Annotated in this window: 436 protein-coding genes, 4 tRNA genes, 1 other RNA gene, 3 pseudogenes, 3 riboswitches and 10 other annotated features (2 of these 457 only partly in view); of the genes and pseudogenes, 78 read left to right on the forward strand and 366 right to left on the reverse strand. The window is 36.1% G+C overall.

Annotation, left to right across the window (positions count from 1 at the left end):
* Nucleotides 1–1,076 carry the 5' portion of a spore germination protein gene (locus BC6307_RS15245; protein ID WP_066419837.1) on the reverse strand. The gene continues 337 nt to the left of window position 1, outside the view, so 1,076 of the gene's 1,413 nt are visible here — the first part of the coding sequence; its start codon is at nucleotides 1,074–1,076; its stop codon lies beyond the left edge, outside the window.
* Between the two features lie 204 nt (nucleotides 1,077–1,280).
* Here BC6307_RS15245 and BC6307_RS15250 point away from each other — a divergent pair, with 204 nt between their 5' ends.
* Nucleotides 1,281–2,132 (forward strand): hypothetical protein, encoded by an 852-nt coding sequence (locus BC6307_RS15250; RefSeq protein ID WP_066419835.1) that lies wholly within the window; start codon nucleotides 1,281–1,283, stop codon nucleotides 2,130–2,132.
* Between the two features lie 329 nt (nucleotides 2,133–2,461).
* Here BC6307_RS15250 and BC6307_RS15255 read toward each other — a convergent pair whose 3' ends face one another.
* The 7 genes from BC6307_RS15255 to BC6307_RS15285 all read right to left on the reverse strand — a co-directional run bounded on the left by BC6307_RS15255 (nucleotide 2,462) and on the right by BC6307_RS15285 (nucleotide 8,427).
* Nucleotides 2,462–3,982 (reverse strand): rhomboid family intramembrane serine protease, encoded by a 1,521-nt coding sequence (locus BC6307_RS15255; protein WP_066419836.1) that lies wholly within the window; start codon nucleotides 3,980–3,982, stop codon nucleotides 2,462–2,464.
* Nucleotides 3,983–4,493: 511 nt separating this feature from the next.
* The gene (locus BC6307_RS15260) at nucleotides 4,494–4,766 is read right to left on the reverse strand and encodes a DUF1450 domain-containing protein (RefSeq protein WP_066419213.1); all 273 of its coding nucleotides are present in this window, start codon (nucleotides 4,764–4,766) and stop codon (nucleotides 4,494–4,496) included.
* Nucleotides 4,767–4,777: 11 nt separating this feature from the next.
* Complete coding sequence (locus BC6307_RS15265; protein ID WP_066419216.1) at nucleotides 4,778–5,623, reverse strand: 2OG-Fe(II) oxygenase; 846 nt, start codon at nucleotides 5,621–5,623, stop codon at nucleotides 4,778–4,780.
* Between the two features lie 181 nt (nucleotides 5,624–5,804).
* Entirely contained in the window at nucleotides 5,805–5,984 is a 180-nt protein-coding gene (locus BC6307_RS15270) for a hypothetical protein (protein ID WP_066419217.1), read from the reverse strand.
* An 83-nt stretch (nucleotides 5,985–6,067) separates the two neighbouring features.
* Complete coding sequence (locus BC6307_RS15275) at nucleotides 6,068–7,021, reverse strand: L-lactate dehydrogenase (protein WP_066419219.1); 954 nt, start codon at nucleotides 7,019–7,021, stop codon at nucleotides 6,068–6,070.
* A gap of 58 nt (nucleotides 7,022–7,079) precedes the next feature.
* Nucleotides 7,080–7,874, reverse strand: a complete 795-nt coding sequence (locus BC6307_RS15280) for a DUF92 domain-containing protein (RefSeq protein ID WP_066419221.1) — start codon at nucleotides 7,872–7,874, stop codon at nucleotides 7,080–7,082.
* A complete protein-coding gene (locus tag BC6307_RS15285) occupies nucleotides 7,867–8,427 on the reverse strand; it encodes a 5-formyltetrahydrofolate cyclo-ligase (protein WP_066419228.1) in 561 nt (186 codons plus the stop codon). The genes BC6307_RS15280 and BC6307_RS15285 overlap by 8 nt, the downstream gene beginning before the upstream one ends.
* A gap of 203 nt (nucleotides 8,428–8,630) precedes the next feature.
* Between BC6307_RS15285 and rpmG the strand changes: the two genes are divergently transcribed.
* The gene (gene rpmG, locus BC6307_RS15290; RefSeq protein ID WP_013059189.1) at nucleotides 8,631–8,780 is read left to right on the forward strand and encodes a 50S ribosomal protein L33; all 150 of its coding nucleotides are present in this window, start codon (nucleotides 8,631–8,633) and stop codon (nucleotides 8,778–8,780) included.
* Between the two features lie 58 nt (nucleotides 8,781–8,838).
* On the opposite strand, the gene BC6307_RS15295 is transcribed toward rpmG, so the two are convergent.
* Nucleotides 8,839–11,220 carry a glycosyltransferase gene (locus BC6307_RS15295; protein WP_066419231.1) on the reverse strand — a complete coding sequence of 794 codons (2,382 nt, stop codon included), beginning with the start codon at nucleotides 11,218–11,220 and terminating at the stop codon, nucleotides 8,839–8,841.
* Nucleotides 11,210–11,611 carry a hypothetical protein gene (locus tag BC6307_RS15300; RefSeq protein WP_066419232.1) on the reverse strand — a complete coding sequence of 134 codons (402 nt, stop codon included), beginning with the start codon at nucleotides 11,609–11,611 and terminating at the stop codon, nucleotides 11,210–11,212. Before BC6307_RS15300 ends, BC6307_RS15295 begins: the two co-directional genes overlap by 11 nt.
* Before the next feature lie 208 nt (nucleotides 11,612–11,819).
* Here BC6307_RS15300 and BC6307_RS15305 point away from each other — a divergent pair, with 208 nt between their 5' ends.
* A complete protein-coding gene (locus BC6307_RS15305; RefSeq protein WP_066419234.1) occupies nucleotides 11,820–12,179 on the forward strand; it encodes a hypothetical protein in 360 nt (119 codons plus the stop codon).
* Nucleotides 12,172–12,708: a hypothetical protein gene (locus BC6307_RS15310; protein WP_066419236.1), complete on the forward strand. Its 537-nt coding sequence runs from the start codon at nucleotides 12,172–12,174 to the stop codon at nucleotides 12,706–12,708. Before BC6307_RS15305 ends, BC6307_RS15310 begins: the two co-directional genes overlap by 8 nt.
* A 47-nt stretch (nucleotides 12,709–12,755) precedes the next feature.
* Here the strand turns inward: BC6307_RS15310 and BC6307_RS15315 are convergent, their stop codons facing one another.
* The 7 genes from BC6307_RS15315 to BC6307_RS15345 all read right to left on the reverse strand — a co-directional run bounded on the left by BC6307_RS15315 (nucleotide 12,756) and on the right by BC6307_RS15345 (nucleotide 19,328).
* Entirely contained in the window at nucleotides 12,756–13,754 is a 999-nt protein-coding gene (locus tag BC6307_RS15315) for an ABC transporter permease (RefSeq protein ID WP_066419237.1), read from the reverse strand.
* Entirely contained in the window at nucleotides 13,744–15,249 is a 1,506-nt protein-coding gene (locus tag BC6307_RS15320) for a sugar ABC transporter ATP-binding protein (RefSeq protein ID WP_066419239.1), read from the reverse strand. Before BC6307_RS15320 ends, BC6307_RS15315 begins: the two co-directional genes overlap by 11 nt.
* 62 nt (nucleotides 15,250–15,311) lie before the next feature.
* Entirely contained in the window at nucleotides 15,312–16,421 is a 1,110-nt protein-coding gene (locus tag BC6307_RS15325) for a sugar ABC transporter substrate-binding protein (RefSeq protein WP_066419242.1), read from the reverse strand.
* 146 nt (nucleotides 16,422–16,567) lie between these two features.
* Nucleotides 16,568–16,676: riboswitch (SAM riboswitch) on the reverse strand.
* Between the two features lie 124 nt (nucleotides 16,677–16,800).
* The gene (locus BC6307_RS15330) at nucleotides 16,801–17,088 is read right to left on the reverse strand and encodes a hypothetical protein (protein ID WP_066419244.1); all 288 of its coding nucleotides are present in this window, start codon (nucleotides 17,086–17,088) and stop codon (nucleotides 16,801–16,803) included.
* Nucleotides 17,089–17,227: 139 nt separating this feature from the next.
* On the reverse strand, nucleotides 17,228–17,647 hold the full coding sequence (arsC, locus tag BC6307_RS15335) for an arsenate reductase (thioredoxin) (protein ID WP_066419250.1): 420 nt from the start codon (nucleotides 17,645–17,647) through the stop codon (nucleotides 17,228–17,230).
* A gap of 24 nt (nucleotides 17,648–17,671) precedes the next feature.
* Nucleotides 17,672–18,970, reverse strand: coding sequence for an arsenic transporter (locus BC6307_RS15340; protein WP_066419252.1), 1,299 nt, complete (start codon nucleotides 18,968–18,970; stop codon nucleotides 17,672–17,674).
* A 13-nt stretch (nucleotides 18,971–18,983) separates the two neighbouring features.
* The gene (locus BC6307_RS15345; protein ID WP_066419253.1) at nucleotides 18,984–19,328 is read right to left on the reverse strand and encodes an ArsR/SmtB family transcription factor; all 345 of its coding nucleotides are present in this window, start codon (nucleotides 19,326–19,328) and stop codon (nucleotides 18,984–18,986) included.
* Between the two features lie 230 nt (nucleotides 19,329–19,558).
* Between BC6307_RS15345 and BC6307_RS15350 the strand changes: the two genes are divergently transcribed.
* Both BC6307_RS15350 and BC6307_RS24825 read left to right on the forward strand, forming a co-directional pair.
* Nucleotides 19,559–20,170, forward strand: a complete 612-nt coding sequence (locus BC6307_RS15350) for a class I SAM-dependent methyltransferase (protein WP_066419255.1) — start codon at nucleotides 19,559–19,561, stop codon at nucleotides 20,168–20,170.
* 242 nt (nucleotides 20,171–20,412) lie between these two features.
* A complete protein-coding gene (locus BC6307_RS24825) occupies nucleotides 20,413–20,565 on the forward strand; it encodes a hypothetical protein (RefSeq protein WP_157076683.1) in 153 nt (50 codons plus the stop codon).
* A 46-nt stretch (nucleotides 20,566–20,611) separates the two neighbouring features.
* On the opposite strand, the gene BC6307_RS15355 is transcribed toward BC6307_RS24825, so the two are convergent.
* The 17 genes from BC6307_RS15355 to BC6307_RS15435 form a co-directional block, all read right to left on the reverse strand.
* On the reverse strand, nucleotides 20,612–22,075 hold the full coding sequence (locus BC6307_RS15355) for a SulP family inorganic anion transporter (protein ID WP_066419257.1): 1,464 nt from the start codon (nucleotides 22,073–22,075) through the stop codon (nucleotides 20,612–20,614).
* A 263-nt stretch (nucleotides 22,076–22,338) separates the two neighbouring features.
* Nucleotides 22,339–23,001, reverse strand: coding sequence for a phosphate signaling complex protein PhoU (gene phoU, locus BC6307_RS15360; protein ID WP_066419260.1), 663 nt, complete (start codon nucleotides 22,999–23,001; stop codon nucleotides 22,339–22,341).
* Nucleotides 23,002–23,018: 17 nt separating this feature from the next.
* Nucleotides 23,019–23,813 carry a phosphate ABC transporter ATP-binding protein PstB gene (gene pstB, locus BC6307_RS15365; RefSeq protein ID WP_280522908.1) on the reverse strand — a complete coding sequence of 265 codons (795 nt, stop codon included), beginning with the start codon at nucleotides 23,811–23,813 and terminating at the stop codon, nucleotides 23,019–23,021.
* Nucleotides 23,814–23,862: 49 nt separating this feature from the next.
* Entirely contained in the window at nucleotides 23,863–24,747 is an 885-nt protein-coding gene (gene pstA / locus BC6307_RS15370; RefSeq protein ID WP_066419265.1) for a phosphate ABC transporter permease PstA, read from the reverse strand.
* Nucleotide 24,748: 1 nt separating this feature from the next.
* Nucleotides 24,749–25,699: a phosphate ABC transporter permease subunit PstC gene (gene pstC, locus BC6307_RS15375; RefSeq protein ID WP_066419266.1), complete on the reverse strand. Its 951-nt coding sequence runs from the start codon at nucleotides 25,697–25,699 to the stop codon at nucleotides 24,749–24,751.
* Nucleotides 25,700–25,787: 88 nt separating this feature from the next.
* Nucleotides 25,788–26,798 carry a PstS family phosphate ABC transporter substrate-binding protein gene (locus tag BC6307_RS15380; RefSeq protein WP_066419267.1) on the reverse strand — a complete coding sequence of 337 codons (1,011 nt, stop codon included), beginning with the start codon at nucleotides 26,796–26,798 and terminating at the stop codon, nucleotides 25,788–25,790.
* A 289-nt stretch (nucleotides 26,799–27,087) separates the two neighbouring features.
* Nucleotides 27,088–29,196 carry a peptidoglycan D,D-transpeptidase FtsI family protein gene (locus BC6307_RS15385; RefSeq protein ID WP_066419269.1) on the reverse strand — a complete coding sequence of 703 codons (2,109 nt, stop codon included), beginning with the start codon at nucleotides 29,194–29,196 and terminating at the stop codon, nucleotides 27,088–27,090.
* 108 nt (nucleotides 29,197–29,304) lie between these two features.
* Entirely contained in the window at nucleotides 29,305–30,588 is a 1,284-nt protein-coding gene (locus BC6307_RS15390) for an MFS transporter (protein WP_066419271.1), read from the reverse strand.
* Nucleotides 30,589–31,039: 451 nt separating this feature from the next.
* Entirely contained in the window at nucleotides 31,040–31,648 is a 609-nt protein-coding gene (locus tag BC6307_RS15395; RefSeq protein ID WP_066421067.1) for a superoxide dismutase, read from the reverse strand.
* 144 nt (nucleotides 31,649–31,792) lie between these two features.
* The gene (gene pfkA, locus BC6307_RS15400; RefSeq protein WP_066421069.1) at nucleotides 31,793–32,752 is read right to left on the reverse strand and encodes a 6-phosphofructokinase; all 960 of its coding nucleotides are present in this window, start codon (nucleotides 32,750–32,752) and stop codon (nucleotides 31,793–31,795) included.
* Nucleotides 32,753–32,914: 162 nt separating this feature from the next.
* Nucleotides 32,915–33,274 (reverse strand): monovalent cation/H(+) antiporter subunit G, encoded by a 360-nt coding sequence (gene mnhG / locus BC6307_RS15405; protein ID WP_066421072.1) that lies wholly within the window; start codon nucleotides 33,272–33,274, stop codon nucleotides 32,915–32,917.
* On the reverse strand, nucleotides 33,252–33,536 hold the full coding sequence (locus BC6307_RS15410) for a Na(+)/H(+) antiporter subunit F1 (protein WP_066421074.1): 285 nt from the start codon (nucleotides 33,534–33,536) through the stop codon (nucleotides 33,252–33,254). The genes mnhG and BC6307_RS15410 overlap by 23 nt, the downstream gene beginning before the upstream one ends.
* Entirely contained in the window at nucleotides 33,536–34,012 is a 477-nt protein-coding gene (locus BC6307_RS15415; RefSeq protein WP_066421075.1) for a Na+/H+ antiporter subunit E, read from the reverse strand. The genes BC6307_RS15410 and BC6307_RS15415 overlap by 1 nt, the downstream gene beginning before the upstream one ends.
* Nucleotides 34,013–34,046: 34 nt before the next feature.
* Entirely contained in the window at nucleotides 34,047–35,531 is a 1,485-nt protein-coding gene (locus BC6307_RS15420; RefSeq protein ID WP_066421076.1) for a Na+/H+ antiporter subunit D, read from the reverse strand.
* A complete protein-coding gene (locus tag BC6307_RS15425) occupies nucleotides 35,524–35,862 on the reverse strand; it encodes a Na(+)/H(+) antiporter subunit C (protein ID WP_066421077.1) in 339 nt (112 codons plus the stop codon). The genes BC6307_RS15420 and BC6307_RS15425 overlap by 8 nt, the downstream gene beginning before the upstream one ends.
* Entirely contained in the window at nucleotides 35,863–36,285 is a 423-nt protein-coding gene (locus tag BC6307_RS15430; RefSeq protein ID WP_066421079.1) for a Na(+)/H(+) antiporter subunit B, read from the reverse strand. It lies immediately after the preceding gene.
* Nucleotides 36,272–38,683, reverse strand: coding sequence for a Na+/H+ antiporter subunit A (locus BC6307_RS15435; protein WP_066421089.1), 2,412 nt, complete (start codon nucleotides 38,681–38,683; stop codon nucleotides 36,272–36,274). Before BC6307_RS15435 ends, BC6307_RS15430 begins: the two co-directional genes overlap by 14 nt.
* Before the next feature lie 120 nt (nucleotides 38,684–38,803).
* On the opposite strand from BC6307_RS15435, the gene BC6307_RS15440 reads away from it, so the two are divergent.
* Entirely contained in the window at nucleotides 38,804–39,487 is a 684-nt protein-coding gene (locus BC6307_RS15440; RefSeq protein ID WP_066421093.1) for a universal stress protein, read from the forward strand.
* A gap of 116 nt (nucleotides 39,488–39,603) precedes the next feature.
* On the opposite strand, the gene BC6307_RS15445 is transcribed toward BC6307_RS15440, so the two are convergent.
* Nucleotides 39,604–40,170 (reverse strand): tyrosine-type recombinase/integrase, encoded by a 567-nt coding sequence (locus tag BC6307_RS15445; RefSeq protein WP_066421091.1) that lies wholly within the window; start codon nucleotides 40,168–40,170, stop codon nucleotides 39,604–39,606.
* Nucleotides 40,171–40,566: 396 nt separating this feature from the next.
* Between BC6307_RS15445 and ytvI (BC6307_RS15450) the strand changes: the two genes are divergently transcribed.
* The gene (ytvI, locus tag BC6307_RS15450; RefSeq protein WP_094366145.1) at nucleotides 40,567–41,637 is read left to right on the forward strand and encodes a sporulation integral membrane protein YtvI; all 1,071 of its coding nucleotides are present in this window, start codon (nucleotides 40,567–40,569) and stop codon (nucleotides 41,635–41,637) included.
* Between the two features lie 240 nt (nucleotides 41,638–41,877).
* On the opposite strand, the gene BC6307_RS15455 is transcribed toward ytvI (BC6307_RS15450), so the two are convergent.
* The 5 genes from BC6307_RS15455 to BC6307_RS15475 form a co-directional block, all read right to left on the reverse strand.
* A tRNA-Ser gene (locus BC6307_RS15455) sits at nucleotides 41,878–41,970 on the reverse strand.
* A gap of 20 nt (nucleotides 41,971–41,990) precedes the next feature.
* Nucleotides 41,991–42,064, reverse strand: a tRNA-Ile gene (locus tag BC6307_RS15460).
* A gap of 8 nt (nucleotides 42,065–42,072) precedes the next feature.
* Nucleotides 42,073–42,149: transfer RNA gene (locus BC6307_RS15465), tRNA-Met, on the reverse strand.
* Nucleotides 42,150–42,298: 149 nt separating this feature from the next.
* Nucleotides 42,299–42,781: a DUF456 domain-containing protein gene (locus tag BC6307_RS15470; protein ID WP_066421039.1), complete on the reverse strand. Its 483-nt coding sequence runs from the start codon at nucleotides 42,779–42,781 to the stop codon at nucleotides 42,299–42,301.
* Nucleotides 42,782–42,886: 105 nt separating this feature from the next.
* Nucleotides 42,887–44,527, reverse strand: a complete 1,641-nt coding sequence (locus BC6307_RS15475; protein ID WP_066421035.1) for a Na/Pi cotransporter family protein — start codon at nucleotides 44,525–44,527, stop codon at nucleotides 42,887–42,889.
* Nucleotides 44,528–44,766: 239 nt separating this feature from the next.
* Here BC6307_RS15475 and BC6307_RS15480 point away from each other — a divergent pair, with 239 nt between their 5' ends.
* The 3 genes from BC6307_RS15480 to ispG all read left to right on the forward strand — a co-directional run bounded on the left by BC6307_RS15480 (nucleotide 44,767) and on the right by ispG (nucleotide 47,252).
* The gene (locus BC6307_RS15480) at nucleotides 44,767–45,567 is read left to right on the forward strand and encodes a DUF1189 domain-containing protein (RefSeq protein ID WP_066421034.1); all 801 of its coding nucleotides are present in this window, start codon (nucleotides 44,767–44,769) and stop codon (nucleotides 45,565–45,567) included.
* A gap of 100 nt (nucleotides 45,568–45,667) precedes the next feature.
* Complete coding sequence (locus tag BC6307_RS15485; protein WP_066421033.1) at nucleotides 45,668–46,006, forward strand: hypothetical protein; 339 nt, start codon at nucleotides 45,668–45,670, stop codon at nucleotides 46,004–46,006.
* Nucleotides 46,007–46,145: 139 nt separating this feature from the next.
* The gene (ispG, locus tag BC6307_RS15490; protein ID WP_066421032.1) at nucleotides 46,146–47,252 is read left to right on the forward strand and encodes a flavodoxin-dependent (E)-4-hydroxy-3-methylbut-2-enyl-diphosphate synthase; all 1,107 of its coding nucleotides are present in this window, start codon (nucleotides 46,146–46,148) and stop codon (nucleotides 47,250–47,252) included.
* 68 nt (nucleotides 47,253–47,320) lie between these two features.
* Here ispG and BC6307_RS15495 read toward each other — a convergent pair whose 3' ends face one another.
* A complete protein-coding gene (locus BC6307_RS15495) occupies nucleotides 47,321–47,728 on the reverse strand; it encodes a hypothetical protein (protein ID WP_066421031.1) in 408 nt (135 codons plus the stop codon).
* Nucleotides 47,729–47,891: 163 nt separating this feature from the next.
* Here BC6307_RS15495 and BC6307_RS15500 point away from each other — a divergent pair, with 163 nt between their 5' ends.
* Complete coding sequence (locus BC6307_RS15500; protein WP_066421030.1) at nucleotides 47,892–48,458, forward strand: 5' nucleotidase, NT5C type; 567 nt, start codon at nucleotides 47,892–47,894, stop codon at nucleotides 48,456–48,458.
* A 74-nt stretch (nucleotides 48,459–48,532) separates the two neighbouring features.
* Nucleotides 48,533–48,619, forward strand: a riboswitch (cyclic di-GMP riboswitch).
* 40 nt (nucleotides 48,620–48,659) lie between these two features.
* Nucleotides 48,660–48,782 carry a hypothetical protein gene (locus BC6307_RS25560; protein ID WP_268874294.1) on the forward strand — a complete coding sequence of 41 codons (123 nt, stop codon included), beginning with the start codon at nucleotides 48,660–48,662 and terminating at the stop codon, nucleotides 48,780–48,782.
* A gap of 26 nt (nucleotides 48,783–48,808) precedes the next feature.
* Here the strand turns inward: BC6307_RS25560 and BC6307_RS24830 are convergent, their stop codons facing one another.
* The 5 genes from BC6307_RS24830 to BC6307_RS15520 form a co-directional block, all read right to left on the reverse strand.
* Entirely contained in the window at nucleotides 48,809–48,964 is a 156-nt protein-coding gene (locus tag BC6307_RS24830; RefSeq protein WP_157076713.1) for a hypothetical protein, read from the reverse strand.
* A gap of 135 nt (nucleotides 48,965–49,099) precedes the next feature.
* Nucleotides 49,100–49,516, reverse strand: a complete 417-nt coding sequence (locus BC6307_RS15505) for a Fur family transcriptional regulator (protein WP_066421028.1) — start codon at nucleotides 49,514–49,516, stop codon at nucleotides 49,100–49,102.
* Nucleotides 49,516–50,352: a metal ABC transporter permease gene (locus BC6307_RS15510; RefSeq protein WP_066421027.1), complete on the reverse strand. Its 837-nt coding sequence runs from the start codon at nucleotides 50,350–50,352 to the stop codon at nucleotides 49,516–49,518. The genes BC6307_RS15505 and BC6307_RS15510 overlap by 1 nt, the downstream gene beginning before the upstream one ends.
* The gene (locus BC6307_RS15515; protein WP_066421025.1) at nucleotides 50,352–51,140 is read right to left on the reverse strand and encodes a metal ABC transporter ATP-binding protein; all 789 of its coding nucleotides are present in this window, start codon (nucleotides 51,138–51,140) and stop codon (nucleotides 50,352–50,354) included. The genes BC6307_RS15510 and BC6307_RS15515 overlap by 1 nt, the downstream gene beginning before the upstream one ends.
* A 152-nt stretch (nucleotides 51,141–51,292) precedes the next feature.
* Complete coding sequence (locus BC6307_RS15520) at nucleotides 51,293–52,669, reverse strand: PAS domain-containing sensor histidine kinase (RefSeq protein ID WP_066421023.1); 1,377 nt, start codon at nucleotides 52,667–52,669, stop codon at nucleotides 51,293–51,295.
* 123 nt (nucleotides 52,670–52,792) lie between these two features.
* Here BC6307_RS15520 and BC6307_RS15525 point away from each other — a divergent pair, with 123 nt between their 5' ends.
* Nucleotides 52,793–53,053: a DUF2624 domain-containing protein gene (locus BC6307_RS15525; RefSeq protein ID WP_066421021.1), complete on the forward strand. Its 261-nt coding sequence runs from the start codon at nucleotides 52,793–52,795 to the stop codon at nucleotides 53,051–53,053.
* Nucleotides 53,054–53,308: 255 nt separating this feature from the next.
* Here the strand turns inward: BC6307_RS15525 and BC6307_RS15530 are convergent, their stop codons facing one another.
* Nucleotides 53,309–54,208, reverse strand: coding sequence for a deoxyribonuclease IV (locus tag BC6307_RS15530; RefSeq protein ID WP_066421936.1), 900 nt, complete (start codon nucleotides 54,206–54,208; stop codon nucleotides 53,309–53,311).
* A gap of 197 nt (nucleotides 54,209–54,405) precedes the next feature.
* Nucleotides 54,406–55,707, reverse strand: a complete 1,302-nt coding sequence (locus BC6307_RS15535; RefSeq protein ID WP_066421938.1) for a DEAD/DEAH box helicase — start codon at nucleotides 55,705–55,707, stop codon at nucleotides 54,406–54,408.
* A 279-nt stretch (nucleotides 55,708–55,986) separates the two neighbouring features.
* Here BC6307_RS15535 and vrrA point away from each other — a divergent pair, with 279 nt between their 5' ends.
* Complete coding sequence (vrrA, locus tag BC6307_RS15540) at nucleotides 55,987–56,592, forward strand: VrrA/YqfQ family protein (RefSeq protein WP_066421939.1); 606 nt, start codon at nucleotides 55,987–55,989, stop codon at nucleotides 56,590–56,592.
* 92 nt (nucleotides 56,593–56,684) lie between these two features.
* A complete protein-coding gene (locus BC6307_RS15545; protein ID WP_066421940.1) occupies nucleotides 56,685–57,632 on the forward strand; it encodes a 4-hydroxy-3-methylbut-2-enyl diphosphate reductase in 948 nt (315 codons plus the stop codon).
* A 499-nt stretch (nucleotides 57,633–58,131) separates the two neighbouring features.
* On the opposite strand, the gene BC6307_RS15550 is transcribed toward BC6307_RS15545, so the two are convergent.
* The 29 genes from BC6307_RS15550 to BC6307_RS15690 form a co-directional block, all read right to left on the reverse strand.
* Nucleotides 58,132–59,253 carry a Nif3-like dinuclear metal center hexameric protein gene (locus tag BC6307_RS15550; protein ID WP_066418715.1) on the reverse strand — a complete coding sequence of 374 codons (1,122 nt, stop codon included), beginning with the start codon at nucleotides 59,251–59,253 and terminating at the stop codon, nucleotides 58,132–58,134.
* Nucleotides 59,250–59,954, reverse strand: a complete 705-nt coding sequence (locus tag BC6307_RS15555) for a tRNA (adenine(22)-N(1))-methyltransferase (protein WP_066418710.1) — start codon at nucleotides 59,952–59,954, stop codon at nucleotides 59,250–59,252. Before BC6307_RS15555 ends, BC6307_RS15550 begins: the two co-directional genes overlap by 4 nt.
* A 266-nt stretch (nucleotides 59,955–60,220) precedes the next feature.
* Entirely contained in the window at nucleotides 60,221–60,586 is a 366-nt protein-coding gene (gene cccA / locus BC6307_RS15560) for a cytochrome c550 (RefSeq protein WP_066418704.1), read from the reverse strand.
* A gap of 180 nt (nucleotides 60,587–60,766) precedes the next feature.
* On the reverse strand, nucleotides 60,767–61,906 hold the full coding sequence (locus BC6307_RS15565) for an acyl-CoA dehydrogenase family protein (protein ID WP_066418702.1): 1,140 nt from the start codon (nucleotides 61,904–61,906) through the stop codon (nucleotides 60,767–60,769).
* A gap of 110 nt (nucleotides 61,907–62,016) precedes the next feature.
* On the reverse strand, nucleotides 62,017–62,559 hold the full coding sequence (locus tag BC6307_RS15570; RefSeq protein WP_066418701.1) for a hypothetical protein: 543 nt from the start codon (nucleotides 62,557–62,559) through the stop codon (nucleotides 62,017–62,019).
* A 110-nt stretch (nucleotides 62,560–62,669) separates the two neighbouring features.
* Nucleotides 62,670–63,794, reverse strand: a complete 1,125-nt coding sequence (rpoD, locus tag BC6307_RS15575; RefSeq protein ID WP_066418699.1) for an RNA polymerase sigma factor RpoD — start codon at nucleotides 63,792–63,794, stop codon at nucleotides 62,670–62,672.
* 44 nt (nucleotides 63,795–63,838) lie between these two features.
* Nucleotides 63,839–65,653, reverse strand: coding sequence for a DNA primase (gene dnaG, locus BC6307_RS15580; protein ID WP_066418697.1), 1,815 nt, complete (start codon nucleotides 65,651–65,653; stop codon nucleotides 63,839–63,841).
* A 14-nt stretch (nucleotides 65,654–65,667) separates the two neighbouring features.
* Entirely contained in the window at nucleotides 65,668–65,958 is a 291-nt protein-coding gene (locus BC6307_RS15585) for a DUF188 domain-containing protein (protein WP_235858212.1), read from the reverse strand.
* A 469-nt stretch (nucleotides 65,959–66,427) separates the two neighbouring features.
* Nucleotides 66,428–67,234: a pyruvate, water dikinase regulatory protein gene (locus BC6307_RS15590; protein WP_066418695.1), complete on the reverse strand. Its 807-nt coding sequence runs from the start codon at nucleotides 67,232–67,234 to the stop codon at nucleotides 66,428–66,430.
* A 17-nt stretch (nucleotides 67,235–67,251) separates the two neighbouring features.
* Entirely contained in the window at nucleotides 67,252–67,893 is a 642-nt protein-coding gene (ccpN, locus tag BC6307_RS15595; RefSeq protein WP_066418690.1) for a transcriptional regulator CcpN, read from the reverse strand.
* A 180-nt stretch (nucleotides 67,894–68,073) separates the two neighbouring features.
* A complete protein-coding gene (glyS, locus tag BC6307_RS15600) occupies nucleotides 68,074–70,158 on the reverse strand; it encodes a glycine--tRNA ligase subunit beta (protein ID WP_066418687.1) in 2,085 nt (694 codons plus the stop codon).
* A complete protein-coding gene (glyQ, locus tag BC6307_RS15605) occupies nucleotides 70,159–71,037 on the reverse strand; it encodes a glycine--tRNA ligase subunit alpha (protein ID WP_066418686.1) in 879 nt (292 codons plus the stop codon).
* A 294-nt stretch (nucleotides 71,038–71,331) separates the two neighbouring features.
* Nucleotides 71,332–72,105 carry a DNA repair protein RecO gene (gene recO, locus BC6307_RS15610; RefSeq protein WP_066418684.1) on the reverse strand — a complete coding sequence of 258 codons (774 nt, stop codon included), beginning with the start codon at nucleotides 72,103–72,105 and terminating at the stop codon, nucleotides 71,332–71,334.
* Between the two features lie 399 nt (nucleotides 72,106–72,504).
* The gene (locus tag BC6307_RS15615; protein WP_084380572.1) at nucleotides 72,505–72,645 is read right to left on the reverse strand and encodes a YqzL family protein; all 141 of its coding nucleotides are present in this window, start codon (nucleotides 72,643–72,645) and stop codon (nucleotides 72,505–72,507) included.
* A gap of 204 nt (nucleotides 72,646–72,849) precedes the next feature.
* Entirely contained in the window at nucleotides 72,850–73,758 is a 909-nt protein-coding gene (era, locus tag BC6307_RS15620) for a GTPase Era (RefSeq protein ID WP_066418679.1), read from the reverse strand.
* Nucleotides 73,751–74,149, reverse strand: a complete 399-nt coding sequence (locus BC6307_RS15625; RefSeq protein ID WP_066418671.1) for a cytidine deaminase — start codon at nucleotides 74,147–74,149, stop codon at nucleotides 73,751–73,753. The genes era and BC6307_RS15625 overlap by 8 nt, the downstream gene beginning before the upstream one ends.
* 116 nt (nucleotides 74,150–74,265) lie before the next feature.
* Nucleotides 74,266–74,655, reverse strand: a complete 390-nt coding sequence (locus BC6307_RS15630) for a diacylglycerol kinase family protein (protein WP_066418669.1) — start codon at nucleotides 74,653–74,655, stop codon at nucleotides 74,266–74,268.
* The gene (gene ybeY / locus BC6307_RS15635) at nucleotides 74,636–75,112 is read right to left on the reverse strand and encodes an rRNA maturation RNase YbeY (RefSeq protein WP_066418668.1); all 477 of its coding nucleotides are present in this window, start codon (nucleotides 75,110–75,112) and stop codon (nucleotides 74,636–74,638) included. The genes BC6307_RS15630 and ybeY overlap by 20 nt, the downstream gene beginning before the upstream one ends.
* Nucleotides 75,109–77,325, reverse strand: a complete 2,217-nt coding sequence (locus tag BC6307_RS15640) for an HD family phosphohydrolase (RefSeq protein WP_066418666.1) — start codon at nucleotides 77,323–77,325, stop codon at nucleotides 75,109–75,111. The genes ybeY and BC6307_RS15640 overlap by 4 nt, the downstream gene beginning before the upstream one ends.
* A gap of 100 nt (nucleotides 77,326–77,425) precedes the next feature.
* Nucleotides 77,426–78,391 carry a PhoH family protein gene (locus BC6307_RS15645; RefSeq protein WP_066418663.1) on the reverse strand — a complete coding sequence of 322 codons (966 nt, stop codon included), beginning with the start codon at nucleotides 78,389–78,391 and terminating at the stop codon, nucleotides 77,426–77,428.
* A gap of 2 nt (nucleotides 78,392–78,393) precedes the next feature.
* Nucleotides 78,394–79,581 (reverse strand): sporulation protein YqfD, encoded by a 1,188-nt coding sequence (gene yqfD / locus BC6307_RS15650; protein WP_066418661.1) that lies wholly within the window; start codon nucleotides 79,579–79,581, stop codon nucleotides 78,394–78,396.
* A gap of 19 nt (nucleotides 79,582–79,600) precedes the next feature.
* On the reverse strand, nucleotides 79,601–79,885 hold the full coding sequence (gene yqfC, locus BC6307_RS15655) for a sporulation protein YqfC (RefSeq protein WP_066418659.1): 285 nt from the start codon (nucleotides 79,883–79,885) through the stop codon (nucleotides 79,601–79,603).
* 121 nt (nucleotides 79,886–80,006) lie between these two features.
* Nucleotides 80,007–80,633, reverse strand: coding sequence for an NUDIX hydrolase (locus tag BC6307_RS15660; RefSeq protein WP_066418658.1), 627 nt, complete (start codon nucleotides 80,631–80,633; stop codon nucleotides 80,007–80,009).
* A gap of 171 nt (nucleotides 80,634–80,804) precedes the next feature.
* Nucleotides 80,805–81,317, reverse strand: coding sequence for a hypothetical protein (locus BC6307_RS15665; RefSeq protein WP_066418657.1), 513 nt, complete (start codon nucleotides 81,315–81,317; stop codon nucleotides 80,805–80,807).
* Nucleotides 81,318–81,373: 56 nt separating this feature from the next.
* Nucleotides 81,374–82,369: a flotillin-like protein FloA gene (gene floA, locus BC6307_RS15670; RefSeq protein WP_066418656.1), complete on the reverse strand. Its 996-nt coding sequence runs from the start codon at nucleotides 82,367–82,369 to the stop codon at nucleotides 81,374–81,376.
* A gap of 30 nt (nucleotides 82,370–82,399) precedes the next feature.
* Nucleotides 82,400–83,734, reverse strand: coding sequence for an NfeD family protein (locus BC6307_RS15675; protein ID WP_066418653.1), 1,335 nt, complete (start codon nucleotides 83,732–83,734; stop codon nucleotides 82,400–82,402).
* Between the two features lie 162 nt (nucleotides 83,735–83,896).
* Nucleotides 83,897–84,340: a GatB/YqeY domain-containing protein gene (locus BC6307_RS15680; protein ID WP_066418651.1), complete on the reverse strand. Its 444-nt coding sequence runs from the start codon at nucleotides 84,338–84,340 to the stop codon at nucleotides 83,897–83,899.
* Between the two features lie 16 nt (nucleotides 84,341–84,356).
* Nucleotides 84,357–84,530, reverse strand: a complete 174-nt coding sequence (rpsU, locus tag BC6307_RS15685) for a 30S ribosomal protein S21 (protein ID WP_066418648.1) — start codon at nucleotides 84,528–84,530, stop codon at nucleotides 84,357–84,359.
* 155 nt (nucleotides 84,531–84,685) lie between these two features.
* The gene (locus BC6307_RS15690; protein ID WP_066418646.1) at nucleotides 84,686–85,237 is read right to left on the reverse strand and encodes a flavin reductase family protein; all 552 of its coding nucleotides are present in this window, start codon (nucleotides 85,235–85,237) and stop codon (nucleotides 84,686–84,688) included.
* Nucleotides 85,238–85,317: 80 nt separating this feature from the next.
* Between BC6307_RS15690 and BC6307_RS15695 the strand changes: the two genes are divergently transcribed.
* Nucleotides 85,318–86,238, forward strand: coding sequence for a Na/Pi symporter (locus BC6307_RS15695; RefSeq protein ID WP_066418644.1), 921 nt, complete (start codon nucleotides 85,318–85,320; stop codon nucleotides 86,236–86,238).
* Nucleotides 86,239–86,312: 74 nt separating this feature from the next.
* On the opposite strand, the gene deoC is transcribed toward BC6307_RS15695, so the two are convergent.
* Nucleotides 86,313–86,987, reverse strand: coding sequence for a deoxyribose-phosphate aldolase (gene deoC / locus BC6307_RS15700; protein WP_066418642.1), 675 nt, complete (start codon nucleotides 86,985–86,987; stop codon nucleotides 86,313–86,315).
* A gap of 202 nt (nucleotides 86,988–87,189) precedes the next feature.
* Here deoC and BC6307_RS15705 point away from each other — a divergent pair, with 202 nt between their 5' ends.
* Together BC6307_RS15705 and BC6307_RS15710 are read left to right on the forward strand one after the other, a co-directional pair.
* Nucleotides 87,190–88,212, forward strand: coding sequence for a serine hydrolase domain-containing protein (locus tag BC6307_RS15705; RefSeq protein ID WP_066418635.1), 1,023 nt, complete (start codon nucleotides 87,190–87,192; stop codon nucleotides 88,210–88,212).
* 315 nt (nucleotides 88,213–88,527) lie between these two features.
* Nucleotides 88,528–89,886 carry an IS110 family RNA-guided transposase gene (locus BC6307_RS15710; protein ID WP_066422030.1) on the forward strand — a complete coding sequence of 453 codons (1,359 nt, stop codon included), beginning with the start codon at nucleotides 88,528–88,530 and terminating at the stop codon, nucleotides 89,884–89,886.
* Nucleotides 89,887–90,225: 339 nt separating this feature from the next.
* On the opposite strand, the gene mtaB is transcribed toward BC6307_RS15710, so the two are convergent.
* The 9 genes from mtaB to lepA form a co-directional block, all read right to left on the reverse strand.
* The gene (gene mtaB / locus BC6307_RS15715; protein WP_066420975.1) at nucleotides 90,226–91,599 is read right to left on the reverse strand and encodes a tRNA (N(6)-L-threonylcarbamoyladenosine(37)-C(2))-methylthiotransferase MtaB; all 1,374 of its coding nucleotides are present in this window, start codon (nucleotides 91,597–91,599) and stop codon (nucleotides 90,226–90,228) included.
* Nucleotides 91,600–91,611: 12 nt separating this feature from the next.
* Nucleotides 91,612–92,364, reverse strand: coding sequence for a 16S rRNA (uracil(1498)-N(3))-methyltransferase (locus tag BC6307_RS15720; RefSeq protein ID WP_066420974.1), 753 nt, complete (start codon nucleotides 92,362–92,364; stop codon nucleotides 91,612–91,614).
* Nucleotides 92,365–92,377: 13 nt separating this feature from the next.
* Nucleotides 92,378–93,316, reverse strand: a complete 939-nt coding sequence (gene prmA / locus BC6307_RS15725; RefSeq protein ID WP_066420968.1) for a 50S ribosomal protein L11 methyltransferase — start codon at nucleotides 93,314–93,316, stop codon at nucleotides 92,378–92,380.
* 21 nt (nucleotides 93,317–93,337) lie between these two features.
* Nucleotides 93,338–94,459, reverse strand: coding sequence for a molecular chaperone DnaJ (dnaJ, locus tag BC6307_RS15730; protein ID WP_066420966.1), 1,122 nt, complete (start codon nucleotides 94,457–94,459; stop codon nucleotides 93,338–93,340).
* Nucleotides 94,460–94,654: 195 nt separating this feature from the next.
* A complete protein-coding gene (gene dnaK, locus BC6307_RS15735) occupies nucleotides 94,655–96,496 on the reverse strand; it encodes a molecular chaperone DnaK (protein WP_066420964.1) in 1,842 nt (613 codons plus the stop codon).
* Nucleotides 96,497–96,538: 42 nt separating this feature from the next.
* Nucleotides 96,539–97,156 (reverse strand): nucleotide exchange factor GrpE, encoded by a 618-nt coding sequence (grpE, locus tag BC6307_RS15740; RefSeq protein ID WP_066420962.1) that lies wholly within the window; start codon nucleotides 97,154–97,156, stop codon nucleotides 96,539–96,541.
* Nucleotides 97,157–97,247: 91 nt separating this feature from the next.
* On the reverse strand, nucleotides 97,248–98,279 hold the full coding sequence (hrcA, locus tag BC6307_RS15745) for a heat-inducible transcriptional repressor HrcA (RefSeq protein ID WP_066420961.1): 1,032 nt from the start codon (nucleotides 98,277–98,279) through the stop codon (nucleotides 97,248–97,250).
* Nucleotides 98,280–98,536: 257 nt separating this feature from the next.
* Nucleotides 98,537–99,679 (reverse strand): radical SAM family heme chaperone HemW, encoded by a 1,143-nt coding sequence (gene hemW, locus BC6307_RS15750; protein ID WP_066420959.1) that lies wholly within the window; start codon nucleotides 99,677–99,679, stop codon nucleotides 98,537–98,539.
* A 71-nt stretch (nucleotides 99,680–99,750) separates the two neighbouring features.
* Nucleotides 99,751–101,586: a translation elongation factor 4 gene (gene lepA / locus BC6307_RS15755; RefSeq protein WP_066420957.1), complete on the reverse strand. Its 1,836-nt coding sequence runs from the start codon at nucleotides 101,584–101,586 to the stop codon at nucleotides 99,751–99,753.
* Nucleotides 101,587–101,923: 337 nt separating this feature from the next.
* Between lepA and BC6307_RS15760 the strand changes: the two genes are divergently transcribed.
* Nucleotides 101,924–103,099, forward strand: coding sequence for an IS256 family transposase (locus tag BC6307_RS15760; protein WP_094366035.1), 1,176 nt, complete (start codon nucleotides 101,924–101,926; stop codon nucleotides 103,097–103,099).
* Nucleotides 103,100–103,334: 235 nt separating this feature from the next.
* On the opposite strand, the gene BC6307_RS15765 is transcribed toward BC6307_RS15760, so the two are convergent.
* From BC6307_RS15765 to gpr, 3 genes are all read right to left on the reverse strand, one after another.
* The gene (locus BC6307_RS15765; RefSeq protein WP_235858336.1) at nucleotides 103,335–103,682 is read right to left on the reverse strand and encodes a DUF3679 domain-containing protein; all 348 of its coding nucleotides are present in this window, start codon (nucleotides 103,680–103,682) and stop codon (nucleotides 103,335–103,337) included.
* 42 nt (nucleotides 103,683–103,724) lie between these two features.
* Nucleotides 103,725–104,918 (reverse strand): stage II sporulation protein P, encoded by a 1,194-nt coding sequence (gene spoIIP, locus BC6307_RS15770; protein WP_066421982.1) that lies wholly within the window; start codon nucleotides 104,916–104,918, stop codon nucleotides 103,725–103,727.
* A gap of 130 nt (nucleotides 104,919–105,048) precedes the next feature.
* Entirely contained in the window at nucleotides 105,049–106,167 is a 1,119-nt protein-coding gene (gene gpr, locus BC6307_RS15775; RefSeq protein WP_094366147.1) for a GPR endopeptidase, read from the reverse strand.
* A 693-nt stretch (nucleotides 106,168–106,860) separates the two neighbouring features.
* Here gpr and rpsT point away from each other — a divergent pair.
* Nucleotides 106,861–107,127, forward strand: coding sequence for a 30S ribosomal protein S20 (gene rpsT, locus BC6307_RS15780; RefSeq protein WP_066414764.1), 267 nt, complete (start codon nucleotides 106,861–106,863; stop codon nucleotides 107,125–107,127).
* A 281-nt stretch (nucleotides 107,128–107,408) separates the two neighbouring features.
* Here the strand turns inward: rpsT and holA are convergent, their stop codons facing one another.
* Nucleotides 107,409–108,428: a DNA polymerase III subunit delta gene (gene holA / locus BC6307_RS15785; protein WP_066414766.1), complete on the reverse strand. Its 1,020-nt coding sequence runs from the start codon at nucleotides 108,426–108,428 to the stop codon at nucleotides 107,409–107,411.
* Between the two features lie 343 nt (nucleotides 108,429–108,771).
* Between holA and BC6307_RS15790 the strand changes: the two genes are divergently transcribed.
* A complete protein-coding gene (locus BC6307_RS15790) occupies nucleotides 108,772–108,906 on the forward strand; it encodes a YqzM family protein (protein ID WP_084380342.1) in 135 nt (44 codons plus the stop codon).
* Nucleotides 108,907–109,050: 144 nt separating this feature from the next.
* Here BC6307_RS15790 and BC6307_RS15795 read toward each other — a convergent pair whose 3' ends face one another.
* From BC6307_RS15795 to BC6307_RS15805, 3 genes are all read right to left on the reverse strand, one after another.
* Complete coding sequence (locus BC6307_RS15795) at nucleotides 109,051–111,342, reverse strand: DNA internalization-related competence protein ComEC/Rec2 (protein ID WP_157729286.1); 2,292 nt, start codon at nucleotides 111,340–111,342, stop codon at nucleotides 109,051–109,053.
* A 7-nt stretch (nucleotides 111,343–111,349) separates the two neighbouring features.
* Nucleotides 111,350–111,919, reverse strand: a complete 570-nt coding sequence (locus BC6307_RS15800) for a ComE operon protein 2 (protein ID WP_066414769.1) — start codon at nucleotides 111,917–111,919, stop codon at nucleotides 111,350–111,352.
* 61 nt (nucleotides 111,920–111,980) lie between these two features.
* Nucleotides 111,981–112,625 (reverse strand): helix-hairpin-helix domain-containing protein, encoded by a 645-nt coding sequence (locus BC6307_RS15805; RefSeq protein ID WP_066414770.1) that lies wholly within the window; start codon nucleotides 112,623–112,625, stop codon nucleotides 111,981–111,983.
* A gap of 87 nt (nucleotides 112,626–112,712) precedes the next feature.
* Between BC6307_RS15805 and comER the strand changes: the two genes are divergently transcribed.
* Nucleotides 112,713–113,531, forward strand: a complete 819-nt coding sequence (gene comER / locus BC6307_RS15810; RefSeq protein WP_066414772.1) for a late competence protein ComER — start codon at nucleotides 112,713–112,715, stop codon at nucleotides 113,529–113,531.
* 120 nt (nucleotides 113,532–113,651) lie between these two features.
* On the opposite strand, the gene BC6307_RS15815 is transcribed toward comER, so the two are convergent.
* From BC6307_RS15815 to BC6307_RS15850, 8 genes are read right to left on the reverse strand one after another with little or no spacing between them, the layout of a single operon-like run.
* Nucleotides 113,652–114,401 (reverse strand): class I SAM-dependent DNA methyltransferase, encoded by a 750-nt coding sequence (locus BC6307_RS15815; RefSeq protein WP_066414774.1) that lies wholly within the window; start codon nucleotides 114,399–114,401, stop codon nucleotides 113,652–113,654.
* A 2-nt stretch (nucleotides 114,402–114,403) separates the two neighbouring features.
* Entirely contained in the window at nucleotides 114,404–114,754 is a 351-nt protein-coding gene (rsfS, locus tag BC6307_RS15820; RefSeq protein WP_066414775.1) for a ribosome silencing factor, read from the reverse strand.
* A complete protein-coding gene (gene yqeK, locus BC6307_RS15825) occupies nucleotides 114,751–115,329 on the reverse strand; it encodes a bis(5'-nucleosyl)-tetraphosphatase (symmetrical) YqeK (protein WP_066414777.1) in 579 nt (192 codons plus the stop codon). The genes rsfS and yqeK overlap by 4 nt, the downstream gene beginning before the upstream one ends.
* Nucleotides 115,316–115,885, reverse strand: coding sequence for a nicotinate-nucleotide adenylyltransferase (locus BC6307_RS15830; protein WP_425319474.1), 570 nt, complete (start codon nucleotides 115,883–115,885; stop codon nucleotides 115,316–115,318). Before BC6307_RS15830 ends, yqeK begins: the two co-directional genes overlap by 14 nt.
* Nucleotides 115,886–115,902: 17 nt before the next feature.
* Nucleotides 115,903–116,196, reverse strand: a complete 294-nt coding sequence (gene yhbY, locus BC6307_RS15835; protein ID WP_066414781.1) for a ribosome assembly RNA-binding protein YhbY — start codon at nucleotides 116,194–116,196, stop codon at nucleotides 115,903–115,905.
* Nucleotides 116,190–117,023, reverse strand: coding sequence for a shikimate dehydrogenase (gene aroE, locus BC6307_RS15840; RefSeq protein WP_066414789.1), 834 nt, complete (start codon nucleotides 117,021–117,023; stop codon nucleotides 116,190–116,192). The genes yhbY and aroE overlap by 7 nt, the downstream gene beginning before the upstream one ends.
* 18 nt (nucleotides 117,024–117,041) lie before the next feature.
* Complete coding sequence (gene yqeH, locus BC6307_RS15845) at nucleotides 117,042–118,145, reverse strand: ribosome biogenesis GTPase YqeH (protein WP_066414791.1); 1,104 nt, start codon at nucleotides 118,143–118,145, stop codon at nucleotides 117,042–117,044.
* 3 nt (nucleotides 118,146–118,148) lie between these two features.
* The gene (locus BC6307_RS15850) at nucleotides 118,149–118,667 is read right to left on the reverse strand and encodes a YqeG family HAD IIIA-type phosphatase (protein ID WP_066414793.1); all 519 of its coding nucleotides are present in this window, start codon (nucleotides 118,665–118,667) and stop codon (nucleotides 118,149–118,151) included.
* 516 nt (nucleotides 118,668–119,183) lie between these two features.
* On the opposite strand from BC6307_RS15850, the gene sda reads away from it, so the two are divergent.
* Nucleotides 119,184–119,321, forward strand: coding sequence for a sporulation histidine kinase inhibitor Sda (gene sda / locus BC6307_RS15855; protein ID WP_066414795.1), 138 nt, complete (start codon nucleotides 119,184–119,186; stop codon nucleotides 119,319–119,321).
* A 75-nt stretch (nucleotides 119,322–119,396) separates the two neighbouring features.
* Here the strand turns inward: sda and BC6307_RS15860 are convergent, their stop codons facing one another.
* The 5 genes from BC6307_RS15860 to BC6307_RS15875 all read right to left on the reverse strand — a co-directional run bounded on the left by BC6307_RS15860 (nucleotide 119,397) and on the right by BC6307_RS15875 (nucleotide 123,880).
* Nucleotides 119,397–120,176 (reverse strand): phosphatidylserine decarboxylase, encoded by a 780-nt coding sequence (locus BC6307_RS15860; RefSeq protein ID WP_066414797.1) that lies wholly within the window; start codon nucleotides 120,174–120,176, stop codon nucleotides 119,397–119,399.
* A 244-nt stretch (nucleotides 120,177–120,420) separates the two neighbouring features.
* Nucleotides 120,421–122,184, reverse strand: a complete 1,764-nt coding sequence (locus BC6307_RS15865) for a M3 family oligoendopeptidase (protein ID WP_066414800.1) — start codon at nucleotides 122,182–122,184, stop codon at nucleotides 120,421–120,423.
* A gap of 193 nt (nucleotides 122,185–122,377) precedes the next feature.
* Nucleotides 122,378–122,542, reverse strand: coding sequence for a sporulation protein YjcZ (locus tag BC6307_RS24835; protein WP_157076625.1), 165 nt, complete (start codon nucleotides 122,540–122,542; stop codon nucleotides 122,378–122,380).
* 159 nt (nucleotides 122,543–122,701) lie between these two features.
* Complete coding sequence (gene sigK / locus BC6307_RS15870) at nucleotides 122,702–123,415, reverse strand: RNA polymerase sporulation sigma factor SigK (RefSeq protein ID WP_066414802.1); 714 nt, start codon at nucleotides 123,413–123,415, stop codon at nucleotides 122,702–122,704.
* A gap of 219 nt (nucleotides 123,416–123,634) precedes the next feature.
* Nucleotides 123,635–123,880: a hypothetical protein gene (locus BC6307_RS15875; RefSeq protein ID WP_066414807.1), complete on the reverse strand. Its 246-nt coding sequence runs from the start codon at nucleotides 123,878–123,880 to the stop codon at nucleotides 123,635–123,637.
* 329 nt (nucleotides 123,881–124,209) lie between these two features.
* Here BC6307_RS15875 and BC6307_RS15880 point away from each other — a divergent pair, with 329 nt between their 5' ends.
* Together BC6307_RS15880 and BC6307_RS15885 are read left to right on the forward strand one after the other, a co-directional pair.
* Nucleotides 124,210–125,094, forward strand: a complete 885-nt coding sequence (locus tag BC6307_RS15880; RefSeq protein ID WP_066414810.1) for a helix-turn-helix domain-containing protein — start codon at nucleotides 124,210–124,212, stop codon at nucleotides 125,092–125,094.
* A gap of 389 nt (nucleotides 125,095–125,483) precedes the next feature.
* The gene (locus tag BC6307_RS15885) at nucleotides 125,484–126,008 is read left to right on the forward strand and encodes a thermonuclease family protein (RefSeq protein WP_066414812.1); all 525 of its coding nucleotides are present in this window, start codon (nucleotides 125,484–125,486) and stop codon (nucleotides 126,006–126,008) included.
* Between the two features lie 206 nt (nucleotides 126,009–126,214).
* Here the strand turns inward: BC6307_RS15885 and BC6307_RS15890 are convergent, their stop codons facing one another.
* From BC6307_RS15890 to BC6307_RS15910, 5 genes are all read right to left on the reverse strand, one after another.
* Nucleotides 126,215–126,355: a YrzI family small protein gene (locus tag BC6307_RS15890; RefSeq protein ID WP_084380350.1), complete on the reverse strand. Its 141-nt coding sequence runs from the start codon at nucleotides 126,353–126,355 to the stop codon at nucleotides 126,215–126,217.
* 20 nt (nucleotides 126,356–126,375) lie between these two features.
* Nucleotides 126,376–126,513, reverse strand: coding sequence for a YrzI family small protein (locus BC6307_RS15895; protein WP_084380352.1), 138 nt, complete (start codon nucleotides 126,511–126,513; stop codon nucleotides 126,376–126,378).
* Nucleotides 126,514–126,534: 21 nt separating this feature from the next.
* A complete protein-coding gene (locus BC6307_RS15900) occupies nucleotides 126,535–126,672 on the reverse strand; it encodes a YrzI family small protein (RefSeq protein WP_084380354.1) in 138 nt (45 codons plus the stop codon).
* Between the two features lie 675 nt (nucleotides 126,673–127,347).
* On the reverse strand, nucleotides 127,348–127,581 hold the full coding sequence (locus BC6307_RS15905; protein WP_066414814.1) for a YrhC family protein: 234 nt from the start codon (nucleotides 127,579–127,581) through the stop codon (nucleotides 127,348–127,350).
* Between the two features lie 108 nt (nucleotides 127,582–127,689).
* A complete protein-coding gene (locus tag BC6307_RS15910) occupies nucleotides 127,690–129,225 on the reverse strand; it encodes a carboxypeptidase M32 (protein ID WP_066414817.1) in 1,536 nt (511 codons plus the stop codon).
* 181 nt (nucleotides 129,226–129,406) lie between these two features.
* Here BC6307_RS15910 and BC6307_RS15915 point away from each other — a divergent pair, with 181 nt between their 5' ends.
* Together BC6307_RS15915 and BC6307_RS15920 are read left to right on the forward strand one after the other, a co-directional pair.
* Nucleotides 129,407–129,931, forward strand: a complete 525-nt coding sequence (locus BC6307_RS15915; RefSeq protein WP_066414820.1) for an RNA polymerase sigma factor — start codon at nucleotides 129,407–129,409, stop codon at nucleotides 129,929–129,931.
* Complete coding sequence (locus BC6307_RS15920) at nucleotides 129,918–130,691, forward strand: hypothetical protein (RefSeq protein WP_066414828.1); 774 nt, start codon at nucleotides 129,918–129,920, stop codon at nucleotides 130,689–130,691. The genes BC6307_RS15915 and BC6307_RS15920 overlap by 14 nt, the downstream gene beginning before the upstream one ends.
* Nucleotides 130,692–130,729: 38 nt before the next feature.
* Here BC6307_RS15920 and BC6307_RS15925 read toward each other — a convergent pair whose 3' ends face one another.
* From BC6307_RS15925 to BC6307_RS15940, 4 genes are read right to left on the reverse strand one after another with little or no spacing between them, the layout of a single operon-like run.
* Nucleotides 130,730–131,866 (reverse strand): bifunctional cystathionine gamma-lyase/homocysteine desulfhydrase, encoded by a 1,137-nt coding sequence (locus tag BC6307_RS15925; protein WP_066414834.1) that lies wholly within the window; start codon nucleotides 131,864–131,866, stop codon nucleotides 130,730–130,732.
* Between the two features lie 2 nt (nucleotides 131,867–131,868).
* Nucleotides 131,869–132,792 (reverse strand): PLP-dependent cysteine synthase family protein, encoded by a 924-nt coding sequence (locus BC6307_RS15930; protein ID WP_066414836.1) that lies wholly within the window; start codon nucleotides 132,790–132,792, stop codon nucleotides 131,869–131,871.
* Between the two features lie 20 nt (nucleotides 132,793–132,812).
* Nucleotides 132,813–133,511, reverse strand: coding sequence for a 5'-methylthioadenosine/S-adenosylhomocysteine nucleosidase (gene mtnN, locus BC6307_RS15935; protein WP_066414838.1), 699 nt, complete (start codon nucleotides 133,509–133,511; stop codon nucleotides 132,813–132,815).
* Nucleotides 133,512–133,535: 24 nt separating this feature from the next.
* A complete protein-coding gene (locus BC6307_RS15940) occupies nucleotides 133,536–134,177 on the reverse strand; it encodes a class I SAM-dependent DNA methyltransferase (protein WP_066414841.1) in 642 nt (213 codons plus the stop codon).
* Nucleotides 134,178–134,360: 183 nt separating this feature from the next.
* Between BC6307_RS15940 and BC6307_RS15945 the strand changes: the two genes are divergently transcribed.
* On the forward strand, nucleotides 134,361–134,573 hold the full coding sequence (locus BC6307_RS15945; RefSeq protein WP_066414844.1) for a DUF2536 family protein: 213 nt from the start codon (nucleotides 134,361–134,363) through the stop codon (nucleotides 134,571–134,573).
* A 246-nt stretch (nucleotides 134,574–134,819) separates the two neighbouring features.
* Here BC6307_RS15945 and BC6307_RS15950 read toward each other — a convergent pair whose 3' ends face one another.
* From BC6307_RS15950 to cymR, 24 genes are all read right to left on the reverse strand, one after another.
* Nucleotides 134,820–135,470, reverse strand: coding sequence for a YrrS family protein (locus tag BC6307_RS15950; RefSeq protein WP_066414847.1), 651 nt, complete (start codon nucleotides 135,468–135,470; stop codon nucleotides 134,820–134,822).
* A 34-nt stretch (nucleotides 135,471–135,504) separates the two neighbouring features.
* Complete coding sequence (locus BC6307_RS15955) at nucleotides 135,505–137,310, reverse strand: peptidoglycan D,D-transpeptidase FtsI family protein (protein WP_094366149.1); 1,806 nt, start codon at nucleotides 137,308–137,310, stop codon at nucleotides 135,505–135,507.
* Nucleotides 137,311–137,362: 52 nt separating this feature from the next.
* Nucleotides 137,363–137,836 (reverse strand): transcription elongation factor GreA, encoded by a 474-nt coding sequence (gene greA / locus BC6307_RS15960; RefSeq protein ID WP_066414850.1) that lies wholly within the window; start codon nucleotides 137,834–137,836, stop codon nucleotides 137,363–137,365.
* Between the two features lie 174 nt (nucleotides 137,837–138,010).
* Entirely contained in the window at nucleotides 138,011–138,646 is a 636-nt protein-coding gene (gene udk, locus BC6307_RS15965) for a uridine kinase (protein ID WP_066414853.1), read from the reverse strand.
* 6 nt (nucleotides 138,647–138,652) lie between these two features.
* The gene (locus BC6307_RS15970; protein ID WP_066414854.1) at nucleotides 138,653–139,924 is read right to left on the reverse strand and encodes a peptidase U32 family protein; all 1,272 of its coding nucleotides are present in this window, start codon (nucleotides 139,922–139,924) and stop codon (nucleotides 138,653–138,655) included.
* A gap of 21 nt (nucleotides 139,925–139,945) precedes the next feature.
* On the reverse strand, nucleotides 139,946–140,875 hold the full coding sequence (locus BC6307_RS15975) for a peptidase U32 family protein (RefSeq protein ID WP_066414857.1): 930 nt from the start codon (nucleotides 140,873–140,875) through the stop codon (nucleotides 139,946–139,948).
* Nucleotides 140,872–141,528 (reverse strand): O-methyltransferase, encoded by a 657-nt coding sequence (locus BC6307_RS15980; protein WP_425319501.1) that lies wholly within the window; start codon nucleotides 141,526–141,528, stop codon nucleotides 140,872–140,874. The genes BC6307_RS15975 and BC6307_RS15980 overlap by 4 nt, the downstream gene beginning before the upstream one ends.
* A 279-nt stretch (nucleotides 141,529–141,807) precedes the next feature.
* Nucleotides 141,808–142,944 carry an endolytic transglycosylase MltG gene (gene mltG / locus BC6307_RS15985; protein ID WP_066414863.1) on the reverse strand — a complete coding sequence of 379 codons (1,137 nt, stop codon included), beginning with the start codon at nucleotides 142,942–142,944 and terminating at the stop codon, nucleotides 141,808–141,810.
* Between the two features lie 322 nt (nucleotides 142,945–143,266).
* On the reverse strand, nucleotides 143,267–143,557 hold the full coding sequence (locus BC6307_RS15990) for a DUF1292 domain-containing protein (RefSeq protein WP_066414866.1): 291 nt from the start codon (nucleotides 143,555–143,557) through the stop codon (nucleotides 143,267–143,269).
* Nucleotides 143,558–143,567: 10 nt separating this feature from the next.
* Nucleotides 143,568–143,990, reverse strand: a complete 423-nt coding sequence (ruvX, locus tag BC6307_RS15995) for a Holliday junction resolvase RuvX (RefSeq protein WP_066414869.1) — start codon at nucleotides 143,988–143,990, stop codon at nucleotides 143,568–143,570.
* 3 nt (nucleotides 143,991–143,993) lie between these two features.
* Entirely contained in the window at nucleotides 143,994–144,260 is a 267-nt protein-coding gene (locus BC6307_RS16000; RefSeq protein WP_066414871.1) for an IreB family regulatory phosphoprotein, read from the reverse strand.
* Between the two features lie 81 nt (nucleotides 144,261–144,341).
* The gene (gene alaS, locus BC6307_RS16005) at nucleotides 144,342–146,975 is read right to left on the reverse strand and encodes an alanine--tRNA ligase (protein ID WP_066414874.1); all 2,634 of its coding nucleotides are present in this window, start codon (nucleotides 146,973–146,975) and stop codon (nucleotides 144,342–144,344) included.
* Nucleotides 146,976–147,072: 97 nt separating this feature from the next.
* Nucleotides 147,073–147,284: a binding site (T-box leader), on the reverse strand.
* Between the two features lie 251 nt (nucleotides 147,285–147,535).
* Nucleotides 147,536–148,651 (reverse strand): RNA-guided endonuclease InsQ/TnpB family protein, encoded by a 1,116-nt coding sequence (locus BC6307_RS16010; protein WP_066414877.1) that lies wholly within the window; start codon nucleotides 148,649–148,651, stop codon nucleotides 147,536–147,538.
* A 230-nt stretch (nucleotides 148,652–148,881) separates the two neighbouring features.
* Complete coding sequence (locus BC6307_RS16015; protein WP_066414878.1) at nucleotides 148,882–149,934, reverse strand: AI-2E family transporter; 1,053 nt, start codon at nucleotides 149,932–149,934, stop codon at nucleotides 148,882–148,884.
* 236 nt (nucleotides 149,935–150,170) lie between these two features.
* On the reverse strand, nucleotides 150,171–151,529 hold the full coding sequence (locus tag BC6307_RS16020) for an aspartate aminotransferase family protein (RefSeq protein ID WP_174522364.1): 1,359 nt from the start codon (nucleotides 151,527–151,529) through the stop codon (nucleotides 150,171–150,173).
* A 35-nt stretch (nucleotides 151,530–151,564) separates the two neighbouring features.
* The gene (locus tag BC6307_RS16025) at nucleotides 151,565–151,792 is read right to left on the reverse strand and encodes a hypothetical protein (protein ID WP_066414882.1); all 228 of its coding nucleotides are present in this window, start codon (nucleotides 151,790–151,792) and stop codon (nucleotides 151,565–151,567) included.
* A gap of 223 nt (nucleotides 151,793–152,015) precedes the next feature.
* On the reverse strand, nucleotides 152,016–152,171 hold the full coding sequence (locus tag BC6307_RS16030) for a YrzQ family protein (RefSeq protein ID WP_084380356.1): 156 nt from the start codon (nucleotides 152,169–152,171) through the stop codon (nucleotides 152,016–152,018).
* Nucleotides 152,172–152,191: 20 nt separating this feature from the next.
* The gene (locus tag BC6307_RS16035) at nucleotides 152,192–152,386 is read right to left on the reverse strand and encodes a hypothetical protein (protein ID WP_066414884.1); all 195 of its coding nucleotides are present in this window, start codon (nucleotides 152,384–152,386) and stop codon (nucleotides 152,192–152,194) included.
* Between the two features lie 21 nt (nucleotides 152,387–152,407).
* Complete coding sequence (locus BC6307_RS16040) at nucleotides 152,408–152,884, reverse strand: PRC-barrel domain-containing protein (RefSeq protein ID WP_066414886.1); 477 nt, start codon at nucleotides 152,882–152,884, stop codon at nucleotides 152,408–152,410.
* A gap of 174 nt (nucleotides 152,885–153,058) precedes the next feature.
* Nucleotides 153,059–155,443 carry an SF1B family DNA helicase RecD2 gene (gene recD2 / locus BC6307_RS16045; protein WP_066414888.1) on the reverse strand — a complete coding sequence of 795 codons (2,385 nt, stop codon included), beginning with the start codon at nucleotides 155,441–155,443 and terminating at the stop codon, nucleotides 153,059–153,061.
* Nucleotides 155,444–155,462: 19 nt separating this feature from the next.
* Nucleotides 155,463–156,119 (reverse strand): tetratricopeptide repeat protein, encoded by a 657-nt coding sequence (locus BC6307_RS16050; RefSeq protein WP_066414895.1) that lies wholly within the window; start codon nucleotides 156,117–156,119, stop codon nucleotides 155,463–155,465.
* 170 nt (nucleotides 156,120–156,289) lie between these two features.
* On the reverse strand, nucleotides 156,290–157,408 hold the full coding sequence (gene mnmA / locus BC6307_RS16055; protein ID WP_268874267.1) for a tRNA 2-thiouridine(34) synthase MnmA: 1,119 nt from the start codon (nucleotides 157,406–157,408) through the stop codon (nucleotides 156,290–156,292).
* A gap of 9 nt (nucleotides 157,409–157,417) precedes the next feature.
* Entirely contained in the window at nucleotides 157,418–158,566 is a 1,149-nt protein-coding gene (locus tag BC6307_RS16060) for a cysteine desulfurase family protein (RefSeq protein WP_066414898.1), read from the reverse strand.
* A 45-nt stretch (nucleotides 158,567–158,611) separates the two neighbouring features.
* Complete coding sequence (gene cymR / locus BC6307_RS16065) at nucleotides 158,612–159,028, reverse strand: cysteine metabolism transcriptional regulator CymR (protein ID WP_066414900.1); 417 nt, start codon at nucleotides 159,026–159,028, stop codon at nucleotides 158,612–158,614.
* A gap of 256 nt (nucleotides 159,029–159,284) precedes the next feature.
* On the opposite strand from cymR, the gene BC6307_RS16070 reads away from it, so the two are divergent.
* The 3 genes from BC6307_RS16070 (at nucleotide 159,285) to BC6307_RS16080 (ending at nucleotide 163,340) form a co-directional block, all read left to right on the forward strand.
* Nucleotides 159,285–160,565: a replication-associated recombination protein A gene (locus BC6307_RS16070; protein ID WP_066414903.1), complete on the forward strand. Its 1,281-nt coding sequence runs from the start codon at nucleotides 159,285–159,287 to the stop codon at nucleotides 160,563–160,565.
* A 35-nt stretch (nucleotides 160,566–160,600) separates the two neighbouring features.
* Nucleotides 160,601–160,812, forward strand: a binding site (T-box leader).
* A gap of 110 nt (nucleotides 160,813–160,922) precedes the next feature.
* Nucleotides 160,923–162,611: an arginine--tRNA ligase gene (gene argS, locus BC6307_RS16075; protein ID WP_066414906.1), complete on the forward strand. Its 1,689-nt coding sequence runs from the start codon at nucleotides 160,923–160,925 to the stop codon at nucleotides 162,609–162,611.
* Between the two features lie 75 nt (nucleotides 162,612–162,686).
* Nucleotides 162,687–163,340, forward strand: a complete 654-nt coding sequence (locus BC6307_RS16080; protein WP_066414909.1) for an RsfA family transcriptional regulator — start codon at nucleotides 162,687–162,689, stop codon at nucleotides 163,338–163,340.
* Between the two features lie 248 nt (nucleotides 163,341–163,588).
* Here BC6307_RS16080 and BC6307_RS16085 read toward each other — a convergent pair whose 3' ends face one another.
* From BC6307_RS16085 to BC6307_RS16110, 6 genes and pseudogenes are all read right to left on the reverse strand, one after another.
* Nucleotides 163,589–164,353, reverse strand: coding sequence for a tRNA threonylcarbamoyladenosine dehydratase (locus BC6307_RS16085; protein ID WP_066420795.1), 765 nt, complete (start codon nucleotides 164,351–164,353; stop codon nucleotides 163,589–163,591).
* 119 nt (nucleotides 164,354–164,472) lie between these two features.
* A pseudogene (locus BC6307_RS16090) lies at nucleotides 164,473–164,604 on the reverse strand (VOC family protein); the annotation flags it as partial.
* Nucleotides 164,605–164,692: 88 nt separating this feature from the next.
* Nucleotides 164,693–164,883: non-coding RNA, 6S RNA (gene ssrS / locus BC6307_RS16095), on the reverse strand.
* A gap of 67 nt (nucleotides 164,884–164,950) precedes the next feature.
* The gene (gene aspS / locus BC6307_RS16100; protein WP_066420797.1) at nucleotides 164,951–166,723 is read right to left on the reverse strand and encodes an aspartate--tRNA ligase; all 1,773 of its coding nucleotides are present in this window, start codon (nucleotides 166,721–166,723) and stop codon (nucleotides 164,951–164,953) included.
* 2 nt (nucleotides 166,724–166,725) lie between these two features.
* Complete coding sequence (gene hisS / locus BC6307_RS16105; RefSeq protein ID WP_066420799.1) at nucleotides 166,726–168,006, reverse strand: histidine--tRNA ligase; 1,281 nt, start codon at nucleotides 168,004–168,006, stop codon at nucleotides 166,726–166,728.
* A gap of 89 nt (nucleotides 168,007–168,095) precedes the next feature.
* Nucleotides 168,096–168,332: a binding site (T-box leader), on the reverse strand.
* A 68-nt stretch (nucleotides 168,333–168,400) separates the two neighbouring features.
* Nucleotides 168,401–168,574, reverse strand: a complete 174-nt coding sequence (locus BC6307_RS16110; protein WP_066420800.1) for an RNA polymerase subunit sigma-70 — start codon at nucleotides 168,572–168,574, stop codon at nucleotides 168,401–168,403.
* 149 nt (nucleotides 168,575–168,723) lie between these two features.
* On the opposite strand from BC6307_RS16110, the gene BC6307_RS16115 reads away from it, so the two are divergent.
* Complete coding sequence (locus BC6307_RS16115) at nucleotides 168,724–170,451, forward strand: N-acetylmuramoyl-L-alanine amidase family protein (protein WP_066420801.1); 1,728 nt, start codon at nucleotides 168,724–168,726, stop codon at nucleotides 170,449–170,451.
* A 47-nt stretch (nucleotides 170,452–170,498) separates the two neighbouring features.
* On the opposite strand, the gene dtd is transcribed toward BC6307_RS16115, so the two are convergent.
* From dtd to BC6307_RS16155, 8 genes are all read right to left on the reverse strand, one after another.
* Nucleotides 170,499–170,945: a D-aminoacyl-tRNA deacylase gene (dtd, locus tag BC6307_RS16120; protein WP_066420804.1), complete on the reverse strand. Its 447-nt coding sequence runs from the start codon at nucleotides 170,943–170,945 to the stop codon at nucleotides 170,499–170,501.
* A 14-nt stretch (nucleotides 170,946–170,959) separates the two neighbouring features.
* Complete coding sequence (locus tag BC6307_RS16125) at nucleotides 170,960–173,155, reverse strand: RelA/SpoT family protein (protein WP_066420805.1); 2,196 nt, start codon at nucleotides 173,153–173,155, stop codon at nucleotides 170,960–170,962.
* A 254-nt stretch (nucleotides 173,156–173,409) separates the two neighbouring features.
* Entirely contained in the window at nucleotides 173,410–173,922 is a 513-nt protein-coding gene (locus tag BC6307_RS16130) for an adenine phosphoribosyltransferase (protein ID WP_066420807.1), read from the reverse strand.
* A gap of 14 nt (nucleotides 173,923–173,936) precedes the next feature.
* The gene (recJ, locus tag BC6307_RS16135; RefSeq protein WP_066420808.1) at nucleotides 173,937–176,285 is read right to left on the reverse strand and encodes a single-stranded-DNA-specific exonuclease RecJ; all 2,349 of its coding nucleotides are present in this window, start codon (nucleotides 176,283–176,285) and stop codon (nucleotides 173,937–173,939) included.
* 423 nt (nucleotides 176,286–176,708) lie between these two features.
* Nucleotides 176,709–176,987: a LapA family protein gene (locus BC6307_RS16140; RefSeq protein ID WP_066420866.1), complete on the reverse strand. Its 279-nt coding sequence runs from the start codon at nucleotides 176,985–176,987 to the stop codon at nucleotides 176,709–176,711.
* On the reverse strand, nucleotides 176,984–177,907 hold the full coding sequence (locus tag BC6307_RS16145; RefSeq protein ID WP_066420867.1) for a cation diffusion facilitator family transporter: 924 nt from the start codon (nucleotides 177,905–177,907) through the stop codon (nucleotides 176,984–176,986). The genes BC6307_RS16140 and BC6307_RS16145 overlap by 4 nt, the downstream gene beginning before the upstream one ends.
* A 244-nt stretch (nucleotides 177,908–178,151) precedes the next feature.
* Entirely contained in the window at nucleotides 178,152–180,404 is a 2,253-nt protein-coding gene (secDF, locus tag BC6307_RS16150) for a protein translocase subunit SecDF (protein WP_066420865.1), read from the reverse strand.
* Nucleotides 180,405–180,820: 416 nt separating this feature from the next.
* Complete coding sequence (locus tag BC6307_RS16155; protein ID WP_066420864.1) at nucleotides 180,821–181,096, reverse strand: post-transcriptional regulator; 276 nt, start codon at nucleotides 181,094–181,096, stop codon at nucleotides 180,821–180,823.
* Nucleotides 181,097–181,206: 110 nt separating this feature from the next.
* On the opposite strand from BC6307_RS16155, the gene spoVB reads away from it, so the two are divergent.
* Nucleotides 181,207–182,760: a stage V sporulation protein B gene (gene spoVB / locus BC6307_RS16160; RefSeq protein WP_066420862.1), complete on the forward strand. Its 1,554-nt coding sequence runs from the start codon at nucleotides 181,207–181,209 to the stop codon at nucleotides 182,758–182,760.
* A gap of 37 nt (nucleotides 182,761–182,797) precedes the next feature.
* Here spoVB and BC6307_RS16165 read toward each other — a convergent pair whose 3' ends face one another.
* The gene (locus BC6307_RS16165; RefSeq protein ID WP_066420861.1) at nucleotides 182,798–183,460 is read right to left on the reverse strand and encodes a DUF421 domain-containing protein; all 663 of its coding nucleotides are present in this window, start codon (nucleotides 183,458–183,460) and stop codon (nucleotides 182,798–182,800) included.
* Between the two features lie 191 nt (nucleotides 183,461–183,651).
* Here BC6307_RS16165 and BC6307_RS16170 point away from each other — a divergent pair, with 191 nt between their 5' ends.
* Nucleotides 183,652–184,032: a TIGR04086 family membrane protein gene (locus BC6307_RS16170; RefSeq protein WP_066420860.1), complete on the forward strand. Its 381-nt coding sequence runs from the start codon at nucleotides 183,652–183,654 to the stop codon at nucleotides 184,030–184,032.
* Nucleotides 184,033–184,074: 42 nt separating this feature from the next.
* Here the strand turns inward: BC6307_RS16170 and yajC are convergent, their stop codons facing one another.
* From yajC to nadB, 14 genes are all read right to left on the reverse strand, one after another.
* A complete protein-coding gene (gene yajC / locus BC6307_RS16175) occupies nucleotides 184,075–184,338 on the reverse strand; it encodes a preprotein translocase subunit YajC (RefSeq protein ID WP_066420858.1) in 264 nt (87 codons plus the stop codon).
* 44 nt (nucleotides 184,339–184,382) lie between these two features.
* Nucleotides 184,383–185,522, reverse strand: a complete 1,140-nt coding sequence (gene tgt / locus BC6307_RS16180) for a tRNA guanosine(34) transglycosylase Tgt (RefSeq protein ID WP_066420856.1) — start codon at nucleotides 185,520–185,522, stop codon at nucleotides 184,383–184,385.
* Nucleotides 185,523–185,549: 27 nt separating this feature from the next.
* Nucleotides 185,550–186,578, reverse strand: a complete 1,029-nt coding sequence (gene queA / locus BC6307_RS16185; protein WP_066420855.1) for a tRNA preQ1(34) S-adenosylmethionine ribosyltransferase-isomerase QueA — start codon at nucleotides 186,576–186,578, stop codon at nucleotides 185,550–185,552.
* 24 nt (nucleotides 186,579–186,602) lie between these two features.
* A complete protein-coding gene (locus BC6307_RS16190) occupies nucleotides 186,603–186,803 on the reverse strand; it encodes a DUF2905 domain-containing protein (RefSeq protein WP_066420853.1) in 201 nt (66 codons plus the stop codon).
* Complete coding sequence (ruvB, locus tag BC6307_RS16195; protein ID WP_066420852.1) at nucleotides 186,800–187,795, reverse strand: Holliday junction branch migration DNA helicase RuvB; 996 nt, start codon at nucleotides 187,793–187,795, stop codon at nucleotides 186,800–186,802. Before ruvB ends, BC6307_RS16190 begins: the two co-directional genes overlap by 4 nt.
* Before the next feature lie 12 nt (nucleotides 187,796–187,807).
* Nucleotides 187,808–188,416: a Holliday junction branch migration protein RuvA gene (ruvA, locus tag BC6307_RS16200; RefSeq protein ID WP_066420851.1), complete on the reverse strand. Its 609-nt coding sequence runs from the start codon at nucleotides 188,414–188,416 to the stop codon at nucleotides 187,808–187,810.
* 127 nt (nucleotides 188,417–188,543) lie between these two features.
* Nucleotides 188,544–189,119 carry an intercompartmental signaling factor BofC gene (locus BC6307_RS16205; RefSeq protein WP_066420849.1) on the reverse strand — a complete coding sequence of 192 codons (576 nt, stop codon included), beginning with the start codon at nucleotides 189,117–189,119 and terminating at the stop codon, nucleotides 188,544–188,546.
* Between the two features lie 566 nt (nucleotides 189,120–189,685).
* Nucleotides 189,686–190,657, reverse strand: coding sequence for a YhcN/YlaJ family sporulation lipoprotein (locus BC6307_RS16210; RefSeq protein WP_066414318.1), 972 nt, complete (start codon nucleotides 190,655–190,657; stop codon nucleotides 189,686–189,688).
* A gap of 115 nt (nucleotides 190,658–190,772) precedes the next feature.
* Nucleotides 190,773–191,513, reverse strand: a complete 741-nt coding sequence (gene nadE, locus BC6307_RS16215) for an NAD(+) synthase (RefSeq protein ID WP_066414319.1) — start codon at nucleotides 191,511–191,513, stop codon at nucleotides 190,773–190,775.
* Between the two features lie 30 nt (nucleotides 191,514–191,543).
* Entirely contained in the window at nucleotides 191,544–192,575 is a 1,032-nt protein-coding gene (locus BC6307_RS16220; RefSeq protein ID WP_157729287.1) for a phosphotransferase, read from the reverse strand.
* The gene (gene safA, locus BC6307_RS25565) at nucleotides 192,496–193,917 is read right to left on the reverse strand and encodes a SafA/ExsA family spore coat assembly protein (RefSeq protein ID WP_066414323.1); all 1,422 of its coding nucleotides are present in this window, start codon (nucleotides 193,915–193,917) and stop codon (nucleotides 192,496–192,498) included. Before safA ends, BC6307_RS16220 begins: the two co-directional genes overlap by 80 nt.
* A 339-nt stretch (nucleotides 193,918–194,256) precedes the next feature.
* Nucleotides 194,257–195,360: a quinolinate synthase NadA gene (gene nadA, locus BC6307_RS16230; RefSeq protein ID WP_066414326.1), complete on the reverse strand. Its 1,104-nt coding sequence runs from the start codon at nucleotides 195,358–195,360 to the stop codon at nucleotides 194,257–194,259.
* Nucleotides 195,361–195,373: 13 nt separating this feature from the next.
* Entirely contained in the window at nucleotides 195,374–196,216 is an 843-nt protein-coding gene (nadC, locus tag BC6307_RS16235; RefSeq protein ID WP_066414332.1) for a carboxylating nicotinate-nucleotide diphosphorylase, read from the reverse strand.
* 13 nt (nucleotides 196,217–196,229) lie between these two features.
* Nucleotides 196,230–197,771 carry an L-aspartate oxidase gene (gene nadB / locus BC6307_RS16240; protein ID WP_066414333.1) on the reverse strand — a complete coding sequence of 514 codons (1,542 nt, stop codon included), beginning with the start codon at nucleotides 197,769–197,771 and terminating at the stop codon, nucleotides 196,230–196,232.
* Nucleotides 197,772–197,917: 146 nt separating this feature from the next.
* On the opposite strand from nadB, the gene BC6307_RS16245 reads away from it, so the two are divergent.
* Nucleotides 197,918–199,048, forward strand: a complete 1,131-nt coding sequence (locus tag BC6307_RS16245; RefSeq protein ID WP_066414335.1) for an IscS subfamily cysteine desulfurase — start codon at nucleotides 197,918–197,920, stop codon at nucleotides 199,046–199,048.
* A 17-nt stretch (nucleotides 199,049–199,065) separates the two neighbouring features.
* Entirely contained in the window at nucleotides 199,066–199,602 is a 537-nt protein-coding gene (locus BC6307_RS16250; protein ID WP_066414336.1) for a transcription repressor NadR, read from the forward strand.
* A gap of 103 nt (nucleotides 199,603–199,705) precedes the next feature.
* Here the strand turns inward: BC6307_RS16250 and BC6307_RS16255 are convergent, their stop codons facing one another.
* From BC6307_RS16255 to BC6307_RS16415, 33 genes are all read right to left on the reverse strand, one after another.
* Nucleotides 199,706–205,825, reverse strand: a complete 6,120-nt coding sequence (locus BC6307_RS16255) for a pullulanase (protein WP_084380312.1) — start codon at nucleotides 205,823–205,825, stop codon at nucleotides 199,706–199,708.
* 223 nt (nucleotides 205,826–206,048) lie between these two features.
* Nucleotides 206,049–206,498, reverse strand: coding sequence for an ACT domain-containing protein (locus BC6307_RS16260; RefSeq protein WP_094366333.1), 450 nt, complete (start codon nucleotides 206,496–206,498; stop codon nucleotides 206,049–206,051).
* Between the two features lie 62 nt (nucleotides 206,499–206,560).
* Nucleotides 206,561–207,844, reverse strand: coding sequence for a GTPase ObgE (gene obgE / locus BC6307_RS16265; protein ID WP_066414340.1), 1,284 nt, complete (start codon nucleotides 207,842–207,844; stop codon nucleotides 206,561–206,563).
* A 30-nt stretch (nucleotides 207,845–207,874) separates the two neighbouring features.
* A complete protein-coding gene (locus tag BC6307_RS16270; RefSeq protein ID WP_066414345.1) occupies nucleotides 207,875–208,405 on the reverse strand; it encodes a Spo0B C-terminal domain-containing protein in 531 nt (176 codons plus the stop codon).
* A gap of 241 nt (nucleotides 208,406–208,646) precedes the next feature.
* Nucleotides 208,647–208,937 (reverse strand): 50S ribosomal protein L27, encoded by a 291-nt coding sequence (rpmA, locus tag BC6307_RS16275; RefSeq protein ID WP_066414347.1) that lies wholly within the window; start codon nucleotides 208,935–208,937, stop codon nucleotides 208,647–208,649.
* Between the two features lie 13 nt (nucleotides 208,938–208,950).
* On the reverse strand, nucleotides 208,951–209,277 hold the full coding sequence (locus BC6307_RS16280; RefSeq protein ID WP_066414349.1) for a ribosomal-processing cysteine protease Prp: 327 nt from the start codon (nucleotides 209,275–209,277) through the stop codon (nucleotides 208,951–208,953).
* Between the two features lie 13 nt (nucleotides 209,278–209,290).
* Nucleotides 209,291–209,599: a 50S ribosomal protein L21 gene (gene rplU / locus BC6307_RS16285; protein WP_066414352.1), complete on the reverse strand. Its 309-nt coding sequence runs from the start codon at nucleotides 209,597–209,599 to the stop codon at nucleotides 209,291–209,293.
* Nucleotides 209,600–209,611: 12 nt separating this feature from the next.
* Nucleotides 209,612–209,693, reverse strand: a sequence feature (ribosomal protein L21 leader region).
* A 44-nt stretch (nucleotides 209,694–209,737) separates the two neighbouring features.
* Nucleotides 209,738–211,189 (reverse strand): Rne/Rng family ribonuclease, encoded by a 1,452-nt coding sequence (locus BC6307_RS16290; protein WP_066414354.1) that lies wholly within the window; start codon nucleotides 211,187–211,189, stop codon nucleotides 209,738–209,740.
* 18 nt (nucleotides 211,190–211,207) lie between these two features.
* Nucleotides 211,208–212,074, reverse strand: coding sequence for a M50 family metallopeptidase (locus BC6307_RS16295; protein ID WP_066414356.1), 867 nt, complete (start codon nucleotides 212,072–212,074; stop codon nucleotides 211,208–211,210).
* Nucleotides 212,067–212,843 (reverse strand): M23 family metallopeptidase, encoded by a 777-nt coding sequence (locus BC6307_RS16300; protein ID WP_066414358.1) that lies wholly within the window; start codon nucleotides 212,841–212,843, stop codon nucleotides 212,067–212,069. The genes BC6307_RS16295 and BC6307_RS16300 overlap by 8 nt, the downstream gene beginning before the upstream one ends.
* Before the next feature lie 356 nt (nucleotides 212,844–213,199).
* The gene (gene minD / locus BC6307_RS16305) at nucleotides 213,200–214,000 is read right to left on the reverse strand and encodes a septum site-determining protein MinD (protein ID WP_066414360.1); all 801 of its coding nucleotides are present in this window, start codon (nucleotides 213,998–214,000) and stop codon (nucleotides 213,200–213,202) included.
* A 3-nt stretch (nucleotides 214,001–214,003) separates the two neighbouring features.
* Nucleotides 214,004–214,687 (reverse strand): septum site-determining protein MinC, encoded by a 684-nt coding sequence (gene minC / locus BC6307_RS16310; protein WP_157076618.1) that lies wholly within the window; start codon nucleotides 214,685–214,687, stop codon nucleotides 214,004–214,006.
* A 121-nt stretch (nucleotides 214,688–214,808) separates the two neighbouring features.
* Entirely contained in the window at nucleotides 214,809–215,327 is a 519-nt protein-coding gene (gene mreD, locus BC6307_RS16315) for a rod shape-determining protein MreD (protein WP_066414363.1), read from the reverse strand.
* On the reverse strand, nucleotides 215,324–216,229 hold the full coding sequence (gene mreC / locus BC6307_RS16320) for a rod shape-determining protein MreC (RefSeq protein ID WP_066414366.1): 906 nt from the start codon (nucleotides 216,227–216,229) through the stop codon (nucleotides 215,324–215,326). The genes mreD and mreC overlap by 4 nt, the downstream gene beginning before the upstream one ends.
* 19 nt (nucleotides 216,230–216,248) lie before the next feature.
* Nucleotides 216,249–217,265 carry a rod shape-determining protein gene (locus BC6307_RS16325; RefSeq protein ID WP_066414368.1) on the reverse strand — a complete coding sequence of 339 codons (1,017 nt, stop codon included), beginning with the start codon at nucleotides 217,263–217,265 and terminating at the stop codon, nucleotides 216,249–216,251.
* A 277-nt stretch (nucleotides 217,266–217,542) separates the two neighbouring features.
* Nucleotides 217,543–218,214 (reverse strand): RadC family protein, encoded by a 672-nt coding sequence (gene radC / locus BC6307_RS16330; protein ID WP_066414427.1) that lies wholly within the window; start codon nucleotides 218,212–218,214, stop codon nucleotides 217,543–217,545.
* Nucleotides 218,215–218,275: 61 nt separating this feature from the next.
* A complete protein-coding gene (locus tag BC6307_RS16335; protein ID WP_066414369.1) occupies nucleotides 218,276–218,830 on the reverse strand; it encodes a Maf family protein in 555 nt (184 codons plus the stop codon).
* 414 nt (nucleotides 218,831–219,244) lie between these two features.
* Complete coding sequence (locus BC6307_RS16340) at nucleotides 219,245–220,312, reverse strand: hypothetical protein (protein ID WP_066414370.1); 1,068 nt, start codon at nucleotides 220,310–220,312, stop codon at nucleotides 219,245–219,247.
* 118 nt (nucleotides 220,313–220,430) lie between these two features.
* The gene (locus BC6307_RS16345; protein WP_066414372.1) at nucleotides 220,431–221,129 is read right to left on the reverse strand and encodes a type II secretion system protein M; all 699 of its coding nucleotides are present in this window, start codon (nucleotides 221,127–221,129) and stop codon (nucleotides 220,431–220,433) included.
* Nucleotides 221,126–221,713, reverse strand: a complete 588-nt coding sequence (locus BC6307_RS16350) for a PilN domain-containing protein (protein WP_066414374.1) — start codon at nucleotides 221,711–221,713, stop codon at nucleotides 221,126–221,128. Before BC6307_RS16350 ends, BC6307_RS16345 begins: the two co-directional genes overlap by 4 nt.
* 1 nt (nucleotide 221,714) lies before the next feature.
* On the reverse strand, nucleotides 221,715–222,695 hold the full coding sequence (gene pilM, locus BC6307_RS16355; RefSeq protein WP_066414376.1) for a type IV pilus biogenesis protein PilM: 981 nt from the start codon (nucleotides 222,693–222,695) through the stop codon (nucleotides 221,715–221,717).
* Between the two features lie 28 nt (nucleotides 222,696–222,723).
* Entirely contained in the window at nucleotides 222,724–223,482 is a 759-nt protein-coding gene (locus tag BC6307_RS16360; RefSeq protein ID WP_084380314.1) for a prepilin peptidase, read from the reverse strand.
* Nucleotides 223,466–223,957, reverse strand: a complete 492-nt coding sequence (locus BC6307_RS16365) for a prepilin-type N-terminal cleavage/methylation domain-containing protein (protein WP_066414382.1) — start codon at nucleotides 223,955–223,957, stop codon at nucleotides 223,466–223,468. The genes BC6307_RS16360 and BC6307_RS16365 overlap by 17 nt, the downstream gene beginning before the upstream one ends.
* Before the next feature lie 90 nt (nucleotides 223,958–224,047).
* Nucleotides 224,048–225,256 (reverse strand): type II secretion system F family protein, encoded by a 1,209-nt coding sequence (locus BC6307_RS16370; RefSeq protein WP_066414384.1) that lies wholly within the window; start codon nucleotides 225,254–225,256, stop codon nucleotides 224,048–224,050.
* A 3-nt stretch (nucleotides 225,257–225,259) separates the two neighbouring features.
* Nucleotides 225,260–226,297: a type IV pilus twitching motility protein PilT gene (locus BC6307_RS16375; protein WP_066414386.1), complete on the reverse strand. Its 1,038-nt coding sequence runs from the start codon at nucleotides 226,295–226,297 to the stop codon at nucleotides 225,260–225,262.
* A gap of 13 nt (nucleotides 226,298–226,310) precedes the next feature.
* Nucleotides 226,311–227,978 carry a GspE/PulE family protein gene (locus tag BC6307_RS16380; protein ID WP_066414388.1) on the reverse strand — a complete coding sequence of 556 codons (1,668 nt, stop codon included), beginning with the start codon at nucleotides 227,976–227,978 and terminating at the stop codon, nucleotides 226,311–226,313.
* 22 nt (nucleotides 227,979–228,000) lie between these two features.
* On the reverse strand, nucleotides 228,001–229,377 hold the full coding sequence (locus BC6307_RS16385; RefSeq protein WP_066414389.1) for a VanW family protein: 1,377 nt from the start codon (nucleotides 229,375–229,377) through the stop codon (nucleotides 228,001–228,003).
* A 349-nt stretch (nucleotides 229,378–229,726) separates the two neighbouring features.
* A complete protein-coding gene (locus BC6307_RS16390) occupies nucleotides 229,727–231,082 on the reverse strand; it encodes a type II secretion system protein (RefSeq protein WP_066414392.1) in 1,356 nt (451 codons plus the stop codon).
* A gap of 28 nt (nucleotides 231,083–231,110) precedes the next feature.
* Entirely contained in the window at nucleotides 231,111–231,632 is a 522-nt protein-coding gene (locus tag BC6307_RS16395; RefSeq protein ID WP_066414394.1) for a hypothetical protein, read from the reverse strand.
* On the reverse strand, nucleotides 231,629–232,009 hold the full coding sequence (locus tag BC6307_RS16400) for a type IV pilus modification PilV family protein (RefSeq protein ID WP_066414396.1): 381 nt from the start codon (nucleotides 232,007–232,009) through the stop codon (nucleotides 231,629–231,631). The genes BC6307_RS16395 and BC6307_RS16400 overlap by 4 nt, the downstream gene beginning before the upstream one ends.
* Nucleotides 232,010–232,196: 187 nt before the next feature.
* Nucleotides 232,197–233,921, reverse strand: a complete 1,725-nt coding sequence (locus BC6307_RS16405) for a sensor domain-containing diguanylate cyclase (RefSeq protein ID WP_066414398.1) — start codon at nucleotides 233,919–233,921, stop codon at nucleotides 232,197–232,199.
* A 117-nt stretch (nucleotides 233,922–234,038) separates the two neighbouring features.
* Nucleotides 234,039–235,334: a bifunctional folylpolyglutamate synthase/dihydrofolate synthase gene (locus BC6307_RS16410; RefSeq protein ID WP_066414429.1), complete on the reverse strand. Its 1,296-nt coding sequence runs from the start codon at nucleotides 235,332–235,334 to the stop codon at nucleotides 234,039–234,041.
* Between the two features lie 71 nt (nucleotides 235,335–235,405).
* Nucleotides 235,406–238,048 (reverse strand): valine--tRNA ligase, encoded by a 2,643-nt coding sequence (locus BC6307_RS16415; protein WP_066414400.1) that lies wholly within the window; start codon nucleotides 238,046–238,048, stop codon nucleotides 235,406–235,408.
* A gap of 91 nt (nucleotides 238,049–238,139) precedes the next feature.
* Nucleotides 238,140–238,374, reverse strand: a binding site (T-box leader).
* Nucleotides 238,375–238,602: 228 nt separating this feature from the next.
* On the opposite strand from BC6307_RS16415, the gene BC6307_RS16425 reads away from it, so the two are divergent.
* Entirely contained in the window at nucleotides 238,603–238,791 is a 189-nt protein-coding gene (locus BC6307_RS16425) for a hypothetical protein (RefSeq protein ID WP_084380318.1), read from the forward strand.
* Between the two features lie 20 nt (nucleotides 238,792–238,811).
* Here the strand turns inward: BC6307_RS16425 and ysxE are convergent, their stop codons facing one another.
* The 8 genes from ysxE to hemA all read right to left on the reverse strand — a co-directional run bounded on the left by ysxE (nucleotide 238,812) and on the right by hemA (nucleotide 247,920).
* Nucleotides 238,812–239,855, reverse strand: a complete 1,044-nt coding sequence (ysxE, locus tag BC6307_RS16430) for a spore coat protein YsxE (protein ID WP_066414405.1) — start codon at nucleotides 239,853–239,855, stop codon at nucleotides 238,812–238,814.
* Between the two features lie 119 nt (nucleotides 239,856–239,974).
* The gene (gene spoVID, locus BC6307_RS16435; RefSeq protein WP_066414407.1) at nucleotides 239,975–241,168 is read right to left on the reverse strand and encodes a stage VI sporulation protein D; all 1,194 of its coding nucleotides are present in this window, start codon (nucleotides 241,166–241,168) and stop codon (nucleotides 239,975–239,977) included.
* Nucleotides 241,169–241,678: 510 nt separating this feature from the next.
* The gene (hemL, locus tag BC6307_RS16445; RefSeq protein ID WP_066414412.1) at nucleotides 241,679–242,968 is read right to left on the reverse strand and encodes a glutamate-1-semialdehyde 2,1-aminomutase; all 1,290 of its coding nucleotides are present in this window, start codon (nucleotides 242,966–242,968) and stop codon (nucleotides 241,679–241,681) included.
* Between the two features lie 19 nt (nucleotides 242,969–242,987).
* The gene (gene hemB / locus BC6307_RS16450; protein ID WP_066414414.1) at nucleotides 242,988–243,971 is read right to left on the reverse strand and encodes a porphobilinogen synthase; all 984 of its coding nucleotides are present in this window, start codon (nucleotides 243,969–243,971) and stop codon (nucleotides 242,988–242,990) included.
* A gap of 3 nt (nucleotides 243,972–243,974) precedes the next feature.
* Nucleotides 243,975–244,736, reverse strand: a complete 762-nt coding sequence (locus BC6307_RS16455; RefSeq protein ID WP_066414415.1) for a uroporphyrinogen-III synthase — start codon at nucleotides 244,734–244,736, stop codon at nucleotides 243,975–243,977.
* Nucleotides 244,736–245,668, reverse strand: coding sequence for a hydroxymethylbilane synthase (hemC, locus tag BC6307_RS16460; protein WP_066414417.1), 933 nt, complete (start codon nucleotides 245,666–245,668; stop codon nucleotides 244,736–244,738). The genes BC6307_RS16455 and hemC overlap by 1 nt, the downstream gene beginning before the upstream one ends.
* A 36-nt stretch (nucleotides 245,669–245,704) precedes the next feature.
* Complete coding sequence (locus BC6307_RS16465; protein ID WP_066414420.1) at nucleotides 245,705–246,538, reverse strand: cytochrome C assembly family protein; 834 nt, start codon at nucleotides 246,536–246,538, stop codon at nucleotides 245,705–245,707.
* Nucleotides 246,539–246,555: 17 nt separating this feature from the next.
* A complete protein-coding gene (gene hemA, locus BC6307_RS16470; protein ID WP_066414422.1) occupies nucleotides 246,556–247,920 on the reverse strand; it encodes a glutamyl-tRNA reductase in 1,365 nt (454 codons plus the stop codon).
* 187 nt (nucleotides 247,921–248,107) lie between these two features.
* On the opposite strand from hemA, the gene BC6307_RS16475 reads away from it, so the two are divergent.
* Nucleotides 248,108–248,584, forward strand: coding sequence for a LiaF transmembrane domain-containing protein (locus BC6307_RS16475; protein ID WP_066414424.1), 477 nt, complete (start codon nucleotides 248,108–248,110; stop codon nucleotides 248,582–248,584).
* Nucleotides 248,585–248,982: 398 nt separating this feature from the next.
* Here BC6307_RS16475 and BC6307_RS16480 read toward each other — a convergent pair whose 3' ends face one another.
* From BC6307_RS16480 to BC6307_RS16580, 21 genes and pseudogenes are all read right to left on the reverse strand, one after another.
* The gene (locus BC6307_RS16480; protein WP_066421990.1) at nucleotides 248,983–249,720 is read right to left on the reverse strand and encodes an amino acid ABC transporter ATP-binding protein; all 738 of its coding nucleotides are present in this window, start codon (nucleotides 249,718–249,720) and stop codon (nucleotides 248,983–248,985) included.
* Between the two features lie 10 nt (nucleotides 249,721–249,730).
* Nucleotides 249,731–250,393: an amino acid ABC transporter permease gene (locus BC6307_RS16485; protein ID WP_066421993.1), complete on the reverse strand. Its 663-nt coding sequence runs from the start codon at nucleotides 250,391–250,393 to the stop codon at nucleotides 249,731–249,733.
* Nucleotides 250,394–250,483: 90 nt separating this feature from the next.
* Nucleotides 250,484–251,293: pseudogene (locus BC6307_RS16490) on the reverse strand (transporter substrate-binding domain-containing protein).
* 658 nt (nucleotides 251,294–251,951) lie between these two features.
* Nucleotides 251,952–252,533 (reverse strand): ribosome biogenesis GTP-binding protein YihA/YsxC, encoded by a 582-nt coding sequence (yihA, locus tag BC6307_RS16495; RefSeq protein WP_066420236.1) that lies wholly within the window; start codon nucleotides 252,531–252,533, stop codon nucleotides 251,952–251,954.
* On the reverse strand, nucleotides 252,530–254,854 hold the full coding sequence (lon, locus tag BC6307_RS16500; protein WP_066420237.1) for an endopeptidase La: 2,325 nt from the start codon (nucleotides 254,852–254,854) through the stop codon (nucleotides 252,530–252,532). The genes yihA and lon overlap by 4 nt, the downstream gene beginning before the upstream one ends.
* A 244-nt stretch (nucleotides 254,855–255,098) precedes the next feature.
* Nucleotides 255,099–256,787: an ATP-dependent protease LonB gene (lonB, locus tag BC6307_RS16505; protein WP_066420238.1), complete on the reverse strand. Its 1,689-nt coding sequence runs from the start codon at nucleotides 256,785–256,787 to the stop codon at nucleotides 255,099–255,101.
* Between the two features lie 204 nt (nucleotides 256,788–256,991).
* A complete protein-coding gene (gene clpX, locus BC6307_RS16510) occupies nucleotides 256,992–258,254 on the reverse strand; it encodes an ATP-dependent protease ATP-binding subunit ClpX (protein WP_066420239.1) in 1,263 nt (420 codons plus the stop codon).
* Between the two features lie 284 nt (nucleotides 258,255–258,538).
* A complete protein-coding gene (tig, locus tag BC6307_RS16515; protein WP_066420240.1) occupies nucleotides 258,539–259,825 on the reverse strand; it encodes a trigger factor in 1,287 nt (428 codons plus the stop codon).
* Between the two features lie 215 nt (nucleotides 259,826–260,040).
* Entirely contained in the window at nucleotides 260,041–261,045 is a 1,005-nt protein-coding gene (locus BC6307_RS16520) for a tetratricopeptide repeat protein (protein WP_066420241.1), read from the reverse strand.
* Nucleotides 261,046–261,266: 221 nt separating this feature from the next.
* A tRNA-Arg gene (locus BC6307_RS16525) sits at nucleotides 261,267–261,343 on the reverse strand.
* 281 nt (nucleotides 261,344–261,624) lie between these two features.
* Nucleotides 261,625–262,134, reverse strand: a complete 510-nt coding sequence (locus tag BC6307_RS16530) for a metallophosphoesterase (RefSeq protein ID WP_066420242.1) — start codon at nucleotides 262,132–262,134, stop codon at nucleotides 261,625–261,627.
* 1 nt (nucleotide 262,135) lies between these two features.
* A complete protein-coding gene (locus BC6307_RS16535; RefSeq protein WP_066420244.1) occupies nucleotides 262,136–262,741 on the reverse strand; it encodes an XTP/dITP diphosphatase in 606 nt (201 codons plus the stop codon).
* Nucleotides 262,738–263,499 carry a ribonuclease PH gene (gene rph / locus BC6307_RS16540; protein WP_066420245.1) on the reverse strand — a complete coding sequence of 254 codons (762 nt, stop codon included), beginning with the start codon at nucleotides 263,497–263,499 and terminating at the stop codon, nucleotides 262,738–262,740. The genes BC6307_RS16535 and rph overlap by 4 nt, the downstream gene beginning before the upstream one ends.
* Before the next feature lie 151 nt (nucleotides 263,500–263,650).
* Nucleotides 263,651–264,718 carry a GerMN domain-containing protein gene (locus BC6307_RS16545; protein ID WP_066420246.1) on the reverse strand — a complete coding sequence of 356 codons (1,068 nt, stop codon included), beginning with the start codon at nucleotides 264,716–264,718 and terminating at the stop codon, nucleotides 263,651–263,653.
* A 599-nt stretch (nucleotides 264,719–265,317) separates the two neighbouring features.
* Nucleotides 265,318–266,115, reverse strand: coding sequence for a glutamate racemase (gene racE / locus BC6307_RS16550; protein ID WP_066420247.1), 798 nt, complete (start codon nucleotides 266,113–266,115; stop codon nucleotides 265,318–265,320).
* A 10-nt stretch (nucleotides 266,116–266,125) separates the two neighbouring features.
* Nucleotides 266,126–266,578, reverse strand: coding sequence for a MarR family winged helix-turn-helix transcriptional regulator (locus BC6307_RS16555; RefSeq protein WP_066420249.1), 453 nt, complete (start codon nucleotides 266,576–266,578; stop codon nucleotides 266,126–266,128).
* A gap of 354 nt (nucleotides 266,579–266,932) precedes the next feature.
* Nucleotides 266,933–267,157, reverse strand: coding sequence for a spore germination transcription factor GerE (gene gerE / locus BC6307_RS16560; RefSeq protein WP_013059396.1), 225 nt, complete (start codon nucleotides 267,155–267,157; stop codon nucleotides 266,933–266,935).
* Between the two features lie 249 nt (nucleotides 267,158–267,406).
* Nucleotides 267,407–267,874 (reverse strand): acyl-CoA thioesterase, encoded by a 468-nt coding sequence (locus BC6307_RS16565; protein ID WP_066420251.1) that lies wholly within the window; start codon nucleotides 267,872–267,874, stop codon nucleotides 267,407–267,409.
* Between the two features lie 86 nt (nucleotides 267,875–267,960).
* Nucleotides 267,961–268,722: a succinate dehydrogenase iron-sulfur subunit gene (sdhB, locus tag BC6307_RS16570; protein WP_066420253.1), complete on the reverse strand. Its 762-nt coding sequence runs from the start codon at nucleotides 268,720–268,722 to the stop codon at nucleotides 267,961–267,963.
* Between the two features lie 2 nt (nucleotides 268,723–268,724).
* Nucleotides 268,725–270,482 carry a succinate dehydrogenase flavoprotein subunit gene (gene sdhA / locus BC6307_RS16575; RefSeq protein WP_066420256.1) on the reverse strand — a complete coding sequence of 586 codons (1,758 nt, stop codon included), beginning with the start codon at nucleotides 270,480–270,482 and terminating at the stop codon, nucleotides 268,725–268,727.
* A 40-nt stretch (nucleotides 270,483–270,522) separates the two neighbouring features.
* The gene (locus BC6307_RS16580; RefSeq protein WP_066420258.1) at nucleotides 270,523–271,131 is read right to left on the reverse strand and encodes a succinate dehydrogenase cytochrome b558 subunit; all 609 of its coding nucleotides are present in this window, start codon (nucleotides 271,129–271,131) and stop codon (nucleotides 270,523–270,525) included.
* A 384-nt stretch (nucleotides 271,132–271,515) separates the two neighbouring features.
* On the opposite strand from BC6307_RS16580, the gene BC6307_RS16585 reads away from it, so the two are divergent.
* Entirely contained in the window at nucleotides 271,516–271,950 is a 435-nt protein-coding gene (locus tag BC6307_RS16585; protein WP_066420259.1) for a YslB family protein, read from the forward strand.
* 776 nt (nucleotides 271,951–272,726) lie between these two features.
* Here the strand turns inward: BC6307_RS16585 and BC6307_RS16590 are convergent.
* From BC6307_RS16590 to zapA, 13 genes are all read right to left on the reverse strand, one after another.
* On the reverse strand, nucleotides 272,727–273,965 hold the full coding sequence (locus tag BC6307_RS16590) for an aspartate kinase (protein ID WP_066415448.1): 1,239 nt from the start codon (nucleotides 273,963–273,965) through the stop codon (nucleotides 272,727–272,729).
* A gap of 161 nt (nucleotides 273,966–274,126) precedes the next feature.
* A riboswitch (Lysine riboswitch) is annotated at nucleotides 274,127–274,309 on the reverse strand.
* A gap of 68 nt (nucleotides 274,310–274,377) precedes the next feature.
* Nucleotides 274,378–276,150 carry an excinuclease ABC subunit UvrC gene (uvrC, locus tag BC6307_RS16595; protein ID WP_066415446.1) on the reverse strand — a complete coding sequence of 591 codons (1,773 nt, stop codon included), beginning with the start codon at nucleotides 276,148–276,150 and terminating at the stop codon, nucleotides 274,378–274,380.
* A gap of 172 nt (nucleotides 276,151–276,322) precedes the next feature.
* A complete protein-coding gene (gene trxA, locus BC6307_RS16600; protein ID WP_066415444.1) occupies nucleotides 276,323–276,637 on the reverse strand; it encodes a thioredoxin in 315 nt (104 codons plus the stop codon).
* Nucleotides 276,638–276,802: 165 nt separating this feature from the next.
* Nucleotides 276,803–277,780 carry an electron transfer flavoprotein subunit alpha/FixB family protein gene (locus tag BC6307_RS16605; protein ID WP_066415442.1) on the reverse strand — a complete coding sequence of 326 codons (978 nt, stop codon included), beginning with the start codon at nucleotides 277,778–277,780 and terminating at the stop codon, nucleotides 276,803–276,805.
* 39 nt (nucleotides 277,781–277,819) lie between these two features.
* The gene (locus tag BC6307_RS16610; RefSeq protein ID WP_066415440.1) at nucleotides 277,820–278,593 is read right to left on the reverse strand and encodes an electron transfer flavoprotein subunit beta/FixA family protein; all 774 of its coding nucleotides are present in this window, start codon (nucleotides 278,591–278,593) and stop codon (nucleotides 277,820–277,822) included.
* Between the two features lie 66 nt (nucleotides 278,594–278,659).
* Nucleotides 278,660–279,433 carry an enoyl-CoA hydratase gene (locus tag BC6307_RS16615; RefSeq protein WP_066415431.1) on the reverse strand — a complete coding sequence of 258 codons (774 nt, stop codon included), beginning with the start codon at nucleotides 279,431–279,433 and terminating at the stop codon, nucleotides 278,660–278,662.
* 46 nt (nucleotides 279,434–279,479) lie between these two features.
* A complete protein-coding gene (locus BC6307_RS16620) occupies nucleotides 279,480–280,064 on the reverse strand; it encodes a fatty acid metabolism transcriptional regulator FadR (protein WP_066415429.1) in 585 nt (194 codons plus the stop codon).
* A 146-nt stretch (nucleotides 280,065–280,210) separates the two neighbouring features.
* Entirely contained in the window at nucleotides 280,211–281,887 is a 1,677-nt protein-coding gene (locus BC6307_RS16625; RefSeq protein WP_174522367.1) for a long-chain-fatty-acid--CoA ligase, read from the reverse strand.
* A gap of 456 nt (nucleotides 281,888–282,343) precedes the next feature.
* Nucleotides 282,344–282,754 (reverse strand): DUF350 domain-containing protein, encoded by a 411-nt coding sequence (locus BC6307_RS16635; protein WP_066415425.1) that lies wholly within the window; start codon nucleotides 282,752–282,754, stop codon nucleotides 282,344–282,346.
* 12 nt (nucleotides 282,755–282,766) lie between these two features.
* A complete protein-coding gene (locus BC6307_RS16640) occupies nucleotides 282,767–285,124 on the reverse strand; it encodes an endonuclease MutS2 (protein ID WP_066415422.1) in 2,358 nt (785 codons plus the stop codon).
* 30 nt (nucleotides 285,125–285,154) lie between these two features.
* On the reverse strand, nucleotides 285,155–286,876 hold the full coding sequence (polX, locus tag BC6307_RS16645; protein ID WP_066415452.1) for a DNA polymerase/3'-5' exonuclease PolX: 1,722 nt from the start codon (nucleotides 286,874–286,876) through the stop codon (nucleotides 285,155–285,157).
* 119 nt (nucleotides 286,877–286,995) lie between these two features.
* Nucleotides 286,996–287,538: a CvpA family protein gene (locus tag BC6307_RS16650; RefSeq protein WP_066415419.1), complete on the reverse strand. Its 543-nt coding sequence runs from the start codon at nucleotides 287,536–287,538 to the stop codon at nucleotides 286,996–286,998.
* 5 nt (nucleotides 287,539–287,543) lie between these two features.
* The gene (gene zapA, locus BC6307_RS16655) at nucleotides 287,544–287,798 is read right to left on the reverse strand and encodes a cell division protein ZapA (protein WP_174522366.1); all 255 of its coding nucleotides are present in this window, start codon (nucleotides 287,796–287,798) and stop codon (nucleotides 287,544–287,546) included.
* A 108-nt stretch (nucleotides 287,799–287,906) separates the two neighbouring features.
* Here zapA and rnhC point away from each other — a divergent pair, with 108 nt between their 5' ends.
* From rnhC to BC6307_RS16670, 3 genes are all read left to right on the forward strand, one after another.
* Complete coding sequence (gene rnhC / locus BC6307_RS16660; RefSeq protein ID WP_066415413.1) at nucleotides 287,907–288,842, forward strand: ribonuclease HIII; 936 nt, start codon at nucleotides 287,907–287,909, stop codon at nucleotides 288,840–288,842.
* A gap of 69 nt (nucleotides 288,843–288,911) precedes the next feature.
* Entirely contained in the window at nucleotides 288,912–289,565 is a 654-nt protein-coding gene (locus BC6307_RS16665) for a hypothetical protein (RefSeq protein ID WP_066415410.1), read from the forward strand.
* 638 nt (nucleotides 289,566–290,203) lie between these two features.
* Nucleotides 290,204–291,379, forward strand: coding sequence for a glycoside hydrolase domain-containing protein (locus tag BC6307_RS16670; RefSeq protein WP_084380387.1), 1,176 nt, complete (start codon nucleotides 290,204–290,206; stop codon nucleotides 291,377–291,379).
* Nucleotides 291,380–291,491: 112 nt separating this feature from the next.
* Here BC6307_RS16670 and pheT read toward each other — a convergent pair whose 3' ends face one another.
* From pheT to BC6307_RS16685, 3 genes are all read right to left on the reverse strand, one after another.
* Nucleotides 291,492–293,906 (reverse strand): phenylalanine--tRNA ligase subunit beta, encoded by a 2,415-nt coding sequence (pheT, locus tag BC6307_RS16675; protein WP_066415409.1) that lies wholly within the window; start codon nucleotides 293,904–293,906, stop codon nucleotides 291,492–291,494.
* A gap of 18 nt (nucleotides 293,907–293,924) precedes the next feature.
* The gene (gene pheS / locus BC6307_RS16680) at nucleotides 293,925–294,959 is read right to left on the reverse strand and encodes a phenylalanine--tRNA ligase subunit alpha (protein ID WP_066415406.1); all 1,035 of its coding nucleotides are present in this window, start codon (nucleotides 294,957–294,959) and stop codon (nucleotides 293,925–293,927) included.
* 66 nt (nucleotides 294,960–295,025) lie between these two features.
* Nucleotides 295,026–295,262: a binding site (T-box leader), on the reverse strand.
* An 86-nt stretch (nucleotides 295,263–295,348) separates the two neighbouring features.
* Complete coding sequence (locus BC6307_RS16685) at nucleotides 295,349–295,696, reverse strand: hypothetical protein (RefSeq protein ID WP_066415405.1); 348 nt, start codon at nucleotides 295,694–295,696, stop codon at nucleotides 295,349–295,351.
* 319 nt (nucleotides 295,697–296,015) lie between these two features.
* Here BC6307_RS16685 and BC6307_RS16690 point away from each other — a divergent pair.
* A pseudogene (locus BC6307_RS16690) lies at nucleotides 296,016–296,819 on the forward strand (IS1380 family transposase); the annotation flags it as partial.
* 133 nt (nucleotides 296,820–296,952) lie between these two features.
* On the opposite strand, the gene BC6307_RS16695 reads toward BC6307_RS16690, so the two are convergent.
* Complete coding sequence (locus BC6307_RS16695; RefSeq protein WP_066415403.1) at nucleotides 296,953–297,711, reverse strand: TrmH family RNA methyltransferase; 759 nt, start codon at nucleotides 297,709–297,711, stop codon at nucleotides 296,953–296,955.
* A 154-nt stretch (nucleotides 297,712–297,865) separates the two neighbouring features.
* On the opposite strand from BC6307_RS16695, the gene sspI reads away from it, so the two are divergent.
* A complete protein-coding gene (gene sspI / locus BC6307_RS16700) occupies nucleotides 297,866–298,072 on the forward strand; it encodes a small acid-soluble spore protein SspI (RefSeq protein WP_066415398.1) in 207 nt (68 codons plus the stop codon).
* Between the two features lie 315 nt (nucleotides 298,073–298,387).
* Here the strand turns inward: sspI and BC6307_RS16705 are convergent, their stop codons facing one another.
* Both BC6307_RS16705 and BC6307_RS16710 read right to left on the reverse strand, forming a co-directional pair.
* On the reverse strand, nucleotides 298,388–299,476 hold the full coding sequence (locus tag BC6307_RS16705; protein WP_066415393.1) for a M42 family metallopeptidase: 1,089 nt from the start codon (nucleotides 299,474–299,476) through the stop codon (nucleotides 298,388–298,390).
* 86 nt (nucleotides 299,477–299,562) lie between these two features.
* The gene (locus BC6307_RS16710; RefSeq protein WP_066415392.1) at nucleotides 299,563–300,051 is read right to left on the reverse strand and encodes a dUTP diphosphatase; all 489 of its coding nucleotides are present in this window, start codon (nucleotides 300,049–300,051) and stop codon (nucleotides 299,563–299,565) included.
* Between the two features lie 123 nt (nucleotides 300,052–300,174).
* Between BC6307_RS16710 and BC6307_RS16715 the strand changes: the two genes are divergently transcribed.
* On the forward strand, nucleotides 300,175–300,567 hold the full coding sequence (locus BC6307_RS16715) for a sigma-w pathway protein ysdB (RefSeq protein WP_066415390.1): 393 nt from the start codon (nucleotides 300,175–300,177) through the stop codon (nucleotides 300,565–300,567).
* 16 nt (nucleotides 300,568–300,583) lie between these two features.
* Here BC6307_RS16715 and BC6307_RS16720 read toward each other — a convergent pair whose 3' ends face one another.
* The 27 genes from BC6307_RS16720 to BC6307_RS16850 form a co-directional block, all read right to left on the reverse strand.
* Nucleotides 300,584–301,048: a GNAT family N-acetyltransferase gene (locus tag BC6307_RS16720; RefSeq protein ID WP_066415388.1), complete on the reverse strand. Its 465-nt coding sequence runs from the start codon at nucleotides 301,046–301,048 to the stop codon at nucleotides 300,584–300,586.
* Between the two features lie 34 nt (nucleotides 301,049–301,082).
* Nucleotides 301,083–301,472 carry a hypothetical protein gene (locus BC6307_RS16725; RefSeq protein WP_066415386.1) on the reverse strand — a complete coding sequence of 130 codons (390 nt, stop codon included), beginning with the start codon at nucleotides 301,470–301,472 and terminating at the stop codon, nucleotides 301,083–301,085.
* A 186-nt stretch (nucleotides 301,473–301,658) separates the two neighbouring features.
* Entirely contained in the window at nucleotides 301,659–302,243 is a 585-nt protein-coding gene (locus BC6307_RS16730) for a VTT domain-containing protein (protein WP_066415385.1), read from the reverse strand.
* A 58-nt stretch (nucleotides 302,244–302,301) separates the two neighbouring features.
* The gene (locus BC6307_RS16735) at nucleotides 302,302–302,565 is read right to left on the reverse strand and encodes a DUF1294 domain-containing protein (RefSeq protein ID WP_066415384.1); all 264 of its coding nucleotides are present in this window, start codon (nucleotides 302,563–302,565) and stop codon (nucleotides 302,302–302,304) included.
* An 80-nt stretch (nucleotides 302,566–302,645) separates the two neighbouring features.
* Complete coding sequence (gene rplT / locus BC6307_RS16740) at nucleotides 302,646–303,005, reverse strand: 50S ribosomal protein L20 (RefSeq protein WP_066415382.1); 360 nt, start codon at nucleotides 303,003–303,005, stop codon at nucleotides 302,646–302,648.
* Between the two features lie 32 nt (nucleotides 303,006–303,037).
* The gene (rpmI, locus tag BC6307_RS16745; protein ID WP_066415379.1) at nucleotides 303,038–303,238 is read right to left on the reverse strand and encodes a 50S ribosomal protein L35; all 201 of its coding nucleotides are present in this window, start codon (nucleotides 303,236–303,238) and stop codon (nucleotides 303,038–303,040) included.
* Nucleotides 303,239–303,259: 21 nt separating this feature from the next.
* Nucleotides 303,260–303,778 (reverse strand): translation initiation factor IF-3, encoded by a 519-nt coding sequence (gene infC / locus BC6307_RS16750; protein WP_169714903.1) that lies wholly within the window; start codon nucleotides 303,776–303,778, stop codon nucleotides 303,260–303,262.
* A gap of 47 nt (nucleotides 303,779–303,825) precedes the next feature.
* Nucleotides 303,826–303,953, reverse strand: a sequence feature (ribosomal protein L20 leader region).
* A 124-nt stretch (nucleotides 303,954–304,077) separates the two neighbouring features.
* Nucleotides 304,078–306,012, reverse strand: coding sequence for a threonine--tRNA ligase (thrS, locus tag BC6307_RS16755; RefSeq protein WP_066415369.1), 1,935 nt, complete (start codon nucleotides 306,010–306,012; stop codon nucleotides 304,078–304,080).
* A 53-nt stretch (nucleotides 306,013–306,065) separates the two neighbouring features.
* Nucleotides 306,066–306,306: a binding site (T-box leader), on the reverse strand.
* Nucleotides 306,307–306,371: 65 nt separating this feature from the next.
* Complete coding sequence (gene ytxC / locus BC6307_RS16760) at nucleotides 306,372–307,205, reverse strand: sporulation protein YtxC (RefSeq protein ID WP_066415367.1); 834 nt, start codon at nucleotides 307,203–307,205, stop codon at nucleotides 306,372–306,374.
* A gap of 185 nt (nucleotides 307,206–307,390) precedes the next feature.
* Entirely contained in the window at nucleotides 307,391–308,791 is a 1,401-nt protein-coding gene (locus BC6307_RS16765) for a replication initiation and membrane attachment family protein (protein WP_066415364.1), read from the reverse strand.
* Between the two features lie 86 nt (nucleotides 308,792–308,877).
* Nucleotides 308,878–309,339 (reverse strand): transcriptional regulator NrdR, encoded by a 462-nt coding sequence (nrdR, locus tag BC6307_RS16770; RefSeq protein ID WP_066415361.1) that lies wholly within the window; start codon nucleotides 309,337–309,339, stop codon nucleotides 308,878–308,880.
* A 20-nt stretch (nucleotides 309,340–309,359) separates the two neighbouring features.
* Entirely contained in the window at nucleotides 309,360–309,761 is a 402-nt protein-coding gene (locus BC6307_RS16775) for a cytosolic protein (RefSeq protein WP_066415358.1), read from the reverse strand.
* Between the two features lie 204 nt (nucleotides 309,762–309,965).
* Complete coding sequence (gene speD, locus BC6307_RS16780; protein ID WP_066415357.1) at nucleotides 309,966–310,340, reverse strand: adenosylmethionine decarboxylase; 375 nt, start codon at nucleotides 310,338–310,340, stop codon at nucleotides 309,966–309,968.
* Between the two features lie 339 nt (nucleotides 310,341–310,679).
* On the reverse strand, nucleotides 310,680–311,711 hold the full coding sequence (locus BC6307_RS16785) for a glyceraldehyde-3-phosphate dehydrogenase (RefSeq protein WP_066415354.1): 1,032 nt from the start codon (nucleotides 311,709–311,711) through the stop codon (nucleotides 310,680–310,682).
* Between the two features lie 160 nt (nucleotides 311,712–311,871).
* Nucleotides 311,872–312,471 (reverse strand): dephospho-CoA kinase, encoded by a 600-nt coding sequence (gene coaE, locus BC6307_RS16790; protein WP_066415348.1) that lies wholly within the window; start codon nucleotides 312,469–312,471, stop codon nucleotides 311,872–311,874.
* 49 nt (nucleotides 312,472–312,520) lie between these two features.
* The gene (gene ytaF / locus BC6307_RS16795) at nucleotides 312,521–313,156 is read right to left on the reverse strand and encodes a sporulation membrane protein YtaF (RefSeq protein WP_235858107.1); all 636 of its coding nucleotides are present in this window, start codon (nucleotides 313,154–313,156) and stop codon (nucleotides 312,521–312,523) included.
* Nucleotides 313,157–313,229: 73 nt separating this feature from the next.
* A complete protein-coding gene (gene mutM / locus BC6307_RS16800; protein WP_066415347.1) occupies nucleotides 313,230–314,057 on the reverse strand; it encodes a DNA-formamidopyrimidine glycosylase in 828 nt (275 codons plus the stop codon).
* Nucleotides 314,058–314,073: 16 nt separating this feature from the next.
* Nucleotides 314,074–316,704 (reverse strand): DNA polymerase I, encoded by a 2,631-nt coding sequence (polA, locus tag BC6307_RS16805; RefSeq protein ID WP_066415344.1) that lies wholly within the window; start codon nucleotides 316,702–316,704, stop codon nucleotides 314,074–314,076.
* Between the two features lie 102 nt (nucleotides 316,705–316,806).
* Nucleotides 316,807–317,739: a protease modulator HflC gene (gene hflC, locus BC6307_RS16810; RefSeq protein WP_066415343.1), complete on the reverse strand. Its 933-nt coding sequence runs from the start codon at nucleotides 317,737–317,739 to the stop codon at nucleotides 316,807–316,809.
* A complete protein-coding gene (gene hflK, locus BC6307_RS16815; RefSeq protein ID WP_066415342.1) occupies nucleotides 317,739–318,713 on the reverse strand; it encodes an FtsH protease activity modulator HflK in 975 nt (324 codons plus the stop codon). The genes hflC and hflK overlap by 1 nt, the downstream gene beginning before the upstream one ends.
* 320 nt (nucleotides 318,714–319,033) lie before the next feature.
* The gene (gene pnpS / locus BC6307_RS16820; RefSeq protein ID WP_066415341.1) at nucleotides 319,034–320,800 is read right to left on the reverse strand and encodes a two-component system histidine kinase PnpS; all 1,767 of its coding nucleotides are present in this window, start codon (nucleotides 320,798–320,800) and stop codon (nucleotides 319,034–319,036) included.
* Nucleotides 320,793–321,521, reverse strand: coding sequence for a response regulator transcription factor (locus BC6307_RS16825; protein ID WP_066415339.1), 729 nt, complete (start codon nucleotides 321,519–321,521; stop codon nucleotides 320,793–320,795). Before BC6307_RS16825 ends, pnpS begins: the two co-directional genes overlap by 8 nt.
* 581 nt (nucleotides 321,522–322,102) lie before the next feature.
* Nucleotides 322,103–322,579: a MaoC/PaaZ C-terminal domain-containing protein gene (locus BC6307_RS16830; protein WP_066420138.1), complete on the reverse strand. Its 477-nt coding sequence runs from the start codon at nucleotides 322,577–322,579 to the stop codon at nucleotides 322,103–322,105.
* A gap of 87 nt (nucleotides 322,580–322,666) precedes the next feature.
* On the reverse strand, nucleotides 322,667–323,605 hold the full coding sequence (gene mdh / locus BC6307_RS16835; protein ID WP_066420136.1) for a malate dehydrogenase: 939 nt from the start codon (nucleotides 323,603–323,605) through the stop codon (nucleotides 322,667–322,669).
* 76 nt (nucleotides 323,606–323,681) lie between these two features.
* Nucleotides 323,682–324,950: an NADP-dependent isocitrate dehydrogenase gene (icd, locus tag BC6307_RS16840; RefSeq protein WP_066420135.1), complete on the reverse strand. Its 1,269-nt coding sequence runs from the start codon at nucleotides 324,948–324,950 to the stop codon at nucleotides 323,682–323,684.
* A gap of 114 nt (nucleotides 324,951–325,064) precedes the next feature.
* Complete coding sequence (citZ, locus tag BC6307_RS16845) at nucleotides 325,065–326,183, reverse strand: citrate synthase (protein WP_066420133.1); 1,119 nt, start codon at nucleotides 326,181–326,183, stop codon at nucleotides 325,065–325,067.
* A gap of 281 nt (nucleotides 326,184–326,464) precedes the next feature.
* Nucleotides 326,465–326,929 (reverse strand): DUF441 domain-containing protein, encoded by a 465-nt coding sequence (locus BC6307_RS16850; protein ID WP_066420140.1) that lies wholly within the window; start codon nucleotides 326,927–326,929, stop codon nucleotides 326,465–326,467.
* A 158-nt stretch (nucleotides 326,930–327,087) separates the two neighbouring features.
* On the opposite strand from BC6307_RS16850, the gene ytvI (BC6307_RS16855) reads away from it, so the two are divergent.
* A complete protein-coding gene (ytvI, locus tag BC6307_RS16855; RefSeq protein WP_066420131.1) occupies nucleotides 327,088–328,209 on the forward strand; it encodes a sporulation integral membrane protein YtvI in 1,122 nt (373 codons plus the stop codon).
* A gap of 44 nt (nucleotides 328,210–328,253) precedes the next feature.
* Here the strand turns inward: ytvI (BC6307_RS16855) and BC6307_RS16860 are convergent, their stop codons facing one another.
* The 8 genes from BC6307_RS16860 to dnaE all read right to left on the reverse strand — a co-directional run bounded on the left by BC6307_RS16860 (nucleotide 328,254) and on the right by dnaE (nucleotide 339,367).
* On the reverse strand, nucleotides 328,254–328,649 hold the full coding sequence (locus BC6307_RS16860; RefSeq protein ID WP_066420129.1) for an FxsA family protein: 396 nt from the start codon (nucleotides 328,647–328,649) through the stop codon (nucleotides 328,254–328,256).
* Nucleotides 328,650–328,807: 158 nt separating this feature from the next.
* On the reverse strand, nucleotides 328,808–330,562 hold the full coding sequence (gene pyk / locus BC6307_RS16865; RefSeq protein ID WP_066420128.1) for a pyruvate kinase: 1,755 nt from the start codon (nucleotides 330,560–330,562) through the stop codon (nucleotides 328,808–328,810).
* A 53-nt stretch (nucleotides 330,563–330,615) separates the two neighbouring features.
* Entirely contained in the window at nucleotides 330,616–331,575 is a 960-nt protein-coding gene (gene pfkA, locus BC6307_RS16870; RefSeq protein ID WP_066420127.1) for a 6-phosphofructokinase, read from the reverse strand.
* Nucleotides 331,576–331,922: 347 nt separating this feature from the next.
* Nucleotides 331,923–332,927: an acetyl-CoA carboxylase carboxyl transferase subunit alpha gene (gene accA / locus BC6307_RS16875; protein ID WP_066420126.1), complete on the reverse strand. Its 1,005-nt coding sequence runs from the start codon at nucleotides 332,925–332,927 to the stop codon at nucleotides 331,923–331,925.
* Nucleotides 332,921–333,784, reverse strand: a complete 864-nt coding sequence (gene accD / locus BC6307_RS16880; RefSeq protein WP_066420125.1) for an acetyl-CoA carboxylase, carboxyltransferase subunit beta — start codon at nucleotides 333,782–333,784, stop codon at nucleotides 332,921–332,923. Before accD ends, accA begins: the two co-directional genes overlap by 7 nt.
* 157 nt (nucleotides 333,785–333,941) lie before the next feature.
* Nucleotides 333,942–334,568 (reverse strand): FadR/GntR family transcriptional regulator, encoded by a 627-nt coding sequence (locus BC6307_RS16885; protein WP_066420123.1) that lies wholly within the window; start codon nucleotides 334,566–334,568, stop codon nucleotides 333,942–333,944.
* A gap of 4 nt (nucleotides 334,569–334,572) precedes the next feature.
* Nucleotides 334,573–335,811, reverse strand: a complete 1,239-nt coding sequence (gene ystJ, locus BC6307_RS16890) for an NADP-dependent malic enzyme (RefSeq protein ID WP_066420121.1) — start codon at nucleotides 335,809–335,811, stop codon at nucleotides 334,573–334,575.
* A 205-nt stretch (nucleotides 335,812–336,016) separates the two neighbouring features.
* On the reverse strand, nucleotides 336,017–339,367 hold the full coding sequence (dnaE, locus tag BC6307_RS16895) for a DNA polymerase III subunit alpha (protein ID WP_066420119.1): 3,351 nt from the start codon (nucleotides 339,365–339,367) through the stop codon (nucleotides 336,017–336,019).
* 248 nt (nucleotides 339,368–339,615) lie between these two features.
* Between dnaE and ytrH the strand changes: the two genes are divergently transcribed.
* Both ytrH and ytrI read left to right on the forward strand, forming a co-directional pair.
* Entirely contained in the window at nucleotides 339,616–339,951 is a 336-nt protein-coding gene (gene ytrH, locus BC6307_RS16900) for a sporulation membrane protein YtrH (protein ID WP_066420117.1), read from the forward strand.
* On the forward strand, nucleotides 339,951–340,457 hold the full coding sequence (gene ytrI / locus BC6307_RS16905) for a sporulation membrane protein YtrI (RefSeq protein WP_066420116.1): 507 nt from the start codon (nucleotides 339,951–339,953) through the stop codon (nucleotides 340,455–340,457). Before ytrH ends, ytrI begins: the two co-directional genes overlap by 1 nt.
* Before the next feature lie 159 nt (nucleotides 340,458–340,616).
* Here ytrI and BC6307_RS16910 read toward each other — a convergent pair whose 3' ends face one another.
* Nucleotides 340,617–341,555 (reverse strand): DHH family phosphoesterase, encoded by a 939-nt coding sequence (locus tag BC6307_RS16910; RefSeq protein WP_066420114.1) that lies wholly within the window; start codon nucleotides 341,553–341,555, stop codon nucleotides 340,617–340,619.
* A gap of 144 nt (nucleotides 341,556–341,699) precedes the next feature.
* Between BC6307_RS16910 and BC6307_RS16915 the strand changes: the two genes are divergently transcribed.
* A complete protein-coding gene (locus BC6307_RS16915; RefSeq protein ID WP_268874289.1) occupies nucleotides 341,700–342,008 on the forward strand; it encodes a YtpI family protein in 309 nt (102 codons plus the stop codon).
* Nucleotides 342,009–342,047: 39 nt separating this feature from the next.
* On the opposite strand, the gene BC6307_RS16920 is transcribed toward BC6307_RS16915, so the two are convergent.
* From BC6307_RS16920 to BC6307_RS16930, 3 genes are all read right to left on the reverse strand, one after another.
* Nucleotides 342,048–343,355, reverse strand: coding sequence for a CBS domain-containing protein (locus BC6307_RS16920; protein WP_066420111.1), 1,308 nt, complete (start codon nucleotides 343,353–343,355; stop codon nucleotides 342,048–342,050).
* Between the two features lie 72 nt (nucleotides 343,356–343,427).
* Nucleotides 343,428–343,670 (reverse strand): hypothetical protein, encoded by a 243-nt coding sequence (locus BC6307_RS16925; protein ID WP_066420109.1) that lies wholly within the window; start codon nucleotides 343,668–343,670, stop codon nucleotides 343,428–343,430.
* Between the two features lie 423 nt (nucleotides 343,671–344,093).
* Nucleotides 344,094–344,777, reverse strand: coding sequence for a metal-dependent hydrolase (locus BC6307_RS16930; RefSeq protein ID WP_066421372.1), 684 nt, complete (start codon nucleotides 344,775–344,777; stop codon nucleotides 344,094–344,096).
* A 152-nt stretch (nucleotides 344,778–344,929) separates the two neighbouring features.
* On the opposite strand from BC6307_RS16930, the gene BC6307_RS16935 reads away from it, so the two are divergent.
* Nucleotides 344,930–346,018: a M24 family metallopeptidase gene (locus BC6307_RS16935; RefSeq protein WP_066421377.1), complete on the forward strand. Its 1,089-nt coding sequence runs from the start codon at nucleotides 344,930–344,932 to the stop codon at nucleotides 346,016–346,018.
* Between the two features lie 150 nt (nucleotides 346,019–346,168).
* Here the strand turns inward: BC6307_RS16935 and BC6307_RS16940 are convergent, their stop codons facing one another.
* Both BC6307_RS16940 and BC6307_RS24840 read right to left on the reverse strand, forming a co-directional pair.
* Complete coding sequence (locus tag BC6307_RS16940; RefSeq protein WP_066421370.1) at nucleotides 346,169–346,930, reverse strand: SDR family oxidoreductase; 762 nt, start codon at nucleotides 346,928–346,930, stop codon at nucleotides 346,169–346,171.
* Nucleotides 346,931–347,076: 146 nt separating this feature from the next.
* Nucleotides 347,077–347,235, reverse strand: a complete 159-nt coding sequence (locus BC6307_RS24840) for a hypothetical protein (RefSeq protein WP_157076718.1) — start codon at nucleotides 347,233–347,235, stop codon at nucleotides 347,077–347,079.
* Nucleotides 347,236–347,353: 118 nt separating this feature from the next.
* Here BC6307_RS24840 and BC6307_RS16945 point away from each other — a divergent pair, with 118 nt between their 5' ends.
* Nucleotides 347,354–347,782 carry a universal stress protein gene (locus BC6307_RS16945; RefSeq protein ID WP_066421361.1) on the forward strand — a complete coding sequence of 143 codons (429 nt, stop codon included), beginning with the start codon at nucleotides 347,354–347,356 and terminating at the stop codon, nucleotides 347,780–347,782.
* 89 nt (nucleotides 347,783–347,871) lie between these two features.
* Nucleotides 347,872–348,186, forward strand: a complete 315-nt coding sequence (locus BC6307_RS16950; RefSeq protein ID WP_066421374.1) for a hypothetical protein — start codon at nucleotides 347,872–347,874, stop codon at nucleotides 348,184–348,186.
* A 40-nt stretch (nucleotides 348,187–348,226) separates the two neighbouring features.
* On the opposite strand, the gene BC6307_RS16955 is transcribed toward BC6307_RS16950, so the two are convergent.
* The 9 genes from BC6307_RS16955 to sppA all read right to left on the reverse strand — a co-directional run bounded on the left by BC6307_RS16955 (nucleotide 348,227) and on the right by sppA (nucleotide 356,860).
* Nucleotides 348,227–349,045 (reverse strand): EcsC family protein, encoded by an 819-nt coding sequence (locus tag BC6307_RS16955; protein ID WP_066421359.1) that lies wholly within the window; start codon nucleotides 349,043–349,045, stop codon nucleotides 348,227–348,229.
* Nucleotides 349,046–349,345: 300 nt separating this feature from the next.
* Nucleotides 349,346–350,329, reverse strand: a complete 984-nt coding sequence (gene guaC / locus BC6307_RS16960) for a GMP reductase (RefSeq protein ID WP_066421358.1) — start codon at nucleotides 350,327–350,329, stop codon at nucleotides 349,346–349,348.
* A 201-nt stretch (nucleotides 350,330–350,530) separates the two neighbouring features.
* On the reverse strand, nucleotides 350,531–351,721 hold the full coding sequence (locus BC6307_RS16965; protein WP_066421356.1) for an acetate kinase: 1,191 nt from the start codon (nucleotides 351,719–351,721) through the stop codon (nucleotides 350,531–350,533).
* A 191-nt stretch (nucleotides 351,722–351,912) separates the two neighbouring features.
* On the reverse strand, nucleotides 351,913–352,908 hold the full coding sequence (locus tag BC6307_RS16970; protein ID WP_066421353.1) for a class I SAM-dependent methyltransferase: 996 nt from the start codon (nucleotides 352,906–352,908) through the stop codon (nucleotides 351,913–351,915).
* 515 nt (nucleotides 352,909–353,423) lie between these two features.
* Nucleotides 353,424–353,921, reverse strand: a complete 498-nt coding sequence (gene tpx / locus BC6307_RS16975) for a thiol peroxidase (protein WP_066413111.1) — start codon at nucleotides 353,919–353,921, stop codon at nucleotides 353,424–353,426.
* Between the two features lie 133 nt (nucleotides 353,922–354,054).
* Nucleotides 354,055–354,543: a GerW family sporulation protein gene (gene ytfJ, locus BC6307_RS16980; protein ID WP_066413113.1), complete on the reverse strand. Its 489-nt coding sequence runs from the start codon at nucleotides 354,541–354,543 to the stop codon at nucleotides 354,055–354,057.
* Nucleotides 354,544–354,560: 17 nt separating this feature from the next.
* Nucleotides 354,561–355,259 carry a DUF2953 domain-containing protein gene (locus BC6307_RS16985; RefSeq protein WP_235858071.1) on the reverse strand — a complete coding sequence of 233 codons (699 nt, stop codon included), beginning with the start codon at nucleotides 355,257–355,259 and terminating at the stop codon, nucleotides 354,561–354,563.
* Nucleotides 355,260–355,342: 83 nt separating this feature from the next.
* The gene (locus BC6307_RS16990) at nucleotides 355,343–355,846 is read right to left on the reverse strand and encodes an RDD family protein (protein ID WP_066413114.1); all 504 of its coding nucleotides are present in this window, start codon (nucleotides 355,844–355,846) and stop codon (nucleotides 355,343–355,345) included.
* A gap of 12 nt (nucleotides 355,847–355,858) precedes the next feature.
* The gene (sppA, locus tag BC6307_RS16995) at nucleotides 355,859–356,860 is read right to left on the reverse strand and encodes a signal peptide peptidase SppA (RefSeq protein WP_066413115.1); all 1,002 of its coding nucleotides are present in this window, start codon (nucleotides 356,858–356,860) and stop codon (nucleotides 355,859–355,861) included.
* A 145-nt stretch (nucleotides 356,861–357,005) separates the two neighbouring features.
* On the opposite strand from sppA, the gene BC6307_RS17000 reads away from it, so the two are divergent.
* Entirely contained in the window at nucleotides 357,006–357,806 is an 801-nt protein-coding gene (locus BC6307_RS17000; RefSeq protein ID WP_066413117.1) for an NAD kinase, read from the forward strand.
* Nucleotides 357,807–357,920: 114 nt separating this feature from the next.
* On the opposite strand, the gene BC6307_RS17005 is transcribed toward BC6307_RS17000, so the two are convergent.
* The 4 genes from BC6307_RS17005 to BC6307_RS17020 form a co-directional block, all read right to left on the reverse strand.
* Complete coding sequence (locus tag BC6307_RS17005; RefSeq protein ID WP_066413120.1) at nucleotides 357,921–359,516, reverse strand: amidohydrolase; 1,596 nt, start codon at nucleotides 359,514–359,516, stop codon at nucleotides 357,921–357,923.
* Between the two features lie 314 nt (nucleotides 359,517–359,830).
* Nucleotides 359,831–360,034 carry an alpha/beta-type small acid-soluble spore protein gene (locus BC6307_RS17010; RefSeq protein WP_066413123.1) on the reverse strand — a complete coding sequence of 68 codons (204 nt, stop codon included), beginning with the start codon at nucleotides 360,032–360,034 and terminating at the stop codon, nucleotides 359,831–359,833.
* A gap of 107 nt (nucleotides 360,035–360,141) precedes the next feature.
* A complete protein-coding gene (thiI, locus tag BC6307_RS17015; RefSeq protein ID WP_066413126.1) occupies nucleotides 360,142–361,353 on the reverse strand; it encodes a tRNA uracil 4-sulfurtransferase ThiI in 1,212 nt (403 codons plus the stop codon).
* A 1-nt stretch (nucleotide 361,354) separates the two neighbouring features.
* On the reverse strand, nucleotides 361,355–362,497 hold the full coding sequence (locus tag BC6307_RS17020; protein WP_066413129.1) for a cysteine desulfurase family protein: 1,143 nt from the start codon (nucleotides 362,495–362,497) through the stop codon (nucleotides 361,355–361,357).
* Between the two features lie 238 nt (nucleotides 362,498–362,735).
* Here BC6307_RS17020 and brnQ point away from each other — a divergent pair, with 238 nt between their 5' ends.
* A complete protein-coding gene (gene brnQ, locus BC6307_RS17025) occupies nucleotides 362,736–364,043 on the forward strand; it encodes a branched-chain amino acid transport system II carrier protein (protein ID WP_066413131.1) in 1,308 nt (435 codons plus the stop codon).
* A gap of 36 nt (nucleotides 364,044–364,079) precedes the next feature.
* Here the strand turns inward: brnQ and ezrA are convergent, their stop codons facing one another.
* A complete protein-coding gene (ezrA, locus tag BC6307_RS17030; protein ID WP_066413132.1) occupies nucleotides 364,080–365,777 on the reverse strand; it encodes a septation ring formation regulator EzrA in 1,698 nt (565 codons plus the stop codon).
* A gap of 188 nt (nucleotides 365,778–365,965) precedes the next feature.
* On the opposite strand from ezrA, the gene hisJ reads away from it, so the two are divergent.
* Nucleotides 365,966–366,772, forward strand: a complete 807-nt coding sequence (gene hisJ / locus BC6307_RS17035) for a histidinol-phosphatase HisJ (protein ID WP_066413134.1) — start codon at nucleotides 365,966–365,968, stop codon at nucleotides 366,770–366,772.
* On the opposite strand, the gene refZ is transcribed toward hisJ, so the two are convergent.
* Entirely contained in the window at nucleotides 366,769–367,401 is a 633-nt protein-coding gene (refZ, locus tag BC6307_RS17040; protein ID WP_066413136.1) for a forespore capture DNA-binding protein RefZ, read from the reverse strand. The two genes, hisJ and refZ, sit on opposite strands and share 4 nt — an antisense overlap.
* A gap of 156 nt (nucleotides 367,402–367,557) precedes the next feature.
* On the opposite strand from refZ, the gene BC6307_RS17045 reads away from it, so the two are divergent.
* A complete protein-coding gene (locus BC6307_RS17045) occupies nucleotides 367,558–368,043 on the forward strand; it encodes a GAF domain-containing protein (protein ID WP_066413138.1) in 486 nt (161 codons plus the stop codon).
* A gap of 36 nt (nucleotides 368,044–368,079) precedes the next feature.
* On the opposite strand, the gene megL is transcribed toward BC6307_RS17045, so the two are convergent.
* From megL to BC6307_RS17060, 3 genes are all read right to left on the reverse strand, one after another.
* Nucleotides 368,080–369,261, reverse strand: a complete 1,182-nt coding sequence (megL, locus tag BC6307_RS17050; protein WP_066413141.1) for a methionine gamma-lyase — start codon at nucleotides 369,259–369,261, stop codon at nucleotides 368,080–368,082.
* A gap of 141 nt (nucleotides 369,262–369,402) precedes the next feature.
* Complete coding sequence (locus tag BC6307_RS17055; protein WP_066413142.1) at nucleotides 369,403–371,145, reverse strand: sensor domain-containing diguanylate cyclase; 1,743 nt, start codon at nucleotides 371,143–371,145, stop codon at nucleotides 369,403–369,405.
* Nucleotides 371,146–371,209: 64 nt separating this feature from the next.
* On the reverse strand, nucleotides 371,210–371,818 hold the full coding sequence (locus tag BC6307_RS17060; RefSeq protein ID WP_066413145.1) for a hypothetical protein: 609 nt from the start codon (nucleotides 371,816–371,818) through the stop codon (nucleotides 371,210–371,212).
* Between the two features lie 303 nt (nucleotides 371,819–372,121).
* Here BC6307_RS17060 and rpsD point away from each other — a divergent pair, with 303 nt between their 5' ends.
* The gene (rpsD, locus tag BC6307_RS17065) at nucleotides 372,122–372,724 is read left to right on the forward strand and encodes a 30S ribosomal protein S4 (protein WP_066413147.1); all 603 of its coding nucleotides are present in this window, start codon (nucleotides 372,122–372,124) and stop codon (nucleotides 372,722–372,724) included.
* 113 nt (nucleotides 372,725–372,837) lie between these two features.
* Here rpsD and BC6307_RS17070 read toward each other — a convergent pair whose 3' ends face one another.
* Nucleotides 372,838–374,031: a helix-turn-helix domain-containing protein gene (locus BC6307_RS17070; RefSeq protein WP_066413150.1), complete on the reverse strand. Its 1,194-nt coding sequence runs from the start codon at nucleotides 374,029–374,031 to the stop codon at nucleotides 372,838–372,840.
* 248 nt (nucleotides 374,032–374,279) lie between these two features.
* Here BC6307_RS17070 and BC6307_RS17075 point away from each other — a divergent pair, with 248 nt between their 5' ends.
* On the forward strand, nucleotides 374,280–375,842 hold the full coding sequence (locus tag BC6307_RS17075) for a glucose PTS transporter subunit IIA (RefSeq protein ID WP_066413151.1): 1,563 nt from the start codon (nucleotides 374,280–374,282) through the stop codon (nucleotides 375,840–375,842).
* Between the two features lie 105 nt (nucleotides 375,843–375,947).
* Nucleotides 375,948–378,065: a glycoside hydrolase family 3 protein gene (locus BC6307_RS17080; protein WP_066413153.1), complete on the forward strand. Its 2,118-nt coding sequence runs from the start codon at nucleotides 375,948–375,950 to the stop codon at nucleotides 378,063–378,065.
* A 258-nt stretch (nucleotides 378,066–378,323) separates the two neighbouring features.
* Here BC6307_RS17080 and tyrS read toward each other — a convergent pair whose 3' ends face one another.
* Nucleotides 378,324–379,583 carry a tyrosine--tRNA ligase gene (gene tyrS / locus BC6307_RS17085; protein ID WP_066413155.1) on the reverse strand — a complete coding sequence of 420 codons (1,260 nt, stop codon included), beginning with the start codon at nucleotides 379,581–379,583 and terminating at the stop codon, nucleotides 378,324–378,326.
* A gap of 54 nt (nucleotides 379,584–379,637) precedes the next feature.
* Nucleotides 379,638–379,866 (reverse strand) — a binding site (T-box leader).
* A 134-nt stretch (nucleotides 379,867–380,000) separates the two neighbouring features.
* Between tyrS and BC6307_RS17090 the strand changes: the two genes are divergently transcribed.
* Nucleotides 380,001–382,919: a transglycosylase domain-containing protein gene (locus BC6307_RS17090; protein WP_066413157.1), complete on the forward strand. Its 2,919-nt coding sequence runs from the start codon at nucleotides 380,001–380,003 to the stop codon at nucleotides 382,917–382,919.
* 144 nt (nucleotides 382,920–383,063) lie between these two features.
* On the opposite strand, the gene acsA is transcribed toward BC6307_RS17090, so the two are convergent.
* A complete protein-coding gene (acsA, locus tag BC6307_RS17095; RefSeq protein ID WP_066413159.1) occupies nucleotides 383,064–384,782 on the reverse strand; it encodes an acetate--CoA ligase in 1,719 nt (572 codons plus the stop codon).
* A gap of 312 nt (nucleotides 384,783–385,094) precedes the next feature.
* On the opposite strand from acsA, the gene BC6307_RS17100 reads away from it, so the two are divergent.
* The 3 genes from BC6307_RS17100 to BC6307_RS17110 all read left to right on the forward strand — a co-directional run bounded on the left by BC6307_RS17100 (nucleotide 385,095) and on the right by BC6307_RS17110 (nucleotide 387,608).
* Entirely contained in the window at nucleotides 385,095–385,727 is a 633-nt protein-coding gene (locus tag BC6307_RS17100; RefSeq protein WP_066413161.1) for a GNAT family N-acetyltransferase, read from the forward strand.
* Between the two features lie 70 nt (nucleotides 385,728–385,797).
* Nucleotides 385,798–386,442, forward strand: coding sequence for an acetoin utilization AcuB family protein (locus tag BC6307_RS17105; protein WP_066413163.1), 645 nt, complete (start codon nucleotides 385,798–385,800; stop codon nucleotides 386,440–386,442).
* A complete protein-coding gene (locus tag BC6307_RS17110; protein ID WP_066413165.1) occupies nucleotides 386,436–387,608 on the forward strand; it encodes an acetoin utilization protein AcuC in 1,173 nt (390 codons plus the stop codon). Before BC6307_RS17105 ends, BC6307_RS17110 begins: the two co-directional genes overlap by 7 nt.
* 81 nt (nucleotides 387,609–387,689) lie before the next feature.
* On the opposite strand, the gene motS is transcribed toward BC6307_RS17110, so the two are convergent.
* From motS to BC6307_RS17140, 6 genes are all read right to left on the reverse strand, one after another.
* Nucleotides 387,690–388,448, reverse strand: coding sequence for a flagellar motor protein MotS (motS, locus tag BC6307_RS17115; protein WP_066413167.1), 759 nt, complete (start codon nucleotides 388,446–388,448; stop codon nucleotides 387,690–387,692).
* The gene (gene motP / locus BC6307_RS17120; RefSeq protein ID WP_066413169.1) at nucleotides 388,445–389,248 is read right to left on the reverse strand and encodes a flagellar motor protein MotP; all 804 of its coding nucleotides are present in this window, start codon (nucleotides 389,246–389,248) and stop codon (nucleotides 388,445–388,447) included. Before motP ends, motS begins: the two co-directional genes overlap by 4 nt.
* 99 nt (nucleotides 389,249–389,347) lie before the next feature.
* Nucleotides 389,348–390,346, reverse strand: coding sequence for a catabolite control protein A (gene ccpA, locus BC6307_RS17125; protein ID WP_066413170.1), 999 nt, complete (start codon nucleotides 390,344–390,346; stop codon nucleotides 389,348–389,350).
* Between the two features lie 314 nt (nucleotides 390,347–390,660).
* Nucleotides 390,661–391,737, reverse strand: a complete 1,077-nt coding sequence (locus BC6307_RS17130; RefSeq protein WP_066413173.1) for a bifunctional 3-deoxy-7-phosphoheptulonate synthase/chorismate mutase — start codon at nucleotides 391,735–391,737, stop codon at nucleotides 390,661–390,663.
* Between the two features lie 298 nt (nucleotides 391,738–392,035).
* Nucleotides 392,036–392,497 (reverse strand): YtxH domain-containing protein, encoded by a 462-nt coding sequence (locus BC6307_RS17135; RefSeq protein WP_066413179.1) that lies wholly within the window; start codon nucleotides 392,495–392,497, stop codon nucleotides 392,036–392,038.
* A 1-nt stretch (nucleotide 392,498) separates the two neighbouring features.
* Nucleotides 392,499–392,945 (reverse strand): DUF948 domain-containing protein, encoded by a 447-nt coding sequence (locus BC6307_RS17140; protein WP_066413180.1) that lies wholly within the window; start codon nucleotides 392,943–392,945, stop codon nucleotides 392,499–392,501.
* A 204-nt stretch (nucleotides 392,946–393,149) separates the two neighbouring features.
* On the opposite strand from BC6307_RS17140, the gene BC6307_RS17145 reads away from it, so the two are divergent.
* Nucleotides 393,150–394,265 carry an aminopeptidase gene (locus BC6307_RS17145; protein ID WP_066413181.1) on the forward strand — a complete coding sequence of 372 codons (1,116 nt, stop codon included), beginning with the start codon at nucleotides 393,150–393,152 and terminating at the stop codon, nucleotides 394,263–394,265.
* 54 nt (nucleotides 394,266–394,319) lie between these two features.
* Here BC6307_RS17145 and murC read toward each other — a convergent pair whose 3' ends face one another.
* The 5 genes from murC to BC6307_RS17170 form a co-directional block, all read right to left on the reverse strand.
* Nucleotides 394,320–395,615 (reverse strand): UDP-N-acetylmuramate--L-alanine ligase, encoded by a 1,296-nt coding sequence (gene murC, locus BC6307_RS17150; RefSeq protein WP_066413186.1) that lies wholly within the window; start codon nucleotides 395,613–395,615, stop codon nucleotides 394,320–394,322.
* Between the two features lie 613 nt (nucleotides 395,616–396,228).
* Nucleotides 396,229–397,314 (reverse strand): nicotinate phosphoribosyltransferase, encoded by a 1,086-nt coding sequence (locus BC6307_RS17155; RefSeq protein WP_066413189.1) that lies wholly within the window; start codon nucleotides 397,312–397,314, stop codon nucleotides 396,229–396,231.
* An 82-nt stretch (nucleotides 397,315–397,396) separates the two neighbouring features.
* Entirely contained in the window at nucleotides 397,397–399,847 is a 2,451-nt protein-coding gene (locus tag BC6307_RS17160; RefSeq protein ID WP_066413191.1) for a DNA translocase FtsK, read from the reverse strand.
* 180 nt (nucleotides 399,848–400,027) lie between these two features.
* Entirely contained in the window at nucleotides 400,028–400,636 is a 609-nt protein-coding gene (gene ytpR / locus BC6307_RS17165; RefSeq protein WP_066413193.1) for a YtpR family tRNA-binding protein, read from the reverse strand.
* A 23-nt stretch (nucleotides 400,637–400,659) separates the two neighbouring features.
* Nucleotides 400,660–401,454 (reverse strand): DUF1444 domain-containing protein, encoded by a 795-nt coding sequence (locus BC6307_RS17170; RefSeq protein ID WP_066413245.1) that lies wholly within the window; start codon nucleotides 401,452–401,454, stop codon nucleotides 400,660–400,662.
* 842 nt (nucleotides 401,455–402,296) lie between these two features.
* Here BC6307_RS17170 and BC6307_RS17175 point away from each other — a divergent pair.
* Entirely contained in the window at nucleotides 402,297–406,700 is a 4,404-nt protein-coding gene (locus BC6307_RS17175; protein WP_066413195.1) for a S8 family peptidase, read from the forward strand.
* Nucleotides 406,701–406,745: 45 nt separating this feature from the next.
* Here the strand turns inward: BC6307_RS17175 and BC6307_RS17180 are convergent, their stop codons facing one another.
* Both BC6307_RS17180 and BC6307_RS17185 read right to left on the reverse strand, forming a co-directional pair.
* The gene (locus BC6307_RS17180; RefSeq protein WP_066413198.1) at nucleotides 406,746–407,060 is read right to left on the reverse strand and encodes a thioredoxin family protein; all 315 of its coding nucleotides are present in this window, start codon (nucleotides 407,058–407,060) and stop codon (nucleotides 406,746–406,748) included.
* Nucleotides 407,061–407,064: 4 nt separating this feature from the next.
* Nucleotides 407,065–408,099 carry a PTS sugar transporter subunit IIC gene (locus BC6307_RS17185; protein ID WP_066413200.1) on the reverse strand — a complete coding sequence of 345 codons (1,035 nt, stop codon included), beginning with the start codon at nucleotides 408,097–408,099 and terminating at the stop codon, nucleotides 407,065–407,067.
* A 189-nt stretch (nucleotides 408,100–408,288) separates the two neighbouring features.
* Between BC6307_RS17185 and BC6307_RS17190 the strand changes: the two genes are divergently transcribed.
* The gene (locus BC6307_RS17190) at nucleotides 408,289–410,385 is read left to right on the forward strand and encodes a methyl-accepting chemotaxis protein (protein ID WP_066413208.1); all 2,097 of its coding nucleotides are present in this window, start codon (nucleotides 408,289–408,291) and stop codon (nucleotides 410,383–410,385) included.
* A gap of 185 nt (nucleotides 410,386–410,570) precedes the next feature.
* On the opposite strand, the gene BC6307_RS17195 is transcribed toward BC6307_RS17190, so the two are convergent.
* The gene (locus BC6307_RS17195) at nucleotides 410,571–411,101 is read right to left on the reverse strand and encodes a hypothetical protein (RefSeq protein ID WP_066413210.1); all 531 of its coding nucleotides are present in this window, start codon (nucleotides 411,099–411,101) and stop codon (nucleotides 410,571–410,573) included.
* A gap of 227 nt (nucleotides 411,102–411,328) precedes the next feature.
* Between BC6307_RS17195 and BC6307_RS17200 the strand changes: the two genes are divergently transcribed.
* Complete coding sequence (locus BC6307_RS17200) at nucleotides 411,329–411,769, forward strand: YtoQ family protein (protein WP_066413213.1); 441 nt, start codon at nucleotides 411,329–411,331, stop codon at nucleotides 411,767–411,769.
* A gap of 60 nt (nucleotides 411,770–411,829) precedes the next feature.
* On the opposite strand, the gene BC6307_RS17205 is transcribed toward BC6307_RS17200, so the two are convergent.
* The 3 genes from BC6307_RS17205 to BC6307_RS17215 all read right to left on the reverse strand — a co-directional run bounded on the left by BC6307_RS17205 (nucleotide 411,830) and on the right by BC6307_RS17215 (nucleotide 414,394).
* Nucleotides 411,830–412,555 carry a D-Ala-D-Ala carboxypeptidase family metallohydrolase gene (locus BC6307_RS17205; RefSeq protein ID WP_235858074.1) on the reverse strand — a complete coding sequence of 242 codons (726 nt, stop codon included), beginning with the start codon at nucleotides 412,553–412,555 and terminating at the stop codon, nucleotides 411,830–411,832.
* Between the two features lie 171 nt (nucleotides 412,556–412,726).
* Nucleotides 412,727–413,254: a DUF84 family protein gene (locus tag BC6307_RS17210; protein ID WP_235858076.1), complete on the reverse strand. Its 528-nt coding sequence runs from the start codon at nucleotides 413,252–413,254 to the stop codon at nucleotides 412,727–412,729.
* A gap of 69 nt (nucleotides 413,255–413,323) precedes the next feature.
* The gene (locus tag BC6307_RS17215; RefSeq protein ID WP_066413218.1) at nucleotides 413,324–414,394 is read right to left on the reverse strand and encodes a M42 family metallopeptidase; all 1,071 of its coding nucleotides are present in this window, start codon (nucleotides 414,392–414,394) and stop codon (nucleotides 413,324–413,326) included.
* 256 nt (nucleotides 414,395–414,650) lie between these two features.
* On the opposite strand from BC6307_RS17215, the gene BC6307_RS17220 reads away from it, so the two are divergent.
* Complete coding sequence (locus BC6307_RS17220) at nucleotides 414,651–414,974, forward strand: PepSY domain-containing protein (RefSeq protein WP_066413223.1); 324 nt, start codon at nucleotides 414,651–414,653, stop codon at nucleotides 414,972–414,974.
* 115 nt (nucleotides 414,975–415,089) lie between these two features.
* Here BC6307_RS17220 and BC6307_RS17225 read toward each other — a convergent pair whose 3' ends face one another.
* Both BC6307_RS17225 and trmB read right to left on the reverse strand, forming a co-directional pair.
* The gene (locus tag BC6307_RS17225) at nucleotides 415,090–415,938 is read right to left on the reverse strand and encodes a YtnP family quorum-quenching lactonase (RefSeq protein ID WP_066413225.1); all 849 of its coding nucleotides are present in this window, start codon (nucleotides 415,936–415,938) and stop codon (nucleotides 415,090–415,092) included.
* A 109-nt stretch (nucleotides 415,939–416,047) separates the two neighbouring features.
* A complete protein-coding gene (gene trmB / locus BC6307_RS17230; protein ID WP_066413227.1) occupies nucleotides 416,048–416,686 on the reverse strand; it encodes a tRNA (guanosine(46)-N7)-methyltransferase TrmB in 639 nt (212 codons plus the stop codon).
* Nucleotides 416,687–416,860: 174 nt separating this feature from the next.
* On the opposite strand from trmB, the gene BC6307_RS17235 reads away from it, so the two are divergent.
* Nucleotides 416,861–417,139, forward strand: coding sequence for a YtzH-like family protein (locus BC6307_RS17235; protein ID WP_066413229.1), 279 nt, complete (start codon nucleotides 416,861–416,863; stop codon nucleotides 417,137–417,139).
* Nucleotides 417,140–417,143: 4 nt separating this feature from the next.
* Here BC6307_RS17235 and BC6307_RS17240 read toward each other — a convergent pair whose 3' ends face one another.
* The 6 genes from BC6307_RS17240 to thpR form a co-directional block, all read right to left on the reverse strand.
* Complete coding sequence (locus tag BC6307_RS17240) at nucleotides 417,144–417,941, reverse strand: phosphotransferase family protein (RefSeq protein ID WP_174522356.1); 798 nt, start codon at nucleotides 417,939–417,941, stop codon at nucleotides 417,144–417,146.
* Nucleotides 417,942–418,089: 148 nt separating this feature from the next.
* Nucleotides 418,090–420,240, reverse strand: coding sequence for a type I pullulanase (pulA, locus tag BC6307_RS17245; protein WP_066413233.1), 2,151 nt, complete (start codon nucleotides 420,238–420,240; stop codon nucleotides 418,090–418,092).
* Nucleotides 420,241–420,338: 98 nt separating this feature from the next.
* Entirely contained in the window at nucleotides 420,339–421,271 is a 933-nt protein-coding gene (locus tag BC6307_RS17250; protein WP_066413235.1) for an NERD domain-containing protein, read from the reverse strand.
* 83 nt (nucleotides 421,272–421,354) lie between these two features.
* The gene (locus tag BC6307_RS17255; RefSeq protein ID WP_066413237.1) at nucleotides 421,355–422,035 is read right to left on the reverse strand and encodes an LrgB family protein; all 681 of its coding nucleotides are present in this window, start codon (nucleotides 422,033–422,035) and stop codon (nucleotides 421,355–421,357) included.
* Nucleotides 422,032–422,430: a CidA/LrgA family protein gene (locus BC6307_RS17260; protein ID WP_235858078.1), complete on the reverse strand. Its 399-nt coding sequence runs from the start codon at nucleotides 422,428–422,430 to the stop codon at nucleotides 422,032–422,034. Before BC6307_RS17260 ends, BC6307_RS17255 begins: the two co-directional genes overlap by 4 nt.
* A 6-nt stretch (nucleotides 422,431–422,436) precedes the next feature.
* Nucleotides 422,437–422,997 (reverse strand): RNA 2',3'-cyclic phosphodiesterase, encoded by a 561-nt coding sequence (gene thpR / locus BC6307_RS17265; RefSeq protein ID WP_066413238.1) that lies wholly within the window; start codon nucleotides 422,995–422,997, stop codon nucleotides 422,437–422,439.
* Nucleotides 422,998–423,111: 114 nt separating this feature from the next.
* Between thpR and cysK the strand changes: the two genes are divergently transcribed.
* Entirely contained in the window at nucleotides 423,112–424,041 is a 930-nt protein-coding gene (gene cysK, locus BC6307_RS17270) for a cysteine synthase A (protein ID WP_066413240.1), read from the forward strand.
* A 271-nt stretch (nucleotides 424,042–424,312) separates the two neighbouring features.
* Here cysK and BC6307_RS17275 read toward each other — a convergent pair whose 3' ends face one another.
* The 15 genes from BC6307_RS17275 to BC6307_RS17345 all read right to left on the reverse strand — a co-directional run bounded on the left by BC6307_RS17275 (nucleotide 424,313) and on the right by BC6307_RS17345 (nucleotide 441,915).
* A complete protein-coding gene (locus BC6307_RS17275) occupies nucleotides 424,313–425,536 on the reverse strand; it encodes an IS110 family RNA-guided transposase (protein WP_094366155.1) in 1,224 nt (407 codons plus the stop codon).
* Between the two features lie 449 nt (nucleotides 425,537–425,985).
* Nucleotides 425,986–427,155, reverse strand: coding sequence for an anhydro-N-acetylmuramic acid kinase AnmK (anmK, locus tag BC6307_RS17280; RefSeq protein WP_066420998.1), 1,170 nt, complete (start codon nucleotides 427,153–427,155; stop codon nucleotides 425,986–425,988).
* Complete coding sequence (nagZ, locus tag BC6307_RS17285; RefSeq protein ID WP_066421000.1) at nucleotides 427,152–428,747, reverse strand: beta-N-acetylhexosaminidase; 1,596 nt, start codon at nucleotides 428,745–428,747, stop codon at nucleotides 427,152–427,154. The genes anmK and nagZ overlap by 4 nt, the downstream gene beginning before the upstream one ends.
* Before the next feature lie 14 nt (nucleotides 428,748–428,761).
* Entirely contained in the window at nucleotides 428,762–429,922 is a 1,161-nt protein-coding gene (locus BC6307_RS17290) for an exo-beta-N-acetylmuramidase NamZ family protein (protein WP_066421002.1), read from the reverse strand.
* A gap of 11 nt (nucleotides 429,923–429,933) precedes the next feature.
* Nucleotides 429,934–430,605, reverse strand: coding sequence for a YesL family protein (locus BC6307_RS17295; RefSeq protein ID WP_066421004.1), 672 nt, complete (start codon nucleotides 430,603–430,605; stop codon nucleotides 429,934–429,936).
* Nucleotides 430,606–430,624: 19 nt separating this feature from the next.
* Complete coding sequence (locus tag BC6307_RS17300; protein WP_066421006.1) at nucleotides 430,625–431,731, reverse strand: ABC transporter ATP-binding protein; 1,107 nt, start codon at nucleotides 431,729–431,731, stop codon at nucleotides 430,625–430,627.
* A gap of 10 nt (nucleotides 431,732–431,741) precedes the next feature.
* A complete protein-coding gene (locus BC6307_RS17305) occupies nucleotides 431,742–432,632 on the reverse strand; it encodes a carbohydrate ABC transporter permease (protein ID WP_084380723.1) in 891 nt (296 codons plus the stop codon).
* A 15-nt stretch (nucleotides 432,633–432,647) separates the two neighbouring features.
* Nucleotides 432,648–433,565 (reverse strand): carbohydrate ABC transporter permease, encoded by a 918-nt coding sequence (locus tag BC6307_RS17310; RefSeq protein WP_066421008.1) that lies wholly within the window; start codon nucleotides 433,563–433,565, stop codon nucleotides 432,648–432,650.
* A gap of 189 nt (nucleotides 433,566–433,754) precedes the next feature.
* Entirely contained in the window at nucleotides 433,755–435,074 is a 1,320-nt protein-coding gene (locus BC6307_RS17315) for an ABC transporter substrate-binding protein (RefSeq protein WP_066421011.1), read from the reverse strand.
* 15 nt (nucleotides 435,075–435,089) lie between these two features.
* Nucleotides 435,090–436,010 (reverse strand): N-acetylmuramic acid 6-phosphate etherase, encoded by a 921-nt coding sequence (murQ, locus tag BC6307_RS17320; RefSeq protein WP_094366157.1) that lies wholly within the window; start codon nucleotides 436,008–436,010, stop codon nucleotides 435,090–435,092.
* Between the two features lie 44 nt (nucleotides 436,011–436,054).
* On the reverse strand, nucleotides 436,055–437,023 hold the full coding sequence (locus BC6307_RS17325) for an N-acetylglucosamine kinase (protein WP_066421018.1): 969 nt from the start codon (nucleotides 437,021–437,023) through the stop codon (nucleotides 436,055–436,057).
* A 299-nt stretch (nucleotides 437,024–437,322) separates the two neighbouring features.
* Entirely contained in the window at nucleotides 437,323–438,483 is a 1,161-nt protein-coding gene (locus tag BC6307_RS17330) for an MFS transporter (RefSeq protein ID WP_066419057.1), read from the reverse strand.
* Between the two features lie 148 nt (nucleotides 438,484–438,631).
* Nucleotides 438,632–440,047, reverse strand: coding sequence for a dipeptidase PepV (gene pepV / locus BC6307_RS17335; protein WP_066418993.1), 1,416 nt, complete (start codon nucleotides 440,045–440,047; stop codon nucleotides 438,632–438,634).
* A 33-nt stretch (nucleotides 440,048–440,080) separates the two neighbouring features.
* Nucleotides 440,081–441,202, reverse strand: a complete 1,122-nt coding sequence (locus BC6307_RS17340) for an ABC transporter permease (RefSeq protein WP_066418996.1) — start codon at nucleotides 441,200–441,202, stop codon at nucleotides 440,081–440,083.
* Complete coding sequence (locus tag BC6307_RS17345; protein WP_066418999.1) at nucleotides 441,199–441,915, reverse strand: ABC transporter ATP-binding protein; 717 nt, start codon at nucleotides 441,913–441,915, stop codon at nucleotides 441,199–441,201. Before BC6307_RS17345 ends, BC6307_RS17340 begins: the two co-directional genes overlap by 4 nt.
* 298 nt (nucleotides 441,916–442,213) lie before the next feature.
* On the opposite strand from BC6307_RS17345, the gene BC6307_RS17350 reads away from it, so the two are divergent.
* Entirely contained in the window at nucleotides 442,214–442,435 is a 222-nt protein-coding gene (locus BC6307_RS17350) for a DeoR family transcriptional regulator (RefSeq protein ID WP_094366159.1), read from the forward strand.
* A 74-nt stretch (nucleotides 442,436–442,509) separates the two neighbouring features.
* On the opposite strand, the gene BC6307_RS17355 is transcribed toward BC6307_RS17350, so the two are convergent.
* Entirely contained in the window at nucleotides 442,510–443,223 is a 714-nt protein-coding gene (locus BC6307_RS17355; protein WP_066419001.1) for a pseudouridine synthase, read from the reverse strand.
* 118 nt (nucleotides 443,224–443,341) lie between these two features.
* Here BC6307_RS17355 and BC6307_RS17360 point away from each other — a divergent pair, with 118 nt between their 5' ends.
* A complete protein-coding gene (locus BC6307_RS17360; RefSeq protein ID WP_066419002.1) occupies nucleotides 443,342–443,566 on the forward strand; it encodes a hypothetical protein in 225 nt (74 codons plus the stop codon).
* A 95-nt stretch (nucleotides 443,567–443,661) separates the two neighbouring features.
* Here BC6307_RS17360 and BC6307_RS17365 read toward each other — a convergent pair whose 3' ends face one another.
* Nucleotides 443,662–445,293: a putative polysaccharide biosynthesis protein gene (locus tag BC6307_RS17365; RefSeq protein WP_066419003.1), complete on the reverse strand. Its 1,632-nt coding sequence runs from the start codon at nucleotides 445,291–445,293 to the stop codon at nucleotides 443,662–443,664.
* A gap of 100 nt (nucleotides 445,294–445,393) precedes the next feature.
* Nucleotides 445,394–445,759, reverse strand: a complete 366-nt coding sequence (locus BC6307_RS17370) for a hypothetical protein (RefSeq protein ID WP_066419004.1) — start codon at nucleotides 445,757–445,759, stop codon at nucleotides 445,394–445,396.
* A gap of 131 nt (nucleotides 445,760–445,890) precedes the next feature.
* On the opposite strand from BC6307_RS17370, the gene BC6307_RS17375 reads away from it, so the two are divergent.
* Nucleotides 445,891–447,168, forward strand: a complete 1,278-nt coding sequence (locus tag BC6307_RS17375) for a BaiN/RdsA family NAD(P)/FAD-dependent oxidoreductase (RefSeq protein ID WP_066419013.1) — start codon at nucleotides 445,891–445,893, stop codon at nucleotides 447,166–447,168.
* 246 nt (nucleotides 447,169–447,414) lie between these two features.
* On the opposite strand, the gene BC6307_RS17380 is transcribed toward BC6307_RS17375, so the two are convergent.
* Entirely contained in the window at nucleotides 447,415–447,597 is a 183-nt protein-coding gene (locus tag BC6307_RS17380) for a sporulation protein Cse60 (RefSeq protein ID WP_066419016.1), read from the reverse strand.
* 162 nt (nucleotides 447,598–447,759) lie between these two features.
* On the opposite strand from BC6307_RS17380, the gene BC6307_RS17385 reads away from it, so the two are divergent.
* Entirely contained in the window at nucleotides 447,760–448,314 is a 555-nt protein-coding gene (locus BC6307_RS17385; protein WP_066419019.1) for a DUF3231 family protein, read from the forward strand.
* 125 nt (nucleotides 448,315–448,439) lie between these two features.
* On the opposite strand, the gene BC6307_RS17390 is transcribed toward BC6307_RS17385, so the two are convergent.
* The 10 genes from BC6307_RS17390 to BC6307_RS17435 all read right to left on the reverse strand — a co-directional run bounded on the left by BC6307_RS17390 (nucleotide 448,440) and on the right by BC6307_RS17435 (nucleotide 459,501).
* On the reverse strand, nucleotides 448,440–448,745 hold the full coding sequence (locus BC6307_RS17390; protein WP_066419022.1) for a rhodanese-like domain-containing protein: 306 nt from the start codon (nucleotides 448,743–448,745) through the stop codon (nucleotides 448,440–448,442).
* Between the two features lie 447 nt (nucleotides 448,746–449,192).
* Nucleotides 449,193–451,610 (reverse strand): leucine--tRNA ligase, encoded by a 2,418-nt coding sequence (gene leuS / locus BC6307_RS17395; RefSeq protein ID WP_066419025.1) that lies wholly within the window; start codon nucleotides 451,608–451,610, stop codon nucleotides 449,193–449,195.
* A 112-nt stretch (nucleotides 451,611–451,722) separates the two neighbouring features.
* Nucleotides 451,723–451,963: a binding site (T-box leader), on the reverse strand.
* Between the two features lie 109 nt (nucleotides 451,964–452,072).
* Entirely contained in the window at nucleotides 452,073–452,555 is a 483-nt protein-coding gene (locus BC6307_RS17400; protein WP_235858225.1) for a GNAT family N-acetyltransferase, read from the reverse strand.
* 66 nt (nucleotides 452,556–452,621) lie between these two features.
* Nucleotides 452,622–453,398, reverse strand: coding sequence for a 3-hydroxybutyrate dehydrogenase (locus BC6307_RS17405; RefSeq protein WP_066419028.1), 777 nt, complete (start codon nucleotides 453,396–453,398; stop codon nucleotides 452,622–452,624).
* A 16-nt stretch (nucleotides 453,399–453,414) separates the two neighbouring features.
* Complete coding sequence (locus tag BC6307_RS17410) at nucleotides 453,415–454,737, reverse strand: GntP family permease (protein WP_066419030.1); 1,323 nt, start codon at nucleotides 454,735–454,737, stop codon at nucleotides 453,415–453,417.
* A gap of 223 nt (nucleotides 454,738–454,960) precedes the next feature.
* Nucleotides 454,961–456,334, reverse strand: a complete 1,374-nt coding sequence (locus BC6307_RS17415) for a sigma-54 interaction domain-containing protein (RefSeq protein WP_066419032.1) — start codon at nucleotides 456,332–456,334, stop codon at nucleotides 454,961–454,963.
* 138 nt (nucleotides 456,335–456,472) lie between these two features.
* Nucleotides 456,473–457,504: a hypothetical protein gene (locus BC6307_RS17420; RefSeq protein WP_066419034.1), complete on the reverse strand. Its 1,032-nt coding sequence runs from the start codon at nucleotides 457,502–457,504 to the stop codon at nucleotides 456,473–456,475.
* Nucleotides 457,505–457,622: 118 nt separating this feature from the next.
* Complete coding sequence (locus BC6307_RS17425; RefSeq protein ID WP_066419069.1) at nucleotides 457,623–458,822, reverse strand: MDR family MFS transporter; 1,200 nt, start codon at nucleotides 458,820–458,822, stop codon at nucleotides 457,623–457,625.
* Nucleotides 458,823–459,060: 238 nt separating this feature from the next.
* Nucleotides 459,061–459,222, reverse strand: coding sequence for a glycogen biosynthesis protein GlgD (locus BC6307_RS17430; RefSeq protein ID WP_066419036.1), 162 nt, complete (start codon nucleotides 459,220–459,222; stop codon nucleotides 459,061–459,063).
* Nucleotides 459,223–459,237: 15 nt separating this feature from the next.
* On the reverse strand, nucleotides 459,238–459,501 hold the full coding sequence (locus tag BC6307_RS17435; RefSeq protein WP_066419039.1) for a YtzC family protein: 264 nt from the start codon (nucleotides 459,499–459,501) through the stop codon (nucleotides 459,238–459,240).
* 128 nt (nucleotides 459,502–459,629) lie between these two features.
* Here BC6307_RS17435 and mnmL point away from each other — a divergent pair, with 128 nt between their 5' ends.
* The 3 genes from mnmL to BC6307_RS17450 all read left to right on the forward strand — a co-directional run.
* On the forward strand, nucleotides 459,630–460,592 hold the full coding sequence (gene mnmL / locus BC6307_RS17440; protein ID WP_066419041.1) for a tRNA modification radical SAM protein MnmL/YtqA: 963 nt from the start codon (nucleotides 459,630–459,632) through the stop codon (nucleotides 460,590–460,592).
* Nucleotides 460,589–461,158 (forward strand): tRNA 5-(aminomethyl)-2-thiouridylate-methyltransferase MnmM, encoded by a 570-nt coding sequence (mnmM, locus tag BC6307_RS17445; RefSeq protein ID WP_066419044.1) that lies wholly within the window; start codon nucleotides 460,589–460,591, stop codon nucleotides 461,156–461,158. The genes mnmL and mnmM overlap by 4 nt, the downstream gene beginning before the upstream one ends.
* Before the next feature lie 142 nt (nucleotides 461,159–461,300).
* On the forward strand, nucleotides 461,301–461,373 hold the 5' end (the start) of the coding sequence (locus BC6307_RS17450; RefSeq protein WP_328225855.1) for a hypothetical protein. 164 nt of this gene lie beyond the right edge of the window; 73 of the gene's 237 nt are visible here — the first part of the coding sequence; the start codon lies at nucleotides 461,301–461,303; the stop codon falls past the right edge of the window.

A 461,373-nucleotide genomic window follows, 5' to 3' on the forward strand; every position in this document is an offset into this window, starting at 1 on the left:
GCAACATCGCCTATTAATATCGCTGCAACTAACCCAAGAGCAGTTGCTAATGCAGTCGGGGTATGAATGGCAGCCATCCTTAACATGTCCATTCCGACTTCAATAATTAAAATTTGAGCGAGCAACGGAACTGTACTTTGCTCAGAAGTACCAATGTACTCCAATCTTTCTGGAAGTAATTCAGGATTAAGTGCAAATAAATACCATAACGGCAAAATAAAAATCGAGGCCCAAACGGCTAAGAATCGAACTAATCGCAAGTACGCACCAACAACCGGTTTGTTTCGATACTCTTCTGCGTGCTGCATATGATGCCAAAATGTAGTCGGAGCAATAATAGCACTTGGTGAACCGTCTACTAATATAAGTACATGGCCTTCAAAAAGATGTGTTGCAGCTGTATCAGGTCTCTCAGTGTAGCGAACATTAGGATAAGGATTGAAGTGCCTACCATCTACATATTCTTCAATCGTTTTCTCCGCCATCGGGATTCCATCTGTATCAATTAAATCTAGAGATTCTTTCACTTTTTTAACAGTATGAGGATCTGCGATGTCTTCTAAGTAACAAATACTTATATCTGTTTTCGAACGACGTCCCACTTGCGTATATTCCATCCTCAATGACCGATCCCGAACTCTTCTTCTTATAAGTGCACAGTTAAACACTAACGTCTCTACAAATCCGTCTCTTGAACCTCTTACAACTCTTTCGGTGTCTGGCTCTTCTGGACCGCGTACAGGGTACGTCCGAGCATCGATAATAATGGCTTCTTTTAAACCTTCAATAATTAAAGCAGTTGGTCCAGCTAATACTGTATCAACCACTTTTTCTAAATCATCGACTGTTTCAATTTCTATGTAAGGTATATATGTTTTTAATAGTTTATCTAACGTACCTTCTTCTAATTGTTCTGGCGATAGGCAGGCAAGAAACTTCATGAGTAGATGTAATATATCATCCTTCGCGAATCCGTCGACCATAAACATTCCAAATTTACGACCGACATATTCTAAATCTAAATTAATTAAATCAAAGCTTTTATCAACATCTAAACGTTTTTTTATGTATTCCATGTCATGTTCATAATTTCCTGTAACTGGTTTACTAGGTTGGTACCCGCTCACCTTGCATACCTCCAATGCTGTCAACCAAATATGTGTCTCTATCCATTTTTTACTTCCTTCTATTAAAACATACACTTTTCATAAATATTTCCTACATAAACAGAAAGACAAGCTCATACGGTGGTAATAGTGAAGTTTCACCAGGAGGCTATTATGAGAAAATTAACATTAATTGCATTTACATTCTTTTTATTATTTATTTTTATAACAAATATTGAAGATGAAACAAAAGAAAGTATTATTTTCTTTAAGCTAGACCCTTTCGTTTCTGTTGAAAAGGCAGTTACTCAACTATCATTAGGGAAAATAAAAAATAGTGACGGTTATGAAGTTAATTGGGAAGTAAGTTCGACGACAACCGACTCGATTTATTTAAGGCAAGATATTTCATTACTTTTTGAAGAAGGTATTTTAAAAGGCGTTTTAAGCGATTGGGAGGATAATAGCCAAACATTAACACAAGCAGCTACCCTGTCAGGGGAGGATAGTAGCCGTTATATGTCCATCTCGTTTCATCATGGGGAAATACACACTGAAGATGAAATCACTAGTACGCAAGCGATGAGCAAAGACTTCCTTTATGTTATCGATTCAAGTTCAAAACCTATTCATGCATTTAAAGAGGCAGTTACTTCTGAGCAGAAGGAATGGAAGGACGTGCTCGATACAGTAAGCGAACAGCAACTAACACAAGCTTGGAACCGAACGATAAATAGTTTTGAAATTCCATCACGAAACTATTTTTCTTATTCACTAGCGGAACTAGTCGATATTGAAAAATTCCCTAACTTTAATAAAGACAAAACACAAGAAATAATCGGTAAACTGTGGGAAGGTATTTATAAAGAATACTTTTTAGGAATTAAAACGTACGACGGCTCTATTATTCCACCAATCGGTAGTACAATGCCATTAATACTGTTAGCAAAAGACTCTTCTCATCTACTTGTTCTATTCGAAACGGCTAACGGGGAAGCAATAAGGCTTATTCAACAAATAAATTAAAATAATACACTAAAATGCAAATGCCTTTCTACTTGCTTCACCGTTGCTACCTATTTTCAAGATAGAAACGATGCAAGATAAATTTTGTACCTGGAGAATGAAGATAGGTGGTACAGATAGAACTACAAAAATGTTTTGCCATTCAATATATAGAACCGAGAGTGGAACGTAGCTACAGACACTTGACTCCCTTCCCGAGGAAAGCTAGTGTCTGCAGCGAAGTGCGACGGACTAAATTAAACCACTCTCTATTTTCAAGGTTGCCACCACATGCAAGAAACAAATAAAAACCGACCGAACAACAACGTTCAATCGGTAGTATCATAAAGCTATTCTCCTAACATCCTTATAAGCTCTTCTCGTACTCTCGTATAAGATTCTACATTCTCAATTTCTATCGCATTTTCGACAGAAGCCAACGCAAGCTCTAATTCATCCAGCTCAATATAAACTAACGATAAATTATAATGAGCCTCATGAAACCTTGGTTGAATAGCAATTGCTTTTTCTAAATTTTCTCTCGCTAATTGCAATTCTCCTTGTTTTATCTCTATATACGAAAAATAAAAATAAATCTCTGCAGGTAGGTTTTCTTGCCCTTCTAATAATGCCAGTTTTTCGTAAGCTTCCTCTAATTGCTCGTTTTCTATAAGCTGTTGTACTTGCGTTGCAACAACTAATGGATCTTCAGCATTGTTTGTATAGCCTATTTGGAGACCATAAAATACAATGGCAGCTGTTACCAAAACAGTTAAAAGCTGTCGGACAGACTTTTTTTGTCTAGGTAACGAAACAATACTTGCCGCAAGAAACCCGCCAACTAATCCGCCAATATGACCGGCATTATCGATTCCTGGAATGATAAAACCTAACGACAAATTGATACCGACAATCACTAAAATATTCATTCCCATCGTCCGTAAAAATAACTTCGGCATGACAATTCCAACAAAAAGTAGGGCACCGAAGCAACCAAAAATGGCTCCTGAAGCTCCAGCGGATACAGATGGAGTAAAGATAAAGCTAGCTACAGACCCAGTGAAACCAGCAAACAAGTACATAAATAAAAACCTAGCGCTTCCATAAATTCTTTCGACTGCTGAGCCAATATAATAAAGGGCTAGCGTATTCATCACTAAATGAAGTAATCCAATATGAAGAACAATTGGTGTAAAGAACCTCCACCATTCACCATCAATTATTAGCGGATTATATTTTGCACCGTAATCAATAAGTGTTTGGATATTTTGACTTCCACCATTCATTTCAAGCAGTAAGAAGAAAATTACTTGGACAGCAATAAAAATGTACGTAAAGAATGGTTTACCATATTGGAATACATCTCTTTCTCTTTTGATACGGTTGTTTGCAACAGAAACGACAGATTGCTTTAAATGTTCAAGAGCTAAATCATCAAGGACCATTTCTTCTTGAATCATGATAGGCTTTTTTGTTACATCAGAAACTCTTTTCGTTGCTTCTTGAATGTTTTGGTTATGTAATATGATAGGTGCAACGTCTACTTTTTCCTTATTGCCTTCTCTCTCCATTAAAGGTTCCCAGTCATCTACTGGTGGATATGTTGATACATAAATAGAAACCGCCTGTAAATCACGTTTAAAAAGCTGTTTTCTAAACTGCTCCACTTGAAATGTTGTCTTTTCAATATCTCTTTTTAACCACATAGCCCAATCAAGGTCATATCGAAGTAGACGAATAATTGGAGCATCCTTATTTCGTAATGACTCTAGCCAAACTTCTTTTTGCGTTTCAGAAATATGAAGTATTCTATATTCATGTTGAATAACAAACTGATGAATAATTCTCCAAAAAACGGTATCCATTAACATGAGCAGCACCTGCCTTATTCTTTAAGCGACCATTATTATTATTCTATTTATTTTACCTTTCACAAGAACGAAAGTAAAAAACTTTACTCGAAATAATACGTATTTATGTTATTTCATCCCATCTCAATATTACATTATAAGAACAAAAGCGCAGGCGCTTCGTTCAGGCCCGTACAAACTGGACTGTTACGGTTGTGATAAAGGAAACACGGCGACGGAGGAGCCGATGTTGACTTATCGTACTTCGGATAAGGGAAGTTTGATAGGGCCTAAGCGCCGGAGCTAGACACAAAAGCGGAGGCGGCTCGTTCTGGCCCGACAAGAAAGGTGCGGCGCTGCAGGTGGACGCTCTTTGTCCACCGGAAGTGACTGAATTATGTCTCGAGGGCCAAGCCGCCGGAGCTAGACGTAGCAACACAAAGTTAGTAGTTATCCACAACTTTCCACTTTTAAAATTTCCTAAACGATGAAAAAAGAGATGCCAACTTTGGCACCTCTTTGTTTATTTTTATCAACCCTCCACTTTTTGGAGCAGTTTTTTTAGTAAGTCATCAGGACTATCTGCCTTGATAAACTTTCCATTCACTAAAGCGTACGGATTTACTCGACACTCTTCACATTTGTTCTGGCAATGATACTCTTGAAAATGGACATTTTTTTTAGACAATAATGCGGACGAGAATCGTGCAAGTTCCTCTTCAGAAAAAAACTGGTCAATATTTTTCACGCAGAAATGAACATCATAGTTTTTAGTTTTAGAAAACAATGTTTTCAATATTTTCATAGCTAACGTTCCTATTCATATATTTTTCCTTTGCGAATCCATTTCGTCGCAACCCATTTTTCCCCATTAGAAACTGGAATACTAGCATGTAAAGATTTGCGGTCTACTTGATCTTTACTATTACCGTAATGAAAGAAAACTGCTGCCCCCTTTTTCGGAACGATAGATAATCCTACTTTCGGAAAAACCGTTTCCCCACCTGCTTCTACATCATTTAAATAAAGAAGGAAGGTGCCTATTCTTTGACCACCTTTTGAGTTATCGACTTTATTTGTTGGGAAAAAATCAAAATGTAGTTTGTATTCTTCACCAACCTCATATTTTAACACTTGTAATCCTTCTCCATTTTCAACAGGAGTATTCGTAATTTCAGATATTCTTTTTTCTAGTTTTGAAATTAACTCGTTTTCATCAAACGAAAAATAGGTACCTTTACTTGTTCTTCCAGTTGCTAGTTTTATCTCACCTGTTCTTTGATCAATAACAGTAGAAGGCTTTAATCTCTCTTTCGAAAGCTGTATTAGTTGATCACATTCTTCACTGCTTAAAACATTATCTAAATATAAAATATATGGTTTCTCCATTTTTAGTAGTATATTTACATCTCTGTCACTCGTTTGAATCTTATTGTTAGTCGTACTTATCCCTACATCCTCATATTCATATGTTAGTTGATTTAAATCAACTTCTTTTAGTTTATCTGGTCCAATTACAGCTGCTATTGTTGAATATGCAGATTTCGCTTCATACCCCTTATCTACCATTCCCTGTAAAATAGCTACAGGACTGATCCCCCTATTAAAAGTATGAATAATCCATTCTTTTAGTTTCTCTGGAACAGCTATTGTTTTCCCCATGTTCAAGACCCCTCTTTATTTGTTAGGCGTTTTCAATACTTTAACTATATCATGGCAAAAGAAAAGCTATCAAATGAAATAGCTTACTAAAATTTAGGAAATATCTTTCATTTATAATTATCCTGTGATAACAGTAGGAAAAAAATAAAAAAGTGCCAAACAATATGTTTGACACTTTCCATTACGCGCGAAATATCGCTGACATAAAACGGTCACGGACAAATGGGAGATCCATTCCGAACGTAACGGCAAACCTTCTAATAGAACTAATCCCAAGTAGATAGTTCATAATTTTATACCTGTTTTGATAAAGTGCATACGTCCCAGCTGCCATTAAAATAATTCTTATAAGTGAGTTCATTGTGTTTACATCCCTCCTACATGTATGTTTTGCAATAACAGAAAAAACATGCCATTTATACGGCATGTTTTTCCATAAACTTATTATTTTTTTGTAAATACTTCATTTTTAATAGCCGTTAACACTTCTACAGATTGTTTAAACTGTTCTTTTTCTTTTTCACTTAGTTCTAGTTCTACTATTTCTCTTATTCCTTGACGGTTTACAACCGCTGGTACTCCGATGTATATATCTTTTCCATCATACTGACCATCTAAATATGCGGACACCGTTAATATCGAATTTTGATTTTGTAAAATTGCTTTTGTAAGCCGGACTAACCCCATTGCTATTCCGTAATAAGTAGCACCTTTTCTCTCAATAATATGGTAAGCGGCATCGCGAACGTTTACAAAAATTTCATCAAGGTCTTCTTCCTTATATCCTTCTTTTTGCTTCATCATTTCTAATATCGGCTTTCCACCTATGTCAGCCTTACTCCAAACAGGTAGTTCTGTATCACCATGCTCTCCCATAATGTAAGCATGAACATTTCGAGCATCAACGTTAAAATATTCACCTAAAAGGTAACGGAATCGGGCAGTATCTAAAATAGTACCAGAACCAATGACTCTTTCTTTCGGTAATCCTGAAAACTTCCAAGTTGCATACGTTAATATATCTACAGGGTTCGTTGCTACTAAGAAAATACCATTAAATCCACTATTCATTACACTATCTACAATACTTTTGAAAATTCTTGTGTTTTTCTCTACTAGATCCAATCTAGTTTCACCTGGCTTTTGGTTCGCACCAGCACAAATGACAACGAGATCTGCTTGAGCACAGTCTGTATAGTCCCCGTACCATATTTTTGTTGGAGTTGGGGCAAAGGCCATTCCGTGGTTTAAATCCATTGCATCCCCTTCAGATTTTTCTTTATTTAAGTCAATAAGTACTAATTCTTCCGTGACACCTTGATTTAGTAACGCAAAAGCATAGCTAGAACCAACAAAACCTGTTCCAATTAACGCGACGCGGTTTACACCATTTTCCAAAGTAATCCCCTCAATTCTTGTTTTTTATATATCTTCAATATTAAGTACAAATATTAGCCTAAACAAACACATAAAAAATGCATGCAATAATGGAAGTAAAAAGAATAGATGTAATATTGACAACATCATTATTCACAAAAGTAGAGCCACTAGTATGTATTGTTACTTCATTACAATGAATGCGATGTTCTGTAGACTTTCCACATTTTGAACAACGATATTTAACCTGTACTGTTGCTCCTAATATCGTGTCCAAAAAACAACCAATAAAACCGAAAGTACATATCATTAAAAACAACTCAATACTCCCATCCCATAAAACAACACTACTGAGGCTAATTATGATACTACCAAAAAGCGCGGCAGTAGTACCAAGTAAAGAAATGGCACCTGATGTACCTTTTTCTACCCTCTTTAAAGAAAAAATAGACAAAGGCCTTTTGTTTGATAAAGGGCCAATTTCTGATGCCCATGTATCAGATGTAGAAACGGCAATTGCTGTAACGAATGCTATCCAAAATAAGCTAGACTCTGAAACAATAAATAGTATACTCGCCACTGCAGGAATACCACCGTTCGCAAACACTTGTATCCAATCTCGTTGACTACCTTTTTCGACTACTTTCGATGTCTCATCCTTATCTTTTTTCCATTTACTCCATACACTTGAAGTAACAAAAAAGATCCCGATTAATAATAAACCTTTCCATCCGAAGCCATTTGCAATAAACACACCAACAATTATTGTAGCAATGCTACCTGATTTCGAAAGGGCCCTTCCCTTATATCCTAAAACAGCGATTGCAATTGTTCCTATGAATAATACGTACAGGTTATTTAATAGGTCAAGCATAAAGTCCCTCATCTGTAATAATGAACTCTACAGGAATATCATGGTTCTCAGTTGGTACAGAAGCTACCAATTGCTCCTGGAAAGCGAGCGAAACTTTCTCTCCAGTAAATCCTTGTAAATAACGGTCGTAATAACCTCCTCCATGACCGATCCGATAACCCCTGTTATCAAAAACAACACCCGGTACAAGCATTAAATCGATAGAGTCTTTTTCACAATAAACAGTTTCGTTCTCAATCGGTTCTTGTAATCCAAAATAAACTGTTTCAAGCTCGCTAAAGCTTGTAAGATAAAAAAAGCGCATCGAATTATCTCTTGGATAACATTTAGGAACTGCCACTCGTTTCTTTTGTTCCCACGCTTTTTCAATAATTTCTTTCGTACTCACTTCAGGAAAACGAGAAATCGTAACACCGATAGTCGTTGCCTTCTCCCAGCTATCCGTTTGAAACAAACGATTGTGTATGGCATTTGATCTCTCTTCATACCTTTCCTCTGTCATCACTTCAAGAGCATTTTTTATTTTGCTTCTCATTTCCTTTTTTGCTAGCATTTTTCGTCCACCTACTTTTTAATTACTATTATTATAATAGTAGTTTATCATGTTAGTGAGGTCATTATTTTCCTTAAAAACAACTAAAAGTCATATTCACTCCTCTCTCTTATGAGGAAAGTTTAAAAAGGACTGGAATTTCATGATTAAAAGTGATATTATAAGTAAGTCTGAATTAAGCAATATAGTTTGGAGGGATAACGATGCGCGTAAACGTAACTTTAGCTTGCACAGAAACTGGTGATCGTAACTACATCACTACTAAAAATAAACGTAATAACCCAGACCGTCTTGAGCTTAAAAAATATAGCCCAAGATTAAAAAAAGTAACACTTCACCGTGAAACAAAGTAAGCAGTAGGTTTTTCCTACTGCTTATTTTTTTACCTTTACACGATTACTAAAAGGCTTATCAAGGAATTTTTACCCTCCCCTGAATATTTTTATATACATGTAACGTTTTCTCAGAAATAATGTCCCATGAATATAGCTCCATTGATTTTTTTGCATTTTCTTGAATTCTTTTAATAGATTGTCCTTGAGTTAAAACATGACAAATGAACCTTGCCATTTCGTTCCCTTTGCCAGGATTTATTAAAAAACCATTTTGCTCATGTTTAATGATGGAGGGAATCCCCCCGCTGTTACTAGCAATCACTATTCTGCTATGCGCCATTGCCTCTAAAACAACAATCCCAAACGGTTCATACAAGCTTGGGACAACAACAATATCACATTCCTGCAACAGTGTTGTTTTTTGTTCTTCTTGTAAAAACCCAACAAATTGAACGACATCTTCTACATTTTGTTCCTTTACCTTTCTTTTTAACGCTCTTTCGTACGGACCAATACCTGCAATCATAAATATAGCTTGTGGAAAGTGTTGACGTACTATTGCAGAGGCCTCTATAAAATACTGAAATCCTTTTTCAGGAACAAGTCTTCCAATTGCAACAATTTTAGGATAAGTAGAATTAATTGGCTGTATCTCATTATCTTTCACATCATTGACCCCGTTTGGTATTACCGTAATTTTATGTTGAGGAGTGGAAAAATGACGTTCTAATTCCTGTTTCATATAATCACTACATACGATTATATAATCGGATGCGTTCGTTAAATTTTCTTCAAGTCGATGAATTTCTTCTTGGTCTCCCTTCAACTCCTCGCCTAACCTTCTCCCCTTTTCAAGAGCATGAATCGTTGAAATGAGTGGAACATTCCACATACTTTTTAGTTGAGTGGCTGCTGCGCACACTAGCCAATCGTGAGCATGAATAAATGAAAAGGACTTTGTTTCCGCTAATTTTACTGCCTGTTCAATCATTGCAACGTTAATCCTACTGTTCCATTGTATTAAAGTTGTTCCAGCTGGTTGGAATGGCGTGATTCTGTATACTTCAACACCTTCTATTACTTCAAAACTAGGGGCACCTATTGCACCTATTGTTATTACGATTATTTTCACACCGCGTTTTTGTAAAGTTTTCGAAAGTTGTGCAACATGTGTCCCTAGTCCACCAATCATACCTGGTGGGAACTCTGTTGATAACCATAATACATGAGCCTTTTCGTCTTTTCGATTCAAATATGTAGTAAACAACTTATCCCAATTCACATTAAACGAGGATAGTTCCTCAACATGCTTCATCCTTTTTTCATTTAACAGTTTGTCATCTGTTTTCTGGAGCCAACTTGAATGTAACTGTTGTAGTTTTTTTGTATCTTTATGGAAAAAGGCCGTATTCAATTCTTCTTCTAAATCATATAACGCCGTTACATTAACATCATTCGCTTTCCACGATTGTTTATAAAGCTGTTTAACTACAGAAAAACCATCCTGGTGTTCAAATGATAAAGAAGATAAAGTTGTTAAGTTTTCCATTATATGTGATAAAAACAGGATACCTTCATCCCACTCATAACCGAACAGCTCAAGTGAAAAAGTCAAAATAGCATACTCTTCAACTACTGTATTAGCAACTTCCCTCAAAAATTGCTGTGCGTGTATTAAGCATCTTTCTGTTGCTTTTTTTTCGATGTACCGTAACGGACTGTTCTTTTCGCTTCCTTTAGCCTTATAAGAAATTCCAACAGCCAATCTATTCATTCTAGCAGGAAAAAATGTCTGCAAATAATCCCACTGACGCTCAAATGCAATATCGTTGTTTTTATCGCGATATACAGCGTCTTTTACATACTTGGAAATAATAGGAGATAAATTATACGTTCTACTTTCGATATTTACATTTACTAATGAATATTTTTGCAAAAGATTTACTTCTTCATCAGAAAATGTTTCCCCCCAAAAACTCATCGTATCTAGTTTGTCTATACAATATTGAATTTGAGCCTCTTTCAACCACATACTGTTATAATGCGCTACAAAATTACTATTAGAGAACTTTAATAGCGGAACGATCTTTTCCCTCTTTACTAATTTTTTTATAATCATTACAATGCTACGATGATTTTTTTCCCAATAGGAATGAATTGTTTTATAGCGATTTACGTACACAAGTGCAGAAGGGTTTACTTTTTCTTCATTAAGCGCTAGTGCTAATTTCTCCTTTAAAAAAGTACTATATTGGTTTTTAAATGTTTCTTCCTCTACCATATGTAAAAATGTAGGTGTAATAGTAAGGCCAACTTTATGCTTGAGCTGTTCATACAGCAGAAAAAAAGGTAAATACGAGTCCGTCAATTTTTCAAAAAAGGTTACCGTTTCCCTTTCGTTGTTCAATGAAAAAATCGGTACATGTGCATGAAATACAAAAGATATTTTATTCGCCATGCACTTCACCCTTTCCGTATATAGTATAAGAGGAAAAACCTTCTAAAGTTGTAGATTCATAAGACAAGTTATCAACGCTCTCTTTCGATATAGTTGTATAAAATAACGGCGATTGTGCAATCGGAACAAATTTCTCTTCACATATGACACCAATTTCAACTAATAATAATTTTTTCTCTTCGATTTCAGGAAATATCACGTGTCTCCTGTAATTCGGATGAACAATCTCTTTATATTCTTTGCCAGCACGTATATCATACAGTCGATAAAGATACTCCCACTCTTTCGAAGGTAAAAAAGTCTTAGCTACGTCTAGTTTCCAACGAGGTAATTTATAGTCTACTAATAAGGAATGATCCTTAGTCCAAATTAATTTTATTTCTTTATTCAAAAAGTCTCCCTCCTACCCTCATAAAATGTAGAAAAAATGCGTAAATTGTATAGGCTCTTTCTATGTATTAAGAAAAAACCTTCTTTTTCTTTATTGTCCATAAAACGGAAATTATTTTAACAGTATGTAACAATTACAAAAAACTAATGATTTTTTATAGTAGTTTAGTTTATTATTATAAAAGTGAACTTAAAAACGAGGTGAAAGCATGATTTATGCAAGTATAAGCCTTATCGTCATTTCCGCCGTTCTTATCGTTTTATCCTTCTTTCAACGTGACAAAATAAAAGAACTAGAAGAAGAAGTTGAACAATTATCTATGGAAGTTGTTCAAGATAAATATAAATTAGAACGAAAAATTAAAGTGTTAGAAGAGGAGCTACTTGTTGGAGCTAGCCCTTCAGAATCTTTTAAGTCTGGACAAGCGAGCGAAGAAGAGGTAGCGATATCCCTTTATCAAAAAGGATATACCGCTCAGCAAATTGCTCAGTTCACTTCTACACCTTTAGCTAAAGTACAAACTATGCTTCAATCTGTCCAAAAGAAAGGAGCGAATTCCTATGAATAATAGTATTCGCGCTTTTGCTATTGGAATCCTCTTTGCAACAGGAGTAACTGGGTGTGCATATGCATTTGAGGGCTCAAAAGAGGTAGTAATAGAGGAGGGACAAGTTCTTTCCTATGCAGAAGAAAATAGTTTAGTTGTATTATCAAAAGAAGAGTACGACCAACTACTACCACAATTAGATGACTTGAAGGATGAAACAACAGCAAAAGAATCAACCGAACCGGAAGAAGATAAGAGTGTAGAAGAAGAAGTAACGAAAGAAGAAAAAATTGAAGAAGAAGAAAAAGAAGAGCCGAAAGAAGAGAAAAAAGAAGAACCTAAAACTTATACATTAACAATTCGTGAAGGTATGTTGCTTCATGAGGCGACAAAAGAATTAGAAAACGCTGGAATTATTGATAATGCATTTAGCTTTAATCAATATTTAGAGAAGAATGACAAAAGTAAGCTAGTCCAAATTGGAACATTTGAATTAACTACAGGTCTTTCTTATCGTGAAGTAACGGCTATTATTACAAAAAATAGATAATGAATAGTTAATGTTTAACAGAGGAGGATCTATATTCCTCCTCTTTCTTATTTAAATTTATAATATGTTATCGCTAATGCTAATGCTAGTACTGCTCCTTTTACTATATCCATTGCATAATATGGAACACTCATCATCACTAATCCATTTTGTAGAATACCGATTAATACAGCTCCTATAAATGTCCCAAATGCATTTGGTTTACCAGCCCCAAGAACAGAGTACCCTATAAAAGCTGCCGCAACGGCGTCCATTAAATAAGGGGAACCTGCGTTAATTTCAGCCGTCATGACTCTTGACGCTAATACAATACCACCAAGTGCAGCGAAAAAGGCACTCATCAAGTAAGCAGCTACTTTATATTTGGAAACAGCTATTCCTGATAATCTAGCAGCCTCTGTATTTCCACCAATAACGTACATAGACCTTCCATGCTTCGTAAAGGTTAAAAAAACGTGAACAATAATTACAACAAGTAGCATAATGATAATAATCCAAGGAACTTGCCCAATCCGTGCAAACAATGAACTGATTGCACCTTCTGCGAACGTCCCGTCAGGCATCATCATGTTTTGTGAAACTGTTGCTCCTTTTGTATACGTTAATGCTACACCTTGAATAATAAACATCATTGCTAACGTTAGTAACATATCAGGGATTTTCACTTTCACAATGAAGAAAGCGTTCAAAGCCCCAACTAGTAACGCTGCCGCTAATGCGGATAGTATCGCTACTAATGTATTTTGCGAAAACCATACAAACATCGAAATAACGATAGCATTGGAAAGTGACGCTACCGAACCGACGGACAAATCAAAGCCATTCACTGTTAACGAAATCGTTATTCCAATTGCTATAATGGTAACGATAGATATGGAACGTAAAATACTAATTATATTATTGCTCTGTATAAAAGCGGGTTGTGAAATAGCAAAGAATGCAATTAATAAAATAATAGTTAAAATAGTCCCGTATTTATATAGAAAGGTAAACATATCCCACTTTTTTGTTATTGTCGCTTTTTTGGTAGATAGCTCATTTTCCATTGTCGGTGCCTCCTGTTGCATAATACAATATTTCCTCTTCACTCGTTTCAGAAGTAGTAACCTCTTTCACAATCTTGCCATCATATAAAACGTAAGTGCGGTTCGTTAACCCAATAATTTCTGCTGTTTCACTTGAGGCATAAAGAATTCCTTTCCCCCTCACTGCAAGCTGTTGAATTAATTCAAAAATATCTTTTTTTGCTCCAACATCTATTCCTTTTGTCGGTTCATCAAAAATATAAAGATCTGCATCTGTTAACAACCATTTCCCTATTACAATTTTTTGTTGATTTCCACCAGACAAAAATTGTACTTTTGTTTTAGACGAAGGCGCTTTAACTCCTAAACGATTAATTAACTCATTTGTCTTTTGATTTTCTATCTTTTTATTTAAAAAGTGATATTTATTAGAAACGACATGTAAGTTAGCGGCTGTCATATTTACTGCGACAGATTCAGAAACAAGAACACCTTCTTTCCTTCTCTCTTCTGGAATGAAGGCAATACCTTTAGAAACTGCATCTGTCGGGCTTTTAATCTTTACTTTTTCATTACCAATCATCACTTCACCTGAAGCAATTGGCTCACACCCAAATAAAGCTCTACATAATTCTGATTTACCTGCACCAACTAAACCTGCAATCCCTACTATTTCACCTTTTCTCACATGTAAATGTACATTTAATAACATATTAGAATCTGTTAATCCATTTACCTGTAGCAATGGTTCACCTATAGTAGCCTGACGTTTCGGAAATTGATCATCAAGTTTTTTTCCAAGCATAAGTTCAACTACTTTATTTGGAGTGGTTACATGTATTGCCTCGTGTGCAACTACTTTCCCATTTCTCATCACTGTAATTTCATCACATAACGCAAATATTTCAGGTAAGCGATGAGAGATAAATATAACTCCTACGTTTTTTCTCATTAACTCTCTGACAATTTTAAATAGCTGATCTGTTTCCTTCTTACTTAAACTAGCTGTCGGTTCGTCTAGCAAAAGAAATTTACAATCAGTCGTAAGAGCCCTTGCTATTAACACCATTTGTTTTTCAGCCAGTGTTAAATCCCGCACTAGTTTTGTAGAAGATACTTGCACATCCATGCTTCTTAAAATAGCTTCCGCTTCCTTATGCACTTTCTGCCAATTCACCCAAAATTTTTTCTCTACTTTATGCAACATAACGTTTTCGCCAACTGTTAAATATGGAATTAAACCAGTATCCACTTCTTGATGGACAATTTGGATCCCATATTGTAGAGCCTCTTTTGGCGAATTAACGAAAATTTTTTCTTCATTAATTATGATATCGCCTGTATAGTGGGTGTAACTCCCGGAAAGCACTTTCATTAACGTTGATTTCCCAGCACCATTTGCACCAATTAACGCATGAACTTTACCTGTTTCTGCGATAAAATGAACCTGTTGTAATGCTTTCACTCCAGGGAATTCAATAGAAATATTCTCCATGTTTAGTGTCATTTTCTTCATACTGTTCCCCCATTTGTAAAAGAAAAGGGAACACCCTCAAAAATCGAGAGTGTTTCCATTACTTATTTTGTATAGTGGGCTTTTAATACTTTCATCCATTCCTCTTCGAAGGCAGTTGAAACTCCCCAACCATCAACAATATCCGCTAAGTTAACCATATTAACTGGTTCAGTCGCCGTTTGTAATGCTTCTTGAGAAATTAATGATGCTTCTAAATCGTAAGTATCCGGAGTCTCTTCCCCAGCAAGCTTTTTCGCTAAAATTCTCATATTCACTGCACCAATTAACTTCGGATCAACTGCCGCTGTATATTCCCACGAACTTCCTTCTGATTGAATTTCTTGTAAATCTGCGTTCGAAACGTCGATACCGTAAATTTTTATTTCATCACGGCCAGCTTCTTTTATAGCACGAGCCGCCCCAATAGCGAATGCGTCCCACGTTGCAAAAATAGCATCAATTTCTCCTTTTCCATGCTTGTTTAACATTGCTGCAACAGCGTTTTGCGTTTGTACAGACGTATCTGAAGACGCTACACCAAACCGTTCTAATTCATTTATACCACTGTTTTCGTTTAACACTTGCTGGTATACCGCGTTTCTACGTACCATCGGCGGAAATCCATCTACCCATAAATAAACGATATTTGCTTCGCCATTGTAATCTGCTACTAACTGATCAAGAGCTAATTGAGCTAATGCTTCATCATCCTGCGACGTTAGTGTAACTCCTGAAACAGTAGCAATGTCCGGATTAGAATCAAATGTCACAACACTTTTTCCGTTTTCCGTTAGCTTTTTTACAGCATCTACTGTAGCAGCATCATCACCGTGTGAAATAATAAAACCATCAAAATCTTGATTTAACGCTTGTTCAATAGCATCATGAAATTTAGCAGTATCACCGTTTGCTGTAAAAACGTCAACTTCAAAGCCTAACGCTTCCCCTTCTTCCTTCGCTCCTGCTAAAAACTGAGTCGTATGGTCATCACCACCAATTTTTCGAATGACTTTAATTTTCGCACCTTCCCCGTTAGAAAAACGTTCTGGAACATTGTCAAATGAAACTGGCTCATTACTTCCTTGGTTTGTAGGCTGGTTATTGCTACACCCCGTTAGTATTAATGAAAATGCAAGTGCAGCTACAAAGAATCCTTTTATCCAATTTTTCATTGTTATTTCTCTCCTTTTTCAAGTCTCTTAATACCGACCTATTTCTCTTGATTTACAATCCACTGAGAGGGCTAAAGATATGTAAGTAAAATAAAAAACCTCTCTGATAAAAGAGAGGTTTTAAACGGCATAATCCGGTTTATCCTCTCTTATCTGTCAAAACAATTGCTTGTTTTGCAGGATTTAGCACCAATTCCATTATGGAACGGTTGCTGGGCATCATAGGGCCAGTCCCTCCGCCTCTCTTGATAAGAGATCAAGTATTAAGATTTATAATTTTTATATAACAATACTTTAAACTGTTAAAGTGTAGCTGTCAATGTTTTTTTAATTTTAATTATTTTCAATACAATCCGTTTACACTAAGAGCATCTATTAGTTAATCACAACAACAATTTAATTCTAATCCTTCAAAAACTAGCGCTTCGCCGTAAGGTCCTTCCTCAACTTTAAGAGTAACCCCTTTTAATAGTGACTCTACCTCTGGCTCCATCGCTATATTAATTTCATTAATCGTTACCACAATATCATCTTTTTTCGGATTATCTAATGAAATGCCTACTGGCGTATCTCCACATGTTGAATTATGAAATAATCGAACATTGTTTGCTTCATGTTCTTCTAATATATTTTCTAAAGCGATTTTTGCTTCATTTGAAATGTTCATATTTCATCCCACCTACATTTGTTAATGTCACTTTTACTATTTTCGGCTTTTAACAAATAAATGTAAAGAAATATGCTTTTCCTTAAAAATATCCAGACAAAAAAACAGCAACCCCTCATTTGGAGTTACTGTCTTTTAATTACTTACCTGTATCAGCAAATTGCTTTATGCGATCTCCAATTTCGTCACGAACTCGTTGGAAAAATGCCCATTTTTCTTCATCAGAACCTTCTGCCTTCGCCGGGTCATCAAATCCCCAATGAACTCTTTCCTTATTTGGAGGAGTTGCTGGACAAATATCATTAGCATGACCACATAAAGTAACAACTAAATCTGCTTTCTTTAAAATATCAGGGTCAATTGTATCCGAAGTTTGATTAGAAATATCAACACCAGCTTCATTCATCGCCTTTACTGCGTTAGGGTTCACACCATGTGCTTCAATCCCCGCACTGTAAACTTCCCACTCATCGCTTAAATATTTCTTTCCCCAACCTTCTGCCATTTGGCTTCTGCAAGAATTTCCTGTACATAAAAAGTAAATTGTTTTTTTGCTCATTTGTTTTATCTCCTTTTATTGTAATTAGCCAATAATTAATAGCCAAATATATAAACCAATTAAGGTTATGAATAAAGTTGGGACTGTTAAAATAATTCCTACTTTGAAATAATAGCCCCAAGTAATTTTTACACCTTTTAAGTTAAGTACATGTAACCAAAGTAGTGTAGCAAGCGACCCAATCGGTGTAATTTTTGGTCCTAAGTCAGAACCGATAATATTGGCATAAATGAGAGCTTCTCGTATTACACCCGAAGTATTTGTATCTTGAATTGCAATTGCATCTATCATAACAGTCGGCATATTATTCATAACAGATGATAGAATAGCAGCAATGAATCCCATCGAAATTGTTGCGACGAATAATCCTTGATCTGCAGCTTTTTGAATTACATCTGTTAACACCGAAGTTAAACCTACATTCCTTAAACCATACACAACGACATACATTCCTATAGAGAAAAACACAATTGCCCATGGAGCACCTTTTAATATCTTCGTCGTTTCAATTGCATCACTTGTTCTACTAATAAATAAGAAAATAATAGCTACTGTTGCTGCGACGAACGAAACAGGAATTCCACTGAACTCACTTACGAAATATCCAATTAATAAAAATGCTAATGCATACCATGAAAGCTTAAATAACTTTTTATCTTTAATTGCTTCAACCGGTTCCTTCAAATGAGTGGCATCATATGTTTTTGGGATGCTTTTACGGAAAAACAAATATAGAACTACGATACTAGCACCGAGAGAAAAGAAGTTAGGCACAATCATTCGAGATGCATATTCTACAAAACCTATTTGGAAAAAATCAGCCGACACGATGTTTACTAAGTTACTTACGACTAACGGTAAAGAAGCCGTATCTGCGATAAACCCACTTGCCATAATAAATGGAAGAATCATCTTTTCTTTAAAATTTAAGTTGCGGACCATCGCAAGTACGATTGGTGTTAATATTAATGCTGCCCCATCATTCGCAAAAAAGGCAGCTACAACCGCTCCTAACAACGATATATAGACAAACATTCTCACACCTGACCCTTTTGCAAACCTAGCCATATGAAGTGCAGACCATTCAAAAAATCCAATTTCATCTAGTATTAAAGAAATGATAATTAACGCAACAAAAGTAAGTGTTGCATTCCATACAATTCCAGTTACATCCCAAACATCTTGGAGTGAAACAACTCCTACTACTAGTGCAATAAGCGCACCAACACAAGCCGACCAACCGATGGAAAGCCCTCTTGGTTGCCATATAACAAAGATGAGTGTCGCAATAAAAATTGCAGACGCTAAAATAATATTTAACAACTGTATTCCCCCATTACTTACATGAAATTCGAAGTCCTTTTACTTCTAATTCATCCATTTTTTCTTGAAGATTAGGCACATGAGATAGAATGGATTTTAGAAGCGGATAATGATCATGTTGATCATTTAAAGAGTAAATAATCCATTGTCCTCTTCTTGATTCTTTTACTAAGCCGATATCCTTCAATTTTCGTAAATGTTGACTTATGGAAGGTTGACTCATTTTAAAAATTTCAACAAACTCACACACACAACATTCATGATGTTGCATTAGAGCAACCATCGATAAACGCGTTTTATCACTTAAAGCCTTTAGAGTTATAGCAGCATTTTCGATATGGTCTAAAGATTCGCTCATAGTATACCCCTTTCTTCTCCAATTCACATAACCAAATACTTATATAATCGAACGTTTATATAATAAAACACTTATATGTATTTTTCAATAGAAAACATATTAAGTTATTGTAAATTATTATTTAGCTTTTTTATCTGCTCTAACCAAATTTATCATCTTGTTCAAGTTTTCATCTATAAAGGTAAACTGATATAATAACATCAAAATAATAAAAAGTGGTGAAAAGAACCATGCTTGAATTGACAGATGAACGTGTTGTACCCGAAAAAATGAAACTAACAAACGGTTTACTTTTAGAGCATTTAGCTCGCTACCACTTTACTATTCCTTTTTTACACGGAAGAGTATTAGACTTTGCTTGCGGTTCTGGATATGGAACTCACATAATGGCAAAAATAGCAAAGAAAAAAGTGACAGAAGTTGTTGGTATAGATATAAGCGAAGAAACAATAATGTACGCAAAAAAAACATACTACCACCCGAAATCATCGTTTATTGTTGGAGATGTAGCGAACCCTAATTTACCTTCCAATTTAGGTAATTTTGATTGTATCGTAAGCTTTGAAACTTTAGAACATGTGAAACAGGAAGAGCAGTTTCTTCTTAATATTTACAACATGTTAAAACCAGGAGGTATATTAATATTATCTACTCCTTTCGGACAAGGTCGAGGATACCCAACAAATGAGCCGTATCACGTTCATCAATTATCACGAGAAGAGTTTTTTAACTTATTTCCTACTTATGACGAGGTTAATTTTTTCTATCAAAAGGGAGTTCTAGTTGTTCCTAAAAATGACTCAACCGATTACCCGATTGGCATTGTTGTTTGCAAAAAATAAAGCGAAGCATAAGTAAAAGGTTTTACTCAATACTTATTAGTAGAACGTTAACCACCTTCGCTTTTATTCTACTTACAATGAAGGTGGCGACAAACGGTTAAGATAGTTCAAAAATTGTAATTTATTTTTGACAAGAACCCCTTAAGTTTTCTGACAATTATTTTGTCATCTATTCGTTAATATGTTAAAATAAAGGTATATAGAAAGCGCTTTCAACTCTTAAGTGAAAGGTGTTGCTGACTATGATGGACTATCAATACAGAAGAAAAGCCTTGCAAAGCTTAAAAACTGAAAAAGAAGAAGTAAAGCAAGAATTTAAAAATGAGTATGCGAAGTCAAAATCTCTTTTAGCAACAATTATTTCATTTTTTCCATTTGTCAATCACAGTTCATAATACAACCAAAGGCACTCCTAACTAAAGGAGTGCCTTCTCGTTTAATTTAGTGTCCTGAAGTAGCAGATAATCCAATTCGATTTACTAATGCTTCACTTTCTGGATTCATTCCTACAATTGTTACTTTTTTATTATACTTTTGATACTTAGCTATAGTTTTGCCAATGGCAACTACAGCAGATTGATCCCAAATATGGGAAGTAGAGAAGTCAATTACAACTTCCTCAGGATCATTTTGATAATCAAATAAATCAACAAAATGACTCATCGTTCCAAAGAACATTTGCCCTTGGATACGGTATACTTTCTTATCGTTGTCCATCATACCATGTGCCTTAATTTTTGCCATTCTCCAACCGAAGATTAAAGCACTTATTACAACACCTGCAAAAACACCTTTTGCTAAATCGTGAGTGTAAACGACAATCGCAACAGTTACAATCATTACAAAAGCATCCGCTCTTGGTGTTTTAGGTAATTCACGTATAGATTGCCAATCAAATGTTCCAATAGAAACCATTACCATTACACCAACTAATGCTGCCATTGGTATTTGAATAACAACGTCCCTTAATACCATTATTAAAAATAATAAAAACACTCCTGCTACTAATGCGGAGAGACGACCACGTCCACCAGATTTAACGTTAATAACAGACTGTCCAATCATTGCACAACCTGCCATCCCACCGAAAAATCCTGTTACGATGTTCGCAATACCCTGCCCTTTCATTTCACGGTTTTTATTGCTTTTCGTTTCTGTCATTTCGTCTACAATTGTTGCTGTTAATAGTGACTCTAAATTACCAACGAGCGCTAAAGTGAATGCATAAGGTAAAATGATCATAAGAGTTTCTAATGAAAGTTCTACCATTGGTATATGAAATATAGGTAGTGCTCTCGTAATTTCCCCTTGATCACCGACAGTTGCTAATCCAAACCCTCCACCAAATACGACAATCGCTGTTATAACGACAATGGCAGCCAATGCAGAAGGAATAGCTTTTGTAAAGCGAGGTAAAATATAAATAATTGCTAACGTCGCTATCACAAATCCTACCATTGATAATGAACCACCATTTTCAGGCATAAAGTGTACGAGCTGAGCCATAAAGATTAAAATCGCTAGTGCGTTAACGAAACCTATAATAACTGCTTGTGGTAAAAACGAAATATATTTTCCAAGTTTAAACACACCCATTAATATTTGAATGATTCCTGTTAATATAGTCGCAGCAAATAAGTATTCAATCCCATGATCGGCGACTAACGTAACCATTAATAGTGCCATCGCACCTGTTGCCGCTGAAATCATTCCTGGCCGTCCTCCAGTAAATGCTATGACGACAGCGATACAAAAAGATGCATAAAGCCCTACCATTGGGTCTACACCTGCGATAATAGAAAAGGCAATTGCCTCAGGAATAAGTGCTAAAGCAACCGTTATACCTGCTAAAACATCACCGCGAATGTTTCCAAACCATTCTTGTTTTAAGTTTGCTATATCCATAGCACACCTCTTTCTATATGTTTTTTTTTTGACTTTCTACTCTCAAGAAAGTCAGGGCCGTTTACAACAAGAGAAATGATACCACAATCCTCACATTTATTAAAACGCCAAAGTAAACGAATTCAGAGCGATTTATCATTCCTTTTCTCCTTATTTCTCCCTTTTTCACACTAACTTCACAAAATAGACAAACTTTCATAAGTGAATTTTACTGAATATTATAAACAACAAAAAAAGAAGCAGAGTTTCCCCCACTTCTCCCATTAAACATTTAATTCATAATGCTTACCTTTTACTAAATAAAATACACTCTCTGAAATATTTGTTGTATGATCAGCAATTCTTTCTAAAAAACGGCATATAAAACTTAGTTGGGTAATTTGATGAATCATATCTTTATTTTCTACCGTAAGAGAAATTAACTCTTTTATGTTCTCTCCATAAAGTGCATCCACTTCGTCGTCCATTTCGGCAACTTTTTTCGCTAAAACAACATCTTCGTCGTAGTAGGCTTTAAGTGCTAACGAGAACATTTTCGTAACGATACTATACATTTTTTCGATTTTTTCCATTGGAATAACGAAAGGATCTTTTTCACCTATCCGTATCGTTGACTTTGCAATGTTTACACCGAAGTCAGCAATTCTTTCTACATCAGTAGATATTTTAATTGCGACAATAATTCTTCTTAAGTCAATTGCTACAGGTTGCTGTTTCGCAATTAACATGATGGAAGTATCATTTATTTCTTCATCTAATTTATCTACACGATTATCATCTTCAATAACTTGTAAGGCACTTTCAATATTTCTAGTCTGTAATGCTGTAAATGATTTATCAACTGCAATTTCTGCTAAACTACCTAACTCTAATAATTTATTTCGTAACGACTCTAAATCAATATCAAATTTTCCGCGAACTGACATTTATCCCCACTCCTTTATTATCCGAAACGGCCTGTAATATAATCTTCTGTACGTTTATCATTTGGGTTAGAAAAGATTTTATTTGTTTGATCAAATTCGATTACTTCTCCATTTAAGAAAAATGCCGTTATATCGGAAATACGAGCTGCTTGTTGCATATTATGAGTTACAATGATGATGCTGTAATCTTTCTTTAGTTCTTGAACTAGTTCTTCTACTTTTAGAGTAGAGATTGGATCAAGTGCACTCGTCGGTTCGTCCATTAAAATTACGTCTGGTTCAATCGCTAAACAACGAGCGATACAAAGACGTTGCTGCTGACCACCAGATAATCCGTATGCATTTTCGTTTAGACGGTCTTTTACTTCATCCCAAATAGCCGCTCCACGTAAACTTTTTTCTACAATTTCATCTAATATTTTTTTATTTTTAATTCCGTGCGTTCTCGGTCCGTATGCGATGTTATCGTATATCGATTTTGGAAATGGATTCGGCTTTTGGAACACCATTCCCACGTAAGTTCTTAACTCTTCCACTTTATATGATTTTTGAAAAATACTTTGCTCACGATACGTTATGTCTCCAGAAATACGAACAGTTGGAACTAACTCTACCATTCGGTTTAACGTTTTAATATACGTAGATTTACCACAACCTGAAGGTCCGATAATTGCCGTAACTTCATTTTCATTGATTTCTAGATTAATATTTTTTAATGCATGATCATTCCCGTACCATAAATTTAAATCCTTCGTGTTATATACAACTTTCTTTTGTTCAGGTAACCCTTGTACATCCACTTGGACTTCCATATCTTTTTTTAACTGTGTGGCTAATACCATTGTTTATCCCTCCGTTAGATTAATATCGTTGTTGAAATTTATTACGAATAAAGATGGCTATTGAATTCATCGCGAATAACACAAATAGTAAAACAACAATTGTGGCAGCAGCTAAATTTGCATATTCAGCAACAAGTGCAGCGTCCACCGTCCAATAATAAATTTGCATCGGTAAAACGGTAAATTTATCAAAAATCCCACCCGGAAACGGTATTAATAATGCTGGAATACCGATAACAACTAACGGCGCAGTTTCACCTATCGCTCTTGATAGTGCTAATATCGTACCAGTTAAAATTCCAGGTAATGCAGCTGGCAATACAACTTTGATAATAGTTTGCCATTTAGTTGCACCCATCGCATACGATGCCTCTCTTAAAAAGGAAGGTACAGCACGAATCGCTTCTTGACTTGATACAACGACAATCGGTAATACTAGAAGTGCCATCGTTAAACCACCAGCTAATATAATATTTCCTAGCCCAGCAGCTCGAACGAAAATAGTTAACCCTAAAATACCAAAAACGATAGATGGGACACCGGCTAAGTTTGATATGTTTGTTTGGATAAAGGACTGGAATTTACTCTTTTTTGCATATTCTTCTAAATATATTGCTGTTCCAACTCCAAGGAATAACGTAATTGGAGCAACAACGATCATTAACCAAACAGTACCTAAGATGGCTCCCATAATACCAGCTCTCTCAGGCATCGTAGATAACTTATTCGTTAAAAAGGATAAGTCAATCCAACCAATACTTTGAGAAATAACTCGGTAAAATAAAACAACTAAAACTACTAAACCTACTATAGTTGATAAGAAAAACAATGTTTTTAAAATTTGATTGAATAATAGTCGAGAAGACATTTTCTTTTGTACTTGAGCTGAATCAATATATTTCATATTAATATTCCTCCCTAAATTTACGAGAGATGTATTGAGCTAACATATTCATCACGAGAGTAAATACAAATAACGTCATTGCAACAGCATATAGACTGTAATATAAAGTTGATCCGGCTGGAGCGTCTCCTCCTGTTACTTCGACAATATAAGCAGTCATCGTTTGCATAGATTGCGTTAAATCAAATGTAAAGTTTTTTGAACTACCACTCGCAATTGTTACAATCATTGTCTCGCCTATTGCTCGGGAAATAGCTAGTACAAAAGAAGCAATAATTCCAGACATAGCAGCAGGAACCACTACTTTCCATGATACTTCTAGTTTTGTAGCACCTAATGCCAATGCACCTTCTCTCATTGATTTAGGTACAGAACTCATTGCATCCTCTGATAGAGATGCAACCATTGGAATAATCATGATCCCCATTACAATACCCGGACTGAGGATGTTAGATGGCTCAAGACCTGGTATAAATGATCTTAATAGAGGAGTGACAAACGTTAAAGCAAAAAATCCATATACGATCGTTGGAATTCCTGCTAACACTTCAAGAATTGGTTTTAAAGCTTTTCTTACTCTTTCTGACGCATATTCACTTAAATAAACAGCAGACATTAATCCAATCGGAATCGCGACACACATCGCAATAAGGGAGGACATTAATGTTCCTGCAATTAAAGGTAAAATACCGAATTGAGCATTTTCACCTAAAGGCTTTAATACTGTGCCTGTATAAAATTCCACAAACGGTACTCTTTTAAAAAATTCAAATGTTTCCGTTATGAGTGTGAGAATAATACCAATTGTCGTTAATACAGAAATAATAGCAATTACTAATAAAAGTTTAGGCATTACCGTTTCTAAAATTTTGTGCATGTTTACAGTATTTTTATTTTTCTTTATTAATTCTCTAACATTAGCTTTTTTTACGTTAGTTGTTACTTCTGGCATTTTTGAAGACCCCTTTCATCTAAGCGCCAAAGATTAACAGATAAGAAGATGAGTAACGTAACTGTACCCACCTTCTCCTATTGCTTTATTATTTAAGAGCTTCTAGCTCACTAACTACTTTATCAATTTCTTCAGATGGAAGTGGAGCAAATCCAGTCTCTCCAGCTACATCATTGACAGATTTCATCGCGTAAATTGCGAAGTCTAATACTTGTGGTTTTTCTTTCGCATGATCCACATTTAAGTAAGTGAATACTGGGCGAGTGAAGTTTGCATATGCGCCATCTTCTTTAATAGTATCTAAGGAAGGTTCTACAGGACCGTTACCAAAGTCTACTTTTACTGCTGTTAATTTATCAGTATTATTTGCATAGTAGCCGTATCCGAAGAATCCGATAGCGTTTTTATCTTTTGAAATTAAATCTACTAAAGTAGAATATTCTTGTTGTAAGTTAACATCGCTAGATAAATCTTCTTTACCTAAGATTACTTCCCAGAAAAACTCATACGTACCATGGTTTTCGTTAGGACCGTAAGTGTTAATTGGCTCATTTGGGAAATCTGGACGTACATCTGACCAGTTTTCTTTACCAGTTGAAGCTAAGAAAATATCGATAATTTCTTGTTCAGTTAATTCAGTAGCCCAATCGTTTTCAGGGTGTACTACAAATGTTAAGCCGTCTAAAGCTACTTTTAATTCTTTTACTTCCATTCCAAGTGCATCTGCTTCAGCTTGTTCTTCATCTTTAATTTGGCGGGATGCATCGTTGAAATCCGTTCCGTTTTCAACTAAAAACTTTTTAAATCCAGCACTTGTACCCGCTCTACTTACTTCAACAGATACTCCTTCTTGCTCATTAATCATGTAGTTTTCAGCTAATTTAGCCATTAAAGGATAAACAGTACCTGATCCGTCGATAACTACGCTTCCTTCTAACTCTGCAGAAGCTTCTCCACTTCCTGGATCACCACTACCAGAATTACTGTTACCTGTGTTGTTGGTTCCTCCGTTGCCATTCGTGTCACTACTACAAGCAACTGCAAATAGAGCGATTGCTATCATTGAAATTAGTAAAAATAAACGTCTCATGTTTTTCATTCTTTTTTCCCCCTACTTGTAATGAATGTTTTTTGTTTTGTCCTACAAGAATAAGAATAAACCTGATGTATTAATGAGGTATTAATAGAGTGTGAAATGAATGTAAATGTTTTGTAAAAGAGAGTTAAAGAAGGAATATTTTCTAATCTATTGGGAAGTAGCATATCTAAAAACAGCGTGCAGTTAATTAAATCCCGTTACCTGTTAAATAAAATCGAACCGCTGTTACTAACTGAAGCCTTAGCACAAAAAAACGAGATTCGATAGAATCTCGTTTCAGCAAACATAATTATTCTTCTGTATCTTCATCTTCCTCTGACTCTTCGTCATCCTTGGAACTATTAACATTTCCCTTTATTCTTTCTTCTTTTAGATCGAAATATGTTTTCATTACTTTATCGCCTAGACGAGTGCTTACACCGCCTCGAATAGTACCACCAACTACTGCTGCATCAGGTACGACAACCGCAAAGGCGATTTCTGGATTATCGTATGGAGCATACCCTACAAGGCTGTAAGTTAATGTACCTCTCCCCGTTTCCGCTGTACCTGTTTTTCCAGCAGGCTTATATTGTTTAGCAGTCGAACTACTAGCTGTTCCCCTACTACCAAAATAAACTCGTCTAAATCCTTCCTGGACTCGTTTAATTTGATCATCCGGCATGTCAATTCTGTTTAATACTTCCGGTTTAAATGGTTGCAATACTGGTCCTAGCTCATCTTCTGAAACTGGCTCACGTATTTCACGAACTATTTGTGGTTTTAAACGATACCCGCCATTTGCAATAGTAGAGACGTATTGTGCTAATTGTAATGTTGTATATAAATCATACTGCCCAATTGCTAAGTCCATTAGTTTCCCTGGTATTGTTTCAGATCCAGCGAACCCGGACGATTCAGCTGGCAAGTCAATTCCTGTCCTCACACCTAGACCAAACTGATTAAAGTAATAGCGTACTCGATCGAATCCAGCCGGATCAATCGGGAGTGGTTGACCATATTGATAATTACCATTGGCAATTCTAATTGCAGTTCGGAACATATAAACGTTGGAAGAACGTTCTAACGCAGTTAAATCATCAATATTACCCATGTTTTGCCACGAACCTTTCGGTCGGTCCTGCGCTACTTTCAGTGGTGTATCATAAAGAACTGTCCCAGGAGAAATAACTCCTGTCTCATAACCCGTTAATACCGTCGCACCTTTTACCGTTGACCCGGCATGATATGCTTCCTGGAAAGTTCCACGGGCATGGTCTAACACCTCGTAGCCACCATTCTCGTCCTTCGTTAACACTTTCCCAGCTAAAGAAAGTACTTCCCCAGTGTTGGGGTCTAAAATAACGACAAAGGCACGGTCTAATCTAGCTGCCTGGGCTAATTTTTTCTCTTCCAGTAATTCGTTTGTTATTACTTCTTCAATACGTTGCTGAAGCTCAATATCGATTGAAAGGACGAGGTCTTTTCCTCGCTGACCTTCAAAAACGGTTTCTTGATGTAGTAATTTACCTGATTGATCGGTAACATTTCTAATTCTAGCCTTTTGTCCTCGTAACACTTGCTCGTATTCCGCTTCAATAAAACTAGTTCCTACTCGATCATTTCGGCTATAACCTTTTGCTAAATACTCTGATAAACGCTCACTAGGTAGTCCTTGATCAGATGTTGTTATATTTCCAAGTAAAGTTCTTAATGTAGACCCGTAAATCATTTTACGATTCCAATCCACCGTCGTATCAACACCTGGAAATTCACTTAATCTTTCACTAATAATAGCAATTTCTTCATCAGATACATCTGTGTTTTTAATGATTTGAGGAGTTAGAGCATATCCTCTATTCATTGCACGGAAGATTGCTAAAACTTTTAATTCATCTTTTGTAAAGGATTCATACTGTTGTTCCGTAATTCTTTCTATTTGTAACCTATACAAGTCACTTTCTACTAGTTCTCCTTCGGTAACTTTTTGTCTATCTTCATCTGTAATCAGCTCTTTTGCTTCTTCTTCATTTTTTAATAACCAGAAGTCTTTTTTATCTCTCACTTGAATTTTATCAATCATTTCTTCTGTTACTTCTATTACTGTAGCTAATTTTTCAGCAACTTCTAATTGTTCTTTTGTACTCCCCGTTCTTGTGTACGTTATCGCATTTAAAGGTTCATTATCAACCACGATATCACCATTTCGGTCATACACCTTCCCCCGTGGAACAGGAGTGTTGACTGTAATATTTTCTGTACGATCGACTTCTACTCGGTATTTTTCACCGTAAACAATTTGGACGAATCCTAATCGCAAAATTAATGCCGAAAACAGTAAAAACACGACAAAAAATAATAAGTTCAAACGATACGGAATTATATTCTTTTTCTTCTTATTTTGCTTTTTATTAGTCATAGCACTACACCTTTTTCGTTTTACAAAAGTAAGAAGCACCACTTAGGCTGGTGCCCTCTTTTTATATTGTATTAGAAAACGTGAACTTTTTCTATAAATAAATATTAACTATGGTGTAGTTTCTCCTTCTCCATCCCTTAAAGTTGCCACAACAGGGTCAGGATGATCTTTTTTCGGAGGTTCTGTTAAATGTACATTGCGAATCCAGAAGTAAATGATAGTATGGCCAAGTCCTATCACTGCCATCAATACTGGTATACTTTTTGCTTCATCAAACATCGTAACAGCGAATAAAAATAAAAGTATTGATGTGGCTCTTCCACCATTTAAAAATAATTCTCGAACAACAATATACTCTATTCTCATTTTTCCAGCATTTGGGCTCTTTCCAATGACATCATACGTTAAAGATATATACGGCACTAAAAGAATTGGGTAAGCAATTGCAATCACAACGGCATAAATAATTAGTTTAGTGTACGTCAGATTAAATATTAATAGAAAAACAGCTAAATACAGAAGGATACCACCTATTAAAATAGACTTTTTCCTCATGTTCTTTTTTATTAGGCGCGTTGCTAAATAATACGTAATAAATGAAACTCCCGAGTTTACTAAACCGTATGTACCTAAAGCCATTTCACTTTCTGTCGTAATGAATATTAATACCGAAACGACAAAAATAAACGTACCTTCGCGAATACCTTGGAAAAAGTGTGCATTCGTAATATTTCTCCAGTTGCTATTTCTTTTTCGTTCCTTTAATACAAAAAACAGTTCATAGCTACCTTCTGCACCTCTTCTTTTTAAAAAGAAACTTAGAAGTACAGCTGCGGAAAATAAAACGAGAGAAATCGTAAAGATTGTCGTATAACCTGTGAATTTTTCCATTTTCGAGATGATGTAACCTGCGGAAAAAGGACCAATCATTCCACCAAGGGAAGTCATAATCCCTAAAAATCCATTAAAAAAATCTCGGGTTTCAGGCTCCGTGATTTCGAATGTTAAAACATTAAATGCTAACCAGTAAAAACCATATCCTATTCCTAATAACCCACCTAACAAAAGTAAATAGGTTGATGCTTGTTCTCCAATAAAAAGTACCATTAAATAGAAAATAGCTAAAAAGATAACACCTAGCCGCAACACAATGACACGATCAATTTTTTTGGCCCATCTTCCTGCTAGTATAAAAGTTAGCGGTTGAAAGACGACGATTGCTAAATTGTACAATCCTAAATCTTTAAATTCTCCTGATTGCTTCCATAAATAAACGTTCACAAACGTGTTCGATAGGGCAATACTTAATGAATAAAGCCCTCCTATACAGAGAAGTAATATTAAGGCTTTATTTACTTCTACATCACCAAAGATTTTTTTAATTCCAACCATTTTAATTCTCGCTCCTTTAACTTAACATTATTTTGTCTTAAAGGTAGCAGAGATATGTACTTTTTTTCGGATTGTTTCTAATGGCTTTAGTATAATGATACAAGTAAGTCCGTTTCACTTCGCTACAGACACTTGCTTTCCGCGGGGAGGGAGTCGAGCCTCCTCGGCTTTGCCTGTGGGGTCTCGACCTTCCCTCTACCTCCCGCTGGAGTCAAGTGTCTTCCGCTCCGTTCCACTAACTGTTCTATATCTTTGAGCTAGACTTCGTTTAAATTAATACTATGATATGTTTAAGCTTATTTTCAGTTTAATGGTGCAAATTTAACTTCATGAAGAAAGTTGGATTTCTTTACTTTCGGAAAGATAACTAAAAACTCATTTTAAAATTTCGTACAAGTGGCACAAAAAAGAAGCCTTCACGTAAGTAGAGGCTTCTTTTTTGATTCATTTATTATTTTGCTTTTCCGTATAATTCGCCAACAACATCCCAGTTAATTACGTTAAAGAATGCAGAGATGTAGTCTGGACGACGGTTTTGGTAGTTTAAGTAGTAAGCATGCTCCCAAACGTCTAAACCTAAAACAGGAGTTTTACCTTCCATTAATGGAGAGTCTTGGTTTGGAGTGCTTGTTACTTCTAATTCACCGTTATTTACTACTAACCATGCCCAGCCAGAACCGAAACGAGTAGTAGCAGCTTTTGTGAATTCTTCTTTGAAGCTTTCTAAGCTACCAAATTTACTGTTAATTGCATCTGCTAATTCACCAGTCGGTGCATTAGATCCACCTGGAGTTAAAAGTGTCCAGAATAAACTGTGGTTTGCATGTCCACCACCGTTATTTCTAACAGCTGTACGGATGTTTTCAGGAACAGCGTCTAAGTTAGAAATTAACTCTTCAACAGACTTACTTTGTAAATCTGCATGTCCTTCTAATGCAGCATTTACATTTGTTACGTAAGTGTTATGGTGTTTTGTGTGGTGAATGTTCATTGTTTCCTTGTCAATATGTGGTTCTAATGCATCATAAGCGTAAGGTAATTGTGGTAATTCGTATGCCATTTTAAATCTCCTCCTAATTTATGTACAAATTTTGAACTAATTAGTTCCAATTTCAGATTACCAAAATTTAATCATTGTTTCAATCAATCTGCTCTTAAACATACCTATATTTTACTAATTCTTTTTCTTCTATTCATCTTACAATTAAATAGAAAGTTCTTTAGACAATCGATACATACTTTCATCGATTTTATGAGGCATAGAAAAAACTTCATCAAAAGAGTAATCTACAATTTCGCTTTTTTCCATTCCTACTGCTCTTCCTGCTTTTCCTTCTATTAATAATTCTACAGCCCTGCCAGCAAGCCTACTTGCAAGTACACGGTCAAATGCAGTTGGAGATCCCCCTCTTTGAATATGACCTAATACAGACACTCTTGTATCTAAGTTAGTTTTTTCTTTTAATTGTTTCGCAAATTCCATTCCGCTACAAACGCCTTCTGCCACTATTATGATTGTATGTTTTTTTCCACGTTCTTGTCCTTGTCTTATACGATTAGCAACATCATCAATAGTAGTATCAATTTCAGGAATAATAATAGTTTCCGCTCCTCCAGCAAGGCCAGCCCACAATGCAATGTCACCGGCATGCCGCCCCATCACTTCAATAATAAAGGTACGTTCATGAGAAGTAGCAGTATCCCGAATCTTATCAATAGAATCTAACACCGTATGAAGTGCAGTATTAAAACCAATTGTATAGTCCGTACCTGCAATGTCATTGTCAATTGTACCTGGTAAACCGATACAAGGAAAACCATGCTCTGTTAATTTTTGTGCACCTTTGTATGAACCGTCTCCACCTATTACAACTAGACCTTCTATCCCTCTCTCTTTTAACTGTTCAATCCCTTTTTTTTGACCTTCTAGCGTTTTAAACTCTTCACATCTGGCAGTATAGAGCATTGTTCCACCACGATGAATAATATCACCCACTGAACCAAGTTCTAGCTTTTTTATATTTCCAGATATAAGCCCAGCATATCCTTGATATATACCATAAACATTTATATTGTGATAGATTGCTTTTCTCACTACAGCTCGAATTGCTGCATTCATTCCAGGAGAATCTCCACCACTAGTTAACACGGAAATTGCTTTCATCATTATCACCCTTTTTTTACATAACTTTCCCTATTGCGGTAATTTTATTAGAAATATTACTAGTGTGGATTAAAGTTAGGTAAATGTACTCACTTTATTCAATCGAAAAACACTATATCAACCTTAATACACTTTAAGGAGATATAGTGTCTTTATTTTCTCTTACTTTTCATTTTCTGTATAATATTCCTTTAAATCATCTTGAGCACTATTCTTTGTTAATTCCGTACCATTACTATAAGCTGCTCTAGTTAATAAATGACTTGTAACTGGTGCCGTAAGGAATACAAAGATAATACCTAGTAATAATCTTATACTAAAATAACCATTGTAATAGGCAAAAAACAAGAAAACTGCAAATAATGTACACATAACACCTAGCGTCGCACTTTTTGAAACAGCATGAGAACGTGTATAAATATCTGGTAAACGAATTAGCCCTAAAGCACTCAAAAGAGTAAACATTACTCCTATTATTATGAGGACAGATAATACTAACTCAACTATCATGTTTTCGTTCAATGACAGTCCCCCTCTCAATAAATCTAGCAAATGAAATAGTCCCAACAAAGGAAAGAATACCAATTAATAAAATTACTGTAAAATAAGCAGTTGTATTTACGATTATACAAAGTACGGCAACAATAGCAACTAAAACAAATCCAATAAAATCAAGAGCTAAAACTCTATCAGCCATGGATGGTCCTTTTACAACTCTAAAAAGGGCGATAATGATGGAAGCAGTCAACAATATTAAGCTAAACATAAGTACAGTAGTTAGCATTATCGTGTTACCTCCTTTATCAACTTTTCAAATTTTACTTGTGCTCTTAAAACACTTTCCTTCGATTCAGGAATATCCATTGCATGTACGTACATTCTATTGGAATCAGGGGCAATTTCCATAACAACAGAACCAGGAGTTAATGAAATCAATAAAGCTAAAAGTGTTAATTCTAACTCACCCTCTAAATCAGTCTCCAACGTGAAAATACCCGGTGTTATATCCATCTTTGGTTTTAAAATTTGTTTGACAACTAATATACTGGACGTCCATAGTTCCAGTACAAAAACAAATAATAATTTGATCGCCGCAAATAAAGTATATAGATAGAAAGTGTCAGAAACGAATCTTCTCAAACTGTATAGAATTACGATTCCAACAATATATCCGCTAATAAATGTAATTGTGTCCCAGCTGTTTTGTAAAAACATCCATAATATAGCGATTAAAATATTGATAAATATTTGAAAAGGCATAAGCCCCCCCCTTTCAGCATGACCTAGAATAACATCAATTTCTTCCGCCTATAACCGCATCAATATATTGAATAGGGTTTAATAAGCTATCAACTGCAATATTTACATAGGGAGCGAGTAATTCTCCGCCTAAACCAAGTGATATTGTTAAAAAAGTTAATACAGCGATCGGAAGCATAATACCCTTCGTAGAGCCTTTTTCCATTTCTTCACTTATTGTTGTTTCGCCTAAAAATCCGTACAAAAATATTTTAATTACGGAATACAATACCATTAAACTACTTATTAATCCGATAGCACCTAACCAAGTTAGATTCGCCTCAAAGCTTCCTTCCGTAATAAATATTTTACCTAAAAATCCACTTAACGGTGGAATACCTGCAAGAGATAGCGCTGTAATGAAATACATCCAGCCAAGAGAGGGATGAAGCCTTATTAAACCGCTTATGTCCTTAAGATTACTAGTACCTGTTAGCGTGATAACCGTACCAATTATTAAGAATAGCAACGCTTTTATTATAATGTCATGTACTAGATAATAAATGGAACCTGTCAAACCAACTGCTGTAAATGAAGCTAGCCCCACTATAATAAAACCAACACCTATTATGACATTGTAACCGATAATTTTTTTTAGATCCCAATAAGCTATGGCACCAATTGCACCAAAAATCATCGTTATAGCACCTAAAATACCAATTATTAAATGGGTAATGTGTGGTTCATGATAAAATACTAATGTAAACATTCGAAAAATCGCATATATTCCTACCTTGGTCAATAGGGCAGCAAATATTGCAGCAACTGCTGTTGGGGGGGCACTATAAGAACCGGGTAACCAGAAAAATAAAAACAATGCAGCCTTCATACTAAACACAACTAAAAATACAATTGAAACTGTTGTTAGCAATCCATCTTGACCTACTTCAGCAATTCTCATAGATATATGTGCCATATTTAGTGTACCTGTAATTGCATACAGATAAGCAATTCCAACTAGAAATAAGGCCGAGGATACGATATTCACGAGTACATATTTTACTGTTTCTCGTAACTGAATTTTAGTGCCACCATGGGAAATTAATATATAGGAAGCAATCAGCATTACTTCAAAACAAACAAATAGATTAAATATGTCTCCTGTAATAAATGACCCATTTACACCAACAATTAAAAATAAATAAAACGGATAGAAAAAGTACCTCTTTCTACTTTCTTCAATAGATTTAGATGCATAAAGAATTCCTGCTATCGCAACAACGCTTGTTGTAATAACTAGTATCATACTAAACATATCTGCAACCATCGATATACCAAAAGGTGCACTCCATCCCCCAACTTGTACTGTTTGAATACCGCTTTCTTTTACTTGATAAGCTAAATAAGCAGCCGATATACCAGTTAATGATAAAGAAATCAAACTTAGTAAAAATTGTAGCTTAATATTCCTTCTAAACAATATTAAAAATAATCCTGTAATCATTGGTATGATGATTGGTAAAATAACTATATTATTCATCTTCTATACCTCGCAATTTATCCGTATCATCTGTTCCCAATACTTTATATGTTCTAAACCCAATAACTAAAAACAGTGCAGTAACTGCAAAATTAATTACGATAGCTGTTAACACAAGTGCCTGCGGCAAGGCATCTGTAAAAGAAGTTGTATCGCTACCTAATAATGGTGGGCCTCCTTTTTTCAAACCACCCATTGTTAAAATTAAGAGATGAACTCCATGACTAATGACCGAAGTACCTAAAATAATCCTTATTATACTTTTCGATAATATTAAATAAGTACCAGCCGTAAATAAGAGTCCTATTACGATTGCCATAATTGTTTCCATCTAATCAGCCTCACTTATCGACAAAATAATCGTGACTGCAGTACCTATTACAGCTAAGGCAACTCCAATATCAAAAATAACTGCAGTAGCTAATTCAGTTTCACCAAATAAAAATAAATCAAAATAATCATAAGTGTGGCTTAAAAAAGGATAATTAAAAACTAGAGAACCTAGACCCGTTAATACAGCAATAATGACTCCAATTGCTGTCATCTTTTTATAGTCAATTGGTATGTTTTTTTGGATCGTCTCTATATCAAAAGTGATAAACAATAAGACAATTCCCGCAGCTAAAGAAAGTCCTCCGATAAAGCCTCCCCCAGGATTATGATGTCCTGCAAAGAAAAGGTGGATAGAGAATGTAAAAATAATTACAACAACTGCTTTAACAATTGCTCCTAAAAAAAGATCATTTCGTTTCATCTCTATCCCTCCTTTCTAGATTTAATTTCACTAACGTATATACACCTAAACCAGCGATACATAAAACTAATATCTCTAACAGAGTATCTACACCTCTAAAGTCTACAAGTATTGCGTTCACTATGTTTTTTGCTCCTGCTAATTCATAAGCATTTTCAAAATAGTTAGAGATAGGCTCAAATAATCTATTACCATTTGCTGCAAGTGCTACAATGGTAACTGTTACCCCTACTCCGATAGAAATAATCCAATTCGTAGTGTTATGACGTACTTTACTTTTCTGCTTACGCAATTCAGGCAAATGATAAAAGCAAAGTAAAAATAAAGCCGCAGTAACTGTTTCTACCACAAGTTGTGTCAGCGCCAAATCTGGTGCCCTAAACACGACAAACAATAGGGAAACAATATATCCTAGTGCTCCCACACCAATAACAGCAGTTAGCCTAGAATTGGTAAATAAAATCAGCAGTGTAGATATAATAATACCAAATAGCAACACACCCTCATAAATGCTAATAGGAGCATCGTTAGACATATCAAATGAGATACCGTTTAATAACCAAGCTGTACCTCCTACTAGAACGATAAATGCAAACATTATATACACTAAATAATCTCTTATAAGACCTGTCATGTATCGATCTGTAATTTTTTTAGATGTTGACTCAGCTTTTACTAAGCTTGCATTGTAAATATTATTTAACGTTATTGCATTCGGGTATAAATAAAATAATCTAGACCACTTTTTATACGTTTTATACAATAGTGTCCCGAGAACTGCAACACCTATTGTCATGTATAACTCTGTATTCCACCCGTGCCACGCTTTAATATACAGCCCTTCTATACCACCTTCGAGATGTGGTAATACACCTATTAATGCAGGCTGCATTATATAGGTTAGAAGTTCATTCGGAAAAATAAAGATGATGACTACTAAGCTCGCTAGCACTATTGGTGAAATTAACATTCCAATAGGTGCCTCGTGAACTACTTTGTCTAGCTTCTCTGGCTGATGTTTTCCAAGAAACGTTTTGAAAACAAGTATCATACTATAAATAAATGTAAATACACTAGCTATCCAAATAATGATTAGAAGTAACGTTCCAATATTAGAAATACCAAACTGACCATGCTGAGTAACCTTTAAGAAACTTGTAAAGAACATTTCTTTACTCAAAAACCCATTAAATGGTGGGAGCCCTGCCATGGAAAAACTTCCTATTAAAGCTAAAGTGAAAGATATAGGCATTAGTGAAATAAGCCCACCGAGTTTCCTAATATCACGCGTTCCAGTTTCATGATCGATAATTCCAACGACCATAAATAAACTTCCTTTAAATGTCGAATGATTTATAAGGTGGAAAATAGCAGTTAAAATTGCTAATGCAAATACCTCCGCTTCACTTCCCACTTCAAAATACATCGCTGCTGAACCTAATCCTAATAAACTCATAATTAAGCCTAATTGACTAATCGTGGAGTATGCTAATAATGCTTTTAGATCCACTTGTTTAACAGCAGTTAGAGATCCATATATTAAAGTAGTTACCCCAATAATCGTGATGATCCAAAACCACTCCATACTTCCACCAAAAACAGGTGTAAATCGAGCTACAAGATATATACCCGCTTTTACCATCGTAGCAGAGTGAAGGTATGCACTAATAGGGGTTGGTGCTTCCATCGCATCAGGTAGCCATATACTAAATGGAAACTGTGCTGATTTTGTAAAAGCACCTAATAGTATTAAAATCATAGATGGTACAAACAACGGATTAGATACAATTTCCATTCTTGATTGCCAAATTTCACGAATGCTGTACGTATCAGCCATCATTGACAGCATAATAAAACCAGCTAACATCGCTAAGCCACCAAAAACGGTTATTAATAACGATTTTTGTGCTCCATAACGAGAAGCTTTACGTTGATACCAATAGGCAATAAGTAGAAAAGATGAAATACTTGTTAATTCCCAGAAAACATATAGTATTATGATATTATCTGAAAAAACTAAACCTAGCATAGCCCCCATAAATAGTAGCAAATAAACATAGAAATTATGTAGAGCTTCTTTTAGCTTAGACATATAGTATATGGAGTATAAAATGACCAAAGCACCGATACCGGCAATGAGCAATCCGAACACTAAACTTAAACCATCAATGTATGCAGTAAAATTCAAATCATACGATGGAATCCACGGAACGGTCACTAATATGTTTTCCATATTGTAAATACTAGGTACTACGGAAAGTAAATATATAAAGATAACAGTAGGCACAACTAACACAAACCACCCAGTATGTATACGCGGGTTGAATATTTTATATAGTGCAGGTACTATTATCGCAAAAATAAATGGTAAAAATATCATTAAAAGTAACCAATTCATCAAATTCCTCCTAACAAACTAACAAATCCCATTGACTTACAAGTAAGGCATAAGCTATATTCATACATATATTCAAATTACCATTAGGTAACTAATTTCCTTTGAGGTGAAAATCAATTGATAAAAAAAGTAAAAAGTCGAATGGACGAAAGTATTTTAGTATGTGTTTATTATGGTCCAAACGGTGAAAGATTAATAAAAAGAGGCGCCAAAATCGCAAACATGCTTGATTGCCCATTTTATATTGTTACTGTTGATCCAAGTCCTTTTGATGAATTAGATGCAGAAAAGACGGATTACATCACAAAATGGAAAAATCTTGCTGAGGCAAATAATGCCGACGAGTTTATAATTAAAGATAATGAAAAAAGACCGTTTGCTAAAGTTATTGGTGAGGTTGCTAGAGAAAAACATATAACACAAATCGTTCTTGGCCAAACAGCACAAAGTCGCTGGGAGCAAATAGCAAAAGGTTCAATTATTAATACTTTAATACGAGAGATTCCGTTTATAGACCTTCATATCGTGTCAGTTGCAAGAACATTAAAAGAGCAAGGTGAAATGTATGAAAAAGGATGTCGGGCATATCTTGTGAAAGAAGATGAAAACTACCTTTTAAGCTTTAAATTTTCACCTCATGTCGAATATGAAGGTATTTTCTTTAAAGAGATAGGTACTGACTTCAATAACGGGTTATTTAAATTTATAAAAGGGACAGAAACAATACAAGTGCATGTAACTGAGGATATAGTTAATGACAAATATACAGATTTATTAAATAAAGATCTAGACGAAAAGCACTAACCTCACCGCCTCCGATAATGGGGGCTTTTTTCTTTAACATTTATAAAAGTTAAAGACTCATCTTTCCTAATTATGATAAACGAGCTTACCCATGCGAATTTACATGGTAACTTATCTTATAGATTTACATCCACTTTAACTGGATAATTATCTGACTTACAAATACCTAGATATCTAAAAGTTTCTGCTGGGGTTTGATGGTTATAGATCGACATTAGTATAGAAATTGCTATACCTTTTTTATAGGCATGATAGCCAAATGTTTTCCTTAACGTGTGAGTACCGATTTTCTCTGTAATTCCTGCTTCCCTGGCTGCATGATTAATAATTCGGTAAGCTTGTTGACGTGTTATTGGTAGATTATTTTTCTTGGATTTAAAGATATATTCATCTAGAAAAACTTCATTCTTCGTATTTAAATATAATTTAACTGCATCTTCTATCTTGCTATTTAAGTAATATTTTTTTACTTCTTTATGTTTTTCATCATATAATTGTAAAAAATCTTTTGTTTGTTCCCCTTCCCAAATATCACTAATTTTCAATAATAACAAGTCACTTATATTGAGACCAGTATTTATACCAAACACAAATAATAAGTGATCTCGTTTTGATTGTTTTTTTAGTATTTCTTTTATCCGATTTATTTGGTCAACCCTTTTAATTGGCACAACATATTCCATTATAGAGCCTCCTGTGCGTTAGTTACACAAGTAAAGATTATCATAATTTGTGTAACATAACAATTATTTTACACTCATTTTTTTTGATTTATTGTTATAAATAGGTTTATTTTTTCACTTAACAAGCTGGCTAAACTACCGCTTTATTTCCTGTAATCCTCGAAAAAAACAATAATAGTGGTAAAATTAAAATAAAAAAATAACGTCACTATTACTAATGTTACAAAAATGTGAAACTTCATTTATTGGAGGAAAAACATTATGCAACTTCTATCAGTATAAATGCCTAGACCATAATAGTCTCATTTGTTATAGAAAGGTTTAAAGGATCAGGTGTACCGATATATATAAGTAGAGTGTCATTTATAAATGAATAAAATATAGGAGGAATCTTTATTGTTAAGTAACATTAACCCTAGAAAAGTTTTAATTATACTTTTCACCATCGCTACTATTGTATTTGTATATATTAATTTTTCTGTTTTTTCACCAGTACTTTTTGCTCTTTTAACAGCAATCATTTTTGAACCTTTTATCAGGCTGTTAAAAAAGCAGTTAAAATTTAAGAGTAGAATTATCCCAGTACTTATTACTTTTTTACTGTTTATTTTAACTAGTACGGGAGTTATTTATATTACACTCACTCGAATTTTAAAATCATTCAATGAATGGATGACACTCTTACCTAGATATGTGTTGGATATTCAAAATTCTATAGACGCATTAATTTTAAAAGTAAATGATTTAATTTATGAATTACCTCAACACGAACTAGTTATTAGAGAGATGAATAAACAAGCAGAAGGTTTAATTGATTTAGTGTTAAAATTAACATCTCATTTCGCTTCTTTAGTCGGTTCATGGCTACAAGCTGTTCCTAATTTTCTATTTGTATCTTTAGTTTATTTAATTACGTTATTTTTATTTAGCTTAGATTTACCAAGATTATTTCGATTATTACTCAGTTTGTTTAGCGAAGAAACAGCTAACAAAATGCAGATTATTTTCACTCGTCTAGGAAAGGTGTTTATGGGATATTGGAAGGCCCAGCTTATTATGAGTATTGGGGTTTTTATTATCACTTATATTAGCTTGCTATTTATCACACCGAAACAAGCTCTAATTATGGCGTTCATTATTTGGATAGTGGACATTATCCCGTTATATATTGGACCTGCGCTCGTCTTGATTCCATGGGGCTTACTTATGATTATTTTAGGTAGTTCCGCTACCGGAATTCAACTAATGGTCCTTGCCATTGCTTTAACAATTATTAGAAGAATTGTTGAACCAAAAATTTTAGGAGACTCGATCGGCCTTGCAGCCCTACCAACCATTTTAACTATGTATTTTGGGTATGTTTTCTTTGGAGTGCTGGGCCTTATTTTCGGTCCGTTTGTATATATCGCTATGTTAAGTATAAAGGAAACAGGATTATTTGAAAGGAAGAAACAAATAAAGGATTAGGTTATTAGATAAACCAGTTGGTCGAGAGGCCTTTTTAGAGGAAGCGAACTACGTTAGTTATCTTATGTGATATTTACCAGTACGTACTTTTAGCATGAGTCTTTTTTCATACTTAGATACAAAAAAAAAGTCAATAAAATTTCGACTTCTTTTTTGTATTCAAGGAACAAATAATGACCCTATGTATAGTCGGACATAGGGTCATTAATATTGAACTTTTATATTTCCAATTGTTATGTATGGCGGAGGAAGAGGGATTCGAACCCCCGCGGGCTTTAACACCCCTGTCGGTTTTCAAGACCGATCCCTTCAGCCGGACTTGGGTATTCCTCCAATATATCTTGCTAAAAAAATGGACCCTGCAGGACTCGAACCTGCGACCGGACGGTTATGAGCCGTCTGCTCTAACCAACTGAGCTAAGGGTCCTCTTAAGTTGGTAGCGGCGGAGGGGATCGAACCCCCGACCTCACGGGTATGAACCGTACGCTCTAGCCAGCTGAGCTACACCGCCTTAAAAATAGAATATGAGGATTCAACTGCACTCGTCAGCTTATCAACATTTCTATTGTATCAGCTAACTGCCACGTTAGAGACATATACCAATTTAACACGGGAGACCGTCTCTGTCAACAGTTTGTAACTAATAAATTTTTCAAAAGTTTATAAAACGACAATGAAGAAATAAATAATCATAATTGCTTGAACTATCCCTTTAACAATAGCACTACTAAATAATCCTACTACCGATCCTACCCCAATTTTAATAGATGTTTTTATATCTTGCTTTTTTACTAATATTTCTGCAATAATTGCACCTAAAAATGGACCTAAAATAAAACCTGCCACTGGTATGACAAAAGGACCAATAATAATACCTATTGTACTCCCCCAAATGGATGCATTACTTCCACCAAATTTCTTTACACTAATAATATTTGCTAAATAATCAGCTATAAATAGTAATAGTACAAATACACCTTGAAAAAGCCAAAACCATATATTTAAAGAAGCAAACGAAAATGCAAAACCATATAGAAGGAACGCGCCAACAATAAAAAAAACACTCGGTATGATAGGAAAAACTAAGCCAATGAACGCAACAACGAACAGCCCAATTATTAATATCCAATATAATAATTCCATTTTTGACCGCCCCCTATAAATATCAATCATTTCCCTCTATGCAAACGTATCAGTCTTTCTTAATACAATTAGAGAAAAGAGCGAGATACCCTCGCTCTTCTACAATTAATATGTTCCGTGGTCTTCGCCTAACACTGCTTCTGCAATATTTACAGCATGATCACCGATACGCTCTAAGTTACTAACAATATCAACGAATACGATACCAGCCTGTCCAGTACATACCCCTTCATTTAAACGTAATATATGTTTTTTACGTAAGCTTCTTTCCATTTTATCTATTTTTTCTTCTTTCAACATTACATCTTTAGCAAGTTCTAAATTACCAGTGTTTAAGGCTTCTACTGCTTCTTTTACAGTAGAAATTGTAAGAGTAAACATTTCATTTAAATCTTGTTCTGCATTTTCTGTTAATGAAACTTTGTTAGAAATTTGATAATCAACCAACTCTAATATATTTTCAAAATGATCACCTATTCGTTCGATATCTCGAACTGTATCCATCAACATAGAATGCTCTTCTGATTCGTGAGCAGATAAAGAACTAGATGATAATTGAATTAAATAATCCGTAATTTTTCTGTCTAAATTATTTATAGCATCTTCTAATTGAAAGGCTGAATCTGAATGTTTTTGAGAAGAAGAAATTAAATATGCCTTCGTTTCTTCTAAACCGACAACTGCGAAGTTACCCATACGTACTACTTCTTCTTTCGCTTGTCCTAAAGCAAGAGATGGTGATTGCTCAATAAATATTGGATCTAAATGTTTTGCTTTATATTCAAAAATACGGTCTTCCCCAGGAATTATTTTAGTTACCATTAAAACTAATAGAGCAATAAAAGGGAATTGTATGATCACGTTAGAAACGTTAAATATTCCGTGAGCAAATGCAATAGTCATCTCTGGATTCAAACCTAGGCTAGATTGAATGATTTCGATAAGTGCTCTAAACGGGCCTAAAATGATTAGAACAATAATAGTACCAATAATATTAAACAATACATGTGCTAATGCTGCCCTTCTAGCAGCTACACTTGCACCTAATGATGCTAAAACTGCTGTAATAGTTGTCCCTATATTATCTCCAAATAATACGGGTAGAGCAGCCTTCAAATCAATAGCACCTTGACCATATAATTCCTGAAGGATACCTATTGTTGCACTTGAACTCTGCACGATAACAGTAAATATAGTACCAACTACGACACCAAGTATCGGTTGTTCGCTCATGGAAACTGTTAAATCATAAAATGCTTGTAAGCCTGCTAATGGCTTTAACCCGTCTCCCATAATTTTTAGCCCTAAGAAAAGGGCACCAAAACCGAATACTATTTGTCCTAAATATTGTAGTTTCTTCGCTTTAAAGAAGAAAAGCAGGATAGCTCCCGCTGCAATTATAGGAAGAGCATAGTCAGTAATTTTTATTCCAATAATGAAGGCCGTTACAGTAGTACCAACATTGGCACCCATAATTACCCCTACAGCTTGGCGTAATGACATAAAACCGGCACTTACTAGACCAACTGTTAGCGCTGTAGTTCCTGAGCTTGATTGAATCAAAACTGTCACAAGAATACCTGCTAATACACCCATAAATGGGTTCGTTGTCATACGATCTAAGATGTCACGCAGTTTATCACCTGCTGATTTTTGTAGTCCGTCTCCCATATATTTAATACCAAAAAGGAAAATACCGAGACCACCTATAAATTCAAATATCGTTCTCTGAACGTCGATTTCCAAAAGTAACAACCCCTTAATCCAAATGAAATATTTTCGACATTAATCGACAGCAACCAACATAGCTTGGCCCTTCATAATTATTAACGAATAATTAATGAAATGTAAATAGAACTAGAGTAAAATTTACAATATCTTTACAAAGTAATTTACAATTAAAAATAATATAGATTTTCGTTTACTATCAGTATCTAATCAGATAACATTAAATTGTAAAAAAAACGGTAAAAGGATGGGTAATCATGAATATTTTTAAACAATTTATAAAGAGCCTATATTCTCCTAAAGAGATGGCTAACTTTTATCAACAAGGAATCGGGAAAACGATATTGTACATATTCTTCCTTGTCCTCGTAACTTCTATTCCATTTTTCATATCCATCGGAATAGCAATTAACCAATTACATTCAGCAGCAGAAACTGTTGTTAAAAGTGATTTACCAGAGTTTGTAATTGAAAATGGGGAATTTACTGCTGATGTAGATGAGCCCCTCATTATGGACCAAGACGGTTTAGTTCTAATGCTTGATCCTAACTCTGAATTTTCACTTTCCGAAATTGAAGACTTCGGTGATGTTATTGCGTTACAACGTTATGAAGTAATTACGATCATTGATGGCACAACCGAAATATTTGATTTAGGTCAAACAGACGGATTCACTATTTCAAAATCCGACTTAGAATCACTTTTAGATACAGTTGGTTCGTTCATACCACTTATTATCTTTTTGTTTGCAGCTATCATGTATATTCTTTTTAGTCTAGGCAAATTTATTCAAGTTACCTTATTAGGTTTAGTTGGTCTTATTCTAAAAGGTAGCTTAAATAAACCATTTATAAAATATCGTCATACGTGGATCTTATCTGCATACGCAGTAACAATTCCTACAGTCTTATTCGCTCTACTAGAATCTATTGGGATTTATATCCCATACACGACCATTATTAGTTTCACTGCTGCTTTCTTTATTCTTTATTTAATTGTAAAAGAGTTAAAAGAAGATGTGAAAGAGGAGCAAGAAGAAGACATTACACAGTGGTAAATTTATAAAAAACATCAGTGAAAATTTTGCTGATGTTTTTTTGTCATATTTTCTCCCTATGAGCATATACATTAATATGCTTGTCCAAGGAGGAAGAATGATGATTCGATTATTTGTAGCACTTTTACTTGGTATTACATTTTTCAGCATATACTATGATTTAACAGAAGGGACTATCCCTACACCTAAAGAAGATAGTATACCTGCTTCAAATATAGTTCAATTACTGGAAGATACCGATTCAATTATAGAGGAAGATTACGTAATGATTGAAGTAATGCCGGGTGATACCGTTTTAACTATAGTGGAAAGAATAACTAATGGTCCTTTACCGGTAACCGTTCCACAATTAATTCACGATTTTGAACTACTAAATGATAATGTTACACCTGAACGAATTCAAATTGGAAAAACATATAAGTTTCCTGTCTATCCATAATTAGCATTGTTTAATACTTGTCAAAATGATGTATACGTTGATACAATATTTTGGTAGGCACAATGGAAAAATAATATTCAACCATTAAGTTGAGTAGTTAAGTCCTTCAAAAGGATTAACGTTAAAGGAGCGATTACTCGTGAAAGAATTAATACATCGTACGAAAACTCGCCCAGTTAAGGTTGGTAACTTAACAATTGGGGGAAGTAACGAATTATTTATACAAAGTATGGCCACTACAAAAACACATGATGTTGAAGCAACCGTTGCTGAAATTCTTCGTCTAGAAGAAGCAGGTTGCCAAGTTGTTCGAGTTGCAGTTCCTGACGAAAGAGCTGCAAATGCAATTCCAGAAATTAAAAAAAGAATAAACATACCGTTGGTCGCTGATATTCACTTTGATTATAAACTTGCTTTAAAAGCAATTGAAGGTGGAATTGATAAAATCCGAATAAACCCAGGTAATATTGGTCGCCGTGAAAAAGTTGAAGCGGTAGTAAATGCTGCTAAAGCAAAAGGAATTCCAATACGTATTGGTGTAAATGCTGGTTCATTAGAAAAAAGAATTCTTGAAAAATACGGTTATCCTACTGCTGATGGAATGGTGGAAAGTGCTCTACATCACATTAAAATCTTAGAGGACTTAGACTTCCACGATATTATCGTTTCCATGAAAGCTTCTGATGTAAACTTAGCAATTGAAGCTTATGAAAAAGCAGCACAAGCTTTTGATTATCCTCTACATTTAGGTATTACAGAATCAGGTACATTGTTTGCTGGGACTGTTAAAAGTGCAGCTGGCCTAGGTGCTATCCTTAGTAAAGGAATCGGTAACACATTAAGAATATCTTTAAGCGCGGATCCTGTAGAAGAAATAAAAGTGGCAAGAGAGCTATTAAAATCCTTTGGTCTTGCTTCCAATATGGCAACATTAATTTCTTGCCCGACGTGCGGACGTATTGAAATCGACTTAATTAGTATTGCAAATGAAGTCGAAGAATACATCTCAACGATAAAAGCTCCAATTAAAGTTGCTGTATTAGGTTGTGCAGTTAACGGACCTGGTGAAGCACGAGAAGCTGATATTGGAATTGCAGGGGCTCGTGGTGAAGGTCTACTATTCCGTAAAGGAGAAATTGTCCGTAAAGTACCAGAAGAGACAATGGTAGAGGAACTAAAAAAAGAAGTAGATAAAATTGCCGAAGAATATTATGCAAAACAAGAGGCAGAAAAAGCTAATGCTTAAAAATAGTTCAAACACATAAAGAAGAGATTGACGCAATTGTCAATCTCTTCTCTTTTTTTCCCATCATACTAAAAGAGTGGCAATATGAAGATACCTACAATAATGGAAATAGCACCAATACCGATTGCCCATGCCCCTAATCCTGTTGCTCCGCGCTTGCGGGCAATAAAGCCGATGATAATCCCAGCAGCACCTAGGATAATCGGTAAGATGAACAGTGATAGAATAGCTAATGCTAAACCTAAATAGCCAAGCCCTCTACCAGACATCCCCATTACATCTTCTCTTTCTTCTTCAAAAATTGATTCTCGTTCTCTTTCACGTTCTAATGAAACACTTGGAGGAACCGCAACTTCTGCGGCAGTTTCTTCCATATGTTCCCTTTCAACGTTTGCCCTCGAAATATGGGGCTCTTCATAAGCAAACCTATCTTCAGTTGGCTCATTTTTTTCAATCTTATCGTATTCGTTTGCCATGCTTATCCCTCGCTTTCGTAAGGTTAGAAGCATTTATTAGTATGGACCTATTTTTAAAAATCATTGATGTTAATGTTTTCTACTTATGTTAAAATGAGAAATTGTACAATATATTGTCAAGATTATATGGTATAGATAGCATTATAAAACGGGGGTTGTTCTTATGAGATATCGCTTAGGCATAGATATAGATGGTACATTAACTAGTCCTTCTTCATTTGTTCCATACATTAATGAATCATTTAAAATGAATATTACGTTAGAAGACATTAAGCAGTATGAATTAAGTCCCTTAATCGGGATTACAGACGAGCAGTTTTGGGCATGGATGGACGAGATGGAGCCAACTATTTATGAAAACGCACCTCTAGCTACTGGAGCAAAAGAAATTGTTACTCAATGGAAAAATAACTATGACTTATACTTTATTAGCGCTAGAAGAAACCATTTATTTGAAGTAACAAACAATTGGTTTAAAAAGCAAGCAATTGATTTTGATCATTTAGAACTTATCGGAACACATAATAAAATTGAAGCGATTAAGAAACATGAACTACATATTTTTCTTGAAGATAAACACGATAACGCTTGTGATATTAGCGAAGCGTGTAATATCCCTGTTCTCCTATTTGATACGCCATATAACCGTGATCCTATTCCAGAGCACGTTTATCGTGTACAAAACTGGCTCGAAGCAAATCAATTTATAAAAAGGTTGTTACACGACTAAAATATTTTTCGACTTTTTTTGCAACATTATGTTAATAAATAGTTTCCTTAACCGATATTATATATAAAATGAGCTGTACGAAAAGGCAAAATCGTTGAAAAGCGATGACGCAAAGCTAAGGGGCTAACGTTTTAAACTAACTACGCTCGCCAGCTACCGATACATCTTCTCCGTAGAGCTTAAAAACTGGGGGAACTTATTTTGCATAATGAAGAATCATGGCTAACACCTGCTCGAAAAGAAAAGTTACTAAATGCTACTTTAATTTTGATTGCTGTCGTTATCGGAGCAGGAATAACTTACTTAGTGAACAATTTCCTATAAAAATGACTGGAGTTAAAGAACTCCAGTCATTTTTCTTTATTATTATTCATTGCACGTTGTAATTGTTGCTTCATAATATTTACTAATTCTGTTGATGTTATATGCTCGGTATCACCAATAAATTTAGCATTATTTAATATTTTCAATAAGTCTTCACTGTCTAAAAGACGTGCTTCTTTCATCTGTAAACACCCTTGTTCTCATTTTATACAACATTCGTAATGGAAAGGTAAACTTTGAGGGCTTAAATTAATACTATATTATGTAATGAACGGAATTTGGTTATTACATAATAAAAAAACAAGCTAGTACCCCTACTAGCTTTGTTTACATAACGGACATTTTCCATATATTTCGAATTTGTGACCTGTCACATCATATTCTTTTAAGTTTTCTGTTAACACCGTCATTGGACAGGTTACAATTTCTTTCGTACCGCCACAATCTAGACATATAAAATGATGATGGTGGCTCGTAGTACTACATTTAAATCGGAAATTTTTTTCACCCGACAACTCTGTACTTTCTAAAATACCTAAGTCTACGAATAAGGCTAAATTTCGATATATCGTGTCAAAGCTTAATCCAGGATAATCATCTTTCATGGAGTCTAGAACATCTTTCGCCGTTAAATATCGGTTAGAAGTTGCAAATATTTCTAACATATCTTGCCGTTTGCCTGTAAATTTGTATCCTTGCTCTTTCATTATTTCTAATGCTTGTGAAACATTCATTACGTCCCTCTCCTCATTTTTTTCCATACTATTGTACTAATTAAGATAAGAACTGAAATAATTACAATGGTACCACCAGGTGCTAAATCAAAATAAAAAGAAGTTATAAGTCCGCCAATAACCGCGATTTCTCCGAATAGAATGGAGAGAAAAATAGTTTGTTTAAACCCTTTTGCAATCCGCATACTTGAGGCAACGGGTAGCGTCATTAAGGAAGAAACAAGTAAAATACCAACCACTCGCATCGATACGGCAATGACTAAAGCCACCATAACGATGAAAATCAAATGAAATATTTTCGAATTTACTCCCGATACACGAGCATGTTCTTCATCAAACGAGAGAACGAATAGTTCTTTATAAAACAGGAATATAGTAATTAAAATAGCAATTGCTATATAAAAAATAACCCAAAAATCAGTTCTAGAGACAGCACTAACACTACCGAACAAGTAGTTAAATAAATCTGTGTTAAAACCGTCAGCTAATGAAATAAAAATAGCACCTAAACCGATTCCAGCAGAAAGAATAATTGGTATCGCTAGTTCTTGGTAATGTTTATACACACTTCGAAGCTTTTCAATAAATAGTGCACCTGTAACCGAGAAAGCCATTCCGAAATATAATGGGCTCATACCTATAAAAAGTCCAAGCTTTTTCTCTACTAATAAACTTGCTGCAATACCCGCTAATGTTACGTGGCTAAGTGCATCAGCAATTAAGCTTAATCGCCTAACAACTACGAATACCCCTAACAGGGGAGCGAGTATCCCAATTAATACCCCTGTGTAAACAGCATTTCGTAAAAATTCAAATTGCATAAAAGCAGAAATCATTAGTGGTGACCTCCATCGTGATGGTGATGGTGATGGTCATGATTTAACAAATGAACTTCATGCCCGTAAAACTGTGAAAAATCTTTCGTTTTCAATTCGTCAAATTCACTCGCCTCTCCATGGAAATGTATATGTTTATTTAAGCAAGCAACATGAGTTACCTTATCTGTTACCGTTCCAACATCATGTGTTACTAAAATTAAAGTTATATTTAAATCTTTATTTAAATGTTCCAACATAGAATAAAATGTTTGTACGTTTTTTGCATCAACACCAACAGTAGGTTCGTCTAATATTAACAATTCTGGTTCACTAACGAGCGCTCTTGCAATAAAAATACGTTGTTGCTGACCGCCTGATAATTCTCCTATGTTTCTATCTTTAAACTCTTCCATTCCGACAGCTTTGATTGCATCCATTACTTTCTGCTTATGCTCTTTTTGGAAAAATCTCAATAACCCAACTTTCGAGACTAAGCCCGTTGAAACTATTTCAAAAACTGTTGCAGGGAAACCAGAGTTAAAACTATTCGCTTTTTGTGAAACGAAGCCAACCTTACTCCATTCTTTAAATTTACGTACATCTTTACCGAAAATCTCAATGTTTCCTTGTCTAGGTTTTAATATATTTAGGATGCATTTTAGCAATGTTGATTTTCCTGAACCATTCGGGCCAACAAGCGCTAAAAACGCTCCCTTTGGTATTTTTAAATTAATGTCCTCTAGTACCGGTTGGTGGTCATATATAAATGAAACGTTTTGTACTTCTAATATTGTTTCTTTGCTCACTTTTTCTCACACCTTATATAGATAAGAATCATTACGATTTCTAACAATAGTTTAGTATACATGACAGATCTGTTTATGTAAATAAATAAAGCGTGTGAAAATATAAATCATTCGAGTAAAAGAAAAAGAAGCCTCCTTTATATAGACTTCTTTCAGTACTTAATAGGGATACTTATTTCAAACGTTGTTCCGATTCCTACTTCACTAGTTACTTTCATATCCCCTTCATGGTCCTCTACTATCTTTTTACAGAGTGGTAGGCCTAATCCATTTCCTTTATCTTTCGTCGTAAAGAACGGCGTGCCTATCTTTTCCATGATCTCTTCTGGTATTCCTCTTCCATTATCACTTACAATAATTTTAATAAGATTATCTTCACTTTTACATTCTAGTTGAAACTCTTTATTTTTTTGTTCTGGTAAAAAAGCTTCAATCGCATTACGGAGTAAATTTAACATCACTTGTTTTAACATCGTCTCGTTTATAAAAATAGATCCTTCCACTTCCTCAATGGATGATATGAAATTTATATTATGTAGAGAACACTCTGACTGAAAAATATATTCTAATGAAGCTAACACCTCATGGGGCTTCATTAATTGTTTTTTAATTTTTTTTCGAGAAACTGAAAGAAAATCTTCCAAGAGAGAGTTCATACGATTTATCTCTCCCATAACGGTATCGTAATATTTATCCCAATTATTTGTCTTCCTTGAAAGTTGTAAAAATCCTTTAATTACAGATAGAGGATTTCTTAATTCATGGGCTATTCCTGCAGAAATTTGCGAGACAGACTCCATTTGTTGTTTATATATTAGTAGATTCTCGAATTTTTGTTGATAGGATCTGTCATGGATAACAATAAATACTTCCTGCTTTTCTTCATCAAAAAAACCTTGCATTTGGTACAACTGCTCATCTTCGTAACAGTATTTTTCTTGAAACTGCTTTGTTATTTTTACAGATTCATACGAATCTAACATCATTTGCTGAATAGTAGTATCCGTTTTTAAGTCGTAAAAACTATTATCCCAGTATTGCTTTCCTTTATCTCCAAGACCTAATATTTCTGCACACCGATCATTCATAAAAAGAATATGACCATTTTTCCCTAATATTAACATAGCATTGTCTAACGTATTTAATACAAAGTTTTCTAATTTCAGCTCTGATTCATAACGTAAACTTGAGAATAGATTCTTCCGTTCCATTTCATAACCAGTTATGTAAATTTTTTCACCAACACATTTTCCTCGATATTGAAAAGATTCATTTGTGGAACAGACAAACGTCTCTTCCACAACTTCCCCTTTGTTATGTATTATTTCAGATAGAAAAGTAAAAACCATTTCCTTTAAATCAAAAGGAAAAAGAGCATAAAAGGAATCTCCAGTTGATACATTATACTTTGTACTTAGGTCCTTCGCATGACTATTTATTTCTTCTATAACACCATTTAAAGTTAATACGAATTGAAATTCTTTAGAAAGCCCGCAAAAAACAGAATGCTTATCTATTTCCAATGACAAGGGGACTCCTCCTTGTATAGCCTTTTTTATGTATATTATATAATAATTTTCAAATTATTAACATAATAATCTCTTTCACACTTTTAGCCCTTTCTACATACGGTGTTAAAGGGAGGCGATTGTATGAATATCTATCAACAAATAATAAATAAAAAATTAAATACATTAAGCCCAGAAGAGCTCGTTCAATACGCTCAACAATATAATATTGAAATTTCAATGGAGCAAGCAAAAAAAATTATAAAATTAGTAAAAGAAAAGAACGGTAAAGTAAACGTATTTAATACGAGTGAGAGGCTACAACTAATGAAAGAGCTGTCTAAAATAACTGGTCACGAAACAGCAAAAAAAGTCAATCAGCTATTTATGGAATTTATAAAATAAGAACAAAAGCGCAGGCGGCTCGCTCAGGTCCAATCAAACTGGAGCTTTTCCGCAGGAGATATAGGAATCACGGCGAACGACAGTGAGCCGATGATGACTTATCGTACGGAGGAAAAGCGAAGTTTGAGCCGGACCTAGCCGCCGGAGCTAGACGTAACGTAAGTAAAGTTAGTAGTTATTCAACAAAATATACAAGTTTATAGTTCCTAAACGAGAACAAAAAATGACCTCTCACAAAGAAAGGTCATTTTTCAATTAACTATTTTTAATTTTTGTTAACAAGTCTTCGTCGTATTCTTTACTCTTTAACATCTCAATTTCAAACTGGTACGGAGCTTTTTTATTATTTTTATCTTCACCAACGTAAGGTGTTTCTAAGATTTTTGGCACAGCTTTTAATTGATCGTGATGAACGATATAGTTTAATGCTTCAAAACCAATTTTACCGTAACCGATGTTCTCGTGACGGTCTTTCCTAGCGCCACGTTCATTTTTACTATCATTAATGTGTAGTACTTTTAAGCGGTCTAATCCGATTATTTTATCAAACTGCTCTAATACCCCATCAAAGTCTTCTACTATGTTATATCCTGCATCATGAACGTGACAAGTATCTAAACAGATAGAAAGCTTTTCATTTAATGTAACACCATCAATAATAGCAGCTAATTCTTCAAAACTTCTACCGCATTCTGTTCCTTTTCCAGCCATCGTTTCCAACGCGATTTGTACATTTTGCTCTTTTGTTAATGCTTCATTTAAGCCTTCGATAATCTTTTTAATCCCTACGTCTGCACCAGCACCAACGTGGGCACCAGGATGAAGAACTATTTGTTTCGCACCAATTGCATCTGTTCTTCGTACTTCTTCCTGAAGAAAATTAACCCCTAATTCAAATGTTTCTGGTTTTTCCGAATTACCAATGTTGATTATATAGGGAGCATGAACAATGATTTCATTAATTCCGTGCTCCTTCATATGCGCCGTTCCCAATTCAATATTTAAGTCTTCGATTTTTTTTCTTCTCGTATTTTGAGGAGCACCAGTGTAGATCATAAATGTGTTGGCTCCGTATGATACAGCTTCTTCACTAGCTGATAATAACATCTTTTTACCACTCATGGAAACATGAGATCCGATAATTAATTCACTCATTTTTTTCACCTCTTAAGCATAACCTTGTCTCTTTTATACTTCCCTATCTTAACATAGAAGTCGAGGCTTGTCGCTTTTTTGGTATTTATGAACTGTTTTATTTGTAGGACTCCTACCGGCCCCTAATGATTTAAGAACGTTTAATAATTCAAACCAAAACAAAAAGACTGAAATATGAGATTTCAGTCTTTTTGTTTTTATTTTCTTTTTAGACGACGTTGGCGTTTTTTCACTTCTTCTAATTCTCTTTGGAATTTCTTTTTGTATCCTGGTTTCACTTTTTTCGATTTGGCAACCATTGTTTTTGCTTTTACGTCTTCTTCGGATACTTGCTTTTTTCTGTTCTTTCTTTTATTTAATGGACCTAAATTTACCCACTCTTTTGCACGATAATCTTTTTGCTCAAAAGTGATCCCTAGTTTTTCGATTTGATGAATTGCATCTTCATTACTTGGTTCAAAAAATGTAATTGCAATCCCTGATTGTCCTGCACGAGCTGTTCTTCCCACACGATGAACATAAAAATCAAGGTCAGACGGAATTTCATAGTTAATAACATGACTAATTCCAGGTATATCAATACCACGTGCAGCTAAATCTGTCGCCACTACATATTGATATTCCAATTCCCCTATTTGTTTCATCATTTTTTTGCGTTCACGAGGACTTAAGTCTCCATGAATTCTTCCAACTTTTAGACCTTGTTCTAATAGACCATCCGCTACTTCATCCGCCATCTTTTTTGTATTTGTAAATACGATAGCTAAATATGGATTAAAACTAGATAAAACGTCTTTAAGTAGTTTTAATTTATTTCTAGAACGAACTGGAACTAATACATGTTCTATTTTAGCAGCTGTAACTTGTTTCGGTGCTACGTGAGTATATTTTGGGTTTTCCATATATTTCTTTAAGAAAGGCTTTAGTTTCTCCGGGATCGTTGCCGAGAAAACTAATATTTGTAATTTTTCCGGCATTGCGGATGCAATGTGATCCACATCTTCAATGAATCCCATGTCTAGCATTAAATCAGCTTCATCGACAACAATTGTGCTCGCAGTATGAACGAATAATGCTTGCTCTTTCATTAAATCATGAATTCTTCCTGGTGTACCAACAACAATGTGAGGTTGTTTTTTTAGCTTATCAATCATTCTTTGTTTATCAGTACCACCAATATACAATCTTGCAGATATAGCTTCATCATATTTTGTTATTTTTAATACTTCCTGATAAATTTGGTTTGCTAGTTCTCTAGTTGGTGCAGTAATGACTGCTTGTACTTCATCTTTCTCAGTGTCAATTTTTTGTAATATTGGTAGTAAATACGCATGTGTCTTTCCTGTACCTGTTTGCGATTGTCCAATAACACTTTCTCCACGCAGTATAGATGGAATAACCCTTTCTTGTACTTCCGTCGGCTTAAAAAAATGTAAATCTTCAATTCCCTTTATTATAAAGGGTTTTAGTTCAAATCGCTCAAATTGATTATTACTCATTTTGTTACCTCCAAAAAAATATTTATCTATATGTATAAGCGCCATATGCCTGTAACAGTTATAAATAATTATTACTTAGTTTATCCATAATGACCAATTTTTTATTATAAAGGAGTTTTTCTTATTTGGCTAGAAGTCTTCCGCCCATTATCTCTTAACTTTAAACATTTTCGTATTTAGTTGCATACATTATTAATGACGATAAACGCCTAAATTTCTAAAAGCTTTTATCATACGTGTTGCACATGTTTTATTTAACTAAAGGAAGGAGGATCGCGGATGTTTGGACCTAATCGACCAATGCCACCATTTCCGCCTGGTCCACCTATGAGAGGATTTATGCCTGGAAGAGCACCCAATGGAATGATGGGAATGCCTAGACAAATGGGACCAGCAGGTATGAATCGAGGTGGCGGTGGATTACTAGCACGTTTATTCGGCAGAACTGGAGCAAGAAATATCGGAAATATGAGTGCTATGGGGCAATTGGCTAATCCTAGTAATGTAGCGGGAGCAGGGAATGCGATCCAACAATTTGCAAATCCAAATAATTTAACGGGACTATTAACGAACGTACAAAAAGCTTTAAAAACAGCAGAATCAGTCGTTCCGATGGTACAACAATATGGACCTCTCGTTCGAAATTTACCAGCAATGTGGAAACTATATAGTGAGTTTAAAGCAACAGATAATAATGATAGTGAAAATACTAGCGAATCAGAGACGGAAGAGCCAAAAAATAACGAGGAAGAAGGAACAGAAAAAAAAGAAAGTAACGACCAAGAAAGCAAGTCAGAGCAAAAAAAAGAAACAACAGAAAGTTCACAGTCAATAGAACAGAAAAAAAATAACCGCGGTACATCAACACCTAAATTATATCTATAACTCTTTCTTTGTCAAAACACCATTCCTTCTATATAATAGAGTGTAGATGAGAGTGTTGGACACTCTCTTTATTGTTTAAGGAGGATTGGCAGATGGAGATTATAAAAATTGCCCCTCGCGGCTATTGCTATGGAGTTGTAGATGCAATGGTAATTGCAAGGAATGCAGCTTTAGATAAATCATTACCTCGCCCTATCTATATATTAGGTATGATCGTTCATAATAAACATGTTACTGATGCCTTCGAGGAAGAAGGAATCATTACACTTGACGGTGCAAATAGATTAGAGATTCTAGAAAAGATCGATTCCGGTACTGTTATTTTTACCGCTCACGGTGTTTCTCCAGAAGTAAAAAAACGTGCAAAGGAAAAAGGACTTGTCACGATTGATGCCACTTGTCCAGATGTAACAAGAACGCACGATCTAATTAGAGCAAAAAAGGCAGAAGGCTATCATGTAATTTATATTGGTAAAAAAGGTCATCCCGAGCCTGAAGGTGCAGTTGGAATTGCACCAGATATTGTACATCTCGTGGAAAACGTTGATGATGTAGACCGATTAAATATTACCAATGAGAAAATCGTTGTTACGAATCAAACGACGATGAGTCAATGGGATGTACTTGATATTATGGATAAAGTGAGAGAAAAATACCCTCACGTAGAACAACATAAAGAAATTTGCTTAGCAACACAAGTTCGACAAGAGGCGGTAGCAGAACAAGCCGGTGAAGCGGATGTACTAATAGTAGTTGGTGATCCAAAGAGTAATAACTCTAATAGACTTGCGCAAGTTTCTAAAGAAATAGCTAATACACCAGCTTACCGAGTAGCAGATGTTACAGAAATTGAAATTGATTGGATTAAACATGCAAAAAATGTAGCTGTTACAGCTGGAGCTTCAACACCGACTCCAATTACAAAGGAAGTCATTACATTTTTACAGCAATTTGACCCTGAAAATGAAGAAACGTGGGTTCGCGAGCGTAAAGTACCACTTCAAAAAATATTACCAAAAGTAAAAACAGCTAGTAAATAAGAACAAAAGCGCAGGCGCTTCATTTGCCTGTACAAACTGGACTGTTACGGTTGTGATAAAGGAAACACGGCGACGGAGGAGCCGATGTTGACTTATCGTACTTCGGATAAGGGAAGTTTGATAGGGCCTAAGCGCCGGAGCTAGACACAAAAGCGGAGGCGGCTCGTTCTGGCCCGACAAGAAAGGTGCGGCGCTGCAGGTGGACGCTCTTTGTCCACCGGAAGTGACTGAATTATGTCTCGAGGGCCAAGCCGCCGGAGCTAGACACAAAAGCGGAGGCGGCTCGTTCTGGCCCGACAAGCATAAGGCAGGCGCTGCAGGTGGACGCTCTTTGTCCACCGGAAGTGACTGACTTATGTCTCGAGGGCCAAGCCGCCGGAGCTAGACGTAGCAACACAAAGTTAGTAGTTATCCATAACTTTCCACTTTTATAATTTCCTAAACGATAATAAAAAACGGAAGTGACTTCACTTCCGTTTTTTATTCGTTGTTTATCTACCTAAACAAATGTAAAAGGATCTGTATTCGTTGTGGAAATAGCAATTTGAACATTCCATTTATTTTTTGAAGCAAAATGGGCTAGTTTTTCTTCTACCCCTTTTTTCATTATTTTTTCTGCATAATGTCCTGCATCTACCACATGTAAACCAAGTGCCATTGCATCATGTGCAACATGGAAATAAACATCTCCTGTTACATACACATCTGCACCAGCAAATTTCGCATCATAAATATACTTATTACCATCCCCACCTAACACTGCAACCTTTTCAATAACAGCATCATGCGGGCCGACAACTCGTACATTTTCCACTTCTAGCTTTTCTTTTACGTATTGGGCAAATTGTAGCAACGTCATTGTATTTTGCAATGTTCCAATTCTACCTAAACCTAATACTTCTCCTTTATTTTCCAACTCATAAATATCATAAGCTACTTCTTCATATGGATGTGCTTTTATCATTGCTGAAATGACTTTAGTCTCCATTGAGGAAGGAATTATTGTTTCAATACGTTTTTCTTGAACGGTTTCTAACTCATTAACTGCACCGATATAAGGATTAGTACCAGCAAGTGGTTTAAAAGTACCTTCTCCTTCAATATTAAAAGTACAATGACTGTAGTTGCCGATATGTCCTGCTCCTGCAGTACTAATCGCGTCTCTAACTTCATCTACATGTGAAAAAGGTACAAATACTACTAATTTCTTTAACTTATCTTCTGTTGTAGGTGAGAGCACTTTTGTGTTTTGTAATTGTAAGGCTGACGCTAATAAATCATTCACACCACCTGGTGCAACATCTAAATTGGTATGTGCTACATAAACCGCAATGTTGTGTTGAATACATTTTGTTACAATTCTCCCTGCCGCACTATTAGGAGTCACATTCGGAAGCGGGCGAAAAATTGGAGGATGATGCGCAATAATAAGATCTGCCTTTTTTTCAATCGCTTCGTCTACTACTGACTCTAACACATCTAAAGTAATCATGACGTTTTCAACTTTTTTATTTAATGTACCAATCTGCAAACCTATTTTATCTCCTTCTACTGCCAATTTTTTAGGCGAAAAGGATTCAAATGCTTGGATGATTTCGTAGCCATTTGGTATTTTATTCACAATATCTCCTCCACAATCGCAATCTTCTGGTGCAACTCCGCTTTTTTCTTTCTGTTCTCTTCACTTTCTGGAGCATTTTGTAATTGCGTTACAATTTGTTGCCAATGCAATTTTTCATGTTGCCATTTCTTCGTGAACACTTCACTTTTTTCTTTCATCAGGAATGGCCCTAAAAGTAAGCCAGCTTCTTTGTTTTCATGATAAGGTGCGATTGCTGTTCCTCTTTCCGCTACAACGATCTCATATATCCGTTGGTCTTCCTCTAAAATTGTTTCAGCAATTATTTCCCAGTCATTTTGCAAAAGCCATTCTCTTACTTTATGAGTTCCTATATTAGGTTGTAGAATAAGCCTTTGAACGCCTTCTAGCTTGTTTTTGCCACGTTCTAATATAGATTGGATAAGGGTACCGCCCATTCCAGCAATCGTAATACAGTCAACTTCTCCAGGAGAAATTACATCGAGTCCATCTCCTTTTCTTACTGTAATGACATGTTGTAAATCTGATTTTTTTACTTGTTCTAATGCTGATTGGTAAGGTCCTTCAACAACTTCCCCTGCGATGGCGCTTTTGATCTGCTCTGTTAAGTAAGCATAGCAAGGGAGGTAGGCATGGTCAGATCCTATGTCTGCGATGGAGCTACCTTTTGGAATATGTTTTACCACTTCTTCTAGTCGTTTGGAAAGTTTTAATTCATTCAACGATAATCACCACTATCTATGTATTGTTAAAATTTATGTATGTTTAATCTTTTATTACTATAACAGTATTGGTATGATATTTTCCACTTCAACCTAAGTTTAAATTTTTAAATTCAAGATCTACCTGGTAATTCCATTAATTATATCGCTAAAAAAAGTCCTCTACGAATGTAAAGGACTTTTTTTGCTTATAGAAAACGTATTCAATTAGTATTGAGCTTTTGCTTATTAATAAGATAACCAAAAGTTAATACGCTTTCGCTTTATTATTCAGTTTCTTCTTGTCCATAGTTAGCTAGCCATTCTGCTAAGATAGTTGCTTCTTCTGCAGTAGCTAGGTTTCCTGGCATAGTTCCTTGTCCATTAATGATGATGTCTTTAATTTCATCTTCAGAAAGACGCTCACCTACATCAGCTAAAGCCGGTGCAGATACACCTTGAAGCTCGTTTCCATGACAGCCTAAGCAAGATCTTTGTTGATAAAGCTCATCAGCAGTTAAAACTGCTGCCTCTTCACCACCACCATCAGCTAAATTGTTAGCTTGGTTTAATCCAACAAAGGATAATAAGAACATAAATCCAAGACCAAGCACCGCAATTAATGCAAATGGAATTAGCGGATTACGATTCATCGATTTCAACCTCCTTATGTACATACGTTAGGTCATTATTTATTATAATACAAGCAACCTCTATTTTACTTCATATTTTACCATAGGAAAAGACCAAATTAAAAACTCTCTTTTATAATTCACAGATTAGACAAAAAAACTTCATCATTTGATGAAGTTTTTCATAAAAAGTAATATTATTTAACAGCCAAGTTGTCTAGCAATGACCATTCTTTGTACTTCAGAAGTACCTTCCCCTATTTCTAGCAATTTCCCATCGCGCATGTAACGTTCCACATGATAGTCTTTCATATATCCGTAACCACCGTGAAGCTGAACAGCTTGATCGGCAATTTCCATACAAATTTCTGATGCGTATAGTTTACACATTGAAGCTTCTTTCGAATACGGTCTACCTTGGTCCTTTAACCACGCAGCCTTATAAACCATATTTCGAGCCAGCTCTAGCTTCATTGCCATATCGGCTAACTTAAATTGATTCACTTGGAAACTTGAAATAGAGCGGCCAAATTGTTTCCTTTCTTTCGAATAAGCGAGCGCTCGCTCAAAAGCTGCCTGAGCGATTCCTACAGCCATTGCACCAATTCCGATACGACCACCGTCAAGAGTAATTAAAAATTGTTTAAAGCCCTCTCCACGTTTCCCTAATAGGTTTTCTTTTGGTACTTTAACATCTTCTAATACTAACTCAGTCGTATTAGACGAATTTAATCCCATTTTTTCATAGTTATCAATTACATGAAATCCTGGTGCGTTTGTAGGTACGATAATAGCAGAAATCTCTTTTTCGGCACCATTACGTCCAGTAATTGCTGTTAGAGCTAGGTGTTTCGCATAGGAAGCATTAGTAATAAAACATTTATTACCATTTATAACATACTCATCACCTGCTTCTATCGCTGTTGTTTGTGTTCCCCCTGCATCTGAGCCAGCATTTGGCTCTGTTAACCCAAATGCTCCAAAAGATTCACCAGTACAAATCGGAGTTAAATATTTTTCTTTTTGCTCTTTCGTACCAAACATGTTTATAGGTGAACCACCTAAAGAAATATGTGCAGAGTAAGTGATACCTGTAGATCCACAAGCTCGACTTAACTCTTCGACTACAATAGCAAAACTTACCGTATCACCACCAGCACCACCATACTCCTCCGGGAAGGGCAAGCCCATAATTCCTAAATCAGCTAACTGATTGAATATTTCTAACGGAAATTCCTTTGTTCGGTCCCTTTCTAATGCTCCTGGTGCAACTTCTTCATCTGAAAATTCACGAATTGTTTTTTTTATAAGCGCTTGTTCTTGCGTTAAATCAAAGTTCATCTTCTCTCCCCCTTTATTCTTCCGAAAAACTATTGAATACGCTTTCAAATGTATTATAATAGAAGGAGAGTAATATTCTCAACTTTTAAAAAACATAAAAATTTCTGATATTATTGCAATATTATAAATAAGATAATCACAAGAAATGTAAAGATAGAAACAACGTGTAAGTAGTACCACCTTTTCCAAATACCAATCAATAGCCAAACGAGAGCTTGAAATGCTACTAATATAGTAAAAAAGCGAGGTCCAACATTTACCATTTCAGCTAAAGTTACTGAGAAAACAAGTAATAATAAAATAAGTACAATTACTGGTATGTGGATAAAATGACCTTCCTTAGAAAATAAAGTAAGTCCTAAAAACGCAATTACGATAAAAATCGACAGAATGACCATTTGCAATTGGCTCGACAATTCAGTAAAATAAATGACAAGAAAAGTAAATGGTACTAATAACGGGAGAAACAATCCGAACAAACGTAATGCTATATTTCCTCTAAGCTTTGATGCTTTTTGGGTTATTGTATTATCTATTTCCGTACCTTCTGAATAAAGAGCTAATAAATAATTACAATATTGTTCTGGTAACAAACGATTCTGCTTCCAATATTTAATTTCATTTATAATAATTGATTTTCTTTGATCACGCATATTGGACCCTCCAATAAGTTTTAAAGACAGAAAATTCACTTTTTAATTATAAAATAAAAAAGAAATAGCCTACTTTTATTGTCTAAAAGTAAACTACTTCTTGGTATTAATTATTCAAGAAAATCTTTTAATCGTTTACTACGACTAGGATGTCTTAATTTTCTTAAAGCCTTTGCTTCAATCTGACGAATACGTTCTCTTGTAACACCGAAGACTTTACCTACTTCTTCTAACGTTCTAGTACGTCCGTCATCCAATCCAAAGCGTAAACGTAGTACATTCTCTTCACGATCTGTTAAAGTGTCTAAAACGTCTTCTAATTGCTCTTTAAGAAGCTCGTACGCGGCATGATCAGAAGGAGATGTTGCATCCTGGTCTTCAATAAAATCACCTAAGTGCGAATCATCTTCTTCACCAATAGGAGTTTCTAACGAAACAGGTTCTTGAGCAATTTTTAAAATTTCCCTTACTTTGTCAGGAGTCAGATCCATATCTTCTCCAATTTCTTCCGGTGTTGGTTCGCGACCTAAATCTTGTAAAAGTTGACGTTGTACTCGAATAAGTTTATTAATTGTTTCAACCATATGCACAGGAATACGAATTGTACGGGCTTGGTCTGCTATTGCACGAGTAATAGCTTGACGAATCCACCATGTTGCGTAAGTGGAAAATTTAAATCCTTTGCGATAATCAAACTTCTCTACAGCTTTGATTAATCCCATATTCCCTTCTTGAATTAAATCAAGGAACAACATTCCACGACCGACGTAACGCTTAGCAATACTTACAACGAGGCGTAAATTTGCTTCTGCTAGTCGTCGTTTTGCTTCTTCGTCGCCTTGCTCAATTCGGTTAGCTAATTCAATCTCTTCTTCAGCGGAGAGTAAATCAACACGTCCAATTTCTTTTAAGTACATACGAACAGGATCATTAATTTTAACTCCCGGTGGAACTGTTAAATCATTTAAATCAAATTCTTCTTCTTTTGCTAATTCCTTAACGTTTGGATTTTCAGGTTCTTCACCTTCAGCGATGATTTCAACGCCTTGTTCACCTAGAAACTCATAATATTCATCCATCTGGTCGGACTCTATTTCAAAACTTGACATCCGTTCAGCTATTTCTTCATAGGTAAGGACACCACGTTTTTTTCCAACCTCTGTTAATTGTTCTTTCACTTGTTCAATTGTTAATTCTGCTTCCATATCTTTAGAATGTGCTGACTTTTCGGCCATCACGGTCCCTCCTTCCAACATTGAAACGCGATAAGAGGCATTTATTACTGTTTGAGTAGTTTTTTTAATTGGATAATCTCCATAGCAATTTGCGCAGCTTTCATAATGTCCTTCTTTTGTTCCGCTTGTTGTTTTTCTATTTCCTTTTCTTTTATTGTTAACATCTTTGGATAATTCAACACCTGTTTAATGTAATCATTCAATACTACATCATTTACTTCATCCTCAACTGTTAACATTGCTAGTTCGGAAACGAGTCGTTTTATGTTTTCGTCTGTTATTCTTTCTAATAGAAGACTAATATTTGGTTCAAACCCCTCTTCATAAAAAGCATATAAATAAGCTGCTATTGCTTTATGCTGCTCTATGTTAAAGGAGCCTTGAATTTGATCTTGTACTTTATCGGATATGTCTCTGTTTCTTAACATATGCGCTAGTAAAAATCGTTCAGCGTTCTCATATGCTGGTCGAAGCTTGTGAGAAAGAACTACCTTTGAAACTGGTTTCTTGATGGTAATGTCTTCCTTCTCTTGATTTTTACTGTTCTTTTTGGAAAACTTTTGTAGTTGCTCTTTTAAAGCTTCCAGTGATAAAGAAAACTCGGAAGATAATTGACGAAGATAATGGTCTCGCTCTACTGCGTTATGTAAATAACTAATTTCTTGTAGAACGGAATCAATATAATTCATTTTTACGCCTTCGTCATTTAAATCTTTCCCTTTTCGGAAATATTTTAACTTAAATGCCATGAACGTTAGGCTTGCCCCTAATACATCATCTTTAAATGACTCCGGACCTTTTTTGCGGATGTAGTCATCAGGGTCTAGACCGTCTGGTAACGTTGCAATTCTTATAGTACAACCATGTTTAGTTAATAAATTGGCAGCTCGAAAGGCAGCCTCCACTCCTGCATTATCACCGTCGTAGCAAATAGTTACGTTCTCTACATTTCTCCTAATAATTCTTGCTTGATCGTCCGTCAAAGATGTTCCCATTGTTGCAATCGAATGAAAAACACCTGCACGATCTGCGGCTATTACATCTGCAAACCCTTCAAAAAGGATTACTTTTTGTTCCTTTCGAATATGGGATCTTGCTTGGTGAAAATTGTAAAGAACCTGACTTTTGTTAAAAATAATGGTTTCTGGAGAATTTAAATACTTTGGTTCCCCTTTTCCTAAAACTCTTCCTGAGAAAGCAATTAAGTTCCCTTTATGATCATATATAGGAAACATAATTCGATCACGAAAGCGGTCAAAATACTCAAACTTCTCTTCTTTTTCAATTAGTAATCCAGCTTTTTCAAGTAAGGATTCTTTGAAACCCCTTTTTGTTAGAAACTTTAATGCAAAATCCCAACTATTAAGGGAATACCCGATTCCAAACTTTTTTATCGTGTCATCTGTAAAGTCTCGAGAAGTTAAATAGTCATATGCATGTTGACCCTCTTTTGTATTTAGGAGTAAATGATGGTAAAATTTCTGTAAGAGCATATGAGCATTTGTCATTTGACTTTTCTCACTGCTATTAGCAGAAGTTTCATTTGAAGTAAGCTGAACGTCTTGTTCAATTTCAACATTCGAAACTTTAGCTAGTTTTTGTGCTGCTTCGACAAAACTTATACCTTCAATATCCATTATAAAATTAAATGCATTTCCACCAGCACCACAACCAAAACAGTGAAATATTTGCTTATCTGGTGAAACGGAAAAAGAAGGTGTACTCTCACCATGGAATGGACATAAGCCAAAAAAATTTCTTCCTTGTTTCTTTAAACTTACATATTCACTTATTACTTCTACAATATCAGTCGATTGTCTTATTTGTTCAATTGTATTTTCAGGAATTCTTATAGTCATAAAAACACTCCATGCTATAATATTCTACTTAAAATCTTGAATTCCTTCATAGTTCGACAAAATTCTTGAAAGTGAAGTAGTAAATTGCTGTCGTTCTCTTCTGTAAAAGGCTTTGGCCCTTCTACATACTTTCCACTTCTACGTTTATTAGCTGATAAGTAACGTAAATGTAGGCTGAAATCCATTTCATCCTCTTTATATACCTTTCCACGCGATGATATTACGTAAACGTTTCGACCGATTAACATACTAGCAAGCCCATGATCTTGAGTTATTACAACGTCGCCTTTTTTTACAGCATTCATTATGTATAAGTCTGCAGATTCTTTTCCTTCATCGACATAAACTCAAGTACCTTTTATTTCTCTTTTTATAACATGAGAATAGGGATGCTACTTATAAGTCTCTCCTTGAAATGTAGAGCACATATGGCTTATGCGTCTACTTAACACTTTTGGAAAACTGTTTTCTTGCATATATAATGGTTTCTACATCCCTTCTCAAAAACCTTCTTTTTTCGATTTCTTTTTTTCTTTTGTCGAACGAAAATATCTACGATACCTTGACTTACAGATATTTTTAGTTTATTCGTTTATTGGTCTATCTAAACATGCAAAGGCATATTTTTATCACAATTTTTAATTATAATATATAAATATTAAAAAGACTAGTGATTTATCTCTATAAAAAATATTGTTTTTCATCCATTTTTAGTACATGATTTTTAATTTTCCTTTCCTTACCGAAAAAGAAGAGCACATTCATTTGTGCTCCTCACGTACGCTTATGATATTTGTTATATATGATGTTAGCTGTTTCCTCTACAGCTTTGTTCGTTACCTCAATAACTTCACAACCAATTTTACTTACAACTTCATCGAAAAACGAGAGTTCCTCTTTAATTCTGGAGACATTAGCGTATGATGCTTGATCATTTAAACCTAACGCTTTCAGTCTTTCTCTTCTTATTTCATTAAGCTTTTCTGGACTAATTTTCAGCCCAAAGCATTTAGAAGGAGAGACTTTATATAATTCTTCCGGAATATTAACTTCTGGAACGATAGGTACATTAGCAACTTTTAAACGTTTATGAGCTAAATATTGCGAAAGTGGCGTTTTCGATGTTCTTGAGACACCTATTAAAACGATATCTGCTTTTAATATCCCTCTCGGATCTCTTCCATCATCATACTTAACTGCAAACTCAACTGCTTCAATTTTCTTAAAATAATCCTCGTCTAACTTTCTCACTAGCCCAGGCTGCATTCTTGGTTGTATCTTAAATTTATCTTGGATGAGATCAATAAATGGACCAATAATATCATACGCAGGAACATTTGCATTATTCGCTTCGTCCATTAAAAATTTTCGCATTTCCGGAACAACTAACGTGAAAGCAATTACCGCTTCGTTCATTTTTGCAAGGGAGACTACTTCGGAAATAGTTTTTGTATCTTCAACATAAGGAATTCTTTTTAAAATAAAGTCTTCCCCATTATATTGACTAATACTTGCCTTTACTGCAAGTTCTGCTGTTTCGCCTACGGAGTCTGATACTACATAAATGATTTTTCTACTCATCCTTCTCCCCCAATCCTTTACATTATTTCATCGTTTGATAAGGCAACAAGTAATTTTGTTATATTCGTTTTCGTAATTCTGCCTACCACTTCATAACCTTTGTTTGTTTTTTTCACGACCGGAAGAGCATCGATTTGCTTTTCAATCAGTTTGTTTGCAACATCAATTATTAAATCCTCTTTTAAACAAAATGTAATGTTTGGCATTCTTGTCATGATAATATTAACAGGTATTGTATTTAATTCTTGTTTTCCAATACTCGCTCTTAATAAGTCTTTTCTCGATAATACCCCTACTAACGTTGAGTGTTCATCTACAACGAACAGTGTCCCTACATCTTCTAAAAACATCGTAACGATAGCATCATAAACGGAAACACTTTCATTTACGACAACTGGGAGGGATTGATGGTCCTCTACTCTAATTTTATTAATTTTATCAGATAGAAGTTGAGAGCCTGTTTTTCCTGTGTAAAAATACCCTACACGTGGCCGAGCGTCTAAAAACCCTGCCATTGTTAATATTGCTAAGTCAGGCCTTAAAGTAGCACGAGTTAAGTTTAATTGATCCGCAATCGCTTCTCCAGTAATCGGTCCATGGTCCTTTACAATTTCTAAAATATGTTTTTGACGCTTATTAAGTTCGATATCATTCACCACCTATCTCATCCACACTAATTAAGCGGATGACGACACAATGTGTCATACTTTTATGTAACTATTATATACTAATTATAATGCTACATAAAAAAATTGGAAAGAGGCTGACTTAAATGTTTTTTGAGTCAGCCCTTCCATTTCCATCATTTTATCATAAGGTACTCTCGTTGTCTCATAAGATTACTTTACTAATATTTTATTCCAGTCACCAAAAGTAGCGATTACAGATGCTAATTTAGCCATTTGTGCTAGACGATTTACCTTTACTTCCTCTTCATCTGTCATGACCATTATGTTATCAAAATAAGCATCAATTGTTTGTTGTAAATTCGCTAACATGTCAAACGCGTCTGAAAAACGCTGTTCTTCTATCGTTATATTAATACTTTCTTGAAGTTCTTTATATGCAGCATATAGAGCTTCTTCCTCAGATTGCTTAAACAAAGATGGGTTTATTTCGTGCTCTCCCACTGCCTTTTTCGCAATGTTTAATACACGACTTAATGATTCAACAATACCTTTAAAGTTGTTTGTTTGCTTTTTCTCTTCTAACACTTTCGCTTTCGTAACGATAGAAGATACGTCCGATAACGGTAAGGATAACACCGCATCGATAATATCATATCGTACATTTTCCTCTTGAAGGAGATTTTTCATTCTTAATCCAAAGAATGAAAGTAGTTCTTGTAGAACTTCCTCTTTGTCACGTTTTAATATTTCTACATTTTTATACTCGTCTATTAAATATTGAAGTAAAGATTGTAAAGATAACGTTGACCATCCTTTATTTAAAAGCGTATGAACTACTCCAGAAGCCTGTCTGCGTAACGCGTATGGGTCTTGAGAGCCTGTTGGAATTACTCCAATTGCAAAGAAACTTGCAATAGTATCTAGCTTATCAGCAATACTTAGTAATGCACCGATGTCCGAAGATGGAGTATTGTCGTCTGCCGAACGTGGCATATAATGTTCATTAATCGCTACAGCCACAACATCTGCTTCACCTTTTGCTTTTGCATATTTTTCTCCCATTATGCCTTGTAGCTCTGGGAATTCATACACCATTTGAGATACTAGGTCAAACTTATAAATTGCCCCTGCTCTTAAAACGTGTTGAAGCGTTTCGTCGTCCATTTCTAATTGTTTAGCTATATGTTCAGCAAAAGCGCGAACTCTTTTTACTTTCGTTCCGGTTGTTCCGATTTCTTCATGGAATACGATTTTATCTAGCTTCGCAACCGCCTCGTCAATGACAAGTTTTTCGTCCTCTTTATAGAAAAATGCTGCATCTGATAATCTTGCACGTAAAACTTTTTCATTACCTCTAGCTACAACATCTAAATGTTCATGATTACCATTTCTCACTGTAACAAAATGAGGTAACAGCTGACCTTCTTTACTTTTCACTGGGAAATAACGTTGATGTTCTTTCATTGAAGTTATTAATACTTCTTCCGGTAGTGATAAGTATTCTTCTTCAAAGTTGCCGAATAGAGCAGTAGGATATTCAACTAAATTATTTACCTCTTCTAAAAGGTCAGCATCTACAGGAATGCTCCACCCATTTTCATCACCCAGAATAGCTAATTGAGAACGAATCGCTTCTTTTCTTTCCATTGAATCGACAATTACGAATTGGCCTAATAATGTTTCTACATACTTTTCTGGAGATGCGATTGTAACTTTCTCTCCTAAGAAACGGTGACCATATGTGAAACGATTTGCTTTTACATTTGCAATCTCAACAGGTACAATTTCTTCTCCAAACAGTACAGTTAACCATTTTATCGGACGAACATAACGTAAGTCTTCATTTGCCCATCTCATATTTTTAGGGAAATGTAGGGAAGTAATTACTTCTGTTAGTTCTTTTAATAATTTAGAAGTTTCTTTTCCTTTAACATGTTTTTGCACATGTACATATTCAATCCCATTTATCTCTTTAAAAAATATATCATCAACAGATACGCCTTGACCTCTCACAAATCCTTGCGCTGCTTTTGACCAATTTCCATCTTCATCTTGTGCAATTTTTTTGGCAGGTCCTTTAGCTTCTATTGTTACGTCACTTTGTTTTTCCGATAAGTTTTTTACAACTATTGCTAATCTGCGTGGAGTTGAGTAAGGTAAAATTTGCTCAAACGAAAGTTGATGCTCCGTTGCCCACTCTTTTATTTTATCTGAAAGTTGGTTCATTGAACTAGTAACGAATCGCGCTGGCATTTCTTCTAGACCAATTTCAATTAATAAATCTCTGTTTGCCATTTATTTTCCCTCCTTATTTAAAATTGGGAAACCTAACTTTTCTCTTTCTTCGTAGAACGTTCTTGCTACTTTTCTAGCTAAATTCCGAACACGCCCTATATATCCAGTACGTTCTGTTACGGATATTGCTCCTCTAGCATCTAATTGATTAAACGTGTGTGAGCATTTTAATACATAATCGTAAGCCGGATGAACTAATCCATGTTCCATCTGCCTATGAGCTTCCTTTTCATAAACATCGAATAAATGGAATAGCATTTCAGGATCAGACGTTTCAAACGTATATTTTGAATGTTCATATTCTGGCTGATAAAAAATATCTTTAACTGTAAATCCATCTGTCCATTCTAAGTCAAACACATTTTCTTTATCCTGGATGTACGATGCTAGACGTTCAATACCGTACGTAATTTCAACTGAAACTGGTTTACACTCTATTCCACCAACTTGTTGAAAATACGTAAATTGGGTAATTTCCATGCCGTCTAACCAAACTTCCCATCCTAGTCCAGCAGCACCTAGTGTCGGTGCTTCCCAATTATCTTCTACAAAGCGAATATCATGTTTTAATGGGTCAATTCCTAGTTTAACTAATGATTGTAAGTAGAACTCTTGAATGTTATCTGGAGATGGTTTCATGATAACTTGAAATTGGTGATGTTGATAAAGTCGGTTAGGATTATCCCCGTATCTCCCATCCACTGGTCTCCTAGATGGCTCAACGTATGCTACATTCCACGGCTCCGGTCCGATACTGCGTAAAAACGTATATGGACTCATCGTTCCCGCCCCTTTTTCAACATCATATGCTTGCATTAAAATACAACCTTGTTCTGACCAATGATTTTGTAAAGTTAAAATCATTTGTTGAATATTCATGCTTTTTCCTCCTTGTTTGTGTTTTTTGAATTAGCAGCTAGAAATAAAAAAACTCTCATCTCTATGCTAATTCTTTAGCATAGGGACGAGAGTTTACCCGCGGTTCCACCCTATTTGTAAAAGGAAAATTCCTTTTACCACTTTACGAATGTTGCTCCAGAACGCCCTTCCTTATCACTCCATACCCTAGCTTCCACTGTCCTAGGTTCGCTTTTATAGAGTAGGATAAGTACTCCTTTCCTTCAACACAACCATATTATTTAATTGGAATAATATATGATTTTTACATCCCTGTCAACTTTCATTCGAATCATCTGACAAAGTAGCACGCAGTGAGCCCATTTGATTTAGAAATCTCTTTGATTTTAATACTATCCCTGAATATGTTTCATAATATGCATCTAATACTTTACGAATTTCTTTTCTCGTTGTTTCCTTCACGGAAATATTCCCAATTTTATGAAGGTCGTAAAAGTAAAAAATTCTAAGAAGCTTAAGTGTTCCTTCTGACACTTTTAAGAGATGCGGGTCACGATGAAAGCAACGATGACATATAAAACCACCTTCACGTACAGAGAAAGCAAATTTTCCTTCTGATGCCCCACAGCACGAACATTGGCTTAATTCAGGAGCGATACCGATAACAGACAACATTTTCATTTCATATATAAAAGTTAATATTTCGGGGTCTTTCCCCTCATTGATCGATTGTAAAGTAAGTCGTAATAGTTCAAAAAGAAAGGGGTTCTTTTGATTATCTTCGGTTACTTTATCGGTTAATTCAACAATGTAGGAGCAATAAGCCGTTAAAAAGATGTCTTCTCTTACTTTTCTCATGGATTCTACAATATCACCTTGTTGAAGACTGCCTAATCCTTTGCCTCTTTGAAATAAAAAATATCCATGGCAAAACAATTGGGAGACTGCTGTAAGTCTGCTACTTGGTTTGTTAGCACCTCTTGCCATGACACCGACTTTCCCTATTTCTTTTGTGTAAAGTGTCACGATTTTGTTCGTTTCTCCGTATTGGTTTGTTCGAATAACGATTCCTTCGCATTTATGTAACAATGATTCCACACCATTTCTGTTTATCTAACTGTATTGTAATGAATTTAAAGATAAAAGAGCAAGTAAAGTTGTTTATAGTTTTAATAAAAATTCTTGGTGTCCGCCTTGAAAATAGGCTTCTTTAGTTTTAAGCTAGTCCGTTTCACTTCGCTACAGACACTTGCTTTCCACGGGGAGATGTCTAGCTCCCGCTGGAGTCAAGTGCCTTCCGCTCCGTTGCACTCACGGTTCTAAATCTTAAAAGGAAAAAGATTATACCTTTCAAAAGAGCTCGATATCCATTTTCATGCCCATGGTGCATATGTTCACATGCAATGATGCCTTCCTTGAGAATGTTACTTCTACAACAAACTAAGGCAATCTACGTATTGTAGATTGCCTTAGGGGTGATTGCTTATATTACGAAATTGGTACATCTCGATGCGCTAGTTCTTCGTCTGTTTCGGGTAATTCAGTTCGATCCTTTTCAAGCTCTTTAAATAATAGATAGGTATCAATATTACCTGTCTCGGTAAAAACTTTCCAGGTAAAATCTAACATCTTTAACCCCACCCTTTCTGTTGTACTAGCAAATGATTTCCAATTCCTCTAAGTGTTTTGCATGTAAATTTATTCAGAGGTTTAGTTTTTACATTGTTCTCACGTCGACGTTTGGAACAACTTCACTTAACTGTATGATGACCGTTTTTTACTATTTTCATGTTATATAAATTTTGTAAAATATTTAGTCTCCATGAATAACTTTTAATATTCATCTTCTCTAAAGCCAAAGTCTCTTAATTGTGATTGTTTATTTCTCCAATCCTTTTGTACCTTAACCCAAAGTTCCAAAAAGACTTTCGAACCAAGTAAAGCCTCAATATCCACACGGGCACGTTGCCCAACTTCTTTTAACACTTTTCCTTGCTTTCCGATGACAATACCTTTTTGGGAATCTCTTTCCACAACAATCGTTGCCTGAACGTCAATAATATCGCCATTAGGTCTACGTTTCATTGAATCAATTGCAACTGCAATAGAATGTGGAACTTCTTCTCGTGTTAAGTGCAAAACTTTTTCTCTTATCAACTCTGAAACAATAAAGCGTTCAGGATGATCCGTTACTTGATCAGCTGGGTAATATTGTGGGCCTTCTGGAAGAAATTCTTTAATTAAATCCAACAGTGTCCCAACATTATTCCCTTGTAAAGCAGATATCGGAATAATTTGCTTAAACGGGAATAAAGATTTATAGTGGTCAATTAATGGAAATAGTTCATCAGGGTGCACTTCGTCAATTTTATTAACAACTAAAAACACAGGTGTTTTCGTTTCTTTTAAACGTTCAATGATGAATTCGTCACCCCTACCGTATCCTTCTACCGCGTTTATCATAAATAGGACTAAGTCTACTTCTTTTAACGTATTTTGGGCAACTTTCATCATGAAATCACCAAGTTTATGCTTCGGTTTATGAATACCTGGTGTATCGATAAAAATAATTTGCGAGTCGTTTTCCGTGTAAACACCTTGAATTTTATTACGAGTTGTTTGTGGTTTATCACTCATAATTGCAATCTTTTGTCCAATAACTCTATTTAGAAAGGTTGATTTCCCAACATTAGGACGACCAATAATGGAAACAAAACCTGATTTAAAAGCTTGATTATTCATTCATATCCTCCGCTGTAAATGCTCCTGGTAGTAATTCTTCGACAGTTAGTTGCTGAATATCACCTTTTAAGTTCGTTAAGATCACTTTTGTATCTTTTGAACATAATTCGGAAATAACTTGGCGACAAGCTCCACAAGGAGGGACAGGTCTGTCAGTATCAGCAACCACTGCAATTGCTTCTACTTCCGTTTCCCCTTCTGAATACGCTTTAAACAGAGCTGTTCTTTCTGCACAATTCGTCATGCCATATGAAGCATTTTCTATATTACAACCTTTAAAAACTTTCCCATCACGCATTAGTAAAGCAGCGCCTACTTTAAATTTAGAGTAAGGTACGTATGCTCGTTCTCTTGCTGATTTTGCTTCTTCAATTAATGCATTAATGTTCACAACATGTCTTCCTTTCAGCGGTATACCAACGGTACACTTAATTTTTATTTTACATGAAACTGAGTAATAAATCATTAGTTTTTTAGGAATTAAATTTAAAATTTAAAATTTTCAATTTATTTAACTAACTGAACAATGTACGGTAAGTATAATATAATGCCAACAACCACCGCAACCACCGCAAAGACTAAAGCCGCAGATGCCGCAACATCTTTGGCTATTTTTGCTAAAGGGTGAAATTCTTCCGTCACTAAATCAACAACATTTTCAATAGCTGTATTTATTATTTCTATTACTACCATTCCACCTATTATAAGAAACAACACAACCCACTCTATTTTGGAAATATTTAAGTAAAGAGAGAGTAGTATCATAAAAATGGCAATAATAATGTGGATTTTTATGTTTCTTTCGTTTTTTAACACATACATAAATCCTTCAAGTGCAAAAAAGAAACTTTTCGATAACGACCCTCTAAAACTCTTTTTAGTTTCTTTTGAGGCCATAGGCGTTTAAAATATCCTTTTGCTTTTGAAACATTTCCTTTTCCTCTTCTTCCGTTTCATGGTCGTACCCTAATAAATGTAACAAACCATGTACAGCTAAGAAGCCTAATTCACGTTCAAATGAATGATTATATTCCTCTGCCTGCTCTTTTGCTTTTTGAACAGAAATAATGATATCTCCGAGGATAGTCGGCACTTCTTCCGCATACACAATCTCTAATTCTCCCTCTCCCATCTCTTCTAGGGCAAAGGATATAACATCAGTTGGATAGTCTTTATCTCGATATTCTCGATTAATTTCTTGAATGCGTTCATTTGTCACAAAAGTGACAGAGAGTTCCGCATTGTTAGGGACTTTTTCCATTTCAGCCGCAAACTGCAACAAATCTTCTAGCCCTGTAAATTGTTGTTCATTTAACAGTGATGTTTCGTCTACTAAATCGATTTGTAACATTATTTACCCTCCACTTTCTTGTTAGCTGCTTCTGGATACTCAATTCTTGAATGGAATATTCCTTGCAACGTTTCACAGAATGACTGGCTTATTAATTCTAATTCTTTAAACGTTATATCACATTCGCTATATTGCTCATCCTGGATCCGGTCTTTAATGATTGCTTTAACAATTGTCTCAATTCTTTCAGGGGTTGGATTGTTTAGCGATCGAACAGCTGCTTCAATGCTATCTGCAGTACCTACAATAGCTGCTTCTTTCGATTGTGCTTTTGGACCTGGATAACGATACTCTTGTTCTTCTACTTCACTATTTTGCTCTTTTGCTTTATGGTAGAAAAACTTCAGGAGGCTCGTTCCGTGATGTTCTGCTGCAATATCAATAATTTCTTTTGGCATATTATGTTGCCTTAATATTTCAGCCCCATCTGTTGCATGGGCTACTATAATATTTTTACTCGTTTGTGGCGGTAACTTATCATGCGGGTTTTCTCTCCCCATTTGATTTTCAATAAAGTAGTTCGGCCTTTTTGTTTTTCCGATGTCGTGATAATAAGATGCAACCCTTGCTAACAGCCCATTAGCCCCAACTGCCTCACAAGCTGATTCTGCTAAGTTAGCAACCATCACACTATGATGATAAGTGCCTGGTGTTTCCATAAGTATTTTTCGTAATAATGGATGGTTTGGATTAGAAAGCTCTAGTAATTTCATCGTAGAAAGCATTCCGAATCCAGCTTCAAAAAACGGTAATAACCCGATTGTTAAAACAGCTGCAACAACGCCAGAACCAACAGCCATCGTAATGTTCGTTCCTAAATTTAACAATCCATTCATCATAAAGAAATTTGTATTTTTAATAGCTAATAAAGATATAATCATCCCTACATTTATTAAGGATATGAACATACCCGCTTGTAAAATAGTTGATCTACGGTTATGTTGGCTTAAAAACAGAACACCTGCAACCGATGATACTAGTAGGTAAATACCTAAAGAATAGTTTAGAGTACCTGGAAATTCATTATAAATGATACTTCCGCAAATACCAAAAATAATACTAGTGATCACTGCTGTTCTTTCGTTAATTAGCATTTTCGTTAACATTGCTCCCATTGCAACAGGTGCGATAAAGCCTATTTGAGCAGCATTTTCAAACTGTTGGAAAAGACTTATCACTTTCATAATAAGTAGTGTAATAGTAAAGATAATTAAATACATCGTTAAATAAGAATTTTTATTATGGCTGCTAATTTCTTTCCCGTTAAATAAATAAACTAATGAAGCAAGCATAATTGCAATTAATAACGCTAACCCTACGTATGAAAAAATTGATTTGTTCGTATTCAAAAGACCCGCAACTTCTAATTGTCTATGCAACTCTCTAGTAATTGTTTCTCCTTCTTTTACGAGAAGCTGACCTGTAGCGATTTCAACAGGTTCTACAGCATCTTTTGCTGCTTGACGCTCATCTTGTGTAGCTTTTGAATCATAAAATTTATTAGGGATAATAGCAATTTTACCAATGTTTATTCCTACGTTACGGATGGAGTTTTCACTATCACCTGGAATGCTCGTAATCCGCATTTCCGTTTCAAACGACTTGCGCGCGTCATCCCTGTCTGCAACCGTTAATATTTCTTGTTGCATCGCATTGTGAACAGCCGTAATAGTTGCATTTCTTAATACACTTAACTGGTTAAAATCAGCATTTAATAAAGTAATTAAATCCTCTTCTTGTATATCTCTTCTCCAATCACTTGGCAATTTACTTGTTAGCTTTTCTTGAAGAATAGCCATTTGCTCTTCTAGAGGAATATCTACTTGTTGTATTTCGATTTCGCCTTCTTCATTTAGCACTTCTTGTTCCCCTAGTTTTGCTACCTCTTGCTTCGTTGTCTCAACAGAATCAATAATAATATGAATCCGCTCTACTTGTTGAACAGCTTTTTCCTCATCCAATACGTAAACGTGCTCCACTGCACCAGCAGCTTCGTTTCTTTTTTCTTCTGTTTTTTCTGTATCGATTGTAAATTGAGGGGCACGTAGGTTACGGTCAGCCTTATCACCAATGCTAAGCTGTAAATTCTCGGGAGTTACGTTTGAATACATTAGCGCAAACATAATAAGACCAAGTAATGCATATACGATAATATGATAAAATCTAAACTTCTTCAGACGCTTAATATATGTATAAAAGGGTGTATTCCTTCTCATAATTTCCCTCCTTTTATCCATTCATTTGACTTTTAATAACCATATAAAATTTTTATCTTTTATAACAGCTGAAATAGCCCCAAAATATGGGGCTTTTAAATTATTTTTCATTTGTCTTTTCATATGCATTAATAATTTTTGCAACAAGAGGATGACGCACAACATCAGATTGTTCTAATTCGATAAATTTAATACCATTTACGTTATCTAAAATTTTCCTCGCTACAGATAACCCTGATTGTACTCCCTTTGGTAAATCTACTTGAGTAACATCTCCTGTAATCACCATTTTAGAACCGAAACCTAAACGAGTTAAAAACATTTTCATCTGTGCCTGTGTTGTATTTTGCGCTTCATCTAAAATAACAAACGCATCGTCTAAAGTTCGGCCACGCATGTATGCTAGTGGTGCAATCTCAATAACTCCTCTTTCAATAAGTCGTTGGGTGTGCTCGTTCCCAAATACGTCATGGAGTGCATCATATAAAGGGCGTAAATAAGGATCCACTTTCTCTTTCAAATCTCCTGGTAGAAACCCTAGACTTTCACCAGCTTCTACAGCAGGTCGAGTTAAAATGATTCGTTTTACATTACCATTTTTTAATGCACTAACAGCCATTACTACAGCTAAATATGTTTTTCCGGTACCCGCTGGACCTATACCAAAAACTAAATCATTTTTCTTAATGGCTGAAACATATTGCCTTTGTCCTAACGTTTTAACACGGATTGATTTCCCTTTAACGTTTTTCGTAATCTCTTCTTCATACAGATCTTGAAAAGATTGTAAATTATTCTCACGAGCTAGCTGAACAGCATAAATAACATCGCGCTCCGATATTTTTATTCCTTTTCGTATGACCAAAATTAGTTGCTGTAGTATTTGATCTACTATCTCTACATTTTGTGGTTCTCCAGAAACATTTAATGATTCTCCACGTGTTACAATCGATACGTTTAACTCTTCTTCTAATCGTTTTAAATGTACGTCTTGATTCCCAAATAAGCTTAATGCTTCATTTGGATTTTCTAATTGTTGATTCATCATGACTAATCCTTCTGACATTTTTAGTCTCCTTGAATGATTGGTTCTGTTTTTACTATATTTTCTATCACTTGGTAATGTATAGCTAATTTTACTTTACCATTCTCTAAACTTTGGTGCAAAACTTTTTCACCTTTTATAACCGCATCTTGGGGTAATTTATTTTCAAGCTCTTCTTTTCCTAGCAATAAACCTTTTTCAATTGCTTCTTCCTCACTATATATTGTTTGTACTAATTCTGTTTCATATTGGGATTTTTGAACATAAGATATTGGTAATTTCCACTTCCAAAAGTACAAATGTCGCTCTGACTGTTCTTCCTTCATTTCTTCATATTCAGGTTTAAAAAATCCCCAGACCGGAAGAGAAAGTTTTCCAAACTTCACATAATGTTGTTTTTCGTTTTCTCCTGTCAATACATGAAGTGTTTCCTTTAATGGCACAGTTACTGTAGACATGTACCAAACTTCACCAAATACTTTTCCTTTTGCTGCTATAGCCTTCTGTTCCTCTTCTCTACCGATGAGTCCAGAAACTAGTAACTGTCCTTCTTTTACATAATCATCACGCGATACTACTGGTTGTCCTTTTTCGACAAACATATCGGTAATTACCGCTTTTTTCTTCGCTACTAAATTTTGTGGAGATACGTATTCCTCTTCTCCAGGCTCTGTCTTTTCTACTACCTCGAATGAATAGGATGTCCCATTTAACTCCACACCAATCCAAGTTAATTCTTCAATGTTGTCTGTTAAATGACGTTGAATACTTTCGGGATCTAATAAAAAGAATTGAAATTTCCCTTTTTTAACACCTAGCTTGTTCAATTCTTGGGCAATGTGATGTTCTGTTTCAGGATTAGCACCATTAATTTGAATACTCCAAACCATATTCGAAAGCAAAAATATAGTAATAAAAAATGCTGCAATACCAGCAATAATTCCACTATTTTTCCAAGAATATTGAACAAGGAAAGGAAGGCCTTTCCTTGTTAAGAAACGAAAGCGACAATCATGCTTTTTAATAATTCTTCTTAAATTAGAAACATCCTTTAGGCGAATATAACAAGTATAGTTTTCTGTTCCTAATTTTTTTATATTCCAAATGGAAACATTAGCACGTATACAATCATTAATAAATCGTTCTACCCCTTTACCCTCTATAATTATTTTTACTGTTCCTGAAAAAAAATGAATCCAATCATTTTTCATTATTCTCCACCCCAACTTTTTATTCCGTTAAGTAAATTACTTGACTAATTTTTCCTTCTAGTAAAATTTCTTCCGGCATAATCGTCTTAATAACAAACGCTTCACCTTTTACAAGGAGTTGTCCCTGTTTCAATAGAAGCCTTATTTCAGTTTCAGAAAAAGTTAAAAGCCCACGATGGTTTTCGATATAAATATGTATTTGGCCTATCATTGTAATCCTCGGCAGATCCATCATGACATCTGCGGGTAATTCCATATTTTGCGTCACCCAATTATTCATTCTGGCTCGGAATTTCTTGAGCATGGAAAAACCCCCTTTCATCTCATGTGTATGAGAAAAAAGGAGGTCTTATTCCAAAGAATATGATTCTAGCTTGGCTTTTACAGTTGCGGTTCTCGTCAAAAATTAACCGGTGTGAAAGACTTTACTTATCCATTTTTAAAATATGAATAAAATGTTTTAATATTCTAGCTGTTAATCCCCAAATCGTATACTTGTCATAATAATAAAACCATTCTTCAACTGACCTAGTACCCCATTGATAGTTCGTCCCATTAACGATTTTATCAAAAGGAAAATCTAGCGAAGGTTTTAGTTCAACTGTAACTAAATGCATATCCGGCTTATAGTTCAGTAACCATTTAACTGGTATTGTAAATACCTCTTCCACTTCTTCTTTATTGTAGCATTGGATAATTTCTTTATAATCAACTGCTGCGACAAACGGATATACAACAAATGTCGGTGAAGCTACATAAGGACTTAATCCTCCTATAACATTCACTTTATTCGGTAGCACACCTAATTCTTCATAAGTTTCTCTTAATGCGGCGGCAAGCGGTGAGTCGTCCGTTGCGTCAATTCGACCACCTGGGAAGCTAATATCACCGGGCTGTCTTCGCATCTTAAATGAACGCACTTCGAAAAGGATATGCCATTCATCATCCACTTGTATTAAAGGTATTAATATGGCGGAACGAAAAGCTGTTTCTTCTCCGATAAATAATGATTGATTATGATGTAACTGGTTCTTCAGGTTTTCTAGAAACATGAATTCTCCCCCCCCTTTGAATAAGCGTAGGCGCTTCCCTTCCGACTTTGTAAAAAAAAGACTATTACAGTAAAAGTTATCTTTCGCTTGTTAAAGGAAATTTGCTATGGCTTAAGTGCCAGAGCTATTCGAGTACAAAAAAGAGACTGCACAAAAGCAGTCTCTTTTTCTTTACCTACCTCTTCTTTGAAGGTGAGGTGGTCGGTAAGGCTTTTGGGCTCTCGGTTGACCAAGAATCTCTGACCATATTACCCCATTTACAACTTGTTTTCTAGATATTTCGTGGTGGTGTTTATACACTTTACCTTCTGATGTTTGAAGTTCTGTTTGTAGAATAGGACTATCTTTCGGAATTTCAAAATCCAGCACTCTTTCTACTTTAGGTTGCTCCCTAATAGGCTCTACTTTCATCACTTTCTCTTCTTTTGGAGGGTAGAAAGTATCTCTTAACTGCTTTTCAAGCTCTTCGGCCTTTTCACCAAAAATATCAAAATCCCAATTATATTCTTTTTCCTCTTTTGCAGTCTGTGGCTGCGTTTGCTGTCCAGCCTGTTGTTGTCGCTGAGGCTTCGGTTTATTCGTTTGTTGCTGTTCTTCACCTTTTTTCCGAAACAGACTAGATAGAATACCAATTAAAATAAACAGTATTAGAGGGTTCGAAAAAATCCATTCAATTATATTCATGAAAAGGAGTAAGCCTCCCTTCTTTATTTACAAAGGGACAATAGTACCCTTTTGAATTATTTTCCATCTTCTTCAGATTTATTATCCGTTAATTTACCAATGGAGTCTCTCATATCTGTGTCAGCAGTAATGTTTTGGATATTCATATAATCCATCACACCAATGTTTCCTGAACGTAATGCTTCTGCCATAGCAAGTGGTACATCTGCTTCTGCTTCCACAACTTTTGCACGCATTTCTTCAACACGGGCGCGCATCTCTTGCTCTTGAGCAACTGCCATTGCACGACGTTCCTCCGCCTTAGCTTGAGCAATCTTTTTATCAGCTTCTGCTTGGTCTGTTTGTAATTCAGCACCAATGTTTTTGCCGATATCAATATCCGCAATATCAATGGAAAGAATCTCAAAGGCAGTACCCGCGTCTAATCCTTTAGATAATACAGTTTGTGAAATCATGTCGGGGTTTTCTAATACTTTTTTGTGATCATTTTGAGAACCGATAGTAGATACAATCCCTTCACCAACACGTGCTATAACTGTTTCTTCACCTGCACCACCGACTAAACGATCGATGTTAGCACGAACGGTAATACGAGCTTTCGCTTTTACTTCGATACCATCCATCGCTACACCGGCAATAAACGGTGTTTCAATTACTTTCGGGTTAACGGACATTTGTACCGCTTCTAACACGTCACGTCCTGCTAAATCAATCGCAGCTGCACGTTCAAAGTTGATTTCAATGTTTGCACGATGAGCAGCAATTAAAGCATTAACTACTCTATCTACGTTACCACCAGCTAAGTAGTGACTTTCAAGTTGGTTAGTAGTAACTCCTAAACCAGCTTTATGCGCTTTAATTAAAGGATTAATAACGCGACTTGGGATTACTCGACGTAATCTCATCCCAACTAATGTGAAAATACTTACACGTACACCTGCAGCTAATGCGGAAATCCACAGCATTACTGGTACGAATGTTAATAAAACAGCTAAAAAGATAATAGCTAACGCAATCGCTACGAGAACGATTAAAGTTCCTGGATCTTGCATGTGATTACCTACCTTTCGTTAATAAAAAATTTATTTAGATGAAGAGATTTCACGAACAACTATTCGTGAGCCTTCAGCTTTTACTACTGTAATATCTTTATTTGCATCAATATACGTTCCTTCCGTTACCACGTCTATTCTCTCATTATTGATAATAGCTGTACCAGAAGGTCTTAACGTTGTTAATGTTTTTCCTTTTTGTCCAACGAGATCTATCCTTGATATGTTGGAAATATATCCTTGCTCTGTACTTGTCGAGTCTCTTAAAACGATACGGTCAAATACTCGTATTCTTTTGCCGAATACTTTAAATATAATAACCATCACAATAATCGTCACTGTTAACGCAAATAGTAGGGACATTCCCATTTGCATAACATCATCTGTTGCGAGGAAGAAGCTAGTAATAACGGCACCTAGACCGATAATACCTAAAATTCCTCCTGGTACAAATAACTCTAGCACAATGAGCACAATACCTAAAATGAATAGAATTAAAGTTTCCATTCCTGCTAATCCCGCTACTAGATGTCCATAGAAAAACAATAATAATGCACTAACTCCCATTGCACCCGGAATTCCGAAGCCTGGTGAGTATAACTCAAGAACTAAGCCTAGTGATCCGATTGTAATTAGAATAGATGCAACCATCGGGTTCGTAATAAAACGAGCTATTTTTTCAGCAAACGAAACTTCTGCTTCCACAATATTTGCATTTTCCAAGCCAAGTGTCTTTAAAAGTTCTTCTAAACTTGTAACAGTACCTTCGGAATAGCCTACTTCTAATGCAGTAGTTGGTCCTAATGTTAGTAATTTACCTGTAGGTGCACCAACTTCCGAAGCATCTACATCCACGTCTAACATTGCCTCCGCATATTTAGGATCCCTGCCATTATGTTCTGCGGCATCTCTCATTTCTCTTAACCATAGGGATTGCGCTTTATCATCTGCCGCGTTTCCATCTTGAGTAATAACAGCAGCTGCTCCCATTTTCCCACCTGGTGCAAAATAAATTTGATCTGTATTTAGAGCAATATATGCTCCAGCTGAAATAGCCCAAGTATTTACAAATGAAACGGTAGGAATATCAGTAGAATGTATAATTCTTGCTATGTCAGTTGCTGCATCAACAGCACCACCTGGAGTATGCAAGTTGAAAACGATTAAATCAGCTGCATCTTGTTCAGCTGCTTTTATCGATCTCTCCATAAACATCATTAACCCTTTTTCTACTGTATCATGTACCGGAATTACGTGAACAACTGGTTCAGCTCCGCTTGTCTTACTAGGGATTAACGAAGGAATAAGAAGAATTATACCTAATAACAACGTAAATAATGAACTCATTCGAAAAAACTTTCTCATGAATGAACGTACCTCCCTCCAACTGTATATAGGATTTCCAATCATACTAAGTAATACGCAGCATGGCGGAAAAGGTTTCAAAAAATATGAACATCCTATTATGTATTTTACCGTGTTTATGAAAAAATAGCACCTTACAAGGTAAGGTGCTATTTTCATTTGTTATGAAAGATGTTGTTGGACAATCCTATTTACGAGGCTTCCATCTGCTTTACCTTTTACTTTCGGCATAAGCGCGCCCATTACTTTACCCATTTCCGCTTTAGAGGAAGCATTTACATCAGCAATTGTTTGTTTCACAATCGCTGTAATTTCTTCTTCTGAAAGCTGTTCTGGCATATAGTGTTCGACAATTTTAATTTCCGCCTGTAATTTATGAACCAAGTCTTCACGACCGGCCTTATCAAATTCTTGGAGGGAGTCTTTACGTTGCTTTAATTCACGAGACAAAACAGTAAGTTCTTCGTCTTCAGACAAATCTTTACCGAGCTTAATTGCTTCATTTTGCAATGTAGATTTTACCATACGAATAACAGAAAGTTTTTCTTTATCCTTATCTCTCATTGCTTGTTTCATATCAGAGTTTAAACGTTCGAGAAGACTCATTACTTACACCCTCTTTTTACCATTTACGCTTTCTAGCAGCTTCAGACTTCTTCTTACGCTTTACGCTAGGCTTTTCATAGAATTCACGCTTTCTCGCTTCTTGTAACGTACCAGTTTTGGAAACTGAGCGTTTGAAACGGCGAAGAGCATCTTCTAACGATTCGTTTTTACGAACTACAGTTTTAGACATTCTAATTCCCTCCCTCCAGAACAACCACTTGCATTATCAACAATAAACATGTTCCAATGAAAAACAATAGAACATGTACTGTTCAAGTATAATATATTCATCTTTTAAGGTCAACATTATTCGCTTAAACAATGAACATTACGTGAATTTGTCCTTTACTTTTTATATAAATCGACGATGGTAGCACGGTCATTTGCAATTAAATATTTGGATCGACCTAAGTATAATGGGATATTCAAATTCTCCCACTGTGGTAAGCCGTCTTGTGTAAATAAGGAAACATCTTTATAAAAGCATGTAATTTCACCGACAAAAAAATCGTGATCGCCGTATGTATTTTGATCAATTACTTTACATTCATAAGCAATATATGCATCTTTCAATATTGGGGCTTCAATTGTCTCGCCTTTTGTAAAAGATAGTTGCGCAAATTTGTCTAAGTTTCCACCTGAATTTGAACCAACAAATTGAATGATTTCCGCCTTTTCTGCAGGTACAAAATTAATCGCAAATTGCTTGCTGTTTTCGATTAAATGGTGCGTGTATCTCTCTTTAGCAACCGCTACTCCGTAAATCGGTGGCTCGTAAGAAATATATGTATGCCAGCCAGCAGCCATTACGTTTCGTTCTCCATTCCATTCAGCTGTCACAATTGCTACCATACCTGGATAGCTATGCATAACTGTATTACCTATCCTTTTTCGCAAATAAAAAACTCCTTTCTTCGTAAACTTCTTGTCATTGATTTTGTACTTGTCCATATATATGGAAGTAGAGGTGGTGTGATTTGATATCTATTATATCGTTATTTGCTGTCTTCTTAGCTATTTTTCTTTTCGGTATGACTTCGATGCGAACAGGACTTTATCATTTATCTGAAAACAAATTACAAGGGTGGTTGCTTGCTGTAACAGACAAGCCATGGAAAGGAATGTTGGTCGGGGCTGGAATAACTGCGATCATTCAAAGTAGTTCGGCTGTTATGGTTATTACAATTGGCTTAGTAGCCGCCGGGTATTTATCATTCTATCAATCGATTGGGGTTATGCTTGGAACAAATATTGGGACAACTATTACAGCTGAACTTATTACTTTTAATATAGATTCGTATATCGTCCCGCTCTTAATAGTTGGGGTACTTTTAATGATATCTAAGAAGAAAGTAATATTTAGTATCGGTACTACCCTTTTTGGGTTAGGCTGTCTTTTTGTTGCAATGAATGGCTTTGAAAAACTAGCTTTTCCACTGTCGGTAATTCCAGCGGTCCAATCATTTATTTTAGAGGCAAACGAAACGGTACTCTTTGGAGCGTTTATCGGGACAGTTCTTACCGCTATTATTCAATCTAGTACTGCTACTATTGGTATTAGTATGAGCTTTCTTACGAATGACATTCTAACCATCCAAACAGGGATTGCCATCATGTTAGGAGCAAACATCGGTACATGTGTAACTGCTATTTTAGCCTGTATCGGCTCCATTAAAGAAGCAAAACTAGTTGCTTTTGCACACGTTTGGTTGAATGTTATTGGAGTGTTAGCGTTTCTTCCCCTTATAAATGGGATGAGTGATATCGTAATGAACCTTGCTTCAAGCCCCGAGGTACAGTTAGCTCATGCAAGTTTAATTTTCAACGTGTTATGTTCTGTAATTGCTTTACCACTTGTAAAGCCGTTCGCAAAGTTTGTCACAAAGCTTCATACGTGAAAAACTCGCTTTGATGAAAGCGAGTTTTTTACATGAAGCGCTTCGTCACGAGAACTCCTGACTAGCGAATGTTTCTAATAATCACTATTAGATTCTAATCCTTTTACAATCGCAATCCCTGCACTAGCTCCAATACGAGTAGCTCCTGCTTCTACCATAGCTCTTGCACCTTCTGTGTCACGAACACCACCGGAAGCCTTAACACCAATTTCTGGTCCAACAGTCTTTCTCATTAGTGCAATATCTTCAATAGTTGCACCACCAGTAGAGAAACCAGTTGACGTTTTTACATAATCAGTTCCAGCTGCAACAGCTAGTTTACAAGCTCTTTCTTTTTCCTCGTCATTTAAAAGGGAGGTTTCAATAATTACTTTCGTTAACGCTTTTCCTTTCGCAGCGTCTACAACTGCGCGAATATCACGTTCAACTAATTCGTCATCGCCATCTTTTAGTGCACCAATATTAATTACCATATCTACTTCCGTTGCACCGTTTTCAATTGCATTCGCTGTTTCAAAAGCTTTTACTTCTGGAGTAGTTGCACCGAGAGGAAAGCCGATAACCGTACAAACTTTTACGCTTTCACTATCCTTTAATAAATCCGCACAAGTTTTTACCCAAGTAGGATTTACGCAAACGGAAGCAAAATTATACTCTTTTGCCTCTTGGCATAGTTTCTCTACCTGTTCTTTCGTTGCATCCGCTTTCAATAATGTATGGTCGATCATATTTGCTAATTCTTGATTCATTTTATGTACTCCTTCCAATTTAAAAGGTCTGACCTCTAACATGATATCATTTATATCAATATTTGTATACTACACAATTATTATTACCCGAAAGAATGAAAAATTTTAATTTAATATTACATATTTACAATCCGTTACGAAAATAATACAATATTGCTAAATATTTCCTAAATATTTTGAATTATTCGCAAAGGGGGATTTAATGAAAAACACAATTTTATTTTTATTCTTTTTTATTTGTTTAGTAGCTGGTGCTTATTTATATTTTATTAACCAACCTAGTAACCAGGAGCTATTGTACAAAGAGCTTGAGAGTAAAGACGGGGTACAAACGATGCTTATTATTAAAAATGGGGAAATTATTGAAGATCACGCTTTTAGAAACTTGCCTTTAGAGCCTCATTCAAATGATTCATTTTATCAAATTAACTCCATAACAAAAAGTATCGTTTCTATTTTAATCGGTATCGCCATTGAAGAAGGATTTATTGAAAGTGTAGAGCAAAGTATTGAGGAATATATACCAGAAATAAGGGATTACGAAAACTACGATCATTTAAAAAAGATAACGATTCATGATGTCCTAACGATGAGAACAGGACTTCAGTGGGAAGTAATTAATGAAAGTACATACAGATCATTCAGCGATCGAATCCCCTACGTATTAAATCAACCTGTCGAAACGGACCCTGGCACCCGTTTTAGTTATAATTCTGGTACTTCTTATCTCTTATCGGTCATTATTGGTAAATCAACTGGGAAGGACGCACTTACTTATGCAGAAGAAAAGCTGTTTAAACCATTGAATATTACGAAATATAGGTGGGGGGAGAATGACAAGGAAGGTAATCCAAATGGAGGCAGAGGAATGTATTTACAACCTTATGATCTAGCAAAGATAGGAACATTGATGCTACATGAGGGAGTATGGGAAGGGAAGCAAATAGTTCCTAGTAATTGGGTGAAAGAAAGTACTAGAACTCAATTGGAATTAATAACTGGAATTTCAGAAGGCTATGGTTACAAATGGTACACCGCTTCTCATAACAACATCTCATATTACTTAGCAAACGGTGCTTACGGTCAACGATTATATGTCATTCCAGAACTAAAAATTGTTGCAGTTTTTACAGCTTCAATAGATGACAGTAAAGATCCTATTTATGAAAAAGCCGTAAAAAGATACATAATTGACGGTCTTGGCTCCGGGAATTATTACGAATAGAAAGAACAAAAGCGCAGGCGCTTCGTTCAGGCCCGTACAAACTGGACTGTTACGGTTGTGATAAAGGAAACACGGCGACGGAGGAGCCGATGTTGACTTATCGTACTTCGGATAAGGGAAGTTTGATAGGGCCTAAGCGCCGGAGCTGGATGTAGCAACACAAAGTTAGTAGTTATCCACAACTTTCCACTTTTATAATTTCCTGGTGTATGAAATAATATTTTCGGACACAAAAAAGTCCCATGACTATGCTACGATTGAAGTACTTAACCAAGTTTACTCAATCACCCACCCATCCAAAGGAGGTCATAGTCAATGAGACTACTTAATGGTAAACAAGGATTAAGAAGAAGTCAATTCGCAAAAGAACTTAGAGGTGCTGATTTAGAGAAAGTATTGATTGTTTCTATCGATGTTTCAAAGGTTTTACAGAAGTCCATGATTCTAAATTATTTTGGAGAAGTCATCCAAACCCCATTTTCCTTTATGGTTAGTCAGGGTGGATTTAGGTATCTTTTTGATAAGATAGAGACTGCTCAAAAGTTTTGTCAAGCAGAAAAGGTTTTTGTAGGTATAGAAGCGACGGGTCATTATTATGAAGATATTGTTCGAATCTTAACAGATGCAGGATATTCTGTTCACATTATTAATCCTGCTTCTACGCACGAAGAACGAAAACAACATCTTACTTATACGAAAACTGATGACATAGATTTGTATTTAATTGCCGAGGCTTTAATTGGTAATAAAGCGACTAATGCTAAACTGCCTACAGGGCATTATAAACAACTCCAACATCTTACACGTGCTAGAAGAAATGAAGTTAACAAACGTTCTCGTATCAAGGTTGAAATTCGTGCTATTCATGATCATATCTGGCGTGAATACCAGGGATATAGCGTTTTAGTGGATGGTAAAGTGAAAACAAAAAACATCTTTAGTGATTTTTGGGGGAAAGCAAGTTTACATCTACTAGTTAACTTTCCGCACGCTTCTCAACTACTAGAATTAGGAGAACTTGGCTTACGCAAATTATCCAAGGAGTACAACTTAAAGTTGCGTAATACCACTATTGAAAAACTACTTTTCGCTGCGAGTGAAAGTGTTTCGAAACCCATCGAAGAACTTTCTAGCGAGCTCTTTATCTTAAAACAAAAGCTTAAGGACTATCAATGGCATACTGAGAACATTAAAGCCTATGAACAAGAAATTGAGCGAATTTTCATTGATACAGACGGCTTGCTTCTCCTAACTGTTCCAGGTATTGGGCTTGTTACAGCTGCCGAAGTTTATTGTGAAATGGGCGATCTTTCGCACTACACCAGTGCTAGTCAACTTATTAAAAAGGCAGGAACAAATCCAACTATTAAGCAATCTGGACCTGAAAAGGGTTATTACGGACAAATTTCTAAACAAGGGAACGCAAACCTAAGAAGAGCCGTTTTCAATGCAGGGAAAACTCTATCCACTCATAATGAGGCTCTAAGACCTTTTTATAAACGCTTAAAAGAAAACGGAAAAAAGACGAGACAAGCCTACATCGCTATGGGAAACAAATTCCTTAAAATTGCATTTGCAATGCTTAAAAATCAGCAACCATTTCAGTGGAATAACCCCACTTATAATTACAAAGAAGAAGTAATTAAAAAGCTCACACTACCAATAGCTGCTTAAAAACAAATATAAATAGGCGTCATTCTTTTGGTTCGAGTGGAGATCGCATCCAGTTTCCTGAGGCTCTGACCTCGACGTTTAGCTTTATCCCACTCGTCCTGTAAATGCGAATCAGTACGTTAAAATAAACTTTGTACTCTATGCCAGAATGCATCAATGCAGACCAAGAAGCGAGTGTATACCCATTTCTGAATCAAGAAAATGACGTCTGTTTCATACTAACTTGGTTAATCGCTACTTGAAAAAAAGTAAATTTCGGTAGGTGTGTTTGAGTTACGCAAAAACTTAAAAAAAGTATTTGACATTGTACGCTAAACGATGAAAAAAGCTCCTAATTGTTTAGGAGCTTAATTTTACATCTTCTATTCTTTCATTAATAGAAGTAAGGTCATCTTCTAAAACACGTAAAAATTGACCTTCATTATATGGGTAACCAGCCTTTGTGATTTTCACTCTAACTAGTTTACCAACCATTTCTTCACTTGCCTCAAAGACAACCTTTAAATAGTTATCTGTATAACCAACATATAAATTGCTATTCGGCTCTTCTTTAAATTTCTCTTCCGGAATTACTTCTAATACTTCATTTTCAAAAATAGAAGCGTATTCCTTTGCTAATTGATCAGATAGAGAAATTAAACGATGAACTCGTTCATTTTTCACTTCTTCGTCAATCTGGTCTTCCATTCTAGCCGCTGGTGTTCCTGTACGTTTAGAATATGGGAAAACGTGAAGCTCAGAAAACTTATGTTCTTTAATAAAGTTATATGTTTCCATAAATTCTTCTTCTGTTTCACCCGGGAATCCAACAATTACGTCAGATGTAACAGCTAGGCCAGGTAGTGCTTCTTTTAGACGTGTTAATCTTTCCGCAAAAAATTCCATTGAATATTTTCTTCTCATTCGCTTTAATACAGTATCGGAACCTGATTGAAGCGGAATATGGAGATGACGAACGACCATTTTTGAATTCCTTAAAACTTCTATTACTTCATCTGTAATTTGGCTTGCTTCAATGGAAGAAATACGGATTCGTTTTAAGCCTTTTACTTGCTCTTCTAAATCGCGAAGAAGCATGGCTAAGTTATAATCTTTTAAGTCTTCTCCGTATCCTCCAGTATGAATACCAGTTAAAACGATTTCCTTATAACCTGCATCCACTAATTGTTGTGCTTGTTTTACAACTTCTTTTGGATCACGAGAACGCATTAACCCACGAGCCCATGGAATAATACAAAATGTACAGAAATTGTTACATCCTTCTTGAATTTTAAGGGATGCACGTGTACGGTCTGTAAATGCCGGTACATCTAACTCCTCATAAACACGAGATTTCATAATGTTACCAACACCATTAATCGGTTGGCGCTCTTGTTTGTATTGTTCAATGTACTCTAACATTTTCACACGGTCTTGTGTTCCAACAACAATATCAACACCTGGGATTGCCATAATTTCTGCCGGAGATGTTTGTGCATAACAGCCTGTTACACAAATAACCGCATCCGGATTTTTACGAATGGCACGTCTAATAACTTGACGACTTTTTTTATCTCCCGTATTTGTAACGGTACATGTATTAATAACGTAAACATCTGCAGTTTGTTCATATTCTACACGGTCGTATCCTTCCGCTTTAAATAGCTGCCAAATTGCTTCTGTTTCATAATGGTTTACTTTACAACCTAATGTATGAAATGCGACAGTCGACATTTCCCGCTCACCTCACAGTAATTCAAATTGATACGAAATAGCAGCAAGTCCGTAAAGAGGTGCTGTTTCCGTACGTAGTATGCGTGGACCTAACGCACAGCTTATAAATCCATGCTCTTTTAATTTATCAACTTCTTTTTCCGTTAAGCCACCTTCTGGCCCAACAACAAGAAGAATGGATTCGTTCGGTTTTATCTTTTGTAAAGTTGTCGCAAAAGCAGATTTTTCTCCAACCTTCGCATCCTCTTCATAGGCTACTATTTTATAGTCCCATTCTTTACTTTTCTCCATTAGCTGTTGAAAAGTGAGAGGAGTCTCTACTTTAGGAATAAAGGAACGATGTGATTGCTCTGCAGCCTCTTTGGATATTTTGTTCCAGCGGTCTACTTTTTTTGGACCTTTTTTTTCATCCCACTTAACGATTGAACGAGCAGCAATAAAAGGGATAAAATGATGAGCACCTAATTCTGTCCCTTTTTGGATAACCAATTCTAATTTATCCCCTTTAGGCAACCCGTTCGCAATTGCCACACGAACAGGTAATTCGCTTGTGGTCTCCAACCATTTTACAACATCTACCTGGACTGTATCACTGGTAATTTCGACTATTTTTGCGTGAGCAGTTTTCCCGGATTCTGAACATGAGCATAAAAGTTCATCTCCAGTTTTCATCCGTAAAACACGAGTAATATGATGAACGTCATCTCCCACTATTACAATGTTATTATCATTTATTTGGTCGTTGCTAATAAAATAACGTTGCATCATGTTCCCTCACTTATCTTTTTTTCGCAATAAAAGCAACCCAGTCTTCCATCATCATCGTTTCTTGTATTGTAAAACCGACTTTTTCTAAATTTTCCTTTACTTCTTGCTTTTTTGTATGAATAATTCCAGATGAAATAAATGTACCACCTGGTGTTAACAGATTGTATACATCATCTGTGAATCGTAAAATAACTTCGGCCAATATGTTTGCTACTACTACATCTACCGGTCCTTTTACACCATTTAATAAATTACCTTGACGTACTGTAACGGTATTTTGAGCTTTATTTAACTTAATATTAAGTTTAGCTGCATCTACAGCCACTTCATCTAAGTCTAATGCGAGCACTTCTTTTGCGTCTAACATTGCTGCAGCGATAGACAATACACCAGAACCGGTACCTACATCGACTACCTTTTCATTCCCTTTGATTGTATCTTCTAACGCTTGAATACAAAGAACAGTTGTCGGGTGAGTACCTGTACCAAAGGCCATTCCTGGATCTAATTCAATAATTTTTTCATCAGTGCTAACAGGTTCGTACGTTTCCCACGTAGGAACAATAGTAAATTTTTCTGAAATTTTTACGGGGTTATAATATTTTTTCCATGCAGTAGCCCATTCTTCTTCATTGACCTCACTAATTGAGATGTTGTTTAGCCCTAAGTCAATATCAAAAAGTAGTAAATTGTTAATAGACTCTTTAATAGCATCTACTGTTTCACCTAAGAAACTGTTCACTGGCAAATAGGCTTTAATAATAACACCTTCTGTTGGAAAATCATCAGGATTGAGTTGATAGATTTCTCCATACATATCTTCACGTTCTTTCGTTAATTCAAATGGGTCCTCAATCACCACACCACTCGCACCAGATTCATGCAAAATGTTCGAAATCGGTTCAACTGCTTCATTTGTTGTATGGATACTAATTTCCGACCATTTCATACTACCAACTCCAATCCTTCGTTATTCTCCTTTAAAAGCCCGCTTCATTTTAGCAAAAAAGCTATCAGCTTGTTCATCAGGGGTTTGACCGCTAATTTCTGCAAATTCACGTAATAATTGTTTTTGTTTTTCCGTTAGATTTGTCGGTGTTACGACGCGGATGCGGATATGTTGATCTCCTTGTCCGTAACCTCTAACATTTTGAATTCCTTTTCCACGTAAACGGAAGTTTGTACCTGTTTGCGTGCCTGCAGGAATTTTTAATTTTACTTTTCCATGTAGAGTTGGAACTTCCACTTCATCGCCTAGTGCAGCCTGCGCATAAGTTATCGGCATTTCACAATATACATCGTCGCCATCTCTTTCAAAAAATTCATGTTCACGTACTTGGAAAACGATATATAAGTCACCTGGAGGTCCACCGTTTATTCCAGCTTCCCCTTTACCTGCAACACGTAATTGTTGTCCATCATCGATACCAGCTGGTACTTTCACAGAAATTTTGTTGCGCTTCTTCACGCGGCCATTACCGCCACAAGAAGTACATTTATTAGGAATTGACTTACCTGTTCCTTGACAGCTAGAACATGTTCTTCTATTTACAATGCGACCAAATGGTGTATTTTGTTCGACACTTTCTTGCCCAGTTCCACGACAGTGTGAACAAGTCTCAACCTTCGTACCTGGTTTAGCACCTGTACCATTACATGTATCACAGCTTTCTTCTACAGGTATTTCAATATCAGTATTCTTTCCAAATGCCGCTTCTTCAAACGAAATAGTCATCGTATATTGCAAATCAGATCCTTGGCGAGGCGCGTTTGGATCACGTCGACGACGACCACCACCTCCAAAGAAAGTGTCAAAAATATCTTCAAAGCCAAAGCCACCAAAATCAGCTCCGCCGCCTCCGAACCCTTGATTTGGATCCGCATGACCAAACTGATCATAATGAGCTTTTCTTTGATCGTCACTTAACACTTCATAAGCTTCTTTCACTTCTTTGAATTTCTCTGCAGCATCTGCATCTGGATTAATATCTGGATGGTATTTCTTTGAAAGCTTTCTGTATGCCTTTTTTATCTCCTCTTTAGAGGCGCTTTTACTCACACCGAGCACTTCATAGTAATCGCGTTTACTCATTAATACCCACTCCCGATTATTCACATAAAGGTTATTGTATCTCACCTGTATTATGTTTTGCAATAAAAATAGTTGACTGATATGACATAAGGGTGAGAATGTGACTTTTATTTAAATGTTCTTTATATTAAGGTTTCCCTCCAACATGAAAAAGAAAGTCAAAGCTCCCGCTTTGACTTTCTATATAGTTGTAGCTTACTTCTTGTCGTCGTTCACTTCTTCAAATTCTGCATCGACAACATTGTCATCTGCATTTCCACCTGCTTGAGCACCTGCATCAGCACCTTGTGCTTGCTGTGCAGCTTGTTGTGCTTGCTCGTAAAGCTTCATAGAAAGTTGTTGCACGATTTCTTGAAGAGCATCTTTCTTTGTACGAATCTCAGCTAAATCGTTCTTTTCGATTGCAGCTTTTAATTCTTCTTTAGCATCTTCAGCTTTTTTCACTTCTGCTTCGTCTACTTTACCTTCAAGGTCTTTTAACGTTTTTTCAGTAGTGAATACTAATTGATCCGCTTCGTTACGAAGTTCAACTTCTTCTTTACGCTGTTTGTCAGCTTCAGCATTCTCTTCTGCTTCTTTCACCATACGTTCTACTTCTTCGTCAGAAAGTCCTGTACTAGACTTAATCGTAATAGCTTGCTCTTTATTTGTACCTAAATCTTTTGCACGTACGTTTACGATACCATTTTTATCAATATCAAAAGTAACTTCGATTTGAGGTACTCCACGTGGAGCTGGTGGAATATCCGTTAGTTGGAAACGACCTAACGTTTTATTATCAGCTGCCATTTGACGCTCCCCTTGAAGAACATGGATATCTACAGCTGTTTGGCTGTCAGCAGCAGTTGAGAACACTTGAGATTTACTTGTTGGAATCGTAGTATTTCTTTCAATAAGTTTTGTAAATACGCCGCCCATTGTTTCAATACCTAAAGATAGTGGTGTTACGTCTAATAATACAACGTCTTTCACATCACCAGTTAAAACTCCACCTTGAACAGCAGCACCAAGTGCAACCACTTCGTCAGGGTTTACACCTTTATGTGGATCTTTTCCTGTTTCCTTTTTAATTGCATCTTGTACAGCTGGGATACGAGTAGATCCACCAACAAGAATTACTTTATCAAGCTCAGAAGCACTAATTCCAGCATCTGATAATGCCTGGCGAACTGGCTTCATCGTACGTTCTACTAAATGAGCAGTTAACTCATCAAATTTTGCACGTGTTAATGTTAATTCTAAATGTAATGGTCCCGCTTCACCAGCAGTTATGAATGGTAAAGAAATTTGAGTGCTAGACACACCAGATAAGTCTTTCTTCGCTTTTTCAGCAGCGTCTTTTAAACGTTGTAACGCCATTTTATCTTTAGAAAGATCAATACCATTTTCTTTTTTGAATTCAGCTACTAAGTGGTCAATTACTACTTGGTCAAAATCATCTCCACCTAGACGGTTATCACCAGCTGTTGAACGAACTTCGAATACTCCGTCTCCTAATTCAAGGATGGATACGTCGAAAGTTCCTCCACCAAGGTCATAAACTAGAATTGTTTGGTCCTCTTCCATTTTGTCTAGGCCGTATGCTAACGCTGCAGCAGTTGGCTCATTAATAATACGTTCTACTTCTAAACCAGCGATTCTACCAGCATCTTTTGTAGCTTGACGCTCAGCATCATTAAAGTAAGCAGGAACTGTAACTACCGCTTTCGTTACAGGCTCTCCTAAATACTCTTCTGCATAGCTTTTTAAATGTTGAAGAATAATAGCAGAAAGTTCTTGAGGTGTAAATTGTTTACCTTCAACCTCTTCTTTATGATCTGTACCCATATGACGTTTAATAGACATAATTGTGTTAGGGTTTGTAATTGCTTGACGTTTTGCAACTTCCCCAACTTGTCTTTCACCATTTTTAAATGCGATAACAGATGGCGTTGTTCGATTTCCCTCAGGGTTAGGAATAACTTTTGGTTCGCCACCTTCAAGGACAGCAACACAAGAGTTTGTAGTTCCTAAGTCTATACCAATAATTTTGCTCATCTTGATTTCCTCCTATAGCTCTTATCTTTATGTAAATGAAGTTTATTGAGAAACTTTAACCATTGCAGGTCGAATAACACGATCTTTTAGAATATATCCTTTTTGGAATACTTCAACAACCGTATTTGACTCATGCTCTTCATCTTCTACAGTCATTACTGCTTGATGAACGTTCGGATCAAATTGCTTTCCTACCGCCTCAATAGCTTCCACACCTTCTGTTTTCAATGCTTCTACTAGTTGGCGATGAACCATTTCTACCCCTTGAAGGATTGATTTAACTTTTTCATCATCAGTGTTGACTTGTAATGCTCTTTCAAAATTATCTAGCGCAGGTAATATGTCAGTTACTAAATTTTGCGCACGATATTTTTGAGCAGCTTCTTGGTCAAGTCTTACTCTTCTTCTAAAGTTATCAAAGTCTGCTTGAAGTCGGAGAATACGATTCTCACTATCTTCTAATTTATTTTCCAGCTCAGCAATACGTTCCTTTGCACTTGCTAGTTCAGCATCTTCATTAGAGTTTAGAGCTTCTTCTTCGCTTACAACTTGCTCTTGCTCTTCCGTAAGCTCATTTGTTTCTTCAACAATTTCTACTGTATTATCTTTTTCTATTGTCAATGGTTTCACCTCCCTTAAAAGAAATAATAATTTTACCATTCTTCTCTATATTTTGTAAAATAATTGAATAAAACAGACGTGGATAAGTAAGGGTGTTTCCCTTACCTACCCCTATTCAATATTTCCAACGCTAACCTTTTTGATACAAGGAAGAGACTGCATTCGTCAAATCGGAACTTACTAGTTTCAATAGACTAACTACTCGTGCATACTCCATTCTAGTTGGTCCGAGTATTGCAATCGTTCCTAATTGTTCCGGACCAATTGAGTATGTAGCAGTAATGAGACTACAATTTTCTAGCCCTTCCATGTTAGTTTCACTTCCGATTTTTATATTAAGGCCAGCTTCTTTCGCACGGATGAGTTGATATAAGTCTTTCCCTTGCTCAATTAACAGCATTAGTGATTTGACTTTATTAATATCATTAAATTCAGGTAATGAAAGCATATTTGTTTTACCACTAGTAAAGATGTTTTGTGTATCATTAATTTGCAATGTAGAATTTAACGATTCCATTACTAGCTCATAGTTACTTATATGTGAGCGTAGTATAGTTGCTACTTCTTTATACAGTTTGTTCGTTAATTCTACTAGCGGAGCCCCTACTAGACGATCGTTTAATATGTTTACCATTTTTTCAATATCTGATGGTGAAACATTCGTCGGAAACGTTATCGTTCTATTTTCGACATGACCTGTATCTGTTACGAAAATTGCTACAGCTTTATCATTGCTGATAGGAACGATTTGAAGTCTCTTTAGCTTATTTTCATGAACAGCCGGACCTAATACAATGGATGTGTATTGGGTTAAATCAGACAAAATTTGCGCTGATTTTTGGATAACTTTTTCTAACTCATAAATTTGTTCTCGAAATAATGATTTTACTTCTGATACTTCGCGTACCGATAGTCGGTCTGGAGATAACAAATGATCGACATAGTAACGATATCCTCTTTCAGAAGGAACACGACCTGAAGAAGTGTGAGGTTTCTCAATAAAGCCTAATTCTTCTAAGTCTGCCATCTCATTTCGGATCGTTGCAGAACTAAACGTTATTTCTTCTTTTTTCGACAACGTTCTGGAGCCAACCGGTTGTGCAGAACGGATAAAGTCGTCAATAATTACTTGTAATACTAACAACTGGCGTTCCGTTAACACGTTTCATCACCTCTGTTAGCACTCCTAAACATCGAGTGCTAATTCTATAATTAAATTACCAAAATGCCATTACTCTGTCAATGGATATGCAATATGATTTATTGTTAAATTTGAATGGTTCTGCCCTGAAAATAGGTTGGAGTTATGATTTAATCCGTTCCTCTTCGCTACGAGTCACTCACGGTTCTAAACTGTAAGAGTCTTCACTCTAATTTCATATTACATGGTGCAAGCTTTACTATCGCGGAGGTCTTCCCTTAATTTACCCCAATAAATGATTGGAACACTTCGTTTCCGAGAAATTTACCCTTTTTCGTAAGAGAAAGTTGGTCGCCGTTCCACTGCAATAAGCCTTTTTCTATATGCTCTTGAATTTCTTTTGAAAAAACATCATCGAGTGCCTTACCGAATTTTTCCTTAAAATGACCTTTGGATACCCCTTCTGTTTTTCTTAAGCCGAGGAACATTTCTTCTTCCATTTGTTCTTGAACTGTTACATTATGTTCTTCTTTATAAGGAAAACCTGTTTCATCAATTGATTTCATGTAATGTGTTAGCGGACCAACATTAGCTCTTCGGACTCCTTGAACATAGCTATGCGCACCGGCACCAATGCCGTAATATTGTTCGTTCGCCCAATAGGTGATATTGTGCCTGCTCTCCAGTCCTACTTTAGCAAAATTACTTATTTCATATTGATGATAGTTATGCTTGGCCATTTCTTCCAATAATACTTCATACATACGTGCTTCCTCTTCTTGTGATGGTAGCGGAAGTTTACCTTTATTCATTAAATTATAAAAGACTGTTTTTGGCTCAATAATTAATGAGTATGCAGAATAATGCTCCATTTCCAGCGCAAGAGCGGTTTTTAGCGTTTCTTCAAAATCTTCTACTGTTTGATCTGGTAAGCTATAAATAAGGTCAATACTAATATTTTCAAACCCTACTTCCCTTGCATTTGTGATCGATTGAAAAACATCTTTTGCTCGATGAGAACGTCCAATTCTTTTTAACAACTCATCGTTAAAACTTTGTACTCCGAAGCTTAGGCGATTAACGTGGAAATCTTTTAACACCTTTAGTTTATCGTTAGTTAAGTCTCCAGGGTTAGCTTCAAATGTAAATTCCACCGTATCTTTTTGAAATGGTAGATGCTCATGAATGGATGTTAAAAATACTTCGAGCTGACTAGCAGATAAGGAAGTTGGCGTTCCTCCCCCTACAAAAATAGTATCGAGGTTTTCTGTAGGGAATCTTTCCACCGTTTTTTTCATTTCTACATCCATTTGTTGCAAGTATTCGTCCACCGGCTGGTTTTTTAAAAACACTTTATTAAAGTCACAATAGTGACAAATATGCTCACAAAAGGGTATATGCAAATAGGCAGCTTTTATCACTTATCTCACACTTTCTTGTTTAGATTATATATAGAAAAAACCGCAGTTGAATTCTGCGGTGTTTTTCCGTTTTACTTTTTGCTGTTGCTATCGTCCATTTTAAGTACTGCCATAAATGCTTCTTGTGGCACTTCTACGGAACCAACAGATTTCATTCGTTTTTTACCTTCTTTTTGTTTCTCTAATAATTTACGTTTACGAGAGATATCTCCACCGTAACATTTCGCTAATACGTTTTTACGCATTGCTTTAATAGTAGAACGAGCAACAATTTTTTGTCCGATGGCCGCCTGTATCGGCACTTCGAATTGCTGTCTTGGAATAAGATCTTTTAGTTTTTCAACAATTACTTTTCCACGTTCGTAAGCGGCATCGCGGTGAACGATAAAGGAAAGTGCATCTACATATTCAGCGTTTAATAAAATATCCATCTTCACAAGCTTAGACGGTTTGTAACCAATTAATTCGTAATCAAAAGATGCATACCCTTTTGTATTAGATTTTAATTGATCGAAGAAGTCATATACGATTTCTGCTAACGGAATTTCGTATATAATGCTTACACGTTTTTCATCTAAATATTGCATATCAATAAAGTTTCCGCGTTTATCTTGGCATAGTTCCATAACCGCTCCTACATAATCATTCGGAACCATAATAGTAGCTTTTACGTAAGGTTCTTCTACACGGTCAATAGATTGTGGATCTGGCATGTTAGATGGGTTATCGACTCTTAATTCTTCACCATCTGTTAAGAAAACGTTGTAAATAACAGATGGTGCTGTCGTAATAAGATCAATATTAAATTCACGTTCAATTCTTTCCTGAATAATTTCCATGTGTAATAAACCTAAAAACCCACAACGGAATCCAAACCCTAATGCTTGAGAAGTTTCTGGCTCATATTGTAACGCAGAGTCATTTAGTTCTAATTTTTCTAAAGCATCACGTAGATCGTTAAACTTAGCAGAGTCAATTGGATATAGTCCACAGAATACCATTGGATTTAATTTACGATAACCTGGTAACGGTTCTGTTGCACCGTTTTTCGCACTCGTTATCGTATCCCCAACACGAGTGTCTCCAACATTTTTAATAGACGCTGTTAAAAAACCTACATCTCCAACTGTTAGCTCATCGAGTTGTAACGGTTTTGGGGTAAATACACCGACTTCATTAACTTCAAACTCTTTTCCTGTTGCCATCATTTTTATTTTGTCTCCTACTTTAACAGTACCTTCGACAACACGAATATAGGCAACTACACCTCGGTAAGGGTCAAATAACGAGTCAAAAATCAAAGCTTTTAAAGGTGCTTCTGGGTCACCTTCTGGAGCTGGTATTTTTTGAACAGCTTGTTCTAAAATGTCTTCAATCCCGATACCAGCTTTCGCACTTGCTAAAACAGCTTCAGATGCATCTAAACCGATAACATCTTCAATTTCTTGACGAACACGCTCAGGCTCTGCGCTCGGAAGGTCTATTTTGTTAATAACCGGCATAATTTCAAGATTGTTATCTAGTGCTAAATATACATTCGCTAACGTTTGGGCTTCGATACCTTGTGCTGCATCAACTACTAATATAGCCCCTTCACAAGCAGCTAAGCTTCGCGATACTTCATAAGTAAAATCGACGTGTCCCGGTGTATCAATAAGGTGGAAAATATATGTTTCTCCATCCTTTGCTTTATATCTAAGCTGAACAGCATTTAACTTAATCGTAATGCCTCGCTCACGCTCTAAGTCCATAGAATCAAGTAATTGGGCTTTCATTTCACGCTGCGTTAAGGCAGATGTTTTTTCTAGTATTCGGTCAGCTAAGGTAGATTTTCCATGGTCAATATGAGCAATAATGGAAAAATTTCTTATTTTCGACTGACGTTCTAATCTTTCTTCTCTATTCATCACGTTCACTCCTACATAATCGGCAACATACAGTACAATTGATTATATCAATATTAATTTTTAGAATCAATGAAATTTATAGGCTCCCGTCAACTGGATACATTTACCTATTTCGTTTGAAGGTGCTGGCGCGCTCCGCTTTCGTTTTATTTGCGATAACTACGTTTTATTTGCGATAACTACGTTTTATTTGCGATAACTACGTTTTATTTGCGATAACTACGTTTTATTGATGATGTATAAAAGTATGTGTAAGTCCTTTTGCTAGACAAATAAAAAAGGACAAAGTACTCTCTGAGTTATCACCACAATAACCTTTGAGAGGAGTACTTTATCCATGTCTCATTTTAACACAGATAAATTAGATTTAGCCACTATCTTAAAAATCTCCATGCAGGATCTCCTAAAGGAGAAAATAGAAACTATCTTGCGTGAGGAAATCAAGAGTGTACTAGAGAACGAACCTGTCGGAGAAGGAAATTCGCGTAACGGATACTATCCGAGGACTCTCGACACCATGTATGGCCGCGTTGAAGATTTGGCTGTTCCCCGTGATCGTAAGGGAGAGTTCACAACTAATATGTTTGAGCCTTATCAGAGGCGAATGGTTGCAGTAGATGAGCTCGTTGTTCAACTTTATCAACACGGGGTTGGAGTCCGTCAGGTAGGGAGCATCTTGAAAAACTTGCTTGGGGAACAATATTCCCCTGGCACCATATCGAATATCACATCTGCCGTGATGGAGGATGTGATTGAATGGCAGAACCGCCCTTTAAAGGAGCGCTATTGTGCTTTATTTCTTGATGCTTTATTTGTAAAGATTCGTAGAGATACAGTAGCCAAAGAAGCTGTCTATATTGTTCTAGGAATTACTCCGGAAGGCCACAGGGAAATCCTTGGTTTTTATGTAGGAGGAATAGAATCTTCAAATGGTTGGAAGGAAATCCTCCAGGACCTGCGCAACAGAGGAGTACAGGAAGTACTGCTAGGCGTTTTTGACGGACTGACTGGTCTCGAAGAGGCATTTCGTTCCATCTTTCCAAAAGCTGATGTTCAACGTTGTGTAATACACAAGGTCCGTTCCACTATGAATAAAGCACGTAAGAAGGATCAAGCTGAGCTAAGTACTGATTTTAAAAAAGTCTATACATCAAGCACATACGAAGAAGCTGAGAAAGCGTTCGGAGAGCTCAGGGAGAAATGGAAAAAGCGCTACAGTCGAGAAATAGCTTCTTGGGAAGAAGACCTTCCAGTACTCTTAACCTTTTTACGCTACCCTGAGGATGTCCAAAAGTACATCTACACTACAAATCTTATTGAGCGTACCATTAAGGAAATCCGCAAGAGGTTAAAAACCATGAATAGCCTGCCTAACATTGAAGCAGCTGAAAAGATTACGTACCTGACCTCTATCGACTATAACGAGCGCTGGTCAAGAAGAAAACTAAGTGGATTCGGCCTAGCTCATGATCAAATATTAAAAATGTTTGAGGAGCGGTATCCCAAAGCCTAAAAGTGGAGGATTCAGGCAGCCGCGGCTGCCTGAATCCTCCACTAACAAAGACATATAACTCATTGAGTACAAATGCTTACACATAATTATTGACAGTACCGTTTTATTTGCGATAACTACGTTTTATTTGCGATAACTACGTTTTATTTGCGATAACTACGTTTTATTTGCGATAACTACGTTTTATTTGCGATAACAAAAAAGTTCCTACGCAAAGCGTGGAACTTTTTTACAATTATAACTCTTTTACTTTTTCAACCGAATCTTGAATCACTTTCCCTACTGCATTCGTAACTCCGTCAGCAAGTTTTTTCCCCATCGAGGAATAAAAGTTATGTGATTTAATTTGCTCTAACTTTTGTTGCTTTGCCTCTATATCTTGTTTCGTTCCTTCTGCACCTAACAGCGTTCGCTTTTCACCATCTTCTTTTTCAAAAATGTGAAAAGGTTGTCCACCCGAAGTATCGCCTTCAACACCTTGCATTTTTTTCATTCCTTCATTCGCTTGACCTATTCCTAAAAGCACTCCAAGAAATAACACAAGCGCGATAAATGTACACTTTAGCATAAATCTTTTCATCATACTTGTTCGCACCTCACAAATTAGAATGTAGGAGAGATCATTTTATTGTCCTTCTCCTTGTGGTGTTCCATCTACTTTTTCAGCCTGCCAGTAGAACTCGCTGAACACATCCGCAAATGCTTCTACTGTCCGATACATTTCTTCAAATGTATTTTCTACTCCGCCGATTTCAATAAGAATGGAATTTTCAGATAAGTCTTGGTTGTAGACACCATTTACGCTACCTTTAGGAACAAAAGATCCTCTACTAACTCCTGGATATTTTTCCTCGAATAACTCGTGCAATTCAGCAACTAATCTTTCATTCTTTTCATAGTTAGGGTTGTTCTTCCCAATTACAAACATAACTCTTGCATATTTTTCACCATTCAGATCAATAGTTGTAATATCTTTCCCTTGAGAATCTCTATGAATATCAATGAAATATTGTAAATCACGATTAGAGGCCATTGCTTCTTTTACTACTGGCCTAGACGCATTATAAGCTTGTCCAAAGACCCAGCCTCGTTTATTTAAGTCTTCCATAATATCTTTTGTTTCAAACTGTGCTCCGACACCACGTGTTTCGAGCTCGGTTTTTAATCTTTCACCTAACCTTGTTACATTTACTTGTGAATGATAGGCACGATCAGCTTCTGTAACACCTTCTAAATACGGTAAAAATGATTCTGTATTATGCGTGTTATAAATATAAACAACCTTACGATCACCAGTATTATTAGCTGGAGGAGTAGTGTTCCCCTCACCTGTTGAATCTTCTTCTTCAAGATTTATAATAGCAGCCTCTCGTTCAGCCATCATTACATCACGAGGAGGAGGTGACTCAAATGGTAAATTTGTATAATTTGTTCCTTGACCAGCGATTAGTATTTCTCCATCATATTGCCTAAAACCAGGAATTTCCCCTCGAATTAAACTACGTGGATCGTCTAAATTTAAACTTGTCGTTAATTGAAAAAGCGCTGATACATAATTTGGCTTTTTCACACCTTCAGAAATTCCTTGGGTAAAATAAGCATTTTCGTATCCAAAAATAAATAATAGTGACTCTCCAGAAAATCGTTTTGAAAACTCATTTATAGCCGAGAACGTTACTCGGTACTCTGGTTTTAAGGAGGTTAATAATCCGGATACCGCGAAAATTAACATAAAGCCTGCGATGATTGCTACGATTGTTTTTTTAATGCTTGTCCCATTTATTGTTACGACGACGCTTGAGGAGCGGTAGCCCTTCATGAAAAATACTCACCCTTTCCTTCACGATTACTAGATGTGTATGTCGGAAGGAAAGGGTTTAGAACAAGCTTGTCCTATTTATATTTAAGTTTTTAAACTTGTTTATTTTTTACATCCCTCAAAGTAATAATTAATGCGTATAAGCTCCTACATTATCTTGATCTACTTGACTATGTAGTGCTGCATTTAAGCCGCCAGCAATAACGTTCCCCATATCTTCTATAAAATCATCCACTTCTTTAGGTGTTACCATTAAATTATGACCAAGGGGCTGAAGCACTTCATGTATTAACCTTCTTTTTTCCTCTTCTTCTAGCGTACCAACCATTCCTAAAAAGCTTTGGCGATGTTCCTCTGATGGCAGATCTTCGTCAGTTAACACTTTTTTCTCACCAAACGTCATTCCGGCAGGGGCTAGAGCACGAGATGGTCGGTCTCCTTCTTTCATTTCTCTACCAAAATGCTTCAAAATAAAATCTATCGTATCACTTGTAATGGAAACTGCATCTACAACCGTTGGGATACCTATAGCGATAACAGGAATTCCTAACGTTTCTTTACTCAATTCTTTCCGTTTATTTCCTACTCCTGATCCCGGATGAATACCAGTATCTGAAATTTGTATCGTAGAGTTCACTCGTTCTACTGACCTTGCAGCTAATGCGTCAATCGCTATAACGAAATCTGGCTTTGACTTTTCTACTACTCCAAAAATGATGTCACTCGTTTCAATTCCAGTTAATCCCATAACACCAGGCACGATGGAACTTACCGGACGAAATCCTTCTTGTACATTCTCTGGTTGAAGCGCAAATAGATGTCTCGTAATTAGTAAGTTTTCACATACTATCGGCCCTAGCGCATCAGGTGTTACATTCCAGTTCCCTAATCCTACAACTAAACAGCTTGCATCTTTCGGAATTCCTAATTGTTCTAAAAATCGGGAAAACTCTTTTGCGAAAACTGTTTCTACTCTATCTTGCAGTTCTGTATCCTTTTGCCGGATTCCTTGAACCTCGAATGTTAAATAATTTCCTGGCTTTTTCCCAGTAATCTCTGCTCCTTGTTCGGTAATTGTTACGGTCGTAATTTTTACTCCATCTTCTTCGCGATCTTTTATTACAACACCTTCAAGTGCCGAAACAGGCTCCTTCGCATCTTGATTATGTTTATCTAATGCCATCTGGCTAGCTTCCACTGCTAGGTCGGTTCGTATGTTGTATTGGCTTAAATCTAGTTCCACTGTCAAAAGTCCTCCTATCATCTCTTACCAAAATTTACTTTTATCTTTACCTAACTTACATTTATTCATGCAAAGAAGTTTAATCGTCAAGTTTTTTTAGTAGACTTATTCGGTCAGCAATACTTACTCCAGATCTTATAAAAGGACGAGGTCGGTACTTTTTCCACCTTTATCCATCAGGGGGACGAGGTCGGCACTTTTTTCCATCTATATCCATTAAGGGGCGAGGTCGGCACTTTTTTCCATCTGTATCCATTAAGGGACGAGGTCGGTACTTTTTCCACCTTTATCAATTAGGGGGCGAGGTCGGCACTTTTTTTCCATCTGTATCCATTAGGGGACGAGGTCGGCACTTTTTTCCATCTGTATCCATTAGGGGACGAGGTCGGCACTTTTTTCCATCTATATCCACATCAGGGGACGAGGTCGGCACTTTTTTCCATCTATATCCACATCAGGGGGCGAGGTCGGCACTTTTTTCCATCTATATCCACATCAGGGGACGAGGTCGGCACTTTTTCTCGAAAAAGTCGTTTTTAGTACGATAAAAATCGAAGCTAATTCGCCTTTCAAGAAAAATACCTTGACTAACTATTGCATAATCTCTTTGATTTTGATAGAATATCACTTGTTCTTATTGTAAAAATATCGAGTTCATATAATTCTCGATTTGTTTGAAAATGTATGGAGGTGAACTACATGCCAAATATTAAATCTGCAATTAAACGTGTAAAAACTAGCGATCAACGTCGTGCACATAATGCAACTGTTAAATCTGCAATGCGTACAGCAGTTAAGAAAGTAGAAGCTTTCGTTGCTAATAACGATGTGGAAGGTGCAAAAACTGCATACTTAGAAGCTGCAAGCCGTTTAGACAAAGCTGCTCAAAAAGGTCTTATCCACAAAAATGCTGCTGACCGTCAAAAAGCTCGCTTAGCGAAAGCTGTTAACGGTGTAACTGCATAATGATAAAAAGCGATCCACTTGGGTCGTTTTTTTATTTTCACAAGAGAAAGCGCTTTCCTATATTCTTAAAACAGTGGAAAAACGAAATGTTTTTCCACTGTTTTGTTTGTACACATTAAGAAAGTAGATTCAATATACGTGGTTTAATGTGTTTTATTCTATAGCAACTACTATTAGTGAAAAATTTGTTATAAAACTAATGAACTTTTTAAAAACCTTATAATGTTAACGAACAAAAAAGTCCTAAAAGTCAGTTTCTACTGACTTTTAGGACAACTCATTTATTTCAGGTTCGCCAATTTTAATAATAACAACTCAATTGCTAACCGTTTGTCGATGTTCCCGCTTTTCATGGAATAATCCGCTTCCGCTAAATTATCAATTAAGTTCATTAGTTCCGGCCTGCTAAAACGGCGTCCGTGTTGAGCTGCCAATTTTACTCTATATGGGTGGACCTTTACGATACTTGCGATTTTTTGTTGGCTATAACCTTGCTCTGTCAGATCTTTCACTTGGTACACTAAACGAAATTGATTTGTTAACAATGCATGTATTTTAATTGGTTCCTCGTTGTTACGATACAATTCAAATAATATTTCAAGGGCGCGATCTATTTTTCTTTGAACAATACTTTCAATTAGTTCAAAAACATTATGTTCCATTGTCTTTGCCGCTAATTTTTGTACCACTTCTGTTGTAATATTACCAGAGCCAATATACATGGCCATCTTGTTTATTTCTTGGGCAAGGACGGCTAAGTGTACTCCAGCAATTTTTAATAATTCTTCCGCAGCATCTTCCTCTATTCCAGTCCCGTATTCTTTAGCTTTTTGAGTTATCCATTGCTTTAAATCTCGTTCATTTAATGTATTAGCTTCTAATACGTCTGAAGTCTTTTTTAATGTTTTTACAATCTTTTTCCGCTCATCTAGCTTTTCATACGATGCTAATATAACAAATACCGTATATGGAGCTGGTGATTCAATATAGGATAAAAAGCGATCTATATTATGTTCTACTTTACTTTTATTTTTTTCAGCCGTTAAAAAGAACGGATTAGTTATAATTACAACCCTTTTCTCCCCCATAAACGGCAATGTTTCTGCATCCTCGATAGCCAAATCGATCGAAGTTTCTTCCATATCATAAGAAGATAAATTAAAATCATGCTCATGTTCTTCTAATACATTTTCAATAATAGCGTTTTTCATTTCTTGTAATAAATATTGTTCGGAACCGTATAATAAATAAATGTTGGCGAATTTTTTGGCTTTTAGCTTTTTTATTTGTTCTAATAACATATGTATACTCCCGTCATTCAATCATTTCTGTCATTATCGTAACGAGAAATTTTCGAATTGACAAGTGTTTTAAAAACAGTTCTTTAAATGAATGCAAAAGAGGATTAGTTCTCCTTCCAAAAGTCAAACTAATCCTCCATTTTATATAAACGTTAACAAATAAGCCCCAGGATTCTTACCTGTTAACGATATAACTGAACCGGCCGGTGTGTACTAATTATGATGTCCGATTCTTTCTGAACTATTTGTGACAACTCTTGTCAGTGGTGGAAAACTAAAATTTTCAACATGTAGATTTTTTAGGATGAATCGCTTATACTAATGATGGTAGGGAGGGATACTTATGAACGAATTTGAAAAAAGCGTCCAAACAAAACGTAACGACGTTGTTGATTCTGGTATTGGCTTTGTCGTATCCTTCGGCTTTTTCGCAACACTCTTTATAATGGCAACAGTGATTCACTTTTTAGCATCTTAATTACGGCATTACATAATACCGTACTTGTTTCATCACAGCCAGTTGTGAAAAAGTAAGGGTACCGTATAAAAGAGACTGCAGAGACAGCAGTCTCTTTTTTCATGTAGATTAGGCGCCAAACGATTTTATTATGGATACAATATATTATGGTAATACAGTTGAAAATGTTCCACTTCTTGTTGTGAATTTATAGAAAATAGCTCCATTTTCATCTGTACGGAAAATTCGCACTTTCTCGTCGTGTAACCTTTGTAATACTTCAACGTCAGGGTGACCGTACCGATTGTTTCTTCCAACTGAAATTATACCAATATTAGGGTTTACCGCTTGTAAAAACGGTTCTGTCGTTGAAGTAGCGCTTCCGTGATGAGCTATTAATAATACATCCGCACTAAGTGATGGATAAAGGTTTAATAGCTTCTCCTCCGCTTCTTTTTCCATATCACCTGTAAAAAGCCATGTTAGACCGCCTAGTTCCGTTAAAATGGCAATAGAATCATTATTTTTATTTTCATACATTACATCTGGCATTAATATACGGAAAACATATTTACCTACCTTCCAACTCTCACCACTTCGTACATATCGAATTGGTACGTTTTGTCTCATTGCATCTTCAATAAATTGTTCTTCTAATTCATCTCGGCCAAATGTAAATGGAACAACGGTTTCTTTTACATTGAGACTATCCCATAGAACTTCGGCATTTCCGAAATGATCGTAATGACCGTGTGTAATGATGAGTTTATCTAGAGTACGAACGCCTTCTGCTTTTAATAACGGCAAAAGAATCTGTTGCCCACTATGAAATTCATTTCTCCTTTTTCTCCACTCTTCCTTTTCAAAAGGAATTTCACCGCCAGTGTCAATTAGAAATGCACCTTGACCATACGGTAGTTTTACAACGATTGCTGTACCTTGACCTATATCTATAACAATTACCTTCCCGTATGAAGTAAAATACCCACTGTTTAATTGTCCAAAACAAAGGACACATAATAAACTAAAAATAATTATTATTCTTTTTCGGTTACCAGTTTCGATGTAATAAAAAAGCGCAATAATAATCGCATAAAAAATACATACCATGAGCAACTGTGGTTTTCCAAAAGATAAATGTCCAAACGGAACATCGGCCAGATAGATGGCTAAATCGTTCATTACTGTTAAAGGCCATTGCATAAAAGGGAAAATAGCGGAGAGGTAGCCACCGCCTAATATACAAAGGATAAATATAATAAAACTTAGCGGAAGGATAAAAAGCGAATAAAAAGGCACATAAATTGTATTTAATAAAAAGCTCCATAAGGATATTTCGTAAAAGTGATAAATAATGATTGGAAATGACGCTAATTGTGCGATGAAGGAAACGAGTAAGACACGAACAAAGGAGCTTTTTACTGCTTGAATTATTTTAGTCGAAAGGAGTAAAGCCAAACTTACGGAAAAAGAAAGTTGGAATCCAACATGAAACAAAAAATAAGGGTTGATTATTAGCAATACGATACAAGCCAGTCCGATTGCATCAACTGCTAACAGTCGTTTTTTTTGAAGCATGAAAATTAGGACAAATCCCGTCATACAGCTTGCCCTAATAACAGATGGAGCTGCTCCGGCAATAATTACGTAAAAAGGTAAGAACAATAATAACAATTTCAACGCACGCTCTCGAGTTATTCCGACCCGAACACATATATAAAAAAGAAAACCCGTTAGTACTCCTACGTGTAAACCAGAAATTGCTAACAAATGAACAATCCCTAACTTTTGATAGGCGGTTAATGTATTTTCTTCAATAAATTTTCTTTCCCCAAATAACAATGCAATGATAAAGCTACTGGCTGGTGTAGGTATTTCTTCTTGAATGAGTGTCATTCCGCTTTGTCTAAATTGTTGGAGTTTTGTAAAAATAGTCTCTGATTCCTTACAAGAAGTAGGAAGAGCATTTAATTCGTATACCCAATGTATCTTTTGGTGATATAAATATTGGTTATAGTTAAATGCATAGAGGTTAGTTGGATAGGAAGGTTTCTTTAATCGACCAGACCAAATACATTTGGCTCCTGGAAAAAGTTCTTTTGCTTGCTGTGTTTCGGTTTTCGAAGACATAAAATATTGGACAACTAATTTTTCACCACTAGTCTTAATTGTAAAACTGACTTTATCACCATCTATATCGATAATGGATATTATCTCACCTACGATGTGTTCACCATCAGCTTCTGTAAACTTTGTAACATTATTAGCATCGAAGATAAAAATATAAATACATCCGAACAGAAAAAAACTAATCGTAAGAAAAACGGTTCGTCGCTGTTGCAAACAAAAAAAGAAAAGGTACAACAATAAAAGGGCAAGCAACCACCAAGAGAAGTAGGTAGCTGCTATACCTAAACAGAAGGAAATAGCAATATGTAATAAATCACCTTTCCTCAATTTCTCATTACACCTTTCGTTCAAAAAGCTTGTCTATTTTTTCACTGTAATTCAATAATTCTTCCTTTGTTGTACCTGTTGCTTCCAATTTTATTAACAGTTCATCAAAGAGTTCACGTTTTGCAGAAAAATCCGGATCTACCGCATCCTCGGCCATGACGACTTTTTCTGTTCTTACATTTGCTTGTTTAAAGAGTTCTTCTGCGTAAGGGTGATTTTTATAATCTTGAGCATAGTATACAACTTTAATGCCAGCTTGAATGAGAGACTTGCAGCAGTGTAAACAAGGGAAATGAGTAACATATATTTCTGCACCTTCTGTAGGAACACCGAATTTAGCACATTGCAAAAGGGCATTTACTTCTGCATGAATAGTTCGTACACAATGATTATCAATTACATAGCACCCTTCGTCTATGCAGTGTACTCCTCCAGCGATCGAACCGTTATATCCTCCAGCAATGATACGTTTATCTCGAACGATTGTTGCTCCAACCGCAAGTCTTGTACAAGTACTTCGAAGAGCTAGCAAATGGCTTTGCGCCATAAAATATTGATTCCACGAAATTCTAGCCACTTTTTATCCTCCTCTATTTTTTTATAATTTAAGTGTACAAGCAGAATGGTGAATAGGCAATTTAATTTCCTACAATAATTTCATCTCGAATGCTTGCTAACGATTTGTCACCGATTCCCGACACATTGACTAATTCATCTACCGACTTGAAAAATCCATGCTCCTCTCGATAGCGAACGATCGCTTTTGCTTTTGAAGGACCGATCCCAGTTAGTTTCGTAAGCTCTTCTTCTGATGCACTATTAATGTTAATTTTCCCCTCTGATTCACCGGAAGAACTATTTATCGGCTGAGTAGTAACCGCTACATCCATCATTTCCTCCCCGTGCTTAGGTACGTAAATGACCATTTCATCTGTTACTAGAGCCGCTAGATTAACATGGTGGCTATTAGCTTCTTCCGTAAATCCTCCCGCTTTCATAATCGCATCCATCACTCGTTCTCCTGTAGTTAATTGATAAACACCCGGTATGTTAACCTCGCCTTTTACATCTACAATTACGAGTATATTGTTTTCTTCGCTTTTCTCCTCAGTTATCGGATCTACATGTTCACCTTCATAATCCTCTACTTCATCTTGAATTTCAATCCAATCATCCTCATTCGATAAAAATAGTGGTTGAAGAAAGTAAAACAGGCAACAGCCAATTAGAATACCTATCCCAATTAAAAACTTATTTTTATGAACTTCAAATGTTTCTTTCATGGAAGTTTTCATCCTTTCTATTCATATTTCATACAAAGTACACATATAGTTTAGGAGAGAAATCACGGTTAAAAGGAGGGAACAATAATGAAAATAGGATTTATTGGCACAGGAAATATGGGGACCATCCTTATTGACGCATTTGTTGAATCACATGCAGTACCTCCTGAAAATATAACGATTACGAATCGTACTATAAAAAAAGCACTAACAATACAAGAAAGATATAATGACGTTAACGTTAAACATTCAGGTGAAGAAGTTGCAAAAGAAAGTGATGTTATCTTTATTTGCGTAAAACCATTAGAGATTCGTCCCCTTTTAACAAAACTTCTTCCGAATTTAAATAAGGAGCAATGCATCGTCTCCATTACAAGCCCCGTGTCTGTTGAACAATTAGAAAGTGTAGTACCGTGCCAAATCGCAAGAATCATTCCGAGTATTACGAATCAAGCACTCGCTGGTGTTTCGTTATTTACGTATGGACAATCGATGGGAAAAGATTATAAAGACTACTTATGGCGATTATTTTCCCAACTTTCTACACCGATTGAAATTGAGAACAATGTAACAAGAGTTGCTTCCGATATCGTAAGTTGTGGACCAGCATTTTTCAGCTATTTGCTACAAAGATTTATTGACGCTGCAGTAAGCGAAACGGAAATTTCACATGAGCAAGCAACTTCCCTCGCTAGTGAGATGATGATCGGTATGGGTAAATTGTTAGAAAAGCAAATTTTTACTCTTCCAACCCTACAAGAGAAAGTTTGTGTAAAGGGTGGTGTAACTGGAGAAGGAATAAAAGTACTAGAAGGAGAACTAGGTGAAATATTTCATCATTTATTCCATAAGACACACGATAAATATTACGAAGATATTAGTGAAGTGGATGACCAATTTAAATAATACGATATTTCCATACAAAAATCCTTTATCATGTACCATTTTTTATTAAGTTTTTGTTTAGGTAAATTTGTTACAGTAAAAAGAGCAAAAAGAGTAGTCCACATTACTCTTCTTGCTCTTTTATTTTTTACACACGAAATATAATCTTTCAGAAGTATCACTTACCGGTAAAAATGGTTCATCTCCATAAAGTGAAACGATTGAAAACCCAATTTCCTGTAGCCATGCTTGAAATTGCTCGATTGGATAAGTGCGTTGTTTATGTAATTCATCAATTCTTTCATATTGATCCGTATCTTCATCCAAAACAAAAAAAGTAAGCTCATGCTCGATACTATTCTTATATTCACCTTTAAATGAGTTCCAAATATAGGATACTTCATCTTCAACTAGAGTGAACGTGGAACTAGCAAACACTTCATTTATTTTGTAAGCTGAGTGGACATCAAACAAGAAGATTCCACCTTCTTTTAGCTGATCATAAACAGAAGAAAACGTTTGAATCACTTCTTGTTCCGATTGTAAGTAATTTATAGAATCTAAAAAGATAACGATACAATCTTGTCGCTCAAACCCTTGAAGTTCCGCCATGTTTTGTTGAAAAAAGGGAATGGGTATTTGTGCTTCGAATGCTTTCTCATTTGCAATTGCAAGCATATCTTCCGACAAGTCTACCCCAGTTACATCCCACCCCTTTTTCGCAAATCGAACCGAGAGCTCTCCTGTACCACAAGCAACATCTAAAATGGAGAATGATTCCTCGTTCAGGAAATATTGTTCTTTTATTTTTCCTACAAGCGTTACCCATTGATCATATGGTACATCTTCCATAAGCTTGTCGTAAATAAAAGCAAATTGTTCGTAAGCCATTATTATATTCCGCTAATTTGTAGATCAACACGCGGAGCATCGCCCCAAAGTCGTTCTAAGTTATAATACATACGCTCTTCACGATGGAAAACATGAGCAATAACATCGCCTAGATCAATTAAAATCCAGCGCGCTTCGTCAAACCCTTCCATTCTTCGTACAGACACTCCTTGTTCTTCCGCTTTTTCTTTAATTTCTCTCGCAATCGCTTGTACTTGTTTATCTGAATTACCATGGCAAATAAAAAAGTAATCCGACACTAATGAAATTCCTTGCATGTTTAGCGCAACTAAATCTTCCGCTCTTTTATCATCTGCAGCCTTCGCTGTAATTTGTAATAAGTTTTCGTTCATCCTTTGTTTCCTCCCTTTATTTTTAAAAGTAAGTCATTATATGCATCCACTGTTTTGGGGTAAATTCGTTGATTTCGTTTTAAAAGAAATTGAATAGTATTGCGTAATGATTGAACGACCGCTATATCTAAATTTTCTTTCGCAGATTGCCTCACTTCTTCTACACCTGGAAAATCACGTCCCGGTTCAATATAATCTGCCAAAAAAATAACTTTATCTAGCAAGGTCATATTTATTCTTCCCGAAGTATGATACTTAATTGCATCAAGAATTTCAGAGTCCTTTACGCCAACTTCTTTTTCTACGAGAAACGCACCAACTGGAGCATGCCACAATTCTTCATTATGCTCTACTAAGTCTGACGCCATATGTTGTGTGATAATAATATGACGCATTTCTTCAACCGGGCGAAATTTTGCATAATCATGAAAAATCGCAGCGATTTCTGCTTTTTGCGTATCTGCTCCAAACCGATTTGCTAACTGAATTGCTGTTTCCATCACACCGACTGTATGTATATATCTTTTTTCCGTTAGTGCTTCTTTTACAATTTGTAATGCTTTAGTTCTTTCCATAGAGCCGATTCTCCTCAATGATATGCTCCACCTCTTGTGGAACAAAATATTGAATTGGTTTTCCTTCCTTTACTCTCTCTCTCACATTAGTGGAAGAAACATCAAAAAGTGGTGTTTCTACCTCTAAAACAGGGTACGGCGTTTCTAATTGGTAACCTGGTCGTTTTACCCCAACAAATTGTACTTTGTTAATTAGCTCATCAATTTTATACCAGTGGGGTAAATATTCTACCATGTCTGCCCCAATGATGAAGTTAAATTGTTTATCTGGATGTTTTTTTAACAATAAAACAATCGTGTCATAGGAATAGGACGGACCTTCTCTATCTAACTCAATTGTCTCTAGTCGAAAGTGTTGATTATGGTTTATGGCAGTCTCAATCATTTGTATTCTTAGTTCTGTACTCGTAATCGAATCTCGTTGTTTGTGAGGAGGGATACGGTTAGGCATGAACCAAATTTCATCTAACGATAGTCGATGCTTCACTTCATTAGCAATAATTAAATGACCAATATGGGGAGGATCAAATGTTCCTCCGAAAATGCCAATCTTCAATCCCTTACCTCCTTTCATTAATTAGGTAATTGAAGTTGCTTATTTTCTCTCGATTGTTTATATAAAATAATCGTGTTTCCAATTACTTGTACTAACTCTGCTCTAGTTCCATCTACAAGTTCTTCCGCAACTGTATGTTTATCATCTTCACAGTTTTGCAGGACGCTCACTTTTAATAATTCACGTGCTTCTAGAGCCTCAGAGATTTGCTTTACCATATTTTCATTCACTCCACCTTTACCTACTTGAAAAATCGGATCAAGATGATGTGCTTTTGAGCGTAAAAAACGTTTTTGTTTACCTGTTAACATGATGTAGTTCCTCCTAATTGTTGTTCAACTAACTTTGTCATTCTTTCCGTATCCGGATAAATACCAGTCCATAATTGGAAGGCCACAGCCCCTTGGTTTACGAACATTGGTACTCCATTTTGCGTGATTGCTCCTAATTCAGAAGCCTTACTCAATAATGTAGTTTGTAGTGGATTATAGATTATATCACTAACAATTGCACCTTTTTTTAGTCCATCCAAACTTATCGGCATCTCGTTTACATGCGGATGCATTCCGACAGACGTTGTGTTTACGATAATATCATAATCCTCTATATTATTTATTGTATCAAACGAGAAAACGTCACTTTTAAATGCTTCATATTCCTCTAATAAATCTGCCGCTTTTTTAGTAGAACGATTAACAATATCTACTTTTGCTGTTTTTTCTAAAAGAAGCGAATATACAATCGCACGTGATGCCCCTCCAGCTCCAATTACGAGTATTTTTTTATCATCTAGCTGCGTTACATTTTTTAACCCGTTAACAAAGCCAACCCCGTCCGTATTGTATCCGATAAATGTTCCATTATCATTAACGACTGTATTAATAGCTCCTATTTTTTGCGCACCTTCATCAATTTCGTCCACTAAAGAAAGCATCCCTACTTTATGCGGGATCGTTATATTAAATCCTCTTACGCCAAGAGCACGAAATCCTTTCACCGCGTCCTCTAAATTTTCAACTTCTACATGAAACGCGTCATAATAGCCTTTTATATGATGTTGAGCTAATGCGTCATTATGAATGAGCGGTGATAGTGAATGGGCAATAGGACATCCGATTACCCCATATAAATTACTCATTAATTTCCCCCACTTTACTTAAATTAATGATTTGCGAATCATGATACCTACACCTTTAGGAACGTGCGCTACAACTTTTGCTCCAGGTTCATTAATCGTAACCCACCCTAAACCAGAAAACACGATGTCTGTTTTCGCTTCTTTAATCGTGAATTCTTGTTTTGTAAACTCTGGAAAGCTTTCTACATCTTCTTGTCGAGGAGGTTGTAATAAATCCCCTACATGTTCCTTGTATAAAGAATCTGCATTCTCTAATTTTGTTCGATGAATATACAGGTCGTTAGAAACGTACGTAGTGATAGAACGTCGTCCACCAGTAACGTAATCAAATCTTGCTAATCCACCGAAAAATAACGTTTGCCCTTCATTTAACTGAAATACTTTAGGCTTTATTTCTTTTTTCGGTGATATCATTTTTAAATCACGCTTGTCTACAAAATGAGCCATTTGGTGATGATTAATGATTCCTGGTGTATCGTAAAGTGAAGCACCATTATCAAGTGGAATATCAATTAAATCTAAAGTTGTACCTGGAAATTGAGATGTTGTAATAACATCTTTTTCTCCTGAGAAGTCACGAATAATTCGATTAATAAATGTCGACTTACCAACATTCGTACACCCTACAACATACACGTCTTTACCTTCTCGATATGTTTCGATTTTCTCAGCTACTTCTTGTACACCCGTTCCTTTATTAGCACTAATTAAAAATACGTCTTCTGGTTTTAAGCCTAGCTGACTCGCCTCTTGCTTCATCCAATGTACTACTTTTTGTTGTTTCACCGACTTAGGTAGTAAATCTACTTTATTACCTACTAATAACACTTTATTGTTTCCAACGAAACGATGTAATCCAGGCAACCAGCTGCCGTTAAAATCGAAAATATCTACAATTTTCACAACAAGTGCATCAGTATTTCCTATTGAATTTAATATTTTTAAAAAGTCATCGTCTGTTAACGAAACAACTTGAATTTCATTATAATGCTTTAATCGAAAACATCTTTGACAAACAATTTCCTCTTTTTCTAATGAGGACGGCGGAGCATAACCTAATCCTGTTTTATTCTCAGTTTGAATACTTACTCCACAACCGACACAAACAATTCTTTCTTCCATTCTTTATTTTTCCTCCCAATGAAGCATTCCTTTTTTTCGTAACCAATTTAAAATACGTCTTTCCATCATTCGGTTAAATTTTGTAAAAAAACCATCCGTTTGTGCAACAGGAACAACTAAAATTGTATGTAATCCTTGGCGATTGCCTCCTAGTACGTCAGTCATTAGTTGGTCACCAATAACTACAGCTTCTTCTGGTTTTACATTCATGTTATTCAGCGCTCGTCTAAATGCACGTCTCATCGGTTTTCTCGCTTCGTGAATAAATGGTATACCTAATGGTTCACAAAATGCTTGAACTCGTTTCATATTATTATTCGAAACAATGGTCACATCAATGCCTGCATCTTTCATCGATTGTAACCATATCATTAATTCTGGTGTAGCTAACGGGCGATCCCATTCTACTAACGTATTGTCTAAATCCGTAATGATAGCTTTAATTCCTTTATCTTTTAAATGTGTAGGTTTTATATCATATACAGTTTTTACATGTTCTGCTGGTAAAAAGTATTTTAACATCTAATTTTCCCCCTTTAAAGCTTCTCCTCAAACGCTACCGCTCAAAATTTATACTTTACCATCATATCCAATATTTCTCTACGTTCCAAGCTAAAATACGTGTCGAATGCTGTCTTTTCACGAAAAAAACAAAAGAAATATAGAATAAAAAGAAAAATTTTTCGACAAATTATAAAAGCATTCTACAATGTGGATAAACTTATCTACATTATCCATATTGATATGTAAAGGTTTTCCACCATTATAAACAATCTACTCACAACTTATCCACTTTTATCTGTGGATAACAGAACGGTTGTTCCACTTTTAAGAACGTGGTAGAGTAAAACTATCAAATTAATATTATATGTTGATCACGTTATAGATAGACTAAAACAATAGGAAAAATCGTTTATTTTTGACGGTGTTTCACTAATACTGTCTACCACATCGATTCCATCTTCTTAGCTGACAGTTCATCGCTTTTGATAGTATACAATATTAGCAGGAGGTGTACGAGGCTAAGTCCTCCCCAGTATGAGAAAACTCTCTGATGAGCTTTTATTAGAATCATATTTTAAAGCTACGGAATTAAAATTAAGTTCAGACTTTATTCGTTTAATTGAATTAGAAATACAACGTCGTCGTCTCAGCCATAAAATTAAAGCATCTTAAAGTCCTTTATGGACTTTTTTCTTTGTCAAAGAAAAGACTGATGACAATAAGATAGCCATCAGTCTATTGGATCTATCACTTCCAACTTGCAATAATTTGCCCTACTTTAACATCTGCTTTTTCTTTCAATGCATCATTCAATTCCACAGTGCCCTTTTCAAATAAAAGTATTACCGTTGAGCCGAAAGAAAAGTATGCCATATCCTCACCTTTTTGTAACACTTCACCTTTATGAGTCATCTCAATACTATTAACGAACATTGCCCCAACCTTTACGACAGCCACATGCTTGCCGTCACTTTCTAGTTCTGTTATCTTTCGAAAATTTTTAGAAAGAGGATCCTTTCCGTATAGTAGTCCTAAACGGTTAACTGGATAAGATTTCTTGCCTAACGTCCATTGATTTGTAACACGACCGGCAATTGGGCTATGAATACGATGGTAATGGCTTGGACTTAAGTAAAGAATGACGTATGTACCACCCATATACTTCGTTGCGATACTTTCATCAGACAGCATATCCTTTATCGAATAGTGCTTCCCTTTTACAATCATTTCTAGGTTCTCTGTAATGGGGCCAGACTTCTCTACAACTGCATCTACTGGACTAACGATTGTGTTTGATGCTTCATCTATTTTCCTAGCTCCAGGTTTTAATGTACGAATAAATAGTTGCTGTAATGTCGGAAAAGATGATAGTTCGCCATGCATTTCTTCTTGGTTAATGTTATACACTTTTGCAAAGGAAGGAACGATTAACTTGCTTAACTTTGATTGTGCAAAAGACTTTATGATATAAGATGATAACCGATGGTTCGTTAATTCAATAAAAAAACGATAAAAAAACGAGCGCAATATTTTTCCTCCTAGTATAGGCTATTGATTATGTATAATTCATATTGTAATTTGTTCCGACTGATATTATACCATCTTCTATAGAGTACTACTATTGTTTTTAAGAAGAGTTCTTTCTTTGGGGAACAATAAAGTAGAAATCTATACCATTCTATTAAAGAAAAATTTGTATTTGTGCCCTTTAAGGTCAACTAACAAAAAAAGCCCTAAAAGTCAGTTTGTACTAACTTTTAGGACAGCCCCATTATTTATCTGTAAGTCTTAAAAACTCTTCTACGTCTTGAGCAGATAGTTGAACTGCTTTTTCCCAGAAGTCACGTTGAGTTAAGTCAACACCTAAATGTTTGGCAGCTAAATCTTCAACTGTCATGCTTGCTGTATCTTTTAATAGTGCAATATACTTCTCTTCATATGCTGTTCCTTCTTCTAACGCTTGCGCATATATTCCAAGGCTGAAAAGATAACCGAATGTGTAAGGGAAGTTATAGAATGGCACTTGTGTAATAAAGAAGTGCATTTTCGATGCCCAGAATGTTGGCTCGTATTCAGCCAATTGGTCATTAAAAGCTTCTTTTTGTGCTTCTACCATCAGCTCATCTAATCTTTCTGCTGATACTAATCCTTTTTTACGCTCTTCATAAAATCTTGTTTCGAATAAGAAGCGAGCATATATATTCATATAAAATGCTACACTACGCTGGATTTTATCTTCTAGCAATGCTAATTTTTCTTCCTCTGTTTTTGCATTTTTCACAGCCGCATCCGCAACAATCATTTCAGCAAAAGTAGAAGCCGTTTCTGCAACGTTACTTGCATATAAACTATTTAACACTGGTACTCCTGCCATTGCGTGTTGGTGGAATGCATGGCCAAGCTCATGTGCTAACGTTGATACATTGGACATTGTCCCAGAGTACGTCATAAAGATTCGTGATTGACCAGAATCTTTAAAACTAGTACAAAAGCCACCTGGTCTTTTTCCTGGTCGATCTTCCGCTTCTATCCAACGATCTTCAAATGCTTTTTGAGTAAACTTCGTTAATTCTGGACCGAATTTAGCAAATTGTTCTAAAATAAACTCTGCTCCTTCTTGGTAAGAAAGCTTCGTTTCATTTTGAGATAATGGTGCACCTACGTCGTAAAAGCTAAGCTTCTCTAAACCTAGAAGTTTCGCTTTTCTTTGTAAGTACTCGGAAAATACCTCTTTGTAATCAGTGATTACTTGCCACATTGTATTTAACGTTTCTTCTTTCATCCTGTTATTATCAAGTGGCTCTTTTAACACAGAATCCCAACCGCGTTTTTCGTATACCGATAATCGGAAACCTGCTAAATGGTTTAAGGATGAAGCAATCGTATCCGCTTCTTTTCGCCAAGCTTTTTGCCAGTTTTCAAAAACTGTTTTACGAACGTACCGATCACCGCTTGAAAATTTATTATGAGCTTGTCCAACAGAGAGCTCTTCTCCCTCAAAAGGAACTTTAATTCTTCCAACAATAGAATTGTATAAATTACCCCAAGCATGATACCCATCGACAGATAGCGAAGTAATTAATTTTTCTTCGGTTGCAGATAGCTTTTCGCTTGCTCTTCTTCTTCTTTCTGTTAAAAAATATTGTAATGGTGCTAATGATTTAGAGGAAAGGAGAGTATTCCATTCCTCATCAGCTAATTGAATAAACTGTTCGTCTAATTGACTTAATAAACCTTGTAGCTTCGCATAAGATGCCGCTACTTTTCCTTGTAGCTGCTGGGCTTTTTTATCTGTTACATTTGCTGCAAATAAACAGCTTACAAACGCGGACGATTGACCAATTTTCTTAAGGATACTTTCAAATTGATCGAGCACTTCTTCTAATTGTTCTATGTTAAAATTGGCTATAGTTGTTTCAAATTCGTTAAGGTCTGTATGTATACCCTCTAAGTATGTTTGGAATTCCTCTGATTCACTTCCACCTTTAAAAAATACTTCTAAATCCCAAGTATCTACATAAGTTGTTACCGCCATGTTATATCCCCCTTTTTTGTAGTTGTCTTTATTATAAAAGAAAATTAATTTTTGCACAATTCAAAACTATTAGTTTTACAAAATATTCGAGAGTCGAAGGAGTTAGAGAAAATGGAAAGCTTATGCGCGGGCATAAGCTTCTGGATAAAAACGTAAGTTCCTCATTTGCGTTTCATTTCGCTATATACATCCTCTACCTTAAAAACTTCTGGCGGCACCAGTAGCCTCCACCTAGTAGAAGTAAAATGAAAAGAATAACTACTAGTGCAAATAACCAGCCAGCTCCAAAACCAGGGCGACCACACGCAATTGGATATGGAGGTGGGCAACAAGGATTTACATAAGGATATCCGTACACTCTTTTCTCCTCCTCTAGCTTACGGTTTATACTACAACATATGCATTCACCTAAATTTGGACCGGGCATGCGCACAGATTAAAGAAAATTGTAGTAGAATTGTTGAGGATTTTCGGATTAATTAAAAAAACAACCGCCTATAGACGGTTGCTCCAATTACTATGTTTTTTTCTTTTCCTTTTCTGCTCGATAAAACTCATGGAACATTTTCATTAACGCACGTTTTTCAATACGTGAAACGTAGCTTCTAGATATTCCAAGTTCTTTAGCAATTTCACGTTGTGTTTTTTCTTCTTTTAAATCAAGACCAAAACGCCCAATAATTACTTCTTTCTCTCTTTCATCTAATACATCGATATATTCTTTTATTTTTTCTAATTCCATATTTAGTTGAATTGTATCAATAACATCCTCTGATTCTGATTTCAACACATCGATTAAGCTTATTTCATTCCCTTCTTTATCTTGACCGATCGGGTCATGAAGGGAAACGTCTTTTTTCGTTTTCTTCAAAGCTCTCAAATGCATTAGTATTTCGTTTTCGATACACCGAGCAGCGTAAGTAGCTAGTTTCGTTCCTTTACCAGTATGGTAGCTTTCAATTGCTTTAATTAGACCAATCGTTCCAATTGAAATTAAATCTTCAGCATCCTCACCTGTGTTTTCGAACTTTTTTACGATATGGGCGACTAGTCGTAAATTATGTTCGATTAGTGTATTTCTTGCTTCCTCATTGCCCTCTGCCATCAGCTTCAAATATTTTGCTTCATCTGCAGCGGATAATGGCTGTGGAAATGCGTTATTCTTCACATAGGAAACTAAGAAAACTAACTCTCGAAATAAGTATCCTATTGATGCTAATAAACTCGACACATTCTCACCTCCACCTTATTGTCATAGGCAAGAGCCTAGTATTAATTCTTATGTAGAGGTGGGCTTTTCTGTGCATGTACCTGTCAAAAATATTGTTGGTAAAATAATGAATATTAATGTATTTCACGCTCAACTAATGGTATAATTTTTAGAAAACTTAGCTTTTACAAATTGCATTTAATTGAACACAAAAAAGCCTCCCCTTTTAATAGGAGAGACTTAATAATGAATATATGGCATTTCTTTCAAGTTTGCCGGAAGTGTTCCTCTTCCAACTTTGATGACGCTGTACTCGTGAAACAATGATTCAAACCATTTGGCAACTTCTTCTAAAGATTTGTTTTTGTAATCCACTAACTGTGCAACGCGATAGTTATTCTTTCTATCTACCCCATCACGATCTACAACAATAAACCAGAAGCAAGAAAATGGTGAACTTTTTTTAGTAGTACTAGTCGTCGTCATAAGTATCAGTTCCTTAGTGACGGTGTGGTAGTTCGTTAGGAGTAATTTCTAATGGACTCGCTGACACCGCACTAGCACCAAACAATGCACAAGAAACAACTAAAAGAGTAATTAAGAATTTTTTCATTACAACCAACCTCCAATTTTTTTATTTTACAAAGATTCAATAAAATTAGTAAACTATTCTTATAAAGAATAATACAACATATTAATTATTGACGTATTTGCGATTATAGGCGATTTGGGCTAGAAAATACAAGCTTTCCTCTATTTTTCTTTAAATTACATAAAAATTATAACTGTAGGAATATTTTTAAGGGGGTATAAAGTTGGACTTTTCAATAATTGGGAGAGAGATAAAAATCCTAAGATCTGAACTTGGAATTTCCCAAGCGGAATTAAGTGACGGTATTTGCACACAGTCACAAATAAGTAAAATAGAAAAGGGAGAAGTGTACCCGCTAGCAAACACATTATATTTTATAGCTGAAAGGTTAGGTGTAGATGTTAATTATTTTTATGACCTAGCTACCAACCCTAGGTTATCGTATGTTAAAGAAGTAATTTCTCAAGTAAGAGATTTACTCGTTAAGTGTGATTACAAAGAAGTCTATAAAATCGTTGAAGCAGAAAAGAAAAACAGCTTATTTATTAATAATAGGAAATACAAACAATTCCTTTTATGGAGTGAAGGAATTTGTATTTTCCATTTGAAGAATGACAAAAATGCCTCTTTAAAATTGTTAAGAGAAGCACTTGAACTTACGAAAATGACTTCAAAATTGCTAGGTGAAAGAGAAGTTGAAATTTTAAATAGTATTGCAATTATTTATTCGGAAACTAGTTGCTATATGGATGCAATTAAGACATACGATGAAGCTTTGGTTCATTATATTAAAATTTCATACATTCATGATCCAACAATTAAAACAAAACTATTATATAATAAGGCAAAATCTTTAACTCGTTTAAAAAGATTAGAAGAATCCATATCCACCTGTAAAGAAGGTGTTAGATGGTGTATTAAACATAATAACATGTATTTATTAGGGGATATATATTATCATCTAGGCTATAATTATAGTTTAAGGGATGACAATCTACTCGCAATTGAACACTTTAAAAAATCAATTGATATTTTTATTTTACAAGAAGACCAAACCTTCGTTAAACATATTAAGGAGAAAATTGAAGAACTCAAAGTAAAGTTATAATACTATATTTGAGAGAGAAAGAACATACGAAACTATAAAATCATACTACTGTACTACTTCCATATACTTATACTCTTTTTATTTCTTACAAAATACGGATAAATAATATAAAATTTCGACTATATTTTAAATCGAAATAAAACACACGAGATTCTAATTTCTCGTGTGTTTTGTATTTCTTTATATTTCTTCTGTACTCAACTCTGAACCAATTACTAATAAAATACTTAACGTTATGACAAGTCCTATCACAGCGGAAAACATGTAGCATCCCTCTTTCCTTTTCCTTTATACTTATAGTATAAGTGTTTAAAGGGCAGTTGCACTTTGGAAGAATTGAACATTTCTTTAAAGAAATATGGCAATTTTGTGAGAAAAGGAAGGTCAGCATGAGAAAACTACATAAAATCATTTTATTATTATTGTTAATCACTTTATTAGCTGCTTGTTCTTTAAACAACAGCGAAGAAGCTCAAAGAATAGAAGTACCCGTTACGAGTGTGATAGATGGCGACACAATTAGAGTTTTAATTAATGGAAAAGAGGAACGAGTAAGATTTTTGTTAATTGACACACCTGAAATGAATCATTCTACGCCAGAAGAGCCTCAACCTTTCGCGGTGGAAGCAACTGAGTATGTTGAGAAGTTGTTAGAGGGCGGGACTGTTGAACTAGAGTTTGATATTAGTGAGCGGGACCGATACGGGCGCTTATTAGCTTACCTTTATGTGGAAGATAAAAATATTCAAGAAGAACTGCTACGAAATGGGTTGGCAAGAGTTGCCTACATATATGAGCCTAATACGAAGTATGTCGATCATTTTCAATCTATCCAGAAGGAAGCACAAAAACAAGAAATAGGGATTTGGAGTATTGAAAACTACGCTAGTGAAAATGGCTTTTATTTAGAATAACGAGTAGCTAAAAACGCAGAGGACTTTATCCTCTGCGTTTCTTATTAATCAGTTTCCAAATAACTGATGGAAGCATTACATGTAAAAACATTCCCGTTTCCCTCCGATTCCTTTAACTAAGTGGAATCTTCCTCCACTTTCATCCAATGTAAATACACTACTTTTATGATCATCACTATTCCCTCCCTTTCTACATTTCTCAGAAATTAGTATGGACGGTAATCCATTAGTTGTTTCACTTTCTCATCGTTCATTCTTTTTTGCACTTCTTCATAATGAAGTGTTTCTTCTACACTTTCTTTGTAACGTTTAATCGTTACTGTTATAAAAAGTAAATTTAATGTCATATGTTTTCACCACCTTGTTATTACAGATGAGTGTACAAAGGATGTTGAGCTTTCTGCTCTTCTATACTTTTGCTCACTTGTTCATAATGTAAATATTCTTCTACAGACGTTGTTTTTTTCGAAATTGTAACTGTCATGAATAATAGATTTAATGTCATTCTTTTTCATATCCTTTCGTTTTACAAATAAGTGTTCAGCAGTTGACGCACTTTCTGTTCCTCTAACCTTTTGTGAATTTGTTCATAATGTAAATATTCATCTACCGTTTGTGTTCTTTTTGAAATCGTTACGGTTAAAAATAAAAGATTTAATGTCATACTATTTCACCACCCTTCGTTTTTAGGCACAAAAAAGCCGCAAGTATCCCGTTGCGACTTTTAAAGCATATAAAAAGCCACAGACGGACATTCCACCTGCAGCTTAATGTATAAGTTAAGATTAGTGCAATACATTAATAAGTGAGCACAGCTCCGCTTGGTCGAACGTTTAAAGCATATTTAGTTTGTTTCATCATTGCATTGATTCTGATCATTTTATTCGACCTCCTTTATCTCACTTTTTTTATTACACAGGTAATTATATCCAACATTACCATCCTTGTAAACATAATTTTTAGAATTTTATTTCGACAAATTCAAAAGCGCAGGGCGTTCGATCAGCGGCGTACAAACTGGACCTTTCCTGTCGGAGATATAGGAAACACAGCGAACGAGAGAGAGCTGATGTTGACTTATCGACAGAAGGAAAGGGAAGTTTGCTAGCCGCTAACGCCCGGAGCTTAGACGATCAAAAGCGGATGCGGCTTGCTTAGGTCCAATCAAACTGGAGCTTTTCCGCAGGAGATAAAGGAAACACTTTGGGAGCCAAAGGGGAGATGATGTTGACTTGCGTAGGCAACTCGCCCTGGATGATAGGCTCTGGAGCTATAAGGTCAAATTCTTTTGCATAAACAAAAGCAAAAAAAATAAGACCATCCACTAATAGGAACGGTCTTAATCTTCTTGTTGTTCATTAATTAGTTTTTTTAACTTTCTCGTTTGAAATACAAAGAAGATTGCTAGAGCAAGGAAAAGAGATGTTGTACCCATCATTAAATAAATTTGAAGTGGCTCTTTGCCTGCATGTTGAAATGCTACACCAATATATAAAAATACACTCACAGTCATTAAAATCATTGCATATCTTTGATAATCTTTCATTCTAGTTTTTAGTTTTTGAATATCCACTAAAATCACCTCTGTATCTACTACTTTATCATAAATAGCTGTTATTCTCTGTTTGTAAATATTGTAAAAAAAAAGAGATGACCTCCATGGAAGTCACCTCTTTTCATCTTAAATATTGTATACTGCTGTATATTTTTCTTCTAAATACTCTACTAAATATTTCGCGTTAAGTTCTTCTCCTGTTACTTTTACGATTAATTCGTTTGGAGTATACAGTTTCCCATATTGATGGATGTTTTCACGTAGCCACTCACGAATTTCCGAGAAGTTTCCAGTTTCAATGTGAGTGTAAAATTCCGGCATTTCCTTTAATATCGTATTTAACATTTGAGCAGCATATAGGTTGCCTAAGGAATACGATGGGAAGTAGCCGAAACCACCAAATGACCAGTGAATATCTTGCAACACCCCAACTGTATCCGTATCCGGTGTTACATTTAAATAGTCCTTCATCTTTTCATTCCATACTTTTGGCAAGTCTTTCACTTCAATTTCTCCACCAATTAACGCCTTTTCAATCTCATAGCGAATCATTATGTGAAGATTATAGGTTAATTCATCCGCTTCGACACGAATAAAACTAGGCTCTACAAGGTTAACGGAACGGTAGAAATCTTCAAGTGATACATCTTGTAATTGTGTTGGAAAATGATCCTGTAAATCCCCATAAAAGTAAGTCCAAAACTCTTTACTACGAGCTACCATATTTTCTAAGAAACGAGATTGAGACTCATGAATACCGAAAGACGTTCCACGACGAATTACTTTTCCTTCAAACTCTTCATTTACCCCTTGCTCATACATTCCATGACCAGCTTCATGAATCGTTCCGAAGATTGCTGAGCGAACATTTTCCTCTAGATAACGAGTTGTAATACGAACGTCTCCAGTATTAACTGACTGCGCGAAAGGATGTACCGTCTCATCTAAACGACCGCCGTTCATATCAAAGCCTAATAACGGAAGGATATACTGGTTAAATTTCTTTTGTGCGTCAATATCATATTTTTGTGCAAAAATATCTTTACGCGGTTGAGAACTAGATTGCTGAATACGGTTTAATAGATTTACTGATTTTTCACGAAGCTCTTTAAATAATGGATCGAGTTTTTCGACTGTTAACCCCGGCTCGAACTCGTTTAATAACGCATTATACGGATGTCCTTCATACCCGTAATATTCAGCAAACTTCTTTTTGATTGTAACAATTTTTTCTAACACTGGTGCGAAGGAAGAAAAATTATTATTAGCTCGAGCTTCTTCCCAAACTTGGTTCGCATTGTTTACAAGAATGACATACTCTTGATATTCAGCTGTTGGAATTTTTTTGGATTTTTCGTATTGATTTTTTCTCTCCCTAATACAAGCCTTTGTTACATCATCCAACTGCTCGTATACGCCTTCCTCTGTTAATACTTGTAAGCAGTTACCCATTTCTTCTGAAATCGAAAGTTTAAAAGATTCGGTTGACAGTGTTCCGATCGCTTTAGAGAAGAACTTTCTCCCTTTTTTTGGAGCCACCGTTTTAGAATCCCAACCTAATAAGCCTAGCACATCACTATAATGGCATAGTTTTTCATCTAAAAGATTAAATGTTTCTAAAGCAGATTGAACTTTTGCATCTAGTGCAGGTGAAGTTGTCATCGTATTCCCCCAAATATGAAATTTATGAATATTATGTATCCTGAAAAATATTATATCACGGATTATTTCGGTAAACGAGGAATAACGTTTTGACATAAAAAATGAATTTTACATTTTTCACAACTTTTCCTTTAGCTAGCCGTCTAAACAGTGATAATTTTAAAAGAGAGGAGTGAACGTATTGATAGATAAACGAGAATCTGAAATAGAACAATGGTATCGCCAGTACCATCAAACGATCTATAAATACATAGTGGTACTTGTAAAAGATCCACAACAAGCTGAAGATTTAACACATGAAACGTTTGTCAAAGCGTATAAAAATTTCGATAGATTCCGTAGAGATTCTTCTCCCAAAACGTGGTTATTTCGAATTGCACATAACGTAACGGTCGATTATATAAGAAAAATGAAACCGATTCAATTATTTAAAGAAGTATTTCGGAATAAAGGAGAACAAGGCTTATCTGCGGAAGAGATTTTTATTATTAAGGAAAACTCTGAAGAACTTTTTGTAGCATTAAGTGAACTAAAAGACTCATATAAACAAGTGATCTTACTTAGAAAAGTAAAAGGTTTTTCGATTGAAGAAACGGCATTGATTTTAAATTGTTCCGAAAGCAAAGTAAAAGCAACGATGTTCCGAGCGCTGAAAGCATTAAAGGAAAAATTAAAAAAGGAGGTAACATTTTATGAATACGGATGAGAATGTTTTAGATCGAACCTTAAAAAGATTGGAGTATGATACAGAGTGGGACATCGACCGAGCGGAAGTTACTTTACAAAGATTAAAAAGTGATATAGCTGTTCAAAAACGAAAGGCTAACATATTTAAAAGGTTTTATGTTGCATCTATTCTCTCTTCTGTGGCCCTCATTGCATTTTTTATTGTATCTAATGTACAGACTATTAAAGATACTACTAGTTCGTTTTTAAATATGAGCGGTAGTTCAACTGCCCTTTATTACGAAGAAAACGACAGAATTATTTTAACGGATAAAGGATTAGAGCGTACTGTATTTCCAGTGGATGCGGAAAAACATATGGAACGTATTATTGGAGCTCCTGAATTATCCATGTACCTTACAGAAGATAAAACATTAACCGGTCAAGCAGTTTATATGTATGCTTTAGGTGGTAGCATAAGTATACACACGCAAAAAAATGAAAGAACCGTTGATGAAACTATGGAGCTATTACTTCCTCATAAAAAATTTCCAGCCACTTCCTATACATCGGAAGAAATTCAGATTGGTAATGAGAGAGGAGTATTGACACAATCCAACCAAGAATATGGTGGAGTACATTTACAAGTTGTAACAGAAAATTTTATTTATTATTTTTATATTTATAACGACCTTACTATCAAGACTTCTTCAGATGAGGAAATACAATTAATGAAGGACGATTTAATTCAACTCGCTTCTCTTCTCAACTATGAAAATGAGCATTTGAGCTGGAAATAAACAAGAAAACGAGCTAGAAAGAAACTAGCTCGTTTTTTTTATGCCTCTAACCCATTTTTCAAATCTGCAATTAAGTCTTCAACATCTTCAATTCCAACTGAGATACGAAGTAACCCATCTGTAATTCCGAGCTCTGCACGACGTTCAGCAGGGATAGATGCGTGTGTCATACGTGCTGGAACAGAAATTAAACTCTCAACCGCTCCTAAGCTTTCTGCTAGCGTGAAGTATTTTACGTTTGCTAATACTTGATCCGCTCTTTCTTCACTACCAACATCGAATGAAACCATTCCACCGAAACCGCCTGCTTGCTTTTTAGCAATATCGTGGTTTGGGTGATCTTCTAATCCTGGGTAATATACTTTTTGTACGAAAGGATGACTTTCTAGGAACTCGACGATACGACGAGTGTTCTTTTCTGTTGCTTCCATACGTAAACCAAGCGTTTTAATTCCACGCATTAGTAACCAAGAGTCTTGTGGTCCTAACACACCACCTGTAGAGTTTTGGACAAAATGCATGTCTTCCGCTAGTTTGTCGGAGTTAACTACAACAAGACCTGCCACTACATCACTATGTCCACCGATATATTTCGTTGCACTATGAAGTACAATATCTGCACCTTGTGAAATTGGTGTTTGCCAGTATGGTGTACTAAATGTATTGTCTACGATTGTTAAAAGGTTACGACGTTTAGCTATTAACGATGCTTGCTGAATGTCTGTAATTTTTAATAACGGATTTGTAGGTGTTTCAATATAAATAGCTTTCGTATTATCTTGAATAGCTGCTTCTAGCTCTTTTAAGTTACTAGTATCAACAAAAGTAGACTCAATCCCAAGTCTGTTTAATACTTTTGTCATTACACGGTAAGTTCCGCCGTACACATCATCCGTTAACACAACATGGTCACCACTATTGAATAACATCATTACTGCAGTGATAGCAGCCATTCCTGAACCGAACGCGAAACCAGCTTTTCCACCTTCTAAGTCTTTAATTAATTCTTCTAAAGCATAACGTGTAGGGTTACCTGTTCGAGAATATTCGTACCCTTTAAATACTCCTACTTTTTCTTGTTTGTACGTACTCACTTGGTAAATTGGTGTGTTTACCGCACCAGTATGAGGATCACCAACAATCCCTCCGTGAATAAGCTTTGTCTTTTTATGCATGTTTAAATTCCCCCTTCATAAATCTTCTTACTTAAATATCGTTCACTGCTATCTGCAAAAATAGTAACGATGTTCGTTCCTTGTTTTGCCACTTTTGCTTCTTCCAATGCTGCATGCAGCGCTGCGCCAGATGAACTACCTACTAATAGTCCTTCTTTTGTGGCCAGTTCTTTTACCCTTGCAAAGGCATCTACATCTAATACAGTATGGATCGAATCAAAGTACGCCGTATCCATATAGCCTGGTAGAAACTCCATTCCAATTCCTTCTGTTTTATGAGGTCCACTTTCGCCACCATTTAAAATCGAACCCTCTGGTTCTACAATAACAGTTTTCACTTCGCTCTTTTGCTGTTTCAAATATTTTGCAGTGCCCATGAACGTTCCACCTGTACCAGCTCCAGCTACGAACACATCAATTTGTCCATCTAGTTGTTCCCACATTTCTGGACCGAGTGTTTTAAAATATGTTTCTGGGTTTGCTGGATTTCCAAATTGTTGCGGACAATAGGAGTTTGGAATTTCATTTAATAGTGCCTGCGCTTTCGCAATTGCCCCTTTCATACCTTCACTAGTTGGTGTATGGACAATTTCAGCACCTAGCGCTTTCATTAATTCCTGTTTTTCGATACTGAATTTTTCAGGAACACAAACGATCACTTTATAGTTTGTACCAACTGCTGCTAACGCTAAGCCAATTCCCGTATTACCAGCAGTCGGCTCAATAATTGTTCCACCTTCTTTTAACTTTCCAGAACGAACTCCAGCCTCGATTAATTCTCTGCCTAGACGGTCTTTAATGCTACCACCTGGGTTATATAACTCTAACTTCGCAAAAAGTCGTACTCCTTCTGGTAATTCGAATTGCGTTAATTCTACGATAGGCGTATTACCAATAAGTTGATGGACATTTTTATATACTTTCAAGACCTTTTCCTCCAGATTGTTTACCCTTTTAATTCGGTTAACATATTTTCAATGAGCTGAGAAGAATGAAGAGCTGCCTTGCTTAAAAATTGTTCAAATGACACATTCGACTCTTTTCCTGCAATATCGGAAAGGGCACGAATGACGACAAATGGAGTTTGAAATGCATGGCATACTTGAGCGATTGCTGCGGCTTCCATTTCAGCTGCATATAGGTTCGGCATTTTTTCACGTACAGCCTCCACGCGAACAGGATCATTCATAAACGAATCTCCAGTTGCAATTAGCCCTTCAACTACTTGCATTCCAGAAACATGTTCTGCTGCTTTTTTCGCAACTTCCATTAGCTTTTCGTCTGCTACAAAAGCAGCTGGTAGACCTGGCACTTGACCGTATTCATAACCAAACACCGTTACATCTACATCATGGTGACGAACTTCTGTTGAAATAACTACATCTCCAACATTTAAAGAAGATAAAAAGCCACCTGCAGAACCAGTATTAATAACAACGTCTGGTTTAAAATTATTTAGCAGAATCGTTGTACTTAACGCTGCATTTACTTTTCCGATACCTGATTTTAATAATGTTACTTGAACACCATTTAATGTTCCGCTGTAAAATTCACAGCCTGCAATTGTTGTTTGCTCCATGTTTTCTATTTTGTCTCGTAAAATTGTTACCTCTTCTTCCATTGCTCCGATTATTGCTACGTTCATGTATAATTCCCTCGCTTTAAACGTTTAGTTTTTCGTCGCTTCCATCACCCAAACAAAATGATTAAACCTCGTAAACTGAACAGAAAATCCGTATTTTTCTACAATCTGCTTCAGTACGGGGATGGTTGTATAGTATTCCGTTTTTAAGTCTTCTGCTAGGTTTAGGAATTGATTTTTTTCTGCATGAGTAATTGTTACTTGATAAGCATTTTTATCTTCGAACATTGTATCAGCAAATACTATTTTACCATTTTTACTAAGCATGTTGCTATAAAGCTCGATCGCTTTCTCTTTTTCTTCGTCTGTTAAATGATGAAAAGCATAACTACTTACGATGGAATGAACTTCTTCGTCTATAGGTGGAAACTGTAAAAAATCTCCGTCCATTACTTTTACATGATTCGAAAGCTTCTCCTCCGCAATTTCTCTCATGGAAGGTGATGGTTCTATACCATAAACAGGTAAATGTTTATTTAATAAATGTTGCGTTAAATTTCCAGTACCTACACCAAATTCTAATACGTTACCTATCGCTTTATTTGCTACATCTTTTAATATATCCTCATATCCACGGAATACTTCCGTATATTCAACATCTTGACCAGAAACTGTTGCATCGTAATAGTTAGCCCAATCTTCAAAAAGCTCGATAAACTCTCTGCCCATTTTCATCACTCCGAATAATTTATATAATTCCTATAAGTATAGTATGAATTAAAATAATAACTGTTCTTAATCTACCATACATACACCATTTCATCAATAAAAATGTACTTGATTCCATTGTTTTCTTCTTATAGATTATTTGGTAGGATAGGCTAATAGGATTTGTTTTTGGAGGGACTAATAATGAATTTAGATTTTCAACTGTTAGAGGATAAAATTGAATTTTTTGAAGCTGCAAATATAAAAGAATTACAAAAAAAAATCGACGAACAAATTGAACATAACCGAGCGATACTTTTAGCTGTACATTCTGTCTCACACCAAATGCATGTAACAGAAGAAGGCAAAACATTTTATAGCGCAGTCGTTCATTTTAAATTAAAGAAAAACATTTAGTATTTTGGCAATCGGAGGAAAAGGGAAGTTTGAGCTTGACCTAGCCGCCGAAGCTAGACATCTCCCCGCGGGGACGCACAGGACGTGCTAGTGTCGACCGTGCGACAGACGAAAGCGGTACGGTCGACCAAGCAAGCGTCTGTAGCGAAGTGAAACGAACAAGCTTATATCTGCAATCCTACTTTAAGGATGGTTAGACATACAAAAAAGTGCACCCATTTATCCGGATGCACTTTTTTTCGTATCTTACATATCCTTATCAACCGTTTGCTCTAGCTTAACAGGCTTCCAACCTTCATTTGTGACCCATTGTAAATACACTCTGTAATGCTCATTAGAAGCTTTCACCGTTACTCGAGCAATTGCAGCATGCTCATTTCCACCGTTTCCTAAAAACCATAACGTATAATCATTTTCCTGTACACCTAATGCACGATTAATCGCAAGAATTTTCTCCGACCAATCTACATGATTTGGATCATAAACCGAAGCATGTGGCTCTTGCTGGTTAGTACCAACTGGTGCCCAATTACCAGTTAACGTTCGAATAATAGTTTCATCATCCGATACTTCCTCTTCCATTGTAACTGGTTCTTCTTCTTCATTACTTTCCTCAGTAGCTGGTGGCTCTTCTGATTCGTTCGCTTGTTCTTCAGGCTCTTCTTCCGTTACACCTGTTTCCTCTTCTTCAGGCTCCTTATTCTCTTGTGAATCTCCTACAACAGGGTTCTCATCGTTGTTCGTTGTTGCTGGTGCAGTTGAACTACTTCCGAAAAAAAGTTTTACGGAAAAGAAAATGATTAATAAAAACACAATCGCAATTAAAATATTATAAATTTTATTAGATTTCTTTTTTCTAGCTGTACGACTATATCTTGGTCCGCTTACGTAAGACAATAGTTTCTCCTCCGTTTTTCTTTATCTTTTTTTATTATTGTAACAGGGCTCTCCCCTCTTTTAAAGTTTCATTGTGCTTATCCTTTTCAAAAATATTTTCTACCATTTGATAAAAAGCATTTGCCATCGCCTTCCTACTGTTCTCCGTTTCTAAATCTACTACAACTAGTGCATATTTAGGTTTCTCAAACGGAAAGTAACCTGCAAACCACCGGTTAACTAAAGGAACTCCGTTACTATTTCGTAGACCGGTTTCCGCTGTTCCACTTTTTCCAGCTACAGCGTATGGTAACTTATGAAAACTATGACCAGTTCCTTTTTCGTTTTGAACAACTTCTCTCAATAAATGTTGCAATTTAATAGTTGTATATTTAGAGACTCCTTCCACCTTTAAAGAATGGGATGGAAATTCATAAAGTGGCGAACCGGTACGGTAATGAATTCCCTTCACTACCTTTACCTCCATTGCTTTTCCTCCTCTAGCAATTGTGGCCATCATATTAGCAATCGCTAACGGTGTTACGCGCACTTCCTTCTGTCCTATTGAAGTTTGCGCGATTTCTTTTTGGCTGCGCTGACCATCACCCCATATAATTCCTGTTTCCTCTTGTGGAATTTGTTTAAAGTCCCTTAAATGAAAGACATTACCTTTCCAGCCGCTTGGCTCAATTAGACCAAGTCTACTAGCATATGTTTCGATAATACCAGGCATTTTCTGTTCTAATTCATAACCTAATGATGCAAAAGTATAATTACAGCTTTGCGCAAAACTCTCTTCAAAGGATAACGCGCCCTGCCGCTCTCCTCTTTCACCGTATAAATTTAAATTACAGTCAAATGGACGATTAGCCTTCACTAAATTTTTTTCAATAGCGGCTGCGGCAATGACTGTTTTGAATACAGAGCCAGGGAATTGACGTTCCAACATATAGTTTTTTGTCCCATTGTCTCCGAACGGGTCATTCCAATTAATATCCGGCTTTGAAACCATTGCAAGAACTTCATTTGTATCGATATCTAACAGTACGATTCCACCTTTTTTTATCCCTGCCTTTTCTACTATCTCTTCGGCAATTTGTTGCACTTCTCGATCAATAGACGTTTGAATTGTTAATGGGTAATACGGATTAGCTGGTGCACTATACCTCACATCTAATCCAAAAAGAGGACCACCGTTTCGATCAACGTGGTACAACAGTTTTGTTGAACCTTCTGGTAATAAAAATTCATCAAAGGCTAACTCTAATCCGGTGACACCAATAGGAGTTTTTTTGGAAAAATAATCCACTTTTATTTTATCTTCGTACCGATTCATAAATTCTCGTTCGTTTTCACTTGTTAAGCCAATTAAATGTTCCGCTTTTTTATCATCAATTCGAAATGAACGAACCATCGAAATGATTCCTGGAAACTGTAAGTCTGTTATCTCTTGCATCTGCTTTTCTGTTAATTGAATTGCCTGACCGTTTCGCTCTAGCAATACTGGAGTAGTAATACTCTCCACTACCCGCTCTAATGTATATGATGGAACATGTAAAATAGACGCAAGTTCTTCCTTCGGCCAATCTAATTTTTTTAAGAAGGGGAACAATATTACTGTTGGATAAAAATCGTGGGTAAGAGCTTTTCCATGTCGGTCTACGAAATGACCTCTACCTTCCTCGACAACTAAACTTTGCGTACGCTGTTCTACGCTTTTTTCTATTAAATTAATTCGTTTCGTTGAAAAAGATTCTGTACTTATCAGTTGAATTTGCATTAATCTACCAGTAAGGATTACAAATAATATAATTAAGAAAACACTTAAAGTTTGGATTCGGCCTTTCATCTTTTGATGCATAAAAAACACCTCATCTTCATTTTGGACGAGGTGTTTCTTTTTTAATCTTATATTATTTTATGTTAACGATTTTAACGTTCATTTCTCCACCTGGAGTTTGAATCGTCACTTCATCGCCAACTTTTTTACCCATTAAAGAACTGCCCATTGGAGATTCATTTGAAATTTTACCTTCAAAAGGATCAGCTTCTGCACTACCAACAATCGTATATGATTCTTCCTCTTCATCTGGAAGCTCTTTAAATACAACCGTTTTACCTAGAGTTACAACATCGCTATTTGCATCTTCTTGAATAATCTTTGCGTTACGAACCATTTGCTCTAATAAAGTGATACGTCCTTCCACAAACGCTTGCTCTTCTTTTGCAGAATCGTACTCAGAGTTCTCGGAAAGGTCACCGAAGCTACGTGCTATTTTAATACGCTCTACTACTTCTTTACGGCGTACCGTCTTTAATTCCTCTAATTCTTTTTCTAATTTTTCTTTCCCCGCTAATGTCATTGGATAAATTTTTTCTTGTGCCATTTATATTCACTCCTTCTAGTATTCACTTTCCCTTTTTGGTAAGAGGTTGTTGTATCTTCCATATTCAAAAAAGTGGGTCTTCTATGTATATGTGGAAAAAGATGTACCCATAAAATGGAATACATCAAACATTCATTTCCACTATTGGAAAAATCTCTAACTTCCCATATATTATTACATAATCGCCTTTTGTTCAAGAATTGTTTGAATTTTTGTTACCATTAAATCAATTGCTACATGATTTTGTCCACCTTCAGGAAGGATAATATCTGCATAACGTTTCGTAGGTTCAATAAATTGATTATGCATTGGACGTACCACATTCACATATTGATCAATGACCGAGTCGATAGTACGACCACGTTCTTTAATATCTCGTAAAAGGCGACGGATAATACGAATATCTGCGTCGGTATCAACAAATAACTTAATATCCATTAAGTTTCTTAATCTTTCGTCCTCTAATACGAGAATTCCTTCTAAAATGATAACTTCTTTCGGATCCACTTCAATTACTTTATTTGAACGAGTGTGTAACGTATAATCATAAACTGGTTTATTAACAGTTTTATGCTCTAGTAATTGTTTTATATGCTCGATTAATAAATCATTGTCAAAAGCAAGTGGATGGTCATAGTTTGTTTTTAACCGTTCTTCAAAAGGTAATTCTGATTGATCTTTGTAATAATAATCTTGTTCAATAATTAATATAGATTGGTTTTGGAAATGTTCATAAATTGATTTTGTAACACTTGTTTTCCCCGAGCCAGACCCACCGGCTACACCAATAACAATTGGTTTTTTACCCATTAGCAGTTATTGCTCCTTTCGCATCATGTTGTATGGGTATATTGGCTGTTCCACTTTAAATTTCACGATTTGAAGCGGGTGACGAGCTGCATCTAACTCATTACCGTCCTCATCCCAAATTTTTTCTACTTTTTGTGTGAAGTTTTCAATTTCCGGTCCAAAAAATTCTACTTCATCACCAGGTTTAAAGTAATTACGTTGTTGTAACGTAACCATTTTCGTTTCTTGATCATAATCAAGCACTAAACCGACAAAATCAAACGTCGTCTTTTTGCTATGATTACCAAACATTTGCTCTTTATACCCAGGAACTCCTTCAAAAAATGCTGTCGCAGTGTCACGATTCGCACATTTATCAAGCTCTTTTAGCCATTCTTGTTGAATGACAAAATTTTCTGGGTCGGCACAATATGCATCAATTACTTTTCGATAAACACTTACAACTGTGGCGATATAATGAATCGATTTCATTCTACCTTCAATTTTTAAACTATCAATGCCTAGTTCAATCATTTTCGGAATAGACTCGATAAGTTTTAAATCTTTCGGACTCATCGCAAAAGGTGCATCCTCTTCGGTATATAATGGATTTTCAGTACCGTTATCAATTGTATAAAGATCATAATCCCAACGACATGATTGACAGCAACCACCACGGTTAGAGTCACGAGCAGTCATATGATTACTTAGTACACAACGTCCTGAGTATGCAATACACATTGCACCGTGAATAAAAGTCTCAATTTCAATGTCTACTTTTTCTTTCATTTCACGAATTTCTTCTGCACTTGTTTCACGTGCTAGTACGACACGCTCTAATCCTTCTTCTTTCCAGAACTGAACCGCTTTCCAGTTTGAGAGGGATTGTTGTGTACTTAAATGAACTTCAATACTCGGTGCAACACGACGACATGTTTCAATAATTAGTGGGTCGGCTACAATAATTCCGTGTACTCCTGCTTTTTCAATACCACGTAAATAATCTTCTAAACCATCAATGTTTTCATTATGGGCAAAAATATTAGTTGTTACATATATTTTTGCACCATATTTACTAGCAAATTGAACACCTTCTGCCATTTCTTCAAATGTGAAGTTATCAGCATTTGAACGGAGGCCATATTCTTGTCCACCAATGAAAACTGCATCAGCACCGTAACGAACGGCGATTTTTAATTTTTCTAAATTACCAGCTGGTGCTAGTAACTCAGGTTTTTTCACAATTACACGTTTTCCGTCAACTATTTTTGATATTTTATCATTAATAATCGTTGTCATTTCTGTAACCCTCCCTTGTTTTTAGTAAACTGTTTCTTTAAAGAAGAATCCTGTATCTAACGGGCGGTGTGGCTGTTGCTTTTCTTCTATTTGTTGTAATAAATCTTCTTTTACATCTTCATATTGATCACGATCATCAACACATAAATCAATGGCTTGGCGATAGCTTCTCGTAACATCGACAATGTATTCACGTGTTTGTAAAATACCATCTATTTTAAAGCTGTCAACCCCAGCGTCAATCATTTCTTCCAACTCATCAATAATACACATATCATTAGGACTCATAATATGTGTTCCATTTTCATCTTCAAAGATTGGATATTTATTTCCACGCTCTTTATCATGAAGTATCATGTTTTTACCAAGCTTACGATTTTCTATTTCCATCGCTTTTCCTTGATATTCAAAGTAGTTTCCTAATAAGGAACGTTTAGATTGGAACATGCAAACCATTCCATGAACTTGTACTTCAATTTCAACTTCTGCATTTTCTTTCGTTTCTACGATACTCTCCATATTGATTTCACGAGCTAGCACCGCACGTTTCGCACCTTTACGACCCCAATAGTTACATGTGTAGTAGTTTGTACCAGTAGTTTCCGTACTCCAATGTAACGTTAAGTTTGGTGTAGATTCTTTTGCTGCCATTAATACAGCTGGGTCTCCGAACATAACTGCATCGGCGTTTACACTAGCTAAAAATGTTAAATATTCTCCGAGCTCGTCCACTTTTTCGTTATGGAAAAGAGCATTCATTGCAACATACACTTTTTTTCCGTTCGCATGTGCTAGTTCTATTGCTTCTTTTATTTCATCACGGTTAAATTCCCCGGCAAGACGTAGCCCATAACGCTCTTCTCCAATGATAAAAGCGTCTGCGCCTGCATCAATTAATTCTTTCATATGTGCAACATCTATTGGTGTTACTAATAATTCAGGTTTTTTCATTTCATTTCACCTCTTCTTTTACTAATAGCAATACCATCACCAACTGGTAAAATAGTCGTAATATAATCTGGATGATTCATTAACCACTGATTAAAATGGTCAATTTTTTTTACTAAACTTTTTTTTCTACGTGGCTGAAGGTTGCTATAATCTGTAGCAACTAAACCTTTATAGAGGACATTGTCTGTAATGATGACGCCGTCAGGTTTTAAAAGCTTTTCATACATTTTGAAAAATCGTTCATATTGTCCTTTTGCTGCATCAACAAAAAGAAAATCATAAGGTGCAGCGTTCGTTACATCAGAGTGCTCCTCTAATGCATCTCCTAATACTAAATGGATTCGGTCTTGCAAGGTTGCTTCCTTCACAAATTGAACGGCTAAATTATAACGTTCTTCATCCCTCTCCACAGTAACAATTGTTACATCTGGAATCGCTTCTGCCATTCTTATCGCTGAATATCCAATCGCCGTTCCTATTTCAAGGATTTTTTTTGGTTGGTGAAGCCTTAACAGTTGAAGTAATGTTTCCATTCCGACAATATCCATTATTGGTACCGTTTTTTCTTCTGCTAAATGTTCCATTTTCGTAATTAATTCATTCCGAGGAGCAATAAGGGATTGTAAGTACGAAACAACTTCTTGTTTTTGTATATCCACGTTCCGGCTCCTTTCCCAATTTTTATCATAGAAAAGAGAGTTCTACTCTTATAAGGAGAACTCTGTTGTTAGGCGATTTAACCATCTATAGTGGTACTAATAATGCCTCATTTTTTCTTGTAAAACTTATTGTTAACACTTTTTAAGATGTAAATTTATAGTAGACTAACGCATAATAAATAATAGTGTATTTCTGTCCATACGACAACTTGATATATTTTATCATAAAAAGAGAGGGAATGCGAATACAATTCACACCCCCTCCATTATCCATTATTCACCAGAACCTGTTATATGAGTTGCACGATCCCGATTATGTTCTTCTAATGTTCGGTTAAACAACACTTTTCCATCTGGTGTTGCTAAAAAGTAAAAATAATCTGTTTCTGCAGGGCGTAATGCTGCAATAATAGAAGTTTCACCTGCATTTGCAATTGGTCCGGGTGTTAAACCTGGGTATTTATACGTGTTGTAAGGTGATTCTACCTCTAAATGAACGAATAACGTTCGGTCTAAATGCTCCCCTAAAGCATAAGCGATAGTTGGGTCTGTTTGTAAAGGCATGCCTGTTTCAAGTCGATTATAAAAAACACTAGAAATATTTTCACGGTCGGTTTGAGCGGTTGCTTCTTCTTCAATTAAACTTGCCATCGTTAATACTTCATGAATAGTCATTTCTTTTTCTTCCATCTCTGCAGAATACTGTATGATGACTTCTTGCGTTTTTATCAACATTGTTTCGACAATTGTTTCTATTGACGGATTTTCCTCATAGAAAGGATATGTTGCAGGGAATAGGTATCCTTCTAACGGGTACATAACATCTTCTGTTAATATCTCCTCTGTTAATAACACAGGAAAGCGTGCCATCATCTTTTCAACAAACGCAGGATCATTTACTGTTTCTAAAAATTCTTCTTCGTTAACGTTTGCTCGATTCGAAAGAATAGTTGCAATTTCGGTTAATTGACGACCTTCTGGAATCGTTACTTGGAACACTACTTCTTGCATTATTTTCCCTTGTTTCAATTCTTCCATAATATCGTCTAATGTCATGGCAGGGCTTAGTGCATACTCACCAGCCTGAAAGCCTGATTCATTTTTGAATTTAACATAGTAGCGGAATATTTTCGCATTGTGAACTATTCCATTTTCTTCTAATATATTTCCAATTGCCGTTACGGAAGAACCTATCGGAATTTCGACAACTGTCGTTTCTTCTGCATTTTCATCTACTGGTTGTAAAGAATTTTTAACAAAACTATACCCACCAGCAACTATCGCAGTTAAACTTAGCATAAGTATTATAAAGACGATAAACACGATGCGACGAACTAATTTCGCTTCATGATGCTTTTCTAACAGTTTTTCTTTTATATCAGTTTCTTTCTCTTTTCTCTGTTCTGCCAAAAAAACCCCTCCTCTCGCTCAAATATATATTATACAACAAGTCTCTCTATTTTTTGACAAAAAACTTCGACAAATATATCATTATCTTTTTCTTTATTGCAGTGGAGTATGTTGAATAGAATTGGTAATTGATTGAAATTTTGAAGAGTGTGTGGCGAATAGGAGTATATTGGTTTCTGCTAATTGTAAAATGTGATAATTCATCTTGGACAGGTATTTTTAATTGTGGGTGGAAAATTACTGTTTAATTACGATAACTTCACTCTCTATTTGGATAATGTATCATAACAAAAAAAAGCACCATATTCGGTGCTTTTTCCGTTTATTCTCCGCCTTCGTCTTCTTCTAAAAACGTGTTTAACATTTCTTCAATCATGTCCCACTCTTCATCTGTTTCGATTGGGTCTAGGTTTCCACCTTCGTCCCCTTCTCCAGGAATGAAGCTTGATGCGTGGATTTCTATATCATCAGCATCATCTTCTTCTGCTCCAACAGGGTAATACAATACATATGATTTGCCGAATTCTTCCGATTCAAACGTAAATAAGATCTCACAAAGTTGTTCGTTTCCTTGTTCATCTACTACTGTAATTTGATTTTGACCATGTTCCATTTCATTCACCTCATATTGATGTTTTGCTGTCTAAATAACCTTGTAAGATCATGACAGCAGCTAACTTATCAATTACTTTCTTTCGTTTTTGTCTACTAACATCTGCGGAAATTAACATCTTTTCAGCGGCCATCGTTGTTAAACGCTCGTCCCATAGTACGACAGGGAGACCAGTTTTAGCAGTTAATTTATCTGCATATTGCTGGCTTGCCTCCCCACGAGGGCCAATTGTACCGTTCATATTTTTCGGTAAACCAACAACGACGAGTTCTACACCATATTGTGCAATAATTTGCTTTAGGCGTTTAAATCCTAAATTATTGGTTGCCTCATCAATCTTTATCGTTTCCAAACCTTGTGCAGTCCATCCTAATTCATCACTAATGGCAACTCCTACCGTTTTGGAACCAACATCTAATCCTAATATGCGCATGTATTACTCCTTACGATGATGTTCTAAATAGGACTTAACTAGTTCCTCAATTAATTCATCACGTTCTAATTTGCGAATTAATGATCTTGCATCTTTATGTCTTGGGATATATGCAGGGTCACCAGATAAAAGATATCCGACAATTTGGTTAATCGGATTATACCCTTTTTCTTGTAATGCTTCATAAACAGTGAATAATACTTCTTCCACATTTGTTTCCATTGAGTCATCCTGAAAATTAAATTTCATCGTTTTATCAAAGGAGCTCATGTCATGCACCTCACTTTAAGATTTCTTTTGAAATCTGGCTTGTCAATAGTTACCTCTATTGTACACCATTTACCATCAATGTTAAACGGATTTTACCCATTCTTCGACATATTGTAATGCTTCGTCCACTTTACTTGCATCTTTTCCGCCTGCTTGAGCCATATCTGGACGGCCACCACCGCCACCACCACAGCGAGTAGCAACTTCTTTCACTAGCTTTCCAGCGTGGTGTCCTTTTTCAATCAGGTCTTTCGTCACACCTGCCGTAATATTCACTTTGTCACCTTGAACGCTAGCTAAAACAATTACTGCAGAACCAATCTTGACTTTTAATTCATCAACCATGGAACGTAAGTTGTTCATATCAGTAGCAGGAACTTTTGCAGCGAGCATAGAAACCCCATTAACTTCTTTAACATTATTGAGCACATTTTGCGCTTCAATATTGCTTAGTTTCGTTGATAGAGATTCTTTTTCTCTTTGTAGTTCTTTAATTTCTAGCATTAAAGCGTCAATACGACTTGGAGCATCTTGCGGCTTCGTTTTTAACTTTGCAGACACGTCTTTTAATAATTGAACTTGGTCATTTAATAAACGGTATGCAGCTTCACCTGTTACAGCTTCCATTCTACGCGTTCCAGCACCAATTCCAGATTCAGATACGATTTTAAATAGTCCGATTACGGATGTGTTTGGAACATGACAACCACCACAGAGCTCTAAACTGTATTCTCCAACTTGTACAACACGTACAACATCGCCGTATTTTTCACCGAATAAAGCCATAGCTCCCATTTCTTTCGCTTCTTTAAGAGATTTATAATCAATGTTCACATCGATATTTGCCCAAATTTTCTCGTTTACGAGTGATTCAATCTTTTCTATTTCCTCTTGTGTTACTTGGCCGAAGTGTGAAAAGTCGAAACGTAAACGATCAGAAGTTACTAGTGAACCTGCTTGGTTAACGTGACCACCAAGCACATCTTTTAACGCTTGGTGTAAAAGGTGAGTTGCCGTATGGTTTTTAATGATTTGTTCACGGTTTCCACGGTCTACCTCTGTAGAAACAGTAACACCACTCTTGATAGTTCCATCTAAAACTACTACTGTGTGTAAGTTTTGACCATTAGGAGCTTTTTTAACGTCCTTCACTTTTGCTTTACCGGTGTCGCTAATGATCAGTCCTGTATCAGCAATCTGTCCTCCACTTTCAGCGTAGAACGGAGTCTCTTTAAGTATAAATTGTACTTCTTCGCCCTCAGTTGCTGCTTCCATTACTTCGCCATTTTTCACTATTACAGACAATACTGTCTCATTCGCTAACGTATCATAGCCAACAAAACTACTCTCTTCTTTAATCTCACCTAATGCTCCACCTTGCACTTGCATAGAATCAACATCTTGACGAGCTGCACGTGCACGTTCACGCTGAAGCTCCATTTCTTTTTCGAACCCTTCGTGATCAACAGTCATTCCATTTTCTTCAGCAAATTCCTCTGTTAGCTCAATTGGGAATCCGTAAGTGTCATAAAGACGGAATGCATCCACTCCGGAAATAACATCTTTTCCTTCTTCTTTTGCCTTTTGTAAAATAGTTGAAAGAATTGCAAGCCCATCATTTAATGTTTCATGAAAACGCTCTTCCTCCGTACGAATCACTCGTTGGATAAACTCTTGTTTTCCCTTTACTTCCGGATAGAAGCTTTCCATAATTTCTGCAACGACAGGTACAAGTTCAAACATGAAAGGACGATTAATATTTAATTTTTTTGCATATCTAACAGCTCTTCTTAAAAGTCGACGTAAAACGTATCCGCGTCCTTCATTGGAAGGTAACGCCCCATCACCAACGGCAAACGTTACTGTCCGTACGTGGTCAGCAACTACTTTAAAAGCAACATCTAATTCTGCTTCCTGACGATATTTTTGTCCAGAAATTTGCTCTGTTGCATTAATAATTGGGATAAATAAGTCTGTGTCAAAGTTTGTTGGTACGTCTTGAATAACAGATACCATACGCTCTAATCCCATACCTGTATCAATGTTTTTCTTTGGTAATGGTGTATATGTACCATCAGGGTTATGATTGAATTCAGAAAATACTAAGTTCCATACTTCTAAATATCTTTCATTTTCCCCACCTGGATAAAGCTCTGGATCATTAAGGTCATTTCCATATGCTTCGCCACGGTCATAAAAAATTTCTGTATTCGGTCCGCTTGGTCCTTCTCCGATATCCCAGAAGTTCCCTTCTAGTCGAATAATACGCTCAGCTGGAACACCGATTTTTTCGTGCCAATAACGATAAGCTTCATCGTCTTCTGGATGAATGGTAACAGATAATTTTTCTTGGTCAAACCCAATCCATTTATCACTCGTTAAGAACTCCCAAGCCCACTCAATTGCTTCCTCTTTGAAATAATCGCCGATGGAGAAGTTTCCTAGCATTTCGAAAAATGTATGATGACGTGCAGTTTTCCCGACGTTTTCAATATCGTTCGTACGAATGGACTTTTGTGCATTACAAATACGTGGGTTTTGTGGAATAACACGTCCGTCAAAATATTTTTTCAATGTTGCTACACCACTATTAATCCAAAGTAAGGACGGGTCTTCGTGAGGTACTAATGAAGCACTCGGTTCTACAGCATGTCCTTTTTCTTGGAAAAAGTCTAAATACATTTGTCTAACTTGAGCTGAAGTTAATTTTTTCATTTTCCTTAACCTCCTAGAAATATTAGCTTTACAGAATGGAACTCGCATAAAGCATTCGGCAAAATCTTTTTTACAAACAAAAAACTCCCGTCCCCAAAACAGGGACGAGAGTATCTCTCGCGGTACCACCCTGATTATGATAGAATCATTTTCTACCATCTCTCAGATGCATTAACGGCGCACGCCGGCAGGTTTTACGCTGCACTCCAGATTAGCGTTCGGTTACTCTTCATCTTAGAATTCTTTCAGCCTAGGAATTCTTCTCTTTTAAGATGGGCTGTAACGTACTCGATCTTTCATAGTGTTTCATCTTATGTAAGCTTTTGACTTGATTATATTTTAACGAACATCCCTTTGTCAATGTTCAGTCAACAACCCACCACTTAACGACCTTGCGGGCTGTTTGAAGTGGGGGCTTGCGTCTGTAAGAGTTTGACAGTGTTTCTGCCCTTGCAGAGAACAACTACGCTTATTCCTACCCAGTAGTGCGAACGAGCTATGCTCTCCTACCTTAGCGTGGCGGAACATAAGGACGGTTGACTTCGCCCCTACCGCAAGAGTTATACTCCTGTGGTAACTACACCAATATGTTCAATTCCTTTTCGGTGTAGATTCATTGCACCAATACGGTCATCATTTGATTGATATTGGCAATTTTTACATGAAAAAGTGTGTAACTTTTTATTGCGATTTGCTTTTTCAATGTGTCCACATTTAGGGCAAGTTTGAGAAGAATATTTGGGGTCTACTGCTATTACTGTTTGACCATTTAATTCCGCCTTGTATTTAAGCATTTGACGGAACTGATAGAATGCCCAAGATACAAAAACATAGCGGTTTTTCACACGCACTTTTTCTGTTGCAGAACGAACACCTGTTAAGTCTTCTAAAACAAACATCGTACCTCTAGGGTATAGATCAACGAGTGCCTTTGTAATTCGATGGTTTACATCCGTTACATAACGGTTTTCTCTTGAACCGATTTGTTTTAGTTTCTTACGAGCAGATGGTGTCTGTCGCATTTGTAACTGTTTGCGGGTAGCTTTAAATACACCACGCTTATGCTTAACAACATTTCCGTTGTAAAAAGTGGTTTTACCTTGACTATCATAAGTAGTCGCAAGAAAGTTAATACCTAAATCAACACCAACGATATTGTTTACATTTACATAATCTAGCTTTTGATACTCTTTAGTCATCGGAATATGTAAGAACCACTTCTTGTACTTATTAACTAATTTAGCAGTACCGAATTTCCAAGTGCCATTGAAGTATTTCTTCATAGCCTTTCGCTCATAATTTAGCTTTAAACGACCATCCAGTGTATTCACACTAAATTGATTTTGGGTTAGTGAGTAATCACGATTCCACACAAGGTCATATTCTGGAAGTTTAAATCCAATCAAAGACCATTCATGTCCATTCGATTTTGCTGTCTTGTAGCGGGCGATTACAGTTTTCATCACAGATTGAGCCATTTGGCTTTTTAGTCCAAATTGATTTCGTAAATCAAAATAATATAAGTCGTTAAGTTTTACTTGATTTAGATTTTTCGTTTCGAATATGTGTTTCGATAACCAGTTACAAGCCTTACGATAAGCATTAGTTGTTATTTTTAGACTATCAGCTTGACTATCAGAAACATAGATTTGTATTTTTGCAGTAATGGTAGACATTATTTTCACCACCTTTCACTAACTAAATTATACTAAAAACTTTAGTGGAAGGTACATAACGAAAAAAGAGAAAGGAGGGCAAGGCTGATGTTTCAGATACTTATTATGGTACAAAACCTTACGATTTACTGTACCATACCGTATCTGACGGCAATTCCACCCCACTTATCGTTGGACTACGCCCTTCACACGGCCCTTCACACGATTGAAGTGGGGGTATCCTTGCCAATTTAGATGAAATGCTTACTAATATGCATAATAGTTACCTTTAAAACAGCAAATATAGGGACGGCTACAATTAAGCCTATAATACCACCAATTTCTCCGCCTAGTAATAATGCGAAAATAATAATAACAGGATGTATGTGTAAGCTTTTTCCTACTATTAACGGCGATAAAATGTTTCCTTCTGTAAATTGTAATGCAAAAATTATTATTGCAACAATGATTACCATCTTTACTGATATCGTTGCCGCAATAATAACTGCAGGTAAGGCACCAATAAACGGTCCGAAATACGGGATGATATTTGTAACCCCTATAATAATACCTAGTACTAATGGATATTCCATTCCTGCTAGCCATAAGCTTATAGTTGCCAAAAGCCCAATTACTAAACAAACTAATAATTGACCACGTATATAATTTCCGAGTGATATATCAACATCTTTTAAAAAGGCAATGCCACCTTTTCTCCATTTCCTTGGAGTGAGATACCATGCGGTTCGCTTTACTAAGTCATAATCCTTTAATAAATAAAAAACTACAAAAGGTATCACTATTATTACGAATATAGAATTTAGTAATCCTTTTATGCCATTAATAATTTTCGCCGTATAATCAGCAATTATTGCCTCAAAATCGGTAACTAGAAGTTCAATCCGCTCGTGAATACCATCTGGCCATCGTGAAGTACTAGAATGTATCCTTTCTATCCATCCACGGTATGTATTTGCAACTTCAGGGAAATTATCGGCAAGTTCCTTAAGCTGAGAAATAATTAAAGGTGTGCCTTTATATATTGCGAGTCCTATTCCGCCAAAAAATAAAAAATAGATAATTAATATAGCGTATGGACGGGGTAACCCTGCGTCGTGGGTTCTTTCAACAAACGGATGTAGTAAATAAGCAATAAAAGCACTGATGATAAACGGAATAAAAACTGCAACTATAACTTTTAAGATTGGTTGCCATAGTGGGCTAAGTTTCATTAAAACAAATAGGATAATAAAAACGAGTAACGTGATAGCTAGTCGATATATCCATTTCCATTGTTTAGTCAAAGATAACTCCCCCCTGTTCTTATTGTTAATCGGATTGCTAAATTTATACAGAACGAGGGGAAAGAAGAATTAAAGGCTTAAAAATAGAAGGTTGGGACATAACTATTTTTTATCAAAGTAAAAAACGAACAAAAAAAGTAGAGCGGAAATAACCCGCTCCGGAAATATACTTCGCTAGTTTGGCGATTGTTCGTTTTTCATCATGATTATTTTAGTTTTGTCTCAGCCTATTCTACCTATAAATTCACAAAACTAGCTGAAACTGTTTCAATAATTTTGGTCAAATCGTCATCCGTTAAGTTTAGAGGTGGTGCTAGGGCAATTACGTTATTGTAACCTGCTACAGTGGCACCATTTTTTCCGATTAACACTCCCTTTTCTTTGCAGCGAGTTACAACTTTATTGACTCTTTCAACATCTAACGGCGTTTTTGTTTGTTTATCGGAAACTAGCTCAATACCAATGAGCAATCCTTTTCCTCTAATATCTCCAACAAAAGGATGATCGCTTAGACGTTGCTTTAGCTCCGATAATAGTTGTTTCCCTTTTTGTGCGGAACGTTCAACTAAATTTTCTCGTTCGAAAATCTCTAAATTTTTTAATGCAACGGCGCAAGAGGCTGGACTTCCACCAAACGTATTAACGTGACGAAAATAGTCATATTCCTCCGAACCTTTAAACGCTTCATAAATTTCCTTTTTAACAGCTGTAGCAGCAAGCGGCATATAACCACTCGTAATTCCTTTTGCCATTGTAATTATATCTGGCCTTACACCATAGTTCATATATCCGAACGGCTTCCCTGTTCGACCAAAGCCACAAATTACTTCATCTACAATTAATAGTGCACCGTGCTTTTCACACGTTCTTTTTACTTGTTGTAAATAATTTTCTGGAGGAGTTAAAATACCCCCACCCGTTATGATTGGTTCCATTATCATTGCTGCAATCGTTTCACTAAGCTCCCAAGTCATTGCATCGTCAATTGCTTGCACAGACTTTAAGAGCTCCCCATTTCCTTCCTCCACTCGATATGTATCTGGAGGTGGGACATGAAGAAAACCCGTTGCTAACGGTTCGTATTTATATTTCCTTTGCGCTTGGCCAGTGGCTGCCATCGCACCGAGAGTGTTTCCGTGATAGGAGCGATATCGTGATACAATTTTATATCGATTATTCTCTCCCTTTTGCAAATGATATTGTCTAGCGATTTTAAACGCCGTCTCATTTGCCTCAGAACCACTATTACTGAAGAAAAATACGTATTCATTCCCTAACCATTCATTTAATTTTTCTGCTAACTTAATCGCGGGGATGTGACTCTGCGTTAAAGGATAATAGGCTAACTCCTTTAATTGACTGTATGCTGCTTCTGCTAACTCTGTTCTGCCGTACCCCGCATTCACGCACCATAAGCCTGACATTGCATCTAAATATCTTTTTCCATCAATATCTGTTACCCATGCACCAGACGCTTCCTTCATTACCACTGTGCTATTTGGTTGGAATGGCTTCATAGAATGCCAAACATTTTTCGTGTCACTTGCAAGTAAATCTTCCCTTGTTTTTACCACCGTAATCTCCCTCCAACACATCTTATTCCAAATGTCTTATATTAATAGAAAACCGTTCATCTTGCGTAATAGCTTTTTATTTCTTGAAGCATTTTTAAAAATTGCTCTTCGTCATGAAAATCTTTCGTACTCCAATTGGATTCTACCCAGCTAATTAACTCTTCCGGAGAATTAAAGTATTCTCCACTAGTATCAGCTTTACGAACTGTAAAACGCCAATTATCCTCATCAATTGTCACTTCACAAGGGTACGCACTTTCTTTACAACGTAACTCGTATTCCATTCAGATAGCCCCTTTCCAAAGGTTGTTATGAAATCTTATTCGTGTAAAAATAAAACTATGTACGGTATGCTTACATTATTTTTATAGTGTTTAAGGAGTTGAAGGGAGATTACCACTTTTATTCTTCCCAAACAGAGGAACAAAACTACAGTCCGTAAAATAGGATAATCGTGCTTTTACCAAAAAAAGAAAAAGCCGTCCAATTAGGACGGCTTCTCATATATTAAGAAAACACACGTTTCATTTGCTTCCTCATTCTTTTCATATTACGAGTTGAAGTCATATCTCCAACAAATCCTTTAACTTGCTCATTTTTCCCAAGTTGAGTTGCAGCTGCACCTAACCCAATTAGTAACAATGAAGTCATAGCTCTGTTCATGCGACTCACTCCTTTTAATTTTACATACTGATACGGCGATCGTCCTCATGAAACAAATCATCCAGTGAACTTAGCGTACCATCTTCTTCCACTTGATGAGTATGCACAATTCCTTTTGAAACAGAAAGCTCAATAAAACAGCCCCAACAATAATATTGATTCACACCAATTTTGCCGACGTCTTTACTTTTACAATTAGGACAAACAAGTTCCACTTTATTAGACACCTCTCGTGTTTATGATGTTACGGTAACAACGACGGCATCTTTTCCAATTATGAGGTCTGAAGGATAATGAATTATTTTCTTACCTTCTGTTATATCTGCAAAAAAACCGTCCGTTACTTCATACCCTACGATTGTGCCCTGCTTTTCATCAAAATATACGTCATCTAATAAACCAAGCTTATCGCCTTCTTCAGAAAGGAACATTTTCCCTTTAACACCATGGAAATGGTCGAAAAAAACTTGGCCTCTTGCTTCTTTCTGTACCGACATGAGGTTGTTGCCACATATCATAACCCCTGTATCTCCAAATGAAGAAATGTGTTCGAACGGAAGAAATTTATTTCGCTTCCATAAACCTTTTCCACTTATTAGTAGTCCTTTAATTTGTCCAGGTTCTTCGATGCAAAAGTCAACGACTCGACCTACTGTTACAGCTGTTTCTGAATCAAACGCGTGCATCCCAATTGTTCTAGAAAATGTTCGCAAAAGGAACCACCTCTTTTCGAACATTTATATCTTTTGCAAGCCTGCTATCATAAATACTGCAAAACCATTTCCATGTAAAAGATTAACTTTAAGTAATAGTTTAGGATCTGACTTTTATCGGTATGTTAAAGGTTTAAAAATACTGACTTGTCCAAAGTCAGTTTTGAATTATTTTTATTTTTCCATGAAATCGTATGGAGATATACCTTCCATCCCAATTAATGCATCTTTTGCAAATGGCACTTCTTTTAATAGTTCATCATCTTCATCCTCTAATTGAGCATGTGTTGCATCACTCTTTAGTCTTTCCGTTAAGGAAGTTTGGCGAAGTTGATCGTCTGTTCGATTCACTCCAATTTGCAACGCTTCTTCTTCTCCACAAAGAATTAAAAATCGTTTACTACGTGTCACAGCAGTGTAAAGTAAATTACGACGAAGCATTCGGTAATAACTCTTTACAACAGGGAGGACGACAATAGGAAATTCGCTTCCTTGTGATTTATGAATAGAGCAACAATATGCATGAGTTATCTGTCCCAAGTCTTGTTTCGTATACGTTACTTCGTTTCCGTCAAAAGAAACGATCACCATATCTTGTTTTTCGGTGTTTTCTTTAGCATAAAAAATGGAAACAATCTCTCCCATATCGCCATTAAAAACATTACTATCTGGTTGATTAACTAGTTGTAATACTTTATCACCTGTCCGATAAACTACATTACCAAACGCTATTTCACGTCGTTGCTCTGACTTCGGATTAAACAATTCTTGAAGAGTCTCGTTTAATTTATCGATTCCAGCGTTACCTCGGTACATCGGTGCTAACACTTGAATATCACGTGCCGTATATCCTTTTTTCATCGCGTTGGCACACACTTTCTTGACAACATCTAATATATGTCCAGATTGACACTTTATAAAAGAACGGTCTACTTTAGGTGTCGAGATATCTCGTGGGATCATCCCGTTTTTCATATCATGTGCAAGGTCAATAATGGAAGATCCATCTTCTTGACGATATATGTCAGTTAACGCAACAGTTGGAATTGCCTTTGAAGCTAACAAATCTTTTAAAACTTGTCCGGGACCAACTGAAGGTAACTGATCTTCGTCACCAACTAAGATAACTTGAATATCGTTCGGTAAAGATTTAAAAAGCTGATGAGCAAGCCAAATATCTACCATCGATACTTCATCAACGATTAATAATTTTCCGGGAACTGGATTTTCTTCATCAAATTGAAATCCTTCGGAGCCATTCCATCCGAGAAGGCGATGAATAGTTAAGGAAGGTAATCCTGTTGCTTCACTCATCCGTTTAGAAGCACGTCCTGTTGGTGCTACTAAAAGAATCGGAAAAGGATCATCTTTATTATAATCCTTTGGGTCGAGCGAGCAACCATGTAAATCAGCATATAGCTCTACTATACCCTTTATAACAGTTGTTTTACCGGTACCTGGTCCACCAGTCAATAGCATCATTGGGGACAATAACGCTTTTTGTATTGCTTGTTTCTGCGAAGGAGCATATTGAACTTTTAATCTTTCTTCTAACCGACCAAGTGATTTTAAAAATTCCGATTCAGGAAATTGCTCTTCATACTGAGTTTGCTCCAATATCCGCTTAATATTTTTTACTAACCCTTTTTCAGAGAAATATAACGAAGGTAGATAAATACGTTCATCTTCCCCCATTATTTTCCCCTCTTCTATCGCATGCAATATTTCCCGAGAAATGTCGTCTAATGTTACTTTTTCTGATTTGGAACTATTTAGTAACGAAAAAACACTTTTCATTAACTGTTCCTTCGTTACGAAACAATGTCCTTCTTGAAGTGAAACTTGTTCAAGCGTATACATACAACCAGCTCTAATACGACTTGGATCTGTGCCAGTAATACCTATTTGTTTTCCTAGCTCATCCGCACGACTAAAACCAATTCCTTCCACATCCTCTACTAATTGATATGGATTCGTTTGAATAATTTGGAGTGTTTCATCTTTATATGTTTGATAAATTTTCATTGTAAGTTGCGGTCCAAATCCAAGCTGTGAAAGGGCAATCATTACTCTTTCTAGGCCTTGATGTTCCATTAATGTTTTATACACATCTTTCGCCTTTTCAGTAGACAACTTAGGAACTTCAGCTAAAATAGAAGGGTTTTCCAATATTTTTGAGATTGCATTTTCACCTATAGCATTCACTATATTTTCTGCAGTCTTTTTCCCAATGCCGGTAAATATGTCACTAGATAAATATTGGATAACCCCCTGTTTTGTTTGCGGTAATTCTTTACGAAAATGCTCAACATGAAACTGTAATCCAAAACGAGGGTGATCTTTTAATGCACCAAAAAAAGTATACGTTTCATCTTCATGAATTTTTGGGAAATATCCAGTTACAATTGCTTCTTTTTCCTCATAAGGAACATTCGTCTCGCTCACCTTTATTCTAACAACCGAATACAGATTATCCTCGTTATGAAAGATTGTAACGAGATGTGTTCCTTTCATATAAAGTTCATTTTCTTGAAACAAATCAAGGGAGTTTTGGTGCATGTTCTATCCCTCCGTCTTACTAGTTTTCTAAAATAATTTTTTTCGCATGTGCCGCCAAAATATGGTCATGTTGCACTTCTATTGCTTTATCTAACATTTCTAATGATTTTTCTTTGTTTTCTGTATACGCGTATGCAACTCCTAAGTTATAAAAAGCATCTGCGTGTTGATCGTCATGCTTAACAACCTCTTCTAGTTGTTCAATTGCTTCTTCTAATAGCCCTTGTTGAGCAAGGCATAATCCGTATTGAAAACGTGCTTCCATATCGGTTGGTTTTAATTCTACCGCTCGCTGAAAATAAGGAAGTGCCAATTTTGGTTGATCAAACTTTAGTAAAGTCATCCCCAACATAAACAACGTATCTCCGTCGTTTTGTAAACCGTTTTTCATAGCTGCTTCAAACATTTCCTTCGCATGTTGCCAATCTTCAAGCTCAAAGTAGTTGTTGCCTAAAGCATAGTAAGCAGCGGCCATTTTCTCATCTAACTGTAGTGCTTTTTTGTAAAAATTCATCGCTTTTTCTTTTTCGCCAACTGCATTTAAAACATTTCCAAAGTTCACGTAAGCAACTGCATTAGTCGGATTGTTTTCAATTTCTTCCGTAAATGCTTTAATCGCTAATTCATATTTTCCATCTTGTAAGTATTGAATGCCAATTGCATTATTGTCCTTCATGATAGCACCTCTATGTAAATTCCATTTTTCATTATTATTTTTTTCCATTATAGCATAAAGAAAGAGGATGACACTTAGGAATTTCCCGTCATCCCCTCTATTTTCATAGCGTCCGTTACTGTTTCGAAATCAAAGGACGTTTATCCACTCTTAGTTCTACTTACAATCATTTATCCTACATACCAAAGCTTTTCGCCATTTTTGTAAACTTCATCAATAGTAGCTCCACCAAGGCACTCATCGCCATTGTAAAACACAACAGCTTGTCCTGGAGTAATCGCACGAATTGGCTCGTCAAAAATTACTTCTACTTTGTCGTCATCTAGCTTTCTTACTGTCACACCGTTGTCTTGTTGACGATAACGGAATTTCGCCGTACATTTTATATCGTCTGTCGGTTTAACATCTGAAACCCAGCTTATATTTGTGGCAGTAATGCGATCAGAAAACAGCAGCTCATTATCGAAGCCTTGTCCTACATATAAGACATTTTTTTCTAAGTCTTTTCCTATTACAAACCAAGGGTCACCACTACCACCAATTCCTAAACCGTGACGTTGACCGATTGTGTAATACATTAATCCGTCATGTTTCCCTTTTACTTCACCATCGAGCGTTAACATGTTTCCAGGTTGCGCTGGAAGATAGCCACTTAAAAATTCTTTGAAGTTTCTTTCTCCAATAAAGCAAATTCCTGTACTGTCCTTTTTCGATGCAGTAGCTAAACCTGCTTCATGAGCAATTTCACGCACTCTTTTCTTTTCCATGTTGCCGATTGGGAACATAACTTTACTTAATTGTTCTTGTGTTAATTGGTTTAAGAAATATGTTTGGTCTTTGTTTTCGTCTAAACCACGTAACATTTTATATTCACCATCACGGTACTCTACTTGCGCGTAATGGCCTGTTGCTAAATAGTCCGCACCAAGGTCTAATGCATGCTCTAAAAATGCTTTGAACTTTATTTCTTTATTACACATTACATCTGGGTTCGGTGTTCTACCTGCTTTATATTCGTCTAGGAAATATTGAAAGACTTTATCCCAATATTGTTTTTCAAAATTAACAGCGTAGTAGGGAATGCCAATTTGGTTACAAACGCGGATTACATCATTATAATCTTCTGTTGCAGTACAAACTCCAAACTCATCGGTGTCATCCCAATTTTTCATAAAAATTCCGATTACATCATAACCTTGTTGTTTAAGTAGGTATGCGGCTACAGAGGAATCTACTCCTCCTGACATTCCTATTACAACTCGGATATCACTATTTGCTCTTTCTTCCAATGTTTCCACCTACTTTCTTGTTGTAAGTCTTTTTACTATTTTTGCGGTTTCTCTTGCAGCTTTTTGTATTTGCTCCATATCGTTTCCGTAACCGAAACTAAATCGAATGGAGGATGCTATTTTTTCTGAATCACTACCGAACATTGCCACTAATACGTGGGAAGGATCGATGGACCCTGCCGTACATGCGGAACCGCTGGAAACTGAAATGCCCGCTAAGTCTAAGTTCACTAACATTGACTCAACATTTGTTCCCGGAAAATGTACATTTAACACGTGTGGTAGGGAGTGACTTTCACTGCCATTTATAGTAAAAGGAACTTCTTCTTCATTCCAAATTCGTGTCATTTCTTGCTTAAAGCTTTCAAATTGCTTTTGCTTCCCTTCACTTTCTTCCATAGACAGCTGTATTGCTTTTGCTAAACCGACAATGCCTGGTACATTTTCCGTTCCAGCCCGACGTTTTCGTTCTTGCTCGCCTCCGAACGTTTGTGGTAAAAAGCTTATACCAGTTCTAGCATATAAAAAGCCAACACCTTTAGGGCCATTTATTTTATGCCCGGACATAGATAGAAAATCAATTTTTAGATCTTGCACATTTATATTAACTAAACCGAAAGCTTGGACAGCATCGGTATGAAAATAAGCAGGATGGTCTTTTAACAGCTCTCCTATTTCATGAATAGGCTGAATCGAACCAACCTCATTATTTCCGTACATGATCGTCACTAAAATTGTTTCGTTAGTAAGAGCCTTTTTTAAATCAGTTAAAGAAATTACACCTTTATCATTGACGGGTAAATACGTAACGGTAAAGCCTTCCCGTTCCAGTTGTTCGCACGCGTGTAAAACAGCATGATGCTCAACAGTTGTTGTAATGATATGTTTACCTCGTGTTGCATTTGCTCTAGCGGCACCGATAATTGCTAAATTGTCCGCTTCCGTTCCACCGCTAGTAAAAACAATCTCATTTTCCTGGGCACCTATACTTCTCGCTGCAATACTTCTCGCCTCATCCACTAGATGACGGCTTTTTCTACCGAATGAATGAATGCTTGATGGGTTACCAAACGTGTCATTCATTACCTCCACCATACTTTCAACAACTAATGGATGCATAGGCGATGTTGCTGCATGATCTAAATAAATAGGTTCCATATGTGAAACCTCCTTTCCTACGTACTTTTATATTCATTATGAGCTTTAAATGTAGAACATATAAGCTTCTTGATCTCCGCCATCATGATTTGCTAAGTCTTCTAACGTTGTGCTGTCTAATACATCTTTAACAGCATCCCGAATACGAATCCATAGTTCACGCTTTGCAGGCTCTTCATCCTCTAATACTTCTACCGGACTAATAGGTCCTTCTAGTACACGAATTATATCTCCTGCTGTTATATTAGATGGCTCGTCCGCTAAAATATATCCGCCGTATGCACCACGAATACTTTTTACTAAACCAGCATTTCGTAATGGTGCTATTAATTGTTCTAAATAATGCTCCGATAAATCATGAGTTTGCGCAATCGATTTTAGAGATAATGGTCCTTCACCAAAGTTTTTCGCTAGTTCAATCATAATCGTTAAGCCGTATCTTCCTTTTGTTGAGATTTTCACAAAGCCACACCCCTTAAATTCACTTATATATATTCAATAACATCCGTTACTTATATGAAATCTCCGTTATTATAGCACAATTATAGGAACATTACATTTCTAATAAAACAGTAATATATGATACATTGAATGTAGGACAAATATCAATTATTTTACCCAAGCACTGCTGACTTATTGAATATAGAAAAACAGAAATGGAAAATACCATTTAATTAGCAATTAAAATAATAATATTAACCGCAAGAAGGTGAAATAGATGAATAATAAACCGTTAGCGTTTCGCATGCGACCTCGATCTATCGAGGAGATTGTTGGACAAGAGCATCTCGTACAAGAAGGGAAAATTATTAATAGAATGGTAAAAGCTAAGCACTTATCTTCTATGATTCTATATGGACCACCTGGAATTGGGAAAACCTCCATCGCAACGGCCATTGCTGGGAGTACAAATTATAAGTACCGTACGTTAAATGCCGTTGTACATAACAAAAAAGATATGGAAATTGTCGTAGAAGAAGCAAAAATGTCTGGTAAAGTCATTTTAATATTAGATGAGGTTCACAGACTGGACAAAGGAAAACAAGACTTTTTACTACCTCATTTAGAGAGTGGATTACTTACGATGATTGGAGCAACGACTAGTAATCCGTACCATGCGATAAACCCTGCCATACGAAGCAGATGTCAAATTTTCGAACTAAAACCACTTGAACCAGAACAAATACTAACTGTCCTACACTATGCTCTCCAAGATAAGGAACGAGGGTTAGGAAACTATAATGTAAAAGTAACAGACGAAGCAATGAATCATTTTGCATTCTCTTGCGGTGGTGATGTTCGCTCTGCTTTAAATGGTTTAGAACTAGCCGTCTTATCTACAGAACCTGACGAAGACGGAGTTATCCATTTAACGCTCGAAAGTGCAGAAGAATGTTTACAAAAGAAAAGTTTCTACCATGATAAAGATGGTGACGGACATTACGATGTATTATCTGCCTTCCAAAAGTCGATACGAGGTAGTGATGTGAACGCTGCTCTTCACTATTTAGCTCGATTAATTGAAGCAGGAGATCTTGTTAGTATTGCTAGAAGGTTACTTATTATCGCTTATGAAGATATTAGTTTAGCGAGTCCTCAAGCAGGAGCCCGGACGCTTTCCGCAATAGAGGCAGCAGAAAGAGTCGGTTTCCCCGAAGCAAGAATTCCTTTAGCTAATGCGGTTGTAGAGTTATGCCTCTCTCCTAAATCTAATTCTGCTTATAAAGCGTTAGATGCAGCACTTGCCGATGTTCGAAGTGGTAACGTTGGCGATATACCACTACATTTAAAAGATGCTCACTATAAAGGGGCTAAAGATCTAGGTAGAGGAATTGATTATTTATATCCTCACGATTACGATGCTGGTTGGGTCAATCAACAATATTTACCCGATAAATTAAAAAGTAAAGAATATTTCGTGCCGAAGCAAAATGGGCAAGAGAAAAATTATTATGCGGTTTATCATAAATTGAAAGAATTAAAAAATAAAAAGTATTGATAATTATTTCTAAATCTTTTACAATAAATGAAATATTTTGTTCGATGAGGAAGAGAGTACTTTTACTTGAAAAGCTTATAGCGAGTTAGGGATGGTGGAAGCCTAACAGCTCTTGTAAAAGGAAGCGCACTTCTGAGAAGCTATCTTGAAGTTTAGTATGGATAGCCGGGGATTTTACCTCGTTAACAAATAAAGCTGGTTCGTATGAACAATGAGAGTGGTACCGCGGGTGAATCTCGTCTCTATATATTTAGAGGCGGGATTTTTTTGTTGTCCTTTAAATTTACTTCGAACATGAACGAGCAACAACAGTTGAGTAAAATCAAAAAAGAATGAAAAAGATGGAGGTTATAAAAGATGTATAAAAAGTTAGTAGCAGAACAAATTTATCCGCACATTCAACAATACGTAACCCTTGATGAAGTGGAAAGTTTAATAGAAAAGCCAAAGTATGTAGATAAAGGCGATATTGCTTTTCCTTCGTTTACACTTGCGAAGCATTTGAAAAAAGCTCCGAACGTAATTGCGAAAACATTAGCCGAAAAATTGAACCATCCTTTATTTGAAAAAATAGTAGCTGACGGTCCATACGTTAACTTTTTTTTACATAAACAAGAGGTAAGTAAAACTGTGTTAACGACTGTATTAAAAGAAGGCAAAAATTACGGCAAAGTGCCTCTAAGTCAAGGGGAAAACATTACGATTGATTTATCATCACCTAATATTGCGAAACCATTTTCGATGGGTCATTTACGATCGACTGTTATCGGAAATGCGATTGCGAACATTTCCGAAAAATGTGGATATACACCAATTCGAATTAACCATTTAGGTGATTGGGGTACACAGTTCGGTAAACTAATTGTAGCTTATAAAAAGTGGGGAAATGAACAGGCAGTTAAAGAAAACCCGATTACAGAGTTACTAAAATTATATGTTCAATTTCATTCAGAAGCAGAAAAAGACACTTCTTTAGAAGATGAAGGACGCTTATGGTTTAAAAAGCTTGAGGACTATGATGAGGAAGCTACTCATCTTTGGGAATGGTTCCGTAATGAATCGCTAAAGGAATTCAACAAAATTTACGAGCTTCTCCAAATTAAATTTGATTCTTATAACGGTGAAGCTTTTTACAATGACAAAATGGAAGAGACAATTCATTTATTGCAAGAGAAAAATCTACTAGAAAGTTCTGATGGAGCAGAAGTAGTTTCGTTAGAAGAATATTCCCTTCCTCCGTGTTTAATTAAAAAGTCAGACGGCGCAACCCTTTATGCGACGAGAGACTTAACGGCTGCGCTTTATCGTCAACAACATTACGGCTTCCAAAAAGCTGTTTATGTTGTAGGTCATGAACAAAGTCTACATTTTCAACAAATATTTAACGTGTTAAAAAAGCTTGGGTTCCATTGGGCTAATGAAATGGTACATGTTCCGTTTGGATTTATATTAAAAGACGGTAAAAAAATGTCCACTCGTAAAGGGAAAATTGTTTTACTAGAGGAAGTTATTAACGATGCTATTGAACTTGCAGCTAAAAGCATTGAAGCCAAAAACCCTTCCCTTCCCGAAAAAGAAGAAGTCGCAAAAATAGTCGGCGTTGGAGCTATCATTTTTCATGATTTAAAAAATGAACGAATGAACAATATTGAATTTTCGTTAGAGGAAATGTTAAAGTTCGAAGGCTCAACAGGACCTTATGTTCAATATACTCATGCACGTGCTTGCTCGATATTAAGAAAAGGATCATCATTTAAAGAAGCGGCGGCTCTTACTGGCTTACAAGATGAACATAGCTGGAATGTTGTGAAACTATTAATAGAGTTCCCTTCTGTCATAGAAAAAAGTTTCATAAACTATGAACCTTCCCAAGTTGCTAAATATGTGATAGACCTTGCTCGTGAATTTAATAAATATTATAGTCATGTGAAAGTATTAACGGAAGATGAACAAATCGCAAGTCGTCTAGCACTTGTTCAAGCGGTAACAATTGTTCTAGAGGAAGGTTTACGACTACTAGGAATCCAAGCTCCGAAAGAAATGTAAATTTCCGTATATTCTCCCTTCAATTTGGAAATACTATTGAAAAAATTGTCCGTTTTTGGGAGGGAGTTTCATAAAATGAAAGTACGTCAAGACGCATGGTCTCATGAAGAAGATTTGTTATTAGCAGAAACAGTATTACGATATATACGTGACGGTGGTACACAATTAGGTGCCTTTGAAGAAGTAGGAGATAAATTAAACAGAACATCTGCTGCTTGTGGTTTTCGTTGGAATGCAGAAGTTCGTAAAAAATATGAACACGCTGTTGCAGTTGCCAAAAAACAACGAAAAGAAAAGAAGCGTGCGTTAGATAAAATGAAAAAATCTCAGCAATCAACTGACGCCAATTCTATGGAAGTGGAATTAATTCCTGCAGTTAATAATGCTATAAAGAGGCCGAAAAAAGAAGAACCGCTTTTAACGATTGAATTGTCAGAAGAAGTGGCTCCAGTTAAATATAGCGCCGTTACTAACCAACTAACTTTAGACGACTGTATACAATTTTTACAAACCTATCAAAAAGAGTCTTCGTATCAAGATACGATGCAATTAGAAAATGAAAGATTAAAGAGAGAAAATCAAGCATTACAACAAAAAAATATGGAGTTACAGCAACAGCTAGAAAAACTAGAAAAACAGCAAGATGTCATACAAGAAGATTATCAAATGTTAGTAAAAATAATGGAACGAGCTAGAAAACTAACAGTATTAGAAGACGAAGTAATGTAAATACAAAAGCGGAGGCGGCTCGCTCAGGTCCAATCAAACTGGAGCTTTTCCGCAGGAGATAAAGGAAACACTGCGAGCGATAGCGAGTCGATGTTGACTTATCGTACGGAGGAAAAGTGAAGTTTGAGCCGGACCTAGCCACCGGAGCTAGACGGATCAAAAGCGGGGGCGCATCGCTCTAACCCGTACAAAACATTATTCTGAAAAAAATTGGGAGGTTGCTAAAAATGCAACCTCCCTTCTTCTTTTTATTGCTCGCCTACACGATGAATTTTCACGTCTGAAAGTAATTCAGTTACAACATGTCCTGCCATAATAAGTCCTGCAACGGACGGAACAAATGCGTTCGAGGACGGTGGCATTTTTGCTTTACGAATTGGTGCATCCTTCTTTCCAACTGTTTCATTTATATCTTCACGGGTAACAATTGGCTTCTCATCGGAAAACACTACTTTAATTCCTTTTTTAATTCCTTCTTTTCGAAGACGCACACGAATAACCTTAGCAATTGGATCTGTATGCGTTTTTGAAATATCTGCAACTTGGAAACGAGTAGGATCCATCTTATTGGCAGCTCCCATACTAGAAATAATCGGGATCTTTCGTTTCAAACACTCTTTCATTAAATGAATTTTGTACGAAATAGTGTCTGATGCATCAATAACAAAATCAGGTTTATAGTTAAAAAAGTCTTCATACGTTTCCTCTGTGTAGAACATTTTTAACGAAATAACTTCACATTCTGGGTTTATATCTGCAATACGCGCCTTCATTAAATCAGCTTTCGGCTGTCCAACTGTTGACAATAAAGCAATAACTTGACGATTGACATTTGTAATATCGACATCGTCCTTATCTACTAATATTAAACGGCCAACACCGGAACGTGCTAGTGCTTCAGCAGAGAATGACCCAACTCCGCCGATACCTAAAACAGCAACTGTACTGTTTTTTAATATTTCTACTCCTTCTTTACCTATTGCTAATTCATTACGAGAAAACTGATGTAACATAAAATATCCTCAACTCCAAATTTCATATCTATGTTTGAATTGTTCCCGAAAATGAATATAACATACTTTTTATTAAATGTAAGTATGCCGATAGGATTTTTTTAGTTCTTTTCATCATAAAATTTCATATGTGGTTTAGCTTCCTTATATTCATTTCCTTTTACAAGTAGCTTTGCTCGAAAAACTTGTTCATAAAAAGTAATCGATGTATTTAAATTAGAGACAGAAAATAATAAATGATTAATTTTCATCTTGCTCACTCCAATTTATTAGTAATGTTATGAAAATAAAAAAACACATGATTCTATCTCCAAATCATGTGTTAGTAGTCGTATGTATGCAAGTCCCAATAGTGCCGTCGTCGATGCCTTCGTTTTGAACCCGCTACAAGCAGGTGGGTGCTCTGTTTCAAGCATTTGTACGTCCTACTCGTAGGTAGGCATGTACGCAGCTTTTGAAAACTCCGAGCTCCCGTATAATCTATTGTTCGGTCAAAACAATAGGTTATACGACGAACACATCAGGACTTGAATAACTTGTTGTTTGTATCATATCATACAGAAAAAACGTCTGCAAGGTACGTTCGTATGGGAAATTTTACTCTTTTTCTACATTTAACGACAGCGATAGTTCCGTTAATTGACTAGTAGCTACTGGACTTGGCGCTTCCGTTAATAGACAGCTTGCGCTTGCTGTTTTAGGGAACGCAATCGTATCACGTAAGTTCGTGCTACCAGCGAGTAACATTACTAGTCTGTCTAAACCTAGAGCAATTCCACCATGTGGAGGTGTACCGTATTCAAATGCTTCTAGTAGGAAGCCAAACTGTTCTTGTGCCTCTTCTTGGCTAAAACCTAATACGTTAAACATTTGTTCTTGAATTTCACGCTCGTAAATACGAAGTGATCCTCCACCTAGCTCATATCCGTTTAATACTAAGTCATACGCTTGTGCGCGAACTTTGCCTGGGTCAGTATTAAGCAGTTCTAAATCTTCCCTAACTGGCATTGTAAATGGATGATGTGCTGCAAAGTAGCGACCAGCTTCTTCATCGTATTCTAATAACGGCCAATCAGTTACCCAAAGGAAGTTAAATTTAGACTCATCAATCAGCCCTAGCTCTTTCCCTAACTTTAATCGTAGTGCTCCTAACGCATCGGCGACTACTGTTATTTTATCAGCAACGAAAAGTAGTAAATCCCCTACATTCGCCTGTAACGTTTGTTTAAAGCTTGATTGCTCTTCTTCGTTAAAGAATTTTGCAATTGGACCTTTCAATCCATCTTCTTCTACTTTCATCCAAGCTAATCCTTTTGCACCGTAACGACTAACAAACTCTGTTAAAGCGTCAATATCTTTTCTAGAATATTTAGCACCGCCACCAACTACATTAATAGCTTTTACTTGACCACCATTGGCAACCGCAGCACTAAATACTTTGAACCCACTATTTTTCACTTGTTCAGAAAGGTCGATAAGCTCCATTTCAAAGCGAGTATCTGGTTTGTCGGAACCGTAGCGACTCATTGCTTCGTCATATGTCATACGTGGAAGCGGTGTTTCAATATCGACTCCTTTTGTTTCTTTCATTACTTTTATCATCATGCTTTCCATCATGCCAATGATTTCTTCTTGTGATAAGAAAGAAGTTTCAATATCGACTTGAGTAAATTCAGGCTGGCGATCAGCGCGTAAATCTTCGTCGCGGAAGCAACGAGCGATTTGGTAATATCTCTCTACTCCAGATACCATTAGTAGCTGCTTAAAAATTTGTGGAGATTGCGGCAATGCGTAAAATTCACCTGGATGCACACGGCTCGGCACTAAATAGTCTCGAGCTCCTTCTGGTGTACTTTTCGTTAAAATAGGTGTTTCAACTTCCATAAACGCTTCTTCGTTTAAAAATTCACGAATAGACTTTGTTACTTCATGACGCATTTTTAATGTATTAAACATTACTGGACGTCGTAAATCTAAATAGCGATATTTTAATCGAACATCTTCATTAACATCACTTTTATCATCGATAACAAAAGGTGGATTTTTGGCTGCATTTAAAACTTGAACCTCATCAGCTGCAACTTCTACTTTGCCTGTTTTTAAATTAGGGTTAATTGTTCCCTCTTGACGAGCTAACACTGTTCCCTTGATATAAAGTACGTATTCGTTACGGACAGATTCCGCTATCGTTAATGCTTCTTTAGAAACATCCGGGTTAAATACAATTTGAACGATACCAGTACGGTCGCGAAGGTCAATGAAAATTAGCCCACCTAAATCACGTCGCTTTTGAACCCAACCTTTTAATTCCACTTGCTGTCCAATCGATGTTTCTGGAACTTCGCCGCAATAAAATGTTCTTCCTTGCATTTTTATCTCTCCCCACTTTTCTTTTCCGATATATATGTGACAAGCTCACTGAAGGATACTTCTTCTTGTTCACCTGTTTCCATCGTTTTTACTGAAACTACACCTTTATTTAATTCATCATCGCCGAAAACAACTGTGTAACTTGCTTGAAGACGATCTGCTGCTTTAAATTGCGCTTTTAGCTTTTTATCTTGATAGTCTTTTTCCGCTACAATACCAGCTTTTCTTAAATCGTAGAGCACTTTTACACTAGCTTCTTTCGCTTCTTCTCCTAACGCCACAACGTAGCAATCAATCTTATCTTCAAATGGAAATGAAACATTTTCTGCTTCCATCGCTGAGAGTAATCGTTCAATACTTAATGCGAAACCGATACCAGGTGTTTCAGGTCCACCAATTTCTTGAACGAGTCCGTTATAGCGTCCACCACCACATAATGTTGTAATAGAACCGAAGCCTTCAGAAGTACTCATGATTTCAAAAGCTGTGTGGTAGTAGTAATCTAAGCCTCGTACTAAGTTCGCATCAATTTCGTATTGAATACCTAAATCAGATAAAAACTTTACTACTTTATCAAAATATTGTTTTGATTCGTCGTTTAAATATTCTAAGATGGATGGAGCAGTACCCATTAACTCGTGGTCTCTATCTTTTTTACAATCTAAAATACGTAAAGGATTTTTTTCTAATCGAGACTGACAGTCCCCACAAAACTCAGTAATTCTTGGTTTAAAGTGATTTACTAACGCTTGACGGTGTGCATCACGGCTTTCTTTATCACCTAAGCTATTGATCACTACCTTTAAATTTTTCAGCCCTAAGCTTTTATATAAATCAACTGCTAGTGCGATAACCTCCGCATCAATACTTGGATCATTACTTCCTAATGCCTCTACACCAAACTGAACGAATTGGCGAAAACGGCCTGCTTGTGGGCGTTCATAACGAAACATTGGACCGATATAAAAAAGTTTCGTAGGTTGTTGCGGATTGCCATATAATTTGTTTTCTACGAAAGAACGAACAGCAGAAGCAGTACCTTCTGGACGTAGTGTAATACTTCTTCCACCACGATCTTCAAAAGAATACATTTCCTTTTGAACAATATCAGTCGTATCCCCTACACCTCTTAAAAACAATTCCGTATGCTCAAACATTGGCGTTCTAATTTCTTTATAGTTATATAATTTACAAATTTCTTTTGCTTTTTCTTCGATGTATTGCCATTTTTCTACTGTACCAGGTAAAATGTCTTGCGTTCCCCTAGGTATTTGAATTGACATTAATAGCCCTCCTAAAGTTTTTTCTCCGTAAAGTCAAGGAATGAAAATATATGTAAATATACAAAAAACCCCCATCCCTTGTTATAAAAACAAGGGACGAGAGTTAAATTCCCGTGGTGCCACCCTAATTGAAGCTTTTAAAAAAAGCCTCCACTTAAGCAGTTAACGCCTGCAACGTTCATTTCCTACTAAAACGTACGTCTTTTCAGAAAGAATCCTACGGGGTGTTCTTTCATAAAGTCATGTTGGAGAAATGCTTTCAGCCTACGACATTTCCTCTCTTTCCAAATGGATCTTTATTACTCTTCCCCATCAAACGGACAATATTTTCTTATAATAATTAAAGTTTGATATTTGCTAGTATATACACCGCAAATCGGAAATGTCAATAGTATTACATCCGATTAATCTGTTTTTTTAATGCTTTCACATCTCTAACCGTAATTCCAAACTCTGACGCAAGCTCTACATATGTAGAATCTTTCTCTTTTTCTAAAAAGTTGTGAAAGCTTACCCCGAATATGTTATTTCCATTTATACTTTGGTTATGTTTTTCACTAAATTTCATGGTGTAACGCTCCTTTTCCTCGACTAAGTGCTATAACTTTTATTATGGCCAAACAACCTATTTTTCTTTCAAAAAAAGAAGGAAATCTCCTTTCATTGTCGAATTACATTTAACTGATGCTTTACAAACAGATTAGGAGGAAAACAGCTTTGTATAGAAAGTTAAAAGTAATCATCGCCTTAGCCATCATTTTAACGTCCTTTTTATATCCGCTTTCCAGTAACAAAGTAGAAGCGAGCCAGGCCGTTAGAGTCGCTACAGATGTATTAAATGTTCGAGAGCAGCCGTCGACTAGTTCTGCGATCGTGACAAAGGTAAAACGTGGAGAAACATACCCACTCGTCACGAAGCAAAAAGAATGGTACAAAATTAAAGTCGGAAATAAAGAAGGATGGGTTGCCTCTTATCTTGTTGTTGAAACAAATTCTGTTTCTTCAAATGCTAATAATGGGGTAAAAATATTAGCTGATTCACTACGTGTTCGTTCAGGCCCTGGAACAAACTTTTCCATAGTTGCTTTTGTTCATAAAAGCAGCACCGTAACGTACATAGAAGAAAATGAGAATTGGGTAAAGATTCGCGTTGATGGAAAAGATGGTTGGGTTTCTAAGCAATATGCATCTATTTCGAAAACGTCAACGACTCCTTCCACCTCCAATTCAAGTAATAGTTTTGTTGGTGAAGTTACAGCAACGAGCTTAAACGTACGTAGCGAACCTTCCTCACAAGGTAAAGTTGTTGGAAGTGTAAAAAAAGGACAGCAAATAACAGTTTTAGGCCAGCAAGGAAGTTGGTATAAAATTCAACACTCCAATCAGCAAGCTTGGGTTAGTAGCGAATACGTGAAAACAACTAGTACACCTAGTTCCAATTCATCTTCACAAAAAACAAATGCAGTCGTTACTGCTTCTAGTTTAAATGTTAGAAGTGAAGGATCACTGAACGGAAAAGTTGTAGGGAGTTTAACTAGAGGGGCAAATGTCACGATCGTAAATGAACAAAATAGCTGGGCAGAAATTGAGTATAGTGGTGGCAAAAAAGGTTGGGTAGCCGGCTGGTACTTAGAGAAAAAGGCAGCATCTACTGTAAAACCTCAAGCTAACACAACTGGAAATGTTGTCGTTTTACATAATGGGACAAATATTCGCTCCCAAGCAAATACAAGTTCCTCCGTCGTTGCGAGAGCAAATGAAGGAGACACATTTCAAATTGTTTCTGTCGTAAATGATTGGTACAAAATAAAGCTTTCTAACGGGAAAGAAGCTTACATTGCTGGATGGATTGTAAGTACGTCTGGAACAACCCAATCTATTACTAGACCTGGAAGTGAGCAATATTTAAAAGGGAAGACAATTGTAATCGATCCTGGTCATGGAGGTAGAGATGTTGGTGCAATCGGAGTTAGTGGTCGATATGAAAAAGATTTAACGATGAGAACTGCTAATTTACTTGCTGACAAATTAAAAGCTGCAGGTGCTAATGTTCACTTAACGAGAAGCAACGATACATTCCTATCACTTCAAGGACGTGTACAAACTTCTCACTATCATAAAGCGGACGCATTTCTATCACTACACTACGATAGCATAAACGACCCTAGTGTAACTGGAACAACAACTTACTATCATCATGCTAGCCATAAAAAGTTAGCCGATGCTGTTCATTCTTCGCTCATTCAATCAACGAAATTGCGTGACCGAAATGTTCGTCAGCAAAGCTTTTTTGTATTAAGAGAAAATAGACAACCTTCTATCTTACTTGAATTAGGTTATATTAGTAATCGTGCAGAGGAACTAACATTACAATCTAGCGATTACCAAGAGAGAGCTACTACTGGTATTTATCAAGGATTAGCACAATATTTCAAATCCAATTAATCAAATTAGAAAAAAAGCAAGCTTCCCAATGAAGGGAAACTTGCTTTTTATTTTTCTTTACTTTCTACAATGAGGGTAACTGGCCCATCATTGACGAAGTCGACTTCCATCATTGCACCAAATGTACCAGTTTCTACTGTTATTCCTTTTTCACGAAGTTCTTTATTAAAAGAATCGTAAATAACCGTTGCATGCTCTGGTTTCGCCGCACTCATGAAGTTAGGTCTTCTTCCTTTACGACAATCACCATATAACGTAAACTGCGAAACAGAAAGTATTCCACCCTTCACATCAAGCAACGATAAATTCATTTTATCATTTTCATCTTCAAAAATACGTAAATTAACAATTTTGTCAGCGAGATATGCTGCATCCTCTACTGTATCATCATGTGTCACACCAACAAGTAGCATTAATCCATGATCAATACTTCCTACTACTTCATTTTCAACAATTACTTTTGCTCGTTTTGCTCGTTGTACAACAACTTTCATTCCAATTCCCTCTTTTAATGCATTAGTCTTCTAACTGAATAAATATCTGATATTTGCTTAATACGGTCCACAACTTTTTGGAGGTGGCTGACATTTTTTATTGCAATAGCCATATGAATTGTAGCCATTTTATTGCGGTCAGAACGACCTGAAACAGCCGTAATGTCTGTTTTCGTTTCATTTACTGCTTGTAGTACTTCGTTTAATAAACCACGGCGATCATATCCAGAGATTTCAATTTCAACATTATACTCTCTACTTGATTTAACATCGCTTTCCCACTGCACTTCAATTAAACGCTCATTTGCATCTGGACTAACTACATTAGGACAATCGTCTCTATGAACAGAGACTCCTCGACCTCGCGTAATAAAACCAACAATATTATCTCCTGGCACAGGGTTACAACATTTGGAAAGGCGTACTAACAGACTATCAATTCCTTGAACAACGACACCCGCATCTTTTTTCTTTTTCGTATCAGGCCTGCGTTTTTCGATTGGTTCAGCTAAATCCGTTAACTGTTGTTCTTGGTCACGTTTTTTACGTAATTTTTCCGTTAAACGGTTTGTTACTTGTAAAGCAGTAATCCCATTATATCCAACCGCAGCAAACATATCTTCATCGTTTGCAAAATTAAACTTCTCTGCTACACGTTTAATATTTTCAGCAGTTAATACTTCTTTTACGTCAAAATCTTGATTTTTTATTTCTTTCTCTACAAGGTCACGGCCTTTTTCCACATTTTCTTCTTTACGCTGTTTCTTAAAAAATTGTCTTATTTTATTTTTCGCTTGTGATGTTTGCGCTAATTTCAACCAATCTTGACTTGGTCCATAAGAATGTTTAGATGTTAATATTTCAATAATATCGCCCGTTTTTAATTTATAATCAAGCGTGACCATTTTGCCGTTAATTTTTGCACCAATTGTTTTATTTCCAATTTCCGAATGTATTCGATAGGCAAAGTCAATTGGAACGGAACCAGAAGGTAGCTCGATTACATCTCCTTTTGGAGTAAAAATAAATACCATATCGGAGAATAAGTCAATTTTTAACGACTCCATAAATTCTTCTGCATTTGTTGCATCATTTTGCCATTCTAAAATTTCACGGAACCAAGTTAATTTTTCTTCAAAAGAGGCTCGCTCATTTGCTGGTTTTCCTTCTTTGTATGCCCAGTGGGCGGCGATACCAAACTCTGCAATTTGATGCATTTCTTCTGTTCGAATTTGTACTTCTAATGGGTCACCCTTTGGTCCAATAACAGTCGTATGCAAAGACTGGTACATATTTGGCTTAGGCATCGCAATATAGTCTTTAAAACGACCAGGCATTGGCTTCCAACACGTATGAATAATCCCTAGTACTGCGTAACAATCTTTTATACTCTTTACGATAATCCGAACAGCTAATAAATCATAAATTTCTGTAAACTGTTTATTTTGAAGAACCATTTTGCGATAGATGCTATAAATATGCTTTGGTCGACCGGAAAGCTCCGCACGAATGTTAACCTCTCCTAAACGGTCACGAACTTCTTGCATTACTTCTTCCACATATTCTTCACGTTCCGCACGCTTTTTCTTCATTAAGTTAACAATTCGATAATATTGTTGAGGGTTTAAATATCTTAGTGCAGTATCTTCTAATTCCCACTTTATTTTTGAAATCCCTAAGCGGTGAGCTAGTGGCGCAAATATTTCTAACGTCTCATTAGAAATACGACGCTGTTTTTCTTGAGGTAAATGTTTTAACGTACGCATATTATGAAGGCGGTCAGCAAGTTTGATTAAAATAACACGAATATCTTGAGCCATCGCAACAAACATTTTCCTATGGTTTTCCGCTTGTTGTTCTTCTTTTGATTTAAATTTTATTTTACCAAGCTTTGTTACACCATCTACTAGCATGGCAACTTCCGCATTAAAAGCATCGCTTATTTCTTCTAACGTTACACTTGTATCTTCCACTACATCATGAAGAAATCCAGCTGCTATCGTGGATGGATCTAAATCTAAATCGACTAAAATACCAGCGACTTGAATCGGATGAATGATATAAGGCTCACCCGATTTACGGTATTGTTCTGCATGAGCATTTTTTGCGAAGTTGTATGCTTGCTCTAAAAATATAATATCTTCATCTCGCAAATAACGTCTCGCATTATTAATTACTTGCTCTGCAGTTAAAACTTGCTCATTGGCCATTTTTATACTCACCTTTTAACCATCTATTTTTTATTATTATTTATATATAAACACCAATCTTTGTATTTTATAAATAATTGTATATTGTAATTATTATCATTAAATTTCAACGCAATGTAAAGGGCTTCTGCAAAGAAAATAGAAATTTGTCGACAAATTTTTTAAGGCAACAGTGTAAAAAATAGTAAAAACACTCTTTCCTAGAGGTATATAGAAAAAACTAGAGTGAAATTTTCCACTCTAGTTGTAAATTATTAATATTTCATTAACGTTAAAATGTCATAGCCGTCTAATTTAGTGCGACCGTCTAAGTATGATAGTTCGATAAGGAAAGCAATACCTGCCACTACCCCACCTAGTTCTTCCACGAGCTTAATTGTTGCTTCAATCGTACCACCTGTCGCTAATAGGTCATCTGTAATTAATACGCGTTGACCTGGCTTAATAGCATCTCTATGAATCGTCAATACGTCTTTACCGTACTCAAGACCATATTCAACTCTTACTACTTCGCGAGGTAGTTTTCCTTCTTTACGGACTGGCGCAAAACCAATACCTAAAGAGTAAGCAACGGGACATCCAATAATAAACCCTCTTGCTTCTGGCCCAACGATTAAATCAATTTCTCTTTCACGAGCATATTCAACAATTTTATCTGTAGCATACTTATATGCTTCACCATTATCCATTAATGTTGTAATATCCTTAAATTGAATGCCCGGTTTTGGCCAGTCAGGTACTATCGTTACATATTTCTTTAAATCCATCTTCTTTATTCCTCCTATGAATAAACGGTTCGTAGTTCGTTTACATGCTCATCAAACCACGTTTTTAATTGGTGATACGTTGAGTATAAAAATTTATTTTCCAACTCTATTTGCTTTTGTTTCTTCTGGTAGGTTCGCGATTCTGTTAAGTCTCGTTTCATGGACCCACTATTTAATGAAATAAAGCCATTGTCTATTGTAACAAATTCTAATTCAAAAAACACCTGTGATATAAAATCTACTGTTTCTTTTGACCAACCTCTAGTTTTTGCGATATCTTCTGCATATCGATTTAAATCGATTGATCCTTTTTTCATAATTAAGCTGTAAAACCACTTAAAATGGTCACGAGTAGGAATTGTGGAGAAAAAGTGATTTTCTCTTTGGTAAAAGCTGGCATATATTCGGGTTGGTTTAGCTAGTTTAATTAACGAAATTAACTGTTCTTCATCAGTTGGTAAATCTAATAATATTAAATGCGTTTCCTCCGAAAAACGATAATTTTCTATATCAACTATATGCAATGAATTACTTTTCCACTCTTCTGCAATAGGCAAGTCGTGTAACGCCTCACTCGAAAAATGAACTAACCTTGCTTTTTCTTTATTTAATTGTTTTAACGTATTGGATAACTGTTTACTAGAACGGATATCAAATAATTGCCATTCGTCTATTTTGATATCTTGAATAAACAACTGTGGTTTCCTTATATTATTCCATTCATTAATCGATAACTCACCTAAAACATGAATTTTACAACTTGGTGATATTTCATGATATGCATCCCCAAATCCAAAGCCTACACAATCTAACGATTCGTTATTTTTTTCAATCATTAATTTAAGATGTGTATTATTACTTCCAATTTGTCGTATTTGTTGAAGAGATGCATTCGGAACAACTACTTTTGGTTTAGGATTAGCAACTCCATACGGAGCGAGTCTTTCCAGTTGTTCAATCGTTTGCAGCGAAATGTCTTCTAGTTCGCATTGCATATCAACATCTGTAATAGGAATAAAATCCTCTTCTGTTAATATCTCACTAGCTTTTCTATTCATTCGAGTGCGTAGCTCATGAACATTTTTCATTTCTAACGTCATCCCAGCAGCCATTGGATGTCCACCGAAATGCGGTAATATATCACGGCAATCGGATAAATGTTCAAAAAGATCAAATCCCTTAATCGAGCGAGCTGATCCTTTCGCTAAACCAGTTTTATCATCAAGACTTAAAACGATTGTTGGACGATAAAACTTGTCCACTAATCTTGAGGCAACAATTCCGATAACCCCTGCATTCCAATCATAACCTTCCACAATAATGAAAGAATGCTCTTCTGGAGGATATTTTTCTTCTACTTGTTTTATCGCTTCTTCTGTAATTTTAGCAACAATTTGTTGTCTCTCTTTATTATAACCATCTATTTCTTCTACTAACGCAACTGCTTCCTCATAAGTAGTTGCCATTAATAGATGAACAGCAGGATCCGCATCTGCTAGCCGACCAACTGCGTTTATTCTAGGACCGATTGTAAAGCCAATTGTTTCTTCTGTAATATTGGCCATGTCCACACCGCACTTTTGAAATAAAGCACGTAATCCCGCTCTTGTTGTACTCTTCATTTGACGAATACCACGATACGCGATTAATCGATTTTCCCCGGTTAAAGGGACTAAATCAGCAATTGTTCCTATCGCTGCAATTTCTATTAAATGTTCTGGTACTCTACCGAGCAGTGCATGAGCTACTTTAAAGGCGACTCCTACTCCAGCAAGCTCTTTATAAGGATAAGAGCATGTTGTTTTTTTCGGGTGAATAATAGCATACGATTCTGGTAATGTTGGACTTGGTTCATGGTGGTCAGTAATAATTAAGTCAAGACCTAACTCTTTCGCAACTTCCCCTTCATGGTGAGCAGAAATACCTGTATCAACTGTTATGATTAACGTATAATTCTGTTCCTTTGCCCATCGAAAGGCTGTTTCGTTTGGTCCATAACCTTCTGTAAAACGATTAGGTATATAAAAGTCCGCTCTTGCCCCGATTTCTTGAAGTGCTGTTAATAAAACTGTCGTACTGCTTACACCATCAGCATCATAGTCACCAAAGACAAGAATTTTTTCTTCTTTCTGTACAGCGGTTTTGATTCTTTCTACTACTTTTTCCATATCTTCTAATAAGAATGGATCGTGAAAATCCATTTCATTAATATTAAGGAAAGATGAGGCTTCTTCTACATCTTCAATGCCTCTATTGACTAAAAGAGTAGCAATTAGAGGTGTTACCTTTAATGTGTCTACTAGCTCTTTCACTTTTTCTTCATTTGGCTTTTTTATATTCCAACGAGATTTTGATAATAACACCGAAACTCCCCCCAACCTTCATTATTATACTAGAGAGGAATTAGGCGTTCAATGAAAAATAGTTGGGAGAAAGGAAATCGCAATTAGAACTAAGGCATTGCTTTTTGTTATTTACGTTTAAAGTTAGTCCGTTTCACTTCGCTACAGACACTTGCTTTCCGCGGGGAGGGAGTCGAGCCTCCTCGGCTTCGCCTGTGGGGTCTCGACCTTCCCTCTACCTCCCGCTGGAGTCAAGTGTCTTCCGCTCCGTTCCACTCTCGGTCCTAATTTTTATATTGTAGCAGTTCTAGACCAACTATTCTTACTCTCCATGGAGCAAATTCAATTTCAATTATGTTTGCCTTGAAAATAGGATGGTGGTTTGATGTTGTTGATAAAGCATCGCGTACGCACAAAAAAAGAGTGCTCGGTGTGAGCGACTCTTTATTCGTGGGGTTCTAGGTTGTTTTCGGAAAGTTTGTTTTCTCCGTTTACTGCTTGGACTTTTTTTAATTGTTTTTTAAGCACGACAATTTGATATATCGCTAATGATCCAGCAATAACTCCGCCCATAAGAGTGGAAAAAAGAATGACCAGTACTAGAGGCCAGTGGGCTGTTCCAAATAAAAAGTTTACTTCAACAGGTGACACATTCAATACAGCAAAGATAGCAATAATGATGGCAAAAATAATCCCTGCTAGTAAATACCATTGGCCCTTCATGATGCCCCACTTCCATTTGAACTGTCTGAATCGTCGTTATAAGGGTTTATGTGAACAAAAACGTTTTGTACTTCTTGTGTCTCCATGAGTTTTTGCTTAACATTCTTTCCGATCTTATGTCCTTCTTCGACAGTAATATATGGGTCAACTGAAATTTTCAAATCCACAATAACATAATGACCGTGTTCTCTCGCGTGAAGCTCATCTATCTTTAATACTCCAGGAACTGTAACGACTATTTGTTTAAAGTGTTCTGCATCTTCATCATGTAAAACGTGATCCATCGTATTATGAATCGACTCTTTTCCTAAATTCCAAGCCATTTTAATAATTAACGCGGCCACAAACAACCCAGCCACTGGATCAAGATATACGAGCCAATCTAATCCGATCATTCCACCGATAATCGCTCCACTGATCCCAATTAAAGCTGCAATGGATGAAAATACATCCGAACGGTGTTCATAAGCGTTTGCAATGATGGCGTCACTTTTTATTTTTTTACCTAGGTTATATTTATATCGGAACATCCATTCTTTCACAATAATGGAGATGATCGCTGCATAGACAGCAATCATTTTTGGAGCTTCAATTTCCTCAAAGAAGGCTGCAAATGAAGATTTACCAATTTCTACTCCTACAAAAAATAATAATACAGCAACGATAATCGCTGCGATATTTTCTGCTTTTCCGTGTCCGTATGGATGGTCTTCATCAGGTGGTCGTTTTGCAGCTTTTAACCCGACATAAACAGCAATGGATCCAGCTACATCTGAGGCAGAGTGAGCAGCATCTGCTACTAACGCTCTACTGTTTCCTAGCACTCCTGCGATTGCTTTTAAAATTGCTAGTATGATGTTCCCAACGATACCGACCATCGCTGCAAACTCGGCTTTTTTAAACCTTTCGTTTTGATCCAATATCACTCGATCCCTTCTTGTCTTTTCTACTCTATATATTGTACCCTTTTTTCCGTAAATGAGGCTAAATATTTCAACGTTTCTAAAACAAGCTCTACTATTACTAGTTTATTCTCGTTTTATAAATCTGTTTGTACTATTGAAACGGGAAGTATATTTTACTTATCCCTCCAGCTCTTTTACAAAGACTATTTTGTCTAGCATAAAAAAATGCCGCTACTTATAGCGACATTTTTTCAACAACTTATACTTCTGGTTCAAGCTCATCTTCAGGTGTTACTTTTTTCGGACGCATTAACTGTTTATGTTTCCATACTAACCATAGCTGAGAAGCTAAGAATAAGGAAGAATACGTACCTGCAACTAGTCCTACAAGAAGCGCAACCGAGAAGTTCGTAATCGATTCACTACCAAAAATCAATAAGGCAACAACTGCAAATAGAATAGTTGCTACTGTGTAGATAGAACGGGTAAACGTTTGTTGTAAACTTACATTTACCACTTCTGCTAAATCATCAAATGTTTTCACACGCTTTTTCTTTTTTAGATTTTCTCGTATTCGGTCAAACGTAACAATTGTATCATTTATCGAATAACCTACTATCGTTAATACTGCAGCTATAAATGTCAAATCAACTTCTAGTCGAACGAGGCTAAAAAAGGCAACGATGAAAAACGCATCATGGAAAAGTGCAATAATAGCAGACGCAGCAAAAATCCATTCGAAACGGATTGTTACGTAAATAATAATTCCCACTGCTGCTATTAAGACTGCAAAAAAGGCATTTCGTGATATTTCTTGGCCAACTATTGGTGATACAGAACTTACATTAGGTTCTGAACCAAATTTAGCCTTTAAATGTTCTTTAATTGTAGCAATGTCTTGTTGATTCAGTTCATCTATAAATCTAGCCACAGCAATTTCTTTATTAGCACCTGACAACACCACATCTCTAGGTTCTAAATTAATTTCAGCTAATTCTTGTTCTACAGCCTCTGCTGAAATAGTGGTGTCGGCCATAATTTCTACACGAGTACCGCTGACAAAGTCTATCCCTAAATTCAGCTTTAACGTACTCAACAAAATAATACCAACTACAACCATTGTCGTGGAGAATATAAAGTATTTTTTACGATGCTTTATAAAATCTACATTTTCAAATCGGTTTGGTGGAACTGTATCTTCTTTCGTATCTTTAATATCCATAATCTCTTCTTTCTTTAATCCGAAGAGATGCGGTTTATTGTTTAATGCTCGACTATACACCCAAAGTCCTAGTAATAGACGTGTACCTAAAACAGCAGTTAAAAAGCTAATTAATATACTCACAATTAACATCGTCGCAAATCCTTGTACAGAGCTTGTACCATAAACGAACATAACTGCTGCTGCTAACAATGTTGTAATGTTTGCATCTAAAATAGTACTTAGAGAGTTTCGATTACCTGCTCGGAATGCCGACATCATCGACTTACCTAATTTAAGTTCCTCTTTTATACGTTCATAAGTAAGTATGTTTGCGTCAACAGCCATACCGACTCCTAATATAAGCGCGGCAATTCCTGGTAAGGTTAACACAGCATTCATTGCGTTAAATACTACTAAAACGAGGAAAATATATAAACTTAACGTTACAACTGCAACAAATCCTGGAACACGATAAACGATTAGCATGAATAAGAATATAATCGCAATCCCAACTGCACCTGCAAATACTGTTTTTTGCAATGCTGTTTCACCAAATTGTGCTCCAACAGACGTAGAATATATTTCTTCTAATTCAACTGGTAAAGCACCTGCATTTAAAAGGTCTGCAAGTTCTTTTGCACTTGGAACAGTAAAGGTCGGACCTTGAATTTGAACTTCTGGCTGGTGAAAGACTTGCTCTACTGTAGCAGCAGATAAATACTTAGGTTCATCTTTTTGTCTTTCCTCTGCAAAGGAATCGACACCTTCTTCAAAATCTAACCAGATTACCATCATATTTTCTGGATATAATTTAGAAGATAGTTCTCTCGTTATTTCTCTAAACTTCTCAGCATCCTTAATTTTTAAAGCAACACTTGGTCTATTTGACTGATCAAACGATTGCGTTGCTCCATTTTCAACTAGGTCTGTTCCGTCCATTAAAAGGTTGTCGTTAATATCACGAAATGTTAGTTTTGCTTCTGTTGATAACAGTTCACGTGCGTTTGTTTGATCTTCTACTCCTGCAAGTTGTACACGAATCCGGTTTTCACCTTCGATATCAATTCGTGGTTCACTTACCCCTAATACGTTAACACGCTTGTTTAAAGCACTTACTGTACTAACGAGCATTTCACGATCAATGTCGGTTCCACTTACAGATTTCACTTCGTAAAGTACTTCAAAGCCCCCTTGTAAGTCCAAACCAAGCTTCATATTATTTGTAATCCAGTTCGTTGATGAACCGATCATACTTGCAATTAAAACAAGTACTAGAAAGAATGCAACTATTCGGCCTCTTTTTACCATGAATAAAAAATCCTCCTTTTGAATGACAAAAGCTGTCTGACCTACGGGTAATCAGAAAAAACATATGTATTATTGCAAAAAGTTTTTCTATTTAATAGGCAATACGTTTATTATGAAACAACAAATTATACCTGTCAATTCTCGTCTTTATTATATTCTTACTGGAATAATGATAACGAAGCTTTCAAAATTCCCACCTTACAAATACGTGTTTACGGAATATAACATTTCATTATTTACAACATTGATTGTTGTTATAGGTTTTAGTTAGTCCGTTGCACTTCGCTGCAGGTGTTCGCTTTCCGCGGGGAGGGAGTCTCACACCTTCCGCTACGTTTCACTCATCGTACAAAACAAAAGTCCAATTTAGCCAGAACTACATTTTTTATAAATTCCCTTTTAATGTAATGTTATTTTTATAATTTCTCCCCAAAAAAGTTTGGTGCTTTGTATGCCTCTATTGTGATGTAGCTCATGTATTCTGCTACTTTTAAGTGATAAACGTCCGAAACTAGTTCATGGAGCCTCTTATCGGACGGCTTTCTCCATGTTTTGTTCGTTAAGCATTCCCACAACCCATCTACTGTTACACTGTCATATCCTAGCATGTGAAATTCATCTACTTTACTTTTTAAAACAGGTTCTAAGTCAAAACGGTAAAGATCATATGCATGCTCTTTTTCTTTTTTCATTTTCAAAAACCCCCATTAATAGATTATTTCTCCTCTTCTTGTCATGCTCGGACTATGTACAAGCATATACATAGGAAAAAGACACGTGCAAAAAGTGAGGCAGAGACTAAATGACGAAGCAAACCTTTATTAAAGGAACGTTAATTTTAATCGTAGCAGGCTTTATAACGAAAATACTTGGCTTTATTAATAGAATTGTAGTTGCCAGACTTATCGGAGAAGAAGGTGTCGGGCTATATATGATGGCCGTTCCAACTCTCGTATTGGCGATTACGATTACTCAGTTTGGTTTGCCTGTTGCTATATCGAAGCTCGTGGCAGAGGCAGAAGCAACTGGAGATAAACGTAGAGTTAAAAAAATACTAGTTGTTTCTCTTTCTGTAACTGGTACGTTAAGTATTATATTTACACCTGCATTAATCCTATTAGCACCGCTACTATCTGAAACGCTATTTACAGATGCGAGAACGTATTATCCATTACTCGCAATTGCTCCTGTTGTGCCAATTGTTGCGATATCCTCGGTAATTCGCGGATATTTCCAAGGAAAACAAAATATGAAACCGGCTGCTATCTCTCAAGTAATTGAACAAGTTGTTCGAATAACACTCGTAGCTGCATTCACGAAAGCCTTCCTACCTTATGGGATTGAATATGCTGCTGCAGGTGCTATGTTATCAGCTGTCATTGGTGAATTAATGTCCCTACTTTACATGCTTTTCATGTTTAAATTTAAAAAACGGTTTCGTTTACGTTCGAAATTTTTCCATTATATCGGTGAAGGTAAACAAACATTTAATGATTTAATGAGAATTGCTGTTCCTACTACTGGTAGTAGAATGATTGGCTCCATTGCTTGGTTTTTTGAACCGATCGTTGTTGCGCAAAGTTTAGCCTTAGCCGGTGTTGCAACGAGCCTTGCTACGAGACAGTATGGAGAATTAGTAGGGTTTGCTCTTCCACTTGTATTTTTACCGTCCTTTATTACTTATTCCTTATCGACTGCGCTAGTTCCTGCTATTAGTGAGGCAGCAGCAAAAAAAAATACGTTATTAATTGAACATCGTCTTCAACAAGCATTGAGACTTTGCTTTGCGACAGGTGGTATTGCGTTAGTAGTTTTATACGTTTTTGCGGAACCGTTAATGCTACTTATGTATGGCAATAGTAATTCGGCTATATATATTAAAGTAATAGCCCCTTTTATACTATTTTACTACTTCCAGGGTCCACTGCAAGCAACTTTACAAGCTTTAGATTTAGCGAAAGCGGCAATGATCAATAGCTTCATTGGAGCATTTGTTAAAACTGGTGCGATTTTTTTACTAGCATCCCAACCTGGCTTAGGTATAATGGGAGCAGCGTTAGCAATTGTTATTGGATTTGTTTTAGTTACATTATTGCATATGAGTACGATTATGAAAGTACTATCGTACACTATATATGTACGCGAATATGCAAAAGGAATTGTCATCATTGTAGGTTGTGTTTTGCTCGGTAATTGGATGATGGATCATCTACTATTGTCTTTCGGCACAATTAGCAGAACTTTACTATTCATTTCAGTATTAACTATTATTTACACACTATTATTAACGGTGTTTGGCCTCGTAAAACGAGAAGAATTTGCTAGAATCCCGTTTCTAAATAAACTGTTAAAGTGACAAAATCGACCTCTAATATGAAGAGGTCGATTTTCATTTATTCTTCATCTATTAAGTCAATAAAAAACTCCCCGTTATCATAACTGCAAAAGGAGATCTTTTTAAAGTCTTTATAGCCTCGTTTTCGTAAATTTTGTCGTAACCAAACTTCTGTTTTATCAACGAGCTCTAGGTGATCCGTTTGGATAATTCCGTCAACAATTAACGGTAAATTTAATGTTGCTTCTTTTTTCTTCGATTTCTTTTTATCTTTTTCAAAAACAGAAAGTTTTCCCGATGGTTCCAAAATGGCAAATTCAACGTCCGCCACATTTTTAACTTGCTGTTCTCTTAATTGAACAAGTAAATCATCAAAATTATACCTTTGTTTCCGCATCGCCTTTTCATTTATTTTACCTTTATTGATGATGACGGTTGGTTCTCCGTCTATAAAACTGCGAAAACGTTGACTTTTGAGTGAAATATAAGCGAGCAATATTTGAATTGCCATTAACGTTAACATCGGAATTAAAGTATGACCCATCGCATCCGTTGGATTTTCAATCGCAACAACTGCCATTTCGGCGATCATAATGAAGACGACTAAATCTAAAATGCTCAATTCACCAATTTCCCTTTTTCCCATTAAACGAAAAATCGCCAGAATGACGACATATAAAAAAATGGTTCTTGTAATTATAACGAAATATTCCTCTATCATTTCATTTCTCCCCCACATAAACAATCGTTACGACTTAGTATGTGCAGTTTTTATACAAACATAATGAGATTAAATTTTTGCAATAAAAAAATATTTAGCTTGTCCGATACAGGTTCTGATTCTAAATTTATTGTCCGTGAATATGCTTGTATTACAAAGCATGTACAAGAAGAAGAAGGGAGTGTTTCACGATGGAATCAAAACGTCTCAGTTTGGCCGTCATGTATGGTCTTATTACAATCTTTTTAATTGCTGTAGCAACAAGTTTAATTTTTTCATTCCTACTTAAGTTTACAACATTACAAGAAGGGTCTATCGCTTGGGTAGTGTTAGCACTATCTTTTTTAGCATTATTTATTGGTGGTTTCGTCTCGGGTGGGAAAGGAAAAGAAAAAGGCTGGTTATTAGGAGCCGCTACTGGTGGCTTATATACGATGATCATTTTCTTATTTCAATACTTAGGTAGTGATTCTTTATTTACGTTACAACAATTAATTTATCACGGAGCTTTTGTTGGTATCGCTACTTTAGGTGGAATTATCGGAGTTAACTTAACTGCAGCGAAAGCATAGTAAAAACCGCAAGTTCTAAAAATAGAACTTGCGGTTTTTATATTAGTCGTTATTTACATCGCGGATCGCTTGACGATCGTATGTAAGGCGTGAACCATCTCCACATTTGATAACAACTTTATCTTCATCAAGTGCATCGATGATACCGTGAAGACCTCCAATTGTCACAACTTTGTTGCCTTTTTCTAAGCTCGTTTGCATATCACGAACCGCTTTTTGACGTTTTTGTTGTGGACGAATTAGTAAGAAGTAAAAAATAGCGAACATTAATAGTAATGGCCAAATTAAACTAAAAATATCACCCATTGTCTCAACCTCCTTTCCTTTATCCCTTTTCTATACTTTTAAAGTTAGAAGTTTTTTGCCCCCGGTTTATTAAAACCATATTTCTCAAAAAACTCTTCTCGAAAATCCCCAAGACGATCTTCTCGAATCGCTTGGCGGACATTCTCCATTAATTTTAACAGAAAATGCAGGTTATGATAAGTTGTAAGTCGTATTCCGAATGTTTCGTCACATTTTATTAAGTGTCGGATGTACGCACGACTATAATTTTTACATGTGTAGCAATCGCATTCTGGATCAATTGGGTCAAAATCACGAGCGAATTTAGCATTCTTTACAACGAGACGGCCTTCACTTGTCATTAATGTACCGTTACGAGCAATTCGTGTAGGTAACACGCAATCAAACATATCAATTCCACGAATAGCACCATCAATTAATGAATCAGGTGAGCCTACTCCCATTAAATAGCGAGGCTTATTATCAGGCATCCATGGAGTTGTGAACTCTAACACACGATTCATGACATCTTTCGGTTCCCCTACTGACAATCCACCAACAGCATAGCCAGGGAAATCTAATGAAACTAAATCTTTCGCACTTTGTTTACGAAGATGCTCGAATTCTCCACCTTGAATAATACCAAATAAACCTTGGTCTTCTGGACGCTTATGAGCAGTTAGGCATCTTTCTGCCCATCTAGAAGTACGCTCAACGGAACGTCTCATATATTCTTCCGTTGCCGGATATGGCGGACATTCATCAAATGCCATCATAATATCAGAACCTAGTGCGTTTTGGATTTCCATCGCTTTTTCAGGGGATAGGAATAGCTTGTCTCCATTTAAATGATTACGGAAGTGAACGCCTTCCTCTTCAATTTTACGAAATTCACTTAAGGAGAATACTTGGAATCCACCTGAGTCTGTTAAAATGGCGCGGTCCCAGTTCATAAATTTATGTAAGCCACCTGCTTCTTTGACAATCTCATGCCCAGGTCGAAGCCAGAGGTGGTATGTGTTACTTAATATAATCCCTGCTCCCATTTGCTTTAAGTCTTCAGGAGACATTGTTTTTACTGTTGCTAATGTTCCTACAGGCATAAAAACTGGTGTTTCAAAAGAACCGTGTGGTGTATGAACACGCCCTAATCTTGCGCCCGTTTGTTTACAAGTTTTAATAAGCTCATATTTAATTGCTGTCATTTTTGAAACTCCTTATACTCATCTCTTTTACAAAATTAACATCGCATCACCGAAGCTGAAGAAACGATATTTTTCTTTTACTGCTTCTTCATACGCGTGAATAACATTGTCTCTTCCTGCTAACGCACTTACTAACATAATTAATGTTGATTTCGGCAAGTGAAAGTTCGTTAGCATTCCATCAATTGCTTTGAACGTATAACCTGGATATATAAATATGTTTGTCCAACCGCTTGCTTCTTTAAACATTCCATGTTCGCTTACAATCGTTTCTAGCGTGCGAGTACTTGTTGTGCCAACCGTAATAATACGCCCACCATTTTCACGGACAGTATTTAACTCATTCGCTGTTTCTTCTGTCATTTGATAAAACTCCGCATGCATGTCGTGCTCTTCAATATTATCGACGTTTACTGGACGGAATGTACCTAATCCGACATGAAGAGTAATAAAAGCGATATGTACACCTTTCGTTCTCATCTCTTCTAGTAGCTCTTCCGTGAAATGCAAGCCTGCTGTTGGAGCAGCTGCAGAGCCTCGTTCCCGAGCGAAAACAGTTTGATACCTTTCTTGGTCATCTAATTGTTCCTTTATGTACGGTGGAAGTGGCATTTCACCTAAACCTTCTAGCACTTCATAAAAAATACCTTCATATTGGAATTCAAGCATTCTGCCACCGTGTTCTTTTTCTTCCACACAAACAGCTTTGAGCCTTCCATCACCAAATGTTATAATGGTTCCTTTTTTTACGCGTTTTGCTGGTTTAACAAGTGTCTCCCAAACGTCTCCTTCTTCTTGTTTTAGAAGTAGCACTTCAACCTTTGCACCTGTATCTTCTTTCATTCCAAATAAACGGGCCGGTAAAACTCGCGTATCATTTAATACAAGACAGTCCCCAGCTTGCACGTATTGTAAAATGGAGCGAAAAGATGGCTCATGCGCAACGTTCCCATTCTCTTTGTTTAATACCATTAACCGAGAAGCTTCCCTATTTTCTAGTGGTATTTGAGCAATTAACTCCTCTGGTAGATGAAAATCAAATAAATCTACTTTCATACACAAAACTTCCTTTTTAAAAATTTATCGAAACCGACCGATGAAATAAAAAACTAAACTTAAAACAACACTAATAATAATAGACGTAACGATAGGGAAAAAGAAAGTAAAATTCCCTTTTTTCACGACGATATCTCCAGGAATTTTCCCGACTACCTGCCACAATAAACCGATTAAAAGCAACACTCCACCTAAAATCATTAACATTTTAGGAAGCTCAGTCATTCTGTTGGCACCTCCAAGTTAAAATGTCGATATGCTAAATCTGTTACGATTCTTCCTCTCGGTGTTCGTTGCAAAAAGCCAATTTGCAAAAGATACGGTTCATATACGTCCTCAATAGTATGAGATTCCTCTCCGATTGTTGCGGAAATAGTATCAAGCCCTACTGGACCACCCCGAAATTTTTCAATAATAGCGAGTATAAACTTATGATCGATATGATCTAGGCCAAGTCGATCGACTTGAAGGCGGTCAAGTGCTTCATTGGCCAAGTTTTCCGTTATAATATCTTTCCCTAAAACTTGAGCAAAATCACGTACTCTTCGTAATAAACGATTAGCAATTCGAGGAGTCCCGCGAGAACGCCTTGCAATCTCCAATCCTGCTAATTCATCTAAACCAATGTCTAATATTTGTGCCGTTCTTAAAGCTATTGTCGTCAATTGCGTTTCATTATAATACTCTAATCTACTTAACACACCAAAACGATCCCGTAACGGGGCAGTTAAAAGTCCTACTCTCGTTGTTGCACCGACTAATGTAAATGGTGGTAAATCTAATCGAACGGAGCGAGAGTTTGGACCTTTACCTATTACAATATCTAAACAAAAGTCTTCCATAGCTGGATATAGCACTTCTTCGATAGAACGATGAAGACGATGTATTTCATCAATGAAAAGAACGTCTCCTGGCTCGAGTGAAGAAAGAATAGCAGCTAAATCACCCGGTCTTTCAATAGCAGGCCCAGCCGTTGTCCGCAATTGTACACCCATCTCATTTGCTATAATGGCAGCTAGTGTCGTTTTCCCTAACCCTGGAGGGCCATATAACAAAACGTGATCAAGTGTTTCTTGTCTTATCTTTGCAGCTTCAATAAACACTTCTAAGTTTTCTTTTACTTTATTTTGCCCAATATATTGTTTTAAAGATTGAGGGCGTAAACTCCACTCTTGGTCTTGAGCATTTTCAGTTTGAGAAATAATTCGTTCATCCACAAGTTTCACCACCTATTGAAGAAGAAGTTGTAAAGCTCTCTTCACATATTGATCGGTTGTTAAAGTTTCTTTGCTTAGAGTTGGGGTAATCTTTTTGATTTCTCTGTCCCCATACCCTAATACTTTTAATGCTTCTACCGCTTCCTCAAATGCAGTATTACTACTCGAAGTGGCAACATTAATATCCGGTTCAAAAAGGCTAGGGAATGCTTCTGGTACAACATCTTGCAATTTCCCTTTTAAATCTAAAATAATTTGGCGTGCCGTTTTCTTTCCAACGCCAGGGAATTTCGTTAAATACTTTTCATCTTCATTTTCAATCGCATGAATTACTTGAGTTGGCTCACCTGTTGCAATAATTGCTAGCGCACCCTTAGGTCCTATTCCAGTAACATTTAATAATTTCAGAAATAAGTTCTTTTCCTCACGAGTTTGAAAACCGTAAAGAGCTAAAACATCTTCCCTTACATGTTGATATGTATAAATAGTTACTACCTTTTCTTCACGAACTTGATATATAAACGGATTTGGCGTATGAATTTGATAGCCTACATTATTTACATTTAACACTATATATTCTGGACTAACGTAATCGATATATCCTTTTAAAAATTCAATCAACTTAATACTCTCCTATCATTAGCAATCAACTACTATTTTACCATAAAAAGAAGAACATTCGTACGGGAAGAGAAAAGATTACTTTCCAGTTTCTTAAATGAAAGAAGACTAGCTAAAGATAGCTAGTCTAATGAGGCTGTGCCGAATACGCTTTAAACGCTTCTAGTACTTGTTCATATTCATCTTTTGAGAACACTTTAATCCCATTTTTTAATAGGTTATGTTTATGGCTTTCTAATTTTTCTACATCTATTTGGTAAAAGGATTGTATTATTTTAGATTTTGCATCTGGTTTTCCATCAAATATCGTTAATATTCCTTCTTCTGTAATGCCAAAATATCCATTCGATTTAAGTAAAGGTGAAATATCATCTATATGCATTTGAAAAACGACTTGTTCCTCATCTTGAGTAACTAATTGCCAATCCTCATAATCAGCCCAAAAGTCTTCCATTGCCCAAATAGTCTCTTCTAACACTTCTTCACTAACTTCACCGTCTACGTATATTCTTTCCAAAACGACTGTTAGCTTTAAAGGACCGGTTACTTCGTATGCTTCATCTAGCTCTTCCATCAATTGGTCATTATTTCGTTTATTTACTTCTGCATTCCCTTTTATTTCAAGGGTTGTGTACAAAATTGTACAAAAAATGAAGAAAGATGAAAAAATAATGATGATCTGTTTCGGAATGATGGGTTTCATAGGACTCCCCTCACATTCTTTTTTTTGGTTAATAACTATATTTTCATTTTCTATTTTGACCAAACATAGAAGTTTTAACCAAAAAAAGAGGGTAGTTATTAAAGGCGTAATTTTCAGAAAAATGTTTGTTTTAATTCCGATGGTAATGTAGAGCATTCTTTTGCATAGATTTACTTTGAAAATAATCTTGCATGAAAAAAAGCATTTGATTATACACAACATTGATTGACGTTATATGTTTTAACCTAGTCCGTTTCACTTCGCTGCAGGTACTCGCTTTCCGCGGGCGTGGCTTGAGCCTCCTCCTTCGCTACGCTACGTGCGGGGTCTCAAGGCTCACGCTACTCCCGCAGGAGTCTCGCACCTTCCGCTCCGTTCCACTCTCAGTTCTTGACCTTGACAGGAAAAAAATATAGCATGAGTCAAATACAAGTCACTATTATTTTCGTTCTCCATGAAGCAAAATTTCGCTTGCATGGTTGTCTACCATTAAAATTAAAACTACGCCTAAAAAAAGAGCACCCATAAAGTAAGATTCACTCACTTTATGGATTGCTCCTTTGTCTTTATCGTCCTGGTGTTACAGTTTGGAATAGGGAACGAATGTCTTCATTTAGACGTTCCATCGGGCCACCATCACGAATATCGTTGTCAACATTACGCACGCGATTAAATGTACCTTCATCCGTAACTACACGAACATCACTATTTCTTACTAAAGGATCGACGGCTCTACGTACATCTCTCGTTACTTGCGTTTCACTTGCATTCGCTTCTGTATCAACAGCAACAAGAACGTCATTACCGTACACTACCGCTCTAACGTCTCGAACACCACGCACTCGAGAAGCACGAGCTGCTATTTGCTCTGTCAACTCACCTTGGTAATTGTTATAGTAAGATGGTTTTCCACGAGATGCAGTGGAGTTTAGGTGTCGGTGGTAATTTGTATCTGCATATTGGTCATTACGGGTATTAACATTAAATAAACCTCTGCCTTCATTGGCTCTAGGTGTGTATCTGTTGTTAAACCCAATGTTCTGATTGTTATTACGATTCGTTACGTTAAATAGTCCCGCATCGTTTTGATTACGATTTCTATTAAACATACCTGTATCGTTTTGAGTCCTTGTTCGAGTAGTTGTATCGTTAAACAAACCTCTATTTGCTTGATTCTGACCTCTATTTGTTACATTAAATAATCCTCGATCATTATTTCCTGTACGGTTTGTAAGTGTATTGTTTCTTTGAGCATTACGGTCACCATTTATAATGGCTCTATCCATCATCTCAATAATAGGACCGTCATTGTCTCTTAACTCGTATGCGTTACCACTATGATCCGTGTAACGGTTTGTACGGTTGTTTACATTCGTTGCATACGGATTGTTCTCACTTGTGTAATAACCGATTGGCCTTGTGTTCTCCGTACGGTTATCTGTTCCTGGATTACCAGTAGCTTGGTTTCCAGCAGCACATCCAGTTAAGCCACCAAGCATAATTGCTGCAGACGATAAAGTTAACAATGTCTTCTTCAATGCGATAACCCCCCTAACAAGTCCTAAACACTAAGTAGTGTTCTTTCTTATGATGACTTGTTAGAGGGGTTTTTATAATGTCAGATACGTCCAAGAACGTTAACAAATACCGATTTTAAAATTTTGGTGGAGCGTATGCTAGCTGACGTTTATGTTCAGAACGTTTATGCAGTCGCTCTATAATTTCTTTATCCTCAACTGGAATTTCTTCGCCTTTTAAATATTTATCAATCATTGTATATGTTGTACCCATTTCATTTTCGTCTGTTTGCCCTTCCCAAAGTCCGGCACTAGGTGGTTTCGTAATGATTGAATTTGGAACGCCTAAATATTTCGCCATTTCTCTTACTTCACCTTTAGTTAAGTGAACTAGTGGAACTAAATCAACTCCACCGTCACCAAACTTAGTAAAATAACCTGTATGCCATTCAGCAGCATTGTCTGTTCCAACAACTAAATAACCGAAGTTATTCGCTACAGCATATAGTGTTGTCATACGTAGACGTGCTCTTGTGTTAGCATCCCCTAACCTAGCAGCTTCTTCATTCCATGTTCCTTTTTCTTTTAATTCATTTTCTATTGCAGAAAACATGATTTCATGTGTTTGTGTTAAATCAACAACCATATAGTTAATAGCACAACTATCAATTACTTCTAATGCTGCTTCCGCATCCTTTTCACTACTTTTACAAGGCATTATTAGTCCTAAAGAGTTGTCTGGAAATGCACGTTTAATCAAATGAGCGACAACAGCTGAATCGATTCCACCACTGACCCCAACTATTGCACCGTTTAATCCAGCTTCCTTCACTTTTTCTTGTAGCCACTTTACCAGCTTTGTCACTTTCTCTTCCATTGCTCGTTTCCTCCTATACATCAATAATTATTATTTTATCACTTTGATTATATTCGTCAAAAATTTCTTCCTCAACTGCCACGTTTTAGCATAATAGGAAAGAAAATGAGCCGCATAGATTGATTGACCATTAATAAATTTGTTTCCTTCACGCAAAATATCCATTGGAAATGTTATGGCAACCCTAAAGAGTTGATTGCTTTTTAAAAGATTAGGAAGTATCGGCATTTGTAAAAACTTTTTCTCATCCCAACCTATCGATGGTAATATCCGATTAGTAAATTGAACATAATCCCATTCTTTATGCCCGATAGAAGCTAAATCAAAGTCAATAATGTAAAACTGCTCATCTTTACCTTTTAGAAAGTTATGACTAGCTACATCACCATGTAATAATACTTGTTTTTCTTCCGGTAAAGGTAATTGTTGCAGCGCTAATAACGATTGTTTACTGTAACTAACGATATCTTTTATAGTATGTTCACCAAATAGTTCAATTAATAATGCACCATTTTGTTCAAATCTTCGTAATCGAATAAGCCAATTCTCTACGTTTCGTTCAGTTGGGACGATTTGTTTTAACAAAGACAAATCTTTAGACGTATCGTGAAGAGCTTTTAATAGCATGAGTCCTGCTTCTCTGTCCCTTTTGTAAGTAAAAGATACGTTCCTCCTTTGTGGGATATAAGTCGTCATCGCCCAAAACATGTTATCTAGCTCGATGTAGTAGTTACCATTAACAAACTTGTAGTAGCTAACACATTGAAAAAAACGTTCTTGTTGTAAATGCTGGCTAATGGCTACATTCATTCGGACAGTCAACTCGTCTTTAAATCCTTTTAAAATAAAGGTTGTATCAAACGTTTTTACCTTAAATAAATTTTCCTTTATCTTATCTACGTGGTTAATTTGCAATTTTTCTACCTTCGTTAAATAGAAGAAGAGACGATTAGAATTTAAATCGCCTCTCATTAAATAATTTTTATTTTTCATCTTCGTTATCGTTTGGACCGTTAAAATCTTCTTCTGCTCTTTCTCTTTGAGGAGCTTGATAATAGCCATAACCATAGTGTCCTGGCATTCCATATGGGCTAGCTTGCGGACCAGGTCCACATCCACAATCCTGTACCCCAGCTACTGCTTGAGGATGCTGTGGCATCATTGGCATTCCTCCATGAGGAAAGCCACCGTGCATTGGAGCTAAACCTGTGCCTGGTAATACTGGTGATGTTGGAACACAAGGGTATCCCCCCATCGGCCCGTAAGGCATTCCAGCTGGTACTCCACCATATGGTACACCGCCTGGCATTCCGCCATATGGAGTTGCTCCTGGGAATCCTCCGTACGGTACACCTGTTGGCATTCCTCCGTATGGTGCTGCTCCTGGGAATCCTCCATACGTCATATCAGGCATACCCATTTGTTGTTGCCCCGTCATATCAGGGGACCATTGCATATCTGCCATATCTTGAACACCTGCTACTGCAGTATGATCTCCTTCAAACGGCATATAACCACTACCTTCATGGAAATCATGCATATCATTCATATCAAAGTCAGGTGATTCATACATTCCTTGTACCCCAGCTACTTGAGTTGGATCAGTTGGCATTGCTCCCATCGGATATCCTTGTGCTGGTGCTGTTGGCATTCCTCCCATTGGGTAGCCGTGTGCTGGTGCTGTTGGCATTCCCCCCATTGGATAACCATGTGTTGCTGGCGCTTGCATCATTGGATATCCATGGGCAGCTGGTGCTGCCATATGTGGATATCCATGTAATCCAGTACCAGGTAAAACTGGTGATGTTGGTACGCAATATTCTGCAGGAAGTGGTGCTTGTGGATACATAGGTTGTTGAACCCCTTTCACTTCTGGTTGTTTAGGCATTTTCATTTCTGGCTGCTTAGGCATTTTAATTGGTTTGATTTCTTCTGGAAAATCCTCACTTTCCTCAATATCCATTGGCAAAATTGGTGCTGGAGGAGCTTGAGGAATATTTATTTGAGCAGCTTGTTGTGTTATCGGAACGTTGAAATAGTAATTATTAACGTCCACATCTGGAAAATATGGTTTAATTTGCGGTAGTTTCGGCACATAAGGTTTCTTAGGTGCTTCTTTTACTACCGGCTTTTCTTTCATAATTGGTGCTTCTTTCTTAATTGGCGCCTCTTTCATGATTGGTGCTTCCTTCATGATCGGTGCTTCTTTAGTAACACCTTGAACTTGCGGAGCCTCCTTTTTAACAGGAACACTCGCAGTTGGTACTTTAATTTTCATTCCGGGCATAATCATGTCAGGATTGCTTAATTGTGAATTCGCACCCTTTAATTGTTCGAAGTTCACATTATATTTCTGGGCAATCTTCCACAAAGTATCTCCTTTTTGTACGATATGGATTTTCAAGGGTCTTCCCTCCTTAGCAAAGTCTTTATAGTCTATGAACGGACTGGGCATTTTGCCACTATTTCTCACAACAACATATGCATTTTTTAAATAAAAAGAACGGGGGATAACTAAAAAGTCTGTAGTGACAGACTTTTAAATTGTTGGATTGTTCTTCGAAACAGCGTACTAAAATAAAAGTGATGAATATGGAGTTTACAAATAATACATAATTGTAAGCTATATTGGTTTAATATCCGACAAACAAAAACAGTGGAAAAAACGAATTGTTTTCTCCACTGTTATTAAATATTGTTATTTAACCAGTAATACTATATTTTTAATGTCGCTTTTATCCATTTATGCATGGGCTAGCATTTTCTCTAATGCTGCGGTTGCTTGTTGAGTGATGTCTTTTGGAACCGTTATTTCGTTCGTTATGTTTCCTTCTTCTATTGATTCAAGTGCCCATAGTAAATGAGGAAGATCAATTCGATTCATCGTTAAGCAAGGGCACATATATGGGTTTAATGAGATGATCTCTTTATCGGGATGTTGTTGAATGATACGATTTACTAAATTCATTTCTGTACCAATTGCCCAAGAAGTTCCACTCGCTGCGTTTTCAATTGTTTCGATAATATACTTGGTGCTCCCAGCATAGTCACTTAAGCTAACGACCTCTCTCGTACATTCAGGGTGAACGATAATGTTCATTTCAGGCTTTGTTTTTCGAAGGTGCTCAATATTGGCTACTGTAAATTTTTCGTGTACAGAGCAATGACCTTTCCAAAGAATCACTAGAATCTCATCTATATTACCTTCCCACTCCAAACGATTGGCAATTGGATCCCAAACTGCCATTTTATCTAAAGGAATCCCTAAATCAAACGCAGTGTTTCTTCCTAAATGTTGGTCAGGTAAAAATAATAAACGCTCTTTTTGAGTAAATGCCCATTCTACCATTTTTTTCGCGTTGGAACTTGTAACAGTTGCTCCTCCATTTTTTCCACAAAATGCTTTAATCGCAGCCGTTGAATTAACATAAGTTAATGGTAAGATTGTGTCTCCATAGATTGCTTGCAGTTCTTCCCAAGCACGTTCTGTTTGGTGAATATCTGCCATATCAGCCATTGAACAGCCTGCTCTCATATCTGGTAAGATGACAGTTTGTTCATCTGTACTTAAAATATCTGCTGTTTCAGCCATAAAATGAACGCCACAAAAGACGATATATTTTGCTGTTGTTTTTGCAGCTGCTTGAGCAAGCTGTAACGAATCTCCTGTTGCATCTGCAAATTGAATTACTTCATCTTTTTGATAATGATGACCAGGAATAAACAATTCTTCTCCTAATCGTTCTTTTATCGCTCGCACCCTATTTTCTAATTCCTCAACCGTCATATTTCGATAGCGATCTGGTAATGATTGACCACCTAGTTTAATCGTGTCTAAAATATTCATCCGACTCACCTTCTTAGTTTGTATTTTTATTTCCTACATTAAAGCTAATATCTAATGCACGAGCAGAATGGGTTAGAAATCCTAATGAAATAATGTCCACACCCGTTTCTCCATACTGTGCTAAATTTTCAAGCGAAATTCCCCCTGATGCTTCTGTTACGATATGAGGAGGTACTAGTTTTTTAAATTCGAGAATTTCTTTTGGGGAACGATTATCAAACATAATCACATCTGCCCCAGCTTCAACTGCTTCTAGTACTTGTTCACGTGTTTCTGTTTCCACTTCTATTTTCACCATATGACCTACGTGGTTTCGAACGGTTTGGACTGCATTTGTAATCCCACCACAAAATTCAATGTGATTATCTTTAATCATGACACCGTCATATAATCCGTAACGATGATTATAACCACCGCCTAACCTCACTGCATACTTTTCAAGCATTCGAAGTCCTGGTGTTGTTTTTCTCGTATCACATATTTTTGTTTCACTATTTTCTAGCAGCTGAACTGCTTTATTGGTTAAGGTTGCAATCCCGCTTAACCGTTGAATAACATTTAAAATTACTCTTTCCCCTGTTAATAAAGCTTCCATTTTTCCTTGAACAGATGCAATTACGTCACCCTTTTGGACCACCTCTCCATCTTTACGAAAAAAAGTGCATTCTACATTAGAGTCTAATAATTGATATCCTTCCGAAATAACCGCTTCTCCAACGAATATCCCATCCTCTTTTGCAATTAGCTTTCCAGAGCCAATTGTGTTAGAAAATAAAAACTGCACGGACAAATCTCCGTTACCGATATCTTCTATAAAAAATTGTTCTAACATTTTCTTCAGTTGTATTCGATTCATGAATATCCCCCTCTTACACTAGTTGACTTTCATATTTACAAGTGATGACCTTTTTTTGTTCCCATTCATTTTTCACATATGGAAAATCTGCTCGGTAATGAGCTCCACGACTTTCTTCTCTTGCCAATGCACTTTGAACAATTAAGAAACAAAGCTGTAACATTTGTGCTATTTCTATATCTTCCTTTTGTTCGTATTGTAACGGGAATTCCCAAGCCCGTTCATATTGCTGCAACCATCTTTTTAACGTTAATAAACCTTCTTCCGTTCGTACAATCCCAGCGTAGTCCATCATTTTTTGTTGAATCTCCCGCTTTTTTGGTAATGGAAAATACGGTGAATAGGGAGTGTTTTTGTTATTACGTACAAGTTGGATATTCTCTACAACTGACCCTTTACGCATGATGCATTCTGCTACTCTTTTCGTAAAAACGAGACATTCTAATAACGAATTACTTGCCAGTCGATTGGCTCCATGTACACCATTACACGCTGCTTCTCCAACCGCGTAAAGTCCTTCTACACTCGTTTCGCCTTGGATGTTCGTCTCAATTCCACCCATAAAAAAATGTGCTCCAGGTACAACCGGAATTAAATTCTTCTCTAAAGAAATTCCGTACTGCTTACATAAAGAAGTAATAGAAGGGAACCTGCTCATAAAGTTTTCAACAAGACTTATGTTCAGAAATACACGATTTCCTTTTTGAATTTCTTTGTAAATGACTCTCGCAACAACATCTCTTGGAGCTAAATCTTCGAGGCGATGCTTCCCTTTCATTATCTGTTCCCCAGCATTATTTACAAGATAGGCACCTTCTCCACGGACAGCTTCCGAGATAAGGCCAACCGCTTTTCCACCAATCGAAAAGAGCGTTGGATGAAATTGCATAAATTCTAAATCGACTAGCTTAGCACCGATTTCATATGCCATCGCTAACCCAGTTCCAGTTATAGAAGGATCGTTAGAAGTATAGTAAAATAATCCTCCTGCTCCTCCAGTAGCAAGTACAACAGAAGGTGCATAATAGACGTTACGACTACCATCATTCGCAATAGTTTGGACCCCGTATATTGTGTTATCATGAGCAAGCAGTTGAACGACTGTTTCATTTTCTTTCATTTCAACATTTACTCTTTTTTGTACAAACTCCATTATTTTTTTTCCTGTTTGATCACCACCAGCATGAATAATACGTCTATGACTATGTGCTCCCTCGTGCCCAAACGATAATTTTCCAGAAGGTTCATAATCAAATTCCATTCCTTCATCAATGATCGATTGAACTGCTCGTGGACCTTCCATCGTTAATATGGTGACGGCATCACGGTTATTATGGTGTACTCCTGCTTCTATCGTATCTTCAAAATGATGTACCCAATGGTCATCAGAACGGATTGCTGCTGCAATTCCACCTTGGGCTAAATTTGAATTATTGTTTTGTTTCGTCAACTTTGTGAAAATCATCACATTCATACGCTCACTTAAATGTTTAGCTGTCATATAAGCAGCTAAGCCACTTCCAACAACTATAACGTCTATTTGTTTGTTAGCCATTTTGGGCCTCCTGTAAATATAGGTGTCTTGACACCTATATTTACATAAATTTAAAATAATAACAAGAGTTTTTTACTTTCATATAGTTTTAATTTAATAATTTTATATTTTAACGAGAAATCAAAAAGATATTAGGAGGATTTCACATGATATATTTAGACTACGCAGCAACAACTCCGATGAGAAAAGAAGCAGTAGAAGTGTTTAGTCATGTTGCAATGAAGATGTATGGAAATTCTAGTAGTTTACATGATTTAGGAACGACTGCACAGGATTTATTAAATAATTGCCGAGCTGAAATAGCAAAAGACATTGGTGGTCATCGTGATGGCATTTACTTTACTGGTAGTGGTAGTGAAGCAAATATTTTAGCTATTGAAACATTGCTTAATGGTAATAAAAGAAAAGGAACGCACATTATTACTACGAAAGTGGAACATGCTTCTATTTATCATTTGTTTAAGAAGCTTGAAAAAAATGGGTACGACGTTACTTTTTTGGATGTTAATAAAGAAGGTCAAGTAGAGATGGAGCATTTAGGGTCAGCTATTCGACCTAATACGTGTCTCGTTTCTATCCAGCACGCCAATTCTGAAACAGGTACCATTCAACCACTTCGAGAAATTGGGCAACTTTTAAAAGAAAAAAATATACTTTTTCATAGTGATTGTGTTCAAACGTATAATAAGCTTTCTATTGATGTTAATGATTTTCATTTAGATAGTCTGTCCATCTCTGCTCATAAATTGTATGGCCCTAAAGGTGTAGGGTGTTTATACATTAACCCTAAAGTTCCGTGGTCTTCCATCTATGAAGAAGCTTCTCATGAAGGTGGAATGCGTCCAGGGACGGTAAACGTTCCAGGGATTGCAGCTTTTACTACTGCAGCTCAGCTAATGAAGGAAGAAAGAGTACAAGAAATGGATAGAATAGCAACGTTAAAACAATATTTCATTCATATACTAAAAGAGAAAATAAATTCTGTCACAATAGAAGGAAGTATGACACAATCATTACCAAACATTGTCGCACTTAGATTTGCTGGTATAGAAGGTCAGCATATTATGCTAGAATGTAATCGAGCGCAAATTGCTATTTCGACAGGGAGTGCATGCCAAATAGGGGCTCAAAACCCGAGTCGATCCATGAAGGCAATTGGTTTATCAGATGAAGAAGCAAGAGAACTTATTCGAATTTCTTTTGGAAAACATACGACGATAGACGATATTAAATTTACTGTACAAACGTTAGAAAAAATTGTAAATACATGGTTGTAAAGGAGTAGCGAAACCCTATGAATAAAGAGAAAAAAATATTAGGAGATGACCGAAGGCAAAAAATACTATTCTGGTTGAAGACAGAAGCAGCACCATTAACTGGTAGTGAACTCGCAAAACGGACAAACGTTAGTCGACAAGTGATTGTTCAGGACATTTCCCTGTTAAAAGCGAAAAAGGAACCGATATTAGCTACAAGTCAAGGGTATGTTTATTTGCACCCACCAGGTCCAGTAGAGAAAATTGAAAGAATTATTGTATCTCATCATACCCCAGAGCAAACAATTGAAGAGCTTTATTTACTTGTCGATCACGGTGTAACTGTAAAGGATGTCATCATAGAACATCCCGTTTATGGTGATTTAACCGCTTCAGTTATGGTAAGAAATCGAAAAGAAGTAGACGATTTTATTAAAAAAATTGAAAAAACAAACGCGTCTTACCTTTCACAGCTAACAGACGGAACACATTTACACACGTTAGAGGCCGATAGTGAAGAACAAATGGAAGCGGCAATAAAGTCGCTAAAAGAAGCTAATTTGCTGATGGAATAAAAAAGAAGCTGATTCTAAAATCAGCTTCTTTTTACTTTCCATAAAACATAAAACTCAACCTCAATGTCGCTAGTTTTAAACGACTTTCTAACTGGTACACTTATTAAATATTTTTTCTACGTTTTTGATAAAAAATGCTACCGCCACCACTAGCTAAAAGAATAGCACCTATAAAAAGCCAGTTATAAATGGATGAAGCAGTTTTAGGAAGTTTTGCACCTTCTGTTTTTGGAGTCTCTCCACCATTTTTACCTTTCCCTGGCTTGTTTCCTTCTCCAGGTTTGTTTCCGTTTCCTGGACTGTTTCCATTACCAGGATTGTTCCCGTTTCCTGGACTGTTTCCATTACCAGGATTGTTCCCGTTTCCTGGGTTGTTTCCATTACCCGGATTATTCCCGTTCCCTGGATTGTTTCCATTCCCCGGATTTTCTCCCGGAGGTGTTTCTTCCTCTTCTTCATCGTTAAGTTTACTTACTTTTATGACAACCGTAGTAAGTGGATCTAATACAATATTTTGGTCCGTCAGTTCAAAACCTGAACGTTGTGGAACTTCAACTATTCCAGCTTCATCATCGTCTACAAGTACAGTTCCACCCGTTAAATCCTCAGATAGCGACAACGTTCTAACATCGGTATCAGCGTTAACAAATACATAGTACGCATCTCCGTTTGTTGCTTCATTTCGGTACGCAATAACAGTATCATGTTCTCTTACTTCAGGAGCATCGACCATTGTAATTTTTTCATCTACTAACTCTTTTGAACCGAGTGTGAAAGCATCCGTTGATCTACGTAAAGCAATTAACCCAGCAGTATAATCTTTTGTTTCCGTATTAACTGGATACAATTCATCGTTCGTTACTTTCTCCCAGTCGAAACGGTTAATAATGTCCGACGAATCGTAAGAATCATGAATAAAATACGGGTATAGGAATGGGTTACCACTTTCGTCCACCATATAAGTCGATTTATACGGAGCCTCTGTTGCTTCTGCTCTCCATTGTTTTGTACGTCCGTATTCTTGACCAGCATGGATAAATGCTGTTCCTTGTGCAGTTAATACCATTGCATTTCCTATTCTAATACGTTTATGAATTTCTAAATTGTTTTCTTCAATATCTGGGTCCTTCTTTATAGATTGAGCAATAACATCATATAGCGTTAAGTTATCATGAGCTTCAATGTAAGGAACTACATCACCTGGTTGATCAGCAACAAAGTTATGTGGCTGTGCTTTTATGTTATCAAAGATCTGTTGTACGTTTCGAGCACCACCCGTAATAAATCTTGGTTGTCCTTCACTTCCAAAACCAGACTTGAGCTCATTTCTAAATTCATCGGAGAAACTTCCTACTGCCTCTGTATATTGCATCCACTGTTGGTCAGCAGCTTGAACAGGCTCTCCTTCGTCTCCTGCATACGTTACCCAACCTTCCCCAATCATTACAATGTTAGGATTTAATTCTTTTGCTCTATCAAAAGCCATTTGAATACTTTCTGCATCATGGTCTCCCATCATATCAAAGCGGAAGCCATCTACTTTAAACTCATCTACCCAATATAAAATAGAATCTACTAACACTCTTCTTGCCATTTGATGAGTCGTACCTAAACGTCCACCACCAAAACTTGTTCTCGGAGTACCATCTGCATCCATGAAATGATAATAGTTTGGCACTAAATCTTCAAAAATAGAAACTCTCGCAGTATGGTTGTATACTACATCTAAAATAACACCCATGTCACGCTTATGAATTTCGTTTATTAAGTTTTTAAACTCTCTTATTCTTAGTTCTGGATCATTCGGATTTTCAGAATACATACCGGATAAGGAGAAATAACTATGTGGGTCATAACCCCAGTTATAATTCGTGTTTGTCGAAGCGTACTGCAACATTCTTTCATAGTTACTAAGCTCATCACCAAAGAAGTAACTCATTACCGGTAACAATTGAATATGTGTTACCCCTAACGATTCGATATAATCTAATTTTTCCACGAATGACGCAAATGTACCAAATTGTGCAGTTAATTCGTCAGCAATATTAGGATCAGACGTAAAGTCACGAACGTGAACTTCATAAATAATCGCATCCTCACGTTTTTCAAATCCTGAAATAGTTGCATAGTCTAATTCTGGACCAATGTTAGATGGATCCACAATGGCAGCCTTTCCGACGGGATAGTCCATTTCGTGACTCCATGCAGCCATCGATTTTGCGTAAGGATCTAATGTTAATTTAGCCTCCTCGCCGTGTGTAATTCGATAGTGATAGTAATACCCTTTATGACTACTGAGTCCTGTATTTTGTCTTGATAGAGTAATAGACCATACTCCTCGGTCACCTAATTCCATCGGTATTTCTGTTACTATTTCAAATTGATCATCCTTGTCGTATAACACTACTGTTACATCATCTGCTTTTGGTGACCATACTTTTAGTCTCGCTGTTCCGTCGGCGTATAATGTCGCGCCAAGGTTACCTTCATATCCATACATCTCATCGATTAGACGCCAACCTGTTTTTGCGATGATTGTACGTTCACCGTATGTGATTTCGTACGGAACTTTTTCTAAATCAAATTCTCCATGCACGATTACACGTCTACTATCTTCAACCGTAATATGTGTGAAAGAGACTTCATTTCCTTCGTTATCTTTTATCTTCAACTCTTCCGCAAGTTTTTCTACATCAAGACCTTCCGTTTTAGAGAACGTTAAAGAAATCTTTTTATCAGAAATTACTTCACCCGACTGTAGGGTAATTGGAATAGCACCGTAAGGGTCAGTGAAAATTGCATCTTCTCCTTCTTTTACGAAGAGCATTTTATGCTGAGCGAGTGATTGAAACGACATATCACCAGTTTGAGCTCCTGTCTCCTTATTAACAAAAAGGAAGCCAATCGTTTCTGCATTTTCCACTAATGAAATATCATAATATGCACCATATTTATTTACACCAGCTGCATCAGTTGCACCATTCGGCCATGAACCTGCAGATTCTGAAGGGATAGTAACATCTCCCCAATTCCACATTGCCCAACCATCATAGTCGCTGTTCGTTCTATCATAGTGAATTCGAACAGTGTTTGCTGGTAAGTCAACTGGTTCGTATAAAAATACTTCGTCAGAGCCTTCTTTAATCCAAATTTCATTTATTTCAGATGAGAATAATTGTACTACTTTGTCTCCACCATCTTTATCCCCATTTGTTCTATTTAGAACTAAGAACCCTATATTAGACGCATCACTCTTTATCGGTACATCTACATAAACTCCATAGTCCGTTACGTTATTTGGAGAAAACGGTGTCCCACCAGATGGCCAATTATCAGATGGGGATTGTACATCTCCCCATAACCATAACCCTAAGTTTTCATAACTATTGTCCGTTCGTTGATAGTGAATACGAAGTGTATTTTCACCTATTTCCCCTGCATCGTTCGGTAGAGGAACTGGTAATTCGTCACCATTAAAAGTAAGTAACACCGTTCCGCCATCCTCTTTAGCTGGAATCGGGATCGTTACAGTACCTTCCTCGGAAGCTGTATACGTTTTATTCGCATAATGGTCTGTTACGACAGCTTCACTTGAGTCGAAATGAAGAGCTACTTGTTTTTCCGTATTATCAACATTTAAGCCTACTAAGACGTGTTCATCATTATAAGTTCGAGAAAACATTAAATATTTGTCACGATCAGACCCTGCTATTTTTTGTCGATCACCTTTTGCGAAAATTTGCGAGTTAACATTTCGGAAGGATAGCAACTTTTGATAATGTTCTAATACTTCATTACCTTCTACTTCAACCCAAGGCATGTTTGGTCGATTTGTATAGTATGGGTAATCATTTTCACCTGGTAAGCCAAGCTCTTCTCCATAGTAAATAACTGGTTGACCTTTTGCTGTTATTTGTAGAGATGCTGCTACTTGATATTTACCTAAATCACCATCTACTAATTTCAAGAAGCGATCTTCATCATGACTTCCTAAAAATTGACCGAAAGTAGCTGTGTTGGATAGTTTATTATTACGATTTTCCAATTGATTTTGTACAGCTTCTAACTGGCCGTTCGCGAAATCACGAGCATAATTTTTAAAATCAAAATCTAGTAACGAATCCATCATGCCGTTCTTTAAATATCCTTGGTCATCGTTAATATGTGCGCCCCACGATTCTCCAATTAATTTAAACTGTGGCATATCTTTCGTTAATTCATTTTTAAAAGCCTGCCATGTCGTATTTTCTACATGCTTGACCGTATCGACACGGAAATAGTCAATCGTATTTCCATTAACTGTTCTTGATTTATTAATCCAATCTACTTGCCATTGAATGATTTGTTCTCTTACATCCGCATCCTCTGTAATAAAGTCCGGTAATCCAGCCAGTTCCCCACGTACCGTTGCATCACCTACATTATCCCCTTCACGGAGCATCCCGCTAAATCGAGCACGGTCTTCTTCTGTTGGATAATGTGGTATACTACTATTTTTTGCATCCGATTGCTTTAACCCGTAACCGGCATGATTCAATACAACATCCACCATAATTTTTATTCCACGTGCATGTGCCTCATCAATTAACTCATGGAAGTCAGCCATTGTACCAAAATGTGGATTCAACTCACTAAAGTTACTAGCCCAATAACCATGGTAGCCATAATACGGTTCTCCTGGCACTGGAGTCCCCACATCAAACTTAATATTTTCTACTATTGGATTAATCCAAATCGTATTAATACCTAACTCATCTAAATAATCTAGCTTTTGGGTAATTCCTTTAAAATCTCCACCTTGAAACGTTCCTCGTTTGGATGTATCGTACCCAATTCCGTACGGGTCGTTATTAGAGGAATCGCCGTCAAAAAATCTGTCTGTTAATAAAAAGTAAATAACTGCCTCATCCCAATCAAAGTCAGCTTCTTCACCTGTAAAAGTTCTTGCTTTCACTTCAAGTGTTACTTCTGCTTCATGTTTGTTTCCAAATTGGTCTGTTGCTACTATCGGCAATGTTTTCGTGCCAGCTGTAACATGTTGATCCACCGCAATCGAGATCTCCATTAATTCACGATCAATCTTTACTTTATTACTTCCACCAATACTAGATAAATCAACATAAACTTCACGAAATGTAACTTCCTCATCGGATTCCACTTGGACAGCTATAACCGCATTTTCGTTATAGTTAATTGAATCCGGTTGTACAGATCCCGTCAATTGAACATCTACTTGCCCATGTGTAATAATTGATTTTCCATCAATAGTATTATAAGTATCCAGAACTTCCTCTGTTATGCCATCTTTCGTGACAAAAAAGCTGTATTCATGCTCCCCTTGTGGGATATTTTCATAAATGAAGTGAAACCACTCATTTTCGCTATCTCTTGTCATTTCGTACCGTTCGCCTAATAGAGAAAGCTCCACTTTTTCTATACTTTCCATTTCATTTGCTTTAAAAAGCTCTGAATCTCGATAAAAGAAATGCGCATCGCCATTCTCAATCGAAGGTCCAACTATATCTGGAACGGTAAAAAAGCTTTCTTGTCCACTCTGCACACGGACTTTCGTAACGTTTTCATTTTTGCTTAATACAATATTTCGGTCAGCATCAATGTCTTTCTGCTCCCAATTACCTTTTCGAATGATAAATCCAACATTATCAGCGGAAGGACTGACAGCAATGTTAGCAATCGCTTTCCCATCCTTTATTTCTGAAAAGAGAATTTCGTCATCTTTTACACCAGTACCCCAAACCCAAAGATTCCAGCCTTCGTAGTTTTGATCTTGTCTTTCATAAGTAAATTCGATATACCGTTGTAAAGAGGGGTCTTCTTCTTCATTTCCTTCTCCTAATACAACGAACTTACTGTTCCCATTTTGATAACTTTCGTTTAACGGATCAGTGATCCAAACGTCTTCATCTACAATAAATTTATATTCATACGTATTAGGAGGAAGCTGAATACTTTTCGTCCATATTCCACCTTCAACTTGTTCCATTTCAATTGCGTCGGCTGCCCAGTTAGTAAAACTGCCAGCGACTCGAACTCTTTCGGCTTCACTATTTTCATAGAAAAAACTTATCGTCCCATCTTCACTAATAACAGGACTCTTTACTGTTTCCGCTGTTACAGTAGGTATGTAACTTGGAATCATCGAGATTAACAATAAAAGCGATAAAAAAATCGAGAAAGCTTTACGAAACCTTTTGCTAGTCATACGTGTACCCCTTCCATTTTTAAATTATTGTGAAAACGTTTGCGCAAATTGTAGTAATAAAAGAAAACCGCTATTATCAGCAAAAAAGAATATTTATGCAAACGCTATCATTCTATATTAAAATTACTATGATTCTATTAATAAAGCAATAATATTTTTACTTTTCATTCTATTTTCCTATGAGGGAAATTAATATAAAAAATGCTTAAGGATATGTACATCCTTAAGCACCCGAGCTCAAAACTTCTACTTTATCAACAAATTCTAACTTTTTTAATGTTCCTAGTAATGAATTTATATCTTCATTTAATCCAGACATATCTAAAGATAACGTCACATTCGCTTTTCCTTGTAATGGAATCGTTTGGTGAATGGTTAAAACGTTACAGCCTGCGTTAGCTACGATAGATAGTAGCTGAGATAGCGCCCCTTTTTGATCTTCTAAATGAAAAAACAAAGTCGTAATTTGTTCTTTTACCATCATATGAAAAGGAAATACTGCGTCCCGATATTTATAAAAAGCACTGCGACTTAAATCTACTCTTTTTACCGCTTCAGCAACGGAATGTACTTTTCCACGCGCTAACATTTCTTTCGCATCGATTGCCTTTTTCATTGCTTCTGGTAAAATATCTTCACGTACTAAGTAAAACTTTTCATCTAGCATGACCATCCCCCCTTCATAAACAATATGAAAGAAAAGAGAGGACAAAAGCTCCCCTCTTTCCTGTTTCTCTACTCTATAAACTCAAACTCATACTCCATGATACGAACGATATCGCCATCCTTCGCTCCTCTTCCACGTAGTGCCTCATCAACACCCATTCCACGCATTTGACGAGCAAAGCGACGAATCGATTCTTCTCGTTCGAAATTCGTCATTTGGAATAGCTTTTCAATTTCAAATCCAGAAAGCTCCCATATACCAGCAGGGTCTCTCGTGATTGTAAACTGTGGAGCTTCTTTTTCATGCTTATATAATACACGTTGTTCAATTTCTTCTAAATCATGTAACGGATATTCTGGCGCATCCTCAAGTTCATCTGCCACTGCAAATAACAATTCACGAACACCAGAACGAGTAATTGCAGAAATAGGGAATATTGTTATATCTTCTCCTACTTTTTCGCGGAACTCTGCTAATTTTTCTTCAGCATCTGGCATGTCCATTTTATTAGCTACAATGATTTGTGGTCTTTCTGTTAAGCGAAGATTATATTCTTCCAGTTCTTTATTAATCGTCACGTAATCTTCGTATGGATCACGGCCTTCTGTGCCAGCCATATCAATTACGTGTAGGATAACGCGTGTTCTTTCAATATGACGTAAAAATTGATGTCCTAAACCGACACCAGAATGCGCACCTTCAATTAGTCCTGGTAAATCTGCCATGACGAAGCTTCGATTGTCATCTGTTTCAACCACTCCTAAGTTAGGAACAATTGTCGTGAAATGATATTCAGCAATTTTAGGCTTCGCTGATGAAACGACAGATAACAATGTAGATTTTCCTACGCTTGGAAATCCGACTAGTCCAACATCCGCTAATACTTTTAATTCTAAAATAACATCTCGCTCTTGGCCGGGTTCCCCATTTTCTGAAATTTCCGGGGCTGGGTTAGCCGGAGTTGCAAATCGAGAATTCCCTCTACCACCGCGGCCTCCTTTTGCTACTACGAATTGTTGTCCATGAATCGTTAAATCCGCTATTACATCTTTCGTTTGTTCATCTAGTACAACCGTACCCGGTGGAACTTTAACAATTAACGGCTCCGCATTACGACCATGCTGCCCTTTACTCATCCCGTGTTGACCTCTTGGTGCTTTGAAATGGCGCTTATAACGGAAATCCATTAACGTACGTAATCCTTCTTCTACTTCTAAAATGACATCCGCACCTTTTCCGCCATCTCCACCAGCTGGTCCACCTTTTGGAACATATTTTTCACGACGGAACGCAACCATACCGTTCCCTCCGTCGCCACCTTTAACATAAATCTTGACCTGATCGACAAACATTTCTTTCACTCCGATCTACTATTAAAAAAACTACTTACTGTGTAATATACATTCAAACGTACATTCTTTTTCGTTTATCGTTTTATTTTCTACATTGAATAAAGACTGCTCAGCAAACCACTTCTCTACTGAAGCTTTCTTTTTTATTATTCCACTTATATCAAAAAAGAAACGGATTATGTTTTCATCCTTTTGAATACTTACTAAAAGATTATTATCGTTTATTTCGTCCAAAACTTCTTCTAGCATATCAAACATGGAAATAAACGTATAATATAGCGCTTCATCAAATTCTCCAAGATTGATATCACTATTCCATACTTCATATTCTAGCTTGAACATTTTAGGGTCCCAATGAAACGTCAAAAACAACTCCGCTAACTTTGGAGCATTAATGTTAGACAGTGATGATTCATGCTGCGCTTCCATCACGATCTCTTCAATTAATTCATCTATTCTTTCAAATCGTTGTAGCGTTAAATTAGCTTTAATCAATTGGATTTTATTTAACCAATCGTGCCTTGTATGGCGCAATATTTCTATTGTATCCCGTTTAGTCATTATAAAATTTCTCCTACTTTTTTCGAAGTCTATGTATATTCAAATTATAACAAAGAAAGGGGAAGAAAAATATATGTATTATAAGAATAGTAGCCCTTTGTTCGTTTTCTAAACTAGCTATACAACTATTCATTGCGCTAGCTGTGCCTTATCATCTCAACCCTTTGCATATACCCCTGTACAATCTCGCAGAGCAAAAAATAAAACTCTAACCAAAACGGCTAGAGTTTTATCATAGTGTTTAAGCTTCTTGAGCTGCAGGATATACGCTAACTTGTTTGCGGTCACGACCTAAACGTTCGAACTTAACAACGCCGTCAACTTTAGCGTATAACGTATCGTCTCCACCACGTCCTACGTTTTCACCTGGATAGATTTTAGTACCGCGTTGACGGTATAAAATTGATCCACCAGAAACGAACTGACCGTCTGCACGCTTAGCGCCTAGACGTTTAGAGATAGAGTCACGACCGTTTTTAGTACTACCTACTCCCTTTTTGGAAGCGAAGAACTGAAGATCTAATCTTAACATTGAGATCCACCTCCTATTTAGAAATGGTTATATATTTTTCATAATCACGTTCAATTGTTTCTAGAGAGACAAGCATGCCTTCAAGTAACAATTGAATTTTTTCTTTTGTTGATTCATCTAAATCTGTAGGAATCAAACAGTGAAGAAATCCGTCTGCTCCTTGCTCAATGGCAGGAGTTATTCCGGTTAAGGAGATAATAGCATTTACTGCTCCGAATGAAACAGCAGATACTCCAGCACATACGATGTCTGATCCTTTTTTCGCAAAATTAGCATGTCCACTGATTGTAAACGATTCGATTTCATTATGTTCGTTTCGTCTAATCTTTACTTTAACCATTAGTTACACCACATTACGCGTTGATTTTTTCAACAGTAACTTTCGTGTATGGTTGACGATGACCTTGCTTTTTACGGTAGTTTTTCTTCGCTTTGTATTTGAATACAGTGATCTTTTTCGCACGACCTTGTTTTTCAACTTTAGCCGTTACAGAAGCTCCTTCTACTACTGGACTACCAACTTTAACGTTTTCGCCACCAACAAAAAGAACTTTGTCAAAAGTAACTGTATCACCTTCAACAGCATCAAGCTTTTCAATGTAGACTACTTGACCTTCTTCTACTTTGATTTGCTTACCACCAGTTTCGATAATTGCGTACATACTTGCACCTCCTCATAGACTCAGACTCGCCAGTGTCAGGTGTCTAACACGAATGTTATCCTTGTAAACCTTAACTGAGCGGTTGTAGCACGGTGCGCTACAAACTAACAAAGAACATCATAGCATAATATAAAGCTTTTAGTCAATATGTTTCAACGATTGTATTCGATTCTTTGCTTCTTCTTCACTACCAACAAAGCGAATGTTGTAAAACGGATTTTTTTCCACTGGGTGAAAGTAAATTTGGTACGGTAGAACTTGATTAGGAAGCATTTTAATTACGTCTGTTGATGCTTCAATAACAAACGCCTCTATATCTTTTCCTTTTTGCTCTGCAATTTCCCGTTCTAATTTATATACAACGGTCTCTACGGAGTTAACCATTCCAGCACCATTACAACAGTTACATTTATCCATTAACAGCTGGGTTAACGGTTCGCGAATTTTTTTTCTCGTAACTTGTAATAAATCTAACTGTGTAAAACCGACAGGAATGACCGTTGCGCGATCTGCTCTTATTTCTTCTTTAAAAGCAGCTAACACCTTTTCCCGTTCACTTTCATGTTTCATTTCAATAAAATCGATAATAATAATCCCACCGATATTACGTAAACGAAGCTGCTTGGCGATTTCTCGAGCGGCTTCTTCGTTTACTTTTAAAAAGGTCGCCCCTCGCTCTGTTTTTCCAGTATACTTTCCAGAGTTAACATCAATTACCGTCATCGCTTCCGTATGTTCAATAATGATGTAGCCTCCACTCGGCAACCAAACGATTCGCTTTAGTGCTTTATTTAACTCTTCCTCTATTCCATGTTTTGAAAAAATATTTTCCTTGCCAGAATAAAACTGGACATTGTATTCATGCTTTTTTAACCATTGAAACGTGTCACTGTCATCGACTACAATTCGGCTAATCTCTTCCTTTTGGACATCACGAATAACCTTTTTTACGATATTTTGGTCTTCTTTTAAAAGTTGAGGCACTTTGGAAGGATAGTCCGCCTTCTTTTGAATTTCTATGTACTCCTGTTGAAGCTGTTGTAGCTCTTGTTCCACAACGTTCACTTGTTTCCCCTCAGATGAAGTTCGAATAATGATGCCCTCTTCTTTCGTGCACCAAGAATTAGCTAGCAATCGCCACTTTTCTCGTTCATCCTTATTCATTTTTTTAGAAACTGATTTGAATCGTCCAAATGGTTGGTAAACGATATATTCCCCAGGAAACTCAATTAACCCAGTTAATTTAGGGCCTTTCATTCCTTCTCCCTCTTTCACAACTTGAACGACAACCGCTTCTCCTTCATGTATCCATTTTGAAATACTCGTCTTTTCCTTCTCAGATCTTTTAAGAGTAGAAACTTGATAGGATGCGATATGATCACGATAAAGAAAGCCAGGGTCCTTGCCCCCAATGTCGACAAAGGCTGCTTGCATCCCTGGCAATACTTTTATGACCCGACCTATATAAATATTTCCTTCTGTCTTTTTTAACGTTGGTCGATCGATGAAAAATTCTACCACTTTATCTTTTTCTTTTATTGCAATACGCTTTTCCGTTCCACTTACGTTCATCCAAATTTCTTTTTCCATAGTTCCTCACTACCTCGATTAATATGAATACAGAATATCTCCAATATTAATCGACGTCAACTTTTCCGCAAAATAAGCGTGTAATAATTCATTTTCATCAAGTGGTTCTTGTTTCGCGTTTCCTTTCATAACGACGATACTATGTTTACAATCACGTTTAAACTGATACAGCACTTGCAATAACTTATCCTTTTCATCTACAACAATTGGCTTTAAGCTCGTAAACTCATTTTTCCTTCCGTAATACCTTTCAAGTAAAAAACGAATAAACACGTAATGACGCTGTCGCCATTCTTGAATTAATGAAAAAAGAAGGAAGGCTACGATAATCCAAACGTTTAAGTGTAGCGGTGCAACGATTAAATATAAAATAGAAAAAGCAATTAGAAAGAAAAAAGAAAAGCGCAATGCTTTTTCATGTGCAATCGAAAAGGCATAGTACTTGCTTAAGAGAATAAATAATAGCTTTCCACCATCTAGCGGCCAAATTGGCAATAAGTTTACGACGAGAATCATCACATTAAAACTAAAAAACATTTCAAATGTTTGTAGGGTAATGACTTCCCCGATATATAGGAAATATGCGAGAATAGCAAGCCACACATGCTGAAATGGACCAGCTAAGATAACAATAACTTCTTCCTTAACTGGTCTATTCCCGTGTTCTTCCATTTCCGCGACACCGCCGAAAGGTAATAGTAATATTTGTTTTATTTTCCATTTAAAATGAGCTGCTGCAAACCCATGTCCTAGTTCGTGAACAAGAACGATTGAAAACAAAAGAAGTAGTTCCCAAAACTTCGCAGTTAAGATGGATAATCCGATAATCGCCCAAAAAACCGGATGAATATGAATTTTTCGTAATACGTTAACGTATCTATTCAAATGATATCACCTGTGTAGGATCGATAAATTGATCGTCTTTTTGAATGGCAAAATAAAAAACACCTTTCGTTCCATCTTCTGATGCGCTCGTTCTTCCTACTTCTGTTCCTTTTGGTACAAGGTCAAATAGTTTTACATCGACACTTCCTAACTGTCCATACCAGCTGTAAGAGCCGTCGACATGTTGTAGAATAACCGTTGTTCCTGTATCTGATTTATTGCCTGCAAATGTAACCCAGCCCTCGTTCATAGCAGTTACGGGAGCATGCACGTCTGTTTCGACCATAATGCCTTGACCGTTCGTTTCAAAATTTTCCATCACTCTACTTGATGCTGGCACGGCATATTGAATGTCTGTTTGCTCGTTACTTGACTTGGAACCTGTTCCAGGAAAGAGTGCTAAAGCATCACCAAATTGATTTTCATACCAATTCGTAAAGGCTGCAAATTGAAAGCTTTCTTCCATGGAACGTTCCACAAATTGACGTGGTTTATCTAATACTGCTTGTGGTTGTTTGAACATAATAGCAATAACTAGTACTAAAATTGCGGAAGCTAATACTTTAAATAAAAAGACTTCTTTATGAAAGAGCGGATGTTCGTTCGAGCCTCCACCTTCGTATACGGAAGTGTACGATGTTTGTCCTCCATATTTTTCGTCTTCTTTCATGACGTATGACGTTATTTGTTTTTGTTTGACACGGTTGTTTAAGCGATCGTGTTTTCGTTTCGCCGCTCTTTTTTTAAATTCTTTAACTCGATCGTTCATATAGACCCCTTCCCCCCGCTTTGTTTGTACCATCATATGACTTGTCCGGCTCTAATATGACCAAGCCTTGGAGGAAATTTTGTTTTGTTTGGATGAGGGTCTAGCTGAAAATAGACGTGTTTAGAAAAATAGCATTTAATTATAGACAACATTGATTATTGTTATACGTTTAGCTAGTCCGTTTCACTCGCTGTTTTAATTCACATCGAACCACCTATTTCATCTCGCCTGATGCAAATTTATTCACGGCATGCTATTCTTTCTCTTGCACCTATCCATTTTAAATAATTGCCTTTACAGGACGTAAAGAAAGCGACTCTCACAAAATGTGAAAGTCGCTTTTAATTGTTTTTGTATTATCGTACACCAAAGAATTTTTTGAGTTTGAACATAACGCCTCTATTGTCGTCTTCTAGCGATTGTAGTGGAACCGATTCACCTAAAATGCGTCTTGCGATGTTTCGATATGCGATGGACGCTTTGCTCGTTGGGTCCATTGCAATTGGCTCCCCGCTATTAGATGCACGAATAACACTATCGTCATCAGCGACAATTCCAATAATATCAATTGCTAAAATAGAAACGATTTCGTCTACATCTAACATTTCGCCATTTTTTACCATATGGTTACGAATACGATTGATTACTAGTTTTGGAGGTTCGATACGGTCCTCTTTTTCTAGTAAACCGATAATTCGATCCGCATCACGAACAGAAGATATTTCTGGCGTTGTTACAACAATGGCACGGTCCGCTCCAGCGATAGCATTTTGGAATCCTTGTTCGATACCAGCTGGGCAATCAATAATAATATAATCATAGTCTTGCTTTAATTCGTCTATTAATTTTTTCATTTGCTCCGGTTTTACAGCAGTTTTATCACTAGTTTGGGCTGCTGGTAAAAGCTTTAAGCATTCAAAACGTTTATCTGTAATTAAGGCTTGATGTGTTTTGCATCGTCCTTCTACTACGTCTACTAAATCGTAAATAATGCGGTTTTCTAACCCCATGACTACGTCTAAATTACGTAATCCTATATCTGTATCGATTAAACATACTCTTTTTCCCGATAATGCTAGAGCTGTTCCAATATTTGCACTTGTCGTCGTTTTACCGACTCCACCTTTACCAGAAGTAATTACAATAGCCTCTCCCACTTGTTACATTCTCCTTTCAAGCCTTGTTAACATCGGTCTTAGATGCGAAAGCATTTGTAAGCGGTCAATGACAATATTCTTATCTAGAATATAGGCGCATTCCATCTCATTCGATCCTTCTAGCTGTTCCGATAAGTCTGGCGCGCGATTAATCGTATCACTAATGGAAAGCAGTGTTGGCTTCATAATACTTGCTGCTATGATGGCATCATCTTTTTCAGCTTGTCCAGCATAGGCACTTCCTCGTAAGGAGCCCATTACAAATATATTTCCTCCTGCTTTCACCGTTCCTCCTGGATTTACATCTCCTACTAATAGAAGATCTCCTTCCACTTCCAGAACTTGCCCCGATCGAATCATTTTCGCGACAGTAACAATTTCAGATTCACGCTTCCACGCTAATGCTTCTTCCTTTGTTACAACATTACTCTCAATTGATTCTACAATAAGATTTTTCTTGCTGCGTATAATATCTCGTAGTTTTTCTTTTTGTTTATTTGTTACATATCGGTTACCGACTTTCAGCCGGACTCCTAGCAATGGAGAATCATCTTGGTTGCTATTCGATGTTAGCTTCCGTTCTATTTCTTCTACTAATTCTTGAAACGAGCACGTATCATCGAGATGCAACGTAAGTCCTTCTTTTGTTCCCTTTATTGTTACATATTGTTGTTTTTGTTTACTCACGACGTTCACCTCAACGTATAACCAATTCGACACAAGGAATCGTAAATCCTTTTTCCTACTCCTATTTTAATTGTATAGAAAAAATAAAAAAAAGAAAGACTTCGTTTTAAACTAAATAATATTAATCTTCATTTTCATAATAAATAAGTTTTTCACAAAATTTCTTTAAAGGATACATTAAGAGAATTGTCGCTATTCCATTAAACGCTAATGTTGGTACTAAACGTAATAACAAAAATTCTTGCTGTACCATCCTTGTACTACCAATAATGGAATGAACTCCATATGCAAAATATTCGACAAGTGTAATCCCTATTAGTGTTACAAAAAACACAACGACAACGTTTGCGTGTACGATTTTCATTATTTTAGAAACAATATAAGACATAACGGTGAAAGCAAACATGTATATTCCAATAATGTCGGTATATACAACGTCATACAATAAACCGAAAAGAAAGCTATATACAAGTCCATACGACTCGTTAGCAAAAATGGTTACTAGTATAAGAGAAATAATGATTAATCTTGGAACGATAATCCATTCTTCATTCATTTGACGGAGAGGAGTGACATCAATGAAAATACTATCTAAGATGAACAGCGATAGGATGATAAGTGGTAAGAAATATTTCCTCACTCCGCTTCCTCCTCTAGGTCTTCTTCCTCAACTTCTTCTTCAACCTCAAACGAATCAAGTTCTGATACCATGTTTCTTTTCACAATCATCACTTGTCTAATATCGTAAAAATCTGCAGCTGGAAGCACGTATGCCATTTTTGTTAAACCGTACTCATCTGGAACTACTTCTAACACTTCACCGATGAATAACCCTTCTGGGAAAATCCCACCAAGACCAGACGTTAATACTTTTTGACCTTCTTCAATATCCATATCATGTTTAATTCGTTTTAATAGTAAAGCCCCTCGCTCTTCGTCCCAGCCTTCAATTAAACCGAAAACCGTTTCTCCATCTGTTTGAACGTAGGCAGAGATTCTATTTTGTGGGTCTAACGAACTTAACAGTTGAACAGTAGAAGTAAATGGTGTGGTAGCTTTTACTTTACCAATTAGTCCGTTTGCCGTGATTACGGCCATATTTTGCTCGATGCCGTTTTGTTTCCCTTTGTTAATTATAATTTGCTCGCGCCATTGGTCTGGGTTACGCCCAATAACGGTTGCTGGAGTAGGATCGTAATCACGCAACGTTTCTACTTCACCAACTAGCTCTCTAAATTCACTGTTTTCTTTTTCTAACTGTTGAACTTGCGTCTCTAAGAGCGTGTATTCTTCTAGTCTAGCACGAAGAATTTTGTTCTCCTCGTAAGTGTTTTTCAGTTGATCAACATTCTCAAAGAAACCCGCGACGTAATGTGCGGGTTTATAGAAAATGTTTTGGACAAAACCGGTCGTATCTTTTAAAAATTGTTCAGGCCATGTTAATCCGTCCCGTTCTTTTAAAGAGAAACCTATTAATGCCACTAGAAAAATTAAGCTCACTAACAAGATGATCAATCTTTTGTTAAGGAAAAATTGTGGCACTTTTTCACACCTTCTTTATTTAACGATAATCTTTTGCTTTTTTCTTAAATTGATCAATATAATCTAACGATTTACCAGTTCCGATTGCAACACAATCTAATGGGTTTTCTGCAATTAAAACAGGCATTTTTGTTTCTTCTGCTATTACTTTGTCTAAATTACGTAGTAGCGCACCGCCTCCAGTTAGGACAATTCCACGGTCCATAATATCTGCTGCTAATTCTGGCGGTGTACGTTCTAACGTCGCTTTTACAGAGTCAACAATAGCTGTTACTGTATCTTTTAATGCATCTGCCACTTCATCAGCAGAAATTTCAATCGTTTTCGGTAAACCAGTTAATAGGTCACGTCCACGAATATCCATCGGTTCAATGCCTTCCGTGTCGCCAGCAGAGCCTACTTCTAATTTTAACTGCTCAGCTGTTCGTTCACCAATCATTAAGTTGTAATGCTTACGGATGTATGAAATAACCGCGTCATCCATTTCATCTCCAGCAACGCGAATCGATTGGCTCGTAACGATACCACCTAAAGAGATGATTGCTACTTCTGTTGTACCTCCACCAATATCAACAACCATACTCCCTGTTGGTTCCATTACCGGTAAGTTAGCACCGATTGCTGCAGCAAATGGTTCTTCAATCGTATAAGCATCACGTGCTCCTGCTTGTCTCGTTGCATCGATTACTGCACGCTCTTCTACAGCTGTAATGCCTGACGGTACACATACCATTACGTACGGCTTACGAGCAAACATTCCTTTGTTTTTGAGCGCTTTTTTTATGTAATATTTCATCATCGTTGCAGTTGTTTCGTAATCAGCAATAACACCGTCTTTCATAGGACGTAATGCTACTACATTTCCTGGCGTACGACCAATCATGTTTTTTGCATCATTACCGACTGCGACAATGTTTTTTGTATCTGTTTGTAAAGCGACAACAGACGGTTCCCTTACAACGATACCTTTACCTTTTATAAAAACTAACGTATTAGCTGTTCCTAAATCTATACCAAGATCTCTCGTACCAAACATATTATTGTATCTCCCTTTCTGATACTATTTCCATTATTTCTTTGATGACTGATATTTTTGAGAGGTGATCATGTATGGACGAAATTGCCCATCTATATTGTTCGTTCCATGTTGTTTTTTAATGATGGTAAAAACAAAAAGAATTGAGAATGTGGACTCATGCGTTCATCCACAATACGTTCTAATTATACTTTCCAATTTAAAAATATATATGAGGACTTTTCCTCTCAAAACTCATGAATAATATTATAGCGTACAGTAGCAAAAAATCATAGTATTACACGTACCCTTTTTCTTTTAAACTAACGAATTTTTGATCACCAATGATAATATGATCTAACAGTTCAATACCGATTAATTTCCCACATTCATTTAAACGTTTTGTTACTTCGATATCTTCTCTGCTTGGTGCTGGATCTCCGGACGGGTGATTATGAGCACAAATAAAAGAAGCAGCGGAGCGACGAAAAGCTTCTTTAAATATTTCTCTAGGATGTACGATCGATGCGTTTAAGCTTCCGATAAATATCGTTTGTTGGTGAAGCACTTGATTTTTTGTATTTAAATATAAACATACAAAATGCTCTTGGGATAAAAATCGCATATCTTCCATTACATAGTTTGCTGCATCTTGTGGAGAGCGGATAACGTAACGGTCCTCATATTGTAGACGATGTATACGTCTTCCGAGTTCTACCGCAGCTAAAATTTGTACAGCTTTCGCTTCTCCGATTCCTCTAATATTGGTCATCTCTTCAATTGATGCATCTTTTAATAGCCGAAGACCTTCAAAAGACGTTAATAACCTGTTTGCTAGTTGAATGACGGATTCTTTTTGTGAGCCGGTTCGAAGTAGTATGGCAAGTAGTTCATGGTTAGATAGGCTTTTCGGCCCTTCTTTAATAAGTCGTTCTCGCGGTCTTTCATCTTCTGGATAATCCCTTATCATTAATGGTAAAGCTTTCAACTCTTATCCTCCTTACATACGATGATAAGGGCAAGACGTCCATTTAAAATTGAGATAATTCACGCACTGTTCTAGCCAAAGGTAGTCCAACAACAGAAAAATAATCACCATCAATTTTTTTCACGAATAAAGCACCTAACGTTTGAATTCCATATGCACCTGCTTTATCCATCGGATCTTTACTTTCTATATATTGTTCAATTTCTTGACTGGATAATTCCCAAAACGTAACAGAAGTTTTTTCGTAGAAGACTTTTTCTTGTTGTGCAGAACATATTGCGACACCTGTAATAACGTGGTGCGTTTGTCCACTTAAACTAGATAGCATCTCATAAGCATCCGCTTCGTTTTTAGGCTTTCCTAAAATATTATTTTTTAGGACAACAATTGTATCTGCACCTATAACAATTGCATCACTTTCATCTTTCCATACATCTTTTGCTTTTTGTAAAGCTAAACTCATTGCAAGTTTTTCTGGAGATTCGTTTGGATCAAATGTTTCTTCAATAGAGCTGACTTTCACTTCGAAGGAGAGATTTACTTGTTGGAGCAATTCCTTTCTTCGTGGAGACCCTGAGGCTAAAATGAGGCGTTTCATCTGTTTGTTCACCTTTCTATATTGGGATTAGTTTCAGAAATGAGAGATACATATCTATCGTACCAAAAAAATAAGTATTGGACAATTATGGATAATATTTTCATTAGAATATTTGCTTTTTACAGGTCAGTGTGATGAGGTACACATCAATTATTATTTTATTATACGTTTTTAGTTAGTCCGTTGCACTTCGCTACAGGTGCTCGCTTGGTCGACCGTACCGCGACGTCCTGTCGCACGGTCGACACTAGCACGTCCTGTGCGTCGCCGCGGGGAGGGAGTCAAGTGTCTTCCGCTCCGTTCCACTCACAATTCTGGACCGTGAATAGAAAAAACTTAACCCAGTTAATTTTTTATTAGGATGGGTATCTACCCTTTTATAATAGCCAAAAAAGGGAGCGAAAAGAAGCTCCCTTAATTTGTTAGTATGGATGTAATGTTTAATAATTTTTGTTGTGCTTTCCAAAGTTCTTCTTTTGATTGACTAGACGCATATGTTTGCACGTTCGTAAAAGCTCCAACGATTTCTTCTTTTATTTTGACCATACTTTCTGATAATGATTCATTGGAAACACTCGCAATCTTTTCTGCACGAGCTCTTGAGGCTGCTAATGCTTGTTCGTCTACAGAGCTGCCTGAAAGTAGCTTGGAAGATAGAGTTACGAGTTCAGCAAATAAAGGCTGTGCCTCTTCCATCATCGCTACGTCTTGCTCTGTTAAACCGGTCCAAGACTTTTCTGGTATAAGGAAATCTTTCGCATACTCTTCTTCTGTTCCTAACGCTTTCATCGCATCTACACTGTCGCCAATCGCAACGAATACGAATATTTTATCGTTTTCTATCGAGATACCTGCCATTCCTTTTTGTTCGTAAGTACGAGCCACTTCATTCGCACCATCTTTTGAAGAAAACACTCCACCTTGTAGGACCGCAACCGGAAGGGAAGGAAACGTATACGACCCAGTTCCTGCTGGAGGATCGCCACTTTCATTTTCGTTTGTTTTTTCTCCATCTGGAATCGGATTAAATACTGGGGCACTCGGTTCTGTAGGAGTTGATGCAATGTTCATCGCATACAGTATGACACCACCAAATCCTAAACCTACCCCGATTGCCAACATAATAGAAATAATCCATTGTTTCGATGGGGAAAATGAGGACTTTTTCTTCCAACTAGATTTGGAAGGTTTCCCCCCTTTAGGTTTTCCTTGATTTAATGCACGTAAATCTTCTATGTAAGAGGTAGAAGTACTATTCTGTTCCTTCTCTTCTTTTTTTTCGATTACTTCTTTATCAGGGAGAACCCAATCAAATTCTTCTTCCTTTTCGATCGCTGCAGCTGTTTCATCGACGATAATAATTGGTCTTCCTTCGTCGGTTTCGTCTTGTAAAGTCGGTGCGTCATTTTTTTTCATATTTTTCTTTTCTTCCACAACTCTTTTTTTTCCGTTTATATTAATTTTTACTTCTTGCTCTTTCACGAAAGTTTCACCTCCACATACTATGTCGATTTTTTCCATCCTATCATAATGATAAAAAAAAAGAACAAGACTTTTGTCGTCTTGTTCTAATTGTTTTCCGACATATTTTTCGTTTTTTTTAAGAGCCTCGAAACGGGTTCGATTTATTGCTAGGCTCTGGCACGAAAATTGGCGGTAAATCTTCTATTAAATCTTGCAATTCTGGGTGATAAAAAGCGGATAGTGAAACAGAAAACGTAAGAGTAGATGCTTCTTGCCCTAGAGACGTTACTTCCGGTGTTCCTGAGAAAGTAACTGATTCTATTTGCGTTATTCTCGTTAAGTTTTCTACTTCTGATAGAAACGCTTTTAAATCTTCGTACGTATCTGCTTGAACAGTTAAGTTCATCGTAAGCTTTTTAAGCCCTTCTGGTAACGGAATACCAGGTAGCTCTTCAGCTAGTTCTTCCGATTGTACGTACTCATCTAAAGTCGAAGTAGTTACTGCTTCTTCACCAAAGTTCGTATTCGTAATTAACGCTCCTGAAATCGTTTCTGCTTTTTCTAGCTCTAATATCATTTGCTCCACAAAAGGTGCAACCGGAACTTTACGCTGTAGCTCAACCGTACTATCCAGAAGATTAGCAAGGATATTTCTTTCTTGTTCTTCTAGCACTTGTAATAATTGCTCTTCCACTTGAAGCTGAGACTGTAAACTATTTAATTCTACTTGCTTTGGTGAGTATAGAGCATAATAAAATAATAAAATAGCAAGTAAGAGAGTAGCTACAACCGATCCGAGAATGATGTAATGTATTTTTTGTAGTTCAATATTCATTCCTCATCCTCCTGCCCTTGCTGCTCCTTCGCATACTCTTTATTTAAAATAATCGAATATTGACCAACGTATCGTGGTAATACGTCATTATTCTCTTCATTTTGTAAGTTCGTTGTAGATATTGAGGAAAGATTTACTTCTTTGAAATAGTCCGATTCATTTAAGTGATTTAAATAATAAGCAGCATCTCTAGAAGAATCAAACTGAACAGCTACATTAACGGAACTGTCTTCATTATAGGAAAAGTTTTGAACTAATCCACGATCTGGTAGTAAACCAACAAGGTGGTTTAAAATAGGAACCATTTCTGTCGGATAACTTTCTGCCCATTGTACAGTCGTCTCTAACTTTTGAGCTGAAGTAGTTTGTTGTGGCGAACGCATATTAACTTCCTTTGCCTCTCTTAATTGCGATACTACCGTTAATTCAGACTCTACTTCGCTAATCTCTTTGTTTAAAGTAGATTGAAAAATGAATAATGAAATAGTTACAATTAAAGCTAAAACAATTGAAATAGCAATAACGATAGGTACGGTTACGTTTCGGGCTTGTTTCTTTGGTAATAAATCTATTTCAACTAACATATTATCGCCCCTCTTTTAACGCTAAACCTAATGCTAAATAATAAGAATTTGGTAACGTATCTCCATCTATCTTTTCTATCGCTTGCTCGATTGTATCTATTTTCACTTCTAGCTTTTCTTTTAATTTTGTCGTCACTAATGGAAGATTAGGATGGTCTCCGTACAATAATATTTTTTGCACTCTTTCGTTCCCTTGGTGCATGGAATATTGAAAGAAGCCCATTACTCGTTCTACCTCTGTAATAAAATCTTCTACGAACAGATTAAACTGAACAATATCACCAGACCATTGTAATCGACTGTTTCCTTCCGATACTTCCCAATGCTTCAAATCTGGAGTAAGCGCAACGGTACGGACAAGCATCGGCACGTGACGAACAAAAATACTTAACGTAATCCCTGTTACGTCAAAATGGACGACTAATAAATGTTCGTGTTCATTTCGTTGGCCATTTTCATAGTAGAGACGATATAAGGAAAGTGGAGAAATGTCTGCCGTTACAGGTTTAAGCTTCACATCTTCAAGTAAAGAAGAATAACTTGCTACTACTTCCTCTGGCACAGCGAAAAGGATAATGTCCGTTTTTTCCGACCTGTTTAACACATGCACATCAAACACAGGGTCCTCAAACGGTAAATGAATGGTTGAACCTAACTCTAAATATAAGTAACCGATTATTTCATCGTCCATAATATCAGCAGGAATCGATAATTTTCTCATCACTAAAACAGAGTCTGGAACGACAAAACGAACTTGTTTCCGTTTTAATCCCCACTCATCGACACATTGCTCTAAAATAATTTTAAGTGTCGTAACATCTTCTATTTTGCCGTCTTTTATAATGTTTGGTGGCAAAAAACGTTCATGATACTTTTTTACTTGTAACGGGTTCGTACTTTTTAATTCTACTAACCGAATACAATGGTCACGAATAATTAAATTGATATAATTGTTTTTCGAAGGTAAGAACGATAAATCCATAATGAGAGCTCCTTCAATGGGCTAAAGTCTACAGTAAAAAGAAAGATATATATAAATCTAGTAAATGTTCACCATAAAAATAGGCGATCCACGCTGCAATAGCGATAAACGGACCGAACGGAAATGGCTTACCTTTTTCTACTTTTCCTAATTTCATTCCGACTAACGCCCCTACAGTTCCAATGAAAGATGCGAGGAAGAACGTTAGGAGAAAAAGCTCCCACCCTATCACAAAACCGATAACGGCAAATAGCTTCACATCTCCGCCTCCCATTCCACCTTTGGAAAGAAGTGCCACTAGGAAAGGAACTAAAAATCCGACAACGACCCCTACAAAATGGCCGGTCCAACTCGAATAAGGTATTAAAACCGCTTCCGCGATAAAAAGGATAAAGAAAAATAGTAATATTTTATTAGGTATCAACATATAGTGTATGTCTGTAATTACTATAATAATAAGCATCGAGATAAAAGTCCATGCGACAATTAGCTCATATGACCAGCCTAATTGAAGTGGCGCTAGGACGAAAAGAATAGCGGTGAGGAGCTCGAAAAATGGGTAAATCGGAGAAACTTTCACTCCGCAATATCGACATTTTCCTCGCTGCCAAACATATGAAAGAACGGGAATTAGATCAATTCCCGTCAGTGTCTGTTTACAATTTGTACAATGCGACCTCGGTGTGACAATCGACATCCCTTTTGGTACTCGTAAGCCTACTACGTTGTAGAAGGAGCCGAGGAGGAGGGCTAGTATTATTACAAAAGAATTAGTCAACAATGCTATCCCTATTTAAAATCAAATTCCCATCAACTGCTGTTTCGTGTACTTCTCTATCAGCAGAATATAACTTAACTTCAGTTATTTTTCCATTTACTATTTTCACGTAAGAGGAGTTTTCCGCTGGTACACTACCTTCCCCAGTCCCAGACAGTAAATCTTCACTACCTGTAACGTAACCTACAGATTTATTATCAGGGTTTTGGATTTGGTCAATATATTTATTAGTAATTAAATAGTTTAACGATAAGTGATGTGTCCCAGTATTCAATTCTGAATTATTAGCAATTGCCAACCTTGCTGAATTAACCATTTGTTGAGCATTTGCAACGTGTGTATCTTTTTTAGAATTATCTATAATACTACTAATACTCGGTATCGCAATCGCTGCAATAATCCCTAAAATTACTACTACTGCAAGTAACTCAATAAGCGTTAAACCTTTTTCGTTGCGTAAAATGTTACGGCATTTTTTAAACATGCATTATCTCCTCCAAATATCCTATTTTTTCAATTTCTAGCATAATCATATTATACTATTTTGCTAAATACAATACTATTCTACAATTTTTTACATTTGAATATGGTTAAAAATATCGAACATTGGAACTAGTATAGATGTGACGATAGTCCCAACTACAACAGCTAGTACGACAATCATTAACGGCTCTATTAAACTCTTTAATCGATCCGTCGCTGCGTCGACTTCTTTTTCATAAAAGTGTGCTACTTTTTCTAGCATTATGTCTAAAGACCCAGAACTTTCCCCGACTGAAATCATTTGGGTAACGAGGGGTGGAAATGCCCAATGTTCCTTCATTGGAGTTGTTAGTGATTCTCCGCGTTCTAACGATTCTCTTGAGCTTACAAGTACTTTAGCGATGACTTCATTACCGACTATTTTTTCTACAATCGATATTGCCTGTAAAATTGGCACGGAACTAGAAAATAGGGAACTTAACGTTCTCGTTAATCTAGCAATCGCAGCTTTCTTTAAAAGACCACCAAAAATCGGCATTTTTAATAGAAAATAATCTAAATAATATTTCCATTCTCTTCTCGATCTTATGACACTTATAGAACTGATAAATAAAATCATTAATAATATAATGACCCACCAAAACGATTGCATCCATTCACTCATTGCTAGGACAAATTTTGTAATAACCGGTAAATCTGCACCGAAGTCTGAGAACATGGACACGAAGGTAGGAACTACTCCTACTAACAAGAAAATCGTAACACCTAGCGCGACGACCGCTAATACGAGAGGGTAAGCTAAGGCAGAAACGATTTTTTGTTTCGTTTCGTGCTGTTTCTCGTATTGAGTAGCAAGGTTATCTAACGTTTCTTCCATCGTTCCACTCGCCTCACCAGCACGAATCATGTTAATAAACATCGAACTAAACACTTTTGGGTGATTAGACGCCGCTACTGATAATGGATTTCCTTGGCGTAGTTCGTATTCTACTTCCGTTAATACTCGTTTTAACGGTTTGCTTTCGGTTTGTGCTGCTAATATTTTCGTTGATTCTACAACTGAAATTCCAGCACGAATTAACGTGGCGAACTGACGTAAGTAAATAACGAGATCTTGTTGCTTTACTGGATTTCCTATCGTTATTTCTTTCGTTAGAAAAGACTCTGGCATCTCTTCGATATTAATAACTTTTATTCCTTCTTCTTTTAGCTTTACAATGGCTTCCCGTCTATTAGGACTTGTGACAGCCCCCTCTTTTTTCCCAGTACGTGCACGACCTGTATATTTAAACTTTGGCATCGTCTACACCGACTCCTGTAAATAACTTTGAACATCTTGAGATGATACGAGACCCGCTTGGACAAGTTCTTGTATACTCATAGCCAATGTATGCATACCTTGCGCACGGCTTGTCTGCATCACATTTTGAATCTGATTAATTTTCTCGTTACGGATGAGATTAGCAACCGCTGCATTATTAATGAGTATTTCTGTTGCTACTTTTCTACTTTGCTTATCAATAGATGGAAACAATCGTTGCGAAACAATTGCAACTAAAACAGATGCAAGCTGTAGACGGATTTGTGCCTGCTGGTGACCTGGAAACACATCTATAATTCGGTCAATCGTACTAGGCGCATTCGTTGTGTGAAGGGTACCTAGCACAAGATGTCCAGTCTCAGCTGCTGTAATAGCTGTTTGGATCGTTTCTAAGTCACGTAACTCTCCTACTAAAATGACATCAGGATCTTGTCGTAACGACGCACGTAATCCGTTAGCAAACGATTTTGTATCAAATCCAATTTCCCTCTGATCTATCATGCATAGCTTATGTTTGTGTAAATATTCTATTGGATCTTCTAATGTAATAATATGCTTTTTCTTCGTTCGGTTCATGAAGTCAATCATCGAAGCTAGTGTAGTAGATTTCCCACTACCAGTAGGCCCTGTTACTAGTATTAAACCTTGAGGTTGTTCCACTAACTTTTTAATTGTTGGCGGTAGTTGAAGTTCCTCAATTGATGGAACACTAGTTGGGATAATCCGAATCGCTAATGCAATCGATGAACGTTGCCGATATGCATTAACACGAAATCTTGAAACTCCTGGTAAACTGTACGAGAAATCCAATTCTCCTCGCTCCTGAAAAACTTCCCAAAGGTGCGTAGGGATCATATGTTTAGCAATTTCGTTCGTATCGTCAGGAAGTAATATCGTTTCTCCTTGCCGCTTAAGTTCCCCATTAACACGGAATACAGGAGGAACTCCTACCGATAAATGGATATCCGAAGCTTTCAAGGAATATGCATCATATAGCCATTGCTGAAATTCATTAATCATTACACTTAGCCCCTTATCCTTGCAGTGCTACTCGAAGAACTTCTTCTGTAGTTGTTAGTCCCTTTAAAACTTTATTTAAACCGTCATCTATTAAAAATACAGTATCATTCTCGATTGCAAGCTCTCTTATACGAGAAAAAGGCTCGTTATTCATAATCGATTTTCTCATTTCACTCGTTAATACTAATAGCTCGTGAATGGCAAGTCGACCTTTATATCCAGTCATATTACACGTACCGCAGCCTTTTCCTCTAGCTACTTTCTCCACATCCAGCCCACGATTTGCAAAAATTTCTTTTTCACGTTCAGTTGCTTCTTCCATACTCATACAATCACGGCACACTTTCCGCACAAGCCTTTGAGACAATACTCCATTTAAAGAGGAAGCTACTAAAAACGGTTCTACTTGCATATCCATTAAACGCGTAATCGTACTAATTGAGTCATTCGTATGCAGCGTGCTTAATACTAAATGTCCTGTTAACGAAGCTCGAATCGCCACTTCTGCCGTTTCACGATCTCGAATCTCTCCTACCATTATAATGTTAGGGTCTTGTCGTAAAATGGCCCGTAATCCTTTCGCGAAAGTCATTCCAATTCCGCTATTCACTTGTACTTGATTAATTCCTTCTAACTGATACTCCACAGGGTCTTCTACTGTCACAATGTTAACCGCTTCTTCGTTTAAATGATTTAACGAAGCGTATAAAGTAGAAGATTTTCCTGATCCTGTTGGTCCCGTAATTAAAATGATTCCTGTTGGACGATGAATTAAATCTTTAAAGCGACCGAAGTTTTTATCGTGAAAACCTAATTGCTCGATATTATTAAGAGAGCTACTCATATCTAAAATACGCATTACTACTTTTTCACCAAAAACAGTTGGTAATGTTGAAACACGAACATCTACTGGGAGATAATCAATCGTCGTTTTAATTCGACCATCTTGTGGAATACGATGTTCCGTAATATCCATACTTCCTAAAATTTTTATACGAGCAATTAACACATTTTGCGTGTGCTTCGGTAATGTTCGTTCCGTTCTTAACACGCCATCCACACGATACCGGATAACTACTTTCGTTTCTTGTGGGTCAATATGAATATCACTAGCCCGTTGTTCCACTGCAGCTTGTAACATTTGATTTACTAACCGAACGATAGGTGAGTCGTCTTCGGTTATTCGTTCATCTCTTATATTCACTTGCTCTACTTTTTCGAACCCATCTAGCAATTCATCCATCGGGTCTGTAGATTCGTAATATTTATTAATAGAACGTAATATATCATCTTTTGTCGCAATAACCGGCTCAATATCAAACCCAGTAAATAATCGTAAATCATCGATTGCGAAAAAGTCCATTGGATCCGCCATTGCAACGTAAAGTTTTTCATGTTCTTTTTTTAGCGGAATTAGCACGTTACGTTTAGCAAAATCTTTTGAGACAACATGCATTAAATTTTCATCAAATGGATAACGGAATAAACTAACGTGTGGAATTCCAAGCTGGAACTCTAAAACTTCAATTAACTGTTGTTCGGTAATTAATCCTTTTTGTAAAAGTGCATCCCCTAGTTTTTGAGAAGAAGTTTTCTCTTCTAGCGTTTTTTGCAATTGTTCTTCTGTAATAATTCCTGCTTCTACTAATAAATCCCCTAAACGCTTTCTAATTACAGCCATTTACGTTCATCCTTTTTCATCATTATTTCCCTTCGTATAAGCCTTCTGGAGATTCTCTTTCTTTATCAGCATCCGATTTTTCTTCTTGTTTATTACTATTATCATTAGACGTGCCACCTGTAGGCGGTTGGGATCCTGTTCCACTATTATTGTTCGGTGGTGGATTAGTCCCTGTATTATTACCGTTCGGATTATTACTGCCAGTATTATTGGGCTGCTCGCCTGTGTTATTCGTATTGTCAGTGTTCCCTGGTGGTGTCGTGCTAGTAGAAGCAACCAAGGCTTTTACTTCCACTCGATGTACTGGTGGGTAAAAATCGGATGATATAGTCTCCTTTTTTATTACTTCACCAGAACTATCCTTCACCGTACGTACTAGTTCAATTATTTTCCCTTGTTCTCCAACTTCTTTCACAGTTGTCTGACCTGTGCGTACGGTTGGCGAATATTGGACAATTTTTTTCGGAGCAAACGTTTCGTTTCTATTCGTTTCCACTGTAATCTCTGTTGGAAGGGCAGCACCTACTAATTCTGCTCTAAGCATATTGTTAACAAATGAAAGGGTTATAACATACTTCGAATTATTCGGATTTAACCACTTATAGTCCATACGCTCTTTTTCAAATCTCGCTTCATAGCCTAAAGTTGCGTAAGTAGGTAGTGTTGGAGAAATATGTCGTTCTTTTATTTCAAAGTTTGTGGCAGCGATTAATTGATTGACTAAAGAAGCAAGGACACTAACGCTTTCATCGGTAATTTCTATTTCTTCACTAGTTAACCATTTAGCTAAAGAAGTAATATCCATTGGTAACACATTTATTTCCCTGTCGGTGTTAAATAGTTCGCGAAGTTCTTGCTGTACTGAGAGGGATAAACCATTTTGAATGACTGTTTCTTTAATTGTTTCGACAGTTGCACTTTCGTTAAAGTAGTCTTGTAATGAAAAAGTAAAAGTGCCATTTTCTAACGAAGTGGCGACGTCCACAAGATGTTCCTGAAGTTTTGGTACATCTACTTGTTGAATAAAGGAATCATCCGTAATCGTTTGAATCGCACTAGTCACTACTTGTAACGGAAGTGCTACCTGTAAAGTATTACTAGTACCATCTTGAGCTGCATTTATTGAGGAAGGTAAATCAAATTCAAAGTCTTCTTTTGAGACAACATTTAATTGACCTGCCCATTCCACGTACAGGACACCATCTTCTTTCCAATCTGATATCGCTTCGACTAATTGCTCCTCGGCATTTGATTTTGATACGTTTGCCACGACTTGATTAGCAATCATCGTCTCATGAGTGAACCTTTCTTCTCCAAAAAAATGATCGTACCCCTTTACCGCACCGTACATTAACGAGGCACCTACAACAAAAACTCCTAACCATTTCATCCCCTGCATTCTTTAACCCCCAACGGAATCTATTAATAAAGCTTAACATGTTTACTTTTCAAGTAATTTTTAATATTTATAGAAATAGATTTAATATTAAAATATACTCAATGAATAGTTTAATATATAGGCGTATTTATACAAGGCAACCCATTTTCACTATAATTATAGCCTTAGTGCTATTTTATAATAAATCTAACAGTTTTAAAACGAAATTATGTTATTAATTGTAAATTATTGTTGGTAGTATATAAATCATTGTGTAATTAAAAATGTAGCACCTTATATTTTTAATGTTAGTGCTACATTTTTTGTTTAAGACAATAATAAAAAAGATCAAAATAAAAGAAGCTTTATCTTAAAAGTTTTCATTAAAAGGTGAATCATTCTTATTATTAATATAATTATCTATATTTTTAAAAGTGACAGTTGAGCCTCCACTTGTTACATAGAAGCCATCTCTAGCAATTACAGTTCCTTCAAAGGTAGATCCATGAAAAGTGACACTTCCAAAGGGAGCAATTACAACCCCACTAAATTTTAAGTCACCGCCTCTTATCGTAACATCGCCTTTACTTATAATTATTGCATTATGAAAATTACTTACGTAGCCATGATTAGGTATATTACCGCTTGATATATTTATATTATTTCCAAATAGTTTCATATTGTTTGGTACAATATTTAAATTATATCCGTTTTGGACAAACCAATGGTCATCTTTTAATGGAGGAATGTCATACTTAATCATTTCCTGTGCTTCTATATGATTTTGATTAATGACTTTCGACAATATACTTTGATTATAATTATTTGGATGTGTTAAGGAACCACCGTAAAAAATTTTAGAATTACCAACAAGCTGAGGCGTCCAACCTAACTCAAGGTTTTCTTTTACATAAACATTACCATTGACTTTCCCATCTTTTAACTTCATATTTTTTTTAACATATACGTCACCATTTATAGGGCGTGTCCCATTCCAAAGATTTAAGTTTCCACCAACTACAATAATTCCAGGGTTGGTTTCAGAACCTAAACCAGCTGATCCACCATCTACATCGACATCTCCCTCAACATATATATTTGAAACATTAATTAATGCCCCACCATTAATTTTATTTCCTAACAAGTTTCCTTTTATTAGCATCGTAGATCCATTTCCATTAATAGTACTCCCTGCAAATTCAAATTGTTTGCTCGCAACAAAAACGTTTTCATTTTTTATAATATCGTAATAATCATCTTCTTCCGTAAATTCTGGTATTTCAACTATTATTTCTTTAGAAGAAGTAAGTGACTCTTTTCCTTGTATAGTCATATCTACATCAAAGCTATTATTCAAGTTATCTTTCAATGTAAATTCAATTATTAAGTCTTGATCCGTTTTTATAGTACCACACGGAGTTTCTTTGTCTATTTCTATAGTTTGGTTTTGTAATGATATATCCTCAAAAGTGATATCACTTTGTCCTAATAAGTCTTGGTAGCACAGTGTAAACTCTTCTTCTTTTAATTTTTCTCGCAGTGATGAAATGATTAAATTTGCTTCTTGCCTTAAATTTATATGTGAATGAGCTTTTTTGTTATAGTTTACCGAACTTATCATAACACCTGTAACTAGACCTGAAACAATAGTGACTATTAACAGTGTTACTAGGACTTCGATTAAGGTAATACCTGATTCATTATTAATATTCACTCTCTTCAACATAACACATACTCCCTATTGAATATTTAATTTAATTACTTACTTGATAATTAAAATTAATAACAGGTATTTCAATCACCTCAAAATGTGATTCCGTGTGGTTTCCGTCATCAATTGTAGTATAAATGTTCAGTTCAATTTTGTTAGTAGATGAATTTATATTAAAAGATGTAAATCCAAATTCATAACCCTCATGACTAAATTGAGGATGTATAGATACTAATTGTGAAAGTTCTGCTTGTAAGGATTGATATATTAAGGGTTTTATATACTGGTTATTTCTTAAGGTTTCGTTTAAATCTTTCCACTCCATAGGTGGCACCCATTCTTCAGGTAATTTCCAATTTTCTATTGTATCTATTATTTTCTTTTCAAAAAGAAGCGTTCCCATATTTTTTAAATTATTATGTTGGATAGTCTCTTCTGTTTTTTTTATTTGTAAAGAATTAGTTGTTAATGATGAGTATATAACAGGTAAAAACAAACCTATTAAGACAATAATTAGTAATACTAATAATAAAGCGTAACCTTCATCTTTTTTTACATATTTCATTCTTCATCCTCCTCGAAATACCCATAGACACCAGTAATATAAGAGGAAGAGGAAAAATCATTCTTTGAATATACTTCTACTTTAAGGGGAGTAAGCCCAAGGGAAGAAGTATTGCCTAATTCAAATACTCTTGAGTAATATGTCTTATTATTAATAATAACTTCTTCTTGATATTCTTTATTCAATTTATATTCTAGCAGTACTTCTTCTGCTATATTCAAAGCTGTCATTCGATCCTCTACTCTAGAAGATAGTAAAATAGTCTGAGCAAAAAAACCTAAAAGTCCAATTACTACTACACTTAAAATGACAATTGATAATAGTACCTCTAACAAGGTTAATCCTGTTTCACTATTGCTATTACTAAATACTTTCATTTTAAAACCTCTAATCAATTCAAATAGTAAATTAGTATCATATTTTAAGTTGATTATATCATTAGACAAAGATAATCTACTACATAAACTTCACAGGAAATGTATGTAATTGTAATTTTTTAATACTTTTTGGATAAAATTATATAAAAAAAAGCAGTGACCTCTACTATAGATTAGTCACTACTTTTCAGGATATTTTCCGATACTCCGCAACCTTATTTCTTCCAGCCTGCTTCGCTCCAACATACATCGCGCGGTCCGCATGGCGAATTAAGTCTAGTGAATCTTCGGCATCTTCTGGTGCTGTTGCAAAGCCGATACTAGCTGTTACTTTTACTAGTTGTGGTTTAACTGTATCTCTTATATGTTGTTTTAATGTGAACGATCGATTCGCTAGATTTACACGAATTTTTTCTGCGAAGTCGTAGCATTTCTTCCGGTCTACATTTGGAAGTAACACTACAAATTCCTCTCCGCCATATCTAGCTACGATACCGTTTTCACCGATAAGGAGCGATAATCGATCGGCAACTTGTTTTAATATTTCATTTCCACTTTGATGCCCATATGTATCATTGATGCTTTTAAAATGATCTAAATCTAACAGTATTAATGATAGAGATTCGCTCTCTCCAACTTCTAGCTTTTCATATTCTTTTTCTAAAACCGTTTCAAAAAATCTAAAGTTATAAAGATTTGTTAACGCACAGCGCTCACTTCTGTTTTTCGTATCTTCATAATGTTTCGCTTTCACTAATGCTACACCGAAATGGGAGGCTAATATATCCATAATCATCAATTGTGATTTGTCGTAAGCACGTCGTTTCGATGTACCTACAACTACAAATCCTTCTACTATTTGGTTACGAATAACCGGGACACACATCACACTTTCAATACCTGGTGGAATATGTATATTCGGTAAATAGCTATATTCCTTTCTCGTTCGAAAGCTTACCCCACGCTTCTGTTTCTTGACCATTTTACATATTTCATCTTCAGGATGAACGATTAATTCACCGTTTCCACCTTTAAACTTTTGTCTCAACAAATGAAATCTATCTTCTTTAATATCAATAATTGCTGCATAATCTACTGGAAATAGCGTTGATACTCTTTCTAAAAATACATCAATAACACTGGAAACATTTAACCGTTCTGTTAAATCATGCCCGACATCGGCTGCACGCTGTAAGTAATTGTTCACCTTTTGGCTTGCATGATAAAGCTTCAAGATGAGTGTTAAGATGAGGAATGGGATACCAACATATAATACGGCAACTAAACCAACTTGTTCATATAACATAAACATGATGAGCCCGACTGGGAATGTAAGAATACTAGTAACAGCATCCCATTTCGTATCGGAAGTGATAAGACCACGTTTGCTATTATGTAAATACCTAAAAATCGAATATAAGAATACTTGGTTTACGGCAAAATAACAGACGACATACATTAAAATTGGTAGTATTCCTTGCAGTGATAATAGGTTCGTATTTCCATGCTCCCCACCTAAAAGGTAAAATACAAATCCGCTTATAAAAGAAGCTGTCGAGAACATTAATAGATTAATAGGCAATCGGTACAATTCATGCTTACTAAGTCGAACATATAAAATGAGTGTGATGACAGAAATTAACGTGATCACCATTTCAGCAAACAAACCGAAGGATAGGAAAATCGCTAATGATATACCTTGGGCAAGAAAGATATGAATATCGCCGACGACCATAGGCATTAATGAGAGTGCAACGATTAATATGAGAAAAGCTACGATGTGAGAGGTAGGGATATCATGTAAACTTATTGGAGAAATTGTATAACCTCCCCATATTAATAACGGAAAGAAAATAGCAAATAAAAGCCAAACGTACACATTTTTCTGAAAACTTATTCCGCGATATCCCATTTTTCGCCCTCCCCTCCAACGTACTTTAGTACTATAAATTGGTACATTCATTTTATCAAATTTTCTAACTTTTGTCATTATTATCTAGTAAAATTTACATTGTACCTATAAGTTAGCCTATTGTTTAAGAAACGATCGAATAGTTGAGATGAAATAAAGCGATCCTGTTACAATAAGAACATCCTCATCTGTAAGAGAAGCTTTAATATTTTTAAGAGCATTTTCCCAACTCTCATCATAGGAATGATTTTTATGCGTGCTTAATTCCGCTAATTGCCTTGCTGATAATGCTCTTTCGTAGTCAAACGTTGTATACGTAATCGAATGTGCAACAGACTCTAGTTCTGTAATCATTTTATTTAACGGTTTATCTGATAGTGCACTAAATAAAATATGAACTCTATTTTTAGTAAATCTAGTTTTAATCGTATCCACTAGAGTAGCAATTCCTTCTTCATTATGAGCACCATCTAAATAAATAGAAGGAGTTTTTACTACTTCCTCCATTCTTCCCGGCCAAAAAGCATCCTTTAATCCTGCCTTTATATGATGCTCTTCTATTAAAAAGGAATAAAAGGTTTTTAAATATGTTACTGTCATAATCGCTAGTGCAGCATTATTTACTTGATGCTTTCCTTTCATCGATAGTTCGATATTTTCGATCGTGATAAAAGGAGTTTGTATCGTAAATTGTTCGCCCGTCTCTAACTGGTTATAGTCCGTCACTGTAAACTGCATATTATGTTCATACATCTTTGCTTTTTTCTCATTTGCAATTTGACGTATGACCCGCAAAGCATTCTCTTGGGAGGCAGTAGTAATAACAGGAACTCCCGGCTTAATAATACCCGCTTTTTCAGAGGCAATTTCTTCTACTGTTTCTCCTAAAATAGCCATATGGTCAAAACCGATATTTGTAATAACAGAAACGAGTGGATAAATAATGTTAGTAGAATCTAAACGACCACCTAGCCCTACTTCATATACAACAACATCTACTATATTAATGTGTGCAAAATAATAAAGTGACATTGCCGTTATTATTTCAAATTCTGTCGGACTGCCTAAGTCTGTTTCTTCTAATTGTTCTGCTAACGGCTTTATTATATTAACTACATCGACAAGTTCTTGATTCCCTATCGGCTGCCCATTAACACTTATTCGTTCATTAAATTGTTCAATATAAGGGGATGTAAATGTCCCAACTTTATACTCGGCTTTTTGTAAAATGTTCCGAACATATGTCACAGTGGAACCTTTTCCGTTCGTTCCTGCTATATGAATGGTTTTTAATCTTCTTTCAGGATGATTAAGCTTTTCCATCATCCATTCCATTCTTTTTACCCCTGGTTTAATGCCAAATCGAAGACGGCTATGTATCCAATCTACTGCTTCTTCATATGTGTTTACCAATTTGTATTCTCCTCTCCATCCAACCTTAACAGGGAAAGAGGATGACAAGTTTGTCATCCTCCTTACATATTTTAACCTTTTAACTCTTCTATACGCGCTCGAACTTTATCACGCTTTTCAACATAGTCTTGTTCTTTTGCCTTTTCTTCATCAATTACGTTTTGTGGTGCTTTTGCTAGGAAACCTTGATTCGATAGTTTTTTCTGTACACGTTCTACTTCTTTATCAAGTTTATCTAATTCTTTTTGTAAACGCGCAATTTCTTCGTCAATATTAATTAATCCTTTTAGTGGAAGGATAATTTCAGCTCCAGTTACAACCGCAGTCATCGCTTTTTCTTCTAAATGAACGTTCGTACCAATTTCTAATTCACTTGGGTTACAGAAACGAACTAAGTAGGAACGATTTCTTTCTAATTTTTCTACGATGCTGTCATCTTTTGCTTTAATAAACATTTTAATTTGCTTACTCATTGGAGTATTCACTTCTGCACGAACGTTACGTACAGCGCGAATCACATCTACTAATAAACGCATATCACTTGCTGCTTCTTGATCAGTTAACTCTTGGCGAACTTCTGGCCATTTTGCAACTGTGATAGACTCTCCTTCATGAGGAAGTTGTTGCCAAATTTCTTCTGTAATAAATGGCATGAACGGATGTAATAGTCGCATTGTGTTGTCTAATACGTAAGCAAGGATAGATCGAGTTGTTTTCTTTGCTGCTTCGTCTTCACCGTATAATGGAATTTTCGCCATTTCAATATACCAGTCACAGAAATCATCCCAAATGAAGTTATAAAGGGCACGACCTACTTCACCGAACTCATATTTATCTGCAAGCTTTGTCACTGTTTCAATTGTTTCATTTAGACGAGTTAAAATCCATTTGTCTGCAACAGACTTTTCACCTGTTAAATCAATATCATCATAAGCCATATCGCCCATGTTCATTAATGCGAAACGAGATGCGTTCCAAATTTTATTGGCAAAGTTCCAAGTCGCTTCTACTTTTTCCATACTGAAACGTAAATCTTGACCTGGTGAGCTTCCAGTTGATAAGAAGTAACGTAAGGAGTCTGCTCCGTATTGTGCGATAACATCCATTGGATCTACACCGTTACCAAGTGATTTACTCATTTTACGCCCTTGTTCGTCACGAACGAGACCGTGAATAAGTACGTCTTGGAATGGACGTTGCCCAGTAAATTCAATACCTTGGAATATCATACGAGATACCCAGAAGAAGATGATGTCATACCCTGTTACTAAAGCAGAAGTTGGGTAGTAACGTTGATAGTCAATTGATTCTGTTTCAGGCCAACCCATTGTAGAAAACGGCCATAATGCAGAACTAAACCAAGTATCTAATACGTCATTATCTTGTTCCCAGTTTTCGATATCTGCTGGTGGTTCATGATCAACATGAACTTCTCCAGTTTCTTTATGGTACCAAGCTGGAATACGATGTCCCCACCATAATTGACGGGAAATACACCAGTCACGAATGTTTTCCATCCAGCGTAAGTACGTATTTTCAAAACGGTTCGGTACGAAGTTTACTTTATCTTCACCTTGTTGTAGCTTAATCGCTTCGTCCGCAAGTGGTTGCATTTTTACGAACCATTGTGTAGAAAGGTAAGGCTCTACAACCGCTCCACTACGCTCACTATGACCTACAGAATGCATGTGCTCTTCTACTTTGAAAAGAACTCCTTGCTCTTGTAAGTCTTTTACAATTTGTTTACGGCATTCGAAACGATCTAGTCCTTTATATTGTAGAGCGTTACCGTTCATTGTACCGTCTTCGTTCATAACTAAAACTCTTTCTAGGTTATGACGATTTCCAATTTCAAAGTCGTTCGGGTCGTGAGCTGGTGTAATTTTGACTGCACCTGAACCGAATTCCATATCAACATAGTCATCTCCAACGATAGGAATTTCACGGCCAGTAATTGGTAGCTTAACTGTTTTACCGATTAAATGTTTATAACGGTCATCTTCTGGATGAACGGCTACCGCTGTATCTCCAAGCATCGTTTCTGGACGAGTTGTAGCAACTTCAATATGGCCAGAACCGTCTGCTAACGGATATCGCATATGGTAGAAAGCACCTTGAACATCTTTATAAATAACTTCAATATCAGAAAGAGCTGTTTTTGTAGCTGGGTCCCAGTTAATAATGTACTCGCCACGGTAGATTAAGCCTTTTTTGTAAAGAGAAACGAATACTTCACGAACAGCTTTCGAAAGACCTTCATCTAATGTGAAACGCTCGCGACTGTAATCTACTCCTAATCCTAGTTTTGACCACTGCTCACGAATATGTCCTGCATACTCTTCTTTCCATTTCCACGTTTCTTCTACGAACTTTTCACGACCTAAATCATAACGAGATACACCGTTACTGCGTAGTTTTTCTTCTACTTTTGCTTGTGTTGCGATACCTGCGTGGTCCATCCCAGGTAACCAAAGAACGTCATAACCTTGCATACGTTTAATTCGCGTTAAAATATCTTGTAATGTTGTATCCCAAGCATGACCTAGATGCAGTTTTCCTGTAACGTTTGGCGGTGGAATAACGATTGTGTAAGGCTGTTTTTCCGTGTCACCTGTCGCTTCAAAAAATTTGCCTTCTAACCAATATTGATAACGGTTCGCTTCTACTGCATTTGGGTCGTACTTCGTCGGTAAATTTACTTCTTTTAATTCCATTTTGTTTCCTCCTTTATGTGGACTATCTTAAGAACTGTTAAATGGTGGTGCTGAAAAATTCCTGAAAAATATAAAAACTCCCCTCATCCAATAAAAGGACGAAAGGAGTTAGTTTCGCGGTACCACCTTTTTTTACTAGAAATAGATAGACTACTCCTAGTACTCTTAAATGAAGTAACGGCTCTTCACCGGCTTTGACTACTTTTACTTCACCAAAGCTACTCAAGGGCGACATTCCAATGAAACGTTTCCTAAGAAGCCTCTCAGCCTTGGGCCTCTCTCTCTGAAGGGGTTTCGATTGTACTCTTCCCTGTCACTGTATTTCGTTTAATTTATTTACTTATATATGTTACCTAATAAATAATGATTTCGTCAATAAGCTTCTCCATCTTTTTCATAATTTATTCAAATCAAAACAATTTCGTGTCAAAATGGGCACTATTTATCGCCTAATATCATACGTTGTAATATCAGGCACATTGGCTGGGGGCTAATGCTAACTCCCTCTTCCACCTCTAACATAGTAGTAGGAAACAACGAAAGGGGAAGAATTGATGAGAAAATACAATCCATACTCGTTACCACCGTGGTTGCGTCAAGTTCGGGCAGTTTGCGCCCAGTTTATTATTCCAATTTCGATCTTTCAAGGTATTCGAACAATCTTTTTACCAACTACCTTTGACGTCCTTATATTAGCACTATGTATAACATTAGCTGTCTGTTTTCATCTTGAATGGCTTTAACGAAAAAGTACCCAGCGTCACTATGATGACGACTGGGTACTTTGCATTTTTTTCTGTTCTTCAATTTGACTTATGCGACCTGCTACATATTCAATGTTTTTCGCGAGCCAATACGATTCTAAAATGTGGGTCACGTGTTTGCGCTCCCCTTTTCTTCTTTTTAATCGTTTCTCTTCTATATACTTATTTAGCACTGAAATAAATTGGCGCGGATACGCTAAGTATGCTAGGGCTAATGCTTTTTCATGGTCTTTTAACGGAAAAGCATTGCTATATTCAAAGTACCAGTCAACACAATCGTCACAAAACATCGGATATGTTCGTAAGTAACGATGGTAAAAAGCAATTAAATCGTTGGCCGGTGCTGCTTTACGGGCTTTCTCCCAGCTAATAAAATATCCACGACCTTCTTTGTCTTTTAAAAAATGATGAAAGGATACTGCACCATGAGTGATGGCAGTACGGTGCTTTTTTGCTTCTTTAATCTCATCATACCAACTATCTAGCTTCTGCAGAGCAAACCTTAACGCACTTCCTATCTCCGTTGCGAAGGAACATACTTGTAGCTCGAATGGTGACATGTAAATTTTCTTCTCACAATCGTCTACAAATTGGTTTAGGCGCTCTTCGTCTTGTCTCCAATCTATTTTTGTTTTTTCATAGAAAGAAGTAATATCATCAAGCTCGTAATCTTTTTCTTTAACTGTTATGTTGTGAAGCTTTGCCAATTCTTTAAACATTAGACTATCTTTAAAATCAGCTTCTCTTTCCTCTTGATGTTCGACCCAAGGCATTAAATAGTAGGAATCTGTTTGATTCTCTATGAAATAAAAACCTTGTTGTGTTTTATAAATAGGAACAACAGAAGAAACCCCTCGTTGTGATAGGGAATGAATGTTCATAAAGAGTGCATATGCTCGATTTTTATCAATTTTTTTCAAAGCATAATTGCCTTCTTTTGTTCCAACACGCCAAACGTTATGACTATATGATTGTAAAAGTTCTGGCACTACCCCATATTGCCTTAAAATACTTTCAGCATATTGTTCATTCGTTGTTTGCATAACACTTAACTCACTTTCTTTCAAGCTAGTTTTTGTGTACAGCTTAAATCATTTTATTTGTATAGTTGTTTCAAAAAACAAGTGAGGAAGGAAATCCTCACTCACTTGAAAATGTACTGTTAAGAATTAGAGTAAGCCGCAGCTGGTACATAAATTAATTGGCCTTCTGAGACGTCAGCATCTGATGCTAGGCCATTCATTCGAATTAGTTGTTGAATGGTTACGTCGTATCTTTCCGCGATGGAATCAATTGTCTCGCCATGTTGTACGATACAAATCTTTAAACGAGTAAAGTCTGATCCATCTTCTTCTGCAAAGATTTTTGTAAGAGAAAGGTTGTTTTCATCGCGTACTTTTTCCTCATCCTCTTCCTGTTTTCCATCAAACTTTGCTACAGGTGCTTTTTCTTCTACATCTTCACGCTCTTCTTTTTTAGCAAAAAAAGATACGATGTTTTTATTTTCATCTTTTGGTTCTTCCGCAGAGCTAGCCTGAAGAGCAACAACTGGGGATTGAACGACATTTTCAGTGTACGAAGATTCTTCCTCCTCGTCTCTTTCTTCCTCTGCTTCTGCTTCTTGCTCCACCACTTCTTCTACCGGTTCCTCTTCTAAAGTAGGATCTTTTCTTACTTCTACTTGAAATGGCTCATATACATCATCGTCTTCATCTTGGTCCTGTTCCGTTGTTTGCTCGGACACTACTGCTTCTTCCTGGAAATCTGTAGTATCATATGCAGTTTCGTTCGTTACCTGAACCTCTTCTTCAGCGCGATCCTCTAAGTAATATTTAAATGGATCATATTCTTCCTCTTCTTCTTGTCCATCACGGTGAAATTGTTGTGGCTCTTCTTCTTTTTCTTCTACCGGTGGAACAGTTTGTTGCTGACCATAAATACCCGATATGGATAACTCTGCATCTAATTGAAGGCATCCTCGCGCAGGAGTGGAATAATCAAATGAATCGACGGCAACGTACACGTCATCTAAATTTTGAATTCTATTACGCGGGATTGTTATATCTACTGGAAAGCGATGTTCTAATTCAAATGTGCCATCCTCTCTTTCCACTACTCCTTCCACGTAACGAGCCTGTGCAAACGTCTCATTTTCATCATCATCCGCTTCCGTTTCTGAATAATATTCACCAGTTAAATATAAAGCTCCCCTGATGGAAACGTATTGGTCTTGTTCATAGATTTGAATTTCTGGATCTAATGATATCGATATAAGCTCGCGAACTTCCTGTCCCTTTTGAAACCAAACCGATTCTTCTACTGAAAAGCGTAAGCACGATTGTTGTTCTGAAGACAAAGGGGTTCCTCCTTTCCAACCTAAAAAAATTTTACTATGTCATTTAAGATGTATGAAGGAATATTGAAAAATATGAATAAAATACGAAATCATGTTTGATTTGAAGAGAAAAAAACTCTGATTTTATTTAAACACGTCTGAAGGGGAAGATCAGTTTCGTGGTTCCACGGTGTCTTTGTCGGTTGCTGACTTTTGGATGGGTGTTGCACCAAATTAAGTGCGGGTTGCACCAAATTAAGGGTCGAGTTGCACCAACTTTGGTCTTCGTTGCACCACAGTGTCTTTTTTGCTGACTTTTGAACAGGCATGCACCATTTCGCTTTGATGTTGCACCAAATTAAGGGTCGAGTTGCACCAACTATGGACTTCATTGCACCACTAGGTCTAAGATGCTGACTTTTAACCGCTCGTTGCATCATGTTCGAGACTAGATGTGCCATGATTTCCTTTCAAATCATCCACAAAAAAAACGCCAGATACTTAAATGAAAAAGTACCTGGCATTTTTTATTTAACCTTTTATAACAGCAAATGCTTTTTCCGCTGCTTGTAATGTTTTTTCGATATCTTCATCGGAATGGGCAGTAGAAAGGAATAATCCTTCAAACTGGGAAGGTGGTAAAAATACACCATTATTAGCCATTTCACGATAGTAGGTTGCAAAATATTCTAAGTTAGATGATTTTGCTTTTTCATAGTTTGTAACTTCTTCGTTTGTGAAGAAGAAACCAATCATAGAACCTGCACGATTAACTGTTAATGGCATATCATATTTTGCTTTTAACGAAAGTAGTCCATCTTCTAGATGATCTGCTTTTCTCGCAAATTCTTTGTATGTGTCAGGAGTTAGTTGTGCTAATGTTTCATAGCCAGCTGTCATTGCTAACGGATTACCCGACAATGTACCAGCTTGATAAATGTCCCCAGCTGGAGCAACTCGTTCCATAATTTCTGCTTTTCCACCGTAAGCACCAACAGGTAGCCCGCCACCGATTACTTTTCCTAAACAAGTTAAATCAGGTGTTACACCAAAATAGCCTTGCGCACAGCCGTAGTCTACACGGAAACCTGTCATTACTTCATCAAAAATTAAAAGGGAACCGTATTCTTCTGTTACAGAACGTAATCCTTCTAAAAATCCTGGTTGTGGAGGGACAACTCCCATATTACCTGCAACAGGCTCTACGATTACAGCCGCAATGTCATCTCCAAATTGCTCAAACGCAACGCGAATGCTTTCTAAATCGTTATAAGGAACGGTAATAGTATTTTTCGCAATGGATTCAGGAACACCAGGGCTATCAGGTAAACCAAGTGTTGCCACACCAGAACCTGCTTTAATTAATAAAGAGTCTCCATGGCCATGATAACAACCTTCAAATTTCAATATTTTGTTGCGACCAGTATACCCACGAGCTAGGCGTAACGCACTCATTGTCGCTTCCGTACCAGAGCTTACCATTCGAACAATTTCGATAGATGGAACACGGTCAATAACTAGTTTAGCTAATTCATTTTCTATTAATGTTGGCGCACCGAAGCTCGTCCCATTTTCCGTTACTTTTTTTATTGCTTCGACTACACGATCATTAGAGTGACCGTGAATTAATGGACCCCAAGATAGAACATAGTCGATATATTCATTCCCATCCACATCGTATATTTTTGAACCTTTTCCACGTTCCATAAAGATCGGATCCATATTAACCGATTTAAACGCACGTACTGGACTGTTTACTCCACCAGGCATTAACTTAACAGCTTCTTTAAAAGCTTGTTTCGATTTTTCGTAACTTCTCATTGAATTCACCCTCTACCTTTTATTTTTGATCAGATAGCCAACGTGCTACATCTTTTGCATGATACGTTAAAATTAAATCTACGCCAGCGCGCTTCATACTCGTTAACATTTCCATTACGATTTCTTGTTCATTGATCCATCCGTTTTGAGCAGCTGCTTTAATCATCGAGTATTCTCCACTTACGTTATAAGCAACCATCGGAACGTTAAAGTTATTTTTTACATCGCGAATAATATCAAGATAAGATAATGCCGGCTTCACAATTAAAAAGTCAGCACCTTCCATAATATCTGATTCCGCTTCACGCAATGCTTCCATTCGGTTAGCTGGGTCCATTTGATACGTTTTACGATCACCGAATTGTGGGGAGCTATGGGCAGCGTCACGGAATGGGCCGTAAAAGGCTGAAGCATATTTTACTGCATAAGACATGATAGGAATATGTTCAAATCCACTTTCGTCTAATCCTTGACGAATAGCTGCTACGAAGCCATCCATCATGTTCGACGGAGCGATAATATCAGCACCAGCTTTTGCTTGACTAACTGCAGTTTGTGCTAATAAATTTAACGTCGGATCATTTAATACTTGTCCTTCTTCGACGATGCCACAATGTCCATGACTAGTATATTGACATAAGCAAGTGTCTGCAATAACGACTAACTCAGGGAAAGACTGTTTAATTTGAGCAACAGCTTTTTGAACGATACCATGATCGTGATAGGCTGACGTTCCTAGCTCATCTTTTTCTGCAGGGACACCGAATACGATTACAGATTTAATACCTAAATCTGTCACCTCTTGCATTTCTGCCTGTAAGTAATCTAATGAAATATGAAATACCCCTGGCATAGATGGAACTTCATTTTTAATATTTTCCCCTTCTACTACAAAAATCGGGTAAATTAAATCTTCTTTATGTAAGTATGTTTCTCTCACTAACGCTCTCATACTATGAGAAGAACGTAAACGGCGATGACGTTGAAATTGTAATTCTTTCATATTTTAGTTTTCCTCCTTATAGTAATAAGCGACAATCTCTCGTATTAGTCCATCTGTTGTATAGTCCTCAGGCGGACAAACATGTACAGACAGTCCCGCTTTTTCAGCTGCATTTTTCGTAATCGGACCGATAACGGCTACTTTTGCATTTACTTCATTTTGATTAATTCTTGATAAAAATGAATGAACAGTAGAGGGACTTGTAAACGTAATCATATCGACTGAATCTTTCTTTAATTGTTCCAAAGCTTCTACACCTTGCTCATCCACTTTGTTTTCATAGACAATCATTTGTTTTACATTGTACCCTAAACTTTGCAGTTGTTCACGCAATACTGGTCGGGCCAAATTTCCTTGGATTAATAAAATAGATTTATGTAAAGGCACATGCTCTTTCAATGTTTCCACTAAATGCTCCGCCGTAAAAAAGTTCGGCATCATCGTTGTTTCTAATCCAATGTTTTGAAGTGCTTTCCTAGTCTTTGTACCTACTGCTGCTATTTGAGCATTCATTTTCCCATTATATAATTTCTGAAAAAAATCTACTCCATTCACACTAGTAAAGACGATGACATCAGCGTTCTGAACATTAGCAGCAAGCTCGTTTTCCAAAATATCAACTTCCTTAGGAAACGAAAATTGAATAAGAGGGACAGTAATAACAGCCCCTCCTAACTGCTCAATCCTGTTAGAAAAGTCTACTGCTTGCTCTTTACTTCTTGTTATAACAATCCGTTTATTTGCAAGCGGTAATCGACTTTCCATTACTTTTCAAGCTCCTTTTTTACATCGTCAATTAATTTTTTTGCACCTTGTTCTGTTAGTAGCTTTGCTGCATCTAAACCGATTTCGATTGGATCTTCTCCAGTAATCGTTTCTTTATAAATAACCGATCCGTCCGGTGCACCGACTAATGCTGTTAGTGCTACCTCTCCATTTTCTTTCACTGTTGCAAAGCCTGCAATTGGCACTTGGCAACCACCTTCCATTTTATGAAGGAAGGATCGCTCTGCTTTAACTGCCTTTTCTGTTGTTGGATCGTTTAATAGTTGAAGCGCTTCTAATAGTTCGTGATCATCTTCACGGCATTCTATCGATAATGCTCCTTGCCCAACTGCTGGAACACATAGTTCATCATCAAGGAATTCCGTTACTACGTTACGAGACCATCCCATACGTGCAAGTCCAGCTGCAGCCAAAATAATCGCATCGTAGTCTTCTGTTTCCAATTTTGCTAGTCTCGTATCGATATTACCACGAATCCATTTTATCTCAATATCATTACGTTTTGCTAGTAACTGAGCACCGCGGCGTAAACTACTCGTTCCTACTACAGCACCAGAAGGTAGATCTTCAAATTTCACATGATTTTTTGAAATAAAAGCATCGCGATGGTCTTCTCTAAAAGGTATACAACCAATTGTTAAACCTGGTGGCAATATTGCAGGCATATCTTTCATACTATGTACTGCCATATCAATTTCTTTATCCATCATCGCTTGTTCAATTTCTTTTACGAAAAGACCTTTCCCACCAACTTTAGATAACGTAACATCTAAAATTTGATCGCCTTTTGTCACAATTTCTTTTACTTCAAATTCAAAAGGTGCACCTAATTTTTTTAATTGCTCGATTACCCAGTTAGTTTGTGTAATCGCTAATTTACTTCTTCTTGACCCTACAATAATTTTTCTCATATTTCCTCCTTACCTAAAGCTCTATCTTTAGGCTTTTTACAATATCCAAAAATGAAAATTTGATAATCTACCTAATAACAAGAAATTTACAAGGACTACTAAAAACGCAATAATATTCCAATTAGCAATAGCCTTGCCACTTAACCCTTCCCTCAGTCGTTTATATAAGTATAAACTGTAAGAGGCTAATACAAGAACAGAGCCAATTACTTTCATATCATACCAATGGAAATGAGGTATTTTCATATAAGCCCATATCGTACCTAAAATTAATGATAATAAAAAAAGTGGTACACCTATTACATTTAGCACATAGGACATATGATCAAGCTTCGATAAATCTTGAATTCGTAGTAGCAACTTTCCCCATTTTTTCTTTTTCAACAGCTCATATTGGATTAAATATAGTAATGAAAAAGTAAAAGATAAAGAAAAGGCACCATACGAAAGAATAGCCAACGTTATATGGAAAATTAATAACTCTGATTCCAGTTGTTGAGCAACTACTTGAGAGCCATGTTGATACGGAGTGAATGTATGAATTGCCATTATTAGAAACCCTATTACATTTGTAAAAAAGACGATAAAGTCAATTTTTAATAGTCGATTAATGATTAATGACAAGGTAATTAACACCCATATATAAAAAAACATTCCTTCATACAACGTGAGAATAGGTATTCTCCCTGTATCTAGCATCCGCAAAAACAAAAAAATTGTTTGAAGCACCCAAACAATTGCAAGTAACCAGAAGGCTGTTTTATTGGCCTTCCGGTTTTTATGAAGAAAATCAATAAAATATAAGAGCACACTTAAGGCGTATAGAACTGTCATAAATTCATATAGCCTAGCTATAGTAATCTCTAGCATACTTTTTTTGTCCTCACTTACGATTGCATAGTCGCATGAGCTACGATTGCGACATTATTGGAAGTGCCCTTCTCTCGTTGGAGCGAATAGTATTGAGATTTCGTTTCTTCTAGTACTGCTTCTTCTATATTAAATATTTTAGTGAAAAGTTGTAACGAATCATCTGCATCCGGTTTACCTGCTAATTCTTTAGCCTGTAGAATAGGATCGCGAAGCATTTGATTGATAATACTCTTCGTATGCTTGTTTAACACTTTAATTTCTCTTTCCGATAAGTTAGGTAATTTACGTTGAAGACTATCCATTGTTTCAGCTTGAATACCTAACGCTTTTTGACGGAGTGCAGAAATTACTGGAACAACTCCTAGCATATTTAACCATTCGTTAAATTCTACTAGTTCTTCTTCAATAAAGAGCTCAATTGCTTCGGCAGCTTTTTGTCGTTCAGCTAAGTTAGCTTGGACAATTCCTTGTAAATCATCTATATCATATAGAAAAACATTTTCTAACTCTTGAATTGCTGGGTCTAAGTCACGTGGAACAGCAATATCGACCATAAATAATGGACGGCCTCTACGAATCTTCTCTACGTGAATCATATCTTCTTTCGTTAATACATAATCTTTAGCACCAGTAGAAGAAATTAAAATATCTGCTTCTGTTAAGGCACATGACATTTCCTTTAAGGAAACGGCTTGGCCAGCAAATTTATTTGCTAACGTTTCAGCTTTTTCTAATGTTCTATTCATAACCGTTACTTTTTCTACGCCATTACTATGAAGGTTTTGAACAGCTAATTCTCCCATTTTACCAGCGCCTAAAATGAGTACATGCTTGTCTTGTAGATTTCCAAAAATCTTTTTCGCAAGCTCTACCGCTGCATAACTAACAGAAACGGCATTCGCCCCGATGTCTGTATCGGAGTGTGCACGCTTTGCTACAGTTATAGCTTGTTTAAATAAATGGTTGAATATCGTTCCTACTGTTTCATTCTCTTGGGCTGTTAAGAAACTACTACGAACTTGACCTAAAATTTGCGTTTCCCCTAACACCATCGAATCAAGTCCACAAGCAACTCGGAATAAATGCTCCACAGCACCATCTTTTTCATATATATTTAAATAAGGTGAAAAGTCTTCTTTATCTATTCCGAACCAATCGGAAAGAAATGATTTAATATAATAACGTCCAGTATGAACTTGGTCTACTACCGCATATATTTCCGTACGATTACACGTTGAAACAATAACGTTTTCTAAAACTGATTTACGCCCTTTTAATTCGATCATTGCCCCTTCAATTTCGGAAGGATCGAAAGTTAATTTTTCTCTGATTTCTACAGGGGCATTCTTATAGTTTAGACCGACCATGATAATGTGCATTTGTAATAGCACCCCCAAAAAATTTCTCACTGTTTTCATTATAACATGACTATTTACTAAAACATTTGGTAAAATGTGAACAGAAAATGAATTGAATTTTATACTTTATAATTATTCTAATTTTATATCCGTTATCAGATTAACAAAATATAGGTTGAATATCAAGAGATTGAATTGGAGAGAGAGTATGAAAAAAAATAGTTTTTTATCTGGGTTTTTACTAGTTGGCTTTGGTGTTTACTTTTTACTTCAACAATTACATATTGAGATTTGGGATGGCTTTTTTACATGGACCACGTTTTTGCTCATAATCGGCCTAGGTATTGTCATTCAAGCGTATAAACAAAGTGATGCCGGAAATATTTTGCCTGGAATTGCTCTACTTGGTGTTGGAGTCCACTTTCAAGTAAAAAATAAGTTTGCGTTTTGGCCAGATGATGCTGCTATGATTATATTAATTGTAGCGATTGGTTTTTTTCTACGTTGGTTGAAAACTAAGCAAGGTTTGCTGGAAAGTGTTGTGTTATTGTTAATTTCAGGATTCTTCTTATTTTCTAACTCATTTCTCGGCATGTTCGAGAAAGGATTTTCCTTTCTTCACACATTTTGGCCATTATTTTTTATTATTATAGGTATATACTTATTATTCTTTAAAAGGAAATAATTTTATACATTAAAAAACTCTCCTAATGATAATAAAGGAGAGTTTTTCTTTTAATTAATATATTTTGAATGGGTTTCTAGCTTAAAAATATAGCTAGTAGTTATCGGTATCCGTTTCACTTCGCTACAGACATTTGCTTTCCGCGGGCGTGGCTTGAGCCTCCTCCTCGCTACGCTCGTGCGGGGTCTCAAGGCTCACGCTACTCCCGCAGGACAAGGAACGCTTCGGCAGCATTACATCGCACGAAGAAAATGCGATAGCATTTTCGAGGAGTCAAATGTCTTCCGCTCCGTTCCACTCACGGTTCTGGACCTTAAACCTAAAACCTTATCACCGTTTTCACCTATCCCATCTCCCATGATGCAATTTTTTTGTAGGCATTACCTATAATATTTTATTTATAAAACCGCATCTAGGAATTCTTTTGTTCTTTCGTGTTTTGGGTTGTTGAATACTTGTTCTGGGTCTCCTTCTTCGACTATTTTACCGTCGTGAAGGTAGATAACACGGTCGGCTACTTCTTGAGCAAAGCCCATTTCGTGGGTAACGACGACCATTGTCATTCCTTCATATGCAAGCTGCTTCATCGTTCTTAACACTTCCCCAACTAACTCTGGGTCTAGTGCTGAAGTTGGCTCATCAAACAACATTACATCCGGTTTCATTGCTAAGGCTCGGGCAATGGCTACACGCTGTTTTTGACCACCCGATAGCTTTTCTGGATAAACGTTTACTTTATCTTCAAGACCTACTTTTTTCAATAAATCATGCGCTCTTTCCTCCGCTTCTTCTTTTGAAAGCCCGCTAACTTGGATTGGCGCTTCTATTACATTTTCAAGAACGGTCATATGAGGAAAGAGATGAAAATGTTGAAACACCATTCCTACTCGTTGCCTTACTTTATTTAAATCATCCTTCTTAATATCAATTTCCTTAGAGTCAATAACAATAGAACCACTATCTTTTAATTCTAGAAAGTTCAAGCAGCGTAGTAGCGTACTTTTCCCGGAACCACTAGCTCCTATTAAACATACAACTTCTTTATTTTTAATAGACAAGGAAATGTCTTTTAAAACATGTAAATCTCCAAATGATTTGTTTAAGTTTTGTACTTCGATCATCTGTTTATTTTCCAACTGCTTCACCCTACCTTTCATTTGCAGAAAATTTCATTTCTAAACGATTTACTATAACCGTTAAAATTCCAACGAGTACTAAATAGTAAACAGCTACAACTAATAGATGTGTCATATAGTCAAACGTATTTGCTCCTAACGTTTGTGCTCTAGCAAACAGTTCATAATAACCTACAAATGCCGCAAGGGAAGAATCTTTTAATCCGATGATAAACTGATTACCTAAAGGTGGTAATGCCCTTTTAAACGCTTGAGGTAAAATAATTCTCCGCATCGTCAAGCTTAAAGGCATTCCTAATGAGCGGGCTGCCTCTGTTTGCCCCTTATCAATCGATTGAATGGAGCCTCTAAATATTTCTGCAATATAGGCACCGTTATGGAAAGTTAGCGCTAACGTTACAGACCAAAAAGCACTAATTCCTAATTGGGCTAAACCGTGATAAAAGAAGAAGATTTGAACTATGAGTGGTGTTCCTCTAACAATATAAATATACATATTAGCTATAAATTCTAGTATTTTTATTTTTGATAATTTTAAAAAGGCAATGAAAAGCCCAACTATAAGTCCTAAAGCTATCGAAACAATCGTTACATAAAAAGTCTTCATTGCCCCTTCAATGAATATATCCGAACTACTGAAAAGTACGTCAAAAAAATGTGTTAACGTCGGCAAATTTCATCACACTCCTCTAGCTTCTATTAATCTACTTTTTCTTGAATAAAAAATGTGTGACGAAGCCGCCACACATTTTGCCATTTTACATTATTGGTCGTCAGGGTCTGTGGTGATATCTTCTCCAAAATATTTCTCACTAATTTCAGCTAATTCTCCGCTATCACGTAGCTTTTGCAATGCTTCATTAATAGCTTCTAACAATTTATCGTTTCCTTTCGCAACTCCGATTGCCTGTTCACTTCGCTCTAAAAGTTCACGACCCTCTAACACCATTCCGGCACCAATCGCTTCTCTACCAGTTACGAAGTCTGTTACTACCGCATCATGACGACCAGTGTTTAAAGTCTCTAACGCTACAACATCGCTATCATAATAAATGATATTATCTGTTACTTCACTCATTAAATCCGCATAGGTGGACCCGCGAGAAACAGCTACTTCTAGTCCTTTCAAATCATCTAAAGTTTGAATATCACTATCTGGACGAACAAAAATTTAGGCACCCGAATAATAGTAAGGAATAGAGAAGTCAATTTCTTTCAAACGTTCTTCCGTGATCGTATGACTTGCAACGGCTACATCAAAACGTCCATTTTTCACACCTTCTACAATCGTTGCAAAAGACTGCTTATGTTGAACAGGCTCTAGGCCAAGTTCTTTCGCTACTGCGTTTGCAACGTCAATATCAAAGCCCGACATTTCTCCACTACCATCTGTCATACTAAAAGGCTTAAATTCTCCCGAAGAAGCAAAGGAGAAACTATCTTTTTTTACTAATTTATATCCTTCTTCTGTTTCCACTGCCCCTTCACTACTTGAACCACCCGAGCTAGTTCCACATGCTGCTATAACCATCGTTAACAAAAAGAAAACAGCAACAATCAACACTTTCTTCATACTTTTATCCCCCTTTTTTTCTCTACTTAAAATGGTAGCAATAGACGCTTCTTTCTACAAATTGCATATACAAACAAATTTATTAATAATTCTGTATATTAAACCAACAGAGCCACATAACTCGTACATCCAAAGAGATCCCCCATCATGCTCCACCATATTCATGATTACTACTTGGAGGCTGTACAAATTGTAAGCTTATTTATTTTTATTAAATATTTGGGACAATTAGAACTTGTTTTGTCATTGCAAATGAGGAATACATATGGAGATTTAAATTTAGAGCTTTTAAAATATTTCATTATCTAAGTTTTAGAACAAAGAGAGATGAATTCAAACACATTAGCCTACTGAAGATACCCACACAAGTGTAGCTTGTAATATGGAATATGCCAACAGGATATAGCGGTTTTACCTTCCGTATAGGTTTTACAAAATTTTGAACCGTGAGTGGATCGAAGCGGAGGACATTTGACTCCTGCGGGAGTAGCGTGAGCCTTGAGACCCCGCACGAGCGTAAGCGAGGAGGAGGCTCAAGCCACGCCCGCGGAAAGCAAATGTTCGTAGCGAAGAGGAACGTACTTACTATAACTAAATTACAATAACAAAGACGAAAAAGAAGAAACCTCACACTACGGTAAGGTTTCTTCCTAACATACTACATTCTATTTTTAATAATACCCCAAATTTCATCTTTCCCTTGACCCGTTTCAGAAGAGAAAGTAATAACTTCATCTTGAGGATCTAAATCTAACGTTTCTTTCACTACTTTAACATGTTTTTGCCACTTGCCCTTCGGAATCTTATCCGCCTTTGTAGCAATGACAACCACCGGTAATTCATGATGCTTTAGAAAATCATACATCATTACGTCATCTTTAGATGGCGGATGGCGTAAATCAACAATTAATAATACCGCTTTTAATTGTTTCCGGTTTGTTAAATACGTTTCTATCATACGTCCCCAAGCTTCACGCTCTTTTTTAGAAACTTTCGCGAATCCATAACCTGGTACGTCCACGAAGTGTAACAGTTCATTAATTAAATAAAAATTTAATGTTTGCGTTTTACCTGGCTTTGATGAAGTACGGGCTAAATTTTTACGGTTAATCATTTTGTTAATGAAAGATGATTTTCCTACATTTGATCTTCCTGCCAGCGCGAATTCTGGGAGCATCTCAACTGGATACTGCTCTGGTTTTACGGCACTTATAACGATTTCTGCTTGTGTAACTTTCATGAATTCTCTCCTGCTAATGCATGTTGTAACACTTCGTCTAATTGGGAAACTAGTACGAATGTTAATTGCTCTCTTATACTTTCCGGTATATCTTCTAAATCTTTTTCATTATCTTTAGGCAAAATAACTTTCGTTAACCCAGCTCGATGGGCACTTAACGATTTCTCTTTCAGTCCTCCGATCGGTAAAACGCGGCCACGTAACGTAATCTCACCTGTCATCCCGACATTCCTTCTAACAGGTTTACCAGTCAGGGCTGATATTAAGGCTGTTGCCATTGTTATCCCTGCGGAAGGTCCATCTTTCGGTACAGCCCCTTCTGGAACGTGAATATGAATATCGTTTTTCTCATTAAAATCTGGATCAATATTTAATTCTGCTGCACGCGAACGTATGTAACTGAATGCAGCTTGTGCTGATTCTTTCATTACATCCCCTAGTTTACCCGTCAGTATTAACTTACCTTTACCTGGAGAGATAGATACTTCAATTGAAAGGGTATCTCCACCTACTGTCGTATATGCTAATCCTGTCGCTACTCCTACTTGGTCTTCTTCTTCCATTTGACCATAGCGGAATATATGCTTACCAAGGAATTCTACAATTGCCTTTTCTGTCACTACGATACGTTTCTTTTCACCTGAAACGATAATTTTTGCCGCTTTTCTACAAATGGAAGCGATTTGACGTTCTAACGAGCGTACACCTGCCTCTCGCGTATAATGGCGAATTAAAGAAAGGATGGCATCGTCTCTCATTTGTAACGTACCTTTCGTTAAGCCGTGATCACGCGCTTGCTTCGGTAATAGATGATCTTTTGCAATATGAAGCTTTTCCAGTTCCGTATAACCTGCAATCGTAATAATCTCCATTCGGTCACGTAAAGGACCAGGAATTGTTGCTAAATTATTGGCTGTAGCAACAAACATTACATTAGATAAATCATATGCTTCTTCAATGTAATGATCGCTAAAGTTACTGTTTTGCTCCGGGTCTAACACTTCTAATAGGGCTGCAGATGGGTCGCCACGGAAGTCGTTTGACATTTTATCTATTTCATCTAATAGGAATACTGGGTTAATCGTACCTGCTTTTTTCATTCCTTGAATAATTCGACCTGGCATTGCACCAACGTATGTTTTACGATGTCCTCTTATTTCTGATTCATCTCTAACGCCACCTAAAGAAATTCGAACAAAATTTCTTCCTAACGATTTTGCAATTGATTTTGCTAAAGATGTTTTACCAACTCCAGGAGGACCCGCTAAACAAAGGATAGGTCCTTTTAACGATTGTGTTAATTGTTGAACAGCTAAATATTCAAGCACACGCTCTTTTACTTTTTCTAACCCGTAATGGTCTTCATGTAAAATTGCTTCTGCGCGAATAATATTTAATTGGTCTTCTGTAGAAATAGACCATGGTAAGGATAATAACCATTCTAAATAATTTCGGATAACGGCACTTTCAGCGGAGCTTGTAGGGATTTTTTCATAACGGTCTAATTCTTTTAAGAACGTTTTTTCTACATGCTCAGGCATTTTAGCTTTTTCCATTTTTTGCTTTAGCTCGTCTACTTCCCCTAATTTACCTTCTTTTTCACCAAGCTCTTTTTGAATGGCCTTCATTTGTTCACGTAAATAATATTCTTTTTGGGTACGTTCCATTGAACGCTTTACTCTCATCCCAATTTTCTTTTCAAGTTGCAGCACTTCTTTTTCATTATTCACGTAGCTAATAGTTTGTTGCAGTCTTTCTTTCACATCTGTTATTTCTAAAATATTTTGCTTGTCTTTCATTTTAAGCGGTAAATGGCTCGTAATAATGTCAGCCAGCCTACCTGGTTCTGCAATATCTGAAACAGTATGATATGTTTCAATAGAAGTTTTTTTCGATAACTTTGTGTATGTATGAAAATACTCTAGTAGCGTACGCATTAAAGCTTCGTCTTCTGTATCTTTGTCCTCTAAATCTGGATACGTAACGATACGAGCTTCCCAATGTGTTTCTTCCTCGATCAATTCTTCTATTTTTGCACGTTCTAACCCTTCTACTAGTACGCGTAAAGTTCCATTTGGTAACTTTAACATTTGCTTTACTTTCGTTAATGTTCCCCAATCAAATAAATCATCTTCAGTTGGATCATCAATCCCAACTTCTTTTTGAGTTGTTAGCAAGACTAATTGATCTTCTAACATCGCTTGCTCTAAAGCTTGAATTGATTTATCTCTACCTACATCTAAATGTAATACCATCGTTGGAAAAACCATTAATCCACGTAAAGGCAGTAGAGGTATTTTATATTCTTTATTCGTTGCCATAGTACACCTCCGAACGCTCTATCCACGTTGTTCTTTTCTATTTTTTAAAATTCATCACTAATTTAAGTACCATTGTTCGAATGGGACTATTTTATGTATAGTACTAAAAATTTTACCTTTTAAGTATGGTAAGTGCAAGAAGAAAGCTTTTATATTTTCTATAATTAGTATACCCTGTCGTAGTTGTTCTAGGCATATAAAATGAAAAGGAAATGGCTCCCCACATAGTGAGGAGCCTTCATCTTTATACTGATTCAGATTGAGTGATCGGTAATGTAGCAGAAATTACTTTGTCGATATGCTCATCCTCTATTGCAGATACTTCTCTAAGAAGAGCAACTTGCAACACCTCTTGGAATTGCTTCACTGGAATAATTTCAATTCCGTCAATTTCCTTCAAAATTGACTGCATATTTTCATGAGGGATGATTACTTTCTTTGCTCCAGCTTGTTTAGCAGCTTTTATTTTCGGAATAACCCCACCAATTGGTTTAACTGAACCGTGAATGCTAATTTCTCCGGTCATTGCTACTAAGTTGTCGACTGGTAATTTGAAAATAGCCGAATAAATTCCCGTTGCCATTGCAATCCCAGCAGAAGGTCCATCAATTGGTATTCCCCCTGGAAAGTTAATATGTATATCATAATCAGCAGCAGGAACACCTAGCGCACGGAGCACTGTAATAACATTTTCAGCAGAACCTTTTGCCATACTTTTACGGCGTATCGATTTTCCTTGATTGCCAATACTTTCTTCTTCAACAATTCCTGTAATATTAATTGTCCCTTTTTTCTCTTCATTAGGAATAGCTGTGACTTCTATTTCTAATAATGCACCAGTGTTTGGTCCATATACGGCTAATCCGTTTACTAAACCAGTTTGTGCTTTTTCTTTAATTTTTTGTTCATTTCTCGGCGATAGTTGACTGGAATGTACAACCCATTCAATATCCTCCACTGTTACTTCCTCGCGATCTTCCGTTATTGCTAAACCTGCAGCAATTTGCATCATATTGACTACTTCGCGACCGTTTCTGCAATAGGAAGCAAGCAATTGAATACCTTCTTCTTGTGCTTTCATATAAATTTTTTCAATAGCATTTCTCGCTACTACCGCTAATTCCTCTTGATCTAACTCTCTAAAAAATACTTCCATACAACGAGACCGAATGGCTGGTGGAATTTCGTTTGGAGTTCTCGTTGTAGCTCCAACTAAACGAAAATCGGCTGGTAAACCTTTTTGAAAAATTTCATGAATATGTGTTGGAATTTGAGTATTTTCTTCACTATAATAAGCACTTTCTAAAAATACTTTTCGATCTTCTAATACTTTTAAAAGCTTATTCATTTGTATTGGGTGTAACTCTCCAATTTCATCAATAAAGAGCATACCACCATGCGCGTGTGTAACGGCTCCTTGCTTTGGTTGAGGAATACCCGCTTGTCCCATTGCTCCTGCTCCTTGGTATATAGGATCATGAACCGATCCAATTAACGGATCTGCAATTCCTCTTTCATCAAACCGAGCTGTCGTTGCATCTAGCTCAATAAAAATAGCACTCGGTTTAAACGGAGATTTACTATTCTTTTTTGCTTCTTCTAATACGAGTCGTGCTGCTGCTGTTTTCCCTACACCAGGAGGACCATAAATGATGACGTGTTGCGGATTCGGTCCACAAATAGCAGCTTTTAAAGCTTTTATTCCATCTTCTTGTCCGACAATATCGTTGAACGAAGTTGGTCTTACTTTTTCTGCTAATGGCTCTGTTAACGAAATGCTACGCATCTTTCGAAGTTGTTCCATTTCTTTCTTCGACTCTTTATCAATTGATACTTTCTGTGTACGTTGATTTCGTAATAAATTCCAAAAGTAGAGCCCAATGATAATCCCAAAAAATAATTGTATAAACAGCGCAATACCTGTCCAATTCATAGTTATCCTCCTGCACTCTAAGTTGTGATTATTTGCTAGTATTTCCGTGCAAATGGTGGAATAAACAACTATTTATTAATTGGATAATATTTGGATATAACACTGTGAATTTCCATGAATTATTATATTAAAAAACTATTTTACACTGTTATCTCTTTAAAAATAAAAAAGAACCTTGATAGCATAGGCCATCAAGGTTTGTTGTTAAGCAGAAGTTTTATCTTCTTGTAACTCTGAACCGTCCGTTAAAATTAATTTTGGCGGAACATCATCTTTAACTGTTTCCGCTGTAATAACACATTTTTGAATGTCATCACGAGAAGGTAATTCGAACATCACATCAAGCATAATTGCTTCAATGATTGAACGAAGTCCACGTGCACCGGTTTTTCGTTCAATTGCTTTAGTTGCAATTTCCTTAAGTGCTGCTTCGTCAAATTCTAATTCAACATTATCTAGTTCTAACATTTTACTGTATTGTTTAACTAGTGCATTTTTCGGCTTTGTTAAAATTTCAACTAATGCCTCTTCGTCTAATGGCTCTAAGCTTGCTGTAACAGGAAGACGACCAATAAACTCAGGAATAAGTCCAAATCTTAATAAGTCTTCTGGAAGAACTTTAGAAAGTAATTCTTTCTGTTCTAATTCGTCCATTTTACCTTCCGTACCAAAACCAATAACTTTTTTCCCTAATCGACGCTTAATAATTGATTCAATTCCATCAAAAGCCCCACCACAAATAAATAGAATATTTGTTGTATCAATTTGAATGAATTCTTGATGAGGATGCTTACGTCCACCTTGAGGTGGCACACTTGCAACAGTACCTTCTAAAATTTTCAGAAGTGCCTGCTGTACACCTTCACCAGAAACATCTCGTGTAATGGATGGGTTTTCTGATTTACGTGCTACTTTATCAATTTCGTCAATATAAATAATACCTTTTTCTGCTTTTTCTACATCGTAGTCTGCAGCTTGAATTAATTTAAGTAAAATATTTTCTACATCTTCCCCAACGTATCCTGCTTCCGTTAATGAAGTTGCATCAGCAATTGCAAAAGGTACATTTAAAATACGCGCTAGCGTTTGTGCAAGTAATGTTTTACCGCTACCAGTTGGTCCAATCATTGCAATATTAGATTTGGCAAGTTCTACTTCGTCTATTTTACTGTTGGAATTTATACGCTTGTAGTGGTTATATACTGCAACGGATAGCGCTTTTTTAGCTGCTTCTTGGCCGATAACGTATTCGTCTAATATTTGACGAATTTCTTTTGGTTTTGGTACATCTTTAAATTCTACTTCTTCCTCAGTTCCAAGCTCTTCTTCTACAATTTCGGTACATAATTCTATACATTCATCACATATGTATACGCCCGGACCTGCTACTAGTTTTCGCACTTGATCTTGTGTTTTCCCGCAGAAAGAACATTTCAATTGTCCTTTTTCATCGTTAAACTTAAACATAACGTTTCACCCCTTATCATTTCTCTCTCTTCTCGTCCATCCACTAAATATTCGGATACTACTATTTCTAATTATGTGTTATGTACTGCATTTTACCATATCTTTTGCAATTGCTGTTAATAAAAAAATCGCTATGTACTTTATTAGTATTGAAAAGAAGAGTCCATACTATTGTAACCATGTAACATAAAATTAACACTTTGCTTTCAAAACTGTATGTAGAAAAAGGCCTTTTGTGTATAAAACAAGGCACGAGCAAGTCGCGCCTTGTTCCTTATTCAATATTATGCAACATCTTTACTGTTTTCTACAAGAAAATCGATTGCTTTTCTAATTTTTAAATCTTCTTTTAAGCCTTCAGCATTTCCTAATGCTTGCTTAATTTGATCAACAGTCATGTTGTACATTGTAGCCATGTTTTCTAATTCACTGTTTACTTCTTCTTCTGTTACTTCGATGTTTTCAGCATTTACGATTGCTTCTAATGTTAAATTCATTTTCACACGTTTAGCTGCATCTTCTTTCATTTGGCCACGTAGAGCTTCTTCGTCTTGACCAGAGAATTGGAAGTAAAGTTCTAAATTCATACCTTGCATTTGTAAACGTTGCTCAAACTCTTGTAGCATACGGTCTAATTCTGTGTTTACCATTGCTTCTGGAACGTCAACTTCTGCATTTTCTGTTGCTTTTTCAATTAAAGTATCTTTTAAGTGATTTTCAGCATCTTGTTTTTTAGCAGTTTCTAAACGCTCTCTCGTTTTAGCTTTTAATGCATCTAAAGTTTCAACTTCTTCATCTACATCTTTAGCAAATTCGTCATCTAGCACTGGTAATTCTTTTCCTTTAATTTCATGAACTTTCACTTTGAATACTGCAGGTTGACCAGCTAAATCTTCAGCATGGTATTCTTCTGGGAATGTTACTTCCACATCTTTTTCTGCTCCAGATTCTAAACCAACAAGTTGCTCTTCAAAACCAGGGATGAAAGAACCAGAACCGATTTCTAGAGAATAATTCTCAGCTTTTCCGCCTTCGAAAGCCTCACCGTTTACAAATCCTTCAAAGTCCATTACTACAGTATCGCCATTTTCAACGGTACCTTCTTCTTTTACAACAAGTTCAGCTTGACGCTCTTGTAATGATTTTAATTCTGCTTCTACTTCTTCGTCTGTAACTGTAGCTTCTAAACGCTCAACTTCAAGACCTTTGTACTCACCTAATTTTACTTCAGGCTTTACTGTAACTTTTGCAGTAAATACAACTGGTTGACCTTGTTCGATTGTTTCGATATCGATTTCTGGACGATCAACTGGTTCAATTCCTGCTTCTTCCACTGCTTTTGCATAGCTTTCTGGAAGTAGGATATCAAGAGCGTCTTGATATAATGATTCCACGCCGAAACGTTTTTCAAACATCGGACGAGGCATTTTTCCTTTACGGAATCCTGGAACGTTTACTTTCTTAACTACTTTTTTGAATGCTTCATCAAGGGCATTGTTAAATGTATCAACATCAACTTCAACTGTTAATACACCTTCATTTCCTTCTAACTTTTCCCATTTTGCAGACATACTTTTCCCTCCAAAAAATCTATTTTTTCTATAGTAATGGCTGTTTTTAAAATTGACAAATCATTACCGAATGTTTGGACCACTTCTATGTATGTGGTGAACCCGTCTCCTACTGTATTTCCATATTTACTATGAAAAAAACAAGGAAATTATTAATACTACAGTTTACAACCCTTACATTATAACATAACATCCATGGAGTTCAACAGATTCGATTATAATTGCAAATATGAAATTTCTTCTAGTTTTTGTACTTTGGTGCTCACTTTTTCTATATCTTCTAAAGTTACATTATATAATTGTGAGAGTTTCTCCATTGAATCTTCTATACCATATAGCTGTTGACCAATTAAATGTATACTCGCAGCCCATGCACTAGCATTTTCCTCGTTCATCCCAACAGGATAAACAACAGTATGGTACTTAAAAACCATCCCTTTTAACGCTTCAAAAAGGCTCGGATTTTCGGAGTATACATGCCGTTCTATGAGATTTCCTATCTCTGCAAAAAACGGGTCCATCTCTTGGAAGTCCATCTTTGATGGACGAACTAAAACTGTTTGTCCTAGTTTCGTTATTTTCGTTTCGTCATCCCACTGTTGATCATGCAATGTTTCTAACAGTATTGTTTTTAAAATAGGGTGCATTCTTTCATCTAATAAATATGTTTCAATTGCTTCCCGATAACTCCTTGCATTTAAGCTTTTTAAACGTTGGAGGGCACCAAATTGCTCTTGAACAGTCCCTTTTAAGAGATTGTCACTTACGGTATCATCTGTTGGTGCTTCTTTATATTCCTCAAATTCACCTTTCGGTAGCATTTTTCTCGCAAAGTCTAATAACTTAAAAAACGTTTGCGCTTGTTCAGCAGGGATTTTATCTTCCTGTAATATTGCTTCAATGGTTACTTTCACTTCATCATATTCTTTTAACTGAATTAATATCGTAATATAAATTTGTAAAACGTGAAAATAATCCCCAACATCTTCTCGCAACATCTTCTTACAACGGTTTTTTGCTTCTGTTAAGCGCCCTAATTCCATTAAACATACAACACTACCTAATTCTACTTCACTATGGGCAAAAGAATTATCATGCGCTTGGTCGAATAGAATAAGAGCTTCTTCAAATTTTCTTTCCTTCATCGATTCCATCGCTTTTTCTAACAGTCGCTTTTTTAAATTGGGAAACGGAACTACTTTTTTCTTTTTATCATTCATATTTATACCGTCCTACTAGTCAAAAAAGATTTGAGTCAAGTTTATCAATGATTAATGTTGAGTACAAGTGTAGATAGAGAGTTTTAGGGATGATGTTGATAAAATAGAGATGTGTGAGCTTCACAACCTCATATTTTATACAAAAAGAAAAAACACCATATAATTTCACAAATTGCTGTAAGGCAACTTTTAAAATTAGATGGTGTTTCTTATAAGAAAAATGGCGTCCCAGGAGGGATTCGAACCCCCGACACACGGCTTAGAAGGCCGTTGCTCTATCCTGCTGAGCTACTGGGACAATATAATAATTTATTAATAACTTGCTTATCGTTCTAAACCGTCGTCCCGATTTCAGAAAGCTAATTTCAAGAAGTGGCTCAATCGGTACGCTGTAGTAAATTCAAGGAAGCATATTCGATCGTGCTCTATCCTGCTGAGCTACTGGGACATGGTAGAATTTTCATTATCTTTCCTAACGACAAGATTTATTATATGAAATGTCGTTAGGAAAGTCAACTACTTTTATAAAGTTTTTTCAAAAAAACTTTTCAAGCCGAGTAGAAAAGCAAAACAGCCCTTCTACTCGTGTTTAGTAAATGTATGACTCTGAACGATGTCACCTAAATCATTATAGTAATGTACTATATATTCCTTTTCTGTTACTTCTAGTATAACATATGTTTTTTTCGTTGTCATTCTAGGTAACAGGATGCTGCCAGGATTAATAAATAATACGTGATCCACCATTTCCGCTCCAGCGATATGCGAGTGTCCGAAGCAAACTACGTTGGCGTTATCTTCTTCTGCTTTATATTTTAATGGCATTAACGTCGTTTTAACTTGATGTAAATGACCGTGTGTAATGAGGAAACGTGTTTGTTCAATATCCTCCACTAAAACTTCCGGGTACAATGTATCGTAATCACAATTACCACGCACTGCAAGAAAATCGTTCATCTCCGAACTATTTTTTGGTAACTCAGAATCCCCACAATGGATCATCACGTTCACTTCGTCACTATGACGTTCTTTTACTTTTGTGACCAGTTCCTTATTACCATGACTGTCGCTCATAATTAATACTTTCAAATTATTCATCCTCTATTTTAAATGAACTCCACTGTTCCATTAGTTGTTTAATTGCGTTCCCTCGATGACTAATATTATTTTTTTCTTCATGGGTTAACTGTGCCATCGTTTTTTGATGTAACGGTACGAAAAAGATTGGATCATATCCAAAACCATTATCCCCTGCAGGCTCAGTAGTGATGGAACCTTCGCATGTCCCTCGCACAGTAAACGTAGTACCGTCCGGTTTAGCAATAGCCAGTGCACAAACAAACCTCGCTGTTCGATTTTGGTAAGGTACATCCTTTAATTTTTGTAATACTTTTTCGTAATTAGCGATATCATTTTTCTCCAGGCCAGCATACCGAGCTGAATACACACCAGGTTCACCTTGTAACGCATCTACTTCTAACCCTGAATCATCTGCAATTACTATGCTAGAAAGCGCAGTAGCAACAGACTTTGCTTTCAATATCGCATTTTCTTCAAACGTTGTTCCTGTTTCTTCTACCTCTTCAAGATTAGGAAAGTCTTTTAATGATTTAACTTCATATCCAACTTTCGAAAAAATGTTTGAGAATTCTTTAACCTTCCCTTGATTATTAGTGGCAATTATTAGCTCTTTCATCCTTTATTACCACCTTTAGGGCCAATTAGATTAACAATTTCTCCCAACGCTTCTTTTTGACATTCAATCAGCTGTAAAATTCCTTCTTCCGCTAGGTCTAAAAGTGCATTAAGCTGACCACGGTTAAATGTCGCTTCCTCTCCAGTACCTTGTACCTCGACCATTTCAAAAGAGTCATTCATTACGACATTCATATCTACTTCTGCTGATGAATCTTCTATGTAATTTAAATCTAACACTTCTCCATGTTCTGCGATAATACCAACAGAAGTTGCTGCTAAATAATTATTTACTGGCAGTTCTTTTAATTTATTTTGTTTTACAAGATTATGTAGTGCTAAAACCATAGCAACATATGCTCCAGTAATAGACGCTGTTCTAGTGCCGCCATCAGCTTGTATTACATCACAATCAATCCAAATGGTACGTTCGCCAATTTTACTTAAATCTACGACAGTACGTAATGCTCGGCCAATTAAACGCTGAATTTCCATAGTACGCCCTGTCACTTTTCCTTTTGTTGATTCTCTCATCGTTCTCTGTTCTGTTGCTCTTGGTAACATCGAATATTCAGCAGTAATCCAACCTTTCCCTTGCCCGCGCATGAAAGGTGGGACTCTGTCTTCAACCGATGCTGTACAGATTACTTTCGTATCTCCAACTGAAATTAACACAGAACCTTCAGGATGCTTTATAAAGTTCGTCGTGATGTTTATCGGCCTTAATTCATTTTTCTGTCTTCCATCCACTCTTGTCATTTTCAGTACTCCTTTTTTCACCATTTACTTAAGTCACATTAGCTATCTTACAAATTAATAGCTAAAAGAAAAAACAGAAATATAAGAAGGGGTAGCTTTATCGCCTACCCCTTCTTTAACATTCTATTTTTAGTATATCAAAATTTACAGATTAAAACCTACCTGTATTCACTTTTTCTGGTCTTGAGACTGGCTCTGCTAAACTAGTACCATCTGAAGCCATTAAGTCTTTTTCACCGTTCACCGTAATAGCAACACTATCTACACCTGGTTGTTCTGTTAATGTTAAAACAATCGTGTCGATAACTTCTTTCGAAATAGTGTTATCAGACCATCCAACAATATTTTCATTGAAGTCTAGCGTTAGAAGACCATTTTCATATTTTGGCTCTGAAAGTAATTCCACATCATTTGTAAAACCAGATAGTAAGCCTGATGTTGATGACGGACCGTTAATTAATTCATCGATAATCGCTTCATAGTTGTTTGCATTTTCCGCTTTAATACGCTTCGTCACTGGAACGTAATAAGTGTCACCATTATTATTTTCGCCAATGTAATAAAGCGTCACTGGTCTTGTATTCATAATGTCAATCGCGTCATGTTCTAAGTTAATACCATTTGCTCTACTCAGCCCTTTCGTGATAGGTGTTTTATTAACTGGCATTACATCTTGTTTATGACCATTTACTCGAAGCTCTACATTTTCGACGGAATCAAATTGTGTTAAAGTCCACGTAATTGCTTGTAAGATTGCTAGTTCATCTTCTGGTAAGTATTCCGCAAACTCACTAGAGAAATCTGCAACAATTGTTCCGTTTGATAATAGATTAACATCAACTTCTGTTCCCGCCGGTATTACCGCTCTAAACCCATTTGGTAATAGATCCTCTACAGGGCCACCAGCTACTAAATATTGTAGAGCCTGTTTTGCAGGGCTATCGCTTTTTGGTAAGGCTAATGTTTGTGAAACTACAAAACCATTTCGATCTAATAAATATAATTCTCTTTGCGAAACTTGGTTACTTACTTCTTCATCATCCATTTCTTCATTATTAACATCTGTTTCATCTGTATCAAGGTCATTAACAATAGATACATCTTGTGGCGGATCGATTTGTGAGCCTACTTTTTCCTCATCACCAAACAATCCACAACCAGCTAATAAAAGTGAGGATGCAAGAACGACAGTAATTGTTGTTTTTTTATTTTGTGACATGCGTTTCCCTCCTAAGACGGTTTGTACTAATATGTATACGAGCTATTCTTTAAAATAGAACAAGCTATGAATATTTTATTTATTCTTTTTTGGTATCTTTGGAGTGTTTTTTTACTTGCATAGTTGTCTACCCTAATAAGTGGCTTCTTTAAAAAATAGCGTTTCATTATAGACAACATTGATTCATATTGTACGTTTTATAGTTAGTCCGTTTCACTTCGCTGCAGGTACTCGCTTTCCGCGGGCGTGGCTTGAGCCTCCTCCTCGCTTTCGCTCGTGCGGGGTCTCAAGACTCACGCTACTCCCGCTGGAGTCTCGCACCTTCCGCTCCGTTTCACTCACGGCTCTATATGTTATAAGGGAAAAAACCACCCATTTTCATGCGCTATGGCTTAAATTTCACTTACATCGGTATTTACCATGAGAATAGTAAGGATTGGATTTCCCCACTCTTTTCTCCTATCGGAATGTGCTTTCCACGGGAGAGCTATATCTGCTCACAGCTCATTCATGGAAGGGAAAACGTTTTGATACACTTTACAGTTTTATAGACAGGAAAAAACCTACTTTCCTTTATGAAAAGTAGGTTTTGTTTACGGTTATAATTCGATTGTTTTTACATTTTCAATGTTTTGTTCGAACAGTTTAGTAGCAATTTTTTGGAATATTTCTTTTCCACCAGTAGTTAAAAACAAATGTTCTTCTTTGCGATTATGTTTATTTAACATTTTCTTATAGTTTAAAATAGTACTAACCTCTCGTGCTGTTTCGTCACCTGAACATATTAAGCGAACATGGTTGCCTAACACTTTTTGGATAACAGGACGTAATAATGGATAATGCGTACATCCTAAAATTAACGTATCCATTTTATTTTCTTGAAAGGGTAATAACGATTCTTTTACTATTTCAATTGCGTCTTCACCATCAAATTCTCCACTTTCCACTAATGGGACAAAACTAGGACAAGAAAGACTTTCAACTTGAACATCACTATTTATCGTTTTTAACGCATTTTCATATGCTTTACTATTTATTGTTCCTACTGTACCTATTACTCCAATATGATTATTACTTGAAACTTTTAAAGCAGTTCTAGCACCAGGGTCGACAACGCCGATTACTGGAATTGGTAGCTTTTCTTTAATTTCCTCTAATACTGCAGCAGTTGCTGTATTGCAGGCAATAACAAGCATTTTAATATCATGATGGTTTAATAAATAATTAGTCATTTCCCACGTAAATTGCTTTACTTCTTCTTTATCTCTCGGTCCATATGGACATCGTGCTGTATCTCCTAAGTAAATGATTCGTTCTTTCGGTAGTTGACGGATAATTTCTTTTGCAACCGTTAATCCACCAACACCCGAATCAATTACGCCAATCGGTTTTTCCAACTAGTATCCCTCATTCATGCTTCATTTCTTGGTGTAATCTTCCTAACACTTTATCTAAAACTACAATTTCATCATAAGAGTAGTTTTCTAATATTCCTTGTAAATAATCTTGGCGTTTCTTAACAACATCGTTAATAATTCTTTCGCCTTCCTCTAATAAATGAATTCGTACTACTCGACGATCATTCGGGTCTTTGACACGTTGAACTAATTCATTTTTTTCCATTCGATCAACAAGATCTGTCGTCGTACTACAAGCTAAATACATTTTATTAGATAGCTCACCAATGGTCATATCTCCCTCTTCTAATAACCATTGTAGTGCAACGAATTGCGGTGGTGTAATTGTATAGTTCGTTAATATTTCTCGCCCTTTTTGTTTCACAAGCGCTGCTATGTAACGGAGGGATTTTTCAATATCCGCCACTAATTGATCTTGATTCATTGTGCTATTATTAGTCATTCTCTACCCACTTCCCAATTAGTAATTTTATTTAATTACTGCTTGTACTATTTTTATTCCTTTAATACTACCATAAACTTTTTTATGAATATATTGTGAAGCATTATGCAAAATCTTGAAGTTAGTATGTTTACTATACTTTCACCGTTAGGAATTTTTCCTTAGTGTAGCTAATTATATTTTCTTATTTTTACGAAGAAAATGCAATACATTACATGTGACAATTAATATAGTTTTACTTGGAATTAACATTTTCTCTATTCTATATATTTTAGAATTTGACAAATAGCAAGAGAGGAAACTCTCATACTATCGGTATGTAGAGTTCTCCCTTGAATTTGTCACCTTCATCGGTTAAAGCTCTAGCTCTCCCATGCGAAGAAGCTCGACAACTGCTTGAGATCGCCCCTTAACCCCAAGCTTTTGCATAGCATTTGAAATATGATTTCGAACTGTTTTTTCACTAATAAATAACTCTGATGCGATTTCTTTCGTAGTTTTATCTTGTACTAACAGTTCAAATACTTCTCTTTCTCTTTTTGTGAGCAATGGCTTTGGTTGAAATTCTTTCTCCTTCAATGAATGTAACCCTCCTTGCCTTAGCCAGAGCTGAACTAGCGGATGGGTATATATTTAGTCATGGTATAATATGTGAAAAACCTTATGAGAGTTACATTTAGAACACCTATTTTGCAAATTGTGTTTTATTTATAGGCATATGAGGTGATTATTTATTGGGGACGAAAAAGAAAGGTGGGCTGCATTCAAAAGAAAAAAGAGGAAGAGGTTAAATTACATCATTATTAACCTCTATACCTTCTAAAATTTTTATGAGTTGATTTTCGTTTTCACAAAAAACTTTTGTCTCATCTCTTCTGACCAAGGTTCACCTTTTCCTGTTCTTTTATTCAGCTGAACCATTCTCCCTCTTCCCACAAAACAAATATCCCCATTTGACTCTCTTTTCCCCATATAATGCAAATCGACGGAAGATGTGCCTACTTCTTGAGCTTTAACATAAATTAGTAATTTTTCTCCAAAGTATACTTGTTTTAAGTAGTCGCATTGTAAATCCGCTACTACTGGAATCGTCTCACTTTTAGGTGATACCCAGTTTTGCATAAACCCTAAATATTTAAAAAATGCTATTCTCGCGTCTTCAAAGTAAGCGAATGGAACTGTATTATTCATGTGTCCAAACATATCTGTTTCGGAAAAACGGACAGAAATCGGGTGACTGAATGAGAACTCATTCATCCATGTTTGTAGTTCTTGAATATATTTTATTTTTTCCACTATGAATCTCCTCTCTTATTAAACACGCTATATGGTGAAAAAATCGCCTCAATCTATTTTTTAGACGAGGCGATTTGATTTTTTTATTATCCTTGGTCACTTCCGAAGAAGTTACGGAACATTTGGACAGTTGTATCACGGTTTAGTGCTGCAATCGACGTTGTTAAAGGAATGCCTTTTGGACATGATTGTACACAGTTTTGTGAGTTACCACAATTCGCAAGTCCTCCGTCACCCATAATAGCTTCTAAACGTTCTGATTTATTCATCTCACCAGTTGGATGAGCATTAAATAAACGAACTTGAGAAAGCGGTGCAGGACCAATGAAATCAGATTTACTATTAACGTTTGGACATGCTTCTAAACATACACCACAAGTCATACATTTAGATAATTCATATGCCCATTGACGCTTTTTCTCAGGCATACGAGGTCCTGGTCCAAGGTCATACGTACCATCAATAGGAATCCATGCTTTTACCTTTTTCAAGGAATCAAACATACGACTTCTGTCAACTTGAAGGTCACGTACTACTGGGAACGTACGCATAGGCTCTAGTTTAATAGGTTGCTCTAGTTTATCAACGAGTGCTGTACATGATTGACGAGGCTTCCCGTTAATTACCATGGAACAAGCTCCACAAACTTCCTCTAAACAGTTCATATCCCAGTTTATTGGTGTTGTTTCTTTACCTTCTTTATTAACTGGGTTACGTCTAATCTCCATTAATGCAGAGATAACGTTCATATTTGGACGATAAGGAAGGACAAACTTTTCCTCATAGGGGTTGCCATCTGGACCATCTTGACGAACGACAATAAATTCTACTGTTTTTTGTTCAGCCACTGTTATTTACCCCCTTTTTTCTTTGTATAATCACGTTTACGTGGTTCTATTAAAGAAACATCTACTTCCTCATAATGGAATGCTGGAGCCGATTTAGGACCTGTAAATTTCGCCATCGTCGTTTTTAGGAATTGTTCATCGTTACGTTCTGGGAAATCAGGCTTATAGTGCGCACCGCGACTCTCGTCACGATTTAATGCACCAATCGTAATAACACGTGCTAATTGCATCATGTGGAATAATTGGCGAGTAAATGCCGCACCTTGGTTACTCCATTTAGCAGTATCGTGAATATTAATATTATCATAGCGTTCTAGTAATTCTTGAATCTTCTCATCTGTTTGTTTTAGCTTGTCGTTGTAACGTACAACTGTAACGTTATCCGTCATCCATTCTCCAAGCTCTTTATGAAGCACGTATGCATTTTCTTTACCATTCATGTTCATAATTTTATTCCATTTTTGTTCCTCTTCTTTTACGTATCGATCGAATAAAGAAGTAGATAAAGAATCAACAGACTTTTCAAGACCATTTATATATTCTACAGCTTTCGGTCCAGCTACCATACCACCATAAATAGCAGATAGTAAGGAGTTTGCACCTAATCGGTTAGCTCCGTGCTGAGAGTAATCACATTCACCAGCTGCAAATAAACCAGGGATGTTTGTCATTTGATCATAATCTACCCATAGTCCACCCATTGAATAGTGAACGGCAGGGAAGATTTTCATTGGTACTTTACGAGGATCATCACCCATGAACTTTTCATAGATTTCGATAATTCCTCCAAGCTTAATATCTAGTTCTTTTGGATCTTTATGAGAAAGATCTAAATAAACCATGTTTTCGCCATTTATACCTAGTTTTTGGTTTACACATACGTCAAAGATTTCACGCGTTGCAATATCACGAGGAACTAAGTTTCCGTATGCAGGATATTTTTCCTCTAAGAAATACCAAGGCTTGCCATCTTTGTATGTCCAAACACGTCCACCCTCTCCACGAGCGGATTCACTCATTAGACGTAATTTATCGTCTCCTGGAATTGCTGTTGGATGGATTTGAATGAACTCACCGTTTGAATAATATGCTCCTTGTTGATATACGATAGAAGCTGCAGAACCAGTGTTAATAACAGAGTTTGTTGATTTTCCAAAGATAATTCCAGGGCCACCAGTTGCCATAATTACAGCATCTGCTGGGAATGAAACAATCTCCATAGATGTTAAGTTTTGTGCAACTACCCCACGACAAATACCTTCATCGTCAACGATGGATCCTAAAAATTCCCATCCTTCATACTTTGTTACAAGTCCAGCTACTTCATGGCGACGCACTTGCTCATCTAGAGCATATAATAACTGTTGCCCAGTAGTAGCACCTGCAAATGCAGTACGATGGTGCTGAGTTCCACCGAAACGACGGAAATCTAATAAACCTTCTGGAGTACGGTTAAACATTACACCCATACGGTCCAATAAGTGAATAATACCTGGTGCTGCTTCACACATTGCCTTAACTGGTGGTTGGTTTGCTAAAAAGTCTCCACCGTAAACTGTATCATCAAAATGTTCCCACGGAGAATCTCCTTCTCCCTTTGTGTTTACTGCCCCATTAATACCGCCTTGGGCACAAACAGAGTGAGAACGCTTAACTGGTACTAAAGAAAATAGATCAACTGATGCGCCAGCTTCTGCTACTTTAATGGTTGCCATTAAACCAGCTAATCCACCGCCGACTACGATAACTTTTTTACTCATTTATGTACCTCACTCCTTTATATTTGCTCCATACGTTTTTTTATACAAATGCTAGTAATGCACTTATTCCTACATAAGAAAGTGCTAAGAAAATTCCGATTGTTACGTAAGTAGCAATTAACTGAGCTCGTGGAGTTACAGTTATTCCCCAACTTACTAAGAATGACCATAAACCATTTGCAAAGTGGAAAATTGTTGAAATTACACCAACAACGTAGAACCAAAACATTGGAGTTGATGATAAAATCCCTTCCATCATGCTGTAGTTTACGTCAGCTCCAAATGCAGCTTGAACTCTCGTTTCCCATACGTGCCAAATGATAAATACAAAAGTAATAACACCTGTTACACGTTGAAGTAAAAACATCCAGTTACGGACAAATCCATAGTTACTTACGTTGTTTTTGGCAGTGAAAGCAATATACAAACCGTAAATAGCATGGAATAAAATAGGAAGGAAAATCACAAAAATTTCTAATGCATAACGAAATGGTAAATTTTCCATGAAATGTGCTGCTTTGTTAAATGCTTCCGGCCCCTTTGTTGCAAAGTGATTTACAACTAAATGTTGTATTAGGAAGAGTCCGACTGGAATAACCCCTAATAAGGAATGGAGTCTTCTTAATAAAAATTCGTTGTTTTGCGCCATTTCTGTACCCCCTTTTTAGTTTCGACAAATAGATTCGATGTTTGTTAGTTTTTGTCTCTCACTATTATAGTGAAAAATTTCTTAAACTACTACATCACTTTTCAAATTTTCGATAAAATGAAAACCTTTGCAAATTTATCGACAATTATATGACAACTATTATTTTACTCCCACTAATTACAAGCGTCAAGAATACGAGGCCAGAAAAACAAAATTTATATTTTTTTCTGATATTTATTAATAGTTTCGTACCTCATTTAATATATTAATAGAATATTTTTTACTAAATACTCCTAAACTACCAAAATTTCAATATACACAATTATTTATGAAATATCGAACATTGTATATAATAAAACTGTTAATAAAGAGAGGAGAGCGAGAATGAGCAATGACACAAAAAACCAAAACGGTGTAGAGACAGAGGAGCTTCTCATTCCTTCATTTGGTTATGAATTACTTCGAGACTTCCTTTTACCTGACATACTCGGAAAAGACTATTCCCAGTTACTATACTGGTCTGGAAAGCAAGTTGCACGAAAATTCCCTATCGAATCAACCGAAGAACTTCCATCTTTTTTTCATGAAGCTGGATGGGGCTTGATTGAAATTGTTGAAGAGAAAAAAACAGAGCTAAAATTCAAGTTAAGCGGAGAAATTGTAACAAGAAGGATTGAATTACAAAAAGATGCCTCATTCCAACTAGAAGCTGGTTTTCTAGCCGAACAAATACAACGTCTAAAACAAAAAACAGCCGAAGCGGTAGAAGAAGAACGCAAAAGAAAAACCATCTACATAACCGTCCAATGGGATAAATAGGAAGAAAAGCGCAGGCGGCTTGGTAGGTCCAATCAAACTGGAGCTTTTCCGCAGGAGATATAGGAAACACAACGAGCCGGAAGGCGAGTTGATGTTGACTTATCGTACGGAGGAAAAGTGAAGTTCGAGCCGGACCTAGCCGCCGGAGCTGGACAAATAGAAAAGCGGATGGCGCACGCTAGCGGCGAACAAGGCAAGCAGCCTAGAAGGTCTAATATTAATTTTAAATGAAATGTGCCCTTGCTAAGTTAATTTTTGCTTCTTGTTATGTAATTTGCAACACTTGTTAAGTAAATTTCGATTCCTGTTATGTAATTTACAAAACTTGTTAAGTAAATTTTGACTGCTGTTATGTAATTTGCAACACTTGTTAAGCAAATTTCGATTCCTGTTATGTAATTCACAAAATTTGTTAAGTAAATCCAACCACTTGTTAAGTAATGAATTACTTGGAGAACTACCCAGCTAAAATTGACTAGAAAATCAGAAGATATAATAGTTAACTGGCCTTTTCCCAGTGTAATCTATTTGAATTAACGCACTATTATACGTAAATATACACTTATAAAAGGGCAAAAGCACATGCTACTCTCTCTGCCGGTACAATTTGGAGGTTCTACAAACTTTACACACTAGGAAAGAAAAAAAACTAAGCAACAAGCCCATATTCAGCCGCCACGGCCATGAATATGGGCTAAATATTTGTATACAAGTTTTGCAATTGCCTGGAAGATTGGGCTATTAATAGTTAAAGCTAATTATCGTTCCATAACCTATTATACGTTTACTTTTTGCACTTCGCTTTCACCTAGTTTAAACGCAACATGAAGCGCCTCTACTGCTTTTACCATCGCACCTTCATCCACGACAGTAGATACTTTTATTTCTGACGTACTAACCATTTTCACATGAATCCCTTCCGTAGCTAAAACATGGAACATTTCAGCTGCTACTCCTGGATTAGAGACCATTCCAGAACCTACGATGGAAACTTTCGCCAATTTACTTTCTTGTTCAATATGGGAAAAAGCTAATTTCTCTTTATTTTGCTCTAGCACATAGATTGTATTTTCAACGTCTTTCGTTTTTACTGAGAAGGAAATATTTGAGCCATCTCTATCTAAACTTGATTGGATAATAATATCTACATCAATATTATTTTTAGCTAGCGTTGTAAATATTGTCGATAATGTATGTAATTCATTTGGCAAACCACATACCGTTACTTTTGTAATTTGATCTTCAAACGCAATTCCTCTTACTACTAAACTATTTTCCATCGATACTTCCTCCTCAATAATCGTTCCGTCTTCTTCTTCCATACTCGACCTAACTACAAGCTTTACACCATAATTTTTTGCAAATTCTACTGCTCGTGGATGTAACACTCCAGCACCTAAGTTTGCTAGCTCAAGCATTTCATCGTATGAGACTGAGTACAACTTTCTTGCTTCTTTAACAAACCTTGGATCTGTAGTATATACTCCTGTAACATCTGTATATATATCACACTTTTCAGCCGAAAGAGCGGCAGCTAACGCCACAGCTGTCGTATCAGATCCACCTCTTCCTAGAGTTGTAATCTCGTTATTTTCGGAAATCCCTTGAAATCCTGCAACAATAACTACTTTGTTATTATTTAAATGTTCTTGAACATTTTTCGTTTCAATATTAGTGATTCTTGCATTACCGTGAATTGGCTCGGTACGGATTCCAGCTTGCCAACCCGTTAAGGAAACAGCATCAAATCCTCTCGTTTGTAAGGCCATTGATAATAAAGAAATCGTTATTTGTTCACCTGTCGTTAGTAACATATCCATGTCTCGTTTACTTGGATGCGGATTTATTTCGCTAGCTAAAGAAACGAGCTGATCCGTCGTTTTTCCCATAGCAGAGACGACTACCACTACTCTATTCCCCTGTTCCACTTCTGCAATAACTCTATTTGCTACATTTTGAATTTTTTCAACTGAACCAACCGATGTTCCTCCAAATTTTTGTACAATGATTGCCATTCTAATCATCCCTTTTTTATTTATTTTGCCTACACCATGTAGCCAGGATTAAATCATAATGAGAAAGATTAGAGGTGTATTTTTTGGCTATAAAAACAAAAAAAACAGCAATGAGCTATATTCTCATTGCTGTGATCCGTTTATGCTAAAAAACTGTCACCGCGTGAGATAGCTCTCCAGATAGTAATATCCATCTGACAATCCTACATTTATTAAATGTAGAACCAGCAAAAAAGACAGTAGAGTTCTTTTTCGCTTCGGCGATCCTCCCCTTTCTGTAATGTTCTCAGAAGCTCTATCTTCTCCCATTACATACTATTAGAGTTCGCACCTCTATCTTCACTTCGTGTTTGAAGTGTACATTATGAAATTAATGTTGATTATAACAGACTATTATATATGAGACAATAGTTTATTCATTAAACTTATTATAAATATCTTCTGCTATTTTTAGCGGGACTCCCGCTTCTCTTATTTCATCTACAGTCGCTTCTTTTATTTTTGCTATGGAACCGAAATGTTTTAATAGTGTTTTTTTACGTTGTGCCCCTACTCCAGGAATATCGTCTAACATTGATTGAAATGCGTTCTTACTTCGAAGCTGACGATGGAATGTAATCGCGAATCTGTGTACTTCTTCTTGAATTCGTTGTAATAAATAAAACTCTTGGCTATTACGCCCTAGAGGCACTAAATCAAAATTTTCCCCGGCAATTAACTCACTAGTTCGATGCTTTTCATCTTTCGCTAAACCGACGACTGGTGTGAATAAATTAAGTTCATTTTCCAACACATCGCGTACAGCACCGATATGACCTTTACCACCATCAATAATAATTAAGTCTGGTAGCGGTAAGCTCTCTTTAAGTGCTCTCGTGTACCTTCTGCGAACAACCTCTCGCATCGATTCATAGTCATCAGGCCCTTGTACACTTTTAATTTTATATTTTCGATATTCCCTTTTTTCGGCCTTTCCGTCGATAAATACGACCATTGCAGATACAGGGTCTGTTCCTTGAATGTTAGAGTTATCGAAGGCCTCAATACGATGCGGTGTACGAATTCCTAATTTCTCCCCTAAGTTTTCAACGGCTTTTATCGTTCTTTCTTCGTCCCGTTCAATAAGAGAGAACTTCTCTTGCAACGCTACTTTCGCATTTTTACTTGCAAGATCTACTAACTGTTTCTTTTTCCCTCGCTGTGGTTTTAATATTGTCGTTTCTAATAGCTTACTTGCTAACTCACCGTCAATTTCATTTGGCAACAGCACTTCTTTTGGGATGAAATGGTTAACTTTCGAATAAAACTGCCCTAAATATGTTAAAAAATCTTCCTCTGGTTCGTTATAAATTGGAAATAAAGATACATCTCTTTCTAGCAACTTCCCTTGACGAATAAAAAATACTTGTACACACATCCAACCTTTATCTACCGAGTACCCAAAAACGTCACGATCCACAAAATCGGTCATTTCCATCTTTTGCTTTTCCATAGTAGCTTCTATACTTAGCACTTGGTCACGATATTCTTTCGCTCGTTCAAAATCTAAAGCTTCAGCAGCTAGATTCATTTTCTCTGTTAGCTCTTTTTTAATTTCTTTATAGCCGCCATTTAAAAACCTAACAATTTCCTCTACCATTTCTTTATTCGTTTGTTCCGAAACTGATTCTACACAAGGAGCTAAACATTGGCCAATATGATAATATAAGCAAACTCTATCGGGTAATGTGGAACATTTTCGTAATGGATAAATTCTGTCTAGCAGTTTCTTTGTTTCATTTGCTGCTTGGACGTTTGCATATGGACCAAAGTATTTTCCTTTATCCTTCTTTACTTTCCTCGTAATAATTAAACGTGGATGGCGCTCTGCTGTAATTTTTATAAAAGGGTAACGTTTATCATCTTTAAGCAAAACGTTATACTTTGGGTTATGTTTTTTTATTAAATTCATCTCGAGGATTAACGCCTCAATATTAGAAGAAGTTACGATATATTCAAAATCAACTATTTCATTTACTAGTCTTAACGTTTTTCCGTCGTGAGATCCTGTAAAATAAGATCGAACTCTATTTTTTAATACCTTTGCTTTACCAACATAAATCACTGTACCTTGGTGATCTTTCATTAAATAACATCCTGGTTGGTCAGGCAAAATGGATAGCTTTTCTTTTAGCAATGTATTCAATTTTCCTCACCCTCCAGTTTATATGTTTCCATCGTATATTTTATCATATAGTTTCCATTAGTTCATTTTTTCATTTTTGGATTATCGACAATTATTTCCCAAGAAATGAATTTTGTCGAACAAAGGCATAGAAAAAGGCTTAGTGCATTTTCACTAAGCCCTTTTCATATTATTAAAGGTGTTTGTTTAAAAGTTCAGCTAATGCTTCTTTCGGTTGGAAACCAACTGTTTTATCAACAACTTCACCATTTTTTAATACTAATAGTGTTGGGATGCTCATTACACCAAACTTACCAGCTGTTTCTTGGTTTTCATCCACATCAACCTTTACGATTTTCACTTTGTCACCCATATCTGTATCAAGCTCTTCTAATACAGGAGCAATCATTTTACAAGGTCCGCACCAAGGTGCCCAAAAGTCAGCTAATACTACACCTTCAGCTGTTTCTTGTGCGAAAGTTTGATCTGTTGCATTTGTAATTGCCATAATAAAATTCCTCCCAAATAAAAAAATGATTTAATTTTGGTTAATATTTCTTTACACGTTAGAGTATAGCATTATCTTTTATGTATATGCTATTTTTTTGCTTGCTTTATTAGTTTTTCCAATTGAAAATAAAACATGCTGCGATTTTCTCGCAGCATTTAGAAGTTAGGATGTCACTAATAATTTTTTAAACTCTTCTGTAAGCATCGGTACAACTTCGAATAAATCTCCGACAATTCCATAATCAGCTATTTTGAAAATGTTCGCTTCTGGATCTTTGTTAATTGCAACGATTACTTTTGAGTTAGACATACCAGCTAAATGTTGAATTGCTCCTGAAATTCCACAAGCAATATAAAGGTCTGGTGTAACTACTTTACCTGTTTGACCAATTTGTAAAGAGTAATCACAATAGTCTGCGTCACAAGCACCACGGGAAGCACCAACCGCTGCTCCTAATACGTCTGCTAGCTCTTTTAACGGTTCAAAACCTTCCACGCTTTTCACACCACGACCACCAGCAACTACTACTTTTGCTTCTGAAAGATCTACACCATCAGTCGCTTTTCGTACTACTTCTTTAATAATTGTACGTAAATCTTTTACGTCTACACTTATAGAAGAAACTTCGCCTGTACGTGACTCATCCTTTTGTAAACTAGCAATATTGTTAGGACGTATTGTTGCAAAAATTAGTCCGTCAGTTACAATTTTCTTCTCAAATGCTTTTCCTGAATAAATTGGACGAGTAAATACTATATTTCCTCCAGCTTCTTCTATTTGTGTCGCATCTGAAATTAAACCAGAATTTAATCTTGAAGCAATTTTCGGTGATAAATCTTTTCCTAGCGCCGTATGACCGAAAATTAGTCCTTCAGGGCTTTCTTGCTCAATAACTGCCATTAACGCTTGAGCATAACCGTCAGATGTATACGCATTTAAATTTTCGTGTTCTACTGTTACTACTCGATCTGCTCCGTAACTAACTAATTCTGTCGCTAGTGAAGAAACGCTATCTCCTAATAATACTGCAACAACTTCTCCACCTTCAGAAACTGTTTTACCCGCCGCGATTGCTTCAAATGATACATTACGTAAAGCCCCATCACGTACTTCTCCAAGAACTAATACCTTTCTACCCATGATTTCTCCTCCTCTTGAAAGATCTATTTTACGAATGAATTATATTACTTTCGCTTCATTTCTTAATGCTGTTACAAGCTCTTTCACTTGTTCTTCTAACTCACCTTGTAAAATGCGTCCTGCCTCTTTTTGTGGTGGTAAATATATTTCAATTGTCTTTGTTTTAGGCTCTACATCGTCTTCTTCTAAATCTAAATCATCTAACTCAAGTTCATCTAGCGGCTTCTTTTTCGCTTTCATAATTCCTGGTAAAGAAGGATAGCGAGGGTCGTTTAATCCTTGTTGTGCAGTCACTAATAACGGTAATGACGTTTCAATAATTTCCGAATCACCTTCTACGTCGCGCACAATCGTAACTTTCCCTCCATCAATTTCTAATTTTGTAATGGTAGTTACATAAGGAATGTTTAATAATTCTGCTACGCGTGGCCCTACTTGACCAGAACCACCATCAATCGCTACGTTTCCTCCTAGAATGATGTCTACTTCTTTTTCTTTAAGGAATTCTGCGATAATTTTCGCCGTTGTAAATTGGTCACCATTTTCCACATCATCTTCAATATTGATAAGGACTGCTTTATCTGCCCCCATCGCTAAAGCTGTTCTTAATTCTTTTTCAGCTTCTTCTGTCCCTACAGTCACGACTGTAACCTCTCCGCCATGAGCATCTCTTAATTGAATAGCTTCTTCCACTGCATACTCATCGTAAGGATTTATAATAAATTCTGCTCCATCTTCATTAATAGCACCATTTGAAACGGTAATTTTCTCTTCTGTATCAAAAGTTCTTTTAAGCAATACAAAAATATTCATAACTGTACCTCCTATTAAAAGATTAGATGAATTACTAACATTCAGATTATATATACTAAAAAAATATTACTTCCCTTTGAATTGTGGAGCTCTTTTTTCTAAAAAGGCGGCTATTCCTTCTTGACCATCTTCTGAAGTGAAGACTGTACCAAAATAGGAGGCTTCTTTATTTACACCTTCATAAAACAGCTCTGTTTTACTATATTTGCTTAAATCAATGACAGCAGCAGTTGTAATTGGACTTTTAGCAGCAACTTTTTTCGCCATTTTTAACGATTCATCAAATAACTCATCTTCTTCAAATGCTTTATTTGCTAGTCCCCATTGAACGGCTTCTTCCCCTGTAATTGGATCACTTGTTAACATTAATTCTAAAGCTTTCGGAGTACCAATCAGTCTCGGTAAACGTTGAGTACCAGCAAAGCCTGGAATTAATCCAAGTTGTAATTCTGGTAAACCTAATTTTGCTGTTTTTGAGACTAATCGAATATGGCAGCCCATTGCTAATTCTAATCCACCGCCTAATGCAGCACCGTGTATCGATGCAATAATAGGTTTTGAAAAGTTTTCCATACGTTCAAATAGTTGTTGACCATATTTTGCGAGTTCGGAAAATTGTTCACCTGTTGAAACAGTCGTAAACTCTTTAATATCTGCTCCAGCAGAGAAAAATCTTCCTTCTCCATGAAGTAGAATAACTCTTACATTTTCGTTTTTTTCTAGTTCATCTAAAAGTAATGTAAGCTCTTTCAAAACTGAAGACGATAAAGCATTGGCAGGAGCACGACTAATAGTAACAACAGCTACATGCTCAATATCTTTCCATTTGAAAAATTCCATTCTCATCCCCACTTTCTATTGTATGTAACGTTTCGGGGCTAAAAATTTAAGCCCCAAAACCGTTGATTAATAGATTGTGAACTTTCGGAGCAAGTGTAGGTAAATCGTACTTTTGATCGTTCATTACCCATGAAGTAACCGTTTCATCAATCGTTCCGAAAACCATTTGCCTTGCTAATCGAACGTCTAAATCTTCTCTAAGCTCACCAGTTTCTATTCCAGCATGTAAAATACTATCTACTAATAATAAATAGCCTTTTAAAACTTCATTAATTTTCAAACGAAGCTCAAGATTAGACTGGCGTAATTCAAGCTGAGTAACGATAGCTAAATGATGATCCTCAGCTAGAATAGAGAAGTGTTTTTCTATTAACGTTAATAACTTCTCTTTTGCTGTTTCTTTTCCCTTTATTTCTTCTTCAATTTTTTCAATAAACAATCCCATTTTTTCTCGAAAAAGCGAGATTAAAATGTCTTCTTTATTTTTAAAATATAAGTATATCGTTCCATCTGCAACACCAGCCTGCTTCGCTATTTTGGATACTTGTGATTGATGATATCCTTTTTCAGCGATAACGATTACTGCAGCATCGATGATTTGTTTATACTTAGGCTTTTGTTGTTGTTTCAACCTTTTCGCTCCCTTACTGAAAAAATGAATGAATCATCATTCATATTCTCATAATAATGGATAAAAGTATTACTGTCAATCCTATCATACCATAATTTTTTCATTGCGAAAAAGAAAAAGATGATGTCTCCATCATCTAGAGGAACTTACTTTGCTATTCTTTCTTTCTCTTCCTCTACTAATGATCTTCTTAATATTTTTCCTACCGCTGTTTTCGGCAATTCATCTCTAAATTCATATATTTTTGGCACTTTATAAGCCGCTAAATGTTTTCTAGCGTATTGATCTAATTCATCCTCCGTCATTTCAGTACCAGCTTTTTTCACAATGTATGCTTTTACTGTTTCCCCTCTATAAGGATCTGGAATACCAGCTACTACAACTTCCTGTACTTTAGGGTGTTCGTACAATACTTCTTCTATTTCCCGCGGATATATATTAAAGCCACTTGCTATAATCATATCCTTTTTACGATCAACAACGTAAAAATAACCTCGGTCATCCATGTAACCTAAATCGCCAGTTAATAACCAGCCATCTTTTAAAATTGCTTCTGTTTCTTCTGGCTTATTCCAATAGCCCTTCATTACTTGTGGACCTTTAACTGCAATCTCTCCAATTTCACCAACTTCTGCTCTTTCTCCTGTTTCCATCGATAGTATTGCTGCGTCAGTGTTTGGCCATGGTAAACCGACACTACCTGAAACTCTTTCTCCCCATAAGAAGTTTGCATGGGTTACTGGAGAAGATTCTGTCAGGCCATATCCTTCCACTAATTTACCACCAGTAACTTTCTCAAATTGCTCCTGTACTTCAACTGGAAGTGGTGCTGACCCACTAATACAAGAATCAATGGACGACAAATCATACTTTTCAATATCAGGATGATTAAGTAAAGCAATATAAATTGTTGGTGCACCAGGAAATAAAGTTGGCTTATACTTTTGAATTAGCTTTAGCATCGTTGTAGCATCAAATTTAGGTACTAACACCATTTCGAATGCTTGCATAACAGATAAATTCATTACTGTTGTCATGCCGTAAACGTGGAAGAATGGTAGCACCCCTAGCACTACTTCCTCTGCTCTTTTACAGTTATACATCCATTTAACGCACATTTCTGTATTGGATACTAAGTTGTGATGGGTTAACATTACTCCTTTTGGAAAGCCGGTTGTTCCCCCAGTATATTGGAGAAGCGCTAAGTCTTCTTTCGGATTGACTTCCACATTCAACTGTTTCGCAGCTGTCCTGTTCATAATTTCAGTAAATAGGTGGTTATCCCCACTATGCTCAACTTTCACAACAATACCGTATTCCTTTTTTTGTACAAAAGGATATAATAAGTTTTTCGGAAAAGGTAAGTAATCTTTAATTCCAGTGACAATAACATGTCTTAACTTTGTTAGCGCTTTCACTTTTGACACTCTAGGATACAAAATATCGAGTGAAACAATCACTTCGGCACCACTGTCATTTAATTGGTATTCTAGCTCCCGTTCTGTATAAAGAGGGTTCGTTTGTACAACAATTCCTCCTGCTAAAAGAACTCCGTAATACCCAATAACAGCTTGTGGACAGTTTGGTAGCATAATAGCTACACGATCTCCTTTAGAAACACCAAGTCCCGATAAATAGTTTGCTAGCTTTAAAGATTGTTCGTACAATTCTTTGTACGTTAGTTTTTTCCCTAGAAAATGAATCGCAACTTTTTCGGGGAATTCCTCCGCTACATCCTTTAAAAACGATTGCAAACTACGTTCTGAGATTTCTATTTCTTTCGGTATTTCTGGTGGGTATTGAGAAACCCATGGTCTGTTCATTTCTCCCATCTTTCAACCTCCCTTTAAAAGTGAAATATCAATCATCCCCCAATGATTGTTACGTAGAACTAAGATGCAGGTGTTAGCGCCCACTTTCTCTAACCTATTGACTATGTTTGTTATGGACCGCTTCACCGGGAAACGGATATGTGCCTGTACTATTACATATGGCCTATATCAGTTTGTTATAGTATATCAAGAAGTCTTACAGAATTATAACACTTTTTTATATTTTTTAAAATTTTTCGCCAACATGTATACTGTTTTTTCCTAGTTGTAAAAGGTGAATGGTTGTGGAAAAAGAAAAAAGGTAGCAAGAGAGCCACCTTTTCATAACACTTTACTAAATAATGTTAAATAATTATACGATAAATAAATATACTATTCCAATTAAAATAAATACTGCACATAAGGCTAGTAATACTTTTGCTAAAGTTTCCATTAATTGAATTCTCCTTAACTACTTATGCTTGCCCCAATTACGAATGATAAACCTATCGAGATAATAAAAGATATGAAACCTACTGCGCGATTGTCGTTTTCGATTTCTTTATCAACATTAAACCGCGGTGTAAGAAATTCAAACATAAAATAAGCAAATAAGAGTAACACAAACCCGATTGTTCCCCAGCCTATCATCGCAAATAACGAGTCGTGGTCTTGTATGGAGAAACGGAAAATGTTAGCTATCCCTAACATTTTCCCACCAGTTGCCATCGCTACTGCAACATTTCCTTTTTTAATTTCTTCCCAATTTTTGTACTTCGTTACAATCTCGAAAATAGCTAAAAAAAGTACGATACACAATACTACAACACTAAAATTGGCCGCTGTCCGTACTATCTCCATTTCCCAAAAGTTTTCCATTACTTTCCCCCACTATTTAAATTCGACTACCGTAACACCAGTTCCACCTTCTGAAGCATCTCCGAACCGATAATTTTTAACGGATCGATGGTTCTTTAAATAATTTTGTACACCAGTTCGTAATGCGCCTGTTCCTTTACCATGAATAATCGAAACACGTGGATAACCAGCTAGTAATGCATCATCGATATATTTTTCTACACGTAATAAGGCATCCTCATATCGTTCTCCTCGTAAATCTAATTCTAGATTAACATGATAATCTTTCCCTCGAATAGTAGCTAACGGTTTTTTCTCCACTGGTTTTGGGCGATTTACGTACTGAAGGTCTTTCGTTTTGACTTTTATTTTTAAAATACCTACTTGCACTTGCCATTCTCTGTCGTTTACTTTTTCTACAAGGTTACCAGTCTGATTTAACGTTAGTACTTTTACTTCATCTCCAAGTTCTAACTGTTGTGTAGATTGTGGCGAAGTAGTTTTTTGCTTACTACCTTGTACAGATGGTACAGCATCCTCTAACCGTTTCTTTGCATCAATTAACTCATGCTCTTTTACATTTGCATGTTGCTCGAGACGCATTTTACGAAGTTCACGGATGATTTCTTCCGCTTCTTTCTTTGATTCCTCCACCATTTCTTCAGCTTTTTTCGCTGCTTTTTCGTACAATTTATCACGTTGCTCATTTAAATCAATTATTTGTTTTTGTAATTGATTATGCAATGTTTCCGCATCTTTACGTATTTGTTCTGCTTCTTTCCATTCTTTCTCTGCTCTTTTTTGACTGTCCTCTAAAGAGGCAATCATATTTTCGACTGTATTGCTCTCATCACTTACAAAGCTTTTAGCTCTCTGAATAATATCTCCTTGTAAGCCAAGTCGTTTTGAAATTTCGAATGCATTACTTCTACCAGGAACGCCGATTAATAATCGGTATGTGGGACTTAATGTTTCAATGTCAAATTCGACACTAGCGTTTACCACTCCTGCTCGGTTATAGCCATAAGCTTTTAACTCTGGATAATGGGTTGTAGCTACAACTCGCGCACCCTTTTGATACACTTCGTCTAAAATGGATATCGCTAGAGCGGCCCCTTCTTGCGGATCCGTTCCTGCACCTAGTTCATCAAATAGCACTAAACTTTCATCATCTACATCTTTTAAAATATCAACTATGTTCACCATATGAGAAGAAAACGTACTTAAGCTTTGTTCAATTGATTGCTCGTCACCGATGTCTGCAAAAACTTTTGAGAAAACAGCTACTTCTGATCCGTCTTGAGCTGGTATTTGTAAACCTGATTGTGCCATTAACGTTAATAACCCTATCGTTTTAATGGTTACCGTTTTACCACCAGTATTAGGACCGGTAATAACGATTGACGTATAATCTTTCCCCAACACGATATCATTCGGGACTACTTCATCATCAGAAATAAGCGGATGTCTTGCTTGCAGCATTCTAACATAGCCGTCGTTATTAACAGTAGGTTTCGTGCCACGTATATGCTTACCATATTTTGCTTTTGCAAACATAAAATCAATCTCGGCTAGAATAACGACATTACTAGTAAGCTCTTCAGCAACTTCCGCCACTTGTAAAGAAAGCTCTCGTAATATCCGATCAATTTCCTGCTTTTCTTTCACCTTCGCTTCTTGCAATGTATTATTTAAATCTACGACTTGCTGTGGCTCGATAAATAAAGTCGCTCCTGAAGAAGATTGATCGTGAACAATGCCACCGTATGCTCCGCGGTATTCTTGCTTTACCGGTAGCACATAACGTTCATTTCTAATGGTAACGATAGCATCAGATAACATTTTTTGTGCATTAGAAGAACGTAGCATACTATCTAGCTTTTCTCGTATTCTTGATTCTGTTGAGCGTAGCTGCTGCCTAATTCCACGTAATTTATCACTGGCACCGTCTAACATTTCACCATGATCATCGATACACGTTTTTATTGCTCTTTCTACTTCTGGAAGAGCAACCAAATCTTCAATGAGTTGTTGTAATATCGGAACTTTTATTTCATCTTCAAGTAATGCTTCCATAAACTTTTTTAATTGTCTCGTTGCATATATCGTTCCAGCTACTTCTAGCAACTCTTGTGCATGAAGCGCGCCACCTAATTGAGCTCTTTTGGCGTGAGCTCGTATATCTTTAATTCCTCCTAGTGGGACTTCTCCTTTTAAGCGGATAATTGTAGCAGCTTCATCTGTTTGCAACTGACTATTTTTCACCTCTTCAAAATCGGAAGAAGGTAATAACGAATCTACTTTTTCTTTACCTAATGAAGAGGCCGTAAACTCTCTTAACTTTTCTTTTACTTTATTGAATTCTAATACTTTAAACGTTCTAGGCTGCACTTGATTACTCCCTTCTTCGTAAATAGCTATTCACGAATGGTGTCTATTTAAAAACTTCTTTAATTGTTCTATATCCCACGTATTAATAACACTCTCTTTTTTAATCCAACCTTTACGAGCGGTAGCAACACCTAGCGGCATATCTTCCAACATTTCTAAACTATGTGCATCGGTGTTAATAACGATCTTCACATCATTATCTTGTGCTAGCTTAACATGATGACTCGTTAAATCTAAGCGGTGAGGGTTAGCATTTAACTCGAGTGCTGTATTTGTTTCTTTAGCAAGCTGTATTAACATTTCAATGTCGACATCATAACCGGCACGTTGACCGATTATCCTACCTGTCGGATGAGCAATAATATCAACATGGAAGCTTTCGAGTGCTATTTTTAACCGTTCCATTATTTTTTCTCGATTTTGCGAGAAGCTTGAATGAATAGAGGCAATGACGATATCCATTTCTTCTAGTAGTTCATCGTCATAATCAAGAGTAGCATCTGGAAGTATATCCATCTCTACCCCTGCTAAAATCGTAATATCATCATATTTTTCATTCAGTATTTTAATTTGTTCTCTTTGTTCCATTAATCGCTCCGGTGTTAATCCGTTAGCAACTTTTAAATAACGCGAATGGTCGGTTATTGCCATATATTGATAGCCTTTAGCACGACAAGCATTCACCATCTCTTCAAGTGTATAGGCACCATCACTCCATGTTGTATGCATATGGAGATCGCCTTTTATGTCTTCTAACCGAATGAGCGGTAGCTGTCCGTTCACTAATGCATAATCTACCTCAGTTCCGTCTTCACGAATTTCTGGAGGAATAAACGGTAATTGAAAGTGGTGGAAAAAAGCTTCTTCGGAATCAAAGTGTAGCACCTCTTCTATTTCTGTCACTTCAACGCCATATTCACTAATTTTTTCTCCACGCTCTTTCGCTAATTGACGCATCCGAACGTTATGGTCTTTTGAACCTGTAAAATGGTGTAAAGTCGTTGCAAAGCTTTTCTTTTCTACTAAACGAAAATCGACTGATACATCATAGTCGTACTTTAATACAATGGAAACTTTTGTATCACCATTTGAAATAATTTCGCTAACTCGCTCCATTTGTACGAGCTGTTCTCTCACTTTCTCTGGAGTGTTAGTAGCAATAATATAATCTAGATCCTTAATTGTTTCCCGGTATCTTCTTAAACTACCTGCACGTTCAAACTGTTCAATGTGAGTCATGTTTGAAACTTGCTTTTCGATATCTTCGGCAATCATCATCATAAAAGCAATCGGTAATCGTTCTGGCCGCTTTCCTACCTCTTCAATTGCAACTAAAATTTTCTCTTCTGTTTTTTTTCCAAAACCAGCTAGCGCTTGTATTTTCTCTTGCTCACACGCTTCTTTTAACGTATGAATATCTACTACGTTTAACTCTTGATATAGTTTCGCAATCTTCTTACCGCCTAGGCCAGGAAGTTTTAGTAAGGGGATTAGCCCTTCTGGAACTTCTTTTTGCAATTCCTCTAAAACAGATGATTTCCCTTCCGCTAATAGTTCTTGTATAACACTAGCAGTACCTTTCCCGATTCCAGGTAATTTTGTTACATCTTCTATTTGTTCCATACTACGGTCATCGTTTTCTAACGCTGCTGCGGCCTTTCGGAAAGCAGATATTTTAAAAGTATTTTCACCTTTTAATTCCATATATATCGCAATCGTCTCTAAATAGCGAACGATTTGTTTTTTATTCATTTCTACTCCAACCTTTCTTTCCAAAGGATTCAATAAGTTAATGATACAAATATTTTCCCCTCAAGTACAATATTCCATAGTAATAGGAAAAACTCCTCTACTTTTTTGCAGAGGAGTTCCTACATTGCCATATAACCAATCCAAAGCTCTTTTAATTTAGTAGAAAAGACAGGTGTATGTTCAACAATACTTTTAGCCATAGACGAATCGCTAATAGAAGCTTGAACAGCATCTAACGGCACTAATGCACCTATGTAAAGTAAAACAAAGACAAGTAAATACACTTCTACAAATCCTAATATTCCTCCAGCCCACCCATTGACCGTTTTTAATATCGGTAAATGCGCTAAGAAATCTAACATTGATCCAATAATTTGAAAGGCAATTCTTGATCCGAAGAATAAAAGTGCAAAAGCAATGGCACGATAATAAGCAACGTCTAAGTTAGTCGCTTCAAACAATAGTACTGCTGAGGCAGGGTCTCCAAAACTAGGCATCGGAACCCATAGCTTTAAGTTTGGGGCGAGTTTCTCATAAAAAATAAATGCAACGAGAAATGCGCCAATAAAGCCTGATAAATGTACAACCTGCATAATAAAACCGCGGCGTACACCTACAATTAACCCTAAAATAAATAAAAAGATGATGATTATATCGAGCATCGTAGTCAATCCCTCTTTTTCAATTCTCTTTCAAGCGTATCATAAGCATCCTTTAATTGAATATACTCATGCACGACATTCACTGCTGTTAATACTGCTAATTTATTTATATCTAAATTTGGATTTTTACCATTGATTTCTCTCATTTTTTCATCGACAATGGAAGCAACGAGCCTAATATGACTTATACTTTCCGTACCAACAATGGAATATTGCTGTCCATAAATGTCAACCGTTGTACGTGTTTTATTATCTGACAAAACATATGCCCCCATTTCACCAATCCTAAATCTTATAATAACACGAACTAACTTTATGTGGAAAGTAATTTAAAAACATTGTAAATTTTTGTTGTAGGAGTGACGAATTTGTCCAACCAAGTGTTAATTGTAGATAAGAATACGATGAAAAAAATGCAAGCATATTACGAACCAAGCTCTACCGGAAAAATCCCTCCAGGTGGAGTGTTTGCAGCAAAAACTAGCGGATGTTCCATAACTGGCTATAAATCTGGGAAAGTGCTGTTTCAAGGGAGAGATGCTAGTAATGAAGCTGGAAAATGGGGTAGCGTAAATAACGTTTCACCAAACGCAAAAAGCACTACCTCCGTTAAGAAAAAGACTTCATTACCTAGTAATTTCGCTAACCTATCAGTTATCGGATCTGATGAGGTTGGTACAGGTGACTTTTTCGGTCCCATCACGGTTTGTGCGGCGTATGTTCGTCAAGAAGATATGGACATTTTAAAGCACGCCGGAGTAAAAGATTCGAAAGCACTAACTGATGAAAAAATCATAGAGATCGCACGTGAAATAATACCTTTCGTTCCATATAGCTTACTCGTATTACATAATGAAAAATATAATAAAATGCAACAAACAGGGATGACTCAAGGTAAAATGAAAGCACTATTACATAATAAAGCATTAGAAAATGTGTTAAATAAAATAAGTCCTGAAAAACCAGACGCCATTTTAATTGACCAGTTTGCAGAAGAGAATGTGTATTATAGACATTTAACAGGTCAAAAGACCATTGTAAAAGAAAATGTGTATTTTCAAACGAAAGCAGAAGGCCTGCATTTATCTGTAGCTGCTGCCTCGATCATTGCGCGTTATGCATTTTTAAAAGAGATGGATAAATTAAGTGAAGTGGCTCAGTTAACGATTCCAAAAGGAGCAGGGGCAATCGTAGATCAAGCTGCTGCAAAAGTAATTAAAAAACATGGTGAAGGCATGTTATGGCAGCTCGCTAAAGTCCACTTCGCTAATAGTGAAAAAGCTAAAAGACTGGCAAGAAAATAACTGTATGAAGCAGCCTCTCTTTTCACAATCTATGATGGAATAGATTTTTTAAAAAAGGAGGTTGCTTTCATGATATATAGAAGACTTTTTATCGTAATGGTACTTGGAATCTTTACTTTTTCTTTAACTGCATGTGGTGGCGGAGATACGAATACCCCAGCACCACCAACGGAAGAAACAGAAAATGGTGCTGGAACTGATTTAACGGAGGACACAGAAGAAGGGCAGCAGAACCAAGAGGATAACTTAGGGAAGCGTTCGAACCCAGTACCTATGGGGCAAACGGTCACTATTGATGAAGTTATTTATGACGATGATTCAAATCCACATGATGCAAAAGTATCGGTTACATTATTAGACGTAACTCGTGGGCAAGAAGCTTGGGAAATTATTGAGGCAGAAAATCAGTTTAATGAGCCTCCAGCAGAAGGCTATGAATATGCGCTTGTTGAAGTACATTTAACTGTGGAAGAGGCGGATACTCAAGATTATGCACTTTTTGTTACGGACGGCTGGAACATTCAATTTGTTTCGGATGATGGTAAAGCTTATGAGTTTGATCCGAATTATTCCGTTGTAGTGCCTAATGCTTTTGAAGGGAATTTGTATGAAGGTGCGGAGCTGACCGGATATGCGGTCCAGCATGTAAGAGAGGGAGATAACTTTTTAGTAAAATATAGCTCCAATGCAATGAAGGATACGTTTTTTTCGATTGATGAGTAACGATTAAAAGTTAGAGAATATTTCTCTAACTTTTTTGTTTATAACTTAAGTCTACCTTGAAAATAACATGGTAGCATTAAGTTAGTCCGTTTCACTGCGCTTCAGGCATGTGCTTTCCGCGGGGAGAAACGGAAGCCTCCTCGGGCTGCGCCCTGTGGGGTCATCCGATTCCTCTTCTTCCCGCAGGAGTCACATACCTTCCGCTCCGTTCCACTCACAGTACTAAACATTGGAAGGTAAACTTCTAGAACGGGATAAGACTTTCCTCATTTTCATATACCATGGTGTAAATTTAGCTGCTCGCATGGAGGTCTACCTTGAAAATAGGCCCGTTGTCAAAAGTTAGTCGGTTTCACTGACGGTTCTAAATTTTGAAAGGTAAAATATTGAAGCAATTCTAAGGTGATTCATTCAACTCCATTCGGCATGATACGATATTTCATTTCCATGTATGTCTCCAAGGACAAAATCCCTTATCATTACTTATTCACCAATTTTCCTTCCACAAAATTTGTTGGGAAAAACACATAGTTAGTCCATCCCTCATATGCAACATTTACCAGACTTAAAACAGGCCTTTTGGTACACACACTTTTCTGCTTGCATACGTACTATGCAAAAGGAAAGGATGTGAGAAGATGAGGAATGGACAACAACTAACTATAATTGCTGTTGTTTTCTTTTTGTTTATATCGACGTTTGCCATTATTTCTTATAACAAACTCGAGAAAACGGTTGGGAAATTAATTCCCGTTGAAGAAGTAGTGAACAATAACGGCAATGGTTCGACCAACGATTCATCTGATCAAACTATTTCAAATAATATCGACAACAATATTAACGGTGGATCAAATGCAACGATTGATAACAACGTTGAAAATAACATTGAAGGAAATGTAAACGGCAACGTTGGAAACGACATTCATAATGATGTGAATGTTGATGGAGAAGCTTCATTAGATAATAATGTATCTAATAATATTTCTGTCCAAGTGGATGTGAACGTTTCAAATAACGTAAGTAATAATGTTGTAAGTAGAAATGGTGAAAGCGGTAATGATGGTGGAGATAACGGCAACGGAAATGGTGACAATGGAGACGGTAACGGGAATGGTAACGGCAACGGTGAAGACGGTAACAAGGATGATGAAGAAAGGCCCGAAATCGTTTGGGGAGTAGACTCTGCGAGTGAAACGACAGAAGAGTTTTACGCTTGTGTACGTGAGAACTTTGGTGAACCTTTAGTTTGGGGAAGATATCTTGGTAACGTGGATGGTGTTTCTTTCGGCTTAACTTCTGAACAAGTGGAGTTAATTCATAGTGAAGGAGCAGAAATTTTATTAATTCACAACCAATTTAATGATGCAACAGGCTATGACAATGGAGCACAGCAAGCAGAACTAGCTATCGAACTATCTCAAGAGTTAGACGCTCCTGAAGGGGTAGCCATTTTTGCAAATATTGAGCCATTTTTTGATGTAGATGCTGACTTTATTACAGGCTGGTACGACGTTTTTGCAGATTCCGAGTACATCCCTGGCATTTACGGTATTTTCGACCCCGAAAGAGAGCTTTATGTACAATTTAACGCTGCTGCGGATGAAAATGGTGATATTCGTGAAAATACGTATTTGTGGACTGCGGCACCAAATGTAGGGATAACAACAGAAGCAGAAGCACCAGACTATGAGCCAATTGGACCGGAAGATGCACTTATCATCGGTTGGCAATATGGTTTAGATGCAGAAACTTGTAACATTGATACGAATCTTTTTGAAGGAGAAAAACTTGACGTGCTTTGGGGCAGAGATTAATTAAGATGCCAGAAAAATTTATACAAATGTAAAAGACCTACCCAATAGTCCTAAGAAGTTAGTTTCCACTCTAACTTCTTAGGTGTTCTACATTTGGATAAGTCTTTTTTAATTAACTTCTTAACGTTGCTCCAAATTGCTCTTCAAGTGCAGTTAACACTTTTTCATGAACTTTCGTTACTTCTTCATCCGTTAACGTATGGTCTGGATGGTAATAACGTAAGGAGTATGCAACTGATTTTTTATCTTCCGCAATTTTGTCCCCTTCGTATAAATCAAAAATACGAACTTCTTTTAATAAGCTACCGCCAGCAGTACGGATTACTTTTTCTAAGTCACCAGCAGGTGTAGAACGATCAATAACTAGCGCGATATCACGGCTAATTGATGGGAAACGCGGAATTGGCTCATATTTTATTTCTTCCGTTTCTATATTTAAAATTGTTTGAAGTGCTAGTTCAAAAACATATGTTTCTGGAAGGTCTAACTCTTTTAACGTTTCTGGGTGCAACTGACCTACATAACCAACGACATCATCATTCAATAATATTTCTGCAGTACGTCCAGGATGTAATCGGTCTAGCTCGGCACGACGGTATGTTACTCGCTCCGTTAAACCTAACATTTCAAACATGCCGTCTAAAATACCTTTAGCAACGTAGAAATCTACCGCTTTTTTCTCACCTTGCCATTGGTGTGAATGCCAAAGACCAGTTAACACACCAGAAAGACGTTCTTTTTCTTCTGGTAGCTCTTCTCCTTCTTTTCCAACGAAAACAGAACCTATTTCGTAAATGGAGTTAGCGTGAGTTTGGCGAGCAATATTGTGCTGAACGACTTCAAGCAAATGCGGAACTAAACTTAAACGAAGCGTACTTCTTTCTTCACTCATTGGCATTGCTAGCACAATTTCTTTTCCATCTTCTATCGCGAACTGCTTCGCACGCTCTTTACTTGTAAGGGAATACGTAATGGTTTGTAGCAATCCTGCTCCTTCTAAGAAACTACGTACTTTACGGCGTTTCGCTTGATATGTTGATAACACACCCGGTGTTGCAGCACTAATAGGAAGTGTTGTTGGAATGTTATCATAACCATATAGGCGGGCAACTTCTTCTACAAGGTCTTCTTCAATCGTAATATCACCACGTCTAGTAGGAACTGTTACCGTAAACGTTTCGTTATCTTCCACTACTTCAAATTTCAAGTTTTCAAAAATAGCCTTTACTTCACTTGCCGTTACAGACGTGCCTAAAACACTATTGATTTTAGATAGAGTAGTTGTAACTACTTTTGGCTCATAAGAAATTGTGTTTACTTCTACACTTCCCTCTAATACTTCACCACCAGCGAATTCAGCCATTAATGCTGCTGCTCTTTCCGCTGCCTCATGTGTACGATTCGGATCAATACCTTTTTCAAAGCGTGCACTTGCTTCACTTCTTAGTCCGTGATCTTTTGAAGCTCGTCTAACAGTAGTCCCTTTAAAGTATGCAGACTCAATTAGTACAGTTGTTGTATCAGACTGAACTTCAGAGTTCAACCCACCCATTACACCTGCTAGTGCTATCGGTTCTGTTCCATTTGTAATAACAAGATGTTCAGAAGATAATGTTCTTTCTGCGTCGTCTAACGTGACAATTTTCTCTTTTTCTGTTGCACGACGAACTAAAATTTCTTTACTACCTAGTCTGTCATAATCAAAAGCGTGTAACGGTTGACCGTATTCTAATAAAATGTAATTTGTAATATCTACTACATTATTATGCGGGCGAATTCCAGCAGCCATTAAGCGTGTTTGCATCCATAATGGCGAAGGACCTATTTTTACGTTTTGAACGATTTTCGCAACGTATAGTGGGTTATCTTCTTCTGCCTCGACTTTAACAGAAATGTAATTGGACGCTTGTTCTTCACTTACGTCATAAGAACTTTTTGGCCATTTTACTTCATTTCCTAAAATTGCCCCAACTTCATAAGCAACACCTAACATACTTAAACAGTCTGAACGGTTTGGTGTTAAACCTAGCTCTAGAACATAATCGTTACGGCTTAAGTATGCGAGCGCGTCTGTGCCAACTTCCACATCATGTGGGAATACGAAAATTCCTTCAGAAAATTCTTTTGCTACTAGTTTAGACTCTATTCCTAATTCTTGTAACGAGCAAATCATACCGTTCGATTCTTCGCCGCGTAGTTTTGCACGTTTAATTTTAAAATTGCCAGGTAATACTGCGCCTACTTTCGCAACCGCAACCTTTTGTCCTTTGTCTACATTTGGAGCACCACAAATAATTTGAACAGGTGCTTCCTCTCCTACATCTACTAAACATTTATTAAGTTTATCTGCATTCGGATGTTGCTCACGTTCTAAAACGTGGCCAATTACAACACCTTTAATCCCTTCGTTTAAAACATCTACACCTTCAACTTCAATCCCGCTACGTGTAATACGTTCTGCTAATTCATCTGCACTGACTCCATTTAAGTCAACATATTCATTCAGCCAATTATATGAAACTAACATTAGACTCTCTCCCTTCTATTACGCTCTATTCCATTGAGTGTTAAAACGTTGGTCGTTCGTATAAAAATGACGAATATCATCAATTCCGTACTTCAGCATTGCAATACGCTCAGGGCCCATTCCGAATGCAAACCCTTGATACATTTTAGAATCATAACCTGCCATTTCTAACACGTTAGGATGAACCATTCCAGCACCTAAAATTTCAATCCAGCCTGTTTGTTTACAAACGTTACATCCTTTTCCACCACATTTTGCACAAGAAACATCTACTTCTACTGACGGTTCAGTGAATGGGAAAAAGCTTGGGCGTAAGCGAATTTCACGATCTTCACCAAACATCTTTTTCGCAAATACTTCTAACGTTCCTTTTAAATCACTCATTCGAATGTTTTCATCTACTACTAACCCTTCAATTTGTGTAAATTGATGAGAGTGTGTCGCATCATCATCGTCTCGACGGTACACTTTACCAGGACAAATTATTTTGATAGGTCCTTTTCCTTCGTTTTTCTCCATTGTACGAGCTTGTACTGGGGAAGTATGTGTGCGAAGTAATGTATCTTCCGTAATATAGAAAGAGTCTTGCATATCGCGAGCTGGGTGATCTTTCGGTAAGTTTAGTGCTTCAAAGTTATAATAATCTTTTTCTACTTCTGGCCCTTCGGCAATTTGATAACCCATTCCTAAAAATAGATCTTCAATTTCCTCTACTACTTTTGTTAACGGATGTTTATTACCTGTACGGACAGGTCTACCTGGCAACGTAACATCTATAGATTCGGAAGCTAGCTTTTCAGCAACCGTCGCTTTTTCTAACATCTCTACTTTTGCTTCCAATTGAGTTGCAATAGCCTCACGTACTTCATTTGCGAGTGCCCCCATTTTCGGTCTTTCCTCAGCAGAAAGTTTCCCCATACCACGTAAAATTTCCGTGATTGGCCCTTTTTTCCCTAAATATGCAACACGAACTTCATTCAATTCTTTTAAATTTTTTGCATCACTAACTTCTTGAAGAGCTTGTTGTTGTAGCTCTTTTAAACGTTGTTCCATTTCAAATGCCTCCTTTTATTTTTATGTAATAGGTGTTTTTGAGCAAAATAAAAAACCCGCCCCTATAGAAGGGACGAGTTTAAATCGCGTTACCACCCTAATTAACTAAACAAAAAAACGTTTTAGTTCACTTCATTCCTATAACGGCTTTTCACCGGTACACCTTTACAGTTATTACTGGTCCAAGTGCCAACTCAAGAGGTGAAATTTTCATTTACTACTTTCCATAAAAATGCTTTCAGTCATTGGCATTTTCTCCCTAGATGGCGCATGTAAATTACTTGCCTCTATCATCGTTTTAAATTATTATATTGTAATCATTTCTTATTATATGAAATGTTTTCGTTTCTTGCAACTAAGTCTCGAAAGAATATGGAAATTGTAATGGGCTACATATGACCGTCACGACGAAGGAAATACTTTTTTGCTCCCTCACCTATTAAATTAAACATAAATGTTATATACATGATGGCTATTACCGGCACTAACACAAGCCAAGGAGCATTATGCATTTCTTTCTTAATTCCATTCAGCATGGTCGCCCAATTATACCCTGTGTTTTCCAGAAAACCAAATGGGGGTCCCATAGAACTTAACAATGGGCCTGTTTGCACAAACTGTTGAGTAACAAAGATTGAAAAGATCCCAAGTTGAGCTACTAGTATCGTAACTCTTCCTAAATCCATAAAAAAATGAATAACAATAGTAGGAATCAAATAAGGAAAAACATGTTGCAATATTAGTTGAGAATCCTTTGCACCTTGAACTTTTGATGCAAGCGTAAATTCTTTTTGTAAGTATTATAACCTTGCTCTTGGATGATATAGCTTACACGACCAACTTCTAAGAGAGCTATAATTAGTATTACCAACGTATATCTATTTTCGGCAAAAATAATAAATGCCTGAATTATTCATAAAAAATCTTTGATAACCAAATAATGCTTATCTATCAAGGTATTGAACTAAATGGTCCATGCATCAAATAAATGAAAAAAGAATCCATTTCTGATATGGTTAAAGCAACGATGAAATAACCACAGAAAGGATTCTTATAATGGCTACTTTACCGCAATTAACACTAGATTTCAATCGTCAAATTAAATTATCAACTGATGGAGGCTCTCTTTCTTCTGATACAGGTGAATTCGTTTTTCGAGAGTTTGATGAAAAAATCGGATTCTCTGATACTCTTGTTCAACACCTGCATCTGAACGACGAGAGAAAATACCATGTTCATTCAAATGAAAATCTACTTCGGCAAAAGCTTTATCAACTCATCGCTGGTTATGCTGAGGATGATGCGGCCGATCATTTGACGAATGATCCTGTTTTCACCCAAATGATTGGGACTGACTCCTTAGCTTCTCAACCAAGTTTATCTCGCTTTTATACACGATTTGATCATGAGTCCATTGAACAATTACATCACGCTAACCAAGAACTTTTAGATAAAGTACATGAACTCAGAGAGTCAAAAGCACTCATCATTGTTTTAGATTCAACACATGCTGACACATACGGCCAACAAGAATTTACAGCTTATAATACCCATTACGGGACTGGTGGCTTTCATCCATTGGTTGCCTTCGATGGGATAACAGGCGATTTCCTAAAAGCCCAGCTACGCCCTGGAAATGTGTATACGTCCAATGGTGTTGTGGATTTTGTGGAACCACTTATCAAACATTACAATGAAAATTTTCCAGAAACGACACCATTTTTACGTGGTGATAGTGGTTTTGCCGTTCCAGCTCTGTACGATTTATGTGAACGCGAATCGGTTTATTATGTCATTCGTTTGAAATCTAACGCCATTTTACAGCGAATGGCAGATGAATGTCATCCAGCCACAGTACCGCACTACCTTATCGCGGTAAAGTTGAAAGAATAAAAAAAGCTGTAGGAGACAACAATCTCTTCCAGCTTTTTTTATTCGCATTGCCTATTCTTTTTTCTAAGGCCTTTTACCTATCCATTTTTTTGATACATAATTAAGTTCTTAAGTAGTACATCAAAATACCAGCCGCAATCCCCACATTTAGTGATTCACTTTTTCCGTAAATAGGAATATATAAATTTTTGTCTGTTTTAGACAAATACTCTTTTGCCACTCCTTGGCCTTCATTCCCAACAAGTAACGCAAAAGAAGTTGTAGGTTTTACGTCTGTGTATGGCATTCCATTTTCTAATGCTGTACCATAAACGGGTATACCTATCTCTTTACATTTTTCTATCCATGTTTGAAGATTTTCTCGAATAATTGGCACATGAAAAATTGCTCCTTGCGTTGCACGGACAACTTTTCCATTATAAAGATCAGCAGTTCCATCCCCAAGTACGATGGTGTCTATACCTGCGGCTTCCGCGGTACGAATCATCGTACCGACATTACCAGGGTCCTGTACATTATCTAACATTAACACTTTGCTACTTTTAGTTAACATACTCTCGTTATTCGATTGGAATTGACAGACAGCAGATACTCCTTGTGGTGTTTCTGTTTCACTAATAGCTTTTAGAACATCATCTGATACTATATACCAGGTAGCATTATCTATTTTCCAGTTTGCTGGGATGTTTTCGTTTTCTGATATAATGATCTCTTCTACTAATCCATCTACTTTTAGAGCCTCTTCTACTAAATGAAATCCCTCTATTAAGAATGTTTTCGCTATTTCACGTTCTTTCTTTTTATGTAATTTTTTCCATTGTTTCACTTTAGGGTTTTTGACTGAATCAATTCGTTTCACGTTCTAATTCTCCTTTATTTCACCTTGTTGTTCATTATACTCAAATTTCTATCAGATGTACAAAACAGGGGAAAAAAAAGGTATTCTCTATACATAGTTTTTCTATTTTAGTAAAACATACAAATGTACATATTAATTTTAGGGGTGAAATGTTATGAACTTAAATTTACGACATGCGATTAAACAAAACGTACAAGGTAACTCTCAAGAAGAATTGGAAGCAACTATCGTTGATGCTATTCAAAACGGGGAAGAAAAGATGTTACCTGGTCTAGGAGTTTTATTTGAAATGATATGGCAACACTCTTCTGAACAAGACAAGCAAGAAATGCTTACAACATTAGAAAACAGTTTAAAATAATGGATGGAAAAACTAGAGCGGAATAATTAAACCGCTCTTTTTTAATTTGGTTCAAATGGAACGTTTTTCCCTCCTCTTTGGAATCTTGCTTTATGCTTTTCCTCTATTGTGAATATACCTAATTACTGTTAAGGGAATTCTACTTTTGCCCTTTCGTGTTCCCAGCCTTCCCTCTCCTCCCAAGGAGTCAAGTGTCCTTCGCTACAATCCACACCATAAAATCATTGCAATCATTGGAACTAGGTAGTAATCAATAGCGGTATATACTACAACTTTACATTAGAAAGAGCTCCCATTTCTGGAAGCCCTTTTTCATTAATTAAACGTAATTTCTTTTACAGTATCAGCATCTAAACGTTTGATCACTTCTGCAATTAATTTCACTGCATTCTCATAGTCATCACGATGCAACATTGCTGCATGAGAGTGGATGTAACGAGTTGCAATCGTAATAGATAATGCAGGTACACCTTGTGCTGTTAAATGGATTGCTCCAGAGTCAGTTCCTCCACCAGCTACAGAGTCAAATTGATACGGAATCTCCATTTCATCTGCTACACCTGTTACAAAATCACGTAACCCTTTATGAGAAACCATTGATGCATCATAAAGAATTATTTGAGGTCCTTTACCCATTTTACTTAGTGCTTCTTTTTCCGTTACTCCAGGAGTATCCCCAGCAATACCAACATCCACACCAAAGCCAATATCTGGTTCAATCATGTTTGCAGATGTTTTCGCTCCACGTAGACCAACCTCTTCTTGAACAGTTCCTACCCCGTAAACTACGTTTGGATGATCTGTGTCTTTAAGCTGCTTTAATACGTCAATCGCAATCGCACATCCGATACGATTATCCCAAGCTTTTGCTAATAACATTTTCTCGTTATTCATTACTGTGAATTCAAAGTAAGGAACAACTTGGTCTCCAGGTGTAACACCCCATTCAGCCGCTTCTTCACGGCTTGAAGCACCAATATCAATAAACATATCTTTAATCTCTACTGGTTTTTTACGAGCTTCTGGTGGTAGAATGTGAGGCGGTTTAGATCCTATTACACCTGTTATGTCACCTTTCTTCGTTACGATTGTTACACGCTGTGCCAGCATTACTTGTGACCACCAGCCACCGACTGTTTGAAAACGAATAAATCCGCGATCATCAATGCTCGTTACCATAAAACCAACTTCATCTAAATGGCCAGCAACCATAATTTTAGGACCGTCCGCTACCCCAACCTTTTTCGCGATTAAGCTTCCTAGTCCGTCCGTTGTTACTTCATCAGCGTAAGCTTCTATGTATTTTCTCATTACGTCACGAGGCTCTTTTTCATTGCCCGGAATACCTTTAGCATCCGTTAAATCTTTAAGCATCGTTAACGTTTCATCTAACTGCTTTGTCATATATTTCGTCCCCCTTAATATTCTCAACGCCTATTATACAGAAACTTCTGTCAGAAGAAAAGCGAGAGAAAACCAACAAATTGTGTTTAATATCCTGTTTGCTGTCGTTCATGGTTTACTTCATTCTTTTTATAGTATGCCTGTTCAATTTCTTTCCATTCGAAATGTAATAACTCCCCTAAATGAATATAGGAAGAGAATAGTACTTGGTACGTATCTTCGTCTCTCGATTCACGGAATTGTGAAATTAACTGATAGACTACTAAAAATTGTTCTGTAACAGACTCCATTTTTACGGATGCTTCCGTTTCAATATCCATGCTATAGTTTAACGTTAAGCCTAGTGATAAAATGAAATGTAGTCCATCAACATATTCTTCTAAAATAACCTCTTTAGGAGAAGAAGGTTTTAAACTCCAAAACTTGAAACAACGTGTTTCGTTAGCAAGTTCCCCAACTTCCACTTGTAAGGCTAACACTTTCCGATCAAAAAGCTCTTCTTTTTTTAATCCGTGTTGCTCTTCAATTTTTGAATCTAACTCTTTTTGCATAAGAAATAATTGGTCTAGTTTCATATGTACCGTCCTTTATAAAATTTATTTAAAAAAATTATATCAAAAATGAAACTTTTGCGTGATTAAAATCGTAAAATAGGGTAATCCATCTATATTCTATTAAAAATAAGGAGTTAAAGGACCATGATTGTTTACCTTATACGTATATTACTGTTAGCGCTTTTTGTTTTTCTTATTTACGCAATCATCAAATATGTTTTTAATCCGAAGAGAAAATTAGAATTAGCGCACGAACAAAAAAACTTTTATATGTTAGATAAAAAAGAAAATATACGTAAAAACTTTCTCTTAACGTACAAAGGTGTACTCTTTGAAGGAGAAAAATATTTAGGGACTACCGATAAAGCATTTGAAGTCATATCCATTTTTATCTTCCCTAAAAATACGTCAAAACTACAAGGTTTAGAAAAGCGTGACTTTGAGTTTATAGAAAAAGAAGTTAGAAGAGCATATCCTAATGCAATTATCGATTGGAAAAGCCCGATTAAAGAATTTTTAAAAGCAGAAAAGAGCTAAACAAAGCTCTTTTTTTTTATTCTTGTATCATTACGATGAATTCTGTACCATGAAAAAGAAATCGTGTCGTTTCAGTAAATTTATGTTTTTTATAAAGGTGAATGGCACGTTCGTTGAAGGAGGCAACTGTTAACCGAAGATTTTTACAATCCCCCATCCTCTTGGCTTGCTCCATAATAAAGGAAAGAAAATCATCACCATTTCCTTGATCAGTTAAGTCCGGCTTCAAACCAAAGCCAATATCTACAAATAAATTATTATAATTGTAATCTGTCGTCGGAACTTGTGCTCCTTCTCCGATACAAAAGAACCCTACTAACTGTTTATTTTCATCTAAGATTGTATAGTAGTCCTTCACTAACAATTCCATCATACCTTCTCGGCTCACTTCTCCATTGTAAAAATCGTAAGGAGGCTCGTACTGCCAACTTAAAATCTCCAAAGCGTAAAACTCATTCATATCATCTTTATACAACTTCATCGTTCATTACCTTCCCCATATTTGTCTGTAATTCTTAAGGACCTTCCGTATTCATTGTATCACTACTAAGATATATTCCTTTTATATTATTTATAAGTTTCACAAAACTGCTTATGGCTGCTGTTAATGTGATCGGAGGTTTGTTAAACAAAGCGTTGTTAAAAAATTCTGCGGCTGTTAAGTAAAAATGGAAGACTGTTAAGTAAAATCGGAGGTTTGTTAAGTTAATTCTGCTACCTGTTAAATAAAATCGAAACTCTGTTAAGTTAATTCTGCTACCTGTTAAATAAAATCGAAACTCTGTTATGTAAATTCTGCTACCTGTTAAATAAAATCGAAACTCTGTTAAGTTAATTCTGCTACCTGTTAAATAATATCGAAACTCTGTTATGTAAATTCTGCTACCTGTTAAATAAGTGATCATAAGAGGAAGCTAATTAAGAGAAAAAGGTTGATTTTCCTCAAAATGGTTTCCTTCTGAATATAAAAAAAGAGACTGTAACGTAGTGGAATGTACGAGACTCACGGATGCGAAGTGAAACGGACATACTTAAGCCTATTTTCATTGGTTATAATAGTTTCTCTACATAAAAAAACAGCTAATCATTGATTAACTGCTCCGAGCTTTATCTTTTTGAAAGAACTTCTCCCATTTTATAATCACATATTTATCCTTTACCAGAAAAAACAAACCAGATAATAAAAGTAATAATAACAAAATCATAGACGGGGAAAAATCACGTATAAACTGACCAAATACGGTATAAATAATTGCAATCGGAATGTTTGCTATGATAGAAGCCCTCACATATTCACGAAAATTTTTCGTTGTTTCAATTAAACATAACGACAATAAATGAAAATGAATAAATGGAATTAATCGAAGAACAGTAACTTGCCCGACAGACAATTCTGCCCGATGACCAAACCATTTCTCTTTCATTTTTAATATTTTCCCAAATATTTTAGGCATTTGATTATAAAGGAGATAGAAAAGTAGACTTGATAATGTAAGACCAATAATGGAATAGACGCTACCTAATAGACCACCAAACAATGCTCCACCTGCAACACAAATGATCACAACTGGGATAAATAATATTTGTCTTAAAATGTGAAAAGATATAAAAGCTATAGATGCTAGTAACCAATGTGTTTCAACCATTACATATAAAACAGATAATCGTTCATCCATTTGGTCTTCACCTCGCTCCGCATTGCATTATTCTATGCTTATTCGATAATTTAAGTGCTTATACCAATGTGAAATAGATAATTGTCCCTATTTGGACTAGAGTCAATAGTGGCATACCAAATTTAAATGTATTATGTTTCGTTTTATGACGAAATTTCTTCATCCCTGCCCATGAGCCTAGCGCACCACCAACAATAGAAATGGCCCATAAAGTAGATTCTGATATTCGCCATTTATTATTAATCGCTCTCTTTTTATCTACTTTCATTAATAGAAAAGCGACACTATTAAGTACGAGATAAATCAGTAACAACTCTATCATATCTTTCTCTTCACCAAACTTCCCATAATAAAACCGAAAGGGGACTACTTATAAGTATAGTCCCCTTTCTTTTATCGTTATTACTTGTTTAAGCTGTTTTTTGCAGCTGTTGCTAATTCAGCGAAAGCTTTTTCGTCATGAACAGCTAGGTCAGCTAACATTTTACGGTTAACTTCGATACCAGCTACTTTTAATCCGTGCATTAAACGGCTGTAAGAAAGACCGTTCATACGAGCTGCTGCGTTAATACGAGCAATCCATAACTTACGGAAATCGCGTTTCTTTTGACGACGATCACGATAAGCATACATTAATGATTTCATTACTTGTTGGTTAGCTACTTTATATAAAGTATGTTTTGAACCGAAATAACCTTTAGCTAATTTAATGACTTTTTTACGACGTCTGCGTGTTACTGTACCGCCTTTAACTCTTGGCATTGTGTTTCCCTCCTATATATAAAAAACCGATATTATTTAATGTTGTCTAACATATGACGAATGCGTTTGAAATCACCTTTACTTACAACAGCAGCTTTACGTAATTTACGTTTTTGCTTTTGAGACTTGTTAGCAAATAAGTGACTTGTGTAAGCGTGAGAACGCTTAAGACTACCAGATCCAGTCTTTTTGAATCGTTTCGCAGATCCGCGATGAGTTTTCATTTTAGGCATAGGTGAGTCCTCCTCTATTTCTTACTTTTCATTTTTAGGTGCTAATACTAAGAACATGCTACGACCGTCCATTTTAGGCGACGATTCCACTGTTGCAACTTCAGAGCAAGCTGCTGAGAAACGGTCTAATACACGTTGACCAATTTCTTTATGTGTAATGGCACGACCTTTGAATCGAATCGATGCTTTTACTTTGTCTCCTTTTTCAAGGAACTTTATCGCATTTCGAAGTTTCGTGTTAAAGTCGTGTTCATCAATTGAAGGACTTAATCGAACTTCTTTTACGTTAATAACTTTTTGGTTTTTGCGTTGCTCTTTTTCTTTCTTCTGTTGCTCGAATCGGAACTTTCCGTAGTCCATAATTCTGCATACAGGAGGCTTTGCGTTTGGAGCAACTAGCACTAAGTCTAAGTTTGCTTTTGCAGCAATCTCAAGTGCTTCTTGTTTTGTTTTAATTCCAAGCTGGTCTCCGTTTTGACCGATTAAACGAACCTCACGAGAACGAATACCTTCGTTCACCATCATATCTTTGCTAATAATTAGCCACCTCCAAGGTTTTATACGAACACCGTTTTTGAACAATCCTGTGAACAAAAAAAGTGTGGATGCATAACACACCCACACTTTACGAATTAAAGTTGAAAAATTCTCGTAAAACCTGGCAACTGCAATTTTGCGTCAATCAGGTGAGAAGCGGGTGCTTCTTCTTGTTCAATAAACAAGTATTCTATTCACCTAAGAAATATAACATTTCTTATGATGGTTGTCAAGGAATGTATATTCAAAACAAGCAACGTTTTAAATTGTATCAGATACATTTATCTTTGACAACTATTTTTTTATTTTTTTATTTCAGCTACTAATTGCTGTAAAAATTGCTCAAGCGGAATAGTCTCTGATTTTTGCTCTCCGTACTTACGTACATTTACAGCTTTTTCTTGAATTTCATTGTCACCTAGCACTAACATGTAAGGAATTTTTTGCATTTGTGCTTCACGAATTTTGTAACCAATTTTTTCGTTACGTTCATCAAGCTCAACGCGAATTCCTTCTGCTTTCAAGCGATCTTGCACTTCTTTCGCATAGTCAAAATGAGCTTCAGGAGAAACAGGAATTACTTGTACTTGAACTGGAGCTAACCAAGTAGGGAATGCCCCTTTATATTCTTCTATTAAGAAGGCAACAAAGCGCTCCATTGTGGAAACAACTCCGCGGTGGATTACGACTGGACGGTGTTGCTTTCCATCTTCTCCAACGTAAGTTAAATCAAATTTCTCAGGAAGCAAGAAGTCTAATTGGACAGTAGAAAGTGTTTCGTCTTTTCCTAAAGCTGTACGAACTTGAACGTCTAACTTTGGTCCGTAAAACGCAGCTTCACCATCCGCTTCGAAATAATCTAGTTCCATTTCATCCATTGCATCTTTTAACATGCTTTGTGCTTTTTCCCACATTGCATCATCATCGTAATATTTCTCTGTATCTTCAGGATCACGATATGATAAACGGAAGGAATAATCGTTTATTCCAAAGTCTTTATAAACTTCCTGAATTAAATGAACTACTCTCTTAAATTCGTCTTTAATTTGGTCTGGACGAACGAAAATGTGTGCATCATTTAATGTCATTCCACGAACACGTTGTAAACCTGATAATGCACCAGACATTTCATATCGATGCATTGTTCCTAGCTCAGCAATACGGACTGGAAGCTGACGATAACTATGAATGCTGTTTTTATAAACCATCATATGATGAGGACAGTTCATCGGACGAAGTACTAATTGTTCATTGTCCATTTCCATCGGTGGGAACATACCGTCTTGATAGTGATCCCAGTGACCAGAAGTTTTATATAATTCTACACTTCCCATTACAGGAGTATACACATGGTCATAACCTAATTTAATTTCTTTATCTACAATGTAACGTTCGACAACGCGACGAATTGTTGCCCCTTTCGGTAACCATAATGGGAGTCCTTGCCCAACCTTTTGCGAGTTGAAGAACAAGTCTAATTCTTTCCCAAGTTTACGGTGATCACGTTCTTTTGCTTCTTCTAATAAACGTAAATGTTCGTCTAATTCCGCTTTTTTGAAGAACGCAGTACCATAAATACGTTGAAGCATTTTATTTTTACTATCTCCTCGCCAGTAAGCACCAGCGATACTTAGTAACTTGAATTCTTTAATTTTCCCAGTAGAAGGAACGTGTACACCACGGCAAAGGTCGTAAAATTCACCTTGTTCGTAAATTGTAATTGTTTCTCCTTCGGGTAGTTCACGAATAAGTTCCAATTTTAATTCATCGCCAATCTCTTCATAACGACGAAGTGCTTCTTCGCGAGAAACTTCCACTCGAACGATATCAAAGTTTTCGTTCACTATTTTCTTCATTTCTTTTTCAATTGCAGGTAAATCTTCTGGAGTTAATGCATGCTCCATATCAACGTCATAATAGAAGCCGTTCTCAATAACAGGACCAATACCTAATTTAACGCCTTTTCCATAAATACGTTTAATAGCTTGAGCCATAAGATGCGCAGTGCTATGACGCATAATAGATAAAGCATCTTCACCATCTTGTGTAATAATACTAATTTGACCATCTTCGTTTATTGGAGTACGCAAGTCTATTTGTTCGCCGTTAAAAGTTCCAGCGATGGCTTTTTTCTTTAGACCTGGGCTAATGGATGCCGCAATATCTTCTGTTGTCGTACCACGCTCAAACTCCTTTACCGCTCCGTCTGGAAATTGAATTTTTACTAATTCAGACATCCTAATCACCTCTTGTTATTATTATTTATTAAAATAAAAAACTCGCCCCTATAAAAAGGGACGAGTTATTATTCTCATCGTGGTTCCACCCTAATTCCCATTGCTCTGCAAACAAAATATACAGATAATGGCTTAGTTTGGGTAACGGAACTGCCGTCAACAACTACTGCTATTAAGGTTCGCTGTTGAAGTTTAAAGGTGGTAAGTACTTAAATCGTAATAGGAAGCTTTCAGCCTTGTCTTCCCTCTCTGAAATTCGTATTTAACTACTATTGTCCTTATCATTACTTTTCGCTTTTAAATTAAAATGAATATGTAGGTAATTATATTCTCCCTACACAATAAAATCAAGTAGTGGATTACTCAACTTTCATTTTTTTTAGCGGAAAGTGTTGATACGGTTTTATCGTAGCACGCTCTTGAAATATGTTTCGGATCGTTTGGACAAGTTGATGATCCATATGATCTGTGTATAAATAAAGTTTATTTGGAGCTATTGACACTAATGGAGCCAAAACGACTGAATCAATATAAAAGGCATAATTATTAAAATGAGTTCTGTTAATATATTTTTTTAAGTGATCTTTCGATAAGTAATTTTGTTGGCTATCGTAAAATTCAAAGTGTGTTTCATACACTAAATGGACTTCATCTAGTTTTGATTCAGCTGAAAATAACACCTCTCTCAATTGTTGAATAAACGCTTGATATTCCTGTTCCATTTTATACTCATCAATAGCCGCTTCAATAAATTGATACAACGAGTCAAAATAATGTTTAAGTCGGAAAGTTAATACAGATTCGAATGAAAATGAAACTGGATTTTCTAACAATAAATGTAGCGATTTAATTAATGTTTGGTCTCTTTCTACTAGCGATGGCAGATTAGGGATGTCGTCTCTTTCTCCGTTTAGAATGCTTTGTAATATGGATAAAATTTGTTCTTGCTCTTCTATGTCCTTATAGAAAAAGGAGTGTTCTAACACTGACAATGCCCGTTGTTGTTCTTTTTTCTTTACAAACCATCTTAACGTCTCAATCATACTTGGCTTTATTTTTTTCAACTCATGCATTTCCATACAAATTTTTTCGTTATGTAAAGAAAGTGAACTGTCACTTTTTACGAAACAATTTTTAAGTTGCTTATAAACAATACTTGCATCAGTTTCATCATGAAAGGAAATCTCAAACAAGTTTGTCCCCCCTTTATTACACCTGCTTCTATGTATATGGGGGAAAGTATTAAAAAATGATAAATCTTTATAAAAACATGAGGGGAACGTTGCGTCTCCTTCGTCGCTGCAGACACTTGCTTTCCGCGGGGAGGGAGTCGAGCCTCCTTTTAATAAAAAAACGCTAGAGGGATGTGCTCTAACGTTTACTTACCTTTATTTAATTTAAGTTTTTCTAGTCGTTCTGCGAGTTTTCGCTTATTTTCTTCTTGGGCACTAACGGTTTCTTTTTCCTCTTCTTCCTTCGTTTTTTCACTAATAAACCGATTACGATTAGGTGTATCTTTCGTTTGCTTTGTGGCTGTAGATTTGGTTTGTTTTGTTTTCGCCCAATTTTGATATTGGCGATTTTCTGCTTTTGCTAGCTCCATCGCTTCGATAACAGTTGTGACGCGCTTTCTTGCCCAATGGCTAGCTATTTTTTCCACATAATTTCGGTTTAATTTCATATCTGTTTTTAGTAAAACATAGTACAAAAGCACATTCACAACGCCTGCTGGAAGTTGTTGCTTAAACATCACATCTTCCACAATCCACAAGTCCGATATAGAAGGATCGCCACCTGAAAAATCAGACAACAGTTGTTTTGGTGAGACGTTTTCCAACATTTGAATTAACTGTTCATCTTTTGATTTCGGTTTTTTATCATCCATTTTTCTTAAATGAACTGGTTGCGTACGCTCGACTAATGTTGGTAGTCCATCTTTATTTTCTAATTGATACCAATCTCTTGCTACTTTTCTTAGTTCCTCTATATTAACGGTATCGTCATCATCGATAGCATTCATGACAATATCCTTCATCGTAATAGGATCAATATGATATAAAAATGATAATTTTGAGATAGCTTCTTCCACTTTCGGTGTAATAGATTTTCGTGGGATAACAACTTCTGAAAGACCAGCATAGAACAGCGAAAAATCAAAACCTTCATGCTTCACTTCAATTTCTTTCCCATCTTTTTTCGTAATCCATTCCAGATCTTCATCAAGCTTTGAGTCTTCTAACACCTCATCAGTTACTTGTGTCATCATACTTTCAGCCTGGATAGATGCAAACACCTCATGGAAAGAACGTGTAATATTTTGAAACGTGTTAGGAATAATTTCATCACTAAAGAAATTCTTCACTTTCACATACTTACTTTTCCCAAGACGGTTATACAAATATATATTTAACATCGGATCAGAGAAAAATGTTTCGGGAGTGAGGGGTGGTTGTAGTTCATAAACAAAAGATCTTACATTTTCCTCTTCTTTCACGAACGTTTTCAGGAGTCCAATAGCTTCAAGTTTTAAACGCTCCTGATGTATATCTTTTAAGTTACATTGCATTGTCGTCATGATACTATGGTGAGTAGACTCTTCTCCCCAAAGACGATCTTGTTCCAATTCACTCCAAAGTGTCATAAATAAACTGTAGCCTCGAAACCCTATCAAAGGTTGGTACAGCATCGTAATAATTTTTCTATCTGCTTCTTGTAATAATCCGTTCACTTTTACAACATAGCGATCAATTGGGATTAGTTCATTCCAATACCTCGTCAACTTGATCCCTCCTTCGTATCATCCAAACTTAAAACTTAATCAGAAATACGTGAAAAAGAGCCTATCATTAAGCTCTTTTTCTATCATTATTTTCTTTCGCGTTCAATTAGCTCTTTCAGCTCATCTAAAAATACATTTATATCTTTAAATTGTCGATAAACAGAAGCAAAACGAACGTATGCAATTTCGTCAATTTTTGCTAAGTGATCCATGACCATTTCACCGATAGTATTACTATTTACTTCCGACACACCTATATTTCGTAAATCTTTTTCAACGTTAATCACTATATCTTCTAACTTTTCTAAAGGAACTGGTCTTTTTTCACAAGCTCGTATTAAACCACGTAACGCCTTTTCACGGCTAAATTCCTCACGTACTCCTTCTTTTTTCACAACGATTAATGGCATTTGTTCTACTTTTTCAAATGTAGTAAATCGAAAAGAGCAAGCTTCACATTCTCTACGACGGCGAATGGAACGTCCTTCTTCGACTGGACGAGAGTCTAAAACTCTAGTTCCATTGTGGTTGCATGTTGGGCACTTCATTTAGTTCTCACTCCGTTCTTTTACTTTTCTGCATTTAATCCTGAACCGACATATGTTAATTGCTTACCAAGCTTTTCATACATTATAAAAATTAACTTTCTACTATAGCCAAAATCAGAAGGTAGTACTGTTTCCGTTGTAACAGAGAAATCGATTGCCGTTTCAAAAGGTCTTACAGAAATGACAGTAATAATCATAAAAGCTTTTTTTCCTTTACGAACTTCAACAGCTATCTCACCATGCTCCTCGGAAACTGATTTCACAGTTAAGCCATCCTCTTGATGAATAATAGTTTTTATAGCTTCGATTGCTTTTTTAGTTGTCGTTTTATAATATCGACTTTTTAATTGTTCATTTATATGATTTTCTCTCGTTTCTGTTTGAGTAGAAAAAAACGATTTAATCTTTTGTCCAATTGACATAAAAATATGACAACCCCTAACTATAGAGTATATGTATTTATTTACAGCTTGTCCTAATTTGAAAATTCCTCTAATTTTCTTCTTTTCATTCTACTTAGGATTAATCGCAAAGTAAAAATTCTTAGAAGATATTTTAAAGAAAAGACCATAAGAAAAAGAGGTGCATATACACCTCTTTCCATTTTAATTCATTTTCTTCATCTTTTAAAGTGCTTTTGCTTTCTTTACTTCAACTGGGCCCATACCACGTGGAAGCTCGATTGTTTCACGTGTTTTAGCATCTAACGCATCGGCAATATAATTCGCCGCAATATTCGGGTCTAAATCTCCGCATGTATACACATCGATACTTGCATAACCATGCTCCGGGAAGCTATGAATTGTTAAATGAGATTCAGAAATAATAACAACACCACTAATTCCTTGTGGTGCAAATTTATGAAATGCTACTTCACGAATTTCTGCTCCTGATTTAAGTGCAGCATCCACAAATGTCTTTTCTACATAATCCATGTCATTTAACTTGTTAAAATCGCAACCCCATAACTCTGAAATAACGTGACGACCAATAGTTTCCATCTCACGTTCCCCCTTTATTATTATTTACATGAATTTCCTTCAAAAACTCCGTTTAATTATTCCTACCACGGGGGAAAGTTAGTCCAGAGAGGTCCTAACCCTTTAAGTAGGAACATTACCGCTTCAAGAAGTTCACGAATCATAGTATACTTTGTTTGTTTTCTTTTTTCAATAGTTTTTCTTTAAATAAATTTAGGGGGTAATACTTTTAATATGTAGCTTGTCACAACTGGATTTTTTATATCCAAGTAAAGGGCATTACAATTTTTCCATTACGATTACATAAAAAAAGTGACTAATGATTTATATTCACCAGTCACTTTGAAAGTCTATTTACATTTATCCCGCTACTACTTTTTCGGATTGAAACATTTTTTCTGCTACAAAATTAACTAAATCCACTACTCTGCAAGAATATCCCCATTCGTTATCATACCATGCTAATACTTTTACTTTATTCCCTTCCATTACTATCGTTGATAACCCATCAATTATCGCTGAATTAGGGTTTGTATTGAAATCAATAGATACAAGTGGCTCCATTGTTACATCAACAATTCCTTCTAATGATCCGATAGAAGCCGTTTTAAACGCATCATTTACGTCATCTACCGTAACGTTTTGTTTAACGTCTACTACTAAGTCCACTAAAGATACGTTTGGCGTTGGTACTCTAAGCGCCATCCCATGTAGTTTGCCTTTCAAGTGCGGTAATACTAAAGATAACGCTTTCGCAGCCCCTGTTGATGTCGGAATAATAGATTGAGCACATGCACGAGCTCTACGTAAATCTTTATGTGGATTGTCAATATTCTTTTGATCGTTCGTATATGCATGAACTGTCGTCATTAAACCGTTTACAATTCCAAACTGCTCATCTAACACTTTTACAACGGGAGCTAAACAGTTCGTTGTACAAGATGCATTTGAAATCACTTCATGATTCTCGATATCTAACGTTTCTTCATTTACGCCCATTACAATGGTGACATCTTCATTTTTACCAGGAGCTGTTAGTACTACTTTTTTTGCCCCTGCGTTTAAATGAAGCGCTGCTTTATCACGAGAATTAAATTTGCCAGTAGCTTCAATAACGATATCTATATTAAGCTCTTCCCATGGTAATTCTTCTGGGTTACGATTATTTACTAATTGAATTCTTTTACCATTCACGATTAATGCATCATTTTCGGGAATTATTTCTCCATCGAAACGACCGTGATTTGTGTCATACTTAATTAAGTGAGCTAACGTTTCTGCTGGATAGCTCGCATTGATTGCAACGATATCGATGTTCCCCTCTTGGATTGCGCGTCTAAATACCATTCTCCCGATTCGTCCGAATCCATTAATTGCAACCTTTGCCATCATTACAATTACCCCTTTTCATATATATGTTATACTTATAAACTATAATTCTTGTAATTAGTATAACACAATAACTTTTGTTGTGTCATCAGAAATATATGTCGATTATCAACTTTTTAAACTAAAAAAACTCACCTTTAATGGCGAGTGTAATGAAGGTGAGTTATGCTTGAATTTTTTGAATTATTTCTTGTAATTGCGTTGTTGTTTCGTTTAGTGATCCGTTGTTATCGATGACGAAATCGGCTAGATTTTTTTTCTCTTTTAGAGGCATTTGTGAATGAATTCTTGCTAAAGCTTCGTCTTTTGATAGTGTATTTCTTTCCATTAGTCGCTTTAATTGAACTTCCTCGTCCACATAAACTACAATTGTTTTATCGACTAGATGTGTTAATTTACTCTCAAATAATAACGGTATGTCCATTACGACAACTGAGTAGCCTTCTTGTAAATATTGAGCAGTTTTTTCTTTCATCCTTTTTCTAATGCTAGGGTGCATAATACTATTTAACAGCTGACGTTTTTCTTCATTATGAAAAATGATACTTCCTAACGCTGCCCTATCTAATGATCCATCGTTATGTAATATAGCCGGTGAAAAAGTTTCTACTAACTTGTTTAACGTCTCTGATCCTATTTCGACAACTTCTCTGGCGATAATATCCGCATCTACAATTGGTATTCCTTTTTCTTTTAATATGTTAGCTACCGTACTTTTTCCACTGGCAATCCCACCTGTTAACCCAATAACAATTCCTGGCATGGCCAACTCTCCTTTACGAAAAAAGAGACTGCTCTAAACACCCAGCCTCTTATAATTTTATAACACCAATAACAATTAATAATACACCTGGTAGAAAAGAAAGCTTTTGAATCCAACTAACATTCGAAAATACTCGACCTAACTTAATTCCAGACACAACAAATAATGAGCACATTATTGCAACACATATCGCCATTCCCCACGGAGAGAACCCTAGAAGAGCTGCACCTATTCCTGCCCCGAAAGCATCTAAAGAAAGTGCAATCCCTAGAAAAAATGCTTCTAATCCAGTGATTGATCCAGAACGATCAAAATCAGCTTCAGTTGGCTTTTTCAAAATATTAATAACTACACCTAATGATTTTATTTCAAAATTTAGGATCAAATTCTCTCCGACTAATTCCGAATCCTTCTCATTCGAACGGAAAAATTGATATAAAACCCAAAGCCCTAAACAAATAAGGATAACTCCACCAATCGTTTCAGCAAATTGGATCGACATAAAATTCATTATTATAGTACCTAAAAACATCGCAAGTAATAAAGAAACAGCCGAACATAAAGCAATAATGGACAGAGATTTTAGTGGCATATGCATCTTTCGTAATCCGTATGTTAAACCAACACTAAAACTATCTAAACTTACGGCAAAAGCTAAAAGAAAAAGCGACATGTACTGAATCAAAACGAGCTCCTCCCTTACTATCACTAACATAGTATATGGCAGGAGCCCATTCGATGTGTTTATCCCTTTAGCTCTACTTTCTTTGACAATTTGGACATATATGTGTCCCTCTACCCGCAACTACGGACTTTTCGATAACCGTTCCACACTTTTTACACGGCTCATCATTACGACCGTACACAAAAATATCTAATTGAAATAACCCTATTTCTCCTTGAGAATTTACGTAAGAACGTACCGTACTACCGCCTTTTTCCACTGCATCTTGTAACGTTAAAATTATTTCTCGGTGCAGTGTCCTTATTTGTTCATCCGTTAAACTACTTGCAATTGTTTCTGGATGAATATTAGAACGAAACAACGCCTCATCGACGTAAATGTTGCCTAATCCAACTACTACAGATTGATCTAATAGGGCTGCTTTAATGTTACGATTTGTTCGTTGTAGTTTCTGTTTTAAGACATCTACTGTGAAGCTCTCATCAAACGGTTCTGGGCCAAGGTTTACTAACGGTTTTGTTTTTAATTCTTCACCCGGTTTAAACAGATGGTACGTTCCAAACTTCCGTACATCTTGATATCGTAATTCTGTTCCGTCTGTAAATCGAAAAATAACATGTACATGTTTATTCATCGGTTCTTCCTTTGCAAAGAGACCGTATCGACCTTCCATTCTTAAATGGGAAACCATGACATAATCGGATAACGTAAAGAGTAAAAACTTACCTCTTCTACCTATATCTAAAATTGTTTGGCCACGAAGCAATAGCTCAAATTGTTGGACATCATCTGGCTCTTTAATCATTTTTGGCCAACGAACTTCCACCTCTGCTATCGTTTTCCCTTTTACTAGTTGTACGAGCGTTCTTCTAACCGTTTCTACTTCTGGTAATTCTGGCAACTTAAATCCCTACCTTTTATTTTGCATCAAACCATGTAGGTCCGTAAGAATAATCAACTTTTAAAGGAACATCTAACTTAATCGCTCGTTCCATTTCTTCAGGAACTATTTTCTTTAATAGTTCCATTTCTTCTTTTGGCGCCTCAAAAACTAACTCATCGTGAACTTGTAACAATAATTTAGTTTTGAGCCCTTCTTCCTTCAATCTACCCGCCATGTTAATCATCGCTTTTTTAATAATGTCGGCAGCACTACCTTGAATAGGAGTGTTCATTGCCGTTCTCTCCGCAAAACTACGTAGATTAAAGTTTCTGCTCGTAATTTCTGGCAAATATCTTCGACGATGTAATAGAGTAGATACATACCCTTTATCTTTTGCGTCTTGAACGATATCTTCCATATATTGTTTGACACCTGGAAAACTTTCCAAATATCGGTCAATAAAAGTTTTTGCCTCTTTACGAGTAATTCCTAAGCTTTGAGACAAACCATAATCACTAATTCCGTAAACAATCCCAAAGTTTACCGCTTTGGCTTGTCTTCGCATATTTGAAGTTACTTCATCGGCACTTACATGGAAAACATCCATAGCTGTTTTTGTATGAATATCAGCATCTTCATTAAACGCTTGTATTAACTTTTCGTCCCCAGCAATATGAGCAAGTACTCGTAATTCAATTTGAGAATAATCCGCAGCAAAGATTACCCAATCTTTTTCAGAGGGAACAAACGCTTGACGGATTTTTCTACCCTCTTCTAATCTTATCGGGATATTTTGTAAGTTCGGATCAATGGAACTTAAACGTCCTGTCTGAGTTAAAGCTTGATTAAATCTTGTGTGTATTTTGCTAGTATCTTTATGAACAACTTTTAACAGTCCTTCTATATAAGTGGACTTTAACTTCCCAAGTTGACGATAATTTAAGATTTGTTGAATTATTTCATGTTTTTCTGCTAACGCCTCTAAAACATCAGCCGAAGTGGAGTAGCCTGTTTTTGTTTTCTTAACTGGTGGTAAACCTAATTTTTCAAACAGGATGACACCAAGCTGTTTGGGCGAGTTAATATTAAACTTTTCCCCAGCTAGTTCATAAATAGTTTCTTCTAATTTCTCAAGCTTCTGAGCTAAATCTTCACCCATTTTTTCTAACCTGTCTATATCTACCCTTACTCCTGTCGCTTCCATATTCGCTAAAATAATAGATAACGGCATTTCCAATTGCTCAAAAAGTTCTAATTGCTCATTTTCCTCTAATTCCTTTATAAATGTATCTTTTAACTGTTCCATCGCAGTTGCTTTTCTAATTAAATGCTCTGCTAATATATCTTCATTAGGTACAGCCTGTTTTGCTCCGCGACCATATATCGCCTCATCCGCTTGTACTTGGGCATACCCTTTTTTCTTCACAATTTCAGCTAAGTCTTCGGAAGCTTCTGCAGGGTTTAAAATATAGGAAGCTAAATGGAAATCAAAGTCTATTCCGTTTAATTCAATACCTTGCCAACGAAGGGCAACTTGCGCTCTTTTCGCATCAAAAACCGTTTTCTTTTGCTCATCTGATTGAGCAAACTCTTTAAAAACTTCCGATTGTAGTGCATCTTCCGTCCGGAAATAAAAGCTTCCTTTTTCGTTAACAACGGCAATACCTTGAATAGTAGCCTTATGATAATTTTCATCCAACACTTCTACCATGAGAACATTTTCCCAAGCGAAATGATCTTCCCGAATATCTTCTACTATTTCATATGTAACTGTCTTTAATTCTTCTGTTGGTTCTTCTACTGCCACTCCGACTTTATCTAATAAGGAATTGAAGCCCAGCTCTTTAAATATCCCAACAACTTTTTGAGCATCAAAGCCATCATATTCCGTATCGTCCACTTTTACTTCAATTGGTGCTTCACGAAGAATGGTCGCTAACTCTTTACTCATCAGTGCTTGTTCTTTATTTTCTTCTAACTTTTCTTTTAGTTTTTTACCACTTACTTGATCAATCGACTCTAATAAAGATTCTACCGAACCAAATTCTTTCAATAGCTTTAATGCTGTTTTTTCTCCAACACCTGGTACACCTGGAATGTTATCGGATGAGTCACCCATTAGACCTTTCATATCGATAATTTGATCCACATTGATTCCGTACTTTTCCTGTACAAATGCTGGTGTATAGGAATCAACATCCGTTATTCCTTTACGAGTAATATCTACTGTCACGCGATCTGATGCAAGTTGCGTTAAATCTTTATCACCAGAAATAACTTTTACGTCGAAGCCATCCTTTTCCGCTTGAAGTGACAATGTTCCAATAATATCATCGGCTTCATAGTTTTCTAATTCGTATGTTTTAATGTTGTATGCATTTAATAGTTCTCTTAAAAAAGAAAACTGCTCAGAAAGTTCTGGTGGAGTCTTTTGTCGTCCTCCTTTATACTCTCCAAACGTTTTATGACGGAAAGTAGTCTTTCCAGCATCAAACGCAACTAGCATATGTGTAGGTTTTTCTTCTTCTAATATTCTCATTAACATCATCGTAAATCCGTAAATAGCGTTCGTATGTATCCCTTTATCGTTACTCAATAGCGGCAATGCAAAAAACGCACGGTACGCTATACTATTTCCATCAATAAGTACTAATTTTTTCGTCATGTTCTTACCTCCTTCTATATAAAAAAGCCATAATTCTCCGTTTCTATTTTAACATGATAGCAAATAGAAAGGAAAATTACGGCTACAATTGTTTTCTTTTATTTATTCTCTATATCCAAGAAGTAATCTAGCATATGGAGAATCAGATGGTAAAATGATGACAGTATCTCCGTTAATAGTCGTTTTGTACGATTCTAAAGTACGATACAATTGATAAAATTCTGCGTCTTTTGAGAAAGAGTCGTTATATACTTTTGCAGCTTCCTGTTCTCCTTCTCCTCTGATTTTATCAGCATCCGCTTCAGCTATAGCTAACATTTCTCTAACTTCTCTGTCAGTAATTGCAATAATTCTGTTTTTCTCTGCTTCCCCTTGGGAGAGATAATCTTGCGCTGTAGATTCACGTTCAGAAATCATACGAGTATATACCGACTGTTCATTTTCCTCAGGCAAATCAGTACGCTTTATACGGACATCTGTTACAACGATTCCATAATTATCTTTCGTAAGCAACTCGTTAACACGCTCTGTTACAATATCATTTAAACTTCCACGGCTCGATTTTTCATCATTAATAATTTCGTCATAGTTAAGTCTCCCTAACTCTGTACGAACAACCGAGAAAACAAACTCCGACATCTTTGCTTCGGCATTCACTACTGTTGCTGCTTGTCGTAACATTGATTGCGGGTCTTCTATACGCCATAAAACATAGTTATCTATTAACATTCGTTTTTTATCTCGAGTATTTATTTCTGCCTCCGTTACATCATAAAGCATTTGATATTTTGGTAGAGTAGTAACTTCTTGAATGAACGGTATTTTCACGTATAAGCCAGGCTCATCTTTCACATCAACAACTGCTTGGAACTGTCGAACAACTTTAAACTCTCCTTCTCTAACAATGTAAACATTCGCAAGAAGAAGTCCTATAACAACGAAAGCTATTATTAAAACAATTCCACCACGGATTGCTTTTTTCCACTCAAAATTAGGCTTGCGTTCTTGAATATCTATTATGTTTTGATCGCTCATTAGTTGTTGCCACTCCCTTCCTGATTCATTGGTGGTACTGGAGTACTATTCGTAGATTCTGATTGGCGAATAGGGAAGTATTTCATTGTATTTCCTTCATCATTCATAATATAAATTTCTGCATTAGGTAGCACATGTTCTAACGTTTCTAGAATTAGTCGCTCTCTAGTGATTTCTGGAGCATTAACATACTCTTGATATAAGGCGTTGAATCTTGCTACATCTCCACGAGCTTTTTCAATACGGGCTGTTTTCTCCCCTTCAGCTTTAGAAATAATCGCGTCTTTTTCCCCTTGTGCCTCATTAATCTGTTGATTACGGTATCTATTAGCTTCATTCTTTCTTGTTTCCATTGTTTCTCTTGCATCTGTTACATTTGTAAATGCTTTACGAACTTCCTCATTCGGTAGCTCTACATCTTGTAATTTTACAGCTGTCACAGAAACACCGATATCATACTTTTCCATTAAGGATACAATTAGTTCAAATACTTCAGCTTCTATTTCTGCCTTTCCGTCTGTTAACGCATCATCAATATCCGAACTACCAATTATACTTCTTAAAGAAGCGGAAGTAGCATTATATAATACTTGACGTGGATCATTGGAGTTAAATAAAAACTTTCCAGGATCCGTTATTCTCCACATAACAACCATATCAGCTAGGACGATATTTTCGTCTCCTGTAATCATTTTCGTTTCATCTGGGAATTCCACAACAACACCATCTTTTTCTTCATAGCCAAACTGTAAACTAAACGTTTGTGTAGAAAGTTTCTCTACTTTTTGGATAGGCCAAGGTAGTTTGAAATGCAGACCAGATGGTTTAATATCTCCATCCACTTTACCAAAAGTTAAAATTACTGCTTGTTCTGTTTCATCCACCGTGTACCAACTAGTTAGTGCGGTTACTCCGACAACTACTGCTAGTAACACGAGAAAAATAGTTGTGTATATTTGTTTTAAACTTATCATCCTTTTCTCCCCTCTTTCTTTCGATAACTCTTATACGTACTTTAATGATAAAAGTTTCAATAATATGACCATTAATTACAATTTCTTAAAAAGTTTTTTACATTTTCATATTATCATAATTTTGATAGTTGCAGTCATTTCTAGTTATTCCAATATAATGTAAACTGCTAGAGACGCTATTTAGCGATATCGATTTTATGCATAAAAAAAATGGCTAGAACAAAATGTTCTGGCCATTTCCAAAACTAATGCTTTGGATGAAGGGGTTTCATCTATATAGTAACAATGGATTATTAAACAAGCATGAAAAATTTGTTAATCTATTGTAAATCTTTATTTTCTTTATTTAATTCTACTACGAAAGTAGTCCCTTCATTGACTTTACTAGAAACCGTTATTTTACCTTTATGCGCTTCGATTAAGTGCTTCACGATTGCCAGTCCTAATCCTGTCCCACCAGAATTTCTGCTTCTCGCCTTATCTACACGATAGAAACGCTCAAATATTCTCGGTATTTCTTCCTCTTCCATACCTATTCCAGTATCTTTAATAACGATATGAACATCTTTCCCTTTATCCTTTACCGTAACAGTTACTTCGCCATCTGCCGGCGTATAGGCAAGTGCATTATTTATTAAGTTAATAAAAACTTGTTTTAATCTAGCACTATCACCTAATAAGAATAATGGTTGTTCACTTTTTAAAAGTTGTAAACGGATATTTTTACTTTCTGCCTTACTCTTCAATATTTCAAATATTTCTTCGAGTAGTTCATGAATATTTAAATATTGAACGTTTAGTTTATATCCTTGTTGTTCTATTTTCGATAAATCTAATAAATCTTGAATAAGTGATTGAAGCCTTCCACTTTCTTTTAAAATGATAGAAAGGAAATGCTTTAGTGTTTCTTTATCTTCCATCGCACCGTCCAACAACGTTTCTGAAAATCCCTTTATTGATGTAACAGGTGTTTTTAGCTCATGGGAAACATTTGCTACAAAATCTTTTCTCATTTGCTCGAGTTTCTTCAACTCCGTTATATCATGAAAAACGAGAACAATCCCTTTCCACTCTTCGTTATTACCGATAATAGGTGCACCGTATACTTCAAAATGTTTTCTTTCAATGTTGAGAGGAAGAATAATTTGTTTTCGCACTTTCACTTCTGTCATAAATATTTCTTCAACTAAAGCAATAATTTCTTTATGCTCAAAAGCCTCATAGTATAGTCGATATAAATAATCACCAAGCTTCGCATTAAATGTTTCTTTGTACGCTCGGTTAACTAAATTAATGTAACCTCTACCGTCTATTAAAATTAATCCACTTCCCATATTTTCAATTAACGTCTTTAAGCGATCTTGCTGCATTTCTTGAGCAGACGTCATGTCTTGCAAATTACGCGCTAATATATTAATCGATTGACTTAACATCGCTGTTTCATCTAGGTATTCTTCATACGTTCTTGCTTGATAATTCCCTTTTGCAAGTTCGGTTGCTACTTTCGTTGCTGACTCAATCGGTCTTGTATAGTGCGTTGTAATTTTCACCCCTAGTAAAAGAATAACAACTAAAGCTGTACCTAAACTAGCAATTAACAAGCCCCAAATTTGCTGATTTAGCTGATGTAGTGGTTCTACAGGAGTACTTAATACGACAAAAGCAACTCGTTCTTCCTCATTTTTAATTGCAGCTCCATAATAAAACATCTCTTCATCTTGATCAAAATAAAAAGTATCTTGAGCTTGATAACTTTGAATCACTTTACTAATGACAGCTTGGTGGTCCCTATTATATGGGGTTTTAACATTAGTATCATATATTATAATTCCGTCTAGGTCTGTTAAAGTAATTCTAGCTGTTAATGTATCGCTTATATCTTGTAGTTGTGACTGTAATTGTGGGGTAAGCCCACCCTCTTGTTGGGCTAATAACGAGATGACATTCGTCTCTTTTTCTAAACGCTGATTAAATGTGTTTAAATAAAAAGATTTAAACAACTGACCAAGTAATAAACCTAACCCGATAAGTACGGTTATGATCAGCGTGATAAGAGCAAATAAAAGGCGCGAGCGAAATTTACTCATCAAGCTTCGGTTCCTCCAATTTGTAACCTAATCCCCTTATCGTTTTTATGTAAATAGGCTTTTTTGTATCTGGTTCTATTTTTTCTCGTAAATGGCTAATATGAACATCAACAATTCGAGTATCACCAGCAAAGTCATAGTTCCAAACAGCACTTAATAATTGATCTCGTGTTAGTACTCTTCCTTTGTTTTTAGAAAGAAAAACTAAAAGTTCAAACTCTTTCGGAGTAAACTCTAATCTTTCGGATTTATAATAGGCCTCATATTGTTCAGGTAAGATTTTCAAACTTCCAATTTTTAATGTTTCACCATGGCTTCCATTTTGCACATCATCAGCAGTGGATTGGTTGGAAGTCGATGTTCGCCGAAATATAGCTTTAATTCTTGCTACTACTTCCCTTGGGCTAAATGGTTTTGTCATATAATCATCTGCCCCTAATTCTAATCCCAAAACTTTATCAAATTCATCATCTTTTGCAGTTAACATTAAAATCGGAACCATTACTTTTCGAAGACGAAGTTCTTTACACACTTCAATTCCATCCATTTTAGGAAGCATTAAATCTAATACAATAAAATCTGGCTCTTCACTTATAGCTTTTTGTAATCCTTCTTCTCCATCATTTGCAACGACTACTTGAAATCCAGCCTGTTGAATATTGTACTGTAACAAAGTAACGATTGATTCCTCATCATCTACAATTAACACTTTTTTACTCATAAATTTTCCTCCACTTATACTTAATAGGAACCCCTTCCCAAAAGCAAAAGCCAAATCATTCTATTTATATAATTTTCTAACTTAATCATACACCTAAAAAATAAAAGAGACAATTAGAAAAGCGGAAGGGGCTCGTTTAGCGGCGACAAGCACAAGGCAAGGCGGCTAGAAGGTCGCTTTTTGACCTTCTGGACGGATTGACTTGTGACCTCGAGCCGCTAGCCCCTGTAGCTGGACAAAGAAAAGCGGAGGCGGCTTGCTCAGGTCCAATCAAACTGGACTTTTTCCGCAGGAGATAAAGGAAACACGGCGACGAAGGAGCCGATGTTGACTTATCGTACGGAGGAAAAGGGAAGTTTGAGCCGGACCTAGCCGCCGGAGCTAGACAAAGAAAAGCGAAAGGGGCTCGTTCAGCGGCGACAAGCACAAGGCAAGCCGGCTAGAAGGTCGCTTTTTGACCTTCTGGACGGATTGACTTGTGACCTCGAGCCGCTAGCCCCTGTAGCTAGACAAAGAAAAGCGGAGGCGGCTTGTATATCAGTTTACAAAATCCACAAAAAAAGAAGCATTTCTGCTTCTTTTTAAAAATTTTCTAATGTGATACTTTCTACCGGTTCAAGACGGTGGGGAGGGCATACAGTCAGCTTCCCTTTAATTACAGTTTCATTACTTTCGTTTGTTGCATGAACTACTATTTCAATTGTATGGTCTTTTTCATGTATGTCGATTATTTCAAATAAAAAACTTAATGTAGCATAATGATAAACAGGTTTCGGAAACGATAAGTCTTGGTGAACGATGTGACTTCCAGGGCCAGGTAAATATTTTGAAACTGCTGAAGTAACAATTCCTGTAAGCATCACAGAAGGAACAATTGGTTTTTTCAATGGTGTCTGAGAGGCATAATCGTGTTGAATATATATTGGGTTTGCATCGTCCGTAAGGCCTAGATAAAGAAGCAAATCTTTATCTTCAATTTTTTCACTAAGTTCTAGCTTTTCCCCAACTTTTATTTCTTTTAATTTTCTACCTATCTTTCTTTTTTTACCTAACAACATTATAACACCTCGCACATTTTTGTAAGCGGTTGCATTTATTAGTTGAAAAATTGGGAGAATGAACTCTCCCAAATAAAAAATAGTAGATTACGCTAATATAGACATAACACTTTTAACAGATTCTACAGATTTTTGCAATCCTGCTTTCTCTTCATCAGTTAAGTCTAATTCAATGATTTGTTCAATTCCACCTGCACCAAGTATTGTTGGCACACCTAAATATATACCGTTATATCCATACTCTCCCTCTAAATAGGCGATAGCTGGCAAAACACGACGTTGGTCTTTTAATATTGCTTCTGTCATTTCAACTAGTGAAGCAGCTGGTGCATAGTAAGCACTACCATTTCCTAAAAGGTTAACGATTTCTCCTCCACCTTTTCTAGTTCTATCCACAATGGCGTCAAGTCTAGCTTTCGGAATTAATGTTTCTAACGGAATTCCACCTGCATAAGAGTAGCGTACTAAAGGTACCATATCATCACCATGACCACCTAATACGAATCCAGTAATATCTTTAACAGATAAGTTTAACTCTTCGGCTACGAAAGTTCGGAATCGAGCAGTATCTAGCACCCCTGATTGACCGATAACACGATTTTTCGGGAAACCAGACTCCTTGAAAACAGTATATGTCATAGCATCTACTGGATTAGTTAGTACGATAATATAGCAGTTAGGAGAATGTTTGACGATTTCTTTCGTCACACTCTTCATAATTTTTTGGTTAGTTTGTACTAAGTCATCGCGGCTCATCCCAGGTTTACGAGCGATACCTGCCGTAATAACTACTACGTCTGAATTAGCAGTATCCTCATAGTTAGAAGTCCCAGTTATATTTGCATCAAAGCCTATTACTGGACTAGCCTCTAACATATCTAGCGCTTTACCTTTTGTAGGATTTTCTAATTGAGGGATATCTACTAAAACAACGTCACCAAGTTCCTTTTGAGCAAGTAAAAAAGCTGTAGTCGCACCCGTAAAGCCTGCACCAATTACAGAAATCTTTTTACGTTTCATTGACATATACATTCCTCCCAGCCCTAATTAAGTACTTTAAGGTAACCGGTATAATACCGATTACCTCACATTGAACATTATGTTACATATTTTTAATTAATTCGTCTCCGAATTCAGAACACTTCACTTCTGTTGCACCTTCCATTAGGCGAGCAAAATCGTAAGTTACAACTTTAGAAGAAATTGATTTTTCCATCGCCTTCACTACTAATTCCGCAGCCTCAGTCCAACCTAAGTGTTCAAGCATGAGTACACCAGAAAGGATAACAGAAGATGGGTTTACTTTATCAAGGCCTGCATACTTTGGAGCAGTACCATGTGTTGCTTCGAAAATTGCATGACCAGTCTCATAGTTAATGTTAGCTCCTGGAGCGATTCCGATACCACCAACTTGTGCAGCAAGTGCATCAGAAATATAGTCTCCATTTAAGTTCATTGTTGCTACTACATCAAATTCACGAGGACGAGTTAAAATTTGTTGTAAGAAGATATCCGCGATGGAATCTTTTACGATAATTTTACCTTCTGCCTCAGCTGTTTCTTGCGCTTTGTTCGCAGCATCTTTTCCTTCTGCTTCTGCAATACGGTCATATTGTGCCCAAGTGAATACTTTATCACCGAATTCTTTTTCAGCTAATTCATAACCCCAGTTTTTGAAAGCTCCTTCTGTAAACTTCATAATGTTTCCTTTATGAACTAATGTTACAGATTTGCGGCCATGCTCAATTGCATAGTTAATTGCAGCACGAACTAAACGAGACGTTCCTTCTTCAGAAACTGGTTTAATACCGATACCAGAAGTTTCTGGGAAGCGGATTTTGTTCACACCCATTTCAGTTTGTAAGAAGTTGATTAGTTTTTCTACTTCTTCAGAACCTTGTGCGTATTCAATACCAGCATAAATATCTTCTGTATTTTCACGGAAAATAACCATGTCTGTGTCTTCAGGACGTCTAACTGGAGAAGGTACTCCTTGGAAATAACGTACCGGACGTAAACAAGTAAATAGGTCTAACTCTTGACGTAGTGCAACGTTTAAAGAACGAATTCCACCACCAACTGGAGTTGTTAATGGACCTTTAATTGCAATTATGTAGTCACGAATTACATCTAAAGTCTCAGCGGGTAACCATTCACCTGTTTGGTTGAATGCTTTCTCCCCAGCTAATACTTCTTTCCATACAATTTTCTTTTCACCGTTATAAGCTTTTTCTACTGCTGCTTCTAACACACGTGACGCTGATGCCCAAATATCTGGACCAGTACCATCACCTTCAATAAAAGGAATAATTGGATTGTTTGGAACGTTTAATACACCATTTTGTACAGTAATTTTTTCACCTTGAGTCACAATGATAACCTCCTAGTTTATAGCTTGTTGAACTACGTATATCGAGTGAGGAAATTAAAATTCCCCACTTCGATCGTACGTGTTGGTAGTCTCTAAGTCAATGAAAATTGTTTATTATCCACGTTGTGAAATTGGCACAAATTCTTGTTTTCCAGGACCTGTGTAATCTGCACGCGGACGGATTAAACGGTTGTTACTATATTGCTCTAGAATATGAGCTAACCAGCCTGATACACGACTTACCGCAAAAATTGGAGTGAATAAGTCATGATCAATTCCTAGAGAATGATAGACAGAAGCAGAATAGAAATCTACGTTTGGTGGTAACGGTTTTTCAGATGTTACGATTTCCTCAATTTTTGTAGACATTTCATACCATTGAGGTTCACCAGTTAACTTTGTTAATTTTTCACTCATTTCACGTAAGTGCTTTGCACGAGGGTCCCCTTGACGGTATACGCGGTGGCCGAATCCCATAATTTTTTCTTTGTTTGCAAGCTTTTCACGAATATAGCTTTCCGCATTTTCAGGAGAGCCAATTTCCGTTAGCATTTTCATTACAGCTTCGTTTGCTCCACCGTGTAAAGGACCTTTTAACGCCCCTATCGCTGCAGTTACACCAGAGTACACATCTGATAGAGTTGCCACACAAACACGTGCAGTAAAAGTGGAAGCGTTTAATTCATGGTCAGCATGAAGGACTAACGCTTTATTAAATGCTTCAACAGCAATTTCAGATGGCTCTTCTCCAGACAGCATGTATAAGAAGTTTGCTGCAAATCCTAAGTCCGTTTTCGGAGCAATAGGCTCTAATCCTTTACGAATACGAGAGAATGCAGTTACAATTGTGGAAATTTTAGCTTGTAGACGAATTGCTTTACGATAGTTAGCAGCCTCATCCATCGAATCTGCTTCCTCATCATAAAGACCAAGCAATGAAACAGCTGTTCTTAATGCTGCCATTGGATGAACATCGTTAATTGGATATGTTTTAAAATGATTAATAACTTCTTCAGGTAGCGACATATTATCAGCTAATTGTTGCTTTAACTCTGCCAATTGAGCTTCTGTTGGTAGTTTTTGATGCCATAATAGATAAACTACTTCTTCGAAACTAGCATGATTTGTTAGATCATCAATATTATATCCTACATACGTCAATGTATCATCGATGATAGAACTAATAGATGATGTTGTTGCTACAATTCCTTCTAGACCTTTTGTTGCTGTCATACTAACCCTCTCCTTTGTTTATAAATTTCCCCATTGAACCCGAACGGTTGCTCAACATAATATTAACAGGATTTACCCTGAAAGAAAATGCTTACATTTCCAAGTAAAAAATTAAACTATTACTCATAGTCTGAACCCCTTACAACCGTTAGGTAAAATATTCATATTTATGTAGGATGAAAGATTCCACGTTCTTATTATAAACAAATTTCTGACTTTTGTGAATGAAAAGGACAGAAGTTTGTATAAAAATAATTATTATACAAAAACATTCTTTTCCTTTATGAAGAAAAGTAGGAAATTACTCTCATTGCTATGTAGGCAATGCCTGCACCAATTAATGGCCCTACTGCAACTCCTTTAAATAGGGCAACCGCTAAAATCGTACCAAATACTAGCGCTGTAGTAATATGCGGATCTTCAGCAAGTAAATGAATGCCACTTTTCGCTATTAATGCCACCGCTATACCGGCTCCTAAAGCAATCCAAGCATATGAAGACTTAGCAGCGTCTTGTAGCTGCTTAAATCCAATATCACCAGTAGCAATTGGAACTAGTACTGCAATCGTAATAATTGTCACACCCCAATTAATTCCTTTACTATGGATAGTAGGGAATAACTTGCTATCTAATCCAACTAATTTAATTACTAGTAGAACAGCAACAGCAATAATTAAAGATTGATTTTTAGCAATAAAACCTATTAATAATAATATAATGAGAAACAAGGTAGCTTGGTTAAACACAAACATCTTCCATCCTTCCGGTTAAACCTTATTAATCGTACCATAATTTTTTCAGAAATTGAACAAAAGCGATTTTTATATGATTTTATTTTATATACGTGTAGGAAAATAAACGGTAAAATATTACTGTAACTACTTAAAAAATGGAGGAATATTAATTGAATTGGAGTTATGTACATATAAGTTTACGAACGTTACTAGTTGCGACTATTACAATTATTACACTTATATCCTTTTATTATATTTTCCAAGTTACTTATCCCTTTATTATCGGTTTACTTTTAGCACTTTCTATTAACCCTATTGTAAATTTCCTTGAAGCTAAAGGTAGGCTTCCTCGTTCTCTTTCTGTATTTATTACATTAATTTTAGTGATAGCTGCCCTTGCAGGTATTATTACCTTGTTAATTATAGAAATTGTTGCGGGTACTGAGTATTTGGCAAAAGTTGTCCCAGGTCATTTCGAAACGTTAGTACTACATATAGAAAAAATAATAGTAACCCAAATTATTCCTTTCTTCAGTCAAATTACAGCAATGTTTCATAATTTAGAAGAAACACAGCAGTTATCAATCCTTGCAAATATCGAAAATTTTAGTGCCACAATAGGTACAAATGTAGGACAATTTATTCAACTGTTTCTACAAAACTTGCCTAAAATGTTTACTTGGATACCTAACGTAGCCACTGTTTTAATATTTTCTGTATTAGCGACATTTTTTATTAGTAAAGATTGGTACAGACTTCAAAATCGACTACATAAATTTACACCGAATAAAGTACAAGAGAGTGTCGGGAAAGTTTTTGTTAGTTTAAGAAAAGCGTTCGTTGGTTTTATTCGTGCGCAAGCCACTTTAATTTCTATCACAGCTGTCATCGTCTTAATTGGATTGCTTATTTTGCGAGTAGAATATGCAATTACAATCGCGCTAATTATCGGTATTGTCGATTTATTACCATACTTAGGTACTGGTTTGATATTCGTTCCTTGGATTATCTATTTAATCATTTCAGGAAATATTCCGTTAGCAATTGGCCTTTCTGTTTTATATGTCATTGTACTTGTTCAACGGCAACTAATGGAACCAAAAGTACTCTCTTCAAACATAGGATTAGATCCGCTAGCAACTTTAATTGCGTTATTCGTAGGCTTTAAATTAATAGGATTTTTAGGGTTAATTGTCGGTCCGGTTACTTTAGTTATCATAAACACGATGCATCAGGCTGGTGTTTTTAAAGATATTTGGTCCTATATTATTCATGGCAAAACGACGAATTAATAAAGAGTCCCACAAGTCAGTCTTAACTGATTTGTGGGACTTCTCTATCGTTTATTTATAATGATGAACTGTCCACGGTTCATCATTTTTCTTAACGTATTTATAATAATTGGTTTTACAAACTTTCTAGTAGTTGGAACAAGTAAGAAAAAGCCAAATGCATCTGTAATGAATCCTGGCGTTAATAATAAAATTCCACCTACTAAAATGCAAAGCCCATCGATAATAACATCTCCAGGCATTTCTCCGTAGCTCATTCTTTCTTGTGCGGTACGTAACGCTTCCATTCCTTGTTGTTTCGCTAACCATGCTCCAAGTACACCTGTTAATATGATGAGTAAAATAGTAGTTAACACACCGAAGGCTTTACCTGATAATATGAGTACCCAAATCTCTAAGGCAGGTACGATTATTATTAATGCCAATAGCAATTTAAACATTATCATCTCTCCGCTCTTTGCTTCGCCTATGGAGCTATTATATCAAAAATGAATAGAAAAGACGAAAGCTAAGTATAAACTATTAGTAGAAATTATATTATCGCAAAACAAAAAGAAAGCATGTCCTTTTTAGGCATGCTTTCTTTTTTTAAGTTATATTATAGTACGTTAGCGTGGCCTGTGTAGACTGTACCTCTTGATGCATCTACAGTGATGTCTTGGCCTTCTTTAAAGATGGATGTTGCGTCTTCTACTCCAACGATAACAGGAATACCTAAGCTTAGTCCTACGACTGCTGCATGGCTAGTTATTCCACCTTCTTCTGTAATAAGTGCAGAAGCTTTTTCTAATGCTGGCATCATGTCTTTATCAGAACCGATTGTTACAAGTACGGATCCTTTTTCAACTTTCGCTAATGCTTCTTCAGCAGTTTTAGCGATTACCGCTTTACCGTAAGCACTTTTTCTACCAATACCTGTTCCGTTAGCTAATACATCGCCAACAACATGTATTTTCATTAGGTTAGTTGTTCCTCTTTCTCCCACTGGTACTCCAGCAGTGATCACAATTAAGTCTCCGTGAGAAACGATTCCTGTATTTAATGATTCTTCAATTGCAACATCTAGCATTTCATCTGTTGTCGTCGCTTTACGTCCAATTCGAGGATATACACCCCAAACAAGCGCAAGTTTACGTGATACTGATTCACATGAAGTGACAGCAACGATAGCTGCTTTAGGACGGTATTTTGAAATCATTCTTGCAGTATGTCCACTTTCAGTCGGAGTAACAATTGCCGACACATCTAAGTTAACTGCTGTATAAGCAACAGATTGTCCGATAGAATCTGTAATCGTTCTTGGAGCTTGTTTATTACGAGTACTTAATAACTCATCATACGCTAAAGCTGTTTCTGCTCTAGAAGCGATATTGTGCATCGTTTGTACTGCTTCTACAGGATATGACCCTGCTGCTGTTTCACCAGAAAGCATAATTGCATCTGTGCCGTCAAAAATAGCATTTGCAACGTCACTTGCTTCTGCACGAGTTGGGCGAGGGTTTTTTTGCATAGAATCTAACATTTGTGTTGCAGTGATAACTGGCTTCCCTAGTGCATTACACTTTTTAATTAATTCTTTTTGTACAATCGGCACTTCTTCAGCTGGTATTTCTACTCCTAGATCTCCACGAGCAACCATTAAACCGTCCGAAACTTCTAAAATAGCGTCAATATTGTCGACACCTTCTTGGTTTTCAATTTTAGGGATGATTTGAATATGAGTTGCATTATGTGCTTCTAATAATTCACGAATTTCTAATACATCCGAAGCACGGCGTACGAATGAAGCAGCGATGAAGTCTACTCCTTGTTCAATACCGAAAATAATATCATTTGCATCTTTTTCTGTAATTCCAGGAAGATTAACTTTTACGCCAGGTACGTTAACCCCTTTTTTATTTTTTAATGTGCCACTGTTTAATATTTTTGTAACGATTTCGTTATCACGAATTTCTACTACTTCTAGACCAATTAAACCGTCATCTAATAAAATTCTTGATCCAACCGTTACATCTTCAATTAAACCTGGATATGAGATAGAAAACTTCTCAGTTGTTCCTTCCACCTCTGTCATGGAAACAATAATTTCATTTCCTTCAACTAATTCAATAGCACCATTTTCCATGTTATGCGTGCGGATTTCAGGACCTTTAGTGTCAAGTAAAATCGCAATGTTTTTACCTGTTTTTTCTGCCGCAACTCGAATGTTTTCGATTCTAGCACCATGTTCAGCGTAGTCACCGTGTGAGAAGTTCAAACGTGTAACGTTCATTCCAGCTTCCATTAGTTGTGTTAATTTTTCTATAGTTTCACTTGCAGGACCAATCGTACATACAATTTTCGTTTTTCTCATGAATGTTAAATCCTCCTATTATTTATGAAAACGATTCCATCGTGTTTCCACTCTTAAATTGATAATTCTTGTGATAGTGTATACATTTTTTCATCTACAGTATGTTTTTGAGCTAATGCTTCTATAATGTCGTGGTCAACTAACTCGTTCTTTTGAATACCAACACAGCGTCCACCTTTATTTGCCATTAGTAACTCTACTGCTCGTGCTCCTAGTCTACTTGCTAATACTCTGTCGTTTGCTGTTGGAGAGCCTCCACGCTGCATGTGACCGAGTACACTATATCTCGTTTCAAAGTTAGTAGCTTCTTTTATTTTATGAGCGTATTCTACTCCACTTCCAACGCCTTCTGCTACGACGATGATACTATGCTTTTTACCGCGTTCAGATCCACGTCTTAATCTGCTTATTACGTCGTCAATACTTTCCCCTTTTTCAGGAATTAAAATTGATTCTGCTCCACCAGCTAAACCAGACCATAACGCTATGTCTCCAGCATCTCTGCCCATTACTTCAATAACATATGTACGTTCATGAGAAGTTGCAGTGTCTCTAATTTTATCAATAGCGTCAATTACTGTATTTAATGCTGTATCAAAACCAATCGTAAAATCTGTTCCAGCAATATCATTATCAATGGTTCCTGGTACACCAACACAAGGGAAACCGTGTTCTGTTAATTTTTTTGCACCTTGGAATGATCCATCGCCACCGATAACAACTAATCCTTCAATGCCGTGTTTCTTAAGCTGTTCAATTCCTTTTTGTTGACCTTCTAACGTTCTGAATTCTTCACAACGTGCTGAATAAAGCATCGTACCACCACGATGAATAATGTCACCAACGGAACCAACATCTAATCTTTTTATATCTCCTTCTATTAGACCTGCATATCCACGATATACTCCGTACACTTCAAGCTCGTGATAGATCGCTTTACGAACTACCGCTCGAATTGCGGCATTCATACCTGGAGCATCTCCACCGCTTGTTAAAACACCAATACGCTTCATAAGTATCACCTCTAACCCTTTTTTGCTTCAGGTGAAGCTCTTTTATTTTTCCCTAAATAAATAGGTTTTTCAAAATAATAAATATTACTTTATACCCAATCATATATTCTATATAAAATATAGAGCGTTGAAAAGGGAATCCATTAAAAAAATACCATGAAGACATACCGAAAACAACAACTATTCGTAGAAAGTCAAAAAAGGTTCTCAATTACCTCCTAATGTTTTACATGTAAACGTAATCATTACGCTGCTATACATCATTAGTTATTACGATACCCTTTATTGAATTGAAAAATAAGAGAGCCGGCATTTTTTTTACCAGCTCTTTCATTACGTATATAACATTACAGACCTTTTCCTACTTTTTCATTAGCAGCATACCATTTTTCTTCTTCTAACTCTGTATACTGCCCAATTCTTTTATATTTTGCATACCGGTGCTCTATTAATTCTTCCGGAGTTAATGGAAGTAAATCTTGTAATGATTGTTCCAACACATTACTTATTGCTTTTGCTTGGAAATCAACATTACGATGTGCTCCACCTTTTCCTTCTTCAATAATTTCATCAATTACATTTAATTGTTTTAAGTCTGGTGCTGTAATTCTCATACTTTCGGCTGCTTTTTTTGCTAATGACGCATCTTTCCAAAGAATTGCCGCAGCCCCTTCAGGAGAGATTACAGAGTAAGTAGAGTTTTCTAACATATGAACGTAGTTACCGACTCCTAACGCTAATGCGCCACCACTACCACCTTCTCCAATTACAACACATACTACAGGCACTTTTAGCCCAGCCATTTCAAATAAATTTCTAGCAATTGCTTCACTCTGCCCTCTTTCTTCAGCAGGTTTACCTGGGTATGCCCCCTTTGTATCAATAAAGCAAATAATTGGGCGTTTAAACTTTTCTGCTTGATACATCAAGCGTAGCGCTTTTCTGTATCCTTCTGGATGTGGCATTCCAAAATTTCTACGAATGTTTTCCTTCGTATCTTTTCCACGTTGATGCCCAATAATTGTAACAGGGATGTTGTTGAATTTTGCGATCCCTCCTACAATTGCTGCATCGTCGGCAAAGTAACGATCTCCATGACATTCTAAGAAATCTGTAAATATTCTTTCAATGTAATCTAAAGTTGTTGGTCTTTCTGGATGTCTAGCAATTTGCACGCGATTCCATGGAGCTAAATTACCATAAATATCACTTTCTAATCGTTCAAGTCTATCTTCTAACTTTTCAATTTCACTCGAAAGATCCATATCCGAATTAGCTGTAAACTCTTTTAATTCTTTTATTTTTTTACGAAGTTCCACGACTGGTTTTTCAAATTCTAGTTCGCCTACCATTCGTTTTCACCCCCTAAGGAATGTATATCTAGCACTAAAGTTAATTTTTCTTTTAACTCTGTTCGATGGATAACAGCATCAAGTTGTCCACATTTTAACAAAAATTCGGCTGTTTGAAAGTCTTCAGGTAAATCTTCTCTAATTGTTTGTTCAATAATTCGTCTACCAGCAAACCCAATAAGTGCTTTTGGCTCAGCAAAATTATAATCACCTAGTGATGCAAAACTTGCAGAAACACCACCTGTTGTTGGGTGTGTCATAATAGAAATTATTAATCCGCCTTCTTGGCTAAATAATTTTAATGCACTACTCGTTTTTGCCATTTGCATTAAACTTAATACACCTTCCTGCATCCTTGCACCACCAGAAGCTGTAAAGATAACAAATGGATATTTCTTTTCTTTTGCTCTTTCAATTGCTCTCGTAATCTTCTCTCCGACTACGGAGCCCATACTACCCATTCTAAAAGTAGAGTCCATAACAGCAATTACGAGAGGAAAGTCATTAATTTTTCCTTCACCAGTCACAACTGCCTCGTTAATATGTGTTTTCTTTCTATCTCCTTCTAACTTTTCTAAATATCCTGGGAAGGAGAGCGGATTTTCAGATATCATGCCTCTGTCGTACTCCACGAAGCTATCTGTATCAAGCAGGCTGTATATTCTTTCCATTGCTGTCATCGGATGATGGTGATCACAATGAATACATACCTTTAAGTTTTTATTTAATTCCTTCGTATACATGATTTTTTTACAATTTGGACATTTCGTCATGATCCCTTCTGGAACATCTTGTTTTGCATGTTCAGAAGGAATGGACGCATACTTCTTCTTCTTAGTGAAAAAATCTTTTAACAAAAGAAGGCCTCCCCATTACTTATTATCTAGTTTTTATACGTGGTACTAATAACAGGTCAAATGATAGGTAAGATAGGAAATCATAACTATTTCAAATTAAAGTCCTACTTACCTGCTAGTTGTATCTTATATAAAAACGATTAAAATTGTTGTTGAATTATGTCTTATTACTATCGACAAATTTTGAAAAAATCTGGCTATAAATGTTTAACACTTCATTCGTCTCATTTTGTTCTAATGAATATATTAACCTTTCATATAACGTGCGATTCAAATTTAGATTAGTAATAAATGTTTGGGAATAAGTACTAACTAATCCCCAAATGCGTTGTAGTAATTTATTTTCTGTACCTACAGAAACTAGTTTAAAAAACTCATCATGTGTAAAATGTGGTGATGTTAGTAAATCTTTTAACTGTTCCATCACAATTGAAGATGTATTCTTTACCACTAGTAATTGTAGGAGCGTTTTTTCTAATTCAAACTTTGTTTCTACTAAATCGACTTTTTTTGCTTCTGATTCTAATATAAAAGTGCCTAATAATTCTACAAGATGATGCTCCGTAAAATCTTTTAAGTACGTCCCTTCGCCCCTTCTTGTCTCAATTAGCCCTAACAATTCGAGTGCTCGTAACGCCTCACGAACTGAAGAGCGACCAACCTTTAATCGATCGGACAGCTCTCGTTCTGAAGGTATTTTATCACCAGCAGTAATTCCATCTTGTGAGATGATAGCACGTATTTGTTTTACTATCTCAATGTACATTTTTGTAGGTGATGACACTTTCTCATTCACCTTTTCCAATAACAGCTTCTTTTCTAGTTCTTTCTGCTACTTCTTTTGGGTCTACTTTAATGCGTGCAACTCCAGTTTCCATTGCCGTCTTTGCAACAGCCGCAGCAACTTGCGGTGCAACTCTAGGATCAAACGGCGCTGGAATAACATAATCAGCATTTAACTCGTCAGAAGATATTAAGCTAGCAATAGCTTCCACAGCTGCAATTTTCATTTGTTCATTTATATGTGTAGCGCGAACATCTAGTGCTCCACGGAAGATACCAGGAAACGCTAGAACGTTGTTAACTTGATTTGGGAAATCTGAACGGCCTGTCCCAACAACACTAGCCCCAGCTTCTTTTGCTTCTGCAGGCATAATCTCAGGATTTGGATTCGCCATTGCAAAAATAATCGGATCTGCATTCATAGAACGAATCATGTCTTGCGTTAATGCACCTTCAACGGAAACACCAATGAAAACATCGGCACCTTGTATTACGTCAGCTAAAGATCCTTCTTTTCGACCTCGATTCGTATACGTTGCAACATCTGCTTTAACGCTATTCATTCCAGTTGTTCTTCCTTCAAAAATAGCGCCTTTCGTATCGCACATAATGATATCTCTAACACCATAGCGATATAATAATTTAATAATAGCAATACCAGCAGCACCTGCACCGTTTGCTACTACTTTTATTTCTGACATCTTTTTACCAACTATTTTAAGCGCATTTACTAAACCAGCCACAGTTACAATAGCTGTACCGTGCTGATCATCATGAAAGACTGGAATATTCGTTTCTTTCTTTAAGCGTTCCTCGATGACGAAACAGTTTGGAGCAGCGATATCTTCTAAGTTAACTCCACCGAACGTAGGCTCTAACAATTTAACAGTTTCCACGATTTTATCAACATCCGTAGTATTTAAGCAAATAGGGAATGCGTCTACTCCTGCAAAACTTTTGAACAGTACTGCTTTTCCTTCCATTACTGGAAGTGCTGCCTCAGGTCCAATATTCCCTAATCCTAATACCGCTGTACCATCTGAAACAACCGCAACCATGTTACCTTTCATCGTATATTCATATACTTTATTTTTATCATCATAAATAGCTTTACAAGGCTCTGCTACTCCAGGGGAATATGCTAAACTTAAATCCTTTGCATTTCTAACCGGAACTTTTGATTTAGATTCTAACTTCCCTTTGTGCACTTTATGCATATGTAGTGCTTCTTCTTTTAATGACACGGTCGTAAATCCTCCTTGAACTTTGATAGCCAAAGCTATAAGTCTAGTTTCGTTTTTTTACGATTAATATTTTACTCTTAATTATGACGTCTGTCCTTACATGGTTGCACAATTTTATAAAAAAACATCCATTTTTTCTCTTAAATTCAAAAAAAGTAGAAGGAGGTGGTCTGACCACCTCCTTCTAACTATAACATATTCTCTTTTAATGGAAAAGGGCTTCTTTTTTGAACACAACATTACTATCCCCAAGTAGTAGTTTTAAAGCAGCTAAACATTCTTTACTTGGTGTAACAAAATATTCTCGAGACAGCTGCACTGTTTTTTTTGTTTGGACATAATGCGCTACAACTGGCATTGGTCCTTTAAAAGTTTGTAACGTTTGTTGTAACTGTTTTAAATTGGTAGAAGGTTGTGCCGTTTCATCTATTTTTAAATACACACTTCCTACTACATCTTCATATTTACTTTTTAATTGCTCCATTGAATTTACGGACCTAATTATTAATTGTGATTTACCGTTTCTTTCTTCTTTTTTCCCTTCTAACACTAATACTTTTCCTACTTCTAATTGATTAGAAAGACGTTGATAGTCAGTCGGAAACGCAACGGCGTCTATATCACCTGTTGCATCACTTGCCGAAATAAACGCCATTACTTCTCCTTTGCGAGTTCTAATCGTTCGAACCTTCGTAATGTACGCTCCGACTTTAACAAATGGTGTAGGCAGTAATTCTATATTCCCGATAGAATTAACTCCTTCAAGTTGTAATAGCTTTCGATAAATTTCGGTAGGGTGATGAGATAAATAAAAACCTAGCACTTCTTTTTCTAAATGCAATTGTTCATCAACTGGTAGAGGCTCTACTTCTACATATTTAGGCTCAATATTAAATTCTTCTTCTAATAGAAAACCTATTTGGTCCTCATCTTCATTTGGCTTTACAAGCTCTGCATGTTGAAGAGCTGCATCAAGTGTGGCTAAGAGAGTGGCTCGATTCTGTCCAAATTCATCTAAACACCCCGAATATATTAATATTTCTGCAGTTCTCCTCGTTACTTTTGGAGAGAGTCGAACGATAAAGTCAAAGAGGTCAGTAAAAGGCTTTTTCTTCCTTTCCTCGATGATTTGCTTTATTATTTGGGCACCAATTCCTTTTATAAATACAAGACCAAATCTGATTCCTTCTTGCTCCACTTGGAAAGCTATACCACTATTATTAATGGATGGAGGTAAAACATCAATTCCACTCTTTTTGCATTCTGCAACATACTGACTTATCTTTTGCTCGTTCCCTAAAACACTTGATAGCAGTGCGGTCATAAACACTTTTCGGTAATTCGATTTTAAAAATGCTAATTCATAAGCTATCATACTGTATGCAACAGCATGACTTCTATTAAAACCGTAGTTAGCAAACTTAACGATTAAATCATAAATGTCATGAGCAGTTTTTTCATCATAACCATTTTCCTTACACCCTTTTACAAAGTGGGCACGCTCTTTCGCTAACACATCTTGTTTCTTTTTACCAACCGCTCTTCGTAAAAGGTCCGCTTCTCCTAACGAAAAGCCTGCCATCGTAGATGCGATTTGCATAATTTGCTCTTGATAAACAATGACACCATAAGTAGGTTCTAAAATAGAAATTAATTCTCTATGTGGATATTCTACCTGCTTTTTTCCGTGTTTTCGTTCAATATAAATAGGGATTTGTTCCATCGGGCCTGGGCGGTACAACGCATTAACAGCTACAATATCTTCAAGTGAAGTTGGTTTTAAATTTTGTAATACTTTTCTCATTCCAGTAGATTCTAATTGGAAAATTCCTGACGTATCTCCTTCGCTCAATAGTTTAAACGTTTTTTCATCTTCAGGTGGTTGAAAATCTATTGGAAACTCCACTTTTTCATTATATTTCAAGGACGCTCTTATATTTTGAATGAGTGTTAAATTTCTTAAACCTAAAAAGTCCATTTTCAACAGACCGATTTCTTCTAATGTTTCCATTGGGAATTGTGTCAGATATACGTTATGTGAACCTGATTGGATTGGAATTATTTCGGTTAACGGTTTCTCACTAATAACAACACCTGCAGCATGTGTGGAAGTGTGCCTTGGTAGACCTTCCACTTTTTTGGCTACTTCAAATGCTCTCTGTCTTTCTTTCGTTTCATAAATAGCTCTCTTAAAAGGTTCTGATTCTTTCAAAGCACTCTCTAACGTTACACCTGCTCTAGAAGGAATTAATTTTGAAATAACATCGACTTCTTTAGGAGATAGATTTAATGCTTTGGCTACGTCCCGCCAAGCTGCTTTTGCTGCAAGAGTACCAAAAGTAATAATTTGGGCGACGTGCAACTCACCATATTTTTCTACAACATATTCAATAACTTCATCTCGCCTATTATCTGGAAAATCAATATCAATATCAGGCATAGATATTCTTTCGGGGTTTAAAAACCGTTCAAATAATAGGTGATGCTTTATCGGATCCACTCCCGTAATATAGAGACAATATGCTACTAAGGAACCAGCTGCTGATCCACGACCTGGACCTGTCATAATTCCTTTATTTCTCGAAAAGTACATAAAATCCCAAACTATTAAAAAGTAGTGAGAAAAATCCATTCTTTTAATTACATCTAATTCAAACTGTAATCGCTCCGAATACTCTTTTGTAAAATTAGGAATTCTATTTTTCAAACCTTCCCAACAACGCTCCTCTAAATATTCATTAGCGTTTTTATTATCCGGAACAGGGTACTTAGGTAACAGACGTTGTTGAAGAGGTATCGTTACATTGCATTCCCTACTAATTTGAAATGTATTTTCCAACGCCTCGGGAATATCATGAAAAAGTTCTACCATTTCCTCTTTACTTTTTAAATAGTAAGGAGCTTCTTCCGGTAAACTTTTTATCGTCGTACCATTCTTTATCGCTTGTAAACATTCAAAAAGAAAAGCTTCATTGCGTTGTAAGTATTTTGCTGTGTTTATAGCAACTAGTGGTAATTTTATTTTTCCTCGTATTCTATCTTCCGCATGTTTCGCTTCTGTCGTACTTCGATCTATTCCTAAGAACAGGCACCCTTTATTAAACATATTTACATATTCCGTAAATACAGTTTGAAGCTTTTCTTCATCCTCTATATAGGTTAAAAACTCATTGTTGGAACTTATAACAATTGCAATGAGTCCAACAGAATAGTGCCTCATCCACTTTTTCGGTACACCTTTACTATTTTTTGTTTGGACAATACTAGAAAGCTTCATTAAATTTGTATACCCTGTATTATTTTGGGCTAATAAAATTACTGGATGTGATTCGTTCGTTCCCTCATCATATATCGATAACGTTAATCCAATAATTGGTTTTATATTTGCTGTTTTGCATTTTTTATAAAAATCGATTGCACCGTAAAGAACATTCATATCTGTTAACGCGATAGCTTCAAAGTTTTTCTCTTTTGCCATCTCGACTAATGAATTAATTCGTATAGAACTACTTAACAGACTATAAGAGCTAATATTATGTAATGGAATATAACTCATGTTCTCTCACCTTCTTTTCCTACCTTATCTTTCGTTTTTCATGTTCTTCTTTCTATATTTATTATAGTCCGCTTTTCGTAGGAATGATAGCATAAGCATTTTGGGCAAAAACTTTAATATAGCTCTATCTTTTTTAAACGGTCGAACCTAACATACTTTTCAATTCTTGTCCATATAATCAAGTAAAGACATTGTAAGCTACCATATACGCATTTTCTACAATACCAATCTTGAGGTGACGAAAACAAATGGACGTGAAGGATCCTTTTATCGCAACGTTAATGTTTAGCTTTTTTATCGCACTAGGTGTATTAATTGGTGGAGCCTTAATCGGTGGTTTTGCTGCATTTTTAGTAGGTGATGCTCCACTCTCTCGAATAGATAGACTTGCCGGGAGCTTAAAAATTTGGGCAATAGTTGCTGCTATCGGTGGGACATTCGATACATTTTACACGTTAGAAGCAGGTTTATTTAACGGAGAAACAAAATTTCTAGTAAAACAACTTCTTTTAATCATTACAGCTACTGGCGGAGCTCAAACTGGTGCATTAGTAATTAGTTGGCTAACACAGGAGCCTTTATAATGAGAGTTCCAACCCATCATCACCATCCGTCATGGCAACTTTTTTTTTCAGGTGCAATTGTTGGTGCATTAATCGGCTGGGGAATTTTTCTAATTATTTATGGTCAACTTCAAGATCAACTAGTAAGTAATGTAAAAAAGTACAAGAACGAAGTAGAAACGTTGGAAGAAAGAATTGAAATATTAACAGAGGACAATGACAAACTAAAAGAAGAGAAAGATAAACTCAAAATTCAAGATATCGCCATATCGATTAACAACTATGAAAGGTATCAACTTAACACATTAAGCCGTCATAGTATTATCGATAGTATGACAAAAGATTTAAATCATTTAATTTCCCAAGATATTAAAAGTCTCGCAGAAAACAAAGAGCTCTTAACGAAAGTAATAGAAAACAAAAGTTATAAACAAGACAATAAACGATATTATTTTAGAGTGTACTACCTTTACTTAGATACAACGTTAGAAATTGAATTAACAATCGTTAACGTAGAACCTGCTTAAGATAGGCAGAGGTTGGGACACAACTATTCTTATCCAAGTAATAAACGAACAAAAAATAGTAGAGTGGAAATAACCCGCTCCGGAAATATACGTCGCTAGATTGGCGATTGTTCGTTTTTTATTATGATCATTTTAGTTTTGTCCCAGCCTCTGTATTTATTAATCTACCCGTGCTACTTCAATGAGATCTTCTAATACACTCTCTGACTCTGACCATTCATAAATAGAAGCACCTGATGCTAGTGGGTGGCCCCCACCATTATATTTTTTAGCAATTCCATTTACAATCGGACCTTTAGAGCGAAGTCTTACTCGAATTTGATCGTCTTCTTCGATAAAAAACACCCAGGCTTTTATCCCTTCAATGCCACCTAACGTCCCAACAAGCTGGGATGCCTCTGATGGAGTTGCATTAAATTTCTTTAGCACATCGGCTGTTAACTTCATTGATGCGATTCCCTGCTCATGAATGGTGAAGTTTTCTAAACAATATCCTTGTAGCTTTGCAATATGTAGCTTCATTTTATAGAGCTCGTCATAAAGGGCTGGGAAGTCAAAGCCATAAGAGATTAATTCCCCTGCATACTGAAACGTTTTCATGCTCGTACTTCTAAATAAAAACCTCCCAGTATCCCCAATAATTCCGGCATAAATTAGACGCGCCGCTTCCTTTGTCATCTTTAATCCTTGGTGTTTACCAGCTAAATATAGCTCATAGATCATTTCACTTGTTGAACTAGCATCCGTATCGACCCATAATAAGTCTCCGTAAGGATCTTCATTCGGATGATGGTCAATTTTTATTAGTTTTTTACCTAACGTATAACGACTATCGCAAACTCGCTCTTCATTTGCTGTATCACATACTATGACAAGAGCATCGTCATAAGCTGAATCTGGAATAGAATCTAATCTTGTTAAAAAATGTAGCGATTCCTCTTCTTTACCAACTCGGTATATTCGTTTTTCTGGATAACTAGCTTTCAAAATTTCTGCTAATCCACATTGAGAACCGTATGCATCCGGGTCTGGGCGTACGTGACGGTGGATTATAATCGTTTCAAATTTGCCGATTTCATCTAAAATTTGTTGAATCATTTGCTTCTCTCCTTACATCTTTCTAATTTCATTTAACCATACTTACAAGTGATAGCAAAGGAAATGGAAATAGGAAAAGTAGAAATTAAATGAAAAAGACGGTAATATAGTATACATAAAACTGCTTGGAAGGGAGCAATTCATTTGAATGCTATTTTTGTATTTTTAATTATCGTTTCATTCATGTTCTACTTTTTCTATAAAACGAAGTATTTCCGCACAAAGTTTCCAGCTGAAAAAAAATGGTTAAGTGCTAAATCAAGTATTGCATTAGGTATTTTCGTAACCTCATTTGGTTTTAATACAATTATTAATCCCTTATCAACCGTTGCGATTGTTGTTGGAATTATTATGATTGTTGTTGGAGCAGGTAGCATTTGGGCTGGTGTTAAAGCGTACCGTTTTTATTTGCCTTTTGCGAGAGAAGAAGCAGAAAAATATGCAAATCAGTAAAAATAAGAAACCTAGCAAGCATGTAGCCTGCTAGGTTTTTTAATGTATTATTTGTACCATCATCATTGCTTTTCCAACTACTTGACCTTCATGAAACACTTCAACATCAACTTTACCAAACTTTCTACCCACTTCTAATATTTTCGGTTTTATTTCGATACAACTATCAATTTGTACCGGTTTAATAAAGTATGTCGTAATATTTTCCACTACCATATCGCCTTTTTTTAGCTTTCGCAACGCTTGTTTTGCCGCTTCCGTTACAATTGTCGTAAAAACGCCATATGAAATAGTGCCGACGTTGTTTGTCATTTGTGGTGTTACTTCACAATGATAAAGTTCCTCACCACTTTTATTCGAGATGTCGGTAAATTGATTTGTTACAATATCATCTAACGTTTCACCAACTTGCGGTTGTCTTTGAATCATTTGTAACGCTTTTAGTACGTCTTGTCGACTAATTATCCCCGTTAAACGGTGGTGCTGATCGACTACCGGAAGCATTTCAATTCCTTCCCAAACCATCATATGAGAAGCTGAAGCGACTGAAGTTTTACCGTTAACCGTAATAGGTTGCTTCGTCATTACCTTCTCTAAAGTAATTTCAGGATCTTTACCTACTACATCTTTAGACGTAATGACTCCTTGAACTTTTAAATTTCGATCTACTACCGGAAATCTACTATGTTGAGTATCATCATTATGTTGAAGCCAATCTTTTATTTTTTGGTCTGTTGTTAAATAGGCAGTTTCCTCAACTGGTGTAAGGATATCCTCCACTAACACGATTTCCTTCTTGATTAATTGGTCATATATCGCACGGTTAATGAGCGTTGCTACAGTAAACGTATCGTAGCTACTAGAAATGATCGGTAGCTTGTACTCATCTGCTAATTCCTTAACATGATCTTCTGTATCAAATCCCCCTGTAATAAGAACAGCCGTCCCTCTTTCTACAGCTACTTGGTGGGCATTTGTTCTATTCCCTACAATTAATAAATCACCAGGACCAATGTAGCGAACCATTGCTTCTAGCTTCATAGCACCAATTACAAGTTTATTTAACGTTTTATGTAATCCTTCTTTACCACCGATTACTTGTCCGTCAACAATATTAACAACTTCTGCAAAGGTTAGTTTTTCAAAATTCTCTTTTTTCTTTCGTTCAATGCGGATTGTCCCGACTCGTTCAATCGTGCTAACATATCCTTTATTCTCTGCTTCCTTAATTGCACGATAAGCTGTTCCTTCGCTTACCGTTAAAGCTTTTGCTATTTGACGAACGGATATTTTTTCGCCAATAGGTAATTCTTCAATGTATTGTATAATCTGCTCATGTTTAGTCACAAAGTTCACCCGTCCACTTCATATTCTTACTTCTCATTATACGAATGAACTCGCTGACATTCAAATGTTTGTTTAGCTATATTGACGTAGTCTTCTTCTTTTTTCTTCTTCTAGTTTTAATTTTGACACTGTTCGCTTACGTTTTGGTTGGAACATTAGGGCGGAAATATTCCCACCAATTGCAATTAGTGCAAAAAGAAGCCACGCTAGTGCGAACATGCCTGGAAGTCCTTCTGCTCCCATTGGGATACGTGGAACAGCAATATATAATAAGGCTGCTAAGCATAGTAAGGATAGTAATAGTCTGTTTTTCATTTTTTTCCCTCCAAGTTTTATAGCTTGTTCCATTATATGCAGTAGAATAAAAAAAAGAAGCCTAAGAAGCTTCTTTCACCCTGAAACCATACGTGTTTAGAAAATGGCATTTCAATAAAGACAACGTTGTTTGTTGTTATACGTTTTAAGTTAATCCGTTTCACTTCGCTGCAGACACTTGCTTTCCGCGGGGAGGGAGTCGAGCCTCCTCGGCTGCGCCTGTGGGGTCTCGACCTTCCCTCTACCTCCCGCTGGAGTCAAGTGTCTTCCGCTCCGTTCCACTCACGGTCCTAAATCTGGAAAAGGAAAACATTGTAGCTGTCAAAGTCGAACCACCCATTTTATGCACCATGGTGCAAATTTTCACTTGCATGAGGGTCTAGCTTGAAAATAGAGAATAGGTTTAAGTTGACTCTTAGTTCTTTATATTTCAATAGATTGCCCAGGTGATAGGGTAATTCCGACACCTTCTGGGAGTTGGTTAGTGAAGTGAGTTGGGTCTTGTTCGATGACTGGGAAAGTGTTGTAATGGATTGGTACGACTTTTTTGGCCCCTAACCATTCTGCCGCAAGCAGTGCGTCTTCAATGCCCATCGTAAAATTGTCACCAATCGGTAAAAAGGCAAGATCAATATTATTTCTTTCTCCAATTAGCTTCATATCAGAAAACAGCGCTGTGTCTCCTGCGTGGTAAATTGTTTTTCCTTCTATCGTTAATAAAATTCCACTAGGCATTCCTGTGTATGTAATTTCTTTCGTTTCTTCGTTCGTATAGCTAGATCCATGAAATGCTTGTGTTAATTTCACTTTTCCAAAATCAAAAGTATTCGCTCCACCAATATGCATTGGATGGACCTTTACCCCTTGCCAGCCTAAAAATGTAGCTAATTCAAATGGCGCAATAACTAATGCGTCATTTTTCTTTGCTAACTGGACCGTATCCCCAACATGATCATTGTGGCCGTGAGTTAATAAAATGACATCTACCTTTACATCTTCCGCATTCAAATCTGTCGTGCTGTTACCCGTAATAAACGGGTCGAAAAGAATGGTATAATCGGATGTTTCTACTTTGACAACTGAATGTCCGTGGTATGATACTTTCATTCCTCTTCCTCCTTTGTGATCATCATGTAAACTTTTTCAGGAAAACTGATTTAATAATTCTTAATTTACAGTTTTATTATTCCCTGATAAGCTAATAGTAAACGATTTTGTAAGAGTAGGAAAGGGATGTGTTTATTTTGAACGAAAAAAGAATGGAACAATTAGTTAACTGGATGAAAGAGAAAGATGTCTCAGCTAGTTTTTTAACATCGACGCCAAACGTGTTTTATTTAAGTAATTTTTACTCAGACCCACATGAAAGATTACTTGGATTACTCGTGTTCCCAGAGCACAGCCCAATATTAATCTGTCCCAATATGGAAGTAGAACAAGTAAAGGCGACAGGTTGGAGTCATTCGATTCTCGGCTATTCCGATACGGAAAATCCGTGGGAGATGATGAAGGAAGAAATTAATAAGCGTAATATATCAATTGAAAAATTAGCAATTGAAAAAGAGCATATGATTGTATCTCGGTATAAAGCATTACTAGCGTTATTCCCGCAAGCCACTTTCGTTTCTGCAGAAGAAAAAATGTACGAGCTTCGTTTAATTAAAGATGAGCAAGAGGTTGCTATTTTACGGGAGGCTGCAAAACTTGCTGACTTCGGTGTAGAAATAGGCGTTCATTACATACAAAAAGGAAGAACAGAGCAAGAACTTGTCGCAGCAATTGAATATGAATTAAAGAAAAAAGGGATTAGAGAAATGTCGTTTTCAACGATGGCACTTACAGGTAGTAAGACCGCTTCTCCACACGGCAAGCCTGGATTGAATAGTATAAACGAAGGGGATCTCATATTATTTGATTTAGGAGTAGTATTAGACGGCTATTGTTCTGATATTACTAGAACGTTAGCATTCGATCATTTATCAGAGGAAGGCCACAACATTTATGAGACAGTATTACAAGCGGAACTTTCAGCTGTGAATGCTTGTAAACCTGGTGTAGAAATCGGTAGTTTAGATAGAATAGCTCGCTCTCTCATTACGGAGGCTGGCTATGGACAATATTTTACTCATCGACTAGGGCACGGTCTTGGAATCGAAGTTCACGAATATCCGTCTATGAACGAAACGAATACAATGAAACTACAAAAAGGTATGACGTTTACGATTGAACCTGGAATTTACGTACCTGGATTCGGTGGAGTTAGAATTGAAGACGATGTTTACATTACAGATACTGGCTACGAGCTATTGACACAATATCCAAAAGAATTACAAATCATAAAAAAATAATAGAAAACGGGTGGCTACCGATGCCACCCGTTTTTATATTATATTTTAAATTTCGAGATTATCTCTTGTAAACTTTGCGTTAATGCTTTTATTGATTTGTTTTATTTTTGAATCTTTCTAACAAATAAACAGAAAAATAGTCGATTAGAATTAACGGAAACGGTTTATAACATCTAATCCACCGGTTACCTCAATGACAGATCCAGTAATCATATCCGAATTTTCATCACATAAAAAGCGTACAACACGAGCAATATCTTCACCAGTACCTGATCTCCCAATCGGAGTATTTTCATCTTTAATTAAACGGGCGGTTTCAATACTTGCTTCTTTCATATCTCCTAAAATATTTCCAGGAGACACCATATTTACTGTAATACCATTTTCGGCTTCTTCTACAGCTAACGTTTTTGTTAAAGAAACTAAACCTACTTTAGCGGCGGCAAAAGCTGAACGATATATCCATGCTGGGGAAGTCTCAGCACCTTGGAAACCGTAAGTAATAATCCTTCCAAATTGTTGTTCTCGCATAATAGGAACTACTTTTTTAACTAAATGAAAAACAGCAGATAAATTACCTTCTATCATTTCATACCACTCTTCATCACTGTAATCTACTAGTTTCTTTCTTTCAAAAATATAAGGGCCGGCATTGCATATTAAATAATCAATGCGTCCATGATGGTTATATGCTTCGTTAATTAACTTATGTATATCATCTTTGTTCGTAATATCCCCTTGTACAAATTGTAGATTTGAGTTTTCTATTAGGGAGAGCGATTCTTTCATTTTCAGCATCGCTTCCTCATCACTTCTATATTGAACAGTAACAGAGCAACCTTGTTCGACCATTAATTGCGTAACTTTTTTCCCTAACCCTTTCGTTCCAGCAGTAATAACAGCATGACGCATACTTCCTCTCCCCCTATGCGTTACTTTTTCTTACTATCTATTTTCTTTTATTGCATAAAATTTTACAACTTTTTTGCTGTAACGTTTACTTTATAATATGAAAAGGACCGCCTAAGCAGCCCTTTTTCAGCATACACAGTCAAAAATTAGTACTGATTTGTGTTTTGTTGTTCCGCTTCTTTCTTCTCACCAAATTCTTCATTTACATACCCACTCGTATAAGAATCGGTTATTTGGTTGCTAATTGTTGTTGCTGCCTCGTCATCATAAAAAAATTGCAGCTTTTCATTTTGTTTTTTCGACATGTCACTAATTCTCCTTTTTTGTACGAATACACGATATAGTTTTCGTAATTTTCCAGGAGTATAATATAGGTAAATATTAGAATATTTTTTACAATTTCAATCCATAGGAGATGAGAACATGTATAAACATGTATTAGTTGCAGTTGACGGATCAAAAGAATCAGAGCAAGCCTTCCAAAAAGCACTTCATCTTTGTTTAAAGGATAATGCAGCACTCACTATTACACATATTATAGACATTCATACTTTTGCAGCCATGAACTTGCATACAGGAACTGCAATAGAGCATGCAGAAAATTATGCAAAAGAATTATTGACTAAGTTTGAAAAACAGGCAGTAGAGGCTAACGTTAAAACTGTAAATAAAATAGTAGACTTCGGTTCTCCAAAAATATTAATCGCTAGAGATATCGCACGTAAAAACAGCATTGATCTAATTGTATGTGGTGCAACCGGTGTAAATGCTATAGAAAGATTACTTATCGGAAGTGTTTCCGAAAATATAGTTAGAAATGCTGCTTGTGATGTTCTAGTTGTTAGAAACTAATAATCCTCCTACCTCCTCCCATTGTTGGAAGCGCTTATTTGTTATACAATAAATATATTAGAGGAGAAAAAGGAAGGATGTTCGACCTTATGTACTGTTTTAAAAAAGACGAACGGTTAGGCATTTCACTACCGAAACTAGAGAAAGACTGGGCTAAATACAGTAAAGAAGAACAAGATGAAATATTATTACAATGGGAAAAAATTCGAGGGAAAATTCCGGACCGAATTAAAGATATAGAACAAGAAATTAATGAAAAACAAGAAAAGCTAAACAATGAAGCTAACTTCGAGAAGTCATGTGAATTAAATGAATCGATCGCTAATTTAGCTAGTATAATAAATGACCTTTGGCTATGGTATCGATTAAATCAGGAAGTTTCTTCAAATAAAATACATTCTTAAGAAAAAACAAAGGCATCCTTTAAGGAATGCCTTTGTTTTATTAATATTCGTTTTCTGCCAAATGTCGAACAGAAAAATAGTGATGTGCAAAAGTAGAAACTTGCTTCGTCCAATAATGATTGAGGCTAGCACCTGTGACAATGCCTACTATCGGCAAACGCTCTTTTTTTCGGGTAACCGTGATAATAAAGATTAGTTTTAATAAATGTGTTAAAGGGTGATGTATCCAAGTCTCTGGGTGCTCACGTTCTGACAACGGATAAAAGTATGGGTCTCGTTCTAGTTTAAGTTCTTGTTTAAGTTGCTCCCATCTCTCATACTGAAATCGTTTAGGTAATGTTGCTGCATAATAAACTTGTAGTAGGCGAACCATTTCCATAGGAGATTTTGATGTATAGCCAAACGACATTGCAATAAGTTGAGTTGTTCTAATATTTAATAGTGTAAACGCAGGGATATCCATAGCAAGCGTTGAATACTTCCCAATTCCAGTCATTCCACCTTGGACAAGTGCATAAAGCTTTTGTTTTGCCATTTGCTGATTTGCAATAAATGATTTTTGTTCTAAATTTAATGTTTGTATTTGCTCTATAGAAGTAATGGAAGGTTCAAATATTTGAGCAGTATTTATGATTCTTTGTTCCGCTTCATTTTGAAAGGTAGATTCTTGAATGATTCCTTGTAGGTGAAATAGCCAAGTGTCGAGTTGTTGAAAAAAATTGTGTTTTAATTCTTCTGGTATGTAAGAAAATGCTGTTTCTAACCAGCTATCAATTGTTTCTTCTAGTTGTGATTTCTGAAGTAATTTAAGTTCATTTTCCCAGCTTACTATCTTATCTTTCACTTGAGATTCTTGCATAAAAATCTCCCCTTACTTAGTTCCATATTTACACATATTATAGCATAGTCGGTTTCATAATGTCGTTATCAAGTATCTAGAACTACATCCGCAAGTGTAGTTTAACGACAAGAACAAATGCGAAGGCGCTTCGTTCAGGCCCGTACAAACTGGACTGTTACGGTTGTGATAAAGGAAACACGGCGACGGAGGAGCCAGAACGTAGCAACACAAAGTTAGTAGTTATCTACAACTGTCCACTTTAATAATTGCCTAAACGATAAAAAAGATGGGCAAGATTATTCTCGCCCACCTTCTTTATTAGTATACTTTATCCCCATTAAAAATGGAGTTCTTCACTACTACATAGTCCACATGTTTAATTGCATCTAGTTTGTTACCACCAGCATACGAAATAGATGATTGTAAGTCTTGTTCCATTTCTTTAAGTGTATCTTTTAATGAGCCTTTATGCTCAACGAAGATTTTTTTACCTTCTACGTTTTTCTTTTCACCTTTTTGAAATTCTGACGCAGAACCAAAATATTCTTTAAATAGCTTACCATCTCTCTCAACAGTTTCTCCCGGTGATTCTTCATGGCCAGCAAATAAAGAACCAATCATTACCATGGAAGCTCCGAATCTAATAGATTTTGCAATATCACCGTGCGTACGAATACCACCGTCAGCAATAACCGGTTTACTTGCTGCCTTTGCACACCAACGTAATGCAGCTAACTGCCATCCACCAGTTCCGAAACCTGTTTTAATTTTTGTGATACAAACTTTACCAGGTCCAATGCCAACTTTAGTCGCATCAGCACCCGCGTTTTCAAGCTCTCTCACTGCTTCAGGAGTTCCAACATTTCCTGCGATAACGAAACTATTTGGTAAGTGCTTTTTAATATGCTGAATCATTTCAATAACGGCATTAGAATGTCCGTGCGCAATATCAATCGTGATATAATCAGGAGTTAATTGCTCTTCGGCTAACTGTTGAACAAATGAGTATTCTTCTTCTTTTACCCCGACACTGATTGAAGCGATTAACCCACGAGCATGCATATCTTTAATGAAATCGATACGTTTTTCCGGTTCGAATCGATGCATAATGTAAAAATAACCATTTTCCGCTAGGTAAAGAGCGATTTTTTCATCTATAATTGTCTGCATGTTTGCAGGTACAACTGGCAGGTTAAAAGTATGTTTACCTAATTTAATAGTAGTATCACATTCTGAACGGCTATTTACGATACATTTAGCCGGAATTAATTGAATATCTTCGTAGTCAAATACATTTTCCATGTCGAACACCCCTAGAGACGAATATTATTTAGATAACTTTTTGTTAACGTTCGTACATTACGTAATTTACATCATTTCTCTCATAAAGTCAAAGAGTTTTTATTTATTTTTCTAATTTAGTTCAAAAAAGAGAGAGATGGTCAGTATTCAAGCAAAAAAAAAAAGAATTCGGCACTTAAACCAAATTCTTTTTTATTTATATTATACGTTAGCTAGACGCAATACATCGCGTGCAATCATAACCTCTTCATTTGTTGGGATAATAATAACTTTTACAGGTGAGTGCGGATAGTTAATAAAGGCTTCTTTTCCTCTAACCTGGTTTAGCGTAGGATCCCAGTAAACGCCCATAAACTCTAAACCGCGAAGAACACGCGCACGAATTTCCGTACTATTTTCACCGATACCTGCAGTGAAAATAATAGCATCTACTCCGTACATTCTAGCCGCATATGAGCCGATGTATTTATGGATTCTACTTGCAAACACATCAAGTGCTAGCTGAGCACGCTCATTTCCTTCTTTCGCAGCACTTTCGATATCACGTAAATCACTAGAGAATCCAGAAACACCTAATATTCCGCTCTTTTTATTTAATACGTCTAATACTTCATCTGCACTTTTACCAGTTTTCTCCATGATAAAAGGAATAAGTGCTGGGTCTATATTACCTGAGCGAGTTCCCATTGCCACACCTGCAAGTGGGGTGAATCCCATTGATGTATCAATCGATTTTCCACCTTCAATTGCAGCAATACTCGCTCCATTTCCAAGGTGACAAGATATAAGACGTAATTCTTCGACAGGTCTACCTAATAGTTCTGCCGCTCGTTCAGAAACGTATTTATGAGACGTACCGTGGAAGCCGTATTTACGAATTCCATACTTTTCATAATACTCATACGGAAGGCTGTATAAGTAAGACTTTTCAGGCATCGTTTGATGGAACGCTGTATCAAACACCGCTACAGCTGGTACGTTAGGAAGAATCTCCTTAAATGCCTTAATTCCAACTACGTTAGCCGGATTATGAAGTGGTGCTAATTCTGATAACTCGTCAAGTTTTGCAAGAACTTCATCTGTAATAACTACAGAATCACTAAATTCTTCCCCACCATGTACAACACGGTGACCAATACCTGTAATTTCATCAAAACTCTTTACTACACCTAAATCAATTAATTTATTTAATAAGATCTTAACAGCGACTCCATGATCTGGTATGTCTGTTACATCTGTTTGTTTTTCTTCGTTATACGAAATATTGAATACAGCATCATTCAGACCTATTCTCTCGACTAAACCTTTCGTAATAACAGTTTCACTTGGCATATCAAATAACTGAAACTTAAGAGAAGAACTCCCTGCGTTAATTGCAATAATTTTTGACATCGTTGATGACAACTCCTTTATTGATGTTAAAACAATGAAAAACATAAGCATCTACTTGCCTATTTTGTGCATTTATTATGTAATCTATTGATTCCCTACTTCATTTAAACATCGACATTTTTTTTTTGCAAGAGTCATCATCTATTGGGAGCGCTTACCCTTTATATTCGTTATTTTCTGATTATACTGCCTTATTTTTTTCTCTTTTCTGCTTGTATCCAGTCATTAATTTGTCCCATGATGTTCGACATTGCGTCTTTTTTCGAAAAACTAGGTAAATTAACAAGAAGCGCTTGTTTAGGTTGTTCTACATTTATTGCTTTCTTTTGAAGGATAAAGATACTTTTTGCATGCTTTGGACTTTTGAATAAGTTAAATGGAAGCTGTAACAATCCTTGAATGTACACATGATCTTTTAAATATACATGTAAGTTTTTTGACTCCTCACCTTCAAACATTGCATTTGGAACTAAGAAAAATAAGTACCCTCCAGGCTTCGTGTATTTAATGCTTTGTTCAATATATAAATGATGAGCATAGGAGTGACCTTCGTTTCGTTTTAGTTCAAAATTGCTCGCGTTTACATCATCTGGATAAAATCCGTAAGGAATATCAGATATAACAGTATCCACAGGCTCTATATATAAGTTTTGTAAGCTATCCTGTGTATAAAATTCTATTGGATGTTGCTGTAAATTGGAGTTTTGATAGGCTAACTTAATTAGTAAATCATCGACATCTATTCCGTACGTAGTTAGTTTTTTGTCACTTAATTGATTTAGTACGGCAGTTAATAAATTACCTGTTCCTACAGCTGGATCTAAAATAGAAATAGATGCGTTACTCTCATTAAATTTTGACACAAGGAAACCTATAAAAAGAGAAATAGCATCAGGTGTCATTTGGTGATTAACTTGCGCACCTTCTTTCATTCCTTTCAATATTGCTAACTGAAATCCTTTACGTACTTCTTCTTTCGTTAATGATTGTAAGTTAATTTTATCGTATTCCTTTAATAGTCTTTTTTTCGTTAGTTCCGATAGTTCATCCTGTAATACATCTTGATGAAATAAGTTTTCAGCAGTTTCTGCTAACGCTTCTAAATATGTACAAGATAGCTCCTCCTGCAAAATAGAGCTTGTTGTATCAAATATCGTAAATGTTTCTTCTAATTTCGTTAAACTCAAATTTAACACTTCCTTTTATCTTTTAGCATCATTTATTTTATCGAATATATGACGAAAAACCAACTTTTTATCTATGTATGTAAGAACAAAAGCGAAGGGGGCTCGTTCTAGCCCGACAAGTATAAGACAGGCGCTGCAGGTGGGCGCTTTTTGCCCACCGGAAGTGACTGGCTTATGTCTCAAGGGCCAAGCCGCCGGAGCTAGACGTAACGTAAGTAAAGTTAGAAGTTATCCACAAAATTTACACGGTTACGATAAAAAAGGATGACTAACAAAAACGCGAGTCATCCTTGAAGAAATACTATTATATAACGGGTAGCTCCAGTTTGTGTGGACCTGAGCGAGCCCCTTCCGCTTTTCTTTGTCCAGCTACGGCGCATTGGCCCTATCAAACTTCCCAGTCCGTCCGTACGATAAGTCAATATCAGCTCTCTTTCGTTCGCTGTGTTTCCTTTATCTCCTACCGGCCTGGTCCAGTTTATACGGGCCAGGCCGATGCGCCTTCGCTTTTCTAATTACTCTGCAGCTTTGATTGCTTCGATTGCTGCTTCGTAGTTAGGGTGGTTTGTTGCTTCGCTTACGTATTCAACGTACGTTACTTTGTCATTAGAATCTATTACAAATACTGCACGAGCTAGTAAACGAAGTTCTTTAATTAAAACGCCGTAAGCTTCTCCGAAAGATGCATCACGGTGGTCGGATACTACTTCCACGTTCTCGATTCCGTTAGCTCCACACCAACGCTTTTGAGCAAATGGTAAATCCATACTTACTGTTAACACCTTTACGTTTAAATTGCTAGCTTCTTCATTGAAACGACGAGTTTGTGCATCACAAACTCCAGTATCAATAGAAGGAACAACGCTGATAATGCGCTTTTGTCCTTTAGAATTATCTAATGTCACTTCTGATAAATCATTTGCTAAAACAGAGAAATTAGGAGCTTGATCCCCAACTTTAACTTCAGTTCCTAATAACGTAACTTGATTACCTTTAAATGTAATATTTGCCATGAAAAATTCCTCCTTTAAGAAAAATATGTACAGTGTTAATGATAGCGTTCCACCTATGTTTTTGCAATAATTGTGAACTTTCGCGTTAAAAAATATTATACATAGAAAAAGTTAACTGGAATCCAGTTAACTTTTAAAATTCTAAATCCTGTTTCGGCTTAAATTGATTAGGATTGTTTTGTTGAAATTGACCATTTTGTTGCTGGTTTTGTTGGTTTTTTTGCTTGTTATTATTCATCATTTGTTGTACTTTTTCTACCGCTTGTGGTGCTAAATCTAAGATTTTCTCTAATAAATGTGTATTTTCATCTAAATGAAGCATTCTTACACCTGAAGAGCTAACAACTAGGAATGCAATAGGTGTAATAGAAACACCACCACCACTACCTCCACCAAAAGGAAGTTGACTATTGTTTCCATCTTGTTTCTCTGGTCCAGACCCTTGTTGACTTTTAAATTCACTACCTCCAGCTGCAAAACCAAATCCTACTTTAGAAACAGTTAATATAACACTTCCATCAGGAGTTTCTACAGGATCTCCAATGATTGTATTTACATCAATCATATCCTTTAGATTTTCCATTGCAGTTGTCATTAAACTTTTAATTGGATGTTCAGACATGTTGATCCTCCTTTAATTTACATTGTTTGTTGTTCTTCTTTCTTAGAAAGCTTTGATAAAGGACGTGTTTTAAAGTTCGGCATGCCGCCCTTCCAGTATTTTACGATTCTTATGCCTGCCAGTATAGCATTCCCTACACGAAACCGAATCATACCCTTTAATAATGTTTGAGAAGTAAATTGTTGGAAATAAGGTGTTACCGTAATTATCGGAGTAGTTTGTAATATCATCTTGTTGCCAATAATGCCCACTACGCCACCTTTAACACTCCAAATAGTTCCAACTAACATACCTGTATAAGCTGCATCTCCAACCCCAATATTGGTATGCCATTCAAAATGCTTTACTTCTATTTTTGCCATAAACCTTCTAATTATTTCATGCATTCCAACAACATGACGAACAAGTTGATACGTATCCTCAATACTTTGCCATATTTCTTTTGGAGAAAAGCTCTTTTCTTTACTTTTTTGCTGAGCATCTCCCATTTTTGTTTTTTCTTGAACTACGACAGAACCAGTATCCTTCTCTAACTTAACTAGGGGGACATCTACTGTATATCGTATTAGGCCAAAAAGCGCTCTAAATTTTATCGTTAATTGGTCATTATCTTGTTCGTGTTGAAAAAATATGTTAACGGTTATTTTCGTTATGGTTAATAAAAAAATAAATAGGATAAGTATGACGAATAGGACTATAACAATCCACCACCACATAAAAGACACACCCCTTCCATTGTCCATTATTTCCCTGTTAAACAAAAATAAACCTACTTCTGTAAAGAAGCAGGTTTATACTTTTATCTTTCATGTATGACTGTTGTTTCGCCAATAAAATCATGTATTCCTTGTTTTTTCCCGGTAAAAGCTACAACGGCATATAGAAGAGTAGTGAAAAAATTGAACGTAATAATAAATCTTCCTACTCCTTCACGAAATAACACGGACACCCAACTTAAATTACTTTGTTTTAACGGAATTACTTTTAGGCCAAATATCATTTTACCAAGAGTTTGACTCCATACTTTCGTCATAACGATAAAATATCCATACCAAATAATCGCTGTTGCAATTGAAGAAGGAGAGAACATAAAACTACTTGAAGTAGAAATGTCTAACATTTGAAAAATAGGATGAATAATAATTCTACCGATACTTGCAATAATGATAAGATCGAAACTGTATGCCCAAAACCTCATCCAAAAGCCAGCATATCTAAAGTCCTTTTTCTCGTCATTTAATTGTCGTTCTTCTTCTAATAGCACATTCTTTTCGTCATCATTTATTTTTTGAAATTCACTCACTATATTCCCCTCCTACTCTGCATACAAATACATCAACCTTGGTGCATTAGGTTGAGAAAATAGTGTTGACAGCAACTGCATTTCGGCATTTTGCTGGAATAAAGAACTTGTTTTCATTAGAAATAATGAACCTAAGCCGATATTTTCTTGATATTGGACAACTTGGACATTACCTAGCTTATAATCATCTTTTAAAGCATCAAGAACATCGTCATAGTACCCTAATTCATCAACTAAATTTATATCTTTTGCTTGAACACCATCATAAATTCGTCCATCTGCTACTTGGCGCACTTCTGCTTCACTCATATTTCTTCCGTCTACAATAACATCAACGAATCGACTATACATGGAATCTACCATATCTTGTAATATGCTCCGTTCACTTTCGGTCATATCACGCGTTTGCGATAAAATATCTTTATATTCACCACTTTTTATCGTTTCAAATTTTACTCCATATCTCTCTGCAAGCTCTCCAAAGTTTATCCCTTGCATAATAACACCAATTGAACCTGTTAATGTTTCCGGCGTTGCAAAAATTTTGTCTGCTGGCGCAGATATATAGTACCCTCCTGAAGCAGCCATTGATCCCATCGAAATATATATCGGTTTATCTGTTTCCTCTTTTATTTCTACTAATTTCCTATGTATTTCAGCACTCTCATAAACTCCACCACCAGGAGTATTTACTTTTAATATAATACCTTTTACTCCATCATCTTCTTTCGCTTGATCTAACATTTTAAGAAATTTTCGATGTTGATAACCAGACGTCATAAATAAGGATTCTCCAGTATCCTGTATCACCCCATTTAGTTCCATTACTAACACTTTACGATTAATATTACCGTTTTCTAACACCTTTTCCATAAATACTTCTTCTGTATTAAATAAATCAGTAGCTAACGCATTACTAAGCCCTTCTGATTTCGAAGTTGCCATAGATGTAATAATGGATACAAAAAATAATAATCCTGCAATTCCTAAAGCTAACCATCGTTTTCCACTCATTTTACGTTCCTCCCCTTTTATTTTTGATTTTTTTCATAAAGAAACAAATAAACCCACATTATAAAATTGTACTAAAAAGTTCGCAAAATTGGTAATAACATCTATGTTAAAGTTAAGATAAGTTTAAAAATAGGAGGTAATTCACATGCCAAATCGCCGCAACGTTTACTTTTTTTATAAACCAGAAGAAAAGTATGAACAAAAGGTCCAATCTATCTTTCAACTTGCCAAACAATATGATTTTACAATCGTAAACGATTATCGTAAAGCGAATATTATCGTTGCAATAGGAGGAGACGGAACCTTCCTCCAAGCAGTACATAAAACAGGATTTAAAGATGACTGTTTATATGCTGGTATTGCCACAGGAGAAACTTTAAGCTTTTATTGTGATTTCCATATTGATGATACTGAAAAAATAGTAGAAGCAATTACAAGTGAACAAATTGAAGTTAGAAGATATCCTTTTATTAATGTTACGATTGATGGTAATACAAAGTTTCAATGTTTGAATGAATGTACTGTACGGTCTGGTATTATTAAAACTTTTGTTGTAGAAGTTTTTATAGATGACTTGCACTTTGAAACTTTCCGCGGCGACGGTATGATTGTATCCACTCCTACCGGAAGCACTGCCTACAATAAATCAGTTCGTGGTGCTGTCGTCGATCCTATGCTATCTAGTATACAAGTAAGTGAGCTTGCATCATTAAATAACAACCACTATCGAACTCTCGGCTCTCCATTCATCCTATCTGGTGAGCGAAAATTAACACTGGAAGTAGTTCAAGATGGAAACGATTACCCGGTCATCGGCTTAGATAATGAAGCATTAGGAATTAGAAACGTACAAAAGTTAGAAATCTCATTAAGTGATACAAAAATAAAAACAGTTAAATTAAAAGACAATTCTTTCTGGGAAAAAGTTAGAAGAACATTTTTATAGAATTTAGTAGGCATTGATGCAAGTAGGTTTTTGCACGTAAGCAGATTATACTCATGATTACTTTACCGGTAACTCTCCATAAAACAAGTACAAAAAGGAGCAAATTGCTCCTTTTTATGCTTCATACATCACTTCACCATTTACTACCGTTCTTTTCACTTTCACGTGAGGAATTTGATCCTCCTCTACTTTAAAAAGGTCATCCTCTAACACTGTAAAATCCGCATAATAACCTGGGGCAATAAAACCTTGTACTTTTTCGTTTCCAACAGCTTGAGCGCTTCCTTTTGTAAACAAACTAATTGCTTCAAACATCGTTAACTTCTCATGTTCCCCATACACTTTCCCAGTTGGATCATTTTCTGCTTTTCTACTAACCGCTGCATATATACCTAAAAGTGGATCGACAGGTTCAATTGGCGCATCTGAACCACCAGCACATATAAAACCTTCTTGTAGTAATGTTTTCCATGCATAGCTATATTCCATTCTTTCTTCTCCAAGCCTCTCCAAGATCCAAGGAAAATCCGAAGCGACAAATCTCGGTTGAATGTCTAAAATAACTGGTAATAACTTTGCACGTTTAATTAACTCTTTCCTTAAAATTTGGGCGTGTATTAAACGGTCCTTTTCACCAACAGGCGCAGGAAACATACTTATAGCATCTAACGCATATTCAAAGGCTAAGTCGCCAATTGTATGAATTGCGATAGGCATATGATAATTTCTTGCCTTTTCTACTAGACGAAATAAATCTTCTTTCGAATGGATTGCAACACCGCTACTTTTAGGTGCATCCTTATATGGTTCACTCAATAATGCCGTTCTGCCACCTAATGCTCCATCTGCAAAGATTTTCATTGCACCAAACGTTATAAAAGCAGTGCTTTCTTTATATCGATAACCTTCTTGCTGCATATCATCGACAACCTCATGATGGACTAATAAGTTTACTCGATAATGTAGGCCATCTTGTTCGATGACTTGTTTAAACGTTTCATATGTATCGTGAAAGCTCCCATAATAGGCTAAGTCCTCACTATGACTGCCAACTAATCCTTTACTTAAGCAATCTTTAATGGATGTTTGTAAAGCTTTATATAAATATGTTTGGGTTGATTTTGGAATTATATTTTTAACTAATTCTTGCGCTTGATCTAGTAATAATCCAGTAGGCTCTCCATTTCCATCTTTCACAATAACTCCACCTTCTGGATTTGGTGTATCTTTTGTAATATTCGCTAACGATAAAGCCTTGCTGTTAACTAATATTGCATGACGACAAATTCTTGATAAAACCATGGGATTTATTGGAGCAATTTCATCCAACTCGCCTCGATTAAATATTTTTCTATTTGTAAAATTGTTTTCATTCCAACCTTCCCCAAATACCCAATCATTTGGAGAGGTTTTTTGCACTTTATATTTTAAAGCGCTCAACAGTTCTTCTGGCGATAAAAATGTCGATAAATCTAATCGTAATAATTTTTCACCATGGCCAATTAAATGCATATGGCTATCTGTGAACCCTGGAAACATTACTTCTCCTTGAAGATTTATCTTTTCATCAATTGTACTTGAATACTTTTTTATTAAATTGTTATAACTACCAACATCTTTAACAAAGCCATTTTCAACATATAACGCCTCCACTGTTTCCCCTTCATTTAACATTGTGTAAATTTTACCACCGTACCAAATAGTTCCCATAGCCATCTCCCTTTTCATTACCTTTTCGATTCGCCTTATTTTTTATTTTATCAATTATCGCTTCCCTTTTTCTACTAAATCTCAACAAAAAACCCCTTACCTTTCACACATGCAGTGATGGTAAGGGATTATTCATTATCCTTTTTGTTCATTAGATATTTTAGCGTGTTTCGGTTCGTTTCTACGTTTTCTTCCTTGTTTTTGCTGTTGCTTATGAACTTGATTTTGCTCTTTCATTCTAAAGTTCCCCCATTTAATAAATATTTTTGAGCGAAACGAAAGGTGGGGTTTCCCCCACCTTATAGCCATTATTATTAGAATGAACTTCCGCCTAATTGTTGTTCAGCCATTTGAACTAAACGTTTTGTAATTTCTCCACCAACAGAACCGTTAGCGCGAGAAGTTGCATCAGGACCAAGTTGAACACCGAATTCAGAAGCGATTTCGTATTTCATTTGGTCAAGAGCTTGTTGTACACCAGGAACTAATAATTGGTTTGAATTGTTGTTGTTTGCCATGTGTTATCACCTCCTTGTGAGTATAGAATGTGTAAAAACACATGGCATCATTCCAACAATTCAGTGGTAATTGATTACAATTTTTACTTAAAATTCATGAACGTGAATTAAAACAAGTCTGACAAGGCATCGTCCGCTTCCAACGAATCTGATGTAATTGTTATCGTCTCGGTTTTCGCAACAGCTTCTTGAATGTACTGTTCCATGTTTTCAAAGAAGCTTTCATAATACGAAACTTTCTCTAATTTTGGTTTTGTTTTTGGTGCTGCAGGTGTAAAAATAGTACAGCAATCCTCAAATGGGCGTTTAGAAATGTCATACGTATCTATTTTGCGAGCAATTGCAGTAATTTCTGTTTTATCCATCGTAATTAACGGTCTGATTATCGGCGTGGATGTGACATCATTAATAGCAAACATACTCTCTAACGTTTGACTTGCAACTTGCCCTAAACTTTCACCTGTAATAATTGCTAAACCTTGCTCTTTTCTTCTTAGTTCATCGGTAATTTTTAACATAAAACGTCGAGTCGAAGTCATCGTATAATTACTTGGAACTTGTTTCTGAATGGCAACTTGTATTTCAGTAAATGGAACAATATGCAACTTAATAGTGGAACCGTATTGTGTTAACTTTTTAACCAAATCAATTACTTTTTGTTTCGCCCGCTCACTAGTATATGGTGGACTAAAGAAGTGAACTGCATGTAGTTCTACTCCACGCTTCATCGCAAAGTATCCTGCTACCGGACTATCAATTCCACCTGATAACATTAGCATTCCTCTACCACTAGTACCAACAGGAAGTCCGCCTGCTCCAGGGATATCTTTGCTCGTAATATAAGTAGCGTCTTGTCTTACTTCAACCCTCATATTAATATCTGGATTTTTCACATCAACCGTTAAATTATCTGTATTGACTAACACATGTGAACCAATTGCATAGTTTAACTCATTTGTTTCTAATTCAAATTGTTTATAAGAACGTTTTACAGAGACTTTAAAAGTTTTCCCTTCATAATCCATATCTTTTATAGCAGCTAGTGCACCATCCTTCATAGCTTGTACATCGGTTTTCACCTTCATCGCTATACTAAAAGATTGTATCCCAAATATTTTTTTAACTTTTTCTATTATAGCGTCATGTGGTTCGCCATTTAATACGATAAAAATACGATCACGAGTTTTTTGTAATTGTATACTCGGGAATTCTTTTAAAGCTTGCTTTATATGGCTACTTAATGTTCTTATAAATAAATTTCTATTTCTCCCTTTTGTTGATAACTCACCAAAGCGAATCAAAATGTGATCATATGTCATGTTATAACCTCGTTACTTGTTGAATTTGTTTGATTGATTTCGTTAAAACTTCTAAAAACAGCTTCGCTTCTTCCATTGTATTGCTGTAAGATAAGCTAACCCGTAATGCTGTTTCTGCCTCTTCCTTTGGCTTTCCCATCGCAATTAATGTTTTACTAGGGGCCTTTCTTTTTGATGAACAGGCTGATGTTGTAGAAACAAAAATATTTTCTTTTCCTAACGAATGAATTAGCACTTCTGCTTTAATGCCTGGAACAGAGAAGTTCACAATATGCGGTGCTGATTTTGTAGGTGTATTTACAATAACATCTGGAACAGTTAGCAAATTGTTTATTAAATATGTTTTTATTTCCATTAACTTATTACTTTCAAGTTTAAACTTTTCAAGTGACAACCTTAATGCTTTAGCCATTGAAACGATACCTGCTACATTTTCAGTGCCTGATCGTAACGTTAATTCTTGATTCCCCCCGCCAAACAAAGGTGATAGTTTAGTGCCTTGTTTTATATATAAAATCCCATTTCCTTTTAAGCCGTGGAACTTATGTGCAGACATTGTACACAAATCAATATAACTATTTTTAAAATTCAGCGGTACTTTCGTAATCCCTTGTACATGGTCGACATGGTATATAGCCGAGGAATGTGCTTTTATTATTTTACCTATTTCTTCAACAGGTTGAACTACTCCAGTTTCATTATTCACATGAATAATAGAAACTAAAATCGTGTCGGGACGCAAACTTTCTTTTAACACATCAAGCGAAACAAGTCCATCTTCTGTCACAGGTAAATACGTAATTTCAAATCCTAATTGTTCTAGCTGCTGGCACGCTTCACTTACAGATGGATGCTCAATTTCTGTTGTAACAATGTGTCTACCACGTTGCTCATTTCTTAAGGCTGTACCTTTAATGGCGATATTATTTCCTTCGGTACCACCGGACGTAAAAATAATCTCTTTAGAATGAACATTTAACAGTTTCGCAACTGATTCTCTAGCTTGCTGTAACAATTTTTCAGCATCTCCTCCGAAGCGATGTAGAGAGGAAGGGTTACTAAAGTAATCATCTGCTACTTTTATATATGATTGAAGTACTTCTTCATAAGGTTTTGTTGTTGCACTATTATCTAAATATATCAATGCAAAACCCCCAGTTTTCAAGCTTTTTCGCAACTATTAATACTAACATATTTACACTAATGATGAAAGAAAAGATTCATTAGTGTTTAGAAAGAATAATCCTTTTCTTAAGTATTAAATAATAATACAAAGATTACATACTAATTAAAAGAAAAAGAATAATTTTTCGACAAATTTCTTCACTTCTATGGTAATATGTAAACGGATACATTTTATTATACATCTTAGGGGGACAACGATGAGCAATAATCAATTTTCGAAAAAGGATGTTTTTATCCTTGGCCTCATGCTCTTTGCATTATTTTTAGGAGCAGGTAATTTGATATTCCCACCTCTATTAGGTCAGTCTGCTGGAACAAATATTTGGATTGCAGTTATTGGTTTTTTAATTACAGGTGTGGGATTACCTTTATTAGGGGTACTAGCGATTGCATTTTCTGGAGGGGACTTACAAGTTCTTGCCAATCGGGTAAACCCTACTTTTGGCATCATTTTCACAATGATTATGTACTTAGCTATTGGGCCATTTTTTGGAATACCACGAACTGGCACAGTCGCATTTGAAATTGGTGCAGTTCCTTTTTTACCTGATGGAAATAATGCCCTTGCATTATTAATATATACACTAATCTTTTTTAGTATTTCTTATTATTTAGCTTTAAATCCAACAAAATTAGTAAGTCGCATCGGAAAAATATTAACCCCGATATTATTAGTTGTCATAGGAATCCTTGTATTTAAAAGTATTTTAACTCCGATGGGAACGATTGGTACACCAACTGAAACGTATGCAACTAATCCATTTTTCACAGGCTTTATTGAAGGTTATTTAACAATGGATACTATTGCTGCACTTGTGTTCGGAATTGTTATTATTTCTTCCATTCGGGACCGAGGAATTACTGATAAAAAAACGATTGCCACTCTATGTATGAAAGCTGGAATTATTGCAGCTATAGGTTTAACAATCGTATACGCTTCACTCGCTTTCCTTGGGGCAACAAGTTTACAAGCGATAGGAGAAGCTTCTAACGGTGGCGTTATTTTATCTCGTTCCGCTAATTATTTATTTGGTTCATTCGGTGCTCTCATTTTAGGATTAGCGATTACTTTTGCGTGCTTAACTACTTCTGTAGGATTAATTTCTGCATGTAGTAAATTTTTCGAAAAAACGTTCCCAACCATTTCCTATAAAGCATTCGTAGCGATCTTTAGTCTTTTTAGTATGGCTGTGGCCAACGTTGGTCTTGATTTACTTATTTCTATTTCATTGCCAGTTCTCATTACTATTTATCCGCTAGCAATTGTTTTAATTGTTTTGTCATTTTTACGTTTAAATAACCCATCTACTGTTTATATTTTTTCGCTGATCTTTACTGCTTGCATAAGTATTGTTGACGGTCTAACTACTGCGGGAATTCATCTTCCTACCATAAATGCAATCCTATCCTTCTTACCTTTATTTGAAGAAGGAGTCGGCTGGCTCTTTCCTGCTATAATTGGAGCATTAATTGGTTATATTTTGTCTAGAAAAAAACTCTATTAGGCTTTTTGCCCAATAGAGTTTTTTCATTAGTCGTTTTTATTCGTTCTTACTTTCCGGTTCCACAGCATCTAAACTTCTTAAAATTCCAGGTTCTACTTTTTCCAATGTTGTACCAGCAATTTCTAAAGCGTTAGCATACTCATAATTTCGGAAATGTTGCTCTGCATCTAACAATTTTGTATGCACTTCTAAATTTTTACTTCTATATCTATTACCGTATTGAATTAACTTCTCTGATAATGCGGCCTGTTCCAACAACTCATTTATACTTACGGAACAACTTTCAATCATTTCTACCGCTTCACGTAATACAAGATTCACCGCAACCATGTTTAAAGGTTTCGCTTCTAATTGTTCACTTACTGCTTTTAGTTGCAAATGTGAAGTTGTAAGCTGCTCTACATATTGCTGTGGTAATCCAGGAATGTTACTTTTCTCAATTGATCGTTTCGCGTTTAGAAGTAGCTTCCTAAGTTGGTACAATTGATCTCTAGCTATTAATTCATCTTTTCTTAAAGCTTGTAGCTTTGTTGTATGTTGGCTAGACAATTCCTTTAACGAAATAATCTGCTCTAATATATCTTCAAGCTCTTCTTTTAAAATTGTATATGCTAGTGATTGTTCATCAAGCTGGTTTGTTAATGTAACGTAACGATCGTAAAGAGTTTGAATACTTTTGTCTAGACTTTTTTGAGTTGCAATGTCTTCATCTTGTAATTGATAGCTTTCTTGAACAACTTCTGTCTCCTCTTTTGTCGCTGCCGCTTCATTCATAAGGATGTCAAGCTCTTCTTTTGTAGGTTCCATTTCCTTCATGATAAAATGTTTAGCTAGCACTTCTTGCTCCATTTTGTCATACAATCCTTCTAGCTCTTCTTTAACTCCTGTTATAACTTCAGTCACTTCTTTTACTTTTGCTTCTTTTAATAGAGTTAGCAATTCTTTTACTTTCTCTTCCAGACCGCTAACTCCCTTATCTAGTTCTAGATGGTCTAGTACATAACCTTCCCCTAGCATTTCTTCTGAACCACTTTGAATTTCTGCTAGTTGACTAGGTATCACTGACTGACAATCAATGAGTAAGTTAGGAATTTCCTCGATTTTATATTGTATTTCTGTAAAGTCCTCTTCTAGCCTCGCAACAATATCTCTCGCCTCTAAATAGTTCCCATTTTCTGTAGCTTCTTCATAAGCTTGAAACTTCTCAACAAGGGATTCTAACTCTTTTTCTAAAGTTTGGATCGATAAGCCGTATTGATGGCGTTGTGTTAACAGTTGTTTTTTAAATTCTTTATACTTTTCATCCATAATAGCAAACTTTTCGACACTTTTTGTTTGGCTTCCAATTAATTCTTGTAGCTCTGAATAAATTTGTTTTATTTGCTCTTCTATTTCTTCTAGTTTCTCATCAATAAAATGTAATGTTTGGTTTGCTCTTTTGAATTTATATTTATCCGTACATTCTTCTGTATCAAATAGTAATTCTTCAATATCAGGGAGCTGTCTTGTTAAAATATCATCCCATTTATTTCTCCAGTTTTCGAAAAGCTCTTCTGTTTGACCAGTCATGTTTAAATGTTTTACACGTGATAACTCTTCTGTAACCGGTTTATTTGTAATATCCATTTTCCACTCTTCTAGCCGGTCTATCTCTTTGTATATCTTTTTTCTGGAAAAATAACTGAATGTAACAAAGATGATTGCGATAGTTAAAATACCAATGATTATTTCCATACTTAGTCCCCTTTTACCTACTAATCCTCATTCAAAAAACGATAGATTTATATTAAACTAATTTATATGTAAACAAAGTCTATATCTTATATGTATTCATTGTAATTATGATACCATGTAAACGACAATTTTTGAGCAATTATTTTAATTTTTTTACATTAAATTGCTGATTAGGGGGTTTTATATAAATGAGAGATCAACACGTCCATTCTCCATACTGTCCGCACGGGTCGACTGATACGTTAGAAGCTTATGTTCATAATGCAAAGAAACACAATCTTAGAGAAATTTCTTTTACTGAACATGCTCCATTACCACAAGGCTTCATAGACCCTACTCCTTTAAAAGATAGCGCCATGAGTTGGAGTGATTTACCACAATATTTAAAAGATGTCCAACTGATAAAGGAAAAATATAAACGTGATATAAAGGTTAACGTCGGATTAGAAATTGATTATATCGAGGGATTCGAACATGAAACACGAGCTTTTTTAGATGAATATGGGCTATTGCTCGATGATAGTATATTATCTGTTCATTTTATAAAAAAAGAAAATAACTATTATTGTATAGATTATAGTGAAGATAACTTTCACACTATCATTCAACAATATGGAAATATTCGTTTTGTTTATGATAAGTATTTTGATACGTTAAAAAAATCCATTCTTTCTGATTTAGGCCCTTATAAACCTACTAGGATTGGACATATAACACTTGTTGAAAAGTTTAAAAAGAAGTATCCAGCTCCTTTTGAGTTATCGAGCTACTCGAATACAATATTAGATTTAATTGTACAGAAAAAGTACTCACTTGATTATAATGGAGCTGGTATCGTTAAACCGTTATGCGGTGAAACGTATCCACCACTTAGCATTGCAACAGAAGCTGCAAAAAGAAAAATCCCTCTCATATATGGGTCTGACGCCCATAGTGCTAAGGATTTGATGCAAGGGTATGAATTTATTAATTCTAACTTACTTATAGAAAACTAAAGTGCTAATGGCTGATGATAGGATGGTGATGCAAATACAGATTGCTCTAGCCATTCTATTATCATTTTATTATATTGCTCCATCGCATTCTGTTCGTAAGGCATATAATGCCATACTTCAGCTAAATATTGCGCTTGTAAAAAAGGCATACTTATCATACTTTTCAAATGGACAATCGTCATCGGAATAGAAATTGCTTGCAATTCCTTCTGTCTTTTTCCTTCCTCTAAAAATGCCTTCCAATAAAATTTTTCTTTCGTTAAATACGTAGACATTACTTCTCTTACTAAGACAGTGTCTAACGTAATTTCTCGATAAACGAATCGTGCTAAATGTCGATGTTCTTTATGATATTGCATGAGTAGCTTAACCGTCATCACCATACATTCTTTCGGAGCCATCGTTTTTAATTGTTGGTAACCTTCCTCTAAAACATTTAAATAACTATCAAAAAATGAAGTAATTAAATATTCTTGAAGTCCCGCTTTATTCATAAAGTAATAGGAGATATTGGAGACATTTGTTTTTGCCATTTTTGATATTTCTCTAACGGACGTTCCTGAATACCCTTTTGTATTAAATAACGTAATCGCAGAATCGATAATTTTTTGCTTCGTTATATTTTCCATACAATTCTCCTTTCTACTTTAATAGTTTTCAGTTCTATTAGTTGATTTCTATGAGAGTTCCGTTTATCCTTTTAATAAATGTCGACAAAGTTTATCTGTTTTCTTGATAATTTGATGTTTTTCTTTATTTTCTATTAAAAAAGTGAGGGGATTATGATGTTTCAAGTCGAACATTACAATGGTACGCGTGAAGAAAATTACGAATTAGTTATAAAACAATTAAAAGCATTGATTGCTGACGAACCAAATATGATTGCTAATCTAGCAAATGCCTCTGCTTTACTAAATGTGTTTTTAAAAGAAATAAATTGGGTCGGGTTTTATTTAACGGATGAAGAAAACATGCTTGTGTTAGGACCTTTTAACGGTTTACCTGCATGTGTACGGATCCCGTTCGGAAGAGGAGTTTGTGGTACGGCTGCATCTACAAAAGAGACACAATTAGTAGAGGATGTTCATCAATTCCCTGGCCACATTGCTTGTGACGCTGCTAGTCAGTCTGAAATAGTAGTACCTATGGTAAAAAACGGAAAAGTAATCGGAGTATTAGACATTGATAGTCCAATTAAAGGCAGATTTGATAAAGTAGATCAGCTGTATTTAGAAAAATTTGTAGAAGTAATTCTTGCAGAAATTAAATAAGAATTTGGCGCCTTTGTATAAAAGGCGCCGTTCTCGTTATATTTGATTTAATGCTTGATTTAAGTCATTCCATATATCTTCCCAAGATTCTAAACCAACAGATAATCGAATTAAATTATCGGTTATACCCATTTGCTCTCGACTCTCTTTTGGTACAACTGCATGAGTCATTGTCGCTGGGTGCTGTATTAACGTTTCCGCATCGCCTAAACTAACTGCTATTTTTATTAATTGTAACTCGTTTAGTAATTTTTGAGCTTCCTCTTTATTACCTTTAATTTTAAATGAAATGAGTCCACCACCCCTTCTCATTTGCTTTTTCATCACATCAAAAGCAGGGCTTTCTTCATCTCCTGGGTAATAAATTGATTCTATTTTTGAATGCTTCTTTAATTCGTCCACTATTTTTTCAGCATTATCACAATGGCGATCCATTCGAACAGGTAATGTTTTTAATCCTCTAATTAAGAGCCACGCATCAAACGGTGACAACACACCACCAATATCTTTTAAAGTTGTCATAGCTATATTTTTAATTGTGTCTGCTTTTCCAACGATTAAACCAGCAATAACATCTCCATGTCCTCCAATATATTTTGTCGCACTATGAACGACAATATCACAACCAAAGTCGATAGGATTTTGAAGATACGGTGAGCTAAACGTATTATCAACAACGACAGGTATATTTCTTTCTTTCGCAATTTCAACAACTAGTTGCAAATCAATTAGCAACATCGTAGGATTTATCGGGGTTTCCACATATATACAAGCTGTTTCCGGTTTAATTGCCTCTTCTATTTGTTCCCTGGTTTGCATCATGGAAAAACTATGAGATATTCCATACTTTTCTTGCATCATTTGCAATAAACCAAAAGTACAACCGTAAACCCCTTGTGAGCATAAAATGTGATCATTACTTTTTGTTAAACTAATTAAGACTGCAGACACAGCCGCCATTCCTGAACCGAATGCAAGACCAGCCTCTGCATTTTCTAAAGAAGCAATTCTGTCTTCTAACATTTTTACGGTAGGATTACCTAGTCTTGTATAAATATATCCATCCTCTTCTCCTCGAAATCGACGTTCCCCTTGTTCTGCCGTTTCAAATGAAAAAGTTGATGTTTGATAAATAGGCGGTACTAAACTTCCATGAAAATCTTTACTACTATATCCGTCATGAATTATTTTCGTTTCAAACTTTTGCTCTTTTTTCATATATAACCCTCCTATCCCCTCTCTTTATAGCATATTCCATTTGAATCAATAATGAAAGCGTTTTCTTTTATGAAATAAATAAGAGCTGTAAAACTTTTGTAGGAAGTTTTACTGCTCAAAATTTATTTTTGTTTCTATTACTCAACCGGCAGATACTTTGTTTTTACCTTGCCCCTTCGCCTTGTATAAAGCTGTATCGGCTCGTAAAAATAATTCCTTCGCACTGTCGTTCTTTTCTTTTTGCCAGAACGACACACCACATGATACGGTTACAGACGGTGATGTATGCTCACTAACTCGTTTTTTAATACGGTCTGCAATTTGTAAACCTAGCGATAAATCTATTTTTGGTAAATAAATAGCTAGTTCTTCTCCTCCCCACCTTGCTCCAATATCCGTATCTCTTAAATTATCTTTTATAACAGAACCTACTTGAATTAATATTTCGTCCCCAATTTGGTGACCGTACTGATCATTCACTAATTTAAAATCATCAATATCTAATAAAATAAAGGTTCCGAATGAATCGTGTTTCATCGACAGCTTAATTTTATCATCTAAATATTTTCTCGAGTAAAGTTTTGTTAAGTAGTCTGTTATGACGTACTTTTCTAATTCTTCTCTTAAAATAGAATTACTAAATGCGAGTGTTGAGTGGTGAATTAAAGATTGTAGTAATTTAAATTGATCAAACGTAAAGAAATAAGGCAATGGATGAACGACGACACACGCTCCTATCTTCCCGTTTGTTAAATCCATCGGTATTAACATACAGGAACAAAACTGAATATCATCGAATTCATCAAAAGTACGAAGATCTCCAACAAATAAAGGTTCCATCGTACGCAAAGTATACTTTCTTATATAATGTTTAAACGAACTGGACAAACTGTGTTTAAAAAAGTCTGTTGAACCTTCCAGTATTTCAATTTCTTCATTTGCTCTTTGGAAAGTACAAAAACCTACTTCCTTCGCTTGAAACGAATTAATAATATTTTCTCTCATATATGTTGTTACTTCATTTAAACGTAAATTCGTATTTAATTGATGTGACGTTTCATTGATTAATTTTAAATCGGATATTAGTTGTCTTGATTGCTGATATAATTGGGCATTCTCAAAAGCTGTTCCAGCCGTATTTGCAAGTAATACTAAAAACTTTAATTCCTCTTTCGGAAAAATCATCGAGTCTAGGCTAATAATTTGTAATACACCGTAAACTCCTTGTTTTCCTTTTAAAGGAATATACACTAACGATCTACGTTCTGAAATAGAGTCTACTGTTTGAACTTCACCTGAAACATAAGCTTGCCATGCTGTTTCATTCGTTGTGTCCATTTCTAGATTTTTCACAGGTAAATGTTGAAGATTCTCATAATCCGATGTCAATAATAAATAGTAAGAAAAATCTTCGTATATTTCTCTTAAAGTTTTGAAAATTTCGTTTAACACTGTTTCCACTTCCATGGAGGAGTGAAAAAGTGAAGTAACTGAATATAATTGCTCGTATCTTTTTTCACTTCGAGTAGAAAAATCGCTTGAGTTTATTTTAGTTAACAGTTTAAATAGTTCCGCTGACAACTCATGTAAAAATGAGTGAGTGAATTTCATTTTTTCATAAAAGTAAATATGAACAGTACCTATTACTGTCTCATCTTCTCTTAAAGATAGTATAAGCTTTTCTTTCTCACTCTTAAATAATCTTTCGTTATTAAAATTCTCTTCATCCTTTAATTTAAATGTAACTAATTGTGCATTTAATTCTTTTTGAAGTAATTTTTCTAAAAAATACAACAGTTTGTTTTCGGAAAAACTTTTCTCTACAATCAAATAGTCGTAAATTTCAGTTTTAATAGTAGACATCATCTTTTGACCAATATCCATTACATTCACCTTTTAGTAGTTTATGCCTATATTATAAACTTTCTTGTTAAATTTTACTATATATCTATGAAAATAGTACTGTGACATCATTATTGAAAATAACTAACCATAAATCTTCCGTAATCGATAAACGTTTTATAGATAGTGGTTGTTCTTGAAAGTTTTTCTGAAAAAGAAGTTCTCCGTCTTTCATTATTTTCATTAAATAGTAGCTTTCCGTTTCTTCCACTACCATTTCATAATTTTGTTCCTTTTGCTCGGGTACATTTTTAGAGTTTGTAACGATTTCTAGTTCTTCCGTAAACAATGTCCAGTCGTCATCCATTCCTAACCAAACCCCTTCCGATTCATCTGCTAATAGACGAGTTGGATTTTCTTGTAATTCTATCGCATTTATAGTAGAAAATTGGAAATTGTTTTCGATTTTTATTTCATAAGAAATGAGAACAGGTTTGTTTTCAGCTTCTCTTACCATTGATATGATTGGATTAGCATGATTTTCATCCTTTTCTTGAAGGACCTCTACTAAAAAAGGGATGTCTGTAGCATTATCCTCGGTTGGAGATGCTTGCTGAAACATACTAAATTGAACAGTAAATAAATATATAGTAAAGGAAATTACAACGGCTAATATTCCAAACCGCACCATTCTTTCTTTTCTAGATTCTTTCATAATAACCACCTATTATTTTTTATTATTAATTTATTTTATCAATTTCTAGTAGAATTACAAACCTTTGTTTTTCACTTCAACTTGACATTACTATAAAAATTTTATACAATAGCCTTTGTGTAAAATATAGCAGCCTATTGTGGAGACTATGTAGTTTCATTATGTTCCTCGAGCGCAACTCGAAGGTGTATCGTGTAACTCTTTGCTGCAGAGCGAGGATACATGAAAATATAATGACTAGGTAGAGATATTCACAACGGTTATTATTTTACCAAAATAATAACATAAAAGGAGGAGTCATTCATGGCTCGTTATACAGGTCCAAGTTGGAAACTGTCTCGCCGTTTAGGCATTTCATTAAGTGGTACAGGTAAAGAATTAGAAAAGCGTCCTTATGCACCAGGACAGCACGGTCCAAACCAACGTAAAAAGCTTTCTGAGTATGGTTTACAATTACAAGAAAAGCAAAAATTACGTCATATGTACGGTGTAAATGAGCGTCAATTCCGTCGCACATTTGATATCGCAGGTAAAATGCCTGGTATTCATGGTGAGAACTTCATGTTCTTATTAGAGTCTCGTTTAGACAGCCTTGTTTACCGTTTAGGACTTGCTCGTACTCGTCGTCAAGCACGTCAATTAGTTAACCATGGTCACATCGAAGTAGATGGCGCTCGTGTAGATATCCCATCTTACCGCGTAAAACCAGGTCAAACTATTTCTGTTCGCGAAAAATCTCGCAACCTAGATATCATTAAAGAAGCAATCGAAGTAAACAACTTCGTACCAGACTTCGTAACTTTTGACGCTGAAAAATTAGAAGGTACGTTCACTCGATTACCTGAGCGTTCTGAGTTATCTGCTGAAATTAACGAAGCGTTTATCGTTGAGTACTACTCTCGTTAATAGTAGATTCTCGCATTATAATGCAAATAAAACCCTTGAAATGTTGTTTTATCAACGTTTCAGGGGTTTTTTCATTATAGTATTCTAGTCACAATCCAGAAGTTTCCTCATTATCAAAAACCATTCTCCCTATACGCAGTAGGAGAATAACCCGTTGCTTTTTTAAAAACTCTTCCAAAGTAAGAGGGGTCCCTATACCCAACAATCCATGCAATTTCATCAACGGGCAGGTTTTCTGTTTTTAATAAATGTATCGCTTGGTTAATTCTAAGGTTTTGTTGATATTCTGTAATAGTCACGCCCGTTTCTTTTTTAAATTTTCTTGATAAATTTCCTGGATGCGTGTGAAATATTGTAGCTAATTCGTTTTTATCAATTTGCTGATCATAATAGCTCATTAAGTGCTCGATTACCTTTTGTATCATCTGGGAATAATGTTGTAGAGAATTTGACTTTACTAAATCACTGTATTCTCCAATCATATCATCCTGAATTCGGCGTAAAGCTGCGACATTTTCGCCATTCTCAATCCTATAGGAAAATCTTTCAGAGATACGATGAATTAAAATCGCCGGGACATTACTGTTTCCTGCAGCGATACGCAATAATGTATTTAAAACGATAGTTAAATTTTTTAGTCGGCGGAGGGGCTGGTTGGGAAACCGCTCGGAAAAAGAGAATAGCGTATTACCTGAATTAATCAGTTTTAAAGCCTCTTCTTTATTCCCCTTTTCAACTGCATGCATAAAATCATTTTCAATACGGTACCTCTCTTGTATCAGATTAGCCTTATCGCCCACTTTGGCATCCCTATCTTTGCTTTCTCCATTTTCATTTGAATAAATCACTACAGGGATTATTTCCGCTCCCATTATCGAGTTAAATTGCTGAAGCACTGCCTCGAAACTGCTTATTTGCTCAGTGGTGACAACGTTTACCTTTTCAATCAAACTTCTCAATTCAGCGCTTTCTTGAATGGTGAGATTGTATTGCAGTACTAAACTGTACATATCCGGAATTACTTCAAAATAAGGGCCAATGATGATACCGTTAACTTTTCCCTCTTCCAAAAAAGAATAACCTAAATAGCATAGCCCCCAAGGGTTAATATAGGTATAAACTTGATTTATTTGTTTTAGTTTATGAAAGAACTCCAGGACATCCTTTTGCTTAGCGCCTGGCATGGAATCAGGTATGGAGAATTTTTCATCGTGAAAGATCACATCTCCGTTCATATCTACTACATATGTATTTAATTGCGTAAGATGTGAAACCTTTATTGCGGTAGATACAATAGTTGAGTACACCTTTATCATCTCCTACCTTAATGCGAAATTTGTCAAATGTGTGATTTTTATCCGATTAACGCTAATTTTATCCTATGTGAAAACAAAAACTCAAGATAATATAGAGATATATTCAAAATAAAATTCTATTCATGTAGGTGTATTTTAAAAAAATAATATTTAAATTTGTAAACGCATTAATTGAGTTTAGAAAATAGCATGAATAAAACTTTGCTTCTCCATTCAAGTAAAAAGAAAGGAACATTACAATGAGTCAGCATAATGTCGCAAAAAAAGAGTCGAAGATATCTAAAATTCTCGAAGTGATTTCTGGAAGCTTTGCCCCAATTATTGGTGTACTTGCTGGTGCAGGTCTGTTAAAAGCAGCCTTATCAGTCTTAAGTCAAATTGGCTGGCTTTCAAATGAAAGCGGTACCTATATTGTCTTGTCTGCTGCCGGAAACTCTATATTTTATTTCCTTCCCGTCTTTCTTGGTATTACGATTGCAATAAAACTAGGAGGAAATGGTTATGTCGGTGGAGCGATTGGAGCAGCTCTTTTAACTCCCCAGATAGTAAACCTTGTTGACACGGGTGTTGAATCCATCAGCTTTTTAGGTCTATCTGTTAATTTGGCAGACTATTCATCAACCGTATTTCCTATATTTATTGCAATGTTTGTTTATGCAGGATTAGAGAAATGCCTAAAAAGAATCATCTATAAAGATATCCAAATGTTTATTAATCCGCTTATATCTTTAGCTATCCTGGTGCCATTAACGATGCTTTTCTTTGGGCCTTTTGGTAATTTAGTCGGAGAAGGCCTTGGTGCCATTATAACTTTTCTTAGTGATAAAAGTGGACTATTGGCAGGAGCGGTTCTCGGCGGTTCATGGACATTTCTTACTATTGCAGGATTGCACTGGACAATCATTCCACTTGCGATTGCTAACCTAGCAAATGGTCCTGACCCAATTATCGGCATGGCAGCACCAGCTGTATTTGCTCAAATCGCAGTTGCAATCGCTATATTTTTCAAAACGAGAGACAATAAACTGAAGTCACTTGCTGCAAGCGGGATCCTGCCAGGTGCACTGGCTGGTACAACCGAAGCAATTTACTACGGAATTCTCTTGCGTTACAGAAAAACGATCGTTTATGTTGTTGTGGCCGGGGCAATTGGAGGAGCAATCAATGGATCATTTGGTGTCGTGATGAATGATTTTGTTCTTCCAAGTGTACTGTCCATACCTGCCTTCTCGCCTATCAGTCAGCATTTAGTCGGAGCCGGAGCAGCCTTTGTGTTAGGATTAACCTTTACACTTGTACTTGGTTTCCAAGGAAAAAAAGATGATACCTATAATATAAAGGTGATTAAGCCAGAAACAGTTTCCAGTCCATTAAAAGGGAATGTTATCCCATTAGCTGATGTGAATGAACCGTTATTTGCTACAAATACAGTCGGAAAAGGAGCTGCAATCAAACCGATAGAAGGGAAAGTATATGCCCCTGTGGATGGTGAAGTTACGACTCTATTCCCTACACAGCATGCACTTGGAATCACTTCGAACAATGGTGCAGAAATTTTAATTTACGTAGGTATCGATACCGTAAAGCTAAATGGGCAATACTTCAACGTCCATATCAAGCAAGGGGATCAGGTGAAGAAAGGCGATCTATTATTAGAATTCGATAGGAAAAACATAGAAAAATCTGGGTTTGACATCACTACATCAGTCGTCATCACAAATACAGAGGAATATGCCCATATCGATGTTACAGAAGAAGCTTACGTATCATCGGAAAACAGTTTATTGAAACTAGCTTTATAACATGATGTTGTAAGGGATTAGGTGAGAATGTTCTTTAAAAAATACCGCAGTACCCTCTAACAACCTTATATTCAATTAAATAAAAATATAGGAGGAAGAACTCGCATGGAACACAAACAACCAAAACTGGAAGTTAGAAACAAACAGCTTATTGAAAAAGATGGTTTCACATTTAAAGATTTAAATGACAATGGAAAGCTTGATCCTTATGAAGATTGGCGCTTAAGCCCGGAAGAACGAGCGAAAAACCTAGTTTCTTTAATGAATATTGATGAAAAAATCGGTATGATGCTGATTAACACGCGCAGGATGGGTCTTTATCAGGAAGATAAGAGCAAAACAAGCCATGATGGTGTGTTAGATGAAGGTATTGTGGAAAAGGGAGAAAGTATCTTTGCCACTAGCAAAGTATATGGTACGACTCATACCATCGAAAATAGACATTTACGCCATTTCATTTTACGTGATAATTTTAGTCCGAGTGAAACAGCGGAATGGATTAATACGATGAATGAAGTAGCAGAGGCAACACGGTTAGGTATTCCAGTCATCGTTACTTCCAATTCAAGAAATGAAAATGGTGAGTCTATCTTTGGAATGAATGATGCAATTGGTATCTTTTCCACTTGGCCAGGCACATTGGGTCTTGCGGCAGCAGCGATGGGTGATATTAAAAATGGTGGGGATGCTTCCATCATCAGTGAATTTGCCAAAACTGCCCACAAGGAATGGAATGCAACTGGTTTGAGAAAAGGGTATATGTACATGGCCGATGTTGTCACAGATCCGAGATGGCAGCGAACGTATGGTACATTTGGTGAAGATCCAGAATTTATTGCAGATGCAATTGGTCGTATTATCGACGAATTCCAAGGGGAAACATTAGGTAAAGATAGCGTTGCGATGACAACTAAACATTTCCCTGGTGGAGGACCAAGAGAAAATGGGTTTGACCCGCATTATAAAGAAGGAAAATGGAATCTTTATCCTACTCCGGGAAGTTTAGAAAAGTATCATTTACCACCGTTTCGAGCAGCTGTTGAACACGGAACATCTTCCATCATGCCTTATTACTCGATTCCAAGCATCAAGAAAAGTGTGGTTCAGGAATTTGAAGGCGAAGATATTCCTTTCGAAGAGGTTGGTTTTGCGTTTAATCAATATTTCATTGAATATATGCTGCGTAAAAAACTAGGCTTTAAAGGTTATATTAACAGTGACAGTGGTATCGTCAATAACATGAGCTGGGGTGTTGAAAGTTTAAGTATTGCAGAGCGTTTTGCAAAAGCTGTAAATGCAGGGACAGATATCATTGCAGATTCAAATGATATAGAAAACCTGAAAGCGGCAGTGGATAATGGCTGGATCAGTGAAAAGCGAATCAATGAAGCGAATGAAAGATTGCTTACAGAAATGTTTGCATTAGGTCTGTTTGATGATCGTACGTACAATTCACCAGAAAATGCGGATAAGGTAGTAAACACACCTGCACACTGGGATACAGCATATGAAGCACATAAAAAATCAGTAACCATATTGAAAAACTCAAATGAAACACTCCCATTAACAGCGGACAAGCTGGAAGGTAAAAAAGTATATATAAAAGCCTACCATAAGGAAACAGAACATGCAGCTACGTATACGGAGCAGGCATTGGGCGATGCGAAGGAATTAGGTCAATTTCAGTTAACCGATGCGTATGAAGAAGCAGATATTGCTATCTTATTCCTGCAACCGAAATCAGGCACCTATTTTAATGCAACACCAGGATTGTTGGAGCTCAGTTTATGTGAAAATAAATCCTTAAAAGCGTTGGATGGTACCCCGTATACAGAAACTACTTTAAGCGATTTGGAGCATTTGAATGAAGTAATAGAGAACATCCGTAGCCGTGGCGGCAAAGTTATAATAAGTGTAAATGTTATCTTGCCATGGCTTCTAGGAAATGTAGAACCGTTGGCAGATGCTCTTGTTGCCGGTTACGACACATTCTACAAAGCACAGCTTGAAATTATGGCTGGAAACTATCAGCCAACAGGTGTCCTGCCGTTGACATTACCAGCCAGTGAAGAAGTGATTGCTGTCGATCAAGATGGTAATTGTGTATCAAGAAATGATGTTCCGGGCTATGACAAAGATAAATATATGCCAGAAGGAATCAGCTATGCCTACAAAGACAGCGAAGGAAATGTTTATAAACTAGGACACGGTTTACAATATTAAGGTTGAGGTGAAAGATAGGGGCTGGCAGTTCAGTCCCCTATCGAAAAATTACCATTAGACTGCAGTAGTCCAAATAGCTTAAGATTCAGCAAGAGTAATCGTCATCACTTCCCTGATGCGATTACTCTTTTTTAGGTTTACTACTTAATAAACAATTTGTCCTTACAACTAATAAATTCATAGAATCCTTATAAAGGTAACTAACAAAAAAAGTCCTAAAAGTCAGTTTTACTGACTTTTAGGACAGCCTCATAAATATTAAAACGTAATTAAGAAATATTTCTTTTTCCCTCTTCGAATTACGATAAATTGTCCTTCAATACGATCCTCTTTCGTTAAAACTCTTTCTAAGCTTTGTTCTCTTTCGCCATTAATGTAAATAGCACCATTAGAAATATCTTCGCGACCTTGTCGTTTCGATGGAGAAATTTTACTCATTACAAGTAAATCTAAAAGTAAAACTTCCTCTTCCCCATCATAATGGAAAGAAGGGACATCTTTAAAGCCTTGTTTAATTTCCGCTGCACTTAGTTCTGAAATACTACCACTGAATAACGCTTCGGAAATACGAATAGCTTGTGCTAATGCTTCTTCTCCATGAACAAGTTTTGTCATTTCTTCAGCTAAGCGTTTTTGAGCAGTACGTCTTTCAGGCGCTTCTTGTACTTCAGCTTCTAAACGATTAATTTCGTCCTGAGAAAGGAAAGTAAAGTATTTTAAATATTTCACTACATCTCGGTCATCTGTGTTAATCCAAAATTGGTAGAACTCATAAGGAGATGTTTTTTCTTTATCTAACCAAACTGCTCCACCTTCTGTTTTACCAAACTTTGTACCATCCGCTTTTGTCACAAGTGGGATTGTTAAACCAAATGCTTTCACATCTGTATCTACTGATTTACGAATTAATTCAAGCCCGGCTGTAATATTTCCCCACTGATCGCTTCCCCCTACTTGAAGTCTGCACCCTTTTTCTTCGTATAAATGTAAAAAGTCTAATGATTGTAAAATCATGTAACTAAATTCAGTATACGAAATCCCAGTTTCAATCCGAGAAGATACTGTTTCTTTTGCAAGCATGTAATTAATTCCGAAGTTTTTCCCTACGTCACGTAAAAACGAGATAACATCCATCTTGCCAATCCAATCAAAGTTATTCGCCATAACCGCTGGATTACTATCTGCTTCAAAGTCTAAAAACTGAGATAATTGATTTTTAATGCGATCAGACCATTGTAATACAACATCTGCTGTATTAAGTGTACGTTCCGCCTTTTTACCACTTGGATCCCCGATTAATCCAGTTGCTCCACCTACTAAAGCGATCGGATGATGACCAGCCTGTTGAAATCTTCGTAATGTTAATATTGGTAATAAGTGACCAATGTGTAAACTATCTGCTGTCGGGTCAAAACCACAGTAAAGTTTAATCTTTTCTTCTGATAGTAATTTCTCTAACCCTTCTTCGTCTGTAATTTGATTCACAAGTCCACGGAATTTTAAATCCTCTAATAACATTGGCTTTTCTCCTTTATTTTGTTTATTTTTAAACACAAAAAAACTCATCCCTAAAAAAGGGACGAGTTGCTCGCGGTACCACCCTAATTGAAAAGCTCTATACTAAGCCTTCCCACCTTAAGTAAAATAACGGCTTTTCACCGTCTTTTGCTAATTAGTAACAACTGTTCACAAAAGAAGCTCTAGGAGGTAATTCATCTATATAGCAGTACTGATTTGCACCATCCATCAGCTCTCTAAAAAGCTAACTATATACACTACTAATTCCTATCATTGCGTTTCCATATATTTAATTAACTATCTTTTTATCATACAATGAAGCTCTATGTCAAATAATTTATTGGAAATAGAAAAAAATAGTCATATACAGCTTTTCACTATGCTATAATGGTTATGATTTACCGGGGGGTAGATAATATGTCAAAAAAAGACAGATTCAAAGAAAATCTTCTGTCTACGTATCAAGTTTTTGTAAATAAATATACAAAAAAAGGCTTTAATGTTACGTACCTAGTAGTGTGGAATTTATTATTGATCTTCTTTATTATTGGGGTCATTGGTGTAGGATTTGCCGGCGGAGCAGGGGCAGGCTATTTCGCTTCTCTCGTAAAAGATGAACCTCTACGTCCTTATGAAGATATGAAGCGTAACATATACAACTATGAAGAAACGTCAGAAATGTATTTTGCGAACAATATATACCTTGGAAAATATCGCGCTGACTTAGATAGAGAAGAAGTTAAATTAGATGACATTTCACCTCATTTAATTAACGCTCTTATCGCAACAGAGGACGAGTATTTTTATGAGCATGAAGGTGTAGTACCAAAAGCAATTCTTCGTGCAATTTTACAAGAAGTTACAAATTCCGCCTCACAAACTGGTGGAAGTACATTAACTCAGCAGTTAATAAAAAACCAAATACTTACGAACGAAGTTTCATTTGATCGAAAAGCAAAAGAAATACTGCTAGCACTTCGTTTAGAAAACTTCTTCACTAAAGAAGAGATTTTGGAAGCATACTTAAATGTATCTCCTTTCGGACGAAACTCGTCAGGACGCAATATTGCTGGAGTTAAAACGGCCGCGAAAGGTATTTTCGGTGTAGAGCCTAATGAGTTAACAATCCCTCAGGCTGCCTATATCGCTGGACTACCACAAAGTCCATTTGCGTATACTCCATATACTCGTGCCGGAGAAGTAAAAACAGCTGAAGGGCTGGAACCTGGCTTCTCAAGAATGAGATACGTCCTACAACGAATGTATGCACTTGAGTATATTACAGAAAAACAATACCAAGATGCGTTAGCTTACGATCTAACAAAAGATTTTATCGAATCTGAGAGTTCTGCAATTGAAGAATATCCATACGTTGCTTTTGAAATTGAAGACAGAGCCGAAAAAATAATCGCTTCTATTCTTGCTGAGGAAGATGGTTATTCGAAAGAAGAGTATGAAGCAAGCACAGAATTACAAAATCAATATAAAGAACTTGCCAAAATTAACATCCGTCAAAACGGCTATAAAATTCATACGACGATTCATAAAGAAATTTATGACGAAATGGAAAGAGTTACGAGTGAATTTGAATTTTTCGGTTATCCAATTAAGGTAGTAAATAAGGAAACTGGTGAAGAAGAGCAAAGTTATGAACAAGTAGGAGCTTCATTAATCGACAACGATACGGGAGCAATTATTAGTTTCGTAGGTGGTAGAGGTTTCGATATATCAAACAATAACTTTGCAACGCAAACGAACAGACCAAACGGGTCCACGATGAAGCCTTTATTACTTTATGCACCTGCATTTGAATCTGGACGACTGCAGCCAGGAAGTATATTAGCTGACATCTCCGTTCCTATACCAGCAGGAACTACTACTTGGACACCTAGAAACTGGAACTATAGAGAAAATGGGTTAGTTACGGCTCGTGAAGCTATCCGAGCTTCTCACAATATCGCTGCCGCTCATGGCTATAAAGATTTAATGAATAATAGTCCTAACCCACCGATGGACTACTTAGTAAAACAAGGATTCAAAAATGTGTACCAAGATCGTGAAAACCTTTCTGCTGTACTTGGAGGATTAACTACTGGAGTCACAGTGGAAGAAAATACTGCTGGCTATGCAACGTTCGCTAACGGTGGTAACTATGTAGAACCATATTTAATTGAAAGAATTGAAACGAATAATGGTGAAGTAGTGTATGAACATGAAGTTGAGCCTGTAGAAATTTATTCACCACAAACAGCTTATTTAATGTTAGATACATTACGAACTGTATTCCATCAAGGAACAGGAACACCAGCAAAAAGATTTTTAAACTTCCACTCTGATTGGGCAGTTAAGACTGGGACAACGAATGACACTACGGACGTTTGGTTAGTAGGCTCAAACCCGAAAGTAACATTTGGTATTTGGTTTGGTTATCCACATAACCAAACAACTAGTCTAAGTAATAATGTAGGTGGTTACACAGCTACAAACCGTATGCAACTTCTATGGGCTAGATTATTAAATGCAGCTAATGCAGTCGATTCGGAAGTAGTTAGCACATCAGAAAGCTTTAAAATGCCAGGTGGAATTGTTCGTAGAAGCTATTGCATGCTTTCTGGACTATTACCTTCTGATTTATGTCGCCAAGCTGGATTAGTAGGTGAAGATTTATTTAATGCTAAGTTCGTACCAAGTAAAGTAGACGACAGCTTAACGAGTGGTAAATATGTAAAGATTGGTGATGTAGCTTATAAACCGTTAAGCTCAACGCCAAGTGAGTTTGTCAAAGAAGGTCCAATGCTAAACCCAGACTTCTTGAAGAGATTACAATTAAAAAGTATCGAAGATTTAGCAAAACATATGGACAATAATAAAGTATTCGAAAACTTAGTCATACTTTCTGAAGATTCGCTTCCACAAAATAATCAAGCACCTAAACAAGTTTCAAATGTGAGCTTGTCGGGTTCCACAATTAATTGGAACGCTAGTGGTGAAAAAGATGTAATTGGCTATTACGTATATTACGCGCCAGATACAACTTCACAATCAAGAAGAATCGCTTCCGTTGTTGCTGGTGATTCAACATCGTTAAAACTTAACCAAAATATTGGAGTGTTTTACGTAACAGCAATTAATGCGACTGGGAAAGAGTCCTCTCCTTCTAAAGAAGTGAAACTAGGGGATGTTGATAAAATAGAGGAAGAAAAGAGAAAGAAAGAAGAAGAAGAAAAGAAGAAAAAAGAGGAAGAAGAAAAGAAAAAGAAGGAAGAAAATAGTGGAGGAAACCGTGATGGAGATAGCTCCACCAACCCACCTCCAGGAAACGACGACGAAGACTAAATATATTTCAAAAGAGAGCCCATGTAAAGGAGCTCTCTTTTTTTGATGTCTGAAACTCTAGTAGCTCGGACCTTTTTTTGTGATGGAATAAAAAAGAGGTCCAAAAAATCAGCTCTACTGACTTTTTGAACACCCCTCGCCTAATTAATCTTCCATTGTAGATAAATCACCTGTTGGAAGGTCTAACTCCCAAGCTTTTAATACACGTCTCATAATTTTACCACTTCTTGTTTTCGGTAATTTATCGCGGAACTCTATTTCTCTTGGTGCCGCATGAGCAGCTAATCCCTTTTTCACAAACTGTCGAATATCCTCTTTTAATTCATCCGTCACTTCATAGCCATCCATTAGGGCGACGAAAGCTTTTATTATTTCACCACGTACTGGATCAGGTTTACCGATTACCCCCGCTTCCGCAACGGCAGGATGCTCTAATAATTTACTTTCTACTTCGAATGGACCTACACGTTCACCAGACGTCATAATAACATCATCTACACGTCCTTGGAACCAAAAGTATCCATCTTCATCCATATATGCAGAATCACCAGAAACGTACCAATCGCCTGGCATGAAATAAGATTCGTACTTTTCTTTATTATTCCAAATCGTGTACATCATTGCTGGCCAACCTTTTTTAATTGCAAGATTCCCCATACGATTAGGAGGTAGCTCATTTCCTTGGTCGTCTACAATTGCTGCAATAACACCTGGAATTGGTTTCCCCATTGAACCTGGCTTAATTTCTAAACAAGGGTAATTACAAATTAATTGACCGCCTGTTTCCGTCATCCACCATGTATCATGAATTCGTAAAGAAAAGACTTTCATTCCCCAACGAATAACTTCTGGATTAAGCGGTTCGCCAACACTTAAGATGTGACGTAGAGAAGATAAATTAAAATTGTTCACTACTTCATCTCCAGCACCCATCAACATTCTAAATGCTGTAGGAGCACTATACCAAACAGAAACACCGTAATCTTCAATAGTTTCATACCAAGCTTCTGGTCTAAAACGACCGCCTACTACGACGTTCGATGCACCTACTAGCCAAGGACCGAAAATACCATACGCTGTCCCAGTAACCCATCCTGGATCTGCTGTACACCAATAAACATCATCATCTTGTAAATCTAAAACCCATTTCGCTGTTTGATAATGTTGGACCATTGCATTATGTACATGAAGTACCCCTTTTGGCTTTCCAGTAGAACCACTCGTATAATGTAAAATTAATCCATCTGTTCTGTCTACCCACTCTACTTGTAGCTCTTTGCTTGCATTTTCAAACTTGCTATAAAAATCAATTAGCATGTCATTTTCCTCTACATTTTCACCCACTAACACAACATGTTTTAATGCTGGTAGTTCATCTAAAGGAACACGATTTAATAAATCTGGAGTAGTAACTAACACTTTTGCTTCACTATCTTCTAATCGGTCCTTAACAGCACCTTCCATAAATGCTTCAAATAACGGTCCGATAATTGCCCCTAGCTTAATAGCACCTAACGCAACGAAGTAAAGTTCTGGAGAGCGTGGCATAAAAATAAATACTCTGTCTCCTTTTTCAACATCACACGCTTGCTTTAACACGTTCCCCGCTTTGTTTGAAAGCTCTTTCATTTCTTTGTACGTATACTTTTCATTTCGTTCTGGATCACGATAGTATAGGGCTACTTTATTTTTCCGATATGTTTCAGCATGTCGGTCTATCGCTTCATAGGCAACGTTTACTCTTCCTGTTTCAGACCAAGAAAAGTTTTTTTCAACTTCTTTCCAATCAAAATTCTCATACGTATCTTCGTAGCTTTGAAGATTGTAGTTCCCCTTTGTTACTGATAGCGCTTCAACTTTCATCTACAAACTCCCCCTTAAGTAAGATGATTCTCTACTATTATATTACAGAAATAATTTTTTCTCAATTTTTAAAAAACTCATTAAAAAAATAAATGCTTTTACTAGGCGTTTCTAGTAAACTATTAGTGAAAGCGTTTTATTTCTTTCGAACCAGTTTCTAAATAAGGTATAGCTACTATTATGCTTATGGTACTATGTTAGTAATAAAATCATTCCGTAACCATTATGAAAGTATTTATTTCCAGAATATTTTCTAGGTACGACTAAAATGAGTCATACTACCTGTTTACGGGATAAAAGTAGGTGAAAAATATGGAACATATTAAAACATACAATGCAAAAGAAGTAAAAACACCTAGAGGAAAAGTAATTGTCGAAGGACCAGTTACAACCGATAAGCTCGCATCATATGAATTTCATGAAGACTTAATTGCATTTCGACCACCAAAACAGCAACACCGTGCACTTATAGAAATTTCATCATTACCAGAAGGGAGAATATTAATTGCAAGAGTACAAGACACTATCGTAGGCTATGTTACTTATTTATATCCAGATCCGATGGAAAGATGGTCGGAAGGAAATATGGTTGATTTGATAGAACTTGGTGCAATTGAAGTTATCCCGGCTTTTCGTGGGTGCTCAATAGGAAAAAGCCTTTTGCAAGTTTCCATGATGGACCCTATGATGGAAAACTATATTATTATTACAACTGAATATTATTGGCATTGGGACTTAAAGGGGACTGGGTTAAATGTTTGGGAATATCGAAAAGTAATGGAAAAAATGATGAACGCTGGTGGACTGATATATTATGCGACAGATGAACCAGAAATTAGTTCACATCCTGCAAACTGTTTAATGGCTAGAATTGGTAAAAATATAAAACCAGAGTCTGTTCAACAGTTTGACCAGCTTCGATTTAAAAACCGATTTATGTACTAATTACATACAACATTAATATCTTGTGGCCAATTTTTGGATTACAGACTGGTCTTCAAAGGGGTTGAAACTATTGATAGTAGAAAAAATAATGAAGTCAGAAGTATATACACTTTCCCCAAATAACACAGTAGAAGAAGCACTAAGGCTTATGGAAGAAAAAAGAATTCGCCATCTACCGATTTTAAATGAACAAAATAATGTAGTTGGTATTGTTTCAGATCGTGACTTACGATCGATAGTACCTTCAGCGATACGTGAAAATGTAAGTAAAGAAGAAAGAGAAAAACCTCTTTCTGTTTTAATGAATAAAGAAGTCGTTACAGGTCATCCACTTGATTTTGTGGAAGATATTTCTGGTATCTTTTATGAATATAAAATAGGTTGTTTACCTATCGTTCAGCAAGAAAAATTAGTTGGAATTGTGACGAAAACAGATGTTCTTCGTACTTTTGTTCAGCTTGCAGGTGCAAATCAACCTTCTTCCCAAATTGAAATAAAAGTTAAAAATATCGCTGGTAAATTATCAGACGTTACAGCAGTATTTCGAAATCGTAATGTAAATATTTTAAGTGTGTTAGTGTACCCTGACGATAATGAACTATATAAAATATTAGTCTTCCGCATTGGAACGATGAATCCTACTACGATAATTCAAGATTTAAAAAAGGAAGGCTATGATGTATTATGGCCTAATATTTTGGGGAAAGAATTATGAAAAATGCCGTATTTATTTATTCGGATGATTTTCAAACTTATAAATTTAGTGAAAACCATCCGTTTAACCAGCTAAGAGTCTCTCTCTCACTAAGTTTATTAAAAGAATGTCAAGCTATATCGGAAGACGATATCGTAAACCCTAGAAATGCAACAGACGATGAGCTTGCTTTAATTCACGATAGAGCGTACATAGATGCCGTTAAATTAGCTGGAAACGGTATGTTAGGAGAAGATCGGGCAAGTAGTTACGGCTTAGGCACTGAGGACACACCAATTTTTCCGAATATGCATGAAGCAAGCAGTTTATTGGTCGGGGGAACATTAACTGCAGTAGATTATGTTATGACGGGTAAAGCGAAACACGCATTAAACTTAGGCGGTGGGCTACATCACGGCTTCCGTGGAAAAGCTTCTGGCTTTTGTATATATAACGATAGCGCAGTCGCCATTAAATATATTCAAGAAAAATATAAAGCGAGAGTATTATATGTAGATACAGATGCACACCACGGCGACGGAGTACAGTGGGCATTTTATGAAGATTCAGATGTATGCACATTATCCATTCATGAAACTGGACGATATCTATTTCCAGGTACAGGTAATGTGAATGAAAGAGGACAAAGTGACGGATATGGTTACAGCTTTAATATACCTATTGATGCATTTACAGAAGATGAATCATTTTTAGAAGTATATGAAAAATCTTTAGAGAAAATAGCCGCTTTTTTTAAACCAGATGTAATCGTAACCCAAAACGGTGCTGATGCACATTATTACGACCCTTTAACACATTTATCGACTACGATGAAAGTATATGAGGAAATTCCTAAAATTGCTCATAAAATTGCCCATCAATATTGTAATGGTAGATGGATTGCAGTTGGCGGTGGTGGATATGATATTTGGCGTGTAGTACCACGAGCATGGAGCTTAATTTGGCTGGAAATGAATGATATGTCCTTACATAGCAGAAATATACCACATAAATGGATTAATAAGTGGAAAGATCAGTCACCTGTTGCTTTGCCGACTAAATGGGATGACGAAGAGGGGATATACGCCCCAATTCCAAGAAAAGCTGAAATTACTGAAAAAAATAGAAAAGTTTTAGAGCAGGCCTTATATCCACTTCGTCATATTGGGATTGATAAATCTTCATAAAACTATTTTAGCAAGTTGATTTTATAAATAAAAGGATAAACCCGAAGAGCTACAAAATACATGTCTTCGGGTTTTGCTATTTTAATAATCTATTTCTTCTACACTTGCCGGATCTGAAATAACAATTTCAACTCGTCGATTTTTTTGCATATTTTCTCTCGTAGTATTTGGAACAATTGGTCTCGTTTCACCGTACCCTACTGCAATAAATCGTTCTGCATTCAAGTCATGCTCATCGATTAAATAGCGAATAACACTACTTGCTCTAGCTGTAGATAATTCCCAGTTTGAAGGATATTGATAGTTATTCATCGGTACCGTATCGGTATGACCTTCAATTTTAACTAAATTCGGAATTCTTTCTAATAGATTTCCTAATTTAGTTAAAAATGGAAACGCTACAGGGAGAATACTCGCTTCACCTGAATTAAATAAAATTTGCTCTTCCAATACAAGTACTACGCCACGTTCTGTTCGATTCGCTACGACGATATCTTCCAAGTCATTTTCATCAAGAAATTGCTGAACCTCTCGTAGTACTTCTTCCAATTGATCTTCGGATTGTTCTTCACCATAATTAGAATTGTTATTATTTGTTGATTCATAATCAATGGAAAAGTCTGTTGGATGTTCAAATGGAATAGCTGATGGGTGATAGTCCAATAAATTTACTTGTTTAAACGATTCAGCCACAGCTTTAAACTTTACTAAGTCAATCTGGGACATGGAAAATAAAAGAATAAAAAAAACGAGAATAAGCATAAATAGGTCCGAAAATGTGACCATCCAACGTGGTGCACCTTTATCGTCTGTTTTTTTCAATTTCCTGAACTTGCTCATCTACCTTCCTCCAAAAGTTCTTCATCTTCCCTCTCCTTTTCAGATTTCGCTAAAAATGCAGAAAGCTTTTCTTGTAACACTTTCGGATTTTGTCCAGATTGTACTCCTATAACACCCTCAATAATAATTTGCTTCATAAATACTTCTTTTTCTGTTTTATTTGCTAGTTTAGTAGCCATCGGTAAAAATACTAAATTAGCAAACAAACTACCATATAAAGTCGTCATTATTGCAATTGCCATATTAGGTCCTAAAGTTGCCGGGTTTTCTAAATTTCGTAACATTAATACAAGTCCTATTAAAGTACCTATCATTCCCCAAGAAGGAGCGAAGTCCCCAGCTTTCTCTAAAATTGCTCTACCTTTACTATGACGTTCTTCCATTGCTGCTACTTCTGCAGACATAATATCATGAATAACTTCTGGCTCTACACCATCAACTGCGAGTAGCACACCTTTTTTTAAAAAAGGATCTTCCACTTCTTCTACTACTGCCTCTAGTGCTAATAATCCTTCTCGACGGGCCCGATCAGATAATTCAACAAAAGTATCGATTACATCTGCTAATTCATTTTCCTCCCTAGAAAAGGTAGACTTAAGAACAGTTGGTAATATTTTTAGCTCTTTTAAATTAAATGTAACTAATAATGCAGCAGCGGTTCCACCAACAACAATTAAAAATGAAGAAGGATGTAAAAATGCGAGAGTCTCTGCAAGATCCCCATTTATAAATATTGCGAATAATACTACAATAAACCCTACAATAATTCCTACTGGTGTTAATACATCTAACTTTTTCATACGCTCTCCCCTAATATGCAACCTTGACTTTAGTAAACTAAAAGAGGACATTCAAATTATAGAAGTTGTCCTCTTTTATATTATATATCGACATATTTTTTATTTTGTTGAGCGTCTCTTTTCAATTCGATGTGGTAGAACAACATTTGTTTCTTCTACCATTTCTTTATTCATTAGTTTTGTTAATAAACGCATCGCTACAGCACCTATATCATACATCGGTTGTACTACTGTAGTTAATTGTGGACGAACCATTGATGCAAGTCTCGTATTGTCAAAACCTACCACTTCTATATCCTCTGGGATATGTAATCCTTTATCTTGCGCTCCATGAATGACACCTAACGCCATCTCATCTGTTCCTACGAATATTGCAGTAGGTCTATTTTTTAATGTAAGAAGCTTTTCTACTGCTTCTATTCCTGAATCGTACGTGTAATCACCTTCAACCACCAATTCTTCTTCAAATGGAAGATTTACTTCTGCAAGTGCACGCTTGTAACCTTCTAACTTCTTTTCGCCATTTACAGGCTCTTCAAAAGGACCGGAAACATAACCTACATGTTTATGGCCAGTTTCTAATAAAGATTTTACCGCATCATATGCTGCTTGTTCATAATCAATCGTTACAGCTGGGATTTTATCTTCTTTATCAAATGATGCCGCTAATACAAGCGGAACAGGTGATTTTTCGAATTCCTCTACAAGCACATCTTTAATATTACCGCCCATAAACACAATTCCATCTACTTGTTTTCCTAGCATCGTATTAAATAGATGTAATTCTTTATCTGTGTTTTGGTCTGAGTTACTTAATATAATATTGTATTTATACATCGTTGCGATATCTTCTATCCCTCGCGCTAATTCAGAGTAGAAAATACTCGAAATATCAGGAATAATAACTCCAACTGTAGTTGTTTTTTTACTAGCTAGCCCTCTAGCAACAGCGTTCGGACGATAGCCTAGTCTGTCAATTGCTTCTAGTACCTTCTTTCTAGTTGTAGGTTTTACATTTGGATTACCATTAACAACGCGTGATACCGTTGCCATGGATACGTTCGCTTCTCTTGCAACATCATATATTGTGACGTTCATTGTAATCTCTCCTTCTTATACTTTTAATAAAATAATCGTCCATTATAACAACTAAAAAAGACGCCAAATCAATTATATGTTTATTATCATACGATACTATCAAACGAAGAGCAACGTGTACGCGACCTTTCTAATGAAAATTTTATGTAATTTTCATAAATTGTTTTCATAAATTTAATGTTATTTTGCCTCATTATGTTACTTTATACTAACAATTCTCAAATTTAGAAGAAAAAAGATTAAATACTTATAAAGGTCGTTTCTATACAAAATAACTAAAAAAAGAGAAGAGCATTTTTGCTCTCCTCTCCCATTTATGCTTTATATGAATAATGACTTCTTAATTGAGTAATCCATTCATTAAACTGACCAATATCCATTTGCTGATTTGCATCAGATAATGCGACAGCTGGATCAGGGTGTACTTCAGCCATCACTCCGTCTGCTCCGATCGCTAATGCAGCTTTTGCTGTTGGTAAAAGAAGATCTTTTCTTCCAGTTGAGTGTGTCACATCGACAAGTACTGGTAAATGTGTTTCTGATTTTAAAATCGGTACAGCTGAAATATCTAACGTATTTCTTGTAGCCTTTTCGTAAGTACGTATTCCTCTTTCACAAAGAATGATTTGGTCGTTTCCTTGTGCAATAATATACTCGGCTGCATTGATAAATTCATCAATTGTTGCCGCCATTCCTCTTTTTAATAATACAGGTTTCTTCACTGCACCAGCAGCTTTTAACAATTCGAAGTTTTGCATGTTTCTAGCTCCGATTTGAATAACATCGATATAATCTAAAGCGACTTCTATATCAGCTGGATTTACGATTTCACTAATAACAGCCATATCAAATTCATCGGCTACTTTCTTTAAAATTTTCAATCCTTCTAAACCTAAACCTTGGAAATCATAAGGAGAAGTTCTCGGCTTGAAAGCTCCACCTCTTAATAATTTTAGACCTTGGCCTTTAGCCGCTTGAGCTACTTGAGCTACTTGCTCATAACTTTCAACAGCACATGGACCTACAACAAAGTATTGTTTACCGTCTCCGATCATTTCACCTTTAATATTAACAATTGTATCTTCTGGCTTTCTTTTTCTAGATACTAATAATCCTTTTTGCGTATCGTCTTCTTGTAAATCTAAACCAGCTTTAAAAATTTCCTTGAAAATATGTTGAAGTGTTGAAGTTTCAAATGGCCCATCGTTATTTTCTGTTATTAAATCTAACATCGCTCTTTCTCGAACAGGGTCATAGCGGTGAACGCCTTGTGCTTCTTTAATTTTTCCAATTTCTTGAACTAACTTTCCGCGTTCGTTAATTAATTTTAATATCTCTAAGTTCTTATCTTCTACTTGCTGTCTTAAAGTCTCTAAATTATTTTGATTCAACTTTCGTCACCCTTTCAAAATTGTGTACCAATTCACTAATTTAGAAATAATTATAAACCATCAAACCGAACTTGTCACCAACAAATACTTTATTAATTAGACGCTTTTAAGTAATAAAGTATTTTATGCAACAATTTGTGTAGCGTGAAAGTGAATATTAGCCTTATTTATGAAGGGAAGAACGTTGTGCAAGTCCAAAATAATGAAATTAGAAAATAGATTAAAGATACATTTTTGAATTCCTATTTTTAATTATGTAAAAAAAGACAGAGTAAGCCACTCCGTCTTTTAAGTTGATTTATTCACTTTTCAACTTTGTTTCGACTTCTTCAATTGCTTGCTTAGTTGCTTCAAGTCGCTTTTGAACTTCTTCAGTCATCTCTTCAGAACCGCTTTCAATTGCGCTTGCAGCTTCATTTATTACTTCTTCCACTTTCTCTTGTAACTCCTCTGATGCATCAATCGATTGTTCTTTTAAATGTTTTACTTTATCCATAACAACTTGGGACTGTTCAGATATAACTTGTGATAGCTGATTTGTTTTTTCTTTTGCAGTCGAAGCTAACTCGCTAGAAATCTCAGTAGCTTGCTGTTTCCATTGTTCAGATTTATCCTTTAAGTGGCTCGCTTGTTCTTGTAAATCGTCTCTCAATTCTTTCCCTGACTTCGGAGCGAGGAATAGTGCTGTTGTAGCCCCTACAATCCCACCTATTAATGTACCAATTAAAAAATCTTTTGTGTTGATCCCATCTTTACTCATGCTACATTCCTCCTCTTTCGAATTCATTTTTTTGTTTCTTTTTTACATTCCATTTCTCAACCAATTCCATTACTACATTCGACCATTGCACAACTTGTGATACTTTATCTTGGTTCTTGTCCATTTGCTGGACAACATTATTTGATAACCGTTGAACGGAATGGTTAAAGTTTTGTAGAGATGTTCCAACATCTTTAACAGCTACGACAACTGTATTAAGTTGCTCTGATTTATGTTGAATATCATCCATTAATGAGTTTGTCTTATGTAGTAATTGCTCTGTTTCACTTGAAATACCTTGCATCTGTTTTTCAATTCCACCAAGAGTCCCTGCTACTTGATCTAAAGTCCCTTGCACTGAACGTAACGTTTTAGATACATAAATAACTAGCACAAGGAAAGCAATAGCTATAATGAAGGCACTGATATATAGTAGATTAATTAACATGAACTTCAACACCTCCTGTTGTTAGTCTATACCCTTCTACTAAAAGTATAAACATCCTTCTATCTCTATTCTATTATGACTAGCAAATCCCTGCAAAAAAAAGAAGTTTTAAGTTACTACTTTAAGTATAAACAAAATTTTGTTTTTCGGTTACAATATTATAGTAAAAATAAAAGATTTTTCAAATAAAAAGGAGGAAATGAAATGAAAGACCCTCGTATCCAAACGTTAGCTAAAAATTTAATTAACTATTCTGTTCGTCTACAAAAGGGCGAAAAGGTGTTAATAGAAAACTTTGGCCTACAAAAAGAATTAGTCACTGCACTCGTAAACGAAGCGTATAAAGCAGGCGGTTACCCATTCGTTTCACTTAAAGATGCAACAGTTGACCGTGCATTATTAATGGGTGCACAAGAAGAACAATTCAATATGATTGCTGATTTCGAAAGAAATGTTATGGAAAAAATGGATGCATACATAGGTTTACGCTCTGGAGATAACATTAGTGAACAGTCAGATGTGCCAGACGAAAAAATGAAAATCCATGGTAACACTGTTGGCAAACGTGTACATCGTGAAATCCGTGTACCTAAAACGAGATGGGTAGTATTACGCTATCCAAACGCATCTATGGCACAATTGGCAAAAATGAGTACGGAGGCATTTGAAGATTTCTATTTTGATGTCTGTAACCTAGATTACAGTAAAATGAGTAAGGCAATGGATTCTCTAGTAGAGTTAATGAATAAAACAGATAAAGTAAGACTGACCGGAGTTGGAACAGACTTAACCTTCTCTATAAAAGACATCCCGGCTATTAAATGTGCAGGTGAAATGAATATTCCAGATGGGGAAGTGTATACGGCACCTGTTAAAGATTCAGTAAACGGTGTGATTACTTATAACACTCCATCCCCTTATCAAGGATTTACGTATGAGAATGTTAAATTAACATTCCAAGACGGAAAAATTGTAGAAGCAACGGCAAATGATACAGAGCGCATCAATAAAATTTTCGACACGGATGAAGGAGCTCGCTTCGTAGGTGAATTTGCTATTGGAGTAAACCCTTATATTCAACATCCGATGCAAGATATTTTATTTGACGAGAAAATTGACGGTAGCTTCCACTTTACACCAGGACAAGCTTATGAAGACGCTTGGAATGGTAACAATTCTAACATCCACTGGGATATGGTTATGATTCAAAGACCAGAATATGGTGGAGGAGAAATTTATTTTGACGATGTACTAATTCGTAAAGACGGACGATTTGTTATCCCTGAATTAGAAGCACTTAATCCAGAAAATTTAAAGTGAAAAACAAAAGTGGAGTCCGTACATCAATGTACGGGCTCCACTTCTTTTTAAACATTATAGAAGCGCTTCGTATGCTTCTTGGTATTTTTGAATATCACCAGCACCCATAAAAATAATAACACCATTCTCATGAGCTTTTAACGCTTCAACATTTGTTTCATCGATTACGTGTGAATTGTTTACTTTTTCTTTTAAATCTTGAATTGTTAATTTTCCATGATTCTCTCTAGCAGAACCGAAAATATCACATAAGTATACGTGATCAGCTAAGTTTAATGTATCGGCAAACTCTTGAAGAAATGTTTGCGTACGAGTATACGTATGAGGCTGAAATACAGCAACTATGTCTCGTTCTGGATATTTTTGCTTAGCAGCTTCAATCGTTGCACGAATTTCAGTTGGATGATGAGCATAATCATCAATTAATACTTGATTTTCCTTTTTCTTCTCTGAAAAACGCCTTTTTACACCTTCAAACGTTAATAGCCTATCTTGAATAATTTCTTCTGATACACCTTCATAATGACAAATAGCGATGACAGCTAACGCATTCAAAATGTTATGATCACCATATCCGACAATTTTAAAAGTTGCGTAATAGTTATTACGAACAAACACGTCAAATTCAGTACCTGCTGTTGATTTTTCTATAGAACGGGCTTGAAAATCATTTTCTTCACCAAATCCATAATAAATAACTGGTACTTTCGCCTGTATTTTTTGTAAATGTTCATCATCACCACAAGCGATAATTCCTTTTTTTACTTTTAATGCCATTTCTTGAAAGGCATTAAAAACGTCGTCAACATTTTGAAAATAATCAGGATGATCAAAATCGATATTCGTCATAATACAGTAATCAGGATGATACGCCAGAAAATGACGTCGATATTCGCATGCTTCAAATGCAAAATATTCGCTATCCTCTTCACCTTTACCACTGCCATCTCCGATTAAATACGAAGTTGGTTTTGCTCCTTGAATAACGTGTGCTAATAATCCTGTCGTTGATGTTTTCCCATGAGCACCTGTAACAGCTACACTCGTAAATTTCTCCATAAACTGACCTAAAAATTTATGGTATCGAATTACAGGAATTCCTAATTCATGGGCAGCCTCTATTTCCTCATGAGTATCAGCAAATGCATTACCAGCAATAACTGTCATGCCTCGTTGAATATTTTCTTTTGCGAAAGGGAGTATTTTTATCCCTTTTTGTTCTAAACCGATTTGCGTAAAAAATCTCTTTTCTAAATCTGAACCTTGTACTTTTAATTTCATATCATGGAGAATATGTGCAAGTGCACTCATTCCCGTACCTTTTATACCTACAAAATGATAAATGGTCATGAAAAGAACCTCCAACATTTATCTATCTAACTAAGTTACAAGCTTTATCCATAGAGAGTACAAAAAATAAACTAAATCATAAAACCGAAATAGGCATTTCCCTAATCTTAATAGTTAGTATATGACAATCGTCTAAAATTGCTCATTATTTAGTCCCTTACGTAAATGCTTATGTAACTTCACATCAACATATTATAGCACTAAACAATATGTAACTCCATAGGAAAAGAGTAGGGCGTTTTTAACATATACGTGCTTGTTTGTTCATTTATTTTTTGGGAAAGAAAGTTTTCCTATATTATCATTATTACCTATTACGGAAAAAATGAACGATATTTGCTTTTTTAATCTATCTGGCTAAATGACATTTCATTATAGACTACATTGATCGTAGGTATACGTTTTAAGTTAGCTGTTGCACTTCGCTACGTTCCACTCTCGATTTTAAATCTTGAAGGGTAAAACATTGTAACTTTTCTAAAACAAGCATAACCTATTTCTTCATTCTCCTTGTTAAAAGCGTTAGCATACCTTGTGTATATTTTTATTTTTATTTTAAAAGTTTGCCTAGTTAGAAAAACTGATAGATGTGGTATCTATCAGTTTTTTTGGTTTATTCTACCTTTTCTAATCTTGGATTAAATCGGTATTTTCGACCGGCTTTTGCTTGATTTTCTCCGTTTAAGAGAACATTATCTCCTGTAAAGCCAATGTTTATTTTTAATAAGCTACTTCCTACGCCATACATATCAACAGGCGCATGTGCTTCTTCAAATTCCTTAATACGTTTTTCGTTAAATCCACCACTAACGACTATTTTAACATGGTTAAAACCTTCGTTATCCAGTGCTTCTCTAAGAGCAAAAATTAACGGTGCGTTTACACCACGCGGATCGAAAGTCCCTAGTAAATCTGGATTTCGAATGAAGTACTGGTCAATCATCGTTCTTGACGTATCCACTCTTACCCCTTTTAATAAGTCTCCAAACTCCCTTGCTACCTTTAATGCGTCTGTAATAATGTCATTATTATAGTCAACTAGGACTAATAGCTCATCCTTTGGAAATGTCTCATGATATGCTTTGGAAGCTTCTACAATATCACCGTTAAATAGTTGAATGAGTGCGTGTGGCATAGTCCCCATTCCTTCTTTGCCCCACCATTCACTCATCGCATGAGTTGCTTGTGCAGTAGAACCACCTATATGTGCAGCATATCCATCACCAGCTTGTTGTGTATAGTGATCATCGCGATCTCCCATAAATATAACTGGTTTCTTACCTGCTGCTTTAACAACGTTATAAACATTTGTCGCTACAGATGTTCTTCTAGCTAAAATACCGTCAATAACTCCTTCTAAGTACCCGAAATTTTGGTATGGCCCGGTTACCGTTAGTACTGTTTCAAATGGGCTTATTTTATCTCCATCTTTTAAAGAATGAATTTCTAAAGAATTAGGATCATCAGAAAAAGTTTTTAACAAAGCAATTACTTCATCTGTTCCACATAACACTGCATGGTTCTTTTGGAAAAATTGCATCGTTACAATATTATCTTCCTTATGCCTTTTAACAATTTCTCTTGTTTTTAAAAAATAAACAGCAGAGAACCAACCATCTTTAATTCTTTCATCAAACTTAAATGTTTGATTCGTTAATCTTTTTATTTTTCCTTGTAGCTTTAACTCGATTTCCTTCATCACAAAGCTCCTTACTTCCCCTATATTCTTATTTATAATCCTTATCTTAATGAAAGGAGGTAAATAAAACAACTACCAAGCATCATTGTGTACTCTGTATGTTTTGCAACTCTGTTTCTGTTAATAACACATCTCGAGGCTTACTTCCTCTAGAACCTGATATAATTCCTTGATTCTCCATCATATCAATAAGCCTTGCTGCACGATTGTATCCGATACGAAATCGTCGCTGCAAACTGGAAGTGGATGCTCCATCTTGTTCTATGACAAAACGGCATGCTTCCCAGAAAAGCTCATCTTCATCCGTTAGGTCATCTTGGTCCTTTAATAGTTCTTCTTGTTCAAATAAATAATCTGGTTCTCTTTGAGCTTTTACGTGGCTAACTACCTTTTCTATCTCTTCATCTGAGACAAAATTTCCTTGCACACGGATTGGTTTTGGAGCACCATTTTGTAAGAACAACATATCCCCTTTACCGAGTAATCTTTCTGCTCCACTAACATCAATGATTGTTCTCGAGTCTACTTGTGAAGAAACAGAAAATGCAATTCTTGTCGGTATGTTAGCTTTAATTAGACCTGTAATTACGTCAACAGAAGGTCTTTGTGTAGCAATTAATAAGTGAATCCCGCATGCACGTGCTTTCTGAGCTATTCGACATATAGCATCTTCTACGTCACTAGGAGCCATCATCATTAAGTCGGCAAGCTCATCAATAATAATTACTAGATAAGGTAGTTTTTCTTGGTTATGCTGTACAGCCTTTTCATTAAATCGTGATATATCTCTAACTTGCGCATGAACAAACAGTTCATATCTTCTTTCCATTTCTTCAACCGCCCATTTTAGCGCAGCGGTAGCAGCTTTTACGTCCGTTATAACAGGACTGACTAAGTGCGGTATATGGTTGTACGGTGTTAACTCTACCATCTTCGGATCAATTAATAATAATTTTACTTCTTCTGGATTAGATTTAAAAAGTAAGCTTACAATAATAGAGTTGACGCAAACGCTTTTACCCGATCCTGTTGCACCTGCAATTAAACCGTGCGGCATTTTCATTAAATCTAACACTACTGGTTGTGCTGCTATATCAAGCCCTAAAGCAACCGCTAGAGGTGATGAATGTTGCATAAATTCCTTTTGTCTAATGATTTCCCGAATTACAACTGGCTTACTAACGTTGTTTGGAACTTCTATTCCTATTGTATTTTTTCCTGGAATCGGAGCTTCTATCCTAATATCTCTAGCAGAGAGGCTTAGCTTAATATCATCACTTAAATTTGTCACTTTATTAACTTTTACTCCTGGCTCTGGTTGCACCTCAAACTGAGTTACTGCTGGCCCTTTTGTTGCACGTACTACTTTTGCTCCTACTCTAAAATGTTGCAATGTTTGATTTAGCAAATGCTTTTGTTCTTGTACCCAATTCTCATCATCGTTTGAAAATTGTGGTGGGATGTTTAACAGCGTTACATTTGGCTTTTGAAACCCATTATGTCTATGGCTTTCCATCGATTGTTTTTGCATATTTTTTCGGTCTTTTTCAAGCATAATGACATTAAATGGAACCCATTGTTTTTTGTTTTCTTTATTTGTTACCGGCTGTTCTGTACGCTCCACCTTTTTTTCTACTTCAATAGAAGATGCAATTTCCTGTTTACTTTGTTCCATTAACTGAAGCTGCGTCTCTCCCTGAACTACAGTTTCGTCCTCTGCATGCTGAGTTGATTTTTTCGTAGTATCAGAGTTTACCTCAACGTCGTCTATTTGCTCGGACCTAACAACAATAGTTTGCTCTAACGTGTCTTTCTCCTCTTGCATTAAAGTAGCTTGGTCGACAGTCTTCTCTACATCTACTAGGTTAATAGATTCATGCTGATACGTTTCGTCTTCATGCTTTTGTTCTGCTTCTACTTCTACCATTATTTCTGCTTCTTGGTCTGCTGGCGATAGATCATCCGATTCCTCTATTGATGCTTTTCCAGAAGAATTCTCTTGTTCAGCCAAATCTTCATGAAATATACTTCTTTCTTTATGTACATCTAAAATATTATCTTCATCATCATTGGATATATATTCTGTTTTTAATTCATTGATAGTATTTATGTTTCTTGTTACTACTTTTGGTAATTCATATTCTGGTACAATATCTTCTATTTTTTGCTCATCTTTTTTAAAACCATATATAGGTGAAGGTACTTCCGTTCTATAAAAAGGCTTCTTAAAGTAGCTTTTTTCTTCCTTTTTGACGATAACTTCTACTTGTTTTTCTTTCTTTTTAACTTCCTCTTTTTCCTCTATTGGTTGTTGTTCTACCTTTTCCCAACTTCTTTTTCTCTCTTTTCTCTGTACTTTCTCCATCCTATCTGGCAAATAATTAGTCGTGTTTTGTGGATACTGGTAAGATACTCTTGCTTTTAGTTCTTTTTCTACTATTTTCTCTTTTGGGATGAATTCTTTACGTGCTATTACACTTTTTTCTTCATCTTCAACTTTTAATTGGTTTATTATTTTCTTCCACCAACTCAACGTTCTCCCACTCTTTTCTATGTTTATATTTAAGTGACAGCTCCCACTATTAGCAAAAATAGGAACCTAATCTTAGATGCTTCGGCTTTTTTCTAGAATGTACACGCTAAGCATATATGTGCAAAAAAGACCACTAGAATGATACTCTAGTGGCTTTTCTTCCACACACGTTTGATAAATCTATGCTGGGAAGGCTTGTCCAACTTCATACTGATTATCTAACACTAAAATTCCCTTTTCTTGTGGAGCGTTTGGCAATGCTAATTCTTTTGCTGAACAAATCATTCCAGACGAAGCAACTCCTCTAAGTTCTGCATCTTTAATTAATAAACCACTAGGCATTACCGCTCCTACTTTTGCAACAACTACTTTTTGTCCAGCATCTACATTAGGTGCGCCACATACAATTTGAAGCACCTCTGTACCGACATTAACTTGACAAATACTTAATTTATCTGCATTAGGATGTTTTTCTTTTCCCTCTACATACCCAACTACAAACTTTGGACTTAAATCAGGGTTTAAGTATCCTTCCATACCAGTTTCGTTTAAAACTTTATTAATATTACTAACTAGTTCTTCTGTTAAGGTTACAACGCCATTTTCTGATTGCACGTTCATATAAGAGGAAACTTGAAATATGTTATATCCTGCTATCTCATTCGTCTCTTTATCAACTATTTTTGCAACGTTTCCTTTCACTTCCGCAATACGGTTTTCTATATTAATATCTTTTAAATAGATGATAAGAGTATCTCCAATACCATCTTTATTATAAAACACATTCATATTCACTAACTTCCTTTCCATTGTTATTCTTTATTGTTTTTTCCTAATATAAAAATTGGTTCTAACTTGCCTTCTTCGTATAAGAACGATAGAGCTGTTATCGGTATTTTTCCGCTTGCAAAGAAACTCATCGTTAGTTCTGCAAGTATATCGTACCCTTTTTCGTTACGAATATCACCAATAATTAATACATCTTGATGGGGAACAGAGATTGTCATCGTCCCAACTATATTCTTCTTCATACTATTTAAAAATGAATCATTTAAAATTCTACTTGCATCATAGCCATCATTAGAATTTATAAAGTAGAAGCTATTGCCTGCAACGGTATCTTCTTTTACAGCTGTAGGTAAGGATCGTACATTAAATAGGGCCATTTCTTTCATTGAATCTAACTGTAAATTTTCACGCTCCGCAAGTTTTTGATCAATTAACCGATATGATTTCCCCATATCAATTGCATAATATATTCTCGTTTCCGCTGTATGATCGTCATAAACTAATGGTATATCATCACTCGTTTTTGTAGGAAATGAAGTAGAACGAATAACAGGATATATATTACGTTCTTGCCCATTTAACGTTACCTGTCGTTTCATACTAGACAACGTTTCTTTAACATAATATACATATTCCATTATCGCGTTTTGACCGTTCTGCTCGTATTTTGCTATAAGACCAGGTAGGGAAATGGTTACCCCTTTTTTACTCTCTTTATCTTCTACTCGCACAGAATCCTTTTCTCTATCATATGTAAACACCCAATTTTCGTGGGCAAGCTCTTTTTCGAGTAAGTTTTTTAATTGAATACTTGTCATTCGTGACAATGTAAAAGCTCCCTTCATGAAAAACCATTATACTTATCTTTACTCTAACAAACATCTTTTTTATTTTACAATAAAACTACTATGACAATAAAGGGGAACTACTTATTTCATATCTAATCTTTATTACTCTAAATTTTATCAGTCCGTTTAACTTATTCTATTGATATTTGATTGAACTAATTATAGTCGCAATTCCTCCCCCTTATATCTAAATTTTGATAGTAAAAGGCTAGGAGACTTTTTAATGCATACACATTGGCTAACGTTCTAATTTTTCCTATGTAATACTTTAGATGTATGAGCAGTAAATAGTTTTAGTCGGAATAGACTGTTTGCTATTTTCGCCACTCTCCGTAACGATAATACCTTAGTCACGCTTATTCTTATAGGAATATCTTGAATAGGCATTAATAACGATTTTATTCCACATACCCCCACAAACAAATTAACTAGTACCTTTATCCTTAATAACGATTAATATATTTCCCTTTACTTTTCCTAATATTTTCCTCAAACAAAGAAAATTTCCCAACAGTTTCTAGCTCTAACGTACTCCATTTTACCTACAACAAGATTCTATCACATATAACTAAATAATTATTTTCTGAAAATTCAAAATTACTTCGACGAAAATCGACACTTTTCTATTTCCGCTTTACGTACGATTAAATTGTCACCTAGACAAACTACATATTTATTTACAGGAGGCAATTTTTAAAAGAAGGGGGGACTGTCTTTTTAAAGTTTTAGATCAGCTCGCTATTTAGGAATTGCATTTTTTCTGTGAGCTCGATTGGTTTAAAAAAACTATACTTTTTAAAGGGGGATGGCATATGCGCCGAAAAATGAGCGTATATAAAGTATTTATGTTAATGCTTTGTTTGTTGTTAATCGCACCAAGTTTTATGTCAGTAAGTGCAGCTACAACAAAAGGCGTTAGCGTCGCAGTTAATGATTCAAAAGAAATTGCTGCTGCAAAAATTAGTAAAACGTTAAATGATCAATTTAACAAAGATGAAAAAGTAACATTTCTAATAAAGTTTAAAGAGCAAGTTGACACAATGGCAATTGCTAAACAAGTAGAAAATGAAGCTACTGTTCAAGCAGTAACAGCAGCGCAAACAAAACTTATGAAAAGAAATGTGTTAGTTTCTGAGCTTCGTTCGACTGCTATTTCTACTCAAGCTGACGTGAAAGCTTATTTAGAGAAACAAGAAGCAGCTGGAAATGCTAAAGATATTCAATCCTTCTTCATTGTAAATGGAATGGCAGTAACTGCTACGAAAGAAGTTATGGAGAAAATCGCTTCTTTCCCAGAAGTAGAAATGATTACGCCAAACGAAGAAGTACAATTATATCCATCTGTAGAGGCACCTGCTGGTACTACAGAAAATGACAAAAATACTCCTACAAACGACAACGTTGAATGGAATATTCAACAAGTTGGAGCTCCACAAGCTTGGGATATGGGTGTGGATGGCCAAGGTGCTGTAGTTGCCGTTATGGATACCGGGGTACAGTGGAATCACCCAGCATTAATGCAGCAATACCGAGGCTTTGACCCAGCAAATCCTAATAGCCCTACTCATACTTACAGCTTCTTTGATGCAGTTTCTGGTCAATCAGCAGCATACGATGACCATGGGCATGGTACGCATGTTGCTGGAACAGCAGTAGGTGGGGAGCAAAATGGTACAAACCAAATTGGTGTCGCTCCTGGAGCAAAATGGATTGGTGTTAAAATCCTAAACGCTTCTGGTAGTGGTTCTCAAGCCCAAATTTTAAATGGTGCTCAATGGTTACTAGCACCAACTGATGCGAATGGAAATCCAAACCCAGCGATGGCTCCTGATATCGTTAACAACTCATGGGGCGGCGGAGCAGGAATGAACGAATGGTTCCGTCCAATGGTTCAAGCATGGAGAGCTGCAGATATTTATCCTGTGTTCGCAGCTGGTAATACAACGTTAACAAACCCAGGTGGTCCTGGATCTGTGGCAGTTCCAGCTAACTATCCTGAAAGTTACGCAGTTGGTGCAACTGACGTGAACATGAACTTAGGTAGTTTCTCTTTACAAGGACCTTCTCCATATGGGGAAATGAAACCAGAAGTATCTGCTCCTGGTGTGAACATTCGTTCCGCTACTCCAGGTAGTAATTATCAAGGCGGTTGGAACGGTACATCCATGGCTGCTCCACACGTTGCCGGTGCAGTTGCTTTATTAAAGCAAGTGAATTCATCGTTATCGATTGATGAAATTGCGGAAATATTAGAAAATACTGCAACACCAAGAACGAACGCTCAATATCCAGAAGCACCTAATAACGGTTTCGGTCACGGTATCATTAATGTGCACGATGCTGTGTCTTCTATTATTTCTGGGTTAGGGAAAATTAAAGGCCAAGTAGTTCGTGATGGTGAAGATGATGAAGCACCTACATTTGAACATACTGCACCTGCTGAAACATATGCAGGAATGGCACTACCATTAAGCATTGACGTTCAAGATAATGTAAGTATAACATCTGTAACACTTCAATATGAAAATGCTGAAGGTGAATGGGTAGACGTTGAAGCTACTCGTACTTCTGGCACATACAACAATGCAACGTATCAAGCAGCTATTCCAGGCGATGAAATTGCTGTTCCATCTGTTTCCTATAAGTTCCACGTTGTTGACTTTGGAGGAAATGAAGTTACAACTGATACGTATGAAGTAAGCGTTCAGCCTGGTATTTCTATCGGTTATTTCCAAGACTTTGAATCAGATCCAATTGGCTGGTACTCTTTTGGTGACAATAATAGCTGGCAATGGGGTGTTCCAACAAGTGGTCCAAATGGAGCGTATTCTGGTGAAAAAGTATATGCGACAAACCTAGCTGGAAACTATGACAACCGAGCAAATATGACTCTTGTTATGCCTCCAGTTGAATTACCTGAAGATAGCGAAGCTTATTTACAATATAAGAGCTGGCATAACCTTGAAACTCGTTGGGATTTCGGTCACGTATTCGTTTCTACTGACGGAGGAGAAACGTGGACACAAGCTTATCGCTTTGATGACGTAACAAATGGCTGGGTAGATCGTGAAGTTGACTTATCTCAGTACGCTGGTCAAACGATTTTAGTTGGCTTTAACGTTACAACTGATGGTAGCGTTGTTCGCGTCGGATGGTATTTAGATGATGTTCAATTATCTGATGAACCTTTAGCAGATGGAGAAACTGCTATTGCAATTACGAAAGAAGATAACAATGTAGCAGCTAAAGATGAAAAAGTTGACCCTGATAAGATTGTACCTGCAGGTTCTCTTGTAGACTTTAAGGAAGTGAATGATAGTGCAGTTAACACTTCTGGGTTACCTTTAAATGCTCAAGTAACAGTAGTAGAATCTAACCGTTCTGTTAATACGAATCCAGCAAACGGACAATATGAATTACTTCATGCAGCGGGTGAATTCACAGTGAAGGCTGAAGCATATGGCTATTATCCAGCTGAACAATCTGTTAACATTCCAGCTGACGGTGAAGCAACTGCAAACTTTGTATTAGATGAAATTCCACAAGGAACAGTTACTGGAGTAGTAACGAATAGTGCAACTGGAAATCCAGTAGCAGATGCAACATTATTACTTGTTGAAGATGCTGCTATCGCTCCTGTTGAAACAGATGAGAATGGAGCATTCACAATTTCAGCATATGAGGGCGAGTATACATTAAGAGTAATGGCTCCTTCCTTCTATAGTGAAGACGTTACGATCACAGTTGAAGGAAACAGCTCTACTGAACAAAACATTAGTTTACGACCGTTCATTGGATATCCAGGAGAAATTGGATACGATGATGGAACAGCTGAAAATGCACGTGCATTTTACGATGCTGGAAACGGATGGGCTGTGAAAATGTCTTTACCTGAAGGACATAGTCAAGCATTAGTAACTGGAGGCTTATTCCGCTTCTGGGATACTAGCTGGCCAACTCCGGGTGGAACTGACTTCCAAGTAGCAGTATATGATGCAACTGGTCCAGACGGGTCCCCTGGTAATAGATTAGCTGGTCCTATCTCAGCTACCGCTTTACGTACGGGTGAATGGACAAATGTTGACCTATCAGAACACGGTATTATCGTAAATCAAGATTTCTATATGGTTTACATTCAATCACATCCAAATCCAAATGCACCTGGTTTAGGAACAGATGAAGATGGCCCTAACGCAGGTCGTAGTTGGCAATTAGTTGGCGGTGCATGGTCTCCTTCACCTGAAGCAGAAGGAAACTATATGATTCGTGCAACTGTTAATTTTGAAGTAACACCTCCAACAGTAACTTCACCTGTTGATGGTACATTTACTAATCAAGAAGTTGTTACAGTAGAAGGATCAGCAGCTCCTACTACAACAGTACATGTATTAAACAATGGTGAAGAAGTTGCAGAGGTTGCTACATCAGATCAAGGTACATTTAATGTAGATATTGAACTACAACAAGGAGTAAACGTATTAACAACAAAAGCATCTACAGCAAATGGTACTACGGAAGAATCTGAACCAATTACGGTTGTATTAGATCAAGAAGCGCCAGAGTTAGCAATTACTAGCCCTGAAAACAATTCTAAAACTAACCGTGAAACAGTTACCGTTACTGGTACTGTATCAGATGAAAACCTTGATTTTGTAAAAGTAAACGGTAGAGACGTAGCAGTAAACGACGGTCAATATTCTCAAAGAGTGATGCTTGAGAATGGGGAAAACATTATTACGGTTGTAGCACAAGATAAAGCAGGTAATAGTACGGAAGCATCTGTTGTTGTAGATGCAAAATATACTGCTCCTGCAATTACAAACTTAGCTCCAACTGATGATGTTTATTTAAGAGCAGGAGAGTCTGTAAAAATTGAGTTTAATAGTGACCCTGGATTAGATGCAACATTTACAATCCGTATGCCACTGACAAACACAAATGCAGACCTTTATAACCAAGAATTATACAATGCGATGGAGTTACCTCTTCGAGAAGTTTCTCCTGGATATTATGTAGGCTATTGGACTGCTACTTCAAGCGTTCAAGCATTTGGTGCAGAAATTGAAGTAAAAGTACAAGATGATTACTCAAATGTTACTCGTCAAATCGCAGAAGGAAAATTATTCATTAACGTTAGCAATGGTGGCGATGATAGACCTGGCAACCCTAATCCAGGTAGACCAGATAACCCTGGTAAAGGTAAAGGAAGAAATTAATAAGTAAAAGAGGGCCAAATTGCAATAGCAGTTTGGCCCTCTTTATTATACTAATGAAGTTAGAAAACTTTCTATTTCTTCCTTAGTTTTACGGTCTTTACTTACAAACCTACCTGCCTCTTCCCCATTCTTAAAGACGAGAAAACTCGGTATACCAAAAATATTTTGTTCTACGCAAAGATCGATGTACTCATCTCTATCAACGTAAATAAAAGTATAAATGTTGAACTTCTCCATTATTTCTGGTAAAAACGGTTCTACAAATACGCAATCTGGACACCAACTTGCAGAAAACATGAATACAACATCTTCATTTTCTCGCAAAGCACTAAACTGTTCTACTGATTGTAATTTTTCCATTAATTTATTCTCCCCCTGTATTAATCTTCATATCACCAAGTTGTATATAGCCTTTTTTCCTCATCCATTCTGACAATAGTAAACTTATCACAGCTGGTGCAACGATGTGAAGTATAACAACTTTTAAAAACACGACGGCAGAAAAGCCCATCGAAGTAAACGTCATAATTTGTCCAACGAAACCACTAGTCCCCATCCCTGCCCCTTCAGGTACATTTGTCATTTGAAAAATGGTAGTCGCAAATGGGGCAACGATTACAGCTGCTATTGTTGGTGGCAATATAATAATTGGTTTTTTTACAATATTAGCTACTTGAAGCATAGAAGTACCGATTCCTAACGCAAGTAAACCGGACGTTTTATTTTCTCTATAGCTACTAACTGCAAATCCTACCATTTGAGCTGCGCAGCCAATCGTTGCTGCACCGGCGGCTATTCCATCAAGCTGGAGCATTATAGCAATAGCTGCAGCTGAAATAGGAGCAGTTAATGCCCATCCCATTAATACTGCAACGATAATCCCCATAATAATTGGCTGTTGTTCTGTTGCCCAAATAATAACGCTACCGAAGTAATGCAATCCCCCACTAATTGGTGGACCTACAAAAGCGGCTATTAAAAAACCAGAAGCAATGGTTACAAACGGTGTAACTAAAATATCTACTTTCGTTTCTTTTGATACAAGTTTCCCAACTTCTGTAGCAATAAGTGCAGCAATGAAACTACCAGCTGGACCTCCTAATGGCGCACCAGCAGCACCAGCTATTAGTGCAGAGAAAATAACTAACGGTGGAGCTTTTAATCCGTAAGCTACAGCAACCCCAATTGCAGGTCCCATTAATCCCATCGCAAGTGCTCCCATATCAATTAAATATGTACTTACTGTTGGAAGTAATGTTTGAATCTGTTCACCGACAGTTTTAATAATTAATCCTATAATTAAACTAGAGAATAAACCTAGCGCCATATAAGACAAACCGTCAATTAAATATACTTTAATTGATAGGGTTACCCCTTTTTTTTGAAAAAATTGCTTCATTGTTACTCTCCTTTTATCGTCACTATTCTATTTTTTATCATAACTTATTTGTCGTTCATGTAAAGAGAAAAAAGAATTATCAAACTTTTATTGAGAAAATGGCGAATTATGTCTATAATTGTCTTAATATAATAAATATTTACCAAAATTACATAATTCAATCTTTCTATGTTTCTTATGGGGGTTAAAATGAAAACTATTAGAGGAAGAGTTACATTTATTTTACTTACATCAATCATCGGATTTGCAATCGTACTATTATGCAACTTTTTATTTTATTTCGTTCAGAGTAATGCTAAGCAACAAGAGACAGAACTTCTAGAAGCTGTAAATGGAAGTAAAGAGATTAAATTTCTATTTGCTGATACTAGAAGAAGCGAACAAGAATTTTTGCGTCAACCTAGTGAAGGATTAGGCAATACTATAAAATTAAATATTGAAGAAATAGTAAACATGTCTAATTCATTATCGGAACAATTTTCTGATTACTCTTCGCTTGTGGAACACTTTACTAGTATTGAACAATCAGTAACTACTTATTTAGAAGAATTTACTCAGCTAGAAAGTTTATACAAGGAAATTGGATTTGATGCTTATATTGGACTCCGTGGAGAAATTCATAGCACAGCCCGGAATTTAACAGTGAATGTTTCTAACAATCAAGAATTAGAATCCACTCTTTTAAATATTCGTCTTAATGAGCAGCAATATTTAACAACGAGACAAGAAAATGCATACCGTGATTTCAAAAGTGCAGCGGAAAACCTACAATCTCTTCTTTCTGAAAATATAGCAGAGGGTGAAGAACAATCTCCGGCACATAACTATTTAAATTTATACGTCGAATCTATGGATCAAATTTATCGGAATTATACACAATCAGTTGGGTTGATCCGTAATTTCGGAGAATTAAGCTCAACAGTTGAAAATAATGTACAAGAAGTTGAAAATGGCGTCTCTACTATTCAAAGAGATTTACAGTCAGACCTTGATAGTAGGAACCAACTTATTATGACTTTCTCCATTATTATTAGTATCGTGATTCTTCTTTTCTTAAGCATTACTGGCTTTTTCTTAAATCGTAATATTAGAAATTCTATTCAATCGCTAAAAGATGGAGCAGCAAAAATAGGTAATGGTAATTTTGCATATCGAGTTCCCATTACGACAAAAGATGAAATGGCCGATTTAGCAGCAACTTTTAATAAAATGGCAGAAACGATGCAAAGTTCTTTACTGAAGATTATGTCTGCTTCCGATAATTTACATTCCGCTTCTCAAAATCTAGCAGCGATTTCTGAAGAAACGACAGCTCAATCAACGGAAGTAAATGAAGCAATTAAACACGTCGCAACCGGCTCTAGTGAACAAGCTAGTCACATAGAGGAAGGAAATACGATATTAATTAATGTAAAAGCAGCAATTGATCGTACTAGACTACTTAGTCAAGAGATAAAGCAAAAAGCAGATCAAGCGCAACTTACTGGTGAAGAAGGACTTACAATTGTCGAGGAATTACAATCATCGTCTGAACAATTCTTATCGTTAGCCAATTTATTAACAGAAAGAATTCAACAAACTTCAAAGCAATCACAACAAATTAATTCTATTGTAGGAACTATTCAAGAGATTGCAGAAAACACAGATTTACTAGCTTTAAATGCAACGATTGAATCTGCAAGAGCAGGTGATGCTGGAAGAGGTTTTGCGGTAGTAGCCCAGGAAGTTAGAAAACTTGCGGAACGTTCAAAAGAAGAAGCAATGAATATAAAAAAATTAGTCTCCACCATTAGTAAACAGATGGATACTTTGACGGAAGAAGCCGAACAATTAAGTGAATATAGAAACTACCAACGAAAGTCTGTAGCAGATACAAAAAACTCATTTGTAAACATTACTAGTAACGTAGGAGAAATACATGCAAAAGTAAGTTCTGTACAAATTGCTGTTGATGAAGTAAATGAATCAAATAATTCTTTAGCTGAAAAGTTAACGGAAGTTCAATACATTTCCGAACAGGCTGCTGCTACATCTGAAGAAGTTAGTGCATCTAGTGAACATCAAATAGCGGCTATTGAACAAGTAAATGAAGCAGCTATTTCGTTATCCGATATAGCAACAGAACTTCAAGACGAAGTAAATCAATTCATTGTGGAAGAGCATGCACATAATGAATTGGAAGAAGAGCTTAGTGAAGATGAGGAACATGTAGAGGAAGAATTAGACGCAGGGAAAGAAAATACGGATGAAACACATAATGAACAGTTCAATGAACCAAAAAAATAATTTAAAAAAAGTTGAGTCTAATGAAGGACTCAACTTTTTCTATTGTTAAAATATATCTTAAAAATAAGCTTCATTAGGAAAAAACATCACTTGCATTGGTTTCTACCTTAAAATACATTTAAGTTAGCTTGTCCCTATTCAATACACTGTCAGTTCTAATCTTTGAAAAGAATACTTTAAAGGGATTATTCTTCTCCTTCAAGATTGACAGATGAAACAATTTCCACCATTTTTCGAACGCTATCTTCCATGTTGTTCGTATCGGTAACTGTTGTTATTTTAACTCCACCTATTCCAAATGTTACTTCGTATTCTCCGTCTTTTTGTTGTTCTTTATCAATAATTAAATAGACAAATTTGTTGTCTTTCATAAATGATTCATTAATTAATACATTATTGTATGAAAGTAGTGTAGATTCAAAGACAACTTTTGAATCGTCCTGCTCAAATGGGTTAACAAAAAGGATGTACAATTGTTCTTTATCATTGAGGACTACATTATTAGAACCTTCTATATCTTCATCTACTGTAAATCCACTAGGTATATAATATGTAAAATCTTCTCCTTCAGCTGTTCCTTCCATTGGTTCCATTTCAAGTGTCTGCTCTAATGCCAGTTCTGCGTTGCCTAATGCATCCTTTTCTGATACATTACATGCCGTTAATAAAAGGAGACTTAATAGAAAGACAATACTGACGAAGATTCGTTTATTCAATGTGTTCCACTCCTATACACTAATTTAACAATTTTACTCACTAATTCTATATTACCGAACTAAAATCGAAGACTCAAGACTATTTTACTATTATATTATCTAAATTTTCCGTTTTTTCGCAACTCTACTTCATACTTACTATGCTAATCAGTTTCAATATTCCCGTTTCCTATGATAGACTAAAATGTAGATGTTGTAAAAAATAAACTATATAGGGAGGTATGAACTTGAATTTACTTGTATATCTCGCCGGAGAAATTCATAGTAATTGGAGAGAGGAAATTCAAGAAAAGGCCAAGGCATTACAGCTCGATATTCAATTTGTTAGCCCAATGACAGATCATCATCGATCTGACCATATCGGAGAAGAAATACTCGGTAAACAACCTAATGCTATTACAAAAGATGAAGCTGCTTCTCAAATTAACAACTTACGTACTACTATATTAATGAAAAAAGCAGATTTAGTAATTGCCCTATTTGGCGAAAAGTATAAACAATGGAATACAGCAATGGATGCTAGCACTGCAATTGCCCTTCAAAAACCATTAATATTAATTCGTCCTGAATCGTTACACCATCCATTAAAAGAGCTTTCTAATAAAGCAGATGTAACGGTTGAAACCGTTAATCAAGCTATTAAAATTCTTAGCTATATTTATGAATAATTGAAAATGAAGTAAAAGTATAGCTTAGCTTTTTCTACTAAGCTATACTTTTTTTAAAATTTATCTCCACCACCAAGATCTAGAACCGTACGGATATTCTACTCTACTATCCATATGAGTAAAACTACTTTCACTATAAATACCACTAAAACCGGATGTTTTCGCAGCATTTTGTATCGTACTATTTGATACACCTGACACTCTAATATCTGCCGCTATCCCGTACGTATGTTGACTATTAGAAGCCCCTCCTACATTTCGGTTATGAGATACACTTCTAAACCCCGAATTAACAATAATTGGCTTGTTTCCAAGCTTTACACGTACAGCTTCTAGCTTGTACATCATTCGCCTTACATTTTCTCGAACTGTCGCCTCACTAACATTACCACCTCTAAATCCACTACCATCTTTGGAATGGAATTCGCTATAATTAAAATGTTTCGTTCCATTAGACCGTTCAAGGTCATTTAAGACCGCTTGTGTTTGAGGACCAACGATACCATCTACTGAGAGTCCGTATGCTCGTTGAAATCTTTTGACTGCAGCTGTTGTTTGCGGGCCAAATTGACCATCTACACCGACATAAGTTTGGGTTGGAGAATCAGCTGCCCAACCTGCAACACGAATTTGAAGTTCTCTAACATCCGCCCCTGAGTGACCTTCTCTTAATGTACGATCCCAATTGTATGCACTCGCCTCTGGAGCCGAAAAAATCGAAACACCTATCCCTACTAACAACATTAAACAAAAGCTAAATAAATATTTTACTAGTTTCCCTCTCACTTCTATCCCTCTCCCTAATAAAGAAATATCAAGGTTAATTAACCATGCTTATGAGCTCATTAAATATGTATCCTACTTTAAGAGATTTAGAAGTGTTTTTATAAAATCAGTAATAAGTTACTAAACTATTAATAAAAATAAGGATTGCTAGTAATTCTATCTACTTACTTTTTACTTTTTATTTTTCATTACATATTGCCATTGACCTAGTAACAGTTTTACAACATGTTCAAACATAGCAGCTCTATTCATTGCTCCATCAGTAAATATTCCTATTGCTCCTTCTTTTTTTCGAATGCCTTCTTTGCTGCAATATTGATCCATTAAATCTCCAAGTTCTTTTCCTGCTAGTAATTGATCCTTAAACTCGATTGGTAGTGGGATTTTAGCACCACTGGCACTAAACTCCTCTCCATTTTTAGTAACTAGTGCACCCCAATTACATAAATATATCGTCTCATTCATCATTACAACACCGCCCTCTAGACCAATTCCAATTGTTCCATTGTTAAGAACTAAAGCATTCTTTGCGCGATTAATAGCTCCCTTAGCAGTTTCTTCATCCCCGATTGGTTGGGCCTTAACGCCAGAAGGAGCATTTACTGTCAAAACGTTCCCTTCTATTTGTAAGCTAGACAAAGCATTTTTTAATGCACGTATTTTAGTAGGGTTGTTCGACCCGATAATAAACGTTTCCAAATTTCTTACCTCCATAAATCATCGGAAAAGCGATGAGGCCAATTCCTCATCGCTTTTCTTTCCTTTTTATTATCTTGCTTTTATTGATTCTACTGTTGAACGGTCTGATGATTTCACTAGCTTCACTAATAATTCTTTTGCTGCTGCATAGTCATCAACATGAACGATAGATGCGTGTGTATGAATATAACGCGAGCAAATTCCAACTACTGCTGAAGGAACTCCTTCATTAGAAATATGAACTCTTCCAGCATCTGTACCACCTTGTGAAATGAAATACTGATAAGGAATATTATTAGATTCTGCTGTATCTAAAATAAAATCCTTCATTCCTTGATGTGTAATCATGGAACGGTCAAATATTCTTAAGAGAGCTCCTTTTCCTAATTGACCAAATTCGTTTTTGTCTCCAGTCATATCATTAGCTGGCGATGCATCTAGAGCAAAGAAAATATCCGGCTTAATCATATTTGCTGCTGTCTGTGCACCGCGAAGACCAACTTCCTCTTGAACCGTTGCACCAGAATATAAAATGTTCGGAATTGTTTCTCCTTGAAGTTCCTTTAATAGTTCAATCGATAAACCACAACCGTAACGGTTATCCCACGCCTTCGCTAACAATTTCTTTTCATTCGCCATCGGTGTAAAAGGACAGATTGGAACAATTTGTTGACCTGGTTTAATACCAATACGTAGAGCATCCTCTTTATTATCAGCACCAATATCAATTAACATGTTTTTAATTTCCATCGGCTTACTACGTTTCGCCTCGTCTAATAAATGTGGTGGAATAGAACCAACTACGCCAATAACCGGGCCGTTATCTGTAATGACTTGCACACGTTGAGCTAATAGTACTTGACTCCACCAGCCACCAAGTGTTTGGAATCGTAGCATTCCATTTTCCGTAATCGACGTAACCATAAAACCAACTTCATCCATATGACCTGCTACCATTATAGTTGGACCGTTTTGATCTCCTCGTTTTACCCCAAACACACTTCCTAGTTTATCTTGCACAATTTCATCCGAATACTTTTCTAACTCGGATCGCATAAATTTACGAACTTGATGTTCAAAACCCGGGGCACCAGGTAATTCTGTTAACGTTTGAAATAATTGCTTCGTTTCATTATTCATATGTAGTTCCCCTTTTCTTTTCTAATGTATTTAGATTATCTAAATATTTTTATTATTATTGTACCGAACTTTTTCCGCTCTTTCCAGTTACTAGTTACAATTCTTTTTAAATAAATGTATAATGAAACGGAGAAGACATTCGCCTAATACTGTTATATAAAAAATTTCTTTTCTAAAGCTAAAATAAGAATCCTTTTAAAGCATACACTAAAGCTAAAAGGCTATAGATAGTATTACCTAAAGAGGAGGGATAATATTGAAGTGGAAAACATTTCTCTTAGGTGCTGGTGTTGGAGTAGCTGCTGCTCTCCTTGTACATCAAGCAACTAAAGATCAGCCCATTAGACCTGAAAAAGCGTTAAAAATTGCGAAAGATGCTTTCAAGCAGAAAGGACCAGTGGATGGAAGTTGGATTCATATGGTACCTGAAAAATATTTCCGTAATGAAGTACCTCACGATGTATTCCGAGGAGGAATATCGAGAAGAGTAAATGGCGAATTAGAACAATATGAATTTATCGTTGATAAGCTGAATGGAACTATATTAGATGTACAAAAGCTTGATCCTGTGGGAGTTTAAGGGGATAAGAGCGTTAACACTTCAAATATTCCTGATTGTTCCTTAACCGTAAAAAGCGCTGACTGTCATGTCAACGCTTTTATTTTATATAATACATCTTTTAAAAAATAGGTCATTAACGAACCCTTTTAACACTATCTGTTATCGTAAAGGAGTCATCCCATTTTATCGCACGGTAATAAGCATCATGATAAAAAGTATACCAAGCATTTTGCTTTTGTCCGTATTGTAACCACTTTTCTTTAGCAAAAATAGAAGTCATTGGATAATCATCGTATGCCATTACCCAAAGTGGTGGTTGATGTGCATGGGTTGCCATTAAATCAGCAAGATGTAGCACCATCTCCCCTCCGTTTATTATCTCAATAATTGAGTGACCATCACTATGACCACCTGTATGAATCATTCGAATTCCTTCGATAATTGTAATTTCTTCTTGAAACGTTCTTATTTGATGTTGAATGCTTTTCCAATTCATTTCCCAATATGTATTTTTTGATCTCACGTTTGGATTTCTCATTTCATCCCACTCTATTTGGGAAGCGTAAATGGTTGCATTCGGAAAGACTGGTTGGTAATCTTGCTTCTCTTCATCCCAAACGGTTAATCCACATGAATGGTCATAATGCAAATGTGTCATGAGAATGATATCAATATCATGTACAGTTAACCCTAATGCTTCTAAATTGTTTTGAACATGTGATTCAGATAAAACCCCAAAATTTCTTTTTTGTTTTTCTGTTAGTTTGCCATTACCAATTCCTGATTCAATTAATATATTTTCATTACCTGTTTGTAGCAATATCGGATCTGTACGAAGCTCAATTTGATTTTTTTCATTTACCCCATATTTTCTGTCCCATAACGGCTTAGGAACTACTCCAAACATCGCTCCACCATCTAAGTGTGTTACTCCCCCATCTAACCACGTCAGTTTCCAAGCGCCTAATTTTAAAGTTTCCATTGCATTCCCTCCCTTTTCCTATTGTATCATCGTGACCGTAAAGTCGCATTATTCAATTAATAGAAATATACATGTTAAAAGCTAGGCCTATTAGACCTAGCTTCTCTTTTTATACAAATTGAACTTCACAGCGATAAATAGGTTGTCCCATTTCAGAAAACTTTTTCTCATACTCGGTCATTATATTACCTTCGAAGTTACTTTTATGAAGGTCTAAACTAATATAATTTAGTTTCAGACCATATTCATTAAAACTTAATAATGAAAATTCGAATAAACCACGGTTATCTGTTTTAAAATGAATTTCTCCATTATCAATTAAAATTTCCTTGTATATATCAAGGAAGCCTTTATAAGTTAACCTTCTTTTCTCATGTCTTTTTTTCGGCCAAGGATCCGAAAAATTTAAATAAACTTGCCCTATTTCAGAAGGAGCGAAGTAATTTAGCAAATCAGCTGCATTCACTTGTAATAATTTTACATTAGGAGCCCCTAATTCAATTACACGTTCTAAAGCTTTTACAATAACACTTTCAAAAAGTTCAATTCCTATATAGTTAATATGCGGGTTTGCTTTAGCCATACCAGTTATGAAGCTTCCTTTACCAGTTCCAACCTCTATATGAATCGGATTATCGTTACCAAACAACTTATGCCAATTCCCTTTTAACTCCTCAGGATTAGGAATAATGTATTGTGGATTTTGAGCGATAAAATCACTTGCCCAAGGCTTATTACGAATTCTCATGATAGCACCTCATCTTATTCATTTGTATAGTACAACTTTCTGTTATTTATAAATACATGTAATGAAACAAAGGAAAAAACCGATCTAAAGGGAAAGACCGATTTTTGTCATGTATAAGAATATGAAAACCGTCAAACTCTATTTATAGTCATGTGAAAAGGAGTGTAAATGCGTATGTCGTTAAATTATCAAGACCAGTTACACGTATTGAAGGATATTTTAGCTGACCACCAATTTGATTGTTGTGGTTCTGTAGCCGAATATGAACAGTTAGAGCGACTTATTAAGTCATTAATGGTAAATGCAGACATTGATCAAAATGTAAAAAATATTCTTTCTGATATTTATTCATATAGTCAAACTGGTCGAAATATAAAAAATGTGAATGATCACGTGCTAGCTCACCAAGATCAGCTTACAAATTGGATTGATAGTATCGACCAATATTCATAATCGATTACGAATTAGATAGTAAGCCTTTTAAATATTGTAACCATGATGAACTTTCTTTTTCTATATTTTTTTGAGTATACCAATGGATGGATAATATTGTTTGAGCTATAACATACCAATGCATTCTTTGCTTTAAACTGTCCGTTAATGGTAGGCCGTACGTATCTAACCAGGCCTTCCATTCGTCTTTTGGGATATACCAGTACAATAGCATTCCTATATCTATAGCTGGGTCTGCAATCATTGCCCCATCCCAATCAATGAGAAAAAGCTCGTCTTCATTCGAAAGAAGCCAATTGTTATGGTTTAAATCGCAATGGCAAACTACCTTTTCACGATAATGCATGTTAGGTAATTCACGCTTTAAATATTGGAGTGCATTTTGAATCAATTCCAATTGAAAAAGTTCGGGTGAAAGCTGACTTTGAATATCATCTAATATCATTTTAGGGTCAAGTGGTTCTTTTCCTAAACGAGTTAGCATATCAAGAAGCTCTTTAGAATGATGTATTTTCTTAAGTAGCTTAGCAACACTCTCCATATTCATATCACTCGGTTTAAGCTCACGCGAACTTACCCAATGTTGTGCTGTTATGACATCTCCATTTTCTAACCGTCTTGTCCAAACTAATTTTGGGACAATACCTTCAGCTGACAAAACAGCTAAAAATGGAGAGGAATTTCTTTTTAAGAACAGCCTTTTATCTTGATTTATAGCGGAATAAGCTTCGCCGGTTTGGCCACCTGCCGGGCTTATTTCCCATTCATCACCTAATAAATGCTCCAACCATTTCACCTTCAATTTCAACACTACTTTTCATTTCAATTTATTTTTAAACTTGTCATTATTTGTTTTAAACAAAAAAGACAGCTACTGAGCAATTTACAATAGCTATCTTTTAAATTTTATCTCCATTTTCTTATTAAATCAAGTACTTGTTATAAACCAATTATTGTTGCATTAAAACGGCGGTACTTATTATAGGCATATCAATGATTTTTTTCACTGAAAACAGTGGCGTAATACTAGATTTTTGATCATATACAAGCATTTTCCATTCTTGATCGTTTGGGAGTTCAATTTTTATGTTTTCTAAACCGCTATGATGAATAATAACTATATCTTTCCATTCTCCATATTTTTTTACATTTGTAAGATGATAAGCTAGCGTATTTTCCGACTCCTTAAAAAATACTAGATGTTCCTTAATTTGCTCTCTCGATGAAAATCGAAAAGCCCCATGGGATTTTCTTATTGAAATTAACCCTTTTACAAATTTTACGGTACTTTCGTTCTCGTCTTTTCTAGCCCAGTCTAACCAATTAATGTTGTCAGGTGAACGATAACTATTTTCATCACCATTTTTCGTCCGAAAAAACTCTTGGCCAGCATGTAGAAATGGTATACCTTGTGATAAAAGGACGATCGAAATTGCTAGTTGCTGACGTTTCTTCCTTACTACTTCATTTTCATGTGCAAGGCAAACATTCATCTTATCCCACATCGTATGGTTGTCATGAGACTCGACATAGTTTACAGAGCAAGATGGGCTATGAAACAATCCTTTTCCTTCGTTTCCACTTATTACAGACCCCGCAACGCTTTGCTTTAACGATATTATTTTATGTTTATTTCCTAATACATACCCTCGATCAAACAAATTAAACGTACTCCCCTTTATTTGATCTCGAAAATAATCATTAAAATAACTTATTCCATTCGTTAGCTTACTGTTGCTAATCATTGCTTTTTCATTGGAAGGAAGAGGAGTATTAAGTTCCCAACCTTCTCCTAATAGTAGACAACCAGGTTTAATACTATCTACTTTTTCTCTTATACTGTTCATCGTAGTGATATCTAAAATACCCATTAAATCAAACCTAAAGCCATCTACATCATATTCTGTTAACCAAAAAGCGATGGAGTCTATAATAAACTTTCGTACCATCTTTCGTTCAGAAGCAATATCGTTGCCAACTCCTGTGCCATTCGATGGCATCCCATGTTCATCATGTCTAAAATAGTACCCGGGTACTATTTTTTCAAAAGACGAATCTTCTCTTACATATACATGATTATAAACTACATCTATAATTACTTTTAATCCTTCCTCATGTAATGATTGAATAGCTTTTTGGAGCTCCACTATTCTACTATAAGGATCTGATGGATTTTCTGAATAACTTCCTTCTGGACTATTAAAACAAATTGGGTTATAGCCCCAATTATATTGTGCTGATGGATTTTCTTCATCTACTCCACCAAAATCGTTCACTGGAAGTAATTCCACATGCGTAACACCTAAATCTTTCAAATAATGTAGTCCTGAAGGCTTTCCATTTAATGTTGTTGTGTTTTTTTCAGTAAAAGCTAAATATTTACCTTTATGCTTCATACCGCTAGAAGGATGAACAGAAAAATCACGAATATGAAGCTCATATATGATCGCATCTGTAGGGTTTTGCAAAGTTGGCAAACTGAATTTTTTTACTTCCTTTATTTTTTTTGGATTAATAATAACTCCCGCAGAACTATTAACGGTTACAGCTGTTGCGTATGGATCAATAGCTTCTCGCCATATTAAATTTACACATACTAAAAAAGTATATTCATACTTTTCTAAATCCCCTTTTAACGTAATTCTCCATGTACCTTTTTCTGATCGAATTAAACTGTATTTCGAGACTTTTCCTTCAGGGGTAGTTATTTTTATTTTTACTGCACTTGCGGAAGGTGCCCATAGGCAGAAACTACATTCTTCCTGACTATACGTTACACCGAGGTCGTTTTTATCATAGAAAAAAAGTTCGTCAAATAATTCCGTTCTTATAACAGCCCCGATTTGCAGATCCGTTTTTCGGTTATGTTCATCTATTATTGTATAGCTATTCTCAACCTTTAGCGGAAAGGCAGAACTGCATACGTATTTTTTGGCATTTTCTAATTGTTGTACATCCGTAATTGTTAAAGGCTCTGATTTGTCATTGTATGTTATTGTAAAATGAGTACTGTCGCCATTAAAAGTGTTATTCGGAAGAAGTATCGTTATTTCATCCATTTTGTCTAAAAATGCTTCAAAATCTCTTTTTACTACTAACAATTTCATCACCCCTTTACTAAACATATAACATATAAAGAAATGCCCATTTTATCACTTGAAAAAATGAGCATACAATTAATAAAACATTTACTCTTTACTTATTTCCATTCCGGCCGCTCTACAAACGTAGATTGACAATGTTGTAAAAGTTTTGTAGCAATTTTTAATTGTGTGTGTTTCATACTTAGCGTGTTTTTTCGCATTTTTGTAAACCAGTCTTCGTAGGATCGTTTATCTATCCATTCAATATCAGACGGTTTGTCAGCAAAATCGATATAGCCATCCTTACATAAAACAACCTTCTTTATAGGTATTTCAATCGAATAATGCTCTTTTATGTTTTGGACGATGTTAAACATTCTATTTAAACTAATTAACGGATTAACAATCTTACGCTCTGATTGTCCATCCCTCAACTTCCAAAAACGACCGGTTTCCCCTAAGTACACATATCCTTCCCCTTCTTCTAATACTGTCATACATACTATTTCCGTTGGGGTTATGAAAATATGTTCTAATTGGACTGGTGCTTGCTTTGCAATAATAATCGGATGATACATTAAAAAGTATGTATCCGGAAAACGTTGTAAAAAATATTTTAACAGTGGATCTTGTTTGTATTCTTTATTTAAAAATGACATCTCTCGTATAGTAGAACTCGCCCATCTTAATTGATATGGGTATAGCGCATCTAAAAATAATTGTTTTTCTTCCTTTTCAGAACGGCTATTTTGAATAATATGTTTGTAATCTATAAGGAGTTCACCGTTCTCATTATTATTTTGTTCCTCTTTTATGAATGGTGTTTCGTCTTTTTTCCGCTTTATATTATTCCAGAGACTTGATAGTCTCGTTTCTTTTTGCTCTTCCGCCATCTCCTCAGAAAAAGTTGGCTCTGTATGTAGTTTTTCTTTTGCTTGTTGTAATGCATTCCACTGCTGCTTCTTAAATCGAATATATTGATTAGAGTATCGATATATGTCTGTTTCATAACGAGAAATATAATCTTGTAATTTTAACAGTTGTGCCATAAGTAACCCTTCCTTATTTCCCTTTAGATGAGAAAATCTTGCCTTTTATAATCGCCTATAATGTAAATCTTAATGTGAGAACCTTAAAAACTCATGAAGTAACTAATAGCGTGAGGTAAAATTAGTGCATAGATTAAGGCAGACAATGTCATACTAATAGAGCTAACTGCCCCTTCCTTTTCACCATATTCTATCGCCTTCGCAGTACCTATACCGTGAGATGCACACCCGTACGCTATACCTATTCCAATATAATGCTTTACCCCTACACTTTTTAAAATATACGGCCCTAAAACAGCACCACTAACGCCTGCAATCATGACAAAAACTGACGCTAAACTTGGAATACCACCTGAAATAGTAGCTAAATCCATTGCAACTGGTGCAGTTACTGACTTTGGTAGTATCGAAATAGCAATACTTTTATCTAATGAAATAAAGTTTACAAAAATGAAGCCTGTTACAATACCAGAAGTGATGCCACTACCAATTCCGATGAAAAGAGGAGTTTTATATTTTATCATTTTCTTTCTTTGTTCATAAAGTGGATATGCTAAAGCTACAACAGCTGCACCTAGCAATTCATGAATCCATCTTCCACCTGTCATATACGTCTCATATTCGAAATCAAATAATATTAAAATAACGATAATAGCTATTACACTTGTAACGATTGGCAACAATAGTGGATTCTTTATTTTAATGTACAATTTTCTCATCGCTAAAAATACGATAATCGTTAGCAATATAAAGAAACTACTCATGCTGTTTCCTCTTCTTTACTATTATTTTGCTCTTCTTTTTTCTCTAAGTAAGTGGCTGCTTTTTGACCTAACAATCCTGAGATGAGCATCACTAATAATGTACTAATAAAAACAGCTAAAATGGCCAAAAAGCCTTTCCCTACAAATAAGGAAAAGTAATCCATTACACCGACTGTTGCTGGAATAAATAATAGTGGCATATAAACTAATAATGTAGATGCTCCTGTTTTGAGGGTGTTTACTTTAACTATTCCTAGCATTAATAATAGAAATAATAGTACCATTCCAATAACACTACCTGGAATCGGAATATTCCACGTTTGTTGAATAACGACGCCTATTCGATAAAAGCCGTAAAGAATGATAATTTGAAACATTATTTTTAACCATTTCACTTTTCGTTACCCCTCTTTAAATGTATATGAATGTATTATCTCATATTTTGGTACAGATTGAAGATTAGTTTGATAAAGAACAAATTCGCTTGCTAAAAAAAGCCTGTTGATTGTATGGAAAGGTATTAAAAATTCCTCTGAGAAATTTCCCCCTTTCCACTTTCGAGCTAACGTAATATGCGGATGAAACGGTCTCTTATCTAAAGAAAAACCTAATCGTTCACATTCCAAAAATATATCTTGTCTCAGTGCGTGTAATTCACTATTGTCCTCTACTCCATACCATAAAATTCTCGGACTTTCTTTCTTTCCGAATGTATTTAAAGTGGTTAATTTTAATGAAAGAGCTTCATATTTCTTTGCAATCGACGGCATTATTTTATTTATGTTGTGTAATTGCTCCTCTGTTGCATACCCTAAAAATGCAAGTGTAATATGCAAGTCTTCACGATGAACCCACCTTTGAAAAGGAAGTTCGTCTTTTATTTTTTCTGTATATAGTGCAAAATCGTTTTTTATTGTTTCAGGAAGTTTAACTGCAAGAAAATAATGTTTTTGTGTATTCATACGTATCTTATCCTCTCTTATTATGTATGGTCGTATTTCTATTCTTTTTAATATTATATGGTAAAATACAAATTATACAGATTGGATTAATAGAAGAAAGAAAGGCGTGTTAGAATGAAAGTTATAAACAGTATGGCAGACCTTATTGGAAATACGCCATTAGTTAAATTAAATAGACTCGTTCCGAAAGGCGCGGCAACGGTTTACTTAAAGCTTGAATTTTTTAATCCAAGCGGAAGTGTAAAAGATCGTGCTGCCTTCAATATGATTGTAGAAGCTGAAAAAAAAGGACTTATCCAACCTGGTGCTACAATTATCGAACCAACGAGTGGCAATACAGGAATTGGGCTAGCTATGAATGCAGCAGCTCGCGGGTATAAAGCAATACTTGTTATGCCAGATACGATGTCCCAAGAAAGAATTAATTTATTAAAAGCATACGGAGCAGACGTTGTTTTAACTCCGGGTGAGGATAAAATGCCTGGTGCTATAAAAAAAGCAGAAGAACTTGTTAATGAAATTCCTAATAGCTTCATGCCGATGCAATTTGAAAACTTCGCAAATCCTGATGCTCATAGACATACTACGGCAAAAGAAATTATAGAAGCGATGGACCAAATAGGAAAGCCTTTATCTGCCTTTGTCGCGACAGCTGGAACTGGTGGCACGATTACGGGTACGGGCGAAGTATTAAAGGAAAAATATCCAAACGTCACTGTTCACGTAGTAGAACCCGCCGGCTCACCTGTCTTATCTGGTGGTAAACCCGGAAAGCATAAACTAGTTGGCACGAGCCCGGGGTTTATTCCAGAAATACTAAACCAAGACGTGTATGAAGAAATTTTTAAAATTAAAGATGAAGATGCTTACGAAACTGCTCGAAGGTTAGCATCAGAAGAAGGTATACTTGTAGGCCCATCTTCAGGTGCGGCATGCTTCTCTGCTATCGAAGTAGCAAAACGACTCACAGAAGACGACATCGTCGTTTGCATCGCTTGCGACACAGGCGAAAGATACTTATCAACTGATTTATTTATGATGTAGTAAATTCTAATAAAGAAAACACCAAGGAAAAAACTATTGATTAAACAATAGAAGGGGAAATGCGTAATACGAAACAACTTTTCACGTTTTATGTTTCATAATTTCAATGTTTAGAAACGTGAGTGGATCGGAGCGGAGGACATTTGACTCCTACCATGAAAATATAGCACTAAAATATGGAAAAATGGCAATACTAAATTAGACGCAGCTTATTCTTGTTTTTTTGAGGAGAGCGTCATACTCAAAAATCTATCGACTTTTTGGGATCTCTTTATGAAACTTTTGGTTCAACTAGTGTCACGGTGTAGCCTAAATTTTCTAATCTTCGTAGTGAATGTCTAACAATGGACTGTTGTCTTTGCTTATCGAAGTAGTCTTCTCCTAGATCTACGTACATTTCCTTTCGTGTTAAGAGATAATAGGAGATTCGTAACATCGCATGGGCTACAACAACTGCTGCACGCTTTTTACCTTTACGTGAAGCAGTCCGACGGTAAAGTGCACCAAGGTAGTTTTTAGACCCTCGAACAGAATGAGCTGCTTCAATGAGTGCTGATTTAAGATATTTGTTTCCTTTCATCGTTTTGGATGACTTACGTTTTCCAGCACTTTGGTTATTTCCTGGAACTAAACCCGCCCATGAACATAGTTGGGGTGCAGTCGGGAATTGCTCTTTTATATTTGGACCAATTTCTGCAAGCATTTGTTCCGCCATTTTTCTTCCAATGCCAGGAATGGAATCTAAACGATCTATGTCTTCTTGATCGTCTTCCATCCTTTTTTCTATCTCTTTGTCTAGTTTATCGATTTGCTCAGTTAGGAAATCGATATGATCCATAATCGTTTTTATCATAAATCGTTGATGTTCTTGAATATACCCTTGAAGTGCGAGTTTCAATTCATCTTTTTTATTTTTCATTCTTCCTCTCGCAAAGTTTGTTAACTCTTCAAGGTCTTCATTCCCTTCCGCTATGGATCGAAGCATATCACGAGAAGAAACTCCCATAATGTCAGAAACAACAGAGCCAAGCTTGATATTAGCTCCTTCTAACACTTTTTGAATCCGATTATATTGTCTGGCACGTTCTTCAATAATGCTACGACGATAACGCACAAGTTCACGTAATTCTCGCTGATTTCGGTCAGGAATATAACTAGCTTTAAGTAAACCGTGACGAAGTAATTTGGCAATCCATTCGGCATCTTTCACATCGGTTTTACGCCCAGGAACAGCTTTAATATGTTGAGCATTCACAACTAGAAATTCAATACCTTCTGCTTCTAGTAAATTGACAATAGGTTTCCAGTAGACACTTGTACTTTCCATCGCCACATGGGTACAGTTGTGTTTCTTAACCCAGTCCACCAACTCTATAAGATATATAGTTTTAGTTGAAAAAGTTTCAATCTCCTTTCCTTTTGGTGTAATGGCACATGCAGTAATGCTATCCTTGTGGACATCCATACCACAAGCATTCTCAATGATTACTTCCATTGAAAACATCCTTTCTACGGCGAAGAAGTTTTGAGGCTGGTGCAACAACCAGAATAGGGTTAATCTACCATGAGTGCTTCCCATAAAGGGAGCAACAATCTGTGATGCACCGTGGTCGAAGGAGTCAGACTGCGGGGAGGGCTCACACACACCAAGGAGTCACGACCTTCCTCATCCAGCCGTAGCATTAGTATAGCCACGCAAAAACCATTTTCATTCTCTGTGGTGTATAGCTTGTAATACATGAAAGACTGCGGGGGAAGCGTGAGCCTTGAGACCCCGCACGAGCGGAGCGAGGAGGAGGCTCAAGCCACGCCCGCGGAAAGCAAATGTCCGTAGCGTAGAGGAACGGATTAATTCCAAGTGACTCCTATTTCAAGGTGACAGATTCCATTTGCGAAATATATAGAAAGGCTTCTCTTTTTATTAAAGAAGAGAAGCCTTTCTCATTATATAATAATTTTCCCTAACACAACCGACTCATTCGCCCCTGTCGCAACAGGCAAATTGTTAGCATTCCCAGAAAGTGTTTCATTCGCTAAAAGAGCAAAAGCAATCGCCTCTTTTGCATCACTCGAAAACCCGATATCTTCCTGCGTCTTCACACAAAAAGACTCACTTAAATACTTCAACAGCGTTTTATTGTACGCTCCACCACCACTTACAATCAATTCATCTATTCCTTGAGGAATAAACCGTTTATATTGATCTATGATAGATGCTGCTGTAAACATCGTAACCGTAGCTATAATATCTTCTATCGATAACTGCTGTTCCCTCAATTGAGAGACTAACTCTCGCGTATATTGAGCACCAAACCGCTCTCTTCCAGTACTTTTTGGTATGTTGTAAGAAAAGTAGGGATTTTCAAGCAAACGGGCGACTGTTTCCTTATTAGGTGTTCCTTTTTTAGCAATTTCACCTTCATTATCGAATTGTAGCTTTCCACCCGTTAATATTTTCACTGCCTCGTCTATTACCATGTTACCTGGACCAGTATCAAACGCAATGACGTGTTCTTTTTCTAACCCCTTTGGCAAAAAAGTAACATTTCCAATTCCACCGATATTTTGCAAAGCGATATTTTTTTCTTGCTGACCAAACATTAAGTAGTCTATATAAGGAACTAAAGGTGCCCCTTCTCCACCCGCTGCAATATCGCGAACTCGGAAATCTGACACAACCGGACATTGAAAATGTTGTGCTAAAATAGAAGCCTCCCCTAATTGAAGAGTAGAGCGAAGTAACCCTTCTTTTTCTTTTGGGATATGATAAAACGTTTGTCCGTGTGATCCAATGAAATCTATATCCTCTTTTCTAAGCTCACTTGCTTCCACAACCTTCTCTGCAGCATCTTTAAATATAGTTCCTAATTCAAAATTAATACTACACAAAACATCAACAGAGCTTGTTTGTGGATTAAACTGATTAAATATTCGTTCGGTTAATTTTTCTGGAAAAGGGATAGTATCAAAAGCTAGTAAGGAATACTTAGTACTTAACCCATTTCCACTGACTTTAATAACAGCTACATCCACCCCATCGACAGATGTTCCAGACATAAGCCCAATACCTATTTTTTCATTCTTAGTCCACAGCTTTTGTAAAGAAGGTATCATGACCGGTACACATCCATCGGAAGCTGGACAGGAAGTTGCCCACTAGCTTGTAATTCACCTATCAATACTTTACTAACTGACTGTAATGCTAATGGTCTACTCTCATAAGTAGCAATATATGTAGCTACATTTGGAAAAAGCTCAATATCGTATGGGCTTCTTAAAGCAACAACCACCAATTTTTCATTATATTGTTTTAATAACATTTGAACTAATGATACTTGACTAGGGTTTGCACTAGCTTGGTACGTTGTAACGATAACTTTATCCGCATTTTTTGCCATCAACATTATTTCTGTCATTTCTTGATCAGTAACGGTTGTTGTTACATGAACCTCTTCTAAACTCGTTATATGTTGCCCAAGATATGTTCCTATTGTGACATTCGTTGCCAACGTTTCATCCACCTCTGTTGCAACGTTAGGGTTAACTGAAACAAGTAAAGTGTTGGAATCTTTATCAATAGGTAAAACACCATTATCCTTTAATACTGTTATCGATTGTTCACTTATTTTTTGTGCATAAGCTAAGTTATCAGATTGTGCAATATTCTTTTTAGCACTATTCCAGTTTTGCATTTCTTTTTGTAGTTGACGCTTCTGTTTCAATCGTAAAATGCGTTCCACCGACTGATTAATAGCGTCTTCCGAAATACGACCGTCATTTACAGCACCTATTACAGCCTTTATTGCTCTTTGCTGCCTATCAAATGAATGACTTATCAGAACAATATCATTGCCTGCTTCAATAGCAAGTATTGTCGCTTCCTCTATTCCGTAATAATTTATGATTGCATTCATTTCCATACAATCGGTCATAACAACTCCATCGTATTGCAAATAATTTCTTAGCAAGCCATTTATCATCCTTTTTGATAATGTTGCTGGAACGTTATCTGGTTCGATAGCAGGAAAAGAAACGTGTGCAACCATTACAGCATCTACCCCTTGCTTAATAGCTGAGGCAAATGGTACTAGCTCTATTTCTTTTAATCTCTCTAATGAATGCGGAATAACCGGAAGTGATAAGTGAGAATCAACATTTGTATCGCCATGCCCTGGGAAATGCTTTATAACAGCAGAAACATTCTCTGACTGTAAACCGTCAATCGCTTGATTCCCCATGGCAGCAACAAAATAAGGATCTTCTCCATAAGACCTCACACCAATAACAGGGTTTTTAGGATTATTGTTAACATCGATACACGGTGAAAAATTCATATTAATACCTAGAGCTGTTAACTCACTTGCTACTATTTTATTTAATTGATACACGGCTTCCTTATTTTGGGTTGCACCTAACGCCATATTACCAGGACTCAACGTTACTCCTTCGGTAATTCTAGCGACCATACCACCTTCTTGGTCAATCGAAATGAATAACGGATTTGTCGGTACGAATCGTTGTAACTGTGATGATAAACGATGAACTTGCTCAGGAGATTCAATATTTCTCGTAAAATAAATAACTCCCCCTACATGATATTGTTCAATCATCGTTTGTATTTCGACACTCGGTTCCTTTTCTGAAAATCCGACCATAAACATTTGACCAATTTTTTCTTTTAATGTCATCGTTCTTACGTTTTTCATTTCACCAATCCCCTTTATGAATATAGTAAAATTGTTTGTATCCTACTTTTCCACTCTTCTATTCCTTTTGACCAGTCTATCGTTAATTCACAATATGACTTTCCATCATCTATCCCTTTTCTTACTTTGTCTGTTCCCCACAAATAATCGATAAAGGGGGGCATTCCTTTTTTAAACGGCGGTAGCCAGTCTGCTTCTTTATGAACTGCAAAAATTGTTTGTAACAATTCATATGCCGTTTTTGCAATATGTATTTCAGTACGTTCCGTTATTACTAATTGAATGCCAGAGCAAAATTCCCCATGATGCTTACTCATTGTCGGCGTAAAGTAAGTGGGTATAATTTTAATTCCTGCTAATTCCTTCTTAGTAAAATGACTTATTACCTCATCTACTTTAAACCACGGTGCTCCAATCCATTCAAACGGCTTTGTAGTTCCTCTTCCTTCTGAAAGATTAGTTCCTTCAATGAAGCAGCTTATCGGATAATACAGAGTCGTTGTAGCATGAGGAATATTAGGTGATGGTGGTATCCAAACATTGTTCCACTGGTCTCCCCACATCGATCGATTCCAATTTTTCATTTTACTAATATGTAAGTCTACTTTTGGAAAACATTCTACTTTTATTAACTGAGCATACTCTCCTACCGTAAGTCCGGTACAAATAGGCAAACGGTACGGACCAACAAATGAGGTGAAATCATCCTCTAATATATTTCCATCCGTAAACGGTGCAATTGGATTAGGTCGATCCATAACAACTAGAGAAGTATTTGTTTGTAAACAAGCTTCCATCAAATTTTTAACTGTTGCTAAATACGTATAAAAACGTACTCCTACATCCTGAATATCAAAAAAAACGGCATCTACATCTTCTAATAATGTTGTAGATACCTTTTTCGAAGTACTGTATAAACTATAAACAGGTAAACTAGTTTTCTCATCCTTGTGATTTTCTATATGGACTCCCGCTTGCACGTTACCCCGTATACCGTGTTCACATGCGAATAATTTAACTAACTGTATCGATTTTTCCCTATTTAAAACATCGATAGTAGATTGATAAGAAGACGTAATCCCCGTTTGGTTCGTTACAAGTGCTATCCGCTTTCCAGACCATTTTTCCAATGTATTTGTTAAAAACGTATCAATCCCATATGAAACGTGAATCATCCTTTTCCTCCTTACACACTTAAAGAGTGATACTCGACTTCATTGTCATTCGCAATCACATTGCTTGCTACTAAATTGCTAAACAGCGTCGACAAACTCGGGAAAATAATAACTAATCCAACTACTGTTAATAACAATAAAGCAAAGATAGATACAATTTGTATAAATGCTAGCATCGTATATATTGGATTTTTAATTAAGTATTTTACACTTAAAAAAATACTGTTTTTTAATGAATATTCGTACTTTACTAATAGAGGTAACGTATAGATTTGACTCATAAAAATCATTCCGCAAAAATACGTTTGGAAGCAAGCCAAACCAAAAGCAAAGGTGCCGCCAACTTGACTCCAATGCCACCAAGAAGCTAACACAATTATGATGAAAAACGATAAAAACATGCTGTATGCAATACTAGAAAAGAAGTATTTCTTCATACCGATAAAAAATGTTTTCCAAACAGACGTACCTTTATCTAATAATAATTGCTGAACCGTCCATGCAGCTCCTACTAAAAGAGGTCCACTAATTAGTAATAAATAGAGTACAGCAAAAGGAAGTTTAATAAGAAAGACGGAAGGACTAACAATCGTAGCAATAATTAAACTTATTAATACCATCGATACAATATGTTTATAATACTCTTTTCCCGTTATCCGTAATACGTGTGTTAATCCATCCATATTAATCTCTCCCTTTATGTTAAATACGTTTTTCTGTTACCGGATCAAAGAGATGCATTTTTTCTAAGTTGAATACGAAGCTTTTCTCTTCACCAGCTCTTATAAAGCTTTCCCCACTAACTTTCGCTGTAATAATACGCTCACCAACATGAAAGTAAACTAAATTTTCTCCACCTAAATGTTCTATCGCTTTCACTTTCATCCGAGCTTTATTTGTTTTATTTACAGAAAAAGCAAATTCTTCATCATATATATCTTCTGGCCTTAACCCTAATACTACTTTCTTCCCGACAAAACTTCTATATCGTTCTATTAATTTTTCAGGTAAAGTAAAGGTCAAGTCACCAATTTTTATCGTTGATGCTGTTTCTAAGACACAATCAAAAAAGTTCATCGGTGGTGAACCGATAAATCCTGCTACAAACATATTAGCTGGATTTCGGTACAATTCTCTCGGTGTAGCAATTTGTTGTATTTCTCCTTGGTTCATAACTACAATTCGTTCGCCAAGCGTCATCGCTTCTACTTGATCGTGTGTTACATAAACGATAGTTGCGCCTAATCTTCTATGTAACTCCGCAAGTTCAATCCTCATTTGTACACGTAGTTTAGCATCTAAATTAGAAAGTGGTTCATCGAACAAAAACACTTTTGGGTCACGTACAATTGCACGTCCGACCGCAACACGCTGTCTCTGACCACCACTGAGTTCTTTCGGCTTTCTATCAAGAAGTTGTTCTAAACCTAATATTTTCGTCGCATAGTCAATTTTTTCTTTAATTTCTTGCTTAGATACTTTCATGTTTTTTAAACCGAACGCCAAATTTTCCTCGATTGTCATATGCGGATATAAAGCATAGTCTTGGAAAACCATCGCAATATCACGATCTTTCGGATGCATATTATTAACTAATTTTTCATCAATATAGATATTACCTGAAGTTTGTCTTTCTAATCCAGCAATCATTCTAAGACTCGTCGTTTTGCCACATCCAGAAGGACCAACGAATACTAAAAACTCTTTATCTTTTATTTCAAAACTAGCATCATTTACTGCTGTAAACGTGCCACCTCGTTTATCATCTATAAATGTTTTCGTTATATTTTCCATCAATATTCTTGCCATAAAAATTCACCTATCCTTTCACTGCACCAATCGTAATACCTTGGAGGAAATATCGTTGTAACGCAAAGAATAATATAAACATAGGTAATGCAGCGAGTACTGAACCAGCCATCATAGCCCCATAATCAGTAGCATCTTGGAATTTAAAACTTGCTAGACCAACTTGTATCGTTCTCATTGAGCTAGATTGCGTAACTAGAAATGGCCAAAAGAACTCATTCCATGTTGATACGAAGGTAAATATCGCTAATACAGCAACTCCAGGCTTTGAAATAGGTAGTATAACTTTTCGAAAAATACCAAATTCACTACACCCATCTATTCTTGCAGCCTGAATCAATGTTGTCGGAAGCGTTGACATATATTGCTTCATTAAAAATATATTTCCTACTACTGTAAACATCGGAAGCATAATAGCAAGATACGTATCTACTAAACCGAAAATATTAACAATCATAATGTAAACAGGAATTAATGTTACTTGAGCAGGAATCATCATCGTACTAAGCAAGATCCAGAAGATTGTATTTCTCCCTGGAAATTTAAGCTTTGCAAATGCGTAACCAGCTAAAGATGAAAAAATGACATTTGTAAGTGTTAATACGCTCGATACGAACAAACTGTTAAATAACCATCTTAATGCATCCGTTTCTGTTAAAAACCTAATATAGGTTGATAGTGTAAGTTGCGACGGAAACCATTCCGGGCGAAATGAAACGGATACGGTTGTATCACGAAATGAAGAGATAACCATCCAGTATAAAGGAATAATTGTAAGAACAACCCAAAACAATAATATTGCGTAGCTTACAACACTATAAATTTTCTTTTTTCTATTTCGCTGTTTTTCTTTTTTTAATGCGATTTGGGCATACTCTGTTTGATTCACTTTAACTTCCATTATGACGCCCCCTTTCTAGAACTCAACATCCGAAGACATTACTTTAAATTGAATGACAGAAGCTACAATAATAATTGCTCCTAGTGCAAAAGATTCTGCAGCTGCCAGACCGAATTGATAATATTCAAACGCATGTACATATATTAAATAAGCAATGGTTGTTGTTGCAAAGTTAGGACCACCTTGGGTCATTAAATAAATGCTCATAAATACTTGGAAACTCATAATGATACCAGTAACTAACAAGTATAATGTTGTCGGTTTTAATAATGGCCATGTTATATTCTTAAATTTTGACCAACTAGAAGCATGATCAATATCAGCTGCTTCATAAAGAGATTTTGGAATACCACCCATTGCAGCTAAGTAAAGAATAATACCTGCTCCATGACCTGTTAAATAGGACATTAACATAATAGATAGTAAGGCTGTACTACTTTGTCCTAGCCACATGACGTTATCAATCCCTAACAACCCTAGAAACATATTAAATAAACCAGCTGTTGTAGGATCATAAATCCAAAACCAGACGAGGGCAATTGTTACTCCAGATGCGACAGTAGGTAAGTAAAGAGAAGCTTTAAAAAAAGTTTGGGCTTTTTGTGCTCTTGGGAAAATGAGAACTGCAAGGAATAATGTGATAGCAACATTGACAGGAACGGTTCCTATCGTAAATATAAATGTGTTTTTCATCGACTTCCAAAAAATATCATCTTGAAGCATCGTTTTATAGTTGTCTAAGCCTACCCATGTGGAACCTAATACATGGTATTTTTGAAAACTCATAATGAATGCATAGCCTACTGGAAACAAAGTAAACATTAAAAACAACACTATCGGAATTGCAATAAATGCGTAACACCAACCATAATCTTTTATGAATTGGGAGATATCGAACTTTCTTGGAACAGTTATATCAGCTTTGCTCGACATCGAAACCCCTCCTTTTTTTAAAAGCGTATGCACATATTTTTTGCTGTCAGTCCTAACAAGCATAAGACAGTTTCCTAATTATTTTTATAGAAGAAAATGGCTTATGATTGCCTAGGACACTAACGTTATAATACATGACTAGTTTTGTAGAAAAAGGGGAAGAGGCACATTCCCCCTCCCCACTTTTCATTACTTAGCAAAAATTTCAGTTCCTTTAGTTTTAAATGTTTCTAATGCTTCCTCTGGAGTAACCTCTCCACTTAATATTCCTTGGAATGTAGGGATTACGACTTCCGTACGGAAACGATCATCTTTCGCTTTTGCAGCTGCAGACACTTTAGCTGGTGGTAATACTTTAGAAGCAAGTACCTCTGCCGCTACTTCATTATAAGGAGCTAATGGCATTTCAAACTTACCTTCAGCATCTTTATGAACTTGTGGTAAAGCTAATGCAGCAGCTGATTGACCAGCTTCAGCACTAGTTAAATGCTCTAACACTTTAATACTGTTGTTAACATGGTCTTCTTTCGCATTTTTTTGCGTGAATAACATGTATCCTTCTGAACCACCGAATGAAACTTGCTCTTGACCTTCGTTATGTGGAATTGGTAAAAGAACGAAATTAACTTCTTCTCCTTCAACTTTACCTTCTTTAATTTCTTCATTATGTGCTTCCACTACTGGATCAAAATAAGGGATGGCACGGCCGAAAAATAATGCTTGGTGGTTGTAATATAGCTCCATACGTTTAGCTGGATCAACAGCTGCTGTTTCTCTTGGCATAATGCCATCATCTATTAAACTACGAATATACTGCATCGTTTCTAATATTTTATCATCGTTCCATGTAATACCATCTTCGTTGAAACGATATGGAAGCCCATTATTTAAAGCTAAATGATCTAATAATTCTTCGTTATTTCCTTGGAAAACAAAACCGTACTGTTGCTCTCCGGAAGCTTTCGTCGTTACACCTTTAGCTGCTAACTCTTTAAATTCTGCCCAAGTCCAGCCCTCTGTTTGAATTTTCTCATAATCAATTCCATATTGCTCCATAAGCTGTTTATTACCACCCCATACATGTAGGAACATGTAGATAGGTAAGCCGTATAAACCGCCTTCAATTCTCATATGGTCTAATGCAACATCGTTATAATCACTTTCATTTACATTTAGCTTACCTGTTAAGTCAACAGCAAGCCCAGAGTCTACATATTTACCTTGTGGTTTACCGAAGTAAATATCTGGTGGATTTCCTGAGTTTAAAGCAATATCAAATTTTTGCGGACCTTCTGCCCATGATAATACTTCATACTCGATTTTAATATTTTCGTTTTCTGCTTCAAATGACTTAATTAACTCTTGTAGTTCTGGCTCATAATCACCGTGAACAGGATATGTCCATACTTTTACAACGTCTTTGGATCCTGACGAAGAACTGTTGGAGCAACCTAATATGATAGATGCTACGAGTAATAAAATTAACGCTAAACTAAAACCCCTTTTCATTCACATACTCCCCTTTTAGTTTATATTATTATTATAAGCCTTAATGGCCTTATAAACGAACCCGTGTGAAGAATTTAATAGATTTATTGCTGTTTGAACATCAACATCACAACTGTACATAATGATAGCTAATTTCGGATTTCCGTTAGATTGTTCAAAAAGCTTTGATGCTTCTTCCATTGTACAGCCAGTAACATTTTGAATGATCCGTTTTGCTCGATCGACTAACTTTTTATTTAAAGGCTGAACATCAACCATTAAATTTTGATACACTTTACCGATTTTTATCATAGATGAGGTAGTAATCATATTTAAAACTAACTTTTGAGTAGTCCCAGCTTTCATTCTAGTGGAACCAGTAATAACTTCTGGACCTACTTCTATATTAATTTTGTAATCTGCCACTTCATTAAGTATTGTTTTTTTTGCACAAGTAAAAGAAACTGTAGTTGCACCTATCGCTTTGGCCTTTTTTAAGGCACCTAATACGTAAGGTGCTCTTCCACTAGCAGTAATTCCTATTACTACATCCTTTTTCGTTATTTTATATTTTTCGATATCATCTGCACCGAGTTGCTCATTGTCTTCTGCACCTTCTACCGCTCGAAAAATAGCTTCTTCTCCACCCGCAATAATAGCTTGAACCATTTCAGGTGGTGTACCATAAGTTGGAGGACATTCAGAAGCATCTAAAATACCAATTCTCCCAGATGTACCAGCACCAATATAAAACAAACGACCACCGTTTTCAAAAGCAGCAACTACTTGGTCTACTACTGCGGATATACTACCTATTTCCTTTTTAATATGATGTGGTACCGTTTGATCTTCTTCATTAATAATTGAAAGTATCTCTTCTGTACTTTGCCTATCTATTTGTAGCGTCTTTCTATTTTGTTGCTCAGTTATTATACTCTGTAAGTTTTCTACTCCCATTAATCACATCACCTTTATTGTCTATATAAACCGACAAGATTATACTAAACTAGCTGTTTTTCTAACGTATCTATTATTCTCGTATTAATTTCTTTATTTAACATTTTTAATGAGGCGTATATTGTTCCTACAATTGGCGGACAGTTCGGTTGGATAATGTGATACGTTTTATTTAATACCTCTATTTCCTTCCGAATAAATGAAACGAGTTCCTCCGAATGCTCGACAATTCCTCCCGTTAAGACGATTGGTATTACAGTATCTTGAATAGTAGAGTGAAATAATTTTTTATATAATATATTAATATCACTTACCGCCTGCTCTGCAGCTACCCTTAAAATATCTAGACATGTTTTATCATTATTTCGAGCATACTGTACAACTACTTTTCCAACACTAGCAACTATATCCCTAGATTTCCCTAGCTCATATATGTGTGGGATCAGCTCTGCGACACTATTCCGTTTAAAATGTTGCAATACTGCATGTGTTAAGTGACAAGGTAGTTTTCCTTTGTCATATTCTGAAAAAACATATTCGAGTAATGATTTCCCTAGAGCAAAGCCACTACAGCCATCATTAATTAAGTAACCCCAGCCACCGACCCTACTTCGTTCACCACTCTCGTTAAGTCCATATGTAATAGAACCAGTACCACAAATAGTCACTATCCCTGGATTACCTTTTGTTCCCGAATAAAGAGCAGTAATCGCATCATTTTCTACTATTACACGAATGTTTTGACCAGTTATACTTTTAATAAGAGAGGTCATCCATTCTTTTTTCCCTCCACTTTCTACTCCTGATATACCCGCATAAATGAGCACTACCTTTGAAAGCGGTTTCTTTTCTGTTAAAAGCGAGAACAACAAAGTTAACTCATTACGAATGTCAACTTCTCTTACACCGTTCGGATTAGATGCACCGACTGTAGCTTTCGAAACGACAACACCATTATAATCCACTAAAATACCAGTCGTCTTCGTCCCTCCACCATCAATACCAATAATCATAGCTGCTTCTCCTAACAGTTTTGTAAATATTACCTTTAGTATAAATTCCATGAACTAACATGTCAATATAATTTTATGAAAGTAAAATATTATTTCAAACAGAAAAGCGGAGGCGGCTTGTTCAGGTCCAATCAAACTGGAGCTTTTCCGCAGGAGATAAAGGAAACACGACGAACGTAGTGAGTCGATGTTGACTTATCGCACGGAGGAAAAGTGAAGTTTGAGCCGGACCTAGCCGCCGGAGCTGGACAATCCGAAAAGCGGAGGCGGCTCGCCAAACCCAAAAAAGAAGCCCTCGCTCAGGCTTCTTTTCCGACTAATAACTTTTCTCCTTTGTTCTCCATCCCTTTTAAGACGACCACAATGACAATACCAAGTACAGTCAATACTCCAAAGAATAAATATAAATAAGACACGGAATAATACTCAACAATATACCCACCTAATAGTGTACAAAACCAACTTCCTAATCCATTCCCAACAGCAGAGTATAACGAAACTGCAGTGGCTCTCACTTCTACCGGTGTGGAATCTCTAACATATTGAAGGGCAGCTGGGATAAATAACCCGATGGATAAGCCTTGGACCACTGTTGTAACATACACTAACATTAACGGTGGATCTAAAAAGTAAAAAAACCACCGCAATGCACCAATAGAGCCAGCGAATATCATAATATTCATTAACCCAAAGCGATGAATCCATCTACCCGCTATTTTCATAAAAGGTGCTTCACTTCCTGCTGCAAATAAAAAGGCAATACCGACCCCAGCAACAGTTCCACCAATTTCAGTAATATATAGCCCAAAATAAAAGTTATTCGCAAAAATAGGTCCGAAGATTAGAAACGTTGTTACTAGGAACAGCATAAACTTTGGTATTTTCACTAATCGATTCATACCGTCTCTTATGTTAACACTAACCGACTGATTTTCTTTCGGTAAACGAGCAGTAACAAGCAGTGCTAAAAATAAACTAATGGAAAAGGTGTAAAAAATTACTTTCAACGAAAAATAATCTGACAGCCAACCAGCTATTAAAACTGCAACAGCAAACCCTATCGCTCCCCAAAGTCGGACAGATCCGTAATCCCCTTTTGTCTTTTGAACAGCATTAAGTGCAATGCTATCAGATATAGGTACAATGGCACTTTGAGTGACAGCTAATAAGAATGCCATTAACACGATACTATAAAAACTGCCAACAAAGGAGTAAAGAATTCCAAAAATTGCTGTTAACAACAGAGTTATCAGCAAAATTCCTTTTGGCTTTTGCGTATAATCACTAATCATACCCCAAATAGGTTGTATGAAAATAATAACTACTGGACTTATCGATAAAATAATTCCAATTTGACTACCTGTTAAACCAACATTTTCTTGTAAATATACAGTAAGTAAAGGCGATAATGCCCCAAAGCTAAAAAATGTAAGAAAATAAAAAAGGCTAAACTTTCTCATAGTTGCTTCATTCAATGACTAAACCTTCTTTTCTAAATATTCATTTACTACTAAGTTTTACTTTAAATATGCCCTTTAAAGCTTTAAAAGGCTACTCTACACGAGTAACCTTTTTATTTTAACACGGAAATACCATTAAGAATATTCCTTATTTAGCTAGTTCATAAATGGCCTGTGCATAAATAGCAGTTGCTTTTAATAGGTCCTCAATATAAATGTACTCATCTTTTTGATGCGCTACATCTTCTCTACCGGGAAACAGAGGTCCAAACGCTACACCTGCCTCTAGTGACCTTGCATATGTCCCTCCACCAATCGAAAGCAATTTCGCTTCTTCACCTGTTTGTTCTTCGTATACTTTTTGCAACGTTTGAATAAGAGGATGATCTTTTGCAACATGATGTGGTGGAGAAACATTATATTTACTTAAAACAAATTGATTATGCAAAGCAACCTTCGTTAGTTGATGCTCCACATCTTCAACCTTACAAGTTACTGGAAATCTAATGTTTACTCCAATTTTACCACCTTGGCTAGCTTGATAATGAATTAGCCCAGTATTTACAGTTAAGTCGCCTGTAATATCGTCTGTATAGGAAATATTTAATTTTCCTCCTCGAGAATCATGACTTAAATTGTTCTCAATAAATCCAAGAAAAGCTTCACCGTTTGAATCAAGATTTAACATCGTTAAAAAGCTCGTTAAGTGGTGACCAGCATTTACCCCATTATTCGGTTCCATCGCATGTGCAGAAACACCTTTTATTTCAAACTCTACTTTTCTTTCTTCCACTTCAACCTTCCCAATTAAACTATGCTTTTTAACATACTTTTCAAAAGCTTCTACTATAGAATTTGTATCGCTCTTTGATTGAAGGATTGCTTTTGCATAATCAGGAACCATGTTCAAACGTTGTCCAGAAGCAAACTCCTGTAATTTTATTGTTTCGTTCTCCTCTTTCGTTTCTATTAATTCGTACTTGAATTCAATGTCGCCAATTCCTTTTTCAGCATAAATAATTGGAAAGTCAGCATCTGGAGCAAAACCGATTGTTGGCATCTCTTCTTTTTTAAAGTAATGGTCAACACAACGCCACTCACTTTCTTCATCCGTCCCAATTATAATTCTTACTCGTTTAGACAGTGGTAAGCCTAATTCTTTTACAATTTTTAACGCGTAGTAAGCCGCCATAGTCGGACCTTTGTCATCCATTGCACCACGTGCATATATTTTACCGTCTCGTATTTCCGCACTAAATGGTGGACTTGTCCAACCGTCTCCCGCAGGAACAACGTCAACATGACATAGGACACCTACTAACTCATTGCCATCACCATATTCAATATGTCCTGCGTAATGGTCTACGTTTTTTACAACAAAACCATCACTTTTACCCTTATGTAATAAAAATTGTAGAGATTGCTCAATTCCTTCTCCAAAAGGAGCTGTTTGCTTACCTTCTTTCTCACTTAACACACTTTCTATTTCTAAAAAACGTTGTGTCTCTTCAATAAGTTCGTCTTTACGTTTAGCAACTTCTTCATTCCAATTAATGTTGTTCAATTTAAGTCAACATCCTTTCTATCTTTTCACTAATTAAATCGACAATAGTGTCGCAATAAACACAATTACCCCTACCACCATCGTCGCTGGAATATAAAATAATCGAATTACTTTTTCTCGTGATACTTCTCTCACTATGCTTTCGTACATTTGCAAATAAGGATGTGTTACTACTTCATCATAAACCGTTGATAGCCATTCCTTAATAAAAAAGAAAAAAGCAATTAGTAAGGCATATTTCATCCATAATGGAAGAAACACGATCGCAACCATTGTTACACTAATCATCTGAAACAATGAAAGCGGATAACGATAATTACGAAGGAAATACTTTATATACAATTCCTTTAATGCATTCTCTTTTGTCCGAGCGGAAAATATTTTTTCGGACTTTCTAAATAGTAACGGTTTAGTCCTGTTAGAGCTTGCTGGGATATGAACATATTCAGAAGCATGAAAAATCATTTGTACATATCGTAACCGTTGTTTTTCATTTTCAACTGCATCTGTAAAGAAACTATTACTATATATGATCATAATAAGATTGATAATAATAATCAGAAAAGCAAAAACACTACCTATAATATAAGCATTATGACTTACAATTATATACGCTACAAAAATAAAACCAACATATAAGAACGAAACGATGAATGGCCTTTTCCAACCGTTCCAATAGATTGAAACTAATTTCCGAGAAGTTAAAATACAAAATCGAAGCAATGAAAATAAGAAAAGTAACGAAAAAACAGAAAAACTAATTGTTTCAATATTGACTAAAACAAAATATAGTAAAAATACAATAAGAAAAGTTTGAACTAAGTAAGTCAATAAGGCGTAACTTATGCTGAGTAGTTTAATTGACCTTAACACATCTTTTCGTTGCATTAAAAAATACTCATCAGCATATTCCATAAAAATTCTTACTGTCCCAAACCAACATAGTTGATAGAGCAAAAATAAAAAGAAATTAATCGGTAGATCGTTTAATGTTTCAAAGATAGTAGGAAGTGAGTCGTAAAGGAGAGCGCCCATAAAAGCAGTAAAAAGAATACCATAGAGAAGTACTGTACGATCAACGATGGAAGTTAAATTAGACCATTGAAAATTCCATTCTTTTCGTAATCTCCTTTTAAATAAAACGTTTCCCGTCATACACTCGGTTCCTTATTTGATAAAAAATAAAAACAATCTAGAAGTGAACTATTAGGCAAGCCACAAGTCGTTTGTATTTCCTCCATCGTGCCTGTAGCTTCAATTTTTCCATCTAATAATAAAACAAAACGATCACATATTTTTTCAGCAGTATCTAAAACATGCGTTGACATTAAAATGCCAGCACCTCTTTTTTGTTCTTCTTCTAATAATAGTAACAACTTTTTCGTTGCATTTGGGTCAAGTCCAATAAAAGGTTCATCCACAATGTAAAGGGAAGCATTTGTCATAAACGCGAATATTAACATTGATTTTTGTTGCATTCCTTTTGAAAAGGTTGCTGGCGTTTCGTGAATGACGTGTTCTAACTCGAAAGTTTTCAAAAGTTTTTTTACTTTTACAGTCCAACTTTTCTCCTCAAGTTGTAAAAGGGCAGCAGTTAATTCAATATGCTCCCATAATGTCATATCAAAATAATATACTGGTTTTTCCGGTATGTACGCAATTTCTCGTTTACTATCAAAGTGTATCGTACCTTTATAATGTTCATTCATGCCTAAAATAGTTTTTATTGTCGTACTTTTACCAGCACCGTTAGGACCTATTAAGCCGACTAACTCTCCTCTAGTTACATTAAATGTCACATTCGAAAGGATTGACATTCCTTCATCATAACCTGCTTTCTCAATTTCTAGCGTTAACAACCTGTTCATTCTTTCCCCACCCTTCTATCATTAGTACGTTTATTAGAATAAGAAGTTTCAAAGTTTGTATCATTAAATAGATTATTCTAATAACTTAGTATACAATAGTAATATACAATTTTTCCTCTCATATAGTTGATTATAAAGAAAGGAGGATTGTGTTTTTTAAATTATTTGTAAATTAATGCATTAAAGTAGAATTTTATGACTGAAATGGTGTAAAATTATGAATAACAAACAAGCATCCTAACATCATGTATTTTTGTGAAGTAGTTCCATTTTGTAATAACGGATAAGGAGTGGTTTTTTGACAACATCAACAAACCGTATGCTAACCCGTATTAAGGCAGTCTACATGTTTATTCATGAGAAAGGAACTGTATCGACACAACAACTCGTTGATGAATTTGGAATAACTCCTAGAACAGCACAGCGAGATCTTAATGTGTTGGCATATAATAACTTAGTTCGTAGCCCTTCTAAAGGGAAATGGACCACTACAAAGAAAAAAGTTAGGTTAAGTTCATAAAGATTTTTATACAATTAAATTATATAAGTTTAAAATACATAGAACGTTTGCAACAAGTGCAAACGTTCTCTCTTTTATTCCTCACCTTTTAATTGACTAATTTCCTCGTCTGTTAACTCACGATATTCTCCTAAATTTAACTCTTCATCTAACTCCAATGGACCCATTTTCATTCTTTTTAAGTACGTCACTTTTTTATCTACGGAAAGAAACATTCTTTTTACTTGGTGAAATTTCCCTTCCATAATGGTAAGTTCTATTTCAGATTGATTGCCAGCTTTTAAAATAGTTAAGTCAGCTGGCATCGTTACATACCCGTCATCTAGCGTAACGCCATTTTTAAAAGCAATTATATCTTCTTCTGTTACCTCTCCGAGTATTACTGCATAATAAGTTTTCGGAACATGCTTTTTAGGAGACAGCAGTTGATGAGCTAATTGTCCATCATTCGTTAATAGGAGAAGGCCTTCCGTATCTTTATCTAAACGACCTACTGGGAATGGTTCAAACATTGCATCTTCTTCCTCTAACAAATCAATTACAGTTTTTTGAGAACGGTCTTCTATTGCTGATAGCACTCCTTGCGGCTTATGTAACATTAAGTATATAAATTCTCGATATTCCACTTCTTCTCCAAATACAGTTACAAACTGTGTTTCATGATTCACATGATTTTTTGCATCTTTTACTACTTTATCATCTACTTTAACGGCACCCGATTTTAAAAGCTTCTTAACTTCTTTTCGGCTCCCATAACCACTATTTGCTAACAATTTATCTAATCTCATTTTCTTCACCTTTCTATAGGCATTATCCTATTTTTTCAATGAATAGGCATTTGCGGATTCCGCCTTTTCCCTATATTCATACGATGTATAGAATGTAATTAACAAGGAGGTATGTTGAATGTATTATCAAGATCAACGTCAACTAGAAGGCCAATTTTTTCCTGTCCCTGGATTCGGAACTCCTGGAGGAGGATTTCCTGGTGGACAATTCGGTGAACTTAATAGACGTCTAGCTCGTCTAGAAAGAGAAGTACAACGTTTAGATCGTCGAGTTACACGCCTTGAGCGCCAATCAGGTTTTGGTAGCGGCTTTGGCGGAGGATTTGGCCCAGGTTTTAACTAAAACAGCGTAAGTTTTATTTATTTTCAAAGCCAATAGTATGTACCTTATTCATATATAAAGAAGACAAACTTTTTTGTTTGTCTTCTTTTTTTAATCTAATGCGAACGCTTAAACCTTTTTAACTTGCCCATAAACGGTAAGTTTTCTCCAAAAATATAATATATCAACTTTGAGCGGAAACTTAAGAAAAAGTATACGAACGCTCCGACTACTGCTGATATGACGATAATGATTGAAGAGTTTAACGTTCCAGCGCTATACGGCAAAATCATATCGAGTCCAGTTTTCACAGGAATTACCACAATCGCCATCGCTGCTAAAAATATAACAATTAATAGTGAACGCCTCATAACAAAAGAATAATTAAATCCAGTTTTCTTTTGAATGATATATAATATATAACCAACCGTAACAATATATCCAAGTGCAGTTGCTATAATTGAACCAATTGCACCTAATTGAATAATGAATACATAGTTTGTTATAAACTTTACCGCTAAACCTAATAAAATTGCATATATTGTATGACGCTGTTCGTTTATTCCTTGAAGGATCGCTGCCGATACAGTAAATAACGCTAACAATATTGCTACTGGTGCATACCAAGTTAATAAATATCCACCAAGTTCATCATAGGAAAAGAAGGCTGTATAAGCTGGCCCACCTAGTAACGCTAAGCCAATACATGCTGGAAGTGTTAAAAACAATAAGACTTGCAACACTTTGCTAATTTGTTTTTGGAGTAGTTCATTATTTCCACTGACAAACGACTTAGTTATAGTAGGTAACAACGTTAAAGCAAAGGATGTCGCTAACGTAACTGGAATAATCACTAACTTATGAGCGTACGTATTGATAATACCAAACGCCGCATTAGTATTCCCATGTCCTCCTGATCCCATTGCACTGTTAAAAGTAAATAAGTCTACTGATTGAAAAAGTGGTAATGTTAAACCTGCAAAAACAAACGGTCCGGCATAAAGTATTAACTCTTTATACATATCTTTATAGGAAACTTCCACATTCCCTTTATCTTGTTCAAGTAATTTGTCTAAATGTCGTTTTCTTTTAAACCAATACCAAACTAAAATGAGTAACGAACCTAATGCACCTATAAATGCTGCAAAAGTAGCAAAACCAATTGCTGTGGACAGGTCACCATCCATTACACGAATTACAAAATAGACACTACCTAAAATGAATAAAATGCGAGCTAATTGCTCCACAACTTGTGACAACGCAGTAGGGCCCATTGATTCATGACCTTGAAAGAATCCCCTTATTAAACTCATTATCGGAACAAGTAAGAGAGCAAAACTTACCATTCGTATAACGTGAGTAACATCTTCTACTGAATGAATGTAATCACTAGCTTCACGTCCTAATATAATTGGCGCAGTATACGGTGCTAAAATATAAAGAATTAAAAAAGCTATGACGCCAGTAATACTCATTGTAAACAATCCAGATCTGAAAAGCTTTCTTCCTACACCATATTCACCTAGAGAGTTGTACTTTGCTACGAATTTAGAAACCGCAAGTGGCAACCCCATTGTTGCGGCACTTAACATAAGTGTATATAGTATGTATGCGTAACTGTATAGCTCCCCACCTTTTTCTCCAACCATTGCATAAAACGGAAATATATAAACTAAACCTAACAGGCGAGAAAACATCGTTCCTGCTGTTAAAATTGCTGTACCTCTGAACAATTTAGATGTAGACATTAAATCCCTTCTCACACGATAATCTATTTTTTTAAACCTAATTAGTAATTTTACCATAAAGCACGTAGAAAGCATAAGACTAACTGACTAACTATATTTTTTACCACTTAGCGTGAATACTTCTCTTTAAATTTATTTTAGGAAAATATAAATAAGCTGTGTCGTCCTCCATTTTTTCTAGCGGACTTGCTATTATTGCAATTGAAAACTCCTCATATGCATCCGCATCAAGCAATAATTGACCTGCATGAGTTTGAGGAAATATTAGTGGTATGTTATGTTCATCATTGAACGTTAAATCAAGTATATAACTCGTTAACTCCCGATTGTATAGCCATTTATACGAAAATTTTTTTACAGAAACCTCTATGTATTTTTGAAGTGTCGGTACGGACAAAAGTAAAACTTTGTCTCCCTTTGATTGTGTCCAACCACCATCTTCTGGTACAAATCCTTCTTTACTCATCTTTTATCACCACTTTTTCATTATTGCCTACAGAGTAACCGAAAATATATCACTTGTCTAACGTCTTTCATTGGTGTTCATACTAATCTTGTATATAATAGGAACGTATCTATTTATGGACGGTGAAAAAAATGAAATATGATGTAATTGTAATTGGAGGCGGGCCATCAGGATTAATGGCGGCAATCGCAGCAGCAGAACAGAAAGCAAAAGTTTTACTTATTGATAAAGGTAATAAACTAGGTAGAAAGCTTGCCATCTCAGGTGGTGGGCGTTGTAACGTTACAAATCGACTTCCTGTTGACGAAATTATTAAACATATACCTGGGAACGGTCGCTTTCTTTATAGTGCTTTTTCTGAATTTAGTAATGAAGACATCATTGCTTTCTTTGAGAAAAAAGGAATTGAGCTAAAAGAGGAAGACCATGGAAGGATGTTTCCTGTAACCAATAGTGCACAAAGTGTAGTAAATGTGTTAATTGAAACAATTAAAGAACTAGGCGTAGAGATTCGAACAAACACTCCAGTTGAAACAGTTGAATATGAAGATGGAAAAGTAAAAGGTGTTATGTTAAAAACGAAAGAATTTATGGAGTCAACAAGCGTTGTAATTGCGGTAGGTGGTTCTTCTGTTCCACATACAGGCTCAACAGGTGATGGTTATCCATGGGCAAAAAAAGCTGGGCATACGATAACAGAAATTTTCCCAACGGAAGTTCCGATCACATCTTCAGAAGATTTTATTAAAAATAAGTCCTTACAAGGATTATCTTTACGAGATGTTGCATTGAGTATAGTAACGCCGAAAGGAAAAACAGTCATCACTCATCGCATGGATATGATCTTTACTCACTTTGGAATTTCCGGTCCTGCCGTATTAAGAAGTAGTCAATATGTAGTGAAGACGCAAAAAAAGTTTAATGTGAAAGAAGTTACCGTTAGCATTGATGCACTTCCTGACATTAATGAAGAACAAGTATTTCAACAGCTGAATAAAAAAATGAAGGACGAGCCTAAAAAGGCAGTTAAAAATATATTAAAAGGATTTGTTCCTGAACGATACTTACTGTTCTTACTAGAGCGTGTTGATTTAGATCCAAGTGCACTTGGTTCCACAGTATCACAAGAAAAGTTAAGAGATTTTGCGAAAGTTTGCAAAGGATTTCGCTTTTTAGTGAATGGAACTCTACCTTTAGAAAAAGCATTTGTAACGGGTGGAGGAGTTTCTGTGAAAGAAATTCACCCAAAAGAAATGGCTTCAAAACTGATGTATGGTCTCTATTTCTGTGGAGAAATATTAGATATTCACGGGTATACTGGTGGTTACAATATAACAGCAGCTCTCGTCACTGGACGGCTAGCGGGCTTAAATGCTGGTAAAACGGCGCTAAAGCAAAAATATCGCTAAAAGAACAAAAGCGGAGGCGCTTCGAACAGGCCCGTACAAACTGGACTGTTACGGTTGTGATAAAGGAAACGCTTTGGGAACTGCGTTAAGTCGATGTTGACTTTTCGTACTTCGGACAAGGGAAGTTTGATAGGGCCTAAGCGCCGAAGCTAGACGTAACAACCCATGACAGGAGTTATCCACAAATTTTTCAGAGTTATAATTTCCTTAACCAATAAAGAGCCTGAAAATTAGAATAACCAACTTTCAGGCTCGATATATAATCATTGCTGTATACCTATAATAATCATCATCATTTTCATCTACGAAACATTCTACTTGATACTTTATGTCTATCAAATCGTCTTCATCAACTTTTTTTAAAAAACGATTAACCTCTTTTTCTAAAACTTGTTCATGATCCTCATCAAACACCTTTACTTGAATCATAGAACCTCTCCCTTTGTCCTTCTTTTTACTATTTATAACTTAATATTCTGAAATTTATACCACTAATTCTAAACTTTTTTAAAACTTACATAAATGGTTACATTTTTTACTTTTATTTAGAAATAATGATTAAGAAGACAATAGGAAATAGGAGGTGAAGATATGTCGAATCCATTAGAAGCTATATTTAACATGATGAAAATTTCGTTTGATAATACAAACGAGCCTAAATCTCCGTTACATGTAATAGAAGTTGGAGATTGTTGGACCTATTTGACAATGGTAGAGGAGTTTATTAGGTACGAGGAAATTGGGCTAAACACGACCTCTGACGATGAGGTAAAGGAAACACTTATTGATGTAACGAGAATTTGTGAATCACAAATAAAAAGGCTTAGTAATTTTATGAAAAATGAAGGAATACCATTTCCAGACGTATCGTCAACTAAACCGAATTCTGACCCAACGGATGTACCTCTTGGCGTTAAACTAACAGATGATGAAATTACGAACGGGTTAGCATTTAAATTAGTAGCAAGCTCCCAGTTTTGTGCAAAAGGACAAGCTAATGCAATTCGAAATGATGTGGGAACAATGTGGATTGAATTTTTCTTTGAATGGGCAGTGTTTGGCGCAACACTAAAAACGTTAATGAGGAAACGTGGATGGCTAAAAGTCCCTCCATACTATTATCCTCCTGGCAGCCCTCAAAAGTAACCATGTTCTACTACAATAGCTCTTAATGTAAGTACTTAATTACTGACCTAATTAGTACTTACTATAAAGCAACAAAAAGCAGAGTTCATTCAAATAAGCGAATACTCTGCTTTCATTTTCTACTGTTATTTTACTTCGCCTTCCCAATCAAGCATTCCACCAACCATGTTGCGGACTTTATAGCCTTGGTCTTGTAAATATGCACATACATTTTCACTACGACGTCCAGAACGACAAATGAAAATATACTCTTTATCCTTTTCAAATTGCTCTAAACTTTCTGGAATGTCTCCCATTTTGATATGCTTCGCTTGAGGAATTATCCCCATTTCAACTTCTTCGTCTTCACGAACATCTACTAATAAAAGCTCTTCCCCTTTTTCTAGCTTTGCTTTTAATTCTTCAGCCGTAATTACTGGAATATCTGTCATTGTTAGTACCTCACTTTTCTTTTTAACTAAAAACAGTGTAATAAAAATAAAAATGTTTTGCAATGTATGGGCTTTAAATAGAAAAAGGAGTAGTTTTGTTTACATGCCTCTTTTCGAGTCAACTGCTGGACTAGCTTTTGCCAGCAAGGTCAACTTTTGTGCCAATTGAACACTCTTTTTGCGCCAACTGAACACTCTTTTGCGCCAACCGATTTCAAAATTAGCTGGTACTAAGCAATTTCTCTACATAAAAACAGAACAAGTGGGAAACAACGACTCGTTTTCCCACTTGCTTTAAAGACTTTTCTTTTTCTATATTATGCAGCTGCTGCCTGCGCTTTATCCAGCTTCAAGGGATCGCAACACGAGGGCACGAAGGTCAATTAAGCGACCTTCTATCAAACTTTTCCTTGTGCTTGTCACCGCTGAGCGAGCCATTCTGCTTTTTTAGTTCGCTACGATGTTCACTAATTTTCCAGGTACTGCAATTACTTTTCGAACAGTTTTCCCTTCAAGTTGAGTACTAATTATTTCATCTGAAAGTGCGATTTCCTCCATCGTTTCTCGAGAAGCGTCAGCTGGTACATTCAGTTTTGCTTTTAGCTTACCGTTAATTTGAACGACGATTTCTACTTCATCTTCAACTAACTTTGACTCATCGAAAGTTGGCCAAGCAGCATACGTAATCGTTCCTTCATTGCCTAGCTTTTCCCAAAGCTCTTCTGAAATATGAGGACATATCGGCGATAGAAGTTTAACGAAGCCTTCTACGTATTCTTTCGGAATACTATCTACTTTATATGCTTCGTTCATGAAAACCATCATTTGTGAAATAGCTGTATTGAAACGAAGTCCTTCAAAGTCTTCTGTCACTTTTTTCACTGTCGCATGGTATACCTTTTCTAACGAGTCTTCCTCTGTATGTTCAACAATTTTATGACTAAGCTTACCGTTATCATCAATAAATAGTCTCCATATACGATCAAGGAAACGGCGTGATCCGTCTAATCCATTTGTAGACCAAGCGATGGATGCGTCTAATGGTCCCATAAACATTTCATATAGACGTAGGGTATCTGCGCCATGACTTTCAATAATATCGTCAGGATTTACAACGTTTCCTTTTGATTTACTCATTTTCTCGTTATTTTCTCCTAAGATCATTCCTTGGTTGAATAACTTTTGGAACGGCTCTTTCGTTGGAACTACACCGATATCGTATAAAAACTTGTGCCAGAAACGAGCATATAGTAAGTGAAGTACTGCGTGCTCTGCTCCTCCAATATAAATATCGACAGGTAACCAATGCTTTAGTTTTTCCGGATCTGCTAATTGTTCATTGTTGTTCGGATCAATATATCGTAAATAGTACCAGCAGCTTCCGCCCCATTGAGGCATTGTGTTCGTTTCACGACGGCCTTTTTTACCTGTAACTGGATCAACAACATTCACCCAATCTTCAATAGCTGCTAGTGGAGATTCCCCCGTACCAGAAGGACGAATTTCCGTCGTTTTCGGTAGTACTAGCGGTAATTCTTCCACAGGAACAGCTGTCATTGTACCATCTTCCCAATGAATAATTGGAATCGGCTCACCCCAATAACGTTGACGACTAAATAACCAATCACGCAGGCGGTAGGAAACTTTCTTTTCCCCTTTACCGTTTGCTTCTAACCATTCAATCATGTTAGAAATCGCTTCTTCTTTCCCTAATCCATTTAAGAAATCAGAATTCACATGATCTCCATCACCAGTATAAGCCTCTTTCGTTACGTCTCCACCTGCAACTACTTCGATTATTGGAAGCTCAAATTTTGTTGCAAATTCGTAATCACGCTCATCGTGGGCTGGTACTGCCATAATCGCACCTGTACCATATGAAATTAAAACATAGTCAGCAATCCAAATCGGTAGTTTCTCTCCGTTTGCTGGGTTTACTGCATATGCTCCCGTGAATACACCTGATTTTTCTTTAGAAAGTTCAGTGCGCTCTAAATCGCTTTTGCTTTGGACACTTTTGATATAAGCTTCTACTGCTTCTTTTTGCTCAGATGTTGTAATTTTTTCAACTAAAGAGTGCTCTGGAGCTAATACAGCATACGTTGCACCGAATAGTGTATCCGGTCTAGTTGTAAATACTGTAAACTGTTCATCGTAACCATCAATAGAAAAATGAACGTTCGCTCCTTCTGAACGACCAATCCAGTTACGTTGCATATCTTTTAAACTTTCTGGCCAGTCTAGTTCTTCTAAATCTTCTAATAGACGGTCAGCGTATTCCGTAATTCTTAAAATCCATTGTCTCATTGGACGACGCTCTACCGGGTGACCGCCACGCTCAGATTTCCCATCAATTACTTCCTCGTTTGCAAGAACTGTACCTAATGCTGGACACCAGTTAACAGGTACTTCATCTACGTAAGCTAATCCTTTTTCATATAGCTTAAGGAAAATCCATTGTGTCCATTTGTAAAAGTTTGGATCTGTTGTATTAACTTCGCGATCCCAATCGTAAGAGAAACCTAGCTCTTTAATTTGTCTTCTAAACGTATTAATATTTTGCTCCGTAAATTCAGCAGGGTCGTTACCGGTATCAAGTGCATACTGCTCTGCTGGTAAACCGAACGCATCCCACCCCATTGGATGTAGAACGTTGTAACCTTGCATGCGCTTCATACGAGAAAGAATATCTGTTGCTGTATATCCTTCTGGATGGCCTACGTGTAATCCAGCTCCTGATGGATATGGAAACATGTCTAATGCGTAAAACTTTTCTTTTGAATAATCTTCTGTTGTTTTAAACGTTTTATTTTCTTCCCAATAATGCTGCCACTTTTTTTCTATGTCTTGATGTTGAAATGACATTTTACATTCCTCCTATTAGTGAACTTATCGGTGTGTTTGCGGCCGTAAAAAATCTTAAGAGTTTTACGGACGGTTACACCGGGATAAAAAAAATAAAAAACCTCTCATCCCTAAAAGGGACGAGAGGTATTATGTATATACACTTCCCGCGGTACCACCCACATTAACATAGAATGTATCTATGCTCGCTCAAATCCTTAACGCGGACGATACGGCAAAGCATTACTTCCTGTAAGTAGGTTTCACACTTGCTACTCCAAGGCGAGTTCATGAACGCTCGTTGTTGACTTCCACCATCCGTCAACTCTCTATGCTCGTTTTCGTCCACTACTATTCCTTTTCAACGTAATATTTAAAGTTTGAGTTTAATTTGTATTGTATAGAATATTACATAAAACTGCAACACTTTCTTCGACAATTAATTAAATTGCCTAAAAATATAGTTCCCACTTATGGCTGCCTTTATCCCTTTTCTGGATAAATTGCGTATATTCTTTGTTCTGCACCAAATCTAGTAACCGTTTTTTCGTGATTCATTCCTAACTTTTCTAGCAAATAGCATGATGCTTCATTTGCAGTTTGTGTTTCCGCTACTAGTCTAGGAAGCTTTAAATTTTCGAAGGCAAAGGTAATCATTTCTTTTACTACTTCACAGGCATAACCTTTTCCCCATTGTCGAGGTGATAGTAGGTATGAAACTTCTGTATCTATTCCATTATGATGCCGATCAAGTGTTATTAATCCAATAAATTGCTCCGTCTTTTTCTCTTTAACTACCCACGTATGTGTAGCTTTTTGTACCATGCATGGAAATATGCGATCGAATTTCTCTTCTTTAATAGCTCCACCTAAATATTTTCTAACTTTATTATTCGTATAAAGTGACTTAACATCATAATAATCATCTAAAGTAATCAAAGTAAAATAGCACCGTTTTGTCTCCACTAGTCTTTCTCCCCATATAATTAAAGAAATAAATAGCGGTGGCTCATAAAGAACCACCACCCATCTTCATTGTACCGTATAACCACCATCAATAACAGCCGCTTGACCTGTAATCCCTTTAGCTGCATCACTACATAGGAACATGGCATAATCCGCAATTTCCTGAACAGTAAGTAATCTTCTTTGAGGAACTAACGGATAAATGACTTCCTCTAGTACTTTCTCTAGTTCTACATTTCTAGTTGTCGCTAAATCTTTTAATTGATTCCGAACTAAAGGCGTATCAACATACCCTGGACATAATGCATTAACAGTTATCCCATGCGCAGCTCCTTCTAGTGCAGCAACTTTTGTCAAACCAATAACTCCATGTTTTGCACTATTATAGGCTGCTTTACCCGCAAATCCTACTAATCCATTTATAGAAGCCATATTAATAATTCTACCAAACTGTTGTTTTTTCATTGTAGGAAATACATGTTTAATTGCCATAAATGGTGCAATTAACATTACTTTCGTTAATAACTCAAACTTTTCTGTTGGGAATTCTTCAAGCATAGCCACATGCTGTAATCCTGCATTATTAATAAATATATCAATTCTCCCAAATTGTTGAACAGTGCCCTCAATAACTTGAATAATTTCTTCTTCTTTCGTAACATCACAACGAAAGCTAGTTGTAATTAATCCTTTTTCATTTAATGATTCACTAGCTTCTCTTACACGCTGTTCATTCATATCTGTTAAAACTACCTTTGCTCCATTTTCCGCAAAGTGTTTACCGATTTCAAATCCTATTCCTTGTGCGCCTCCTGTTATTACGACAACTTTATTTTCTACCACTAGATGCACCTCTTTCTTAAATCCCTAAACCTAACGAGAATAATACAATTGCCATCGCTAATCCAATTAATGGTACGATTACAGTTACTGCGGCGACTGGCCCATATGCTGCTTGGTGTGTCTCCCCACAAATAGCACGGACCGTTGTAACGACGTATCCGTTATGTGGTAAAGAATCAAGAGCCCCCGAAGAAATCGCAACAGTTCTGTGAAGTGCTTCTGCATTTACACCCATATCTAAATAATGTGGAGCTAAAATCGGTAATGCAATTGCTTGCCCACCCGAAGCAGAACCAGTCATACCGGCAATTACGCTTACTGCGATGGCTCCACCAATTAACGGACTACCAGGTATACTAGTCATTGCATTAACAGCCACTTCAAAGGCAGGAACTTTTTGAGCTACCCCACCAAATCCAACAACAGCTGCAGTATTACCAATTGCGATTAATGCTCCCATCGTTCCAGCAGAAACTGCATCCCAAAACGACTTAAAATATTTTCTTCCAAGTATATAAGTAGAAACTACTCCACCAGTTAACGCAATAATAAGTGCTGATTGCTTTAAGTCATCATGGAATATAAATGAAATTATTAATACTACACCTAACGGAATCATACTAACAAACGGGTTTGGCAGTGCTCTCTCTTTATCCATCACAGGATCACTTTCACGTGATTCAAATTTCTCCCCGCGAGAAATTGCCTTTGTTATCATTCGTTTTAACCACCAGTAACCGAAAATCATCATAAATACAGCAACAATTAAACTAACTTCCCATCCTGCATATGGGCTTGTGTTTAAATGTTCAATCGGAATCCAGTTTTGAATTTCTGGAGAACCAGCCGATGTCATCGTAAACGTAACCGAACCAAACGCTAACGCTGCTGGTATAAATCTTCTTGGTAAATTTGCTTGTTTAAATAGACTAATAGCCATCGGGTAAACGGAAAACGCAACAACGAATAAACTTACTCCTCCGTACGTTAAAATAGCACATGCAGCAACAATCGCTAATACCGCATATTTCATCCCTAATTTTTCAACCACAAATTTGGATACACTATCTGCTGCTCCACTATCTTCCATTACTTTTCCGAAAATCGCACCTAATAAGAACATTAAGTACCATGACGTTACAAACCCTGAAAATCCACCCATGTAACTTCCAACAAAGTTCGCTTCCCCTTCTCCTGCCAACTGTGGAAACAGTGGCATACCACTGGTTAGAGCTACTACTAATGCTGAAATAGGACCAACTACTAACAGGTTCATTCCTCGCATCGTTAAAATAATTAGTAGTGCCAAACCTCCAATCAAACCAATCATACTTAACATTCCAAATCCCCCTTTGTGTTAACGCTTTCAAAACTATTCATTTCTATATATGCAAAATGCGTGCCAACTTTAAGAAGGTTCATTTGTTCATAAAATTGACACTTTTACGTTTTTATTTTTCCGAATATTTGGACTAACCTATCTGACTAACTTATGAAAAGCACGGCTAATCTCATTATTAAAAACAGTCCAGAAATCTGGAACTCTTTCCATAATTCTGGACTTACACCGTGATCTTATATTTTTTTATTTTTTCATACAAACTAGATTTACTAATCCCTAACTGTTTAGCAGCCAACAATTTATCTCCATCATTTTTTTCTATCGCACCGATAATTACTTGTTTTTCTGTTTCTTCTAACGTTTCCTTTAACGTTTTCACTCCTAAATTTATTGTAAAGGAGTCTTTAAAATAATCCGGCAGAGATTGTATTAATAACGTTTCCCCTACCGAAAAGTGAACGGCTGCTTGTATTACATTTTCTAACTCACGAATATTTCCTGGCCAAGGAGATTTAGAGAAAATTTGTAAAACTTCAGGAGAAATATTTCTTACTCTTTTTCCCGTTCTTTTACTAATTTTCCTCAAAAAATGATTAGCTAAAATCGGTAAGTCTTCTTTTCTATCACGTAATGATGGGATATAAAAAGGGATAACATGAATTCGATAATATAGATCTTCTCGAAATCTTTTTTCTTCTATCATTTTTTCTAACGGCCGATTCGTTGCTGCAATAATTCTAACATCCACTTTTATTGGCCTACTCGCCCCGATAGGCTCCACTTCCCCTTCTTGTAGAGCTCTAAGCAACTTTATTTGCATAGGCAACGACATATCACCTATCTCATCAAGAAATAAAGTACCACCATCAGCTAATTGAAACTTTCCTTTTTTACCACCTTTTTTAGCACCAGTAAAAGCCCCATCTTCATAACCAAACAGTTCTGATTCTAACAAGTGTTCTGGAATAGCTGCACAATTCACTTTAATAAATGGCATACTGCTGCGGTTACTTAACTGATGAATACTGTGGGCAAATAGCTCTTTTCCTGTTCCGCTTTCACCTCTAATTAATACAGACACATCACTAGGGGCAATTTGTTTAACCTTATTCTTTAAAGATACGATGACTTCCGAATCCCCAATGATATCTTCTAACGAATACTTCACACCTGTTTGTGATTCATATTCCTGTAGATAATTTTGAATTCTTGACATCATACTCTTTACGTGACTATTCATCTTATCCCATTCACTCGTATCTCGAAAAAGGATTGTTCCAAAAGCTCCTATTACTTTTCCTTGCTTGTTAAAGATTGGGATTCTATTTGCAATCATGTAATTGCCTCTTATGTATTGAAGGTCAGCAAGTTCTTCTTTACCAGACTGCACAACAAGATGCATACGGGTATTTTCTATTACTTCCGTTACATGTTTTCCAATAGCTACGTCATTTTCAACCTCTACAAAGTTACTATAACTTTCATTCATATAAACGATATATCCTTTTTCATCTACTACGACGATTCCTTCAAACGCATTTGCAATAATCGTATCTATCATTTCATCCGTTAAGCGAGTACCGCGCACTTTCATATCAATGTCTCACCTCTCCTTTCGCTAATATATCATAATCTTCAGTCTTTTATAATAATAAAAAGTGTTAATTTCGGTTTATTGTAAAAGAAAGCAACCGGTTCAAAGCGGTTGCCATTTTAACTATTTCTCTATCTATTACCGTACTTGAAGGCTTGTTATATATTCCAAAATGAATTTTTCATGCGATCGATCAAAATGCAATACGAAACTATCCTCTGAATCTACAAATTTTTTCGGTATTCGGAACATATAGTAAGCTGTTACTGTCTCGGAAGGCTCAACATCTGAATAGGAAAACTCACTATCATTATTAGTTAAATGATCTACCATCGGGTAATAATTGTGGACATCATCTACGACAAGTTCGACAAATAAAGGGCTATTAGTCTGGATATTTAATGGGTTTTTCGAAATATTTGTGACCTCCGCTTCCACAATTAAGTAAGTAAACAATTCATTATCAATCAAATATGTTGCAAAATCATCCTCACTATTCGGTGGCTTTATTGCATCAGTAAAGAAATAATCCTTATATTCAAATTTCATTTCTCCTTCTACTTCAACTACACCATCTTCTACAAAATTAATTTCTCTTTGATGGGAAACAAACTCCACATCATCAGATGAAGTTTCCATCGTTCCTGTTTCATCACCATCAAAAACGATATTAATTACACCAAAAACAACAAAAACAATTCCGAGTAAGCTAATAAACTTTACAATTGTAGGCATAGAACGCTTATTTTTATCCTTATGTTCTATAGGCTCTTCACCAAGTAGTTTTAATAGTTTTCGATATAATAGCTCTGCTCTATCACTAGTTAACCGATCAATGTCAAATATCTCACCATCCTCAGTTAACATAAAAAGAATATTAAGACTTGGGTCATCAGGATTCGTTTGCCTATCAAGACAGCACAGGCGATCGTATTCTTCATAGAGACAAAAAAAGTCTTTCATACTCCTTGTTCTCGCAATAAAAACAATCCTTTTATCTGTAAATACAAATACTCCATCCGTTTCTCTCGAAGTACCAAAAAAGGCCAAGTCTATTCTTTCATCCATTGCAATAATATCTACTAAACATTCCAACTCTAATTCTGATAAACTAACATAACCTTTTGATACTAACAATACATCATTTTTTAAATTATTTTTGTTTATCATTTTTACTCCCTTCACCTGTATGTAAATAGTTATAAATCCATTAATTTTCCAATTATACAAATTATATTATACGTCTTTTTTTATAAACATGACGAAAAAAATTAAAAAAGTGTATCTATTAAGACACACTTTTCGTTAATTTTGTAGTACCTTGTTCTCTTTGTTTAATTTTCCGATCGTATATTGTTGTTGTAAATATACCAATAAACATTAATATTATTAGGATCATAAACAGCATATTCATTCCATAAAAGTCAACGAGTAAGCCACCAAATAAAGGACCAATCATTCTGCCACCAGTTGCAATACTATTGACAATACCTTGATAAAAACCTTCTCTCCCTTTAGGAGCAAGCTCATTTGCTACTGTTGGGATAGCTGGCCAAACAAACATTTCTCCTATTGTAAGTATAATCATTGCTGCAACGAATGCCATGTACTGCTCTGCTACTCCAACTACCGCAAAGGATACCATAAAAATGATTAAACCGACGTTTATTTGCATTTTTAACGTTTTTGTAAACCTATTAACAATATAAGATATGATTGGTTGAGCAAAAACGATTAGCGCCCCATTTATTGTCCATAGGAGACTGTATTGTTTTAAAGAAATTCCTAACCCTTGCGTATGGGTCGAAATGGTAGTTTGCCACTGCACGTAACCTACCCAACATAAGAAGTATCCAACACTTACCGTTAATAGCGCATATAGCTTCGTATAATCTTTTATTTTAGTTGTTTGATTTAATAAAGTCGTTTGTTTGGATGGATTTGCGACAATCCCTTTATATCCCCATATAGCAATAGCTAAAAATATTACATACGTAACTGTATTTGCTAAAAATATATAGTCAAAACGATAATCTGCAACTAATCCGCCAAGTGCCGCACCGATAGCAACCCCGACATTTTGGGATACGTACATTGCATTGAATGGTTTACGCCCCCCCTCTTTCCAAACCGAACCGGCCATCGCGTACATAGAAGGAAAGACAATCCCTGAACCAAAACCGATAATTGTTAGAAAGATAATATAGTAAGTCCATGAATGATTGAACGTCATTCCAATTAAGGCTACAATCGTTATCCCTATCCCTAATAATATCGACTTATAGCCACCAATTTTGTCGAACAAATAACCCCCTGTTAAATTACCGATAACACTTGCACCTGCATTTAACATAAGAACAAGTCCAGCAACAGAGAGTGACTTACCTAGAATATCATGTATATATATAGTATTTAATGGCCATAAAAAGGAGCTTCCTGTTACATTTATAGCCATTCCTAATACGAGTAACCAAAGGGCTTTTGGCATTTTTAGCATGAAGTTTTTGCCCTCCTTTTTTCTCCCTTATTTCGAAATACTAAATAATTGTAATAGCAAAACGTATTCGTGGCAAGAAAGAAATTTTGACACTGTTTTTATGCGGGATTGTTCATAAAAGTGTAGATATATTAGAACTGACTTTAAAGTGTTTTTTGAATGGTTTGGATTAGTATAAAACATTGAATTTTTTGGCCAAAACTAAAAATAGAGAGGGGAATCCCCTCTCTTAATGTCCATTATGATGATCAGAACGAACAGGTTGAGCCTTTTTACTATTCTTTTCTTTCACGTCTTTTACAACATTGTAGTCAGCTGCTGCCTCTACTTTATTGTTCACACCGTTTTTTGTCTTTTGTTCGGGATTGTTTTGCTTGGAACGTTTTTTCATTGGGAAAACACTCCTTTAATGGTCTAATAATGTCATTTGATTTTGAAGTTGCTGTAACTGCAGTCTCATTCGATTTAATTGCTCTCTTTGTTGTGCATTACAACTTAATGATAAGTGCATCAGGCCATTATATGTTTGTTCTAACATTTCTTGTGCCTTCGTAAATTCTGTGTCATTATAATGCTCTTGTTGTTCCGCGTTACTATATTGGTCTTCTGCATAACGTATAGCATCTTCGCATTGTTGAATGAACTGTTCTACTGAATCTCTCGTTGCCACTTTCCATCACCTCACCTAATTTCATTACGTTTATTTTGTTCATTTTTTTCCTAAACATTCAAATAGCGTGGAACTGGTGAAACATGCTACAATGACTTGATGAAACCCAATAGAAGGAGTTGTGACGGATGAAAGTAAATAATCCGTTTCCATATTCAAATGAAGATAAACGGTACCATACATGGAATTATCACTTACGAAACCATTTCGGACATAAAGTATTTAAAGTAGCGTTAGATGGAGGCTTTGATTGTCCAAATCGGGATGGCACCGTTGCACATGGTGGTTGTACTTTTTGTAGTGTTGCAGGTTCTGGTGATTTTGCTGGAAATCGAGCAGATGACCTAATTACTCAATTTAATGAAATTAAAAATAAAATGCATCAAAAATGGAAAGACGGAAAGTATATGGCCTACTTCCAAGCTTTTACGAACACACACGCACCTGTCGAAGAGCTCCGAGAAAAATTCGAAGCTGTATTAGAACTTGAAGGGGTTGTTGGCCTTTCTATTGCAACACGTCCGGATTGCCTTCCAGACGATGTTGTCGAATATTTAGCGGAATTAAATAAAAGGACCTATTTATGGGTTGAACTAGGGTTACAAACGGTACACGAACGGACAGCTCTTTTCATTAATCGAGCACATGATTTCAAATGTTATGTGGAAGGGGTAGAAAAATTACGTAAACACGGAATACGGGTTTGTTCTCATATTATTAACGGGCTACCACTTGAAGATTATGACATGATGATGGAAACAGCAAAAGCTGTGGCCAAGCTTGATGTACAAGGGATTAAAATTCATTTACTTCACCTACTCAAAGGAACTCCTATGGTAAAGCAATATGAAAAAGGAATGTTGCAATTCCTTTCACAAGAAGATTACGTAAACCTTGTCGTTGATCAACTGGAGATTATTCCTCCTGAGATGATTGTGCATCGAATAACAGGTGATGGCCCTATTGAACTGATGGTAGGACCTATGTGGAGTGTTAATAAATGGTCCGTATTAAATAATATCGATGCAGAACTAAAAAGACGCAATAGCTATCAAGGTAAATACTATAAGCGAAAAGAAGTGGTCCAATGAAATTAGAACGTGTATTACCTTATAGTAAAAAGTTATTAACATTAGCTCTAAGCCAAGGTGATATTGCTATAGACGCAACAGTAGGTAATGGACATGATACATTATTTCTCGCTCGATTAGTCGGTGACAGCGGGCACGTTTATGGCTTTGATATACAAAAAGAAGCGCTAACTAATACATCCACCCTATTACAAAAAGAGGATGTAACGAACGTAACACTTATTCATGATAGTCATGCCAATGTATCACAACACTTAGAAGCATCACTGCATCACAAAATAAAAGCTGCTATATTTAATTTAGGCTATTTACCTGGTGGAGATAAAACAATTACAACAACGCCTGATAGTACGGTAAACGCTATTAATAGGCTCTTGAAAATTATGCCTTCAGAAGGTTTAATTATTTTAGTTGTTTATCATGGACATCCTGAAGGAGCAGTAGAACGAGACGCACTTCTTGAATACGTGAGTACAATTGAACAAAAGCAAGCTAATGTTCTACAATATCGGTTCCTAAATCAAGTGAATGCTCCTCCCTTCATTATAGCTATTGAAAAAAAATAATAATAAAAATTCTCAACACCTCATAGTTAATCAATTGAGGTGTTTTTTTATTCCTAGTCAATAACTAATTATGAACAAATCAAGAAAAATAATTGACATTTTTGTGAACAAAATAATATTATTATAATATGGGGGGTCGAAAATGATGAATGTAAACAAAGGGATGTTTAATGCCGTACAATATTTTGGGGGCACGGTCATAATTATAGGTATTA

The sequence above is a fragment of the Sutcliffiella cohnii genome, assembly GCF_002250055.1.
Taxonomy (GTDB): domain Bacteria; phylum Bacillota; class Bacilli; order Bacillales; family Bacillaceae_I; genus Sutcliffiella; species Sutcliffiella cohnii.

Excerpts from the sequence above, each read along its gene's own strand:
- BC6307_RS15250 (WP_066419835.1), top strand. The coding sequence starts at position 1,281 with ATGAGAAAATTAACATTAATTGCATTTACATTCTTTTTATTATTTATT.
- BC6307_RS15255 (WP_066419836.1), bottom strand. The coding sequence starts at position 3,982 with ATGTTAATGGATACCGTTTTTTGGAGAATTATTCATCAGTTTGTTATT.
- BC6307_RS15260 (WP_066419213.1), bottom strand. The coding sequence starts at position 4,766 with ATGAAAATATTGAAAACATTGTTTTCTAAAACTAAAAACTATGATGTT.
- BC6307_RS15265 (WP_066419216.1), bottom strand. The coding sequence starts at position 5,623 with ATGGGGAAAACAATAGCTGTTCCAGAGAAACTAAAAGAATGGATTATT.
- BC6307_RS15270 (WP_066419217.1), bottom strand. The coding sequence starts at position 5,984 with ATGAACTCACTTATAAGAATTATTTTAATGGCAGCTGGGACGTATGCA.
- BC6307_RS15280 (WP_066419221.1), bottom strand. The coding sequence starts at position 7,874 with ATGCTTGACCTATTAAATAACCTGTACGTATTATTCATAGGAACAATT.
- BC6307_RS15285 (WP_066419228.1), bottom strand. The coding sequence starts at position 8,427 with ATGCTAGCAAAAAAGGAAATGAGAAGCAAAATAAAAAATGCTCTTGAA.
- rpmG (WP_013059189.1), top strand. The coding sequence starts at position 8,631 with ATGCGCGTAAACGTAACTTTAGCTTGCACAGAAACTGGTGATCGTAAC.
- BC6307_RS15295 (WP_066419231.1), bottom strand. The coding sequence starts at position 11,220 with ATGGCGAATAAAATATCTTTTGTATTTCATGCACATGTACCGATTTTT.
- BC6307_RS15305 (WP_066419234.1), top strand. The coding sequence starts at position 11,820 with ATGATTTATGCAAGTATAAGCCTTATCGTCATTTCCGCCGTTCTTATC.
- BC6307_RS15310 (WP_066419236.1), top strand. The coding sequence starts at position 12,172 with ATGAATAATAGTATTCGCGCTTTTGCTATTGGAATCCTCTTTGCAACA.
- BC6307_RS15315 (WP_066419237.1), bottom strand. The coding sequence starts at position 13,754 with ATGGAAAATGAGCTATCTACCAAAAAAGCGACAATAACAAAAAAGTGG.
- BC6307_RS15320 (WP_066419239.1), bottom strand. The coding sequence starts at position 15,249 with ATGAAGAAAATGACACTAAACATGGAGAATATTTCTATTGAATTCCCT.
- BC6307_RS15325 (WP_066419242.1), bottom strand. The coding sequence starts at position 16,421 with ATGAAAAATTGGATAAAAGGATTCTTTGTAGCTGCACTTGCATTTTCA.
- BC6307_RS15330 (WP_066419244.1), bottom strand. The coding sequence starts at position 17,088 with ATGAACATTTCAAATGAAGCAAAAATCGCTTTAGAAAATATATTAGAA.
- arsC (WP_066419250.1), bottom strand. The coding sequence starts at position 17,647 with ATGAGCAAAAAAACAATTTACTTTTTATGTACAGGAAATTCTTGCAGA.
- BC6307_RS15345 (WP_066419253.1), bottom strand. The coding sequence starts at position 19,328 with ATGAGCGAATCTTTAGACCATATCGAAAATGCTGCTATAACTCTAAAG.
- BC6307_RS15350 (WP_066419255.1), top strand. The coding sequence starts at position 19,559 with ATGCTTGAATTGACAGATGAACGTGTTGTACCCGAAAAAATGAAACTA.
- BC6307_RS24825 (WP_157076683.1), top strand. The coding sequence starts at position 20,413 with ATGATGGACTATCAATACAGAAGAAAAGCCTTGCAAAGCTTAAAAACT.
- BC6307_RS15355 (WP_066419257.1), bottom strand. The coding sequence starts at position 22,075 with ATGGATATAGCAAACTTAAAACAAGAATGGTTTGGAAACATTCGCGGT.
- phoU (WP_066419260.1), bottom strand. The coding sequence starts at position 23,001 with ATGTCAGTTCGCGGAAAATTTGATATTGATTTAGAGTCGTTACGAAAT.
- pstB (WP_280522908.1), bottom strand. The coding sequence starts at position 23,813 with ATGGAAGTCCAAGTGGATGTACAAGGGTTACCTGAACAAAAGAAAGTT.
- pstA (WP_066419265.1), bottom strand. The coding sequence starts at position 24,747 with ATGAAATATATTGATTCAGCTCAAGTACAAAAGAAAATGTCTTCTCGA.
- pstC (WP_066419266.1), bottom strand. The coding sequence starts at position 25,699 with ATGCCAGAAGTAACAACTAACGTAAAAAAAGCTAATGTTAGAGAATTA.
- BC6307_RS15380 (WP_066419267.1), bottom strand. The coding sequence starts at position 26,798 with ATGAAAAACATGAGACGTTTATTTTTACTAATTTCAATGATAGCAATC.
- BC6307_RS15385 (WP_066419269.1), bottom strand. The coding sequence starts at position 29,196 with ATGACTAATAAAAAGCAAAATAAGAAGAAAAAGAATATAATTCCGTAT.
- BC6307_RS15390 (WP_066419271.1), bottom strand. The coding sequence starts at position 30,588 with ATGGTTGGAATTAAAAAAATCTTTGGTGATGTAGAAGTAAATAAAGCC.
- BC6307_RS15395 (WP_066421067.1), bottom strand. The coding sequence starts at position 31,648 with ATGGCATACGAATTACCACAATTACCTTACGCTTATGATGCATTAGAA.
- pfkA (WP_066421069.1), bottom strand. The coding sequence starts at position 32,752 with ATGAAAGCAATTTCCGTGTTAACTAGTGGTGGAGATTCTCCTGGAATG.
- BC6307_RS15410 (WP_066421074.1), bottom strand. The coding sequence starts at position 33,536 with ATGCTAACTACTGTACTTATGTTTAGCTTAATATTGTTGACTGCTTCC.
- BC6307_RS15415 (WP_066421075.1), bottom strand. The coding sequence starts at position 34,012 with ATGCCTTTTCAAATATTTATCAATATTTTAATCGCTATATTATGGATG.
- BC6307_RS15420 (WP_066421076.1), bottom strand. The coding sequence starts at position 35,531 with ATGAATAATATAGTTATTTTACCAATCATCATACCAATGATTACAGGA.
- BC6307_RS15425 (WP_066421077.1), bottom strand. The coding sequence starts at position 35,862 with ATGGAAACAATTATGGCAATCGTAATAGGACTCTTATTTACGGCTGGT.
- BC6307_RS15430 (WP_066421079.1), bottom strand. The coding sequence starts at position 36,285 with ATGAAACGAAATGATCTTTTTTTAGGAGCAATTGTTAAAGCAGTTGTT.
- BC6307_RS15435 (WP_066421089.1), bottom strand. The coding sequence starts at position 38,683 with ATGAATTGGTTACTTTTAATGATATTTTTACCATTTATTTTTGCGATA.
- BC6307_RS15445 (WP_066421091.1), bottom strand. The coding sequence starts at position 40,170 with ATGGAATATGTTGTGCCAATTAAAAGGGTTGACCAAATAAATCGGATA.
- BC6307_RS15470 (WP_066421039.1), bottom strand. The coding sequence starts at position 42,781 with ATGGAATTATTATATTGGATATTAATAATTGGGCTGTTCGTTGTTGCG.
- BC6307_RS15480 (WP_066421034.1), top strand. The coding sequence starts at position 44,767 with ATGAATATTTTTAAACAATTTATAAAGAGCCTATATTCTCCTAAAGAG.
- BC6307_RS15485 (WP_066421033.1), top strand. The coding sequence starts at position 45,668 with ATGATTCGATTATTTGTAGCACTTTTACTTGGTATTACATTTTTCAGC.
- BC6307_RS15495 (WP_066421031.1), bottom strand. The coding sequence starts at position 47,728 with ATGGCAAACGAATACGATAAGATTGAAAAAAATGAGCCAACTGAAGAT.
- BC6307_RS15500 (WP_066421030.1), top strand. The coding sequence starts at position 47,892 with ATGAGATATCGCTTAGGCATAGATATAGATGGTACATTAACTAGTCCT.
- BC6307_RS24830 (WP_157076713.1), bottom strand. The coding sequence starts at position 48,964 with ATGAAAGAAGCACGTCTTTTAGACAGTGAAGACTTATTGAAAATATTA.
- BC6307_RS15505 (WP_066421028.1), bottom strand. The coding sequence starts at position 49,516 with ATGAATGTTTCACAAGCATTAGAAATAATGAAAGAGCAAGGATACAAA.
- BC6307_RS15510 (WP_066421027.1), bottom strand. The coding sequence starts at position 50,352 with ATGATTTCTGCTTTTATGCAATTTGAATTTTTACGAAATGCTGTTTAC.
- BC6307_RS15525 (WP_066421021.1), top strand. The coding sequence starts at position 52,793 with ATGAATATCTATCAACAAATAATAAATAAAAAATTAAATACATTAAGC.
- BC6307_RS15530 (WP_066421936.1), bottom strand. The coding sequence starts at position 54,208 with ATGAGTGAATTAATTATCGGATCTCATGTTTCCATGAGTGGTAAAAAG.
- BC6307_RS15535 (WP_066421938.1), bottom strand. The coding sequence starts at position 55,707 with ATGAGTAATAATCAATTTGAGCGATTTGAACTAAAACCCTTTATAATA.
- vrrA (WP_066421939.1), top strand. The coding sequence starts at position 55,987 with ATGTTTGGACCTAATCGACCAATGCCACCATTTCCGCCTGGTCCACCT.
- BC6307_RS15545 (WP_066421940.1), top strand. The coding sequence starts at position 56,685 with ATGGAGATTATAAAAATTGCCCCTCGCGGCTATTGCTATGGAGTTGTA.
- cccA (WP_066418704.1), bottom strand. The coding sequence starts at position 60,586 with ATGAATCGTAATCCGCTAATTCCATTTGCATTAATTGCGGTGCTTGGT.
- BC6307_RS15565 (WP_066418702.1), bottom strand. The coding sequence starts at position 61,906 with ATGAACTTTGATTTAACGCAAGAACAAGCGCTTATAAAAAAAACAATT.
- BC6307_RS15570 (WP_066418701.1), bottom strand. The coding sequence starts at position 62,559 with ATGCGTGATCAAAGAAAATCAATTATTATAAATGAAATTAAATATTGG.
- rpoD (WP_066418699.1), bottom strand. The coding sequence starts at position 63,794 with ATGGCCGAAAAGTCAGCACATTCTAAAGATATGGAAGCAGAATTAACA.
- dnaG (WP_066418697.1), bottom strand. The coding sequence starts at position 65,653 with ATGACTATAAGAATTCCTGAAAATACAATTGAACAAATAAGACAATCG.
- BC6307_RS15585 (WP_235858212.1), bottom strand. The coding sequence starts at position 65,958 with ATGAATGCTGTAAAAAAAGGCGACGTTGTAATAACTCAAGATCATGGG.
- BC6307_RS15590 (WP_066418695.1), bottom strand. The coding sequence starts at position 67,234 with ATGAGTAGAAAAATCATTTATGTAGTATCAGACTCCGTAGGCGAAACA.
- glyS (WP_066418687.1), bottom strand. The coding sequence starts at position 70,158 with ATGGCAAACAGAGATTTATTAATTGAAATTGGTCTAGAAGAAATGCCA.
- glyQ (WP_066418686.1), bottom strand. The coding sequence starts at position 71,037 with ATGAATATTCAACAAATGATTTTAACTTTACAAAATCATTGGTCAGAA.
- BC6307_RS15615 (WP_084380572.1), bottom strand. The coding sequence starts at position 72,645 with ATGTTAGATTTTACCTGGAAAGTTTTTACCGAGACAGGTAATATTGAT.
- era (WP_066418679.1), bottom strand. The coding sequence starts at position 73,758 with ATGAATAATCAAGCTTTTAAATCAGGTTTTGTTTCCATTATTGGTCGT.
- BC6307_RS15630 (WP_066418669.1), bottom strand. The coding sequence starts at position 74,655 with ATGGCCTCAAAAGAAACTAAAAAGAGTTTTAGAGGGTCGTTATCGAAA.
- BC6307_RS15640 (WP_066418666.1), bottom strand. The coding sequence starts at position 77,325 with ATGAGAAGGAATACACCCTTTTATACATATATTAAGCGTCTGAAGAAG.
- BC6307_RS15645 (WP_066418663.1), bottom strand. The coding sequence starts at position 78,391 with ATGTCAGAAGGATTAGTCATGATGAATCAACAATTAGAAAATCCAAAT.
- yqfD (WP_066418661.1), bottom strand. The coding sequence starts at position 79,581 with ATGAAAAATGATTGGATTCATTTTTTTTCAGGAACAGTAAAAATAATT.
- yqfC (WP_066418659.1), bottom strand. The coding sequence starts at position 79,885 with ATGCTCAAGAAATTCCGAGCCAGAATGAATAATTGGGTGACGCAAAAT.
- BC6307_RS15660 (WP_066418658.1), bottom strand. The coding sequence starts at position 80,633 with ATGTTTCTAGAAAACCTGAAGAACCAGTTACATCATAATCAATCATTA.
- BC6307_RS15665 (WP_066418657.1), bottom strand. The coding sequence starts at position 81,317 with ATGAATATAATTGAATGGATTTTTTCGAACCCTCTAATACTGTTTATT.
- floA (WP_066418656.1), bottom strand. The coding sequence starts at position 82,369 with ATGCAAGATCCAGGAACTTTAATCGTTCTCGTAGCGATTGCGTTAGCT.
- BC6307_RS15675 (WP_066418653.1), bottom strand. The coding sequence starts at position 83,734 with ATGAGAAAGTTTTTTCGAATGAGTTCATTATTTACGTTGTTATTAGGT.
- BC6307_RS15680 (WP_066418651.1), bottom strand. The coding sequence starts at position 84,340 with ATGAGTCTTCTCGAACGTTTAAACTCTGATATGAAACAAGCAATGAGA.
- rpsU (WP_066418648.1), bottom strand. The coding sequence starts at position 84,530 with ATGTCTAAAACTGTAGTTCGTAAAAACGAATCGTTAGAAGATGCTCTT.
- deoC (WP_066418642.1), bottom strand. The coding sequence starts at position 86,987 with ATGAATCAAGAATTAGCAAATATGATCGACCATACATTATTGAAAGCG.
- BC6307_RS15705 (WP_066418635.1), top strand. The coding sequence starts at position 87,190 with ATGAAAAACACAATTTTATTTTTATTCTTTTTTATTTGTTTAGTAGCT.
- BC6307_RS15710 (WP_066422030.1), top strand. The coding sequence starts at position 88,528 with ATGAGACTACTTAATGGTAAACAAGGATTAAGAAGAAGTCAATTCGCA.
- mtaB (WP_066420975.1), bottom strand. The coding sequence starts at position 91,599 with ATGTCGACTGTCGCATTTCATACATTAGGTTGTAAAGTAAACCATTAT.
- BC6307_RS15720 (WP_066420974.1), bottom strand. The coding sequence starts at position 92,364 with ATGCAACGTTATTTTATTAGCAACGACCAAATAAATGATAATAACATT.
- prmA (WP_066420968.1), bottom strand. The coding sequence starts at position 93,316 with ATGAAATGGTCGGAAATTAGTATCCATACAACAAATGAAGCAGTTGAA.
- dnaJ (WP_066420966.1), bottom strand. The coding sequence starts at position 94,459 with ATGAGTAAACGCGATTACTATGAAGTGCTCGGTGTGAGTAAAAGCGCC.
- dnaK (WP_066420964.1), bottom strand. The coding sequence starts at position 96,496 with ATGAGCAAAATTATTGGTATAGACTTAGGAACTACAAACTCTTGTGTT.
- grpE (WP_066420962.1), bottom strand. The coding sequence starts at position 97,156 with ATGGTAAAATTATTATTTCTTTTAAGGGAGGTGAAACCATTGACAATA.
- lepA (WP_066420957.1), bottom strand. The coding sequence starts at position 101,586 with ATGAATAGAGAAGAAAGATTAGAACGTCAGTCGAAAATAAGAAATTTT.
- BC6307_RS15760 (WP_094366035.1), top strand. The coding sequence starts at position 101,924 with ATGTCTCATTTTAACACAGATAAATTAGATTTAGCCACTATCTTAAAA.
- BC6307_RS15765 (WP_235858336.1), bottom strand. The coding sequence starts at position 103,682 with ATGATGAAAAGATTTATGCTAAAGTGTACATTTATCGCGCTTGTGTTA.
- spoIIP (WP_066421982.1), bottom strand. The coding sequence starts at position 104,918 with ATGAAGGGCTACCGCTCCTCAAGCGTCGTCGTAACAATAAATGGGACA.
- rpsT (WP_066414764.1), top strand. The coding sequence starts at position 106,861 with ATGCCAAATATTAAATCTGCAATTAAACGTGTAAAAACTAGCGATCAA.
- holA (WP_066414766.1), bottom strand. The coding sequence starts at position 108,428 with ATGTTATTAGAACAAATAAAAAAGCTAAAAGCCAAAAAATTCGCCAAC.
- BC6307_RS15790 (WP_084380342.1), top strand. The coding sequence starts at position 108,772 with ATGAACGAATTTGAAAAAAGCGTCCAAACAAAACGTAACGACGTTGTT.
- BC6307_RS15805 (WP_066414770.1), bottom strand. The coding sequence starts at position 112,625 with ATGAAAGAAACATTTGAAGTTCATAAAAATAAGTTTTTAATTGGGATA.
- comER (WP_066414772.1), top strand. The coding sequence starts at position 112,713 with ATGAAAATAGGATTTATTGGCACAGGAAATATGGGGACCATCCTTATT.
- BC6307_RS15815 (WP_066414774.1), bottom strand. The coding sequence starts at position 114,401 with ATGGCTTACGAACAATTTGCTTTTATTTACGACAAGCTTATGGAAGAT.
- rsfS (WP_066414775.1), bottom strand. The coding sequence starts at position 114,754 with ATGAACGAAAACTTATTACAAATTACAGCGAAGGCTGCAGATGATAAA.
- yqeK (WP_066414777.1), bottom strand. The coding sequence starts at position 115,329 with ATGGAAAGAACTAAAGCATTACAAATTGTAAAAGAAGCACTAACGGAA.
- yhbY (WP_066414781.1), bottom strand. The coding sequence starts at position 116,196 with ATGTTAACAGGTAAACAAAAACGTTTTTTACGCTCAAAAGCACATCAT.
- aroE (WP_066414789.1), bottom strand. The coding sequence starts at position 117,023 with ATGAGTAATTTATATGGGGTAATCGGATGTCCTATTGCCCATTCACTA.
- yqeH (WP_066414791.1), bottom strand. The coding sequence starts at position 118,145 with ATGGAAGAAAGAATTGTTTGTGTCGGTTGTGGAGTAAGTATTCAAACT.
- BC6307_RS15850 (WP_066414793.1), bottom strand. The coding sequence starts at position 118,667 with ATGTTAAAATACTTTTTACCAGCAGAACATGTAAAAACTGTATATGAT.
- sda (WP_066414795.1), top strand. The coding sequence starts at position 119,184 with ATGAGAAAACTCTCTGATGAGCTTTTATTAGAATCATATTTTAAAGCT.
- BC6307_RS15865 (WP_066414800.1), bottom strand. The coding sequence starts at position 122,184 with ATGGCGGTAACAACTTATGTAGATACTTGGGATTTAGAAGTATTTTTT.
- BC6307_RS15875 (WP_066414807.1), bottom strand. The coding sequence starts at position 123,880 with ATGACGACGACTAGTACTACTAAAAAAAGTTCACCATTTTCTTGCTTC.
- BC6307_RS15885 (WP_066414812.1), top strand. The coding sequence starts at position 125,484 with ATGAGAAAACTACATAAAATCATTTTATTATTATTGTTAATCACTTTA.
- BC6307_RS15890 (WP_084380350.1), bottom strand. The coding sequence starts at position 126,355 with ATGACATTAAATTTACTTTTTATAACAGTAACGATTAAACGTTACAAA.
- BC6307_RS15895 (WP_084380352.1), bottom strand. The coding sequence starts at position 126,513 with ATGACATTAAATCTATTATTCATGACAGTTACAATTTCGAAAAAAACA.
- BC6307_RS15900 (WP_084380354.1), bottom strand. The coding sequence starts at position 126,672 with ATGACATTAAATCTTTTATTTTTAACCGTAACGATTTCAAAAAGAACA.
- BC6307_RS15910 (WP_066414817.1), bottom strand. The coding sequence starts at position 129,225 with ATGACAACTTCACCTGCACTAGATGCAAAAGTTCAATCTGCTTTAGAA.
- BC6307_RS15920 (WP_066414828.1), top strand. The coding sequence starts at position 129,918 with ATGAATACGGATGAGAATGTTTTAGATCGAACCTTAAAAAGATTGGAG.
- BC6307_RS15925 (WP_066414834.1), bottom strand. The coding sequence starts at position 131,866 with ATGCATAAAAAGACAAAGCTTATTCACGGAGGGATTGTTGGTGATCCT.
- mtnN (WP_066414838.1), bottom strand. The coding sequence starts at position 133,511 with ATGAACGTAGCAATAATCGGAGCAATGGAAGAAGAGGTAACAATTTTA.
- BC6307_RS15940 (WP_066414841.1), bottom strand. The coding sequence starts at position 134,177 with ATGGGCAGAGAGTTTATCGAGCTTTTTGAAGATTGGGCTAACTATTAC.
- BC6307_RS15945 (WP_066414844.1), top strand. The coding sequence starts at position 134,361 with ATGAATTTAGATTTTCAACTGTTAGAGGATAAAATTGAATTTTTTGAA.
- BC6307_RS15955 (WP_094366149.1), bottom strand. The coding sequence starts at position 137,310 with ATGCATCAAAAGATGAAAGGCCGAATCCAAACTTTAAGTGTTTTCTTA.
- greA (WP_066414850.1), bottom strand. The coding sequence starts at position 137,836 with ATGGCACAAGAAAAAATTTATCCAATGACATTAGCGGGGAAAGAAAAA.
- udk (WP_066414853.1), bottom strand. The coding sequence starts at position 138,646 with ATGGGTAAAAAACCAATTGTTATTGGTGTAGCCGGTGGGTCTGGCTCG.
- BC6307_RS15970 (WP_066414854.1), bottom strand. The coding sequence starts at position 139,924 with ATGACAACGATTATTAATGATAAAATATCAAAAATAGTTGACGGAAAA.
- BC6307_RS15975 (WP_066414857.1), bottom strand. The coding sequence starts at position 140,875 with ATGAAAAAACCTGAATTATTAGTAACACCAATAGATGTTGCACATATG.
- BC6307_RS15990 (WP_066414866.1), bottom strand. The coding sequence starts at position 143,557 with ATGGAACATGGTCAAAATCAAATTACAGTAGTAGATGAACAAGGAAAC.
- ruvX (WP_066414869.1), bottom strand. The coding sequence starts at position 143,990 with ATGCGCATATTAGGATTAGATGTTGGTTCCAAAACGGTAGGAGTTGCC.
- BC6307_RS16000 (WP_066414871.1), bottom strand. The coding sequence starts at position 144,260 with ATGAGCTCCTTTGATAAAACGATGAAATTTAATTTTCAGGATGACTCA.
- alaS (WP_066414874.1), bottom strand. The coding sequence starts at position 146,975 with ATGAAAAAATTAACTTCAGCTCAAGTTAGACAAATGTATTTAGACTTT.
- BC6307_RS16010 (WP_066414877.1), bottom strand. The coding sequence starts at position 148,651 with ATGTCTACCATTACTGCAAAAATACAAATCTATGTTTCTGATAGTCAA.
- BC6307_RS16020 (WP_174522364.1), bottom strand. The coding sequence starts at position 151,529 with ATGTGTTGGAGGGAGATTACGGTGGTAAAAACAAGGGAAGATTTACTT.
- BC6307_RS16025 (WP_066414882.1), bottom strand. The coding sequence starts at position 151,792 with ATGGAATACGAGTTACGTTGTAAAGAAAGTGCGTACCCTTGTGAAGTG.
- BC6307_RS16030 (WP_084380356.1), bottom strand. The coding sequence starts at position 152,171 with ATGAACAGAGCTATGACTTCATTGTTACTAATTGGGTTAGGTGCAGCT.
- recD2 (WP_066414888.1), bottom strand. The coding sequence starts at position 155,443 with ATGCACCAAAACTCCCTTGATTTGTTTCAAGAAAATGAACTTTATATG.
- BC6307_RS16050 (WP_066414895.1), bottom strand. The coding sequence starts at position 156,119 with ATGAAGGACAATAATGCAATTGGCATTCAATACTTACAAGATGGAAAA.
- BC6307_RS16060 (WP_066414898.1), bottom strand. The coding sequence starts at position 158,566 with ATGGAACCTATTTATTTAGATCATGCAGCAACATCGCCTATGCATCCA.
- BC6307_RS16070 (WP_066414903.1), top strand. The coding sequence starts at position 159,285 with ATGAATAATAAACCGTTAGCGTTTCGCATGCGACCTCGATCTATCGAG.
- argS (WP_066414906.1), top strand. The coding sequence starts at position 160,923 with ATGTATAAAAAGTTAGTAGCAGAACAAATTTATCCGCACATTCAACAA.
- BC6307_RS16080 (WP_066414909.1), top strand. The coding sequence starts at position 162,687 with ATGAAAGTACGTCAAGACGCATGGTCTCATGAAGAAGATTTGTTATTA.
- BC6307_RS16085 (WP_066420795.1), bottom strand. The coding sequence starts at position 164,353 with ATGTTACATCAGTTTTCTCGTAATGAATTAGCAATAGGTAAAGAAGGA.
- aspS (WP_066420797.1), bottom strand. The coding sequence starts at position 166,723 with ATGCAAGGAAGAACATTTTATTGCGGCGAAGTTCCAGAAACATCGATT.
- hisS (WP_066420799.1), bottom strand. The coding sequence starts at position 168,006 with ATGTCAATTCAAATACCTAGGGGAACGCAAGACATTTTACCTGGTACA.
- BC6307_RS16110 (WP_066420800.1), bottom strand. The coding sequence starts at position 168,574 with ATGAAATTTAGTGAAAAACATAACCAAAGTATAAATGGAAATAACATA.
- dtd (WP_066420804.1), bottom strand. The coding sequence starts at position 170,945 with ATGAAAGTTGTTGTACAACGAGCAAAACGAGCAAAAGTAATTGTTGAA.
- BC6307_RS16125 (WP_066420805.1), bottom strand. The coding sequence starts at position 173,155 with ATGGCCAATGAGCAAGTTTTAACTGCAGAGCAAGTAATTAATAATGCG.
- BC6307_RS16130 (WP_066420807.1), bottom strand. The coding sequence starts at position 173,922 with ATGGATTTAAAGAAATATGTAACGATAGTACCTGACTGGCCAAAACCG.
- BC6307_RS16140 (WP_066420866.1), bottom strand. The coding sequence starts at position 176,987 with ATGAAGGGCCAATGGTATTTACTAGCAGGGATTATTTTTGCCATCATT.
- secDF (WP_066420865.1), bottom strand. The coding sequence starts at position 180,404 with ATGGTAAAAAGAGGCCGAATAGTTGCATTCTTTCTAGTACTTGTTTTA.
- BC6307_RS16155 (WP_066420864.1), bottom strand. The coding sequence starts at position 181,096 with ATGAAAAAAGAAAAAGAGCATGCATATGATCTTTACCGTTTTGACTTA.
- spoVB (WP_066420862.1), top strand. The coding sequence starts at position 181,207 with ATGACGAAGCAAACCTTTATTAAAGGAACGTTAATTTTAATCGTAGCA.
- BC6307_RS16165 (WP_066420861.1), bottom strand. The coding sequence starts at position 183,460 with ATGATAGAGGAATATTTCGTTATAATTACAAGAACCATTTTTTTATAT.
- BC6307_RS16170 (WP_066420860.1), top strand. The coding sequence starts at position 183,652 with ATGGAATCAAAACGTCTCAGTTTGGCCGTCATGTATGGTCTTATTACA.
- yajC (WP_066420858.1), bottom strand. The coding sequence starts at position 184,338 with ATGGGTGATATTTTTAGTTTAATTTGGCCATTACTATTAATGTTCGCT.
- tgt (WP_066420856.1), bottom strand. The coding sequence starts at position 185,522 with ATGACAGCAATTAAATATGAGCTTATTAAAACTTGTAAACAAACGGGC.
- queA (WP_066420855.1), bottom strand. The coding sequence starts at position 186,578 with ATGAAAGTAGATTTATTTGATTTTCATCTACCAGAGGAGTTAATTGCT.
- BC6307_RS16190 (WP_066420853.1), bottom strand. The coding sequence starts at position 186,803 with ATGACTGAGCTTCCTAAAATGTTAATGATTTTAGGTGGAGTGTTGCTT.
- BC6307_RS16205 (WP_066420849.1), bottom strand. The coding sequence starts at position 189,119 with ATGAAACCCATCATTCCGAAACAGATCATCATTATTTTTTCATCTTTC.
- nadE (WP_066414319.1), bottom strand. The coding sequence starts at position 191,513 with ATGGAAGAGAAAGTGACAAAGCTGGTAAAGTGGCTACAAGAAAAAGTG.
- BC6307_RS16220 (WP_157729287.1), bottom strand. The coding sequence starts at position 192,575 with ATGGCTATTATCAAGCTCCTCAAAGAGAAAGAGCAGAAGAAGATTTTA.
- nadA (WP_066414326.1), bottom strand. The coding sequence starts at position 195,360 with ATGAATATTTTAGACACGATTAAACTAGGTGGTCAATCATTACCAGAT.
- nadC (WP_066414332.1), bottom strand. The coding sequence starts at position 196,216 with ATGAATCGAATACAACTGAAGAAAATGTTAGAACAATTTTTTATAGAA.
- nadB (WP_066414333.1), bottom strand. The coding sequence starts at position 197,771 with ATGGCTAACAAACAAATAGACGTTATAGTTGTTGGAAGTGGCTTAGCT.
- BC6307_RS16245 (WP_066414335.1), top strand. The coding sequence starts at position 197,918 with ATGATATATTTAGACTACGCAGCAACAACTCCGATGAGAAAAGAAGCA.
- BC6307_RS16250 (WP_066414336.1), top strand. The coding sequence starts at position 199,066 with ATGAATAAAGAGAAAAAAATATTAGGAGATGACCGAAGGCAAAAAATA.
- BC6307_RS16255 (WP_084380312.1), bottom strand. The coding sequence starts at position 205,825 with ATGACTAGCAAAAGGTTTCGTAAAGCTTTCTCGATTTTTTTATCGCTT.
- BC6307_RS16260 (WP_094366333.1), bottom strand. The coding sequence starts at position 206,498 with ATGGTCATGCTAGATGAAAAGTTTTACTTAGTACGTGAAGATATTTTA.
- obgE (WP_066414340.1), bottom strand. The coding sequence starts at position 207,844 with ATGTTTGTCGATCAGGTCAAGATTTATGTTAAAGGTGGCGACGGAGGG.
- BC6307_RS16270 (WP_066414345.1), bottom strand. The coding sequence starts at position 208,405 with ATGACTAAACGGGATACAATAGAAATATTGCGCCATACAAGGCACGAT.
- rpmA (WP_066414347.1), bottom strand. The coding sequence starts at position 208,937 with ATGTTAAGATTAGATCTTCAGTTCTTCGCTTCCAAAAAGGGAGTAGGT.
- BC6307_RS16280 (WP_066414349.1), bottom strand. The coding sequence starts at position 209,277 with ATGGTTAAAGTAAAGATTAGACGAAACGAACATAATGAAATCGAATCG.
- rplU (WP_066414352.1), bottom strand. The coding sequence starts at position 209,599 with ATGTACGCAATTATCGAAACTGGTGGTAAGCAAATCAAAGTAGAAGAA.
- BC6307_RS16290 (WP_066414354.1), bottom strand. The coding sequence starts at position 211,189 with ATGGAAAAAGAAATTTGGATGAACGTAAGTGGAACGGAAAAGCGTATT.
- BC6307_RS16300 (WP_066414358.1), bottom strand. The coding sequence starts at position 212,843 with ATGAACGATCGAGTTAAAGAATTTAAAAAAAGAGCGGCGAAACGAAAA.
- BC6307_RS16325 (WP_066414368.1), bottom strand. The coding sequence starts at position 217,265 with ATGTTTGGTACGAGAGATCTTGGTATAGATTTAGGAACAGCTAATACG.
- radC (WP_066414427.1), bottom strand. The coding sequence starts at position 218,214 with ATGATAAGGGATTATCCAGAAGATGAAAGACCGCGAGAACGACTTATT.
- BC6307_RS16335 (WP_066414369.1), bottom strand. The coding sequence starts at position 218,830 with ATGAAACGCCTCATTTTAGCCTCAGGGTCTCCACGAAGAAAGGAATTG.
- BC6307_RS16345 (WP_066414372.1), bottom strand. The coding sequence starts at position 221,129 with ATGAATATTGAACTACAAAAAATACATTACATCATTCTCGGATCGGTT.
- BC6307_RS16350 (WP_066414374.1), bottom strand. The coding sequence starts at position 221,713 with ATGTTAGTTGAAATAGATTTATTACCAAAGAAACAAGCCCGAAACGTA.
- pilM (WP_066414376.1), bottom strand. The coding sequence starts at position 222,695 with ATGGATTTATCGTTCTTACCTTCGAAAAACAATTATATCAATTTAATT.
- BC6307_RS16365 (WP_066414382.1), bottom strand. The coding sequence starts at position 223,957 with ATGTTTAAAAAATGCCGTAACATTTTACGCAACGAAAAAGGTTTAACG.
- BC6307_RS16370 (WP_066414384.1), bottom strand. The coding sequence starts at position 225,256 with ATGCCAAAGTTTAAATATACAGGTCGTGCACGTACTGGGAAAAAAGAG.
- BC6307_RS16375 (WP_066414386.1), bottom strand. The coding sequence starts at position 226,297 with ATGATTAATGAATTTCAGCAATGGCTATATGATGCATATTCCTTGAAA.
- BC6307_RS16380 (WP_066414388.1), bottom strand. The coding sequence starts at position 227,978 with ATGGCTGTAATTAGAAAGCGTTTAGGGGATTTATTAGTAGAAGCAGGA.
- BC6307_RS16385 (WP_066414389.1), bottom strand. The coding sequence starts at position 229,377 with ATGCAGGGGATGAAATGGTTAGGAGTTTTTGTTGTAGGTGCCTCGTTA.
- BC6307_RS16390 (WP_066414392.1), bottom strand. The coding sequence starts at position 231,082 with ATGTTGAAGAGAGTGAATATTAATAATGAATCAGGTATTACCTTAATC.
- BC6307_RS16395 (WP_066414394.1), bottom strand. The coding sequence starts at position 231,632 with ATGAAATATGTAAAAAAAGATGAAGGTTACGCTTTATTATTAGTATTA.
- BC6307_RS16400 (WP_066414396.1), bottom strand. The coding sequence starts at position 232,009 with ATGAAAGTATTTAGTAATAGCAATAGTGAAACAGGATTAACCTTGTTA.
- BC6307_RS16405 (WP_066414398.1), bottom strand. The coding sequence starts at position 233,921 with ATGGGATATCGCGGAATAAGTTTTCAGAAAAATGTGTACGTTTGGCTT.
- BC6307_RS16415 (WP_066414400.1), bottom strand. The coding sequence starts at position 238,048 with ATGGAATTAAAAGAAGTAAATTTACCGACGAAGTACGACCCAAATGCA.
- BC6307_RS16425 (WP_084380318.1), top strand. The coding sequence starts at position 238,603 with ATGAGAAAATACAATCCATACTCGTTACCACCGTGGTTGCGTCAAGTT.
- ysxE (WP_066414405.1), bottom strand. The coding sequence starts at position 239,855 with ATGCAAACAACGAATGAACAATATGCTGAAAGTATTTTAAGGCAATAT.
- hemL (WP_066414412.1), bottom strand. The coding sequence starts at position 242,968 with ATGAGAAGTTACGAAAAATCGAAACAAGCTTTTAAAGAAGCTGTTAAG.
- hemB (WP_066414414.1), bottom strand. The coding sequence starts at position 243,971 with ATGAAAGAATTACAATTTCAACGTCATCGCCGTTTACGTTCTTCTCAT.
- BC6307_RS16455 (WP_066414415.1), bottom strand. The coding sequence starts at position 244,736 with ATGGAAAGTCGATTACCGCTTGCAAATAAACGGATTGTTATAACAAGA.
- hemC (WP_066414417.1), bottom strand. The coding sequence starts at position 245,668 with ATGAGAAAAATTATTGTAGGGTCAAGAAGAAGTAAATTAGCGATTACA.
- BC6307_RS16465 (WP_066414420.1), bottom strand. The coding sequence starts at position 246,538 with ATGCTAGAGATTACTATAGCTAGGCTATATGAATTTATGACAGTTCTA.
- hemA (WP_066414422.1), bottom strand. The coding sequence starts at position 247,920 with ATGCACATTATCATGGTCGGTCTAAACTATAAGAATGCCCCTGTAGAA.
- BC6307_RS16475 (WP_066414424.1), top strand. The coding sequence starts at position 248,108 with ATGAAAAAAAATAGTTTTTTATCTGGGTTTTTACTAGTTGGCTTTGGT.
- yihA (WP_066420236.1), bottom strand. The coding sequence starts at position 252,533 with ATGAAAGTTACACAAGCAGAAATCGTTATAAGTGCCGTAAAACCAGAG.
- lon (WP_066420237.1), bottom strand. The coding sequence starts at position 254,854 with ATGGCAACGAATAAAGAATATAAAATACCTCTACTGCCTTTACGTGGA.
- lonB (WP_066420238.1), bottom strand. The coding sequence starts at position 256,787 with ATGAATTGGACAGGTATTGCGCTGTTTATACAATTATTTTTTGGGATT.
- clpX (WP_066420239.1), bottom strand. The coding sequence starts at position 258,254 with ATGTTTAAGTTTAACGATGAAAAAGGACAATTGAAATGTTCTTTCTGC.
- tig (WP_066420240.1), bottom strand. The coding sequence starts at position 259,825 with ATGTCTGCAAAATGGGAAAAGTTAGAAGGAAATGAAGGTGTATTAACA.
- BC6307_RS16520 (WP_066420241.1), bottom strand. The coding sequence starts at position 261,045 with ATGAATGATAAAAAGAAAAAAGTAGTTCCGTTTCCCAATTTAAAAAAG.
- BC6307_RS16535 (WP_066420244.1), bottom strand. The coding sequence starts at position 262,741 with ATGAAAGAGCTAATAATTGCCACTAATAATCAAGGGAAGGTTAAAGAA.
- rph (WP_066420245.1), bottom strand. The coding sequence starts at position 263,499 with ATGACAAGAGTGGATGGAAGACAGAAAAATGAATTAAGGCCGATAAAC.
- BC6307_RS16545 (WP_066420246.1), bottom strand. The coding sequence starts at position 264,718 with ATGTCACAAAATAAAAAAACAACAATTACTGTCGTTCTTGCATCCTCA.
- BC6307_RS16555 (WP_066420249.1), bottom strand. The coding sequence starts at position 266,578 with ATGACTAATAATAGCACAATGAATCAAGATCAATTAGTGGCGGATATT.
- sdhA (WP_066420256.1), bottom strand. The coding sequence starts at position 270,482 with ATGAGTAAAAAAGTTATCGTAGTCGGCGGTGGATTAGCTGGTTTAATG.
- BC6307_RS16580 (WP_066420258.1), bottom strand. The coding sequence starts at position 271,131 with ATGGCGCAAAACAACGAATTTTTATTAAGAAGACTCCATTCCTTATTA.
- BC6307_RS16585 (WP_066420259.1), top strand. The coding sequence starts at position 271,516 with ATGAGCAATGACACAAAAAACCAAAACGGTGTAGAGACAGAGGAGCTT.
- BC6307_RS16590 (WP_066415448.1), bottom strand. The coding sequence starts at position 273,965 with ATGGCAATCATTGTACAAAAATTTGGAGGAACATCGGTTGGTTCAGTT.
- trxA (WP_066415444.1), bottom strand. The coding sequence starts at position 276,637 with ATGGCAATTACAAATGCAACAGATCAAACTTTCGCACAAGAAACAGCT.
- BC6307_RS16605 (WP_066415442.1), bottom strand. The coding sequence starts at position 277,780 with ATGGGTAGAAAGGTATTAGTTCTTGGAGAAGTACGTGATGGGGCTTTA.
- BC6307_RS16610 (WP_066415440.1), bottom strand. The coding sequence starts at position 278,593 with ATGAATATTTTTGTATTGCTTAAAAGAACTTTTGATACAGAAGAGAAA.
- BC6307_RS16615 (WP_066415431.1), bottom strand. The coding sequence starts at position 279,433 with ATGGAATTTTTCAAATGGAAAGATATTGAGCATGTAGCTGTTGTTACT.
- BC6307_RS16625 (WP_174522367.1), bottom strand. The coding sequence starts at position 281,887 with ATGAACAGACCATGGGTTTCTCAATACCCACCAGAAATACCGAAAGAA.
- BC6307_RS16635 (WP_066415425.1), bottom strand. The coding sequence starts at position 282,754 with ATGGAAAACTTTTGGGAAATGGAGATAGTACGGACAGCGGCCAATTTT.
- polX (WP_066415452.1), bottom strand. The coding sequence starts at position 286,876 with ATGAATAAAAAACAAATCGTTCGCTATTTAGAGACGATTGCGATATAT.
- BC6307_RS16650 (WP_066415419.1), bottom strand. The coding sequence starts at position 287,538 with ATGCTCGATATAATCATCATCTTTTTATTTATTTTAGGGTTAATTGTA.
- BC6307_RS16665 (WP_066415410.1), top strand. The coding sequence starts at position 288,912 with ATGATATATAGAAGACTTTTTATCGTAATGGTACTTGGAATCTTTACT.
- BC6307_RS16670 (WP_084380387.1), top strand. The coding sequence starts at position 290,204 with ATGAGGAATGGACAACAACTAACTATAATTGCTGTTGTTTTCTTTTTG.
- pheT (WP_066415409.1), bottom strand. The coding sequence starts at position 293,906 with ATGTTAGTTTCATATAATTGGCTGAATGAATATGTTGACTTAAATGGA.
- pheS (WP_066415406.1), bottom strand. The coding sequence starts at position 294,959 with ATGGAACAACGTTTAAAAGAGCTACAACAACAAGCTCTTCAAGAAGTT.
- sspI (WP_066415398.1), top strand. The coding sequence starts at position 297,866 with ATGAACTTAAATTTACGACATGCGATTAAACAAAACGTACAAGGTAAC.
- BC6307_RS16705 (WP_066415393.1), bottom strand. The coding sequence starts at position 299,476 with ATGACAAAGCAGTTAGATGAAACGTTAACGATGCTTAAAGATTTAACG.
- BC6307_RS16710 (WP_066415392.1), bottom strand. The coding sequence starts at position 300,051 with ATGAAACTAGACCAATTATTTCTTATGCAAAAAGAGTTAGATTCAAAA.
- BC6307_RS16715 (WP_066415390.1), top strand. The coding sequence starts at position 300,175 with ATGATTGTTTACCTTATACGTATATTACTGTTAGCGCTTTTTGTTTTT.
- BC6307_RS16720 (WP_066415388.1), bottom strand. The coding sequence starts at position 301,048 with ATGAAGTTGTATAAAGATGATATGAATGAGTTTTACGCTTTGGAGATT.
- BC6307_RS16725 (WP_066415386.1), bottom strand. The coding sequence starts at position 301,472 with ATGATCACTTATTTAACAGGTAGCAGAATTTACATAACAGAGTTTCGA.
- BC6307_RS16730 (WP_066415385.1), bottom strand. The coding sequence starts at position 302,243 with ATGGATGAACGATTATCTGTTTTATATGTAATGGTTGAAACACATTGG.
- BC6307_RS16735 (WP_066415384.1), bottom strand. The coding sequence starts at position 302,565 with ATGATAGAGTTGTTACTGATTTATCTCGTACTTAATAGTGTCGCTTTT.
- rplT (WP_066415382.1), bottom strand. The coding sequence starts at position 303,005 with ATGCCAAGAGTTAAAGGCGGTACAGTAACACGCAGACGTCGTAAAAAA.
- rpmI (WP_066415379.1), bottom strand. The coding sequence starts at position 303,238 with ATGCCTAAAATGAAAACTCATCGCGGATCTGCGAAACGATTCAAAAAG.
- thrS (WP_066415369.1), bottom strand. The coding sequence starts at position 306,012 with ATGTCTGAATTAGTAAAAATTCAATTTCCAGACGGAGCGGTAAAGGAG.
- nrdR (WP_066415361.1), bottom strand. The coding sequence starts at position 309,339 with ATGAAGTGCCCAACATGCAACCACAATGGAACTAGAGTTTTAGACTCT.
- BC6307_RS16775 (WP_066415358.1), bottom strand. The coding sequence starts at position 309,761 with ATGTCAATTGGACAAAAGATTAAATCGTTTTTTTCTACTCAAACAGAA.
- speD (WP_066415357.1), bottom strand. The coding sequence starts at position 310,340 with ATGGAAACTATTGGTCGTCACGTTATTTCAGAGTTATGGGGTTGCGAT.
- BC6307_RS16785 (WP_066415354.1), bottom strand. The coding sequence starts at position 311,711 with ATGATGGCAAAGGTTGCAATTAATGGATTCGGACGAATCGGGAGAATG.
- coaE (WP_066415348.1), bottom strand. The coding sequence starts at position 312,471 with ATGCCAGGAATTGTTATTGGGTTAACAGGTGGGATTGCCAGTGGAAAA.
- polA (WP_066415344.1), bottom strand. The coding sequence starts at position 316,704 with ATGACGAAAAAATTAGTACTTATTGATGGAAATAGTATAGCGTACCGT.
- hflC (WP_066415343.1), bottom strand. The coding sequence starts at position 317,739 with ATGAGCGATCAAAACATAATAGATATTCAAGAACGCAAGCCTAATTTT.
- hflK (WP_066415342.1), bottom strand. The coding sequence starts at position 318,713 with ATGATAAGTTTAAAACAAATATACACAACTATTTTTCTCGTGTTACTA.
- pnpS (WP_066415341.1), bottom strand. The coding sequence starts at position 320,800 with ATGAGTAAATTTCGCTCGCGCCTTTTATTTGCTCTTATCACGCTGATC.
- BC6307_RS16825 (WP_066415339.1), bottom strand. The coding sequence starts at position 321,521 with ATGAGTAAAAAAGTGTTAATTGTAGATGATGAGGAATCAATCGTTACT.
- BC6307_RS16830 (WP_066420138.1), bottom strand. The coding sequence starts at position 322,579 with ATGTTGTTAGGTAAAAAAAGAAAGATAGGTAGAAAATTAAAAGAAATA.
- mdh (WP_066420136.1), bottom strand. The coding sequence starts at position 323,605 with ATGTCAATGAAACGTAAAAAGATTTCTGTAATTGGTGCAGGCTTTACG.
- citZ (WP_066420133.1), bottom strand. The coding sequence starts at position 326,183 with ATGACAGCAACAAAAGGTCTAGAAGGAATTGTAGCAACAACATCATCT.
- BC6307_RS16860 (WP_066420129.1), bottom strand. The coding sequence starts at position 328,649 with ATGTTTAAATTGCTATTGGCATTAATAATAATCGTACCTGCCTTAGAG.
- pyk (WP_066420128.1), bottom strand. The coding sequence starts at position 330,562 with ATGAGAAAAACGAAAATTGTATGTACGATTGGTCCTGCAAGTGAAACT.
- pfkA (WP_066420127.1), bottom strand. The coding sequence starts at position 331,575 with ATGAAGCGTATTGGTGTTTTAACAAGCGGTGGAGATGCTCCAGGTATG.
- accA (WP_066420126.1), bottom strand. The coding sequence starts at position 332,927 with ATGGTAGGCGAACTAGAATTTGAAAAACCAGTCGTGGAACTTCGTAAA.
- dnaE (WP_066420119.1), bottom strand. The coding sequence starts at position 339,367 with ATGAGTTATATTCCATTACATAATATTAGCTCTTATAGTCTGTTAAGT.
- ytrH (WP_066420117.1), top strand. The coding sequence starts at position 339,616 with ATGGACGTGAAGGATCCTTTTATCGCAACGTTAATGTTTAGCTTTTTT.
- ytrI (WP_066420116.1), top strand. The coding sequence starts at position 339,951 with ATGAGAGTTCCAACCCATCATCACCATCCGTCATGGCAACTTTTTTTT.
- BC6307_RS16910 (WP_066420114.1), bottom strand. The coding sequence starts at position 341,555 with ATGATTCAACAAATTTTAGATGAAATCGGCAAATTTGAAACGATTATA.
- BC6307_RS16925 (WP_066420109.1), bottom strand. The coding sequence starts at position 343,670 with ATGAAAAACAGACTATTACTATCCTTACTATGCTTAGCAGCCTTATTA.
- BC6307_RS16930 (WP_066421372.1), bottom strand. The coding sequence starts at position 344,777 with ATGAAAGTATCATACCACGGACATTCAGTTGTCAAAGTAGAAACATCC.
- BC6307_RS16935 (WP_066421377.1), top strand. The coding sequence starts at position 344,930 with ATGGAACAATTAGTTAACTGGATGAAAGAGAAAGATGTCTCAGCTAGT.
- BC6307_RS16940 (WP_066421370.1), bottom strand. The coding sequence starts at position 346,930 with ATGCGTCATGCTGTTATTACTGCTGGAACGAAAGGGTTAGGGAAAAAA.
- BC6307_RS24840 (WP_157076718.1), bottom strand. The coding sequence starts at position 347,235 with ATGTCGAAAAAACAAAATGAAAAGCTGCAATTTTTTTATGATGACGAG.
- BC6307_RS16945 (WP_066421361.1), top strand. The coding sequence starts at position 347,354 with ATGTATAAACATGTATTAGTTGCAGTTGACGGATCAAAAGAATCAGAG.
- BC6307_RS16950 (WP_066421374.1), top strand. The coding sequence starts at position 347,872 with ATGTACTGTTTTAAAAAAGACGAACGGTTAGGCATTTCACTACCGAAA.
- BC6307_RS16955 (WP_066421359.1), bottom strand. The coding sequence starts at position 349,045 with ATGCAAGAATCTCAAGTGAAAGATAAGATAGTAAGCTGGGAAAATGAA.
- guaC (WP_066421358.1), bottom strand. The coding sequence starts at position 350,329 with ATGGAAAATGTATTTGACTACGAAGATATTCAATTAATTCCGGCTAAA.
- BC6307_RS16965 (WP_066421356.1), bottom strand. The coding sequence starts at position 351,721 with ATGTCAAAAATTATTGCAATTAACGCAGGGAGTTCTTCTCTTAAGTTT.
- tpx (WP_066413111.1), bottom strand. The coding sequence starts at position 353,921 with ATGGCAAATATTACATTTAAAGGTAATCAAGTTACGTTATTAGGAACT.
- ytfJ (WP_066413113.1), bottom strand. The coding sequence starts at position 354,543 with ATGTCTGAACATCCAATTAAAAGTTTAATGACAACTGCAATGGAAAAT.
- BC6307_RS16985 (WP_235858071.1), bottom strand. The coding sequence starts at position 355,259 with ATGTGGTGGTGGATTGTTATAGTCCTATTCGTCATACTTATCCTATTT.
- sppA (WP_066413115.1), bottom strand. The coding sequence starts at position 356,860 with ATGAGTGGAAAACGATGGTTAGCTTTAGGAATTGCAGGATTATTATTT.
- BC6307_RS17000 (WP_066413117.1), top strand. The coding sequence starts at position 357,006 with ATGCCAAATCGCCGCAACGTTTACTTTTTTTATAAACCAGAAGAAAAG.
- BC6307_RS17005 (WP_066413120.1), bottom strand. The coding sequence starts at position 359,516 with ATGGGAACTATTTGGTACGGTGGTAAAATTTACACAATGTTAAATGAA.
- BC6307_RS17010 (WP_066413123.1), bottom strand. The coding sequence starts at position 360,034 with ATGGCAAACAACAACAATTCAAACCAATTATTAGTTCCTGGTGTACAA.
- thiI (WP_066413126.1), bottom strand. The coding sequence starts at position 361,353 with ATGACATATGATCACATTTTGATTCGCTTTGGTGAGTTATCAACAAAA.
- brnQ (WP_066413131.1), top strand. The coding sequence starts at position 362,736 with ATGAGCAATAATCAATTTTCGAAAAAGGATGTTTTTATCCTTGGCCTC.
- ezrA (WP_066413132.1), bottom strand. The coding sequence starts at position 365,777 with ATGGAAATAATCATTGGTATTTTAACTATCGCAATCATCTTTGTTACA.
- hisJ (WP_066413134.1), top strand. The coding sequence starts at position 365,966 with ATGAGAGATCAACACGTCCATTCTCCATACTGTCCGCACGGGTCGACT.
- refZ (WP_066413136.1), bottom strand. The coding sequence starts at position 367,401 with ATGGAAAATATAACGAAGCAAAAAATTATCGATTCTGCGATTACGTTA.
- BC6307_RS17045 (WP_066413138.1), top strand. The coding sequence starts at position 367,558 with ATGTTTCAAGTCGAACATTACAATGGTACGCGTGAAGAAAATTACGAA.
- megL (WP_066413141.1), bottom strand. The coding sequence starts at position 369,261 with ATGAAAAAAGAGCAAAAGTTTGAAACGAAAATAATTCATGACGGATAT.
- BC6307_RS17055 (WP_066413142.1), bottom strand. The coding sequence starts at position 371,145 with ATGGATATTGGTCAAAAGATGATGTCTACTATTAAAACTGAAATTTAC.
- BC6307_RS17060 (WP_066413145.1), bottom strand. The coding sequence starts at position 371,818 with ATGAAAGAATCTAGAAAAGAAAGAATGGTGCGGTTTGGAATATTAGCC.
- rpsD (WP_066413147.1), top strand. The coding sequence starts at position 372,122 with ATGGCTCGTTATACAGGTCCAAGTTGGAAACTGTCTCGCCGTTTAGGC.
- BC6307_RS17075 (WP_066413151.1), top strand. The coding sequence starts at position 374,280 with ATGAGTCAGCATAATGTCGCAAAAAAAGAGTCGAAGATATCTAAAATT.
- BC6307_RS17080 (WP_066413153.1), top strand. The coding sequence starts at position 375,948 with ATGGAACACAAACAACCAAAACTGGAAGTTAGAAACAAACAGCTTATT.
- tyrS (WP_066413155.1), bottom strand. The coding sequence starts at position 379,583 with ATGTTATTAGAGGATTTAAAATTCCGTGGACTTGTGAATCAAATTACA.
- BC6307_RS17090 (WP_066413157.1), top strand. The coding sequence starts at position 380,001 with ATGTCAAAAAAAGACAGATTCAAAGAAAATCTTCTGTCTACGTATCAA.
- acsA (WP_066413159.1), bottom strand. The coding sequence starts at position 384,782 with ATGAAAGTTGAAGCGCTATCAGTAACAAAGGGGAACTACAATCTTCAA.
- BC6307_RS17100 (WP_066413161.1), top strand. The coding sequence starts at position 385,095 with ATGGAACATATTAAAACATACAATGCAAAAGAAGTAAAAACACCTAGA.
- motS (WP_066413167.1), bottom strand. The coding sequence starts at position 388,448 with ATGAGCAAGTTCAGGAAATTGAAAAAAACAGACGATAAAGGTGCACCA.
- motP (WP_066413169.1), bottom strand. The coding sequence starts at position 389,248 with ATGAAAAAGTTAGATGTATTAACACCAGTAGGAATTATTGTAGGGTTT.
- ccpA (WP_066413170.1), bottom strand. The coding sequence starts at position 390,346 with ATGAACGTCACAATATATGATGTTGCAAGAGAAGCGAACGTATCCATG.
- BC6307_RS17135 (WP_066413179.1), bottom strand. The coding sequence starts at position 392,497 with ATGAGTAAAGATGGGATCAACACAAAAGATTTTTTAATTGGTACATTA.
- BC6307_RS17140 (WP_066413180.1), bottom strand. The coding sequence starts at position 392,945 with ATGTTAATTAATCTACTATATATCAGTGCCTTCATTATAGCTATTGCT.
- BC6307_RS17145 (WP_066413181.1), top strand. The coding sequence starts at position 393,150 with ATGAAAGACCCTCGTATCCAAACGTTAGCTAAAAATTTAATTAACTAT.
- murC (WP_066413186.1), bottom strand. The coding sequence starts at position 395,615 with ATGACCATTTATCATTTTGTAGGTATAAAAGGTACGGGAATGAGTGCA.
- BC6307_RS17155 (WP_066413189.1), bottom strand. The coding sequence starts at position 397,314 with ATGAAGGAAATCGAGTTAAAGCTACAAGGAAAAATAAAAAGATTAACG.
- ytpR (WP_066413193.1), bottom strand. The coding sequence starts at position 400,636 with ATGAATGTGTTTTATAATAAAGATGGTATTGGAGATACTCTTATCATC.
- BC6307_RS17170 (WP_066413245.1), bottom strand. The coding sequence starts at position 401,454 with ATGACAAGTATTCAATTAAAAAACTTACTCGAAAAAGAGCTTGCCCAC.
- BC6307_RS17175 (WP_066413195.1), top strand. The coding sequence starts at position 402,297 with ATGCGCCGAAAAATGAGCGTATATAAAGTATTTATGTTAATGCTTTGT.
- BC6307_RS17180 (WP_066413198.1), bottom strand. The coding sequence starts at position 407,060 with ATGGAAAAATTACAATCAGTAGAACAGTTTAGTGCTTTGCGAGAAAAT.
- BC6307_RS17185 (WP_066413200.1), bottom strand. The coding sequence starts at position 408,099 with ATGAAGCAATTTTTTCAAAAAAAAGGGGTAACCCTATCAATTAAAGTA.
- BC6307_RS17190 (WP_066413208.1), top strand. The coding sequence starts at position 408,289 with ATGAAAACTATTAGAGGAAGAGTTACATTTATTTTACTTACATCAATC.
- BC6307_RS17215 (WP_066413218.1), bottom strand. The coding sequence starts at position 414,394 with ATGAATAATGAAACGAAGCAATTATTTCAAACGTTAACAGAATTACCT.
- BC6307_RS17225 (WP_066413225.1), bottom strand. The coding sequence starts at position 415,938 with ATGGAAACTTTAAAATTAGGCGCTTGGAAACTGACGTGGTTAGATGGG.
- trmB (WP_066413227.1), bottom strand. The coding sequence starts at position 416,686 with ATGAGAATTCGTAATAAGCCTTGGGCAAGTGATTTTATCGCTCAAAAT.
- BC6307_RS17235 (WP_066413229.1), top strand. The coding sequence starts at position 416,861 with ATGTCGTTAAATTATCAAGACCAGTTACACGTATTGAAGGATATTTTA.
- BC6307_RS17250 (WP_066413235.1), bottom strand. The coding sequence starts at position 421,271 with ATGGCACAACTGTTAAAATTACAAGATTATATTTCTCGTTATGAAACA.
- BC6307_RS17255 (WP_066413237.1), bottom strand. The coding sequence starts at position 422,035 with ATGAGTAGTTTCTTTATATTGCTAACGATTATCGTATTTTTAGCGATG.
- thpR (WP_066413238.1), bottom strand. The coding sequence starts at position 422,997 with ATGAATACACAAAAACATTATTTTCTTGCAGTTAAACTTCCTGAAACA.
- cysK (WP_066413240.1), top strand. The coding sequence starts at position 423,112 with ATGAAAGTTATAAACAGTATGGCAGACCTTATTGGAAATACGCCATTA.
- BC6307_RS17275 (WP_094366155.1), bottom strand. The coding sequence starts at position 425,536 with ATGGAAGTAATCATTGAGAATGCTTGTGGTATGGATGTCCACAAGGAT.
- anmK (WP_066420998.1), bottom strand. The coding sequence starts at position 427,155 with ATGATACCTTCTTTACAAAAGCTGTGGACTAAGAATGAAAAAATAGGT.
- nagZ (WP_066421000.1), bottom strand. The coding sequence starts at position 428,747 with ATGAAAAACGTAAGAACGATGACATTAAAAGAAAAAATTGGTCAAATG.
- BC6307_RS17290 (WP_066421002.1), bottom strand. The coding sequence starts at position 429,922 with ATGATTCACGTTTCATATGGGATTGATACGTTTTTAACAAATACATTG.
- BC6307_RS17295 (WP_066421004.1), bottom strand. The coding sequence starts at position 430,605 with ATGGATGGATTAACACACGTATTACGGATAACGGGAAAAGAGTATTAT.
- BC6307_RS17300 (WP_066421006.1), bottom strand. The coding sequence starts at position 431,731 with ATGGCAAGAATATTGATGGAAAATATAACGAAAACATTTATAGATGAT.
- BC6307_RS17305 (WP_084380723.1), bottom strand. The coding sequence starts at position 432,632 with ATGGAAGTTAAAGTGAATCAAACAGAGTATGCCCAAATCGCATTAAAA.
- BC6307_RS17310 (WP_066421008.1), bottom strand. The coding sequence starts at position 433,565 with ATGTCGAGCAAAGCTGATATAACTGTTCCAAGAAAGTTCGATATCTCC.
- BC6307_RS17315 (WP_066421011.1), bottom strand. The coding sequence starts at position 435,074 with ATGAAAAGGGGTTTTAGTTTAGCGTTAATTTTATTACTCGTAGCATCT.
- murQ (WP_094366157.1), bottom strand. The coding sequence starts at position 436,010 with ATGGGAGTAGAAAACTTACAGAGTATAATAACTGAGCAACAAAATAGA.
- BC6307_RS17325 (WP_066421018.1), bottom strand. The coding sequence starts at position 437,023 with ATGATTATTGGTATTGATGGTGGAGGGACGAAGACGACTGGTATTTTA.
- BC6307_RS17330 (WP_066419057.1), bottom strand. The coding sequence starts at position 438,483 with ATGAGAAAGTTTAGCCTTTTTTATTTTCTTACATTTTTTAGCTTTGGG.
- BC6307_RS17340 (WP_066418996.1), bottom strand. The coding sequence starts at position 441,202 with ATGACGGGAAACGTTTTATTTAAAAGGAGATTACGAAAAGAATGGAAT.
- BC6307_RS17345 (WP_066418999.1), bottom strand. The coding sequence starts at position 441,915 with ATGAACAGGTTGTTAACGCTAGAAATTGAGAAAGCAGGTTATGATGAA.
- BC6307_RS17355 (WP_066419001.1), bottom strand. The coding sequence starts at position 443,223 with ATGAGATTAGATAAATTGTTAGCAAATAGTGGTTATGGGAGCCGAAAA.
- BC6307_RS17360 (WP_066419002.1), top strand. The coding sequence starts at position 443,342 with ATGTATTATCAAGATCAACGTCAACTAGAAGGCCAATTTTTTCCTGTC.
- BC6307_RS17365 (WP_066419003.1), bottom strand. The coding sequence starts at position 445,293 with ATGTCTACATCTAAATTGTTCAGAGGTACAGCAATTTTAACAGCAGGA.
- BC6307_RS17370 (WP_066419004.1), bottom strand. The coding sequence starts at position 445,759 with ATGAGTAAAGAAGGATTTGTACCAGAAGATGGTGGTTGGACACAATCA.
- BC6307_RS17375 (WP_066419013.1), top strand. The coding sequence starts at position 445,891 with ATGAAATATGATGTAATTGTAATTGGAGGCGGGCCATCAGGATTAATG.
- BC6307_RS17380 (WP_066419016.1), bottom strand. The coding sequence starts at position 447,597 with ATGATTCAAGTAAAGGTGTTTGATGAGGATCATGAACAAGTTTTAGAA.
- BC6307_RS17385 (WP_066419019.1), top strand. The coding sequence starts at position 447,760 with ATGTCGAATCCATTAGAAGCTATATTTAACATGATGAAAATTTCGTTT.
- BC6307_RS17390 (WP_066419022.1), bottom strand. The coding sequence starts at position 448,745 with ATGACAGATATTCCAGTAATTACGGCTGAAGAATTAAAAGCAAAGCTA.
- leuS (WP_066419025.1), bottom strand. The coding sequence starts at position 451,610 with ATGTCATTTCAACATCAAGACATAGAAAAAAAGTGGCAGCATTATTGG.
- BC6307_RS17410 (WP_066419030.1), bottom strand. The coding sequence starts at position 454,737 with ATGTTAAGTATGATTGGTTTGATTGGAGGTTTGGCACTACTAATTATT.
- BC6307_RS17415 (WP_066419032.1), bottom strand. The coding sequence starts at position 456,334 with ATGAAAGTGCGCGGTACTCGCTTAACGGATGAAATGATAGATACGATT.
- BC6307_RS17420 (WP_066419034.1), bottom strand. The coding sequence starts at position 457,504 with ATGATAAACAAAAATAATTTAAAAAATGATGTATTGTTAGTATCAAAA.
- BC6307_RS17425 (WP_066419069.1), bottom strand. The coding sequence starts at position 458,822 with ATGCCAAAAGCCCTTTGGTTACTCGTATTAGGAATGGCTATAAATGTA.
- BC6307_RS17430 (WP_066419036.1), bottom strand. The coding sequence starts at position 459,222 with ATGAAAAAACGTTCCAAGCAAAACAATCCCGAACAAAAGACAAAAAAC.
- mnmL (WP_066419041.1), top strand. The coding sequence starts at position 459,630 with ATGAAAGTAAATAATCCGTTTCCATATTCAAATGAAGATAAACGGTAC.
- mnmM (WP_066419044.1), top strand. The coding sequence starts at position 460,589 with ATGAAATTAGAACGTGTATTACCTTATAGTAAAAAGTTATTAACATTA.